Origin of the sequence: Sinorhizobium prairiense (genome assembly GCF_029201645.2) — a bacterium.
In the GTDB taxonomy this organism is placed as follows: domain Bacteria; phylum Pseudomonadota; class Alphaproteobacteria; order Rhizobiales; family Rhizobiaceae; genus Sinorhizobium; species Sinorhizobium meliloti_A.
Genome location: NZ_CP104132.1, coordinates 170,992 through 630,836 on the forward strand (window position 1 = coordinate 170,992; position 459,845 = coordinate 630,836).

Consider the following 459,845-nt stretch of genomic DNA (forward strand, 5'->3'; position numbering starts at 1 on the left):
TCACCCGCCGCAGCCTTGCGCAAAGCTGCCGCCCGGCGCTCTCGAAAGTGCGCATCGGCGTCGGCATCGTCGACGTCGGGTCGGGTATCCTCGAGTGCCCGCAGCACTTTGGCGCGGAACCAAGCGTCGTGCGCCTCGCTGTGGCTGAAGAGTTCCAGCGGCAGGGCGCCCTCATTCGCCGTCCGAGTTAACAGGATTCGAACAGCGTCCGAGACCGTCAGACCCATGTTCTCTAAAACCGCCGTGGCGCGCTCTTTGATCTCGGCATCGATTCGAGTCTGAACAAGTGCATTTGAAGCCATATGCAATCTCCTTCATTGCCAACGTAATGCACATGCACGACAAATTCTAGAGCCGCCGCAACTGTCTCATGGCCGAATCACCAACTCGGGCCGGCGACAACGCCGTTCCTGTTGATACATTATGCGACTTTTGACGCACAAAACGGAACATGGAGCTCAATAGGTCCGCTTTGCGCGCCACAAGCGTTCGTCGTTCCGTCTAGTTCTAACGTCCGGCCGAAGTGACGCGATATGCCATTCCCAGCGATCTCGGAGCAGTCTCTTTGAAGCCGAACTTTTCATAGAGTTTGTTCGCAGGAACATCGGCGATCAGGCTGACATACGCCGAGACGGGTAGCTCTCGCGAGACATACGTCATTATCGCCTCCATGACTGTTTTTCCTAGTCCTCGTCCCTGGTGGTCGGGATGAACAGCGATATCGACGACCTGGAAAAAGCAGCCTCCGTCGCCGATCAACCGCCCCATCCCGACTGCCACGCCCTGATGCGTAACAACGACCGAATAGACCGTACCATTCAGCCCTAGCCGGGCAGCATCCTGCGAAAATGCACTTAGCCCGGCGATAGAGCGAAGATGCAGGTACTCTTCCACCGTCGGTGAACGGGATGCCGTGCAGTATTCAAATTGTTCCATCTTGATCGGGCGCTTTCGAATTGAGCCAACGAAGTAGTGAGTGTTTGCCACTCCAACCGAGGTCAATTGTCAATGGCCATTCATGTCGCTCGGCATTTAATGACATCGACGGTCGGCCAGCATGCCGAGTTCCATGCGGTCTCGCCACTTGTTATGCTGCGGCATGGTCTCCCTGAGACGTCGTCTCCACGCGCGGCCGGTCTCAATCTGAACGGCGATCAGGTCATCCGCCTCGCCCACATCTTCTCGACCGAACCGGCTACCGTGCGCCGTATGAGCTTTTCGAATGTAGCAATGTCATCGCGACGCCTGATCGCAGCCAGGTCGCTGCAGTCCTGCACAGCCTGCCATCCGGGTGACCGGGCCGGAGCCGTTCTTCGAAGCCAGCTTCTCGGCTGGCGCATCACCTGTCCGCTGTGCGGCGGCCTGCTGCGGCACACAGGCAGGCAGGGCGTCCCCTCCCCCTTCAGCCGCTACCATAAGACTGCGCTCATAGGAGAACGACTCCTCGACGATGAAGCGGAGCGCGGTGTCCGAACCTGGACATCGCCGGCCGAAATCGCGCGGATTCTGCTGATGCGACGGGTGCCGAGACCCGTTCCCCGAAGCTGCGAACCGTGGCGATTCAGGGTGCTCGGTGCAATCATTCCAAATCTCGATGGTGTCGTCGCTACGGAACCTGCCTACACCAGCAAGTCCGGTCCTGCCGCTTCACCTGCGACCAGCTCTGCTTGCCGGAGTAGCCATCGTCGAGCGTCGAGCGAGCCGGACCGGAGATGCTCGCAAATGCTGCGCGGCCAAGTGATGGGTCAGAATCAAGTGCGATTAAGCAGCGCTATCGACGAGATCATGACCCGTACATGCCGATCGGTGGCCTCCTCGCAGTTGCAGTTAATTGAGAATCCGGCCGCTCGGAATCTCAGCTTTAAATGCCAAACCTGGCTGGAACCTCCGCATTCTCACTTTTAACTGGCAAGCGACATAGGGTCTTCCACACATGAGGAAGACCCAATTATTCTGCCCATTCCAGGTCGCCGGTAAAGACGATATTGAGCCACCGATCAGGCCCTTCGCCACCGATTTGGATGCCGATCTCATTGCGTATGGCATCCCATTCCGCAAGGCTCTTGGTAGGCATGTCCGGTGGAGCGCAACAGTTGGAACCGAGAGCCAGCTGTGCTGCAACCCGTGTGGCACCACTACCTACTGTCGCTTGGCATTCCGGAGCAATGTCGCGCGGTCATCACACGGCTGGTCCCGACGCGCATTCATTCCTCTGTCTTCGTCAGAGTGGGACGGCCCGCCTGGCCCGGGAAAACCGGGACGGAATGTAGGTGTCGGCTATCGCGAGCCACGGCGGATCGAGACCGAAGACGGCCTTCCCCATGTGTTCGTAATCAATGTGATGGCACCCTACGTCCTAACCTGCCTGATGGAGCGTCCGGCTCGGCTCGTCTATCTGAGCTCGGGCATGCACCAGCATGCGCACGCCAATCTGGGCGATGCGCTTTGGACGCAGCGCCGCTGGGACGGCTCCACCGCCTACGCCGAGAGCAAGCTCCTGGATGTTCTGCTCGCCTTTGCCGTCGCGCGCCTGTGGCCAAGCGTTCTGTCGAATTCGCGGGAACCGAGATGGGTGCCGACTCGGATGGGCGGGCCAGGTGCACCCGACGACACGGACCAGGCACCTCGGACCCAGGCTTGGCTGGCGGTGAGCGACGATCCTCCCGCGCGGGTTACTGGCCAATATTTCTATCACATGCGTCCTCGCGCATCCAATCCAGAAGCCTCGGACACGGCACTGCAGGATCGACTCCTCGATATCTGCCAGCGGCATTCCGGGACCGCGTTGCCGCTTTGAACCAAGTGAGGCATGCGATTCGAAACGCGCTCCCAGGCTGGCTGCAGAGGAGCTGCAATCAGCCCAGCGTGGCTGCCATCCGCGCCGAAATAGCGGATTCTTGGTCTCGCGGAGAGCTCGCCGCCAGGCGATGAAGTCCCGGAAGGTGGGCTAGCAAGATAGCGCTTGGCCCTCGGCAGTTTCCCTACCCTTGCGGAGCAAGGCTTGTTCGGATGCCGGCTTCGGCAAAGCGGGTCAACTGCATCTGAGTTGCCTCCTCGGTGTAGAGAACGTGAACAGCGCGACCGCTGGCGGTGAGCTTTTCAGCCTCCTTAAAGGCTTCTTCGAAACTGACGGGAATTGCGTCGGTGGGGGTGGAGGGATCGTCCTGTTCCAATACGTAGAACGTGGCGTTTCGGATATCAGTGGTCATCGGCGCTCTCCTTTCGCGCAACAATAGCTGGCGGGCGCGATGGTTCCGGATTACAACCGCAACCGGCTCGTTGGCTCTATGTCTCTCCGCGCGGCGATGACCGGGCAATGTCGATGATGCCGTCTCTGATGGAGGTCGGATCCTCCTTGTTCCAGGCAACAACGAATCCGATGGCCGCTGCTGGGGGTAATCCGACTGCCGCCCGGAACTTTCGGGTAAACGAACGAACGCTCATGCCCGCGCGGTCCGCCAGCACCTCAACGGATAGGTTTTCTTTCAGATGGGCGGCGGCCCAGGTGAGGAGATCGGAGAAATCGGTGTCGCTCGAAGCCTGAAGTGACAGGTTTGTGCTGAATTGGTGCTGATTTCCGGGGCGGCGGAAATAAACGACCAACATCTTCGCGACATCCATCGCGAGCTTGCGGCCATGATCCGCCTCGACAAGATGGAGCGCTAGATCGATGCCTGCACTTACACCGGCCGAACTCCAGATATTGCCGTCGTGAACGAATATCGGGCCGTCAAGAATGGTCGCACCGGCGCATTTGCGCTTTAGCGTTTCGGTGAAGTCCCAATGCGTCGTGGCAGAGCGACCAGCGAGCAAGCCCGCCTCTGCAAGTAGAAAAGCCCCAACGCAAACGGAGCAAACGCGGCGGGAGCGCGGGCCGTTTTCAGCTAGCCAAGTGACCAGGCTAGCGTCGAAAACGCTGTTGTCGTTCGGCCTTCCGCCTGGCACGATAATCGTGTCGATTTGCTCCTGCCTGACTGCGCGGAGAGGCTGAGCGACGATCTGCAAACCGGTCGACGTCGTTACCGTTCCGCCGTCCACAGACGCCACAACGAGATTGTAAAGGTCAACGCCGCTCGTGGCCTTCGAAATTCCGGTAGCGGTTGAGAAGACCTGCATAGGCCCGACAAGATCAAGCGCCGTAATTCCGTTGTACGCTATCAATAATATCCTTCGGACCATTTGACTCGTATCCGCTCATATCCACAGGTAGAGATGCGCCGAAATAATCAGATCGGTGCGACTATAAAAATAAGGGCGGAACTGCTTACCTCAGTCAAAGGTCCCCGAGAGCCCGAGAGCTTGCCCACAGCGGAATCCGCACTAGAAGGGCATTTGGCGCTCTGCTTCTGCACGAAGATGTCGCCTCGGATCGGCTTTGACATCCAATTCAATCAGGGTTGCGATTTTGTACGCTCCGTCGAGCGAAGCGCCTGCAAGAGCAGGTCCTGCATCAGCCGCTGGAGTGCTTCGGTCGCCTCGCGCACGTCGGTCATCGCCTTCGTGATACCCTCCTCGTTGAGCGGCGACGTACTCGCCACCGACGCCAATTGCCGACGCGCCTCCCTCAGCTTACCGAGTGCCGCAACGGTCCGCGCCCTGTTCTCACGAAGTAAGCGACGGAATTCGACGCGAACTTGTTCAGGATATGCAGAGAACGCACCTTCGGCGAGAATGGACATTGCCGGTGCGTCACGCTGGCTCTTCAGGATGTACCCGAGCGAAAAGAAGTTCCCGACTAGCGAAGCTGCGAAGACGGCGAACAGGATCGCTCGCGGCCATGAAAACCGTTTCACAGGCGGCCTCCGTTGCTTCGTGTGACGGTGATTGACTCTGCAAGTTCGGAAGGCGGTACGCCCACAGCAAAGGCCAAGAGAGCGTTGTCGGAGATCTCCGTTTCCACACCCGCAGCCACATATCCGCCGACTGCCGAGACGGTAACAGCAAGGGCCATGCTCGCGGCTGTCGCCGGCATCGACCACGATCCAAAATCGATCGCTATGCCAAAGGTTCGGCGCTTCGGCTGCGCGATCTTGGCCATCACATTGCGAGCGAGCCCGCGCTCGTCGGTCGGCGCGACCGTTGCCTCAAGTACGAGACGGTCGAGCCTTTCGTCCTCGCTGGACGCATCATGTCGAGCCAGCGCAAGGAACGACAACGCCTCGCGCCGAAAAGGCGCCGGCCAAGACGCAACATCATTGCCAAACCGGAGTTTCAAGCCTTCGAATTCGCCCCTGTTCATTTCGTTTTCCTTCCATTTTGTTCTTCAGACGCCCCAGCCCGCGAAAGCTGGGCGCGCAGCGTTCTCCTCGCTCGGACAAGCAGTTGCTCCACTGATCCGGCACTCGTCTCCATCACTTCCGCAATCGCGGGAACGTCAAGGTCGGCGACTGCACGGAGGAGCAGCGCCATGCGCTGCCGTTCCGGCAATTTCTCAAGGCCGGCGCGAACAATGGCCAACTCCTGCCGCGCGCCGATCAAAGTATCGGCCTCAGGATCTTCTGACGGAAGCCGTTCGTGCGCCTCCTCGAATCCGATGAATATGCGGAACTTGCGCCAACGCCGCACGTCGATGCAGCGATTTGCTGCTATCCGATAGATCCAAGTGGTCGCGCGACCTTTCGAACGATCGAAACGCTTCGCGTTCTTCCAGACCGAGATGAAGACGTCCTGCACAACATCCTCGGCTTCATCGGAACCACCAAGATAGCGCCCGGCGAGCAGACGTAGACCGCGTCCGTGCCGGTCTATCAGCTGCCGGAGAGCAAGCTGCTCTCCCGCAGCCACGCGGGCGAGCAGCGCCTCGTCGTCGAGGCGCTCCGGCAGGTTTGCGATTTCCGGGGCATGCGCTTGGCTCACGCCGACTTACCTTGAGTGGCGGCGAAGGCCGATGCCGACATTTCCGCGTGGCCCGGTGTGAACACCGATGGACCTCACGCGGTGGGGGCCTCGCGCCGCCACGGTATTGCCGGAGTAGGTTCGGCCGTTCGGGCCAGTTGCGGAATAGCTGCGCCGGCACCGGTCGACGAAGCCGTCACGGCAGGTCGAATTCGACGTGTAGGTTGCACCATTCCGCCCGACGCGTGTCGTCTGTCCTGAATAGAGGTTGCCGGCCCTTGTCACGCTGCGGGTGATCTGGCCACCGTTCCGCGTATCGCGCGTCCACTCGGCCGACACGGCCGGGGCCGCACCAAGCACCATGGCAACGCCAAGTGCGGCTAAGGTCTTTTTCAAGGATATAATCATCATGAACTCCTCAGTACTAATTCAATTCTTGCTCGTAGCGGCGGTCAACCTTAACGGCCGACCATGATGCCGCGGATGACGAGAAATTCGGGTCCGACAGCTTTCCGTCTCCGTCCCGGTCGGCAAGATCGAAGAAGAGCGTGCGGTCGCGAAACTCGTCTCTTGACACCTTTCCGTCGCCGCTCGCGTCGAGCCGGCGCATCTGGTTTCCGAGACGCGCCTGCATCGCCGTCGCGCGATCCATGATCGCATCGCGGAGCCATTCCGTTTCGTCTTCGTCGATTACGCCGTCGCCGTTCACGTCGAGACGTGCGAAGAGTTTCGCGCTTGCCGCGACGATCTCGTTGCGCGACACAGCACCGTCGTTGTTCGCGTCGAGCCGCTGAAGGATCGACGACGCTGTCTGCGCCTGGGCCGAGAACGCCAGCAGGGAGAGAGCGGCGATCAGCGCTATGACCAGCACGGATGAAGCCATTTTCATTGATTGTCTTCCTTCGGTTGATGGGCAGCTACGTGGACCAATACGAACCGCCGGCTCTCCTCCTACGCACGCATTCACCGATTCCTGACCGGTCGAGCGCGCAGCGCCCGACTGCGGCCTTCAAAACGAAAAATGCGAGTCGAGGCGTAGGACCTGCGACCCAAGCGCGTAGAAGCTCGCGTTGATGGCAATCCCATCCGAGGAAGTGGAGAATAGAATGAATTTGAGATTGCTGGCCGGCGTGATGGTTGTCCTTGCGACTGGCAGCGCTTGTGCGGCGGACGGACAGAAAGCTCGGCAGGCTTTCCGCCAAATGGATCAAAACGGTGATCGAGCGCTTCAGTTTACCGAGATTCAGGCGGCGCGTGCGGCCCTGTTCGACCGCTTGGACGCAAATCGAAACGGCGTGCTCGAAAGTAGTGAGGCAAAGGCCGCCCTTCAGCGCGTGAGAGAGGGCGGCCGGCTCCAAATGGCAACGGCGGAAGGTCTGGAAAATAAGGCCCGCTGGATGGATGCGAACGGCGACGGCCACATTACGAAAGCGGAATTCGCACAGTTCATTCCTGATCGGCTTCTGCGTGCCGACAGCAACGGCGACCGTGCACTATCCATCTCTGAACTCAGGGCGCTTCGTCAACGCTAAGCGTCAACTCAGCTCACAACAACAGGACACAAACCGCGATGAATAAGACAATCGCCGCCCTTGGCGCCGCAGCGCTCCTACTGCTTACCCACGCTGGCCCGGCATCAGCCAATTCGCTTTATCGACCCTCCGTGACGGTCGGAAATGACGTCCTCCTGCAGGAAATCGCGCACCGGCACGGATTCTATGTGATCCGCGGCGTCCACTACTTCAACGGCTATCGTGGCGTCGTCGTCGCGCGTCCTGGCTATCGCTTTTACCGGGGATACTGGTTTCCGCCTGCGGCATTCGCCACCGGCGTGATTGTGGGCCGGACCCTTGCCCAAGCTCCTCGCCGTAGAGCCAGATCCGTTTGCCATCCTCCGATCGCTTCACGGTCACGCCCCATGGCCGGCCACAAAAAGATCCGTCCATATAGCGGCCCGGCAATCTGGCAAGCGCTTCTTCGAACCTTGCCAGAACAGGTGCAGGTGCTTCTCTGCAGGAGGTCACGGCGCCAGGCATTCGTCGCAGATCCCGCAGCCATCGTCATCCATGCTTGAGGCCGGACGTAACCTTCGACAGCACGGACATCTCGTTGCATCCGGTCCACAAGTGCCATCGCGCTCCGGCGGAAGAATTTCAATGAAGGATTCCGACAGCGTGTCGGCCGCGCTTCGATCCATGGCGATGGTCCAGTTCGGAGGTTACACCAGAGATGGTATGCCTCGACGGCTGCACAAGCCGGCAGATCGCTGTCAGGACGATCCAATTCCAATAAAGTGCCACGATCGAGCGGCCTTCTTGACCATCTTCTCCCAACCTTGTTCATTCTTCCAATGTTCAAAGCCGCAAACGCTGTGCAGATCAGAGTTTCCATCGACGAGATCGAGCCGGACGTCTGGCGCCGTTTGGTCCTGCCTGCCCATTGGAACCTGGAGCACCTGCATCTCGGAATTCAGGCCGCATTCAACTGGTGGAACTATCATCTCTATGAATTCCGCATCGGTGGTCTGCGGTATGGCGACGTCGAGACCCTGATGGAGGATGCGACCGATGAGGATCCTCGGGTCTTCGATCAGAGAGAGGTTCGCTTGTTGGACTTCGAGCAAGGTGCTGTCTTCAGCTACCACTATGATTTCGGGGATGGCTGGCGTCACACCGTCGCGGTTGAGGAGTTCCTGACGCTCGCTTCTACGCCCAAACAAGGAAAGTGCATCGCCGGGGAAAGGGCGCGACCGCCCGAAGACGTTGGTGGCGTGTCCGGTTATGAGCGGTTCCTGGAGATCATCGCCGATCGGGAAGATCCCGAATATTCCGAAACTATTCTGTGGTGCGGTGGATACTTTGATTCGGAATGGTTCGACCTTTCGATCGTGGACAAAGATCTCCGCAATGCTCTGCGCTCCAACGTCAAGCGGCGCCTGTATCAACCCAAGCCGAAAGCCGTCCCGAAAAAATGAGTTGGGCGAGGGTTCCAGGTGGAACGCCTTGAAGGGACTCGAACTGCAGACCGCGTAATTCCGCACTCCTTGGGAACGGATATCTATCTCAACATTTATTGCTCTGACAGCATTTGTGCCATGCTAGGCAAAAGCCGGTTCGTTCTATATCTGTCATAACGTTGCGTTTGCATTTCTGCTGATATCCTGGCTGGCAACGCACGCAGCGAGTAGAGGAAGCAAGTGCCGAAGGTGAATCCAGCGATTCTCCATTGGGCTCGGGAAACCGCCGGGCTGACATTGGAAGAAGCGGCCGAAAAGGTGGGTATTGGACCGGCGCGCGGCATAACCGGCGCTGAACGCCTTTCCATGCTCGAAAGAGGAGAGACCGAACCTTCCAGGCCCGTTCTGCTAAAGATGGCAAACCAATATCGACGGCCTCTTCTCACGTTCTATATGGCAGAGCCTCCGCAACCGGTCGCCAGCGGACAGGATTTTCGCACGCTTCCCGAGCACTACGCACAGCGGGACGAGGCGTTAGTCTCTGCGCTTCTGCGAGAGGTGCGGGCTCGGCAAGAAATGGTCCGGAGCCTTTTGGAAACTGAGGACGAGGCTGTTCAGTTGCCCTTCGTCGGCTCCTTCGACCGGCGCGACGGCGCTGATGCGCTGGCCGACAAGATCATCCGAACACTATCTTTCGATCTACAGGACTTCCGGCGAGGTCAGAGGCCCGGCGCACCCAAAGGATTTGCATACCTGCGCGAACGGGTCGAGGCGGCTGGCATCTTCGTCCTACTGATCGGCAATCTCGGCAGTCACCACAGTGCCCTGAACGTAGAACTATTCCGCGGCTTTGCACTTGCGGATCCGGTAGCGCCGTTCGTGGTCATCAATGATCAGGATAGCGACACCGCCTGGTCCTTTACGCTTTTGCACGAGCTGGCGCATATCTTCCTCGGTCAAACCGGTGTGAGCGGATCGAAGGCCGGAACACCAGTCGAGATTTTCTGCAACGACGTTGCCGGACGCGTCCTGCTGCCGGCGGCCGAGCTCGCCCAGCAATACGACTTGAGAGACGCGCCGCAGGCCGAGGTGATCAGCCGCATAGCGGCAATTGCCGCGAACCGACAGGTCAGCAATTCCATGGTCGCCTATAAGCTCTTCCGCGAGGGTCTGATCAGCCACGAAATGTGGGCGGCCGTTACGAGCCTCTACCGGCAGCAGTGGCTACAGAACCGCAATGCCGCTCGTGTAAAGGAGAACGACCGTGGGCCGAGCTATTATGTCGTGCGCCGGCATCGGCTCGGTGATCGGCTCCTGAAGCTGTCTCGCCGGATGCTGACCGAAGGAGCCCTGTCTCCGTCCAAGGCCGCCGCCATCCTCGGTGTGAAGCCGAGCAATGTCTATGCCCTGACCGAGACCGCGGCTTGAGGCGTTCACTGTGTATCTGCTCGATGCGAACGTCCTGATCACCGCAAAGAACCAGTATTACCCGATTCATCGGGTTCCCGAGTTTTGGGATTGGCTCTCATATATGGGCGAGAGCGGGGCGATCAAAATGCCACTCGAAATCGTAGAAGAGATTACCGGCGGCTCGGACGATTTGGCCGAATGGCTCAGGGACGGTGACAATAGCAAGGCACTCCTGCTTGACGAGGACGTAGACGCCATTCACGTTCAGGCGGTGATGGACAGATATGCGCTTGACCTCAATGAAGCCGAGATCATTGAAGTGGGTAGGGATCCATTCCTGATCGCCTACGCCCTGGTAGCTCCGGAGAGTCGTGTCGTTGTGACAGTCGAGGCGTCCAAGCCGAGCTGCAAGAGAGCAAACAGGCGGATTCCTGACGTTTGCAACGATCTCGGCGTGCAGTGGTGCAACAGTTTTCAGATGATGACGGCACTCGACTTTACTACTGGCTGGAGAGCGCGCTCCAGTGCCTGAGCTCCCCCGGAAGGTTTCGGCCCTCAGCGACTTGCATATCCCGACGGGTTCCCGTCGATACATTATGCGATCTTCTTGGCCCATACCGTGAACATTCTCGAAACAAGCCGTGCATGGCGTTCGTGAAGAACGGCCCCTTGCCCCCGCAATGGTATAAGTGCGCGTTGACCTTGAAGATGGATCCCACGACCCGCCAGCGGTCACTCCCTTGGTTTCATCGGCCCACCCAGTTATCTCTCTTGCAAAATCAGCTAACCCTCCGAACGAGTAGTCCCGATCTTCGGGCCGACCAAAAGCCATGTCACCATCTTGCCCTTTCCCTTCACATCGACAGGCCCCCGGCATTCAAAATCGAATTGGTCGCTCGCCTGCTCGTAGGTCTCAGGAGAAACCTGGATCCGGCCCGGCAAGCCCGTAGTCTCCATTCGCGATGCGACATTCACCGCATCGCCCCAGACATCATAGAAGAACTTCTTCACTCCGACGACGCCCGCAACAACCGGGCCGCTGGAAATGCCGATGCGAATCGACACGGCGCGTTCATGCGGGTCATGCAATCGGCCAGCAGCATCGAGCATTTCGATCCCAAGACGAACCAGGGCAGCGGCGTGATCCGATCGAGCCACGGGCACGCCGCTGACAACCATGTAGTTGTCGCCCGAGGTTTTGATTTTCTCTAGACCATGGCGCTCAACGAGCTGATCAAAGGCTGTGAAAACGTCGTTGAGGAATCCAACGAGTTTGACGGGCGAAGTCTGGCTGGCCTCCGCGGTGAACCCTGCCATGTCGGCGAAAAGAATCGAAGCGTGCTCGTGCTTGTCGGCGATGATCTGTGCGGCACTGGACCTCAGCCGATCTGCAACCGCCTTAGGCAAGACGTTCGCCAACAACGACTCGGATCGCGCATACTCGACCTCCGCGACTGTCTCGGAGCGAGCCGCCTCGCGAACCGCATAGAACACAACGGCGAACATGACCGCCGTCGTGGCGGTCACAACCGCAATGAATCCGCCTAGCATTGCTGTCTCGTCCAGCAGTCCGCCATTTTGGGGAGCAAAGATCTCCAGAGCCAGGATTAACGCCAAGGAGAGAATGCCGACGATGAGTGGAGGTGCAAGGGGTTCCACACCCAGAATTAACACCGCGCCTGCAGCAAATGCCAAATACTCCATTTGCATGCCACTATCGGTCCCGACCAGGAAGCAAACGACAAAAATGCCTGGGTAACTCACGGAAACAAAGGCGATAGCAGCGGCTTTTGGCCCAATTCGATGCAGCAGAGGAACACACAACAGGAGAACTGCCATCCCAAGATCAATGAGGGCGACTGTTTGCATCTTGGAGTCTGGCAGATAGAAGGCCCCGAATCCAAACCACACCAGAGCCGTGCTCCAACACGTAATAGTAAGGACGCGAAGTCGTCTGGCTACCTTCCTCGGATATCGTTCGGTTCCGTAGCTGAGGACTTCAAGCAGACGCATCGGAACTATCCGCGAAGCAATGGCCCGAAGGCCTCATTTCGGACGGCCTTTAGCTGCCGTCTCCCTGTCAAAAGCCTGCCGCGCGCCATCAGCGACCGCAGGTCCGCAGTTCGAGATGAAGCCCGCCTTAGGCCGAAATGATTGCCCACAGCTGCGTGACCCCCATTGCAATGACGAGGACGACGCTTACTCCAGTGAACAGTGCCATCGGTATCTGTTTTAGGTGAGCGCCGAAGATGCTATCCGCGAAGTCGTCGACCGCGTCGTTCAGCATTGCCTTTAGATCGTCCAAGGCGGACTTGGCTGCCAGCACTCCGTAAACCGTGTTTGCGATGACGATCGTCGCGAGCGCGATCCTGGCGGCTATTCCCGCTGATGATGCGTAAGCCAGTATCGCGAACATAGTCGCGATACTGGCGAAAAAAACGATGGCGTATGTCTGTGTCAGATGGGCAAGTCGCGCAGCCACCGCAGCCACATACTGATCAACGTTGAGTTTCGCCATGTGCTCCTCCGGAAAGTGAGCCGCCTGGGTACCGAGTTGCAAATGATTCAGAGAGTGGAGAGCTCTCTCTCATCTCATTGAAGGGCGCCTGAAAGGCATCGAAATTCCCATTCTGGTCGCACCGGCCCATCAGAACAACTATAGCACAGGCTGACGTTAACATCAGCCATCCCTAATAATCGTAAGTCGGGCTCTGGCTCTGAATGCGCCAAAATGGCGCGATCAAGCCGCTCCGGTAGCCCTCGCGAACGGCGACATGCCACCGATCGAGACGATCGGCGCTTGCGCACGCGACACAGCGACTAGCCGCCTGCCAGTCTCCGAGCCATAATTGAGATTCGAGCCAAAGACCCGAGGCGGGGCGAACATCAGTTTTCGCTGTGGCGAAGCATCTTCGAGACTAACCTTCACCGCTCATCACTCTCAAGCGAGCAGGATTTGAGATCGTTTTCGTCAAACACCAACTCAGCTACTGCATAAGGAGGGCCGATAAACCAGCCTGCCGCATTTGCTTGCTCATAGGTGAGCGATTCGAGGATCGCTTTACCGGCGTCGACGGCTGTCGTTTTAAACTGGTCGAGGCGAATGGCGACAACTGTTCGCGTGCCTACATCGGTACATCGCCATCTGCCCTTGCCACACCAGAAGTCGAGGCCAATGTGAAACTCGGAATGCTCCATCCTGATCTTTCCGGTCTTTCGGGGCGCCCATCATTACTTGCGCATCAACTGGGGACACATAGCCGCGTCGAACCGCTGCTTGCCGTCCTTGTCTCCGCGCCACGGGTTCCCAAACACCTTGCTGGATTGTGGCTCCTGAGAGCTAATATCGAGCGCTCGCAGAGCGGCGCGCTCGCGCCGGTGCGCCTTGACCTTAAAATTTTTGTCGCTCTCGGCCGTCGTCACGCCAGTGATCGGAGTCTTTCGTCTAGACCGTGCCATGATTCATTCTCTCATCCTTGTCCTCTTATACCTAGCATCGTCTGGTTGATACATGCCGGTAAGCCCGGTTCTTGGGGAGCCACAGGCGACGCCCCATGAGAGGCAGTCATTCCGGGAACTCAATCTCGGCTATTAAGGGAAGGTGATCGCTGAGACCCATTGGAAAATAGCATTTTGGATCCCCAACGTGAGCGGATTTGAGGTGATTGCGAAAAGTACCGGAGAGGTAGAGATGATCTAATTGATGCTTGAGAATGGCCGTCCGCTGACTCGATTTCCACGATGGCACCGGCCCGCCACACATATGGCGGATCGCCTCCACAAATCCGAGGCGCTTCATTCGTTCGATTACTTCGCAATTGGCGCCATTCTGACGTTTTGTGCTGCCGATAAATTCGCTCGTGTTGAAGTCCCCACCGACGATCCAATCTCCTCCGAGACATGGCATCGTCTCCTTCAAGGCCGCCCAAAGCAACTCCGACATGCTGATTTTATCGTAGCCGGGCAACATCACTTCCGTCACATCTTCCGACGTGAACTCTTTGTATGGAAAGTACCAACTCGGCATATGGACGCTAACGACATTGACGTCCCCCCAAGCCTTGAACGAAACCTTCCGCGCGACGAAGTTCCCCGGAAAGGTCGTAAGACCCTCGTTCACCCATGTCTGCCGTGCAGCAAGCTCAATCGGAGGTCCAATTTCCCCCTTGGTCAATATGCATGTTCTGAAATTGCGCGGGCTTCGCTTATGCCCCATGGCAGGCTCGCAATAGAAGCTGAAACCAGGGATATCCTCCGGGACAAAGTTAGCTTCTGAGATCAGCGCAAGGTCGGGATCAAGCGCAATAAGCTGATCCCACGCCTTCTGGTTATCCCTTCTATTGTTCAAATTCCAAGTTACAACTCTCATGTCCCTTCCAATTCGAGCTACTGGCGTGGTGAACTGGGTAAACGCCTTTGCCTTGGTGCGGTGGAGAACCGAGCCGGCGCGCCAAGCCTTGCGCAAAGTGTCGGCCGCCGCGCCCACTATACGCGGCAAGTCTTTGATGCCGCCAAGCTCCCCGAGCTCCGCCTCAGGCAAGGTCGTCGGCAGGCCGCCGCGCAGGCTGTCGTCGTCGGCAGGCCGCGACAGGCCTCCGGCGAGTCGCGCCACTAGTTGGTCGAAGGTTATGACCTGGAGGCGTGACAGCGCCCGGGCGCTGTTGAGCCGCAGCTCGCGCATTGCTAGGCGGCCATGAGCAACGACAGTAGGTCGTTGCTCGAGCTTAACTGTCATGCAGCACCCCATACCCGGTCGCCCGGCACCTATGGCGGACGCAATATCCTGCGAGATCCGTTACCGTGCGTAGCAAAATTTTCGGTCGGGAACCCTGACGGATTCCTATCTCTCTAGGTGCCATTCGTCTATTGCGCCAGATGAACTAGGCCGAGCGACCGGGGTGATTCTGGCATCTTGGACATACCCGCACATAGGGGCGCACGCCAGCGAACGAGGAGGCAGCGCCAGAGGGATCATAAGGCGTCGCTTGGGCCATGTGGCTGAATTGAATGGCCCCAGAGCCCTCGATATCTCTACCCTCGAGAGTGGGAAATTGACACCGCAGTCTCGAAGATCACCCCGTCTGCCGATATGACCGGTCCCGTGCTGCTTCTCTACTCAACCTCTTGTTAGCGGATTTGCAAATCGATACAACCCAGCCAGTGAGTTTCAAGAACAATGTCGGGTTACCAGGGAGGCGGCGCGCGTGTCGAGATTTAACCCTACCAGAGATACAGGTTCGATTTACGATGCCGCTGCGGCGTGGCGAGACGGGTGCCTCTTGGCGGATGGTTCGGTGCTATCAGATGAGGCCCTGTGGACGGTCGCCCTGCTCGACGAGCTCGACGAGCGCTTCGTCCAGAATATCGATGCGGGCGAAGGCGATTTCCTTTCCAAGCTGGAGGTGCAGCTATCGTCCGGCTCGCCCCAGTGCCGACAGTTGATGGCTGAGAGCCTGTGGTTGCTGCTGCTTTTCCCGTCGAATGTCGGCGCCGCCAGAAAGCGCGAAAACGTGCGCGAGGTCTGGTCTTGGTCGGGCGACGACCTGGCCGAACACCATCCGTTTCTCGACGACAAGGTTCTCGCGGGCATCGGCTCGGCCGGGACAGCCTATAATACACACCGTTGGAGCGAGCTTGTTTTTCTGATCGGCGCGTTGCGCGACTTTAAGCGCCGTGAGAACGCCGAGCGCCACGACATCCTCCGTGAGCCATGGGCGTTTTCCGACTGGCTGAGCGGCCTATCCGAGGCGCGGAACCGGCAGTTGATACACATCCTGCCCCACCTCCTGTTTCCCGACAATTTCGAGCGGATAAGCTCTGAAGGCGACAAGCGCATGATCCTTGCCGGGTTCGGCGACGCGCCGGAGAAGGAAATCCGGAAGTGGAGCACCACAAAGATCGACCGCGCCTTGCTCAACCTGCGCCTTCGGCTTGAGCAGGAGCAAGGCGTCGACATCGACTTTTACCAGGAAGAGTTTTCCGCCCAATGGAAGGCCCTGACGAAAAATTGGCTCCTGAGCTGGAACCCTTCCAGGTGGACATGGGACACCCTCGCCGAAGACAGGGCCGCCACGATCACTGGCGAAAAGGCCGAGAACCGCTGGCGCTGCGCATCGACCAAGGCGCGCGAGGGCGACCGCGTCTTCCTGGTGCGCACTGGAGAGCCGCCAAAGGGCATCGTCGCCGTCGGCAAGGTCACCCGTGCGCCATATGAAGCCCCGCACTGGGAAGCGGCCCGCGCAGAAGCGGGCGAAACGACGCGCTTCATCGACGTTGCTTTCGACGCCGTTCGGGACGCCTCGGTCGACCAGATCGTGAAGCTTGAAGAGCTGGAGCGCCGGGAAGCCGGTCAGGAGTGGAACCCTCAATCATCGGGGATCGAGATCAAGAGCAAGCCGTCGCGGACACTCGAGAGGCTGTGGAAGGAGCTACCCCCCCTTGTCGGACCATCCGCGCCCGATGATGAAACAGCTGCTACCAAGGCGACACGCTCGACCGGATCGCCCCTGAACCTGATCCTCTACGGCCCGCCAGGAACCGGAAAAACCTACCGGCTGATGAACGACTATGTGCCGAACTACCGCGATGGGGCCGAGGACCGTTCCGAATTCATTACCTTCCACCAGAGCTACGCCTACGAGGACTTCGTCGAGGGTATCCGGCCGGTGACCAAGAACGGCAGCATCACCTACGAGGTCCGGCCCGGGGTGCTGAAGCGGCTCTGCCATCGAGCACGCCAGTCGCCCCACAAGCGCTTTGCCCTCTTCATCGACGAAATCAACCGGGGGAACATAGCTAAGATCTTCGGGGAGCTGATATCTTTGGTGGAGGTCGACAAGCGGATCCACACCGACACGTCGGGGAAGCGGTTACCCGGCTGCAAGGGCCTGGAAGTGACGTTGCCCTACTCGGGCGAACGTTTTGGCGTGCCAGCGAATGTCGACGTAATCGGCACGATGAACACTGCGGATCGCTCGATCGCGCTCCTCGACAGCGCGCTGCGCCGCCGCTTTCGGTTCGAGGAGCTCACACCTAAACCCGAGCTTCTGGAAACGGTGGATGATGACGCCGGCGACACGATCGACCTGCGACAGTTGCTTGCGGCCATGAATACGCGCCTCTCGCGGCTGCTGCATCGGGATCAAACATTGGGACACAGCTACTTCTTCAACGTCAAGTCGTTTGGCGATCTTCGCAAAGTCTTCGCACGCGAAATCCTGCCCTTCCTGCAGGAGGCCTTCTACGACGACTGGCGACAGATCCGGCTCGTCCTGGCCGACCAGACTGTGGGCGAGGAATTCCAGCTGGTACGGGCGCATACGCAAAGCGTCCAGCGGCTCTTCCCCCTTGCCGACGGAAACGAGGTAGGCGACGGCGAGACATTCGAAATCGTTCGCGAGGACGACATCACGGCCGACGCGATCCGCAAAATCTACGAGCCTCCGGAATGAAGGCGCTGACCTTCCGCGAGCGTGACACCGCACGTATCGGTTTGGGCAGCGATTTGACAGAGGCCGAGGCCGAGAGCATCGGCCGCATCGCAGATCGCCTGCCAAACGGCGCGCTTAGTTGGGGGCACCGGACTCTGCGCTTCGGACCGTTCTGCGGAGTCATCCAGACGCCGCAGATTGCGCTCGAGCTGCTTCCGAAGGTCGAGCGTGATCCCCAGGCATCAGAAGACATGCGCAGCCTGCTCGTCGCCATGCTTGAGCGGGCCGGTGAATTGGGGGCAAAGCGGGTGGGCCAGGCCGCTCTTGGGCAACAGAGCAGCCATCTCCTCGACATCTTCATCGAGGACTTCTGTAATCAGGTGAAGGACGCACTGCGCAGCGGGGCCATTACACGTTATTCCGAGAAGACGGAGAACCTGAACGCAATCCGCGGCCGCCTGCAACTGACGGACCATCTTCGAACGAACGCCTTAGATCGCTCCCGACTGCTATGCCGCTTCGACGAGCGGAGCATCGACAATGCCTACAATCGCGCGCTGAAGGCGGTCCTGCGGATGCTTCGCGGGCTGGCTTTGAGCGCGAGGACGCGCGCAGTCGTGACGTCGTTCCTGCACCGCTTCGAAGACGTGGCGGATGTTCGCATCGGCGCCCGCGACTTAGATGCGCTCCCGCTCGACCGCACGATCAGGCACTGGCAAGCCGCTTTCCGCAATGCCTCTCAGCTGCTCACCGGACTGTTCCCGGATGTCCGGACCGGCGACGCACCCGGCTCCGCGCTGCTTTTCAACATGGAGCGGCTTTTCGAAACGGTCCTCGGGCGCCGCATTCGACAGGAATGCCAGACGCGAACAGGACGCAAGTTGTCCGTCGCGCTTCAGGGCCCTCAAACAAACCTCGCTACGTCCGGATTTCAACTTCGACCGGACATCTCAATCACGCACGGCGACGGCGTCGAAGCGATCCTCGATGCAAAATGGAAGCGCCTAGAGAAAGACAAGCCAAACTCCGGCGTCGCAAGCGCCGATGCCTATCAAATGAACGCCTATGCCGACCGCTACCGCGTAACCGCCCGATTGTGACCGCCTGCCGGATTGGGCCTTGATGGCCTAAGACACGTATTTAACGACGTCGTTAGGGACGTGTCTTAGGCGAGGGTTACGATGCGCGTGGAAATTCTTGGGCAGGAACGGCGGCGCCGATGGCGCGACGAACAAAAGCGCGAGATCGTCATGTCGGTTGGGGTTTCTGGAGCCACGGTGACGGAGGTGGCTCATCGGCACCACGTGACGCGGCAGCAGATTTACACCTGGCGCAGCGAGCTGAAGAAGAAGGGATTGTTGTCGCCATCCACCAATGCGGTGTTTATTCCCGTCGACATGAGTGCCGTGCAGACCGAGCAATATGGCGATCAACAGCACCGATCTGGGATGATCGAGTTGCGATTGCCCCGCGGTCGCAGCCTTTGCTTCGACAGCGGCGTGACCGCCAGCGTCCTGACGCGGCTTATCCGGGCGGTGGAAGCGGCATGATCGGACCAGGGACTGGCGTGCGAGTGTACCTGGCTTGCGGGGTTACGGACATGCGCAAAGGAATAGAGGGCCTGGCTGCGCTGGCGCAGGACGTGTTGCGCCAGAAGCCGACCGGGGGCGCGGTCTTCGCCTTTCGAGGCAGACGTGGTGATCGTTTGAAGCTCCTATATTTTGATGGGCAGGGCTTCTGCCTGTATTACAAAATTCTGCAAAAGGGACGTTTCCCATGGCCTTCGGCCGCCGACGGGACAGCCCGGCTGACGTCGGCGCAGATGGCGATGTTATGGGAAGGGATCGATTGGCGGCGTCCAAACTGGGGCGCACCACCGGCACGTGTCGGCTGATTTTTATCTCTCTGAATCTTATTGTTTTTATGGCAATTCGTCCTGATTTTTGATAGTCAGGCTCATGTCGAACGCGACCCAAAATCTTCCCGATGATCCCGCCTTCCTGAAGGCGATTATCACTGCCTTGCAGGCGGAAAATGCGAAGATGTCGGCGACGTTGCTGGCGCACGACAAATTGATCCAGGACCTGCGGCTGCGCATCGCCAGGCTAAGGAAACAGGCCTTCGGCAAATCCTCCGAGAAGATCGAGCGCGAAATCCAGCAATTGGAACTGGCGCTGGAGGATTTGTTGATCGCAGCGTCGGAGAACAGCACCAAACCAATAGACGAGGACGATGAGATCGTCCCGGAGGTGTCCACGGATCCTTCCAGGGAGAAGGTGATCCGCAGGCGTCCACGCGTATCAGAAAAGGCCGTGCGCGAGCGCAGGGAAATCGATCCCGGCAGAGTCTGCCCCGATTGCGGGGAGAACTGCGCCTGGTGGGTGAAGACGCGAGCGAAATCCTCGACATGATCGCAGCGCAGATGAAGGTCATCGAGGTCGCGCGATTGAAGAAGTCCTGCCGTTGCTGCGAGAAGATGGTGCAGTTGCCGGCGCCAAGCCGCCCGATACCGGGCAGCATGGCAGGTGCCGGGCTTCTGGCTTACATCCTGGTCTCGAAGTTCGACGACCATCTGCCCCTCTATCGCCTGAACGAGATCTTCGCCCGCCTGGGCGCCGACATTCCCGACAGCACGCTGGTCGATTGGTGCGGTCGCGCCATGCGGGTGCTTCAGCCTTTGATCGAGCGGATCGAGGCGGCGATCATGGGCAGCGACCTTCTCCATGCCGACGACACCCCGATCCGGGTGCTCGATCGTTCGCTGCGGGATAAGGGGTTGGGCAAAGGCGTGAAGAAAGGCAGGATCTGGGCCTATGTCCGCGATCAACGTCCCTGGGCGGGTGTGGCTCCACCGGGTGCGGTCTATTACTTCGCCCCCGACTGGAAGGAAGAGCACGTCCACCGTCACCTCAAACAGACAAGCGGCATCCTTCAGGCTGATGGCTACAAAGGCTACGGCAAGCTGTATGACCCTGGAGGGGATGGGACATCCCGCTTCCGTGAGGCAGCCTGCTGGGCACACTGGCGACGCGACTTCCACGATATCTGGACCTCGAATAAATCCGAGATCGCACGCGAGGCTCTCGACCGTATCGGCGCGCTTTACGACATCGAACGTGAGATTGCGGGTCAGCCTGCCGATATCCGCCTCGCCGCGCGTCAAAAGCACAGCAAGGCAAAAGTCGAAGCCTTGCGCGTCTGGGCCGAGGCGCAGTTGACCCGCATTCCGGGCAAGGGTGATCTGGCGCGAGCTTTCCGCTATGGCCTGAGCCGGTGGCCATCATTCTGCCTGTTCCTGGAGGACGGCCGTGTCGCGATCGACAATAATGCTGCTGAGCGGGCCCTGCGCCCGGTTGGAATTGGAAGGAAAAATTGGCTCTTTGCCGGCGCAGACGCCGGTGCGGAGACACTGGCGCGTGCCATGACGATCATCGAAACGGCCAAGATGAATGGCCTCGATCCGCAGACCTATCTGGCCGATGTGCTCGACCGTATCCACGATCATAAGATAAATCGGCTCGACGAACTGCTCCCCTGGAATTGGTCACCTGTTGCCGTCATCTGCGCCGAGGCGGCCTGATGGCAACAGTCACTTATGTCCGCACCATCAAATATGTTGCCGAAATTCTTGGCGAGGATCCAGAGCTTCTCCAGGCGATCGTCAGCAACGATGATAACCTGACCTACGGCAGTATCATCAGCGTCTATAACGGTGAGGACGAATCCATCACCGCCCTGACAGACGACGGCGTGGAGGAGTTGGAACAGATGCTCTCCCATGCTCGCCGCTCAACTCAGGAATGGAACGACTTCCTCAACAGCTTTGTCGACGACGAAGAACTCATCGCCAGCATCAAAGCAAAATCTCCGCGGTAGCAACCGGCCGGTTACGCTACCGCTGTAATCGCCTGGCTTTGGTCTATCCAGCCACCGCGGACTGTCCGCCAGGGCGCGTGACGAGCTTCGTACTGATGACCGCGGCACGGCCCGTGCTTGAAGTCCTCACAATTGACGTCCGGGAGCTGGCATTCGGCAACGGCATGCCGGCCGGCTTCGATGCTGTGCTGCCGAGCACGGGGAGAGGCCGCAGACATCCGTGCGGTCGGTTTTCACTTTGGGATGACTGCAGTGTCCGTTGATACATTATGCGATCATTTGAGCACAGAACGGGAACACGCCGGAGGCACTGCCGGCGGAGGCGCCGACGGCGATCACTGCGGCCTCAAAAGCGGAGTATGCAGACTGTCTCGCTTCTCGCGCGTTATTATTGGCGGACCCGTTTCCGGGTGTACGGTCTCGGTGAAATCAACTCCATTCGGCCCCGGAAGACCGCTGCTCACCCTTACTTTCCACAATCGCCCCGGCCCTGACAACGGTTCTCTCGTGTATACAAACTCGTAGAGACCTTCGACGATCAGTTCTTCTTTGCAGTGTTTTGTGATATAGACCCAATAGACTTCGGTCCCCCGCGGGCTCAAGCCTTGCTTGTATGCGTATGCCTCCTTGCACACGTCGCGATCCGTGAATCCGGTGACCCAGTCCCTCTCCTTATCATAATCGATAGCAATAAAGGTTTTGTCGGGCCATGATGCGCGGACGAGATTGTGTAGCTCATCGTAGTGAAATCTGTACACGTTCCCCCAGCCGTTTTTGACGGCAACAAGATCTCCAAATTGATTGTATTGGTACTCGATTACTAGGCTCTCGGGAGTTTGAATGCGGAGCACCTTGCCCGCTGACCCGATCAAAAAACGATACCGGCGGCCCTCCCAATCGACAACTTCGGTCACCCTGCCGTAGAGGCGGATGATCTCCACCGTTCCAAACCCCGACGTTTCGATCGCTGAAAGATGTCCCATTCGATCAAAGTGGAGAGTTTTCTGCCCGTCGGCACTTCGGTATAGGAATTGCTCGTCGGAAATCTCTAGGGTGCTCCCGTCGTCGGAGCTCAGCGCCCGGCCCGAGCCTTCGCGCCGCTGTGGTCGTTCGAATTCGAGGGTTTGACCGTCTCCGCAGAATGACAGCTTATAGGAGCCGTTGTCACTGAAATAGATCGAGGTCTCGAAGTCCGAGCACCAACCAAATCCGAATATACCGGCGAAGAGAGAACGGCTGTTGTAGGTGCGCAGGATCGAGACACCCAGCTTTTCCGGCAAGTCAATCCATGTGTTGGAATAATTCGCATTCTTCAGATCCACTAAGGCATTCCCGGGGCGGACCATAGCGAGAACTAGCGCCATGGCGATCAACAAAGCCCGCGCGGCGACCGAGATTGCGTTGAATATAAGCGTCATGTCGCCAAAGCCTTGAGTAGGGCATCAACGAACGTCGTCGCCTCGGGCTGCAGCAGGATTCCGTCGAAGAGTGGCTCGGAGGCCAGCGGCTCTAGACTTTCCCGTAGAACCCTCAATGCTCCCGCTGCCCGGCGGCGAGTCTCGCCATCGCCTTCGGTGGGATTTAAGGGATTCAGGTCCACACTCGTCGGGCCGCCGGAAAGTCTGAATTCGAATTTGTCCCGGCCGATCGTAACCAAGATACGCCTGCTAATACGCTCATCCTCGAGTACTTCTAAAGTGAGCGTACCGGCTTTGCTGGCAACGCTCGAGGGAAAGCGCTCCCTGTCGTATACTACCGTGGAGAGCGTCTCACCGTCGCCGAAGAGACGCGCCAAACCGTCATGTTCATTTCGGATGACAGAGTAATGGACGGATCTTCCATCCGTCGGCCGGAACTGGGCGTGTACGACCCTGCCCATGCGATCATATTCCACCTCGATTTGCGTACCCGTCGCGACAGCTTGCGTAATCCTTCCCTGCTTGTCCCGTATTCGATGTATCGACACTTCCTGAACGGGCTGGCTGGCGAGCAGGCGTCGGCGCAGTTCGTCTTTCGGCCCCGCGTCTGCAGACGCGTGGCCGATGGGCGGGCGCTCCGCCTGCCCAGCCAGCGCCGCCCAGCGCTGCACGGCTCGCGCCGGCGCACCCCGACGTTCCAGGATGTGTGCTATACGGATTGCCGCAGTTTGTATGCCGAGTTGCTGCGCGCGTAATGAAAGGAATGCTGCATTAGCTTCGGCAGCGTGTCCTCCCCGAGAAGCGCTCGTTCAGCCAAGCGATCGAACGCCTCAGCCCATCCACCGCGTGCAGCCATGCGCATTAGTTGCTGGCTCGCCTGACGCTTTTCGCCCGGCTTCGGCATGCTATCGGCGGAAGTGTCACCGCTGAGTTCCTCCTGCTCAAGCCGTTGGGCCACGACCATCGCCGCCTCGGGTAAGTAGGCCGATGCGAAGTCCCACAGGGCAGTCGCTTCACTGGCAGAGGCGGGCTTTGCCTGGTTCGTATCGAGGAGATTAGCTAGGCTAACTGCTGCGAACGGATTACCGCTTGTCGCAGCCATGCGGTAGAGGTTTTCCTCGGTTTCGTTCTCGTCCCGTTGCAATTCGGGATGCTTCGCGAGCAACAAAGCAAGGTTGCGCGGCGCGCGAAGATAGTCGCCCAGCTTCATTGCCTTTCGGTAATGGTCGGCGACCTCCTGTGGGGTCGCCAGCGATCTGTCCTTAAGGAAGACTGCATAGGCGTTGAGTGCGTATCCCGAGCCAAGCTCGGTCGCGCGTCGATACAGAGATACCGCGCGCTCGGCATCGGTATCCTCGATTGCCACGGCTAACCGGTACATTGCGAATGCGTCGCCTTTTGCCACGGCGGACTCATAGGCGCCCTGTGCTTCAGCCGCGTTCGCCGGCCTTCCGTCTAGGCCAAATTCGCGTTCGTGGCCGAGACGCGCTTCAGGGCTCGTACCGTCGGGTAGTTTCGATATGAACGGAGAGAAGCCGGGCGCGGAGTCGATGTCGTTACTTGCGCTCGCGCTAGCAAGCAAATCGGCGACTAAGGCCTTTGCTTCGTCGCTCGAGGGGCCGGCCGAGATGCTATCTTGGATTGCCGGTTCGAGGATGCCGCACCGCCTCAAAGCATCTCCTACCTCAAAGATCGTGCCGTCATTCAGCCGCCGAAGGCGGTGGCATGCAATCAGGAGATCGACAGGCCAGCCGGCGCCGCGGAGCACTGGTGTCGCCGAGCCCTTGGCAACGATACCAATCCACGGAGTGTATGCCGAAGGCGTTGGCAGCCATTCGTCTACCCCGGCGCAATATCGGCCGCGCCCGTCCGAGCGCGTACCCTCGCATGCGTTGAGGTCGGTAGGCGGATATGACACATTGAAGGTAAGCCACAGGTCCCGCCACTCTTCATCGGTCGAAAGGGACGCAATATCAAGATATGGATTATAACGGATGCGCGGCCGTTCGCCAACCTGGCGGGCGATGCCCGACTGATCCGAAACGACTTCAAGTCTTCCACTGCCACGAAGGATCCTCCCGTCCTCCGTTGTAGCAACGATGCCACCCTGTTCGTCAGAGGCGATGTCGGTTATCGTGATTCCGTCTCCGGTCGCCACTCTCTTGAGCGACTCCCCGCTAATGTGCCACACCTCTCCAGCCGACAGCACGAAGACGTGGCCAGACGATCCAAGCACCTTGCTATCCGCACTCGGCTTGAAGGCGGACCCGCCAATATCAATTTCTCCGAGCATCGTAAGCTGACCGTTCGTAACCGTCCACCGTTCCAAGCGGTTGGGCCGGATTAGCAGAATCATCTTGTTCTTCCGATCGATGCCAAGCGAGACTGACCCACCCGTGATCTGGGCCGAGACAGAGCTTTCGGTCAACGGGTTTGAAGTGACCAAAGCGGTCCCAGTGTCGCTAACGTGCAAAGACGCGGCAAAGTCCAGATCTCCCACAATCAGCCGAGTGCGTCCCCTCGACGTTCCAGATGAAGCATGATTAGCGTCTGCGATCGCGGCAAGCTGCGATGCGATCTGGCCAGTGACCTCTCCGTCAGCCTCGATAGCGGCGACAGCGCTAACAATTACTGCTGCCAGCGCTTGACTCAGCTCCGCATCGTCAAGCATCCCCTCCGGAGCGAGTTTCATTACCTTCTCGGTCGCCGCGCCGGAGATACCGATGCTCCGTTCAAGGTTACGGTCGGCCGCTCGCCGCTCGGCGAACTCTGCGCGATCCCGCTCAGCAACAGCCCTGTCGCGCTCGTCCGTCGCGATCTGCGCCTGCAGCGTGGCTTTTTGAGCCTGGCTACGTGCAAAGGCTAGGGCGCCGATAGCAATAACAGCAAGCAGACTGGCGGCCAAGGCGCCAGCCAAGGTTCTGTTTGCCACCTTCTTCTGGTGTTCGGCCGCGAGCCTCTGCGCCTGCGCCAATTGCCGCGCCTCTTCCAGATCCCTGTCGCGCCGTACCTTTTCTGCACTGCGCGCCGCAACGAGATAATCCTCCACCAAGGTGCTGGCGAATCCTGAGAACCGCTCCTCGTGCGCGAAGCGGTCGGCATCCTCTAACCGCCCGGTCTGATGGACTAGCCACTCCCCTTTGCGCGCGTTGGCATGCCAGTCACGCGCGGCCCGCGCGACGCCTTCAAGGGCGACGAGTGCGGCAAAATCGTCCTCCAGCCAACCTTGTAGCAGTCCCCACTGCCGCAGCAGCGCCTCATGAACAACCTCGACCGTCGCATCACCTTGAGGGATCAGCGTCGGGACACCTTCGCCATCGACAAGAGAGGTGAAGGCTCGCTCCGTCGACAGTAAGCGCTCCGCCACCAGGTAACCGACAAGCGGCCGCGCCTCCTCAGGTAGTTCCGACAACCGTGCTACTCGGCGCCGCGGCGACCCCGTATCGGGGTCAACGCCGGCGAGCCAGGGAATGAGTGCCCGTCGGAGTAGCGCGAGTTTGGCGGCGTGCTCTCGCGGCACGGCCTGATCTTCGTCCGATCTCCTAAGAGCTCGCTCTGCCGCGGCCTCGATGGAGCCGCGAATGCCACCAATCGCGTGATAGTCGGCGAGTGTGAGGTCGCCGTCACCACCATATTCCAGATAGAGTCTCTCCATCGTGAAGGCAACTAGCGGCAGTGCATCCTTACCACCGCCCGCCCCGATGTCCGAAAGCAGCGCGGCAGTCAAAGCCGGCTCGATCTTCAGCGCTCTCCTGGTGTCTATCAGCCTAACCGCGGGTCCTTCGATTAGCATCTGATAGGTCCCCTGGGCCATCGGCGGCAGCGACAGCGTTGACTGGCGCAGCCCATCCAAGGCGGCAGCAGTTTGCAGGCGCTCGTAGGAGTCGGAACGTATGGTCACAAGCAATATCACACGCGGTTCGGACCACGCGACAACTGAGGCGAGCAGCAGCAGAAGTGCATCGGCTTCAGCACGCCCCTCTGCGAGGAAGAGCTCCTCGCCTTGGTCAATGGCAATCACGATCGCGGGAGCCGGCGGCCGCGGCACGTCCTCAAGCATTGGCTCGCGCAATGCCTCGGCCAACTCGCTAAGCAGCGATGCGAACGTTTTCGGCCCGCCGAATATCGCTGACTTTGCCCTGGCACGGCTCAGTTTTAATCCGGCTCGACGGAAGGCGCCTTCGATAGCCGCGATCAGGCCGTTTTCACCGGTGATCGCTGCTCGCTCTGGTCGTAGCACCGGCAGCGGCGAGAAATTGCGGTCATCCCGGGCCAACCTCGGCAGCACACCTGCGCGAAGGAACGATGATTTTCCTGCTCCTGACGCGCCGAGGATCGCGAGGAAGCGCGGCGGTGCTCCGTCCGCAAGGCCGCGAAGTCGGTCAAGAGCCTCAATAATAGGGGCCTCGCGACCAAAAAAGATGCCGGCGTCTTCCGCCTCCAACGGCCTCATGCCACGCCAAGGCGGCCGGTCGGGATCGCTCTCGGGCGGCCAAGGGAAAAAGCGCGCGTCGAGCCCCGCTTTAGCCAACCCCGTCCGCAGTGATACTAGGCCTGTCTTCGAAAAGGTGACGTGTTCTTCGCGGCCGTCTGGCAGGACCGAGCGAAACATCGCATGATCCCTGCCGCTGGCCAGGCGTACTACCTGCCAGTTCGCCGTTAGGTCGGCTGGCAGGTCGGGGATCGGAATATCCTCTATCAGCACACCCATCAGACGCTTATTAAGTCTGAGTGCCAGGTTGAATTCTCTCAGGCACCAACGCGATACCAGCCAGGCACTTGAAACCAGGAACAGTACCGCTTCGCAGCGGTAAGCGGCTTGATTAAGGGCGCGCTCCCAGCGCTCGCCGGCGACGATGCCGCGCTTGGGATCGAGATCGAGGAATAAATCGTCCCAACCCTCGGCGACAAGAAAATCGCGAATCGCCACCGCGGCGAAGTTATCAGCGCTTGAATGGCTAATGAAGATTCGCGCCAAGCTCTCAAAATTCCCCTGCTGCTCTCAATCAAAGTAATTGTATTTGCCGCTGCCTGCAACGGGAAGTTCGCTGTACAATAGTGGAAGGAGGAGCGACTTTTATACACCTAACCCATGCAGCCCGAATTCTCCTGGGCATGGTTGTCATTTTTTGGTCTCGCGGAGGAAGAAGATCCGCCATACTCGCGCGACCGCATGCAGCGCGTGGATTCTACATCGTTGGCAGAGGTGGTGCAGCTCTACGTCGCGTCAGCGCTTCCTCCAGTCGCGTTCCTAGCAATCGCATCCATGATCGAACGAATCCATATTCCTTCGTTGGCTGCGTAGGTTCCCTGCTTCCCGTTCAACTTTGGCATGAAGTCCGCTCCCGCGTGGTGGAGACCGATCACGTCCCAATCAGCTGAGAATACCGGACTGCCGGAACTTCCCGGTTCGGTAGGAGCTCGGTAATGCAAGAGAACCCGGCCGGCGATTGTCGGCTTGCCGCTAGTCGGACCTTCGTGGTCCAGCAGTTGGTTGTCCTGAAGAGAAAAGCTGAGCTCGCCTCCGAGTGGATGGCCGATCACGTAAACCCGCTGATCTTCATCTGTCACCGGAAGCGAATCCGACACGGGACACGGCTCTATCCCGACTGGCGGTTCCACAAAGCGCAGCAGACTGGCGTCCAGGAGTTCAGGTGGCGAGTTCCATGCAATCTCACACACCCGATGTCGCCGCGCAGTCCGGTCCGAGTCGGCCGTTGCCTCGAAGGCTACGGATGCCTTGTCGCTTCGAAGCGCTCCCCTCTGTTCTGGGGAATCGCTCACCACATGAGCATTGGTGAGCAGGAAGAGTTCGTCGCCGAGCGGTTCGTGGAGGTCGCGGCCGCGGACCAGAAATCCGGTCCCGATGCCCCGGCCATCCGGCTGACGGATCAGCGCAACCGAACGTGCCCGGTTCATCGCCGTTCGCATCCACCAGTACGTCTGAACTCCCGTATTTCCGAGAATCTTTTCGAAGGACACCATGTCCGCTTCGGCGGTGCGTTGGACCTGCTGTGGCGTGAGACTGAGTGTGCCGGACCTGTTTCGGAGCAATGCCGCTCTGAGAACAGCTATCACAGCCCCCGCTTCGCCCTCATCCGCGCGAAGTCTCCACACCTCGGTGAACTGGCGCAGGGTCCCGGCGATCTTGAAAGCGTCAACGTCGGCCGCACTGAGATACTCCTGCAGCCATCGCTGCACCCCAGGCAGGTCACCCCGCGCGAGTGACAGTTCAGCGGCAGACGCATAGTCCCACGCCTCAAGCGTGCCTGCCAACCAGCGCTGCTCGACTTCACGACGCAATCCTTCAAGAATGCTGTCTTTCCGCGGGAAATCTGCAATCTCAACGCCGTCGCGTTCAGCCCGTGCCAACAAGGCGACCAGATTCACCCCGTGCCAGATCTGCGTTGGGTCACGGTCAAATACCTGACGATAGGCAGCAATTGCAGCCTCCAACGCATCCTCTGCCATTCCCAATTTGGAGCCGCAGGCGTCAATGTAAATCTGTTTGTAGGCGCGACCGAGCAGCCCCTGAGCTTCTTTCAACTCGCTCCCTCCAAGGGCTACGCTCCTGATCAAGCCCTGAAGCACCGCGATCGCTGCAATGAGTTCGCCGCTCTCGATCAGGGCCTGGCTGTAGTGACGATGGACAACGTCCTCTCGAGACCCGAGCCGCAATAGATTGTCGGCAAGCCGCTTTAGCGCGCCCATGTGCCGATGTTTTCGAAGTTCGTCCAGTACTTGTCGAGCGATCTTTGGTTCCGGAACCTCGGTCCCTTCCCTCAACCGTTCAATCCAGGCGTTGCATGCCGATTCAACCTGATTTTCCTCGAGGCTCGCCGCCGCCACGAGAATTTTCGTTGCCTCTGCCGAGCACTTCATCGGCGTTCCCTATAGTTTCAGCAGTTTTCGGAGCTCCGTCCTGAACAGTTGCCCCTCGAAATACTTTCTCAGGCTGTGGCGCCACAGACCGCTATTAGGCTCATGGATGTCCCTGACCACATCAAGGCCCGCGCGACGGAAATCGTTAGTAAGTTCCGGATCAAGTGCGGCGACAACATCGAGGCGATCGAAGATGTTTACCCAATCGCCTTCAATCTTTTTGCTGGGAAACCCATGTGACCGCGTCCATTCTGGCGTGAGCTTGTCCTGAACCTCATCGATGCCGAGCGGACTGCCTAGTGTCACCAGGGCATCAATGGCAGGGCACTCTGGTACCCGCATTAGGCAGTCATAAGCGATCACGGTGCCCATGCTATGGCTGACGACCACGTGGGGCCGCCCCTTTTCGGCGCCAGCCGCGACCTTCTCAACAAATCGCCGCCGAATCTCGCGCTGAACCTGGTAGGTCTCACCCGGTCGGGGTGTCCAGCACACGTTGAAAAGGTAATGATGCACGTCCCGCAGAAAAGCAGCAAGGAAGCGTTGCTTAAGCGCCCAAGGGAGAGGAAAGCGCTCCTGCAGACGTGAGGCGGAACCAACCAAATATTCTGGCTCGTCCAGCGCCGGATCTTCGAGCAGCAGTCGTCCAGCCAGCCGGGCTAGCCACACGGGGTCTTCCGCCCCATCCACTGTGACCGCGTCCCCTATGTGGTCGACGTCGCTCTTCAACGCCTCCAGCTCATCCGTACTTTCGTGAGCCGCAACATTTGGATCGGGTGCCGGATAGAGCACATCGGCCCAGTAGACCATGGAGCTGCTCACGCCCTTCGCGCCGAGATCGATTCGTGTCTCCTGTGGACCACTCGCCAAAGCGCGTCGCCAGACCCCCAGGAGCGCGGCCTCCTCGGGCTTCTGACCGATACCATGGATCATCGTGACATGTGCCATGCGTCTCCTCTCCTCCCTTGGGCCGCTTTTGCTAATCCCAGCGTTCCAATTGCGCGCCTTCTGGCAAATCGGGAATGCGAGCGATGTAAAGCATATCCCCGAAGTCTGGTTCCTGCGGAATCCGTTCGAAACCCGGCAATCCGATCTCACGGCGAAGATCGTTCAACCGGTTTATCCAACCCTTTAGGAACTTAGATTGCCCCGGCGCCTGTGCAAATCTCCTGTATAGACCTTCCCGTATTTGAGTGTAGTGAACCAGCGTCGTACCGAGATCACAGGCATCGCAGGCGCGCTTCGTCGTGGGTCCGAACTGCCCATCAATCCGCGTGCCTACAGCCTCTTGAAGAATCCGAATCGCGCGGCCGGTTCCCATGTTCACCGCGGTGTCGAACTGCGCCAGGTCGAGCTTACGTCTCAGCAGATCACATCCCGCGGGCGTCCAGTAGTTGCCATCGTAGATGGCCCGGACCTCCTCATCGTCGATCTGCTTGACGTCGCGCGCAGACCGACCAATGCGGCTCCGCCAAGAATTATAGACCTCCTGCGTGATCCCCTTATTCGTGCGACCGCCGCGGTCATCGGGATCGTCAACGAAGCCGCCCTCCCACTTCATAATGAAACGCATAGAATCTGGCAGACTTTCCCTAGCCATGCACACCCTCCTCCCAAATCGAAAGCCGTAACGCGCCGACGGGAATCAATTGATCAGCCGCCCGCGTTACTCTCCGCCACTGATCTCACCTGTCTCGGTCTCCCCACTGCCATGCGCTTTGGTTGACCCCGGTTCGCGACGGACGACCTCAGCCGCGGAGTTGCCCCAAGGCAACGATTTTGCTCCAGCACCCGCTTATCCGCTCCAGCCGCCTTCAGCTTCTGGGCCAGCCTTTCCGACGACACCGCGATCCCCGCAGGCAAACGTTGGTCTTGCAATTGGCTGGGCTTACTTGCTGAAGTCACAGACTTCCTGAAATTCACAATTGTAATGATCCAACCGTAACACGGTATATCTGAGCTCGCCAATGCACCGAGCTGCCGCGAAATGGCGGAACATCAAATGTACGCGGCAGATTGTCTGCCAAATGCCCCTGGGATTAAGACGAGGGTGAAAATCCGGATCAGGACACCCCCTCCTCCGTCTCTCAGGTGCTATTCGTCCGCCTCTAAACCCGCCGGCGTGAATATGTCCGGCTTGTTCGAAATACCTATACGGTCCACGAGATCGGCCGTCCCGCCGGGTCCATCGCCGCGTTGGCCGTCCCATAAAGCGATCAAATGAACTGCGCCATGCTCCTGAGCGCGCTCAAGGAGGTGGACGTTACAGATGCTGTATGCTTCGTCCGACCGAGGCAAGTTCAAGGTTTCGCGCTGCGCCTCGGATGTCGTGGTCCACAGATGCCAGAAGCGTTGCTCCCAATCGCTCCCGGGAATTCCTTTCACCGAGGTCAGGACAAAAAGCTCTGGAGAGTACGGTAGCACGATAGTTGTCGGGATTCTAACGGCCCTGCATTGTTCGTGAAACAGTATGTCCCCACCCCGGGCGCAGCTTGCAAATCCCATAACAGAGCCCTTGTCTGTGGTTGCGTACGGTGCAATTGCTGTAGCAATGCGTGCTGCAGCCGCCACCTCCAGCTCAGATGGAAAACGCGCGTTCGGGCGGCCTGGCTTGTCGATCATATGGCCGGTGAAAAGAATGGAAACTGCCATCGCCGCTCCGATCGCCGGGATCTCCACGAGGGAACAGAATACCCAAAACACCGTAGTGTGCACGAAAGATAACGAGATTCTACATGCGTCTTAGAAACTGAGTCTCTCGATCGGGGGCGCTGAGCGCTTCGCGGGTCCGTCCTCACGCCACACCTGAAAGGACCCGATCGCAATTTGAGGCAAGTACATTCCTCGCGGCGACGTGCTTCCTCACTGCCCGACATTTCGCCTGCTCCGTCAACCAAGTCCATCTTTGCCCCTTTTACGGATCGATCGCAGCTATGGCTTGAGCTTCGGTACTACCTACGCCGCGAGACGTTCTTTGGCAACCAGCGCAGCCAGCGGACTGGAGTACCGGACTCGCGGCACGCCCCCCTAAATTAGCGACTGTTGTTTTTCTGCATCCTTCGCCTGCAATCTAGAGGAGCCGGTGGGATAAATTATTGTCTTCCTTCAAAAAGATGTGATCATCGAGCCCTTGAGAGCGTGACCCGCGCCATAGGATCACGCCTTCCTCCCGCGAGCCAGATTGCGGGACGTCAACGTCGAGGGGGACGTGATGCGAATAAAACTGGTCATTGCAGCAACTTGCTGCTGTCTGCTGTATACCGGCGGGGCATATGCTCAAATTGCTCCCACTCAAGTTAGACACAATTTCGAGACGTACAGCGAAGCGCTAAGTTTTCTCCTTGGAGCGGGCGACAGATTTTGTGGGTTTGTGACAAGTACTCCGAATGGCCCCAATCCCGCCCTCACAATATTACCGGGTAACGTAGCCGATCTTCCTCCGAGCAAAGAGACAGGTTTAATCGGCCCAAATCTTTCGCTTCACTGCCATCCGAACACAGATAACACGAATCTATCTGGCGGCTCCGTGGTCGGGGGAAGCCTGTCGTCATTGCAGTCAACCAGAACCGTATCGCAATTCGAAACCACGCGCCGCCGATCCGAACCATGTGATCCGGCAGAAGATCCAGAATGCAACGAAAGCGACAGTAGGGATGCCGTTATTTCCAACTACTTCTACCAACGAAGCATCACGTCATCGGGAGAACTCATTTTTAGTCTTATCAGCGATAGTGATGATGCACTTAGCGCAAGTGGATTAGTACCATTTGACGGTTTTACCATGTTTGGACAGATTGAGTATCAAAACTATCGCCAATCCGACTCTAAATTTGAACCGGCAAAGAAAATCGATATCTTTACTGCGGAAGCCGGAGCCTTTTGGGACGTGGGGGTTGACAGCGTGGCGGGATTCAAGGGGCTGTATTCGAATGGGAATGGTACATCCCCGCGACCCGAGACGGTTACTAGCCTGGGCACAGGCAATGAAATCGGTGGACAAGTATTTAATGGTAACTTTGAGAACATCTGCGGAGTGCCCCACGAAGGCACAATAGATACCAGCGAATTCGGTGGATCAGTATTCTATCAGACCATGTTTCTGCAAGATGGCTTCATCAACGCCGAACTAGGAGTAAGTAAGTCTCGCTTAAAGTATGGGAACAGTCTCTGCAAGTTCGACTTAGATTTTGAGACGGTGGCAGAAAATGTTTTCAATATATTTCCGATTGATCAAACTGCTGGTATAATTCGTGGCAATCCGGATATTTTAGGATTATCCGCAGACATCAACGCTGGTTACGATTGGGAATACAACAGTATAGTTGTCGGACCCCGGCTTTCCTTTAGCGCCAAATGGAAGAAGGTCGGTAGCTATTCCGAAACAGAGGAGCCAGGCACCTTGAATTATCCGATCACCGGTGCTAGCCTAAACTATGAGGACCAAGACATCTCGTCCGTACAGACACGCATCGGCGTAGCAGTGTCGAGGCCGTTCACGTTTAACACTATGACAGTCGTTCCGTTCGCGCAGTTTGACTACATCCATGAGTTCGCGAACGATCAGCGCACGATCAGGGCGACTTTTGTCGAGGACGGTCGACCTGACCCTTTTAGATTTACTTTTAAGACAAATCCACCGGACCGTGATTTCTTCGAGCTACGAACCGGCGTAATAGCCGAAGTATTTAATGGGGGAGTGGCTTACATCGATGGGCGGGCGATCCTAGCGAATGAACTTGTAGACAATTACGGGCTTACGGGAGGATTGCGGATATCTTTCTGAAAAGCACAGCTTGCCTACGGCTGCGGCCACTCCGGGACTTCCGGCGCGAGTTTCGCGAGTTCGCTTTGTTTGCCCACCAGGTATTCTTCGTCCCGTCGATACTGAACAATGTCCGGGAATTTTCGGCGCAAGTCGCGTATTAGCGCAATAGCACGCTGAATTTCCGCCAAGGCGTCCGCAAAGTTTTCACGCTTCTGATAGAGCTTCGCAAGCGCGGCGTGGACCGTGGCAACCTCCCGCAACCATATTGGCTGCGCTTCATTGCTGCTTATCAGATCATTCGACATTAGCAACGCCTCTCGTAGAGAACGTTCCGCCTGTTCGTACTCCCGAGTTTCCATCGCAACTTCGCCGAACTGAACCAAGACGACAGCCAAATCGAGCTTGTAGAACGAGCGCTCCGCATCCGCTTTTAGAATGACGCGGCGATCGGCGATCGCTTTGGCGTACCACCGCGCAGAGTCCTCCAATTTTCTCGTATCGCCACCATGCTTGTATGTCGCGAAAGCTATTTGACCTTGCCTTTCCTCGAGCACGCTCCGATCTCTTAACCATTCCTGATTAAGAGGATCGTTATTCAGAATACGCTCGGCAATCTCGAAAGCATCCCGAGCGTATTGTTCCGCTTGGCGCAAGTTCTCGAAGGACCTCGTGACATCCGCATTATCCGCTAAACGGAGGTGGGCGCTCGCCAGTCGTTCCAGCAGAAGGGAGCGGTCCCGTTGCCAGTCAAGTCGCGAGGAATCGGATCTTGTGAGCTTATCGGAGATGAGCAAAGCCTGCTCATAGGCATTTAGGGACCTGGAAACATCCATTTCCACCGAGAGGACCATGTCGCCGAGCCTTGTCAACGTGACTAGTTCAGTTCGCTGGTATTCGGTGTTTTGAGGTTCGGCGGAAACCAAAGCCTTTGCGGTCTCCGCAGCTTCACGCTGTCGTAACAGCGCATCGGAACGACGGTCCATCTCCACGAGTGTCGTGGCCAGCGAGGAGAGGGCGGCCATCAGGTCTCCGCGATCCGATGGGTCATGTCTCCTTTGTATGAGCGACCTGGTTGTCTCCAGGCACTTTTCGTACGCAGCCGCGGAAGCGGCGAGCTTCCCCCGCTGGTAATTGTATGCGCCTAGCCGGCAATGCCCTTGGGCCAATTCGCGATGCCAAGACAGGCTACCCGTCTTTGACAGCCACGCCTCGGACAATGTAACCCTCGATTGCGCCGCCGCGATTGCTCCATTAAAGTTTCCTGCATAGGTTCTTTCTTGGCCTTCCGCGTCGAGCAGTTTCAATCGCAACATTGCAATTGCAGCCGGATCCGGCGCCGAAGCGAGACCAATCCATTCCAAAACCGATGGGTACCTTTGCTCCAAGCGATCTAAGGTTGCCGCCGTTTCCACGATGAGAGGCGTGACCTTCTGTTGAGATTGCTCATCATCAACAAGAGTGAGCAGCTCGGCCAATTCAAGATTGAGCCGCGCGCGCTGGAACACGAGCATTGGCGACGTTTCGTCGTCTGAGATGAGCTTACCGAAATCCACCTCCGCAGATCTCAGCAGCTCTTCGATTACCTCTGACGGCACACCGTATCGATCTCTATATCGGACCGTCGCCCCTATCTGCCTAGCTGCACTTTCGACGGCGTTCTGAAGGCGTCGCTCGGCCATTCGACTTTGCTCCAAGGCTATCCATGCCCCAATACCCGCAACAACAGCAAGGATAAGCATTCCAGCGGCAACGGCTTGAGCTACCCGCCGTTGACGTCGATCCACCTCAGCCTGTCTCTGCGTGAGTTCGGCAAGGGAAACACCAAGCAGGGTCGCGACAATTTTTAACTTCGCCAGGTTAAAACCGTCACCGCCTCGTCCGTCCGTAGGCTCCTGGATGTCGGCGGCCAAAGGCTCCGTCAACGAGCCGTCGCCGCTGCGTAGACCGACCAAGGCCTTTGGAAAAGCTCCCTCCGGCTCTCGGACGGGATGGTTAACGGCAGGCACACCGCGCACGATCACCGCTATGATGTTGTCCGATCGGCCGAGCTCCTTGAAGAAGGAAATCTCCTTGTCCACCCACTTAGAGTTGGCGGCTGCGGGACTGCATAGCACTATCAGATACTCGGAGTTCTCCAGTGCATCCTTGATTGTTTGCCCAAGGTCTGCAGACGCCTTTAGATCAGATCGATCTCGGAAGATCGGCGAGACTCTTTCGTTCCGATGGATCCCGGACCTGCGGAGTGGCCTAGGTATCCTGTATGACTCCAATGACCTTTGAAGCTTCTCTGCTGCCGAGCGATCCTTGGAGGAGTAACTGATGAAGGCCCTGTATCTATATCCCTCGCCACCCTCCCCGACCGGGATTGCGTCTGCAGATTTCTTCTCCATCAAGGACAGCGCTGCACGCACGTTCGGCCCCCTCAGTGCTCGTGCCGCAAATATAACGCCACTATACCAGCCTGCGCTCCACCTAAGCGAGAGAAAATTCACGCTTCGATCGTGGCGGTGATCGTCACAACGTGCCGGCTCTACGCGGGTGGATTCAACAGAACCTACCCAGCTGTCACCGGGAGCGGACTTTGCATCCCTCGCCTTTGATGGGAGCAGAACCTGAGACCCGTCATTTGACGTCTGGCGCAGTTGAACGGATCGGAACCTTCCGCCCTGTAGTAGAAAATCCCTGAAAGAAATGTTTGTGTTATTTTTACAGTCGCTTAGACCAAATGGAGGGCCCACTCTTGGACAGCAGGCCTTCCAGTAGAGGGACGTTCTTAGGTCAGTCCCCATTTTCTGGCGCCGGCGCGGGTTTGTTCTACGCACTTTTCTGCAAGGACGCTTGCATATTTACTCGCGGGCACCAACGTGCAGTCAAACACATTCGGCGCCGCGCGCTCGAAGACGACAATTGCCGGCCGCTTGATATCGCGCAGCGGCTTGAGCCGGACACGGTGCGTGTTATTGCCAAAATGCGTCAGGTGTACCTTGATGGTTTCAGCGCCAAATCGGAATTCGACGGACTGCGTCTCATCGGGCGCAACGCCAAAGAATGCTTCTAAGGTCGCTACAGGCAATTGAATCTGATAGCCAGCGGTACCGCCTGACTTTTGGCTTCCAGTCTCGTACTTCATAATCTGCAGATAGAGCCTGACAGGTTTTTGGGTAAGCGGATCAAGCTTGCGAAGAAATTTTTCTTTCGACGCCTTTTTAGGCGCGTTTAGAACCTTCAGATAGAGCGGTTTGGGAGCTGGCTTTTGAGGTGCGGGAATGAAGGGCTTTGCGCCGTTCTGCGGAGTCGGGTTTTCACTGTCGAGCTCGGAACCGAGTTCAGCTTCCTGCTTCAGTTTTCGGATTCGGGCCAGAGTAACGTCCTGGCACTGAGCCAACATCTTGTTCCAAGCTTCGTCCAGCTGCTTTTCAAGCGCGTGCTTACGTGGGACTTCGACTTGCAAGGCCATCTCGGTGTTAGTGAGGAGGCCGCCCCCAGTTAGGTTGGCTGAGCCGATGAGCGCCACGATTTTCGTGTTGAACTGAAATTCGAAGAACTTGGCATGAAAGGCGGCGTTCTGAAACTTGTCCTCAATCGCGCCTGCATAGATCTGTGGCTTGAATTGATCCATCAGATAAAGGCTGTAAAGCAAGCTATCCGGCGTCGTGATGCCGTTTCCCACGCCGTAAATCGTATGGAACTTGCCGCCGGCCTTGAGGAAGTCCTCAAGGCTGTTCGCAATCAGCCCCAACCCGCTCCAGCGGACGTAGGACACCGCAGCGCGGAACCTCTTAAGGCCCGTTTCGCAGATGAGACCGTTCAGACGGTCGGCAAGATAGACTTTTTCTGCGGAGATTTGTGAGGCGAGCTCTACCGTCCCGGACACAGGCTATATCCTCACGTCGGCGTCAGGGTCACCGGCGCCCAGTGCGTTGAGGTAAGCTAGGCAGAGGTCTCGCGAGCGGTACCTCTGGTAAATTTCCAGTTCCTGGCGCTCTACAATCGGGAAGCTTGAGAAAACGTGCCGCACGTCATCACGGTTGGTCACGCCGTACAGGTGGAAGAAGATCGCATCGAGTTTCGCGCGCAGCCCGAGACGCCGTTCCTCGTCCCATGCGAAGGGAGGCCGCGCCTGTCCCAGCTCGTCCACGTAGCCCATCTCTCGCGCGAAAGGCGCCATGTCATTAGAGGTGTAGGTCAGCTCAAGGACGGCCTCTTTAATGAGGTCGAACGCTGACCGGCGTCCAAAGTGGACAGTCGCATATACGTCAGGGGGAATGACCGGGAGCTGCTCTACGATGAAGAGGTTGAGCGTCTGTCCCTGAATTTTCTGACGGGTGACGAAATCAAAGATGAGCGCGTTGAAGTTTGCACATAGCAGCCACTCGGTCCGCACACCACCCTGATCTGCAACGAAGAGCGGAACCTTGTTGCCGAAACCCATTGCTGGGAATAATGCCGAGATGAATGTTCGTGCGTTGGTGGGCGCCGTGATTTCTTTGAAGCCCAGAACCCACTCGTACCCTGGCGGCCAGCCGCATTCGGCTGCCGGAACCCAATATTGCGGCTGCGGATACCAGTCGGGATTGGCATGCTGTGCTTCCGTGGCGGGTTCGGGCTGCGCCGGCCGATGCTGGTTTTCTGGGTTTACGATAACGCTCGCCGCCCGGTGATCAAAAGCTTGTACCATCTTCCCTTCATAGAGCGGCAGCCAAGTTCCATGGGCGCTGGTAAAACGGTTCATCCCGGTAGGATAGGCGCCTTCCGCTTCTTCCAATTCCTGCAGCGTCTTGAACACGCCCGAGTCATTGGTCATATGGAACATGGTCTTGTAGCGCAGAGGCCATGCCTTCGTTACCGCGCCTAACGAGCGGTCGACCAGTACGGGCGCCTTCGCATAAAGGACAGTCGTCAGTTCAGCGTCGCGTCGAGATTTAAAAATCGGTGCCGTGCCCGTATTCGGATTGACCCGCATGAAGTCCTCAGCCGTCAAAGGAAAGCACCGCTCCGGGTCTTCCAACTCCGAAACATCCTGAAGAAAAAACGCACACTTTGCGGGAGCCGGTGCAGGGCCTGGCCCTGCCACAAAAGCACAGAATTTGAAGCGGCTGTCGACATCCGGGAAGAACGGCTGAGCATCGTAGCGCGTCCGCCGATTCTCGAAGTCATAAAGGGCGCGCAGCCTTCCTTGCGTGGCAATGCCTTTGAAAAACTTTGCCGACGTCAGGTCGGAGGCGATGCCGGAGGGAGTCAGGAGACCGACAACTCCATCGCGCTTCACAATCATCATAGCGCGCTCGATAAACAGCGAATAGAGGTTCACGTCCCCTCCCGAAAGGAGGGGATAGTCGCCCCGTTCGGGCCATCCGCGTTGCCGCTTCTGCCCGTTCGTTGGCCTTCACAAAATCCGCAGCTAACGGATCGTTCGATTTTTCCAACGCGATAATCATCCGCTTTCTGTCAGCCGCGCGCTGGTTTAGAGCAATCTCGCGGCGGCGTGCCGCGAACCATTCCACCTGCTGCAGTTTCATCCTGTCCCACGGTGGGTTGCCTATGATGGCGTCAAATCCTCCGCTAAGCTGCTCGTTCTCCCAGTCGGTCCAAACGCCGGGGAAAGCGACTTGCCAATGGAGAAAATTCTCTTCATCAATGAGCTGGCGCGCGCGGTTCAGGATGTCGCCAAAGCGGCGCCCGACCTCCCGCGTTAATGCAGGCTCAGCGCGCCTCAACGCGATTTGCATCGGATCGCCAAACTGGCCGTCGAAGAACGCATGTATGGCCGCGCGATCAGCGCGGTCGCGAAGGTTCAGCCACTCCAGCGCATGGATAAGCGACAGAAGAGCATTGAGAGCCTCCGTCATTTCGGTAACTTCTGCGAACACGTCGGCCGACCGGTGGGCCTCCGCGATCTCGGCGTCAGTCAGGCCCTCAATGATCTGCATGGATGCGGCAGCCCGCAAGGCACGGCGGATAGGTTCGTGCAACAGCAGCGGACTTCCGTAGATGCTGGCCTTGTCGATGCCCCCCAGGACCCAACTTCCGAATAGGCTATCGCCATACCGCAAATGGTGGTCCAGGAATGACAGAGGTGCGCCGACGGTAAAAGTGTGCAGCCATAGGGCGACCTTGGCGAGCTCGACAGCCATTACGTTCTTGTCGACGCCGTAAACGCATCTCTTCAGGACCATGCGCCTGATGATGTGACGATCATCAAGCTGCTCCTCATTAATAGTCCAGCCTCGCTCTTCAGCATTGCCGAGAATAGTATTGCGAATGGTTTCGATCCGGCTTGCAAGCGGCGAAATGTAGTCGCCCCAAGTCACCGCTGCCTCCGCTTCCGCCATCGCGGCGATGACTTGGTCAGAGAGCGTATCAACCAGGCTGACGAGGAAGTGCCCCGATCCCATGGCCGGATCGCAGATCTTAAGTTCAAGGAGCTTCTCAGCCGGGTCCATGCGCTTGAGCTGGCCAATTTTCCGGTCTTCCGACAAATTGGCGGCTGCGAGTTCTTCCGCTTTCGCTCTGAAAGCTGCAATACGTTCCACTGCTAACGGCTCGACGGTCTCCTTGAGGATTACCGCGACGAGATCATCGGAAGTATAGTAGCTGCCGGAGCCCTTGCGCGCGAAAACGTTAGGACGCACAGAAATACTATCGCCGTGCCTGACAATCTCGTGTTCTAGCAAACGCTCATAGATGGAGCCGAGCTGCTGCACGCTGAGGTCGCGGTAGTTGATGTACTTGCGTCCGTCGCCGGTGCGTTCAAACGAGAGAGCGTCTATAACATCAGCCATGACGGCGTCGCCCAACCGGATCGTGGCGAGTAGAGGGGTGCGATCTTCATTGAAAAGTCCTCCATTGTACGGCGGCAACCCGATCGCTACATCCCCTCTGTCTATCGCGCGGCACAAGTCTTCGATAGCAGACCAATATCGTGCGGCTGTCGTGGAGAAGATGTCGGCTCTATCTTTGCGCCGGCCGACATCCGCCCTGACGCGTTCCCGTAGGCCGTAGTCATCGTATCGTGGATCCTTGACCGGCAGGAGGTCGCGATCCTCAGCATAAAGCACGAACAGCAGCCGGTAGAGCAGGATGAGTGCTGACTGTCGAACCTCCTGAAGAGAGGCGGCCGGAGCCGCTACCGCGATGGCCCGGGCCAGGGTCGGGAACACGTCGCCGAAGACAAGGTTCGAGAGATTGGTGGCGACGCGCTCTTCGTAGTAGCGGCTTTCTTCCATCGCTCTCTGATGGAATGTGCGCTGGTCGGCGCCCGTCGGCACGAAAGAGTCGCGGCCGAACGTCAGGGCGAAGACCTTGAGCCAGTGAGCTCGCTCTGCTGCATCGAGCGCGAACGGACCTTCATTATGGCCCGGCAGGTTTAGTACAGCTGGCAGATCGATCTCGAAGAACTGCTCGGAGACCGAGCGGGCCCCCTGATAGTAAAGCCGAAAGCGCGCTCCATTGGTCAATATGCCCCAGCGAAGCTTGCCGGTGGTGAGATCCTCGACGCGCCTAAGGTATCTGAGCATCTGCGTCGACGGCGCCGTTTCTTCACCCTGCCTGCCTGACCGGCGGTCGATCGGACGCAACCATCGTTTTGATTCAACAATGGCGAGACCGAATTCGTAGCGACGCCATTCCTCAGGTGATCGGTTGGCCTGCGCTTTGCTAGCTTCATCTGCGAAAAGCAGACCGTCAGGTACGTCCTGCCGTCCGCGTGCTGCGAGGTTCTGTTGGCGGAGGCTCGCACTCCAGCCTAGACGCTGCAGGATGGGCCAGATCAGGTCATCTTCGGTCTGGCTCTCATTAGGGGTGTGGGCGGTCGGAAAACGGCCATAAATGGCGGTGAGATCTGCCGCAAGGGCGCTGAGATTTATCGCTTGCCAGTCTGCGCCACGGGCGATTGTTTCGGTCAGGAAATCGCTGGCGAAAAGACTGCCCTGGAATGGATGATCGGCCATTCATACCTCTTGTTTCACGTGCACTTCTGATGGCCGGACAGAACTGCGTAGTTATCCCCAAACAGGTGTCCTAAGCCGAAAAGGCTGGACATGATTCCATTCTCTTGCGACTATGTTACATCCCAAAGTTAGTGGTTCCGGTCAATCGCGAACCGGGCTTCGCCCACAGCAGTGTGCCTACTAGAGGCAGACAAGGCGCAGTTGCTGTACCAGCCGCCGGTCTCCTCAGTATGTGAATTGTCGTCCGTGCAATCTAGCGCAGCTCCATGTCACGCGAACTGGCAGCTTCTGGTGCGAGCCTGAAATTGCTGCCCCCGGGTCTAGGTCCATCAACGCGGGCTACATGCCTCCGCTCTCGCCAAACTGCCGTCTCCCCACCCTCGAGACTACCTTCGGGCGCCGCATCGCCACATACGACGCGGCAAATTGAGCCGCCTATACAATCAGTTCTATTTCTTCAGGCTCGAACCACTCCTGCCGTATCATCGCGTCGCGTGCCAGCGTCGGGTCGGCAGTGTAGTGGACGACGGCGAGGCTTTGCTCGGCACGGCTGCAGGTCACGTAAAACAGCCGCCGCGTCCTATCGATCGTCGTCTCCTTGCCTGCCGCTTCATTCTCGAGATCAGTCTTGCTCTTCGCCTTCGTCGCGAAAAGCTTGTCATAGGCGAACATGAAGCCGCGGGCCTCATCGTCGCTAACGACGACCATCACCCTTGGAAATTCCAGGCCCTTTACTCCCTGGTGCGTGTCAAACTGCGAGACGCCACGAACGTAGCGATCATATCGTTCGATCTGGTCGAAGGGCGCCTCAAGCGCCAACCGCCACCCCCCAACTCGCTTTTGACATCGACTTCCTCGTCCTGGTCGGCGGCGTCACCGGCTGCGCCAACCTCGCCTTCCGCCACACTGGCATCGGCGGCGGAGGCTGGCACCAGCACCTCGGGGATCGTGAAGAGGTTAGTTTCGGCGACATAGCGCAAGACCGAGCGCGCGGTCGGCTTCTCATCCTTGCTCACCAGGGCCAGCAGGCCATCGCAGGCAGCCTTGACCTTGCTGAGAATGTCGACCTGCTTCTCGCCGGCAGCTTCAAGCGCTTTGCGCTCGAGGAGTGGCGATGTGCGCCGAACCACTGCGGCGACGGCAAATCGATCTCCTGCGCGCAGCGCAGCGACCAGCGGCAATATCTCGCGGGTGAAAAGTCCGATGCCCGCGCCTGTCCCTTGCAGAAAGCTCGTGCGGATGCGCTCGACCGCATAGAGAGGCTCGAAGAACTGTTCGAAGCCAAAACGACGCGCGGACATCAGGTGCTCCAGCGCCAGCGTCTTGATCGCTTCGGCTCCCTGCGCCCAACTCGGATCGCCCGTTATCTCAGCCATCCGTGCGGCTACGGTCGCCTCGGCCGCGCTCTTGTCGGCTATGGCCTGCGAAACGACAAACAGCCGAACAACACCCTGCTCCGCGTCGCTCCGCGGCTGCTGTTCCTCGCCATCCTCAGCTCGTCTAATTTTGTTGATGAGCGTGATGACCCGCCTGGGGCAACGATGGTTCATCCGCTTCCTCGGCCTGGCCCAGGCCTGCGGGATCGCCTCTGCTAAACGCTCCTTACCGTCCGCGTAGATACGCTGCATCGTGTCGCCAAAGAGTCCCAGGCAAAAGGCCTCGCGGTATCCCGCCTCGACATCGAGCAGCGCGTCCATCAGCCTCCTGCTCGTATCCTGGCTCTCGTCGATTAGCAGAATGGGGAAGCGGGTCACCAGCAGCCGGCGTAAACCGGGCTTCGCGCCGAGAAAATCGGCGGTCATGGCGATGACCTCTGCGTGGCTCAGAGAATCCCTCGTGCGGTTGTCGCCCGTCGGGCTGTAAACGAATCGCGTAATTTCGGCGAGGTTCTCGCGGCGACGCCGCTTGCTTTCTATTGAGCGAGCACGGTCCGACGCGGCTTGGCTGTTTGCCCGCCCCTTCGCCTGTGCTTCTTCCAGTTCGGTGATATCGGCAAGGAGTCTGGTCGACAGCCATCCCCGAATATCTCCGTCATAGCCAGCAATCAGCGACCACGCGAACGCGTGAATGGTCGACACCTCCACACGAGGATTGAACTCGAGCCGTTGCTTGATCTCGTCGCAGGCGGCATTCGTGTAGGTAATCACCCCGATCTTCTGACCGGATTGCGACAACCGCCGGCCCTGCTCCTTACACACCGTCCGGATCGCCTCGACGAGCGACCGCGTCTTGCCCGATCCGGCGCCAGCATAGAGAAAGAAGCTCCTCGGCTTCTCGACGTTCAGGCAGGCGAGGATCGTTTCGTCGGCTTCGGAATCGAATTTGTCGTCGACCGCGCTCATGCCTCGGCCCCCTCGATTTCGGTGACGACATGCTCTTCGATCGGCGGGTTAGCCTCGACCTCCTCGTCCTCAGGCGGGGCCTCCTTGACCAGAGGCAGAATCTCAACCTGCTTTTTCTTGAGCTGCGCGAGTAGCCATTCAAGTCCCTCGGCGATGTAGTGCGGCACGACGATCTTGTCGAAATTCTCAACCTCCATCACGTCAAGCGCAAACTCAGCCTTCTTGCCGTTCTTGAGAGCGAGGTACATTTTCTCGCCGATCGCGGCCGCCCCGCCACCATCAGCGATCGCATCGCGAAACTTGCGGACCAGGCCGGCCCCACCCAGTTCGGCGAAGAAGCTGAGGTTCTCGAACGCCAGCGCGTCCTCAAACGTATACGGATATGCGACCTCCGGCCCGACAATACCCGGGGACGTCAGTCCCAGCGGGAGCTGATACGCGGACCGCACAGCGAATAGCGGGTCGTCGTCCTCATGCAGCGTCTTCGTCGCTCCATCAGCTCGCATCAGCTCATCGACGTCGTCGAGCTTTGGCACCCATGTCTTCAACGTCGCGTTATTGGTTTTCTGACCGGCGCCTTTCGCGGGTTGGACGGAGGCGCCGCCCGTTTTATCCAGCGTATCCAGGTCAGTGATGATCAGCGTCAGCAAGCCGAGGTGATCAATCAAGGGCTTGAGACGATGCGCGTGGCTTCCTCCGATCTCAAGCAATGTGATGTAGCACTGGTTGAGCTCGTCGTAGTGCGCTCGGATGAAATTGGGGACGAGCATGCGTTCCGCCGGCCCCTCCACCAAAATGGCCGCGTCGGCGAAGAACAGATCCGCGTGCTGCGCCCGAAGATATCGGGTCACGAAACGCTCGGTCTCACTGCCCGGACCAAAAACCTCCGACAAATTGATAACAGTGGAGACCGGCACTTTCGCGGCCATACCCGCAGGCAGCCGCCGGAAGTAGCGCAGGCAAGAGAACGACGTCTCATGCGCGACATGGCTCGAATGGGTGCTAACAACCAACTGGGTGCGCAGCTTTTGGCTGTCACCGAGGTCCTCGTGCGCACGCAGCACCGCATAAGCCTTTTTGATGAAGACTTGCTGGACCTGCGCGTGCAAATGCGCTTCCGGTTCCTCGACCAGGACGAGATGCAGAGGCTCGGTCGTGGTCACCATCGCGCCGGTTGATGCCTTCCCGACACGCATCCAGGCGTCACGAAAGCTCATCAACCGGAATATCATCGAGATCAGGTTTTGATAGCCGAGGCCATTATTTGCCTCGGGCAACCGCAATACGGGCGTCGTCGCGCCGTCCTCGGCGATGACGTCCACCTCGAAGCTGATCGCCGCATTGTGGTTGAGACCATCGATAGCTTTCAAGCGTGTCGAAACGCGCGGGCGCGGATCGGTCACGCCAGGGTATCCCATGCCTTCGACCTCGTTAAACGCTGCCTTGAAACTCTCGGTCAGCCGCTTGTCGAACGCGTCCTGGGCGGCTTCTATTGCCTGCAGCGCACCGAGGTCCTTCGGATCGGGTCCCTTCGTCGGATCGAGGTGTTTGGCGTAGTAGCTTCTAAGCTGATCGGACAGCCGACTGCCACTTGCCGACGCAGGGGCATCGTCCTCCTCTACCGCCTGATGCTCCTCACCGAAGCCCCTCTGCGCAGGTATGTCATGGACACGGATCAAGCCGCCCAGCGGATCGCCATCGATTGGCCGAGAACCGCCCGGAAGGACCTGCGGACGCGCCAGAGATCTCGCGGGAGCGACAAGTTGACCGGGATCCAGCGAATAGGCCCGAATGGTGAAGTGCGCCGACAAACGCTTGCTCAGGAAATCGACCAGACTCTCGGGCCAGATCGTCAGTTTGGGCGGAGTGGCAGGCGGATCAGCGCCAGGATTCTCCGCCTCAGCGGCCGCGACCGTTGCCGCCCTCATCGTCTCGGCATCGCTCACCGCACCCATGTACTCCTTGTACAAATGCGCAAGGTCCTTTGGCTCGTAGCGAAGCCGGACCCCGAGTCGTCCCCCTCCCAATCCAAGGTCGGGATAAGGTCACGAACGTGATGCATTTCACCCGCTTCGACGTGCAGCCACAAGTCTAAAGTCGGCAATGCGCTAACCCAGGGATCAACGACTAAGTCGACGATTTCCTCCGCATCCCGGGCAGCTATCCATGCCTCACCCAAGGCAATTATCGTGGGCCAATGGCACAACGTGAAATCGTACATCTCGAACGGACAGCGGCGAGGCGACAGGAAACGTCGTAGAGCAAGCATCGCCGACGTTTTGCCGCTATTGTTCGCTCCGACGAAAAGTGTGGTCGTGGTCGAAAGATCGACCCGCGTCGATAATAACTTGCGGAAGTTAGCAATTTCGAGAAATTCAATATGCACCGCTAGTGCCCCCACCCAGTCTGCAACCACACTAAATCATAACGGCAGGCCGCTAACTACCCGTTCCCTCCAATCGCTTGAACGGGCGGAACCGTGGCCTTAAGCGACATAGATGGCGGCGTAAAGCTGCCACTCAGGCATCGTCTGCGGAATTGGCTGGATGGCGGAGAATGACTTCACCCCCTTCACAGAGCCCTGACTGACTACGTGCATTAAACCGCGATTAGAATTTCTCGTAGATGTTGATGATGCTGAACTATCTTCTCTCGGAGCGCAAACGGCTGGACAATGATGCCCGACGGTTGAATGTCGGGCTTCGAAGCGTGAGCTTTGGACTTGCGTATCTCGGCCTGTATTCCGGTTGGAAATCGAGCTTCCGGCTGATGGTTGGAGCTGATCTTGGCCTGATCGAGCGCGGCCGAGCCTGAAGTTCTTGGCGATTGCGCCGCGCATGTCGTCGATCGCCGTGCCAAGTCCCCCGCCGAGCAGTTTGGTGATATCGGGGGTGTCGATCCGGCCGAGCGTGCTCGCCCATTGCGAGGTCTTGGCGATGTCGCCGACCGGCCCGGCAAGTGAGGCGAGCAGCGATTTCTGGACGGCACGGTGCTGCTGTTCGAACTGCTTGATCGCCGATCCGATGCCGCCGAGCGGTGCCATTGCCTGTTCGAGCGCCCGCTGCATCTGACTGACGGCGCTCGCCAAGGACGGATCGATCTTGAGCGGCTGCACGCCTTGGATCGCCGAAATCACCTTGGGTTCAATCGACGGCATGATCGCGCCGATGGAGGCGAGCCTGGCATGGTCGATTGCCAATGGCTGGATCGCATTTAGCTTCGCTGCCAGCGCCATAGACGGTTCCAGCACCTTGCGCATCGATTGCATGCGCGCGGTCTCGGCCGCTCCAAAGGCCGGATAAGCCCAAGTGCGACACGCGTGGCGAGGTGGTGCGCAGGCTCGGCAGCAGTCAGCGGTTCGCCGCGCGCGAGTTTCCAAAGCTTGTCGCCGGGGAACTTGCCGCTCGCACTTTCGTCGTCATCCATCGCTACCGCCTGTTCGCTCGCACTTTGATCGGCGGTTGCGCGCCGCCTTATCTATATACAGTCTCGCGCGCCCATTCGCACGTCACCGCGACCAAAAAGGTCGCGCCCTAATCTACGGGGGTTTGGCTCGACCGCGCGGCTGCGGCTTTGCCGCGCCCGTGGCGTTGATGGTGAGGATCGGGGTCTCACCTCCGAAGACGCGGTCGAACAGCACGTTCCCGTCATCGATGAGACCAGTCCGCTTACGCAGCTTCTCTATGACGCTCTTCACGGCCTCCTGGACAGCGTGAAGTAGTTGTCCGCGATCAGCTCTGCCCGACAGAAGTCCAACACGTCGGCGTGGGTGCCGCGGAATGCGAGGTCCTTCCTCAGTTCCGAGGCCCGGCGCTCGGCTTCCGACAGCGTGGTCGCCGTCCCGCGTTTGTCCCGGACTTGTCGAGCTAAAGGCCAGTGAATGCCAGTGCACGGTTCACGTGCGCGCACATCGGCTCATATCGCTCGGGAAAACCTGACGAACCGTGCGGGCTTCAACGCCTTCGGGATGAAGGCTAGGATGTTGGTCTGCTCCCAGTTCTGGTACTCGACCAACGCGTTGTAAATCCTGTCGCGCTTCGTGCCGGGACCGGGTTCTTCAGCTTCGCGCTCTCGAGCAGGAAATCGATCTCGCTGTTCTTGAGGGCCTCGTCGGTGTCGCCCAGCGTGTCGGCGATCGCTTCCGGTTGCTCCTGTCTGAACCTCATCGTGCGGCCCCCTTCGCCGCCTTCTTCGTCTTGGCCTTCGCTTCCTCCGGTGTCTTCCTCGCCACCCGCTCCCGGTCGGGATTCATGCTCTCGTCGAGCGCGCCAATCATGTTCCTCAGGGATGAGACATCGGCCTCAAACTCCCCGAGGAAGCCCGTGCACAGGGAGCATGCCCAGACCACGATCACCGAATCTGGCACGTCCATCAGCCTCTTCCACTCCTTCTCGAGCGTAGCCTGCATCTCGCCGCTGGCTTCGGCCATGAAAAGCGACCGGAGCTGCTGCAGCCGTGCGTCACGCTTCTCGCCCGCGAGATTGTGGGCGATCTCGTTGCGCACTGAGTTCACCGAGAGCATCAGGTCCCAGATCGAGTTGTCGTCTTTCCGCAATCCATAGGCGCGTACGACGTGGACTTTTTGTGAGAAGCTGAGGCGGGCTTCCTTGAAGACCTGCTCCGGGTGGAGAAAGATCACGGTCAGGATGTTGTCTAGTGCGGTCTCGATGATCAGGTGTCCGGTCAGGACTGCCTGAAGGAGCGGATCGATCTGGCCCATCTTCTCGTGAAAGAGTGCGGCGTACTTGTCGAGATGGCTGGTATTCTTCTTCATTGAAGCTCTCCTCCGGGCGAGCTTTGATAGCACAATCTGTCATCCGCGACCTTGTAGGTTGCATGCCGACCGGATGCCGTCGGGGACGCCTGACGTGAACCTTGCATTGGTGCCGGGCCATCTCGCACATCCCCTTCGCTGGCCTTACCTGCCGGCCCGGTAAATGGCATCAGCCCATACCGGCTGGATGGCGACAGGTGGCAAATTGCGGCGCCACGTAGAATGCAGCTTTGAACTGGCGTGGGAATGCCGTTAGATTTCCAAGCGCTGAAGATTTAAGCGTGAACACTTTTGGGGGATGAGTATTGGCGGCGCCCGATCCGGACTGGCCCAAAGAGGTGAGGGATGCCGCCCTCGAGGAAGCGCGGAGACTCTTCAACGTTGGGATCACGCGTGTGAAATCCGATTTGGCAAACGGCCGCCTTGGCAATCTCTTCACCAGCTATCCGCAACAGATGACGATCAAGGATGCCTACGGTGCCAACGTCGCGTTCAAGACCACACCCCGCCCAATGGCGAATCGCCTGCCCAGCCGCTTCTTGGGTGAACTAGGCCCGGTCGCGCCAAAGTCAATCGCTGGGGGCGCGTGACGGCGGTTGGCGACACGGGAGGAATTATACGCCAAATTTGGCATCACCGCCGAGGCTGGGCAGCTATTTGAGACTGAGCTCGGCACGTTGATACTGTGCTCCCAGGCTCTCGAGCACGGATGGCACGTCGCGCCGGACGGAGAGAAGGCGCGAGCCGCCCTGGACGAGATCGACAGGAGCACACTCGGGCGCCTCTTAAACACTCTCAAAGGCCGTGTTCATCTTGAAGGGGAACTCGAGAAAAAGTTCGCATCGGCTCTTAAGGCAAGGAACCGCCTTAACCATGGCTTCTACGAAAGGCACAATTTCAAGATACAGACCGACGAAGGGCGCGATGCGATGATGATCGATCTGGAAGCCCTACACGAGGAACTGTTCCAAGCTTGGCAAATCGTCAGCGCTATTACCTCGCTCGTGTCTGAAATCATGTTGCATGGTGCCGACCGAACGCCATAGAGAGGCGCGTCACCTCAATACCGCCTCCTCAACCGCCGTTCGCAGTATCACCGCTTTGGAGCGCCCTCTGCGGTGAGGTTGAATTCCGAGTACGAGTATGATGAGCAATCTGCGGCTTGAGTTGCAAAGACGCCGGGACGGGGGTATTCGGGGAGGCCCGATGTAGGCGCGCTGCCCGATGAGTGACGAGAAACGACGTTCTTCGCGCTATTCTCGATCTAGACTCGCCCGAAGGGGTACCGCCAAGGCCGGGTGCCCAAAGTGCGGGCACGCACTCACGGGGGCAGCTAAGGCTGTTGCTGCTTCTCGAAGCTGCCAGTCCGCTGTCGGCCCCAAGCGCCGACATTCATCTCTCGCCTTGAACAGAGTTGAACCTCCGACCCTATTGTTACAATTTCGATCCGGTCAGGTTTTCTAGTCGCCGATGAAGTTGACTTCGCTGGATTTGCCGATTGGGCCTGGGAGCGATTTCAGGAGCTTCGAGGCCCGGTTCTGAGAAAGCTGCCGTTTAGCAAAATATCGCCCACTAGCAGCTCTTGAGCTCAAGCATAATGGATTACGTTGCCGCTACCACTTTCGTGAAGAACCTGAAGCAAACTCTTTAATCGCCAGCACGACTCGGAAACACAATCTTGCGATTTAATCGCGCGAGGTCGTCTTTCGTTTCAGCCATCGACTGAATGATCCCAATGTTCGTGCGCAGCGCCCTCATGTCGACGTTGAAAAAGCACTTCTTCCGCCCTCTCATCCAGCACTTCGATGGAGCGAAATTCGAAGGCTCACCTGCGTCAACCTGAATATAGATGATAAAGCCGCCAACGCTGAACCACGCCATCCTTCGACCCCCGCGCACGTTCACGGACGGGGTTGTGTAGTAAAACACCCCATGGGGATCATCGTATGCTGTAGCAGAGAATACATCGCGTTCGAGAAACACATCGATATCCGTTGGGATTGGCGCGCCGTGGAAGCAAACTTGCTCGAATGCGTCGCGGTAAGCATCCATCGTTATCTTCGACGGGTTCTCGTCTGAGACCGACATATACTTCCAGAGTATCCCGCAGGCGAACCGAATGAAATCGTCGACCCTCTGCACACGGAAGGGATAAACACCGCTATTGATAACAGACTCGGTCCCATTCTTGGTGCCTATCGCCACTTGGCGGAGACCTTTCAGGAGTAGCAGAGCGCTTTCTTCGTAGCCACCAAGTGTTCCGTCACACTTGCTACACAGCAAATCAGGTTCGTATCGACCAGTAGTCGACTGAGCCTTGTACCCCTTCTCATTGAAGACGAGCATATGTTTCTCATCCGCCTTAGGATGGTAAAAGATCTCTTTTACGAACGCTTCAGGGATCAAGTGCGATTTGATCGTCGGGCTATCACCGCAGATCCTGCATTTGGCTGCTAACGGTTTCGTCCTCTTACTTCTCATGCTGTGTAACTCGGATCCAAAAAAACGGCGAGCACCGTGGGACAGCGGTTAACGCAGAACTGCACGTCCGTCGCGACTCGAGGCATCAACCGCTTTTCTTTTTCGATGATGCTTTTCCTTTTGACGGCTTCGATGGGGCGGCAAATTCCCAGCGCATGCCATGACTAGCCTCTGAAAGGCTCTGCGCAAAATTGTCTTGCGACATCGATAGATCGCAACGTTGAAGAACGACGAAATAAACAGCTTCCACGATCGACTGTAGGGTATTCACGTCCTGCCAAAGCACGTCACGCTTTCCCGCATGAACCACCGCCGAGCGAAGACCATAAAGCGATTTCACGCGATTGTAGATGGACACCCGATCAGCAAGCTTCTGAGTGTAAATAACCGACACGTGACGGCTTATTGTCTGAGTCACGGGATCGTTCTTGTCACTTGAGGTAAGCAGCGCCTCAAGCGCGGTGAAGAATGAGAGCAATCGCTCGGCTCTGTCTGAGACCTGACGACCGCGGGTCAACCAGCCGAGACCCTGCGCAACCCGCATGGCAAGCGATTTGTTCGGCGGGTCAAACAAGATGTCAGCTCTTTGCTGACAGTCTGAGGCCTGGAGATCCTTCGCAACCTTTTCGTTGATTTCGTAAATTGAGGGCAACTTCTTGCCTCCAGTGTAGGACACGTCTCCGTAAAAGGTCACGTGCGGCGCACCGAGCGAAGCTGGGAGAGTAGGATGTGGTTCAATTTGCCCTGGCTTAGGATACCTGGCCGACCAATGCCGCGAACTGAGCCGCATGAAGCTGACCGCGACGTCAATAAGCCACTTAGCTTCCTCAGGCACATTCTCCTTGGTTGCGGGAACATCGACAACCCAAACCATGTGCGGCATGCCGACGAGGAATGTGCCAGTCGAGAGATACGACTGGTTCGGGTACTCACCCGGCTGAAGTCGGATCTTTGTGATGCCTGTCAAAGGTGTGTGTGTGCCTGCGTCCTTACAGGTCATGCTGCGCACGCGGCCCAGAACAATGATGCCATCAAATCCATCGTGCGACACTAGGAAGTTAGCTTCGATGCGAGTGTAGACCTTGGAGAGCTCCTCGAGCACAATATCAACCAATGACTGTGCTGCATCCTTCAGAATGTTGCTATCGGCATGATCACCGTCGTCTTCGGACCTCGCGACGACGTAGCCTTGCGCTGCCTTCTGCACGAGAGTGCCAATTGTTGGCTCATGTGCCGCCCGAGCTTTGAGAATCCGCGCGGCTAGACGTGTGAATTCGGCCTTGGCTTCTATGTACGGTTTGGTGAAGTAGACCATGTATCCGTCGAAAAAGGCGAATCCATAGTCATCGTCATCACCAGCGAGCATGCCCGGCTCGAACTCGACGAGGCCATCAACGAACGCCGTGATCGTTGCTGATGCTTGCGCTAGAAGGACTGTTTTCTGGCCGGGATCAATGTGTGCTTTCTTTGTAGTGCTTTTGGACATGCCGCAATCGACCAGTTTAAAGGCACCATGCTGGGGGGCAAAGGCGCGTAACGAGATGAGCTCAACCCGACGAGCTTGCTAACGCAGTTCTATTCCGTCCTGTGGGTATATCGGGCTGACGAGCTGATGAATTACTACACCTACCTGCTGTATTCGCTTAGAAGAATCGCATGACCTCGCGCCGACCGAGCATCACGGATATCGCTTGAAACCAAAGGCACAGAACACGATTACTGCCTTCACCTTGGAGGAGCAGCGGCATGATGACAATAGGAGGATCCAGACCGCAATTTCTCGCGCTGACAATTGCTCTGACCTTCGTTGGCATCATCCAAGCTGGGGCTGCCGCTTACGAGCAATGGTGGACGGCCCCTGAAGTCTTCACGGGCATGATCGGCGGCATTCCGGTCACGCTGCAGCAAAAGCGTAGAAGAGCAAAACTGAGATTCTGTTACCCTAAGTATCGCGCGGCAATCCGTCATTCAGCCACATCTGCTGCGAGATCCTGGATAGCCTCTTCTATGGCTGCCCTGATTTGTTCATATTTAACCGCGAAAAATTCGCGCCTCGGGTTCACGCGGTATGCGGCGAGCCTCTCATGAACTAGAGCTTCAACACGGCGAGGCGCCCGCACATTCCAATGTTGTACTACGTTGAATTGATCTGGTTGACCAGATGTCGAGTATAGTTGGTTTGCGCGGTCATATACGTCTTTTAAGGTGAACCCGACTTTGTAATGGTCTTTGGGATGGTTCGCAGAGCGCATTACGTAAACGAAACCGACATCCGTAGCATCGGTAGTCACTGTCAGGTGCAGCGTGTTTGACGCCTCCGGCGGCTCAAATCCCAAGGACTCGATCCAGCTCTCTTTGACCGTTACCCAAGTCCGACCGTAGACCGTATCTCCGTTTTTACCAACGCCGCTTTTTCCCGGCCCAAGCGTTTTCCAATACCCACTTTGCTCAACCTTGAAAGTTTCTGCTTGCCAGTCATAGGTCTTGCTCTCGGCTGCAACTTTGACGACGGATTTCACATCAACGTAATTTGGGGCCTCATGAAGTGTCAGCGTCTTGCGTATTTTTCTAACATTGGTGCTGTTCTTCTCTAGGCTTATCTCGGTCGGATACCGATTAAGCGTTAAGTCGTCATCGCCATCCAAATCCAAAATAGAATATGGTATGTCCCGGAGCATTGCAAACACCTGAGAGTATCTTGCTAATTGCTGATAAGATTGATCGAAAGTTTGGGAAACATCGTCTACTGCCATCTTTCTGGCCTTCGCCATGTATGTGTACATTTCGCGACTGTCGGAATATACAGCAAAAATATCCTTCATCTCTTCGAGGATGAACCGGACCATCGTCGTTTTCCGAGCCAGATCAACGCGAGTTAAGAATACTAACGGATAGAGGCTATCGTTTTCATAAAATTCCGCGTGGTTTCGGTCGATGGTTGCGCGATCTAGGCGGAGGAACTGGCGATCTGGATCCAAATCACCATCAGCAAAATCGAAGGGCGCGAATCCGGTCTCCCTACCTTCCTTGGCTGCAACCCCGATAATCGATAATTCCTCACCGTGCCGAACAAAGGCGGCTCCGTAGAAGGCGAGGCGATCGTTTCCGACGAACTGCAGGCTCTGGTAGGATCCTGGGATATTAACGTGGTAAATTACGCCCTCGCGAAGCGACATCAATTGCTTTGCGTCAGTGAGTCTACTGGGATCAGTCAACTTGTCGAGAATGAAATTGAGATCAAGCGAATGGAAAACTTCAGGCAATATTTTAAGTAGCAATGCTCGTTCATGAGGTTCCACGAATGCTTGCAGCACATCAAATGATTGTGGTTGCTCGTCACCACGAGCCAACATCACTCGGTTGTTGAATTCTCCGACAAACTCTCTCAGTTTTTTATCGAGCGGGAAACCAGGCCCCGTCATAGATTGCGCTAAATCGAGAATACTAGCGAACTCAGAGTGTCGTTGCGCCGCGCGCAGTTGGTCGGCGCTCAAGTGCATCCTGGAGCTGTCGATGCGTTGGCTGGTGGCCATTCCAAACACAGCAAACTTTTCGTTTCTGCCGAGATGCGCCATATGATACTTGCTCCCCGAGAATACGCTGCCGACGAATGCAAGAACGGCAGTGGCTGGTCCTCGCCTTTCTTCCATATGGCGCTTTTAAGTCAATAGCTTCACTGATACCTTTTCAGCTTCACTCGGCCTTCAACGGGATCCGTTACTTGGCGGATTCAGTGCATGACATTGCGGAAATCTTCTACGGCAGGAACCACACACCGCAATCTGCGATCAGCCGACGGCGAGAATTGATGGATGCTGAATCTGAAAAGGAAGCTCACCGAGAGCATCCGTGGGTCGGGCCATTCTACGATGAACTTAGTGATTAGTTGCATTTATCGTTACTCAAGCCGTCAAGGTCAATCCCGTGCATCCTTGACGCCCTCCGTTCTCCCGATGGTCGTCCCGAACGATCGCGAGCGCAATCACCCGTCAACCACAGAAGCCGCCGCCCGGATCCGATCGCGCTGCCGATCTGCCCCACGTACCCCTCTCGCCGAAGTGGCTGCAGTCGCCTTCACGAACGATTAACCATGTGAATTAACCCGAGAAATCCTCATAAACGGAAGCTAAATACGCTTATCTTTCCGTCATCCGGACGACGAGTCCCGGGATACCTCACTATCGATAGGGATCAAGTATCGATAGGTAGCCATCTGAAGGTGATTTCCTTGCCATCTGGAGCCAAAATCGTTATCTTCGAAGGGATTCGATCGAGGAAACGCAATGTCCGAACCGCAACTGTCCGTCCGCAGCACCAAGGCCCGGGATCTGGCGCACGCGCTGGCGCGCCGCACGGGTCAGCCGATCAACAGGCTCGTCGAGCAGGCGCTCGAGCACTACGATCTGGAACTACGCCAGCAGTCTGCCCGGACGCCGATCGACGTCCTGTCGGATTTGATGGCCGAAGGCCGGCGTGCGGTCCCGGCCGGCACGACCTCCGCGCATGACGATTTCTACGACGAATACGGTTTGCCGCGATGATCGCTGTCGATACGTCGGCCATTCTGGCGATGGCGTTGGCAGAGCCGGAGGCCGAACGATTCACGGCGTTGGTCGGTCGGGAGGCAATTGCGATCGGCTGGCCTACCCTGCTGGAGGTGCGTATGGTGTTGACAGGCAAAGGATTTCCCAACTCTTCGGACATTGTCGATCAGCTTGTCGAGCTGCCCAACGTCGCGGCGATTGCTTTCGACGAGGCGCATTACCGGGAAGCGGAAAGAGCGTTCGACCGCTTCGGTAAAGGTCGCCATCCGGCCACGCTCAACATGGGCGACTGTTTTTCCTATGCTGTTGCGAGGATCGCCAAGGCGCCGCTGTTGTTCAAGGGGAACGATTTTGGCCAGACGGACCTGAAAATTCACCCGGCATCATCCGGTTGAGGGACAATTGCCGACCAAGCCCGAAATGATCGACAAACATAGAGCGGCGGAATCGGACAGCCAAGCGGTCCACCGCCGCGCCGAAGAACTCGACGTGCTCGACGCCATACTGCCCTTTGACCGCCGCGACCAGCTCGCCGCGCTGCTGACTGACGACGACGTCGCCACACTCAAGCATCTGGCTCAGGAGGGCATGGGCGAGAATACGTTACGCGCGCTGGCCTCCGATCTCGGTTACCTCGAGGCCTGGTGCCGCCTTGCCACCGGCGCTCCCCTCCCCTGGCCGGCGCCGGAAAGCCTGCTCCTGAAATTCGTCGCCCATCACCTCTGGGATCCGGTCAAGCGGGCCGAGGATCCCTCTCATGGAATGCCGCCCGATGTCGAGGCGGGATTACGCGCCGAGCGCCTGCTCAGGACCCCCGGCCCGCACGCGCCGGGCACGGTGCGCCGGCGGCTGACCTCCTGGTCGATCTTGACCCGATGGCGAGGCCTGACCGGCTCTTTCGGTGCGCCATCGCTGAAGAGCGCGCTGAGGCTGGCGGTGAAAGCCAGCAGCCGGCCGCGGCAACGCAAGAGCAAGAAGGCGGTAACCAGCGACGTCCTGCGAAAGCTTCTCGAGGCCTGTGCCAGCGATCGGCTGGTCGACTTCCGTGACTGCGCGCTGCTGTTGACCGCTTTTGCCTCCGGCGGCCGTCGCCGTTCGGAGGTGGTGGGGCTTCGGGTCAAGGACCTCGAAGATGAGGAGCCGGTGCGCGCGGATCCGAACGACAAAACCTCCCCTCCCCTTCCCTGCCTCAGCATCCGCCTTGGCCGCACCAAGACGACTAATGTCGACGATGACGAACAGGTGCTTCTCATCGGCCGCCCCGTGACCGCCTTGAAACGGTGGTTGGCGGAAGCCGGGATCAACGACGGGCCGATATTTCGGCGTATCGATCAATGGGGCAATGTCGACCGCCGTCCACTGACGCCGCAATCGGTCAATCTGATCCTGAAAGGTCGTTGCAAACAGGCGGGCCTTGATCCGGCGCTGTTTTCGGCACATGGGTTGAGATCCGGATATCTGACCGAGGCCGCCAATCGCGGTATTCCGCTGCCCGAAGCAATGCAGCAGTCGCTGCACAAATCGGTGACCCAGGCGGCCAGCTATTACAACAATGCGGAACGGAAGAATGGACGAGCGGCCCGGCTGATCGTCTAAGCAGTACTATGCGTCGAAGAATGCATCGGCTCGTTTCTCGAACGACTGCCCGCTAACGGCTCTTAGGACATTTTTGCCTCCGCGAGGTCCCGGGGAGTAACCTGGAACCGACTGGCGCGACATTGGGAAAGCATATCTGGCACTCTGCGAGCGGCGGCCAGCGTTCCCGACATCGCTGAACCGCCTCACCATTCGATCGCCTCCTTCGGCGATTGAATACTCAAGCGTGCAGATCTTTGGATCGGTTGCCGCTGTGAACGGTCTCGGCCTTTACGCCGCACCCTTTTGCGGGGCGATCGCGATGGCGGAGAGGTCGGTCTCCGGGTTAACCGGCGTTTTCGCTTCCTTGCGCTCTGAATAGCGGTCGACCAATTGAGCCGAGTGCGGCCGCAGGAGGATCGTAAAGCGGACGAGTTCCTCCATTACATCGACGATGCGGTTGTAGTAGCTGGAAGGCTTCATGCGCCCGTTCGCATCGAATTCCTGGAACGCCTTGGCGACGCTCGACTGGTTTGGGATGGTGTACATGCGCATCCAGCGTCCAAGGATACGCAGCGTGTTGACTGCGTTGAAGCTCTGCGAGCCGCCCGACACCTGCATGACAGCGAGGGTACGGCCTTGCGTCGGACGGATGCCGCCCATGTTCAGCGGCAGATGATCGATCTGCGCCTTCATGAGTCCGGTGATCTGGCCATGGCGCTCTGGTGAGCACCAGACCATTCCTTCGGACCAGATCGCATGCTCACGGAGCTCCTTCACGGCCGGGTGATCGTCGCCCTTGACCTGGTCGGGCAGCGGCAGGTCCGAAGGGTCGAATATGCGGGTCTCCGCGCCGAAGTACTCGAGAATTCGCGCCGCCTCCTCTACCGAGAAGCGGGAGTAAGAGTGCTCGCGCAGCGATCCGTAGAGGAGCAGGATGCGGGGCTTGTGGTCCATCGCACCGAGGCCTTCCGCCGGATTGCGATGTGCGTAGGCAGGGTCGAGAGCCGGCAGGTGGTTGATGTCGGAAACGGTGCGCAATCTCATTTCAGGGTCTCCTATGCTTCAGACAACCGCGGGAGCCGTTTCGGCGAAGTAGCGGCGGCCGAGCCACAGTGCGAGCTGCACCAGCAGAATCAGCACGGGCACCTCCACCAGCGGTCCGATGACCGCGGCGAAGGCCACTGGCGACGCAAGACCGAAGGCGGCAATGGCAACAGCGATCGCCAGTTCAAAATTGTTGCCGGCTGCCGTGAATGCCACGGCGGTGGTACGCGGATAGTCGGTGTCGATCAGTTTCGCCATGAAGAAGCTGACGGTGAACATAATGACGAAGTAGATCATCAGGGGGATCGCGATCAGGACGACATCGAACGGCAGCCTTACGACATCGCCGCCCTTCAGACTGAACATCGCGACGATGGTGAACAGCAGCGCCGCAAGGGTGATTGGGCTGATCTTCGGAAGGAAGGCGTTCTCGTACCAGTTCTTGCCCTTTGCCCTCGTAAGAATGCGACGCGACAGGTAACCGGCGAGGAACGGTATCCCGAGATAGATCAGCACTGCTTCGACGATCGTCCAGAAGGACACGTCGATCACGCTTCCTTCCAGGCCGAAAAGCGGCGGCAGAAAAGTGAGGAAGAACCAGGCGTATATGCTGAAGAAGAGTATCTGGAAGATCGAATTGAAGGCGACGAGACCTGCAACGTATTGATTGTCGCCGCGGGCAAGCTGGTTCCAGACGAGAACCATGGCGATGCAGCGCGCGAGACCAATCAGGATGAGGCCCGTCATGTATTCCGGATGGTCGCGGAGGAACAACACGGCGAGCCCGAACATAAGCACCGGGCCGATCAACCAGTTCTGCATCAGGGAGAGCGTTAGTATGCGCTTGTCGGCAAAGATCTGATGGAGTTCCTCGTAACGCACCTTGGCCAGCGGCGGATACATCATCAGGATGAGTCCGATCGCGATCGGAACGTTAGTGGTCCCAACGGAAAGACTGTCGAGGGCTGCCGGCAAGCCCGTGAACACGGTGCCGAGCACAAGGCCGAGCGTCATGGCGGCAAATATCCAGACCGTAAGATAGCGATCGAGAAACGAGAGGCGGATTGTGGGTTGGGCGGGACGCAACTGCGTTCTCCTTGAAAATGAAGTCCGGTGCGCAGCCTCGCTCGAGGCGTCGCTTCGCTTGCTCTGGTCTGCTTCGGCTAGACGCGCCGGCCGCTCGCGTCGACGACGATCTGGCCGTCTTCCTTCGCGAAAGCGCCCTTCTGCTCCTGAGGCAGGATCTCCAGGACGATCTCGGAAGGTCGGCACAGCCTGACGCCAAGCGGCGAGACGACAATGGGGCGGTTGATCAGGATCGGATGCTGCATCATCGCGTTGAGGAGCTGGTCATCGGTGAGAGCCGGATCGCCGAGGCCGAGTTCTTCGTAGGGTGTACCCTTTTCCCGAACCAACTCGCGAACGGGTATACTCATACGCACGACCAGCTGCTCCAGCAGCCGCCGGCTTGGCGGAGTCTTCAAATACTCGACCACATGCGGCTCGATTCCGGCGTTGCGTATCATCGCCAAGGTGTTCCGAGACGTGCCGCAATCGGGGTTGTGATAAATGACGATGTCGATCGGGTCTTTCATGCGACGTCGGGCCTCTGTGCAGTGGAACCTTCCATCTGGCCGATCTCGTGCAGTTTTGCCGTCAAGCTGAGCCGCTCCAGGCTTTCCACCGGGAGCGCTGCGAAGGCGGCAATGCGGAGTTTCATGTAACGAAGCGTCGTGGCGAACGCGACGCGCTTCTCGGCGTCTGTCCCCTCGACGGCTGCCGGGTCTTCGACGCCCCAGTGCGCTGTCACGGGCTGTCCCGGCCAGACGGGGCAGGCCTCGCCCGCGGCATTGTCGCAGACGGTGAAGACGAAATCGAGTTGGGGAGCGCCGGGCACGGCAAATTCGTCCCAGCTTTTCGACCGAAGCCCTTCGACGGGATAGTGGTGGCCTGCGAGCGTCTCGATGGCGAACGGATTGACCTCGCCCTTGGGTTGGCTCCCAGCGGAATAGGCATTGAACTTGCCGGCTGCGTCCTTTCGCAGAACGCTTTCTGCGATGATCGAACGTGCGGAATTGCCCGTGCAGAGAAACATCACATTGAACGTCGTCTTGGTCATCCGGTTACCTTTTCCTTTGAACGACAGGGATTGAGTTCCTCGATCAGCGGAGCGCAGAGATCGGCATCCCCTCCGCAGCAATCCTTGAGGAGAAAAAGGGTGAGATCGCGCAGACGCGAAACATCCGCGCGGTAAACGATGAGGCGGCTGCGGCGTTCCGAAGACACCAAGCCCGCGCGAGCAAGAATATTCAGATGCGTCGACATGGTGTTGTGGGGGACCGCCAAGCTGCGCGCGATATCCCCGGCGGGCAGCCCATGGGGCTCATGCCGGACAAGAAGGCGGAAGGTCTCCAGCCGGGTCGATTGGGCGAGCGCCGCAAGGGCCAGAATTGCATTTTCCTGTTCCATACGTCGAGAATACTCGAAATGTGGACAGTGTCAAGCGTCAATGCCGTGGACCATCGCCTTCGAGGCTCTGGGCAACGTCAACACCGGCCCCACACGCGGAAGCGACTCTCGGAATTGATCGGAAGTGCAGGTAAGTGGATTGCAGGACTCCTCTTTAATAGCTAAAGCGGTGTCGACATTCATGTGGAGGACATCGCCGTGGCGAACGCACGTAGAATCGCAATTCTCTCTGCTCTTCTGGCAGTGATGGCAGGAGGCCCCGCTCACGCCCAGGACAGCAAGACACTGACGATCACCGACGACCGTGGCGTGAAGGTGCAGGTACCGCTTCAGCCGAAACGCATCGCCTCGATCTCCTACTTCGCGGATGACGTGGCTCTTGCCCTTGGCATCAAGCCCGTGGCGAGCACCTATATGACGGCGGGACGGGAGCCGGACTTCCTCCTCGGCATGACGGCGGGCATGAAGCAGATCGGCCAGCGGGCCAAGCCAAACCTGGAACTTCTTGCGGAAGCCAAGCCCGACCTGATCGTCGCCATCCGCCGCTACACCGTCGGCAATGCGCCGCACCTCGAGAAGATCGCCCCCTATGTCGCTTACAACATGGAGCTTTTGGACGGGAGCGACCGTGAGATCGCCGAGCTCTCGAAGATCCTCGGCAAGCCCGAGCGCGGCCTCCAGTTGAACAAGGAGTTCCGCGAGCACCTGGCGGAATTCGCCGCCGGGGCTCCGAAGGAGGTGAACCCTCGCTTCGCGATCATGTGGGGTGGCGAGACGCCGTTCGCATTCCACACGGAAAACACGGCTGCGTCCATAGTCGCGGCGATTGGTGGCGAGAACATCGCCGGCAACATGACGCCGGGCGGCGAATTCGGTGTCGATCTCAGCCTGGAGACCATGCTCGAGAAAGACCCTGAAGTCCTCTTTATTTATGACTCGGGCCCCGATCGGCCGCATGAGAACAACCCGATCTGGCAGGAACTGACGGCCGTCAAGAACAATCGGGTTTTCTATGTCGGTGACCAGTGGGTCGAGACGAACGGCCCCATCGCGCGCGAAATCGTTCTGCGCGAGGCCGCCCACTACCTCTATCCCGACGTCTTCCCTGCCGTGGACGTGAAGGCGGAAGCCGCCAGGATCATTCCCGCCGAGGCTCAGAAATAGCGGACGAGCGATCGCGACGGCGATGGGCACCCGGAAATCTTCCATAGTCATAGGCCTCGTCTTCGCGGCGACCCTGCTGACTGTCCTCGTCGGGCTGCTGTTTGGGGCGCGGACACTTCCCATCGATGCCGTTCTGCGCGCGCTCTTTGCTCCCGACGACAAGATCGAGTCGATCCTGGTTTGGACCCTGAGGCTGCCGCGAAGCCTGGCGGCCGCCGTCGCCGGTTCGGGTCTCGCTGTCTCGGGCTATCTGCTGCAGGCACTCACCCGCAACCCGCTCGCCGATCCGGGGATTACCGGCGTCACCGCCGGCGCCGTCGCGCCCATCGTCGGCTGCTTCGTTTTGCTGCCATGGTTTTCATCCGCCTACTACCCGTTCGTAGGCCTCGCGGGCGGTCTCGCCGCCGCTTGGGTAACCTTCTGGGTGGCACGCGGCGGAACCGGGCGCCCGCTTCATCTCGCCCTCGCGGGCGTCAGCGTGTCGCTGTTTCTCGGGGCGATCACGATTTACATGCTGCTCCTGGCGGGGCCGCAATCGACCGCACTGCTGTTCTGGCTGTCCGGCGGCTTCGCCGGGCGCACCTGGTCGCACCTCGTCCATATGCTTCCCTGGGTCGGCCTTGGGGTAGTGGGAGCGCTGTCGCTGCACCGGGTAGTCGCCATGTTCGCCCTGAGCGACCACGCCGCCGCCGGAATGGGCGTGCAGCTCCATTTCTGGAAACCCGTCCTGTTGCTTCTCGGTATCTGTCCGGTAGCGGGCGTCGCCCCCGTCGCAGGCCCCGTCGCCTTCGTCGGTCTGGCAGCCCCGCATATCGCCCGGCTCCTGCGGCCCTCGGGAACTGCGTTTGAGATCGCGCTCACGGCGGCCATCGGGGCGCTAATGGTGACCTGCGCCGACCTCATCGCCCGCACCATTGCCATCCCGAAGGAGCTTCCCGTCGGCATCATCACCGCGCTCCTCGGCGGGCCGATTTTCATCTATCTCATCCAGCGAGGACGCGTCGGTATCAAGGGAACGACCGCATGACTCCAGTCCGGCTCGGCCTTACCCGACCGAAACCGTGGCTCCTGCCCGCGGTCATTCTGCTGGTCCTGTTCTCGATCGTCGCCGCTGTGCTCCTTGGCGTGGTCGACATTCCCGCAGCGGACGTCGCCTCGGTTCTGGCCGGCAGCGGTTCGCCTGAAGCACGTTCGATCATTCTCGACATCCGTCTGCCACGTATCGTCACGGGCATCCTTGCCGGGATTCAGTTCGCCGTCGCAGGGCTATTGCTCCAGACGATTACCCGAAACCCTCTCGCCGATCCGTCACTGATGGGGGTGTCGCAGGGCGCGACTTTGACGGTCACAGCGTTCTTGCTGTTCACCGTCTACATCTTTAATCCCGGTTCCAACACCGTGGCCGAGCTGCCGATCGCATGGCTGCCGCTGGCGGGAATGGTTGGTGGCATCGCGGCGGGAGGAGTCATCTACATTATGGCTTTCCGGCTCGACCTCAGTCCGCTGAGGATCACCCTCTGCGGGATCGCGATTGGGGCGGTTCTGCACGCGCTCGCCATAGGCCTGATCGCGGGCTGGGGCTCGGCCCGCATCGAAATCATTCTCGAATGGCTCTCCGGAAGCCTTTATGCGCGCACATGGGATCACGCGATCTTCCTGCTGCCGTTTACGATCGCCGGCCTGGCCGCCCTCCCTCTGATCTATCGTCCGCTGGTCCTCTTGCAGTTCGACTCCGCTGTCGCCCGTTCCTTTGGGCTCTCCTATCGCAAGCAGTTTTCGCTTGCCCTGCTCGTATCCTGCACGCTCGCCGCAAGCGCCGTGGGGGCAGTGGGCCCGATCGTTTTCGTCGGGCTCATGGTGCCGCATCTGGCGCGCTTCCTCGCAGGGCGAGATTTCCCGCTGGTGCTTCCCCTGACGGTCGTCCTCGGAGCGGTCATCGTCACCCTCGGGGACCTGGTTGGTCGTCTGGTCGGGCAAGCCGAAGAAGTGCCGATCGGAGTGGTCACTGCCATCGTCGGGGTGCCGGTACTGCTCGCCCTTGTACGCAAAGCTCCCTGAGATCGCCCATGCCTCTGAGATGTACGCAATTATCGGTTAACTACGGTCGCCGGAAGGCGCTGAACGGCTTTCGGCTATCGGTGGAGAAAGGCGAAATCCGCACCCTTATCGGACCGAACGGCTCCGGAAAAAGCACGGCACTACAGGCAATGGCAGGCTTGATCCGGCCCGCGGAGGGGCAGGCGAAGATCGGGGATGTTGCGGTGACTTCGATGTCGCGGCGCGCCATCGCCAAAAAGCTGGCCTTCTTGCCGCAGCAGCCCTCCGCCCCCGACGAGATGACGATCGCCCAGCTTGTGCGGCAGGGGCGCTTTCCTCACGTCGGGCTCTTCCGCTCCTACGACCATAAGGACGAGGCGGCCATCGAATGGGCGCTTGAAAGCACCGGCCTCACGCGTCTGGCGAATCGAACGCTTCAGGAACTCTCGGGCGGCGAACGGCAGCGGGCGTGGATATCGGCGGCGCTGGCGCAGGAGGCAGCCATCCTTCTGCTCGACGAGCCGACGTCATTCCTGGACATCGGATATCAGGTGGAGGTTCTGGACCTCGTCCAACGCCTCAGCCGAGAGAAAGGCGTGACGATCGTCATGGCGATTCATGACATCAACCAGGCGATTGCCATCAGCGACCGCATCTCGCTGCTGGAGAAAGGAGAGTTGCGCTTCGACGGGGAGCCGAGGGCGCTGGCCGAAAGCGGCCTGATCGAAAAGACATTCCGGGTGAAGGGGCGGTTCGTCGAGGTCGCCCCGGACAAGCCGCCGCATTTCGACGTCGAGCTTACACGCTTCCTGCGTTCCGGCGCTTGATCAGGCGGAACACGATCTTGGTTTCAGTGTAATAGTTCAGGGCATCGGCAAAATCCGGAGTCCAGCCATCCTCGACGAATGGAATGTACCCGTCATACTCGAGCTTCCGGCCGGAGACCTCGAAGCCAGCCTTCGCAAAGGCGCGACAGTAATCGGAAATGGAGCGATCCTGGACGACGGTGTTCGTGCGCCTCGCCACGAGCTCGCGCCATTTCGGCCAGAGCGGGTTGTCGGTGTGGCAACCGGTAACGGCATAGTATACTCCACCGGGCTTCAGAGCCTTGAAGATGTCCGCGGCATGGGCGTCGATGTCCTCGAGGAGGTAAATGACCTCATGGCTGATCGCGAGATCGAACTCGTCGACCCAGCCTTCGAGCGTTCCACCAACAGCGTGTTGGACGGGAATGTTGCCCTTGAGAGCCTCGGCCTTCGCGATGGATTGCTCTGCAATGTCGATGCCGAGCGCCTTGCGGAACGGCCTGATCGCATAAAGATGCCGCAGCAGGCCGCCTTGGTTGCAGCCGAAGTCGAGGACGTTCTTTTCCGAAAGATCGCGCTCGACGATGAGCCCGACGAGATGCCGCCAGATCGGGGCGTGTCCGTCCGCCATCCTGTCTTCCGCGTCCGGGTCGACGTACCATGTGGTGATGGTTTTCTGTGCCTCATGGCTCATATGCCGTCTCCCGTGCGATTCTTCTGATGCGACTCTCATAGGGTCGCCAGAACGACGTGGATAGGTCAAATCGAAATGAATTCGACCTCGATATGCCGGATGAGTGCCGCCGATAACAACGCCGCCCTTCGGCATTCGGAGCGCATGCCGGAGTCGCGACGAGGAGCTACGATCATCGCAATCGCCGGCCCTCATGAGTGGCGCGGCATGCGATCCTCTTAGCCCAGGACGTGAACATCCCGGGAAGACGGCCTGCAACCGCCTCGTGGAGGAAGGCTGAACTCGTTTGGGCGGCACCTCACGGTGAGCGCCACATTCCAATCGACGCCAATTGACATGCCCGGTTTGGGCACCGCCATGCGCCTCAAAAGTAAAACTCGGTGAAGGACAGGTTCTCGGCCGAAATCTCCGTGAGGGTGACGCCCTCGATCAGGATGCCGGCATCGTGGAACCCGTCGAGCGTGACGAAGACGCCGTCCTGCGTGTCATGCGCGGCCGCCAGGAAATCCGCGTAGCTGCGGATCGAGGCGATCTCGCCATCGGCGTCGATGGCGAAGCTGAGGATGTCGCCCGCCAAAGCGCTGAAATCCGCGATGCGGTCGACGCTATCGGTCTCAAGGGACGAGACAGACCACTGGAAGATGTCAGCATCGCCGCCGCCGTGCAGATAATCGGCTCCCTCCTGGCCTGACAGCCGGTCCCTGCCCGTATGTCCCCACAAGTGATCGTCACCCGAGCCGCCACTCAGATCGTCGGCTCCAGCTTCGCCCCGCAGATCGTCGGAGCCGGCGCCGCCAAGCAGGCGGTCGTCGCCAAAATCGCCGGACAGAAAGTCGTCGCCGTCGCCGCCGAGCAGGCGGTCGTTGTCATCGCCACCGAACAGGCGGTCGTCTCCGGCCCGTCCTTCCAGAAGATCGTCACCGAAAAAGGCTGAGAGCTGATCAGCCCCGTCGGCGCCACGCAGCGTATCGTCAAGATCGCCAAATCTCCCGCTCGACACGGTGAAGCTCTCGATGTGGGTCCATGTCAGCCCGGTCGAGATCGATCCACGCGTCGCGTCGAAATCGACAGGCCCGAGCAGATGGGACACTTCGAACGCGAGGTGATCGTTGCCTTCTCCCCGTCGACACTGCCCGAGCTCCCCGCTCCGATCCGGTCATCCCCTGTGCCGCCGTCGACGCTGTCCGAGCCCCACGCCCGGATCTGGTCATTCCCCGCGCCGCCGCTGATCGTTGCCGGGCCGCTGCCGGAGAAACGCGAAATCCGGTCGTCGCCATCGCCGCCGTCGATGACGTCGCGACCGTCGAAGCTCTCCATGATGTCGTTGCCCGATCCGCCAAAGAGGCGATCGTCTCCTGGGCCGCCGTCCATTCTGTCATCGCCGGCGCCGCCCTCGAGGGTATCATTGCCGGCTCCCGCCCTGACATTGTCATCCCCGTCGCCGCCGGACATCGTGTCGGCTCCGCTCCCGCCGGACAGGCCGTCATTCCCCGCCCCGCCGAAGAGGCGGTCATTGCCGGCATCGCCGCTCAGGCCGTCATTGCCGTCTCCGCCCGACAAAACGTCATTGTCCAGGCCGCCGTTCAGGTTGTCGTTGCCGTCTCCGCCCTCGATTCGATCGTCACCCGCACCGGTATTGGCGAGGAGATCGTCGAGTCCGCCGGCGATCACCGTATCGTCGCCGCTTCCGGTCCAGACACGGGCCGTCTCGAGGTTGCGGAGGACCGTGCCGGTCGATGCGCTGCCCGCGGCGAAGTCGATGGTGACGCCATCCACGTCTTCGGAATTGTCGATTGTCACCAAATCCCGTCCGGCGCCGCCATCGATCACAGCCGAAGACAGCGTCGTCGTGATCGCGTCGGACCCGTCGCCGGTCACGATGACATCGTCGCGCGTACTGCCGTAGACGATGTCATTTCCACTGCCGGTGAGCAGCTCAAGGCGCTCGATATCCCGGAAGAAGACATGCTGGGCCGTCGAGGGATCGCGGCCGATCATGGCGTGACCCTGCAGACCGTTGAAGATCACGTCCTCCGTCGCCAAGGAGGCATTGACGGCGAGGGTATCGTGGCCAGCGCCGCCGGTGACCGCGCCGCCCGTCCCGGCGAGGATCAACCGGTCGTCGCCGTCGCCACCGGCGAGGCGGTCATAGCCGCTTGTGCTCCTGACGACGTCGTCTCCCGCACCGGCATCGATAAGGTCATCTCCGCCACCGCCATCGATGTCGTCATTGCCGGCAAGGCCCCAGATGCGATCCGTCTCGTGCGTCCCGCGCAGCGTATCGTCCCCGCCCGACCCCACGATTTTCGTCATGAAACCGCTCCTCCCAGCTGAGACACGAGGCGTCCGGATAGATAAGCCGATACCTCATAGTTGATCGCGTAAATATAGTACGCTTCTCTTCAAGTGCAATGACAATAATATTCTGATATTATATTTAATAATGATCGAAATTTGAAACAAAATACTAAAGACAAAAGCGCCTCTCCAGTCACGAATGCCGCTACACTTCACCATCGCTCCGGAGTTCGGGAAGATCGACCTGTATCTCTCGCTTTGAGCGGAATCGAACCCTCGGCCCTAACCAGTCTTAGGCTCGTGCGGCCGATGCGGTCGCTACGATGGCCAATCGAGGCGTAGATTTCTTCACCAAATGGTGCTATTTGTATCACCAAAATCAGGAACCCGAACGATGCGATCGACTATCAACCTCGACGACGCTCTCATGGAAACGGCCAAGTCCCTAACCGGCACGAAAGAAACCGCCGCTCTGGTCCGCCAGGCATTGGAGACGCTTGTCCGTGTGGAGTCAGGAAAACGCCTCATCGCGCTCGGGGGAACTATGCCGGATGCGGAGGCAGCTCCACGCCGCCGGAGCGCAGCTGCCAAGTGATTCTTGCCGACACTTCAATCTGGATTGATCATTTCCGGCATACCGATGCCGAGCTGCGTAGGATTGTTGAGGACGATCGTCTCCTCTGCCATCCGGCCGTGATCGGAGAGCTTGCACTCGGCAGTCTTCGGGAACGCAGTAGCGTGATAGCATTCCTGATGGCTCAGCGCGAAGCACTCGTCGCAACGCACCACGAGGTCATGATGATGGTTGATCGCCACGCCATTTTCAGCATGGGGATCGGCTACACGGATGCCCATTTGCTGGCCTCGGTTCTTCTCGATAAGCGAGTGGCTTTGTGGACGAGAGACAAGCGTTTGCGGGCAGCGGCCGAAAAGGCGGGGGCGTCGCTGCACACCCCCGCCCATACACGGAACTGAACACTGAATAAGAGGCCATGGCCGTTGCTCTTGCTGGTGGTGTCAGGACCGTTTTCGCACCCGAAGCGGTCGTTGATCAACTCTCTCTCTTTTTAGTATGGGAGCTGGGCCTCTATTGCGGACTTGTCGATTACCGACCATACCGAGCGGATCTTCGATCCTACGAACTCGTAGAAAACGTTCTCCGTGAAGGACACTCGACGTCCATTAACGCTTAGACCCATGAACTCGCCTTTCGGGGAGCAATCGAATGAAAGGCGGGCAGCAAGGCGCGGCGGTTCGCAGACAAGCAGTTGAATGTTGAACTGCAAATTCGGAATGTCTACGAAGTCCTGCACCAGCATTTCCCGGTAGCCCGATAGCCTTAGAAGGCGATCGTTATGCTGCACATCGTTGTCAACGAATTGACCAAGCTCGTCCCAGGCTTGTCGATTGAGGCAATCCAGGTAGGCACGGTAAATGTCAGCGAGTTCTCCGCTCATTATTCCTCCAATAGGTGCACGCAACGCGGCTTCAAACGTCGAGAGATAGCGTACTGCCGCCTTCCTCCAATGCGGCAATTGGCAGAGCGGACCGCAAGGTCTTTCCCATAGGAGTTGATCCACCAGTGTCTCCGATTTTGCGGCGCAGAGTCGCCGGCTGCCGCATTAGCTCTATTCTTCGGGCTCTCCGCCCCCTCGCGGACGATCGGCTACAGGCAGATGCGCCCGCCGCTTCGGTGAGAAGGTCGATTTTTATCGCTCGCCTTGAACGGATTCGATCCGGCGATCCCGCAATCGAGCTGCCCGGCCGCGACCGCCCGTATTCGGATAGAAGTGAAAGGTCAGCCTTGCCACGGATCGAGGATAACAATGCCGGTACCTTCGAAGTCTCTGGTGTTTCGTGTCACAACGGTCATGTCGTGAACCAGAGCCGTCGCCGCAATCAGCGCGTCGGCCTCATTGCGCCGGTCGGGGATGTGCAGGTGGGCGCAACGTGTCGCAACCGCATCGTCAATTGGTAGAATACGGCCCGCGAACTCCGGACGCACGTGACTATCGAGCCAGGAACGCAGCCGAGCGCCTTGTGCGGCGTCTCGGCGGTGTACCCCAAGTACGCCCCGCTCCAGTTCGAGAATTGTGGTGGCCGAAAGGAAAAAACGCGATGCATCTTCCGCTCCGATCCATGCGACGACATTGGCATCGGCTTTGCCGTCACCGATCTTGCGCAGTTCGGAAACTACATTGGTATCGAGCAGGTATCTCAAGATAAGTCCACGTCGCGCGGACTGATTTCGACGCGGTGCGGCTCGAAATCGATCCCCGACAGGCCAGGCATGGCGAGAGCCTCGACAAGGCTGCGGTGCTTGCCGGTCAAGCGCTCAAATTCATTGTAGGCCATGAGCACATGGGAAGGCTTGCCGCGATCCGTAATGATGACCGGGCCGCTTTTTGCTGCCTTCTTGGCGCTACTCACGTCGTGGTTCAACTCTCGGCTGGAAAGGGTCGTAATACCCACAGCTCACCTCCATGTAGGTAGTTACCTACATACAGCCTTCAAAAGAAGAGAAAACAAGCCGAACCGGCCTAGCGCGCGCACCAGGCGTTCAATGGCGATGTCCGGCACGGCAGCTTTCCAGCCGATACATTATGCGATGCCGGGAACACGCTCAACGATCACGTTCCAAATCGGCCATCAGCCTTCTTCTGTCCCGCCTGTTTCTGATTTGCTCCGTTTGTAGCTCTCGCCCACGGATCACCGGTCCGCCGGCATTTTCGAGCACAACGAAAACTCTGCGCGCGCCTATGGGAAGGTCTTCCGAGCCGTAATGGCCCACGATTTCGACCATGATGGAGCGAACCTCAGTGTGCCATTCGCCGGCAGGCGGGGTTTCCGATTTGGCATGCAGCGCGTGGCGCATCAGGGTACCGAAGGAACCCAGATCCCTGATCTCGCCGCTCCCTAAAGGGCCTTGCCGCGTGCGCTGCCGAGCTTCGGCCGGAGCCTCTCCTTCCGGATGCAGCATGTCCGTTACAGGGCAGATGAGCGACCCCGCAGGGGTCTCCAGTTTAACAAGCACGCTGGCCACGTGGACTGGTCCCGAGCTCATATTGCTGAGGAAGCAGTGAGCGTCCAATCCGGCTCCCGCGCCGCGCGTAATCAACAAGGTGGCGCGGAGCTGCCTTCGATAGTTGCTGACGAACACCTGCAGGTAAACCACCCAGACGGCAAAGGTCCCCAGCCCGGTAAGCGCGGTGATAAGTTCGCGATGATCTTCAATCCACTGCATCCCGTTTCTCCGGCGGAAGTGCGATCCTTTGGTGTCGCCAATACCTTGAACGCCAATGCCATGTGGCGGTCAGCGATCCAATCGCGTGGAAGCCCCAGCGGCGGGCGAGAGGGCTCGTTCCTGTAACCGCTGAACATCCGTTGTGTTGCATTACAGGGAATGGCTGCCCGGCCGTTTCTACCCGCACCAAACGGCCGGGGGAAGAAGCGGGCGTCAGAGCTGAAGCACGCCTTCAATTCGGAAGAAGGTTTTCCTGACTGGCGAGACCGCATACGCCGTTTCCCGGCGCAATTAGCGGCTGGAAGACTCTTGCTGCGGGTGAGGGCGAGCAAGCCTGTGACCAGATAGAACCAGCGTCGCCATCAGTCGGTAGTAGGACCAACATCGAACGGTTCGGAAACCACACGGACGCGGCCCTCCACCGTCTCGACGGCAAAGGCGATCTTCGCGCTTCACAAGAAGGAGGCGGGCCAAGTTGCGACCGTGGAGGAGGACCTGGCGACCGGGCCGCAGCTGATCAAGGCCACGGACATCATCGGAGACACCGCCTTCCTGAACAATGCTGAGCGTTATGGCTATATAAGCGACATTCTGGTCAACGATGGCCGGCTCGCGGCCGTGGTCGCGGACACAAGAATATACGGTCGCGGCTATCGCGCATTCCCTACGCGGGGCCTGCGGCGTGGGCCAGCGGTAGCGGACGCTACGAACTCGGTTACGGCGTCGTTGAGGTCAGGCAGCTGGAGAACTTCGACTATAGCCGAATGCTGTACAAGGGGCCCACAGAACAGGCAGCAAAGTCCAGTACCAACAATGCGCCGGGCAGCTCGACCGCCCAGTGATGAATGCGCCTCCGACGGTTCGGCGCTCCAGCGTGGTCCTTGTCACTGATCGGACTACGACACAGCGGGGTCGCCTCCGTAAAGGGGCCCGCTCTGAGAACCTTGCGGTGTCCGACCTGGAATTCATCTCCGAGTCGGTGATCCGGATCGGGTAGTTTGGGCAGTTCGCCACGTGACGCGACCAGCGGACTGGACCGGGGTTACCCGGTCCGAGCCAATGCGCGGAGACGCGAGAGAGATTCAATCAGCAACGGCTCGTTATCGAGCATCGCACCCAGATGTCTTTTGGCCAGGAAGTTCAGAACCCGTTCGCCATAATCGGTGAGGCCGACAAGGACGCGGCGTTTGTCGTCGGCAGATGGGATCCGCAGTGCCAGTCCAGCCGCCACCAGCCGGTCAACGAGCTGAACCGCGCCGTGATGTTGTATCAGCATCTCTTCGGCGAGCTGTCGGAGCATGATTCGGCTTTGGGGAGCAACTTTGAGTACCAGCAGTGCTTGATATTGTTGCGAAGTCACGCCCGCCTCGGAAAGGACCGCCTCGCTGAAGGAGAGGAAGCGACGCATGGCCAGCCTGACTCCGGCCAGCCCCTCGAACACCCCCGGATCAAGCGCCTCCTCATCGGCAATCTCAGGGACTTGTGTGCGGGACCTAGAACCTGCGCCGGAGGGCATTCGTAACATCCTTTGTTTGAATCACGTTATGATATATACTGGTTGCACCTCAGGAGGGAGGAGGCGCGAGCGCCCACTTATCTGAACGGCGAATGCCGCAAAGTGCCGCGCTCGCGAACTATATCGCCTAATGCTGTCATTGCGAGGGCATGTCTTTGGCAAGCTGAGGTATCAAATGCCGAAGGGGCAGCCTGAAATCATTTCAGGCTGCCCCTTCCCTCGCCCCAGCCGCCACAGCCAATATTCGTCCAAAGACGCCGTTCAGCTGCTCGTCTCGACTTCCGAGAGCGATGGAAGTTCCTCCAAGCTTACAAGCGCATCGGCACAGGTATCGGCCGCATCCGGAACGGGCTTCGACAGACCAGCAACGACCGCCCAGCCCCCCTCCTCGATGAAATTGTCTTGTTCCCAACTGGACTTCGACTTGAGTTCCACAAGGTTTTGTGCCGCGTCGGGGGCGGACACGAAATTGTGCACGCAAACGTTTGAAATGAGCTCTGCACGAGCCTGCCGGACCGCGAGATCGGCCATGGATCCGGCACGCCCTGCTGTCGTCCAACCGCCCCATGTGAAACCGACGACCATAGTCAGTATCGATGAGCCGACAACCGACCAGAACCATACACTCTTGGAAGGTCGGTACGCCGCCCAACCGCTGTCATTCGTTTCAGCCATGTTTCTCCTCCTCCGTTTTATATCATAGCATGATACAATTTCTGTTCAAGCAAACTCTTGAAGTGGGCCCGAGTTCAAAGGCGGCGAGCGCGCCGGCGCCGTTCTGTCTCGCCGTATGGCCTTGCGGATGTAGAATGATGATTTCCTTGCAGCGGAGAAGTCACCATGTCTTTCAACTCGCAACGGCTCCAATTTTCCGGCCATTCCGGCGCGACGCTCGCCGCGCGCCTTGATCTACCGAACGGGCCATTGCGCGCCTACGCGCTTTTTGCCCATTGCTTCACCTGTTCCAAGGATCTCGCGGGAGCGCGCCGCGTTGCAGCAGAGCTGGCGCGCGAAGGTATCGCTGTTCTGCGTTTCGATTTCACGGGTTTGGGGTCGAGCGAAGGTGAGTTCGGCTCGACCAATTTCTCCTCCAATGTTGCCGACCTGCTCTCAGCCGCCGACTATCTGCGCCAACACTATCAAGCGCCGTCGCTTCTGATCGGCCACTCACTCGGCGGCGCCGCCGTCCTGGCCGTCGCCGGGGACATTCCTGAGGTCCGCGCCGTTGCTACGATCGGTGCGCCGGCCGATGTCGGCCACGTCTTGAAGAACTTCGGAGCGAGTCTCGAGGAGATCGAGAAGACCGGGTCGGCCGAAGTTGATCTTGCCGGGCGCAGGTTCCTCATCAGAAAGCAATTTGTCGAAGACGCGCGTGCACAGCGCATAAATGACTCTATTGCGAGCCTGAGAAAACCGCTTCTCATTCTTCACGCGCCGTTGGACCAGACGGTCGGAATCGAGAACGCTACTGAGATCTTCAGCGCGGCGAGGCATCCGAAAAGTTTTGTTTCGCTCGACAGTGCCGATCACCTGCTCACCGACCCTGAGGATGCGGCCTTTGCCGGACGGATCATTTCGTCATGGCTGACGCGCTATCTTGCCGCCGATACGCCGCAGGGCACCGGACCGATTGAACATGTGCGTGTGATGGAAACGGGCCAAGGCAAGTTTCAGAACGCGATTCAGGCTGGCGGTCATCGGCTGTTCGCCGATGAACCCGAGAGCGTGGGTGGGCTCGATTCCGGACCATCGCCCTATGACTTCCTGTCCATTGCACTTGGCGCCTGCACCTCGATGACGCTGCGCCTCTATGCCGACCATAAGCAGCTGTCGCTCGGACGCATCGGCGTCAACGTCTCGCACGCGAAGATCCATGCAAAAGATTGCGAGGAGTGCACCGAACAGGAACGCAGCGGCAGCGGCAGGATCGATCGTTTCGAACGCGTCATTTCCATTGATGGCGGGGTCTCGGAGGAGCTTCGCGGCAAGATCGCCGAAATTGCCGACAAGTGTCCGGTCCACCGCACGCTCGAGGCAGTGACGAGGGTCAGGACTACCGTGAAACCAGGATCACATTAGCTTCAGTCGCCCGAATCGGCCTTCCGTTTTCAGGGAAACGCTGAGCAGTTGGTGTTGAATAGACGACTAACCGGGTCTGACACCAGAACGCCCACCGCGCCGGGTGCTAATGACTTCTCGTGGAGGCAACTTGAATCCGCGTTCGCGAGAGGCGAGCAATCGTGCTGAGGTTTGCAAGAGGCCCATAGGACAGAAGCATGACAATCAACGCTTGACGAGCTGAACGGTGCCCTGTGCGCCGAAAGGCACCGATTACATTGTTTGCGTATATCATGCTATGATACATATTGCTTGGCACTCAGCCGGGAATGCGCGCGACGTAGTTCCAAAGGGCAAACGGCGGGCTCGCGATGTGTATTGCTGCTGAATAGTGTCACCTCGGACGACCTCGCCAGCAATGCGGCCGACGACCGTTCGGCCTCAACGTCCACACGAAGCGGTCCCGGCTGCGCCAGGGAGGTTCAGATGCAAGTAACGGATGCTTGGGAAGAATGGTGGCGAGGGCTGGGACATGTTGCCCGGTGCAACCGTGACATGGCACGAACACGCGAAGCATTTGAAGCTGGGTATGCGGCCGGCCGTCTCACCCGTCAACGAGCCGCTGATGACGCAGCCGAAACTGCGCGAGGCCCCTGCCCGGGGCGCAAGGACACGAGACGTGGAAAGCCACGAGAGCAGCGCGGGAGAGTACTTAGCAGCGCACTTTCGGAGTAGTCCCGATCCAGGCGGATAGGTCACGTCCTGTTGGCGCTTGCCGTGAAGGCGCTCCGCGATGAACACCGCTCGAAATCATGATCCGGCAGCGAAGCGGCAATGGACAGCACTCCCCGAGCAACGCGGACGGGGAGCGCTGAGCATTTGCAAATTCATACCCAGTAGGGCGGAATCCCGTAATAATCGTAGACTTTACGGCCGCTTTCGGGCCCCCAGTCATATTCCCGGTCTGCGGGATAGCGCGGGGCTCCTTCGACCTGTTCCTTTGTGATGTTCACCTGGAACCCGCCGAGATCCGTATTGTAGTCGAGCATTTCCCAGGGAAGCGGATAGTGTTCATGCCCAACCCCGAGAAAGCCGCCGAAGCTCATCACGGCATAGGCGACGCGTCCACCGCGTTTTTCCAGGATGATCCTCTCTATTGAGCCTACCTGATTGCCGTTCATGTCGTAGACAGTGGTGCCCACGACCATGTCGCTGGCGATGAGGTCATGCGATTGATGCAGATTAGGGTCGGCCATCGTTATTCCTCCTTTGGTGGCCCAACGCTCCTGGATATGAGTTGTTCCTCAGATCGCTTCGCAAGGGCCAGAGCGTGACTATTTCTGCCGTGGGGCCGGGAGCTCGCCACAGGCCGAAACGAGCTTGCCGGCGCGTTTGAGCATCACCGCCTCCACCAATGTTCGCGCCGCATTGCGGACCTCTTCCTGCACGGCCTCATCCGCATCAAGCTCCTGGTGACTGAGCGCGTATGGCTTCCAGTAGCCGATATAGCGATCCATCTCCGCCAAGGGCCCCGCCGGCTCGAGATGCATGTAGCACAGCCAGTCGGACAGGCTGCGTCGAACGTTCTCGGCCCCCTCCACGTCCCCGTGAACGATGACGGAGAAGAGCCGCCCGGCGAGATGCCGAGGATAGTTCCAGCCTTGGAGTTCAAGCGCCTTCGCGAGCTTCGCATCCTTGCCCTGTGTCAGGGTGGGGTCCGGATTGCCGCCATCCGCGCAAACCAGCCGATCCATCATCAGCTTTACCGGCGACGAGACCTGATACCAGTTCACAGGCGTGACGATCATGATGCCGTGCGCCTCTACCCACATCGGATAGATGTCGTTCATCCAGTCGTCGACCTGGCCAAGCGAGTAGTTTTGGGATAGCAGGAGCACGGCCAGTGGCAGAGGGCCGGCGAGGTGGAAAAGCAGGCCTTGCACGGGTGGATCGTTCGCCCATATTCCGAAGTAAGGCGATGCAACTCGAGTATGCTGGTCTTCACCCCCGACGTTTGATCGATCGTTGCCTGCGCGATCCGCGCCAGCCGATAGGATTTCGACATTTCGCCGGGACAAGTGTGTTCGCTGCGCGATGACCCGCTGATCAACAGGATGCGCGCGGGCCCCCGAGGATCCGAGTGACGCTCTTGCGCAGCATGAATTGCGTCGCGCGCCGCGAGCCAATCGACGGACAGGTCGTAATCGGGGTCCTTGGATGCAGTGCCAGCCTTGCGCGTCTTAGGTGCTTTTCGCTCGTTGGAATAGGCATCCCAAGCCGCCGCGGCGATCTTATCCAGTTCCGGGCGAAGACCACTGAAAACCGGGTCTTGGAAACGGCTGAGGAAGCGGCGGCGAAATTCGTTCTCGGCCAGCCTGGGGCTCGGCGTTCCCGTTCGCGGCTCAAGCACTGGCGGGAGAGATTGCGTCCCGGGGATCTTTGCCATCATCCCATCCAACGTAGCTGGCAGCTCCTTTGTAATCGACCACGACGCGGATTGTTCCGATTGGGCGACTTTGGTCCCCCTCAGCGCACCCCCTCCGACGCTTGCGAGGGAGACGCGAGCGACCGCGATAGCAGCGCTGGCGGATCAGGCAATCGGCAAAAGGAGAAGTCTCCCAGCCACAGAACAATGCAGTTTGAGGGTATCCACCCGCGGGCGCTTCGGCTAGCTTTCGCAAAAGGTTAGGAGGACACATGGGCCTGTCAGACGTTTTTGGTCGATTGGTCGCACTGATCGGTGCCGCAGCAATCCTTGTTCGCCGCCAGAACGGCGCTTCTCTGGAACCCGCCTATGGTAGCGCCCCGAAGATCCCGGGAGCCAAGCCCCAAGGCATTCCCACGCTGAAAATGCCTACGGCCAGGGGATGGACGGATGGGCAAGTGCCGACTGCGGCGGCTGGGCTGAAGGTGAACGCATTCGCGGCCGGTCTCAAGCATCCCCGCTGGATTGAGGTGTTGCCGAATGGCGACGTACTGGTCGCCGAGGCGCTCAGCGAGCCCGGGGGCATCAAATCTGCCTTCGACTACGCTATGTTCAGCACAATGAAACGCGCCGCTGCAGTGGGCGCAAGTCCGAACCGCATCTCGCTTTTGCGCGATGCGGACGGCGACGGCGTGGCCGAAAAACGCACCGTGTTTCTCGACGGGCTCAATCAGCCGTTCGGCATGACGTTGCTGGGCGATACCTTATATGTCGGCAACACAGACGGGGTGTTCGCATTCCCCTATGAAACGGGCGACACCAGCATCCGCGCGACAGGGCGAAAGCTCGCAGACTTCAAGGGCGGCGGGCACTGGACACGCAGCCTGCTTGCCAGTCGCGATGGACGAAAGCTCTTCATCGGCGTCGGGTCGCTCAGCAACATAGGCGAGCGCGGCATGGCGGCCGAGGAAGGACGGGCGGCCATTCACGAGCTTGACCTCGAGAGTGGTGAACGCCGCATTTTTGCCTCCGGTTTGCGGAACCCAGTAGGCATGGCATGGGAGCCAACGACAGATGCACTCTGGACGGTCGTCAATGAACGCGACGGGCTGGGCGACGAGACGCCTCCCGACTATCTGACATCCGTTCGCGACGGTGGTTTTTATGGATGGCCCTATTGCTACTGGGGGCAGATCGTGGACCACCGGGTGCCGCAGGATCCGGCCTTGGTCGCAACCGCTTTGACGCCGGACTATGCCCTGGGCGGACACACTGCATCGCTCGGTCTTTGCTGGCTTCCCGCAGGCACTCTGCCCGGCTTCCCGGATGGGATGGTGATCGGTCAGCATGGTTCCTGGAACCGCAGCTCGCTGAGCGGCTACAAGGTTGCCTTCATACCGTTCGCAAACGGACGCCCCGCCGGCCCTCCGCGCGACATTCTGACCGGCTTCCTTTCGCCCGACGAGCGTGCGTCCTATGGACGGCCGGTCGGAGTCAGCCTCGGCCCGGACGGCTCCTTGCTGGTGGCGGACGATGTCGGCGACGTGATCTGGCGGGTGACGGGCGAGGCGGCGTGAACGTCCAACGGGTGCGCATTTATTTCGGGGAGCGGTCATGTCGGCGAGATGATCGTCGGGAAGGCAGATCAGGCATGTTTCTAGGTTCACCCGACCTACGAACATCGTGCTTTAAGCGCGAGGCTGGGCAAGTGACCGCCGGCCGAGTCGATGCTCCGTATCGCCGAATTGCGCCATCACCCAGTCGCGCAGCACGCGCGTCGCGGGCCGGTCGGCCATGCGCGGGCTGTAGACGAGATCGCAGCGGTCGCCTTCGAGCGACAGTTCGAATGGCTGGACGAGGATGCCGGAGCCGAGCTCTTCCGCGACCAGGGTGAGGCTCAGCAACCCGATCCCCTGCCCGGCCAGCACGGCCTGGACCGCGTGGATTTCGTCGGTGAATGAAATTCCCGCGCTCGCGTCGATGTCGGCCACTCCGGCCCGTGCCAGCCATTGCCGCCACACAGGCGCGCGCGGATCGTCGCGCCGTGCCGGACCCCAATCGAAATGGATGAGCGTCGCATGCCGGAGATCGGCAGCGCTGGTCTGAACGAGGCGCGGCGCGCAGACCGGCGCGAAGCGATCCGCAAACAGCGGCTCCGTGACAAGCCCCGGATAGTTGCCGCCGCCGAAACGGATGGCGGCATCCGCATCCGCCTCCAGATCGACGGCCCGGTTGGAGGCGTCGAGCCGCAACGTCCAATCCGGATACGCCTCGCGAAACGAGCCTGCGAGCGGCGCCAGCCGCTTCGCGACGAAGGCGACGGTGGAGGTGAGCCGCGCCACCTGTCCCGCCTGCTGGCGGCGCATGTCTGCGATCGCTTGTTCGAAGCGGTCTAGGCCGTCGCGCAGCACCGGATACAGCGTCTTTCCCGCGGCGGTCAGATGCACCTGTCGCGTTGCGCGCTCGAAGAGCTTGACGTTCAGCGTCTCCTCCAACTGGCGGATCTGGTGGCTGACGGCGGTCGCTGAAACGTTGAGTTCCTCGGCTGCGTCCTTGAAGCTCAGCCGGCGGGCAGCAGCCTCGAAGACCCGCAATGCGCCAAGCGGCGGCAGCTTTCTCATCACTTCCCCACGCATGAGTGAAACTCATCTATCGACTGAGAAATGCTCTTTTGTCAATGCACGAAGGGACCAACATATTGCCCTCGACGAGCAAGGCGGCAGCGCCAAGCTGAGCAAAACTCAAGCATGAAAGGACACCACATGTTTCTCGAACAGGTCGTCACAAAGCCGGATCCCTATGCGCCGTTCCTGCTTTCGCAGGCAATCAAGGCCAATGGCTTCGTCTTCGTTTCGGGTCAGGCGGCAATCGGCGACAATGGCGAGATCGTCGGCGAGGGCGACTTCGACCGCCAGGCCGAGCAGGCTTTCGGCAATCTCGATCGCGCCCTCAAGGCCGCCGGTTCCGGGCTCGACAAGGTCGTCAAGGTTACAATTTTCCTGCGCTCCATGGAAAATTTCGCAAAGATCGTAGAACTGCGCCGCAGGTGGTTCTCCGCGCCCTATCCCGCCGACAGCATCATCGAAGTTTCCTCGCTCTATTCGCCAAAGGCGCTGATCGAGATCGAGGCCATCGCGCTCGACAGGAGCCGCTGACATGAACGCGCCGGCGATCATCCCCTCACCGGTCTTCACCGGTACCAGCCTCAAAGGTCTCGATTTCGCCAACCGCCTGTCGGTCGCTCCGATGACACGCATCAGCGCTTCGTCCGCCGGTGTGCCGGGCGAACGCATGGTGCACTACTATCAGCGCTTCACACGCGGCGGCTTCAGCCTGGTGACGACAGAAGGCATCTACACAGACAAGGTCTATGCGCAGACCTATTCGGGGCAGCCCGGCCTGACCGACCGGGAACAGGCGGAGGCCTGGGGCCGCGTCGTCGATGCGGTCCATGCGGCCGGCGGCAGGATCTTCGCGCAACTCATGCATGGCGGCGCGCTGTCTCAAGGAAATCCTCACCGTTCCGGTACAGTCGGTCCCTCGGCCGTCCGCCCCAAGGGCAGCCAGATGACCGGCTACCGCGGCGACGGCCCCTATGCCGTGCCGCGCGAGATCAGCGAAACAGAGATCGCCGCCGCGATAGAGGGCTTCGCCGGTGCCGCGCGCCTGGCGATCGAGGTCGCCGGTTTCGACGGCATCGAGATCCACGGCGCCAACGGCTATCTCCTGGATCAGTTCTTCACCGACTACACCAACCATCGCAAGGATTGTTGGGGCGGCGACATCGTCGCTCGCCTGGGCCTATCCCTGGAAGTGCTGAAGGCCGTGCGCGCGGCCATCGGCCAATCCGTGCCGCTCGGCCTGCGCCTCTCCCAGGGGAAGGTCAACGACTTCCGGCATAAATGGGCGGAGCGGGAACAGGGGGCGGCGAGAGTGTTCGAGGCACTGGCTGGGAGCCCGGCCGATTTCGCTCACGTGACGGAGTTCGAAGCCTGGCAACCGGCCTTCGAAGGCGGCGACATCTCTCTCGTGTCGCTTGCCCGTCGTCACGCTCCGCGTCTCTTCCTCATCGCCAATGGCAGCCTGCACGATCTTGCGCGCGCTGAGCAGGTGATGGAAGCCGGAGCGGACATGATCGCGCTCGGACGCGGCGCGCTCGTCAATCCTGATTGGCCGCATCGCATGGCCGAAAGCAGCGCATTGCGGCCGTTCGAACTTTCGATGCTCGCGCCGACCAGCGAAATCAAGGACAGCGAACTCGCCCTTGACATGAGGGCGCGGCGACCAGGTTGAAGCCAGGTATGCCGGGGCGGGCGTGCCCCGGCAGCTAACCTGCCGCCTATGGCACGCCGGCAGGGTTGGGCAATTGTTGCTTCAGCCACGACTTGAACGCGGTCATGCCCCTGGTGAACTGGCGTGACTTCAGCCATGTCAGCCAATAGTCACCCGCTGCCACCGTGATGTCGAAAGGCTGCACCAGCCGCCCGCTCTCGATATAATGCTCGAACATGGTGATCGGCAGGAGGGCTGCGCCTGAGCCCCGGGCGGCCGCCTCTGCCAGCGCCAGCGAGGTATCGAAAACCATGCCGCGCAGGATGGGAGGCTGGGCGCCCGCTGCCCGGAACCATTGGGCCCACTCATCGGATCGGTACGAACGCAACAGCTCGATTCCGGCGAGGTCGACCGGTTCCTTGAGCCGAGCAGCAATCCGAGGCGAGCAGACCGGCGATAGCGGTGCGACCGACAAATGCATTGCGTCCGTGCCATGCCATGACCCGTCCCCGAACCGGATCGCGAAGTCGAGGCCGTCGCCGGCCAGATCGACGCGGTTGTTATTGCTCAGGATGCGGAGGTCCAGGTTCGGATGTGCATCATGAAAATCCGGCAAGCGCTGCATCAGCCAGCCGATCGCAAAGGTGCCGACGACGCCAACGGTCACGACTTCCTGGAAGTTTCCTTCTTCGAAACGGCTTATGGTCGCACACATGCGCTTGAACACGTCGCTCATCACCGGCGCAAGCGCCGACCCCTCATCGGTAAGGGCGAGGCCCCTCGGCAGCCGCCGGAACAACTTGACGCCAAGCAGATCCTCGAGCGACTTCACTTGATGGCTGATCGCGGTCTGCGAAACCCGTAGCTCCAGTCCGGCACGGGTAAAGCTGCAGTGGCGCGCCGATGCCTCGAAGGCACGCAATGCATTGAGGGGCAGTTTTGGGAGTTCCATGGAATCAGCTTCGTTTAGACCAAGTTTGATTCATGCCTACCCGCAAGATTGCTCGTTTGTCGAGTGCTCTTGCTTCTGCCATTCTCCCCGCAGTTCAAGGCAGTACAAGATCACGACGATTTCTGGTCGAGTCGACCAAAAATCACGAACGTGAACGATTCCAACAAGTTAGAGAGGGATGCGGGCGGAAAGCCGCACACACTTTCCTCATCCCGCTCCAGGCATTCAATCACGACCGTCGCGGCATCCGCCACAGGCGGCATCTACTCCTGTGTCAAGTTTTTGTCTGGTCGGAGCCACTGGTATCGGCATGAAGGTCATCGGTTATATATTCGGCATCGCCTCGGCTGCATTGCTGGCTATCTTCGGCACGGGCGCCGTTTATCTGTCGGGAATCGCGAAGGATCTGCCGGATCACCGCAAGCTTGCAGAATGGGAGCCGGCGCTCATGACGCGGTTTTACGCGTATGACGGAACGCCGATTGCCGAATACGCCAAGGAAAGGCGTCTGTATCTGCCTATCGCCGCGATCCCGCAGCGCGTGAAGGCAGCCTTTCTCTCGGCGGAAGACAAGAGCTTCTATACCCATTCCGGAATCGATGCCTTGAGCATCGTCAAGGCTGCCTGGTCCAATGCCGTGAATCTGGGCTCCGGCAACGGATGATCGGAGCCTCGACGATCACCCAGCAACTTGCCAAGAACTTTCTGCTTTCTTCGGATCGCACCCTTGAACGCAAGATCAAGGAGGCGGTGCTTTCGATCCGCATCGAGCACTCGCTCAGCAAAGACAGAATTCTCGAACTCTATCTGAACGACATCTACCTGGGGCTCGGGGCCTACGGCATTGCCGCCGGTGCGCTGACCTATTTCGACAAGTCCGTCAGCGAATTGACCGTTGCCGAGGCAGCGTATCTCGCTGCTCTGCCGAAGGGACCCAACAACTACAACCCGCACCGGCATCCCGAACGCGCGGTCAGCCGGCGCAACTGGGTGATCGGCCAGATGCAACGCAACGGCTTCGTCAGCGCCGCGGAGGCAAGCAGCATGATGGCGAGACCTCTCGGCGTTAAGCCTCGGGCGGAAACCCCCTTGATGGCGGAGGCAAACTATTTCGCCGAGGAAGTGCGCCGGGAAGTCGCCGGGCAATATGGCGAGGCGGCTCTCTATAATGCCGGGCTTTCGGTGCGCACGACGCTTGATCCAACCCTTCAGGCGGCTGCGCTGAAGGCGCTTCGGGCCGGCCTCGTCGAGTACGACCAGGCGCGGGGTTTTCGGGGGCCGGTCGCACATATCGATGTCTCCGACTGGACGGCCGCCTTGGCTGAGCAGAAGACTTTGACGGATGTGAAGGAGTGGCAGATCGCCGTAGTGCTCTCCCGTTCCGATGCGGGTATACGCATCGGACTTCGCAGTGCAAAGCCCGGTCCCGAGCACTCGCCGTCCGGCCCCGAAACGGGCTTTATCGGCAGCAATACCATGCAGTGGGCGCTGAAGCTTTCTGCCGGAGGCAGGATCAGGCAGGTCGACTCCATCGACAAGGTCCTCTCGCCGGGGGACGTTGTTCATGTCGAGAAGGCGGAAGACGGTTACCTCCTGCGACAAATACCCGAAGTGCAGGGCGCGATCGTGTCGATGGACCCGAATACGGGTCGCGTGCTGGCGAGCATTGGCGGTTTTTCCTTTGCACAGTCACGCTTCAATCGCGCGACGCAGGCTTTGCGCCAGCCCGGCTCGGCCTTCAAGCCCTTCGTTTACGCCGCCGCCCTGGATACCGGCTACACGCCGGCGACGCTGGTCATGGACGCACCCTTTTCGATGCCGGACGGGGCGGGTCGTCTTTGGAAACCGAAGAACTACGACGGCAAATTCGGCGGTCCTTCCACTCTGCGCACCGGCCTTGAGAAAAGCCGCAACCTGATGACGGTGCGCCTCGCCCGGCATCTGGGCATGGACGTCGTTGCCGAATATGGCCGCGCCTTCGGCCTCTACGACAAGCTCGCCCCCTACTTGCCGATGTCGCTCGGAGCCGGCGAAACCACGCTGACGCGGCTCGTTTCGGCCTATGCGGTCCTCGCCAATGGCGGACACGCCGTTAAGCCCTCGATGATCGACCGCATCCAGGATCGTCACGGTCGTACGATCTTCCGTCACGACGATCGCGCCTGCGATCGATGCAACGCCGCAACCTGGCAGCATCAGGAAGAGCCGGTGCTTCGCGACACCCGCAAGCAGGTGCTCGATCCGATGACGGCCTATCAGGTGACATCGATGCTGCGCGGCGTGGTCGAGCGTGGAACGGCGCACCGGGTGGCGCAGCTCGGCGCACCGGTCGCCGGCAAGACCGGGACCACGAACGACGAGAAGGATGTCTGGTTCGTCGGCTACACCCCGACGCTGGTGACCGGCATCTTCATGGGATACGACGCACCGAAACCCATGGGCTACGGCGAAACGGGCGGCGGACTCGCGGCCCCGATCTTCATCGACTTCATGAAGGTGGCAATGCGTGGCAAACCTGCCGTGGACTTCCCCGTTCCGCACGGCCTGACCTTCGCGAGCGTGAACCGCCGCACGGGCAGGCGGGCCGCTTCAGGAGACCCCGGTTCGGCTGTCGAGGTCTTCAAACCGGGAACCGGGCCGTGCTTGACGGACTGTCCCGTCATAGACGGGTTCGGCGCGGAGGGAGCCGAACTCCCTGCCGCGTTGCGCGAGCAGCTTCTGGCAGCCCCCAAGGCCTCTATTGAGCCATTGCCTCTTATCTCGTCGAGGGATCGAAATGAGGAAGCACGCCTTCGCCCTGCGGAGCAGGGCACGCAGCAGGCGGTTACGCATCGTCTGCATCATGGCAGCGTTCGCCGCCATTTTCGCCGGCGCGTTCATACGACTTGTGCAACTCGGCATGCAGGAAGAGGCTGGCCGCGAAACCCGCCTCACCTATGACAGGGCTCCCGGTGGACGACCTGCAATCGTCGACAGGAACGGACAGCTGCTCGCGACCGACATTCCGACCGCGTCACTCTACGTCGAGCCGCGGTCTATTCCCGATCTGGACGAGGTGGTCGAGAAACTCACTTCGATCTTCCCCGAACTCGACGCACGCGAACTCCATACCCGTCTCCGACGCAAGGATGCCTTCACGTGGATCAAGCGGCAGATACCACCGGACAAACAGCAGGCGGTCATCGATTCCGGACTGGCGGCGGTCGGCTTTCGGCCCGAAAATCAACGGCTCTATCCCAACGGTCCGTTGGCTGCCCATGTCCTTGGGGCCGTGGACATCGACAATTTCGGCATCGCCGGCATCGAAAAATGGATCGACGCGAATTGGCTTGCGGACCTGCGCGGCACCGGCATCGAACTTAAGGGGCGTGAGCTCCAGCCGGTCGAGCTTTCAATCGACCTGCGCGTTCAGTACGCCATGGAGCAGGAACTCGGTAAAGCCGTCACGAAATTCGCAGCTGCCGCGGGTGCCGGGCTCCTGCTCGACGTCACGAATGGCGAAATACTGGCGCTCGCCTCCTATCCGGCCTTTGACCCGAACAATCCGGTGGACGCCTTCAAGCCCGACCGGATAAACCGCGTCACCGCCGGCGTTTTCGAGATGGGATCGACGTTCAAGGCTCTGACCACGGCAATGGCGCTGGAGTCGGGCCGGTTCGATCTGCAATCCGTCGTGGATGCGAGCAGACCGTTGCGCTTTGGACGGCAGCGCATCCACGACTATCGCGGGAAATACAGGCCGCTCACCATTCCGGAAGCTTTCATTCACTCCTCGAACATCGTCATGGCGAAAATGGCGTTGGCGCTCGGCCCCGAAGCGTTGCGGACTTTTCTCGGACGTTTCGGCGTTTTGTCTCAGCTTGCGACCGAGCTGCCGGAGAGCGCCGCACCGCTGCGGCCCTCCTCCTGGAGCGAGGTAACCACGGCAACGGTTTCCTTCGGCCACGGGGTCGCCGTGACGCCCCTGCAAGCCAGCATGGCCGTCGCCGCTTTGGCGAATGGCGGAAAGCTGATCAGGCCCACCTTCATAAAGGACAGCCCCGTGTCCGAACGAACCATGGCGGAAAACCTCGTGTCCGCGAACACCAGTGAGGCGATACGCCACCTCCTGCGCCTCAACACCGCCGTCGGCTCAGCCACGAAGGCCGTTGTCCCCGGCTACGTGATCGGCGGCAAGACCGGTACGGCGGAAAAGGTGGTCCAGGGCCGCTATTCCAAGGTTCTCAACGTCACATCCTTCATGGGCATCGTACCGGCGGACGATCCTCGGTACCTGCTGCTCACCTTGCTGGACGAGCCCCGCGGCCTGGCGGAAACCCATGGCAACCGCACCTCCGGATGGAATGCCGTGCCGCTCGGCGGCGCCCTTCTGCATCGCATCCTCCCGATGCTCCTCACGCCCGTTTTCCCATCGCTGCCAGGCGCCGAAGCTGTTCCTGTGGCGATGGGAGAACCGTCTGTAGATCCCTCAAGCGATTAACGCGTGAATGATCGCGGGACGGTCGTCGTTTGGTTGCGGCTGCGGTTTCGTGCCCGCCCTCACTGATGGGCGCTAGGCGCGTGTTACCGATGGCCCCTGGACTTCTGGCAGGGCTCGGAGCGCTCAGAGCCCATTTCTGCCAGGCACAGGTGCTGAAGAGACTGGAAGGGGCTCACGGCCTAAGTGTTCAAGCTGCGTTCATGCAAAAGGCGCTATAAACCATTGAAAGACAAGAGGATGGTGGCCGCCTGACGCAAGCTGTCGAGCGCTCCCACCATGCCCGGGACCGGAAAAGCCCGAAGTACAGCAAGTTCCGGATGCGGTGGCAGGACGCAGGCCTCCAGGGAGTTGAAAACATGAAATCCACGCTTTTGAAAATTGCCGCGACCGGTATGCTTTTGCTTGCTCCGTCGATCGCTCAGGCGGCAGAAGGCTTCGCAACGGCGAACGTCAATATGCGCGCCGGCCCAAGCACAGCATATCCGGCGATTACCGTAATACCGGCTGGCGAATCTATCGAAATCTACGGCTGTCTTGCCGACGTGCCATGGTGCGACGTGGAGTTCTACGACGGCCGTGGATGGGTGCACGGGCGATATATCCAGGCACTTTATCAACAGCGCCGGGTTTATGTGGGCCCTCAATATTATCGCCGCCTCGGTATTCCTGTCGTCGTCTTCAGCTTCGGCAGCTATTGGGATCGTCACTACCGCGACCGTGACTTTTATCGCGACCGCGATCGCTGGCGCCGCGGGCCCGACTTCTATCGCGGCCCGGATCGCCGTGTGGAACCCGACCGCCCGCCCAGCCGCAGACCTGATTTCGAGCGGAGGCCGGCTCAGCGTCCGGAATTTGACCGGAGATTGGAGCGGAGGCCCGATTCTAGTCGCAGCTCTGAAAGACGCCGGGACTTCGACGATCGCCCAGATCGCCTTCCGGATGTCGAGCGCGTGCCCAACCGCAGGCCCGATGTGGATCGGCGGCGGGACTCTGACCGTGAACTGCGCAACGATCGCGATCGCAACCGCCGGAACTTCGAACGTGGGGGCAATGATGGCAATCGCGTCATCCGCCGCGGCGACGACAACCGCAACCGGAGCGGTGGTGACGATGACCGCCGCAGGCCGCAGCGACGTGTCTGCCAACCGGGCGATCCGGGTTGCCCGAACTAATGTGGCCCGGGGCGGCAGAAATGCCGCCACCGCGCATCGGCCGCAAGGGTCGGCTACACCTACAATCTGAGGGCTCGAGGTTCTGAAGTGACCTCCAGCGCACGGTCCTGGCGCGCTTCGACGCCTACAGGCTGGCGGTGTGTGAGCAAGGCGCGGTCGCGCTCACGGATCAGTTCGGTTATCTCGCGCTCATAGGCGGTGAAAATCGCCGTCAGCCAACGGTCCACGAGATAAGACGGCCGCGGCATCTGCACGTCGAAGCGCTGCAAAAGAGCGATCGTGCCTTCCGCGCCGAGCCAGTCATCGCCGACCACCAGCGCGAGCTTGGGTGCCGCCGCGGCGCAGGCTCCCGCGGCGCTATACGGTCGGCAGGTCAGGCTGATAGAGGACCACCCGGTTACGGCCCGCTTGTTTCGCCAGGTAGAGTGCAGCGTCAGCCTGGTTCTGAAGCTTCTCCGGCGCGATGATCTCTTCACCTGGCGCCTGCGCCGCCACGCCAATGCTGAGAGTGACGTAAGGCGATACGCGGGATGCGGGGTTAGGAAGGGAGGCAGCTTCGACGCTCGCCCTGATTCGTTCAGCCGTAGCCAGCGCCGCTTCTTCATCTGCGCCCGGAAGCACGACGAGAAACTCCTCACCGCCATAACGGGCTACATGGTCGCGGTTTCGCCTGACGCTGCTCTGAATGATCCCGGCAACTTTGACGAGGCAGCGATCGCCCTCGGCATGACCGAGCCGATCATTCAGGTTCTTGAAATCGTCGATGTCGCACATCAGCATGGCGGTGCCTGGCCGCCGCTCCGCGCCTGCGCTCCAGAGGCGGCTGAGGGTTTCCATCATCCAGCGCCTGTTAGCGATCCCGGTCAAGGGATCGGTCTTTGCGAGGCGCTCCAGCCGGGCATTGGCGTCGGCCAGCTCCGCTACCCGCCGCATGTCGCGAAGTTCGAGAAGGAAGGTCTTCTGGGCCAGGATCGTTATCGTGCGTCGGGCAACGACGGTCGCAACAATACCGCTCGCAAAAAACAGCGTTCCAGCCACGGCACTGCCCCTCTCCAGCATCGGATTCTGCAACTGAAAGATCAGGTAGAGGCCGAGCGCGAAAGAGGCGACTGCCACCGTCCAAGCCAAAGGAACTGCGAAAATGATGATGGCGGTGATGGCGACGAACAGCATGATGTTCAGGTGCCGCTCATGGAATTCCCCACCGGCGCTCACGCCCACCAGCGCAACCGAAAGGAGGATGAGGAACAGGCCCGCAAGCAGGGACATCCTTTGCAGCCGCACACCGCGCGGTTTTCGCCAGACATAGGCGGTGGCCAGCGCCGCGGGCGGCAGAATGCAGGCCGGCGGAAGCATCGAGAGCACGACCGCCTTCGGAAGCAGGATCGCGTTGAGACCCAGCGTCAGCACGTCCAGCAAGGTCACCCATATCATCCACGCGCGAATGATCTTGGCCGTACGCGACCACGAACGCTCCTGGAACAGGCGACCGAGCTCACCTCTTAGACGAATGTCACGCGTGCGGCCCGTGAGAAGGCGCTCGACTTCGGCCATGACAGCCGGATTGCGCGGCTGATACCGCATTTCCGGAGAGGCGCTCACGCGACCGGCACCAACTGCGCTTTCCTGAAGCTCCATCCTTGCCCATCTCGGGGAGCACCTCCTGCTGGCAAGATCACCGGCGTATGAACTCGCGAGTTGCAGTCCATACGGCAAATCGTGGCGGCGGTTGGCGCGAGCGTTGGAAGGCGTGGCGGCTGCGGTGCAATGTCGCGACTTCCGGGTCAGGCGCGCTCAGGCATTGCCCGCCGTTGTCTCGAAGTCGAATAGCTTTTGAGTCACGAGCGCCGCTGCACCCCGCGCCCAGGAATCGTCCTCCCAATCTAGTAGAACAGGCGGTGCTTGACGGAATGCAAAGCGTTCAAGGGTCGCTCGCAAGGGTCCGAAGAGCGCGTCTCCGTAGGCGACTGCTTCGCCGCCGACCACGATTACCTCCGGGTCGATCACGTTCATCAGACCGGCGAGGTGCCGGCCCAAAGTTTCACCCGCTTCGCGCATGACCGAATGAGCGGCCTTGTCGCCGGCGGCAATCGCGGCGACCATTTCGGCCCGTCCGTCCGTCTCCGGTCGGCCGCTGCGTTCGTGCCAGGTTTGAAGCATTGCCGGCTCTGAGAAGTAAGACATAAGGCAGCCGCGCTTGCCGCATTCGCAGGGTCTGCCGCCCTCCACATGTGGGAAATGGCCGAACTTGCCGGCCGCGCCGTGCGCGCCGCGATAAAGCTTACCATCCAGCACCAAAGAACAGGCTACCCCCACCCCAATCGCAAGAACACCCATGGTCTTGTAATGCCGTCCGAGGCCGAAAAGCTGCTGGGCGATCGCATAGGCATTGGTGTCGTCTTCCAGCCAGACGGGTACCCCGATTCGGCGCGCCACGAGATCACCCAGTGGTACATTGTCCCAACCGTACCGGTTGCTCCGAATACAGACCGCCCGCTGATTGTCGATGACCCCGGGCATGGCGATGCCAATCCCGGCGAGCCGGGTGGCCGGCCGGTTGGCGAGTGCAATCAGCTTCGGCACCGCTCCCGCGAGGGCATCGGCAATCGTATCGGGATCATGCGCCGGCAGCGGCAGCCGCAGGGAAGCGAGCGGTGTCGTCTCTAGATCAGTGACGACGCACTCGACGCTGCCTGCCATCAGCTTGAAGCCTAGCGCCACACCGCCGGCATAGTCGATGGCGACCGGGATCGGACGCCGCCCCTGTGCGCCGGCAACGGATTGACCTTCGATGAGCAACCCCTCCTCGATGAGGTCGCCCACCACAAAGGTAACGGCCGCGGGACTAAGGCCCGTGGTGGCGGCTATTTCGGCACGGCTCTTGGGGCCCTCGCGTCGGAGCAGGTTGAGGATAAGCCGGCGGTTCATCGCACGCGTCGTGCTTTGGTCACCCTTCGTCTTCACGTCTGTCCTTATTTTATTTTGTAAATTAATATTGCCTCGTCTCCGCGACTATGCATAACTGAGCGCGCCGATCAAGCGGGTCAACCCTGATCCGCGACCGGCTGAAATGCAGAAATCCCGCAGCGAAAGCAGGCGACGCAATGCGTTGCCGGCACGGGGATCCTTTTGCCGGCAGCCAGCCCTGGGAGGAGACGGGGCGAAGCGCCTTAATCGAGCCATTCCAGGGAGGATTATCGAGTGACTTTCAATTGGATTGAGCGCAGCCTGTCCCGACGTACGTTCCTCAAGGGCACCGCCGGAGTTTCTACCGTCTTGAGCGGGTTTCCAATTCCCGCTCTCGTCCAATCGAGCGAGGTGACGATCATCTCCGCCGAGAGCAACGCCAATACGGCAGAGGTCCTGCGGCGCATTGCTGCCGGATTTCGAAGAGGCGGCCGGCACCAAGGTCGTCGTCAACAATATGGACCACGAGGCCCATAAGACGGCGATCCGCAATTATCTCGTCGCCGGTGCGCCGGACGTCTGCTTCTGGTTTTCGGGCAACCGCATGCGCGCCTTCGTGACACGCGGCCTGTTCGACGACATCTCCGACCTCTTCCAAAAGGAGAAATATGCCGATGTGCTGGGCGCTACCGCCGGCTCGGTGACGGTCGAGGGCAAGCAGTACGGCCTGCCGACAGGCGGCACCCTCTGGGGCATGTTCTACCGCAAGGACGTCTTCGACGAGCACGGGCTGAAGGTCCCCGCTTCCTGGGAAGATTTCCTTGCGTTCGGCGAGAAGTGCAAAAGTGCGAGCCTGACGCCGGTCGCCATGGGAACGAAGGACCTCTGGCCGGCGGCCGGATGGTTCGACCAGATGAACCTCCGTATCAATGGTCTCGACAAACACTTCGCACTGATGAACGGGGAGATGGCCTATACGGATGAGACGCTGAAGCCGGTCTTTAAACATTGGGAAGAATTGATAAAGCAGGGCTTCTTCACGCCGGATCATACCTCCTTCGGGTGGCAGGAGGCAGGCGCCTTCCTCGCTCAGAAGCGGGCCGGAATAATGAACCTCGGTGCGTTTGTCCGGGCGGCTTTCCCCGAACAAGACTTGCCGCAACTCACCTTCGCTCCCTTCCCGGTGATCGACGATGGCCTCGGCCGGTATGAGGAATTCTCGCTGAACTCCGTGCACATTCCGACAAACGCCAAAAACAAGTCGGGTGCGCGCGAATTCCTGACCCATTTCTACAAGCCGGAGAATCTGGCCGCCTATCTGGAGCCGGGCGGCAATGTTCCGCCGCGCAACGACCTACCGCCAAGCAAGGATCCGCTCGTCAACGCCGCCGTAGAGAGTCTCAAGGCAGTTGCCGGCACGTCGCAATTTTACGATCGGGACACAGATCCTGACATGGCTCAGGCTGGTCTTGTCGGCTTCCAGGAGTTCATGGCCCGACCGGAGCGCCGGGACGCCATCCTGCAGCGGCTGGAGGGAACTCGCCGGCGGATCTTCAAGCTCTGAGACCTTCCTCAATAACCTCGGGGCTGGGCTGCTGCGGTCCCGCCCTTCCCTTACCCACACAGGGACTTCCACGCATGACGAGCCTTTGGCGCCGCCACCGCTGGTGGCTGACCCCGACACTCCTGATCCTGCCTGGCGCGATCCTCTTCGCCGTGGTTGTCCTGGCATCCTCCATCCAAAGCTTGTGGATCAGCTTGCACGACTGGGACGGCTTCGGTCCCATGGTCTGGATCGGCCTGGGTAACTACCGCGAGTTGATGGACGATCCACAATTCTACGTCTCGCTCAAGAACAACGTCATCTGGCTCGTCATGTTCATGCTCGCGCCGCCGATAGGGCTCGCGATCGCGCTGCTGGTCAACCAGAAGATAAAGGGTATGCGCCTCATCAAATCGATGTTCTTCATACCGCTGGTGCTCGCCTCGGTCGCCGTCGGCGTGGTCTTTACCTGGGTCTACACGCCTGAGTTCGGGCTACTGGCGCTCATCTTCCGCGCATTCGGGGCGAACGCTCCGGCGCTGCTGTCGGACGAACACTTCGTCACTTTTGCCATCGTCGTCGCCGCCCTCTGGTCGCAGATCGCCTTTTGCATGGTTCTCTACCTCGCCGGGCTCAACAACCTGAGCGAGGAGCTGATCGGTGCCGGCCGCGTCGACGGCGCGCGCGGGTGGAACATGTTGCGCCACATCGTGCTGCCGCAATTGACGCAAGTCACCTTCATCGCAATCGCCGTGACGGTGGTGGGTGCGCTGCGCTCTTTCGACATGATCTCGGTCATGACGCGGGGCGGCCCCTTCGGCTCGTCGTCCGTGCTGGCCTACCAGATGTTCGAACAGTCGATCTTTTCCTACCGCTTCGGCTATGGCGCGGCGATCGCCTCGGTGCTCTTCGTGATCATGGCTGTCTTCATCGTCTGGTATCTCACGCGCATTATCCGCGCGGAAGAAAGGGGCGCCTGATGTATCCCCGTCCCATACCCGAAACTGCGCATGCGAGCCGCAGGCTCTACATGACGCTCGTCGGAGCGATCCTCATCATCTGGCTTGCGCCGCTCTTCGCCGTGATCCTAACCTCGTTCCGCTCGATGGCGGACGTGATGAGCGGCAATCTCTGGGGCTGGCCGACGGAAATCGCCGTCGTCGAGAACTACACGGCCGTCTTCACGCAGACTCCGATGGCGCGCTATTTCCTCAACAGCCTCGTCATCACCATTCCCTCGGTGATCGGCGTGCTGATCCTTTCGACGCTGGCGGGCTTCGTGCTGGCGCGGTACCGCTTCCCGGGCAATATGCTGATCTTCGCGCTCTTCGTCGGCGGCAATTTCCTGCCGCACCAGATCATGATGATCCCGGTGCGCGATCTCATGGTGAGGCTGAACCTCTATGACACAACCACGGCGCTTATCATCTTTCACGTCGCCTTCCAGACCGGCTTCGCGACGCTCTTCATGCGCAACTTCATCGCCGCGTTGCCCGACGAACTGTTCCAGGCCGCGCGTGCCGAGGGTGCGACACCCTTCCAGACCCTGAACCATGTCGTCGTACCCCTCGTCCGGCCGGCGCTGGCGGCGCTCGCCATCCTGCTCTTCACCTTCATCTGGAACGACTACTTCTGGGCGGTGGTCTTGACGGTGAGCGACAATGTCAAGCCGGTGACGGCAGGACTTGCGAACCTGCGCGGCGAATGGGTCTCCGCCTGGAACCTGATCTCGGCCGGCACGATCATCGTCGCCGTGCCGCCGGTCGTCATGTTCTTCCTCATGCAAAAACACTTCATCTCAGGACTTACCATGGGAGCGGTGAAGGGATGACTGCAGCTTCCTCGCCGATCTTTGCCAAGTCCAGGAACCGTAGCGAGCGGAACACCATGAAAAGCCTTGAACTTCACCGGATCGAGAAGAGCTACGGCGCCTACCACGCCCTTCGCGGAATAGACCTTTCCGTCGAGGACGGCGAGTTCATCGTCATGGTCGGACCGTCCGGCTGCGGCAAGTCCACCCTCCTGAAGACGATCGCCGGGCTCGAGACGATCTCCTCGGGGCGGATCCTGATCAGCGGGCGGGATGTGACGAAGGAAGAACCGGGCGATCGCGGCATCGCCATGGTCTTTCAATCCTACGCGCTCTATCCCCACATGACGGTCGCAGAGAATATGGGCTTCGGGCTTCGCATGGCCAAGCGTCCGAAGGAGGAAATTGACGCCGCCGTCGCACGCGCAGCGAAGATCCTCCGGATCACGGACCAGCTCGACAAACGGCCAAAGCAGCTCTCCGGCGGCCAGCGCCAACGCGTCGCGATCGGACGCGCAATCACGCGCTCGCCGGACGTCTTCCTGTTCGACGAACCGCTGTCGAACCTCGATGCGGCGTTGCGGACGCAGATGCGCGTGGAGCTTTCGAGCCTCCATGCTGAACTCGGCGCGACCATGATCTACGTCACGCACGACCAGGTCGAGGCGATGACGATGGCGAGCCGCATCGTCGTGCTGAATCGCGGTGCGATCGAACAGGTCGGTTCGCCGCTCGAACTCTATCGCAACCCCGGCAACCTCTTTGTCGCGGGGTTTCTGGGCGCGCCGCGCATGAATTTCTTCGACGTGACGATCGACGAGGTTTCCGGGGCGATGGCCGGGATCTCGGCGCCCGGTCTTGCACCCCTGGCCGTATCGCTCGCCGAGGGTACAGTACTGAAATCGGGCGACAGGGCCACGCTCGGTATCCGGCCCGAGAACATCCGCCTCGCCGCTGGCGATGCCACCCGGGCGGCGATCTCCGGCAAGGTACGCCTCGTCGAGCATCTCGGCCGCGAAACGATCCTCTATGTCGACGCCGGCGCCCTGCAATGCGTCAGTTCGGAGAGCGGCACGGGCAACATCACGGTGCAGATCGGCCAGGTGACGCCGATAGCCGCCGATAGCCTGGTATCGCTCTCGATCGATCCGCACGACGCCTATCTCTTCGCCGGCGACGGCGAGCGGACCGTGACGGTCCGCAAGGCCATCCATTCAAACCAAACCAAAGTAGGCACGATATGAACGAACTGACCAGGATCCGCTGGGGCATTCTCGGCCCCGGCAACATCGCGAAGGACTTCTTCGCCGGCGCGCTGCAATCCGCCAACGGAAAGGTCGTCGCAATCGGCGCCCGCAATCCGGCAAAGCCCGGCCTTGCGGACGATTTTCCGGGCACGCGCATCGTCGCCGGTTACGATGCACTGCTCGACGACCCGGAAATCGATGCGGTCTACATCGCGACGGTCCATCCGCTTCACGCGGAATACGCAATCAAGGCCGCCGAAAAGGGCAAGCACGTGCTCTGCGAGAAGCCGATGGGTCTGTCGGCGGCGGAAGCGGACGCCATGTTCGAGGCTGCCCGCAAGGCGGGCACCTTCATGGCCGAAGCCTACATGTACCGGCTTCACCCGCTGACCGCCAAGATCGTCCAGCTCGTGAAAAGCGGGATGGTCGGCGAGGTGCGCAAGATCCAGTCGAGTTTCGGTTTTGCAAAGCTGCCCTTCGATGAGGGGCATCGGCTCTTTTCCAATGAAATGGCGGGCGGCGGCATACTGGACGTGGGCGGCTACACCACCTCCATGGCGCGCCTCATCGCGGGCATCGGCACATCGTCGGGCGTGATGGAGCCGACCGAGGTGACCGCCCTCGGCCATCTTGGTCGGACGGGCGTCGACGAGTGGACCTCTGCCCTCCTGTCCTTCCCGAACGGCATCATCGCCGAGCTTTCCTGCTCGGTCTCTCTCGTACAGGAAAACGTGCTGCGGATCCTCGGCACGAATGGCCGCATCGAGGTCGGTCACTTCTGGTTCGCCGGCGGTAAGCGGGGAGGCACCAACATCATCCGCGTAATCCACGCCGACGGCCGCCAGGAGGAAGTCCCGGTCGCCGAGCCACGCCATCTCTACAGCTTCGAGGTCGAGGCCGCCGGCGACGCGATCCGCGCAGGTCGCACGGAATTTGCCTATCCGGGCATGAGCCGGGCCGACACACTCGGGAATCTGCGTGTCATGGACAAGTGGCGTGCGGCGATCGGCCTGGAATACGAAGGCGAGAAACACACCGTGCGGACCCGAACGGTGCGCGGCGACAAGCTTTCCCGCAAGACCAGCCATGTGCGGAGCGGCCGCATCGACGGCCTGCAGAAGGAGATATCGCTTGCTGCGCTCGGCCTCATGGAGTTTTCGACCTTCTCATCCGCTGCCATGGTACTCGACGCCTTTTTCGAGGCGGGCGGCAACCTGGTCGATACTGCGTTTCTCTACGGCAATGGCCTGCAGGACCGGCTCGTCGGCGAGTGGATGCGCAGCCGCGGTGTGCGCCAGGAAACGGTCGTCATCGCCAAGGGTGCGCACAGTCCGCTCTGCTATCCGGACGTGATCGGCAAGCAACTGACAACCAGTCTCGAGCGCATGGGCACCGATTATGTCGACATCTATTTCATGCACCGCGACAGTCCGGACATCCCCGTGGGCGAGTTCGTCGACGCCATGGACGCGGAGGTGAAGGCCGAACGGATCCGAGGTCCCTTCGGCGGCTCGAACTGGACGCGCGAACGCTTCGATGAGGCAATCGCCTATGCCGAGCGTACCGGCAAGACGAAACCGAGCGTGCTTTCCAACAATTTCTCACTGGCCGAGATGGTCGAGCCGGTCTGGGCCGGCTGCATTTCGTCTTCGGACGACGCCTGGATGCACTGGCTGGAGGAGAAAGGCGTCACCAATCTCGCTTGGTCGAGCCAGGCGCGCGGCTTCTTCACCGACCGCGCGGGCCGCGGCAAGCGGGACGATTCGGAACTTGCCCGCTCCTGGTATTCCGAAAGCAACTTCGCTCGGCGGGACCGGGCGATCGCACTCGGGCGCAAGCTCGGCAAGGACCCGATTCAAATAGCGCTCGCCTATGTTCTGGCGCAGAAGGGCCGTGTCATCCCGCTGATCGGCCCGCGCTCGCTTTCCGAGCTCAACCACAGCCTCGACGCTTTCTCAATTGCGCTTTCCCCAGGTGACGTCCGGTGGCTGCGAGATGGCGACCCGGGCCAGTCGAGCGCTGCCTGAAGGTCCGCTCGCACTAAAAGCTGCCTTGTATCGGTTCAAGAGCTTGATACGCTCGTTGCAATATTCTAGCGCGTTTCACTGTTCATTGGACCAGTGAAACGCTCTAACACTCTGAAACTGCGCATTTCCGCACGGGAAGCCGGTACGCACTTTCTCCTGGTAGTACTCATGCAAATCGAGCCGAGCCATGCGAGCGGACAGACAACAGATTGACGAGGCACTGGCAGCGACAGAAACCATCCGCAGCATCCTTCGAGACGCGCTCCTTGCGGTTTATCTGCATGGATCGGCAGTTTCGGGTGGCTTGCGACCGCAGAGTGACGTCGACCTCCTCGCGATCGTCGACTGCCCCATGGCTGACGAACAGCGTCGCGTTCTTCTGGCGGCTTTGCTGCGAATGTCCGGCCGCCATCCCCGTCTGGTCGGGGCGCCCCGCTGCATCGAACTGATGGTGTTTCTGCGGGCAGATATCGCCGCACCGAATTTTCCTGCTCGGGCTGAATTCATCTATGGCGAATGGCTGCGGGACACCTTTGAATGCGGAGGTCTCCCCCTACCTGTGTCCGACCCGGAAAACACGCTTGTGCTGGCCCGGGCGCGACAAGAGGCCGTTCCACTGTTCGGCCCCGATGCAAAGGAGCTTCTGCCCCGCTTCCGCCGGAACAAATTCGCCGCGCAATGCGCGATGCACTCCCCTCATTGGGCGACAGTTTACAGGGGGACGAGCGGAACGTGTTGCTAACCCTTGCGCGCATGTGGCGTACATCGGCCACCGGTGACTTCATCACCAAGGATGCTGCAGCGACATGGGCAGCAAGCCAGATGCCGGACGAGGAAGCTGATATGCTGATCTACGCGCGTGAGGCCTATCTGGGCAAGGTCAAGGACGACTGGCAAGATCGGCAGACTGCTTCCGAGCGGACGGCAGCATTTCTGCGCCAGCGGGTCTCGGAACTCCTATGACGCTTTGGGGCGGAAGCTGCCAGGAAGCCTCTTCCGCTTAGCAGCGGCAGGAACGCACCATCGTGCTGTATTTGAATCGGCCGCGAGGATTATCTCGCGCATGGGGTGTCGGAATCGCGTTCAGCCGGTCGTCTTCAAGACGGACAAGCGATGGAGAGCAGCATGACTATTACCATTACCGCCTTTGAGCGGTCGCCCGATGCCGGCCAGGGTATGGCGCGTGACATGCGCGTTCGCTGGGCGCTCGAAGAAGTGGGCAAGCCTTACGACGTTCGTCTTCTTTCGTTCAAGGCGATGAAGGAACCCGCGCATCTCGCGCTTCATCCATTCGGGCAGATTCCGACCTATGAAGAAGGCGATCTCGCTTTATTCGAGTCGGGGGCGATCGTGTTCCATATCGCTGAGCGCCATGCGGGCCTGCTGCCGGACGATGCGAATGCCCGCGCGCGCGCGATCACATGGATGTTTGCCGCGCTCAACACGGTGGAGCCGCCGATCGTTGATCGCGAGGTCGCCGAGTACCTCGAAGGCGACGAGACCTGGTACGAGCAGCGCCTGCCCTTCATAGACGAACGCATCCGAACGCGGCTGGGCGAACTTTCCCGCCGACTTGGCAACGCCGACTGGCTCGACGGCGCTTTCAGCGCCGGTGACCTCCTAATGGTGACGGTGCTGCGCAGATTGGAAGGATCGGTCATCCTTGACGAATATCCGAACCTCTCCGCCTATGTCGCCCGCGGCAAAGTGCGGCCCGCATACAAGCGTGCTTTCGACGCTCAACTGGCGGTTTTCACCGCCGCATCGACCGGCTGACAAAGGTCCGCGCCGGCCAATTGATTACAAGCGGCAATGTCCGAGCGGTCAGTGATCGTCCGGCTCTTGCATTGGGTGCGGAGGTACTGCTTGGCATGAAGTGCGCCGCCACACGTCGTCATAGCCTGGATCTGCGCAGGCGATACATCGTGCCATCTTTGAAACCGGAACGTCCCCACTTTCCAACGGCCTCTCGGGCTTGTATGTTCCCTCTCCGTTCTAGAGGCCGCGGCCGGACATCAAAGACATCATCGAGGTAAAGTGAATGGCGACGGCGGCCCATCTTGAGAAACTGAACGAGAGGCAGCGCTGCGCAGTCGAATATGGCATCGGAGCAAAAGAAGGCGCCCAAGCGGGCCCGCTGTTGATCATTGCGGGCGCGGGCTCCGGAAAGACCAACACCTTGGCCCATCGCGTTGCACACCTGATCGTCAACGGGGCCGATCCGCGCCGCATTCTCCTGATGACCTTCTCGCGAAGGGCCGCGGCTGAGATGTCGCGCCGCGTCGAGCGTATCTGCGCACAGGTGCTCGGCCCCAATTCCGGAATGATGAAGGACGCCCTGTCATGGGCGGGCACCTTTCACGGTATCGGCGCACGGCTGCTGAGAATCTATGCCGAACAGATCGGACTGAATGCGGAGTTCACTATTCACGACCGCGAGGACAGCGCCGATTTGATGAACCTGATGCGGCACGAGCTCGGCTTCTCGAAGATGGAAAGCCGATTTCCGACCAAGGGCACGTGTCTGGCGATCTATTCGCGGGCCGTGAATGCGGAAATGCCGCTGACTGAAGTGCTCCGCACTTGGTACCCGTGGGTGTCCGGCTGGGAACAGCAGTTGAAGGAGCTGTTTGCCGGCTACGTCGAGGCCAAGCAGGCGCAGAACGTCCTCGACTACGACGACCTGCTTCTCTATTGGGCGCAGATGGTTAGCGAGCCCTCCGTGGCCGACGAAATCGGCAAACGGTTCGACTATGTCCTCGTCGACGAATATCAGGATACCAACAAACTCCAGTCTTCGGTGCTGTTGGCTCTGAAGCCCGGCGGGCGCGGCCTGACGGTCGTCGGCGACGACGCGCAGTCGATCTACTCGTTCCGGGCGGCGACTGTCCGCAACATCCTCGACTTTCCGAAGCAATTCTCGCCGGCGGCCGAGATCGTCACGCTCGACCGCAACTACCGTTCGACCCAGCCGATCCTCGCTGCCGCCAACGGGGTTATCGATCTGGCGCGGGAACGGTTCACCAAAAACCTCTGGACGGATCGCGAGTCGGCTGAACGTCCTGAAGCTGCTGACAGTGAAAGACGAGGCCGATCAGGCGAACTGCATCGTCGAGCAGGTGCTTGCCAATCGTGAATCCGGGATGCTTCTGAAACAGCAGGCCGTACTGTTCCGCACCTCGAGCCACAGCGGCCCCCTCGAGGTGGAACTGACCCGCCACAACATTCCCTTCGTAAAGTTCGGAGGCCTGAAGTTCCTCGACAGCGCTCACGTGAAGGACATGCTGGCTGTGCTGCGCTTTGCACAGAACCCCCGTGACCGCGTCGCAGGCTTCCGGCTCCTGCAGATGCTGCCGGGCATCGGCCCGCAGACCGCGGGCAAGATCCTGGATACGATCGCAGCCGACCCCGAGCCATTGATGGCGCTTGGCGAAATCCCAGCTCCGCCGAAGAGCGGCTCGGACTGGCTGTCCCTCGTCGAACTCCTGCATGCCCTGCGCAAACCCGCATGGCCGACGGAAATCGAGATGGCGCGGATATGGTACGAACCGCATCTCGAACGAATACACGAGGATGCCGAAACGCGCCGGGCCGACCTCGTGCAACTCGAGCAGATCGCCGCAGGCTATCAGAGCCGCGAGCGCTTCCTCACCGAGCTGACGCTCGATCCGCCGGACGCGACGAGCGACCAGGCCGGCGTACCGCTGCTCGACGAGGACTATCTTATCCTGTCGACCATCCATTCGGCCAAGGGGCAGGAATGGCGCTCCGTCTTCATGCTCAACGTCGTCGACGGCTGCATTCCGTCAGACCTGGCCACTGGTACGAGCCATGAGCTGGAGGAGGAGCGGCGGCTTCTCTATGTCGGCATGACGCGCGCTAAGGACAGTTTGACGCTGATGGTGCCGCAACGCTTCTTCACCGGCGGTCAGCACGCGCAGGGTGACCGCCATGTCTACGCGAGCCGCACACGCTTTATTCCCGCGACATTGCTTCAGTTCTTCGAGAGTGCAACCTGGCCCGTCGCCAGCCCCAATACCTCCGAGCGTAGCGCAAAGCAGATCCGTATCGATGTCGCAGCCCGCATGCGCACCATGTGGCGGTAGAGTTCAGCAATGCGTGATCGTCATCGCACTGGCTGTCCTCTTGGCGGCGCTTCGCAGGGGTTCCTATTGGAGAAAAAGGGAAGTGCTCGACGGACCGCGCCGAATTCCCGAGACGCATTATCCTGTACTCCCGCGGTCGTCCACACCGTCAGCCTCGGCAACCGCACATTGGGACGGGCCCAACAGACCGAAACTCCCAATCCGGACGATGTCCTGCTATGGTGGTTGTACCAGCATCGCCGAGTCGAGTTGGTGCGTTTGAGGTAAGCGCCGATCATACTGCGGCAAGCACAGGGCGAGGTTGATAGTGCCAGGGATTGTGTTGGTCTGTCTGCTTTCCGCCGCACTCATCATCGTGACAAGCGCCACTCATTTTGAAATCATGACCGGCGTAGCGATCCTGCGTCGACGCAAGGTGCTTTCCAAACGAGCTGAAATGGTCGTTTTTCTTGGGTAAGCCTTTATGGCTCACCTCTTCGGCGTCGGCCTTTACGCTCTGGCCTTTGCGTGGATGCATTATCATCCCGAGTTCGGTTCACTCGAAGGACTGGCAGGCTCAAACGCCACAGACTTCTTCTATTTCTCGCTGACCTGCTACAGTACAATGGGCTTCGGCGATGTCTACGCAACAGGCGACATGCGAATTCTCGCCGGTCTGGAAGGGTTGAACGGGCTCGTTCTGATTGCCTGGTCGGCGTCGTTTACTTTCATTGCTGTGGAACGCATCTGGCGCGACGACCGGAGGTAACGGCCGGGGCTCAACCCCGGACGTCAAGTAGATCAGGAAGTGCGACTTCAGGCTGCAGAAAATTCACGTGCCGGGAATTGGTGATGTGGTCAGTTGCACAACCTCCTCAATCCTCGTCGCCGACGAAGCGATAACCGACGCCGGGTTCGGTGCGGACGATCTTCGGATTGCCGGGATCGCGTTCGATCTTGCCACGCAGCTGACCGATGAAGACTCTGAGATAATGCAGGTCCTCCCCGTGGGCGGCGCCCCAGACGGAGGTAAGCAGCGTCCTGTGGGTGACCACGCGGCCGGCGTGATGTGCGAGCATCACGAGGAGGTCGTATTCCTTCGGCGTCAGTCGGAGCGCCGCGCCGCCACGCGTCACGACGCGTTTGACCATGTCGATCGAAAGACCGTCCGCCGAAAGCTGCGCCTGGCCCCCTGCCATCTGGATGCGATGGCGCAGCGCCGCGCGGATCCGGGCCGTCAGCTCGCCGATTCCGAAGGGCTTCTCTATGTAGTCGTCGGCGCCGAGATCGAGGGCAGCGATCTTCTCGCTTTCACGGTCACGCGCCGAAAGGATGATGATAGGGACTTTCGACCAGGCGCGCATATTGGCCACGACGTCCTTGCCGTCCATGTCGGGAAGGCCGAGATCCAGGATCACGACGTCCGGCGCCACCGTGGCAGCCGCCTTCAGCGCCTGTGCGCCGTTTACCGCCTCTATCACCTCGTAGCCGGCGGCTGCGAGCGCGGGGCGCAGGAAGCGCTGGATCTGGGGCTCGTCGTCCACGACGAGGATACGCTCGGCCGTCATCCGCGCTCCTTCTCCACTGTTTCAGCGGCCGGGAACCGCATGGAAATGCGCGTACCGCGGCGCTTCATCGCCGGGCTCTCCGCCTTTATCCGCCCATCCATCGCCTCGACGAAGCCCTTGCTGATGGAAAGGCCGAGACCGGTGCCAAGCGAACGGCCGTCCGGCTTTCCCTTGCGGAAGAATTTGTCGAAGACATGGTCGAGGTCGGCCGGGGCGATGCCTTTACCGAGGTCGGTTACCGAGAGCACGATCTCATCTTCTTCCCGCCGCCCATAGACGCTGACCGGCTCGTCACCGCCAAACCTGTTGGCGTTGTCGAGCAGGTTGAAGATCACTTGACCAAGCAATACGCTATCGCCGCGGATCAACGGCAAGTCCGGAGCGATGCTGGTTTCGAAGACGCGGCCGGGGAAGTACTTCCGCGCACGCTCCACAGCCGAATGGACGACATCGGCGACATCGACCCAATCGCGCTTGGCGTTTACCGTTCCGGCTTCAATGCGGGTCATGTCGAGCAGGTTGGCAACGAAGCGCGTGAGTCTGCCGCTCTCCTCCTCGATCGACTTGAGGAGATCGTGCCGGCTCTCCTCCGGCATCCGCTCGCCGAGTTGCCGCAGACTTGTCACAGCTCCGGTGATCGTTGCGAGCGGCGTTCTGAGATCGTGGGATATGGACGAAAGCAGCGCGGCGAGGAACTTCTCGCCCTCAAGTTGCGCAGCCTGGTCGAGGATCTCGCGCGAGAGGCGCGCTCTGTCGACGGCGATCGCGGTCTGATCGAGGATCGCGGCAAGCGCTCGCTCCTCGTTTATTTCCAGCGGCGTGTCTTCCTGCAGGAAACCGAAGACGCCGACGACCCCATGCGGACTCATGAGCGGCCTGAACTGGAAGGGACTGTTCGGCAGCGTGCCGGTACCGTTGCCGGCAGCCTCCTTCTTCTCGAAAGCCCAGCGGGCCGCCATCGTGTCGGTAATACCGAGCTCCGTATCCGGCGGCCAGGCGGCCATCAAGCGGACATCTCCGTCCTCCGGCAACAGCAGCGCCGCGTTGCGCCGAAGGGTCGCCTGGATTTGCGTGACGGCTGCCCACAGCACATCCTCGGCATTGGCCGTACCGGACAGCTTGCGCGAAAAATCGTAAAGCGCCTGAGTGGCGGCGGCCCGCCGCCGCGCTGTCTTCGCCTGCTCGCCAACGCGGGAGGCGAGCCCCCCGGCAAGCATCGCCGCCGCGAGGAACACGAAGAGGGCAAAGACTTCGTGCGGTTCGGCAACCGTAAAAGTGCCGACCGGTTCGATGAAGCAGAAATTGTAGGCGAGAACCGAAATGAGCGCGGCCGCGATCGCAGCGACATAGCCCGCGTAGGTCGCCGAGACGAGCACAGCCAGAAGAAAGAGAAGCGAGATATTCTGCAGGACGACGAACTGCTCGATCAGCAGGCCAAGTGCTGTCGCGGCTGCAGCCGTAGCAGCGGCGATGGCAATCCCCCGGCCCCACCCTTCCGGAAGCATGCTTCTGCGTCTGGCCGCCGGTTTTACGGCGGGTGCGCTCCCGTCAGTGACGAGGTGGATGGCGATACCGGCCGCCTGCGCGGCAAGCGCATCCGGCAAGGAGCGGCGGAAGAGGCGTAGCGGGAAGCGGTGGCGGCGCGTGCCGATGACGATTTGCGTCGCATGTTCCCGCCTTGCGAGCTTCAGAATTTCTTCCACGAAGTCGTTGCCGATGATACGGCGCGTCTCGGCGCCCAGTTGCTCGGCGAGCCGGAAAGTCTCGTCGAGCTGTCGCATCGCCCCGCTGCTCTCCGCCTCCCCGTCCGCACGCTCGACCGAAACGACGAGCCAGTCGGCATTCAGGCCCGAAGCGAGCCGGCTTGCCGTCCTCACCACCTTTTCGGATAAAGGGTCGGGACCGATGCAGACGAGAAGCCGTTCGGCGGCCCCCAGGGACCCTCGATCGCGTTCTGCCTGAGATAGTCGACCATCTGGTCGTCGACCCGGTCGGCCGTCCGGCGAAGCGCGAGTTCGCGCAGCGCCGTCAGATTGCCCAGGCGGAAGAAGCGATCGGTGGCGCGCTTGGCACTGTCGGGCAGATAGACCTTGCCCTCCTTCAACCGCTCGATCAGTTCGGCCGGCGGCAGGTCCACCAGCAGGACATCGTCAGCGCGATTGAGAACGGTGTCGGGGACGCGCTCGCGCACCGGCACGCCGGCAATCTGCGCAACCACGTCCGAGAGGCTTTCCAGGTGCTGGATGTTGAGTGCCGTCCACACGTCTATGCCGGCATCGACCAGTTCCTCTATATCCTGGTAGCGCTTGGGGTGGCGGCTTTCGCCGAAATTGGTATGGGCGAGCTCGTCGACCAGGATGACGCGCGGGCGGCGCGCCAACGCCGCGTCCAGGTCGAATTCGTAGAGCGTCCGTCCGTTGTGGAGCACCTGACGACGCGGCAGGACTTCGAGGCCCTCGAGCAGGGCCGCGGTCTCGCCGCGTCCATGCGTTTCGACGAGCCCGATGACGATATCGCCGCCTTCTTCCTTGAGGCGCCGCGCACGCGTCAGCATCGCATAGGTCTTGCCGACACCAGGTGCGGCACCAAGAAAGACGGTTAGTTTGCCTCTCCTGCCCTGTTCGGCGAGCGCCAGCAGGGCGTCCGGATCGGGGCGGCTCTTCAGGTCGCGGTCATTGTCGGGCATGCAACGTCTCGAGCTCGATCAGGTCCTCGGCGCGTCCAAGGCAAGGTTCAGTTCTAGCACATTGACGCGCGGCTCGCCTACGATCCCGAACAGACGGCCCTGCGTTGCCCTGTCGACGAGCGCGCCCACTTCCGCTTCCGGAAGTCCGCGTGCTTTCGCAACCCGAGCGATTTGAACCCTTGCGTATTCGGGCGAGATATGCGGGTCGAGACCCGATCCGGAAGCCATGCCGGCATCGGCGGGGATCTCACCCCCAATGCCCGCGGCGCGAAGCCTCTCGATATCGACCCTGACGCGCTCCTTCAGCTTGTCGGAAGTCGTCCCGAGATTGGAACCGCTCGAAGCGCCGGCATTGTAGGGCTCCGGGCCGGTCGCCGAGGGACGCGGCCAGAAATATCTCTCCGAGGCGAAATTCTGGCCGATGAGTTGCGATCCGACGAGGACACCGTCCTTGCGGACGAGGCTGCCATTCGCCTCTGCCGGCATCAGTGCTTGCGCCACGCCGGTGATCAGCAGCGGATAGCCGAGCCCGGTAATGAGGGTAAGTGCGAAGGTCAGGACGAGTGCGGGACGGAGTTGGTTGAGCATGATCACACCAGGTTGAGGTTCGAGACGGCAAGGTCGATCAGTTTGATCCCGGCGAAGGGCAGGACCAGGCCGCCGAGGCCGTAGACGAGGAGATTGCGGCGAAGCAGGGCTGCCGCGCCGACGGGACGGTAGCTCACGCCTTTCAACGCCAGCGGAATGAGCGCCACGATGATCAGCGCGTTGAAGATGACGGCCGACAGGATAGCCGACTGTGGTGACGCCAGACCCATGACGTTCAGCACGCCGAGCGCCGGATAGGTGGTGACGAAGAGCGCCGGGATGATGGCGAAGTATTTCGCCACGTCGTTGGCGATCGAGAAGGTCGTCAGAGACCCGCGCGTCATCAGCAACTGCTTGCCGATCTCGACGATCTCGATCAGCTTGGTCGGGCTCGAATCGAGGTCCACCATGTTTGCCGCTTCGCGGGCGGCTTGCGTGCCGGTCTGCATGGCGACGCCCACATCCGCCTGGGCAAGCGCCGGCGCATCATTGGTGCCGTCGCCGCACATGGCGATCAGCCGGCCGCCCTTCTGTTCCTTGCGGATATAAGCGAGCTTGTCTTCCGGCGTCGCTTCGGCGAGGAAATCGTCGACGCCGGCCTCCGAGGCGATTGCCGCGGCAGTGATCGGATTGTCACCGGTCACCATGACCGTGCGGATGCCCATGGCCCGCAATTCGGAGAAGCGCTCCTTGATCCCGGGCTTGACGATGTCCTTCAGGTGGACCACGCCGAGCAGCCGGTTGCCGTTGGCGACGGCGAGCGGCGTGCCGCCGGTCCGGGCGACCTTGTCGACCGCCTGCCGGAATTCCTGGGGTATCTCGCTGTCGGACAGGCCGGCAAATCTCAGGACCGAGTCGACCGCGCCCTTGCGCAGCCGGCGGCCGCCATGGTCGACGCCGGACAACCGGGTTTCCGCGGCAAAGGGCACGACCGCATCAATCCCGGCCTCGGGTGCCCGGCGCCCGAACGCGCCGGTGGCGAGCGCCACGATGGAGCGGCCTTCCGGTGTCTCGTCGGCAAGGCTTGCGAGGAGCGCCGCATCGGCGAGTTCCTCCACGGTTATGCCCGGAACGGGCAGGAAATCGCTTGCCATGCGGTTGCCGAAGGTGATCGTCCCGGTCTTGTCGAGGAGCAGCGTGTCCACGTCCCCCGCAGCCTCGACGGCGCGGCCGGAGGTGGCGATGACGTTGAAGCGTACCAGCCGGTCCATGCCGGCGATGCCGATCGCCGAAAGCAGTCCGCCGATGGTCGTCGGGATCAGCGTGACAAGGAGGGCGGAAAGCACGGTCACCGAAAGCACCGTCGCCGAATAGCTGGCAAGGCCCGAGAGCGTCACCACGGCGATCAGGAAGATCAGCGTCAAACCGGAAAGCAGGATCGACAGTGCGACCTCGTTCGGCGTCTTCTGCCGTTGCGCCCCCTCGATGAGGGCGATCATGCGGTCGACGAAGGTGGACCCTGGGGCGGTCGTGATGCGGACTGTCACCCAGTCCGAAAGCACCTCGGTACCGCCGGTGACGGCGGAGCGATCGCCGCCCGCTTCGCGGATCACCGGCGCCGATTCGCCCGTTATAGCGCTCTCGTTGACCGAGGCGACCCCTTCGACGACCTCGCCGTCGCCCGGGATCAATTCGCCGGCCGCTACGAGGACGAGATCGCCGACCTTCAGCATGGTCGCAGGTATTTCCTTGGTCTCCCGGCCCTCGGGTGCGACGAGCTTGCGGGCACTCAACTCCGATTTGGTACGGCGGAGGAAGTCGGCCTGCGCCTTGCCACGCCCCTCGGCAACGGCTTCGGCGAAGGTGGCGAAGAGCACGGTAAACCATAGCCAGGCGGCAATCTGGCCCGAGAAGAGCGGACTGCCGCCGGTTGCAACATCGAGAACGAAGAAGAGGGTCACCAATGCCGCCACGGCTTCGGTGACGAAGATCACCGGATTGCGGACGAGCTGGCGCGGATCAAGCTTGACGAAAGCGGCCTTCGCTGCCGGGAGGAGTATCGTCGGGTCGAAAAGGTTCGGGGTCATGGGTTTGTTTGACATGCCTGGTTCCTTCAGAAGGTCTGGCCGGAGAGCATGGCGAAATGCTCGACGATGGGACCGAGCGCGAGGGCCGGCAAGAACTGCAGCCCGCCGAGAATGAAGATGATGCCGATAAGGAGACCGACGAAAAGCGGCGTATCGGTCGGGAACGTACCCTTGGATGCCGAGGCGCGCGTCTTGGCGGCGAGCGAGCCGGCAATGGCAAGCACCGGCACGGCATAGGCGAAGCGGCCGAGCAGCATCGCAAAGCCGAGCGTCGTATTGTACCAGGGCGTGTTGCCCGAAAGTCCGCCGAAGGCCGAGCCGTTGTTGCCGCTGGCCGACGTATAGGCATAGAGGATTTCGGAGAGCCCGTGCGGTCCGGCCGTGCCGATGCGGGCGACGGCCGAGGGCAAGACCGCCGAAATCGCTGTGAAGCCGAGAATCGAAAGCGGCAGGATGAGCACGGCGAGCATCGCGTATTTCATCTCGCGCGCTTCGATCTTCTTGCCGAGCAGTTCCGGAGTGCGGCCGACCATAAGACCGGCGACGAAAACCGCGAGGATCGCGAAGACGATCATGCCGTATAGGCCCGAGCCGACGCCGCCGGGCAGGACCTCGCCGAGCTGCATGAGGAACATCGGAACGAGACCTCCGAGGCCGGTGAACGAGCCGTGCATGCCGTTGACGCCGCCATTCGAAAGGCCGGTCGTAACCGTTGCGTAAAGCGCAGTCATCGCCTGGCCGAAGCGGACTTCCTTGCCTTCCATGTTGCCGAGAGCCGGGTCGAGGCCGAGCTGCGACAGGATCGGATTTCCCTGCGCTTCGGCCCAATAGACGATCCCGACCCCGATGATCAGAAATGCATAGGTGACGGCGATGAAGGCCCAGCCCTGCCGGCGATTGCCGACGAGTTGCCCGAATGTGTAGAGCAGCGCCGCCGAAACCGACAGCATCGCGAAGATATTGATATAATTGGAATGCGCAGTCGGATTTTCGAACGGATGTGCGGCATTCACGTTGAAGAAGCCGCCCCCGTTGGTGCCGAGCTGCTTGATCGCTTCCTGGCTGGCAACCGGGCCCAGAGCGATTGTCTGCTTCACCCCTCGAGGGTCGTGGCCTCTACCGAGGCGCGGAAAGTCTGCGGCAGGCCCATTGCCACGAAGGCGACCGCCACCAGCACGGCGAGCGGCAGCAGGACGTACAGTGTCGAACGGATGAGATCGACCCAGAAGTTACCGATCGTCGGTATGGCTGAGCGGGCGAAGGAGCGAGTAACGGCAAGCGCGATCGAAATGCCGGTCGCGGCCGAGACGAAGTTCTGCACGGTCAGCCCCATCACCTGGCTGAAGTGACTGAGTGTCGTCTCGCCGCCGTAATTCTGCCAGTTGGTGTTGGTGACGAAACTGACGGCGGTGTTGAAGGCGAGGTCCGGCGGCACGTTGCCGAAGCCCTGCGGGTTCAAGGGCAACCATGTCTGAAGTCTCAGGATCGCATAGAGCAGCGCAAAGCCTGCGATGCTGAAGGCGAGCATGGAGAACGTGTAGGCGAGCCAGCCCTGCTCCCGTGTCGGATCGATGCCGGCGGCACCATGAAGACCACGCTCCACCGGTCCGAGAATTGGCGAAAAGACATTGCGTTCGCCGGAAAGAACCGCAGCCATGTAAAGCCCCAGCGGCTTCACGACGATAAGGACGGCGAGAAAAAGGAGGCTGATCTGCAGCCATCCGATGACAGACATGAGAAGTCTCCGTGGGTGAAGGAGCGCTCGGGCAACTCCAGCAAAAGTGCGCAGCGGTTTTCCGTCCGGATTTGCGGCAAAATGAAAGGCTGGAGCGTTTCAGCGAATCGGTGAAAAGCGGAAACGCTCTAGAAACGCTCCGGCCGGACAAGCGTCACGATCAAATAGGCTGCGAGCGCGACGCCGACGACGAGCCCGATCAAAGCCTCTACCATCGGATCCTCCTAAAGCCGGCTCAGGGCGCGCGCATAAAGCGCTAGCGCGGCAAGGCCGCCAACGCCGGCGGCAAGGAAAAGAAAATCGGACATGGACATTCTCCAGATTGATCCAAGATCCGGATGATGCGCCCGCGCCGCGTCAATTATCGATTGGGATGGTTTGGCAGCCGTATAAAGAAAAGATAAGGAGTTCGGGCCGAGCGTGATCATGACCTTCGACGCTGCGCCGGAAGCGTCGGCTATCGCGACCGCCTTATATGCTCGATCAAAGCTCGCATCTTTGGTGCCATGTTGCGGCGCTGAGGGAAATAAAGAAAGAAACCGGGAAACGGCGGCAGGAAATCCTGCAGCAGCGGAACAAGTTCACCGGTTTCCACGAACGGGCGGAAGGTTTCTTCCGTTGCGAAGGTGATCCCGGCCCCGCACAGTGCCGAGCGGAGCATGAAGCGCAGGTCATTGGTGGTGATCTGGGGCTCGACCGCCACATCGAAGGGAACACCATTCTCCTCGAATTCCCACCTGTAGGGCGCGACATTCGGCGCTCGCCGCCAGCCTATGCAGCGATGATGGACGAGCTCACGCGGGTGCGCCGGCGTGCCGTGGACTGCGAGATAGGCGGGGGCAGCAACGGCTAGCTCGCGCTGATCGCCCGTCAGCGGCACCGCGATCATGTCCTGCTCGATCACCTCGCCAAGCCTGACGCCCGCGTCGAACCCGGCGGCCACGATGTCGGACTCCTCGTCCGTGACGGTGATGTCTATCGTCACCTTCGGATGGGTCTGAGCAAAGGAAGCAATGAGCGGACCGGAAAGGAATTGCTCGGCGATCGAGGTGACGGCGAGCCGCAAAAGACCGCGGGGCTCATCCTCACCCGCCACCCGATCGAGCGCCGCCCCAATATCCGACAAGGGCTGCGACAGAGCCTCGCGCAGACGCTCCCCCGCTCCGGTCAGGCGAACTGAACGCGTCGTGCGGGTGACGAGCGTCGTACCAAAGGCATCTTCGAGCCGCCGAATTCCCTGGCTGACAGCCGAGCGGGTCACACCGAGGCGATCCGCGGCAGCGCGGAAGTTGTCCTCCTCCGCGACGGCCAGGAAGAGCGGCAGAAGGTTCATGTCTATTTTCATTGTAGAGCAGTGCTAACCATTGAGTTCAGTGATGGATGGATACCGGCGACAGTCATTGAAGTCCATCTTCTCCGTGCAAATCAAAGGACGGAGCACAACATGGACAAGGTCATTCTTATCACTGGCGCCTCCAGCGGCATCGGCGAGGGCATTGCTCGGGAGCTTGGCGCCGCGGGTGCGAAAATATTGCTCGGTGCACGCCGCCAGGCCCGTATCGAGGCCGTCGCCGCGGAGATTCGAGACGCAGGAGGAACCGCCCAGGCGCAGGTACTGGACGTGACCGACCGTCACTCCGTGGCAGCCTTTGCGCAGGCCGCGGTCTACAGATGGGGACGCATCGACGTTCTGGTGAACAATGCCGGCGTCATGCCGCTCTCGCCGCTTGCCGCCGTCAAGCTGGACGAGTGGGAGTGCATGATCAACGTGAACATAAAGGGCGTGCTTTGGGGCATCGCGGCCGTATTGCCGATCATGGAGGCACAGCGCAGCGGGCAGATCATCAATATCGGCTCTATCGGAGCGCTGTCGGTCGTACCCACAGCCGCGGTCTATTGCGCAACGAAGTTCGCAGTCCGCGCGATATCGGACGGGCTGCGCCAGGAGAGTACCAATGTCCGCGTCACCTGCGTCAATCCCGGCGTCGTCGAGAGCGAACTTGCTGCAACCATCACCCACAAGGAGACCGTGGCGGCAATGGACGCCTATCGCGCGATCGCGCTTCAGCCCGCCGACATAGCCCGTGCGGTTCGGCAGGTGATCGAGGCTCCGCAGAGCGTGGACACCACCGAGATCACGATCAGGCCGACCGCATCGAGCAATTGACCCGGCGCGAACCGTTCCCGGGACGCTTTCCCGCGTCCCCCTGACGAAAGGAATATTCCATGATCTTTTCCTTATTGACAGATCGTCTCACCGGCGGCGGCCGCAAGCTGCTGATCGCTCCGACCTTGATGACCGCCGCACTCCTGAGCCAATCCGTAAAAGCCGAGGAAGCCGAAATGCAGACCAATCACCCCTATGTCGGCCTGTGGGTCACAGAAGACAGTTACATCCGCCACGAGCTCCTGCCGAACGGTCGCTATGTCGAGGCCCGCGGTACGCGTGAACGGGCCTATGAGGGACGCTACCAAGTGACGGGCACGCATATCGATTATTGGGACGATACCGGCTTTACAGCGGATGGAGATTTTATCGACGGCGTTCTGCATCACGGCGGCATGATCTTCTATCGCGGGAGCAGAACGGGGAAACCATGAGCACTCAGGATGTTGAGGGTTCAGGCGTATCCTACCCAGCCCCTGAAGGTCATCGCCGCATAGAACAGGCGAACATCCGAGAAGCCCGCCTTGCGAAGCACCGCCTCGTCCTCCTCCGGCGAGAGAACCGATAACTTCGTTGCGATCGCCTGCCTTGCACTTTCAGCATCGCCGGAGGCTGTTCCGCCGAACGCGACGTGACGGGCGATCCAGGTCGAGCGCTCAGGTTCAGATTGCGGGAAACTGATATGCGCGACGACGAACGGAGCGCCTGGCACCAGACGGCGGCGAATCTGTTCGAGTGTGTCGAGGCGTTGCGGGCGATCAACAAAGTGGAGCGTGAGCAGGCAGACGGCCGCGTCGAACGGCCCCTCCGGTGCGTCGTCTATGTAGCCCTGCTGCAGATGGACACGCGGCAAATGGGGCCCCACCGTCTGTTCTGCGACGCGAAGCATGTCCGCCGAAGGGTCGATGCCGCAAAAACGCCAACCTGAATTGTCGTCGGCGAGGGCTTTGAGCTCCATGCCGCCGCCGGCGCCGAGCACCAGAACCCGCGCTTGCACCGGTGCACGTTCCGCGACCAACATCGATGTCATGCGATGTAGAGCGGCCAGCCCCGGTACTTTTCTCAACGTCCCTTCGACGTAGGAACTAGCGTGCGCGGCGGTAAAAGCTGGACTATCGACGCTCGGAGACTTCATCGTGCGGTTCTCCCAAATCATGTAACAATCTCTGTTACATGATTTGTCTTTCGTCAAGTCACCTCTGCCTGTGAAGGCGCCTGGTTCAGTACCGCCATTCATGAATGCGGTTCACAGCCTTATCGGCATCGCGATGGTAGTCACACGCGCTCTCCGCCCTAACTCACTTGTGAATGCGCCTGTGGGATCATTTCCCGCGCTCGGTTGTTGCGCGTTCGCGGCGTAGGCCGCTTCGTCCTAGACCTTTCATCATCAAGACATGGAGCTGGATATGCAAAGTCCTGGCGCACTTGAAATCTCGCGGCGCGACCTGCTCGCCGCCTCGGCCGCTACCGTGACAGTGGTGAGCGCACACTCGCTCGGTCACGCGCAGACCAATGTCTCCACCGCACCCCAGAGCACGAAGGTCACTTTCACGGTGAACGGAGAACGCCGGGAGCTTCAGCTCGATAACCGCACGTCCCTCCTCGACGCACTGCGCGAGCATCTGCATTTGACGGGCACCAAGAAGGGATGCGATCACGGTCAGTGCGGAGCGTGCACGGTTCTCATCGACGGCCGCCGCGTCAACGCTTGCCTGACGCTCGCCGTCATGCACGAGGGCGACAGCATCACCACGCTCGAGGGATTGGGGCAGCCCGAAAACCTCCATCCGATGCAGGCCGCCTTTGTCCAGCACGACGGATTCCAGTGCGGCTACTGCACGCCAGGCCAGATCTGTTCCTCCGTTGCAATGCTCGATGAAATCAAGGCCAATATCCCAAGCCATGTGACGGTGGATCTTACGGCGCCGGCCGAAATCACGCCCGCCGAGATCCGCGAGCGCATGAGCGGCAACATCTGTCGTTGCGGCGCCTATTCGAACATCGTCGAAGCCATCACCGAAGTCGCGGGGAGGAAGGCATGAGAGCTTTCAGCTACGAACGCGTCTCGTCGATCGAGGCCGCGGCCCGGGCCGCTGCCACCACGGATGGCGCGAAATTCATCGCCGGCGGCACCAATCTCCTGGATCTGATGAAGCTGGAGATCGAGACACCGACCCATCTGGTCGATGTCAACGGGCTGGCACTGGACAGGATCGAACCCACACCGGAAGGGGGGCTGCGTATCGGTGCCCTCGTCCGCAATACGGATCTTGCCGCCGACGAACGGGTCCGCCGCGATTATGCCCTGCTGTCGCGCGCCCTGCTCGCAGGGGCATCGGGACAATTGCGCAACAGGGCGACGACCGCCGGCAACCTGCTTCAACGCACCCGCTGTCCGTATTTCTACGATACCAACCAGCCCTGCAACAAAAGGCAGCCGGGCAGCGGCTGTTCGGCGCTGGCCGGCTTCAGCCGCCAGCTTGCGGTGGTTGGCGTCAGCGATGCCTGCATCGCCAGCCATCCGAGCGACATGGCGGTCGCCATGCGCGCCCTCGACGCCGTCGTGGAGACCGTGCGAGCCGACGGCACGACGCGCAGCATCCCGATCGCAGATCTCCATCGCCTGCCGGGTGACACGCCGCATATCGAACATGTCCTCGAGCGGGGCGAATTGATCACCGCGGTCGTCCTGCCGAAGCCGGCCGGCGGCAAGCAGATCTATCGCAAGGTTCGCGACCGGGCCTCCTACGCATTTGCGCTCGTCTCCGTCGGCGCCGTCGTGCAGCCGGACGGAACCGGCCACGTCGCGCTCGGCGGCATCGCGCCGAAACCATGGCGTGACGAGGCGGCCGAAAAGGAGCTGGCGAACGGAGCAAAGGCGGTCGCCGCCAAGCTTCTTGCCGGCGCCCGCCCGACTGAACAGAACGCCTTCAAGGTCATGCTTGTCGAACGCGCGCTGAGCGCGGTCCTCGTCGAAGCGAAGGGATGAGACAATGAGATTCGACACACCAGCAACGACGAACCCGATCGACCGGGGCAAGGTAATCGGCAAGCCCATCCCCGCATCGACGGTCCGCTCAAGACTACCGGCAAAGCAATCTATGCCTATGAGTGGCATGATCCGAATAACCGCTATGCCTATGGCTATGTCGTCGGTTCGGCAATCGCCAAGGGCCGGATCAGGTCGATGGATGTCGCCGCCGCGAGAAATGCTCCCGGTGTGATCGCGGTCGTCACCACCGATGGCGTCGGCGAACTGAAGAAGGGTAAATACAACACCGCCAAGCTCTTCGGTGGCACCGAGATCCAGCACTACCACCAGGCCATCGCCGTCGTGGTGGCCGAGACATTCGAGGAGGCCCGCGCCGCCGCGGCGCTCGTCAAGGTCGATTATGCCGAGGAAAAAGGCGCTTTCGATCTGGCCGCGGCCAAGGACAGCGCCGTCAAGCCGGAAGGCGAGGAAGACTCCGGAGCGGGGGACTTCGATGCCGCCTTCGAGGCAGCTCCCGTCAAGCTCGACCAGGTCTATACCACCCCGGACCAGTCGCATGCCATGATGGAGCCGCACGCTTCCATCGCCGCGTGGAACGGCGACGACCTGACGGTCTGGACATCGAGCCAGATGATCGACTGGTGGCGGACCGATCTCGCGACGACGCTTGGGATCGACAAGGACAGGGTGCATCTCATGTCGCCGTTCATCGGCGGAGGCTTCGGGGTGAAGCTGTTCCTACGCGCGGATGCGGTGTTGGCAGCGCTTGCCGCACGTGAAGCCAAGCGCCCCGTAAAGGTCGCCCTCCCCCGCCCTTTCCTGATGAACAACACCACGCATCGCCCAGCGACGATTCAGAGGATCCGGATCGGCGCAGGACGCGACGGCAAGATCACGGCGATCGCGCATGAAAGCTGGTCCGGGGACCTTGCGGGCGGTGGTCCCGAAGTGGCCGTCCAGCAGACTCGTCTGCTTTATGCCGGAGCGAACCGGATGACCGCCATGCGGCTTGCCACCCTCGATCTTCCCGAAGGAAACGCGATGCGCGCTCCCGGCGAGGCGCCGGGCATGATGGCTCTGGAGATCGCCATCGACGAGATGGCCGAGAGGCTGGGTCTCGACCCCGTCGAATTCCGCATCATCAACGACACCCAGGTCGATCCGGAGAATCCCGAACGGTCCTTCTCGCACCGCAATCTCGTCGGCTGCCTGCGCACGGGCGCGGAGCGCTTCGGCTGGCAAGGCCGGAGCAAGCAACCCGGTGCTCGGCGCGAAGGAAACTGGCTGATCGGCATGGGAGTGGCGGCGGCGTTTCGCAACAATCTCGTGCTGAATTCGGGGGCCCGCGTCCGGCTCGACCGCGAGGGCATCGTCACGGTCGAGACCGATATGACCGATATCGGTACGGGCAGTTACACGATCATCGCCCAGACGGCGGCTGAAATGCTCGGTGTGCCGATCGAGAAGGTCGCCGTCAGCCTGGGAGACTCCCGCTTCCCTGTTTCCTCGGGTTCCGGCGGGCAGTTCGGAGGAAACTGCTCCACGGCCGGCGTATACGCCGCCTGCGCCAAGCTGCGGGAAGCCGTGGCGCAGAAGCTCGGCTTCAACAGCACCGACGACCTTGTCTTCGCAGACGGCGAAGTCCGCTCGGGTGACCGCCGAATGCCGCTCGCGCAAGCTGCCGGCGATGAGGGGCTCATCGCTGAGGATCTCATCGAATTCGGCGACCTCACCAAGACCCATCAGCAATCCACCTTCGGAGCTCATTTCGTCGAGGTCGCGGTTGACGTCGCGACAGGAGAGACACGGATCCGGCGAATGCTGGCGGTCTGCGCCGCCGGCCGGATCCTCAATCCGATCACGGCACGCAGCCAGGTGATCGGCGCGATGACGATGGGGGTCGGCGGCGCGCTGACTGAGGAACTCGTCGTCGACAAGGAGCGTGGCTTCTTCGTCAATCACGATCTCGCCGCCTACGAGGTGCCGGTGCACGCCGACATCCCGCACCAGGAGGTCGTCTTCCTGGAAGAGACGGATCCGATGTCCTCGCCGATGAAGGCCAAGGGTATTGCCGAGCTCGGGATCTGCGGTGTCGCGGCAGCTGTCGCGAACGCCATCTACAATGCGACCGGCGTAAGGGTACGGGAGTATCCGATCACGCTCGACAAGCTGATCGAGAAGCTTCCGGAAGTCAGCTAGAACATGCCAAGGGCATCTACCCCGCGCAACTTTACGGCTAAGCAAGCATGGGAGGTTCGGATAGGATAGACAGCGCTATAGCGAGAGGAAATGATGCCAGCGGAGCCGGAGGAAGATGAAAGGAGTGGAGGGGCACCTGCCTCCTCCACTTTTGCCCGCGTGCGGAAAATTATCCATATCGACATGGACGCATTTTACGCTTCGGTGGAGCAGCGCGACAATCCGGAGCTTCGAGGCAAACCGGTCGCAGTCGGGTATCCGGAGGCGCGCGGCGTGGTCGCCGCCGCGAGCTACGAGGCCCGCAAATTCGGCGTTCACTCGGCTATGCCGTCGGTGACGGCCAAGCGCAAATGTCCGGAGCTGATCTTCGTTCCGCACCGCTTCGACGTCTACCGGGCCGTCTCGCGGCAGATTCACGCGATCTTTGCCGAATACACGCCGCTGATCGAACCTTTGTCGCTGGATGAAGCCTATCTCGACGTTACCGAGAACCTGAAAGGCATGCAGCTCGCAACCGAGATCGCGGAACAGATACGCGCCAGAATCCGGGCCGAGACGCAGCTCACCGCATCCGCTGGCGTATCCTACAACAAGTTCCTTGCGAAGATCGCTTCGGACCAGCGCAAGCCCGATGGGCTGTTCGTCATCACGCCGAAGCACGGCCCAGATTTCGTGCAGGCGCTTCCCGTCAAGAAGTTTCACGGCGTCGGACCGGCAACGGCGGAGAAGATGAAACGGCTCGGCATCGAAACCGGCGCCGACCTCAAATCCCGTGATCTCGCCTTCCTGCAACAGCACTTCGGCAAGTCGGGGCCGTATTTCTACTGGATCGCCCGCGGCATCGACGAGCGGGAGGTCAAGCCCGACCGCATCCGGAAATCGATCGGCGCCGAGGATACGTTTCGGGAGGATGTTCATGATCTTGCGGCGGCCCGCGCGGGCCTCAAGCCTTTGATCGACAAGGTCTGGCACTATTGTGAAGCCAGCGGCATTCGCGGCAAGACCGTGACACTGAAGGTGAAGTGGGCAGATTTCACGCAGATCACCAGAAGCAAGACCATCGTTGCGCCGATTGCGAGCGCCGCCGAAATGGGCGAGATCGTGGAACTGCTGCTTTTACCGATCTTTCCCGCCGCCAAAGGCATTCGATTGCTCGGGGTCACGCTCTCGTCTCTCGATCCCGTGGACGATCGGAGCGGGCCGCAGCTCGCCCTGGCGCTTTGAAGCCGCGGCCTGACAGAAACGAAAAAGCCTGCCGCGTGAGGAAGCGCGACAGTCCAGCCAAGTAAAAATCAAATCCCTAGAGCTGCAGAGAAAAACACTGATGCGTATCGGAAAAAGAAAATATTGAAGAGGAGGAATTCAGTGAGAAAGAAAAAGCCCAAGGCGTTACAAAAATTCCCTCAGTCTCCCGGAATCTATTCAGGAATAGCTGAGCAAATCTTGGTTTCGCCATATTTATGGCCCAACAGTTAATGGCTACTCATTGACGGGCTTGGCTCCAAGATCCTACCCCATCTTTCCGATCATCGATCGACTCCATAAAGGCGCAAAGCTTTCTCTGCTGATGGAGAATATGGCGGCACTTGTTCGTGCTGCCATGGAGTCGAACCTGCTCCGCGGGCTCTGAGCGAGCCTTGCAGATCACGCTTCCGAAGGAAGCGGGTGGTCCGTTCGCCAAACCGTCTCGATTCCAGTCAGCTCACCGGGAGGAAACCAATGAAATCCTATGTTGAAAGCTTCGGATACCAATTCAATCCCGTCGATTTCGCGATCAGGTCGACGCCAGCACTCTGCATTGGAATGATCGTCTTTATTACTCTTTACGACGTGATCTGGTAAATGGCTTCGGCAAATGCGTCCGCATCCCAAGCGGCCGCAAACCGGACACACTTTCCTCATCCCGCTCCAGCCTGAGCCACGCCTGAAATAGCTAGGAACGGCCGGTGAACATGGCGGAATGATACCCCGCCAATAACCCCTCCGCGGCAGCGACGGCATGGTATAATGCCGGCTCGTTACAACGCCTCGAACATCGTTACCCAGGTTCAACCATCGTTGCAGGAACTGCTGCATCGGTGGCTCGTTCTCACTTTGTGTGGAGTGGAGTACGTTCGAATGACTGGATGGAATTATCAGGAACCGGAACATCACGCCTCAACGGGACTGCCCGTAAGCATTCTGCTGTTGTCGGTCCTCGGAATATCAGCCTATCTGCTGGTCGGGGGTTCCTTGAGTGGTGGAGAGCGCGCCGGCTCCAAAGTCTATCTGCCTGTCGCGCAAACACAGGTTCGTTGAGGAAAGGCTGTTGGAGATCCCGGTCGGCCGGACAGGTGAGAGCCGTCGGCTGTCGCCGAAGAGGCAGCACCGGTTTTCGTCAATCGGGCTTATCCGTGAATTACTTCTCGGTTAGTCGGTTGGAATTCCCGCCGAACCGGATGTGCTGGAACAACGAGGTCTCCGGGAGAGTTCCTCGGCGTGGCAACGAACCTGGTAAATCTTCATGCGTATCGTCATTATAGTTATAGTCGCCTCAATTGTCAGCATCCTTGCTTTCAAATACGTCAACAATTCCTTGTGGAATGCACCCATAGCGGCCACGGCCGAAGAACTGTCCGAAGGTTAACGGACCATCGCGGTCTCAGTTACGGACCGCAAGGGTTTTCGAGAGATTTTGTGGCCCATATATGCGAGAGTCGCAGCGCGTCACGCAAACAGGGCGGCGGCAACATGTCTCAATCCAGGATTTGCAAGGGATGCTGGGAGCAGATGCGTATTCCGGTGCCCCTGCGCGGGCCGGCTTCCATTCCCTTCCGCGCCTTTGGCATCCGCCCGAGCCGGATGAACCCGAATACCTGCACGATCTGCGAACTCATGTTCACGCGCGTGATGAAAGCCCGCAAGATCACCGTTGACGTCTCCGTCCTTTTTGCAGATCTGCGAGGCTATACGGCGCTTTCGCAGTCGCTTACGGCCGATACTGTCTCGTCGCTGCTGGATGATTTCTACGATGAATGTGCCGCGGCGATTTGGGAGTTCGACGGCCTTCTCAACAAGACGGTCGGGGACGCGATCATGGCAATCTTCAACTTTCCGATCCCCCACGCGGATCACGCCGAGCGCGCCGTACTTGCCGCACGCGAGATCCAGCGCCGATGCCAATTGCGCCGTGAGGTTCGCCTGGCGGAGGGTGCCGGCCTGGACGGAAGTGAGCTCGGTGTCGGCATCGGCATCGACACCGGTGAGGCCAGCTTCGGAGAGTTCGGCCGATCCCACCGCGACCTGACTGCAATCGGAACGGTTGTGAATACTGCCGCTCGGGCCCAGTCCGCCGCCGAGGCGGGGCGAATTCTGGTGACCAAAGCCGTTTGCGAGCGCGCGCAGAGCCAAACGGCGGCAAGCGAGGGCCGAAAATACTCTCTCAAGGGCTTTGAGAAGCCGATCGAACTTTTCGCAATCTGAAGAAAGCCGGGGTTCAGAAATACCCGGTAAGTTCGAGCGTCTGATAGCCGGCCAACAGCGTGATCAAAGATCCGACGAGCCGCAGGAGCGTTTTCTCTCGCAGTGCCTTGACCGCCCATCCTGCAAAGGGCGCGGCAAGCACGCCGCCCGTGATCAGCCCGCCGATGGATGTAAGATGGTCGCGGAAATCGCCAGCCTGTTCCCAGTGACCGGTTAGAACCGTGGCCAGGAAGCTCAGAGACACTGAAAGTGCGATCAGAAACTCGCTCGCATTGACGGTCCCGATGACGTAGCGCGGCTGTCCGCCTGCGCCGAGCAGACCGGTGGTGGCGACGGGCCCCCATCCGCCGCCGCCCGCGGCATCCAGAAACCCCGCGGTTGCGCCGAGCGGTGCCACGATCCTCAGCTTGACCGGGTTTGTGGGAATGCGATGAAAGGAGCGGTAAAGCAGCCAGGCTCCGATCACTGCAAGATAGGCCGTGACGAAAGGCTTGACCTGATCTCCGTCAAACGAGGTCACGACGAAGGCACCCAGCATTCCACCGGCGATGCCGAAAGGAATGAGCCGCCAGAACAGCTTCCAATCGATGTTGCGGTGATAGAGATGGGCCGATCCGGAAGCGGCAGTGGTGAACAATTCCGCCGCATGGGCTGATGCCGACGCCTGGGCAGGCGGCACGCCAAAGGCAAGAAGCACCGTTGAGCAGATGACGCCGTAGGCCATCCCGAGAGCGCCATCGATCACCTGCGCGAGAAAGCCGACCAATGCGAACAGGATGAATTCTTCCATGGACAGCTCCGGGTTGGGGGCTCGACCGCCCCGCACAAGGAAGCCTCACATGTGCAGCGGCACACGGAGGCTTCCTGTTTCACTTCAGTCTCTGCTTCTTGGCAAGGTGGAAAACGAACGCACATGGCGCTTGTTCCGCGAGGCCCGTAGCCTCGAGCGGCTCAGGCATCGATGACCGTCATCCGCGATCGCCGGAAAAGTCGCTCATTGCCGCTTTTCTATTCACCCGCACTGCTTGACAAAGCTTTGTACAAAATAAAGATTCTACCAATTGGTAAAAATGGGGAACACCATCCATGGCAAGAGATCTGATGATGAGCCGGCGCAATGTGCTTGCGTCGGGCTTGGCGCTTGGCGTGAGCGCTTTTGCGCCGGGCGTCCGCGCCAGCACGCCGGTTAAGGTTGCCGGTATTCACGCCTCCCCTGTCGAAAACGCCTGGAACTCGGTCCTGCACAAGGCGCTGCAGGATGCGGCCGCGGAAGGCGTGATCGAGTATGTCTTCTCCGAAGGCGTTTCCGGCACGGACTATCCCCGCGCGATGCGCGAATATGCCGAGCAGGGTGCAAAGCTCATCATCGGCGAAGCCTATGCCGTTGAAAAGCAGGCCCGCGAAGTGGCCGCAGACTATCCGGAAACCGCCTTCGTCCTCGGCTCGAGCGGCAAGGAATCGGGCGACAACTTCGGCGTTTTCGGCACCTGGAACCACGACGGCGCCTATCTGGCCGGCATGCTCGCCGGCAAGATAACGAAGTCGAACGTCGTCGGCTCCGTCGGCGCCATGCCGATCCCGGAAGTCAACATGCTGATCAACGCCTTCGCTGCGGGCGTGAAGGCCGTCAATCCCGATGCCAAGCACCTCGTCACCTTCATCGGTACCTTCTTCGACCCGCCGAAGGCGCGCGAAGCGGGCCTCGCCCAGATCGACGCCGGTGCCGACATCCTCTTCGGCGAGCGCATCGGCACCGCCGATGCCGCGAAGGAACGCGGGCTCAAATCCGTGGGTTCGCTGATCGACTATACGCCGCGCTATCCCGACACGGTCTTCGCCAACGCGCTCTGGGGCTTCCGCCCTATCCTCAACGCCGCAATTGCCGACGTCTCCGCCGGCAAGCCGGTCGGCAAGGACTACACAGCCTTCGGCCTGCTCAAGGAAGGCGGCAGCGACATTGCCTATGTCAAGGGCGTCGCCCCGGCAGATGCCGAAGCGGCGATGGAAGCCAAGCGCGCCGAGATCAAATCCGGCGCCTTCGAGGTTCCGCGCATCATGGACGAGCCGAAGTAGCCGGCTTGTCCATGGCAGGCGATGCAATCTCTCTCGGTGAGGCGATCCGAATGGGCCGCCTCACCGCTTCCGAAGCGATGGAAGCATCCCTTGCGGCGGCCGGCCGGTCGGCAGAAATAGGCGCGATCGTCCATCTCGACCCAACGCTCGGACGAACGGCCGCAGAAAATGCGGACGCCCGCCTGCGCCACTTGCCTGACGGCGGGCAGACCGCACCGTTTCTCGGCGTCCCGAGTCTTGCCAAGGATCTGGGCGGCCCCTTTGCCGGCCTTCCGGTTGCGGCCGGATCGAACTTGCTCGAGCGCCGTGCCGCCGTCGCGGAAGACAGCGAACTGGCAGCGCGGCTCCGCGGAGCAGGCCTTTGCTTCTTCGGACTGACCACGGTGCCCGAAATGGGCCTGTCGCTCGCAAGCGAACCTGCGGCCGGGCCTATCTGCCGCAACCCCCTCGATACGGGCCGGACGCCCGGCGGCTCTTCCGGCGGAGCGGCGGCTGCCGTTGCCGCCGGCATCGTGGCGATCGCCCATGCGACCGATGCGGGCGGGTCGATCCGCGTCCCCGCGGCATGTTGCGGTCTCTTCGGCCTCAAGGCGAGCCGGGGTGCGATCGCGGCTGGACCATCCTTCGGCAATCATCTCGGCGGCATTGCCGGTGAACTTGCGCTGTGCCGCTCCGTCCGTGACCTGGCGGCGATCTTCGACGCGGCAGCCGGACGCGCCAGAGGGCCGTTTGCCGATCCATGGTTCGCCCCCTCCCCGTCCGGCCCCTTACGTGTCGGCCTTCTCCTCGAGACCGGCGGCCAATACCCGACCGAACCGGCGCGCAGCGAGGCCGTCGAAGAGGCCGCGCGGGCACTGGAGCGAGACGGCCACAGCATCGTTGCGATGCGTTGGGACGCGTTCGCTGCGGGCATTGCCGCGAGCGGCCGGGTCCTGCGCGACATCGTCGCCGTCAACCTGGCCAATTTCGTCGTTTCCGCCGGTCTCGATGCCGGGCGCGCCGAACGGCTGACGCAGGCTTTTATCAGACATGGGACGCGACTCGAGGCGACCGCGCTCTGGGCGACGCTTGACGACGCCGTCCATGCGAGCCATGCGGTCTGGTCGCTTTTCGACCGGGTAGACTGTATCCTGACGCCCATGCTCGCGTCGGCACCCCTTCCTATCGGATCCTTTCCTTTCGACCACGACGATATCGACCTTCAGATTCGCCGCATGACGGCGTTTGCGCCACTTGCCGCACTCGCCAATGCCACCGGTTTTCCGGCCCTCACGCTCCCATTCGGCGTGGATGAAGCCGGATTGCCGCTGCCGGTGCAGATCCTGGCGCCCATGGGCGGCGACCGCCTCCTCATCGAGCTTGCGGCGCGCCTGGAAAGAGAGGGCCGCTGGCAGCACCGTTTCGCCGTCGCGGGAATTCCGGAATGATCCAAGCCATTCTCGACATTTGCAGCGTCAGCAAGCGCTTCGGCGACAATCTCGCCAATGACGACATCTCGCTGAGTCTCGGAAAGGGCGAGATCGTCGCCCTCCTCGGCGAAAACGGCGCCGGCAAGACCACGCTGATGAGCATCCTGTTCGGCCATTATGTGCCTGATAGCGGCAAGGTGCTGGTCGAGGGGCGCGAACTGCCTCCGGGCAAGCCACGCGCGGCGATCCGCGCAGGCATCGGCATGGTGCATCAGCATTTCTCGCTCGCCCCCAACCTGACGGTGCTGGAAAACGTCATGGCGGGCACGGAACGCCTCTGGCAGCTGCGATCCGGCACCGGCGCGGCGCGGCGGAAACTGCGCGGCATTTGCCAGCGGTTCGGTCTGACGGTGGAGCAGGACGCGCGCGTCGGCGACCTCTCGGTCGGCGAGCAGCAGCGCGTCGAGATCCTGAAGGCGCTCTACAACGATGCGCATATCCTGGTGCTCGACGAGCCGACGGCGGTGCTGACGAATCTGGAGGCCGAGCGGCTGTTCTCGACACTGAAGGACATGGCGCGCGAAGGGCTTTCGCTGATCTTCATTTCGCACAAGCTGGACGAGGTCATGGCCGCGGCCGACAGGATCGTCGTGCTGCGCGGCGGCCGCAAGGTGGCCGAGCGTCTTGCGAAAGAGACGAACAAGGCGGAGCTTGCCGAACTGATGGTCGGCCGCAAGGTGGCCCGGCCGGTGCGCGAGCCTTCGACGCCCGGCGAGGTGGTGCTTGATGTCGCGGATGTGAGCGTCAGCATCGACGGGGTGGAACGGCTGAAGTCCATCAATTTCAGCCTCCGCGCGGGCGAGATTCTCGGCATTATCGGAGTTTCCGGCAACGGCCAGACGACGCTGGCGCATCTCCTGTCGGGTACGGTCAGGCGCGACAAGGGCGAACTCCTGCTGTTCGGCGAGCCGATCGGCGACCTTACGGTTGACGGCGCCGTCCGGGCGGGGATCGGCCGCATTCCGGAAGATCGCAATAGGGAAGGCGCGATCGGCGAAATGGCCATTTGGGAGAACGCCGTTCTCGAGCGCCTGCCGCGATTTTCGCGCTACGGCCTTGTCGATCGTCCGTCCGCCCAGGCATTCGCCGGCCAGATCATCGATGCTTTCGACGTGCGCGGCGGCCGGCCGACGACACGCACGCGGCTGCTCTCGGGCGGCAACATGCAGAAACTCATCCTCGGGCGCAATCTGATCGACCGACCGCGCATCCTGCTTGCGGCGCAGCCGGCGCGCGGGCTCGACGAGGGGGCTGTCGCCGCGGTACACGAGCGGCTGCTCGAAGCGCGGCGCGCGGGAACCGCGGTGCTCCTCATCTCCGAGGACCTGGAAGAAGTCATGGCGCTTGCCGACCGCATTCAGGCCATCGTCAACGGTCGGCTTTCGCCTCCAATCGCCGCCGACAGCGCCAGTGCCACGAAACTCGGCCTGATGATGGCCGGCGAATGGAATGAAGAGCACGAGGTTCCGCATGCGTTTTGAACGACGCGAACATCGTTCGCTCGCCCTGGTGATCGCGACGCCCGTGCTTGCGATCCTCTGCGCGCTGGCGTTGGCCGGCCTGCTCATCGCTATCGCCGGTGCCCCGGTCATGGAGGCCTATTGGCGCATTCTCGTCGGGGCTTTCGGCTCGCGGCTTTCGGCGACCGAAACCTTGACCCGCGCAAGCCCGCTCATTCTAACGGGCCTTGCCGCGGCGGTCGCGTTCCGCGCGAGGCTCTGGAACATCGGCGCCGAGGGTCAGTTCTATCTCGGAGCGATTGCCGTCGCCGCGGCCAGTTCGCACGTTTTCGGCGGTCTCCCCTCGCCCCTGCAGATTCCGCTGCTTCTCGTCGTCGGCGCGGCAGCCGGCATCGTCCTGCTGCTCGTGCCGCTTTGGCTGAGGCTACGCTTTTCCGTCGACGAGGTCGTGACCACGCTTCTCCTCAATTTCGTCGCCGTGCTCTTCGTCTCCATGCTGATCGACGGCCCGCTCAAGGACCCGATGGGCTTCGGATGGCCGCAGTCGCAACCCGTCGCCGACGCGGCGGTCCTGCCGAAGCTTTTCGCCCGATCCCGCCTCCATATCGGGCTGATGATCGCACTCGTCCTCGCCGTCGCCGTCCATCTCGTTCAGTCGCGCACGGTGTTCGGCATGCAGTCGCGAGCAGCCGGCCTCAATCCGGCCGGGGCGGTCTTCGCCGGCGTGCCGCTCGGCCGTACCCTGGTGACGGTGGCCTGCATTTCAGGCGGGCTCGCGGGCCTTGCGGGGGCTATCGAAGTCATGGGCGTGCAGGGCTATGTGACGACGGACCTGTCGCCGGGTTACGGCTATTCCGGCATCGTCGTCGCCATGCTCGCCAATCTCCACCCCCTGGGCGTGGTGCTTGCCGCCCTGTTCACGGCGGTCATGTTCGTCGGGGCCGACGGGATGAGCCGCAGCATGGGTATCCCCTCCTACATAGCCGATGTCACGGTGGCCTTGGCGCTGATCAGCATGCTGACCGGTGTCTTCTTCACCCAGTACAGGATTCGCCGATGAACGCCGTCATCGACATTTTCGCTTCCGCCGGCCTCTGGGCGGCCGTCCTGCGCATCGCCACGCCGCTGATCCTCGGCACACTCGGCGCGCTCCTGTGCGAGCGCTCCGGCGTCCTGAATCTCGGCATCGAGGGCATCATGACTTTCGGCGCGATGATCGGCTGGCTTACGGTCTATAACGGCGCCGACCTGTGGACGGGCATTCTCGTCGCGGGTCTCTCCGGCGGGATCTTCGGCCTCTTGCATGCGGGCCTGACGGTCACGCTCGGATTGTCGCAGCATGTGTCCGGCCTCGGGGTGACGCTTTTCGCCTCGAGCTTCAGCTACTACGTCTTCCGTCTGCTGGTACCGGTCGCGGGTACGCCGCCGACGATCGAGCCGTTCCAGCCGATCGACGTGCCGGTGCTTTCGTCCCTCCCCTTCCTGGGTCCGGCGCTCTTCACGCAGACGCCGCCGACCTATGCGGCGATCCTGCTGGCGCTGGCGCTCGGCTACATGCTTTTCCGTACGCCGCTAGGCCTGGCGATCCGCATGACGGGGAGAATCCGCACGCCGCCGAGGCGCAAGGCATCAACCCGATGGCGATCCGCTTTGGTTCCGTCGTCGTCGGTAGCGCGCTGATGGGCATCGGCGGCGCCTTCCTGACGCTCTCGGCCTTCAACAGCTTCTTCCCGACCATGGTGCAGGGGCGGGGCTGGATCTGCATAGCGCTCGTCGTCTTCGCCTCCTGGCGGCCGGGCCGCGCCCTCGTCGGAGCGCTGCTGTTTGCATTGTTCGACGGCTTCCAGCTGCGCCTGCAGGCGCGGCTGAGCGGCGTCGTCCCCTATCAGATCTTCCTGATGATCCCCTATCTGATGTCGATCGCAGCGCTGGCGCTCATGGCCCGGCGCGCCCGCGTTCCGCAGGCGCTGATGCAACCCTACCGGCGCGGCGAGCGCTAAATCCGAAGGACTGACCCATGTTCGACCTGATCATCCGCAATGCGAACCTGCCGGACGGCCGGCAGGCCTTTGATATCGGCCTTGCCGGCGGCAAGATCGCCGCCATCGAGAAGTCGATAGCCGCGACCGCCGGCGAGGAGATCGACGTGTCCGGCCGCCTGGTCAGCCCGCCCTTCTGCGATCCCCATTTCCACATGGATGCGACGCTGTCACTCGGTTTGCCGCGCATGAACGTCTCCGGCACGCTGCTCGAGGGCATCGCGCTCTGGGGCGAGCTGCGGCCGCTGCTGACGAAGGAAGCCCTCGTCGAACGAGCGCTTCGCTATTGCGACCTCGCCGTGACCCAGGGCCTTCTCTATATTCGCAGCCACGTGGACACGTCCGATCCGCGCCTCGTGACGGCCGAAGCGCTGCTCGAGGTCAAGGAAAAGGTCGCACCCTATATCGATCTGCAGCTCGTCGCCTTCCCGCAGGACGGATATTACCGCGCGCCCGATGGCGTCTTCTCGCTCGAGCGCGCGCTCGATATGGGGATCGGCATCGTTGGCGGCATTCCTCACTTCGAGCGGACGATGGAAGACGGCGCCCGCTCCGTCGAGGCGCTGTGCCGGATCGCCGCCGACCGCGGCCTGCCGGTCGACATGCATTGTGACGAAACCGACGATCCGTTGTCGCGCCACATCGAGACGCTCGCCGCCCAGACGGTGCGGTTCGGGCTCAAGGGGCGCGTGGCTGGTTCGCATCTCACCTCGATGCATTCGATGGACAACTACTATGTCTCGAAGCTCATCCCGCTGATGGCCGAGGCGGAGATCAACGTGATCCCCAATCCGCTGATCAACATCATGCTTCAGGGCCGCCACGACACCTATCCGAAGCGGCGGGGCATGACGCGAGTGCGCGAGCTGATGGCGGCCGGCCTCAACGTCTCCTTCGGACACGACTGCGTCATGGACCCCTGGTACTCGATGGGCTCCGGCGACATGCTGGAGGTCGGCCATATGGCGATCCATGTCGCGCAGATGGCCGGCATTGACGACAAGCGCAAGATCTTCGACGCGCTCACCGTCAATTCGGCAAAGACCATGGGGCTCGAAGGCTACGGCCTCGAGACCGGCTGCAAGGCCGACCTGGTCGTGCTGCAGGCCGCCGACGTGACCGAGGCGTTGAGGCTGAAACCGAACCGGTTGTTCGTCATCAAGGCAGGCAAGGTCATCGCGAAAACCGCGCCGCGCGTCGGCGAGCTTTTCCTCGCCGGGCGTCCCGCCTCGATCGACATGGGACGCGACTACGTTCCCCCGGTGCTGCAGCGCTGATCCCATGCCGCTGAAGCGGGCCACGGAACTGTTGAGAAAAATGAGGTCCGCTGACGGGAAGTTCCGTATAGTCGTGGCAATGGGAGACCGGTCAGATGCGCATCAATGAAGACCTGACGAAACCCGTAATCGTCCATTCGGCTAAACTCGACTGGGTTCCAAGCCCCGCCGCAGGGGTGGATCGCCGCATGCTCTACCGTATCGGAGGCGAAGTTGCGCGCGCAACCTCGATCGTGCGCTATGCGCCGGGCAGCGCCTTTCCACGCCACGTCCATAGCGGCGGCGAGGAAATCCTCGTGCTCGAGGGGACGTTTGAGGACGAGCACGGCGACTATTCTGCGGGCAGCTATTTCCGCAATCCGCCCGGCACCTCGCATATACCTGCCTCGAAGGATGGCTGCACGATCTTCGTGCGGCTCTGGCAATATCGTGAGGGCGACGGCACGCAAATAGTTCGCTACCCTGGAGAGGGTGAATCGGCGCCGCTGCGCGAGGCGGTCGAGGCAGCGCGCGTCCTGTTCGACGACGGAAAAGAGCGGGTGTCGATAGAAACCTGGCTGCCGGGTTCAGCCGTCGGCGTCGAGAATCGCCGTGGGCTCGAGTTCCTCGTCCTTTCCGGCGGCCTCGCATCCAGGGGTGAGCAACTGGAGCCGCAGAGTTGGGGCCGGTTGCCCGCAGGAGAGGCGCTCGAAGCGATCACCGGGCGTAAAGGCGCTGAGATCTGGATCAAGGACGCACCGCTGCAGCACCCCGACGTGCTGCAGCTGCCCTGAAGCGCTACGCGGGCTCCGGACGGAGCATCTGCCCTGTGCCATCAAGATTTGTGGTGAAACCGATAAGCAAAGTGCGATTGGTCAAGCGAAGTCTGCATGTTATGGGCAGGTATGTCCGTGAATGCTGCGCCAACCGTCATGTTCCTGCTGATCTCATTCGGCACCGTCCTCGGAATCGCGGGGACTGACTTGGTGCTGCCTGCAATTCCGGCCATGCCGACGGCATTCGGCGGGACTGCGGCATTGGCGCAGATGGTCCTCGCAGCCTATGCCGGGGGCACGCTCGTGGGACTGCTTACCTTCGGGGAACTCGGGGCGAGGTACTCTCGCCGCAAGCTGTTGGTCTGGTCGCTGGGCCTGTTTGCCGTCACGTCTCTTCTGTCTGCCTACGCGCCGACCTTGGAATGGCTGGTCGTCTTGCGTTTCGCGCAAGGCGCGTTCGGCTCGGGCCCGGCGGTTTTCGCGCCGGGCTTTATTCACGGGCTTTACCCTGCGGACAAGGCGCCCTCCATGTTCGGCAGGCTCGGCTCCATCGAGTCCTTGACGCCGGCTCTTGCGCCCATCGTCGGAGCCTATCTTATGACGGTGGGGGGATGGCAGACTTCTTTCCTTATGTTGGCCGGACTTGCCATTCTCTGCGCCATTGGCAGCTGGGCTTACCGTCAATCGCTTCCGGACCGGCTCGAGGCTCTTGAGCTCCATCGAAGCTATATGTCGATCATCCGCAATCGCGATTTTCTTCGGCACGGCTTAAGCCAGGCGCTTTCCCTCGGCAGCATTCTCATCTTTGTATTCGGCGCCCCCGCAGTAATGACAGGGGCATTGGGCATGACGATCGGAGACTTCATTCTCCTTCAAGTTTTCGGCATTGCCCTTTTTATTCTGGCGTCGAACGCGTCCAATGCGCTTGCCCGAAGATTCGGTACCGAACGCATGATCATGATCGGTACAGGAGGTGTGGTTCTTGGCTTCTTCCTGGTCCTTCTCTACACATCCCTCGGTGGACGCAGCCTGACTGTGCTCGTGCCCCTGTGGATGACCGCAAACGGCGCGTTCGGCATCCGGGGACCAATCGGTTTCCACCAGGCAATCCTTGCCTCAAGAGGGGATCATTCACGCGGCGCCGCATTGGTCGTTGCCGCTATACTTGGGATCACTGCCGGAGGTACCGCCGCCGCCGCTCCTTTCATTGACATAGGCTGGTGGCCGCTAGCCTTGGCGAGTAGCCTCGCTGCGCTGCTGGGTTTTCTATGTCTGACGCTGATCGGCAGCACGGCGAAAGAAGCTGAAGACGGTTAGCGCATTTCACGACGATCCGGGGGAAGGCCAGGACATGGTTCAAGCCACGTCCTGGCCTCGCCAATCATACCAGATCGAAGCGGTCGGCGTTCATGACCTTGGTCCAGGCCGCGACGAAGTCCTTCACGAACTTCTCTCCGGCATCAGACTGGGCGTACACCTCCGCAAAGGCGCGCAGCTGTGAATGCGAGCCGAAGATCAGGTCGACGCGGGTGCCGGTCCACCGCGCAGCGCCGGTCTTGCGGTCTCGGCCTTCGTATACGCCTTCTTCGCCTGCGATGGGTGACCACTGCGTACCCATATCGAGCAGGTTGACGAAGAAGTCGTTCGTCAGCGCTTCGGGCCGCGACGTGAAGACGCCATGCCTGGGCTCGCCCGCCTTCAGCACGCGCAGGCCGCCGACGAGAACGGTCATTTCCGGGGCGGTCAGCGTCAGCAGCTGAGCGCGATCCACAAGCGCCTCTTCCGGCTTCATGAATTGCCGGCGGCTGGTGCTCACATAGTTGCGGAAACCATCCGCACGAGGCTCCAGCGCGGCGAAGGATGCGGCGTCGGTCTGTGCCTCCGAGGCATCCATGCGACCCGGCGTGAACGGAACGGCGATGTCGTGGCCACCGGCCTTCGCCGCCTTTTCGACGGCGGCGCCACCTGCAAGCACGATCAGATCCGCAAGCGAGATCCTCTTGCCGCCGGTCTGGGCGGCGTTGAAGTCCCTCTGTATGCCCTCAAGCACAGAGAGAACCCTGGCGAGCTGAGTCGGCTGGTTGACCTCCCAGTCTTTCTGCGGCGCCAGGCGGATTCGCGCACCATTGGCGCCGCCGCGCTTGTCGGAGCCGCGGAAGGTCGAAGCGGAAGCCCATGCGGTCGAGACAAGTTCCTGCACCGACACGCCGGAAGCGAGGACCTTCGCCTTGAGGCCGGCTATGTCCGTCTCGTCGACCAGCCTGTGGTGGACGGCCGGGATCACGTCCTGCCAGATCAGGTCCTCGGCCGGGACCTCAGGGCCGAGATAGCGAACCTTCGGCCCCATGTCGCGGTGGGTCAGCTTGAACCAGGCGCGGGCGAAAGCGTCGGCGAACTGGTCCGGATTTTCGAGGAAGCGGCGCGAGATTTTCTCGTAAGCGGGATCAAAACGCAGCGACAGATCCGTGGTCAGCATGGTCGGAACATGCTTCCTGGAGGCGTCATAGGCATCGGGGATGGAAGCCTCGGCGTTCTTTGCCTTCCATTGATATGCGCCGGCGGGGCTCTTGGTCAGTTCCCACTCGTGGTTGAACAGGTTTTCGAAGAAGTGGTTGCTCCAGCGGGTGGGCGTCTGCGACCAGGTCACTTCCGGCCCGCCCGTGATCGCGTCCTTGCCGACGCCCGTGCCGAAGGTGCTCTTCCAGCCGAGACCCTGATCCTCGATCGCGCCGCCTTCCGGGTCTGCACCGATGAACGAGGGATCGCCCGCGCCATGCGTCTTGCCGAAGGTGTGGCCGCCGGCGATCAGCGCCACCGTCTCTTCGTCGTTCATAGCCATGCGGGCAAAGGTTTCGCGGATATCGTGCGCGGCAGCAACCGGATCGGGATTGCCGTTCGGGCCTTCCGGGTTGACGTAGATGAGGCCCATCTGCACGGCGGCAAGCGGCTCGCTCAGTTGCCGTTCGCCGCTGTAGCGCTCGTCGCCCAGCCAGGTGCCTTCCGGTCCCCAGAACAGTTCCTCGGGTTCCCATACGTCGACCCGGCCGCCGGCAAAGCCGAAGGTCTTGAAGCCCATGGATTCGAGCGCGACATTGCCGGTCAGGATCAACAGATCCGCCCAAGAAATCCTGTTGCCGTACTTCTGCTTGATCGGCCACAGCAAACGTCGGGCCTTGTCGAGATTGGCGTTGTCCGGCCAGCTGTTGAGCGGCGCGAAACGCTGCTGGCCCTGACCGGCGCCGCCACGGCCGTCGGTGATGCGGTAGGTGCCGGCGCTGTGCCAGGCCATGCGGATGAAGAGCCCGCCATAATGGCCGAAGTCGGCCGGCCACCAGTCCTGCGAATCCGTCATCAGTGCATGCAGGTCCCGCTTCAGCGCATCGAGGTCGAGCTTCTTGAACTCCTCGGCGTAGTTGAACGTATTGCCCAACGGATCGGAAAGACCGGAATGCCGGTGCAGAACCTGGACGTCCAACTGATCCGGCCACCAGTCGCGGTTCGATCTGCCTCTCGGTGCCGTGTGTGCGACGGGACACTTGCCCGCACTATCGCTCTTCTGATCCATGGTAATCTCCTCTTCCTCGATTGTGCGCGTCCAAAAGCAGCCTGTCCGCAAAGTCGATTGAGCGGCATCAATTGGGCCGGCGCATGCTCCCCATGATTTGGCGCAATTTTACCCCATTGGTCAAACGGCTTGTTCCCTGATCAGGTCAATGAAGGCGCGCAGTTTGGCGGGCATGTGACGACGTTGCGAAAAATAGAGGCTGAGCCCGGGATAGGCGGGGCACCACTCTTCCAGCACCGGAACAAGGCGCCCGGTAGCGATATGCGCAGCGAGCGAGTATTCGCCGATATAAGCGAGTCCAGCGCCCGAAAGGGCGGCCTCCAGGATAAGATCCGTCGCATCGAGCGTCAGATTGCCGGGAACGTCGATCACGTGCGCTTCACCCCGCCGCTCGAACTCCCAGCGATACAGTCTGCCGTTCGCCATGCGCATCTGGATGCAGCGATGCCGCACCAGATCGAGCGGGACGACTGGCTTGGAACGCCCCTTGAAATATTCAGGCGATCCGACAACCAGGAAACGGAGGGTCCGGGTGATCGGAATGGCCACCATATCGGGCGAAATTGCCTCGGCAAGTCGTACCCCGGCGTCGAAACCCTTACCAATTACATCGACAAGCGCATTCTCCGTCACGACCTCAAGTTCGACCTCGGGATAGCGGCGGCCGTATTCGAGCAGCAGCGGCTCCAGCAGCATGCGTGCCGCTCCCGGCGCCATATTGAGCCGAAGCCTGCCCGAGGGTCTACTCGAATGCTCGCCGATATGCTCGATCGCATTCTCGATCGTTTGCAGGGCCGGTGCGATTTCAGAGAGGAATTGTTCTCCTGCAGCAGAGAGCGCGACGCTGCGCGTCGTGCGGTTGAACAGCCTGACTGCCAGGCGCTCTTCCAGCGCTGCTATCGCATGGCTCAATGCCGATGACGACATGCCGAGTTCGCGCGCGGCAGCGCGAAATCCGCCATGGCGGGCAACCGCGGCAACCGCCTCCAATTCGCTCAAGCTTGCCCTCATTGTGCGATGTAGCTCACCAGCGTGTCCAATTTTGTCCGACTAGCCGCAACAGATAATGCATTCCATCTTCCTGGTGAAGCCACAACAGGAGAGAGGCAATGCGTATCATCGACGGAGTCTACATCGACGGCAGCTTCGTCGAACCGCACGGCGAGCAATGGGCCCAGCTCTTTAATCCGGCGACCGAGGAACAGATCGGAAAGGTGCGCCTGGCGGATGAGGAAGACGCGAACCGGGCCGTTGCGGCGGCCAGGCGCGCATTTCCCGCATTCTCCAATACGTCGAAGGAAGAGCGGATCACCATGCTGAAGCGCTTGCATGCGGCAGTCTCCGAGCGCGCGGGCGATCTCGTGGAGGCCATGCGGGTGGAATATGGAGCGCCGTCGAGTTTCATCGACTTTGCGGCGCGGCGAGCAGGAAATGTGTTCCTCGATATGGCGAAAACACTGGAGAGCTACGATTTCCGGCGGCGCATCGGCCGCGCCGACGTGGAGATGCGGCCTTCGGGGGTGGCGGTGGCGATCACACCATGGAATAGCAATTATAGCTTCATCTGCGGAAAGCTGTCGGCAGCGATTGCGTCGGGCAGCACGATGGTCATCAAACCTTCCGAGATGAGCGCCATCCAAACGCAGGTCATCACGGAATGCCTGCATGAAGCGGCTCTCTCGAAGGGGGTGTTCAACATCGTCACCGGCTACGGCGCTGTCGTCGGTGTGGCGCTCACCGCAAACCGGGATGTTTCAAAGATCACGTTCACGGGCTCTACCGTCACCGGCCGCGCCATCGCCCAGACGGCCGCGGCGACGATGAAGCGGGTCACCATGGAGCTTGGCGGCAAGAGCCCCAGCATCATCCTGGACGATGCCGATCTCGAAGTAGCGATCCCTCAGGTTCTGGCTGCCGGCTTCCTCAACAGCGGACAGGCCTGCATTGCCGGTACCCGGATCCTTGTTCCCGAATCTCGTCGCGAGGAGATCGAGGCACGCCTGAAAGAGGCGGCAAAGGTGTTCACGGTCGGTGATCCCGGTGATCGCGAGGTGCGGATCGGGCCGTTGGTGAGCCGGAAGCAATGGGACCGCGTGCAAGGCTACCTGCGTCTCGGCCAGGAAGAAGGTGCAACTCTCCTGATCGGGGGCGAAGGGCGTCCCGAAGGCCTCGAGCGAGGTTGGTTCGTTCGTCCAACCATCTTCTCCGGCGTCCGCAACGACATGCGCATTGCCCGCGAGGAGATCTTCGGCCCGGTGCTCTGCGTCCTTTCCTATCGCGACGAGCAAGAGGCGATCGCGATCGCCAACGATACCGACTACGGCCTGCAGGCCAATGTCTTCTCTTCCGACCTCGAACGAGCAAAGCGCGTTGCTGATCGCATCGAGGCAGGTCGCGTGATCATCAATGGCGCACCGCACGAGCCGTTTGCACCCTTTGGCGGCTTCAAGCAATCCGGCTTCGGCCGCGAATTCGGCGTCTTCGGCCTGGAAGCCTTCCTCGAGCCCCGTGCGGTCATCTCCTGAGGAACAACCGGCAAGCATATTCTTGACAGATCGTTCCAGTATTCCTATATGGGCTTTATGGCACGGATCAAGGAATTCGACAGGGACGAGGCATTGGACGCGGCGATTGCCGTGTTTCGCGAGCATGGCTTTGAAGGCACCTCGACGGAGATGCTGATACGGGCGATGAGAATCGGCCGCCAGAGCCTCTACGACACCTTCGGTGACAAGTGGAAGCTCTACTGCCTCGCGGTGGAACGCTATTCGGCGAGTGAGACGAGTGCTCATATCGCCTTGTTGCGCGGCAAACCGCGTGCACTGGACGGTATCCGGTTGGTGATGGAACGCGTTGTGGACAATGCAAACGAAGCTTGTCTCGGCGTGAACTCGATCTGCGAGTTCGGTCAGAGGCGGCCCGACCTGGCGGCACTGCATCACGCCGCCGATCTTCGGCTCAAGAACGCCGCGGTTGAACGCATCAGAGAAGCCCAGGCTGCAGGTGACTTAACCGGTTCATTGCCCGCTGAGGCGGTGGCCGATTTCCTCGTTGCCAATATCGCCGGTATCAGGATAGCCGCACGTGGGGGAGCCGGTCGGGAACATCTGCAGTCCCTCAGCCGGTTGGCGCTTCGCGCAGTCGCCTAGCAGGCAGAAAACTTTGCTCTTTTTTGGAATGATCAGTCAATAAAAGGATCTATGCATGAAAGCCGTTGTGATGAAAGAGGTCGGTGGTACCGACGTGATGGAATTCGTCGATTGGCCTGAGCCTGTCGCAAGGCCGGGACATGTCGTGGTGGAGGTCGCCGCGGCCGGCGTGAACTTCATGGACATCGGCGTGCGCCAAGGTATGGCCTGGACCGACGTCCCTAACGCGAAAGTTCTGGGTGTCGAGGGCGCTGGCCGCGTGCTCGCCGTCGGCGATGGAGCGGGCGAGTTTGAAGTCGGCGATCGCGTCGCCTGGGTCTATGCTCCCGGAAGTTATGCTCAGCGCCAGTCGGTACCGACAGCCTCCCTCGTGAAAATTCCCGATACCGTGGACGATCGAACGGCTGCTTCCGCGATGATGCAGGGGCTCACGGCCAGTCACTTCGCGACGGATTTTTATCCCGTGCAGCCGGGCGACATCGCCCTTGTTCATGCGGCGGCCGGCGGGGTCGGCCTCCTGCTGACACAGATTATCAGGCTAAGGGGTGGCCGAGTAATCGGACGCGTCTCCTCCGAAGACAAGGTCGCGATCGCCAAAAAGGCCGGAGCCGAGCACGTCATCGTCGATACAGAGGGACAGTTTGCCGACGAAGTCCTGCGCCTGACTAGTGGTGAGGGCGTGAACGTCGTTTACGATGGCTCCGGTCCCAAAACCTTCAAGGGCTCGATCGAAGCGCTCCGCCGGTCCGGCACCTTCTGCTGGTATGGACCGGTGCTCGGCGGGCCCGGACCGCTCGATATCATGAGCCTGCCGAAGAGCATCAAGATCGGCTACGCGACATTCATGGATCACATCCACACTCGCAAACTCCTTCTCGATCGCACCAAACAGCTTTTCGACTGGATCGGGGACGGAACGATCAAGGTGACGATCGGCGAAACCTATCGCCTTGCCGACGCCGCCCGCGCCCATGCCGCGATGGCAAGCCGTGCAACCACCGGCAAACTGCTTTTGATCCCGTAAGGAGCAAATCACGAAGGACATCCCGGCGCGGCAACCCGACACGGGCACGACCGCAATACCTCTGAAGAGCGTCGGTAACCCCAAGGCATCGGCGTCAGCCGCTGCAGACCGAAAGCTCCAGACGCGTGTCTATCCCGACGTTGGCAAGGAATGTCTCGTCATGGCTGACGACGACGAGTGCGCCGTCATAGGCGAGCAGCCCAGCTTCAACCGCCTCGATGGAGTCGATATCCAGATGGTTGGTCGGCTCGTCGAGAATGAGCAGCGATGGGGGATCGGAACCGCCGAGTGCACAGGCAAGGCCGGCGCGCAGCACCTGCCCGCCGCTCAACGTCTCCACCCTTTGCAATGCCGCATCCGCACGGAAGCGAAAGCTGGCCAACGCCGCCCGGCAGGCGTTGTCGCCGGCACCGGGGTTGAGCCGCTTGAAGTTATCGAGGATCGTCTCGCCGCGCTCCAGGATGCTGACGCTTTGGTCCAACAGAGAGAAAGGAACGTTTACGGAAACGGTTCCTTCGAAGGGTGGCAATTCTCCGGTGACCACCTTCAGAAGGCTCGTCTTGCCCGACCCGTTGGGGCCGGTGATCGAAAGGCGCAGCGGGCCGACCAGCGAGAAGGATAGATCCCGAATGACCGGACGGGCGGGATCGTAGCCCGCCGTGACGCCTTCAAACGCGAGGACTTGCCGGCCGGCTGGAAGCTCGGTTCGCGGAAGACGGATGGAAAAGGGCTGCAGCACCTCGATCCGCGCTTTGGCGGCTGTGATGGCCTCGAGCGCGCCTGCGCACTGTCGCTCGGCGAGTTCCACACCCCTGCCCCGGCTTTCTTCCGCATTGTTCTTGCGCCGGCCCAGGAGAATCCTCGGCATGTCGCCCTTTGCCGCTTTTCGGGTACCAGACGCGTCACGCCTGTCCTGCCGCTCTGCCAGGGCACGTGCCTTGCGATCGATTTCGTCGGCGGTCTTCTGTGCATGCGCAAGGCTTTGTTGCGCCGCCTCCAGCTCAACCGCCCTCGCCGCCTGATAGGCGCTCCACCCCCCGCCGTAGCGCTTTGTCCCGAGCGAGGTCACTTCGATAATCGCGTCCATTTCTTCGAGCAGTTCGCGATCGTGGCTGACGACAATCGCCCCGCTGCGCCAGCCGGAAAGAAGGTCGATAACCGCCCGTCTGCCGTCACGATCCAGATTGTTGGTCGGCTCGTCGAGAAGGAGAAAGTCCGGCTCGGAGAAAATTGCCGCCGCGAGCACCGCCCGCGTGCGCTGTCCCCCGGAGAGCTCAGTCAGGAGCGTATCCGCCCGCGCCTCCAGTCCAAGCCGGACAAGGGCGGACATTATGCGCTCTTCCACCGTCCAGTCCGCATTCTCCAGTTCTTCAAGGGTCGCCTCGCCTGTTTCGGCGCGCCGTAACACCGCAAGCGCCTGCGTCGCACCGAACACATCGGCGATGGTTTCACCGGCGCCGGGCCGAAGCATCTGCCTCGCCAGCGCGACGCGTCCCTGGATGGCAACCGTGCCGGAGGAAGGTCTCAATGTACCGGCAAGGATGTTGAGCAGGATGGTTTTTCCGACGCCATTTCTTCCGACGAGCCCCGTCCGCTCCGGACCAAACGCCAGGTCGAGATCGGTCAAGACATGCTCCCCGTCGGGTTTCGACCAGGAAAGTGCGGAGAGAGTGATGGAGGGCATCGCGAACCTGTTGCATTGCTAATAACAGCACAGTACCGTGCTTTTATCAGCAACGGGCGGTGCGAACAATGGCGTTGTCCATCCCGCCCATCGACGGGGTCGGACATAGATGAATATCGTTCGCAGACGTGGCGGCGGACGTCCCACCCGGGAAGAGGCCGAGGCTCTGACCCGCCGTCTTCTGGATAGCGCCCGCTCGACCTTTGCCCGCAAGGGGGTTGCGAACACGTCCATGGAAGAGATTGCCGCCAAGCTCGGAATCTCGAAACACACGCTTTATCGGAGATATCCGAACAGGCAGGCGCTTCTGGAAGCCGTGGTCGAACGTGACCTCGTCCGCTTTCGCAAGACGCTTGCCGACGCAGCGGGACAGGGTGATGCACCTCTCGCAGTGTTGCGCGATATGGCTTTCAGCTATTTCCGCTTCGGCACGGACCGGGATTATTCCGCTTTCTATATGTCGGTTACCGCCGAGGCCGTGTTTTCCTTGCCATTGCGGGAAAGGTTGGCGGCGTGGTCGAGTGCTGCACTGGAGCCCGTCGTGCAGGCGATCAAATCGGCTCAGGCCGCGGGCCTCATCGTGCCGGGGTCTGCCATTGAGATTTGCCACGTCCTTGTCGATTTGCTTGAAGGCGCGAATAATCGTGTCCGTCTCTGCGGGTCCGAGTGTCCGGACGCCGAAAATCTTCGCCTGTTCGAAAGCCGCTGGGCCATTTTCCAGACTGCCATGAGACGCGAACCCGATCGACCGCAGAAAGCCTGAACGTGTGAAGGATCGGCTGGTCTCGCAGCCGATCCCTCCGCGAAATGGCGGCATCCGCTCCGTTAGAGCGGCATTACAGACGCCGCGAGGAGTCCGGCCAGCGCCGACGGCTCCGCCGAAAATATATCGTAGGCGCAAGGCGTTGCCACAACGGCGAATGTCAGTATGCCGACTATGAAGCGCTTCATCTAAACCTCCTTGAATCACGAGCTCGGTCAGGCGAGCGTCAGATCGACCTCGATGTTCCCCCGCGTTGCCTTTGAATAGGGGCAGGTCTGATGCGCTTCGGCGATGAGCGATCGCGCAAGGTCCGCGTCGATGCCGGGCAGGCTGACGGCAAGCCGGGCTCGAAGGAAAAAGCCGCCATCCGATTTGGCGAGATCGACTTCGGCATCGACTGCCGTTTCGGCCGGGAGCGACAACGTACGCTTCGCCGCGGCAAGACCCAGTGCACCGATAAAACAGGCCGACCAGCCGGCGGCGAAGAGCTGCTCAGGATTGGTTCCGGCCTTGCCGCTGCCGGGGGGCGAAAGCCTGACGTCCAGTTGGGCATCGTCGCTGCGGGCGAACCCTTCACGGCCGCCGGTCGTATGGGTCTTACCGGTGTAGAGAACCTTTTCCTGCGTTGTCATCAGACACTCCGTTCGGTTGCGTCGCACGATCGCGACATTTGACGACGTGTGTTGTGCCTGCGCGACGTATCGGGCATGTTTGCGAAACCGCCGGAATTGTACCCGGATGTAGGCATCTCACTGGAAGGTAGCCAAGGAGGCCGGCGTACTTTCCTAGTAAGCCACCGACGAAATTGGGGACGCCCGACGCTCACGGTTGAAGGCGGCAACAGTGGATGCCGTTGGTTATTTCGCACGAGTGGGATCGCTCGGCCCATGCGGGTCGGCAATATGCGCGTGCCGATCGTGTTCCCCGCGGCGGCCGCCCGTCAGGATCACGACACCCTCGGCTGATCGGAGCCATTCGCCCTCAGCAACGCCATCAGCATCGGGCCGAGCGAGAATTTCCCTTGCCGCGCCTTGGCGGTCAGATCGCGCAGATAGCCGCCGGCGGAGTTGATATGCCCTGCCCTCTCCAGAATGCAGGCCACGGCAATGCCGGCGTTTTCCGGTCCCATGACCTTGCAGGCGTCCTGATAGGCCGAGGGGTAAACGCCAAGCATAGATCGTACCGTAACCGCAGCGATCATAAGGTCGCGCCAACTTTTCACCGTGCCGTCAGGACCGTAGTTCATGATTTCCGGGCAGGCCTTCAGTACCATTCCCAGCGGAAAGGCCCTTTTTGCCTCGTGAGCCCGTTCAATGGCTTGGCCGTCTGACCGCTCATTCGAAGAGCCACGTTCAAGTTCAATAATAGATTCGGGTTTTGATTCCTGTTTGTGCCGCTCAGTTTGATCGGGATTGCCGCTCATCTCTTGTGGTTTTACGCGCTTTTGCAACTGGTTAGCCACATGTTCGCGCAGCGTTTCGAACGCCTCTACCAGAGGGGTGAGGTCAGCGATGTCGGGCGCCCTCGGTATAGCCTGGACAAGGCTTCGAAAATTCTCCTGCATGGACGTCCAGTCGCCGGGCAGTTCTTCGAGCACCACGTCTATCAGCTTGGCGATGTCTCTGCGGCAGAGCGTCAACCGCTCGCGCAGCCGTTGCAGCTCGACCCGGTCGGCCTCAGCCTCCGCAGCGAGCCGCTCTATTTCGCCGGAGCGAGCCAGGAGCGGTGCGAGCGAAAAGCCGTACGCCGTGCCGATCGCTCCATCACGAGACTTGCGGGCATAGCGCTTGCCGTTCGGACTGTCCTTGCGAGCGACAAGACCTGCCTCGACCAATGCGGCCAGGTGCCTCCTTAGCGTCGCCTCCGCCATGCCGTGGGCTCTCAGCGACAGCTGAACGTTCGAGGGAAAGACGACCAGACCGGTCTCTCCGCTCAGCGTGTTCTCGGGATAGAAGCTCAACAGCGCGTTCAGAACGGCCAGCGCCCGGTCGCTGATGCCCAGACGGCGTTTGGCCGCACAAAGCGAGCGAAACAGCTTCCACTTGTCGACCGACTTCCCAGGTTCGATGTCGCGGGAGATGAACTGGCCTGCCAACATGGCAAGAGTCATCGTCCGCCGCCCAAAGGGGGTCGTCACACTTCCACTCTCCATTTTCCTTCACCTTCGATAAGGCAAAAGAAAGCAGCTCACCAAAAACGGTGCCAAGAACTCTTGACTGTGATTCGTGGAAATGCGATTCTCGATCTTGCTACAAATCTGAGGAAGGCTTCCACGGCTTGTTCGTTGGGGGCCTTTTTCTTTTGCGGGTTAGTCTCCTTGTTTCGAATGCTGCTTTTGCATGAACTGGTCGTGCAGGCTTTCGATCTGACCTGCAATGAAATCGACAAAGCCTGACGGCACAGACTTGTTGAACGTGAGCTTCGAAGCCGACTTGCCGCGTTGGATCTGGCCAAGCACGAGGCCATGAGAGATCAGATCGGCCGTGGCGGAAGAGGCTGCAGCCTTGGCATCCGCCTTGGCAAGCGCCTCAAAAACTGCAGCGAAACGAGCGTCACTGGATGAGGCCTGCATCTGGTCTCTCTCCAGAACCGACTGCGCTACCTTCGAGGGCTCTCTGTGGGCCGCCCAGCGCAGCTCAAATTCCACCCATCTGCGCCGTCCGATTTCAGGGGCCGGACCAATCTGCATCAGGATGTCGCGCGGCAATGCTGCCGCTATCCGGATCATTTCTGAGATATGCGACCTGCCGGTGCTCAGCGACTTGCAGATCACGTCGCGGCGATAACCCGCAGCCTCCTGCGACTGCGCAAATAGGCACCGCTCGATGAAGGACAGGTCCTTGCGGTTGCTGTTCTCCTCCCCTTGGAGAACGATCGCCTCTTCGTCGCTCAGCTCCCGGGCAATCGTCTTGAACTTAATGCCGAGGAGTTTGGCAGCGGCAAGCCGCCGGCGGCCGAATACGATCTGGAACGGCCTTGCGGCCCCTCGAACCGGGCGGACCAAGCCAGGAGTACTCTGCCCGTGCTCACGCATCGACTCGAGCAGATCCGCGATGCTGGCTTCGCTGTAGCCGGAATCGAAGCGATCCCGGATGGCGGATTCCATGATCTCGTCCGGATCGATCTCGACGATCTGGCCACCATCCTTGAGAAGTCGTTCGGCAAGCTCGCTGCGTTCCTGCATCTGGCGGACGCCGGCGGCGACTTTGAGAAGGTGGGGTGACGTGGACCGCTGCATTCCGCCCGTCTCCGCAGAATTCTCCAGCTGCCCGAGGACATTGGCAAAAAGGCCTTTGGAATCCTTGCGGCTCATTCTCTCCCCCATGCCTTCCAGAACAGGCCTTCGAGTTCAGCATTGGCCGCGTTGATCGACTCGATGGCGCGGTCGTAGGTTTTCGGAGCCGAGAAGCGGGACCTCTGAACCTCGTACAGGCTCTGCTTCCAAGTCAGTGCATCGGCCACGGCCGTCGATTTGATGACCGAGTTGAGGAGCAGGTCCTCGCCGAACACCTGTCTCATCAGCGCGGACATGTTGGCTTGAGGATGATCGTTCGGCTCGAATTTGGTGATCAGGAACTTGGCGAAATCCCATTGAGCCGCCGTGCCCACCTCATTCAGGATCTGCATGTAGGACCCGGCAAGCTCCAGAAACTTCGCCGTGGAGTCCACATCCAGCATATGCGCAGGAACCGGGATGATGACGCCGGTGGCAGCCGTCAGTGACGAAAGCGTCAGGAAGTTCAGCGACGGAGCCGAGTCCATGAGGATGAAGTCGTAATCCTCGGCGACCTGCTCAAGCGCTTGGGAAACGCGAAGCAGGAAGCCCGTTCCTGCGGATCGCCGCATCTCGAGCGCGACGGCCGTCTCGAATTCGGTCAGTTCGAGGCCGGCGCAGATGACGTCGAAACCGACGATGTGGGTCTTATGGATGATGGACTTCGTCGGGACGGGATCGTCGAAACGAATGGCTGAGAAAAGTGTGTCGCCCGCACGGTAGTCGAATTCCGGTAGGCTGCCATGAAGGGCGGTGAGCGATGCCTGCGGGTCGAGATCCACGGCCAGCACGCGATAGCCCCTGAGTGCCAGATAGTGGCCGAGATGGATTGTCGTGGAGGTCTTGCTGGAGCCGCCTTTGAAGTTGGTGACGGCAACGATCTGGCATTGCTCGTCGCCTGTCCGGCGGGGGTTCATCCACTTCTTCCGGCCGTTTTGCGAAAGAGCCAAGCGCAATTCAAGAACCTGATCGAGCGTGTAGAAACGCCGTCCGTTGGCGATTTCGGGTTCGGGGCCCTGTTCCTTGGCCGCAACCTGGCGGATATAGGCCTCCGTTACGCCCAGCAGGGCGGCAACTTCGGTGGAGGTGAACTTGCGCATCGTTCGGCGCGCATCCGGGGGAAATTGCGCCATGCTCAAGTTGTTCAGCGCCATTTCGAGCTTGCTGGAAAAGTTTTCCATGAAAGCGAGGCTGCTTAGGTGTCGCGTCATCGAAGAATCCCTGGTGATCGTTTCCGTCACATAAGCAGTGAAGTGGTTAACCGTTTGCTAACCGCCACGTAACTACTCGAAAACACGCAAATTCGAAAAATCTCCGCAACTAAGACGTACTCCGATTCGGCTATGGCCATCAATGCGCGCTGTGGATGACGCTTGGTGCCGGTGGGAAGCGCCCGCGCTGCGGTTCTCGAGCCTCCACGCGGGCATGTTGAGCCGCGACAGTGGTTCACGGCGAGCGGTCGGTTCGGAGCCTCCAGCGTTGCTTCGAACGGTGACCTGGTGAACTCTCAGCCAGAGTTCCCCGCGGGGAACGGGCTGGACGGCGAGAGCTGCGAGGCGGTACCGGCTGACCGCAAAGGCGGCACATATGTGCATGTATGGGAAAAGCCCGGCTTTTCGATGTTCGCCCGTACCCCCTGCCCCAGCTTCGTAGGATGCATGCGGGCGACGACTGCACCGAACGGTTCCCCGCGGGGAACGCGACGGCGGCCTGGCGCGAACGGACTATTGGAGAGACACGCAATGCATCGCCCGCCACACGAGACAAGGATCGCGTCGAGACTAGGATTGTGGAGACGGTTGCGCGCTGCATGCTGCCGGTGGCGTATATATGGTGCGCCGCATAGGGCAGGAGCCTTGTGGCTGTCGTCAGGAACTGTTCCGGCAATATGCTTTCCGTCTGGACCCTTGCCTCAGACAATTGGCGGTCGAAACGCCAGGCGTTCCCCGCGGGGAACTTGACGGAGGGCTAACCGGTGCTCCCTTGACGCGGCCATCTGCGGCGGGTGTGAGCTGCCGCCAGCCACGCTTTGCTCGACGACCACCGAGGAACTCGACTTCCACGGCATGTTCCCGCAGGCCTGGGTGAGGATTCATTCGCGGCCGCACAAACCTTGTGCGGCCTACGGCGAGGCGGAGATCCAATGGATGTTCGGCTGGCCTTGCCGCGGGTCTGCCGTGCAGCGCTTCAGATGCGGCCGGATGCCGCTATTCATTCGGTTCCCCGCGGGGAACTTTCGGAGCCATTTCGGCTACGCCTGTGGGTGACGGCTGCACTTGGCGCCGGTCGGCCCGCAACCGGGCTTTTGCTTTTGACCTTCCGTGAAGGATCTCCGCTGATCGACCCCGTGAAGCTTCAAGCATTTGCGAAGGGACGTTGGTCGGCTCGTGCCCTGCCTGGGGGAGGGGAGGGCGTCACGGATGGCGGGGGTGCACGGCTGGATGCGCATCCTTAGCGCAGAACCGCATGGCGATCGGATCTAGCTGCATCGAAGCTTATCTTCCAGCAGATGGTCGAGTGAGCGAGAGACAAATATGCCATCAGCATTCCGGGTGTCGTCGGGTGGGTGGAGAGCGGGATCGAGGCAAGGCTGAGTTCGACAAAGCAGGCTTGTGCTGTAGAGACCTCTCGTGATGGGTCTCCTCTGAAGGACTCCCGCTCTGCTTCATGACAAAGTCGCTAAAACGTATGAAAGACCTTGCATTGGCAGCCGGAAAATACAGTTTGCGTGAGCCGGCGGACTTAGGGTACGCTCTAAGTGCTGGCTGACGGGTCCTTCTGGGTGTTTTGACGGTCTGGGTAAGCCATTGAAATACAATGGCTAAAAAGCCTTACGGAAGCTATATAGCACATAACTTCCGCCACTCCTGACGCTGCGAGGCCTCGCTTAACCGGACCAGATTAGGCCGCAGGGCTTTTCAAACGTTCCCCGCGGGGAACAATCGCCGCCGACCGGGAAAGCTGACACGCACGGGCCATCTCAAGTCCGTGTCCGAGGACTCCGAAACCGGTGAAAACGGTAATCGGAGGCAATCACGCAGGTGCTGTGCTCTACCTGCCATACGGCGGCATCATCTGGAGCTGGGCAAAGGCCGGGCAGCCGGTTGCGTGGCAAGAAGCTGCTGTAGAACGGAGGGCGCGAGTTTGCAGCCGCAACCGCCACCGTGAGCGAGGTGCCGGGGAGAGTGTTCATCAATCCTCCCAGCAGCGTGGTTGGACTCACCTGATCGGCGCGAGAGTGGGCCGCCAGCGGCGACCATCGCTACCGCGTATTATCCGACGAGTCTAATAGCTGCGGCGCAGCACTTCCATGGCGCTTCGATGCCGCAAGGGGTGAGGCATCGATGATGCGCCTGATCGATCAGGCCGCCGACCGGCCGCCTGGTCGGCGTGGTGTTTACTGCTGCGGACCTGCCGGCTTCGGTAACGGCGAAGAGTGCCGAGGCCGAGGCTGCGGCACGGCGCGAAAGCGCAGGGGCTGAACAGCCCAGTCAGACGGCAACGGCAGCGGGACGACGCAGTCGGTCAGCAGGGTCTGATCTCCGTTGGTGACCTCGAAGACGATCCCGGGCCGCTCCATGCGCTTGCAATCTGGCCAGCGCTCAAAATCGATCCATTCGCTCATGGCTTTTCCAACCCCCTCACAGCAGGAAATCGCTTCCGGAAAGAGCCGAAAGATTCATCACCTTGATTTGAAAATCTGCAAGGCCGTCGCCATTGACGTCACCGGAGACTATCCCACTCCTGAAGTTAAGTTCACCCGCTTTGCCGTGGAACGCACTGCTGCCGATAAATAGAAATGCCTGGTCTCCGATGGCATTGCTGTTCGCGTCGATTGAACGCAAATCCATCCGATCAATGCCGGACGCGAAATCATCGATCACGTCTCTGGCAGCCGGCGCCGATTGTGCGGTCGTCTGAAAGACGAAGGTGTCCGCACCGCCGCCGCCAATCAGCCGATCGGCGCCGTTACCGCCGATCAGGGTGTCGTTGCCGTCACGCCCATTCAGCACGTCGTTGCCTGCAAGGCCGTTCAGGAGGTTAGCGCGGTTGTCTCCGCGCAAGGTATCGTTGAAGGCTGAACCGTAGAGCCGCTCGATCGATACATATGTATCGCCCGCCGCTTCCCCCGTGTTGGAACCGGGCGAGGAAAGATCTGCGACGACGCCGGCTGTGGCATTCGAGTAATTCGCCAGATCGGTGCCATTGCCGCCGTCGAGCCGGTCGGCGCCCGCACCGCCGAAAAGATTGTCGTTGCCATCGCCGCCGATCAGCCTGTCGTTGCCGCCGTTACCCCAAAGAGCATTTGCAGCGGCATTGCCGGTGATCGTGTCGCTGCCTGTGCCACCCTTCGCGTTCTCGATGAGGGAGCGGGCGTCGCCTTGAAACTGTAGAGCGTTGGCAATATTGCCGATCGCCACCTTTGAACCGTTATAATGCAGCTTCGCCAATTGCGCGGCCGAGGTGGTCGTCCATTCGCCCGGGCGCAGATCGACCTTCAGTGCAGTCGTATAATTGGAGAAATCGTAGGTGTCCGTTCCGCCGCCGTCCCATACGGTAAGCAGGATCTTGTTGCCGCCAGGGGCACCCTCACCGATACCATTGATGAACATCTCGCCCGACGTCGGGCTCCAGCGATAGGTCGTGTTTCCGCTTTCGGTGGTGAAATCCGCGCCGTACATATGCTGCAAGGCGGCGATATCGTACATCATCAGCGATTGCGCGTATCCCCAGGTCTCGTTGGTGTAACCGGTCGTGGTCGAGGCACCGACATAGGAACGGTAACTCATGACCGTGTATTCCATCGAGTCGCGATTCACGGGCATGACGTTGCCCTCATGGGCGTGTTCCAGTCCAAGCGCGTGGCCGATCTCGTGAAGGAATGTCACATAGGCATAGTTTCCCTTGACCGGTCGGCTGTAGTGGCCGGACGACTTGTTGAACCACGCGTCGCCGCCTTCTGCCGCGGTCGAGGGGAAATAGGCCCAGGCGGTGCTCGGAGCGTCGGACGAGGCGAGGCGGAGATCGGCATGCTTGGTCGCACTCTCCGTGACCTCGGTGAATGTCACGTTGGCGACGGAGGAAAACTGATCGAGGGCTGCTCGCGTGGCGGCCTGCTGTGCGGCGTTCAAGACGGCAAAGCCCTTCAGCGGCTCGCCATTGCCGTAACCGGAGCCGTAGAATGAAGCGCTGGTCGGGAAACTGAACGTGAAGTCCTTGATCCCCCATTTCCAGTCGCCGAGGAGACCGTTGACATAGGCGTTACCAGTCGTTGCATAAGTCGTGGTTGCAGGCATCGTTTTCCCAGGCCATCGGAGTTGAAGTCAGGTCAGTACCCGCGTGCGATGCGCCGAGATCTGATCCGCAGGTGCGCTTATAGCTCGTCCGGGTTAACACCTTAATTCGGCCTGATGGTCGGGGTGGGTCAGACCAGGTGGTCTAGACCTGTAGGTTGCTCACGCCAGCGAGGCGAGGGGAGCGGCGTCTACCATGCGTTCGCAGGTTGGGAGCCGCCGTGCGGGGCATAGCCTCGCCGAGAAGAAGATGCGTCCGGCCGGCGTGACAGCTACACCAACCCGTGGCATAGGGGTGCCCGCAACCAGATAGGCCGTTCTCCGCATGATCCGCATCGAAAATATCAGCAAGTCCAACAGTCACCGCATACTCTACATCGAAGCTTCGGCAGCGTTGAACCGCGGCGAAAAGATCGGGCTCGTCGGGCCGAACGGAGCGGGAAAAACAACCCTCTTCCGGATGATCACCGGTCAGGAACTGCCCGACGAGGGGCAGGTCTCGGTGGAGAAGGGCATGACCATCGGCTATTTCGATCAGGATGTCGGCGAGATGGCCGGCAGGTCGGCCGTCGCCGAGGTGATGGAAGGGGCAGGCCCGGTCAGCGCCGTGGCGGCGGAGCTGCGTGAGCTCGAGACGGCCATGTCGGATCCGGATCGCATGGATGAAATGGATGCGATCGTCGAGCGCTACGGCGAGGTGCAGGCGCGATACGAAGAGCTCGATGGCTATGCGCTCGAGGGACGTGCTCGCGAGGTTCTCGCCGGCCTCAGTTTCAGCCAGGAGATGATGGACGGCGACGTCGCCAAACTGTCGGGCGGCTGGAAGATGCGCGTGGCGCTCGCCCGCATCCTTCTGATGCGGCCGGACGTCATGCTGCTCGACGAACCGAGCAACCATCTCGATCTCGAAAGTCTGATCTGGCTGGAGGACTTCCTGAAAGGCTATGACGGCGCTCTCTTGATGACGTCGCACGACCGCGAGTTCATGAACCGAATCGTCACCAAGATCATCGAGATCGACGGAGGCGCGCTGACGACTTATGCCGGCGATTATGGCTTCTATGAAGAGCAGCGTGCGTTGAACGCGAGACAACAGCAAGCTCAGTTCGAGCGCCAGCAGGCGATGCTCGCCAAGGAGATCAAGTTCATCGAACGTTTCAAGGCCCGTGCCTCGCACGCCTCGCAGGTTCAGAGCCGGGTGAAGAAGCTTGAAAAGATCGACCGCGTCGAGCCGCCGCGTCGTCGCCAGACCGTCGCCTTCGAGTTCTTGCCGGCTCCGCGCTCCGGCGAAGACGTCGTCAACCTCAAGAGCGTCCACAAGACCTATGGCAGCCGGACGATATATGACGGCCTCGATTTCATGGTGCGCCGGCGTGAACGATGGTGCATCATGGGCATCAACGGCGCCGGCAAATCGACATTGCTCAAGCTGGTCACCGGCACGACCAACCCGGACAAGGGCAGCGTCTCACTCGGCGCCAGCGTGAAGGTCGGCTATTTCGCCCAGCATTCCATGGATCTGCTCGACGGCGAGAGTACCATTCTGCAATGGCTGGAGGACCGCTTCCCCAAGGCCGGACAGGCGCCGCTTAGAGCGCTGGCCGGCTGTTTCGGCTTTTCCGGCGATGACGTCGAGAAGCGATGCCGGGTGCTCTCCGGCGGTGAGAAGGCGCGGCTTGTAATGGCCGCAATGCTGTTCGACCCGCCGAACTTCCTCGTCCTCGACGAGCCGACCAACCATCTCGACCTCGATACGAAGGAAATGCTGATCAAGGCGCTCTCGGCCTATCAGGGCACGATGCTGTTCGTTTCGCACGATCGTCGTTTCCTGTCGGCACTGTCCAATCGCGTTTTGGAGCTTACGCCTGAGGGGATCAATCAATACGGCGGTGGTTACAGCGAATATGTGGAGCGCACCGGGCAAGAGGCCCCGGGCCTGCGCGGGTGACGGGCCGCGCCTCCGCAGCCTGCGTCTCCGGTTGACAGGTGACGGTATTCCGCGCGACGCAACAGCGGGCCGATTAAGCTCGATTGCGGGCTCTCGATCCGGAGGAAACGAGCCGGCCCGCATAGCAGTCATTCCGGCATGAGCCTTGTTCGGCGTGAGACTGCCTTCCGTGCGCTCCAAGAGCGGCGATATCGGAGGTTTTCAACGCTCTCTCCCACCAGTTCCTGTCGGGAGGCGCCCTGCAACGGAGCGTGGTGAGCAACTCTCATTTCAGGTTCATGAAACTCGGCAGTTGCGCCGCCAAGGCATCGACGGCAACGCGAACTTTGAGCGGGAGGTGCGGCGTCTGCAGCCATACTGCATGGCAATCATACTGAAACGGCTGCTGCTCCGGCAGAAGGCGGACGAGCGTGCCCGACTCGATCCGCCTCCGCACCAGCCAGAAGGGAAGCCATGCAAGCCCCAGCCCTCGTGCGGCGGCGTCAGCGATCGCATCGAGATCGTCGAGACGGAACCGGTGGAGCGGGGTCACCTCCGATGAAGATTGCCCCGGCCCCGGGAAAAGCCAGGACGGGACCGGCCCGGACCGGCGATATACGACTGCCGAGTGCTGCGCCAGATCCTCCGGCGTCTGCGGATAGCCATGCAACTCCAGATAAGAGGGCGAGGCGCACACGATCATCGGCTGGCGTGCCACACGACGCGCAATCAATCCCGCCCTGTCCTGCAAGACGCCCGTGCGGATAGAGAGATCATAACCGTCTTCGGCAAGGTCGATGATGCGGTCGTTGAACGAGAGGTCAAGTTCCAGCGCGGGGTATTTTCGGGCGAGTTCCAGCAACACCGGGGTGACGCAGTGCCGGCCGAAATGGACCGGCATCGTCACGCGCAGTTTGCCCGGGGTTCGGAAAGCTGATCGGCCGCAAGCGCATCCGCAGCTTGCGCTTCGGCGAGCACCACCCGGCAGCGTTCGTAATAGACATGACCGAACTCCGTCAGGCTCTGTCGGCGCGTGGTGCGGCTGATAAGCTGCACGCCAAGCCGATCCTCCAACGATCGAACATGCTTTCCGACCATCGGCCCGGATAGTCCAAGAGCATCCGCTGCGGCGGCGAACGAGCCGAGATCGACCGCTTTGACGAATACAGCCATGCTGGTCAGGCGATCCATATCGAAAACTCTCCGTTTCTACTGTTCTGCCTTTCTCTCCATTTATCGAGTGAACCACTGCTGTCATAGCTCATTCAATACATTTGTTTTGGAGTCTTGCTATGGCGCGCGTCGTTCGCTTTCACGAGTTGGGTGGTCCGGAGGTACTGAGGATCGAAGAGGTGCATGTGCCGGAGCCCGGGCCCCATGAGGTTCGCATTCGCGTCAGGGCGTTGGGCCTCAACCGGGCCGAGGCCTTGCTCCGCGCGGGCGCCTATATCGAAACGGCAGTTTTTCCGTCCGGCCTCGGCCTTGAGGCAGCAGGCTTTGTGGAAACGATCGGCCCGGGCGTTCAAGGGTTCGCTCCCGGCGATCCGGTCAGCCTGTTGCCGCCGAAATCGATGATCCGGTGGCCCGCCTATGGGGAACTTGCGGTATTTCCTGCCGCACTCCTCGTCAGGCATCCGCCGTCGCTGAGCTTTGAAGAGGCGGCCGCTGTGTGGATGCAGTATCTCACCGCTTACGGCGGCCTGGTCGATATCGGAGGGCTTCGCAGGGGAGATTTCGTCGCCATTACCGCGGCATCGAGCAGTGTCGGGCTTGCCGCAATCCAGATCGCCAACAGGGTCGGCGCCATACCGGTAGCCGTCACCCGGACCTCCGCGAAGCGGCAACGCCTGTTGGAGGCCGGCGCGGCGCATGTCGTCGCCTCCCTGGAGGAGGACTTGGAAGCGCAGCTGAAAAGCGTTTCCGGACAGCGGGGAATACGTGTCGTGTTCGATCCCGTCGGCGGCCCGATCTTCGAACCGTTGACGGCCGCGATGACACCGGGCGGCATACTTGTCGAGTATGGCGGGCTAAGCCCGGAAAAGACCCCGTTCCCGCTGTTTGACGTGCTGAGCAAATCACTGACGCTGCGTGGTTACCTGGTCCATGAACTGCTCGCCGATCCGGAACGCCTGGAGCTCGCCAAGGAATTCATCCTGGAAGGTCTGGAGGCGGGTGCCCTGAGACCCGTCATTGCCAGGACGTTCCCGTTCGATCAGGTCGTCGAGGCGCATCGTTTTCTGGAGTCCAACGAACAGTTCGGCAAAATCGTCGTGACCGTCTGACGAGAAACGCGACATCCGTGCGGGGCAAGCGAGCGGTCGATCATAGGCTCAAGCGAACCGCATCGCCGATCTCTCGCGCGCCTTTGCCGCGACTTCCTCACGATTGCGCGGAGGCTGCGACGTTTCCAGCGCGTCCAGAAGTTCGCGGGCGCATGCCGCGATCGAATCGACCGCGCGCTCGAAGGCGACTTCATTGCGTTTCGACGGCTTGGTCGTTCCGCTCAGCTTGCGCACGAACTGCAGCGCCGCGTCACGGATTTCCTCATCCGTCGCCGGCGGGTCGAAATTGAACAGGGGTTTTATGTTTCGGCACATGATTTGCTCCCGGTCATCTCTCTCCCTGTCACCAAGGGAGGCTGCCCGGTTGAAGGTAGTCACGTGAGCGCGATTTGCAACCGGTCGCGTCGGCCGCGCCGCCGTCAGGTCTCGGGTATATTTTCCCGGAAGATCACTTGCAGACGCGGCGGATGATAGTCGATTGGCTTGCCCCGCACGGCGCAGTCCAGCATCGAAAGCGCCTCGCGGGCTTCCACCCGCGGATTCTGGTCTATCACTGCGTCCATGACGCCGTTTAGCAACAGCCTCTTGCTGTGCTCGGTCAGCTCGTGACCGACGAATATGATGCTTTCGGCCTTTCCGGCCTCGGCCAAGGCCTGGCCGATACCGGAGTTACCGGCACCTATATTGTAGATGCCCGCCAGGTCCGGGTGACGCTTCAACAATGCAGCGGCTTCTTCGAAGGCGCGCTCGCGGTCATCCCGGATCTCGCGCAACTCGACGATTTCGAGGGCGGGGAACTCGTCAGCGATGATGTGACGAAAGCCCATCTCCCGTTCCTCGTGGCCTCGGTAGGAGAGAGAGCCGGCGAAGAGCGCGATCTTACCCTTCGTCTCTCGGCCGAGAAAACGTCCGAGCAGGTATCCTGCGAGCCTTCCGGCCGCGCGATTGTCGATGCCGATATAGCCGGTGCGCGGTACGTGCAGGATGTCGGATACGAGCGTTACGATCGGCACTCCCGAAGAGGCGAGTGAACGCATTGCCTCTCTGACCGTCGGATGGTCCAAGGCGATTACGCCCACGCCCATGGTCTCGCCCCTCAATTCCTGAAGGGTGCCGGCGAGCGTGTCCGGATTGAACCCTTCGATGGAGTGGACGCGCACGTCGAGATCAGGTCTGGCCGTGCCTTGGCTTTGCAATTGCCGGAGAAGGTTGGCGATGAAGGTATTGGTGCCTGCCGGCAGCACGAAGTCGAGGCGCACGCGCCCTTCCGCGGAGGCGTTGTGCGCGGCGGGGCTGAGGTAGCCCAGACGCCGGGCGGCATCCATGACGATTTCGCGCGTCCTGTGCTTGACGCCGCTGCGATTGTTAAGGACGCGATCGACGGTCGCGCTCGAAACGCCAGCCTCCCGGGCGATATCAGTCAGTGTGGATCGCAAAGCCGCCTCTTCGCTTAAAATGATGTGTTTTGATGTAATCCTTCCTGGCCAAGAAACAAGAGGGAGCCGGGCCGTCGCGACAAGGGGGTAGGAGAAATGCCCGGTTTTCCACTGAAATATCGATCATGCCGCAGGCCGGCACAATGGAGGGTTGGGGAGGTACATCATAAAGACTAAAAAAATGATGTAAAAAGATTGATAATGATGTTGACTTTGATGCGTATCGGAATGAGTATCCCGCTCGACTTGGTGCCGGGGAAGAATGGAACCGGACAAGTCGCCGGCCGCAATTTTGCCGCTACGGGAGTGCGGCGCCGCCGGCGAGGTGAATGGGAGGAGTTTCGTGAGCGCTGCCAATGGCTTCGTGCCTGACCCGCCGGTGCGGGTGAAAGAATACAAGATCGGCTGCATCGGAGCCGGCATGATCATGGCCGAATGTCATCTGGCCGCTTATCGGCAGGCGGGCTTTCCCGTCGCTGCGATCGCCTCACGCACGCAGGAACGGGCAGAGGCCGTCGCCGCCCGTTGGGAAATTCCCGCCGTTCATGCGACGCCTTCCGCTTTGATCGCCGATGCGAACGTCGAGATCCTCGACATTGCCTTTCCGCCGGACCAGCAGCCGGCGCTGATCCGCGAAGCACTTGCGCAGCCGCATATCAAGGCAATCCTCGCGCAGAAGCCATTGGCGCTCACGCTGGACGAAGCGAAGGCCTTGCGGGACGAGGCGGCAAGCGCCGGCAAGATACTCTCGGTCAACCAGAATATGCGCTATGACCAGTCTATGCGGGTTCTGAAGCAGATCCTCGACAGAGGCGAGCTCCGCACGGTCGTCATAGCGACCATCGAGATGCGGGCGATTCCGCACTGGCAAGGTTTCCTTGAGGAATACGACCGGCTGACCCTCGCCAATATGAGCGTGCATCACCTCGACGTGCTGCGTTTCCTGTTCGGCGAACCGGACGCGATCACGACGGTCACCCGGCCGGATCCACGCACCGAATTTGCCCATACCGACGGGATCACGGTCTCGACGCTCACCTTCCCCAACGGCGTTCTCGCCGTCTCCATGGAAGACGTCTGGTCCGGCCCGCGCGAGGAGGGGTTCGACAGCGACATCTACATCAAGTGGCGGGTCGAGGGCACGGAAGGCGTCGCGCAGGGCACGATCGGCTGGCCGGACGGCTCGCCCTCGACGCTCTCATACGCGTCGAAAAAGACGACGGATGGAAAGTGGGTCAGCCCGGAATGGGAGACCATGTGGTTCCCCCATGCCTTCATCGGGGTGATGGAACAGCTGCAATATGCGCTGAAATCCGGCGAAGCCCCGGCGCTCTCCGTGGCCGACAACGTCAAAACCGTCGCATTGGTGGAGGCGGGCTACCGCTCCATCGCCGAGGCACGAACGGTCAAGCTTTCCGAGATCTCGGTCGACTGATTGCAAGGGAGGAATTTCAATCATGATGCAAACCGGCATTTTTACGGGCTATTTCCCAGACAGCCTGGAAGAGACGGCGAGAAAAATAAGAGCGCTCGACTTCAATACCGTTCAGCTCGACATGCATTTCAAGGATGTCGAGCTGTCCGCGGGCCAGATCACGCGGGAGAAGTGCATCCGGATCCGCGAGACCTTCCGCGATCATCATCTGCCGATCTCCTGCATTTCGGGCTACACCAACATCATCCATCCGGACAGGGCAGAGCGCGAGCGTCGCGTCGGTTACCTCAAGGAGATCATCCGCCACGCCCAGTATCTCGGCACGCCCTATGTCATCTCGGAAACCGGCACCTACAACACGGAGTCGGACTGGGTGCATCACCCGAGGAACAAGACCGAAGAAGGCTTCGAGGAGTGCCGCAAGGTCATCGCCGATCTTGCCCAGCACGCCTATGATCATGGTGCCGTCTTCCTCCTCGAAACCTACGTGAACAACGTCGTCGGCTCGGTCGAGGAGACCGTGAAGATGTTCGCCCAGGTGGATCACCCCGGTCTCGGTCTGCTGATGGATCCCACGAACTACTTCGAGGCGCACAACATCGGCCGCATGGACGAGATCCTGAACCAGGTCTTCGACACCCTGCAGGACAGGATCAAGATCGCCCATGCCAAGGACGTCAAGCGTTCGGGCGACGACAAGACGGAGAAGCATGCCGATATTGGTGATGAGGACGCGCTCGAAAGCCATACCTTCCGCGGCGTGGGCGAGATCGAGCTTCCGGCACCGGGCCTCGGCTCGCTGAACTACGATCTCTATCTCCAGCGGCTTTCGAAGAAGCATCCGAACATACCCGTCATCATCGAGCATCTCGACGAAAGCGATGTGCCGCGCGCCAAGAGGTTCCTCGACGGGAAGCTTCGGGCGCTCGGCCTCTGATCACCGGACCGGCCGGGCACGGGTCCGGCCGCGTCTACCAAAGGCATGAAAGGAATGCCCGAGCCGGGCATACGACAGGAACATCCACATGGTCGAACTCTACGGGAAGGCGATGTCGCGCCGCGACATCGCCGCCAGGGCCGGGTCTTTTTCGCAATTTGCCGGCGTGCGCCTGATGACGCTCGAAGACGGCGTCGAGCGCGGCATCCGCATGCTGGAATTCCGCAGCGGAACGGGATTGCGCTTCACCGTGCTCGTCGACCGCGCCCTCGATATCGCCGACTGCGAATTTCGCGGCATGGCGATCGGATGGAACTCCCCGGCCGGCTTCAAGCATCCCGGCCTGCATGAATATGAAGGCGAGGGTGGTCTTTCCTGGCTGCGCTCCTTCTCGGGACTCATGGTGACCTGCGGTCTCGACCATATCCTGTTCATGGCGGACGAGCCGGGCGACACCTATGTCTACGGCCCGCGCAAGACCGTCAGCCATTCGCTGCACGGCCGGATCGGAACGATTCCTGCAAGGCTCACGGGCTATGGCGAGGAATGGAGGGGCGACGACTGCATCCTCTGGTGCGAGGGTGTCGTCACCCAGGGTACGGTGTTCGGAGAGCATCTCGACCTCGTGCGCCGCATCGAAATCAAGGCGGGCACCAACGAGATCAGGCTCACCGACCGGGTGGTCAATCGCGGCTTCTACCGCACTCCGCACATGTATTGCTACCACATCAACGTCGGTCATCCGGTCCTGGCGGAAAATTCCCGCTACCTGGCGCCCATCAAGGAGGTCGTCTGGGCCGCTCATGCCGGCGCCGACTACGAGAAGCAGGGTGTCGGCTACCATACGTTGCCGGCTCCGCAGCTCAATTTCCACGAGCAGGTCTGGCAGCACGAAATGGCCGCGGACGACGATGGCCGGGTTCCGGTTGCGCTCGTCAACGATGCGCTCGGCATCGGCTTCGAAGTCGTCACCCGCAAGGACCAGTTTCCCTGCATGTACGAATGGCAGAACCTGCAAGCCGGGCAGTATGCGCTCGGCATAGAGCCGTCGACCAATCACGTCCTCGGCCACGGTGCTGCGCGCGAGCGCGGCGAACTGATCCGGCTCGAGCATGGTGACGAACGGAGATATGACACCACCTTCCGGATCCTTCCCGATGCGGATGCGATAGCAGCCAGCGAGAGGCGGATCCGCAGCCTCGCCGAACAACCCGTCGACGCGTTTCCCCGGCCGACCGGCAATCACTTGCCCATCGGAGGACGGCGATGATTGCCGGACCTTTGACCGCCGGGGAGGTCGTCCCCGGAATGTCGATCGCCGGCAAGGTCATCCTTTATACGGGTGCGGCCGGCGGCCTGGGAGCGGAGACGACACTGAGTTTTCTCCGTGCCGGCGCACGCGTCGTGGCCATCGACAACGACGAGGCAAAGACGCGCGCGCTCGTGGATGCTTCGGAAAGGGAAGGGCTCGGCGGTCTCACGGTGCGGGCGATCGACCTCGCCGACCTGAGCGGCCTGCGCACCGCGCTCGACCAGGCTGCTGCGAAGGCGGGCGGCTTCGATGTGGTGATCAACAATGCCGCGATCTATCCGTCGAGGCCGTTCGAAGAGTATTCGATCGAGGATTTCCAGCGCGTGCAGCGGATCAATGTCGATGCCGGCATCGTCTGCGTCCAGGCGGCCTTGCCGTATATGCGCGAGCGGGGCTGGGGCCGGATCGTCAATATCGCCAGCGTCACCCTGTCCGGCGGGTGGGCGAATCTCGCCCCTTATGTGCAGTCCAAGGGCGCCCTCGTCGGGCTGACGCGCGCCTGGGCGCGCGAATTCGGTGGCTACGGCATCACCGTCAATGCCATCTCGCCCGGCGCTTTCCCGACGGATGCCGAAAAGATCCATCCGGATCCGGAAGGCTATACGCGTTTCGTGCTCGACCACCAGGCGGTCAAACGCCGTGGTCGCCCGGCCGACATCGCTGCCGCTCTCACCTTCCTGATCTCCGACTCTGCGGGCTTCATCACCGGCCAGACCCTGAACGTCGACGGCGGCTGGGTGATGCACTGACCGCTTGAATACATAAGGAACTGAACGAATGGGAATTCTCAGCGGATTTCGCGTCCTCGATTGCTCGATCGCCATGGCGGGTCCGTTTGCGGCACAGCGTCTCGGCGACCTCGGCGCCGACGTGATCAAGGTCGAGCCCGTGACGGGCGAGTGGCAGCGCCACGTCGCCGCGGGGGGAGCCGGAGGCAACAGGGTCAACGTCTCCTTCCTGTCGCTCAATCGCAACAAGCGCTCGCTCGCCGTCGACCTGAAGTCGCCGGAGGGCAAAGAGGTTCTTCTCGACCTGGTGAAGACGGCCGACATCTTCCTGCAGAACTACCGTCCGGGCGTCGCGAAACGTCTCGGCGTCGATTACGACACGCTCTCCCGCATCAATCCGCGCCTCGTCTATGTGTCGATGTCGGGATATGGCGAAGATGGACCCTATATCGATCGGCCCGGACAGGATCTCGTTCTCCAGGGCATGTCCGGCGCAATGCTTTCGGCGGGACGCGAAGGCGAGGCGCCGACGGCGGCGGGGCAATATCTGGTCGACGCCATCACCGCCTACAACGCATTCGAAGGCGCCCTGGCAGCTCTCTTTCACCGGGAGCGGACCGGCGAGGGACAGCTCGTGCAGGTCAATATGCTGGATGCGATCACCACGATCCAGATGCAGGAGCTCTCTGTCTTCACGATCGGCCAGAAACCGCAGAAGCGCTCGGCCGAGCCGCACGCCCATGTCTACATCCGCGCACCCTACGGCGCTTTCGCCACCAGCGATGGTTTCATCATCGTCGCGTTTCCCAAGCTCAAGACCTTGGGAGAGGTGATCGGCGAGGAAAGCTTCCTGACCATGGACGACGAAGTCGACACCTGGACCAGGCGGGACGAGATCTTCGCCAAGACACGCGAGAAGCTGAAGACGAAAAGTTCCGAGGAGTGGCTGGCACGGCTTCGTGCGGCAGACATCTGGTGCGGCCCGGTCTATGGCTATGCGGACCTCGTCGAGGACGCGCAGATCAGGCACAACGGTACCTTCGTCGAATATGACCATCCGACCGAAGGCCGCGTCAAGACGCCCGGGTTTCCGATCAGGTTCTCCAAGACCCCCTCGACCGTCGACCGCGGGGCGCCGATCGTCGGTCAGCATACACGCGAGATATTGAAGGACGCGGGCTATGACGAGGCTCGCATCGCCGCACTCGAAGCCGCCGGTGCCATTGCCGTCGAGGACGTCTGACGATGCAACGGCTGAAGGCTCTGACATGGGATCATCCACGCGGCTACAACGCGCTTGCGGCTGCCGCCGCGCGCCCTGAACTTGCAGAATGGGGGCTCGCCATAGATTGGGAGAAGCAGCCGCTCGAAGGCTTCGAATCCCATCCGATCGCCGATCTTTGCGCGCGCTACGATCTCGTGGTTCTCGATCATCCGCACGTCGGGGAAGCTCTGGCCGGAAATTGCCTGCGGTCTCTCGAGGACGTGTTCGGCGATGCGACCGTCCAGGCGCTCGAGGCGGCGAGCATCGGTCCCTCCTTGCGGAGTTACCGATTCGGCGGCGCTCACTGGGCGCTGCCGCTCGATGCGGCCACGCAGGTGATGGCCGCGCGGGCCGATCTTCTCGAGGCACCGGTGCCCGAGCTTTGGGACGAGGTCGTGGCGCTCTCCCGGACCACCGGCAAGGTGGCGCTGTCGCTCGCCGGTCCGCACGCGGCGCTCTCGTTCCTCTCGATAGCCGCGGCCTTCGGCGACCCTCCGGCGGAGACGGATCCGGAGGTCCTCGTCTCCCGGCACGTCGGGCGCCCGGTTTACGAACTGATGCGCGATCTCGCAAACCGCAGTCCGCGGTCTGTGCGCGACCGGAACCCGATCGGGATCCTCGATCACATGGCGTCGAACGACGACGTCGTGCTCTGCCCGCTGGTCTACGGTTACGTGAACTACGCCGCGCCGCAGACGGGGCATCAGGTCGCCTTCCACGACGCGCCGCGCCGCATCCCCGGCGGGCGGCCGGGTTCGACGCTCGGCGGTACGGGAATCGGCATCTCGCGGCGCTGCGAAATCACGCCGGCTCTCAAGCGACACCTGCTGTGGCTGATGAGCCGCGAGGCCCAGGTCGATTTCATCCCTGCCCATGACGGCCAGCCGTCTCGGCGCGAGGCCTGGCATGATTCACGCGTCAACGCCCGCTGGGGCGGATTCTACGAAAACACGGCCGATACGCTGGAGCAGGCCTATGTGCGCCCGCGCCACGACGGCTACATCGCCTTCCAGGGCAAGGCCTCGGCGCTTCTGCGGCAGGCCTTCGAGGACAAGGCGCCGGCCGACGGCGTGCTCGAAAGCTTGCAGGCCCTCTATGCAAGCCATCGCAAAGCCGGTGGCGAAAGGTAGGTAAATGACCGACGACGTTCTCTATGCCGTGGACGGTGCAATCGCCACGATAACCCTCAACCGGCCCCAAAAGCTCAATGCCGTGACGCCGGAAATGGCCGATGCGATCGTCGAGGCCGTGAAGGAAAGCAACGACAGCGACCGCATTCGCTGCGTCATCCTTACCGGCGCCGGTGATCGAGCCTTCTGCGCCGGCTCCGATATCCGCGAGCTCGACACCTACCGGACGCCCTGGCAGTTCCGCAATCGGCCCGACTATTGCGATGCGTTCCGCGCGCTTCTCAAGCCGACGATCTGCGCGGTGAACGGCTATGCCTTCGGTGGCGGCCTGGAAACGGCCATGTCCTGCGACATCCGGATCGCCTCGGAAAACGCGCAGTTCGCGGCGCCGGAGATCAAGCTCGGATGGATCGGCGGCGGCGGCATGGCGGCACATCTGATGCATTCCATCGGCGCCTCGAATGCCGCGCTCATGCTGATGACGGGCGACCCGATATCGGCGGACAAGGCGCTTGCCTGGGGGCTGGTCAGCGAGGTCGTTCCCCAGACCGACCTGTTGGAACGTGCCCGCGCGATCGCCGAAATCATCGCCTCGCGGGCACCGATCGCGGCGGAAACGGCGAAGGCCAACCTCAAGGCGGCGGTTTCGATGCCGCTCGACAAGGCTATCGAATACGAACGCGATCTGCAGACGATCTGCTTTGCGACTGCGGACGCGGCCGAGGGCCGGGCGGCCTTCAAGGAGAAGCGCGCCCCCAATTTCGAAAGGCGGTGATGACCATGCAGTCAGCATTGACCTTCGCACGAGGACTGGGCCGGCATCGCGAAGCATCGGTGCTTGCCATGCTCGCCGTCGTGGCGCTCTATCTGACATTCGCCAGCGATTATTTCCTGGAACCGCGCAACCTGCTGAACGTCGGCCGCCAGGCCTCGGTCGTGGCGATCGTCGCCTTGGGGCAGGCCCTGGTCATCATCGCCCGCGGGATCGATCTTTCCGTGGGTTCGGTCATCGGTCTTTCCGCTGTCGTCGCAGCCGTGCTGATGCGCGACACCGGCAGCGAGACCGTCGGCCTCCTCGGCGGCATTCTGACCGGACTCGCCTGCGGTCTTGCCAACGGACTTCTTTACACGCGGCTGAAAATCAATCCTTTCATCGCCACGCTCGGCACGCTCTCGATCGCGCGCGGGATCGCGCTCCTCATGACCGGCGGCATCCCTGTATCGTTTGGCGGCTTTGCCGAGCTCGTCGGTGCGGGGCGCATCTTCGACATACCCGTGTCCTTCCTGCTGATGATCGTGCTCGCCATGATCGTCCATGTATTCGCCAGCCGGACCGTCACAGGCCGGGAAATCTATGCGATCGGCGACAATCCCAAGGCCTCCCGTCTTGCCGGCGTGAACCTGCGCTCGACCCGGCTGTTCGTCTTCGCGCTGTGCGGCCTGCTGGCAGGGCTCGGCGGGCTCATCCTCGCGGGCAACCTGGCGAGCGCCGACCCGAATCTCGGCATGGGATACGAGCTGGACGTCATCGCCGCCGTGATCCTCGGCGGCACCGCATTGAGCGGCGGCCGCGGTTCGATCCTCGGCGTGGTCATCGGCGCCTTGCTCATGGCGCTGCTCAACAACGCTTTTGTGCTCCTCGGCATCTCTGCCTACTGGCAGGTCGTCACCAAGGGGCTCGTCATCATCTTCGCCGTCGGGCTGGACGGGCTGCAGCGCGGCGGCGACGACGACTGATCATTTATCGGAGGAGACAAGCATGTTGCTCAAGAGACTTAAAACCATGGCCTTTGCCGCTGCGGCCGTTGCGGCGGTCACATTGCCTTCGCTGGCGGGCGAAGCACCGCAGGGCGGCACCGTCGCCGCGGTGGAAAACACCAAGGGGCCGGTGAGGATCGCGTTCCTGTCGTTTCAGAACAATCCGTTCTGGACCCCGGTCACGGAAGGGGCGAGGGCGGCGAACGACTATCTGTCGAAATACGACGCCAAGGTCGATTTCGTCGATCTCGGGGACGAGCTCTCCGCCGAGGCGGTCGTCGCCGGCATCGAGGGCGCACTCGCCAAGAAATATGACGGCATCGTCGTGGTGCCGATCTTCGACGGCACGGCGCGCATTATCAACGAAGCCACGGAAGAGGGCGTGCCGGTCTTCAACATCATTGCGGAAGGTGCGACGGAATCGCAGCGCCTTGCCTTCATCGGCCAGGATGCGACCTCGGCCGGCAAGCAGATCGGCGAATTCATCGCCAAGAAGATGAACGGAAAGGGCAAGCTCGGCGTCATCACCGGCTATTTCGGCGCCACCCAGCACACGCAGCGCATGAACGGCGCGCTGGAATATCTGAAGGCGAACTCCCCGGACATTCAGATCGTCGGTCCTTTCGAGAACAAGGACAAGGCGGAGTCGGCCTATTCGCTCGTTCAGGACATGATGACCGCCAATCCGGATCTCTCGATGGTCTACGTGACCGCCGGCGGGCCGTTCGGTGCGGCAAAGGCCGTCAAGGATCTCAACCTGACCGGCAAGGTCGGCGTCGTCGGCTTCGACCATACGCCCGACAATATCCAGTACCTGAAAACCGGTGAGATGGTCGGCCTGCTCGACCAGGCGCCGTACCAGCAGGCGCTCGATTCGAGCGTTATGCTCTACAACTATATCGTCGCCGGCCAGGAGCCGCCCGCAAAGGTCATCCCGGTGACCGGAAAGCTGCTGACGCCCGATGACGCCAAGTAACAGCCCGCGCGCGGCGGCTACGCCCGGCGCAGAAGCCGCGCGCGCCGTCTCCGTGCCGCTCCTTCGCGCGCGCCGGATTGCCAAGAGTTTCTCGGGCAATTCCGTACTTCACTCGGTCGACCTCGACCTGAGGGCGGGTGAGATCGTGGGCCTGCTCGGTGAAAACGGCGCCGGCAAATCGACGCTGATGCATATTCTCTCCGGCGGCCTTCAGGCCGACGGCGGCACGATCGAAATGGACGGCCTGTCGGTCCGTTTCGGTTCGGTGTCGGAAGGCATCGAAGCGGGCGTCAGCTTCGTTCATCAGGAACTGTCGGTCGTCGGCGCGCTGAGCGTCGCCGAGAACCTGCATCTCGGTCGGATGCCGCGGACCGGTATGGGCCTCGTCGATATCGACTTGATGCAGCACGCGTCCCGTGCCCTGCTTCAAAGGGTCGGTGCCGGTCACATCCAGCCGGACCGGGAAGCAGGGACCCTGCGGGCGGGTGAACAGCAGCTGGTCGAGATCGCCAAGGCGGCGGCAAGAAAGCCACGGCTGCTGATCCTCGACGAGCCGACGTCATCCCTGACGCCGCACGAGGTCGCCGGGTTCTTCTCCTATGTCCGCGAGGCGCGGGAGGCAGGAGCGGCCATCATGTTCATCACGCATCGCCTCGAGGAGGCGATGGCCCTTTGCGACCGTGTCGTCGTGCTGCGGAACGGGGCGATCGTCAGCGAGCGACGCCCCGGCGAAACGAGCCGCGAGCAGCTGATCAAGGACATGACGGGGAAGCCCGCCATCTACCAGTACAGGCAGCGTTCCCTTGCAAGCGGGACGCCTGCGCTGTCGGTCGCGGGATTGTCGGACGATCGTCTGCTGGACGACATCAGCCTCGACATTCGCAAAGGCGAAATCTTCGGCCTGTTCGGTCTCGTCGGTGCCGGCCGCACCGAGCTGCTGGAGCTTATACACGGGGTGCACCGGCCAAAGGCCGGCGACATCTCGCTGTTCGGAGAAAAGGTGGCCTTCGCCGACCCGAGCGAGGCGGTGAAGGCGGGGATTGCGCTCGTGCCGGAAGGCCGCAAGACGGCAGGCATCCTGCCGCAGCATTCGGTGCGCGACAATGCCGCGATCAGCAGCCTGCGCCGTTTTTCGAAGGGCCTGTTCTCCGATCGGGCAGGAGAGGCCGGGCGTATGGCGTTCTATCGCGAAACGCTCGGCATTCGCATGGTTCGCGACACGCAACCGATCTCGACGCTTTCGGGCGGCAATCAGCAGAAGGCGATCTTCGCCCGCGCCCTGATGGCCGAACCGCGATTGTTGCTCCTGGACGAGCCCACGCACGGAGTGGATGTCGGCGCGAAGTCCGAGCTCTACGACATCGTCGCCCGGGAAGCGGAAAAGGGGCTGACCGTCCTCATCGCTTCGTCGGAGGTGCCGGAGATCCTGGCGCTGTGTGATCGCGTCGCCGTTCTCTCCAAGGGACGGCTCGCCGGCGTCGTCGACCGAGCCGACATGACGGAAGACCGAATTTTGACCATGGCATTCATGGAGCACTGAACAGTGGGTATCGGCTTTTGCGCTGCCCCAGGTCCGAGTTTTAAAGCCTGAGCCTTCGGCCAATATCCGGCTGCTCTCGCAGATATGCCACCTTTCAGAGTTGGAACAGTTTCCAGCTCCAAGCGGTCGGCCCTCAGGTGAGACACATCGCAATTCTCTTCCGTTTGCCCCGGTTACTAGAATGACGACGATCAGGTCTCGGCAGGATGGGTTCCATTTCGGTGAGGTTGCGAATAGGTCCCGGGTGCAGCCTCAGTAATCGACGGCGCGATCGTCGTTGGGATCCGCCCATCGGGTGTTCGGGACGACGGAAAACCAGCCGGGGCGGGAGGGATCGCGGTCGTAGGGATAGCCGCCGAGCGTCTTATGAAGGTCGGCGTACTGCCCGAGCTTGTCGCGATCGAGCTCGACCCCGAGACCGGGCGCCGTCGGTACCTTGATGGCACCGTTCTCGTAGCGCATCGGGCCGCCGACGATGATATCGTCGGTCAGCTGGTGATAATGCGCATCTGCGTGGAAGACGAGGTTCGGGAGAACCGCGCCGAGATGCAGCATCGTGGCGAGCTGAATGCCGAGTTCGCCCGATGAATGCACCGCGATGCCAAGCTGGAAGGCCTCGCAGACGCCCGCCGCCTTCACGCAGGGGCGGATGCCGCCCCAGAAGGTGGTGTCGAGCAGGATCACGTCCACGGCGGGATTGAGGATATTGGCGGCGAGCTGCTCGAAATTCACCACGACGGTATTGGTGGCGAGCGGCATGGTCGTGTTCTCGCGGACGCGCCGCATGCCGTTCAACCCCCAGGTGGGGTCCTCGTAGTAATCGTTGTTGAGATCCTCGATGCCCTTAGCGAAGCGGATCGCCTCCTCGACGCTGAACGCCGCGTTCGGGTCGTAGCGGACGCTGTCGGGACCGAGGGCCTTCGCCCATGCGCGAAAGACCTCCAGCTCGTAATCCGGCGCGAAGACGCCGCTCTTCAGCTTGTGCGAGGTGAATCCGCACTTCTTTTTCAGCGCCAGCGTCTGCTCGATGAGCTGATCGGCCGTGCGCGTCTCGCCTTCGCCGGTGTCCTTGTTGGGAAGGCGGAAAAACATGTAGCTGGCAAAAGGAACCGCATCGCGCATCTTCCCGCCGAGGAGATCGCAGATCGGCACGCCGAGAAATTTGCCCATGATGTCGAGACAGGCGAACTCGATGGCGGCATGCATCTGGGTGCGGTTGTTGTAGAGGCTGGCGGTCGGGTTGCAGATCATGAAGCGGAGATTTTCCAGCTCGAAGGGATCGTGGCCGACCAGATAGGGCTTCAACGCCCGGAACGCCGCCTCGGCGCTCTCTCCGCCTCCGCCCATTTCGCCGAGACCGACGATGCCAACATCGGTTTCCACCTCGACGATCGTACGGACGAACCGCCCCCAATGTGCGCCATTGGAATGACGCAGCGGCGCCTCCAGCGGAACGGTGACGGTGGTCGCGCGGATATCGGTGATCCTGGGTCGCTTCATGGGAGGCTCCAATGCAGGCTGTCGGGTGCGGAGGTTAAGGTGCGGGGCGCCGGCCGTGTCCGTCGGCGCTGGCCGGAAACGGTCGCCCTGCTATTGCGCCTCCCCCAGCACGCGCAGGATTTCGTAGCAGGCACCGAATGGATGGTAGTCGGTCTTGCCTGGAGGGCTCTTGATGTCGCTCTGCTTCACGCCGTCGGGCGAGAGAATGCGGAACCAGCAGCCATATTCGTGATCGATCAGGTGCCGCCAGCTGTAGCGCCAGAGCCTGTCGTAATCCTGCCAGTAGCGCTCCCGTCCGGTGCGTGCGGCGAGCGCGGCCGCGGCCGCAATCGTTTCGCAATGGACCCAATGATATTTGTCGAGGTCATGGAGCTTGCCGTCGGGGCCGTAGCTGTAATGCATGCCGCCGAATTCGAGATCGGCGCTCTTTGCCAAGGCCGTCTCGTAGAGAAGGAGGGCTTTCGGCAGGATCCAGTCCTGCGGGCGATAGCGCTCGAGGATCAGGAGCAGCTTGGTCCATTCCGTCATGTGGCCAGGCTGGTAGCCGTAGGGCCGGAAGAGGTGCTTCGGATCGTCCTTGTTGTAATCCCAGTGGATCGACCAGTCCTCGCGATAGTGCTCCCAGACCACGTCCTGAGCGTTGGCGGCAAGCTCGACGCAGATGCGCCGGGCGAGGGTTTCGGCGCGGTCCAGGTAACGCACCTCGCCGGTCGCCTCATAGGCGGCCAGCATCGCCTCGGTCATGTGCATGTTGGCGTTCTGTCCCCGATAGGGCGAAGTCGCCCCCCAGTCGCGGCTGATTTCGTCCTTGTAGAGTTCGCGGTCCGGCTCCCAGAAGCGGCTTTCGAGAAGTTCCCAGGTCTGCGAAACCCGGGCATCCATACCGGGAATTCCGGCCTTCATGGCTGTCGCATAAGCGAGCAAGACGAAGGCGTGGCCGTAGCAATGCTTCGTCGCATCCACCGCATCGCGGCCGCGCATCAGCCAGAAATAGCCGCCATGCTTCGGATCGCGATGAACCTCGTCGAGATACCTTACGCCATGGGCGGCCGCTTCCGCGAAGTCCGGGCGCTCGAAGAGCACCGCGGCGGTGGCATAGTTGAAGATGAAGCGCGTGGTGGAGACGAGATGCTGGGTCTTCCGGTCGGTGATGAAACCGTCGTCGCGGTATTCGTTGTAATAGCCTCCGTCTTCCTCGTTGAGGCAGATCGGATGGTAGAAATCCATGATCTCGCGCATATGGGCGCGCAGGAAGTCTTTCGAGCGGAAATCGGGAAGCGGTTTCATGACGGACCTCCGGTCAATCTGGAATGACGATGCCGAGCTTGGAAAGAACGCCGCCGTCGATCTTGATGTCGGCGCCCGTGATGAAGCGGGCCTTATCGCCGGCAAGAAAGGCAACCAGTTCGGCAATTTCGGAAGGCTTGCCGACGCGGCCCAGCGGATGTCCTCTTCCCCAAGCTTCCAGGGTCGCCTCGGCGGTGCCCTCGCCTTTCCACAGATCGGCGGCCCAGCGCAACATCGGGGTATCGACAGAGGCGGGGCAGACGGCATTGACAGTAATATTGTCCCCGGCGTGATCCAGCGCCATGGCGCGCACGAGTGCGTTGATCGCGCCTTTGCTCGCCGTATAGGCGGCGACGCCCGCCTGCGAAGCATAGGCCTGCACGGAAGAGATGGCGACGATCGCGCCGCCGCCGCGCTTGCGCATTTCGGGAATGGCGAATTTGGAGGCGAGGAAGATGCCCTTCAGATTGATGTCGAGAACGTCGTCCCAGACCTCATCCGGTGTGTCGACCACGGTGCCGTAGCGCTGGATGCCGGCGCAGCAGGCAAGAATGTCGACGCCCCCATGGCGCGATACCGCGGCCTGAACCGCCGCTTCCATGTCGTCCTTGGAGCGGACGTCGCCGACGAACCCGGCGGCATTGTCCCCGATGGAAGCAACGGCCTCATCGACCGAAGCCTTGTCGTTTGCCACGATCGTCACCTTGCCGCCGCCGGCAGCAAAGCGATGGGCACACGCGAGACCCATGCCGAGGCTGCCGCCGGTGACGACGATGCTCTTGCCGTTGAAATCGCTCATCACGCTGTCTCCGTAACAGAGGGGAACTTGTCGGACGCCTGCCCGAATTTTGGCTCTTCGACGCCGTGCCCCACGCCCTCGACCGCGAAGAGCCCGCCCTCCAGCGGATGCCTATCGAGATGATCGTTCGTCATGGTGAAACGCGCCGAGGTCACGTAGAGGGTGGAAAGATCCTTGCCGCCGAATGTGCAGCTCGTCGGCCAACTTGCCGGCAGCTCGATCAGTTGGATGAGACGGCCGGTTCCGTCGAGGCCCGCGACGGCTGCGCCTCCCGCCACCCGGCAGTTCCAGAGCCGGTCGTCCGCATCGAGGCAGGAGCCGTCCGGCAGGCCGCGGGCGAAGCCGGCCACGACGGTGCGCCGGTTGTCGATCCGCCCGGCGGCAAGATCGCAATCGAACACGTAGATCTCGTTTGCGAGCGTGTCGGCGAAGAAGAAACGGTTGTCCCGCGTCCAGCCCATGGTGTTGGTGATGCCGTATTCGTTGGGCGTGAGCTGCGACACGTGACCGGCGGGATCGATGCGGTAGACCGCGCCCGATTGCCGGTCCATGGCCTTCGGTGAGCCGCCTGCGTCAAGATTGCTCTGCATCGTCGCGACCCAGAAGGAGCCGTCCGGTGCGACGCGACCCTCGTTGAGGCGATTTTCCGGCAGATCCGGCTCCGGCACGGCAAACGCCTCGAAAGGCCCGCCGGGCGTCCACAGGCAGACGTTGCGGCTGAGGCCGACGATGAACCCGCCATCCGCCCGCATGCCGATCGACGTCACGAAGTCCGGGGTCGGCCATGTGTCATGACGGCCGTTTTCGGGTTCGAGCCGATGGATGCGTTTGCCGACGATATCGACCCAGTAAAGCGCCTTCTCGTCCCCGGACCAGAGAATGCTCTCGCCGACGATGTCCTTCGCATCGAGGAGCAGGGAAACCGTGGCACTCATGGCCGCGCCATGAATCCGGTAGGCAACGCTGCGGGACGTTGCCGCTTGCGGTTGGTCATTGGTGTCCTCCCAAACCCGTTTGCATTCTTGTATGCAAGATTTCAGAAATCGTCAAGGGAGCTTCAATGGCGAGTAGCAAACGAAACGTTGTCCGGGTAATCTGCTTGCGATGAACGATTGCATGCAAAAATACATAGGGCTCTCAATTTATGACGCGTGACATAAAAATCTCGGCCGCGGAGCATTGCTACCGCACGCTTTCGCGCAAGATCATCGGGCTCGAACTGAAGCCGAACGAACCGATCGGCGAGCATGCGCTGGCCGGGCTGCTGGGAGTCAGCCGTACGCCCGTGCGCGAGGCCCTTTCGCGGCTGAGTGCGGAAGGACTTGTCGACCTCCGGTCACGGGCAGGCGTCGTGGTGGCGCCGATCCGCATGGACGCGGTCAGGACCGCCCAGTTCGTTCGCGAACAGCTGGAGTTGGCGATCGTTGCCGAAGCGGCGCAGCAATCGAACCGCCGCGTCCTGCTCGGCATACGGCAAGCCATCGAGGAGCAGGAGCTTGCTGTCCTCGAGGACAACCCCGACCTGTTTTTCGAGTGCGACGAACGCATGCACGCGCTTTACTGCAGCCTCGCGGGCCGCGACGGAGTCTGGGCCTTCATCTCGGATGCCAAGAAGCATATGGACCGGGTCCGCCGTCTGTCGATACAGGCGGGGCAACTCGACCAGCTGGTCGAGGATCACCGGCGCGTTCTCGAGGCTGTGAGCGAAGGGGACGCGACCAAGGCCCAGGAGATCATGCGGCTGCATCTTCGGCGCGCGATGGTCGATCTGGGCGAGCTTGCTCAGCGGTTTTCGGCGTATTTCGCGTCAGATACGGCGGGCGATGCCCGTTAGGCCGCTTCTGTCGAGCGGTTGCTTCCCTAGCGCCTCCCAAACAGTTTTTGCAATTCGGCGTTGACAACAGCCGAAGGCGAATCTATTCACAGGTCATCACAAACCTATCTGATAGGTAGGAGGTTAACTTGATAGAGCTCAAGGCGGAGGAAGAGTCCTCATCCGGACGTTCCGGCGCGGATGGACTGCTGGGCGGCGTCGTGACTGCCGTGAAGGTCCATATTCGCGAGAACGGTCTTCAGGTCGGCGATTCGTTGCCGAGCGAGGGGGCCTTTGCCGAAAAGCTGGGCGTATCCCGCAGCGTCGTGCGCGAGGCCTATCGTTCGCTCGCGGCGCTGACGCTGATCGACATCGGTAATGGCCGACGTCCGCGGGTGGCCGCGCCCAAGGCGGACGTGCTGGCCCTAGTGACCGACCATGCCGTGCATACCGATCAGGTGACGATCCAGCAGATTTTCGATGTCCGCCGGACTGTCGAGCGCCGCACCGTCGTGCTGGCAGCCATGCGCCGCACCGACAAGGAGGCCGCCGAAATCGTCGCGCTTGCCGAAGCGATGCAGCGGGATTTCGACCAGCCGGTCAGGGTCATGGATCACGATATCGCCTTTCACGAAGCGATCGGCACGGCGTCCCGCAACCCGATGTTCGCGCTGATCGTCGGCTCCTTCCATGTCGTGACGCGCCATACCTGGCCCATCGGCTGGGCGAGCCGTGCCAGCAATGAGACGCGGCAGGAAAGTATCGACGGCCACATGACCATCGCGCAGGCCATCGCCAACGGCGACCCGGCGAAAGGCGAGGAGGCGATGGTCGAGCATTTCGATCTGACGGTAAAGGCGCTTTTGGCGGCAGGAGTTTATTGAGCATGAAGATCACGGAACTAGAAACGGTCCGCGTCCGCGACTTTCCCAATATTCTCTGGGTCCGCATCCACACGGACGAGGGGCTTGTCGGACTTGGCGAGACCTTCTTCATGGCGCAGACCGTGGAAACCTACATTCACGAGGTGGTGGCCCCGAAACTCGTCGGGCGCGACCCGCTGGAGATCGACCGCATCTCCAAGGATCTGACAGGCTATCTCGGCTTCCGCTCGACCGGGGCGGAGATGCGCGGCAATTCGGCGGTGGACATCGGGCTCTGGGACCTTTTCGGCAAGGCGACGAACCTGCCGATCGCCCAGCTTCTCGGCGGCTTCTCGCGGCGCGAGATCCGCACCTACAACACCTGCGCCGGCAACACCTATATGCGCGACGCGAAGGGCCAGCAGACGGCAAACTACGGCATCGGCGGCCCGCGGCGCGACTATGACGACCTGAACGGATTTCTGGAACGGGCGGACGAACTCGCCGAGGACCTCCTGTCGGAAGGCATCACTGCCATGAAGATCTGGCCGTTCGATATCGCGGCGGAGAAAAGCGGCGGCCAGTATATTTCCGGGCCGGACCTGCGCAAGGCGCTGGAGCCCTTCGAGAAGATCCGCAAGCGCGTCGGCGACCGCATCGACATCATGGTCGAGTTCCACTCCATGTGGCAATTGACGCCCGCCATCCAGATCGCCCGGGCACTCGAGCCCTATGCCACCTTCTGGCATGAAGACCCGATCAAGATGGACTCGCTCTCCAGTCTGAAGCGCTACGCGGCGGCAAGCCGCGCGCCGCTCTGCGCGTCTGAAACGCTCGCGACCCGATGGGCCTTCCGCGATCTCATGGAAACGGATGCGGCCGGGGTCGTCATGCTCGACCTCTCCTGGTGCGGCGGGATTTCCGAGGCAAAGAAGATCGCCACCATGGCGGAAGCCTGGCACCTTCCGGTCGCGCCGCATGATTGCACCGGCCCTGTGGTGCTCGCAGCCTCGACGCATCTGTCGCTGAATGCTCCGAACGCGCTCGTCCAGGAAAGCGTGCGTGCCTATTACAAGACCTGGTATGCCGACCTTACGACGCAGCTGCCCACTGTGACGAACGGCATGATCACCATTCCGCCGGGGGCAGGGCACGGGGTCGACCTCGCTCTCGATCTCGACCGGAAATACGAAGTGTCGCGGCGCAGTTCGAAGGATTGAAGTTCGACCGGCTTGTATGGTAGTAGGCCAATTCTGCCGGGAGCGTGGAGGGGGGCCGGATGCAGAACATCAAACCGCAGCGCGTTCTGTCCGCGATCGAAGCTGTCGGTCCGCAGGTCTATCGCATCCTACGCGAGCAGATCATCCAGGCGGAGCTGGTGCCCGGCGCGCGCATTTCCGAAGCCGAGATAGCAAGAAGCCTCTCGATCAGCCGCCAACCGGTTCGCGAAGCCTTCATCAAGCTGGCAGAGGAGGGGCTGGTCCAGGTGCTGCCCCAACGCGGCACGTATGTGACGCGGATTTCGACGGCATCGGTCATGGACGTGCGCTTCGTGCGCGAGGCGATCGAGGCCGACATCGTGCGCCAGGTCGCCGGCGAGCATGAGGTGGCGATCGTCGACGAACTGCGCGAACAGATCGCTCGCCAGAAGCAGGTGCCGCATGACGATCGCGCCGCGTTCCTGCGGCTGGACGAACTCTTCCACCACACGCTCGCGACGGCCGCCGGCCGCGCCTATGCCTGGAGCGTCATCGAAAGCGTCAAGGCGCAGATGGACCGCGTCCGGTTCCTCAGCGTTGACGACCCGCAGATCGGCCGGTTGATCGAACAACACGAGCAGATCGTCGATGCGATCGCGGCAGGCGATGTCGGCGGGGCAGAGCAGGCGCTGCGCATGCATCTGCGCGAAATTCTGAAATCTTTGCCCGAGATCGCGCGATCGCGGGCGGAGTTCTTCGACGGCACGGGGTGACCGGCCGCCGCAATATGATCGATGTTCAACGGGAGGTAACGCATCATGATCAGGAAATTGATAGCAGGAACGGCCCTGGGGCTGACGCTGATGGCTCCAGCCGCCAGCGCGGAAGGTCTCAGCATCGCCTTCGTCAGCCATTCGTCGGCCTCGAACACGTTCTGGCAGGCGGTCAAGAAGGGCTATGACGACGCTTGCGAAAAAGTCGGCGCCTCGTGCCAGTTGATCCTCACGCAGACGGAAGGCGCCGTCGAGCAGGCCGTCGCCAATCTGCAGGCGGCAATCGCCTCCAGGCCGGACGCGATCTTCGTCGCGATCGTCGACAACAATGCCTATGACAACGTGATCAAGGAAGCCGTCGACGCCGGCATCCTGGTGCTCGCCGTCAATGTCGATGACAGCGAAGGCGCCAAGGGCAACGCCCGTAAGGCCTTCATCGGCCAGGGCTTCACCGCGGCCGGCTACTCGCTCGCCAAGGCCCAGTCGGAAAACTTCCCGAAGGAGGGCCCGCTCAACCTGCTGGTCGGCGTCAACGCGCCGGGCCAGACCTGGTCCGAGCAGCGCGCCGGCGGCGTCACGAAATTTCTGGAGGAGTACAAGGCCGAGCATTCCGACCGCGAGGTGAACATCACCCGCATCGATTCGGCCACCGACCTCGCGCTGACCGCCGACCGCATCGGCGCCTATCTCAATGCCAACCCGGACACGACCGCCTATTTCGATACCGGCTACTGGCATGCCGGCGTCGCCAAGGTCCTGAAGGATCGCGGCATCGAGCCCGGCAAGGTCCTGCTCGGCGGCTTCGACCTCGTGCCCGAGGTGCTGCAGCAGATGGAGGCCGGCTATGTTCAGGTGCAGGTCGACCAGCAACCCTACATGCAGGGCTTCATCCCGGTCATGCAGGCCTATCTCTGGAAAACCGCCGGCCTGACACCCTCCGATGTCGATACGGGGCAGGGCATCGTCACGCCGAAGGATGTGCCGACGATCCTCGAACTGGCGAAGCAGGGTCTGCGCTGATCCGGCGCTCCCGATAAGCAACAGGCGTCTTGCCCGAGCTCGAAACCGGAGCGGGGGGAATTCATGCGGCTTTCCGCCCGCATCCCGTCCCAGCTCTCGGAATCGATCGCGTTGACGATCTCAGGCACCTGACCTGAGATCGTCGTGATCGGTCAGGCACGACGCCGAACCATGAGTGGCAGCCCATGAAGCGATTTCTGAAAATCTATCTCGATAAGCCCGAGCTTGCCGGCCTTGCACTGCTGATCGTCCTCGTTCTCGTCTTCCAGGCGAAGTCGAACGGCATTCTTCTTTCCTTCGAGAACATGCGCGGCGTAATGGGCCTTCTGCCGGAAATGGCGCTCGTCGCCATCGGCGTGACGCTCCTGATGATCTGCGGCGAATTCGACCTGTCGGTCGGGTCCGTCTTTGCGCTGATGCCCATGTCGATGGCGGTGATACTGAATTCCGGCGTGCCCTTCACCGTCGCGGTGCTGCTCGGTCTCATGATCTGCGGGGCGATCGGTTTCATCAATGGTTATGTCACGCTGCAATTCTCGATACCGAGCTTCATCACCACGCTGGGGATGCTCTTCATCGCGCGCTCGCTGACCATCGTTATATCAGGGGGTTTTCCCCCGCTTCTGCCGTCCGACCTGCCGACCTGGCTTTTCACGGACTATATCTGGCAGGGCTCGCCCTTCCGCATGTCCTTCCTCTGGTTCGTGGTCATTGCCGCACTCGTGGCGGCGCTGCTGTCGCTCACCAATTTCGGCAACTGGATCCGGGCGACCGGCGGCTTCAACGAGGCCGCCGCCTCCATGGGCATTCCGGTCAAGCGCGTGAAGATCGTCTGCTTTATGCTCTGCTCGGTACTGGCGGGCTTTGCGGGACTGCTTCAGGTGCTGCGTCTCGGTTCGCCGCTGCCGTCGATCGGCGAAGGGCTGGAATTGCAGGCGGTCGCCGCGGCCGTCATCGGCGGTACGGCGCTCGCAGGAGGGATCGGCACGGTCTTCGGCGCCATCATCGGCACCCTTCTGATCCGCACGATCGACAACGGCCTGGTCCTTTCCCGTGTCGATGCCAACTGGTTCAAGTTCGCGATCGGGGTTCTCACCATGTTTGCCGTCATCGCCAATGCCTGGATGGGTAAAATGTCCCGCAAGATCAAGGTGGAGGCGCACAAATGACCACGCCGATCATCGAATGCCGCAACCTTCAGAAATGGTACAGCGGCGTACATGCGCTGAAGAATGTCGACCTCACGATCCACCCCGGCGAGACCGTCGGTCTCGTCGGCGACAATGGCGCCGGCAAGTCGACGCTCATCAAGATTCTCTCGGGCGTTCACCATCAGGATTCCGGCGACGTGCTGATCGAAGGCCGCAAGGTGGCTCTTCGCAGCCCCAAGGATGCGATGCGCCACGGGCTGGAAACGATCTATCAGTACAATTCCATGGTCCCATCCATGTCGATCGCCCGCAATCTCTTCATCGGCCGCGAGCCGATGAAATGGTCGGTCTTCGGCATCGGCATCATGGACCAGAAGCGCATGCGCGCCGAAAGCATCCGTGCCATCGCCGATGTCGATCTGCATCTGCGCTCGCCGGATGCGCTGGTCGGAGAGCTTTCGGGCGGCCAGCGGCAGGGCGTCGCCATCGCACGCGCCATGCACTTCAAGTCGAAGGTGCTGATCCTGGACGAGCCGACGAACCATCTTTCGGTCAAGGAGACCGACAAGGTGATCGGCTTCGTGCGCGGATTGAAGGCGCAGGGCCTGACCGGGATCTTCATCTCGCACAACATGCAGCACGTCTTCCAATCCTGCGACCGCATCGTCGCAATGGCACGCGGCGAGATCGTGTTCGACAAGCCGACCGCCGAGACGTCGATAGACGAGGTTCACGCGCTTCTGTGAGGTAACGATGACAGAGCTTTCCGGAAAGACCACCCTCGTTACCGGTGCGCTCGGCACCCTCGGCCGCGCCCAGGCCGAGCGGCTGGCGCGCGCCGGCGCCGCCTTGATATTGCTCGACAGGCCCGGGGCCGAAGCCGGGGAAGGCTTCGCGGCGCGTGTCGCTGCGGCTCACGGTGTGAGCGCGATCTATGTCGGCGAGGACCTCAACGACCTGGCTTCGGCGGAAAAGCGCGCAGCTACGCTTTCCCGCGAGCATGGCGGCATCGATATTCTCATCAACAATGCGGCGCTCATCATCAATAAGCCTTTCGAGGAATTTTCGCTGGAGGAATACGAGGACCAGGTCCGCGTCAACTCGTCGGCGGCTTTCGCGCTTGCTCGGGCCGTCGCGCCCGGCATGAAGCAAAAGCGCTACGGCAAGATCGTGAACTTCTGCTCCCTGACGCTGAACGGCCGCTGGGACGGCTATGTGCCCTATGTGGCGTCCAAAGGCGCGATGCTGGGGCTGACAAAGGCACTTGCGCGCGAACTCGGCCCGCACGGCGTGCGTGTCAACGCGGTGTCGCCGGGCGCGGTGGTTTCGGAGGCGGAAGAGCGGGTCTTTGCCGACCGCCTGCAACAGTACAATGACTGGATCGTCGAAAACCAGTCGCTGAAGGCGCGCATCCAGCCCTCCGACGTCGCCGACCTGGTCCACTTCCTCGTCTCGCCGGCCTCCGACATGATTTCCGGCCAGAACATCGCGATCGACGGCGGCTGGTGATGCCGGCGATCGAGCTCTCCAACGGCGATGCACGCATCGTCCTGCGGCCCGATCTCGGCGCCGGGCTGACGGCATTCGACGTGCTGCACGATGGCTCCTGGCAACCGATCTTCCGCAGGGTCGATCCCTCCACCGCGCATCCCTTCGCGCTTTCGAACATTCTGCTCGTTCCTTTTTCCGGCCGGGTTTCGGGCGGCGGGTTCACATTTGACCGAACCTTTCATGCCCTGCCCCGGAACGTGGAGACGGAGCCATACCCGATCCACGGGAACGGCTTTTCGGCCGCGTGGCACGTTGCCTCCGTGAGCGCGGATTCGATCACGCTCACCCTTTCGGCAGAGGGACCGGGGCCTTTCCGCTACGACGCGCGGATGTCCTACCGCCTGGAGAACGCCGGCCTGGTGATGGAGCTGAGCCTCGTCAACCGCGCCAGGATCCGTCTGCCCTATGGCGCCGGTTTTCATCCCTGGTTCGTGCGCGAGCCGGATACGACGCTGCACGCGCCGGCCCGCGGCGTCTGGCTGGAGCAATCCGATCACCTGCCAAAGGCCCATGATGCCATAGCCGCACATCCGGATATGGATTTCAGCAGGCCGCAGCCATTGCCGGAGCGATGGATCAACAACTGGTTCGACGGCTGGAACGGCAAGGCCCGCATTCACTGGCCGAGGCGCGGGCTCGTGGCGGACGTGGATGCGAGCGAGGCGCTGCGCCAATACGTCGTCTTCTCACCCGCTGCCGACGCCGGCTTCTTCTGCTTCGAACCGGTGACGCACCCGGTCGATGCGTTCAACCTTCCCGGCAAGGCCGAAGCCCGCGGCCTCAGGATTCTCGAGCCGGGTGAATCGCTGAGCGTCTCCACGCGTATCGCCGCGAAATCTGGCTGAGCATGTCGTCAGCCGCGGGCTCCCGGGCGCCGCGCCGGGCGGAAACCGTTGCGCAGCTTCGCTCGATTTGCCCTAGTGTTCGCCCGTCGACTATAGTCCTCTCCACGCTTTTTTACCCGGTCGGTATCCAATGTCTTTCCAAGAACGAAAGAAGCCTCGCGTCACGCTTCTGGATGTCGCGCGGCATGCCAATGTTTCCCGCGCGACCGCCTCTCTCGTTCTTCGCAAGAGCCCGCTGGTCGGCAGTGAGACGCGCGCGCGAGTCGAGCAGGCGATGCGGGATTTGGGCTATGTCTACAACATCGGCGCAGCCCGCCTGCGCGTCGAACGCAGCCAGATCATCGGCGCAATCGTTCCAAATCTCACCAATCCGTTCTTCGCGGAACTCCTTTCAGGTATCGAGGAAGCTATCGGGGCCACCGGCAAGGTGGTCATTCTCGCCAATAGCGGGGAGAGGGTGGAGCGGCAGTCGATGCTGCTCCAGCGCATGCGCGAACATGGGGTGGACGGGGTCGTTCTTTGCCCTGCCGCAGGCACCGAACCCGACCTGTCCGAGCAGTTGGCCGCGTGGGGTATGCCCGTCGTCCAGGTATTGCGCCACATTTCCGTCGATATGGACTATGTCGGCGTGGACTATGCCGGCGGCATGCGTCAGGCGGTGGATTATCTCGCAACGCTCGGTCATGAGAAGATTGCGTTCGCCGCCCACGGCCCGGTTCATTCTGCTTATCGGGAGCGCGTGGACGGCTTTCGTGACGCCATGCTGGCAAAGGGTTTCGATCCCGAGATCCTGATCCATTTGCCGGCACAGCTCGGAGAAATCGCCGGCTCGACCCACCTTCTGTTTGCAAAGGCTGCACAGCCGACTGCCGTGATCTGCTTCAATCATCTTGTCGCTCTTGGCCTTGCCGCAGGACTTCACGATTGCGGACTGACGATCGGACGCGATCTCTCGCTGATCGGCTTCGACGACGTGGCTGACGCAGAGGCCATCCGGCCGAGACTGACCTCGGTCTCGACCGGCCCGACTGCGATCGGCGAAAAGGCGGCGCTGCTCCTCGTCGAGCGCATCGCCAATCCGGATTTGCCGCCGCGGCGCATGGTGAACGATACGACGCTGAACATTCGGCAGTCCTGCGGCCGGCCCGTCTGATCGCGCCCGATCCCGGACGTCATTTGCGGTTGACGCACGTCAGGAAACATTTTAGATCGATCTAACTGACGCAAATCGCGGGAAGCGCGGTGTGCGGCGGCGGTAGTGTGGGAGGAGGTCCCGGCATGTACGAGTTCAACTTCGCGCCTGTGCTCGCGTCCTTCGACCAGTTGCTGATCGGCGCCTGGCTCACGGTTCGCCTGTCATGTGCAGCCATGTTGATCGGCCTCGTCGTGTCAGTCTTCTGCGCCTGGGGAAAGACAGCAGGACCGGCGATCCTGCGTACCGTGATCGATGGCTATATCGAGATTATCCGCAACACGCCTTTCCTCGTGCAGATCTTCTTCATTTTCTTCGGCATGCCTTCGCTTGGTCTGAGGCTTTCGCCGAACAGTGCGGCGCTGCTGGCGCTGGTGGTCAACTTCGGCGCCTACGGCACGGAGATCATCCGCGCCGGGATCGAATCCATTCACAGGGGACAGGTGGAGGCCGGGTGGGCGCTTGGCCTGTCGAGGGCCCAGATTTTCCGCTATATCGTCATGAAGCCGGCTTTGCGAACCGTCTATCCCGCGCTCACCAGCCAGTTCATCTATCTGATGCTGAATACCAGCGTCGTGTCGGTGATTTCGGCGGATGACCTGGCTGCGGCCGGCAACGATCTCCAGTCCGCGACCTTTGCGAGCTTCGAGGTCTATATCGCGGTCACTCTGATCTATCTTGCCCTGTCGGTCGGTTTCTCCGCGCTGTTTTACGCGGTCGAAAAAATGGCCTTCAAATATCCCCTCGGCCGTTAGGAGCACTGTCATGATCAGAGCCTTCGGCTGGAACGAGTTTCTCGTCATCGTCGCCGCGGCACAGTGGACGATCGCCCTTTCCGCGATCGCCTTTGCCGGCGGCAGCGTCGGCGGATTACTGGTGGCATTGATGCGCGTCGCCGATACGCGAGTGCTGCGTCTCTCCGCGACGGGCTTCATCCGGGTCTTTCAGGGAACCCCGCTGCTGATGCAGCTCTTTCTGGTCTTCTTCGGCATGAACATCTTCGGCTTTTCGATCAATCCTTGGATTGCCGCGACGATTGCGCTCGCGCTCCACGCCAGCGCCTTCCTGGGCGAGATCTGGCGGGGCTGCATCGAGGCCGTGCCGAAGGGACAGCGCGAGGCGGCGACAGCGCTCGGCCTGCGCTATTTTCGGTCGATGCGTCATGTGATCGTGCCTCAGGCGGCCCGTATCGCCGTCGCCCCCACCGTCGGTTTCCTCGTGCAACTCATAAAGGGCACCTCGCTCGCATCGATCATCGGCTTTACCGAGCTGACCCGACAAGGGCAGATCATCAACAATGCGACGTTCAGTCCGTTTCTGGTCTTCGGCACCGTTGCCGCCGTCTATTTTCTGCTTTGCTGGCCGCTGTCGCTGATCGCACGCCGGATGGAAACCCATTTTTCCCGGGCAACGGCACGTTGACGGGCCCCGCCGGCGGGAGGGCCGGCATATGAGAAGGGAAGGGCTAATGAATATCTCGAGACGCATGGCAATATCTGTCCTCGGAGCTGCGATTGTCGCGGGTTTGGTGGCGCCCGCCGCAGCGCAGACGGTGGAGGCGATCAAATCGGCCGGAACGGTGAAGATCGGCATGCTGGTCGATTTCCCGCCGTTCGGGATCATGGACGCGAACAACCAGCCGGATGGTTACGATGCCGACGTTGCGAAGCTGCTTGCCAAGGAGCTCGGAGTCGAAGTGACGATCGTGCCGGTGACGGGACCCAACCGCATCCCCTACCTGCAGAGCAACCAGGTGGATCTGCTGGTCGCCTCGCTGGGCATCACCGAGGAGCGCGCCAAGAACGTCGACTTCTCGCAACCTTACGCAGGCATTTCGATCGGCGTGTTCGGCGCCGCCGACCTGGACGTCACGAAGCCTGAAGATCTGGCCGGCAAGACGATCGGCGTCGCCCGTGCCAGCACGCAGGACACGGCGACCACAAAGATTGCCCCTGAGGACGCCAACATTCAACGCTTCGACGACGACGCCAGTGCGGTGCAAGCGCTCCTTTCCGGACAGGTCGAGCTGATCGGCGTATCCAATGTCGTCGCCGCCCAGATCGAAGCCGCCGCCCCCGGGCGGTTCAATCAGAAGCTTCAGCTGAGCCAGCAGGTTCAGGGTATCGCCGTTCGCAAGGGATCGAGCGAGATGTTGAACTTCGTCAACGGCTTCCTCGACAAGGTCAAGGCGGACGGACAGCTCAATGCCATCCACGAGAAGTGGCTCGGTTCTCCGCTGCCGGAATTCGTCACTGAAGCGAAATAGAATGGAGCCCTCGCGATGAACACGGAACGCGAAAACGCCTCGCCCCCGGATTCGCGCGAGGCTTCGGACCCGGCCGTCCGCATGGAGGGCGTCAACAAGTGGTATGACGCCTTTCACGCGCTCAAGAACATCGATTTGGCGGTCGGCCGCGGCGAACGGATCGTCATCTGTGGACCATCCGGTTCCGGCAAATCGACGTTGATCAGGTGCATCAACCAGCTCGAGACCATTCATTCGGGCAGGATCGTCGTGGACGGTCACGACCTGACCGCCGGCGGGCGGAACGTCGATCTGGTCCGGCAGGAGACCGGCATGGTTTTCCAGCAGTTCAACCTTTTTCCGCACATGACGGTGCTGGAGAACTGCACGCTGGCTCCCATGAAGGTTCGGGGTCTCGTCAAGGCAGAGGCCGAAGAGACGGCGATGAAATATCTGAAACGGGTGCGTATCCCCGAGCAGGCCGCGAAATATCCGGCGCAGCTTTCGGGCGGACAGCAGCAGCGCGTCGCGATCGCGCGGGCCCTGTGCATGAACCCGAAGATCATGCTCTTCGACGAGCCGACCTCGGCTCTCGATCCGGAGATGGTCAAGGAAGTCCTGGACACGATGGTGGATCTCGCCAACGAAGGCATGACCATGCTTTGCGTCACGCACGAGATGGGCTTCGCGCGAAGCGTCGCCGATCGTGTCGTCTTCATGGACCGCGGCGAGATCCTGGAGGTTGCGCCGCCCGATGCCTTCTTCGGCGCCCCGCAACACGAGCGCACGCGCTTCTTCCTCGGCCAGATCTCCTGATGGCCACGTCCCGGTAATTGGAGTTTCGAAACGTGAAACCAGATCTATTGCTCGTGGAGCCGATGATGCCGTTCGTCATGGACGAACTGCAGCGGAATTATACGGTTCACAGGCTTTACCAGGCCGCCGATCGGCCAGCGCTCGAAGCGGCGCTCCCATCGATCCGCGCGGTTGCCACGGGCGGCGGCGCGGGCCTTTCCAACGAATGGATGGAGAAGCTTCCATCACTGGGGATCATCGCAATCAACGGGGTCGGGACGGACAAGGTGGATCTCGCCCGCGCGCGCAGTCGCAACATCGATGTGACGACGACGCCGGGTGTCCTTGCGGACGACGTCGCTGACCTCGGTATCGCGCTCATGCTCGCCGTCCTGCGAAGGGTCGGCGATGGCGACAGGCTGGTGCGCGAAGGCCGCTGGGCCGCGGGCGAACAATTACCGCTCGGCCATAGCCCGAAGGGAAAGCGGATCGGCGTACTCGGTCTTGGTCAGATCGGGCGGGCATTCGCGTCGCGCGCGGAGGCCTTCGGCATGTCGGTGCGATACTGGAATCGGTCCGCGCTTTCCGGCGTCGACTGGATCGCCCATCAGAGTCCGGTCGATCTCGCCCGCGATAGCGACGTTCTGGCAGTCTGCGTGGCGGCGAGTGCGGCGACGCAGAACATCGTCGACGCATCCCTTCTTCAGGCGCTCGGTCCCGAGGGTATCGTGGTAAATGTCGCGCGTGGCAACGTCGTCGACGAGGAGGCCCTGATCGAGGCGTTGAGGTCCGGAACGATCGCGGGTGCCGGGCTCGATGTCTTCGTCAACGAACCCGCAATCCGAAGCGAATTCCACGCCACGCCGAATACGGTGCTCATGCCGCATCAGGGCAGCGCGACGGTCGAGACGCGCATGGCCATGGGAAAGCTCGTGCTTGCAAATCTCGCCGCCCACTTTGCCGGCGAAAAAGCGCCGAACACCGTCAATTGAAGCGGGAGAAGATATCATGATCGTTCGCCAGGCCCTGTTCGAGGGGATCATCCATCCTGGCCGGGAGCAGGCATTCCGCGACTATGTCGAGGAGAAGCTGGTGCCTCTGTGGCAGGCCTTTCCGGGCGTCAGGGAAGTCCGGGTGCTCCATGCCGTCGACCGGGACGAAGGGGCACCGGTTTTCGCGATGATCCTCTCCACCATCTATGATGATCGCGCTGCTTTGGCGCGAGCATTGGAGTCGCCGGTGCGCTACGAGAGCCGCGAACTGACCAAGGGTCTGCTGGAGATGTTCGAAGGCCACATCCACCACCATGTGTTCGAGCTCGCCGCTCGATCAACGGATTGAGTTGTCCGCTGCTCCCCGAGTGCCGCCAATCCGTAGCACGTGCCCTTTCAAGGTACGAATAAGGCAAACGCTTGTGTCATTGCAGCGAGTGTCTGGGCAGGGATGCAAGCGGTCGATCGACTATTCCAAGTTCGTCCGAACAATTTAGATGGCACTGCGTTTGACATACGTCGCGTATATTTGAATTGACAGACGCTACGGACGCTGGTTCACATACGCCACGTATGTAGAGCCGGCAACGATGTCACAATCACCCAGTGCCGGAAACGTTGAAAAGGAATGAACAGATGACGCGACGCGACGCAATCTTTCCCGCCGATCGGCATGCCCTGTACGAAGCTCACGGATATTCAGCCGCGATCCGCTCCGGCGACCTCCTGTTCGTCTCCGGGCAGGTCGGCAGCCGTTCCGATGGTAGTCCGGAACCGGATTTCGGGCGCCAGGTCCAACTGGCTTTCGAAAATCTGCGGGCGACGCTGAATGCGGCCGGCTGCACCTTCGACGATATAGTCGATGTGACCACGTTCCACACCGACCCCGAGAACCAGTTCGAAACCATCATGGCCGTCAAGAATCAGATCTTCAGCGCTCCACCCTATCCCAACTGGACCGCGCTGGGCGTGAACTGGCTTGCCGGGTTCGATTTCGAGATCAAAGTCATCGCGCGCATTCCCGAGGCGGCATAGGATTTCGTCGACCGGAGCACCGGCACCGCCGCTCACTATCCGAAAGCTCAAGCATTCTGAGGCATCGTCGGAACTTGAGACCGAGCCCTTGCATTTCTTCGTGTAAGGACGAAGGAGGCTTAAGTGAAAACGGCGTTGGCGGTATTTGGCGGGTTCGTCCTGTCTCTCGCGTTGTTCCTGAGCGGAGCGGTCGTCGCAGTCTTGTTCCTTACCGGCAAGCCTGCGCGCCAGCCGCAGCTCGACGTGAACCAGGCGGAAATATGGACCAAGCAGCCGCGAGCAGTCGACAGGGCGGCCCAGCAATTCGAGCGACTGCCCGCCCGCTCCGCCCCGTCCGACCTTAACGCTTCGAGAGAGTCCGAGACGCCCGCAATGGGCAACGAGGCCGAAAAGGAACGCGCCCCGGAGCCTTTGGACAAGACGGCCACCGCTTCAATTCAACCGCCGCCGGCGCAGGAGCAGCCGACGGCGTCGACAGTACCCGCCGCTCATGCCGAATGGTGTGCGAAACGCTATCGCAGTTATCGTCCGTTCGACAACAGCTACAGATCTTTCAGTGGCGGACGGCGGACCTGCAACTCACCCTACATGGATGCGGCGTGGGGGCCGTCGGAGGATATTTCGCCTGTAACGCGCGGTATCGAGGCGGAAGAGGCCGACGACCCCTCGACGCAGTTGGAATACTCGGCTGACAATGGGGCCGACAATGGCGAGGCAATCAGACTGACGCAGGAACACGTTGCCTATTGCTTCAGCCGCTACCGCTCCTACCGCCCGGAAGACAACAGTTACCAGCCTTACAGCGGCGGCCCGCGCAAACAGTGCCGGTAAAGAGGCGCTTGGGCGATCTGCACCAGGAGACCGCTCCAACCGACTGAAAATCATCTCAGGCAAATTTTGCATAGGATGCTGCGCGAATTGAATTGGTCAGCCGCGGCAAGTCGCTCCTATGTTCCGTGATGACCGCATGTCTCCTTTCATCGGACCGGTGAAACGAGACATGCGGCAAGTTGACGATTTTGCAGCGACCTTTGCGTCCAGAGAGGCGCGGCGCTGCAGGGCAGCAGGCACAGCAAGGGGAACACATGGGCAGGATCGTCTATGTCCACGGTCAATTCCTGCCGGAGGAGGAGGCCCGCATCGGGCTTTTCGATCGCGGCTTCCTGTTTGGTGACGCCGTCTACGAAGTGACGGCGGTTATCGGCGGACGGATGATCGACAACGACCTGCATCTTGGCCGTCTGGAACGTTCGCTGAGGGAACTCGCCATTCCGCTTGCCCTCTCGCGCAGGGAGATTGCCGGCGTCCAGGCGGAATTGATCGCCCGCAACGGCTTGCGGGATGGCACGGTCTATCTGCAGGTCTCGCGCGGCGAGGCGGATCGCGACTTTCTCTATTCCGACGCGCTGGTGCCGCGGTTCGTCGGCTTCACGCAGGCGAAGACGCTGACCGGCACGAAGGCTCAGCAGGACGGCATATCGGTCGATCTGGCCGACGACCCCCGCTGGAGCCGACGCGACATCAAGACCGCCATGCTGCTCGGTCAGGTCATGGCGAAGCAGGCGGCGCGCGCCCGCGGTTTCGACGATGTCTGGCTGGTGGAGAACGGGCTGGTGACGGAGGGCGCATCTTCCACGGCCCATGTCATCACCGGTGACGGGCGCATTCTCACCCGCGCCGCGTCGCGTGCGACGCTGCCGGGCTGCACGCAGCGTGCCCTCGCACTGCTCTGTGCCGCCGAGGGTCTCGCGATCGAGGAGCGCTCCTTCGCGCCCCACGAGGCGCAGGGCGCCGCCGAGGCGTTCCAGACCTCCGCCTCCAGCCTCGTCATGCCCGTCGTGCGCATCGGTGACCGGGTCGTCGGCAACGGCAAGCCCGGTCCGATGACCCGAAAACTCCAGGGCCTCTATCTGGAAGCGGCCGGCGTTCCGGTCTAGAGCACTACCGGGAAAAGTGTGTAACGGTTTTCCGTCCGGAAGTGCGTTGGATCAAATGGTTAGAGCATTTCAGTGTTTCTATGAAACGTTGAAATGCTCTAGATCCGTTGACTGGTTCACTGAAACGGTAACGTGACAGGGAGGGGCGATATGAAGACCGCACGGGAACTGGGGCTGATCCCGAAGGGCAGGCTGGAACCGGGGCCGGGCAATGCCATTACCGACGTTGCGGGCGTTTCGGTCGGCCACCGGTCGCTGCGCGGCGAGGGCCTCTTCACCGGGGTCACGGCGATCCTCCCGCATGCAGGCGACGTCTTCCGCGTGAAGCCGCGGGCGGCGGTGGAGGTCATCAACGGCTTCGGCAAATCGGCGGGGCTGATGCAGGTGGCCGAACTCGGCACGATCGAGACGCCGATCCTGCTCACCAACACCTTCGGCGTTGCCGCCTGCACCGAAGCGCTGGTCCGCCGCGCCATCGCCGCCAATCCGGAGATCGGGCGAAAGATCTCGACGGTCAATGCGCTGGTCTGCGAGTGCAATGACGGCAGCATCAGCGACATTCAGGCGCTGGCCGTAAGGCCCGCCGATGCCGAGGCGGCGCTGGACGCCGCGCGCACGGGGCCGGTGGAGCAGGGTGCGGTCGGCGCCGGCTCCGGGATGACCGCCTTCGGATTCAAGGCCGGCATCGGCACGGCCTCGCGGCGCATGCGGATCGGCAAGCGCGACTTCACGCTCGGCACGCTGGTCCTTGCCAATTTCGGCGCGGCGGGAGACCTCGTCCTGCCGGACGGGCGCCGGCCCGATCCGCGAGCGCCGGCCGATCCCGAGCGCGGCTCCGTCATCGTCGTCATGGCGACCGATCTTCCCTTGGCAGATCGCCAATTGCAGCGGGTCGCGCGGCGTGCCGGCGCGGGCATCGCCCGGCTCGGTGCCTTCTGGGGCCATGGCAGCGGCGATGTCGCCCTCTGTTTCACCACCGCCGACCCGGTGGACCATGAACCCGCCGCGCCGTTCGCCACGCAGGTGCGGCTCGCCGACGGCCACATCGACATCGCCTTCCGCGCCGCCGCCGAGACGACGCAGGAGGCGGTCCTGAACGCGCTCTGCATGGCCTCCGCCATGCCGGCGCGCAACGGCCGCATCTATCCCTGCCTTGCCGACTGGCTGAAGGAGAACCCGTCCCCATGATCTTCGTGAAGGTCTGATCAGGCGGGTGCGGGTTCCAGGAGCCGCTGCGCCGTCGCCCATAGTTCCTCGACCTTGCGGTTGCGGCTCGCTGCGTGGCGGTAAAGGCGGATCTCGAGGTCGAGGTTCCAACCCTCGTCGGCAGAGGCAGGCACGAGGCGGCGCGCATCGATTTCCTCGCGGGCCAGGCTCTCCGGCAGCCAGCATACGCCCGCGCCGGTCACCGCCATGTTCATCAGGCCGGCGCTGATCGTGTTTTCGTGCGTCGTACGGCGGCGGAAAGGCGGGCGGCGCAGCAGCAGGCGCGACAGGGCGACCCCGAAGAAGGAATTGAAGCCGTAGCTGAGATAGGGGATGGCGAGCCGCGGCTGCGCGATGGCGCGGTCGAGGAGGTTCAGTCCCGGCTGCGCATCGCCGGACAGCACGATCTCTGCCGCGACCAGCGGGATCAGCCGGTCATGGGCGACGGTCAGCGCGGAAAACTGCCCGCTATCGAGATGAAACGGCACTTCCGGATGCGCATAGGTCAGGAAGAAATCCGCCTCGTCGCCGACGAGCGCGTCGAGGTTCGCTTCGATTCCGCCGCGGTCCGGAATGAGCGAGGTGCTGAATGATCCACCCGCCGCTTCCAGCATCTTCAGCCAGCGCGGAAAGAAGGTGACCGTCAGCGTATGCAGCGCGGCAAAGCGGATGAGGCCCGGCTCGTGCGGGAGACGCAGCACTTCGCGCGCCGCGTAGAAGGTGCGGATCGCTTCCTGTGCCACGGGCAGGAAATTGCGCCCCGCGGGCGTGAGTTCGGCCGGCATGGTGGCGCGGCTGATGAGCGTCGCGCCCAGCCAGCTCTCCAACTGCTTGATCCGGCGGCTGAAGGCGGGTTGCGTCACGTTGCGCAGCTCGGCCGCGCGCGAGAAGCTGGACGTGTCGGCAAGCGTCACGAAATCCTCCAGCCACTTGATCTCCATATCCGCTTCCTTTGCTGCACGCGTGCTGCGCGCGATCATAAGTCATTCAATCGAAATAGGTATGTCGATTCTGCATGGGTTGTTGCCAAAAGCGAATTGGCCAAGCCAACTGCAACCTTCCACGTTGCGTCTGGAGGAAATAGGTGCCGGCCCGTCCGGGACCGACATGGGGGAGTTGCGAATGGCGCTCGGAATAGAAGCCGATCTTATCCTCATCAATGGCCGGATCTGGCGCGGCCGGGAGGAGGGCATCAGCGAGGCTCTCGCCGTGTGGCAAGGCAAGGTTCTCGCAAACGGGAGCGATGCGGACATTTCGGGCCTGAAGGGGCCGCGCACCGAAGTCATCGATCTCGAAGGCCGCTTCGCCACCCCCGGCCTCATCGACAACCACCTGCATCTCATCGCAACCGGCATGGCCATGGGCTGGGTCGACGCGACGCCCGCCAGCGCGCCGACGCTTGCCGCCCTGTTGGGCCGGATTTCCGACCGCGCAGCCACGACGCCGAAGGGCGGCTGGGTGCGCGCCCGCGGCTATGACCAGGTCAAGCTCGACACCGGGCGGCACCCGACGCGCGACGATCTCGATCGCGTGGCCCCCGATCACCCGGTCCTGCTGACACGGGCCTGCGGTCATGTCTCGGTCGCCAACTCCCGCGCTCTGGAGCTTGCCGGCATCACCGAGGCGACGGCCGTGCCGGAAGGCGGCGTAATCGGCCTCACGGAGGGCCGGCTGAACGGCTTCCTGGCGGAGAACGCCCAGAGCCTTGTCAGGGCCGCCATGCCGGCGGCAACGACCGAGGACCTGATCGACGGGATCGAGCGGGCAGGGCGATATCTGCTCTCCTTCGGCATCACCAGCTGCATGGATGCGGCCGTGGGGCAGGTCTCCGGTTTTGCCGAAATCCAGGCCTATGAGATGGCCAAGCTTTCCGGCCGGCTGCCAGTGCGCGTCTGGTTGACCCTGCTCGGCGATCCCGGCGTTTCCATCGTCGACGATTGCTGGCGCGCGGGCCTTCTTTCCGGCGCCGGTGACGACATGCTGCGCGTCGGCGGCGTCAAGGTCTTCCTCGACGGCTCGGCGGGCGGGCGCACCGCCTGGATGACGAGGCCCTACAGGGGCGAGCCGGACAATATCGGCGTGCAGATGCTGCCGGATGCGGAGGTCGAGGCGGTCGTCAAGGCGTGCCACGACCGCGGCTATCAGATGGTCTGCCACGCCATCGGCGACGGCGCGATCGAGCAGCTCATCACGGCATACGAGAAGGCGCTTGCCGCAAATCCCGATCCCGATCGCCGCCATCGCGTCGAGCATTGCGGCTTTTCCACACCGGATCAGAATGCGCGCATGAAGGCAGCCGGTATTCTGCCTGCGCCGCAGATGGCCTTCATCCACGATTTCGGCGACAGCTACATATCCGTGCTCGGGGAGGAGCGCGGCCGGTCATCCTACCCGATCGGCACCTGGATGCGCATGGGCCTGAAACCGTCGACCGGCTCGGATTCGCCGGTCTGCTCGCCGGACCCGTTCCCGAACCTGCACGCGATGCTCACGCGCCAGACGGGCAGGGGCACGGTGTTGGAGGCATCCGAACGGCTGAGCCGCGAGGAGGCATTGCAGGCCTATACGGAATACGGCGCCTATTCGCAGAAAGCCGAGGGGGTGAAAGGGCGGCTCGTGCGCGGTCAGTGGGCGGACATCGCCGTCTTCGACAACGACCTTCTGGCCGCCGCGCCCGAAACCATCCTTTCGGACACAAAGTGCGTGCTGACCCTGCTTGCGGGCCGCGTCGTGCATGATGCGCGCTGACGGTCTGCCGGACTGAACCGAAACGATGCCGAGAACGGCACGAGAGGGAGAACGAAATGCTGAAGAGATTGACACTGGCCGCAATGCTCAGCCTCGGCGTGGCTGCCGGGGCGCTTGCCGCGGGCGAGCGCCATGGCGGTACGCTCGTCTTCACGGCACCCTATGGCTCGAGCTTCGCCACGCTTGACGTGCAGTCGAGCCCCAACACGCAGGAAGAATTCATCACGCAGGCCATCCACCGTGCGCTCTACAGCTGGGATTCGAACCAGAACAAGCCCGTCCTGGAACTGGCGTCCTCGGAGGAGGTTTCCGAGGACGGCAGGGTCCACACCTACCACCTGCGTAAAAACGCCGTGTTCCACAACGGCAAGCCGCTAACGGCCGACGACATCATCTACAGCTACAAGCGCATCGCCAACCCGGAAAACGCCTTCCCCGGCGCAAGCTTCATCGCCGTCATCAAGGGCGCCGAGGACTATATCGCCGGCAAGGCCGACGAGATTTCGGGTCTGAAGAAGATCGATGACCATACGCTGGAGATCACCTATACCGGGACGATCAATCCCGGCTTCCCGCTGATGCAGAACACGACGGTCATCTATCCCTCGAATGTTGAGGACGAGTCGGCCTTCGGCAAGAATCCGGTCGGCCTCGGCGCCTTCGTCTTCAAGGAGCACGTGCCCGGTTCGCAGGTCGTCATGGAAAAATTCGACAAGTACTACGAGGAGGGCAGGCCCTATCTGGACCGCATCAACATCGTGCTGATGGCCGAGGACGCCGCGCGCGACGTCGCTTTCCGCAACAAGGAAATCGACGTGTCGATCCTCGGCCCCACCCAGTACCAGGCCTATCAGGGCGAGGAGGGGCTAAAGGATCACCTCCTGGAAGTCGCCGAGGTGTATACCCGCAACATCGGCTTCAACCCCGCCTTCGAGCCCTTCAAGGACAAGCGGGTGCGCCAGGCGATCAACCATGCCATCAATGCGCCGCTGATCATCGAACGCCTCGTCAAGAACAAGGCCTACCCGGCCTCCGGCTGGCTGCCGATTTCCTCGCCCGCCTTCGACAAGGACAAGGCGCCCTACGCCTACGATCCGGAGAAGGCAAAGGCGCTGCTCGCCGAGGCCGGCTATGCCGACGGCTTCGAATTCGAGGTGACGGCGAGCCCGAACGAAAGCTGGGGCGTGCCGATCGTCGAAGCCATCCTGCCGATGCTGAAGAAGGTCGGCATCACCGTGAAGCCGAAGCCGGTCGAAAGCTCCACGCTTGGCGAGGCGGTGACGACCAACAACTTCCAGGCCTTCATCTGGTCGAACCTCTCGGGCCCCGACCCGCTGAACGCGCTGCGTTGCTACTATTCGAAGACGGCACAATCGGCCTGCAACTACACCAGCTATGCAAGCCCGGAATTCGACAAGCTCTACGAGGCGGCACAGCAGGAACGCGACCCGGCCAAGCAGAACGAGCTCCTGCGCCAGGCCAACAACATCGTGCAGGACGACGCTCCGGTCTGGTTCTTCAACTACAACAAGGCGGTGATGGCCTACCAGCCGTGGATCCACGGCCTCGTTCCGAACGCCACGGAACTGGCGATCCAGCCCTATGACGAAATCTGGATCGACGAGACGGCGCCGTCATCGCGCCAGTAAGACCTTGAGGGGAGGGGGTAGCTGCGGCTGCCCCCTTATCGATTGTCGCCGCCCGTACGGGCGGCCAGAACGGGACCGCTCATGCTTCGTTTTACCCTGCGCCGCGTCCTGCAAATCATACCCACGGTCGTGGTGGTGGCGTTGCTCATCTTCGTCATCTTCAGCGTCGTACCAGGGACCTTCGCCGCAAGCCTCTTCGCCGATGGCAGGCGCGCCGCCGACCCGCAGATGATCGCCCGCCTCAACGAGGAATTCGGGCTGAACAAGCCGTTGATGGAGCGCTTCGTGACCTATGTCACGGACCTTGCGCAATTCGATCTCGGCACCAGTTTCCGCACCCGTCAGCCGGTGATCGACCTCATCAACGACCGTATGTGGGCCTCGCTGCAACTGGCGCTCGCCGCCATGATCTTCGCCCTCGTCGTCGGTGTGCCGCTCGGCTTCATTGCTGCGCTGAGGCCCGGCTCGGTGCTGGATACGGTGACCATGATCGGGGCGGTGTCCGGCCTCTCCATGCCGCAGTTCTGGCTGGGTCTCCTGATGATGTATCTCTTCGCTCTGCAGCTGAACTGGTTGCCGAGCTTCGGTTACGGCGACGGGTCCTTCCGGAACCTGGTCCTGCCAGCCGTCACGCTCGGGGTCACGCCCCTTGCACTTCTCGCGCGCACCACGCGGGCCGGCGTCCTCGATGTCCTCAACGCCGACTTCATCCGCACCGCCCATTCCAAGGGCATGAGCGAGGCCAAGGTGGTGCGCTGGCATGTGGCGCGCAACGCGCTGGTGCTGATCGTCACGACCGTCGGCCTGCAATTCGGCTCGCTGATCGGCCAGGCTGTCGTGATCGAGAAGCTCTTCGCCTGGCCCGGCATCGGTTCGCTTCTGGTCGATAGCGTGGCGAGCCGCGACATTCCCGTGGTGCAGGGCACGATCCTCGTCATCGTGCTCTGGTTCCTTGTCATCAACACGGCCGTCGATCTGATCTATGCCGCGATCGATCCGCGCATCAAGCAGGAGTGACGGGAATGCGCCTCGGCTTCAACTTCTGGCTCGGTGCCGGACTGACGACGCTGGTGATCCTCGCCGGCATTCTCGCCCCGTGGATTGCGCCCTTCGACCCCGTGCTCGACGCGGACCTGATGAACTCCGAACTGCCGCCGGACGCCACCTTCTGGTTCGGCACGGACGGGCAGGGGCGGGACGTCTACACCCGCATCCTCTTCGGCGCGCAAATCTCGCTGACGGTCGGCATCGTCTCGCAGGTGATCAACTCGATCATCGGCGTCACGCTCGGCATGACCGCCGGTTACTGGGGCGGCTGGTGGGACGATCTGGTGAATGGCTTCACGAACGTCATGCTCGCCATTCCCTCGCTGATCTTCGCGCTGGCGGTGATGGCGGTGCTGGGTCCCGGCCTGCCGTCGCTGCTCATCGCGCTCGGTCTCACCAACTGGAGCTGGACCTGCCGCATCGCCCGCTCTTCCACACTTTCCCTGAAGTCGCTGGGCTATGTGCAGGCGGCGCAGACGCTCGGCTACGGAGACCTGCGCATCATGTTCACGCAGATCCTGCCCAACATGATGGGACCGATCCTCGTCATGGCGACGCTCGGCATGGGCTCGGCGGTGCTTTCGGAAGCCGCGCTCTCCTTTCTGGGCCTCGGCATCCAGCCGCCGTTCCCGAGCTGGGGCTCGATGCTGACGGATGCGCGCCAGCTCATCCAGCTCGCGCCCTGGGTGGCCATCTTCCCGGGCCTTGCCATCTTCCTCTCGGTGCTCGGCTTCAACCTTCTCGGCGACGGCCTGCGCGACAGCCTCGACCCGCATATGAGGACGCGCACTCCATGACCGCGCTTCTGGACATCAAGGAACTTCACTTGGGCGTCGCGGTCGGCCGCTCCGTCAATCGTCCGCTCCTCAAAGGAGTCTCCTTCCAGATCATGCCGGGCGAGGCCTATGGTCTCGTCGGCGAGTCCGGCTCGGGCAAGTCGGTGACTTCGCTCGCCGTCATGGGGCTTCTCAAGAAGCCGCTCGCCGTTTGCGGCGGCGAGATCCTGTTCAAGGGGCAGAATCTGCTGGCGCTGCCTAAGCGCGAGATGCGGCGCCTGCGCGGCAACCGCATTGCCATGATTTTTCAGGAGCCGATGACGGCATTGAACCCGCTCTCGACCATCGGCCGGCAGATCGCCGAGATGTTCGTGCTGCATCAGGCAAAGAGCTGGGACGAGGCGCAGAAGCTCGCGGTCGACGCGCTCGCCAGCGTGCGCGTGCCCAATCCCGACCGGCGGGTGCGCAACTATCCGCACCAGATGTCGGGGGGCTTGCGCCAGCGCGTGATGATCGCCATGGCGCTCGCCTGCAATCCGGACCTCCTGATCGCCGACGAGCCGACCACGGCGCTCGACGTCACCGTGCAGGCCGAGGTGCTGCGCCTGATCAAGGAACTCTGCGCCGAGCGCGGTACGGCGGTTCTCTTCATCAGCCATGATCTCGGCGTGATCGCCAGCATCTGCCAGCGGGTCGGCGTCATGTATGCGGGCTGCCTCGTCGAGGAGAACGAGACACGGGCGCTTTTCGCGGCACCCCGGCACGAATATACCCGTGGGCTCCTCGGCGCCCTGCCGCGCTTCGGCAGCCGCAGTCTGCACGGCCGCCAACGGCTGGTCGACATCGACAGCATCATTGCCGACCGCTCGAAGCTTACCGAGACCCGCTTCATCGCGCAGCGAAGCGTGGAAGAGAGGGAGCAGTCATGACCGACCCCCTGCTGGAAGTGGACGACCTGCATGTCCGCTTTTCCGTTGCCGGCGGAGGGCTGCTCGGAACCGGGCGGCGCATGCTGCATGCCGTCAACGGCATCGGCTTCTCGCTCGCCAGGGGCGAATGCCTGTCGATCGTCGGCGAATCCGGTTGCGGCAAATCCACCACGGCGCTCTCGATTCTCGGTCTTCAGGAGCCGACCGAAGGCATGATCCGCTACCGCGGTCAGCCGCTCACCGGGCCGGGTGCGCCCGGACGCATGCAGCGCGCCAAGGCGGTGCAGATGGTTTTCCAGGACCCCTATGCCTCGCTGAACCCGCGCCAGTCGGTACGCACCTCGCTCGCTGCGCCGCTCAGGCTACACGGGATCACGGCCGCATCGGAGATCGCCGACCGGATCGAGGTCATGCTCGCCAATGTGGGGCTGACGCCCGAGCAGGCGAACCGCTATCCGCACGAGTTCTCCGGCGGCCAGCGCCAGCGCATCGGCATTGCCCGCGCCCTGATCCTCGAACCGGAAATCGTCGTGCTGGACGAACCGGTATCCGCCCTCGACGTGTCGATCCGCGCACAGATCATCAACCTGCTGCTGGACCTGCAGGAAAAGCTCGGCCTCGGCTACCTGATGATCAGCCACGACCTGAGCGTGGTGGAGCATATGAGCGACCGGGTGCTGGTGATGTTCTTCGGACAGGTCGTGGAGGAGGGCGGCTGGCGGGACATCTTCGAAAGGCCCGCCCATCCCTATACGCGCCGGCTCATCGCTGCCATTCCCGATCCGGATGCGGCGCTGAGCCCGCGGACGAAAGACCACTTTGCCGATGTGCCGCTTCCTGCCGGTCGCCGCTTCGCACTTGACGGCAGCACGGCACCGGACGTCTTTTCCGCGCCCCCGCCCTCCGAACTGGTCGAGATCGCGCCTGGCCATCGGATGAGATTGGTGCCAGCCGTCTAGCGCAATTCCAGGAAAAGTGCGCAGCGGTTTTCCGTCCGGGATTGCGGAAAACAAAGGGTTAGAGAGTTTCCCCGTCTCGGGGAAAGCGGAAATTCTAGTCTAGCGTAAAGCCCTGTCGCCCAAAACTTGCGACATGACTGCAAAAGGACTAGATTGCTATCATTGAAGGCAAATGCGAGGGTTTGACTATGGCGATCCTGACGGTTCGAAATGTGCCCGATGAAGTGCATCGCGCATTGCGCGTGAGAGCGGCGATGCACGGCCGCAGCACCGAGGCGGAAGTGCGGGAGATTCTGGAAAGTGCGGTGAAGCCCGAGCAGCGCGTTCGCATGGGCGATGCCCTGGCCGAGCTCGGCCGGCGATTGGGCCTGACCAATGACGATTTCGCAGTGTTCGACGAGATACGTGACAAGGCGCCGGCGCAGCCGATGAGATTTGAATGATTGTCCTCGATACGAATGTCGTCTCCGAGGTGATGAAACCGGCCGCCGATCCGGCCGTGCGCTCCTGGTTGAACGAGCAGGTCGCTGAAACCCTTTATCTGGCCAGTGTGACCTTGGCCGAACTGCTGTTCGGCATCGGTGCGCTGCCGGATGGTCGGCGCAAGAAGGCTCTGGCCGAAATGTTTGACGGCGTGCTCGAACTGTTTGGCGATCGCGTATTGCCGTTCGATATCGGAGCTGCTCGCTACTATGCCGGGCTTGCCGTGACCGCTCGAGCCGCCGGCAAGGGATTTCCGACGCCCGACGGATATATTGCCGCCATTGCCGCCTCCAGGGGATTCCTCGTCGCGACGCGCGATATCAGCCCGTTCGAAGCGGCTGGACTTACCGTGGTAAATCCTTGGCACCACCGATGAATCAGAAACCTCATCCACTGGTGCTTCGGATCGTTTCAGGCGGCGGCTAGAGAGCAGCAGATTGGTGAGCCGGGGGCCGTCGCTTTCAGCGGTGAGCAGAGCGTCTGCAACGCGTGGAAAGTTCGTGTGCGCCCACCGGCTCTAGCCTCCCCGTGCCGATACCTGCGTTTACTGTCCGATCGGAAGGCCCTGGAATTGCTCTACCGTTTCATCGAGCTGCACCCACTTATGTTTCGATTGCACGAATACTGACATGGCAGGCGGGGCGAAGTTCGGGTCGGCAAATGACCCTACCGCCACCCCGATCCAGGACGGCGAAGCATCGGCTTTCCAATAGAGGGTCGAGCCGCAGCTTGGGCAAAAATGCATCCGGACCTTGCGACCGCTCTCGGCAGTACGAATGTATTCCGTAGACACGCCAGATATTTCGACACAGTCAATCGAGTAGAACGCATTCGCGCTGAAAGGTGCACCAGTTCTTCGCTGACAGGCGAAACAGTGACACAGCGCGGTCAATCGTGGCGGTTCGTTAAGCATCAATCTTAGAGCGCCGCAGGCGCATTGGGCAGTGGCCATGGAAACTCCTCCCGCTTGCACGGTGAGATTGCGTTTATTGAGGGCTGAAGCGCGGGCCCGAACCGCAATTCATTGCGGTGGGCGATGCGAAGGGCTGGACCTGATGCAATTTCAGGATCACAGAAGCTCGACTGTAGATCTCTAAAGCGCCGCGGTCTACATGTGAGCTTTCGATAGGGTGCAGGAAATGGGGGCGGTCAACGGTACCGCCTGGATGACGTGGCCAGTCCGAGAATGTGCGAGTCAAAAATGTCGGGAACAAAACCGCGTCCGGTGCGTTGATGTCGGTTAAGCAATTTTGCGCACCTGGGGTCGCGCGTCGAGCAGAGTTGTCCCTCCATGACTCCGGCTGAGATTCAATCGATCCCTTGAAGAGCCGCGAGGGACTTGTTTTCATGTCGAATGTCGAAGAATTTCCGCTTACCGGTCGCGTATTGACCGAATACGAAGCGCTGATCACGTCAGCTCCAACTGCGCTCGATGCTATCCCGGGAGCCGTTTATGTCTGTGATCACGAAGGATGGCTCGTGCGCTACAACGCCGAGGCAGCCGAGCTTTGGGGTAGACAGCCATCGCTTAGCGCACCGCGAGAGCGGTTTTGTGGGTCCCAACGTCTTTTCCTTCCGGACGGCGCGCTCTTGGAGCATCAGGACTGCCCTATGGCTAAGGCGGTCAAGAACGGTGTCTCCACGCGCAACGCCGAGGTGATCATCGAAAGACCTGACGGATCCCGCATCTTTGCGCTCGTGAATATTCGCCCGCTCAGAGACCATCGGGGAGCAATTCAAGGGGCGATCAATTGCTTCCAGGATATTTCGCAACAGAAGCGGATCGAAGCGGAGGTCATCCGCAAGAGCAAGGACCTGGAGGACTTCTTCGAGAACAGCGCGATCGGGCTGCACATCGTCAGCGCCGCGGGGATCATCCTGCGGGCGAACAAGGCAGAGCTGGAGCTCCTCGGATATCCGGCGGACGAGTATGTAGGCCGGCACATCGCTGAATTTCACGCAGATCCGCCTGTCATCGGCGACATTCTTGACCGCCTGTCCTGTGGCGAAAAACTCGATCGCTATCCCGCCCGCTTGCGCGCACGCGATGGCTCGATCAAGCATGTGCTGATCACATCCAACAGCCGCTTCGATGACGGAAAATTCGTCAACACCCGATGCTTCACGACCGATGTTACCAGCCTGTACGAATCGGAAGACGCACGACGTGAGAGCGAGGAACGACTTTCAGCCACCTACCAGGCGGCGACGATCGGGATCGCTGAATCCGATGCGAATGGCCGCCTGCTGCGGGTCAATGACGCATTCTGCACCATGCTGGGCCGCTCGCGCGAACAACTCCTGACTATGACGTTCCTCGACTATACGCATGAGGATGACCGCGGTGAGGAAGCCCGCTCCTATGCGCGGCAGGTCAACGGAGAGATTGATACTTATGCAATTCGCAAACGTGCCGTGAAGCCCGACGGTACGGTCGTTTATCTCGATGTTTACAGTTCGACTGTCCGCGATCACGCCGGTCGTTTCCGTTATGGCGTGCGGGTTCTGCTTGATGTCACCGAAGCGAAACGCATGGACGACCGTCTTCGCGAAAGCGAACAGCATATGCGTGATTTGCTCGAGGCGCTGCCCGCCGCCGTCTACACCACAGATGCCGAAGGTCGCATCACTTTCTTCAATAAGGCGGCTGTCGAGATGGCCGGCCGCACCCCACAGATCGGAGATAAATGGTGTGTCACCTGGCGTCTCTACAGACCGGACGGCACCTACCTGCCGCACGACCAATGTCCAATGGCCGTGGCGCTCAAAGAAGACCGACCGGTCCGTGGCGAACAAGCCGTGGCGGAAAGGCCGGATGGGACCCGTGTGCCGTTCATACCGTATCCCACTCCGCTGCATGATGTCGCCGGCAAGCTCGTTGGGGCGGTCAACATGCTGGTGGACATCTCCGATCGCGAGAAGGCTGCGGAATATGCAGAACGGCTCGCGGCCATTGTCAGGTTCTCGGACGATGCGATCGTAAGCAAGGACACGCAAGGCATCATCCAGACTTGGAATAGAGGTGCCGAACGCCTGTTCGGCTATTGCGCCGAGGAAGTGATCGGAAAGCCTATAAACATCCTCATTCCGCCCGACCGCCAGGACGAGGAGCCCGGCATTCTTGAAAGGATTCGGCGAGACGAGCACATCGACCATTATGAGACGGTACGGATTCGAAAGGACGGAACCCTGATCGATGTCTCCTTGACGGTTTCCCCTTTGAAAGACGCCCGCGGTCGCGTCGTCGGCGCGTCAAAGATCGCGCGCGATATTACAGAAAGGCGACGCAGCGAAGAACACCGCAAGCTCCTGGTCAACGAACTGAACCACCGCGTAAAGAACACGCTCGCCACGGTGCAATCGCTGGCTGCGCAAACCTTCCGTGGTCTAAACGCAAGCCAGGATTTTGGCCGGTTCCAAAGCCGGCTCGTCGCATTGGCGAGGGCGCACGACGTGCTTACTCGGGAGAGCTGGCAGGGTGCAGATCTTCAAGAGGTCCTGCTCGCGACGATCAATCCAATCTGCGTGGAACCCCAGCAGCGCGTTGAGGCCTCCGGTCCGCCAATCCGGTTGCGGCCGAAAATGGCACTGGCATTGTCGATGGCTTTTCATGAGCTTTGCACAAATGCTGCAAAATACGGGGCGCTCACGAACGACGGCGGTCTCATCAAGGTCAGCTGGCATGTCAGCGATATTGAGAGTGCGTCTCACCTGCATTTACAATGGGAGGAGATTGGTGGTCCATCTGTCATAGTCCCAGCGCGGACGGGTTTTGGCACCCGCCTGCTCGAACGTGCTTTGGCTCGCGAACTCGGCGGCAAGGTCGATCTTGTGTTTGCGCCGAGCGGCGTGCGCTTTCACATCGAGGCGCCACTGGCATGACGTTCAAGCTTCTACAGGCCTGACGCATGACAGCGCGCAGACTTCGGGTACTCGTGGTCGAAGACGAATCCATGATCGCCATGCTGATTGAAGATAGTCTATGCGAACTCGGGCATGAGGTCGTCGCTATAGCCTCTCGGATGCAGGAGGCGCTCGATATCGCGCGGAAAGGTCAGTTCGACATCGCCATCATCGACGTCAATCTGGACGGGGAGCCCAGTTATCCGGTCGCGGACGTTCTGGCGGAACGCAACATACCCTTCATTTTTGCCACGGGCTATGGCAGCAAAGGCCTGGATACAAGGTACTCGAACATCCCCTTGCTCACGAAGCCGTTTCTGGACAGCGAACTGGAAACCGCGCTGGTGCAGATTTCAAAGGAAGTCTAGCGAGCAGAGGCCTGAAGATGTTGACGCGCAGCTTGCCGCAGCCGCGCAGTCGACGTGCACGCCAAATTGGTGGAGGTGATCGGTGACTGATGATCCCTATCAGATACTCGGCGTTCCGCGTACCGCCAAACCGGATGAGATCCGCAAAGCCTACCGCAAGCGCGCAAAGGAGCTGCACCCGGATCTGCATCCAGGCGACAAGGAGGTGGAAGCCAAATTCAAGGCGCTTTCCGCAGCCCACCATTTGCTGAGCGATCCCGAGCAGCGGGCCCGGTTCGACCGGGGCGAGATCGATGCATCGGGGGCAGAACGGCCGCAGCAGCACTTTTACAGGAACTACGCCGATGCAGACCACGCGCGGCGGTATGGGTCAGCGGGCGGAACCGGTGAATTCGAGGATGTGTCGGACATCTTCGCGGATGTTTTCGGGCGGGGCGGGGCAGGGGCTCGTTTCAAGGCGCGTGGGCAGGACCGTCATTATCACCTCGAAATCGAGTTCCAGGACGCGGCAAACGGCGCCCGCCGCCGCATCACCTTTCCCGACGGGAACACGCTCGACTTGGCCATTCCTGCCGGCACACGTGACGGCAGCACGCTCAGGCTGAGGGGCAAGGGGACACCGGGGATTGCTGGCGGGGAACCCGGAGATGCCTTGATCGAAATCAGCGTCCGTTCCCACTCCGTCTTCCGTCGTGAAGGCAACGACATCGAAATGGATCTGCCAATTACGCTTTATGAAGCCGTGCTTGGTGCAAAGATCGAAGTGCCGACGATCTCCGGCCGCGTATCGATGACCATCCCTAAGGGTTCAAATACGGGCGACATCCTGCGTCTCAAGGGCAAAGGGGTGAAGTCTCAACACGGCCCCGCCGGGGATCAGCGTGTTACGCTGAAGGTCGTTCTGCCGACGACGACCGATCCCGATCTCGAGCGTTTCATGGAAACGTGGCGGCAGAGCCACGCTTATGACCCGCGCGAAGCTCTACGGAGGGCCACATGAAATTGACGGAGAGGCAAGTCCTTGAACGGTGCGACGCTGTAACCCTCAAACAGCTGCGCCAGTGGGTGCACAGCGGCTGGATCGTGCCGGCTCAAGGCGAGAGCGGGCTCTCATTTGACGACGTCGACGTCGCTCGAATCCGCTTGGTTTGTGAGCTCCGGCGCGACATGAACGTCAACGATGACGCTGTGCCGATCATCCTTGCGCTGCTGGATCAGCTCTATGGTCTAAGGCGGGAGCTTAGAACAATTGCGACGGCGCTGTCGAAGCAGCCTGATGAGGTACGCCAGCAATTGAAGCAGTCGCTCTTTTCGCATATTGGCCAGCAGCATTAGCCTGCGGCATCGCGATTTGTTGTCGCAAAGGCGCTGCAGACCGCTGGCCCAGGAGCGCTCTACCGGCCGCACTTTCCGAGAAGGTCGCCGCCGAATGGTGCGACCTCCGTCAGGCTGAACCACATAGAGGTTCGGCGATTTCCCGATAATTCGAAATGGCTAATATATAGGGCAACTCCGTTATGATATTCAGTTTGCTTCAGCAGCGAACCTCAAGGAGGCAAGCATGTTTCGGTTGGGCATTGGGTTCGCATGTTTCGCCACCTATGCTTTTGGGCTACAGCCGCTCGGGGCCGCTGCTGCCGACGATCCCGAAATTGCGCGGGGGAATATCTCGTCACGATGGGCGGCTGCAACGACTGCCACACACCGGGATATTTTTTGGAAAACCGGACAGCTCACGCTTTCTCGGCGGGTCGGATGTAGGCTTCGAAATTCCCGGAGAGGGTGTTTTCATCGGTCGTAACATCACGCCCGACAAAGAGACCGGCATCGGCAGCTGGACCAGGGAGCAGATTGTGACTGCCATTCAGACCGGGCAGCGCCCCGACGGCCGTATGCTGGCGCCGATCATGCCGTGGCACGCATTTGCGCAACTCACAAAAGAAGACGCAGGGGCAATTGCAGCATTCCTTCAAAGCCTGAAGCCGGTAAGTCACCAGGTGCCGGGCCCGTTCAAGCCAGGGGAAAAGGTATCAACCTTTATGTTCAGGATCTTGCCGCCGGGCGAAACCGCGGCCGCAGCGCCAAAATAGCCGTTGCACGCGGCTCCGAAGTCTTCCAGCGCCCCCGCCGTTCCCTTGGGCTCAGCCTTTGTGTTTACCACCCTGTGGGCTGCTCTTCTCGGCATTCTTGAGCTGATTGGTGAAGCTCGTCTCTACCTTCACCGGCGCCTTTTCCTTTTTCGGCTTCCGCGCCTCGCGGTTGCCTCTCACTTGTCCTTTAGCCATCGATGCGATCCTCTTGACGTTGAATTTGATGAAGCCGACCCGCCATATGGGCGGCCCCAATGAGAAACAGGCCGTGGCGTCCTATATGCTCTCAAATGAGCCGGTCGTCATCAGCCGCTTGAGGCGCGCGACGCCGCGCTCCCGTTGTGTCCGATTTCTTGTTCTCTTCCTTCGCGGCTTCGCTTATTTGCTTGGTACGATTGGTTTCGGCTTCCTTCAGTGAGGGCTGCGGGTCGGGCTTTCTCTCGAAACGAATCATTTGACGTTCTCCTGATCTGGCAGATTGAAGCGCTCCAAACAAACACGGGAGCGCTTTTCAGATTTTGCGCTCAGATGGCCAGAGCGGTGGCGCAACCTTGAACGCCGCGGCTGTCGGGTGAGGTCTGGCCCGGCATCGTCGCCCAACCGCCGGCCTCTACGAATTGACGCTTCTTGTAACCGTCGGTGATTGCCTTGAACTCGATCAGTTTTGCGGCCGCGTCCGGCGCGGCGTTGAACCGCTCGACGCATATGGCGGATGCCAGTTCACCGCGCGCGATGTCGGCTGCGGCCGCTGCCGCGGTGCGAGACGTGCCGCCTGTCACCCAGCCGCCCCAGTTGAAGCCGACGATCATCGTTGCGGCCGCCGTCGCGGCGCACGCCCATACGAGGATCGCTTTGGATGGCTTGTAATTGTCGAATTGCTGGGTGATTGACGTCTTGCTGCTGTTCTGCATGGCCATTGGAAGCCTCCCCCTCCGTCGTTGTTCGCGTTTCGCCGCCTGACCACCGGGCCGAACGGTTCAGGCACTGCTCTCAGTATCCCATACTGCCCATGGCGCCGTTTCCGGTGCCTTGGGAGACTCCCTCTCGGGAATATCGGCGATCATGGCTTCGGCGGTGATCAGAAGAGCCGCGATCGAGCCCGCGTCCCGCAAGGCTGTCCGCACGACCTTGGCGGGATCGACAATGCCGGCCTTGATCATGTCGACATAGGTTTCCGTCTGCGCGTCGAACCCCTGATTGTGATCGCTGCCGTCGATAAGTTTTCCGACAACGATCGAACCCTCGACGCCGGCATTGTCGGCGATCTGGCGGATTGGTGCTTCCAGTGCCCGGCGCACGATCGAGATGCCTGCCGCTACGTCGGCGTTCTCGTCGGTGAGACCGACAAGGGCCGATTTTGCCCGTAGTAGCGCCACTCCGCCGCCGGGAACGATGCCCTCCTCGACCGCCGCGCGCGTAGCGTTCAGGGCATCGTCGATGCGATCCTTCTTTTCCTTCACTTCAAGCTCGGTCGCGCCGCCGACGCGAATGACCGCGACGCCGCCGGCGAGTTTCGCCAGCCGCTCCTGCAGCTTTTCCTTGTCGTAGTCGGACGCCGTCTCCTCGATCTGCGCCTTGATCTGGCTGACGCGCGCCTGGATGGAGGCTTTGTCGCCGGAGCCGTCAATGATTGTGGTGGTGTCCTTCTCGATCAGCACCCGCCTGGCGCGGCCAAGCATATCCAGCGTAACGTTCTCAAGCTTGATACCCAGATCCTCGGAGATCGTCTGGCCGTCCGTCAGGATGGCAATGTCTTCCAGCATGGCCTTGCGGCGGTCGCCGAAGCCGGGAGCCTTGACGGCCGCAATCTTCAGGCCACCTCGCAGCCTGTTGACGACGAGCGTCGCCAGCACTTCGCCTTCGACGTCTTCGGAGATGATCAGCAACGGTTTCCCGGTCTGCACCGCGGCCTCAAGGATCGGCAGGATAGCCTGCAGACTGCCGAGCTTCTTCTCGTGGATGAGGATATAGGGATCCTCCAGTTCCACGCGCATCTTCTCGGCGTTGGTCACGAAATACGGCGAGAGATAACCGCGATCGAACTGCATGCCCTCGACGACGTCGAGTTCGGTATCGGCCGTCCTGGCCTCTTCGACGGTAATGACCCCCTCGTTGCCCACCTTCTCCATCGCCCTTGCGATCATTTCGCCGACGCTGGCGTCGCCATTGGCGGCAATCGTGCCGACCTGCGCGATCTCGCTCGACGAGATGACCTTCGTGGCGCGCACCTTGATTTCCGCGAGGACGGCGGCAACGCCAAGATCGATGCCGCGCTTTAGGTCCATTGGGTTCATGCCCACCGAAACCAGCTTAGCACCTTCGCGAAAGATGGACGCGGCGAGCACGGTGGCCGTCGTGGTGCCGTCGCCGGCAAGGTCATTGGTCTTTGAGGCTACCTCGCGCACCATCTGCGCACCCATATTCTCGAACTTGTCTTCAAGCTCGATTTCCTTGGCGACGGACACGCCGTCCTTGGTGATGCGTGGAGCGCCATAGGACTTGTCGATGACGACATTGCGGCCCTTCGGGCCGAGCGTCACCTTGACGGCATTGTTGAGCAATTCCACGCCGCGAAGCAGGCGATCGCGGGCGTCAGTGGAGAAGATGATTTGTTTGGCGGACATTGTCTTTGGCCTGTTCGGGCTTGAGATAAGGGATCGAAATTCGAGGGATCAGGCAGCATTGGCGGTTGCGACGGTATTTGCTGCGACGATGCCCATGATGTCGGATTCCTTCATGATCAGTAGGTCTTCGCCATCGATCTTGACCTCTGTTCCGGACCATTTACCGAGCAGGATCGTGTCGCCGATCTTGACGTCGAGCGGGATCAGCTTTCCACTTTCGTCGCGGGAGCCGGGACCGACGGCGATCACTTGGCCCTCTTGGGGCTTTTCCTTGGCGGCGTCGGGGATGATGATCCCGCCCTTGGATTTGATGTTACCTTCGGCGCGTCGGATGACGACGCGGTCGAGGAGCGGGCGAAATGTCATGGGATTCTTTCTGCGACCGGCGTATAGGGCGGCTGCAACTCCTAAATAGCATCGACGGCAATCGATTAATAGGAGTGCCAAGAAATATTATTCGAAGCTGAATATGACCTGAAATCGGTGTCTGCAATTTACGCGAATTGTTGTCTGGGAGAAATGGAATTAATATTTTGACGTACTTAAATTACCTTTTTCCGCGGCAAGATATTAGTCAGGTTGAGTAGGAGACTGTGCCTTCGTTAGTTAAAAACACTTCGAGGCGTACCGGTGTACTCAGCTCATTTGGCCTAGCGGCGGGTGCACCGGTATGGAAAGGAACGCGACCACCTGGATTTATCTACCAAAGGTTGTCTTCGATTTTTCTGAAAACAAAAGGTTGACGCGGCCGCCGCTCTCGTCTATGAGAAGACATCGATACTTTGTTTGCCGATATTTGTTTTGCTGCGCTGTGCGCGTCTCTTGACGAACTTCCCTCTCTCAAAAGTCGAAACCCCGCTGTGCGTCGCCCAGCGGTGATCTATGTTGCTAAGAAAGGGTTCGTTATGACCACTGGCACAGTTAAATGGTTCAATTCCACCAAGGGCTTCGGCTTCATTCAGCCCGACGACGGCAGCGCCGATGTGTTCGTTCACATCTCTGCTGTTGAACGCGCAGGCATGAATTCGATTGTTGAAGGTCAGAAGCTCGGCTTCGAGCTCGAGCGCGACAACAAGTCGGGCAAGATGTCCGCAGGCCAGCTCCGCGCTGCCTAATGCTTTTTCGCCGCTGATGACCACGGATGTACTGGCATCGCGGCAAGAGGTTCGAAGAGGCCAGGCGAATGTCTGGCCTTTTTCCGTTGAGGCGGTCTTCGCGACCAAACGATATCAAAGGAACAACGATTGAGACACCCGAACGACAACGGCTTTGCCGAACGACGCAATGCCGCGGCAGATGCAAAGCGCCAGCTTCTGACAAAATTTGCATCCGCTCCCAAGCCGACCGACCCTGAAATGCAGGAAAAGCTGGCTGCGCGCGAAGCGGCCAACCGTGCCAGGGAGGCCCGCCGCGCCGAGCGCGAAGCGCTGAAGACAGCCGAGAACGAGCGAATCCTGGCAGAAGCCGCTGCGTTGGCCGCGGCTGCCGAGGCCGAGCAAAGGGCTGAAGCCGAAGCCCGCCAGGCAGAAATTGCCGATCGGGTCTCGCGCGTCGTCGCCGACGAAGCGGCCCGCAAGGCTGAACGCGACCGCCGCTATGCGGCCCGCAAAGCCCGCCGGGCGTAACACTTCAACACCTGCTCCCGTTCCACGGGCGCAGCCCATTGCCCTGGCGGATGATCACGGGGCGAGCGAAAAACGGACCGGTTATAATGAGCGCACATGTCTATCCACCCGCTTCACTTGTTGAGGACAATGCTGGAGCGTGGTTGAAGACGCTGGCGAAATACCGGCAGCCCCGTCTGGGGCGTAGCGCCTTCGAACTGTTCGTCACTCTCGTTCCTTTCGCCATCTTCTGGGCAGCGGCCTCCTTTTCCCTGGCCCACGGCTTCTGGCCCGGGCTGATCGCGATCCTTCCTGCCAGCGCCTTCCTGCTCCGATTGTTCATGATCCAGCACGATTGCGGCCACGGCTCGTTTTTCGCCCGTCGGGGGCTCGATGACTGGACCGGCCGCGTGCTCGGGGTCCTGACCCTGACCCCTTACGACTATTGGCGGCGTGCACACGCCGCCCATCATGCGACTGCGGGCAATCTCGACCAACGCGGGGTTGGTGACATCACCACGCTGACCATTGCCGAGTACCGAGCCCTTTCGCCGACGAAGCGCCTCGGCTACCGGCTGTACCGGCACCCGCTCGTCATGTTCGGCATCGGGCCGGCCTGGCTCTTCCTGTTCAAGCAACGCCTGCCGTTCGGGATGATGAACTCGGGTGCTCTGCCTTGGATTTCGACCATGGGGACGAATCTTGCGATCGTTACGCTGGCCGGCTTGATGGTGTGGGCCGTCGGGTTGGGACCTTTTCTCCTGATCCATCTTCCGGTCGTGCTGCTCGCAGGTGCAGCCGGCGTTTGGCTCTTCTATGTGCAGCACCAGTTCGAGGAGACTCACTGGTCGGCGGGCGAGGATTGGCGGTTTCCTCAGGCGGCGCTGCATGGCGCCTCCCATTACGATCTTCCGCCGGTGCTGCGGTGGCTCACCGGCAATATAGGCATTCATCACGTGCACCACCTGTCCAGCCGGATCCCCTATTACCGTCTGCCGGAAGTACTGCGTGACCATCCGCAACTTGCCGGCATCGGACGGATCACCGTGTGGGACAGCCTCAAATGCGTCCGGCTCGTGCTCTGGGACGACCGGCGCCGGAGGCTGGTTTCATTCCGCGACGCCGCAGGGTCGCTGCGCCGCTCCCTTACCGAAGATGTACGAAAGACGACGACATGATTGAATTGACGCCAACGCAGATCCGGGGCCTTAAGCTTGCCAAGGACGGTGACGTGCATCCCCAGGGTGGGAAGAGGTGGACGCACCTGAATGCCCAGGTCACCTATGCAAGGAAGGACCGGTTCAAGGAACGGCCGCAGAAGATCAAGTTCCTGACGACCGCGACCCTGAACGAGCTGCGCGAGCACAACCTCGTGAAGGCGCTCGATACGGATGTTCCGCCCGAGGAGTCGGCTCACGGCATTACCATGGCCGGCAAGATGCTGCTTCTGAAGATCAAGTGAGCACGCCCCAGAAGAAGCATGGGGCGCGTGCGTGCGCTACCGATTTTGCTCGACGGCCGTGGAGATAGCTGCGAGGGCCGGCCGCGCTTGCAGCCCCCGCAGCGGCGGACGTCAGCCCTGCCGTTATGGCATCATGCCGCGGTACCGCTCACGCTCCCGTTCGACCTGATCGAGCGTGTACGGATCGGCATTTTCGTCGAAACGTGACCATCCTTCCTGGGCATAGATGCTTCTGCGGGCCGCAGGATCCACGATTTTGCGCTGTTTCAGGATCGCTTCTGCTCGGGGTGCGACACTGTCTTCGACCCTTGCCGTGACCAGAGTGCCCCCCTGCGAACGCCTTCGGCGTAGACATGGGCGTCTTCTTCATCGACGCCGGATTCCGTCAGCGCACCTATCAGGCCACCAGCTGCGCCCCCGGCGATTGCGCCGGCGGCCGCACCGGCCGCGGTGGAGGCAAGCCAGCCGGCAGCCACCACTGGGCCAACTCCAGGAATGGCCATAAGGCCAAGCCCCGTCAGAAGGCCAACGACGCCGCCTCCGGCAGCGCCGAGGCCAGCTCCGGCACCGGCCCCTTCGGCCGCGTTCGAGCCGTCCGTCGAGTAGCGATCTCCCGTGTTGTTCGCGACGATGCTGATGTTGTCTGAAGGAACGCCTGCCGTTTCCAGATCGCTTACGGCCTCGCGAGCATCTGCATAGTCGTCAAAGAGCCCTGTTACGGTTCTCATATTCGTTCTCCCTTTCCTTTGGTGTCTGTGGACTACTGCGCCGTTACGTTGCCCTGATAGTCGAGAGCGACCGAAACGGATTTGCCCTCCTTCATCGCAGTTGCCTGCCACACACCCTTGTCATCGAGCTTCAATCCGCTGACCTCGGTGTATCCGGCCTCTTCGATCCGTTCCTTCGCTTGCGCTTCAGTAAAGCTGTTCGCGCCTTCGACCGGTGCCGTCGGGTTCTCAGAATCGGGCGTTGCGACAGCAGGCGTTTCTCCTTCCGCTGAAGGCGTCGTCTGCGCGAGTGAAGTCGTGGCCACGGCGCTCATCAGTGCTGCCGCGGCAATGATCATATTTTTCATGTGGTTACCTCTTCAGAAGACCGCGATTGATCCCCCGTCGCAGAAACACGCCGGGCGCAGAATGGTTCCCGGCGCGATGCTCCGGCCGCCATGCTGGTGGGCGGCTTGGCTTTGGCACCGGAAATGGCAACTGCTGCGGTTCCATGCAACGGAGCATCTGCTGGGCGGCGCCAAACACTGCCCTACCTACTTGCGAACAAGGTTCTTGCCTGCTGGTCGCAACCAGGTCGACCGCCGGGTGATGTGGTGGAGGGTGTGGTGCTGAAGTTCTCGCGTGGCGTTGACCAGGATCGTGCAGCCGCCGCAGGCGGCCTGCAGCAAATCGCGTTTGCGCGCAGCGCAGCAGCCGCGGCGCAGCCGTCACGTCTACCGACCCTCGTCGCAACCGCTGCCACGGTTGCCGTCCTCTATTTCGCCCGGGACGTCTTCCTGCCGCTGGCCATCGCCATTCTGCTCACCTTTGCGCTCGCGCCGCTGGTTTCGAGGCTGCGTCGAGTCGGTTGTCCCCGTTCGGTGGCCGTCGTCGGGACGGTGACGACGGCTTTTCTGTTCCTGTCCGCATTCGGCGCGGTCATAGCGATGCAAGTGAGCGAGGTGGCTCAGAACCTGCCGACCTATCAGTACAACATCGTCGAGAAGGTCAGGACCCTGAAGGAGACCGGATCGGAAAGCCAGATTTTTGAACGGATTGGCCGCGTCATAGAGAGGATCAGCACGGAGATCAGCCGGCCCGAACCAGAGGTGCGCGCCTCACCCGAACCGGCGCCGGAGACCCAGCCGTTGCTCGTGGAGATTTTCTCTCCGCAGCGGCCGGTCGAAACACTGAAGAATATCATCAATCCTCTGCTTGGGCCCTTGGCGACGACCGGCCTCGTCATCGTCGTGGTCATCTTCATGCTGTTCGAGAGGGAGGAGCTGCGCGACCGTTTCATTCGGCTGGTCGGCTACGGCGACCTGCATCGAACGACCGAAGCACTTCAGGACGCGGGCGCTCGCGTCGGCCGGTACCTGCTCATGCAGTTGGTCGTGAACATCACCTACGGCATTCCGCTGGCCATCGGCCTCTCGCTGCTCGGTATCCCCAATGCGGTCCTCTGGGGGATGCTCGCCATCGTGTTGCGCTTCGTCCCCTACATCGGGCCGGTCATCGCTGCGGCTCTGCCGTTGTTCCTGGCGTTTGCCGCGGCACCTGGATGGAGCCTGCTCGTCTGGACGGCGGCCTTGTTCATTGTCCTCGAGCTCGTGAGCAACAATGTCGTCGAGCCTTGGCTTTACGGTTCCCGCACCGGTTTGTCGCCGCTTGCGATCATCGTCGCGGCGATCTTTTGGGCATGGCTCTGGGGGCCGGTCGGACTGGTGCTGTCGACGCCGCTCACCGTGTGCCTTGTCGTTCTCGGTCGCCACGTCCCGCAATTCGAGTTTCTGGAGATACTGCTGGGCAACGAGCCCGTGCTCGATCCGAAGGAGCGCCTCTATCAGCGTCTGCTCGCCGGAGATCCGGATGAGGCCACGGACAATGCGGAAGACATGCTGGAGGAGAAGTATCTCGTCGAGTTCTACGACACGGTTGCTATTCCCGCACTGCTCCTGGCGGAGCGGGACCGCGCACGGGGCGCCCTGACGAACGCCCAGGCGGCTCAGATTGCCCAGAGTGCGAACACCCTCATCGCCAATCTCGAGGAGATTGCCGGCGAAGAGGAGGAGGAGGAGGAGGAAACGGGCGCGGAAGCGCAGGAAAATGGTGATGATGATGCGGACGAATATGATCTTCCCCTCGGCGACGGCAAGTCCGTCCTGTGCGTCGGAGGGCGCAGTGATCTCGATGACGTTGCCGCATCGATGCTCGCCCAGACCCTATGGATCCAGGGCGCGGAGGCGGCTCACGCCGGTCACGACGTCCTCAAGGCGGGCAATATAAAGGCTCTGAAGCTCGAGGGGCGAAACGCCGTCGTCCTGAGCGTTCTCGACCAGGATTTCATGAGACATGCCAAGTTTACCGTGCGTCGGCTGAAACGCATGGCCCCTGCGGCGCGCATCGGGATCGTTCTGTGGCAAGAGGATGGCCGGCCGGACACAACAGAAAGAGACCAGCTCGTTGAATCGCTGCAGGCGGATTTCGTGGTATTCGGGATGGGCGACGCCGTCCGCGAGGCGCTTTCAGACGAATTGCCTCGGTCTTTGAAACTCGCCCATCCGAAGATCGCACCCGGATACGCCATGCGGAGAAGCAAGCGTGCGGACAGGGAAAGCACGGTCAAAGCGGACTAGATCGTGAGATGCCGAAGGGCACGTGCGAAGCTTACGCCGTTTTAAGACGTTCAGCTCAATGATGAGCAGCCCTGTCAGGAGGAGTGCGGATGAGGTTTGTGGCTGGCAAAGTCGCGGTTTTCAGGTGGATGCTGCCCTTGGCCATCGCAATGGCGTTGATGGGAGGCATATACCTGGCCGTCCGCTGGTCGGCGCAGCAATCGGACGCTGTGGCGGTGAAGCGGCAGCAACACCTCGTCGAGCTTGTCATCTCCAAGATGCAAGGCAGCATCGCCCATGATCAGGAGAGCGTCACCGTCTGGGATGACGCCGTCAGAAAAGTTTCGCAGGAATGGGATTCGCGGTGGGTTGATTCCAACCTGGGCAGCTGGATGAACAGCTATTTCCGACACGACGGCGCATTCGTGATCAGTCCGGACCGTAAACCGTTATACGCCTTTCTTGCCGGCCGGACTGACGAAGCTTTCAGCAACATAGAACCCGAAGCAATGCCGCTAATCGCCAAGCTGCAAGAGAGGCTCGCAGCAGGCGACGAGGAAGGAACGAGCGAGCAGGTGCTGTCCATCGGCGAGAGCGATCTCGTACGCATCGGGGGCCGCCCGGCGATTATCAGCGTGAAGCCGATCGTGTCGGACACCGGTGATATCGTTCAGGAGCCCGGCAGGGAATTTCTGCACTTGGCCGTCCGCTTTCTCGACGGCGATCTCCTGACCCATCTCGGTGAGGATTATGGTTTCGAGGACCTGCGCTTTTCTGTTTTGCCAGAACTCGGTCGGCAGCGGTCCTATGCTCCGATCGTTTCATCGTCCGGAGAAACGATAGGGTATTTCTCCTGGCTCCCGTTCAGGCCCGGTGCCGATGTGATGAAGGCCACGGCGCCGGTGCTTCTGGTCGCCGGCGCCCTCCTCTTTGCCCTCACCAGCGCGCTCAGTATCGTATTGCGGAGGCGGTCGAGACGTCTGCAGGAAAGCCAGGCGGAGCTCAACCATCTGGCGCGTCACGATCCGTTGACGGGCCTCGCCAACCGTGCGTCTTTCAACGGTCTGCTGGCGCGGGTCGTCGCTACGTCGACAATCGATCAAGCCAATGCTCTCCTGTACCTCGATCTCGACCGCTTCAAGCAAGTGAACGACACACTCGGCCATCCTGTTGGCGATCGGCTGATGGTCGAGGTCGCGAAACGGCTTAAGGAAACCGCTGCTGGTGCCGCCATTTCCAGAATTGGTGGCGATGAGTTTACCATCATCGTCGAACGCACCCGCCAGGATCAGGTGGAGAAGCTCTGTGACTCGCTGATCGCTTCGATCCGCCGGCCTTTCGAGATAGACGGACAGCCGATTCTCATCGGACTTTCGATAGGTGTGGCCGTCGCGACCGGGAATGGCGCCGACCCCGTCGAGATCACGCGGAAGGCCGATATCGCGCTTTACCACGCCAAGTCGGCCGGGCGGAACCGATACGCAGTGTTTGGCCCTCACATGGACGAACTGATCAGGACGAAGCGGGATCTGGAACAGGATTTGCGAGCGGCCCTGGATGCCGGCAATCAGCTCGAGGTCTTCTACCAGCCCGTATATTCGGCGCAGTCCCACGAGATAAGCTCGCTGGAAGCTCTTATTCGCTGGCGGCATCCGAGCAAGGGCAACATAGCACCGGATGCCTTCGTTTCGCTTGCGGAGACTGCCGGCCTCATTGATCGGCTCGGCGCTTTCGTGCTGAAGGAAGCCTGTTCTACGGCGAATGAATTTCCGGGCCTCGACATCGCAGTGAACGTCTCCGCGGTCGAGCTTGGACAACGGCATTATGCCGCCCAGGTTCTCTCACTGCTGCGGCAGTTCGGGGTCGAGCCGTCGAGACTGGAGCTCGAGATCACCGAAACGGCTCTCCTCGACGAAGCCGGCGTCTGCGAAAAAAACATCACGGCGCTACGCGAGTTCGGCGTCAAGTTCGCACTTGACGATTTCGGTACGGGCTTCTCCTCATTTGGGCGGTTGCAGCGCCTGGAGGTCGACCGGATCAAGATCGATCGCTCTTTCGTCCACGCCTTCGATCAGCCCGGTGGCGGCGTGGCGGTCGTGCAGTCCATCGTCGGTGTCGCACATGCAAAAGGTCTGCGCATCACCGCCGAGGGAGTCGAGACCGAGGAGCAGGGCGAGATCCTGCGCAAGCTTGGCTGTGACGAATTGCAGGGCTTCCATTTGTCCAGACCGATGCCGAAGAGTTCACTTCGTCAGCTTCTTGCGACAGAAAAGGCTCAAGGAACCTCCTTCTAGAGCACTTCCAGGAAAAGGGTGTGACGGTTTTCCGTCCGGAAGTGCGTTGGACCAAAGGGTTAGAGCATTTCAACGTTTCTATGAAACATCGAAATGCTCAGCTAACTGGCGGTCCGAGCGTCTGCACAGGGACACGCGGACGCTCTTGCCGCAAACCGGGCCGCAGTCCGGTGGAGCATCAACCGCGCCGCGCCGCCTCGATTGCAGCGACGTCTATTTTTTTCATGTCCATCATCGCCTCGAACGCTCGCTTTGCTTCGTCGCCGCCGGCCGCCATCGCGTCGGTCAGCACGCGCGGAGTGATCTGCCAGGAAATTCCCCATTTGTCGTTGCACCAGCCGCAGGCGCTTTCCTTGCCGCCATTGCCGACGATGGCATTCCAATAGCGATCGGTCTCTTCCTGATCGTCGGTGGCGATCTGGAAGGAGAAAGCCTCGTTGTGCTTGAATGCGGGCCCCCCGTTGAGGCCGATACAGGGAATGCCCGCAACGGTGAAGTCGACCGTCAGCACGTCGCCCTCTTTGCCCGCGGGGTAGTCACCGGGTGCGCGGTGCACGGCACGCACCGCGCTGTCAGGAAAGATCTCACAGTAGAAACGAGCGGCAGCCTCGGCGTCCTTATCGTACCATAGGCAAATCGTATTCTTCGCCATTGCGTGGTCCTTTCGCTTGGAAACATTCGGATTTGGGCCGCAAGCGGCCGACATTGGGAAATCACCTGCCCGGCCGCCAGTGAACGTAGAGCTACCTCACGGAAGAGGCTCCCATTATGCGCTTCGAAAGTCGCACGGGATCACCAAGTATTCAATGCGCCCGCAAGAAAAGCCGGGCACATCGGCCTCGCAACGCTGCAGCGTCTTCACACAGCGCCGTTGGCGCGGCGTTGTGAGTGGCCGGTCGGTGGGTTTGGCCCTTCCCATGCACGTCTTGCACTGGACGACGCTGCTTAGCTCAGGAATTCGTCTTGCAAATCGCTCGCGCGTTCAACAGACCCCAGCCGAAGACAGGATCCTTTCCCGGTTCTCCGAGATCTTCGGCGTGTCCGGTCAGCCTGTCGCGGAGCAATTCCGGAGCGAGGTCCGCTTCAGATGCTTTCATCATCGCCACCGCCGCGGTCACGAAAGGGGCGGCGAAAGAGGTTCCAGTCTTCGGACGTGCGCCGCTGACCGAAGCTGCTGTCCAGACCGCCACGCCAGGGGCGGCGAAGTCGATATGCTCCCCGCGTCCGGCGCGCCGGTAGGGCCGTTTGCGCCTGTCGGTCGCGGTGACGGCAATGACCTCTTCATAGGCAGCCGGATAGACGGGCTCGGCTCTCGGACCGTCATTGCCCGCGGCGGCGACCATGATGATCCCGCGCTCCCCGCCTTTTTGACCGCCTGTTCGAGCAGGAGATTGGGCGGGCCGGCAAGGCTGAGATTGATCACCTGAACCTGACGTTCAGCGAGGAGGTCGAGTGCGCGTGCCAGATCGAAGGCGGCGGAGCGGTCGTCTTGCCGCCCCGCCCGGTGAAACGCGTCCACGGCGATGAGCTTGCCACCCGGTATCAGGCCCGGCGTGCGGCTCGTGGCTGAGCCCACGAGCAAGGCCGCGACAGCGGTGCCGTGCTGCCTGCCGGACTCCGGCAGTTCTTCGTCGACGAGGCGGACGATCTCTACGTTGCGAGCCTCGAATGCGATGTGATCGGGGTTGATCGCCGTATCGACAAGGCCGATACGCACGCCGGCCGCGCAAGTACCAGGCCAGGTTTGAGCCGAGGGCCAGCCGATCACGTCGCGTGCCAGGCAGTCGCTTTCGACGCACGGGGCATCGGGATGCTGTTCCGGCCGGAAATAATGGTTGAAGTCGATCACCGCTTGAGGCGCCAAGGCGCGGGCCTGCTGCCGAGCGGCTTCCAGTGTCAGGCCTTGGGGAATGCGAAGCTTGATCACCTCGGCGTTGAAGGAAGCCATCGTGTTCCGTTCGAGGAGCTCGAAGCCTGCGGCCGCCAACCCGCCGAGTTCCGTCGAACTGAAACCCAGCCCGACGATCTCATCGGGCGCTCGTATTGGTGCGGCGGGTGCGGCTGCGCGCGAGCGCCGCGGGGCGGTCCGACGTGGCAGGAACTCTCGGAATGGAAACAGGCTCTTGCCGCCACTCCATCCGGCGCCGGCGCCGTAGGAGCCGGAGCGGCCGGAACCGCGCGAGCCGCGGTTGGCGTCATTCCCACCGTCATCGTCGTCGTCGGCCAGGGCAAGCCCGGTTCCGAGCACGTCACGCACGATCATGTTGCCGGGAGCCAGGACGTCGCCGGATAAGAGTGCGATTGCAGCAATGGGCGCGAGCAGGGCCAGTTTCGACGTGGTCAGCATCTGAAAACCTCAATCGGCTAGGTCAGGCGGATAGGAGGATAGCGCATTCCTTTGGACGGTGAGACCGCTACCTGTAGATTGTGTCAGAACGGCTGAGTCGTCGGTCTATTCCCTCTTCTAGCCAATTACGGAGTTTCGGGACATGAGCAGTGCGGTGAAGGATGTCGGCGAACGCCTCATGGCGTTCCTGCCCAATCTGCGCCGCTTCGCCATCTCGCTTTGCGGCTCGCGTGATGTCGCCGATGATCTTGTGCAGGCGGCCTGCGAGCGGGCACTGGCCAGTGCCGAGCGCTTCGAGCCGGGCACGCGCTTCGACGCTTGGATATTCCGCATCCTGCGCAATCTCTGGATCGACCAGGTGCGCCGGCAGAAGACCGCAGGCGTGCAGGAGGATATCACCGAGCGTCATGACATCGCCGGTTCATCCGGCGAGCGTGAAGCCGAAGCGCGGCTGACCCTCAAAACCGTCGCGGAGGCGATCACCGAATTGCCGGACGAGCAGCGGGAGGTGGTTCTTCTTGTCTGCGTCGAGGAGCTATCCTATCGCGAAGCGGCCGATGTGATGGGCATTCCCATAGGCACGGTTATGAGCCGACTGGCGAGGGCACGTAAGAGTTTGGCCGAGGCTGCCGGAATAACACAGTCGACCGGACGTTCTCAGTCAATAAAGGGCACAAACGAATGACAGGAACGGACTTCTCCGACGAGACACTGATGCGGTTCGCCGACGGCGAGCTCGACGCCGGGACGATCGCCGAAGTAGAACGAGCGATGGAATCGGATGACGAGCTGGTCGCGCGGGTGGCGCTCTTCATCGAAACGCGCCACGCTGCCAAGACCGCTATGGAGCCGCTGCTCGATGAGCCGGTACCTTCCGGACTCAAGCGTGCGGTCGAAAGAATGGTGACGGAGAAGACGTCGCCACCTCCTGTACCGGGCGCGGGCATCCTGCCTTTCCCACGCGGCGTTGCGAACGAATCTAACAGGAGGCGATGGCTCGCTCCCGTCGCTGCCTCGCTGGCGGCTGTCGTTGCGGGATTCGGCGGATATTGGCTGCGGGGAAGTGTCGAGGCACCGATCGAAGGTGGCTTGCGCGTTGCCGCCATAGGCAGTCCTGCGCTTGATGAGGCGCTCGCCACGGTCGCCGCAGGCGAGGAACGGCCGCTGCTGGGTTCCAAGCAACGCTTCCGGGCGATTGCGACATTCCGTGACAATGCGCAGGCGCTGTGCCGCGAGTTCGAGCTGGACTCGGCCGATGGCTCAACGGTGGTTTCGGTTGCCTGCCGCACCGGGGCCGAGTGGCGTGTGACCTTCGCCGTCATCGCACCCGTAGCGAGCGGCGGCTATGCTCCTGCATCTTCCACGGAAACGCTCGACGCCTATCTGACAGCGATCGATGCAGGGGCGCCGCTCGAGGCGGCGGAAGAGGCTAGAGCTCTCGGCGAACTCCGAGGTGCGCAACGGTGAGTGCATCAAAAATCGCGATCATGGAATAGAGGCGCGCACCGCCCGTTACTCCTGCGGACCGAAGAAGCGGTCCGGTTTTCATAAGGAGTAGATGAGATGACAATGAACTGGACGAACAAGGCGATCGCCGCCGGCTTGGCGGCACTCGTGGGCTCTGCCGCCGAAGCAAGGGAATATTCCTCCTCATTTCCCGGCGTGGAGCGCGCTTCGACGCAAACCGCCCAGACGACCGGCCGGACCGACGGCGAGATCATAGTCGCCGGCAACAGCTCATCCAATTCGAGTTCCAACTCCTCGAGCAATTCGAGTTCCAACTCGTCGTCCAACAGTTCCTCGAATTCGAGCTCCAATTCATCCTCGAACAGCTCGTCGAACTCATCCTCCAACCGTTCGTCCAATTCGAGCTCGAACCGGTCCGACCGGTCATACCGTCCGGGCAAGCTGTGGCACACAGGGCGCTGAGGTTGCGGGAAAGCTGACGGTGCGACAAGAGAGCGGGGGCCGGACATTCCGACCCCCAATTTTTTAAACCGGACCTTTCAAAGCGTTTTATGGTCTCGTTGAAAACAGTGAAACGCTCTAACCTTTGAAGCTGCGCACTTCCGGACGGCAAACCCTTACACACTTGTTCTGGAAGTGCCCTAGCGAGCGGCGCGCGCGGACTCGCGGTACCAGCCTTCTGCGGCGATGGTGTTTCGGTGGATCGTCTCGCGCTCAACAGCTTCCACGCGGGTTTCGGCGCGGATTTCTGCTGTGACTGCCGCATCGGCACGGCGGAAGGGTATCACCTGCACAAGCGGCGTTCCCTTTTCGACGACGTGAAGGCCATCCGGTGCCGTCGCGAAGAACGGAAAATGGATATGAGCGCTATAGCTGTCCGTATCGACAATCCCGGCCACGCATTCAAAAGGCTGTCCCGGGCGGTTTAGCGGCGGCAGAAACAGGCAACTCCATCCGGGCGGCGTGCGGATCGACCAGTAATTGTGAAACTTGCAGGGCGGGGAGGGCTCTTTCGGATTTCCCGCCACCTGATGGGCGCCGTGGTTGCTGACCATTACCCGGTCGAACTCCCAGCCGGCCTCGACGCTGCGGCCGTCATCCTTGATGTCAAGGCGCACCGTCGCGGCGATCGGCAGGATCCAGCCGGTGGTCATGGCATCGAGAAAGGGCATGCAGCGTTTGACGGTCAGACCGTTGTTGATTGCCGACAGGTGCCCTTTGTCGACCGCCGGCAGCCGGCGGAACCAATCAGGCAGAACCGATTTGGCCGGTACCGGCCGCGCGATGACGCCGTCGTCTTCCGGATGGCAGACAAACTGAATGACCCGCGGATCTTTCTTTAGGAAACTTAACATCCCGCTTCTCCCGTTGAATGGCCCGGGAGTAACGGAACGGCGAGGCTTCTATTCCGTCGGGGAGAGAATGAGCAGAAACTCGATGTGTCGACACTGTCGGTTCCTGTCATCGCCCTATATAGTTCCGAGAAAACAGAGTGCGATCGCTCCTAAGGAGAGAGTGCCTCGTCCAAGCGGAGTTCGCCGGTGAGCGTTGCCTTCATCAAGGAAGAAAGTGCCGAGACGGCCTCGGAAACACTGCTGCCTGACCGGCCGGTCTCACCCCATCCGAACCTTGTCACCGCAAAGGGATTGAAGGATCTGGAATTGCACCTCCAACAGGCTCGCGAAGCCTACGATGCCGCAAGCACGATCGAGGACGTGAACGAACGGCGGCGGCAGGCGGCGGGCCCCTTGCGGGATCTGCGCTACTTCGCGGAAAGAGTTCGAACGGCTCAACTCGTCTCCGATCCGGCTTCATTCGATGTGGTCGCATTTGGAAGCACGGTTACCTTCAGCCGTGATGACGGACGGGTGCAGAAATATCGGATCGTCGGAGAGGATGAAGCCGACCCCAAGGCCGGTTCGATCTCCTACGTGTCCCCCGTGGCAAGGGTTCTTATGGGCAAATCTGTCGGGGACATCGCGAGTGTCGGCGATCAGGAGCTCGAAGTGCTCGCCATCTCGTAGAGCGGGATGAGGAAAGTGTAACGGTTTTCGGTCCGGAGGTGCTTTGGATCAAATGGTTAGAGCATTTCAGTGTTTCTGTGAAACGTTGAATGCTCTGACCGATTAGAAGCAATCTCTCGGCGTGCGCGCGATGCCTACGCGCGCGCCTCGGCTCCTGCATAAAGACGCGCATATGTTTCGCGAAGCACGTTTTTCTGAACCTTGCCCATCGTATTGCGCGGCAGGTCGTCCACGAAGATCACCCGTTTCGGTTGCTTGTAGCGCGCCAGCCGGCCTTCCAGACCGTCGAGAATGGCGCGCTCGTCGATCGTCGCACCCGGCTTCCGGACGACCACGGCCGTGACGCCTTCGCCGAAGTCCGGATGCGGCACGCCGATGACTGCCGTTTCCACGACCCCCGGCATCTGGTCGATCTCGGTTTCGACTTCCTTGGGATAGATGTTGTATCCGCCGGAAATTACGAGATCCTTGCCTCGCCCGACGATATGGACGTAGCCCCGCTCGTCGATCTTGCCGAGGTCGCCGGTGATGAAGAAGCCGTCGGCGCGGAACTCCGCCTGCGTCTTTTCGGGCATACGCCAATAGCCCTTGAACACGTTCGGGCCCTTCACCTCGATCATTCCCGTCTCGCCTTTCGGGAGCGGCCTGCCGCTCTCCGGATCGGCGATACGAAGCGAAACCCCCGGCAATGGGAAGCCGACGGTTCCGGCGATGCGCTCGCCGTCATAGGGGTTGGAGGTGTTGATATTGGTTTCGGTCATGCCGTAGCGCTCTAGAATGGCATGTCCGGTCATCTGGGCGAAAGTCCTGTGGGTCTCGGCAAGCAGCGGAGCCGAGCCAGACACGAAAAGCCGCATCCCGGCGGTTGCCTCGCGCGTCAGCCCCGGATTCTGAACGAGACGCACATAGAAGGTCGGAACGCCCATCATCGCGGTTGATTGCGGCATCAGACGCAGGACTTCGCTGGCGTCGAATTTCGGCAGGAAAAACATCGAGGCGCCGGCCAGAAGAACGACATTCGATGCAACGAAGAGGCCATGCGTGTGGAAGATCGGCAGGGCGTGAATCAGCCTGTCGTCGGCCGTGAAGCGCCAATGGTCGCGAAGCGTGGCGGCGTTCGAGAGGAGGTTGTCATGCGTCAGCATCGCGCCCTTGGACCGCCCGGTCGTGCCCGACGTGTAGAGGATGGCGGCGAGGTCATCCGGACCGCGATCGGCGTTGCGGAAATCCGGTGCATTGCCCCGGGCAAGGTCGATCAGCGAGCCGCCACCTTTCTCGTCCAGCGTCTCGACCTTGGCGCCGTGATCGGCGGCAAGCTTCGAGATCCCCTCCTTTGCAGCCGGCCCGCAGACGATGAGCCGAGGCTCGGAATCTGCGAAGAAATAGTCGAGTTCGGCAAGCGTATAGGCCGTGTTGAGGGGAAGATAGACCGCGCCCGCGCGCAGGCAGGCGAGATAAAGCATCAGCGCCTCGGGGCTCTTCTCCACCTGCACCGCCACCCGATCGCCAGGCCGCACACCGAGGCTGTCGAGCGCGGAAGCGATGCGGCCCGAATGCTCCAGCATGTCGCCATAGGTCCAGCGGCCGCCGTCGGCCGTCAGGATGAAGGCGGAGTCGGGGCGCGCTGCCCGGCGTATGGCGTCGAACAGATGGTTGCTCATGAGGTGAACTCCTTGTTGCCTTTCCTTCCTGGTGCGTCGGCTGATCGGACGTCCGGGGAAAGGCGTCCGGACCTGGAACGAGGCTGCGTGAACCCCTGTCGGCCGGCACCAGCCGGCGGATGGCGGGTGCGGCGACGACCTCGCCGCGGGTCGCAAAGACCTCGTGGTTGGTCTCGATGTCGTCGAGCTTGTAGAGATAGTTGACCATCATCCCGTGGGCCTGGCGCATCGCCCGTTCGGACCGGTCGCCCAGGAAATTGATGCGTTCGAGCCGTGCGCCGTTGCCGAGATGGAACCGGGCGACGGGATCGACGGTCTTGCCGTTGCGATTGCGAGCCCTGAGGAAATACCAGGCGGCCGCAGCCGTCAGGCTTGGCTGGATGGCCGCTGCGGTCTCCGGCTGATCGGCCCAATCAGGCTCGTCGAGCACCGCGAGCCTGCTGCGGTCGGCGGCGGATAGGGCGTTAGACGTTTCGGCCCGGCGTTCGCGCGACAACCAATCGGCAAAGCCCGGCACCGGCGACAGCGTCACGAAGGTGTCGAGGCGAGGGAGGTCGCGCCGCAGATCCTCCACCACCTGTTTGATCAGGAAGTTGCCGAAAGAGATGCCCCTGAGGCCTTCCTGGCAGTTCGAAATGGAATAGAAGACGGCTGTCGTCGCGTCGGCAGCGCGGATCGGCGCACGGTCCTCCTTCAGCAGCTCCGCGATGTTGGAAGGCATTTCGCGTGTCAGCGCCACTTCGACGAAGATCAGCGGATCGTCGACCAGCTGCGGATGGAAGAAGGCGAAGCAGCGCCGGTCCTCCGGCGCAAGCCGCCGGCGCAACTCGTCCCAGCCGCCGATATGATGGACGGCCTCGTAACGAATGATCTTCTCCAGAATGTCGGCCGGCGTCGACCAGCTGATCGGCCGCAACACCAGGAAGCCCCGATTGAACCAGGAACCGAAGAGATGCGCGAAGTCCGTATCGACCGCCTCCAGGTCGGGGTTCTGGGCTTTGAGTTCGAGGAGGTCCGCCCGCATGCGGACGAGGGTCGCGATGCCGTTCGGCGCAAGATTGAGCCTGCGGATCAATTCCTGGCGGCGCGGTTCTGCCGCCATGCTCATCTCAAGCAGCGCCTTCGGCGTCGGATCGGCGCGATAGGCGTCGATCGCCCGCTCCAGCCGTTCGATATCAGGGCCGAAACGAGAGAGCAGCGCCAACATGAAATCGCGCCGCTTGTCCTGATCGAAGCCTTGCCACCGATCCAGAATGTTCTTGGCCAGCGCCATGCCCGACGCCTCGCCTCGGCTCGACAGCAGCGTGTCGCAGAGCGCTTCCATGGTGCCGACCGGATTGACATCGCCGTTCCGGGCCGGACCGAGCGACAAGAATCGCCGGCCGCGCTCGGCAATGCTCTGCAGCATGTCGCTGAAAAATGACGTCGTGCTCATTGGACGGTTCCCAGCATCTGGTTCGGCAGCCACGTCGCGATGTCCGGAAAGACGCAGAGGAGAATGATCGCCAGGAACATGACGAGCACGTAAGGCAGGGACCCCCAGAGAATGTCCTTCGTCGGAATCTGCGGCGCAATGGCATTGATGACGAAAAGGTTGAGCCCGATCGGAGGCGTGATCAGGCCGACCTCCATGTTGATCGTCAGCACGATCGCGAACCAGTAGGGGTCGAAACCCGCCTGGGTGACGATCGGGAAGAGCATCGGTGAGGTCATCACGATGACGGCGACGGGGGGCAGGAACATGCCGCAAATCAACAGAAAGACGTTGATGATCAGCATCAGCACCCAGCGGTTGACCTCCATGTCCGCAATCGCAGCCGCGACAGTCTGCGTGATGAACAGCGACGACAGCGCGAAGGCGAAGAGCTCGGCAGCAGCCATGATCATCATGATCATGACGCTTTCCTTCATCGCCGACCCGAAGATGCCGGCGACCGGCCGAAACCGGAAGAGGCGATAGGCGACGATCACGACTGCCAATGTCAGGAATGCGCCCGCACCGGCTGCTTCAGAAGGCGTGGCGATACCGCCATAGAGTACGTAGAGCGTGCCGGCAATGATCAGCAGGAACGGCAGGATGCGCGGAAGGGCGGCCAGCCGTTCCTTCATCGAGTAGCGAACAAGGCGTGCATCGAATTCATAGCCCTTGCGTTTGCAATCGATGACGGCCCAGATCATGAACATGATCGTCAGCAGAATGCCGGGGACGATGCCCGCCATGAACAGCCGCCCGATGGAGGTCTCGGTCGCTATTCCGTAGACGATCAGCGTGACCGAAGGGGGAATGAGAATACCCAGCGTGCCGCCGGCGGCGATGGAGCCGCTCGCGACCGAAGCGGGATAGCCGCGCCGCATCATCTCCGGAATGCCCATCTTGCCGATCGCCGCGCAAGTCGCGGGCGACGAGCCCGTCATCCCGGAAAAGATGGCGCAAGCTCCGATGTTCGACAGAATGAGGCCCCCCGGGATGCGGTTCAGCCACCGGTCGAGCGAGGTGTAGAGGTCAGATCCCGCCGGAGACGAGGCAACCGCCGCGCCCATGAGGACGAACATCGGGATCGACACATAGGCCAGATTGGCGATGCCTGAAAACATCGTATCGCCGAGCACGTAGAAAATGCCGGCGCCGCTTTGCATGTAGAGCGCTGCGAAGGCGGCAAGACCCAGGGCGAAGGCGATGGGCATTCCCGTTGCCAGCAGCACGAAAAGACATGCAACGATCATCAGTCCAGAGACAGTCGGGCTCACTGAATGATCTCCTGTGGATGGCGGTCGGCGCCCGGGGCCGAACCCGGTTCGGCCGCGCCGGGGCCTATGGCTTCCGGGACTGCCGGGGCGGTGAGGAGCGTCAGATTCTGCGCGACATATTGCAGGCACAGCATGGCAAAGCTGACGGGTAGGGCAGCGAGCGGCACCCAAAGCGGCGGCGCCCAGACGCTGGAGTGTTTCCAGTTTCCCGCCCACGCGTCATGGAACTGAATCCACGTCGCAATCAGCATGACGACGCAGAACAACAGTCCGAGCAGGTCGGCGAGGATTCGCAGGACGTAGCGCGTGCGGTCGCCGACTAGCATCTCGACGACGTCGATGCCCACATGGCCGCCCTTGAGCAAGACGTATGGCGCGCCGAGAAACATGGCTGCGGTCGCAGAAAACACGACGAAGTCCGTCTGCCAGATCGTCGCCTGACGAAATACATAGCGCTGCATGATCATCTGGCAGACGACGAGCATCGCCGCAATGAGCAGGGCCGTCGCAATGGCCGCAAGGCCACGCGAAGCATTGCCGACAGCCTGTGTATAGGCTTTGAGCATCAGATCATCCCCGAGTTGCGCTGGAAGGAACGGCGCGCCGGAGCACGCCGTTCTGTCGGTCCGCCTTACTTCACGGCGAGCGCCTTTTCGATCAGCTTGTCGCCGCCGGGAACGTTGGCGGCGAAGTTCTTGTAGGACGATGCCTTGGCGAGTTCGAGCCAGGCATCGTAATCCTCCTTCGACATCTCGACGACTTCGACGCCTGCCTTCTTGTAGGTGTCGATCATGACCTGATCGCCCTTGCGGACCTCTTCGTTGAAATAGACTTCCGCTTTCTCGCCGGCAGCGAGGATCGCCTTCTGCTGCTCTTCCGTCAGGCCATCGAAGACGCGCTTCGACACCAGCACCGGTTCGTACATGAACCAGAGGGCGTTTTCCCCCGGCGCAGTGAGGCACTTGGCCTGTTCGAACAGGCGATAGGACACGAAACTCGCCGACGAGGTGTTCGCCGCATCCAGGACGCCGGTCTGCATGCCGGTGTAGATTTCCGAAGAAGGCATGGATGAGATCGAAGCACCGGCTTCCACGAGCATCTCCTCGAAGGCCGGCCCGGCGGCGCGGATCACCTGTCCCTTGATCGTGTCGGGGGAGGTGATGCAATTCTTCTTGGAGGCGAAGGCGCCGGAGAGCCACGCATCGGCGATCACCAAGGCGCCGGCATCCTCGATGACCTTCTTGATGTCCCCCATGAACTCGGAATCGTTAAGCCGCATGGCGCGATCGAAATTTCCCACGAGGCCGGGCATCAGCGTCGCGGAGAATTCCGGGTGGCGGCCCGAAGCATAATCCAAGGGGAACGAAGTCATATCGAGCAGGCCCCGTGTGACCGCATTCCACTGATCGTTCGGCTTGTAGAGCGACGACCCCGGGAACACCTGGATTTCGAGGCCGACATTGGCGGCGGCGACCTCGCGGGCGATCAGTTGCACCATCTCGTCGCGAATGTCGCCCTTTCCCCCGGGAACTGGTGTGACGCCTTCAACACGGTCTGGGCACCCGCTGTGGAAGCGATCAAGCTGCAGATGGCCGCGATAGCGGAAGTCGTCAACTTCCGTCGAAAACTGCTCATTTCTTCCTCCCTGACATGCCGGCCTCCCGCCGGCTTGGTAGTAAGAGTGGATCCATCTTGCGTACCGTGTCAAGATTTTTGTATACAAGAGGAATGGTTGTTGCATACGGATCGGTAAGGGATGAGCGAGAACATTTTCTACAAGCTGCGGGACGATATCGAGAACGGCATCGTAACGGGCGAGTTCGAGCCGGGTGAACGTCTGGACGAGACGCAACTCGCCATGCGCTTCGGCGTATCCCGCACCCCGATCCGCGAAGCCTTGATGCAACTGAGCGCGATCGGGCTCGTCGAGATCAGACCGCGGCGCGGCGCCGTCGTCGTGGATCCGGCCCCGCAGCGCGTCTACGAAATGTTTGAGGTCATGGCTGAACTGGAAGGCATGGCCGGTGCTCTTGCCGCGCGCCGGCATACGGAGGAAGACAGCGCGGCTCTGTTGGCCGCCCACGAGAAATGCCGGGAAGCGGTCCTCAGCGAGGAGACCGATCGCTACTATTACGAGAACGAGATTTTTCATCGCGCGATATACACGGCGAGCCATAGCGGCTTTCTGGAGGAGCAATGCACGACCCTCCATCGCCGCCTTCGCCCCTATCGCCGCCTGCAGCTCAGAGTTCGCAACCGCATGAAGGTCTCGTTCAGGGAACATGGAGAGATCGTCGATGCCATTCTTTCCGGCAATGCGGATGGCGCGCGGGAGGGATTGCGCAGCCATGTGGCGGTCCAAGGCGACCGCTTCGGCGACCTTGTCGCAAACCTCTCGAACCGTGACCGGCGGAGCGGTCGGCTCGGATAGGAACCGGACGATGAGGCATTCCGGTCCCAATACAGTACCTGAGAATACAGGCTACGCGGGCCACTAAAAATTGCCGGTTTTATTTAAAATTCCTGGGTGTTTATTGTGGGTTGGGGGATTCTTGGTTGACCTTGGGGCAGGTTCTCGAAACACTCCCGGCGGTTACGGCCAACACGTAGCGTCACGAAAGTGCGACATTGTGCCGAGTGTCGTGGAGGAACACAGGAACCATGACAAGGTCAAGAGGCTCCCTTTTTGCGTTCTTCTGCTTCGTTGTGGCTCTGTGTACGGGCATTGGCGCCAGTCCCCCGGCCTCGGCAAACGGCGATTCGGTCGAAATCTCGTCGAATTTTTCCCGGTCGATCAAGGTTGCGAAGGGCAAGACGGTCACGATCAGGGCCGTGCAGCGATTCGATGAGATCGTCATCGGGGATCCGGAGATTGCGACCGTAACCCCTCTGACCGATCGTTCCTTCTATATTCTCGGCAATGAACTGGGCTCGACAAGCCTCACCATTTTCGATGCGGAAAAGAATCCGGTCGGCATTATCGACATAGAGGTGACGCTCGATACGAAATTGCTGTCCTCGACGATCCGACAGTCGGTGCCGGGCTCGAGCGTAAAGGTAACCTCGGCGAACGGAAGGATCGTTCTTTCCGGCTCTGCCACGGACGCGGTTGCGGCTACCCAGGCTGAGCAGATCGCATCGCGCTTTGCCGGCGACGAGGAGGTCATCAATTCCATTAAGATCACGTCGTCCCAACAGGTACAGCTGAATGTCAGATTCGTGGAGATCAACCGCGACGTCGGCAAGGAGCTTGGAACCCAGATCAGTGCCGCCTATGCCTGGTCGAACGGGAGTGTCGAGTTCAACTCCTCCCCGCGCGCGACATCCAATACGCCGGCCGGCTCGCTTATCGGCAGCCTCATCGGAGAGGGCTACTCGGTCGATGTGGCGATCGATGCGCTCGAAGACAGGGGTATGGCCCGGCGCCTCGCCGAGCCGAACCTGATAGCGCGTTCCGGTGAGACCTCAAGCTTTCTGGCCGGCGGCGAATTCCCTATCCCCATCTCGGAGCAGGACGGAACCATTACCGTCAGCTATAAGAAGTTCGGTGTCGGTCTGGATTTCACGCCGACCGTGCTCAGCGATGGCCTTATCTCCCTCGACATCGAGCCGGAGGTATCGGCGATCGATAACACCGCCTCCTACCGGGTGGGAAATATCGCGATCCCGGGCTTCTCCGTCCGCCGTGCCCGGACGTCCGTCGATCTCAAGAGCGGCCAGAGCTTCATGATCGCCGGCCTCCTGCAGAGCGAGAACAATCTCATCACCCAGCGCGTGCCGGGCCTCGGGCAACTTCCCATTCTCGGCGCGTTGTTTTCGTCCAAAGCTTACCAGCGCCGCGAGACCGATCTCGTGATCATCGTCACGCCTCATCTCGTCAAACCGATCGATCCCCTCAAGAAGGTCGCCAGCCCGTCGGATCGAACGAAACGACCGACCGAATCTGAATTCTTTCTCGGCAATATCGATGAAGTGGAGGTCAACGGCAGGGGCCGGTCTGCGTCGAGGCAGGCGCGTGTCGTCCGCGCACCGAGTTCCGGCCATTTTCTGGAGCTCCAATGATCCGCAGAAGCAGCAGGCCTAAAGGCTTTCACGGCTTTCTTTTTCTTGCGTCGATCCTGCTTTCCGGGTGCCAGAGCTACGAATTCGTCCGCAGCGAAACGATAGCCCTGTCCGCAGGCGATGCAATCGCGGCCAATAGCGCGATGCAGATGGTCGATCCGTGGCCGCCAAGGGTCAAGCAGACCAGCTTGGTCACGCCGGCCGACCTGGAACAATATAAGCCGCAGGACGCGGAGCAAAACGGGACGAACGGGGGAAATGGTGAGCCTTATCCGAACGACACCACGACGCAGTAGCAAGAGGGCGGCGATCAGCGAATGGAGATGAGAATAGGCGAGTCCGGCCGCAGTGTGCTGGGCCGTCCGGGAGGAGAACGCCGGACCACGGAACTGGCCATGGCGATCGTCGCCGCTGTGCTTCTTTCGAGCTGTCAGACGTCGGAGGTGTTGTCGGGTGCCGAATTTGACCCGACATCCGCTCTGATGTCATCCGGAGACGTGAGCAAGTCCGATCTCGATCAGGGCAAGCTTCAATTCATGAACGGCAATTATGGGCTCGCCGAGAAGCACTTTCGAAAGGCGGTAGAGCTGCGGCAGGACAACGCCGAGGCGCTGATGGGATTGGCGGCCTGCTATGACCGCCTCGGCCGGTTCGATCTGGCGGACCGCGCCTATAGCCAATTGCTCAAGGTGGCCGGGCGCCAGCCACGCATCGTCAACAACATGGGCTACTCGCACTATCTCCGAGGCGAGAAGGCAAAAGCCCGCAAATTGCTGCTCGAAGCTCGTGCGGCATTACCGGGGGACGAGACGATCGAGGCCAATCTTGCCTTGTTGGACCGCAGTTGAGGGCATAGCGTCAGGCTCCCGCCGTCGGGCGATGTTGATCGGCTTCGCCTTCGCAGCTAGCTTCGACGGTCAGCAACTGGGTGACCGCCATGGCCAGTGACGTCCTTGCCCGTTCCTTCGGCAAAGAGGCATTCGGGCTCGACCCGCAGAATTACCACACGGCCCGGCCGCCCTATCCGGAGCTCGTCTGGGATGCGCTACGAAAGCGCGCAGGACTCCGAAGCGGTATTTCCATCCTCGAGATTGGAGCCGGAACCGGGCTGGCCACCGAACGCCTTCTTGACGATCGGCCCCAACGGCTTCTGGCTGTAGAGCCAGACAGGCGGCTAGCAAAGTTTCTTCGCGATCGATTGGACGAGGAAGAACTCGAAGTGGTGGAAACTCCCTTCGAAAAATTGAAAGTTCCGGAAAAGAGTTTCGATCTCGTCGTCAGTGCGACGGCGTTTCACTGGATTGATGCCGTTCCCGGCCTGCGGCGCATACAGCGACTGCTGCGAGACGGCGGTACCGTCGCTCTCATTTGGAACGTGTTCGGGGACGGTGTCAGGCCCGACCCATTTCATCGAGCAACGGCACACCTGTTCTCGGGCCATCGTACGAGCCCGTCCGGTGGCGGAACGACCCAGACGCCATACGGCCTCGATGTCGGAGCGCGACTGGCCGACTTGGAGGAGGCTGGATTTACGTCCGACGAGCCAGAGCTCATAGACTGGACCCTGTCGCTGGACCCGTCCGCTGTTCGACGCCTCTACGCGACCTACTCGAATGTCACGGCACTGCCGGAGGACGAGCGGGAAAGATTGCTCGGCGGACTGGAGAAAGTGGCCGAAACCGAGTTCGCAGGCGTTGTCACCAGAAACATGACCACGTCGGTTTACACGGGAAGACGAGAGTAACGGGGTGCAGGGGAGGGAGGATCAAACTCCCGGACCAGCCCTCACAAAGAGAGGGAGTGCTATGGCGTTGGATCGTGCCGACTTTTACGACGCAGAATTGGCGCGACACAATCGCCACCTGCGGGTTGCTGCCGACTTTGGCGCAGATGATCGGGTGCTCGATATCGGCTGCGGTGCAGGACAGACGACGCGCGAGGCCGCCCGCGCCGCGTCGCAAGGCGAAGCGATCGGTGTGGATATTTCCGCGGAGATGCTTGAGGAGGCAAGGCGACGGAGTGCCGCTGAGGGTCTGCGGAATGTGATGTTCGAGCAGGGCGACGCGCAATTTCACGGATTCCCGACCGGCAGTTTCGACCTTTGCATCAGCCGGTTTGGCGTGATGTTCTTTGCCGATCCGGCGGCGGCATTTGCCAATATCGGCCGGGCCATGCGCCCCGGCGCGCGCCTTGTGTGGATGGTATGGCAGAGCCGGGAGCGTAACGAGTGGTCGCGCGCCATCCGGCAAGCCCTGGCGCCGGCAATTGCGGTTTCCGCAGGTGCTGCCGACCCGTTTTCACTTGGCGATCCTCCGGTTGCCGCGGACCTTCTGAGATCGGCCGGCTTTACTTCGATCGACTTTGCGGACGTGCGAGAGCCGGTCTTCTATGGATCGGATGTCGATGCCGCGTTCGATGCACTCACCAGCCTTTATCTTGTGCAGGACGCTCTCGCGGCCGCAAATGAACCGCCGGACAAACCACTGCAGCGGCTGCGCGGCTTGCTTGAGGCGCATATGACCCCGAAGGGCGTATTTTTCGACTCTCGCGCGTGGATCATGACTGCCCGCCGGCCAGGTGGAGGCTGACTACGCCAAGAATGTCTGCGATCAGCAAGTGGTCTGCCAAGTGGACACTGTGTCGGTATCCGATGTTGGGAATGAGTGAGACGGCGAAGCGCGGTTGCCCGTTCCTTCGGCGATCTGGCGTGCCAAGATTTCGACCCCTGTACTATGAAAGAGACCACCGCTTCTTGACGTCTGCATTGTATAAGCTACAACTTGTCCTTGCGGCGTGACCACCTCTCCTCCTGAAGCGGGATGATCGTCATGTGTCAAAAATCCTCTGGATCGCAGCAGTCGACGCAATGTAAGGCTGCCGTGCATGCGGTGTCCTGTCCTGCAGCGTTGTTCCTTCTTGCGCATCCCGTTTTCACCTTGCTGCGCTCTGGCAGAGAAATGCTTGCAGCGGCTCTCGTGCTCGGACTTTGCGCGACCGCCAGCGCCGATGACGTGCTTTTCGAAAACGTCCACATCTTCGACGGAAAAAGTGCTGCTCTTTCGGCGCCGTCGAATGTTCTGGTCCAGGGCAATGTAATCGCCAAGATTTCGATAAGCCCGATCGAAGCCGAAGGCGCTGAGCGCATTGCCGGCAACGGGCGAACGCTGATGCCGGGCCTGATCGATGCGCACTGGCATGCGATGTTGGCTGCTTCCACCCCGGCAGAGGCAATGGGCGACGTCAGCTTCGCCAGTATCCTGGCCGGCGATGAGGCGACGGATACGCTGATGCGCGGCTTCACCACCGTTCGCGACGTAGGCGGGCCGGCGTTCGGCCTCAAGCGGGCCATAGACCGGGGCATCATCCCCGGACCGCGCATCTATCCGTCCGGTGCCATGATCACGGTGACCAGCGGGCATGGCGATTTCCGCCAGCTCACCGACCTGCCAAGGAGGACAGGCGGCCTGCTCACCCCGATGGAGACGAGCGGGGGTGCCATGGTCGTGGACAGCCCCGACGAGGTGCGTCTGCGCGTCCGCGAGCAGTTCATGCAAGGCGCCGTTCTGATCAAGCTGACGGCCGGCGGCGGGGTGTCTTCACCCTTCAGCCCGCTCGACGTCACCACCTTTACCGAGCCGGAATTGCGGGCCGCCGTGGAAATCGCCGAGAATTGGGGCACCTACGTCGCCGCGCACGCCTTCACCCCTGATGCGATCCGGAAGGCTATCGCTGCTGGTGTGAAGTGCATCGAACACGGCTTCCTCATGGATGAGGCCACCGCCAAGCTGATCGCCGAAAAGGACATTTGGCTGAGCTTGCAGCCACTTCCGGAATTGATGAGGACAGGCCTTCGCGAGGGTTCGGTCGAGCGTGCCAAGGCCGATGAGGTGTGGCCGGGTATCGGCAGGACGTACGAACTGGCAAAGAAATACAAGATCAAGACCGCGTGGGGCACGGATGTCCTGTTCTCCCGTGCACTGGCGAGGCAACAAGGAGCAATTCTTGCCTCACTCGTGCGTTGGTACACGCCTTCCGAAGCGCTCGTTATGGCGACGGGGACCAATGCCGAACTGCTGGCGCTGTCGGGCCAGCGCAACCCCTATCCGGGAAAGCTCGGCGTGATCGAGGAAGGCGCGCTCGCGGACCTCCTGCTCGTCGAAGGCAATCCGCTGGAGAATATCGACCTGGTGGCCGATCCCGCCAACAGCTTCAAGATCATCATGAAGGACGGCATGATCTACAAAAACACACTCGCCCAGTGAGCAACGACGGCCTGATGGCCCCACCGAAGACTGCTGTCGTCGCATGCTACTGATGGACTGAGGAGATCGTCTGAGAGGTAGGTGCATGCCCGCCGCAAGAATGAAGATAATTTACACTACCCAAATTCTGATAGCGACTCTGCTCCTCCTCGCAATGCTCTCGATGGCAAGTTCGATATTTGCCCCAGTAGCTTTTGCGCTATTTATCATCGCGCTTGTGTGGCCGACGCAGTGCCGCTTGCAGGCTATGCTCCCTCGCCACTTGGCGCTCATCATCAGCTTCCTCTTGGTCGTGCTCGCCATCGTCGCGTTCGGCTGGCTCATAGCCTGGGCATTCGGGCATGTCGGCCGGTGGTTCATCGCGGATGCAGCGCGTTTTCAGCAGCTCTACGATCAGGTTCGCCTGTGGCTCGAGGAACACGGCGTAGCGGTTGGCATGCTCTGGTCAGAGAACTTCAGCGTTGGCTGGATCGTGCGTACTGTACAGGCCGTAAGCGGCCGGCTTAACAGCACCTTGAGTTTCTGGCTGATCGCGCTCGTCTATGTCCTGCTCGGGCTGATGGAGGTGGAGGCTTTCGGGCGCAGGCTCGAGGCCATGCGAAACCGGACGGGCAGTACATGGTTTCTTCGTGGCAGCCAACAAACCGCTATGAAGATTCGCCGCTACATGATGATCAGGACCGTGATGAGTGTCGTCACCGGGCTTCTGGTTTGGATTTTCACCCGCGCTGTCGGGCTGTCTCTCGCCGAGGAATGGGGCTTTATCGCGTTCGCTCTCAACTACATCCCCTTTCTTGGGCCGCTTGTGTCCACCCTGTTCCCGACGCTCTTTGCTCTTATCCAGTTCGGGACTGTGGAGACCGTCTTGATTGTCTTTACGGGCTTGAACCTCATTCAGTTCGTTGTGGGCAGTTATATCGAGCCACGAGCCTCAGGCAGCGCGCTGTCAATGTCCCCTGTCATGGTCCTGTTTTCCGTTTTCTTGTGGGGTTACTTATGGGGGATCTTCGGCGCCTTCATCGGCGTGCCGATAACGATCGCGTTGCTGACCTTCTGCAACCAGCATCCGTCCAGCAAGTGGCTTTCAGAATTGTTCGGTCTGGAGATCGCAACCGACGCTTCGACGCCCAGCGGATAATGCGGTCGTCATCGTCGAGCCATGCTATGTGGGTCAAGCGATTACGATCGCGCCGATACCGTCCCGGCAGTCAGGTGGGTGGCGATGCCTGATTGTTTCCAGTTTTGTCCGGCCGGGGAAAAATGCAAATCTCAGCCAAGCCACGCCATGCGCCAGAAAATCGATCCCCAGCAAGAGTGCAAGGAGCCAAAGGCCCGTCTTCGGGAACTCGGCCAGGACGACAAGTCCCGCGCCGGCCCCGAACGCTCCCGACAGCATCATCGGCCATCCTGCCTCACGCCAGTGGCTAATGCTGAGCAAGATCCTGACGGCGCCCGAGAGGAAGAACAGCAGGCCGACCGTGTAGGTTTGCAGCAAGTCTTGTGTGCGCCCTGAGCGGGCCACCATGTTCGTGAGGACTTCCATCACGCCCGAGCCGGCGACGTCGGTTAGCATCAAGCCCAGGGCGATATATAAAAATCCGAGCAGCGTTTGCCATGACAGGCCACCCCATCGTCTCGCCCAGAAGGCATATACGATTTCGAACACGCCAACCAAGATGGCGGCGGTTCCGACGAAGGCCGGAGTGACGACTGGTGCAAACGCCACATCCCCCAGGACGACCAGTCCCGCCAGAAGCATGACGCCGCCAAGGACCACCCGAACAGAAGGCGGGGGGCCGCTCGGGTCGCCACCTGCATTGACCGGCATGGTGTCGTAAGATGCCATGGCTTCCTCGTGACTCCGGCTGCTCGTTGCAAACACTATGCTCCGAGAAGCGGTGCGATCGTCGGCAAATCTTCAAAGGCGTCGGCGCATCGATCCGCGGGCGGATTGACCGTCTGTACGGACCTTGCGCCTGCAGTGCCGGGCGGCAGATCGCACTATCGCCGTTCATTTCGGCGAAGGACGTGGCCCGCGATGAAAGCTATACCGATGAGCAGAAGGACTACTCCTGCCAATCCGATTCCGAACGAGCCATATCGGTAGCCGGACGCCGCGAGGAGGAAACCAATAATGATACTCGCGAAGCCGATTAGCTTCATTTTCATCAGGTTGAAGTTTTCGCCGTATCCTGCCATGTGAGTATCCAATTTCTGCGCGTCCGGTTCAGTCGTCACCAGCGCGAACGGCGTCTAAGCGGCGCTCGCTTTCTGCAAGGCGTCCCGCAGCAGTTGCTCCTTGCTTTCATCCAGTGAGGTTTTCAGGATGGTGCCGCCAAATGGCGATATGTCCTTCAGAACCTTGTCCTCAGTCATCTCCTTCACCAGCACGAACAGCGCCGCATTGCCGGGCTGAAGGCCTCTGGCAAGTTCCTTCATGAAATCGTCGTTGATGCCCACATCGCTCAGCGCGCCCCCGATTGCTCCGGAGGCCGCACCTACGGCCACCCCGATCAGCGGGTTGAGGAACAGCACACCGACGAGCAGTCCCCAGAAGCTTCCTGAAGCGGCACCAGCCGCAGTGAGGTTCATCAGTTGATTCAACTTGACCTTGCCTGCGTCAGTCTTTGTCGCGATCACGGCGTCGCCCAATGTGAGCAAGTATTCTTTCTGCAGTCCAATCAGGCGCTGTCGGACTTCTTCGGCTTTGTCTTCACTGGGATAAATAATGGCAATCAGGCTGGACATGACTAACTCCCATTTACGTTAGTTGCGAAGCTTAGCGGCAACCTGGCGCGCACCCTGAATGCCCAATGGTGCCGGTCGCGCAGGCGTTCACGGCCTTCCGGGAATAAGGTTGCAGGGCGCGCCAGGCGGCAGGTTTCATCGGCACCTTGCGATGATGATTGTCCCGTCGGGCTGTCTGTATCTGCAGTTGCCACGGTTGTAGGACGGAGTCGTTGCAGTTCCGACCGCGGCCCCAACCAGAGCTCCGCCAGCCGCACCGGCGACGGTGCTCGTTGTGTTCCCTCCAATCAACTGGCCAGCCACCGCGCCTGTTCCGGCGCCTATCAGAGCTCCGCCCAGGCCGCGTTGGTTCTGTTCGGTGGCGCACCCACCGGCAAGCGCGGCCACAACCGCAAGCGTGAGAGGGAGTATCGTCCTTCGGGTCATGGCATTTCTCCTTGTGCGAGAGCGCCAATCTCTGGAAAATTATCGGGCTGAGAGATCAGACGATTCTCAGGGCAGGGCTAGAGGCGCTCCGGGCCAGCGACCGCCGATCTTGGTCAGTAATCCACCGCATCACGGGTAATTGGGCAGGTCATGCAATGGCCACCGCCGCGTCCGCGACCGAGTTCGGCGCCCGTAATGGTGATCACTTCAATGCCGGCTCTGCGTAGAAGCGTATTGGTGTAGGTGTTGCGGTCGTAGGCCAGCACCACGCCGGGCGAGAGGCAGACGAGATTTGCGCCGCTGTCCCATTGCGTCCGTTCGCGCACATAGGCGTTCCCGCCGGTCTCGACCACGCGCATTTCCTTGAGACCCAGGGCGTCCCGCACCGTTTCGACAAACGAGCCACGATCCCTGTGGAGCTCGACGGAGCCCGGCTTCTCACCCGGTCTGTAGGAGAATGCCTCGATTTCGTTGACAATGTCGGGGTAGATAAGCACGCAGTCGCGGTCGGCGAAGGTGAAGACCGTGTCCAGGTGCATAGCCGCACGTAATTTTGGCATTGCGGCGACGATCACGCGCTGCGCGGCGCCTCTTCCGAACAGGGTTGCGGCGAGCTGGCTGATCGCCTGCCGCGACGTTCGCTCGCTCATGCCGATCAACACGTTACCTTTGCCGATCGGCATGACGTCGCCGCCCTCGAGTGTGGCGAGCCCCCAGTCCAGGGTCGGGTCGCCCCACCAGACATTGACCTTGCCGGCGAAATCCGGATGGAACTTATAGATCGCAGTGGCGAGAATAGTCTCTTCGTGACGCGCCGGCCAGTAGAGCGGGTTGAGGGTCACTCCGCCGTAAATCCAGCAGGTGGTATCACGCGTATAGAGCGTGTTGGGCAGCGGGGGAAGGAGATACTCTGCGACTCCAGCAGCGTCCCGGATCAAATCCAACATTTCGCCGCCAATAGCCTCGGGGAATTCATGGGTCGAAAGTCCGCCTATCAGGGTTTCCGCAAGCTCCCGGTCGGGCAGCCCTTCGAGGTAGCTGCGGATCTCGTCAACGAGCTCAAGCCCGACCTGGTTGGGCACGACCTGGTTATCGAGTATCCACTTCCTGGCTTCGGGAAGTGCCACGGTCTGGGCCAGCAGGTTGTGCATCTCGACAACGTCGACGCCGCGGTCTCGCATCTTGGTCATGAAGTCGAAATGATCGCGCCGGGCGTTGTCGACCCAGAGGACGTCGTCAAACAGGAGGGCGTCACAATTGCTCGGCGTTAGCCGTTGATGAGCACGCCCCGGCGCGCAGACCATGACCTTGCGTAACTGGCCGACCTCGGAATGCACGCCGAAAGTGTGCTGGGTCGAGCTTTCAGAAGACATGGCAAATCTCCTTTTCAGATCGTCAGGTAGCCGGTGGACAATCCGATGATCGCGGCGATGCAGCCGATGACTGCAGTCGCGAAAATCAGCCAGTCGATGGATGTGTTGAAAACGCGCTTGCCCCGCTCCCGTCTTGCCCAGAAATAGAGGATCGTGCCAGGGGCATACAGAAGAGCCGACAGCAGGACGAACTTGATGCCGCCCGCGACAATCATGAAAAATGTGTAGACGGCGGCGATGCTGGCGATGATCAGGTCGCGGGTGCGTTCACGCGGCCGGACCTCGTAAGTCTCGGCGCGTTGAGCCAGCATGAACCCGAAGGCAGCCACGAACATGTAGGGGATCAGCGACATTGCGCTCGTCAAGTTCAGCATCAGCGCGAACGCATCCCGCGACCAGTAGGTGCTGATGACGAACAGTTGGACGATGATGTTGGTAAGCCACAGCGCCGCTGCGGGCACCTTGTTTTGATTCTCGGTGCCGAAAAGACGGGGCATGTCGTCCGTGCGCGCGGCCACGTAGAGCACTTCCGCGCACACCAACGACCAGGCGAGATAGGCGCCAAGCACCGAGACGATCACCCCGATGCTGATGAAAACCGCACCCCAGGGGCCGACGACGGCAGCAAGCACTCCGGCCATCGAAGGCTGGCTCATGGCGGCGATCTCGGGGCGCGTCAGGGCCGCATAGGGCAGCAGCGTGACCAGCACCATCAGCGCGCTGACTCCGATGAAGCCCATGATCGTGGCCGTTCCGATATCGGAGCCCGTCTGAGCATAGCGCGAATAGTTGCTCGCCCCTTCGATGCCGATGAAGACGAAGACCGTCGCCAGCATTGTTGCCTGGATTTGTTGGAGGAGGGTTGCCTCCGGCATCCCCTCGCCACCCCAGAAGTTGAGCCGGAACAGGTCGAGCTTGAAGAAAAAGAACAGGATGATGATGAAGGCAATAATAGGAATGACCTTCGCGACGGTCACGACGGTGTTGACAAACGCCGCCTGCTGGATGCCTCTCAAGATCATGAAGTGAAAGAGCCAGATACCGATCGAAGCGACGAGAATTGCGACGACAGTATTGCCGTCACCGAAGACTGGGAAAAAATTGCCAAGCGTGGACTTGATCAGCACCCAGTACGACACGTTGCCGATGCAACTGCCGATCCAGTAGCCGAAGGCGGATAGAAAGCCGGGATAGTCGCCAAAACCTTCTTTGGCATAGGCGAAAACGCCGGCGTCAAGATCGGGCTTGCGTTCCGCCAGCGACTGGAAGACGCGCGCCAGCATGTACATGCCGCCCCCTGCAATGCACCAGGCGATGATTGCGCCGAACGGCCCTGTTGCGACGCCAAACGTTCGCGGGAGCGAGAAGATGCCTGCGCCGACCATGGAACCGACGACCATGCCAGTCAGAGCAAACAGGGAAAGCTTCTGCGCCATCGCATTACTCCCGGATTCGCCGATGAAAGAGGCGTCTGCGGAGGTGCGGACGCGCGAACAACTCTGGAGATCGTTTGCTTGACAGGTGAAATTACGGATATCGCATGCGGCGTGGAATTTTGAAGATGCTATCTACTTCTGGCGCCGCATTATAGCGTACTTGAATTAATCACAATGTTAACGTGTAATACTCAAAATTGCAAGAGCGAACCGATTTGCTGATGAAAGGCCTGACGCAAGGACGTGCGATCTACATTGCCGCGCGTGACCTTCATACGGGTAAGGGACACTTAACGCTTTGCATCATTTTATTTTTTTCTCAATCTATATAGTGATGCGGCCGGTCAGGAGACCGTAGATGCCGACTAGGCATCCGGCCACTACCGCTGTGAAAACGAGCCATTCCCGAGGGCCGAACACCGGCTTCTTCTGTTCTCGCCTTGCGTAGACGAACAGGACCGTTCCAAGCGCGTAGAGAATGGCGGAAAGCAGCAGGAACTTCAGGCCGCCGGCATAGATCATAAATGCCGTGTAGACGGTGGCGGCACCCGCGAAGATCAGATCGCGGAGCCGCTCTTTAGGTCTGATGTCATAGGTCTCGCCCCGCTTGGCGACAAGGAAGCCATAGGCTGCCACCAGCAGGTATGGAACCAGAACCATTGCGCTCGTCAGGTTTACCATCAATCGAAACGCATCTTCCGAAAACAGGGTGCTAATGAGGAAGAGCTGGATCACGCCATTGCTCAGCCAAAGAGCCGCCGCCGGAACCTTGTTGCTGTTCTCCCTGGCGAGTACGCTCGGCATGTCTCCGTTTTTGGCGGCGCAGAAGAGCACTTCGACGCAGATCAGCGACCATGCGAGATACGCTCCGAGCACGGAAACGATCAAACCGGCACTGACAAAGACGGAGCCCCATGGCCCGACGACGGATTCCAGAACGGAAGCCATCGATGGTTGGCGCATGCCCGCGATTTCGGGTCGTTCCAGGACTCCGTAGGGCAGCAGGGTTACCAGCACCATCAGTCCCAATACGACTACGAACCCCAGTGTCGTGGCCACGCCCACATCGGAACGCTCGCGCGCGTAGCGCGAATAGACGCTGGCGCCCTCTACGCCGATGAACACAAAAACGGTGACCAGCATGGTCGCACGAATCTGCTCGAAAAGGCTCGCCTCGGGCATGTCCGCGCCGCCCCAAAAATTGGTGCGAAAGAGGTCGGTCTCGAACGCACCGAGCAGGATGACTATGAAGATCAGAATGGGCACGATCTTTGCCACGGTGACGACGGTGTTGATGGCCGCGGCCTCTCTGATCCCTCGCAAGATCATGAAGTGGAAGCCCCACAGCGCGACAGAGGAGACAAGCACAGCCGCGATCGTGTTGCCGTCGCCGAAGAACGGGAAGAACGCGCCGAGGGTGGCCTTGATCAACACCCAGTACGACACATCGGCGATGCAGCCGACCAGCCAATAGCCGAGAGCCGAAAGGAAGCCGGCATAGTCGCCGAAGCCGGCGCTCGCATACGCGTAGACGCCTGCGTCGAGGTCCGACTTGCGTTCCGCGAGCACCCGGAACACGTGAGCCAGAGTGAAGATGCCCGCCCCTGCGATGCACCAGGCCACAATCGCTCCGAACGGACCAGTCGCACTGCCGAAGGTGCGCGGCAGTGAAAATATGCCCGCTCCCACCATGGAACCGACGACGAGCGCGGACAGCGAAGCGAGCGAAAGTTTCTGAGCAGTGCTGGTCATGCGGCCTCCGATTGCGTTACGGTTGCCTGATTAAAAGCACTTTCTGATGAGCTGCCCCTACGTGTTAGGGCCGAAACGTTGTACCTCCTGCTTCAAAACTTCAAGCTGTAAAATCCTCAGGGGACCCGGCTGGAGATAGTTGTGATAATCTGCGTCTGTCGCCAGTACCCAATGATCCCGGGTGGTCTAGCGGATTAGCGGCTCGTCAGTTCCGGTCCCTTCGCGGCGGTGGATCGGCGTTGTCTCCTTTTTGCGCCTCCACAAAACGAATGATGTCGTCGACCATGCGGGCGTCCCACAGATCGTTATGGCCGGCGTCGTAGATGAGCATCTGCTTGGGCTCGGGAGCGATTTGATACAGAGCGTCGCCTGAAGACAATGGGATGATGGTGTCATGCCGGCCGTGGATAAACAGCTTCGGTTGCCTCACCTCTGCGATTTTCAGATCTGAGCGGAAGGGATCCTTGGTGAGGAGCGCAACCGGGAAGAATGGATAGTAGGTCTGGGCGAGCGAGAGGACCGACAGGTAGGCAGACACGAGGATGACCGCGACTGCCGGCCGTTGTCCAGCCGTATTGACCGCCACACCGCTTCCCAGCGACTGGCCCAGCACGACGATCTCGTTTCCGGAACGTACCGCAAGCCAGTCGAAGGCGGCAATGCCATCAATCAATAAGCCATGCTCGTTCGGCGTCCCAGATGATCCCGGATAGCCGCGATAGGAAAGCGCGAGCAGGCCGATGCCGCGTGCGGCAAGAGCCTGGGCGAAGAAGCCATAATTGCTGACCCGGTCGGCATTTCCGAGGAAGAACAACACCGACGGCTGGCCGGGCTCGCTCTGGCTATAGAGGCCATGAAGCGCTTCTCCATCGCTCGTTTGGATGTACACGTTCTGCCCCCAGCTCGCTCGCTCCGGCGCCGAAGTTGCGCTTGCACCGGGGTAAAGGAGCGCGCGCTGGGACAGATACGTCACGCCGACAAGCGAGATGTATGCGAAAGCCGCCAATAGCGGCAAGATCAGCAGGAGTTTAGTGGCATTCACAGTTCATGCCCGCTGCTCGTCCGCTCCATTGAGATCGTCGGGTTAGTATGCCCAAATGGGACCTGCCATCACAACGTTCTTGTGTCGCCGGTGAGTCTCGACCCTGCTTACGCCGGCGGCATGCGTCCTGGGGAATGTAAAATTTCCTTCACTCCGACATGGAATAAGCCATTCTTGCGATCAGCTGTTGGCGTGAACTGCGGAGGCGTGACATGAGTAAGTCAAAAGACGAGGTAGAACGCATCGATTGGCTCGAAGCGGAACTTGCTGACACAATCGACGAGGATTACGAGCTCGAGCTTTCAGAGCCGGCCTTATCCGAGGAAATACGCAAGATTTACCGTAAAGCGCACCCTCCGACGCTTCCCCGCATGGACTATTTCCGCGCGCTCCTGGCGTTGCAGGCGGAGCTAATCAGGCTGCAGGACTGGGTCGTCTACCACAAGGAGAAGGTCGTCGTAATCTTCGAGGGACGCGACGCGGCTGGAAAGGGCGGCGTCATCAAGCGCATCACCCAGCGACTCAATCCGCGCATCGTGAGAACGGTGGCACTGCCGGCGCCGTCCGATCGCGAGAAGACTCAATGGTATTTCCAGCGTTATGTGCCACATCTTCCGGCCGGCGGCGAAATCGTCCTCTTCGACCGCTCCTGGTACAACCGCTGCGGCGTCGAACGCGTCATGGGCTTTGCGACCGAGGAGGAGGTCGAGCAGTTCTTCGACGACGTGCCGGAATTCGAACGCATGCTGGTGCGCTCCGGCGTTCGGCTGGTCAAATATTGGTTCTCGATCACCGACGAGGAACAACAACTGCGCTTTCTGACGCGCATCCACGACCCGCTGAAACAGTGGAAGCTCTCGCCGATGGACCTGCAATCGCGCGTGCGTTGGGAAGCCTATACCAAGGCCAAGGAAGAGACCTTCGCCCGTACCAACATTCGCGAAGCGCCATGGCACATCGTCGAGGCCAACGACAAGAAGCGGGCGCGGCTCAACTGCATCGACCATCTCTTGAAGCAAATCCCTTATGAGGATGTGCCGCACGAGGATATCACCTTGCCGGAGCGCATTTTCAATCCCAACTACGAGCGGAAGGTCCTGCCTCCGGAGCTTTATGTTCCCGCGAAATACTGACATCTCGGATACAAAGGCGCGAAAACATCCGGCGAGTCGTCACGGCGGGGATGGTCGCAAACCCGGCGTGGGGAAATTCACCGCAAATTGCTCTTCGGAAACAGTACGCGATCGGGTTCTGCGTTCATTCGCGCCAGCATTTCCTTGATCAGGCGTGTTTTGGTGCGCCCCGCTTCCTTCGGCGGCACGAGATAACGCACGATGGCCTCGAGCCAGGTGTTTTCGCTGACGCGAAAATGAACCACGGGATGCTCCTTCACCTCGAGTTCGTCCACCGGCGTATTCGAGAGGATGCGCTTATAGATCTTCACCTTCTGGCTCATGATGTCGCCGACCTGCTCTTCCACGACCTCTCTCATGGTCAGCGCCACGAACTCCAGATCGCTTTCATAGGCGAGCTGGAACTTGATTTCGTTCCAGACGTAGGGAAACAGCGGCCAGGAATAGTTGAAGACCGGCGTCTCGAACACGGTGGAGTTCGGAAACTTGATGATGCGTCCGCTCGGATGATCGGTCCAGAGGTACTCGCCGCCGAATTCCCACAGCGTCGTATCGAGATAGCTGACATCAATGACATCGCCATGGGCATCGCCGATGCGAATTCGGTCGCCGACGCGATATGGCGCCCTGGCCAGGATATAAATCCACGCGATGAAACTGGAGATCGGCATTTGCAGCGCAAAGCCGAGAATGAGTGAAATCAGGCCGAGCGAAACGACCGCGGCGTACCAGTTTACGAATAAGACCGAAATCGCCACGAAGACGATGGCGACCACGACGACCAATCGAAAAATACGTTTCAGGTTGAAACGCGAGACACGGTTGGGAATTCGGCCAATGAGAAAGACTTCAATGAGGTTCGAAACGGTCAGCATAATAAAAATGAGAAGGCCGCCCTTGACGTAATTCATCACGCGGAGGCGTAAGGGCGCGTCAAACCAATCCAGGCGCCAATTGATCAGGACTTGGACGCCAAAAAGCAGCAAGGCAGCGGCCGCGAAGCCAACCGTCCACCAGACGTCTTCTTTGCGAAGGCTGAAGCGAAATTTTTCCTCGGGCCTTTTCGCCTTCTGTTGCATGGTTTTTGGATCAGCGGTCTGTTGCGCGACCCGTTCGAGCCGGGAAAGGTTCTCCTGTTCCTTGTCGCGTCGTTCCATGGGTTCACCCCGGTGTCGCCATCCCCGTCCACACAGTCTAAGGCAGCGAGCAACCCATTATATCATCGTTAAACGCCGAAGTGGGCACCATCCATGTTCAGCACACTGGCCGAGTCGATGGCTGCAGTCCGCAATGACACGCAAGCTGCCATCCAAGGCGGCAAGGTTGGAGCTATTCGCAGGCCGATCCCGAACGTTGGAAATGACTCGCGTTCTCCGGGGACCGGGCGTTAACTGAGTTATCGTGACAGAGGAGGCTGACATGGCCATGTATCTCACTCGCTTCAGCTACACGCCCGAGACGTGGGCGCGAATGATCGAAAACCCGGAAGATCGCCGTGAGGCGGCACGTTCGTATATCGAATCCGTCGGCGGAAAGCTCCATGGGTTCTGGTACGCCTTTGGCGAGCATGACGGTTGGAATCTGTGGGAGGCGCCCGATAACGTATCGATGGCGGCCGTCGCCCTTGCCATCGGCGCAGGAGGCGCGCTCAGCTCTATCGAAACCACTCTCCTCCTCAGCGTCGAGGATACGATGGAGGCCCTTGGAAAGGCAAAGTCGATTGGGTATCGTCCCCCTGGAGCCTAGGCGTGGTGCACTCTTCCCACCCATATTGAAGGTGAGTGGCGCTTCGTGACTTCTCCGTTCGCCGTCCAAGTTCTCGTTGAAGTGCCGCCAGTTCCACGGCGTTGATGCACGGAAGTGCCTGACAGGAGATCGCCATGTGCTCCATGCTGAAAAGCATCGGCCTAGCTGTTTTGCTTTTGTTGTACACACTGACTGCCAACGCTGCTTCGCTCGTCATTTCTCCGACCTCGGTCGAGCGTGTTGCACCGGATCGAGCGGCGGTTTTGCATCTTAGAAACCAGGTGAGCCGCCCGGTCGACATCGAGGTGCGGGTACTTCGTTGGAGTAAGGAAGGCGGAGTAGAGCAACTGAAGCCGACCAACGATGTCGTTGCAAGCCCGCCATCAGCACGGCTGCCGCCGCACGGCAACCGCATCGTCAGTGTGGTACGCGTCAGCAAGGAGCCGCTACGCTTGGAGGAGAGCTACCGGGTGTTGATCGACGAGTTGCCCGATCCAAAGGGGAGTAGGTCGGGTGCCGAAAGCGTGGCCGTGCAACACGTTCTGCCAGTCCTTTTCCGCACTCCAGAAGCTTCGGCGTCGGAGGTTGATTGGAGTCTGGCACGCTCCCGCGGCTGGCTCATGCTCGTGGTTGAAAATAATGGGGCCAGGAGGCTGAGGCTGTCTGATGTGAAGCTGATGCAGGGCGGGGAAGTCATCGCCCGACGTGACGGGTTTGTCGGATATGTGCTGCCGGGCCTGACGAGGCAATGGCGAGTCGGCACGGAGGACAGTTATTCGGGCGGCCTTGTGACACTTTCAGCGAAAAGCAACGGCAGCGCGATCGATGCACAGCTTGGCGTCAGCGGTCGCTAGGAACTTGATTCGAGCTTGTTCATCTCGATCCGCGGCAGCGGTCAAGGACGAGCCGCGAGGCTCACGGTAACCGGTCTGGGCTCAGGATGAGCGCGGAAAAGCAGTTCTGAAACCACGTCCGAAGTGCTGCGATGTCATTGCGCTGTTCCAGCCCCAGGGCGGAGGCAAAATGATAGGCGTCGCCGGCAAGTGTTTGCGAGAATGGGGCTTCCAGCAAACCAGCAGCAAGTGCATCGGCGACAAGGACTCGACTGGCGATGACCACGCCCTGGCCGGCAATGGCCGCCTGGACGGCCAGCATGCTATCGGGAAATCGGGGGCCGGCACTAGTATCGAGGTCGGCGATGCCGGTCTGTTCACACCAGCGATTCCAGTCGGGTTTCGACGTCGGGCGACTTCGCCCGTCGATGTGGATCAGCGTGACGCGCCGCAGGTCCTCAAGTTGCGACAGACCGAGTCCTGGGCTGCAAACCGGCGTCATCACATCGCTGCAAAGTTGCGTGCTGGCTGCGCCGGCGAATGGACCACGCCCGTAACGTATCGCGGTCTCGATGCCCCCGGCGCGCAAGTCCTCAATCGTGTTCGACGTGTGCAACCGCAGGTCGATCGTCGGAAGGGCTTGGCGCAGCGCATCCATTCGCGGCACCAGCCAGTGACTCAGAAATGCTGTCGTCGACGTCAGGGTGACTGTTGTCGGCGCCGATTCTGCCAGCAGTCGTGCGACGGCCCGTTCGATTTCGCCAAAACCGGAGGCCGTCGCCTCGTAAAGCGCCCTACCCGGCGGCGTCAGCGTCACGGCTCTGGGCGTCCGGTCCAGTACGCGCAGGCCCATATAAGCTTCGAGCTGTTTGACCTGATGGCTGATTGCCGTAGGCGTGACCAAAAGCTCTTCGGCTGCGGCCTTGAAGCTGGCGCGGCGCGCGGCGGCTTCAAAGGCGCGAAGTGCGGACAAGGGAGGCAGGCGCAAACGTTGCATGCTGAATCCAGTTCATCTTAGAGCTGAGGATTTCGATTTTTATCCTTCAATAAGAAAAAGCTACAGTGATGAAAGCTACGCTACACTAAATTTAGCTCATTCAAGTCGGGGTACAAAATGGTTGAATTGATCGCAGGTCTCATCGATGTATTTGCGGATGTGCCGCTGTCGGGCAATCCGCTGGCCGTGGTACAGGACGCCGACGACCTGACCGACGACCAGATGCGACGGATCGCGCGCGAATTCAATCAAGCCGAGACCACATTCCTCATGCGGAGCACACGGGCGGACTGGAAGTTGCGATCGTTCACTGCGAGCGGTGCAGAGGTGTTCGGTGCGGGTCACAATGCCCTTGGGGCCTGGCTCTGGCTCGGGGAGAATGGCGATCTTGGTTCGCTGACCGCGGCCCGAACCTTTCAGCAGGAGATCGGCAGAGATGTTCTGCCGATCGAGCTCGAGTCGGTCGGCGGTCGCATCCATGGCCGCATGCGCCAGATGCCTTTGAGCCTGTCGGACCCGCTCGATGACGTCGCACCTCTGGCTGACGCTCTCGGCCTAGATCCCAGAGACATTTTGCCCGACCCGCCTGCACGTCCGGCCGATACCGGAGCCACGCACCTTATGGTGCGCGTCCTGAATGCGGATACCGTAGACAGAGCGCGGCCGATGGCCGACAAATTGCTCGCCGTTCTCGAGAAGACGCCTGCGGAGGGCTGCTATATCTATGCACTCGACGCCGATGCGCCGGATACGGCTTACGCTCGGTTTTTCAACCCCTCCGTTGGTCTCTGGGAGGATGCTGCGACGGGAACCGCGGCTGGCCCCCTGGCGGCCTATCTTGCCGCCACGGGAAACCTTACGAACGACGAACTGGTCATCGAGCAGGGCACCAAAATGGGCCGCCGGAGCATTCTGCGTGTCCGGCTTGCTCCCGTGCCGGAACTCTCCGGCGCCGGGATCGTCGTGGTCAAAGGAGTGATCCGGCTTTAGAGCACTTCCAGGAAAAGTGTGCAGCGGTTTCCCGGACACGGCGAAGCGTCATCGACAGAGCGCCTCCGCGTTTCAATGAAACACGGAGGCGCTCTGAACCTGCCGGAAGTCTGCCGTCAAAGCACGGAGACGTTTTCCGCCTTCGACTTTCCGGTCTTGCGATCTTGACCGACCTCGTAGCTGACCTTGTCACCCTCTTTCAGCGAACCGCCGTGCTGCAAGGCAGACACGTGAACGAAGACGTCCGTTCCGCCATCCTCAGGCGTGATGAAGCCAAATCCCTTGTCGTCGTTGAAAAATTTAACAGTACCTGTAGGCATGATAGTCCCTCCTTGCTCGCGCACTTTTGGCTCGCGTGCCGAACCTACAGCGCGAATGCTTTCCGATCAACGTCAGCAGCCGTTCTGATCGTTTTCACATGTGACTACATCACGAAATGGAGAAAAATCCCGCGGAGGTAGACGTGATGGCCCTCCGAGCGTCGGCGAAGTTGCGCGTTACCGTTACTTTGCCGCTCAAGGGCCGGAGCGGTGCGCAAGGCTCGCACGGCTGGCTGCGCGTTGTTCCGTCGGAAACAGCGCCGATACGAGAAGCGATGCTAAGAAAAGGGAATGTCACCGACCAGGCGCCCGGGCAGAAACGCCAGTATGCGTTGGCGATCGGCCTTTGACATCCTGTCATAGTAGCCACGAACTATAGCTTGCGGGACACAACGCGATTGCGGGTGCAGTCCGGGTCTTGTCGGCTACTCGAAGTAGGCAATCAGCTCAGGTGCAGAACTCGCTTGAAAAAGGAGTGTTCGTGCGATGGCCAGCAGCGCTGACAACAGTTTGTTTCGCTTCACGCATCTTCGTGCCGCGAAAACTCGACTCCGACGCCCTCAGTCCGGCGAGTCGCCGACAACATCGGCGCCGACCATCCACACGCCTGCGCCGACCTCCGTACGGCCAAAGCCACCCATCGGCTTGCCGACGTTCGATCCGGTACGCGAGTCCAGAGATCTGGTGAGCGCCAAGCGCGAATTCGAAAAGCTCGATCCGCTCCGCGATCTCAACCTGTCGGTTGACCGCGGTCTGTTCACGTTGCAGGCCAGTGCCATCGATCGTCTGTCTCCGAGGACGAAGTCGACGCTGGAAAAGCTCGGTCTGTCTTCGGCGGGCACCCACATCGGCGAGCTTGTCGCCGCGATCGATGGCGCTCTGACGCCGCCTCAACCGACGGATCTGCCCGGGCATCCGCCTGCCCCGAGTCCCGGTCCTGCCGAACTGCGCGCGGTCGGTGTAGCCGATCTGCTGGTGGTGAAGCAGCAAATCAAACGCTACGAAGCCGGCGAAATCGCGCACATCGAAAACGTTCTCAACGGCGAATCCAAGCTCCGTACGCACCGCCAGCTCAACCGAACCGAAGAGATGATCAGCGCCCTCAAGGAACAGGAGCACGAAAAAGAGACGGAGCTGCAGACCACCGAGCGCTTCGAGCTCAATCGTGAAACCACGCGGACACAGAAGGCCGATCAGAAGGTCGGCTTCGGGCTCTCACTCTCCGGCAAGTACGGCCCGACGGTCGAGTTCGAAAGCAAGCTCGATGTCAGTAATCAGACCAGCGAGGAAAATGGCCTTAAGAATTCCGTCACCTATGCCAAAGACGTCGTCGAGCGCTCCAAGGAACGCATTGTCGAGCGCGTTCGCGAAGAACGGCGACTCACCATCCTGCGCGAGGTCGAAGAAGTCAACGAGCATCGCCTCACCAATGAGAGCGGCGAGCATAGTGCCGGCATCTATCAGTTCGTCGACAAGATCTATGAGTCGCAGGTGTTCAACTATGGCCTGCGCCAGATGTTCGACTTCATGATTCCAGAGCCTGCGTCGTACCTGTGGCACCTCGAGCAGATGCCGCAGCCAGATCCGGAGTTGCCGATTCCGCCGATCAGATTGGAGGTCGAAGCACCGGACGCGAGCCACATCGATGAGGGCAACTATCTGCGCCTTGGCGCCCGTTACGGCACAAGGGGACTCAAGGCGCCACCGCCGATTTTTCTCGTGAGGAGTGCGAGCGTCGCCCAAGGCATGGGCAACGACTCAGAGGAGGATCAGCCTCGCAGCCGCAATCAAATCGAGGTCCAGATTCCAAAGGGCTACCGGCCCGTCTGGGCGTTGACGACGGTAATGGGGGTCACGGACGAGGACCCTCACTTCTCGCTCAGTGTCGGCAACGAGCACGATTACTGGCGTCCGGCTGCACAAGGCGAGCGGATCGATGTTGAAGAAGGCGACCTTCGCTTCTATCGGCCCAACGCCAACCGGGTAACGCTGTTCCCGAGCGACGGCGGAATTTACGCCGACGACGACAAGCTATACATCCACATTTTCGCGCACGAGACCGCGAACTACAGCGTGCACACCAAAGTCACCTTCCAGCGCAAGTCTGAGGCGCTGCGCGAATGGGCCACGTCGACCTACGACATGATCGCCGAGGCGTACTCCAATGTCTTGCTTGGGTATCAGCAAGAAGTCGAGACACTGAAACAGAAGAATGAAGCGGAAAAGGGACTCGCATTCGAGTTCGGGAATCCCCCGTCCGTCAACGAACGAATTATCCGGACGGAGTTGAAGAAGCATTGCCTCGCGTTTATCCGCAACGAACACGCCGGCTTGTTGAGCACCGCGCACACCACTGGCGGCTCGGTATACCCTCCACTCTTCCACATCGAGGATGCCAAAGCCGACGGAGCGATGGTTCGCTTCTTTGAGCACGCCTTCGAGTGGGATCAGATCCAATACGTGTTCTACCCATATTTCTGGGCACGACCGGGGGATGGGCCGACCGATTCCGCGCACGGAACATGGATCCCGAGCTCGAGGAGTTCCTGAAGGCAGGCTATGCGCGCGTCGTCGTGCCGGTGCGAGTCGGGTTCGAAGCGGCTGTTTCCTATTTCATGCAAAAGGGCGACGTGTGGAACGATGAGGGCGAGCCGACGATCGATCATCCCCTCTACAAGCCGATTGTCGATGAAATCAAAGAGCGCACGGGAGGCAACCTCGGCGAAGTGCCGGTCGGCGCTCCATGGGAAACGCGGCTGCCGACGACTGCCGTCCTGGTGCGCAAGGGTCACACACTGCCCGAATGGGAACGCGTTTCGCCGACTGAGTGGAACTGGAAGCCCAAGGTCTAGAGTTCAAGGCAACGACTGCAGTGTGCGGAAGGCGCGATTATGGTGAAGGGCTCGAGCGCCATCACTTTCTACAGGGAGGTGGACGACGCGATTGCGAGAAATCCTCCGAACGTGGGCGATCTCGTCGTCCTTAAAAAGCTGTGCGAAGCCGTCGAGGCCGACGACAAGTCGGCTGTCGCGCGATTAACGCGGGAGCTCGTCAATCTGTCCGGTGTCGAGGATCCTCTACATGCGATCTCTTACGAGCTTTTTCACGCGGTAATGGCCCGCATCCTCCTGAGTGGATGGTTCGAAGAGTTCGATCTCCTCATCAATTGGCCCCAAACCCGGTTTGGCACTAAGAACGAGCGAGTCGCGGATAACTGGAACGGCATCGTCACGATCGTGAAGGAGCAGCCTCGATCAGTGGGGCTCTTGACTGAACAGAATCGCGAGAAGGAGTGGCAGCGAAGTTTGAACGGCCTCGACGGTGCGATGCGACACTTCGCCAAGGTAGACTTGCCCCCGGCCGCCAGGATGGGTGCGCTGCCAGAAGGCCCCACCCTCTACGAGAGGATTCTCCCTGAGCAACTGCTGGAGACGATAGAGCAGTTCTATCGCATCTTGCAGATACTTTTCCAGCAGATGCTCGAACTCGCAGTGGTGAAACTCGAGAGAGATAATAATGACGCGGCCGGGCTGCGCAAGTTGCAAGATCTTCAACTGTCGCTGTGGATTCTTCTCAGTCCAAAGGACATTCAGAACGACGTGAAAATCAAGACAGTGCTTGATGAGCAGAAGGTTCAGAACAACCGCCGCACCATGATTCTCAACAAGATGATACGCGTGGCCGAATTCCGCTATGGACGTAGCGGCGCAAGGCCCCACCGCTTCCTGGACGCGTTTCCACCGCACGACTCTCGCAGCGTGATCTTCAATTCACTGGACCGTGAAGATAGGGAGGAGCCGTACGTCCGAGGCGAAAGGATCGGCAGCATCCAGGTGTCGAGGGATCGTCAACTTGCTTACTTCCTGGTTACTTACGGACACACATGGGATCCGAACCAGCGTCTGACGCAGGCGCACTTGTTTCGCCGCGCGCTGATCAAAGGTCGACATGGCGGGAGGCTCAGGCTCGTGGAAAACGACGAGTTGATCGCGTTCTTGTATAGCTTCTTCGCAGAGACACTCGCTGAGTTCACGCGCCAAGCCCCGACGGCAGTGGACAAGAGCAAGGCAGGCGTCAATGCTTGGCGTGCGACCGTCGACATGGCCAGCGTGTATTTCGGGCAAGTAACGACTCACTCCAGACTAAATCTGACTGAAGGTCCGCCGAACTATCTGACACATACGTTCCCGCGGAACCTCATCGGCCGATTGCTTCAGGACTGCGGTGTTCATGCTGTGAGATCAGCTTACATTTTGTTGTCAGTCTTGAATCGGATCAACGGGGTACATGCGGAGCTTGCCGGTCCGATTCGTGCGCGTTGGGTGCGTCTGCCGCTTCACGTCGGAATGCTGATTCAAACCGGCAATTTCGGGGTGGTCGTACAACATAACGAGTACGCCTCGGTGACCGACAACGATGAATTGAGCAGCATCAGGACTGCGTGGGAGCGGCAGCCTCACGAGAGCGACCCCTCGGATCCCAACGATGCTACGCTCAAGTTCCACGAGGATCTCACGGCAAATGGTTTCAGCAGCGATCTCGATATGCCGATCAGCTCGATTCCGATCCTTGAGGCTGGAGAGCCTGTTACGACGCACACCATCTGGAACTCGTATCAAAAGAAGGTTGTACCGTCACAACTGTTCACGCGTCTGGTTGGTGCGAGCAACGCTCCGCAGTACCAGTTCGACGTTCGCTACTTACGGCTCTCAGAGCTGGAGCGTGAGTGGTACAACAGGCATGTGCTCCGGTTCTGGAACACGGAGTGCTTCGCCATTTGGGAGAGCTGGGCGAGCGTTCTGACCAGTACCAAGATCAGTGACAAAGAATATGAAAAGCACAAGCAGGCATATATGAAGGGGCTGAACGAAGCATTGGATAGAGTTGAAGACAGCTACGAGCAGCAGATTCGACCCAAGAAGGACGAACTGAGCGACGCCCTTCGCGCCGACAGCAGGCTCCTGCTGCCAAGAGTGCGCATCGTCTCGGCGGCGCGCCTGGAAACCGTTTTGCCGGCGGTCGAGAAAGTCGTGGATCATTTAAACGAGATCTCGCAGCCGGGTTTCAGGCTCAAGCCGGATTTCGCTCCGCCTTTCGCGAGGAAGGAGGAAGTGCTTTTAGAGGTGCCATAGGGCGGGTGCGCGGCACCCGCCAACTCAGTTCGAGGTCAAATGCCTTGCCTGGCTTAAACATGCCGGGGGGAGCCGATCCACAGTCGTGCCTCCGCAACGCCGGCAGGTCTGTTACTCAATGCAAGCTATCTCGCTCGGTTCCAGCGACCTTGGATCAAAGCCGCCCGTCCTGGAAATTGATACTTGTCAACGGCTGCGATTCGGGAAATCTCCGCCGGCTTCCCGGAGGACGACCATGGCCGAGACTAGTCACACGCCTGAGCAGGCAAGCCGCCGTGAGTGGGTTGGCCTGTGCGTCCTGTCGATCGCATGCCTGATCTATTCGATGGACCTGTCGGTGCTGTTCCTCGCGGTGCCAGCGATCGTCGCGGACCTCGATCCTTCCGCATCGCAACTGCTCTGGATAAACGACATCTATGGCTTCATGGTCGCGGGCTTTCTCGTGACCATGGGAACGCTGGGAGATCGAATCGGGCGGCGACGGGTATTGCTGATGGGCGCTTTTGCTTTCGGCGTCGCATCGGCCTTCGCGGCTTTTGCAAACACGCCGGAGCAACTCATTCTGGCAAGGGCTCTGCTTGGCATCGCGGGTGCAACGATCGCGCCCTCCACTCTGTCGCTGATCGTCAATCTCTTCAAAAACGAGGCGGAGCGAAACAGGGCGATCAGCATCTGGGGCACGGCCTTTGCGCTGGGCGGCCTCGTTGGCCCCCTCATCGGCGGAATTCTGCTACAGTATTTCCACTGGGGATCGGTATTTCTCATCAACATACCAGTCATGCTCTTGCTTCTGGCCGTCGCCCCGTTTCTGCTGCCGGAATACAGGAACAATGATGCCGGCCGACTGGATCTGTTGAGTGTCGTGCTTTCGCTGGCCACGGTTCTGCCGATCATCTACGGCTTCAAGCATATGGCTGCCGACGGTTTCCAGCTTGCCCAGGTCGTCTATATCGGACTGGGGCTTCTGGTCGGCCTCCTGTTTGTGAGGCGCCAGCGGCGCCTCAGCGACCCATTGGTCGACCTCGCACTCTTCCGGGTGCCAGCCTTCACGGCCTCGCTGATGGTAAACCTCGCCGGTGTCTTCTTCGTCTTCGGCGTCTTCCTGTTTCAGAACCTCTTCCTGCAGCTTGTGCTCGGTCTGTCCCCATTGAAGGCTGCGCTCTGGTCCGCGCCATCGGCCTTCGTCTTCGCAGTCATGTCTTTTCAGGCCTACCGTTTCACCAACCGCTTCGGACCCGTCAGAACCGTGCTCGGCGGGCTTTTGATCAATGCGGCGGGAGCTGCCGCCATGGCTGTCGCCGCCTACGCCGAGAGCTTGATCGGGATCCTTGGCTCCAGCATGATCATCGGCTTCGGCTTCGTTCCTGTCGTCCTCACCACGACCGGCCTGATCGTGGGAACTGCACCGCCCGAACGGGCAGGCTCGGCTTCGGCCATATCGGAAACGAGCGCGGAATTTGGAGGCGCGTTGGGGATCGCGGTGCTCGGCAGCTTGGCGACCCTGGTCTATCGTATGGCGATGAACCGCGCCGACCTGAGCGGCCTCGATCCCGTGCAAGCCGAGGCCGTTTCTGCTACCCTTGCCGGCGCAGTCGAGACAGCTCGGTCGATGCCGGGTTCAACGTCAGCCGTCTGGCTTGAGACTGCGAAAAGCGGCTTCTCACTTGGTTTCTCCATATGTTGCGTCGTCGCAACGGTGACGCTCCTTCTTCTCGCGATCGTCGCCCGGCGGGTATATGCCAGCGCACACATCGACGAGAGCACATTGGCCTCTCATTAGGTCACGATGATTTAGGAATGGCGAGGATGCGGTCTCGCCCAAACCTTTTGGCCTCGGCGGCGTTTATCCTCCTCAATCGAAGGAGGCATCAATGAAATCCGAAACCGGGCAGAAACAGCGCGACATCCAGAAGCAGGTTGAAGAGGCCGACAAGAAGGAAAAACCGAAGGCCTCAGGAGCCATGCAGGCGGGCGCTCGCCGTTATCCGGAGCCGCCATTTCCGAAGGTGCATCAGGACAAGCCGGGCTCAGAGGCTGATCTTCCCGTCGCGCCAATGTACGATGCCCCGTTTTACAAGGGTTCAGACAAGCTGAAGGACAAGGTGGCGCTGATCACGGGGGTGACTCCGGCATCGGTCGGTCGGTGGCGGTCCTCTTTGCCCGTGAAGGGGCGGACGTCGCCATCGTGCATCTCGACGAATCTCAGGACGCAGACGAAACAAAGGCTGCTGTGGAACAGGAGGGACGAAAGTGCCTTGTGATCAAAGGCGACGTCAAGGATGCGAGCTTCTGCCGAAAGGCAGTGGAAAAAACGGTCATGCAGCTTGGACGCCTCGACATCCTCGTCAACAACGCCGCCTTCCAGGTCCACACGCGTGACATCGAGGATCTGACCGACGAACACTTCGACGAAACGCTGAAGACGAACCTCTATGGCTACTTCTACATGGCGAAGGCCGCTATTCCGCATTTGAAGAACGGCTCGGCGATCATCAACACCGGGTCCGTCACGGGCCTTACCGGCTCGAAGGAGCTGCTGGACTACTCCATGACCAAGGGTGGAATTCATGCCTTCACCCGCGCTCTTTCGGGACATCTCGTTCCCAAAGGGATCCGCGTGAACGCCGTCGCGCCCGGCCCGGTCTGGACGCCTCTCAATCCATCGGACAAAGAGGCTGAAGATGTGGAGAAATTCGGCTCCCAAACGCCGATGAAGCGTGCGGCGCAGCCAGAGGAAATTGCTCCGGCCTACGTCTTTCTCGCCTCTCCGCAAATGTCGAGCTACATCACCGGCGAGGTTCTTCCGATCGTCGGCGGTTACTGATCTCGTCCTGTAGTTCAGCGCTGCGGCGGTCACTGCCAAATCGCTTCTATACGCTGCCGTATTGACGTGGTCGCGGCGGCATAGTATACGCCACCGTATACTGAACATGGATCAGCACCATGAAATCGGATGCAGGAGTCAATCGCCTTCAAGATGGACGCGCCGGCCGTAGTGCACTTCTCATGGCATCCGCAGTCAATGCAGTTGCCGCCATTTACCACATCATTGGCGGGACGTCCGAGGTGATGTACCCCGTCTACTCGGCCAATCTGCCACCCGCCTCCGCCGGTGTGCTCGACATCTTGTGGTACCAGATGGCGGCGCTGATAGCGGGCGGTGCCGTGGCCACGTTGGTGGCGGCATTCCGTAGCGACTGGCGCTGGCCGGTAGCCTGGATAATCGGAGGCCATTTCCTGGTGGTCTCGGGTATTTGCCTGTTCTTCACCTTTGTCTGGTTCGGGAACCCATGGGGCCTTATTCAATGGGCGATCTTCGGCCCGGTAGGCCTCATCCTATTTTGGGCGGCCGCCCGGCCGGCGGAAAGCGGAGCCGGCGCTCCAAGCCTTTGAAACGACGCACTTCCGGACGGAAAGTCGTTACACTCTTTCCTGGAAGTGCCCTAGCTTCGGCAGACGGGACGAAGCGTGAGGCGGGTCGAATGGCAGATAGACGAGATGGTCCAACAAAGGCCGATTGGGTCGCAGCCGGATTATCTGCTCTGACAGCCGGAGGGATTGAGGCGGTCAGGGTGGAGCGTTTGGCCGTGATTCTTGGCGCGAGCAAAGGCCCGTTCTACTGGCGCTTCAAGAATAGAGATGAGCTTCTCCAGGCGATCATAGAGTTTTGGAAGCGTGACTTCACCGCCAATCTAATCGAACAGACAAGTCACTTCGATACACCGCGTGAACGCTTGGAGGCGTTGGCAGAACTCGCCGTCGTATCGACGTCTGGTGCTTTGGACGTCGCGAAAACAGAGTGCGCGCTTCGGGCGTGGGCGGCACGGGACCCCTTGCCGAGGGCGGCAGTGCGGGAGGTGGACGCGATGCGCACGAAACACCTGACGGAGGAGTTCAAACTTCTTGGTGCGCCGCACCCACTGGCGGAACAACTTGCAAAGGCCGTCTACCTGGCACTCTTGGGGCTTTATACTGTTCGCCAATACACGCCAGAGCTCGCCGACGAGCAATCATTTCTGACCGGCGTGAGGATCGCGCTCGACGCTGCACAGATACAGTCTCATTCGACCGACGTCAGCGCGGCGGAAAAACAGGCTTGAGCCAGACATGTAAACATAATTTTCCTTCTCTGACCGCCAAATCGCCTTCTGGTCGTCGACCGAGATAGCTCAGGCAGTTGCGGGCCGGCCCGACATGGTGATCCGCGATCAAAGGTCTACGGGCCACGCCCTTGTCTCTTCCAGCGGGTAGCCCGTCTCAAGAAGGGATTTGACGCTGGCGAAGAGATGAGGCCATCCCTTTGACATAGCAGCGATAGCAAGGGAGTTTTCCACTTCGGATTCTTGGATGACCGTCAGCTTTACCGACGTGCCGATCTCTTCGAGGACGTAGCTAACCTTGGAATGCCCCTCCTGGCGGAGCTCCTCATGAAGTTCGTCGCGCCAGGAAATCACAAGCTTGTTCGGCCGATCCGCCTCAAGGACCTCTCCCGAATCCGCTGTCCGCCCATCCGGAGCAACCAGCCGCCAAGGAGAGCCCCGCGACCAGTCGCTTTCTTGCCAAGTGCCCGCCCAATACTGACTGGTAACCTCCCTGGCAGTAAGGGCTTGCCAAAGAAGGTCAGGGCTGCAGCGGATGTAGGTGGAATATGTGAAACGTTCCTTCATCGGCGGTTCCTTTCGGTGCTATTCGGCGAGAGCCGGAAATCGTCACGCCTCAGAACCGAGCGCCCTCTAGGCGCGTTGTTCCGCTGTCTATCTCGGTCAGCTCGAACGTGACTTCCCCCGCCTTGCCATCCTCCCATGTGAAGGCCAGGAGCCGAGGTGGTTCATAGCGAATAATGCGTTCCTGCCAACGATGGCCGACATATGGCTTGTACCGGTCCGGCGTAGGAACGACCTCGTCCGAGAGACGGTCGTGATCCATCGTCAGCCCGAAGGCGCCGCCAACCTGCAGGTCCGTTGGACCCGACATGAACCAGCGCGCGCGCAGGTCTGGATCAACGAGGTACTGCCAAACGGTAGCGGCAGGTGCCGCCAGGATTCGTTCAAAGCGAAGCATGTCGGGCGAGATCTTGTCTGCAGTCATTGATTCTGCTCCTCCTTCAGGGCCTGTTCAAGCGCGTCCAGGCGAACGTTCCAGAACCGCTCCCACTGGGCGAGCCAGTCGTTCGCCTCTTTCAGATTTCCGGCGTTTAGCCGGCACATATTCTGGCGGCCAACCTTGCGCCGTTCGATGAGGCCGGCCCGCGTCAAGATCGCGACATGTTTTGCCGCGCCGGCGAGCGTCATCTGGTAGGGCCGGGCGAGTTCGCTGATAGGCTTCTCACCAGATGCCAAAGCGGCAAGCATTCCCCTCCGTGTGGGATCCGCAAGGGCAGCGAACGTCAGAGTCAGCTTTTCGTCAACCATATGGTTTAGTATTGCTGAAATGGAATAATGTCAACCGATTGGTTGAGTATCACAGGTTCGCATCTTCGCGGAAAACAGTTCCTTCGACATGAAAGGCCGTTCGACGGTCTGCCGCAGGCGGCACCTATAGTCGGCCGAAATTCTCGAGGAAAACCGTTACCGGGTATCGCTCTAAGGCACCTGGGAACCCGCCACGGCGACATAAAGTGAATAAAGCGAGCGGGTTGCCGCAATGAACAGGCGGTTGCGCCTTGGTCCGCCGAATGTGAGATTGGCGACCGTCTGCGGAACCAGGATCTTGCCGATCAGCTTGCCGGCAGGATCGAAACAGTGCACTCCATCTCCGGCGCTCGACCATACGTTTCCGTTCGCGTCCGTCCGGATGCCGTCCGGAATTCCTTTGTCGATGACGCAGAAGACGCGTCCGTTCGCGAGCCGTCCGCCGTTGGTCAAGTCGAAGGCGCGTATGTGCCGAGGGAGGCGGTCATCGTGACTTGCCGATGAATCCGCCACGTAGAGGGTCTTTTCGTCGGGCGAGAAGGCGAGGCCGTTCGGCTGGATGAAGTCCGTCACGACCGCCGAAAGCTCGCCGGTCTCCGGATCGAGCCGGTAGACGTTGCGCGTCGGCTGCTCCGGGTCTGCGCGATAGCCTTCGTAGTCGGACATGATGCCGTAGGTGGGATCGGTGAACCAGATCGTGCCGTCCGACTTGACCACGACATCGTTCGGTGAATTGAGCCGCCTGCCTTCGAAACGATCGGCGAGCACGGTAATCGAGCCGTCCACCTCGGTGCGCGTGACGCGGCGCGTGCCGTGCTCGCAGGAGATGAGCCGTCCCTGCCTGTCGCGTGTATGGCCGTTGGTAAAATTGGACGGCTCACGATAGACGGAAACGCCGCCCTCCGGCGTCCATCGCAGAATGCGCTGATTGGGAATGTCGCTCCACAGGAGTTGGTTCGCATCGTTGAACCAGACGGGACCTTCCGCCCAGCGGCAGCCGGAATGGAGCTCGTCGAGACCGGCGCTGGTCACGATCATCTGCCGGAAGCGCGGGTCGTGGATTTCGTAGATGGAGGCCTCGGCCATGACAGTCTTTCCGTTTATCGCATGCCCCGGCGACCGCCGGCGAGCATGATGACGCTGATGATGATGAGGCCGGTCATGATGAGGCGAATGCCTGCGCCGAGCCCATAGGTGTTGAGCATGGAGACAACGAGGAACATGAAGAGCGACGCGCCCCATATGCCGGGCACGTTGGAATCGCCGCCGGCGACCGCTGTGCCGCCGATCACGACGACGGCAATCGACATCAGAAGATATTCCGCGCCCATGTTGAGCGCCGCGCCGCCGGAGAAGCAAGCAAGCAGATAGCCGCTGATCGAAGCGAGCACGGCGCAGAACAGGTAGGTGACGAAGCGCGTTCCGTCGACCGGTATGCCTGCCATGCGCGCGGCCGGCATGCTCTGTCCGATCGCCGAGATCCAACGGCCGTAGATCGTCTTCTCAAGCAGGATCCAGGCGAGGACGGAGATCAGGAAAGCGACGATTGCCACGTTCGGCACGCCGAGCGTGCTCGTGGTGGTGAATTCCGCAAGCACGCTCGGGGGCTTGATCCGAAGACCGCGGTTCGTCCAGATCGCGCCAGACTGGACGATGAAGCTCATGGAGAGCGTTGCGATAATCGGCGGGATGCGCAGCGCCTTGATAAGCGTGTAGTTGCAAAGACCGACGCCAAGACCAATGAAAACGGCAAGGAGAAGGCCGGGCAGGATCATGCCGTTTTCGACATTCATCAACTTCAGTGCCACCGTGCCGGCGAGCGTCATGGTGGCGGGAACCGAGAGATCGATGTTTCCGGGGCCGAGGGTGATGACGAACATCTGCCCGATGCCGACGATCACCGAGAAGGCCGCAAAGGTGAGCGCTGCCTGCGACAGTCCGAGCGTGCCGGCGCCGCCCGTCACCATGATCGTCAGGAACCAGACGACGAAGGCAGCAAGCCACGACCAGACCCAGGGTTTGCCGAACTGGCGGACGAGCGCGTTCATCGGCGTTTCTCCCGCTTCTCGAAGCGGTTCAGCATCAGGCGGAGCGCGAGCACGATGATCAGAATCGCGCCCTGGGCGCCAATCTGCCAGTCCGGGGAGATGCGCAGGAAGGAGAGGAACGAGCCGGCAAGCGTCAGCGTCAGCGCCCCGATGACGGCGCCGACGGGAGAGACGCGGCCGCCGATGAATTCGCCGCCCCCGAGGATGACGCCGGCGATCGACAGCAGCGTGTAGCGCAGCGCGATGTTGGCATCGGCCGAGGTGGTCAAGCCGACGAGGCCGATGCCTGCCAGCACCGCAAAGAGGCCAGCGAGGGCATAGGCGGTCGCGCGTGCCGCGACGATAGACCAGCCGGCGCGCTCCACCGAGCGCTGGTTGCCGCCGACGCCACGGATCAGAACGCCGAGCGAGGACCGCTTGACGATGAAATGCGCAATGACGGCGATGATGATGCTGGCGACGATCGCCATCGGGGCCAGGGGCGGCTTGACGGTCATCAGCCACCGCACCCAGTCGGGCGCCTGCCCCCCGGCGCCGGCAGCAACAGCACCGCAAGTCCGCCCCAGACGAAGCTCATGCCGAGGGTGACGACGATGGACGGCAGGTTTCGTAAATGGATGACGACGCCGATCGCCGCATAGGCTGCGACCGCGCCGGCGAGGATCAGGATGCCTATTGCCGGCGCGTCCCGCAGGAACGTCGCGGCCACGCAGGCGACGAAGCTCACGAAGGCGCCCATCGAGAGATCGAGATCGTTTACCGCCATCACGAACATTTGCGCGATCGTCGCGAGCGCGATCGGCACGGCCAGGTTGAACAGCAGGTTTAGGCCGATATAGCTCATGGCGCGTGGTTGAAGCCAGAACACAGCAGCCAGCAGCAGCGACAGCGATAGAGCGGGAATGACAAGGCGAATGGCCTCGGAGGACAGGCGAAACGTCATGCGGCTCCCTCGAAGGAGGCGGAGATAATATTCGTCTCGTTGACGGCATCGCCGCCGAGTTCGGCCGTGATGCGGCCCTCGCGGAACACATAGACCCGGTCGCAGAGGCAAACCTCGTCCATTTCCGTCGAATACCAGATGAAGGTGCGGCCGCGCGCCGCCTCCTCGCGGATGATCGCGTAGACTTCCTGCTTGGTACCGACGTCCACGCCGCGCATCGGATCGTCCATCAGGACGATCGATGCGCGCGTGGCGAGTGCGCGGGCGAAGAGCACCTTCTGCTGGTTGCCGCCGGAAAGCGACAGGATGGGTTTGTCCAAATCGGGCGTGCGGATTTCGATCCGTTCTTTCCAGGTCGTTCCTCTCGTCTTTCGCCGGCCTCGAGGACGAGGCCGCGGCGGGACATGTCACTGAGCGAGGCGATGGAGAAGTTTCGCAGGATGCTCCACAATTCGAAAACCCCGTTGAGGCGGCGGTCGCCGGCGACGAAGGTGACGAGCGGATTGCGCTGCGGCAGCCAGTTGCCGGACCGGGCGGCATGCAGCGCGAGGAGGAGCTCGGTCTGTCCGTGGCCAGCCAGGCCAGCGAGGCCGATGATCTCGCCAGTGCGCGCCGTGAAGGGAATACCCGCTGCCGGATGGGACAGAACGACCGGCGCCGCGGATTGGTCGCGCACCGGACGCTGTCGGGTTTCCGCCTTCGTGACGCTCCCCATTGCCTCCACGAGGCCGTGATGGTCGAAGCGGTGCGCCGGACGTTCGGCGACGACGCGGCCGTCCTTCATGACGACGATACGGTCGGCGGTTTCGAGGATCTCGTGCAGGATATGCGAGATGAAGATGACGGATCCGCCACCGGCGATGAAGCGGCGGACATGGTCGAGCATCTGACGGGCGAGGCTTGCATCGAGCGACGATGTCGGTTCGTCCAGGATCACCAGCCGCGGGGGAGTGCCGGCATCGGAAAAGGCTAGAGCGATTTCGACCATCTGCCGTTCGGCGATCGAAAGATCTCCCACGGTCCGGCCGCTGTCGATGCCATGGCCGGGGAAGACGGCGTCGAGGCTCTTCTCGATGATCTTCGCAGCCCGCGAACGCCAGCCGAAACCGCCGAGAGCGCGATGTACAAGACGGGTGTTCTCGACGATGGAGAGGTTGGGGCAGAGGGACAGCTCCTGAAAGACGCAACGCACGCCCCGGTCGCGGGCGGCATTGATGCCGTAGCGTTCCTGCCGCTCGCCGTCACTCGTGACGGTTCCCTGGTGTGGCGTAAGGCCGCCATTGATCACGCTGACGATCGTGGACTTGCCGGCCCCGTTATGTCCGACGAGCCCAACGCATTCGCCGGGCATGACACGAAGCGTGACGCCGTCGAGCGCCTTGACTGCGCCGAAGCTTACTTTGGCGCCGTCGACCGCAATGATCGCCTTCGCTACGTCGTCCATACTGCTCGCCATCATCTGCTCAACAAGACTGCCGCGCGGTCATCTACGGCCGCGCGGCAGCCCCCGGGAGATTTACTTTGCCGACTCGATGACCTTGATCGCGTCTTCCTGCGTGTACTCCACATTGGCGACGCCACCGGCCTGGGTATTGGCGAGGTTCGCTTCGAGATTGTCCTGATCTATGCGCAGGAAGGGAACGACTAGGTCCTTCTTGACCTCCTTGCCGTCTAGGATTTGCTGGGCGACCCAGAAGGCAAGGGTGGAGACGCCGGGCGCGATCGAGACCGACATGGTTTCATAGCCGTTCGCATCCTTCTGCTCCTTCCACCACTTCAGTTCATCCTCGCGATTGCCCATCACGATGATCGGCATCTTCCGGTCGGTCGCGGCGATCGCCTGCGCGGCACCGTACCCATCTCCGCCCTGCGTCACCACGCCGGCAATTTCAGGCAGGCTCGGCAGGATGCCGGCAACGGCCTTCTGCGCAACGTCCTGCGCCCAGTCTCCGTGCACGGAGCCGGCGATCTTGAACTGTGGGAACTGCTTGACGCCCTCATGGATGCCGGCCGAGATCTCGTCGTCGACGAATACGCCGGCAAGGCCGCGGATCTCGAGCAGATTGCCGCCGTCCGGAAGTTTGTTCGAAAGATACTCGACCTGACTGCGGCCCATTTCCTTGAAATCGACGGCGATGCGCCAGGCGCAGGGTTCCGTCACGATGCCGTCGAAGGAGACGACGGTAATGCCGGCATCGCAGGCCTCCTTGACCGCGCCGTTCAGCGCCGTCGGTGAGGCGGCGTTCAGCACAATCGCGTCGTAGCCCTGCAGGATCATGTTCTGGATTTGCGCGGCCTGTTCCGTTGCCTGGTTCTCGGCAGTGGTGAAGGCATCGGCCGAAGCGACGACGCCGGCCTTTACGGCTTCCCCCGTCACCTTTTCCCAGCTCGTCAGCATGGCCTGGCGCCACGAATTGCCGGCATAATTGTTCGAAAGGGCGATCTTCTTGGCCGAGGTCTCGGCAAATGCGGAAGCCGGCATCGCGGCGCAAGCGATCGCGGCGGATGCCAGAAGCATCTTACGGATGGTCATGTCTCTCTCCCTCATGATCGCCTGGCAGGCGATCGCTTCACCCGCCCGGCCAATCGGGGTCGAGTGAGATTGTTCTTGCACTGAGCTTCCTCCTCTCAGTAAGGGCAGGATGCGGGAGATCGACGGGCCTGTACAGGCGCAAGGCGGCAAGATGTTTGCGGGTTTTGCGAAACAAGCTGCGGGTTTACGCAAGACGGCGGCGCTCCCGCGGGCGCTTACTGGCGAAGCGACTGCGGCGGGTTGAGGAGCCTGCCGCTTCTGGAGGAAACCACGATGCTGCATCCTGCACCCGCAGCCATGTTCGATCATTATCTCGGAATTTCCCGGTTGCTTGCGGGCCAGCTCGACTTTCGCTCGGCCATTCGCTCGGTCGCGGCAGAGGTCGCGCACATCATCCCGCACGACCATCTCGATGTCTGCGTGCTCCTCGAGGACGGCAACTATCACACCGCCTATGAGACGGGCATCGAGACCGCCTGGGGCGACCTTGCCGGCGCACCTGTCGTCAACAGTCCGATCCGCTCCCTCCTATGGGGCGACGTGGACTTCCTGCTGGCCGACGACGCAATGATCGACCCGCGCTTCCATTTCGAAGGCGCGTTCAAGCGGCCGATCGTCGAACAGTCGCTGAGGAGCCGCCTGCATGTACCGATGAAGGTGCAGGGCGCGATCATCGCGGCGCTTTCATGTTCCTCGCAGGAAGCGGGTGTCTACACGATGGAGGACGTCGAGCGGGCCCGCATTATCGCAGACCTGCTTACACCCTATTTCTTCGCGCTGCGGGCGGCCGAGCAAGCGCAACGGTCGGCGATCGTGGAAGCGGAAGCCCGCGCTCGCGAGGAGGGCCTGCGGCTGGGTGCGTTGAAACTCACCGAAGCATTGGAGCAGGAGCGCCAGCGCATCGGCATGGACCTGCACGACCAGACGCTCGCCGACCTGACGCGTCTCGCCCGCAGGATCGATCGGCTGTCGCGCAACGGCGAGGTGGCGCCGGAGGCACTGGAGCCCGTCTCCCGCTCCCTGCAGCATTGCATGCAGGATCTGCGGCAGATCATCGAGCAGGCAAAGCCCTCCGTTCTCCAGCTCTTCGGACTTAGCCAGGCGATCGAGCACCACCTGGACCGCTCGACTCGGGACGCGGGCTCGATCATCGAATGGGGCCTGGCCGACGAGACGAATGGTGCGCTGGAACGGCTGGAGCCGACCGTCATCGTCGCGCTGTTCCGCATCGCTCAGGAGGCGATCAACAATGCGGTGCGCCACGCTGCTCCGCTTGCCGTCAAGGTGCGGCTCGACGCCGACGACGACCGGTTGTCGATCGAAATTGCGGACGACGGAACCGGACTTGCCAAAACGCGGGGACGGATCGGCGAGGGAATCGACAACATGAAGACCCGGGCGCGACTGATTTCCGCGCGTTTCACGATCGGTCCGGGCCACAATAATCGCGGCACCGTGGTCCGCGTGGTGCTGCCGCTCACGCCGCACGACGCGGGCTCAATCGAGGAGAGGGCGGAATGAAGGTTCTGATCGTCGAGGACGACCCGCTGCATCGCTCCTACCTGCATGAGGCGGTCAACGCAGCCCTGCCGGAATGCGACACTGTGATCGAGGCGGAAAATGGAACTGTCGGCGAGAAGCTCGCTCGCGATCACAAGTCGGCGCATATCGTCATGGATCTGCAGATGGCGAGCCGCAACGGCATCGAGGCGGCGCGCACGATCTGGAAGGAGCGGCCGGAGACCCGCATCCTTTTCTGGTCGAACTATTCGGACGAGGCGTATGTACGCGGTGTCTCGCGCATCGTTCCGGATGGAGCTGCCTATGGCTACGTCCTGAAATCCGCGTCCGACGAACGGCTGAAGCTTGCACTGCGCTCGATCTTCGTCGAGAGCCAATGCGTCATCGACCGGGAGGTGCGGGGTCTTCAGCAGAAAAGCCTTGGCCAGACGAACGGCTTCACCGATTCCGAATACGAGATCCTCGTCGATATCGCACTCGGGCTTACCGACAGGGCCATTGCCAGGCGCCGCGGCCTGTCGCTGCGCAGCGTACAGAATCGCCTGCAGCAGCTTTACGACAAGCTCGACGTCTACCAGGCCGCGAGCGACGACAATGACGACGGCCGCTTCAATCTGCGTGCCCGCGCCATCACGATCGCCTTCCTGCGCAAACTCCTGAACTACAGCGCGCTGGAGCGGGCGGAAGCGGAACTGCAGGAGTGGTTGGACGGAAAATAGACTCGACAGGCAATGCGGAAGCTTCGACGATCGCAGCAGTTGAGATCGGGATCCGTCATCATACCGCGATTTTGTCTCCCTGGAGGAAAATCACAATTCAGAGCCCGCCGACCCTGGAGGAAGCGAAAGCGGGCTCGTGCCGGCGATCTTTCGCAGCGCGGCTTTCTAGATGATTGTGATGCTGCCGCCTCAGTGCCGCCCGAGGCCGGAGAATTTTTGGCGCTCGCGAATGTAAGCGATGGCGGCCGCTTCGAGGCTCGTGCATTCCTCTTCGGATTTGAGCAGGGCGGCGTCGTCTTTTGATGCCGCACATCGCAGGACGTCGCGGCGCAGGCAGGCGTGCTCGTAAACTTCGCACAGCTTCAAGAAAGTGAGGTCGTGAATCATCCAGGCACTGTCGCGCACATCAGGTACCGCCAACAGCAGTCGAGCCATTCCAGCCTTCTGTACGTCCATTGTTGCGCCCTGTTCCATCAACGAGGTTAATGCGCAATGGCTGCTGCTGAAAAATGGTTCCATAAGTGCGTCGAAGCGGCGGTTTCTCGATCATTGCGGGCAGAACAACCAGAGCCGCATAAGCCTCGGCGGCAATGACGGTCATTCCGAGGTTGCTTCAGGCCTATCGCCGGGTTCGATCAATGTTGAATTCTGCTCGATCGGCATTGCAGCCAAGGTCCTGATGTCCTCGGCCAGCGCGGCGAGCTGTGCCGCAATTTCCAAGAGGTCGGAAGCAGAATTTTCCTCGTCATTGTGTTTCATATCGCGGTCGTCCATGTCCCAATTCCCAGGCAACGGGTGGTTGCACCGCCTCGCGAGGCAGGGTCCGCCGTGGAAATCACAGGACCTCAGTCTAGCAGGGCACCAAACCGAGTGCGGAATCTAGCATGTCGTCCGTTTACGACGATGGGACATTGGTCCGAGACCAAAGCGCCAAAGGTCCTACGCCCAAACCGGCTATTAGGACGGATGGGGAATGGCATTTGACCTTCATGGCATCTGCTCTTGCTTTCCAGCAATCGGCATCAGGTGAGCACGACATATTCGGTCAGCTGGCTGATCGTCGTATCGGCCTTCTGCACGTCGAAGACCTTCGTGCCATGGCTCATGATCACGAACCTGTCGCAGACCTGATAGGCGTGGTAGAGATTGTGGGTCACCAGCACGCTCGAGACATTCTCCGCCTTGAGCTTCAGCACCTGGTTCAACAGCGCTTCCGTCTCGCGTACGGAGAGCGCCGAGGTCGGCTCGTCGAGGAGCAGCACGCGCTTCTTGAAATAGACGGCGCGGGCGATTGCGACCGCCTGTTTCTGCCCGCCGGAGAGGTTGCCGACGAGCGTATCCGGGAAATCGATGCCGGAGATGTGCACGGCGTTTTGCAAGACTTCCATGGCGATGTCGCGCATCTCGCGCTGCCTGAGGAAGCCGAAGCGGTCGGTCAGCTCACGGCCCATGAAGATATTGCGGGTAATCGAGAGTGAATCGACCAGCGCGGTGTGCTGATAGATCGTTTCGATGCCGGCATCGGCGGAATCCGAGCGGCAGGAAAAGGTCGTCTTCTTGCCGTCGACGCTGAGATAGCCGTCCGTCGGCTTGTGGATGCCGGAGATGAGATTGACGGTCGTCGACTTGCCGGCGCCGTTGTCACCCAAAAGGCCGACGACTTCCCCCTCGCCGATATGGAAGCTCAGATTGCGAAGCGCGGTCAGCGCACCGAAGCACTTCGAAATGTTGTGCAGTTCGAGAAGATTGGGGGTCGACATCACGCAAGACCTCGCCGCTCGATGAGATGGTTGAAGATTGCAGCCAGCACGATCAGCGTGGCTATGAACATGTCGAGGTAGAAGCCCGGTGCCCGCAGGAGAAGCAGGACGTCGGTGATCGTGTGGATGAGCAGCACGCCGAGAAGATTCCGACGATCGATCCGCGCCCTCCGCGCAGCGACAGGCCGCCGATGACGCAGGCGGCGATGGCCTGGAGTTCCAGACCCGCACCCTGCCCCGGCTGCACGCTGCCGACGCGGGCTGTCGCAAGAATGCCCGCCACCGCAGCCATGCCGCCCGCAATCGCAAAGGCAACCAGTTTGACGCGGCTGGTGTTGATGCCGATCGCCTCGGCCGCAGCGCGATTGCCACCGGTCGCGAAAACGTGGTTGCCGAAGCGGTGGCGGTGTAGCAGCAGGTGAAAGCCTATGACGAAGAGGACGATCCAGATGAAGGCGGCGTTGACGCCGAACAGGGTGCCGGAAAAGAGGCTGGTGAAGACCGGTTCCGGATCGAAACGCACCTGGACGGCACCGTTGTAGAGCAGCACCGCGCCGCGCCAGAAGAGGAGCCCGCCGAGTGTGACGATGAAGGATGGCAGGCCGAAGCGCAGGGTGATATGGCCGTTGAGGGAACCGATCAGCACGCCCGTCAGAATACCGATAGGTGCGGCGACGAAGGCGCTCAGCCCCGCATTGACGAGCGAGGCCATCAGCACGGCCGTGAATGTGTAGACGGAGCCGATGGAAAGGTCGAATTCACCGGCGATCATCAATACGCCGGCTCCGAGCGCGAGGCATCCAAGCACGGGGATCGCCTTCATCAGGATCGTCAGGTTCTGCGGTGAGAGGTAGCGGAACTCGTCCGGATAGAGGAGCGCGCCGGCGATGCAGACGATCTGCAGGGTCATGAAGACGAGAAAGATCGCTCCCGCCGGCATGCCCATGATCTGCTTGAGGATGGATTGTCTCTGGGTCCGCGAGCGTGGCGCGGCACTTTCGGCTAGGACAGGAGTCACGGTCTGGCACCCGATCGTTGGGGAAGGGGGAACCGGCCGGCCGCGCCGGCGGGCTCCCTCGGAACGCGGTTAGCGGTAGCTGCCGATCAGCGGCTTGACCGAACCGATGCGCGACTTGTCTCAGGAAGGCGCCCTGGCCCGTGTCGATGTCGGTCGGTGTCAGCCCGTATTTTTTGGCAAGCGCGATCTGGGCGATCGGATAGTAGCCCTGCAGATAGGGCTGCTGGTCCATGGTCGCGTACATTGCGCCGGATTCCACCGCATTTACGATCTCGACCGCAAGGTCGAAACCGCCGAAGGGAATGTCTACGCCGGCGTCCTTGATGGCGCCCGCGCCGACGGTCGAGGTGACCGAGCCGGTGCCGAACAGCGCCTTCACATTCGGGTTGGCGATGAGGAATTGCGCAATGATGTTCTGCGCTTCGGCGGGGTCGAGACCGGCTCGAACCGTCTCCACCTTGATGCCGTTTTCGGTCATCGCCTTCTCGATGCCGCCGCCACGGGCGACTGCAAAGCTAGCTTCCGGAATTTCGCGCGGGTTGAAGACGACGTCGCCGGACTTGAGGCCGAATTCCTTGATCATCCGGTTGCCGAGCTCATAGCCGGAGGCAAGCTCGTTCATGCCGACATAGGCCTGGCGACAGTTGCCCTTGGCGCCGTCGAGATCATCGTTGTTGAAGCCGATGACGATGATACCGGCCTTGACTGCCGCGCAGATGCTCTCGTCGAAAGCATCCGAACTGGAGATCGCGACGGCGATGCCATCGACGCCGCTGGCCGTCGCGCTTTCGATCAGGTCGTTCTGGCGCACCGGATCGTTGTTGGCATACTGCACGTCCAGGTCGACGCCGAATTGGGCGGCGGCGTCTTGCGCTCCCTTCACCACCGGATTAAAGAACTGCACACTCGGATCGAGATAGATGATCATCGTTGCCTTGACGTCTGCGGCGAGCGCGCTCGACGTCAACAAGGTGGCAAGGCCCGCAGCCAGCGCCGCGGTTCTGAGCCTGGTCAGTTTCATTGCGTGTCCTCCCTTTGGATGTGCATTGCGGGTCGCAAGACCCAAGTCTCGGCTGGCGGGCTCCGACCAAAGATCACGCCAGCCGAGATATTCCTCCTCCCGACCCCGACTGCGGCCGATTATGTGAACCAGGGCGCGGGGCGCCCGAGCGTCACGTGGACGCCTTTGAACTGGGAATATTCGTCAAAGCCGTAGCGGCCGAGCTCGCGGCCCAGGCCGCTCTTCTTGTAACCGCCGATCGGCAGCTCCGGCGTGCCGTCGATCACGCTGTTGATCCAGCATCGGCCGGCGCGGATGCGGCGGATGCTCTGCAGCGCGGTTTCGAGATTGGTCGACCAGACGCTGGCCGAAAGACCGAACTCGGTGGCGTTCGCCAGCGCTACGGCTTCGTCCGGGGTCTTGAAGGTCAGCGTTGAAAGCACGGGACCAAAGATCTCCTCGCGTGCGATCGACATGTCGGGCGTGACGCCGGCAAAGACAGTCGGTGCATAGTAAAGGCCGGCCTCCCTGCCGGTCCTTTCGCCGCCGAGCAGCAGTTCCGCGCCAGACGCGATGCCGGCCGTCACATAGGAATGCACCTTTTCGGCATGCGTCTCCGAGATCATTGCGCCGATCCTGGTGCGTTCGTTCAGCGGATCGCCGAAAGTCACCTTGCGCGAGATGTCGAGCAGGCGCTCCATCAGCGCATCGCGGATGCCCTCCTGCACCAGAAGCCGGCTGCCGGAAATGCAGCACTGGCCGGCATTGTGGTAGACGCCATAGGCGACGCCGTCTGCCGCCGCGTCGAGATCCGCATCGGCGAAGACGATCTGCGGCCCCTTGCCGCCAAGCTCCAGCCCCACGCGCTTGACGCTGCGCGCCGCGATCTCGCCGAGCTTCGTGCCGACGCGGACAGAGCCGGTAAAGGCGACCATGTCGACGCTCGGGTCTTCGGCCAGCACCTGGCCGGCGGGGTCGCCATAACCGGTGACGACGTTGAACACTCCATCGGGAATGCCGGCTTCGCGCGCCAGCTCCGCCATACGGATCGACGTGCCCGAAGTGAACTCGGAGGGCTTCAGCACGACCGTGCAGCCGCTGCCGATCGCCCATGGCACGCGTTCCGACGCGATGATGAAGGGGAAGTTCCAAGGCGTGATGATGCCGACGACCCCGACCGGCTCGCGCAGGACAAGGCCCAAACGATCGTCGCCGATATTGTTGTGGGTCTGTCCTTCCAGCGCTCGGGCCTGGCCGGCGGCATAGGACCAGAGATCTGCGCAGAAACCGATTTCGCCGCGCGCCTGCGCGATCGGCTTGCCGACCTCGAGGCTCTCGATCAGAGCCAGCTCCTCCTGTCTCTCGAGGATGAGGTCGGCGACCTTGAACATCAGGCGCGACCGCTCTGCGCCCGACATGCGCGACCACGGGCCGGTATCGAAAGCCTTCCGAGCGGCCGCGACGGCCTTGCGCACGTCGTCGGCCGAGGCCTCCGGCCATGTGCCGACCGTGACGCCGGCGTGGCCGGGGCTCACCCGATCGATCGTCCTGCCTGAAGCGGCATCGACCGACTTGCCATCGACAAGCATCTGGTAGCGGGATTTAATACGCAGGCGGGGATCATCGGAATCGGGTGCGATGAAATTGGACAGCAATAGCGTTCTCAGGCCGGCCCGCGCGGCGCCAGCCCCTCCCTGTTCATCCGGTTTGCCGGATTTCTGTTGCGCCTGAATTGTATGGTACTGTATGGTGGTTCAAATTGGATGTCAACGGATGACGGCGGCGAAAGACATGAACCTCGAATCCCTGAAGATCGACACCGGCGAAACCGCCGCGGCCCAGGTCGAGCGGGACTTGCGCGAATCCATCATCCGGCTGGAGCTCGCCCCCGGAATGCGGCTCTCCGAACAGGAAATCGCCACACGCATGGGCGTGTCGCGTCAGCCCGTGCGCGAGGCGCTCATCGCGCTGGGCAAATCCAAACTGGTGGATATCCGGCCCAACAGGGGCACCGTCGTCGTGCGGATTTCAGCCAGACAAATGATGGAATCCCGCTTCGTGCGCGAGGCGATCGAAGTCGCGGTGGCGCGCCGGGCCAGCGAGACATTCGATAGCTGGACGCGGCGCAAGATCGACACGATCCTCGCTCGGCAAAAGGCGGCGAATGAGGCGAATGACCACAATGCTTTCCGCCGGGAGGACGAGCAGTTCCATATTGCGATCGCCGAGGGTGCAGGCTGCGGCCTCGCCTGGAACGCCATCTCCGACATCAAGGCACACATGGATCGGGTCTGCAACCTCCAGCTGCGCCATCCGGACTCGATGAAGAAACTGATTGCCGAACACGAGGCGATCATCACCGCCATCGACGCGCGGGATGCCGACGCGGCCGCGGCCGCCATGCGCAGCCATCTCAACGGCATTCTGGCCGACCTGCCGCAGATCGAGGCGGACAATCCAGACCTGTTCGAGTGACCGTTTTCCGGCGTCTTCCTTTGATCGTAGCCGACAAAAACATGCAGCAGATCAAAGCGCTACAGCGACTTTTGCCCGTCCGATAAGACGCGCGGTGCTGTTGCCGCTGCGGTCCCGCGTTCCCGGTCTGGCCTTGATACTCCAGGTGATCAACGATGACTTCTGTCGATCATCGCGACAATGGTCGCGAAAAGCTCCTCCTGCGCCTGCGCCGCCGTGATCTCCCCCGTAGAGGCGGCATCCGACAGGGCGTTAGCAGCGCCGAGCATAGCCCAGAACCCCGCCGGTCCGATGCCTCGCCGCCCCACGAAAGCCGCCAGTGCCCTTCGGCACTTCTCGATGAAAGCCAGTTGATAGTCTCGCTTTACTGCCTCCAACTCGGGGGAGCCCGCAAGGGCTGCGAGCACGTCGGGCATTTCCCGGCCCTGCGCGAGCACACAGTCGACGTATGAGGTTGCGATGACCTTGGCTCGATCTTCGAGGGTCGGGCCGCTCCCGTCGAGTGCGGCGTCGATCATCTCGGTCTGCCGGGCGTCAAAATCCCGATAGAGCGCTATCAGCAGGCCATTGCGCGTGCCGAAATGATCATAGACCACCGGCTTGGCGACAGCAGCTCCTTGCGAAAGCCTTGGGAGCGTCAGGGCATCCGAACCTTCTTCGCGCACAAGCTGCCACGCCACGTCGAGAAGCTGGCGCCGTCGCTGCTCGCGACTGAGACGGACACGCTTGGCGGGAGGCTGCATTTTCTTCGGCCTGCTTGACATCGCTATATACCAAAAGTAACTTACCGGAAGTATATAGTAACTGCCCTTCAATCGCAACCATCCACCGGCCTCGCGCCGGCGGCCAATCCGCATGCCTTCGCATGCGGTTCCCAGAGGATTTGTGCCCATGACCGATACTTCACTTCCACGATCCGCCGATCGAACCGCATGGCTGGGACTCATCGCCATTTTACCCCTGGTCCTGCTTGTGGCCATGGACGGGTCGATCCTTTATCTCGCTATGCCGCATGTCACTTCGGCCCTTCAGCCGACCGCTGATCAGGCGCTCTGGATCCTGGACATCTACGGCTTCGTGGTCGGATCGCTGCTGATCGTTTTCGGGAATATCGGCGACCGCTACGGCCGGCTGAAACTCATCATGACCGGCGCGGCGGTCTTCGGTGCAGGGTCGCTCGGCGCGGCCTATTCGCAAACGCCAGAGCTGCTGATCGCCTCGCGTGCCCTGATGGGGCTGGGTGGCGCAACACTCCTGCCGTCCGGCTTGGCCATCGTCAGCGCCTTGTTCCCCGATCCGCGACTGCGCGCTCAGGCTATCGGCATCTTTGCGGCCACTTTCGCAGCCGGCTTTGCGATCGGCCCGCTCATTGGCGGCATGCTGCTGCGGCAGTTCGCGTGGGGCGCCGTGTTTCTCATCAATGTCCCCGTTGTCATCGGCTTCATGATCGGCGCACCCATCCTGTTGCGCGAGGTGCGCTCGACCGTCGGCGGCAGCATCGACCTGGCGAGCCTCGTCCTGTCCTTCGCCGGCATCTTGCTGTTCACCTATTCGCTCAAGCATGCGGCCGCCTATGGCTTCACTCCGACACAAATCCTTGCCGGAGCCGCCGGCATAATGGCGCTGGCGCTATTCGTTCTCAGACAGGCAAGACTTGAATACCCGCTGCTCGACCTCGGTCTCTTCCGCGAGCGCATCTTCTCTACCGCTATTCTGACGGGCCTTCTGTCGCTGGTCGTGTGGTCTGCTGCCGGGTATCTGTCGGGCGTCTACCTGCAATCGGTGCTGGGCATCGATGTGTTTGCCGCCGCGCTGTTGACCCTGCCGGGCGCGATCGTGCTGACGGCGACCTGCGTGGGCACCGCCCGCATCGTCGAACGGATCGGCCGGAAGACCGCACTTGTGGCAACGCATCTGCTGATCAGCGCCGGCGCTTTCCTGCTGCTTTTCACGACGACCGAGGCAGGCATTGCGGTCTTCGTCGCCTCCACAATGGTCGCCGGCGTCGGATATGGATTGTCCTTCAGCCTTGTGGCCGACATCGCGGTTTCGGCGGTTCCTGCGAGCCGGGCGGGTGCGGCGGGTTCGATTGCGGAGACCAGCAACGAACTGGGCAACGCGCTGGGTATTTCTCTGCTTGGATCTTTGGCGACACTGAACTTCCGGCTATTCGGCCCCGGTGCAGCGGGGACGCTCGATGAAACGCTCGATCAGCCCGGACTTGCATATCAAAGCCTGATTCAGGCTCAGGAAGCGTTCCTCACCGGCATGCATGTCGCGATCGGCACGGGCGGTCTCGTGACGCTCGCAGTCGGGGTCTTGGCATGGGTCTGGCTGCCGAGCAGGTTGCCGGAATGATGTTCCGTCGCGGCGTATGACGGTCCTGTGCGCCCGACGAAGGAAAGAGGAGATCACTTCGCCGTGAGGCTCGGACTTCGGCTTGAAACGGGACTGCGCCGCTCCAATTCCGTTCCAGCACGATTCGCGTGCATTCGGAGGGTGGCGATGGGCCTCTCATTCCCGAAAGCCGGTTTTGTCGCGCTCGTCTCAGCCGTGGCACTCGCCTGCGGCCTGCCCCTCGGTACGGCGCGGGCGGAACTGCTCGCGCGCGTGCCGACCGCACGCGAGATGGCGGTGTGCGGCGACGTATTGTTCGTCGGAACCAAGGGCTCCTCGGTCTATGCCGTGTCATTTTCCGGGGGCGGCGCCCGCAGGGTCGCCTCCGGATTTTCCAATGCGAACGGCGTTGCCTGCTCACGCGGCCGGCTGTTCGTCGCTTCGGGAAACAGCATAACGGCTTTCGAGATCGGCCGCGGCGGCACTTTGAGCGGCAGACGCGTTATTCGGCGCGACCTGCCGGATTCGGGCGCCCACGGCTATCGTTATGTCGCCGTCGGCCCGGATTCCCGCCTCTATGTCTCGCTCGGATCACCCTGCAACATTTGCATTCCCCGCGGGCTGCAAGGTACGATCGTCAGCATGAACCAGGACGGGTCCGACCTTCGCAGAGTGGCCTGGGGTGTGCGCAACTCTGTCGGCTTCGACTGGCGCGGCGGCACAATGTTCTTTACCGACAATGGTGCCGACAGAATGGGTGACGATATCCCGCCCGATGAGCTGAACGCTTTGCGGCCGGGCGGCTTTTACGGCTTCCCCTATTTCGGAGGCGAGGTGCCGCTCACAGGGTTCGAGGACGCGTCGCCGCCCGCGCGCCAGATTCCACCTGTCTTCAACTTTCAGGCGCATGTCGCAGCGCTCGGGATTCACTTCTTCCGCAGCCTGGGCGGCGATGCTCTGGTGGCCCAGCACGGCAGTTGGAACAGGTCGGTACCGGTCGGCTATCAGGTCGTGCGGGTCCGCTTCCGCGGCGGCCGCCCGGTCTCGGCGACCGCCTTCCTCAGAAACGTCGGTCGTCCGGTCGACGTCAAGGAAGCGCCGGACGGGTCCATCCTCGTATCCGACGACGCCGGCGGCGCGATTCACATCTTCAGGCGATGACGCCCCCACGCAAAGGGATTCGGGAGGTCTGAAGCGCCTTTCGCCTACTGGTGGTTGAACAACCGAAAATTGCTTATTCCCTAAATCACATCGTTCGGATATTGCGCCTGTGCCGATTGAGGTAAGACGGCGTTAGGAGAACCATTGTGAATGTCGACGAAAAACTGGAACCCATTCTAACCGAAGTCCTGAGGCGTAACGGAGGTGAACACGAGTTTCACCAGGCCGTGCGCGAGGTCCTGGAGAGCCTCGGGCGCGTGATAGCCAAACATCCCCGTTACGCCGAAAACGCGCTCATCGAGAGGATCTGCGAACCGGAGCGTCAGATCATCTTCCGCGTGCCCTGGGTGGACGACAAGGGCCAAGTCCAGATCAACCGGGGGTTCCGGGTTCAGTTCAACTCCGCACTCGGGCCGTACAAGGGCGGGATCCGGTTTCATCCTTCGGTGAATGTCGGAATCATCAAGTTCCTCGGCTTCGAGCAGACCTTCAAGAACGCACTGACCGGGATGCCGATCGGCGGGGGCAAAGGCGGCTCCGACTTCAATCCCAGGGGCCGTTCGGACGGCGAGATGATGCGCTTCTGCCAATCGTTCATGACGGAGCTTCACAGGCATCTCGGCGAATACACGGACGTTCCTGCGGGTGACATCGGTGTCGGGGGCCGGGAGATCGGCTACATGTTCGGTCAGTATAAGCGGCTTACCAACCGCTACGAGGCCGGTGTCCTCACGGGCAAGGCATTGTTCTACGGCGGTTCGCGCGCCCGGAAAGAAGCGACGGGCTACGGAGCCACCTATTTCGTCCAGCGCATGCTTGGAACCAGGGGCCTGGACTTCGACGGCAAACGGGTGACCGTCTCCGGATCCGGCAACGTAGCGATCTACACCATGGAGAAGGTGGTCGAGTTCGGAGGGAAGATCGTGGCGTGCTCCGATTCGAACGGATACGTTGTGGACGAGGACGGCATCGACCTTGAACTGGTTAAGGAGATCAAGGAAGTGCGTCGCGAGCGGATCTCGGAATATGCGCGACTGAAAGGCGCCGGGGCTCACTATATCAAAGCGGGCTCGATCTGGGATGCGCCCTGTGATGTGGCGATGCCTTCCGCGACTCAGAACGAGCTTACCGGGAAGGACGCAAGGGTATTGGTCAAGAACGGTGTTCTTGCCGTGGGGGAGGGCGCCAATATGCCTTCCACGCCGGAGGCCGTCCGCATCTTCCAGGAGGCGGGTGTGCTGTTCGCCCCGGGCAAGGCCGCGAATGCAGGGGGAGTTGCCACCTCCGCTCTCGAGATGCAGCAGAACGCCTCACGCGACAGCTGGACGTTCGAGCAGACCGAGGCGCGTCTTGCAACCATCATGCAGGCGATCCACGATCGTTGCGCCGAGACCGCAGAGGAATATGGAGCTCCGGGAGACTATGTCCTCGGAGCAAACATAGCTGGCTTTGCCAGGGTGGCCGAGGCAATGGATGCCCTCGGCGTGATCTGAGGCGCAGGGGCGATAATGCCGCTCCGGCTGCGTGCCGCGGGTGCTTGCGCACTTGCGTCACCCCGGCCGGGCGGCTTGACTTCCCTGATACCGCGGGCGATCATCCGGCCATGCTGACGAACCGCGACATATATCCGCCTAACGCTCTGGGGATCCGCCTGATCGCAGGATCGTAACCCGGATCCGGCCTCGTCGCCCGCCGGATCCTGGGTGAACGCGGTCAGCACAATTCTCGCTGACATGCGCGACAATCTTCCCGAATATTTCAACTGCATGCACGCGGAAATCCCGTGCCTGTTCCGGAGGTATCGCGAACGATGTCCAGCATCATGGTCTCCTCGAATCTGCCCCTGCCTTTCATTGGAGCGACGGACTATTCTCTTCTCAGCCGCCTGGCCTATCAAGCCTTGTCGAGGGACTTCGACATCGCCGCTGAACTGATCGAAAAGCTGGAGCGCCCTTGCGTTCTGCCAGACGACCAGGTGCCGCCCGACGTCATCAGGATAGGGTCCGTGGTCACTTGCGAGGTCGAGGGCGGAATTCGCCGGACTTTCTCTCTCGTCCATCCTGATGACGTCGATGCCGAGGAGGGGAGGATTTCCGTCCTGACGCCGGTCGGAGTGGCGCTTCTGGGTCTCCGGTCCGGACAGGCGGTCGAGTGGTTCTCTCGAGATGGGCAGAGAAACCGTCTGACGGTCGCTCGGGTCGAGGACGACGTGACGGGCGAACTCGCCCTCTGAGGCTTCCGGCGCTCAAAAGGACTCGATCGAGGACTCCATGCACTTGCCCGGTAGCAGAAAGCGGAAACCTAGAGGAGGTTGCCTCACCGCAGGCTCGTAGCCCTGTGTCGAACCGCTCGCGGTCGGCACGGGGAGTTCCTGTCTCGTCAGCACGAGCAAAGGCCGACCGCCATGGTTGCGCCGTTCGTGCCCCCATATTTGCTCGAGAGGGCAGGTCCCACGACCCGACGGAAGCTGGAGTGATGCGCAATGTCGAGAGAAGCTTTCTGCCAACTGACTGCAGGAGACCTAAACATCCTGATGTCCATGCTGGACGAAACCGGCCACACGGAATCCTTTACGATTCTACTGCGCGAGAAGTTGAACTACGCCAGCGTGTTCTTCCGTGAAGACATACCTGAGAATATCGTCACGCTGGACACGCAGGTAGCCTACACCGTCAACGGCGTGTGCTGCGGACCACATGTTGTGGTCCGCAGCACAGCGAGTAGACCTGCCGACTCCGCTATCTCCGTTCGGACGATGCGGGGTTTGGCGCTGCTTGGGCTGGCCGTCGGCGAGAGGACCGAGATCCTCGGAGAGGACGGCTGGCCCGAAATCCTCGCGGTCGAGCGCATCGTCCTTAAACCCGAGTCGGAGGCTCGCCTGCAACAGACGAGCAACGAACCCGTGCAACTGATCGACCACGCTCCGCAAGTGGTCAATTTCCGGCCGCGGCCCAGGAAAGCGGCCATTCCACATGACGATGATCCGGGTCCCACGGCCGCATGATCTTGAGGCAGCCGGTCATGGCTGTACAGGGCCAAAGATAGAGAGCAGCGATCTAACGCGACGGATCCGGTGATGTCCTCAGATCATCGAGAAAGTCCCGGCACCAGCGCGAGACGTCGTGTTCCAGCAAGTGATCCATCATTGTCTTCCAGCGATCCTTCCGCTCTTCCAGCGGCATGCTGAGTGCGCGCGCCATAGCGTTTGCGGTCCCCTCGATGTCGTAGGGGTTGACGAGCAGGGCACCTCTCAGATCACGGGCGGCTCCGGCGAAGCGCGAAAGCACGAGCACGCCCGGATCGTCCGGATCCTGCGCGGCCACGTATTCCTTCGCAACCAGGTTCATCCCGTCTCGAAGCGGTGTCACGAGGCCGACTTTGCCAAGCCGGTAAAGCCCTGCAAGAATATTCCGGCCCACCGAGCGGTTGATATAGCGTATGGGCACCCAATCGACCGCGCCGAGCGCGCCGTTTACCCTGCCGGCCTGTTCGGCCACAGTGCGCTGCATGGCTTCGTATTCCGGCACTTCGGAGCGCGACTTCGGCGTGATCTGCAGATAGGTGACACGCCCCTGCTGGGCCGGATTGGCCAGGATGAAGCGCTCGAATGCGTCGATCCGCTGCGTGATTCCCTTCGAGTAATCCAGGCGATCGACACCGATGATCAGGCTGCGGTGCTCGATGCTTTCTCGCGCTTTCCTGACGGTCTTGTTGGTCAATGCCTTCTTGGCGAATTCGGCAAAGGCCGCAGTCTCGATGCCGATTGCATAGATGCCGCCCTTGAACACGCGGCCATAGGCGCTGAAGCGGCCTCCGCCGAGTTCATCGCCGATGCCTTCCCGCCGGAGGCAGCCGGCAAAGTTCTCAAGATCATGATCGGTCTGGAAGCCGACGACATCGTAGTGCGACAGGCCGCGCATGATCTCCTCGTGAACGGGCATCGTGAAGAGCACGTCGGCAGGCGGCCAGGGAATGTGGAGAAAGAAGCCGATCCGGTTCTTCAAGCCCATTTGGCGCAGTTCCGCGGCGAGAGGGATCAAGTGGTAGTCGTGCACCCAGATCACGTCATCGGGCCTGATGAGCGGCGCCAGCCGGTGGGCGAAGAAGCGGTTGACGCGGAAATAGCCGGCCATCTCCTTGCGGCCGTATTCGGCAAGATCAAGCCGGTAGTGACAGATTGGCCAGAGAACGCGATTGGCAAAGCCTCGGTAGTATTCTTCTACGTCGGTATCGGTCAGATCCGTGAGTGCATAGGTGATATTGCCTTGCTGCAACTGAGCAAGCGGCTGCGGCTCGTGCTCTCCGCTCGATTGTCCCGACCAGCCCATCCAGATGCCGCCATGCTCTTCAAGGGCGACTTTCAGCGCGACCGCCAGCCCGCCGGCAGGCACAATGCCGCCCTTGTCAGGAACGGGTACACGATTGGAAACAATGACGAGACGGCTCATGCCGAGTTCCTTTCATTCAAGAAAATAATATAGACTTGGCGCTCAAACGTTCAGGGAGAGAACGCGTTTCCGACGCAGACGATCCCGACGGCGGGAAAATCGCCGAGAGGATGCAACCCGCGCGTGGAGCGGCGACGGCCGCTCTGGTGTCGAAGGCGTATTCAGCGCCGATCATTCGGGGGGCATGGACGAACTGGATGAATAACGGGTTTCTCGGCGGTGCGCGATGATGTCCGCGCCGCCGCACTTTCATGCCCCACCCGGCTTCTGGCTGGGAGCTATCCGTTGAATAAAAAAAGGGCGGCCGGAGCCGCCACTTCATCATCAGGGATTTGAAACCTACGAACGCTTCCTGGAATTGCGCTAGAGCGGGATGAGGAAAAGTGTGTCGGTTTTCCTCATCCCGTGTCTCAACTTCTTGGAACCATTTGATCCAACGCACTTCCGGACGGAAAACACTTTTCCCGGAAGTGCTCTAGTGATTGTGGCGGGGCAGGTTCTTGGCGATCTGCCGGAAGTCTGCTGCACCTTCGAGCACCGCGCCGTCGGAAAGCTGGGTGACGGACTTGCGGTAGATGCGCTGCCAGGGCGTGGCATCGGCCGGTACGGCGGGAATGCCGTCCGCCTTGCGCCTTTCGATATCCTCGTCGGAAACCAGCATGTCGCAGCGACCCAGGTTGAAATCGATGCGGATCACATCACCGCTCCGCAGCCAGGCGAGACCGCCGCCGGCCGCACTCTCCGGCGAGGCGTTCAGGATGGAGGGACTGTCGGCTGTGCCGGATTGACGTCCGTCACCGATGGTAGGCAGGCTCCGGATGCCGCGTTTCAAGAGGTGATCCGGCGGCTGCATGTTCACGACTTCCGCCGACCCCGGCCAGCCGAGCGGGCCGGCGCCGCGGATCACCAGGATGGTGTTCTCGTCGATCTCGAGTTCAGGGTCGTTGATGCGCTTGTGGTAGTCCTCCGAGCCATCGAAGACCACGGCCTTGCCCTCGAAAACGCCCTCGCGGCCCGGCTCCTGAAGATAGCGCTTCCTGAAATCGTCGGAGACGACACTCATCTTCATGATGGCGAAGTCGAAGAGATTGCCCTTCAGTACCAGGAAGCCTGCCTTTTCCTTGAGGGGCTCGTCGAAGGGGCGAATAACTTCGCGATCCGTGGATTCGCGCCCTTCGAGGTTCTCGGCCATGGTTTTTCCCGTGACGGTTCGACAGCCGCCGTCGAGCTTTCCGGCCTTCAGGAGTTCCCACATGATCGCGGGTGTGCCGCCGGCGCGGTGATAGCGTTCACCGAGATAGGCACCCGCCGGCTGGATGTTGGCGAGCAGCGGGATATCGAAACCATGGACCTGCCAGTCGTCCGGATAAAGCTCGACGCCGGCATGCTTCGCCATGGCGGCAAGATGCGGCTGGGCATTGGTCGATCCGCCGATCGCCGAGTTGACGCGGATGGCATTGAGAAAGGCGTCCCGGGTCAGGATGTCGGAGGGCTTCAGGTCCTCGAAGACGAGTTCCACGGCGCGGCGTCCGGTACGATAGGCCATCTGCCCGCGCTCGCGATAGGCAGCGGGGATAGCGCCGCAACCGGTGAGCGACATGCCGAGCGCTTCGGCCATCGCGTTCATTGTCGAAGCCGTGCCCATGGTGTTGCAATGGCCGACGGAGGGAGCCGAATCGAGTGCTGCCTGCATGAACTCCTCGCGGTCGATCTCGCCTGCCGCGAGCTTGCGGCGCATGCGCCAGATCACCGTGCCGGAGCCGACGAGATCGCCTTCGTGCCAGCCGTCGAGCATGGGGCCGCCGGAGAGCACGATCGCCGGGATGTCGACCGTCGAGGCCGCCATCAGGGCGGACGGAGTGGTCTTGTCGCAGCCGGTGGTCAGCACCACGCCATCCAGCGGATAGCCGTAGAGAATTTCAACGAGGCCGAGATAGGCGAGGTTGCGATCGAGGGCGGCCGTCGGGCGCTTGCAGTTCTCGAAAATCGGATGCGTCGGGAACTCGATCGGAATCCCCCGGCATCGCGGATGCCGTCGCGAACGCGCTTCGCCAGATCCATGTGCACCCGATTGCATGGGGTGAGATCGCTGCCGCTTTGGGCAATGCCGATGATGGGCTTGCCGCAACGCAATTCCTCCGGCGTCACACCGTAGTTCATGAAGCGCTCCAGATAGAGCGCCGTCAGATCGATATGGTCCGGATTGTCGAACCAGTCCTGTGAGCGCAGGCGGCGCTGGGGTTTGTCAGTCATGGCGGGACCTAATTCCTTGGGTTGAGCTTTTCGAGATGCAGAAGCAGTCCGCTGTGGTCCTGTTCGCCGCCGCCGGACTCGACGAAATCGGCAAATTCCTGCCGCACTTGCTTGGTCAGGGGAAGCTCGAGGGAGAGCCCATCCGCCATGGCCATCACGGCGTTCAGGTCCTTCAGCTGGTTGTTCGAAGCGCCACCGGGCACGAAGTTGCGCTCCACCATACGGGCGCCGTGCAGTTCGAGGATCCGGCTTTCGGCGAAGCCGCCGCGGATCGCGTCCCGAAAAGCCGCGCGCGAGGCACCGCCGGCCTCCACCAGGATCATGGCTTCGGCCACCGCGCCGATGGTGACGGCGACGATCTGTTGGTTGGCGAGCTTGCAGACCTGGCCGGCACCGCTCGGGCCAACGTGGGTTACGCGACCGAGCGCGGCAAAAACGTCCTTCAGGCTTTCGACCGCGGCGCCATCGCCGCCGGCCATGATGGCGAGCGTACCGGCGGCCGCGCCGACCACGCCGCCTGAAACCGGTGCGTCGAGGTGACGGATGCCCTTTTCCGCCAATCTGCGCGCATGTTCGCGGGCGATCTGCGGGGCTATGGAGCTGCAATCCACGACGATCGTACCTTCGGCCAGGCCATCGGCGACGCCGCGCTCGAAGAGGACCTCCGATACGGCCTGGCCGTTGGTCAGCATGGTGAAGGCGACAGCTGCGCCGGCGACGGCATCGGCCGGCGAGGCAGCGATTTCAGCACCGTCGGCGGCCAGCGGCTCGGCCTTGGCGGTGTCACGGTTCCACACCGTAACCGGAAAACCGGCACCGAGCAGGCGCCGCGCCATCGGTGCCCCCATCAAGCCAGTGCCGAGAAACGCAACCTTCGTCTTCCCGGTCACAGCTTTCCTCCCAGTTCGTCCTCGATGTGCACGCGGATGATCTCATCGAAACTCTTTTCGGCAGTGAAGCCAAGTTCGGTTGCGCGTTTGGCCTCGAAGCCCGGCGCCCAACCGGCGACCATCTTCATGATCATCTCGTCGGGTTCGCGGCGGATGAGCTTCACGGCCTCTTCGCCGGCAACGCGGCGCAGCGCTTCGATCTGCTCGCCCACGGTGGCACTGAGACCCGGCATGGAAAGGTTGCGCCGCGGGCCGACCTTTTCAAGGTCGATGGTCGCGCCATGGATGAGGAAGCCGACCGCCGAACGCGGCGAAGTGTGCCAGTGGCGGACATCCTCCGAAACTGGCAGCACGGCTTCCTGGCCGACCAGCGGCTCGCGCAGGATATTGGAGAAGAAACCGGAAGCCGCCTTGTTGGGCTTGCCGGGCCGGATGCAAATCGTCGGCAGGCGGATGCCGATGCCATCGAAGAAGCCGCGGCGGCTGTAGTCGGAGAGCAGCAGCTCGCAGATCGCTTTCTGGGTGCCGTAGCTCGTGAGCGGAGTAAGATGATAATCGTCCGGAATGGGGAAGGTGAGCGGCGCTCCGACCACGGCGATCGACGAGGTGAAGACAAGGCGAGGCTTGTAGCCATCCTGATCGTGAGCAAGGCGGATCGCATCGAAGAGATAGCGCGTGCCGTCGAGATTGATCCGGTAACCCTTGTCGAAATCGAGCTCGGCTTCACCCGAGACGATTGCCGCCAGATGAAAAATGACATCCGGGCGCCCCTCGACGAGCTTCTCGGCTTCGCCGGAAGCGGAAAGATCGCCTTCGCGTGCAACGACGGTACCGGCAAAACCCTGCGGCCTTTCCGGTGTCACCACGTCCACGAGCGTCAGCTTCTCCACCGTCCTTCCGCCGAGAGCGCCGTCCTTGACGAGGCGCTGCGTGAGCTTGCGGCCGACCATGCCGGCAGCGCCGATGATCAGGATATGCATGAATGTCTCCTCCTTGAGTGAGGCCGCATGCGATCAGGTCTTCATGCGGGTCGAAAATATGTCTTGTACGGTTGTCTGATAACCTTATATGTTTCGATTGAAAACAGGAGACTAGCGGTTCGAGCGAAAGAATCTCGATCGCGTGCAGGCATATAGCGGACGCTTTCGCAGAGACGCGCGAGGAGGGGCAAGGAGCATGACGAGCGCAGGCACGATAGAGGAAGCAAAGGGACCTGCGGAACTGCGCCTGGTGCTACGTCAGATGCTCGGCGAGGATATCGTACTGAGCGAAACGGAGGAAATGCTCCGTTACTGCCGCGACTGGCATGGCGACGTAACCAGCGGCACCGTGGCGGTGATTCGCCCGCGCTCGACGGAGCAGGTGGCGGCGGCCGTGAAGGCCTGCCGGGAGCTTGGGCTTTCGATCGTGCCGCAGGGCGGCAATACCGGCCTCGTGCTCGGCGCGATCCCCGATGCTCCGGAGAGACAGGTCGTGCTTTCTCTCTCCCGCATGAACCGCATCCGCAAGATCGATCCGGCCGACTTTTCGGCGGTGGTCGAGTCCGGCTGCATCCTGTCCGAACTCAAGGATGCGATTGCGGAGATGGGCATGTTCTTTCCGCTTGCACTCGGTGCGCAGGGAAGCTGCCAGATCGGGGGAAATGTTTCGACTAATGCCGGCGGCATCAACGTGCTCCGCTACGGCATGACCCGCGAATTGGTGCTGGGACTTGAAGTGGTCCTCCCGGACGGCGGCATCCTCGAAGGTCTGTCGACGTTGAGAAAGGACAATCGCGGCATCGACCTGAAGCAGCTTTTCATCGGTGCGGAAGGCACGCTCGGCATCATCACCGCCGTCTCCATCAAGCTGACGCCCTATCCGGATCACGTGGCCACGGCGCTGCTCGGTCTTGCCTCCCTGGAAGATGCCATCAAGCTCTATCGCCGGGCGCGTCGGGACTGCTGCGACCTGATGTCGGCCTTCGAATTCATGCCGCCGCTCGCCTTCACCTTGGCGCAGGAGGCGATGCCGGATTTGCCGATCCCGATCTCGGCGGAATATCCGGCCTATGTGCTGATGGAGATCTCCGGCTCCGGCCTCGTCGATGTCGACGATCTGATGCAGCGCTTCCTCGAAGGTGTGATGGAGGAAGGGCTCGTCCTCGACGGAACGATCGCCGCCTCGCAGACGCAGGCGCGCAATCTTTGGTTGATCCGCGAGGGCATGAACGAAGGCCAGGCGAAACGCGGCGCTCATATGCGCACCGATATCTCCGTTCCGCTCTCGCAGCTGGCATCCTTCGTAGACGAGGCGGAAAAGGCGGTCTCCGACGCACTTCCCGGCGCCGTCAGCGTTTCCTATGGCCATGTCGGCGACGGCAATGTGCATCTCAACGTCCTGCCGCCGGCCGGCAGTACGCCCGACGAGCGGATTGAATTGATCTACAAGGCCAAGACGGTCGTGAACGAGGTGCTCGATCGCTATACCGGAAGCATCAGCGCCGAGCACGGTATCGGGCGCCTGAAGCGACCGGATTTCGACGCCAGGCTGCCGGAGACCCGCCGAAAGCTGTTGACGGCGCTCAAGCATGCCGTTGACCCGGAGATGATCATGAATCCCGGTTGTCAACTGAGATTCTAAAAGGGAGAGCAATCTTGGCGGCAATGGATTTCGGCCAGATCAGCAGGAGCGAGCATTTGCCCGCGCGCATCGCGGCGAAGATCGGCAGGGAGATCACCGAAGGACGTATCGCACCCGGAGAGAAACTGCCGACGGAGCATCTGCTCGCCACGACCTTCGGAGTCAGCCGCTCGGTGGTGCGGGAGGCGATAGCTCAACTGCGAAATGAGGGCCTGGTGGAAACGCGCCAGGGCGTCGGTGCCTTCGCCACGGAAATCGAGCGCCGGCAATCGCTTCGTATAGAGCAGGGAGATCTCGCCAATCGGGGAAGTTTCCGGGATCTGTTTCAGCTCCGTATTCCGCTTGAGGTGGAGGCGGCCCGGCTTGCGGCGATCAATCATACGCCGCAGGAATTGGGCAAGATCGACGAGGCGTTGCAGCAGATGACCGGCGCGGAAAAATGGACGGAGCAGGGGATCGTCGCCGACCTCGCATTTCATCGGGCGATTGCGGCGGCCACCCATAACGAATATTTCCTGCTTTTTATCGGATTCATCGCCGAGCGGATCAGCCTGGCGATCAACGCGGCACGCGCCGCTGCAATTCTGGAGGAGATCGTCGAAGTCACGATTGCGGAACATGTCTCTATCCGAGATGGCGTGGCGGCGCGGGATCCGGCCAAGGCCGAGGAGGCGATGCGCAACCATCTGAACGGGGCGGCGGCCCGCCTGGACCTGACGATTGAAAGCTTTTCGTCCTGAGGTTCGGGTCGGGCGGCGCAGCCCGTGAGGGGCGTTTCAGACTTTACTTATCCACGGCCTAGACATGGCCAAAAAGTCATACTAGAAGCAGGTCATCTCGTTGTCAGACATCCTGACAATAGGAGACCCGTACCTTCGAGGTACGAGATGAGCGGAGGATTTCTCGTGAGTTTCGAACAGGCACTGAGCGCTGAATCAATCCAGCCCGCGGACGCATCCGGCGCGATGCTCGTCGGGCGCGTCTGGTTCAAAACCGCCGGCGGACCTTGCCCGGTCCTGATCTCGGATGGAGAGGTTTTCGACCTGACCCCACTCGCAGCAACGATTTCCGAGCTTCTTGAGATCGACGGTCTTGTCGACGCGCTGCGCGACCCGTCGCGCTTTGCCAGCCTCGGCTCTCTCGATGCATTCCTCCGTGGCGAGGCGGGCGATCTTCTGGCGCCTGCCGATCTGCAGGCCGTCAAGGCGGCCGGCGTCACCTTTGCGGACAGCATGCTGGAGCGGGTGATCGAGGAGCAGGCCAAGGGCGATCCGCTGCGCGCGCAGGAAATTCGCGGCCGGCTGGCCCCCGTCCTCGGCGACAATCTCAAAGGCCTCGTAGCCGGCTCCGACAAGGCCGCCGAGGTCAAGAAACTGCTCCAGGAGCTCGGTCTTTGGTCGCAGTACCTCGAAGTGGGTATCGGTCCCGATGCTGAAATCTTCACCAAGGCGCAGCCCATGTCTTCGGTCGGTTGTGGTGCTTATATCGGTATCCACCCCAAATCCGACTGGAACAATCCAGAGCCGGAGGTGGTGCTTGCCGTCACGTCGAAGGGCAGGATCGTCGGTGCGACGCTCGGCAACGACGTCAATCTTCGGGACTTCGAAGGCCGCTCCGCACTGCTTCTCAGCAAGGCGAAGGACAATAATGCGTCCTGCTCGATCGGCCCCTTCATCCGGCTCTTCGACGGTGCTTTCACGATCGAGGACGTGAAACAGGCGGAAGTCTCGCTTCTCGTCGAAGGCAAAGAGGGTTTCAAGATGACCGGCGTCAGCCCGATGTCGGCCATCAGCCGCAGCCCGGAAGACCTCGTTTCGCAACTTCTCAACGACAACCACCAGTATCCGGATGGCGTGGTCTTCTTCCTCGGAACGATGTTTGCGCCAGTGAAGGATCGTCGGCGCGCCGGGCTCGGTTTCACCCATGAAATCGGAGACCGGGTCGAGATCTCGACGCCGCGCCTCGGACGCCTCGTAAATTGGGTCGATCATAGCGACCGCTGCCCGAAATGGAGCTTCGGCCTGGGCGCTCTGATGAAGAACCTGGCCGAACGCGGGCTCTTGCAGGCGAAACGGGAGGGCTAGATGCAAAAAGCGATCGATACGTTCTATAAACTGCTCGAGCTGCTCTTGATCGTGCTGCTCGCAGGCATGGCGGTGATGGTGTTCCTGAACGTCGTGCTGCGCTACGGCTTCAACTCCGGCATCAACGTCTCGGACGAGATGTCACGGTATTTCTTCGTGTGGCTCACCTTCATCGGCGCGGTTGTCACCTTCCGTGAAAATTCGCATGTCGGGGTCGAGACCTTGGTCTCGCTGTTCGGCCGCAAGGGCCGCATCATCTGCATGATCCTCTCCAATATCGTCGTCATCGCCGTGTCGGCGATCTTCTTCTGGGGTACCTGGAAGCAATCGCCGATCAATGCCTCGATGGCCGCACCCGTTACCGGCATCTCGATGCTGTGGGTCTACGGAATCGGATATTTCACCGGAGCGGGCGTGGTCCTGATCGCGCTCGAGCGTCTATTCCGCCTGCTGACGGGGCGCGTCACGGAAGAAGAAATCGCCGCCTTCGCCGGTGAAAACATGTCTCTCGAGCAGCTGGCGGAGCGCACTTAATGACCCTTGTCGTCTTCATCGTTTCGTTGCTCGGCGCCATGGCAATCGGCGTGCCGGTTGCCTTCTCGCTGATGTTCTGCGGCGTCGTGCTCATGTGGTACATGGGCATGTTCAACACCCAGATCATCGCTCAAAACATGATCGCGGGCGCCGATACCTTCACGCTCCTCGCCATCCCGTTCTTCATTCTCGCCGGTGAATTGATGAACGCCGGCGGATTGTCGCGTCGCATCATCGATTTCGCAATCGCCTGTGTCGGTCATATACGCGGCGGTCTCGGCATCGTTGCCATCATGGCGGCCGTGATCATGGCAAGTATCTCGGGTTCGGCGGCAGCCGACACTGCGGCACTTGCGGCAATCCTGATTCCGATGATGGCGAAGGCCGGCTACAACGTTCCCCGGTCCGCGGGCCTGATCGCTGCAGGTGGTGTCATTGCCCCCGTCATCCCCCCATCCATGGCCTTCATCGTGTTCGGAGTGGCGGCGAACGTCTCTATTACGCAGCTCTTCATGGCAGGCATCGTGCCCGGTCTCATCATGGGTATCGCGCTTGTCGCCACGTGGCTGCTGGTCGTGCGGAAGGATGATATCCAGCCGCTTCCACGCACGCCGATGAAAGAGCGGCTCCGCGCCACCGGGCGGGCGCTTTGGGCTCTTGGCATGCCGGTCATCATCCTCGGCGGCATCAAGGCCGGCGTCGTGACGCCAACCGAAGCTGCTGTGGTCGCCGCAGTCTACGCCCTCTTTGTCGGCATGTTCATTTATCGGGAACTCAAGCCGCGTGACCTGCCGGGTGTCATACTCCAGGCGGCGAAGACCACCGCTGTGATCATGTTCCTCGTTTGCGCCGCGCTCGTTTCTTCGTGGCTGATCACTGCAGCGAACATACCAGCGGAAATCACCGGCTTCATCTCTCCGCTGATCGACCGCCCGACGCTTCTGATGTTCGTCATCATGCTGGTCGTATTGGTGGTGGGCACCGCACTCGACCTTACGCCCACGATCCTGATCCTGACGCCGGTGCTCATGCCGATCATCAAGCAGGCCGGAATTGATCCTGTCTACTTCGGTGTCCTGTTCATCATGAATACCTGCATAGGGCTGCTGACCCCACCTGTCGGCGTCGTATTGAACGTCGTCAGCGGCGTCGGCCGGGTTCCGCTCGGCAAGGTAATTGTCGGCGTGACGCCATTTCTGATCGCTCAGATACTCGTGCTTTTCCTTCTGGTCCTGTTCCCGGACATCGTCATCGTGCCCGCACGCTGGCTCCATTAGAAGGGCTTTAACCCGCAACCCCTCACCAACAATCCAAGGGAGGATACCCCCGTGAGAAAACTGCTTCTTGCCACGACTGCCATCGCTTTCGGTCTTTCGGCCGCGGCGCCGGCTTTCGCCGAGTTCAACGACCGCAACATCCGGGTGTCGAACGGCATCAACGAAGACCATCCCGTCGGTAACGGCATCAAGGCGATGCAGGCCTGTCTCGATCAGAAATCCGGTGGCAAGCTGAAGCTCACCGCTTTCTGGGGCGGCGCGCTCGGCGGCGACCTTCAGGCGACGCAGGCCCTGCGCTCCGGCGTGCAGGAGGCCGTCGTCACCTCTTCCTCGCCGCTCGTCGGCATCATACCGGCACTCGGCGTATTCGATCTGCCGTTCCTCTTCGGCAACGCTCAGGAAGCCTACACGGTGCTCGATGGCGATTTCGGCGACATGATGAACGAGAAGCTGGAAGCGGCCGGCCTGGTCAATCTCGCCTACTGGGAAAACGGCTTCCGTAACCTGTCGAACTCGGTTCGTCCGGTCACCAAGTGGGAAGACTTCGAAGGGATGAAGGTTCGCGTGATGCAGAACAACATCTTCCTCGACACCTTCCAGAACCTCGGTGCCAACGCCACTCCGATGGCTTTCGGCGAAGTCTTCTCGGCGCTCGAAACCAAGGCGATCGATGCGCAGGAAAACCCCTATGTGACGATCGATACGTCGAAGTTCTTCGAAGTGCAGAAGTACGTGACCGAGACGAACCACGCTTACACGCCCTTCCTCTTCCTGTTCTCGAAGCCGATCTTCGACAGCTATACGCCGGAAGAGCAGGCAGCACTGCGTGAATGCGCAGTGGTCGGTCGCGATGAGGAGCGCAAGGTCATCCAGGAGCTCAACAAGAAGTCGCTGGAGAAGATCAAGGAAGCTGGTCTCGAAGTGAACACCCTGTCTGCTGAAGAACAGGCTCGCATCCGCGAGAAGTCCATGGTCGTCTATGAAAAGCACAAGGCTGAGATCGGTGCCGACGTGGTGGACGCCATTCTCGCCAAACTGGAAGAGATCCGCAAGTAAACAAAAGAACAGGCTGCGTCACGGAGCGTGGCCTTTCTCTATGCTTCCGGGAAACCCGCGGCCGGACGGCCGCGGGTTTTATCCGATTAGGATGATTGTCCGGTAGGGGCTGATCGATATAGCTTAGAGAGCGATTCTTCGCTTCAACCTGCAGGCATATGGAAACGTCGCTTTATCTCCCCGTCAAAGGCTTTCTCGAAAAGGCAGGTTACGTCGTCAAGGGCGAGGTTGACGGCTGCGATCTCGTCGGCCTGAGCGACGACGATCCGCGCGTGGTCGTGATCTGCGAACTGAAGCTGCGCTTCAATCTGGAGCTCATACTGCAGGCCGTCGATCGCGCCGCTGTCGCGGACGAGGTCTGGATCGCGGCTCGGGTCTCGGCCAAGGGAAAAGGGCGCGAGGCCGATAAACGCTACCGCGATCTCTGTCGCAGGCTCGGGGTCGGCATGCTCGGCATTTCCGATGCCGGCGACGTCAGCGTGATCGTCGGCTCCGTATCGCCGATGCCGCGAACCAATCCGAAACGGCGTTCGAAGCTCATGCGCGAACACCAGAGGCGGCGCGGCGATCCAGCAATAGGTGGGAGCACGCGCGCGCCTGTCATGACCGTGTACCGCCAGCAGGCGCTCGGCTGTGCGCTGGCGCTGGAATCAGGCCCGCTGCGCGTGCGTGAAATCAGATCAGGCGTACCGGATGCCGGGAAGATACTGCTTTCGAATGTCTATGGCTGGTTTGAACGGCTCGACAGAGGCGTCTATGGCCTGACGGAGGCCGGACGGGAAGCACTGCAGCGGTGGCCGCAGCAGGACACGCAGGCAAAAACGGCCGTCCCGGCATGATTTTTTGCCGACGCGCTGAGCGCATGTGGGGTGGTCCATCGCATTATCGGTGGGTATGAGCATGGGAGAGGTGTTCACAGGGCAACCGGCGCTTTAGAGTTGGAGCACTTTAACGATGGGGACCGGATGACCTCTCAGCTCGACATGTTTGCCCGAGATGTGCGACCAGCAGCCGCGAGAACCGAGCGAAGCCGGGCCCGCCGGCAGGCATCGACCTCCCTTTCCGAAACCGAGATGCTTGCCGCGTTGAAGGCGACGGGTCGCTACAGAATATTGCGAAAGCTTGAAGCCCGCACGGTCGTGTCCGACGTGAGACCCGGCTTTCCCCTGAGGGGCGTCATCCTCGACACCGAGACAACCGGCCTCGATGCCCGTAGATGCGAGGTCATCGAGATCGGGCTGGTCGCATTCACCTACAACGCAGAGGGTGAGATCGGCGATGTGGTCGCTGTTTATGGCGGTTTGCAGCAGCCGACCATCGCCATTCCGCCCGACATCACCCGGCTGACGGGTATTACCGATGCCATGGTCGCCGGCCAGTCGATCGATATTGCTGCAGTCCAAGCGATCGTTGGGCCTGCGGATCTCATCATCGCCCACAATGCCGGCTTCGATCGGCCGTTTTGCGAGGCGCTTTCGGATGTGTTTGTCCGCAAGGCCTGGGCATGCTCGGTCTCCGAAATCGATTGGAGCGGCCGAGGTTTCGAAGGCACGAAGCTCGGCTATCTGATCGGTCAGAGCGGACATTTCCATGACGGGCATCGGGCTGTGGATGACTGCTTTGCTCTCCTCGAGGTACTTGAGCAGTCTGCGGACGGCGACAAGCTGCCGCCGTTTGCCGAACTTTACAAAGCGAGCCAGCGTTCACGGGTCAGGATTTTCGCGGAGAATGCGCCGTTCGACCTGAAGGACGTCCTGAAGGCTCGCGGGTACCGCTGGTCTGACGGCAGCGACGGCCGCCCAAAATCATGGTGGACAGAGGTCGCCGAGGAGGAGCTCGAGGCTGAACTCGGCTTCCTTCGGAAGGAAATCTATCGCTGGGACGAGGCAGATCCTCCGACGCAGCGGCTGACGGCGTTCGACAGATACCGAGCGCGAACATAATCGAGCATCGCGGTCGAGCGCGCCCAACCCATTCGGTGGGGGGCGGCGGGACCATCCTACGCCGAGCGAAGACCGTAAAGCCTTGCAATATCCTCCCGCATGAATGGCACCCGATCCTTGTCGACCTGTTCCTGATAGGTCCGGGCATATTGATGGCCGGAATAGACGGCGGCGGCGATCAGGCCTGGCGCGAGGCAGTCGCCGAGGCGGGTGACGGTCTTGATGCCGGCATCGGCCCACTCGTCTTCGCGTGCTTTGAGTTCCAGCCACAGCGTTTCGCCCGGCAGGCGGGCGGTGACCGGGACGAGAGTGGCGCAATCGACCGGACGGGTCCTGCCGCTGTAGACGCAGGACAGTTCCAGTTGGTCGTTCGTCCGACCGGCGAGGGCCATGGCCGTGACGATCTCGACGCCGAGATCGATGAGGCGCTTCTGGATACGCGCCTGCTCCAGCGTATTCCTGCTCCAGGGCGAGACCTGGGTTTCGGGCGTCACGAAGGTGACCGTGCGTCCACTCCTGGCGAGCAGTTCGGCAAGCACGCTGCCCATGTAGAAGCAATCGTCGTCGAAGACGATGACGGGACCGTCGGCGGGCACCGCCTCGGCGCCCCCGGAGAGAATTGCGTCGGGAGAGACGAGGATGCCTTTCGACAGAAAATCGAGCGGCACCCGGTGGGTGCGGCCAACGCCGTCGGTGCGCCAGCTCGCTCCGGTCGCGATCGCCACATGGGGGATGCCGTATTGCAGTATGTCGGCGGCCGAAAGCGGACTGTGCAGGTAAAGCTCGGCATTGACGCGGGTGCTGAGTTGGCCGATGCGCCAGTCGCGCACGCGGCCCCAGGTCGCAAGACCGGGTAACCGACATTCGCGCGCAACGCGACCGCCCCATTCGCCGCCGCCTTCCGCCAGCACGACATCGACGCCGCGCTGGGCAAGCGCCCGTGCCGCTTCCAGGCCCGCCGGTCCGCCGCCGATGATGAGGGCGGGTTCGGGAGTTTCGGACACCGCGATGGTCTCCGGATGCCAGCCCTTGCGCCATTCCTCGCCAACCGTGGGGTTCTGCGTGCAGCGCATCGGCACGTTGGTATTGTCGCCGGAAGTGCAGATGTTGCAGCCGATGCATTCGCGGATGTCATCGATGCGCCCTTCCTCGATCTTCTTCGGGAGGAAGGGATCGGCGATCGACGGGCGCGCGGCCCCAATGAAGTCCAAAATGCCCTGCCTGATAACCCGCACCATGCTGTCCGGCGACGTATAACGGCCGACGCCGACCACCGGCTTGGTGGTGACGGATTTGACGAAGCGGATATAGGGCTCCTGGTAGCCCTCCTCGGAGAAACGAGCCGTCTGGCTATCGTTCGACCAGTCGGAGAGATTGACGTCCCAAAGGTCCGGAAGTTCGCCGAGCGCCGAAATGATGTCTTTCCCCTCTCCCTCGCAGGTGATCCCGGAGGGGCCCATCAGTTCGTCGACGGCAAGGCGCACCGCGAGCGCACAGGTGTCACCGATCGCCTCGCGCACATCATCGAGAATCTCTCGGAAAAGGCGGAGCCGGTTTTCGAAGGAGCCGCCATATTCGTCGCTGCGATCGTTATGGCGGCGGGACAGGAAGTGCTGCAACACGCTCATGTCGTGGCCGGCATAGAGATAGACGATGTCGAAGCCGGCTTTTTTGGCGCGAAGCGCGGCATTGCGATACCAGCGGCGCATGTCGCTGATGTCGGCCTTGTCCATTGCGCGCGCCTGGACGGGATCGAGGCTGTCGCTGACGGCGTGCGAGGGAGCGAGCGGGATCATCCGGCTGAAACGGTTGGCGACGTGAAGGCCGTTGTGCACGAGCTGGATGGCCGCGAGGCTGCCATGGGCGTGGATACGTTCCGTGACGGCGGAAAGGGCCGGCAGATCGCCGTCGTCCCAAAGACGAGCTTCGTTGGCTGGCGTCAGGTCCGATGTCGGATGGATTTCCGCCTCCTGGGTGGAGACGACCGCCCAACCGCCTTCCGCCTTCGTACCGCGCAACTGGGCTTCCGCATTGGGGTAGCGGTAGCCCATGCCGGAACAGTGGGGCACCTGATAGAAGCGGTTGCGCGCTGTGACCGGGCCGATCTTGACGGGTTCGAAGAGAATATCGAAGCGGGTGTCTCGAGGCATTTCCTTGGATCCTGAAGGGAGCTGCGTCCACGGCGCCGGAGCGCCGCGGTTGGGGTGGCGGCAAGATATCGGGAAGCTTCCGTCAGGCAAGAGATTTGTTATACGAGTGTATAATATTATGCTGCGGCGAAGTTTTTGATGTGGTCCGCGGTTCGCATCCCTTCAATGCGGCCGACATGGCCCAACGCACCAGCGCCGAACTTCTTCGGCGCTCGCGGCGAGCATTTCGCCCCAAGGCGCTTTCCGGATTCACTGGGTTGGTCGGGCCACCAAATTATGAAGCCGCCGCCCGAGTATGCCGTCGGTATCGGCAAGATCGAGCACGACGCTCATGTGGTTGCGATCAAGAACCGGGAGCAGTTCGGCACTTTCGTCCCGGGCACGCAGCAGCTCACATAGCCCGGCCGCCTGACTCTGGAATGGCGTCGTCTCGTCCGCGCCATAGGCGATGACGCGCGTCGGGCAGGGGAGCTGCGAGCTGGTGAGAGGGGACCATGCGGCAGCTTCCATCGGTGTCATTTCCGCTTCGTGGCGAAGGAAGCTGTCCGGTATGCCTGACAGGTCGTAGATTCCGCTTAGAAGCAGCAAGCCTTGAAGCGACGGCAGGGAGGGCGGGTAGGTTTCCTCGGGACCGGTTGCTGCGAGGAAGGAAGCAAGATGCGCGCCTGCCGAATGACCGCTGACGGTCAGTCGCGCAGGATCCGCGCCGAAATCGCTTGCGTGGGCCTGAAGCCAGAGCACCGATCGCCGAACCTGATCCACCAGCACGTCCAAGCGGCTGCGAGGCATCAGGTTGTATTCGACCAGGGCCGCAATGCCCCCCGCCGCAAGAACCGGTGCAGCGACGAAACGATAGTTGATCTTTTCGCCGGAGCGCCAATATCCGCCGTGAACGAACACATGCAGGGGCGCACCGGCCTGCAGGCGCTCCGGCAAGATGACATCGACGACCTCGCGGGCGCCGGAGCCGTACGGTATGTCTGCCCGCACATCGGCGCGCGCCGATAGGGCCCGGCTGCGTTCGGCGAACTCTGCGGCGATGGTGTCGAAATCGGGCACGAAGTCGCGAATGCGGTAAAGGTCCTGTGCTGTCATCGTCTGCTCCGCCGATCAATAATCAACTGCATAATATTTCGGCTCCATGAATTCCAGAATGCCGGTCACGCCGCCTTCGCGGCCAAGGCCGCTCTGTTTAACGCCGCCGAAGGGAGCGGCGGGGTCTGACATCAGGCCCCTGTTGATGCCGAGCATGCCGGTTTCGATGTGCTTTCCGACCGTCATCGCACGTTTGAGATCGCGGCTGTAGATGTACGCGGCGAGGCCATACTCGGTATTGTTTGCGAGGCGGATCGCCTCGTCGTCGCTTTCGAACTTGTAGACAGGCGCGACCGGTCCGAAGATTTCCTCACGTGCGATCGACGCGTTTACGGGGACGTTTTCGAGTACCGTCGGCGGATAGAAGTACCCGTTTTCCGTAAGCGGTTTGCCGCCGGTCGTTGCCCGCGCACCCGCGGCGAGTGCCTCTGAGACGAGCCGGTCGATCTTGCGGACGGCGTTTTGCGTGATCATCGGACCACATTGCGTCTCGGGATCGTATCCGGGACCGATCTTCAGAGACATCATCCGCGCCGTGAGGCCAGCGACAAACGCATCATGGATGCCCGCCTGGACGTAGAAACGATTGGCGGCAGTGCAGGCTTCTCCAGCGTTTCGCATCTTGGCGATCATCGCACCGTCGAGTGCCGCCTCGAGGTCCGCGTCGTCGAACACGATGAAGGGCGCGTTGCCGCCGAGCTCCATCGAGCAGCTGACGACCGACTTGGCGGCTTCGGCAAGCAGAACGCGGCCAACGCCGGTCGAGCCGGTGAATGAAAGCTTACGAACCCGCGAATCGGCGAGCATCGCATTCGTTATTCCGCCTGGATTGCTTGTGGTCAGCACGTTGACGACGCCAGGCGGAACGCCCGCCTCTTCGCCGAGTCGGGCCATGGCGTAGGCCGTCAACGGTGTCTCCGAGGCAGGTTTCAGGATCACCGTGCAGCCGGCGGCAAGCGCGGGCCCGATCTTGCGAGTCGCCATAGCCGCGGGGAAATTCCAGGGCGTGATCAGGACGGCAATGCCGATCGGCTCATGGTCAACGAGGATATTGTGCGACCCGGAGGGAGTGCGCCGGAATTCGCCCGGAATGCGGGTCGCCTCTTCAGCGTACCAGCGGAAGAATTCGGCGGCATAAGCTACTTCGCCGCGTGCGTCGACCAGGGCCTTGCCGTTTTCCAGTGCGATGAGAGTTGCAAGCTCCTCGGCGTGCTGTGTCATCAGCTGATACCAGCGTCTCAGGATTTCCGAGCGCTGGCGAGCCGGAGTGGCGCGCCACCCCGCGGCAGCGGCATGCGCGGCATCGACTGCGCGCTGTGCGTCCTCGATGGAGGCGTCGGCGACCTCGGCCAGCAAATTACCGGTCGATGGGTCGAGAACGGTTATTCCGCTACCGCTTTGCCATTTGCCGCCAATGTAGAGGCCTGCGGCGTGCAGGGCGGGATCGGCGTAGCCGGAAAACTTGGCATGGAAGGTCATGGAGGGTCCTTTCGACTCAGTTCAGGCGCGAGCGGTCGCCGCAATGGGCGGCGGTGACGAGGTTGCGCATTTCGTGCGGGTTCAGCTGGCGGGGATTGTTCTGGATGAGGCGTGCGATACCCGAGCTTTGTTCCGCCACCCAGTCGATCCGGTCTTCCTCGAGGCCGAGATCCCGCAGCGTGGCGGGAATGCCGATGCGTTCGAAGAGCGAAACGAGGGCAGGGATCACTTCATCCGGTCCGCCGAGCCCGGCCGCATGCGCGATCTGCGCGAGTTCGTCGCGGATGAGCGGCGCATTCCAGGTCATGACATAGGGCATGAGACAGGCGACCCCGAGGCCATGCGCCGTATGGGTGAGCGCGCCGACGGGGTACTGGATGGCGTGGGCCGCGGCAGTGCCCGCCACCCCGAAAGCAAGACCGGCGAGCGTTGCGCCGAGCATCACCTTTTCGCGCGCGCCGGCGTCGGCGCCGTCCTTGCATGCCCTCTCAAGCCCCTGCCACAGGAGGGTGATTGCGCCAAGGGCAAAGTGATCGGAAAGCGCGTTCTTACCGACGAAGACGCGCTGCTGCGCGATACCGGGGACGGGCTCGCGCCGGATCGCCGTGAAGGCTTCGATCGCATGCGTTAGGGCGTCCGCGCCGGCGATTGCAGTCAGGCCGGATGGGCAGGAGAGGGTGAGTTCGGGGTCGCAGATCGATACCGCCGGGATCAGGTGCGGGCTTGAAATGCCAACTTTCAGGCTACGTTCGGCATCCGAAAGCACGGCGACGGGCGTCACCTCCGAGCCGGTGCCGGCGGTGGTGGGAATGGCGATCAATGACATCACCGGGCCGGGGACGGCATGTTCGCCATAATAGTCCTGTGGCCGCCCGCCGTGGGTAAGGAGGAGGGCGACGCATTTCGCCATGTCGAGACAGGACCCGCCACCGATGCCGATGACGAGGTCCGGCGCAAAGCCCCTGGCCGCGGCAGCGCTCGCGATGCCCGATTCCACGGGGACGTCCGGCAGGGTGGAACTGTCCACCATCACCTCAAGCCCTGCCTCCTCCAGTCGCCGCACCAGCGTAAGCAGGTCGGCATCCACTGCAAGGCGCGTGTCGGTGACGATCAGCGCGCGCCGGCCGAGCTTGGCGGCGATGCCGCCAAGGGCATGGCGCTGCCCGGCGCCGAAAAGCAGTTCGCGCGGCGCCCTTAATGTGCCGAATAGGTTCATTCCGTATGTCCTCCGATGAATTCAGCGACCTCGAGGGCCGTAAGTTGGTCGAAAAGCGGCCGCGGCAGTTCGATGCCAGTCTTCGCTGCAGTAACGCGGCGTGCTCGTGCCCCGTCTCCCGGAATGGCGACTGGTTGCGCAGGGTCGAGCGGGCGGGATAGGCGCAGGCGGTCGAGATAGGCGGCAAGTTCCGGTGTGCTACCCGCGCCTGCCGAAGGATCGATCAGAATGAGAAGGTCGCCTTTATTGGCGGGATGAATGTCGTCGAGCGTTCCATGCACATCAGGCGCCAGATTGGATCCGGCAAGCGCCGCAACAAGAAGCTCGATCGCAAGGCCCAGACCATATCCCTTCGCGTCGCCGAACGGCGCGATCGCCCCTGCCTGTGCCGCGTGCGGATCGGTTGTCCCGCGCCCGTCTCGGTCCACTGCCCAGCCAGCCGGGATCGCCAGACCGCGCATCGCATGATTGTTGATCTTGCCCATGGACACGATGCTGGTTGCAAGATCCAGCACGAAAGGGCGGTCACCCGCAGGAATGCCGATCGCGACCGGATTGGTGCCGACCATGGCTTGCGTTCCGCCGAATGGGTGCACGAGCGCTTCGCTGGTCGACATGACAATGCCGATCAGGCCGTCTCTTGCGGCGGCCTCCGCATAATAGGCAAGCATTCCCATGTGATTGGCGTTGCGGATCGCGGCAATGGCGAGCCCCGTCTCCTTAAGGACGCGTTGCATGACGTGCAGGGCGTTCATCATCACGACTGGGCCCAGGCCGCGTTCGCCGTCGACGCTCAGAAATGAGTCTCTTCGCCAGAGTCCGTTTCCGCGCGTCGTGGGGTTCGCGAGCCCTTTATCCAGCCGGGTCAGAAGCAATGGCAGGCGTTGCAGGCCGTGGGAGGGCAATCCGCGCAGCTCGGCCTCCAGAAGGAGATCTGCCTGAAGACGAGCGGAGTCGGCGGGAACACCCCGCTTTTCCAGCAGAGCGACGCTCAAATTCCTCAGGCGGGAGGGCGGCAGCCTCATTCAGAAATCCTATATCAGATCATATACGATATTGTATTTGACATGCGATATGTTATTTGTAACAAAACGGCGTATGTCAATAAGCAGTCGGAGAATGGCAGTGGCAATTGCAGCGGAGAGGGCAAGCAGGGGGGCTGGTATTCGCCCGACGAGTGTGGTCGAAGGCGTTTATGACAGCATCTATCACCGGCTGATGTCCCTCGATATTACGCCTGGTGCGCGCATTCCGATCGATGTCCTCGCTCGCGAACTCGGCGTATCCCAGACGCCGATCCGCGAGGCGCTGAGCCGCCTGGAACGCGAGGGCCTCGTTCGCAAAGAGCATCTGATCGGCTATAGTGCAGCCCCGCAATGGACGCGCAAGCAGTTCGAAGACCTCTATGCTTTTCGCCTGCTGGTCGAACCCGAAGCTGCCCGGCTTGCCGCCGTCAACATGACTCCGGAGGCGCTCCAGCAGCTCGAGAATTCCGCGGCCGACATGGGCCACGGCGAGGCGCCGGTCGATCGGAACACACGCTACTCCCGCTTTGCCCGCGCCGATGCGCAGTTCCACGACGCGATCCTGAAAATCGCCGGAAACGACGTGATCCGCAGCACTCTGTCGAACCAGCATGTCCATCTGCACATCTTCCGGCTGATGTTTCACATCCGGGTGACTCAGGAGGCGCTCGAAGAGCATGAGAGCCTGTTGGCTGCCTTCCGGGCGCGCGATCCGCAGGCCGCATACGATGCCATGCGCGTCCACATCGAACGCTCGCGCGATCGTTTGCTTTCGGCTTTCGAATGAACGCGGTCCTGCCTTCCAATGCGGTCGCGCCGCCGCCAAACCCTGCTGTTGCCGCACTCGCGGCAGAGGGTCTTGGCAAAGCCTACGGTCCGATTACCGTCCTTTCGGACGTCACGCTTGAGGTTCACGCTGGAGAGGTTCACGCCATTATCGGTGAGAACGGCGCCGGAAAATCGACGCTGATGAAGCTCCTTTCCGGCCATGTTGCCCCGACGGCCGGCCACCTGCTCCTGGAGGGGAAGTCGATCGAGTTCCGAAACGCGGTGGAGGCGGAGAATGCCGGCATCGTACTCGTGCACCAGGAAATCCTGCTCGCTGCGGACCTCACCGTCGCGGAAAACCTGTATCTGGGTCGCGAGGTCGGCCGCGGTCTGCTGGTCGATGACAAGGCGATGAACAATCGTGCCGCCGAACTCCTCGCGCGGGTCGGTTCAGCGGCCCGGCCGCGCGACCGTGTGGGTGAGTTGCCGCTCGCCCAGCGCCAGCTCGTGCAGATCGCGCGCGCCCTCCTGGACGAGCGAAAGGTCATCATCTTCGACGAGCCGACTGCGGTTCTCGCAAACGACGAAGTGGTGGCGCTGCTCGACATCGTCCGCAGCTTGCGCGATCACGGGGTTGCGGTGCTCTACATCTCCCATCGTCTCGATGAGGTTCAGGCGATTGCCGACCGGGTGACCGTGCTTCGTGACGGCCGCATGATCGGGACCTGGCCGGCACCAGGCCTCGGCCAGCGTGAAATGGCGGAACTGATGGTCGGGCGAGAGCTGGAAATGCTCTATCCGCATAAGCGGCCAACCGCGACTGCGGCTCCGATCCTTTCGGTCACCAACCTTGCCGTCGACCACGGCTCGCAGAAGGTTTCATTTAGCGTCAGGGCCGGCGAGGTGCTGGGTATCGGCGGCATGATCGGGGCGGGTCGTACCGAACTGATCGAAGGCCTGATGGGTCTTCGCCCGTCAGAGGTTGAAAGCATTGTCCTGAACGGCCGGCAGATCGGGAGCCGTTCGGTCGGCACCCTGATGGAGGCCGGCCTGGTTTACCTCACCGAAGACCGCAAGGGCAAAGGCCTGCTTCTGGAGGAGAAGCTCGGTCCCAACCTCACCCTGCAGGCGCTGGACACGATCAATCCGGGTGTCCTTCTGGACAAGCGGGGAGAGCTTTCCCGCCTTCGAAAGGCGGTGGCCGATTACGACATCCGCGTGCGCTCGCTACGCCTCGAAGCCAGCCAGCTTTCGGGTGGGAACCAGCAGAAGCTGCTCCTTGCCAAGGTCATGATGGCCGACCCCTCGGTGATCATCATCGACGAGCCGACGCGCGGGATCGATATCGGCAACAAGAGCCAGATCTATGAATTCATCGACGGGATGGTGCGCGCCGGCAAGGCCTGCATCGTCATTTCGTCGGAAATGCCGGAACTGGTGGGTCTTTCCGACCGCGTTCTGGTGATGCGTGCCGGGAGGATCGTCGCTGAGCTGAGCGGCAATGAAATCAATGAGGAAAACGTCGTCTACGCCGCCACGACCGGTGGGCGCGCGGACGTCGGGGAGGAGAAACATGACCGCAGCGACAGCAACACTCGCACCCACTGACGACGGAGCGCGCATCCGTTGGGCCGATCTGGCGCCCTTCATCGCCCTTGCGGTGATCGTGCTGTTCGGTGCGCTGGTGAACTCCAATTTCGTGTCGTCGGCCAACCTGATCAACGTCATTACGCGGAGCGCCTTCATCGCGATCATCGCCGTCGGTGCGACCTTCGTTATCTCGTCCGGCGGGCTCGACCTGTCCGTGGGTTCGATGATGGCCTTCGTCACCGGTATCATGATCATGGCGATGAACCATCTCGCCCCGGCATTTGGAACCTGGGCGATTCCGATGGGAGCGGGCATCGCGCTGCTGGTGGGAGCGCTGTGCGGCCTCTTCAACGGGCTTATCGTGACCGTTGGGCGAATAGAGCCCTTCATCGTTACGCTGGGCACGATGGGGATTTTCCGCGCCTTCATCACCTTCATGACCGACGGCGGCTCGCTGCCTATCGATCGCAGCCTCCGGGAAGCCTATCGTCCGGTCTATTTCGGCAGCGTCTTCGGTATTCCCTATCCGGTGCTCATCACCTTCGTCGTCGTCGTGGCCGGCGCCTTCCTGCTCTACAAGACCAAGTATGGCCGCCGCTTGAAGTCGGTGGGATCCAATGTCGAGGTCGCGCGCTTTTCAGGCGTCAACGTCGCCGGAGTGCGTACCGTCGCCTACGTGATCCAGGGCTTCTGCGTCGCCGTCGCTGCGATCTGCTATGTGCCCCGGCTCGGCGCGGCGACGCCGACGACCGGACAGCTCTGGGAGCTGCAGGTTATCACCGCGGTCGTGATTGGCGGCACGCTGCTCCGCGGCGGGCGGGGACGCATCGGCGGCACGGTGGCCGGCGCCCTTATCCTCGAGGTGATCGCCAACGTCATGGTTCTGTCGGACATGGTCTCGGAATACCTCGTCGCCGCCGTTCAGGGAGCGATCATCATCGTCGCCATGCTGGCGCACCGCTTTACTGCCAACCGCTGAAAACAGCACCGACTTCGAAGGAGGAGAAAATGAAGTCTATTATCCGCAAGGCTGGACTCTTGTTATCGACGGCTACCCTGGTCCTGGCTCTGCCGCTGGGCAGCGCTCAGGCCCAGGAGAGGAACGTGACTGTCGCCGTCTCAATTCCGGCCGCAACGCATGGATGGACGGGAGGAGTCGTCTACCATGCAGAGCAGGCTGAGAAGGAGGTCGAGGCCGCCTTTCCGAATGTAGACGTCGTGCTGTCGACCGCGTCATCGGCGACCGCGCAGGTCTCCGCGCTTGAAGACCTGTCGGCGACCCGGAAGCTCGACGCGCTGGTCATTCTGCCGTTTACGTCGGAAGAACTGACCGGACCGGTCGAGCAGATCAAGGAAAAGGGCACCTTCATCTCCGTGGTCGACCGTGGCCTCACCGACCCGACGATCCAGGACCTCTATGTCGCTGGCGACAACATCGCCGTGGGTGCCAATACGGCGCACTGGCTTTCCGATAAACTTGGCGGGGAGGGCGAGATCGTCGTCTTGCGCGGCATCCCGACCGTGATCGACGACGAACGCATCAAAGGCTTCTCGGACGTCATCAACAAGACGAAGATCAAGATCCTCGATATCCAGTACGCCAACTGGAACCAGGACGAAGCCTTCAAGCTCATGCAGGACTATCTTGCAAAGTACCCGAAGATCGACGCCGTCTGGGCCAACGACGACGACATGTTGCTCGGCGTCATCGAGGCCGTCGACCGTGCGGGCCGCAAGGACATCAAGTATGCCCTCGGCGGCAACGGCATGAAGCAAGTCATCGAAATGGTGAAGGAAGGCAACGAGCGCACACCGGTCTCGACTCCCTATCCGCCGTCGATGATCAAGTCGGCCATCTATATGACCGCGGCACAATTCGCCGGTCAGGCGCCGATGCGCGGTTCGTTCCTGCTCGGTGCACCGCTTATCACTCCGGAGAACGCCGACCAGTTCTACTTCCCCGATTCCCCATTCTGAGTGTTGCCCGGCCTGCTGGCCGGGCATCGATCAAACACGAGAGCGGGGTGAGGAAAAATATGTGCGGCTTTCCACCCGCATCCCGTATCTCGACTTATCCAAGGCAACAGGAGATATGACATGAGCGGCAAGAAGATCCTCATGCTAACCGGCGAATTCACCGAAGAGTATGAAATCTACGTTTTTCAAAAGGGCATGGAGGCCGTCGGCCACACGGTGCACGTCGTCTGCCCGGACAAAAAGGCGGGCGACCGTATCAAGACCTCGTTGCACGACTTCGAGGGCGACCAGACCTACACGGAGAAGCTCGGCCATTACGCCGACATCAACAAGACGTTTTCCGAAGTGCGGGTCGAGGAATATGACGCTGTTTATGCAGCCGGCGGACGCGGCCCCGAATATATCCGCACCGACAAGCGCGTTCAGGACATGGTGCGGCACTTCCACGACACGGGCAAGCCGATCTTCACGATCTGCCATGGGGTGCAGATCCTCATGGCTGTGCCTGGCGTGCTGAAGGGCCGCAAGGTCGCCGGCCTTGGCGCCTGCGAGCCGGAGGTGACGGCTGTCGGTGGCATCTACATCGACGTGGAGCCCACCGGGGCCTATGTCGACGGCAACATGGTCTCGGCGAAGGGGTGGACGGGTCTTGCCGCTTTCATGCGCGAGTGCCTGAACGTGCTCGGCACGAAGATCACCCACACGTAATGGATTGAGAGTGAGATCGACAACTGCCCTCGGGTGATCGGCCCGAGGGAGTTTGCCAATGCCGGTCGGGGCGTGCGCTTTTGCTGTACCAGGAGCAGTGATTCGACCGGACCTCGCTCGTACTTGTCGAACGCGTGCTCCATAATCTTGAAACGAGGCTGACTACTTTCGCAGAATTTTTTCCATCGCCTTCCCCTTTGCGAGTTCATCGATCAGTTTGTCCAGGTAGCGGATTTCCCGCATGGTCGTATCCTGGATTTCTTCCACCCGGACGCCGCAGATCACCCCTGTAATCAACGATCGGGAGGGATTCATACGAGGTGCTTGTGCAAAGAAGTTCCGGAAATCGGTATTCTTCGCCAGCTGATCGTCCAGGGACTGTTGGCCATATCCCGTCAGCCAACGGATGATTTGGTCGACCTCTGCCTTCGTGCGTCCTTTCTTCTCAGCCTTGGCGATATAGTGGGGATAGACGCTCGCGACGCTGAGCGAATAGATGCGATGCTTCTCCATGCGTCCTCCTGAACGCTCCGGACGTCCTTCGGCCCAGGATAGCTGACTTCAAGACCACAACAAATGGCGACAGTGAACGCCTCTCCGAGATCGCCAGACAGCGCAGCATCCCTATACTTGGCAAGCGCCGGAGAGACGGCTCGCATGGCCTCATCGTAGCGGGCGGCGACGCCGGCGGAAACGTCCTGTCTTCGTCGTCGCCGCGTCTCTGGCGCCGACAAGCCGGCAAAAGACATAGGGCTGCTCCTTGTCGAGCCGCGCTATGTGTGTTTTCCTGATGCCCCCTTTGATTGTTTCCAACGGACGGGAGCCTCGGAACCCGCCGATGCAATGAGCAGACTTGCTTAATTACACGAGGGACTTCTGGAATGGGTATAATCTGGACCATCATCATTGGCTTTGCCGCCGGTATCGTGGCGAAGCTCATCGTGCCGGGCGAAAACGAGCCGAAAGGCTTCATTCTGACGACAATCCTGGGCATTGTAGGGGCTTTCGTCGCCTCATATCTGGGCCAGGCATTGGGGTGGTACAACGCCAATCAGGGCGCCGGGTTCATCGGAGCCATCGTCGGCGCCGTGATCGTTTTGCTCGTATGGGGTGCCGTCGCCCGGCGCGCTTAAGGGTTCACCAAGCAGAAAGGAACCGACAATGGCCTCATCTCGCAACACCATGCCGTCGCTCGCGGCGCTATTGGGGCTGCTCGCGGTCGCTGGCTACCAGAACCGGGACAAGCTGGGACAGATCTTTCAGGACGCAAAGGGGGGCGCTCAGAACAGTGGCGGCATTCTCGGCGAACTCGGCAAGATGTTCGGCGGCTCTGGGGAAGGTTCGCTCAGCAAGGGCCTGGGAGAACTTGTCGATGCGTTCAAGAACGGTGGGAACCGGGAGGCGGCAAACTCCTGGGTAAGCGCCGAAAAGCCGTCTCAGGGCATTTCGGCCGAACAGGTCGAATCGTCGATCGGCAAGGATACCCTTCAGGAATTGGCCGCGAAGACGGGCCTGGACTACAATGAGCTGCTGAAGCGCCTTTCGACATCGATCCCGGACGCGGTGGACAAGATGACTCCGAACGGTCAGTTGCCGCAGAACGATGAGGAAGTCCTTGGGCGGTCCGGCGGGCCCGCTTCCGCCTAGCCAGGTCGGCGGGATGCGCCACGTGTCTCCCGCCGACGCGACACCCACACTTGGGGCATTTCAATGCTTCATGGAAACACTGAAATCCCCAACCATTTGATTCAACGCACTTCCGAACGGAAAATCGCTCCACTTTTCCCGGAAGTGCTCTAGGCACGTCCCTCGCGAACACTGACGGCACGCCCACCGCTGTTTTCGGCAGGCGGCTATCTGCGCGATCTGGCGGCGAAGGCCCGGCGAGCGACACCTTCAGCTGAACAGGCATTCGGTTGGCAGTTACAAGTCGGCTTCGGAAAACAGTTTGACGACCCAATCGATAAACACGCGCACCCGCGGCGAAAGCTGGCGGTTCTGGGGGTAAAGCGCCGAAAGCGGTGTCGGCGGGGGAGGGAACCCGGCAAGGACCTCGACCAGGGTGCCTTCGTCCAGGTCCCGCTGCAGGCGGTAGCGCGGCGCCTGGATCAGGCCGAAGCCGCGGCGGGCGAGATCGGTCATGGTGTCCGAGTCGTTGACCGTCAGCCGGCAGGGCAAGGCCACGTAGCGGACGCTGCTCCCGACGGCGAATTCGAGCGGCATGATCTGCCCGGTGCGCGATGAGATGAATCCGATGGCGCAATGCCCCTCCATCGCATCGGGGGACCGGGGTGTTCCGTGCCTCTCTATGTAGGCCGGGCTGGCGCAGGTGATTTCGCTGATCATTCCCAGGCGGCGCATGATCAGGCCGCTATCCGCAACCTCTCCGGCGCGGATGACGCAATCGATGCCTTCCCTGACGAGATCCACCAGGCGGTCGCCCTGACCGATCTGCAGGTCGAGCAGAGGATTACGGTCGAGGAATTCATTGAGCCGCGGCAGAAGGAACGTGCGTGTGAGCAGGGGATGCGCATCCACGCGCAGCAGGCCGCGGGCCTGCATGTCCCGGAAGGCGTTTTCCGCCTCGTCCACCTCGGCGAGAATCGCAAGGCAGCGCCGGTAGAAGGTCGCGCCGTCCAGCGTCGGCGCGACATACCGGGTCGTTCGCTCGAGAAGTCGAACGCCAAGATTGTCTTCCAACTGCTTGATCGCTTCCGTTGCGGTGGATCGGGCAAGGCCGAGGTCGGACGCCGCAGCAGCGAAGCTGCGGCGTTCGACGATCCGGATGAAGAGCTGCATGCGGTCGAGCCGGTCCATGGCTTTGTTCACCACAGCCGAATTCTGATGTCAATATTTGATCGATTGTTCTGACGCGGTGCCAGCAATATCTCCTGTTCGTCAAACAGGAGAGTATGAAATGACCATTAAAGGACAACGCGTCGCGATCGTCACCGGAGCATCCAAGGGCATCGGCCGGGCCATCGCACTGCGGCTCGCAAAGGATGGCATCGCCGTCGTCGTGAATTATTCAAGCAGCAGTGAGGCTGCGGCCGCCGTGGTTGCGGATATCGAAGCGCGCGGCGGCAGGGCGGTCGCGATACAGGCGGACATAAGCAGCCCGACCGCCGCTGCCGACATGTTCAATGCTGCCGAAGAAGGCTTCGGCGGCGCCGACATCCTCGTCAACAATGCGGGCATCCTGAACCTGGCGCCGCTTGCCGATACCGACGACGAAAGCTTCGAGCAGCAGATCGCGATCAATCTCACCGGCACGTTCCGCGCCATGCGCGAAGCAGCCGGCCGGCTCCGGGACGGCGGCCGCATCATCAATTTCTCGTCCAGCGTCGTCGGCGCCTATGGGCCGACCTACGGGGTCTATGCTGCCACCAAGGCTGCCGTCGAGGCGATGACCCACGTTGCCTCGAAGGAACTCGGCGGCCGGGGTATCACAGTCAATGCTGTCGCGCCCGGGCCGGTCGAGACCGAGCTTTTCATGACTGGCAAGTCCGATGAGCTAGTCCAAAGAATTGTCGGCACGATTCCGCTGGGGCGCCTGGGTCAGCCCGGCGACATTGCCTCGGTCGTTTCCTTCCTTGCCAGCCCCGAAGGCGGCTGGGTGAACGGCCAGGTGCTCCGCGCCAATGGCGGCATGATCTGAAGCAGACCTCCAGAAGGGAGAATCCCATGCCGTTCGTGAACATCAAGACGCCTGAAGCTGCACTCAGCGGCGCCCAGAAGGAAGAAATCGTGCACCGCATGACCGACATGCTCGTGGAGTATTTCTCCGAAGCGGCACGGCCGCACACAATGGTGCTGATCGAGGAAGTGAAGGATGGCGGATACGGCCGTGCCGATGAGATCTTCATCGTTCCCGACGGCTACCGTGCGAAGGAAAGCAGTTGATTGCGAGGCTCATCGAGTGCCGGCGCGGATTTTCGCGCCGGCCCTCGCCATTGCTGCGGTCGGCTAAATCGGGGACCTCAGGCCCGTCAGGTTCACCGTCAGGCGGGCACCATTCCGTCGAGTTCGGGCATTGCTTCTTCCGGGAGATCGATTTCGGCGGCGGCGAGGTTCTCCCTCAGATGCACGCGCGAGGAGGTGCCGGGGATCAGCAGGATGTTCGGGGCGCGTTTCAGCAGCCAGGCGAGCGCCACCTGCATCGGCGTTGCGCCGAGCCGGGCTGCCACGTCGGACAGCGTCGAGGACTGCAAGGGTGAAAAGCCGCCGAGCGGGAAAAAGGGTACATAGGCGGTGCCGGCGGCGGCGAGCCGGTCGATCATGGCGTCGTCGGCCCGATTGACGAGGTTATACATGTTCTGCACGCAGACGATCTCCGTGATCCTGCGGCCTTCCTCGACTTGTCTCGTGGTCACGTTGGAAAGGCCGATATGCCGGATCAGCCCCTGCCGCTTGAGATCGGCCAGCACCATGAGCGGTTCCTGGATCGAACCCTCGGCCGGGCCGTGCACGCTGAACATGGCGCGCAGGTTCACGACGTCGATGACGTCAAGTCCGAGATTGCGCAGATTGTCATGCACAGCTCGCGTCAGTTCTTCCTTCGTGAAGGCCGGAAACCATGAGGCGTCCGCGCCGCGCCTGGCGCCCACCTTGGTGACGATGACGAGGTCGTCCCTGTAGGGGTGGAGCGCTTCCCGTATGATCTCGTTCGTCACGTGCGGGCCATAGAAGTCGCTCGTATCGATGTGGTTGACGCCGCTCTCAACCGCTTCGCGCAGGACGGCGACCGCTTCCGCGCGATCGCGCGGCGGACCGAAGACACCTTTGCCGGCGAGCTGCATCGCACCATAGCCGAGTCGGTTCACCACCCGGTCGCCGAGCATGAAAGTTCCTGATCTTGCAATACTGGACATGCGCGGATCTCCGTTTTGAGCCACGAAAACGGGATTAGGCCTGTTTCATTGGAAGGACAATCAGCTACCATCCGCACGGGCTGTACGGCGTGCCGGACAATTGGTAGGAGCGGGAATATGGAACGGGACAGGCCCGACATGGCGGATGTGGGCGCCTTCATGAAGGTTGCCCGGGCCGGCGGGTTCCGAGAGGCGGCTCGGGCGAGCGACGTCAGCGCGTCGGCGCTGAGTGACGCCGTGCGGCGCCTCGAGGCGGAGCTCGGCGTCAGGCTTTTCAACCGCACCACGCGTAGCGTGGTACCGACCGAGGCCGGCCGGGGGCTGATGGAGCGGATCGGACCGGCATTCGGCGAGATCGATGCCGCGCTCGATTTCGCCCGCGGTTTCCGTGACCGCCCGGTGGGCGTGCTGAGACTGAACGTGCCGGTCAGCGCCGCAAGGCTGGTCCTGCCGTCCATCGTGCCACCCTTCCTTGCGGCCTATCCCGACATCAGGCTGGAGATCATGACTGACGAAAGCTTCGTCGACGTGATCGCCGCGGGCTGCGACGCCGGCATCCGCTATGACGAGCGGCTGCAGCAGGACATGATCGCCGTGCCGATCGGGCCTCGCATCCAGCGGTATGCGAGCGGTGCTTCGCCGGCCTATCTCGACGCGCATGGCCGGCCGCAGCATCCGCGCGACCTGCTTGGTCACAGCTGTATCCGCGGCCGTTTCGCCGGCCGGCCAATCAGTCCCTGGGAGTTCGAACGCGACGGCGAGGCGGTCACGATCGACCCGCCCACGTCGCTTGTGGTGCAGGCGGGCGGCGGCTCGGATCTCGGCATCGCGGCGGCGATTGCCGGAACCGGCATCGTCTCGATATTCGAGGACTGGCTGCATCCGCACTTCGAAACCGGAGCGCTGGAGCCCGTGCTGGAGCCGTGGTGGCTGAGCTTTTCGGGCCCCTTCCTCTACTATCCCGGGCGCCGGCTGGTGCCCGCGCCCCTCAGGGTCTTCATCGACTTCATCAGGGCCATGCCGCCGGCTGGAGCCCGTTGAGCGAGCGACACGCCTTTGGCGAACGAGGCCCGAAGTTTGCTGGCGAAGAAAGCCTGCGGTATCAGAGCTTCGTGTCGTTCAGGATCAATTCGGCCGCCTTTTCCGCGATCATGAAGACTGCGGCTTGGGTATTTTCCGAACCATGGTTGGCATGATCGAGGCGTCGCGCAGGCCCTCCATCCGGCGAACCTTCAGAAGTCGGATCCGTCACCGCCTTCTCGTCCGTTCCCATCCCGCAAGCACCCGCTCGGCATTGGCGTAGCCCGCGCGCATGAAGAAATACTGTACGTCCGGTCCCTCGAGGCCCTCCCACTTTCGCGAAAAATAAAAGCTCAGCTTGCCAGTTTGAAAAAAAGATGAGAATACGGCTCAACTTACTTGGCCTGCGATGTGGAATGGCGCCGAACGACAGTGCGATTTCCCTGCCCGCACCGACATCTGGCACCTTAAAGAGGAAGAGCTGATCTACAAATGAGCTTCTGGCATTCCATGTCTTGGAAAACCGAAGGCATTCGGGTCACGGCGCCGGTCCAATGGCGCCAATACGATGGAATGGTCAGCGTCCTTTGGGAGGCGGAAAGTCAAGCCGGTGCCAGCGGCTATTATCTCGCGGACGATCCGCGCATCATGTTTTTCTTCAACGACATCTCCTCGAACGTTCGCATTTCGAACCAGGACACTGATCTGGCGAGGAATTCGCGCCCGATGGCACGTGCCGTGTATGTTCCTGCCGGTGTGCCGTTGTGGACGGGCAGTCTGAAGACACATAGCTTCAGCCACCTCAATCTGCACCTTCACAAGGATCGGGTGTTGCGGTTTCTGGCTCCATCGGTTGGGAACTCCGCAGCGCTGACGGCGTTGCGCCGTCCGGTCGAGCTTCAAAACGTGGCGGCAATCGATGCGTTGGCGAAGCTGCTGGCCGACGAAATAAAGAGCCCCACCAAGCATGCAGTCTATGCGGAGAGCCTTATAGGCAGCGTCGTCGCGGGGCTTCTGGATATTCCTGCCGAGAGGGAGGAAAGGGCTGGCGGCAGGCTGACGCAGGCACAGATGAAAAAGCTCATCTCGCATATCGACGCGCTTGGTGATTATCGTATGTCCGTCGCCGATATGGCTGCCGTCGTCGGCCTGTCCGAAAGCTGGTTTGCAAACGTCTTCAAGCAGACAATGGGTAAGACGCCGCTGCAATGGCAACTTGCAAAGCGAGTCGAGCTTTCGAAAAAGCTGCTCGGCGAAAGCGACCTGCCAGTCGCCAGCATCGCCGCGCAGCTCGGCTTCTCCGATCAGGCACACCTGACGAAGGTCTTCCGCCAGATCGTTGGCGAAACTCCCGCGGCCTGGCGGCGGATGCGGCAATTCCGGCAATCGTGAAGATCCCGCCGGCAAGTCGCGGGTGGACGGCTTGCCTCTACCAAGTCTGGCGCAGCGTCGCGAGAATGCTGCGGCCCGGATTGTAGTAGACCGCCCCGGAGTCCTTGCTCGCCACGTGTTTTTCGTCGAATAAATTGTTGACGTTCAGCTGGAAAGTGGTGTTTTCCTGAACCTTGTAAGTAAAGGCTGCATCGAAGACGACTGCACTCTCCGACGATGAGCTGTTGGTGATGTCCGTGTAATAGGCGTCCGCGTAGCGAGCTCCGAGCCCGAACATCATGTCGCCCCGCGCGCCGTCGCCCTCCAGCGTATACGTGCCCCACACCGAAGCAATATTCTTGGGGACACGCATCAGGCGGTTGCCATCATTAGCACCGCCAGGTTCTTCAATTTTTGAATCGATGTAGCTGTAGGCGGCAATCACGCTGATATTGTTCGTTACCTCCGCCTTGGCTTCGAGTTCGAAACCACGATGTCTGACCCTTTCGACGGTTTGCGGCAGATAGGTGACCTGGTCGAAAACCGTAATGTTGCCCTTCGTCAGGTCGTAGACGGAAGCGGTGAACAAGGCCGGAAAGGCATCCGGCCGATATTTGATCCCGACTTCATACTGCTTTCCCGTCGTAGGATCGCTACCTGCGGCAGGCGGCGCGGCCAACTCGGCGTAGCTGATGTAGGGCGCCAGCTCCTCGGTTATCTTGTAGCTCGCGCCGATCCGCGTCGTAAATTCACTGTGGTTGCCAGCCCTTGTGGTGCCCGCAAGGAGGTTCGTCTCGGTAAGATCGAGCCAGTCATTGCGCAAGCCAACACTCACGGTGAGCTTGTCGAAAAAGGTCAAATCCTGCTGCAGATAAATCGCGTTGGTCTGCTGGTCGTTGTTCGTGCTGGCATAAGGCGCCATCGCGCCGGGCCCACCTGAATAGATCGGGTTTTCCCAATCGATCGAAGGCGCAGACGTGTAAAAGTTGGCACTGTCCGATTCGTATTTATTGTAGTCGGCACCGAGAAGCGTGCGGCTTTCCACATTGTCGAGACTTGCTTCGTAAATCAGGTGAGCATCGATGACGAATTGTTCAGTCGATTTCTCGTTTCCGAAGAAATAGCGACCCGCCACGGTCGAGCCATCGGTTGGCGTGCTGCCGATATAGGCGCTGCCGAACCCGTCGTTCAGCTTGCTGTAGCGGGCGTTGGAGCTGACACTCAGGCCGTTGCCGAAATCGTGGTCGAAAAGAACGCTGTAGCTATTGCGGTTCGTCTCTGTGAAGTAATAGTCCGGCTCCCCAAAAAACTGATCCCTGTCGAAATCGGTCCCGAGAGGGTGGCCACCGCTCCCCGGAACTCCGTCCCTGTCGAGATGATCGAAGACAAATGTCAGATTTGTCGCGTCGGTGGGGCGCCACGTCAGGCCGCCCATGAAGAAGTTCTCGTCATCCTGAGAATAATCGTATTCCGCGTCCGAGCGCTGAAATTTGCCGGTCAAACGGTAGGACAGGGTTTCGTCCGCTGTAAGGTTGTCACCGAAATCAAAGCCGAGTTCCTTATGCGAGAACGAGCCGCCGGTGCCATAGACTTCACCGAAACGATCGCTCTTCGGCGTTTTCGTGACATAGTTTATCGATCCGCCAGGCTCCGCCGCTCCAAAGCTTGAGGAGCTGGCGCCCTTCAACACCTCGATGCGCTCGAAGGCATATGGCTCTTCCCTGACCCCTGCAAAGGTCCTGCCGATCGCCAAACCGTCGCGATACGTATACGGAGTGAAGCCGCGAATATCGAAGTAGTCGTAACGGTCGTCCGAACCATAAAAGTCGGTCACGACCCCCGCCGTATATTGTACGACTTGCTCGATGGTGTCGGCGGCGCGTTCCTCGATTTCTTTGGAGGTGATGACGGATACCGAGGCAGGGGCTACCAGAATATCGGTCGGCATCTTGCCGGCGCCGGTCGTTTCGGTGGCGACGATCGACTTTGAATCGTCCTCCGTATTGAGAACGCTTCCGCCACCGGTGCCGTGCGCCACAATAGTCTCCAGCACCGTTGCGTCGCCTTCAGTGCCTGCGTCCTGTGCGAACGAGAGGACAGGCGTTAAAGCAAAGAGTGCTGTACAGCCCAACAGAAATGCGTTTCGTGAACGAAACGGTACCCTGGTTGGCCAGCGGCCGGTCTGATCGATGTCCATGTCCATGTTCCAATTGACGTAAATGCTGAAAGCGGGCCCCAATACCAACGCCCTTTGAGGTCTCCGAACTGCATCGCGTCCGGCCGTCCGCTACACAGGAAAGCTGCGCTCAACCGGCCCCGGCGTGAAGCCGTTCTCCCACGAGCCGCTATTAACTGGAGCAGTATTGTCCAGTATTGTATGTTTCCCCGGATTTGTACGATCCTCCGGAAATCTGCGCGCACTTTCTGGATATCGGCGGCTTTGCCGTTGACGCCGCTTAATTAAGCTGAGACTGGGGGTCAACTTAAAACCTTGGATGGAGTGTGGCGATGAGGCTGTTCCGTTTCGCTGTACTGGCAGTCATAGCCCTTCTTTGGACAGGCAGGCACGACACTGTGTTCGCTGCCGAGAGTGCTGCGTATCCCATCACCATCGAGCATGCCTTCGGCAACACCATCATCGCAAAGAAGCCGGAGCGTGTCGCAACCGTCGCCTGGGCGAACCATGAGGTGCCGCTGGCTCTGGGCATCGTTCCGGTTGGAATGGCGCGCGCCAACTTCGGCGATGATGACAATGATGGCATTCTGCCGTGGGTGGCCGCACGTCTCGGTGAACTCGAGGCTGAAAAGCCGGTGCTTTTCGACGAGGGGGATGGCATCGATTTCGAGGCGGTCGCCGCCACCCGACCGGACGTGATCCTTGCGGCCTATTCGGGCCTCAGTCAGGCGGACTACGACACGTTGAGCGAGATTGCACCTGTCATCGCCTATCCGCAGGCTCCCTGGTCCACCGACTGGCGCGAGACGATCCGGATGAACAGCGCGGGGCTCGGGATGGCTGCGGAAGGGGAAGCGCTGATAGCCGGCATCGAAGCTGAGATTGCCCTGACGCTTGAAGGATATCCCGAGCTCAAGGGCAAATCGGCAATGTTCATTACTCATCTCAGCTCATGGGACCTCAGCGTCGTCAATTTCTACACGACCAACGATACGCGCGTCAGGTTTTTCGCCGATCTCGGGCTTAGATCGCCGAAAAGCGTGGTGCAGGCTTCACAAGCCGGAAAGTTCTCAGGCTCCGTCAGCGCCGAGCAGATCGATGCTTTCGACGATGTCGATATTCTCGTTACTTACGGCGACGGGATGCTTTTCGATGCCTTGAAAGCCAACGCGCTGATGCAGCATATGCCTGCCGTTGCAAGGGAATCGATCGTCATGCTCGGCAACAACGCGGTCGGCAATGCCGCCAACCCCACGCCACTGTCCATCAGATGGGTCCTGAAGGACTACGTGAAGCTGCTCAGCGAGGCAGTCAAGAAGTCAAAATGACCGCCGGGATCATCAAGACATCGGACGGGCGTTGGTCGCCTGTGTCCCGTTCCAGCCGGATGCGAAGTCTTTGGCTGGCAGCGCTTTTCGCGCTTCTGATGGTCTTGCTTGTCGCGTCTGTTACGGTCGGCACGCGCTATGTCGGGTGGGACGATGTCGCCGCGGCGCTGGGTGGTGCGCAGGATAACATCGGTCGCGCATCGGTCGCGTTGCGCATTCCGCGGACGTTGCTGGCCCTGTTTGCGGGGGGCGCTCTGGGGTTGGCCGGAGCGGTCATGCAGGGCGTGACCCGCAATCCGCTTGCAGACCCCGGCATTCTCGGCGTCAATATGGGGGCATCTCTCGCAGTTGTCATCGGCGTCGCCTGGTTCGGGATGTCATCGCTGTATGCGTATATCTGGATGGCCATCCTGGGTGCCGGATGCGCCGCGATCTTCGTCTATGCCATAGGTTCGCTGGGCAGGGGCGGCGCGACCCCTTTGAAACTGGCGCTGGCGGGCGCGGCAACGTCCGTCGCATTTGCGTCCATGGTCACCGCCGTCGTGCTGCCGCGTGGCGATATCGCAGGCGGTTTTCATTCCTGGCAGATCGGTGGTGTTGGCGGCGCGACTTACGAGCGCATCCTTCCCTTGGTGCCGTTTCTGCTTGTTGGGTTCGTGATCAGCCTGCCGTCGGCCAGAAAACTCAACTCTCTTGCACTCGGTGACGAGCTTGCGACCGGGCTCGGTGAGAGCGTCGCAACGGCGCGCGCCGTTGCTTCCTTCGGCGCCATCCTTCTCTGCGGCGCGACGACAGCAATATGCGGGCCGATCGGCTTTCTCGGGCTGGTCGTGCCGCATCTCTGCCGCCTGTTGATTGGCGTGGACTATCGGTGGCTGTTGCCTTTTTCGACGCTGGCAGGCGCGTGCCTCCTGCTCGCGGCGGACGTTGTCGGGCGCATCGTCGCGCGCCCTGCAGAGATCGACGTCGGCATCGTCACCGCCCTGATCGGTGCGCCATTCTTCATCTGGATCGTCCGGCGACAGCGCGTGAGGGACCTGTGACAGCTCCCTCATCAACCCTTGGCTTCGTGATCGCACACCGCAGAAAAAGCGCGCGCAGGCACGCTGTCATTCTCGCTGTGTTGCTGACCCTGGTCGCAGTGGTCTTCGCCGTCACCTTGTCGGTCGGGCAATCCGTCACGCCGCCGAGCGATGTTCTGCGCGTGCTCCTCGGTGAACCGGTTTCGGGCGCATCCTTTACGGTGGGGCAACTGAGGCTGCCGCGCGCCGTGCTGTCGATTCTTGCAGGAATATGCTTTGGACTGGGCGGCGTGGCGTTTCAGGTCATGTTGCGCAATCCGCTCGCCAGTCCCGACATCATCGGGATTACCTCTGGCGCTGGGGCGGCTGCCGTTTTCGCCATTGTAGTCCTGTCCATGGACGGACCGATGGTTTCGGTTGTCGCTGTCGTAGCGGGACTTGGCGTGGCGCTGCTCGTCTATGGCCTTTCCTTCCGCAATGGGGTCGCCGGCACCAGGCTGATCCTTGTCGGTATTGGCGTTTCCGCCATGCTGCAAAGTGTCATCGCCTATATCCTTCAATCGGCGCCTGCCTGGAATTTGCAGGAAGCGATGCGTTGGCTGACCGGCAGCGTCAACGGCGCTCAGCTTGGCCAGGCGCTGCCGCTTTTGCTCGCCCTCCTGTTCTTCGGGGCGCTACTGCTCGTTCGCAGCCGCGATCTCGAGACATTGCGGCTGGGCGACGATACGGCGGCCGCTCTTGGAACGAGGGTCTCGCATACAAGGATGCTGGTGATTGTCGCCGCGGTCGGACTGATCGCGTCGGCGACCGCGGCTACGGGGCCGATCGCCTTCGTCGCTTTCCTGTCGGGCCCGATCGCCGGCCGGATCGTACGAAACGCCGGCTCGGTGCTCATCCCGTCTGCACTGACGGGCGCCCTTCTCGTGCTTGTCGCCGATTATGTCGGGCAGCACCTTCTGCCAAGCCGCTACCCTGTGGGCGTCGTAACCGGGGCGCTTGGCGCACCCTACCTGATCTATCTCATCGTTCGCATCAATCGGATCGGGGGGGCTTTATGACCGATCATCTGCTTGTCGCCAGCGGATTGACGGCCGGCTACGACAATACAGAAATCCTGCATGCGCTCGACCTCACCATTCCCCCGGGCAAAATCACGGTGATCGTCGGCGCAAATGCCTGTGGCAAGTCCACGTTTCTTCGCACGCTCTCGCGGCTGATCGCGCCCAGCAAGGGACAAGTTCTCCTCGACGGCAAGTCCATCCACCGGACACCGTCGCGAGACCTCGCCCGGACGCTGGGTCTGCTGCCGCAATCGCCGATCGCGCCGGAAGGCATTACCGTGGCCGACCTCGTCAGCAGGGGACGGCATCCGCATCAAAGCCTGTTTTCCCGCTGGACGCGACAAGACGACGAGGCGGTCGACCGTGCGCTTGAGGCGACAAAGACGATCGACCTTGCCGAACGGCCGATCGACGAGCTCTCCGGTGGCCAGCGACAGCGGGTCTGGATCGCCATGGCACTGGCGCAGCAGACCGAGATCCTGCTGCTCGACGAGCCGACGACCTTTCTCGACATCAACCATCAGATCGAGGTGCTCGATCTGCTGACCGATCTAAACAGCACGCGTGGAACGACGGTGGTCATGGTGCTGCACGATCTCAACCTTGCTGCGCGCTATGCCGACCATCTCGTGGCGATTGCAGGTGGGCGCGTGCACATTTCGGGCACTCCGGAAGAGGTGCTCACCGAAGAGACCGTGCGGCACGTTTTCGGCCTCGATAGTCGCGTCATCAGCGATCCCACGTCGGGCCGCCCGATCATGCTGCCGATCGGGCGACACCGGATGGCCGTCATCGACGACACGGGCGATGCACCACGAAAGGAGAGTCGCGCATGAACGCAATTCATTCATTCAAGCTGTCCGGCGTAGCGGTCTGCGGCAGCGCTGCCGACATGCTCGACGAGATCTGCGAGCATTTTGTCGAACATGCCGATGTCGAACGGATAGACGACCTGGCGTTGCTGCGGAGCGAGCTCGGCGTCGCGCGCATCGGCATTGCAAATGCGGGCCTGTCGATCGAGCTCGACTGCCCGACGCGGGAAATGCTGCATATGAGCCGCACGATCCTGGCGGAGCACCTTTTCTATTTTGCCGAAGACCAGCCGTTCGAATTGACCTGGTCGGAACCGATGTCCCTGTCGGTGCTGCCGAACCTTCATGAGGTGACCGTCGTCTCGGCGCACGATGTCACTCCTCATATGCGTCGCGTGATATTTTCCTGCGCCGATGTGACGCCTTTTGTGGGTGGCGACATGCATGTCCGCCTACTGGTGCCGCCGAAGGGCAGACCGCCGGTATGGCCCGGCTCGCGGGAAGACGGCCGCATAGCGTGGCCGGAAGGCGAGAACACGCTTCTGGTTCGTGTCTATACCATCCGTGCCGTCGATTTGGACCGGGGCGAATTGTGGATCGATTTCTTGCAGCATCCCGCTCCTGGCGTACCGACTCCGGGTGCAGACTTTGCGCGCGACGCGCAGCCCGGAGACGTGGCCGCCCTGCTGGGGCCAGGCGCAGGCGGTCTGCCAGCAGAGCGCTCCATTTTACTGATCGGCGACGAGAGCGCCCTACCAGCCATAGCACGGATCGCGGCCGAGGCTCCCGCTGAAACGCATATACGTGCCATCATCGAGGTTGAGGACAAGGCGGAAGAGCAACCGCTTCCGACCGATGGCGTGCTCAACGTGCATTGGTTGCACAGGGGGAGCTACCCGGAAGATGCCGCCGATATTCTCGTCTCCGAGGCGAAAGCAGCAATAGAAGCCGTCGATGACGAAACATTTGTTTGGGTTGCGTGCGAAAGAAGAGACATACGAGCTATCAGGACCTTCCTCAAAGCGCGGCAACATGATCGCAGGAAGATGTATGTCGCTTGGTACTGGGAAAGAGATGTGAAAATCGCATAATATATTGACGGGAAGCTTGCCACGTAGGGCCTGGAGTGCCGCAGCCGATCTGTAATGTGTTCTCCGACGCTACAGCTGCTGATCGACGGCGTGTTCGCCGATGCCCGGCATAGAAGTGCGAAGGTCTCACGTGTCGGCGTCGTGGTCCTCAATGGATGCAGGAGCCGCAAAATCGCTGGCGCTGGGACACTCTCGACAGTGGAAGCTATTGGTGGGCGGGCGGTTCGCATCCGCTCAAAGCGATGGACACTCTGAGGCTGGTCCGGGCCCGAAAGGCTAGGCAGGTCCAGCGGATGATTCAACCTGGCCTGCAATCCATCTTCGCCACGGGTGACGGAACGCATTCAGGCATTTCGGCTGGCAACGGGTAGCTCGCAACGCCACTTTCTGACGCTCAGGCCTGGATGCTGTCCAGACCAGTTGCTGACATACATGACGGAACGGAACGTACATTGCGTCAATGAGTCTTGGATCTCGAGCTCCAGGCGCTCCTCACGGCACTTTTCGGGTGCCGACAAAAGGCATACCGTCAGTACAAGCGTTACCGGCTCCATTATAATCCCCTCCCGCGGTGAAATTAAGCACACGCGGATAGCGGCAATGACCGTATTGATGGGCTCTATGAACCCATTCACGCCATGTGCGCCTTCCTTTTGGTGCACGAGCCGCTTCTGCAAGTTTCGGGTTCCAAGCTCTAATTTATGACCGTCACTGGGAACCCCGCAGTTCCAAAGGGAACAGTTTAGCGAAAGCGGGTTCTGCCGATCCATTCTGACCGGCAGATGCTTGCGCTGCCGGTCTCCTTGGAAACTTCTTTCCTGGCTCAGATCTGCTTTCCTTGCTCAGATGTGCCAGTCGGCGTCGAGCGAATAGGCCTTGACATGGTCGACCTTCATTTCGGCGCCATCCACGAGCCCGTCGTCCGGTGGGCCAGCCATCCCGCCAACCGCAAGATTGACAACCATGTACATCGGATCGTGCATGTCCGAGGGGGTGTCGGCGCGTGCGATCGCGGTATCGTCGAAGTACCAGACGATCTCCTCTTCCGTCCAAAGCACACCATATTTGTGAAAACCACTTGTATCGGTAACCCTGGCTGCGCTTGCGATGCTGGTCTGCGAACCGGTCTCATTGGAATGCACGGTGGCGATGACCGTATTTGGATCCTGGCCGTACATTTCGACCACATCCAGTTCCGGCGGCCAGGTGCCGTCGGCCGGCAGCAGCCAGAATGCCGGCCACGCCCCCTGATCATCGGGCATGTCGGCGCGCATCTCGAAGTAGCCGTAAGTCTGAGCAAATGACGAGTAGGTCGTCAGCATGCCGGAGGTATAATCATACCAGTTGGTTTCGGCTTGGATCGCCTGCGAGGCCGGCTTGGCGGTGATCGTCAGAACGTCGTCCGTCACGGAGAATGGATTGGCCGAGGCGGTCGGCTGATAAGCCGGATTGACGTACCATTGCAGCTCGTCGTTACCGGTGAGGGTCGCGCCCTTTTCGGGTGCCCACCAGTACTTCGGGTCCCAGACACCGCTGGTGCCGTCGTTGAGCTGAAGCGTGTTGAAGTCGTCGGAGAAGGTCTGCGTCAGAACGGATCGGTCCAGCGCCAGGCTGAACTGGCTCGCCTGCAGCTGATCGGCGGTCGTATTTGCAAAGACGAGAACTCTCGCCATCGGCGAGGCTGAGCCTGAGATCCCCGCCTTCTTGGGCAACGTTGCCAAGAATGTGGTCGAATGACGTGAAACCATAACCTTCGAGCCTCACCATATCGTCGGCGCCGAAGTCGCTGATCAGGTCGCTACCGTTGCCCCTTTTGAAAGCAAAAGTGTCTGCACCACCCGCCCCGATGAGGATGTCGTTGCCGGTGCCACCATCGATCGTCTGGCTGCCTGAGCCACCGCTGATGATGTTGTCGGCACCATTGCCGAAGCCAAAACCTTCAGCGCCGGTGACCGTCAGGTTTTCGAAATTCTCCGGCAGGGAATAGCTCATCCAGGTCTTGATGGTATCGAGGCCCGCGCCGGGCGCCTCAGAGGCTCGGTTGGCCCCCGAATAAAGATAGTAGATATCGTCGCCTGTGCCCCCGATCATAGTGACATCGGTGGAACTGTCAGCCCAAATCGAATCGTTGCCGGCCGTTCCGTAGAGCACCGGTCCCGACGCGCTGGCGGAAAACCATGCCGTAGAACTACCGCTATAGGACAGCGGCTCGCCTGGGGCATTCGTGACAGTTCTGCTCATCGAGAAGTCTCCTGTTTAGTGGCTTGACCCCCGCCCGCGGGGCCACCCCTAGCATCCCGTACTGTGACTTGTCGCACACACCTCCCGCCTTAACCGAACAAGATGGAGGTGCGGTGAGCATTGCAACAACCCACATTCGCAACTGGTGCGCGGTGCAGTGGCCGACGGGTACGACTGCGCTGCAGGCACCATGGCTCGCAAGTACGGGGGTCCATCAACTATCTGTAAAGCGGGTAAAAACGCTATCAAGAGTGCCGGCATTTCGGAGCAAACCTACTATCTGTGGAAGCGGACCGTTAAGCGGTTGAGCACAGGGCCGAGAAGCCTCTTCCCGCCGGCGAAGAGCTGGCGGATCTCGTTCGGCTCGAAGAAGAAAACCAGAGGCTCCGCAAGCTTCTGGCGGAAAAGTTGCGAGCGGAAAATACCGAACTGCGCAAGAGGCTTGGCCTGGATTAATCACCACCGGAACGCGCGGCTCGCCATAAACCTGAATTCGCTCTCGTTTTCGCATCAATGCCGGCAAAATTTTGCGCTGCCGGTTCCTGCCGTCACTTCGCGAAAGGCAAGCGAGTTGGCGCGTGAGGCATAGAGCCGCCTCGCACGTGGAGGAGTTGAAGCGCGCGGAAAGGACTGTATTGATGCGCCGTCAGGAATGCCGCGGCGCCGAACGGCGTGGATCTCCCTTGATAAGCTCGCTGCCCTTGACGCAGACAACGAGCGGCTCAGGAGGCTGCTGGCGGAACAGCTTCATGCACAGAACTTGCTCCTCAAGAAGATGCTTGCGCGTTTGATGCGGGGTAGCGGGATTGCATGCGGCGCCCGATTTCGATCCTTCCCGGCAAGGTAGGCGTAATCCGACTATCGCCCGATGCACGCTACCGCTCGGGCCCGGGCGAGCGTATTATCGGAGTTCGGTTTCACGAGGATGGACGATTTGGATTTGCAGGTTTTCCGAGATTCGCTTGCCAAGCCACAGCCGCCCGCCGGTCTAAGCCATGCGCTGCAAGCGCTGTGGTGGGATGGAAAGGGCGATTGGGACAAGGCGCACGAACGCGCGCAGGAGCACGAGGATAGCGCGGGCATGCGTGTGCATGCCTATCTCCATCGCAAGGAAGGTGATCAATCGAACGCCGAATATTGGTATCGCCGATGCGGTACCGCACCGTCGACCTTGACGGTCGATAAAGAATGGGAAGAGCTCGCACGGGCACTTTTGGAGCAAGTTTGAGTTCTGCTCCTCGCGAAGTGGTTCTGCATGTTTGACGCGAGAGCGCATCAATGCGCGAACCGCCGAATCGAGGTAGTATTTTTGATCCGCGGGCACTAGGAAGGCGCCATTGCCTATGGCCAAGGAACCCATCAGACGTCGGCTTGCAGCCATTCTGGCCGCTGACGCGGTCGGTTACAGCCGGCTCATGGAGCGGGACGAAAAAGCACGCACACATTGCTTATGGCTCGGTGGAAAGAGGTGCTGGAGCCGCTCGTCGGCATTCACCAGGGCCGTGTCTTCAAGAGGACTGGCGACGGCGTGCTCGTCGAATTCGGCAGTGCGGTCAACGCCGTCGAATGCGCTGCAGCACTTCAACAGGCGATGGCGGCTGCCAACAGAGACCTGCCGGAAGACCGGGCCATCGTACTGCGCGTTGGTGTCAACCTCGGCGACATCATGGTTGAGGACAGCGATCTTTTCGGCGACGGCGTCAATGTAGCTGCCCGTATCGAAGCGCTTGCCGATCCCGGCGGCGTGGCGATTTCTGATGGAATTCATGAATATGTGCATGGTCGCACCGACATCGACTTCGTCGACAGCGGTTATCATGAAGTCAAGAACATCGAGCGGCCGGTGCACATCTGGACATGGTCGCCTAACGATCGCACGAGCGAGCCCCATGAAATTGCTGCCGAACCGCCCCCGCAGCTTCCGGCGAAGCCGTCCATTGCCGTCCTTCCATTCGACAATATGTCCGGCGACCCGGAACAAGGTTATTTCGCCGATGGCATCACCGAAGACATCATCACCGATCTCTCGAAGGTTTCCGGCCTTTTCGTAATCGCCCGGAATTCCTCTTTCGCCTACAAAGGAAAGACGCCGGACATCCGCAAGGTGAGCCGGGAACTTGGTGTACGCTACGTCTTGGAAGGCAGCGTACGCAGGGCAGCCGATCGCATCCGCATCAACGCCCAGATGATCGACGGTACGACCGGCGGCCATTTGTGGGCCGAGCGCTACGATCGCGGGCTTGAAGATATCTTCGCCGTACAGGACGAGGTGACGCGCACCATCGTCAACGCGCTGCGCGTGAAGCTGACGGCCGGCGAAGAGGAGCGGCGCGAGAGCCGCGGCAAGGTCGACCCGCAGGCCTATGACCTGCTCGTCCGCTCCCGTCAGGCGATCTTGCAGTTCAGCGCGCTGTCGTCCATGGAGGCCCGCCGCATGCTGCACCGCGTCCTCGAGATCGATCCAGGGATGGCGGCTGCCCATGCTTCGCTTTCGATCATTGCCTTGACCGACTTCATCAATCAGTGGAACGGCGCGGCGCCCGACAATCTCACACAGGCGCGCGAACTGGCGCAAAAGGCCATCGATACCGACGATACCGAGCCGCAAGGCCATTACACACTCGCGCTTGCCCTTTCCTGGATGCGGCGTCTGGACGAAGCGGAGCACGCTGCCCAGCGAGCGATCGAACTCGACCCCAATTCCGCCAACGCCTACACGGCACTCGGCACCATACGGGATTTCCAGGGCCGGCACGAAGAGGCCCTGACGCTGTACACACGAGCCCACCGGTTGGATCCGCAATTCGATCTGTCACTGCATTTCCAAGGGAGGGCCTTGTTGAATCTCGGGCGTTTTGACGAGGCCGAGGTAGCCTTCAAACGTCGGCTGATGCTTGCGCCCCGATCGGACATGACGCGCTTCTATCTTGCCTGTCTCTATGGTCGTACCGGGCGGCACGAAGAAGCGCGGGGCTATTGGCGGGAAGTATTGGGGGTCAATCCGAGCTTTTCCGTCGATCACCTGAGGCGATCTCTACCCTACCAAGATCCCCATCTGATGGACCGGATGGTGGAGGGACTCCGCGAGGCGGGAGTCTCCATCTAGAGCACTTCCGGGAAAGTGTGTAACGGTTTTCCTGCTAACATTTGGGAACAGGGGGGTTGCAGATCTAGTTCAAAGGGCGCCGCCGTGGATTTCATGCTGATGGTTCGACCGCTTGAAATCTGGTTCAGGACATTCGTCCTCAGCGAATGGACATTCTACCAGCTTGGGATTATCGCCGCCGGTTACGTTTTCGCCTCCTTCGTCGCATTCAGATCCGAACCGGCGATGGAAACCAGGGCTCGGCGTATCAAGGGCAATCCGGACCTGCTGCGCGTTATCATCGCCTTCATGCGCCGTCTGAAATGGCTTTTTCTGACCCTGTGGCTGTGGCTTGCGAACGTCATTCTCAAACAGGGTACCTGGCCGTCGCAGCGATGGCTGGTCTCTACGGCGCTATCCCTCGCGGCCGCCTGGTTCATAATTTCCGTCCTGACCAAGATCATCCGCAACCCGACCCTGTCGCGCCTGGTGGCGATCGTAAGCTGGGGGTACCTCGCCGTATATGCCACCGGCCTTGATGGCCCCGTCCTGTCGGCGCTCGATGCTGCCGCAGTCAATTTGGGCGTGATGCGTCTTTCACTGCTGATCGTTCTGAAGGCGGTCGTTCTGACAGTCGCCCTTATCTGGCTCGCAGTGCTCGTCGGCAATGTGCTTGCCCATTGGGTTCAGCGTTCCGGCGACCTTTCACCATCGTTCAAAGTGCTGATCAGCAAGGTCATCAAGATCGTTCTGATCATGATCGCCGGTGCAGTCGCCTTGTCCGCGACGGGTATCGATCTCACGGCGTTGACGGTGTTTTCGGGTGCTGTCGGTGTCGGCGTCGGCTTCGGACTGCAGAAGGTCGTGTCCAATTTCATTTCAGGGATCATCATCCTGCTCGACAAGTCGATCAAGCCCGGCGACACCATCACGCTTGGAGACACGTTCGGGTCCATCCGCGACCTCCGGGCGCGTTTCGTGTCGGTCATTACCCGCGACGGGAAGGAATACCTCATCCCCAATGAGGACTTCATCTCGCAGCAGGTGGTGAACTGGTCGTTTTCCAGCGACTACGTCCGGATCGATGTCGATTTCGGCACGTCCTACGACAGCGATCCGCATGAGGTGGTACGGATCGCCATCGGCACGGCATCGAGCGTTCCGCGCGTCGTCAATGCCTACAAGGCGCCGGTCTGCTGGATGACCGCCTTTGGTGCCTCCTCGCTGGATTTCCGCCTCCGCTTCTGGATCTCGGATCCGGCCAACGGCCTGACGAATGTGCGCGGCCAAGTTCTGATGGCACTATGGGATGCCTTCAAAGAGGCGGGGATATCCATCCCCTTTCCCCATCGGGAAATCATCGTCAAGACGCCGGTGGAGATTCAGCGGCCACCGCGAGCATAGATTAGGCCTGATCGGCGGACAGGGGCTCCAGGATGCCGTCACTGCTGATCCGGGGAAGGGGCGGAAAAGCCGTTGCGCGCGGCAATCTGCGAGGCCGTGGCGTTGAAGTGGTCGGCGTCGTCTCCGACGAGCAGGACCGGGTCGCAGCGCCTTCCGCATGTAAAGGTCGCCCGGCGCATGCCCTGATGAACCGTCACCAGACGACCGCTTCCCGCGACGACATCCAGAATGAGGTTGGCAACTTCGGCACCGTCGGCGTCGATCACGATCAGGTTCGTGGAGCCGGGTGTCTTGCCGGTGAGGATCACAGTTCTGTCGTCGCTCAGGCTTGCCTGCGCTATTCCTGTATTGCCGATGATGACTGTGCTTGCAGGCCGAGGAAGCGCAACGGTCTTGGCAAAGTCAACGACAAGCCGCTCCACCCCTTCGGCTCCCATGCTTCGCTGCTGAACGGGAATGATCGCCGTTGTTGGCTCGTCCGCTGCGGCGGGCCTGACCAGAGCTGACATAGCCAGCACCAAGACGGCCCCTGTTGAGCGCCTGTACATGGGAAAACTCCTGCTTTGATGACAGTGGGAGTCAACGGCTGGACGTCCCCTTGCGTTCCAGCCGGCTACAAAGAAGTAGCCGCTCGTTCACTCGATGAGCGATACCGTTCGACCGACCAGGATCTCCTTCGTCGGCGAGGCGCAGGTCTCCATCGTCGAATTTCCCGTGAAGGTGACCTGATCGGCAATGATCTGCATACATCCTCCCGAAACGCTCGAGTTCCCGGTGAAGTCGATTTGCCCGGTCGGCGCGTAGAGGTTTCCACCCAGCGTCGACTCGGAATTGCCTGTTATCCGGTGGACCACGCCGACACTTCTGCGGCTTGAGAAAAACAGCAGGCCGGCAAAAGGTCCGGTGGTCGGAGCGGACAGATCGATGTCGCCGTTGCCAAGCAGATTGGCAGCCGCCGAATTGACGAAGAAAAACGTGACGCCTTCGCCGGTGAGTTTTGCCCCGGCCGTTATCGTCAGTTCGCCGCCGTCTATGATATAGAGGCCAGGCTTGAGCGTGATCGTTCCCTTGATGTCGACTCCCCGCAGAAACGGATTGCCTCGACCCCGCTTGCAAGCCGGTCGAAGACATAGGTGGAGTTCGAGACATAGGTCAGATCTCGGCAGGGAAGCTGCTGAATGTGCAGTTTGTCCGGCTCGACGACGGATGCAAAGGGATCCGGCGTCGGTGGAACCTGCTGGACGGGTTTGCTGCAGCCGGTGAGCGTGAGGCCTGTAGTGGTTACGGCTTCGCCGACCGTATACACGCAATCGGTCGACATGAGCGCGCTGCCGTTCTTCATCAGAAAGGCGTCGGCCGCAGTTGAATTGGAGACCACGCTGCAGCCGGACAATCGAACATCCGTCGAGCCGGTTACGGTTACCGCGCCCGATGCGGAGTTCGACAGGGCAAGCACGCAAGCTTTCGAGCCGCCCGTAACCTGAGCGACTGCACGTGCCTTCATCGTAATGGTTCCCGCACCGAACACGGAAGAAAACAAGCGGGGATGCGTCTCGGTCAACTCGACCGTCACCTTGTTCGATCCACTGGCAGAGCCCGGGGCCGTGGACACGGCGAGGCCGCCCGGCGAAAAACCCGAGCCGCCTGCGACCCTGCGCGCGGCGGCCTCGAGTGCGGATTGTTGATCACCTGCGCGATGGCGCACGGCTGCGGCATAGGCCGATACGTCCGCAGCGTGCTGCAGCTTACGCTTTTCCAGATACCAATAGCCCGTTTCTGCCCCCAATCCCATCGCCCCGACGAGGACCGGAAAAGCCACCGCAGCGATGACCGCGACGGCGCCGCCTTCCGCCTTCAGAAATCGCCGCGCGACCCCTGGCCGCCGAGGCGAACGGCTCGCTTCATCGATCGCGTCAATTTTCTCGCTCATCCACGTTTCCCGAAGCCGAAGTTTTTGCGGGCCGTTACTTGAAACCGCTGCATATCCTTGAAGAAATGCATCAGGGCTTTCCGATGGGACGATATATCCCGCCCGCCGCGTGCCGGCGATTCGGCCAGTCGGCCTAGTCCGGATCGAAGGCCTTGCCAGGCGTTCCTAGGCCATCAGGTCGAATGGATATTTCTTGGCTTAATAGGCACATTCCGGACATTCCAACCGGCCCGTCGGCCCTTGTGCATGAGGCATCGAAGATGATCTCGACATCCGCAGCCTGGCTCGCCTTTTTTGTCTTTGCCGGAGCGATGACTTACGCCGGCATCAGGGACGTGGTGACGATGACCATATCCAACCGCCTGGTCGTCTTCCTGGTGATCGCCTTCGCCCTTCTTGCGCCCGCTGCAGGCCTGGACCTCGCGACGGTTACGTCGAGCGTTCTCGTTGCCTCCGCCGTGCTCGCTTGCACTTTCGTACTCTTTGCTGCCGGCTGGATCGGCGGCGGTGACGCAAAACTCCTGCCTGTCGCCGTGCTCTGGCTCAGCGCCGACCTTGCGCTCCCCTTCATCCTCTACACGTCGGTGATCGGCGCGGCCCTGACGGTTGGGCTTCTTCAGCTTCGACGGGTGCCTCTGCCGCTCGTCCTGAAGAAAAATGCCTGGGCGAAGCGTCTTCTCGACCGCGAGACGGGCATTCCCTATGGCGCGGCAATGGCGCCGGCTGCCCTTTTGCTGCTGCCGGAAAGCCACTGGTGCTCCGCCCTTCTTTGATCGACCGCGCCACGGTCCGCTTGCGCAAGACGAGGTTTAATCCATGATCCGTATCGTCATTCTCCTGCTCGCACTGGCATCCGGTGGAGCCGCCTCCTGGCTGGCGCTCGGCGTCGACGACGAGCCCGCAGTCGAGGTTGCTGAGGTTCGGGAAGCGCCTTCGCAGGAGGTGCTCGTGGCCGCCGCAGAGTTCAAGCGCGGTGCCGCGATCGGCGAGAGCCACCTGCGCTGGCAGCCGTGGGAGGGCGAAATTCCCCCTGTCTTCATAAGCCGCAGCTCCCGCCCGGACGCGGCGACAGCGCTAAAAGGTTCTCTGGCCCTGAGCGACTTCGTTGCGGGTGAGCCCATCCGCGAAGACAAGCTGGCGCAGCGCGGCACGGGTTACCTGTCGAGTCTTCTGCCTTCGGGAAAGCGGGCGATCGCGGTTCGCGTCACGGCCGAAAGCACGGCCGGCGGATTTATCCTGCCGAACGATCACGTCGACGTGGTTCACACCGCCGCCCGCCCGGACGCCTCCGGCGACGCCGGCAAGGTCGTCAGCCGCGCGATACTGTCCAATATTCGCGTCCTTGCAGTCGATCAGACCGTCTCGCAGGCAGCCGATGGAACCTCGGTCATCGGCAAGACCGCGACACTGGAAGTGGAACCGGAACAGATCGCAGCCGTCGCGGCCGCCGAGGCTTCCGGCACCGTCTCGCTCGCACTTCGTGCGATCACCGACAACCACGAGGCCTCCGTCGTCGAGTCCGAGGGAACCAGACGCGGAGTGGTTCGCTTCTTCAACGGCGGACGTATGTCGATGGTGGAGGTTCCCTCCCGTTCCGACGGCAGCTGATCCATTTACGGAACCCTTGACGATGAAACAGCCTGACGAAATCAAAGAATCGCCGCTGCCAGCCACGGCTCCCCCGCTGCTGCCCATTCCGAAGGTGGACATCGCAATCTTCTGCCAGTCGGAATCGGTAAGAGATGCCGTCGCAACGGCGGCGATCGATCGGCGAATGGCGCGTGCCAGCGTGACGGTGAAGGCCGGCGGGATCAAAGAGGCGGCGGCGCTCTATGGCGGCGTCACATCGCCGAATCTGGTCGTGGTGGAGAGTGAGGAAAGCGAAGCCTGCCTGATGCAGGCCCTGGAAACGCTGGCAATGGAGTGCGTCACCGGCACCAAGGTCATCGTCATCGGCCGCTCCAACGATGTGGGACTCTACAAGAAGCTTCTGGACGCAGGTGTCAGCGACTACCTCGTCATGCCGCTCGAGCCGATGGATTTCGTTGCGGCGGTACACCGCTGCTTTCGCGATTCCACGGAGGAGAAACTGGGGCGCATCGTTGCATTCGTCGGCGCGAAGGGTGGAACCGGCTCCTCGACACTCGCACACAATGTAGCCTACGCGATGTCCAAGCGGGTGGATGCCGATGTTCTTCTGGCAGATTTCGATCTTCAGTCCGGGACGCTCGGCCTGAACTTCGATATCGAAGCAAAGCAGGGCATGGTGGATGTGCTCCAGAGCCCCGATCGGCTGGACGACGTGCTGCTGCGGCGGCTGGCGGTGAGCTATACGGATCGCCTTCACCTGCTTCCGGCAACCACGGATCTAGACAAGTTCATCCATCTGCGGGAGGAGGATGTCGACCATCTCCTCGACGTCGCTCGCTCGAGCTCCTGGCATGTCGTCGTCGACCTGCCGCATATCCTCACGCAGTGGACCCGGAAGGTTCTGCTCGAGGCCGACGAAATCGTCGTGACCGCGACGCCGGATCTTGCCTGCATGCGCAATGCCAAGAACCTGATCGATTTCCTGAAGAAGGCGCGCCCCAACGATCCGCCGCCCCGTCTGGTGCTCAACAAGGTCGGCACCCCGAAGCTGCAGGAAATCAAACAGAAGGATTTTCTCGCGGCCGTAGGCCTTGACGAAAGCGTCTCGCTGTCATTCGACCCGTCCCTCTTCGGCGCTGCGGCCAATAATGGCCGGCTGATCATCGAGTCGGCACCGGATTCCAAGGCCGGGAAGGCCATCGTTGCGCTTGCCTGGCGGGTCGGCGGGACGCGTGAGCGACGAATCCGCCAAAAAGGGCTAAAGGCGTTCCTGCAGAAAGTGTTCAAGCGCGGCAAACCGAAGGCATCATCCTCGCTGAGCAAGAAGGCCGGCGAATCGAAGACCTCCGAGGCCGGTGCTTCGGCGGTCGAATTCGCGCTGATCGCGCCGGTCCTCGCTCTCGGTCTCGTGGCGTCGGCCGATCTCGGTCTTGCGATCAACGAGCGGATGACGATCGACCATGTCCTGCGCGCCGGTGCGCAGGCAGCCCTGGCCGATCCCGGCGCGGCGCAGGTCCAAAAGGTGCTCGTTTCCACCCTGGCCCAGAGCCCGCGTCTGGCGAGTGCCACGCTGCCGGCAGTGAAGCGCTACTGCGCCTGCCCGGAAAATGCCGATGTCGCCCCTGAGGCCGCGCCGCAATGCGGAACGGTGACCTGCGCGAACGCGAAACCGCAATTCGTGTATTATCGGCTCGCGGCTGCAAAGTCCTATCGGCCGATGTCCCTGCCGGTGGTACTTCCCGTATTCGAGCTCGGATCCTCCATGCAGGTGCAAGTCCAATGAGGGCTCCGCCCGCCATCCTTCGCCGCCTGTTGCGCAGTCAGTCAGGCGCTACGGCGGTGGAATTCGCGCTCGTCTGCCTGCCTTTGCTGCTGCTCGTCTTCGGCATCCTCGAGTTCGGCCGCGCCTTTTACATGCGCAACGAGCTGTCGCACGCCGTCGATGTTGCTGCCCGCCGGGTGCTGATCGGACAGATCGCCCGCGATGCTACGGACAGCGAAGCACTGACCAAGCTGGCTGGGGCGGTGCGCGAGAGCTTTCACAGCGGCGACCCGAGGCTGCTCACTATCGCCGTCAGCAAGGAGACGGTGGACGGCATAGCCTTCCGCGTGCTGTCGATCCGCTATCCCTTTACCTTCGTCGTCCCCGGTCTCGCCCAAAGCCCCGTCAGCCTCAACCTGTCGCGGCGCATCCCGATCGGTTGACCGGATTTCCAGGCGCGGCCCGGGGCGTTTGCAACGATCCGGATTGGCTGCGGCCATAGCTATTCGGATGGGGGGTGAATCGTCTCCGGATAACCCGTGAATCGCGGCGTGTCGCAGTAAAAGGTTGAAGCAAATAGCGGTATCGGCGATCGGACTAGACCAACCGGACGAGCCATCTGCTCCGCCGGCTCGGCCATCAGGCTGAATAGATCAAGAGGGTTAACAAAGTCTATATAAGAGCCACACAGCAAGCGGGACACGAGGCAGAACCCGGCCCAACCCTGTGACGCCGAACTTGGTTTCGGCACTTTCTCCAACCCATTGAAGGACCGAACCATGAAAAATCTTCTTGCCCGTTTTGCTCGCAACGAATCCGGCGCAACCGCCATCGAATACGGCCTGATCGCCGGTCTTATCGCCGTCGCCATCATCGGTGCGGTAGGGCTTGTCGGTACGGACGTGACGGCCGCGTTCCAAGCGATCGCGGACAGACTCGTCATCCCTGCCGCTTAATCCGGGCCGTCGGTCGCCAAGCGAAGCGGAAGGCATTGCCTTCCGCTTTCGCATGCAACGCTCACGGACCTCAAACAAGCAGAGCGACACCAATGTTCGGCAAGAAATTTCCCCTGGAAGAAAAGACCCGCGAAGCGGCCGTTCAACCGGCGTCCGGTAATGCCGAGCCGGTGCGGGAGACGAGCCAAAAGCCGATCGAAGTTCCGGCGGCCCGTACGGAAAAGGCCCACAAGGCCGAATATTACGCTCTGAAAAAGGAAATCTTCAGCGCCCTCATCGCGACAATCGACGTCGCAGCACTCTCCGGCATGGATGGGGAGCAGGCGCGCAAGGAAATCGGAGCGATCGTCAACGACATCGTCGCGGCCAAGAAGGCTGGCATTTCGATGGCGGAGCAGAACAACCTTCTCAGCGACATCTGCAACGACATCCTGGGTTACGGGCCGCTCGAGCCCCTGCTCGCACGCGACGACATCGCCGACATCATGGTCAATGGCGCAAACCAGGTTTTCATCGAGGTGAATGGCCGCGTGCAGGAGACGGGGATCCGTTTTCGCGACAACGAGCAGCTACTCAATATCTGCCAGCGCATCGTCAGCCAGGTTGGCCGGCGCGTCGACGAATCGAGCCCGATCTGCGACGCGCGTCTAGGCGACGGTTCGCGTGTCAACGTGATCGCGCCTCCCCTGGCAATCGACGGCCCCACGCTGACGATCCGCAAGTTCAAGAAGGAAAAGCTGACCCTTGACCAGCTGGTCCGGTTCGGCTCGATCTCGCCGGAGGGCGCCGAGGTTCTCAAGATCATCGGACGCGTGCGCTGCAACGTCCTCATTTCCGGCGGTACCGGCTCCGGCAAGACGACGCTTCTGAACTGCCTGACCGGTTATATAGAGCACGGCGAGCGCGTCATCACCTGCGAGGATGCGGCGGAGCTTCAACTGCAGCAACCGCATGTCGTGCGACTCGAAACGCGGCCGCCGAACATCGAGGGACAGGGTGAGATCACCATGCGCAACCTCGTGAAGAACTGCCTGCGCATGCGGCCCGAGCGGATCATCGTCGGCGAGGTCCGCGGGCCCGAGGCCTTCGACCTGCTGCAGGCGATGAACACCGGTCACGACGGTTCGATGGGAACGCTCCACGCCAACTCTCCGCGCGAAGCGATGGCGCGCGTCGAGGCGATGATCACCATGGGCGGGAGCTCCTTGCCGGCCAAGACGATCCGGGAGATGCTCGTCTCGTCGGTCGACGTGATCGTTCAGGCGGCGCGCCTTCGCGATGGTTCGCGCCGGATTACCCACATCACCGAAGTGCTCGGCATGGAAGGCGACGTGATCACGACGCAGGACCTCTTCGTCTACGACATTCTCGGCGAAGACGAGAAGGGAAACATCATCGGCAGGCACCGTTCGACCGGCATAGGGCGGCCGGCATTCTGGGATCGCGCTCGCTATTACGGCGAAGAGACCCGGCTCGCCGCGGCCCTCGACGCGGCGGAAATGAAGGCCGCCGCTTGAATTAAACGCTGACAAAGGGCCAAAACAGATGGCAACCTCTTTGCTGTTTCCCGTTTTCGTCTTCCTCCTGGCATCCACCAGCATCGGCGGTGTGATGATGGCGGCGTTCTATCCGCGTGTCTCGAAGGCAAGCGCCTATCGACAGAGGCTTGAGCGCATTTCGGCGCGGGCGGAAGACAAGCGAAGCGAACCAGCCGAGACGGATGGCCGCGACCGCCGCCGCTCGGTGGAAAAGACGCTGCGCGAGATAGAGGAGAAGCGCCAGGCGAATGCGCGCAAAGGCAAAGTGACGCTCTCGGCCAGACTCCGTCAGTCCGGCCTTCATTGGTCCCGCAAGGCCTATTTTCTCGTCTGTGCCGGCACCGCTCTGGTCACCTGGGTCGCGATGCTGATGGTTGTGGGCCTCGGCGCGCTTGTGTCGGTCGGTTTCGCGATCGCCGGCGGTCTGCTCCTTCCGCACCTCTATGTGAACATCAAGCGCAATGCGCGCTTTGCCCGGTTCGCCGCCGAGTTTCCGAACGCCGTCGACGTCATCGTCAGAGGACTCAAGGCAGGTCTGCCGATGCCGGATTGCCTGAGGGTGATTGCCACGGAAGCGCAGGAGCCGGTCAAGGGCGAGTTCCTCGCGATCGTTCAGGACCAGACGCTGGGCATACCGGTGGACGAGGCCGTGAAGCGCATGAGCGAACGCATGCCGCTTGCCGAAGCCAACTTTTTTGCCATCGTCGTCGCCATCCAGAGCCGCACGGGCGGCAGCCTCTCGGAAGCGCTCGGAAACCTCTCCAAGGTGCTCCGAGAACGCAAGAAGATGAAAGCCAAAATCAAGGCGATGAGCGCGGAGGCGAAGTCTTCGGCCGGCATCATCGGCGCTTTGCCGTTCGTCGTCGCGGGCGCCGTATATTTCACGAGCCCGGACTACATGACGCTCCTGTTCACGACGACGATCGGCAAGATCGTTCTCGTTTGCTGCGGCCTGTGGATGGGCATCGGCATCCTCGTCATGCGCAAGATGATCAACTTCGACTTCTGAGAACTTGAGATGAACCTTAGTGTCCATATCCCAGACCCGGAACAGTTGGCGGCCATGATGGCCGGCTTCTCCGCCTTTTCAGCGGTCGTCGTCGTTTCCTGGCCTTACGTCTTCCGGGACACGCTGTCGGAGCGTATGCGGAAGGTGGAGGGCGAACGCGAACGTATCCGCCAGCGCGAACGCGCCCGGCTGGAGGAGAAGAGCAAGGTATCACTGCGTGTGGAGCCGAAGCGGCTCTTTCAGGCGATCGTCGACCGCTTCCGCCTTGCCAAGCAGGCGGAGGACGGCGAGATCGTCCGCAAGTTGAGCATGGCAGGCTATCGTGGCCATGCCGCGGTGACGGCCTTTCTTGCCTTCCGGCTGATCGCGCCGGTTGCCATCTTCACGGCCTGCCTGTTTTACATCCTGTTGGTGGTCCGCCCGGAAGCGCCGCTGCTTCTGGTGGTGGCGATGGCCGCCGCCATGGGCGCGTTCGGATATTTCGCTCCCGCGATCTTCATCAGGAACAGGATCACCAAGCGGCAGCAGTCGATCCGGCGTTCCTGGCCGGAGGCGCTGGACCTGCTGTTGATCACCGTCGAAGCCGGCATGGGAATCGAAAGCGCTTTCCGCAAGGTTGGCGAGGAGGTCGGCACGCAATCGCCGGAAACTGCGGAGGAGATCCTGCTGACGACGGCGGAGCTTTCCTACCTGCAGGACCGGCGGCAGGCGTTCGAGAACCTTGGGCAGAGAACCGGAGTGGAGGGCGTGCGCGCCGTCGTCACCAGCCTCATCCAGGCGGAAAAATACGGCACGCCGCTTGGTCAGGCGTTGCGCGTGATGGCACAGGAGAACAGGGACATGCGCATGAGCGAGGCCGAGAAAAGAGCGTCCGCTCTCCCGCCCAAGCTCACCGTGCCGATGATCCTGTTTTTCCTGCCCGTGCTCTTTGCGGTGATCATCACACCGGCGGTCATTCAGATCATGAGCATCTAGAGGGGGCGGTGTGGCGCCTGCGCGTCAAGTCCGACGCGCGCGCCCCACAACGTTCATGTCCTTGTCTCGCCTCCCGGTTAGCTCCGTCCCCGGGCGATGGCAGCGATGTTCTCGGCTATGCTTTCCAGCGGCAGCACTAGGTCCACGAGGCCGGCACCGATCGCCGATTTCGGCATGCCGAAGACCACCGAACTCTTCTCGTCCTGCGCGATCGCCTTGCCGCCCGCCATGCGCAGCGCCCGAAGCCCCTCCGTCCCGTCATCGCCCATTCCGGTGAGGATCACCGCGAGCGACTTCCCCTTGAAGGCGCGCGCGATCGAACCGAAGAGGTAGGATCCGGACGGCTTGAAGCCGTTGACCGGAGCATCGTCCGAGACGCGTAGGCGCGATCTGCCCGAGACCCCGAGCTGATAATTGTCCGGTGCGAGGTAGACGGTGCCGGGTTTGAGAAGCTCTCCATTCCTGGCGATCTTCACCTGGAGCGGCACGGTCGCGTCGAGAGAGGCGGCAACGCCGTCGATGAAGCCGGTCGACATGTGCTGGACAATGAGGATCGGCACCGGGAAATCGGCTGAGAGGTCTCTGAGTATCGAACGGATCGCCGACGGCCCACCGGTCGAGGCCGCGATGGCCACGATTCCGATCGGTGTCCCTGTCGCTGGCGGTTGGTCTTTGGCTGCGCGATCTCCGCGGGCTTTCTGGCGCCATTGCCGGACGACCTTTACCTGCGACATGGCCTTGATTGTAGAGAGAAACTTTTCGATTGCCGGCTGTTCGAGCGGCATGCCGTGGGCGGCCGGCGCCGGGATGACCGCGAGAGCGCCCGCTTCGAGCGCCCGCGCCGAAATGGTCCCGAGCTGCGAGCCGTCCCTATGTGAGAGCAAAACGACCGGCGTCGGTGCCGCGATCATTATCTCCCTGACCGTTTCTGCGCTGTCATCCCCGGAAGGGCTAAGTTCCAGGGCGACAATGTCCGGCAGGAGTTCGCCGGTCATTCTAACGGCGTCTCTCCCGTTTCTTGCGATCAGGACGAGCTCCGCAGAGGCGTCCCCCTCGATCGCCCTCTTTACGAGATCTTCAAGCTCGTGCGTGGATGTCGCGAGAAGAATGCGTACCATCCTCTTCCCTCAAACGACCTGCCGCATTGTTTCCAGGAAGTCGTGCGCATCGAACTGATCCTTCCTCAAGTAGGCGTTTGCGCCGGCGCGCAGTCCCTTCAACTTGTCTTCAATGGATTCCCGCCCGGTGACGAGTACGACGGGCGTGCCGGTAAGGCGGTCCGACTGGCGAATGGCCCGGGTCAGCTCGAAGCCATTCATTGACGGCATATCGACGTCGGCTACGACCACGTCGGCTCCATGGTCGCGAAGCTGCTTCAACGCTTCCGTGCCGTCGGTCGCCATGGTCACATCGTATCCGGCGCCTTCCAGTATGAGCTTCACCAATGTTCGAACATATTTTGAATCGTCTACGACAAGGACCTTCCGACGAGCGGCCGCAACGGGCCGGCGCCCGACGACGCTCTTGCGAGGCTGCACCTCGGCTGCAGCCTCGGCGAGGGCTGCGACGTTCAAGAGGAGGGCGATGCGCCCGTCGGGGAGCACCATTCCACCGCTGTAACGCCGGACATTTGCCAGGCGCCGACCGAGCGATCGTGTGAGCAGTTCCTGTTCCCCGGTGATTTCGTCGACGAGCACTGCCATGGGCCCGCCCGGCGAGTCGACAACCACTGCCGGGATGGTTTCGCTCGCGTCGCTCCGGTTCGGCTGGAGGCGGAGCCAAAGCGAAAGATCGACGAAGGGCATCGGACCGGCGGGGGTACGGACGAAATCCCTGTCGTCCACCAGCGTGAAGTCCCCCCTGCCGATCCGGATGACGCGCTGGACGGACGTGGTGTCGATCGTGAACACATGTCCTCCTGCAAGGACTTCCAGAACACGAACCGTTGCAAGGGTCAGAGGCAGGGTGAGGGTAAAGGCAGCACCGCCGGTCGGTACCTGCGAAACGTCGACCGCGCCGCGTAGCTTTTCCACATTGCTTTTCACGATGTCGAGACCTATGCCGCGCCCTGAGAGGCTGGTGACGGTCGCCGAGGTGGAGACGCCCGGCTCGAAGACACGCCGCAGGAGATCCGCTTCGGGTTGCCTGTTTTGAGGGCTTTCGCCTGTCGCCGCACTCAGCAAAGCCAAATTCAGGCCGCGGCCGTCGTCTTCGACACGAACCTCCATCCGGTTTCCGCGCATGGCGGCCGAAACCAGGATGCTGCCCGTTTCCGGCTGTCCTGCCGCCCGACGCTCTTCCGGCGTCTGGATTCCATGCGCAACGGCGTTGCGGACGAGATGGCGCAGCGAATCCTGCAGCGCTGAAATGACGGAGCGATCGACTTCGATCTCTCCGCCCCTGATCTCCAGTTCTGCCCGTTTCCCCGATGCCGCCGCCACGTCCCGGATGATTCGGCTAAGGCCCTTGCACGCCTCCGCAAAGGGCTGTGTGCGCGCTAGCCTGATCTCTTCGTCGAGTGCGGTCACCGCACTTTGCATCAGGCGAACATCCTGGCGAAGGAATGCCGCGAGCTGACGCAGTCCGCTTTCGACACGCGCCACCTGTCCGGCGGGTTCAGAGCCCGGTGCGCGCATTTTCCTTGCTTCCTCGCGCAGCGAAGAGGCCTGCTCGGCATGACGCCGCATGACGCCATTGAAGGTGAGCATCTCACCGCTCCTGTAAAGGAGTGCATCGAGGCGCGCGGCGGAGACGCGCATGGAACCGTCGGTGTCGGTGGTGCGAATGGCGATCTCCGGCTCAGGCACGGGCGGATGGTGGTGCGCTTCTTTCATGCCGTCATCGGAACCCGCGCTTGCGATGGACTTCAGCTTTTCGACCACGTCCTCGCCATGCGCGGAAGAGGGGATCTCGCCGCCCTCAAGCAGATTGGCCGCGTCCCTGATCGCGTCCGCAGCCGACAGCAGCAGGTCCAGCCTCGATCTTTCGAGCACAAGCCGTTCATTCGCAGCGATCGAGAGAATTTCCTCCATCCAGTGACAAATCGTTTCCACGCCGCGCACCTGAAGCAGGCCGGCGGCACCCTTGAGGCTATGCGCCACCCTTAGAAGCTGTTCCTGCAGATGCCGTTTCCGATCCGCATCGCCGGACGCCTCAATTGCCAGCACGGCGTTCTCCATCTCCGACGCACGTTCCCGCACCTCCTGAGTGAACATGGTCAATAAGCCGGGGTCGAGTTCTTCAGGTGTTATCATGTTCGCTGCCGTGGTCGGTGAGCATTTCCTTCAGCCTTGAGCCGAGTTCGTTCAAGTCCTTCGCGGCCTCCTCGGCCTGCCGTATCGCCGAGAGATTCTGGCTGCTGGTCTGTTCGATGTAATGCATCGCTTCGTGAATCTGCTTCATGCCGGCGCGCTGCTGACCCGCCGACGCGGCGATCTGAGCGACCGATCGCGCGGAATCGTCTACGATCGCCTCCAATTGCCGGATGGTCTCGCCCGCTTCGCTGACCGTCTCGAGCGCACGGCTGACGCTCTTGGATCCATCCTCGGCGCCGATGACCGCGGAGTTTGTCGATTTCTGGATTTCCATGAGAATGCGGCGGACCCTGGTGGTCGCAGCCTTCGACTGGTCGGCAAGCGTCCGGATCTCGCTGGCGACGACATTGAAGCCCCTGCCGTGTTCACCGGCGCGCGATGCCTCGATCGCAGCATTCAATGCCAGGAGGTTCGTCTGGTCCGCGATCTCGGCAACGACCGACACGATTTCGCCGATCTCGAGGCTGTTTTCCGCAAGCGAGAGAATATCTGCAGCGATCGTTTCCGTCCGCGCGCTGACGGCATTCATCACCTGCACCGTGTCGTCCAGCGCTCTGCGGCCCTCATTGCTGATCTTGACGGCGTTGTCGTAGGAGGCGGCAACCTGCTGCGCGCGCTGCGCCGCCTGTTCTGAAGTCTGCAATACCTCATCGACGCTCGTGACCGTCTGGGCAACGGCCGAGGACTGCTCGCGCATGCCTTCGACCTGTTGCGTGGTGCCGGCGAGAATCTCGGCAGCTGACGATGAGAGGTGTTGCGCCGTTTCCGAAATCGTGGCGAGCAACTTCTCGAGCCTCTCCCTGCTGCCCCGCTCGTTGTCGATCATACCGGCAAGCCTCTCTGTCATCGCATTGAAGGAGGCGCCGAGAACTGCGAGCTCGTCGCTGCCGTCGACCGACGCCTTCTGCGCCAGGTCACCGGCGCTGACCTTTTCCGCCAGCACCGCGAGCGCGCGCGTGCGGCGGGCCAGACGGCGCCCGACCCTCAGCACCTGAAGGAGCACCAGCAGGGCGAGAGCCGAAAAACCGAACTGCAGCAATTGGGAGCGCTGGAGCCGGGTGGCTCCGGCCTGTTCGATGCGGCTGATCAATCCGTCCAGACGCGCCGCAAACGCTCTGATCTCCGGATCCAGCTCGTCCAGTGCGCCGCGGCTGAGCGGTGCGCTGGCCATAGCGCTTTCCAGAGCGGGCGTGATTTCATCCCGCCATAGCTGGCGGGCTTGTTCGAGCTGCGTGAGAGCAGCAGGTTCGTTCGCTGCTGCCCGTCCGATCCCTTCCTCGCTATTCGCCAGACTTGCAAGAAGCCGCTCATTGCGATCCATCAAACGGCGCAGTTCGTCGGCAACAGCGGCCCGAGCCGGACCTTCCGCTCGTTCCAGGTGACTGGCCGTGTAGATCATCTGGTAGGCCAGCCGTTCCTTGCCAAGCGAGGACGTCGCCGCAAGATCCGCCCGCACGCGTTCCAGAGCAATGAAGCTGGACCCGACGAGCAGCGCCGATGCTGCTAAGAATAGGAGCATTGCCAACCCCAATGCGCCATAGAGGCTATTTGCTGGTCGGGGACTCATGGAACTCGGTCCTTTCCGTCTCGTCTCTGGCGGTGATCTGCCCATCATCAAGAAAGAAGCGGCGGTCCTCCAAAAGTAGGCGGCCGTCGAGAATGACCGTCCCGGCTTTCGTCGTCGTCCAATGCCAAGCTATGCCCGCAGCGGGCTCCGCTGAGCGGATTTCGTCCAGCGGGAGCGTCGATATTTCTGGGGCGGCTTCGGAAAGGATCAGGAATTCGGGCCGTTCCCGCCCGCACACGATCGCCCAGTCATTGGCGATACCGGCCAGTTGCGGGAGATCCAGCGGTCCGCGCAGATCGAATACGGGAAGCAGCTGACCGCGCAGGTCGTAAACGCCACAGGCATGCGGGGGCATTCCGGGGAGCGGGCTGACGCGTGCCCTCGAAACGATTTCGCAAACGAAGCGGATCTCCAAGGCAAACTGGCGATCCCCCAGTACGAAGATCACGAGATCGACGGCCTGTTCTTCGCTTTGCCCGGCGGATACGTCAACGGCCATGCGGGGTGATCGTTGCACGTATTGCGCTTCCGAATCCTGTTGTGCCGCTTCCAGAAGCGCCTCCGTCTGTTCTATCGCGGCTGCCATACGGCTTCTGACGGCGGTCCAGTCGAGCGGACGGGCGGCGGGTCGGGAAGGTGTCTTCATCCGGCTTCGCTCCCGAGATGTTGGCGTATCGTGGCGATCTCTCGCCGTGCGCGCTGCGCCAGATGTCCGGCCGTCGCCTCGGGCATCAACGCAACGTGTTCGCGCGGCGAACGAGAGAGGCAGGACGAGAGCGCATTTTCGAGGGCGCGCAGGGCCGCCTGCGGATCGCTGTCCTTGAGGCAGACACCGAGGAAGAACTGTGCAGCTGCCAGTTTGCCGTCGAGATAGGCCACCCGCCGGAGTGCCGCCGTCGCCGCGTCGGTCTCGCCGCTGGCCATCCGGGAGACACCTTCGAGGAAGTGCAGTTCCGCTGATAGCGGATGCCTCTCGATCGCTCGGGCGGCAAGGCGGGCTGCCTCAAGGGGCTCACCCAGGTCGAAACGCGATCGGATTTGCCGCGCGATGGCCTTGGCCGTATCGTCGCCGGTCGTTTTTCGCGAGGCCGCGGAGCGAGCCCGGGCGGGCGGAACGCACGCGGCCGGGTTGCCGGTCTGGCGCCGAACTGGAGCGAGGCACGCGGTCGGGTTCTTACGTGCGTCCGGAGCCATGATCCGGCGGTACACAATGCCCGCGGGCGTGATCGACGTCTCGAAGGGGGCGTATTTCCACAGGGGCGGGTCGGTCGGGGCGGTCAGCAGCCAGCCGCCATCGGAAAGGCAGGCCAGAAGCTGACGGGCGATGCGGCGCACCGCGCTCGCCTCGAGATAGACGAGCACGTTGCGGCAAAGGATCAAGTCGAAGTCAGCCAATGGCTTTTCCGGATCCGGAAGCGCGTCGGTGCCGAGGTTCAGATGAGCGAAGTCGACCTGCCGGCGCAATCGTTCGTTCAGTCGAAAACGCCCCTCGCACGAAGTGAAGTAACGTTGCCTCAGCCTCGGGTCCGTATTCCTCAAGGCCCACTCGCCGTATTCGGCAGCCTTGGCCGCGGCGAGTACCCTCCTCGAAATGTCGGCTGCATCGATCCGGACATCGTTCAGGAGGCCCTCCTCTTCGCAGAGAATGGCAAGGGAATAGGGTTCCTCACCCGTCGCACAGCCGAGGCTCCAGAACCGCAGAGGAGGCCCCCGGACCGCCGTCGCAGCAGTTCCGGGAGAATTGTCTGCCGTATCAGTTCGAATTGCTCGGGTCCCCGGAAGAAATGCGTCTCGGCGACCGTAACCGCAGAGATCACGTCATCTGTCAAATACTCGTCCAATCCCAGCCGGTCGAGAAGCGAGCGGCCCTCGCCAATGCGGCGCCGCACCATCACCCGCTCTATCGCCGTGGCGACGGCTTCTTTCCGGGAGGCCGAGAAGCTCAGGCCGATCTTGCCTGCAACCTGTTCAGCGAGCTCCAACGAGGGGCGGCGCCTGTTCACTGGACACCTCGTTGCCCGTGTGCCGGACAGGCGCGAAGCGGCGTCGGGATGAAACTCTCTGTCAAAACCGGCTGGCGCATTATCGTTCCACATACATTGACTGCTGTCGTCACTACGTCCTGGCGTGTATTTGCGCTATTCGTCCGGATGACCTAGAGGGCGGCCTATCCAAGCGGACTATTGTCGGTTTTCGGTCATCGGCAAAAGGCGCGCCCCGGCCGCGGCCGCCTCCTGGCGGTTCCTGACCCGCAGGCTTCGGAATAATGCTGCCATGTGGATCTTCACGGTGCCTTCGCCGAGTTTCAGCTTGCGGGCGATTTCCTTGTTCGAGAACCCCTGTACAAGGAGCTGTAAGACTTCGTGCTGCCTCGGCGTAAGGAATTCGATTGTACGGCGGCGTTCGTTCTGGTCTCCCGCGCCAGGCGCTGGCGTCTCTGCTTCGGAAGGGGAGGCGCGGCCTGCAATGGAGGGAGGGACATAGACCGCTCCGTTGAGAATGGCGCGAACCGCTTCGGCGAGGTCGGTGGCGCCAAGGCCCTTGGGGACATAACCGTTTATGCCTGCCGTCAGGGCGGAGAGGATATCCGATCGGCGCGACGATGCCGAAACGACCGCGACTTTCAAATCCGGGTGGACGTCGCGCACGGCAGCAAGGCTGGCGACGCTTTGCATGCCCGGCATCGCCAGATCGAACAATGCCAGCGAGACGTCTTCGCGCTCGGAAAGCCTCTCGATCGCCTCGTCGAGTGACCCGGTCTCGATAATCTCGGTAAAGCGCAATTTGCTCTTCAAAATGAAGCCAAGCGCAATCCTGAAGAATTCATCGTCATCGGCAATAAGTGCGACGCCTGAGGCATTCATTACGCTATCCCCGCTCGCTGGCTCACGCCACGGGTTTCCGAACCCGGCTCGACTTGCAACTAACGATCGTCTCGGCGAATGAGTTCCCGTCATTTCGATCAATGAGCAGTAGTAATTGGATTGTGCCACACACGCCGCGCGACGTGTAGGGCTAATTCCTGCCCTGCTTGGAAACTGCGCCATTCGAGTTAGAGGGAACCGGCTGCGATCAGCTTGGAGATTTCCGCGGCGGGCAGGGGGCGCGAAAAGAGGTAACCCTGCACCTCATTGAAGCCTTCCGAATTCACCACCGCCAGCTGATCCTCCGTTTCGACGCCCTCGACCGTTGTCGTCATGCCAAGGCTCTGCCCAAGGCCGGCGACGGCCTTGACGATCGCGAGCGACTCCTTGCCGTGCGGCAGGTCCCGGACGAAGGCCTGATCGACCTTGATCTTGTCGAAGGGAAAGCTGCGCAGGTACCCAAGTGACGAATAGCCCGTTCCGAAATCGTCCATCGCGATCTTGACGCCGAGCCTTCGCAGGTCCTGTAGCAGCTCGAGGTTATGCTCGCTCTCATCCAGCAGAACCGTCTCGGTGATCTCCAATTGCAGACGAGCGGGATTAAGTCTGGTGGCGGAAAGGGCGTTGGCGACGGCCCTCACCAGGTTGCGATGCTTGAACTGGACAGGGGAGAGGTTTACGGCGACGCTCACATGTTCAGGCCAGCGCGCGGCTTGTCCACATGCCTCACCCAGAATCCATTCGCCGATCGGAACGATCAAGCCGGTCTCTTCGGCAATCGGAATGAATTCGGCCGGCGCGATCATTCCCCGTTGAGGGTGTCGCCACCGCAGCAACGCCTCGCAGCAGCTCACGCAGCGCGACTCCAGGCTCACCAGCGGCTGATAATGCAGCTCGAACTCTCCCCTCGCCAGCGCATCCCGCATTGCGATCTTCATCTGCTGGTGTGCTTGCAGCTGCGCATGCATCGCCACGTCGAAGAGCTTGTAAGTGCCGCGGCCGCTGGATTTCGCACTGTAGAGCGCGATGTCGGCCGCCTTGATCAGCTCATCTGCAGAGGTCCCGTCTTCCGGCGCAAAGGCAATCCCGATGCTCGTCCCCACAGTTGCGGCGACGCCCTCGATGCTGAAGGGTTCGGAAAGGGTATCGATCATCCGTTGTGCGAGGCGGAACGCTTCGTCACGTGACTTCGTCAAAGGTTGTATTATGGCGAATTCGTCGCCCCCAAGTCGCGCGACGGTCTCCGTGGTTCTGACGGATTGGATCAGTCTTTGAGAGACCTGACGCAGTAAAGCGTCGCCGGCGGGGTGGCCGAGCGTGTCGTTGACGGCTTTGAAGCCGTCAAGGTCCAGGCACAGCACTGCCATACGGGCATGGCTGCTCTCGTTCAGCGCCTGCTCGAAGCATTCTCGGAAGAACATCCGGTTCGCGAGGCCCGTAAGCATGTCGTGCCTGGCCATATGCGCGATCTGCTTTTGGGCCAGCAGCGTGTCCTCTTCCGCGCGACGCCGCTCGGTTATGTCTCGGCAGAAAATGGAAATGCCGTCTTGCGTCGGGGAGGCATTCGCTTCGACCCACCGGCCGAGCGACGACAAATGGTCCTCGAAAAAGGAGCGGACCCGTCGGTCCATCACTTCGCGGCAATGCTTGGCGAAGCTCCCCTTTTCCTCTTCGGGGAAGAGCTTCCAGAACACTCTACCGAGCGCCTCGTCTCCGACCTGCAGCAGCTTCCGAGCGTTCTCGTTGAGATAGCGCACGCGCCAGTCGGCGTCGAGCAGCATGACGCTGTCCATGGTGCTCTCGAGAACCGAAGAAAGCTGGTCGGCAGCGGCTTCGGCGTGCCTTTGCGCACGACTGATTTCGTCGCTTGCTCGCTTCGCATCGGTAATGTCGCGCCAGATCGACAGGATTCTGAACGGTTTTCCTTGATGGTCCGTGATCGGGGCCGAGATCACGTCCATGCATCTTTCTTCACCGCCGGCATCCCGAACGGAAATCTCGAAACGCGCTGTCTCCCCGCGTCTGACGCTTTCCCAGGCCGCCTCGACCTTGTCGGCGTCGGAAGCTCGCCCGATGGAGTCCCATGTCTGCCCCGTCACCGGAGCACCTTCATCCAGTCCGAAGATTCGCCGCCCGGCCTCGTTCATAAGCAGCGGCCGTCCCTCCATGTCGAGCACGCGCACACAGTCGGGACTGCTGTCAAAAATGCTTCTGATAAACGCCTGAGCTTCCTGCTGAGCTACCTCCGCGGCTCGCCGTTCCGTGATGTCGAGAACGGACCCGACATAACCGAGGAACGTTCCGTCGGCGGAGAAGCGCGGTTGCCCGACGTCGATGACCCATGCCCAGCTTCCATCGGCTCGTCGCAACCGGTACTCGCTGTGCACCGGTTCCTTGCCCGCAGTCGCCCTGAAGAATATTTCCTGGACTGCCTGCCGATCATCGGGATGGATGACGTCGACCCAACCGAAACCGAGCGCCTCGGCCTCTGTTTGCCCCGTCGTTTCCAACCACAAGCGATTGAAGAAGCTCGTGTCGCCTGTGGGGTCGGCAACCCAGATCATCACGGGCGCGTTGTCAGCGATGGCTCGAAAGCGGGCCTCGCTTTCGCGCAAGGCGTCGGCGGCGCGTCGCCTTTCGTCGATATCTTCCAGGAGGCCGTACCAGCGCACGATTTTTCCATCCGCGTCTCGCTTTGCGGCTGCGCGAGCGCGGAACCAGCGATAATGGCCGGTCCGGGTCAAAAGCCTGTATTCGCAGTCGAATGGTGCGCCGCTCGCCAGGGAGCGGTGCCATTTCTCGTCCAAAGATTGCGCGTCCTGCGGATGAACGGCTTTGGCCCATCCACTGCCGAGCGTTTCTTTTTCGCCCAGGCCAGTCAGTTCGCTCCATCGCGGGCCAACCTCCAGGACCTCTCCCGCCGTGTTTGCGGTCCAGGGAACTTGCGGGTGAAGGTCAACCAGAGAGCGATAGTGCTCCTCGCTCGCCCGGAGAGTCTCTTCGGTCCTGCGCAGGTCGGTGATATCCACGATCGTCACGACCACGAACTTTTCCCCGGTCGGACCGGCGGGAATGCTCACGCACCGCTTTTTCGTCAGGAGCGTGCGCTGTGTCCCATCTGGCGTCGTGATTTGCTCTTCGAGCTCGTGGCCTTCGCCTGTCGAAAGCACGACCCTGTCGAGCGAGACGATCCTGTCTGCCTGCTCCCCCGGTAATATGTCGTGGTCGGTCCGTCCGATGAGCTGGTTCCGGTCTTTGCCCAGAAGCTCGCAAGCCGCGTCGTTGATGAAGACGAACCGTGACGCATCGTCCTTGACGATCACCGCTTCGGCAATGCCATCCATAAGCCGGTGAAGGAGATCATGGGGCCTATGGGAGGGCGGTTCGGGCGTCGGTGCGTTCATGACACGACACTCAGATTGGTGAGGCGCTGTATCGCATTGGAAGAAAGCCCCCGCTAGGTTGTGCAACCTGGGTCAACTGCTCGCGACCGCAAATTGTTCCCGCAGAAAGACACGAGCCTCTTGTGTTACAAGGATAGGCGCGCGCTTAGGCCGCTTCGAGCCGGCTGAACCGAACCGGGATAAGTTGCCGCGCCGCGAATTGCCCGGCCGAATCCTTGTCGATGACGGTCAGCACCTGTTCTTCCGAGCCGACAGGAAGAACAAGGCGGCCCATTGGCTTGAGCTGCTCGAGCAAAGCCGGGGGCGGCTGCTCAGCCGCCGCCGTGACGAGAATCTTGTCGAACGGAGCGTGCTCGGGCCAGCCGCGAGAACCGTCGCCGATACGAATGCCGACATTCGACATGCCGAGGCCGTGCAGGAGAGCTTCGGCCTGACCTGCGAATTCCTCGATGATCTCGACGCTCCAAACTTGGCCGGCGAGTTGCGCGAGGATTGCGGTTTGGTAGCCCAGGCCGGTGCCGATCTCGAGCACGGCCTCATGCGGTTGGGGGGCAAGGAGATCGGTCATGAGAGCGACCATGAAGGGCTGCGACACGGTTTTATCAAAGCCGATCGGAAGCGGCATGTCCTGGTAGGCAAAGGGCGCAGCCGGGACCGGCACGAAAAGATGCCGGGGCACCCGCAGCATCGCTGCCATCACCCGTTCATCGAGCGCCGCCTTGCCGAGTTCTTCGCTTGCAAGGTCGGCATAGATTGCGACAACCTCGACCATGTGCCTGCGCAGAACCGCGAGATGCTCTTCGTTCATTGGCTTCATGAGGGCGGGCTCCTCAGCCAGTCGGCCCGCAAATGGGCCTCTCGACATTAAAGGGTGACGGACATGCAATAGCAAGATCAAATGGTAACAATGGGCTGAGCGATCCGGCGCGTCGCAGGCAATCTCAGAAGGTGTAAGCCGACGGGCGCGCAAGCGCGGACAGAGCATCGGGGATTTGTCAAAGCGACAATAATCTTGTGAAAGACCCGATACTCAGGGCACAATTTGTGAGTGCGGCGCTATCTCGACTCCGGCCGTCTTGCGCCGAGAGTTCGTGGCGAAAGGTCGGCGTCGATGCATCAGGGGTTCTTTCTTCTGTTCGCTACGGTGTCCGTGGTCACAGCCCTGACACTGGTTCTGGCGCGCAATCCGGTTCACAGCGCATTGGCGCTGATGGCGTGCTTCCTGCAGATTTCGGCAATCTTCGTCATGCTCGGTGCGCCGCTGCTCGCGGTCATCCAGATCTTCGTCTATGTCGGCGCGATCATGGTCCTGTTCCTTTTCGTGATCATGATGGTCGACGTGCGCGAAGCGGTGCTGCAGCGCTTCATGCCGGGCGGCAACCTGCCGGCGCTCGCGCTGCTCGTCCTGCTCGGTGCCGAGATGGTCGTGCTGGTGCTCTGGAGCGATCGCTTCACCGCAACGCCGCCCGTTGCCGAGCGCGGCGGCGATGCGATCAGGGATCTCAGCAAGGCGCTCTTCTCCGACTATCTCCTGCCGTTCGAAGTCGCCTCGGTCATCCTGCTCGCGGCCCTCGTCGGCGCCATCGTGCTGGCGCGGAAGGAACCTGGCTGATGGTCCCGCTCTGGTGGTCGATCCTGCTCGGAGTGGCCCTGTTCGTGATCGGGGCGGGGGGCGTCCTGTTGAGGCGCAATATCCTGATCGTGCTGATGTCGCTGGAGCTCCTGCTCAATTCGGTCAACATCAATTTCATCGCCTTCGCCCAGTACTACGACGACTTCCGCGGACAGATCTTCGCGATCTTCGTCATCGCGATCACCGCGGCGGAGGTTGCCGTGGCCCTCGGCATATTGGTCGCGCTGGTGAGGAACAAGTCCACCCTCAAGGTAGACGACGTCACCATTATGAAAGGATAGCGGCTTGGACCCGGTGATATCGACCCGGCCGCTGCTCGCCGTCGCCGTCGCCGGACTGGCGGCCCTCGCCATCCTCTTTCTCAACAAGCGCGAGAAACTCCGCGACGCGGTATCGCCGGTCGCGGCGGTCGCCATGTTTGCGATCGTCGTCTCCATGGCGCCCACGGTACTGGCCGGCGGCACCGTCGAACTTCGCCTGTTCGAGATCCTGCCGGGGATCGACTTCGCGTTCCGCGCCGATGCGCTCGGCATGGTGTTCGCCACGGTCTCGTCGCTTCTGTGGATCGTGGCCGCGGTCTATTCCATCGGTTACATGCGTCATTTGCACGAGCATGCGCAGACCCGCTTTTTCGCATGCTTCGCCACCAGCCTCGCGGCTGCGGTGGGCGGCGCCTTCGCCGCGAATTCTGTTCACGTTGGTTATCTTCTACGAGGTGCTGAGCCTCGTCACCTATCCGCTCGTCTACCACCACGAGGACGAAGACGGATGGCGGGGCAGCCGCAAGTATCTCGTCTATCTGATGGGCGCTTCGAAGAGCGTGCTTCTCGCTGCCTTGGCGCTGACCTACCACATCGCCGGGTCGCTCGACTTCGTGGCGGGCGGGCTGCTGGCCGGCGCCAATGCCTCGGCGACGCTGCTCGCGGTCGTCTATTTCTGCTATCTTTTCGGCTTCGCCAAGGCGGCGGTAATGCCGATGCATGCCTGGCTGCCCGCCGCAATGGTGGCGCCGACGCCGGTCAGCGCGCTCCTGCATGCCGTGGCGGTCGTCAAGATGGGCGTCTTCTGCGTGCTGCGGGTGATCTTCCATGTCTTCGGCGTTAGCATGGTCGGGGAGCTGGGCCTCGGCATCGCCACGGCCTATCTGGTCTCGTTCACCATCCTGATGGCGTCGGTGTACGCGCTGACGCGGGACGACCTGAAGGCGAGGCTCGCCTATTCGACCGTCAGCCAGCTCTCCTACATCGTCTTGGGCGCGGTTCTCCTGTCGCCGCTGGCGATGGTCGGCGGCATCATCCACATCGCCGCGCATGCATTCTCCAAGATCACGCTCTTTTTCTGCGCGGGGTCGATCTATTGTGCGTCCGGAAAGCGCAATATCAGCGACATGGCCGGCATTGGCCGCAGGCTTCCCTGGACGATGGGGGCATTTTTCGTCGCGTCGCTGAGCATGATCGGGATCCCGCCGACGGCAGGTTTCGTCAGCAAGTGGTATCTGGCCGAGGGCTCGGTAGAGGCCGGGCAGATGGCGTTCCTCGCCGTGCTGCTCGCAAGTTCGGTCCTCAACGCCGCCTATTTTCTGCCGGTCAGCTACACCGCCTTTTTCGAGTCGGAGACCAAGGAGAGCCGGGCACCGGTTCGCGAAATCCCGCTGGTCACGATCCCGCTGGTCGTGACCGCGATCCTGTCCGTGCTAATGGGCATCTTCCCCTACTATTTCCTCACCCTCGCCGACGGAGTGATCCGATGATTAAGCCTGTCGTCGTTTTCTTTGGTGACGCGCAATATGCGAGGCTGCGCCGGCGGCTGTTCTATCTGGTGCTCGTCCTGATCGTCGTCGCCGACTTCCTGGTTCGCCGCGATCACGCCGAATACCTGTGGGAGCGCCTGCCGGGCTGGTCGGCGGCGTACGGTTTCGGCTCCTGCGTGCTGCTCATCTTCGTTTCCAAGTTTCTCGGCCACCGGGCCGGGCTGATGCGGCGCGAGGACTATTATGACTGATTTCGTCCATCCGGCCCTCATCTTCATTCTGGGCGCTCTACCGATCCCGTTCTTCACGGGACCGGTGCGTAAAGCCTATCTCGTGCTGATCCCGGTACTGGCGGTCGTCGTCGTCCTGGCGATAGAGCCCGGCAGTTATGGCGAGACGCAGTTCCTCGGCCAGGAAATTCTGATTGCAAAGGTCGACCAGCTCAGCACCGTCTTCGCTACCGTCTTCGCCATCATGGCGCTGATCGGGACGGTCTATGCATTGCACCTTTCCGGCGCCGGCCAGCATGTAGCCGCCTTCGTCTATGTCGGCAGCGCGCTCGGGGTGGTGTTCGCAGGCGACTATCTAACCCTCTATCTGTTCTGGGAGGGCATGGCATTCGCGTCGGCTTATCTCGTCTTCGCTCAAGGAGGGCGACAGGCGATCCGCGCTGCCTTTCGGTATCTCATGGTCCACGTCACAGGCGGCGTCATCCTGCTCGGTGGAATTCTGCTCCATGGGGCAGCCGCAGGCTCGCTGCTCTTCGGTCCGGTCGAGGGCGCTTTGGACGCGGGTACCTACCTCATTCTTGCCGGCTTCCTGCTCAACGCGGCGGTGCCGCCGCTCAATGCCTGGCTGACCGATGCCTACCCGGAGGCGACCGTCACCGGCGCGGTGTTCATGAGCGCGTTCACGACCAAGACCGCCGTCTACGTGCTGGCGCGGGCGTTTCCGGGTATCGAACTGCTGGTCTGGCTCGGCACGGTGATGGCGCTCTACGGCGTCATTTATGCGGTGCTGGAAAACGACTGCCGCCGCCTTCTTGCCTATCATATCGTCAGTCAGGTGGGCTACATGGTCGCGGGCATCGGCATCGGCACCGAGCTGGCGGTGAACGGGGCCACCAGCCATGCTTTCGCGCACATCCTTTACAAGGGGCTTTTGTTCATGGGTGCCGGGGCGGTGATCTACGTCACCGGCCGGCGCAAGCTCACCGAGCTTGGCGGGCTCTACAAGGCAATGCCGCTGACGGTAGCGCTCTATATGATCGGCGCCTTTGCGATCTCGGCATTTCCGTTCTTCTCGGGTTTTGTCAGCAAATCGATGGTGATAGCCGCGGCAGGGCAGGATCATCGCGCGCTTGTGATGCTGGCGCTGACGATGGCGTCGTCCGGGACGTTCCTGCACACCGGGCTCAAGCTCCCCTATTACATGTTTTTCGGTACCGACCGGGGGCTGCAGGCACGGGAGCCACCCGGCAACATGCTGGTCGCGATGGGCATGGCGGCGGCGCTCTGCATCGCCATCGGCGTATTCCCCGGCCCGCTCTACGCGCTTCTGCCCTATCCTGTCGATTTCGAGCCCTATACCGGCGTCCACGTGACCGAGAGCCTCGGGATCCTGATGTTCACGGCTTTGGGCTTCGTGATCTTCCTTCGGGCGCTCGATCCCGAGAACACGATCAGCCTCGACACCGACTGGTTCTATCGCAAGGGCGCCCGCGCCTTCATGTGGTTCGCAGAAAGACCGTTGGCGCGGTATGAGAAGGCGGTCAGCGACGTGTCGGAGACTGCGGTACTGCCCTTCCTGCACGGCTCGGCGCGCACGGGGTGCGGCTCGATCTCAATGGCGTGGACGGCGTCGTGAATGGTTTCGCCCGATCGATCCTTGACGGCGGCAGCGTATTGCGACGTTGGCAGAGCGGCGTCGTCACCCATTACGTGCTGGCGATGATCGCCGGTCTGATCGCGGCCATCCTCGTCTTTGCGGTGGTGTGGAGGTAGGCACGATGTCGATCCCGCTGCTGAGCCTCATCGTCTTCCTGCCCGTCGCCGGGGCGGCGGTGGTGGTGTTCATGCGCAGCGACGATGCGGTGCGGTGGACGGCGCTCGGTTTCGGGATTGTCGATCTCGCGCTCTGCATCGTGATGCTGGCCGGTTTCGACACGACGACGCACGAAATGCAGTTCATCGAGAGCCGCCCCTGGGTGCCCGCGCTCGGGATCACTTACGCGCTCGGCGTCGACGGCATCAGCGCGCTCTTCCTGTTCCTGACGGCGCTTTTGAGCTTGATCTCCGTGCTCGCTTCCTGGGTGGCGGTCGACCGCAAAGTGAAGGAGTTCATGGTCAGCCTGCTGATCATGCAGGCGCTGATGCTCGGTGTCTTCTGCGCGCTCGACCTGTTCCTGTTCTACGTCTTCTGGGAGGCGATGCTGATTCCGATGTATCTGATCATCGGCGTCTGGGGCGGGGAAGGCCGGGTCTATGCGGCGTTCAAGTTCTTCCTCTACACGCTGGCCGGCAGCATCCTCTTCCTGATCGGCGTCATCGTGCTCTATTTCCAGGGGGGCGAGACCTTCGACATACTCGTCCTGACGGCGCAGGATCTCCCCTTCGGCGTTCAGTCCTGGCTGTTCTTCGCCTTCCTGGTGGCCTTCGCCGTCAAGGTGCCGATGGTGCCGGTGCACACCTGGCTGCCGGACGCACATGTCCAGGCGCCGACGGCGGGCAGCATTATTCTCGCGGGCGTGCTCCTGAAGATGGGCGCTTACGGGTTCCTGCGCTTCTCGCTGCCGATGCTGCCGGAAGCATCGCTCTATTATTCGACGCTTATGCTCGTGCTTTCGGCTGTTGCGATCGTTTATGGCGGCTTGCTGGCCCTGGCTCAGGACGACCTGAAAAAGCTGGTGGCCTATTCCAGCATCAGCCATATGGGATTTGTGACGCTCGGGATTTTCGCGCTGAATCTGCGCGGGCTCGAGGGCAGCATCCTGCAGATGTTCAACCACGGGATAACGACTGGCGCATTGTTCCTGTTCGTGGGCCTGATCTATGAGCGCACCCATACCCGCAGCATCGCGAATTACGGCGGGCTGATGAAGGCGGCGCCCGTCTATACCGCCTTTCTTGCGCTCTTCACCCTGTCTTCGATGGCGCTGCCGGGGACGAACGCTTTCGTCGGCGAACTGCTGGTGCTGTCAGGCGGGTTTGCGGCAAACCTCGCCGCGGGCGCCGCGGCCGTAGTGGGTGCGTTGCTGAGTGCCGCCTACCTGCTCGGCATGTACGGGAAAGTGGCGCTTGGTCCGGCGAATGTGACTGCCAGGTACAAGATAAACGACGTGAATGGCCGCGAGCTGGCTGCCATCCTGCCGCTCGCCGTCTTTGTGCTCTGGGTCGGGCTCTATCCGCGACCCTTCCTCGGGATCATCGATGCGTCGGTGCGAAATCTGCTGGTGCAGGTACACGGTGAAGGGAGCGGTCAATGACTGCTGCCGCGCTTCTCCAATGGGCCTTGGCGAGCGTCCCCGAAATCATCGTGGTCACCGGTGCCTGCATCCTGCTGATTGTCGGAGAGCTTGTGCGCAAGGGGCGGGACGAACTGCTCCTGTGGGCTTCGGTAGCGATCGTGCTCCTCGCCGCGGTGGCCACGCTCATGCTGGCAGGCGAGATACGGCCAGCCTATGCGGGCATGTTCATTTCCGACCGCTTCGCCGTCTTTTTCAAGATGGTGTTTTATCTGGCGACCATCCTGACCTTTTTCCTGTCGCGGAAATACGCCGAGATCGAGGGGATCGGCAGGAGCGAATATTATGTCCTGCTGCTCTTCGCCCTTGCGGGGATGATGATTATGGCCTCGGCGATCGACCTCCTGTCGATCTATGTGGGTCTCGAGCTGATGGTGCTCTGCACCTATGTGCTGACAGGCTTCCTGCGCAAAGAGCGGCGGTCGAACGAGGCGGCGTTGAAATATGTGATCCTCGGCGCAGTATCGACGGCGATTTTCCTTTATGGCGTTTCGCTCATCTACGGGCTCACCGGTACGACCCAACTGGACCGGATGGCTGAGGCGGTGAGCGGCGGTCCACTCGATCCCGCCCTGCTGCTGGCGGTCGTTTTCATCGTTGCGGGGCTCGTCTTCAAGATCGGCGCCGTGCCGTTCCATATGTGGGTGCCGGACGTCTATGAAGGCGCTCCCACGACGATCACTGCCTTCATGTCGGTCGCGCCCAAGGCGGCCGGGTTCGCGGTGATTCTCCGGGTGTTCCTCAATCCTCTCGTCGAGGTCTCGAACGCCTGGATCATCGTCGCGGCCATTGCGGTGGCAACGATGGCGCTCGGCAGTTTCGTGGCGCTGGTGCAGGACAATTTCAAGCGTCTGCTCGCCTATTCCAGCATCGCCCATGCGGGTTTTGCTATTTTCGGTGTGGTGGCCGGCGGCCAGGACGGGATCGCCAGCGTGATGCTCTATCTGCTCATCTACACTTTCATGAATCTCGGCATTTTCGGCGCCGTGATCATGATGCGGAACGGCGATTTATCCGGCGAGGTCATCGAAGACTACGCAGGTTTCGCCAAGTTCCATCCCGGGCTCGCGCTTCTGATGCTCCTTTATCTCTTCTCGCTCGCCGGCATCCCGCCGACGGCCGGTTTCTTCGCCAAGTTCTACGTGCTGGTCGCGCTGGTCGAGCGAGGTTTCGTCGTGCTGGCGGTGATCGCAGTCCTGCTCAGCGTCGTCGCCGCCTATTTCTATATCCGCATCGTGATGGTGATCTACATGCGCGAGCCGGAAAGGACGTTCGAACCTGCGCTGACGCCGCTCGTCCGTGCCACGCTCGCCTTCACAGCAGCCGGCACCATCGGCATCGGCCTGTTTCCGGCGTGGTTCCTGAGGCTTGCTCAACAGTCGGCTTTCGGGGGGTAAGGCGGGTCTTCGCGCTGTATCGTCGATTGTTGCAGGCGGGCCAATTCGGATCATACATTACTAATCGATTGGATTTGCATTGATCCGCCCGACGGCATAGACTCGCCCTGGAGGAAAAGGATTGCCCAGACCGCCTCTCGAGGCGCCGGCATCCCCGGTTCCGAAGGGACCGATCGCGGCTGAGAAAAGCCGCTGGTTGGCCAAGGCCAAACGCTATGACGGCAATGGAGTTCCTGCCGGTTCTGTTCATGGTTACCGGGATAGTCCTGGTGGCGACGGCGACGCTTTTCGTCTCCTCGCTTCTGCGTCCGTCCAATCCCTATCCCGAAAAGAACGCCCCTTATGAATGCGGTATGGAAGCGGCGGGCGAGGCCGCGGGCGGCCGCTTCCGGGTTCCTTTCTTTATCCTCGCCATCCTCCTCGTGGTCTTCGATGTCGAAGCGATGTTCCTCTTTCCCTGGGCGGTGGTCCTGAAGGAGATCGGCATCGTCGGCTATATCGAGATGTTCGTCTTCATGTTGCTGCTGCTTGTGGGCTTCGCCTATGCCTGGCTGAAGGGGGCGCTGGAATGGCAGGAATAAACGACGCGATCCGCGACAGCGTACTGTTCACCACGGCCGACAGCATCATCGGTTGGAGCCGGAGGTCGGCCTTGTGGCCCGAAACCTTCGGCATTGCCTGCTGCGCCATCGAAATGATCTCGGCCGGCTGCGCGCGCTACGACCTCGACCGGTTCGGCGTGGTGTTCCGGCCTTCTCCGCGGCAATCCGACGTGATGATCATCGCCGGCACGGTCACGCGGAAATTCGCGCCCGTCGTGCGGCGGCTTTACGACCAGATGCCGGAACCGCGCTGGGTGATTGCGATGGGGACCTGCGCGATTTCGGGCGGGGTCTACAACACCTATGCCGTGGTGCAGGGATCGGAAACCTTCGTCCCCGTCGACGTGCATGTGCCGGGCTGTCCGCCGAGGCCGGAGGCGCTGATGCACGGCTTTCTCCTGCTTCAGGAGAAGATCAGGAGGTCCCGCGCCCTCACCGGGTCGCCGCTCGGACGGGTTGTAGCATCATGACCGGGGAGCGGCGTGTCGATCTCGCAGCGATCATCGGGAGCTTCGCGGGAGCAGTCGAGAATCTCGGCACTGCGCATGGTATCTGCGCCTTTGCCGTCCAACCGGAGCAGATCGTCGACTTCTGTCGGTTCCTGAAAGAACACCCGGTGCTTGAGTTCGATTTCCTCTCCGACATATGCGGCGTCGATCACTACCCCGAAACGCCGCGTTTCGAGACGGTTTACCACCTCTATTCGCTGAAGAACAAATGGCGCGTGCGCATCAAGTGCCGGCTCGGCGATCCACCGCGTGTTCCCTCTGTTGCGGGAGTCTGGCGAACTGCCAACTGGCATGAACGCGAGGCCTGGGACATGTACGGCATCCGTTTCGAGGGGCACCCCGATCTGCGCCGCATCTATATGTGGGAAGGCTTCGAGGGCTTTCCGCAGCGCAAGGATTTTCCCTTGAGGGGCTACAAGGACAAACTGAATCCCTTCGGTGCCGAGGGGCCGCCGCCGACGCAGCCGGACCTCGCCACCAGAGATATACCGCAAGGAGGCCGTCAGACGCCGGAGAGTTGAGATGACCGAAGTCACCGAGCTCATGAGGCCGGAAGGCGAAGCGCTCAATACCAAGGAGGTGCTTCTCAATCTCGGGCCGCAACACCCGAGCACCCACGGGGTTCTGCGACTCGTGCTCCAACTCGACGGCGAATATGTCGAACGCGTCGACCCGCATATCGGCTATCTGCACCGGGGCACCGAAAAACTGGCGGAGAGCTTCACCTATACCCAGATCTTCCCGCTGACCGACCGGCTCGACTATCTCTGTCCGCCTTCGAACAACCTGGCTTTCGCGCTCGCCGTGGAGAAGCTGCTCGGCATAGAGGCCCCGATCCGGGCGCAATATATCCGCGTGATGATGGCCGAACTCGCACGGATTTCCGGCCATCTCCTGATCACCGGCGCGCTGCCGATGGACCTGGGCGCCATGACGGCGCTGCTTTATGCCATGCGCGAGCGCGAAATGATCATGGACCTATTGGAGATGATCACCGGTGCGCGCATGCACACCTCCTACTGCCGCGTCGGCGGAGTACGCGAGGACCTGCCCGACGGGTTCGTTCCGAAGATCAGGGAGTTCTGCGAGATCTTCCCGAACAGGATCCGCGACTATGAGCGCCTGATAGAGAACAATCGGGTGTTTCTCAGCCGCACGCAGGGGATAGGCGTGATCTCCGCAAAGGACGCGATCGACCTCGGCTTGAGCGGGCCGAACCTGCGTGCCTCCGGCGTCGACTGGGATATCCGGCGCGACGAACCCTATGAAATCTACGATCGGCTCGATTTCAACGTCATCACGCGCGCGGAGGGCGATTGCTATGCGCGCTGGCTTTGCCGCGTCGACGAGATGCGCGAGAGTATCCGCCTTATCGAACAATGCATGGAGCAGATGCCGGAGGGGCCGTTTCAGGTCGATATCCCGACGATCGCCTTCCCCGTCGACAAAGAGCGCGTGCATTGCTCGATGGAGGCCCTGATCCAGCATTTCGATCTCTCCGCCTATGGCTTCGACGTACCGAAAGGCGAGGTCTATGCGGCCATCGAGGCGCCTAAAGGAGAACTCGGCTTCTACATCATTAGCGACGGATCGCCGAAGCCGTTCCGCATGAAGGTGAGGGCGCCTTCCTTCGTCAATCTTCAGGCGCTCTTCGGCGTCACCAACGCACGCTACCTCGCCGACATGATCGCCGTGCTCGGCAGTCTCGACCCGGTGATGGCGGAGGTGGACAAGTAGCAGGGAGGATCGGACGCGATGACCATGCGCGAAGAGATCGAGGCGGCGGCGGCGCGATACCCCGAACGGCGGTCGGCGATCATGCCCGCGCTCATGATCGCGCAGAAGGAGCATGGTCATCTGCCCGGGCCGGTGCTCGAAGACGTCGCCGAGATCCTCGGCGTCGAACGCGTCTGGGTCTATGAACTGGCGACCTTCTACACGCTCTTCCATACCGAGCCGATCGGCAGGTTCCACCTGCAACTCTGTGACAATGTCTCCTGCATGCTGTGCGGATCCGAGGCGCTGCTGAAGCATCTGGAAACGACACTGGGGATCAGGAAGGGCGAATCCACCCCGGACGGTGCGTTCACGCTTTCGACCGTCGAATGTCTCGGGGCCTGCGAAATGGCTCCGGTGATGCAGGTCGGCGACGATTACCACGGCAACCTCGATACCGCGCGGCTCGATGCGCTGCTGGAGAGCTTCCGCGCGGCTGAGCGGGCGGCGAACATCGAGCGCGCTGCTGCGCCGGCGCCAGGGGAGTAAGCCATGTTCGAGCCGGTCCTGCTCAGGAATGTCGATGTGCCGGACGGTCATCTGCTGTCGACCTATGAGGCCGGCGGCGGCTACCGGGCGCTCCGGAAGGCGCTCGGCGAATATACGCCGGACGAGATCGTCGACCTCGTCAAGGAATCCAACCTGCGCGGCCGCGGGGGTGCCGGGTTCCCGACGGGCATGAAGTGGAGCTTCGTGCCGAAAGCGGCCGGCAAGCCGAAATATCTTTGCTGTAACGCCGATGAAGGGGAACCCGGCACCTTCAAGGACCGCATCATCATGGAGCGCGACCCGCATCAGCTCATTGAGGGGCTGGCTGTCAGCGCCTATGCAATCGGGGCCGAGACGGCTTACGTCTACATTCGTGGAGAATATGTGACGGCTATTCGCCGTATGGAACAGGCGATCGCCGAGGCACATGAAAACGGCTATCTGGGCACCGGCATTCTCGGCTCGAACTTCAATTTCATGGTCTACATCCATCGCGGTGCCGGCGCCTATATCTGCGGCGAGGAGACCGCAATGCTCGAGTCACTCGAGGGCAAGCGGGCGCAGCCGCGACTGAAGCCGCCGTTTCCTGCCGTGGCCGGGCTCTACGCCAGCCCCACCGTCATCAACAATGTCGAGACGCTTGCCTGCGTGCCGCATATCGTGATGCGCGGACCGGGGTGGTTTCGCTGCATAGGGCCAGACAAGAGCCCCGGCCCGAAGCTCTACTGCCTCAGCGGTCAGGTTCGCAAACCCGGCCTCTACGAGCTGCCGATGGGCATATCGCTGCATGAACTCGTCGAGGAGCACGCCGGCGGACCCCTGCCGGGGCGAAAGGTCAAGGCGGTGATTCCCGGTGGGGTATCGGCACCGGTTATCCCGGCGAGCGAGCTCGAGGTGGGCATGGATTTCGACTCGCTTGCTGCCGCCGGCTCGATGCTCGGCTCGGCAGGCGTGGTCGTGATCGACGACTCCACCTGCATGGTCAAGCTCGCCACGCGGATCATCGAGTTCTTCCACCACGAGTCCTGCGGCAAGTGCACGCCATGCCGGGAAGGTTTGGACTGGGCCGTGAAAGTTCTGCGCCGCATCGAGGCAGGCGAGGGTGAAACCGGCGACCTGGAGCAGTTGGAGATGCTCTGCAAGGGTATTTTCGGCAACACGTTTTGTGCCCTGGGCGACGGTGCGGCCATGGGCTTGCGGGCCGCGCTCAAGCATTTCCGCGAGGAATTCGTCGTCCATATCGAAGAGCGGAGGTGCCCTTTCCACTGAAACGGGCACCCGGCCGGTCCGGGAGGAAGTATGGTCAAGGTCACGATCGACGAACAAATGCTGGAGGTCGAGGCAGGCTCCACCGTGCTCGCCGCCGCCGAGCGTCTGGGCATCGACATTCCCACCTTCTGCTATTGGAAGCGCCTGCCGCCACTCGCCTCGTGCCGCATGTGTCTGGTGGAGATCGAGGGACTGCGGCGGCTGCAGCCGGCCTGCGCGACCGTGGCATCGGACGGCATGGTGGTTCGGACAAATACGCCGCTGATCGAGGAAACGCGCTCGTCGATGCTCGACATGCTGCTCGCCAATCACCCGCTCGATTGCCCGATCTGCGACAAGGGAGGCGAGTGCGAACTTCAGGACATGGTCATGGCGTATGGGCCCGGCGAAAGCCGGTTCCGCGACCCAAAACGCGTGTTCCATTCGAAGGACATCCGTCTGAGCCCGGTCATCATCATGAATGTCAACCGGTGCATCCAGTGCCAGCGCTGCGTGCGAATGTGCGAGGAGGTTGTGGGTGCGGTGGCGCTAGGCACGGTGGAAAAGGGCATGGACACCGCCGTCACCGGTTTCGAGGGGAGTCTTGCGAGCTGCGACCAGTGCGGCAATTGCGTCGAGGTCTGCCCGGTCGGCGCGCTGATGAGTTTCCCCTATCGCTACCGGGCACGGCCCTGGGACCTCGCCGAGACCGACACGATCTGCCCGCATTGCGGCACCGGATGCCAGCTCACCGTCGGAGCGCGCAAAGGCGAGTTCATGCGGGTCCGCTCTGACTGGGAACATGGCGTCAATCGCGAAACGCTCTGCGTGCGCGGCCGCTTCGGCCTCGACTTCATCGAAAGCCGGGATCGCATCAAGCGGCCGATGATCCGCCGCGACGGCGCGCTGACGGCGGTGTCATGGGAGGAGGCGGGCGACTTTGTCCGCCGGCGCCTCGGTGTAATGGAGGGCATGGCCGCCGGCGGGCTCATCTCGCCGCGTCTGCCGAACGAGGTGCTCTACCAGTTTCAGAAACTGATGCGGACAGTGTTCCGCACCAATAACGTCGACTGCTCGTCGCGTTGGTCCACACCCCTCGACATCCTGGCGCCGCTGGTGGCAAGCTTTTACAGCCGCGGCCCTCTCGAACAGGTGATCGGCAAGGACTGCGTGCTCATCATCGGCGGCAACGTGACCGAGGAGAACCCGGTCACCGAATACCTCCTGCGCGATGCCGCGCGCCGGCGGCAGACCCGCCTGCTCATGCTTTCGGCGCGGCCATCGCGGCTCGATGCCGATGCCGGGGCTGTCCTTCGTGCCCATCCCGGCGGCGAGGCTCGGAGCCTTGCCGCGGTCGTGGCTGCTCTCGTGGCCGTGACCGATCAGGGCTTGCCGGGCGATATCCTTGCGATGACCAGCGGGACGATCACCGGGTCCGACGCCAATGACGCGTTGGGCCGTCTGGTTTCAACGCTGAAGGAAGGTCGGAGCGTCACCCTCCTGGTCAGCGTCGATCTGCTGAGATCACCGCTGGCGCGGGAGACGCTGCAGCAGCTGGGTAATCTTCTCCAACTCCTGCGCCTGCTCGGCAAGGGACCCTCGCTACAGTTTCTCTTCGATCGTGCCAATCAGATGGGTGCCTGGGACATGGGTGTTCTGCCCGGAGTTTTGCCGGGCCTTGGCCCTGTCGCCGATGAGGCGACGCGCACGGAGTTCGCACGGAGCTGGGGCGCGGAGATCCCCCGCGAACCGGGCGCCGATTTCGATGCGATGCTGGAACTCTGCGTAAACGGGCGGATGGGCGTCCTCTATGTGGTCGGAAGCGACCCGCTGATATCCTATCCCGACCGGGAGTTCGTCGAGCGCGCACTCGGTACCGCCAATCTTCTGATCGTGCAGGACGCGTTTCTGACCGATACGGCGGGACTGGCCGACGTCGTGCTGCCCGCAGCCGGTTACGGCGAAGAATCCGGCACCTTCACCAACAATGAGGGCCGGACCCAGGCGCTTCGAAAATTCCGCGAACCGGCTTTTGACGCCAGGAGCAATCTGGCGATCTTCGACTTTATCGCAGCGCTTCGGGAGCAGCCGCTGCAGCCATCGACCGAGACCGCCATCTTCGACGAGATGACCCGGTTGGTTCCCGCCTATGACGGCTTGACGCGGGAAGGGCTTGGTGCCGACGGTGCCTTCACCACGTCAGCCCCGCAGCCATGGGCAAGCGGGTTCTTCGCTCCTCCGTCTGCTCCTGGGGTGACGGACGTGCTCCAGCTGATCACCGGCAACTGCCTGTTCCACAATGGCTATGTTTCCGAGCGCTCGGAAACCCTGAATTCGGTTGCAGACGACCCGTTTATCGAAATGAGCGCTCAGGATGCCGCGCGACTCGGCCTTTCGGACGGGGATCAGATGCTCGTGCGGTCCGCCCGGGGCGAGCTGACGGCGAAGCTCAAGGTCAGCAGGCGCTTTCCGGACGGGCTCGTGTTCGTTCCCGAAAACTACCGCGCCCTGCGGCTCAACAGTCTGATGCGGCGGGGAGAGTATCCATGTCCGGTGGAGATTCGCGCCTGCGCGAGGCGCGCAGAATCCGCTCTGGAGGAAGACTCGGTCTGATTGCATCCGGATCTGCGGGGCAGAGGGGGTATTTGCTGCAGCCTTGCTGTTGATCGGGTCAACTCTAAGGCATGCGGCAGGCGTTTTCGTCAGCGATAGTTGGCTCCGCAAATGTAGTCGTGCATGTCCCGCTCCGCTTGCAATGCCTCTTCGAGCCGGTGTTTGACCACGTCGCCGATGCTGACCACGCCGACGGCATCGTTGCCGTCCATGACCAGCACATGGCGCGTGCGCCGCTCGGTCATGATCGACATCACGAAGGGCAGGAAATCCTCCGTCGAGCAGGTCGCGACAGTGCGGTTCATGATTTCTCCCACCCGCATCAGCGGTGCTTCGGTGCCGTACTCGGCCACGGCATGGCAGCAGTCCCGCTCCGAGAGCGTGCCCAGGCATTCTCCTGGCGAACGGCCGACGACGACGAAGCCGATATTCCTGTCGCGAAACAGCCGCAATACTTCGACCATCGTGTGGTCCGGCGTGACCGAGACGATTTCGGGAGACTTGCTTCCCAGGATTTGGCAGATGCTGCATCTGAGCCTCCAGTTCCTGCTTCGGCGCGACCCCGGCGCGCCTTCACTTTCGTCGAATATTCCGCCACCAATTGTACCCGCGCCGCTCGCTGGCCTGGACCAGAACATCCCGTTCGGTGTTCAGGCGCGCGGCGACGACACCGCCGCCGGTCATCGCCTTGCCCGGCTTGGCGAGCAGATCGTCACGGCCGATCACCAAGTCGCGCGAGGAGAAACTCGAAAATTCATATTGTTGGCCAAGAGCGATCGCGTCCGCCGGGCAGGCGTCCTCGCAGAGCCCACAGAAGAGACAGCGGGCCGTGTCGATCTCGAATTTGGCCGGGCGCCGGTTGCCCTTTTCATCCTCGTAGGGGACCACTTCGATGCAGTCGCAAGGACAGATCCGCGCGCAGAGCTCGCAGGCGACGCATTTGATCTCTCCCTCGGCGTCACGTTTGAGGAAATGGTGCCCGCGATAACGCGAATAGGGCAGCCACTTCTCCTTGTCCGGATATTGCATGGTGACGGGTCTGGAGAACATGTAGCCGAAGGTCAAAGCCAAACCATTCGCCAGATCGGCGAAGAAGGCCCAGCCGATCCATCTTCCAGCTTTGTCCAGTGCGTGCGACATGGCCGCCTCGCTGCGGCTCCTGAGAGTCGTCCTGCATGTCCGTGCCCGGAGCTTCCGGGCGGCATGCATCAAGAGAAAACAACACCGCTGATGATTATGTTCGCCAAAGACAGGGGAAGCAAGACCTTCCAGCCGATCGCCATCAGTTGGTCATAACGGTAGCGGGGGAAGGTGAAGCGGAACCACATGAACAAATAGACGAAGAAGGCAACTTTCAGCAAAAACCAGAGGAGCGGCGGCAGCGGGATGAGCACACCGTTCCAACCGCCGAAGAACAGGATCACGGTGAGGACCGACACCAGCACCATCACGACATATTCGCTGACCATGAACAGGGCGAAGCGGATGCCGCTATATTCGGTGTGGAAGCCGGCTCCCAGATCGCCTTCGGCTTCCGCGAGGTCGAAAGGAATTCGCTGCGCTTCTGCAAGTCCTGCGACGAAGAACACGAAAAATCCGATCGGCTGATAAACGATATTCCAGACGTCGGTTTGCGCCCGCACGATGTCGAGCAGGCTCATGGATTGCGCCAGCATGACGACGCCGATGACCGCGAAACCCATCGGAATTTCGTAGCTGATCATTTGCGCGCAGGTCCGCAGAGAACCAAGCACGGCATATTTGCTGTTGGCCGCCCAGCCGCCGAAGATGACGCCATAGACCTCCAGCCCGATCACCGCGAAGACGAAAAGCAGCGCTACGTTCAGGTTGGAAATGTAGAGCGTGATCTCGTTGCCGAGGACCGAAACGGTTTCGCCGAAGGGGATCGCGGCAAACACCACGAAGGGCGGGGCAAGCGCCAGGATCGGAGCCAGTTTGAACAGGAAGCGGTCGGCTTCGGCCGGGATATGATCCTCTTTGGTCAGGAGCTTGATCCCGTCCGCCACCGGCTGCAGCAATCCGTGCCAGCCCACGCGCATCGGTCCCATCCTCTGCTGCATGTGCCCGGCGATCTTGCGTTCCAACCAAGTCAGCGGCAGGGGCAGCAACAGCAGGATCGCGATCAGCAAGGCGACCTTGAAGACTATCACGCCGAGGGCGACGATAAGTTCCATGACTTTGCGTCCGTTGCCCAGCCCCGCGCGTGCTGTCGGACGCGCAAAGCACGATGTGGCACCTTGGATCGCTGCATGACATCATCCTTGGCGGCTAGGTACCTAAGGCAGCATGCAGCAGCGCGCTTTGCGCACCTGTCAGCCTCACGGTACAGCCGTCACGCTCCACTTGCAATGAGGCGGCAGGAACCGGCGCCGATCCGCGCGGTCGCTTGCTTCCTTGTTCACCCCCATTCTCCTACAACCACTTCCACACACAGAGGAGTCCTGCCATGAGCGAAGATGCCTTCAATATGTCGATCCGCAAGTTCCTGAAGGAGGTCGGAGTCACCTCGCAGCGAGAGATCGAGGAGACGGTGCGCAAGGGGCAGATCGCAGGCAAGACCTTGAAAGTCCGCATGACGCTGACGGCGGAAGGCACCGGCCTCAATCATGTAGTGGCGGGTGAGATCGAGCTGCCATAACTCGAAAACGGGAAGCCCGGCGTCCCCGCCACTTTGCCTTGAACGCTAGCTCGCCGCCCGGAATGGCTTTGCCAGCGACGCCGGGAAGTGCAGCGTCAGCAATTGGCGATTTTGCGAGATGATCACGAGGACTATGATAGTCGCGAGATAGGGAAGCGCCGAGAGCAGCTCCGAAGGGACCGCGATGCCGAGGGCCTGGCCCTGCAGCTGCAGGATCGTCATGCCGCCGAACAGCCAGGCGCCGATCAGGACGCGCAGCGGCCGCCATGTCGCAAAGACGACCAGTGCCAGCGAGATCCAGCCTTTGCCGGCCGTCATGTTTTCCACCCAGAGCGGCGTGTAGGCGATCGAGAGATATGCCCCGGCAAGGCCAGCCATCAGACCACCGAACAGCACCGCCAGATATCTGATCCTGATGACGGGATAGCCGATCGCGTGCGACGTTTCGGGCGACTCTCCGATGGTGCGCAAGATGAGGCCGCCCTTGGTGCGGTAAAGGAACCAGGTGATGAGGCCGAACATCGCGATTGCCAGATAGACCATCGGATCGAAGCGGAAGAACATCGGCCCGATCACCGGAATATCGGAGAGAAAGGGGATATGGACGCGCTTCAGCGCATCGATCGGCGCGCTGCCGAAACCGCGCCCGAGAAAGGCCGAAACCCCCGACCCGAATATGGCGAGCGCCAGGCCGGCAGCATATTGGTTGGTCAGGAACGTCAGCGCCAGCACCCCGAAGAGAAGCGAGGTGGCGGCACCGGCGAGTGCCCCGGCTGCGATGGCTACGGGCATCGGCAGGCCGGCGATCACCGCCCAGAAGGCGAAGGCCGCCCCCATCAGCATCATGCCCTCGAGGCCCAGGTTGAGCACGCCGGACTTCTCGACGACGAGCTCGCCAAGAGCTGCGAATATCAGTGGCGTCGCCGCGATAATGGTTCCGGTGAAAATGGCAGTGAAAAGATCCATCAGGCGTGCTCCGGAAGGCGAAGACGGTAGTAGATGAAGAAATCGGCGGCCAGCAGGAAGAACAGGAGGATGCCCTGGAAGATGCGGGTGAGCGCCGCCGGCAGGCCGAGGGTCATCTGGACGGTCTCGCCGCCGAGGAAGAGGAGCGACATCAGCAGTCCCCCGAGCACGATGCCGAAGGCGTTCAGCCGTCCGATGAAGGCGACGATGATGGCGGCAAAGCCGTAACCGGGCGAGATCTGGGGCGACAATTGTCCGAGCGGACCGGCCACTTCCGCCATACCGGCGATGCCTGCCGCCGCGCCGCCCGCAAGCAGCCCTGTCCAGACTGCGGAGGATTCGCGAAAGCCCGCATAGCGTGCCGCTAGGGGGGCGGCGCCGCTCACCGACATCTTGTAGCCGAGGAAGCTGCGATCGGTGAAGAGCCACATCATGACGACCGCCACGACCGTGATGAAGATCGACGGATTGAGCCGGTAGGCATAATCGAAAGGTTCGAACATCGCCGCCGCCGGCAGGAGCGCCGTTTGCGGATAGTTGAACCCGGCCGGATCGCGCCACGGGCCGTGGACCAGAAAGGACAGCAACAGCGTCGCGATATAGGTCAGCATGAGCGTGACGAGGATCTCGTTGGTGTTCATGCGGGCTCTGAGAAATGCCGGGATCGCGGCCCATGCCATGCCGGCGCCTGCGCCTGCGAGAAACATCAGGGGAATGAGGAGCGGGCTCTCGGGATCGGGGTAGAAGAGGCCCACGCCACAGGCTGCGACAGCGCCGATAATGAGTTGCCCCTCGGCGCCGATGTTCCAGATGTTGGCACGGAATCCGACGGCCAGTCCGCAGGCGATCAGGATCAGAGGCGAGGCCTTGAGCAGCCACTCCGAAAGGCCGTTGATGGAATTGATGGGCGCGACGAAGAAGGCGTACAGCGTCGCCAGCGGATCATAGCCGAGGGCGGCAAACAGTACGGACCCCGCAAGGAAGGTCAGCGCCGTGGCGATCACCGGAGCGGCGATCCGCATCTGCGCGGATGGTTCCTGCCTTTGTTCAATCCTCAAGGGCAACTTCGGTTCTCCTCGTTTCGCCATGTCCGACCCGGGTCATCAAGAGGCCGATCTCTTCGCGATTGGTTTGCTTTCTGATCAGTGGCGGCGAAACGCGGCCGTTGGAAATGACCAGCAACCGGTCGCAGATCTCGAACAGCTCATCGAGCTCTTCCGATACGACCAGCACCGCTGCGCCGGCGCGGCTGAGATCGACGAGCGTCTGGCGGATGAAGGCGGCTGCACCGACATCCACGCCCCAGGTCGGCTGGGACACGAGAAGAATCTTCGGTTCCAGGGTGAGCTCGCGCCCGACGATGAATTTCTGCAGGTTGCCGCCGGAGAGGCTCTGCGCGCTCGCTTGCGGTCCATTCGCCTTTACCTTGAAGCGCTCGATAACGCGCCTCGCGAAATCGCCGGCCCTCCTGCGGTCGACAAGGGCGTTGCGTACGAGGCCAGCCCGGTGGGCCGTCAGCACGGCGTTCTCCCACAGGGCGTGGGGCGGCACCGCGCCACGGCCGAGGCGTTCCTCCGGGACGAAGGCCATGCCGAGCTTGCGTCGTTCGCCGGCGCTGAGATGGCCGGACGGTCTGCCGCCGATGAGGATCGTCTCCGCACGCGGATGGGTCCGCTCGCCGCTCAACAGCGCGATCAACTCAGCCTGGCCATTGCCCGACACACCGGCCAGTCCGACGACCTCGCCGCCATGCACTTCGAGGGATACATCCGTCAGCTCGGTGCCGTACTTGTCCCGGGCGGGAGCGGACAGCCCGCGGACTTCCAGCAGCGGCTTGGCGCTGGGGGCCGAAGGGCTCACATGCATTTGCGGAAGCTGCGAGCCGACCATCATCCGGGCGAGCTCCAGCGATGTCGATTCCTTGGGTTTTGCCGTGCCGGTCACCTTGCCGTTGCGCAGCACCGTGGCGGTGTCGCAAAGTTCCTGCACTTCATCGAGCTTGTGGCTGATATAGACGATGCTGCAGCCTTCGCTTGCCAGTTGGCGAAGCGTTTCGAAGAGCTTCACCACGGCTTGCGGCGTAAGCACCGAGGTCGGCTCGTCCAGGATCAAAAGCTTGGGTGACTGCAGGAGGCAACGTACGATCTCCACGCGTTGCCGCTCGCCGACGGAGAGATCGTGCACCCTGCGGTGCGGATCGATGGGCATGCCGTAGCGCGCCGACAAGGCCTTGATCTCAGCCGCGAGCCGGTCGAGATCGAAAGTGCCTTTGACCGCCAGGGCGATATTCTCGACCACCGAGACGGATTCGAATAGCGCGAAATGCTGGTAGACCATTTCGATCCCGAGCGAGCGCGAGATTGCGGGATTGTGCGCCTCGATCCGTCTGCCGTCGCAATAGATCTCGCCCGAGTCGGCTTGAGCTGCGCCATAGATGATCTTCATCAGCGTCGATTTGCCGGCGCCGTTCTCTCCGAGGACGGCGTGTATCTCTCCCGGCAGGATCGACAGCGAGACGGCGTCGTTCGCGACGGTACCGGGATAGCACTTGGTAATGCTGCGCAGTTCGAGGCGGGGGATCATGGCCGCTCCTGCCGTGGTTGTGCGTTGGCGACGACGTGGCCGCGACGCGGATTGCGCCGCGGTCACGCCGATTTCAGGACCCGGCTCAGCTGAGCTTGCCGATCATCCCCCTGACGAACCAGTTCATCCCGCGGATGTCGCTGTCCGAAAGAACCGACCCGGCAGCGACCTTGACGTTGCCGTCCTGGTCCTTGAGCTCGCCGGCATAGGGATGGATCTTGCCCGCTGCGATATCGGCTTCGAGCTGCTTCAATTTGGCCCGGACGTCGGCAGGGATCGCCTCGTTATAGGGGGCCATCTTGACGACGCCGGCGGCAAGCCCGTCCCAACGCGCCTCAGCCTTCCAGCTGCCTTCCGCTACGCCCCTTGCGGCGCGCAGATACTCACTTGACCAGTCGAGGGTAAAGGCCGTGAGTTGCTTGCCCGAGCCGAACTTGGCCATGTCGCTGGCGTAGCCGATCGACCAGGCGCCGCCTTCACCGGCCACCTGTACGCCGGTTGCCGTATCGGTCATCGAACAGATGACGTCACAGCCTTGCGACAGGAGCGTGTTGGCCGCTTCCTTCTCCTTGCCCGGGTCGAACCAGGAGTTGAGGAAGATGGCGTTGCAGGTGACCTGCGGATTGACGCTCTGCGCGCCGAGAAGAAGCGCGTTCGCCGGCCCGACAATGTCGGGGATCGGGAACCCGCCGACGAAGCCGATCTTGCCGGACTTGCTCATATGCCCGCCGGCCGCGCCCGCGACGAAGGTGCCCTCGTAATATTTGGCCTCGAACGTGCCGAGGTTCGCGCGGTGCACGATGCCCGAACAGTGCTCGAACGCCGTCTTGGGGAAGCGCGGCGCCACCTTCTGCATCGGCGTGCCGTGCGAGAAGCTGGTCCCGAAAATCAGCTGATTTCCGGAGGCGGCGAGCTCGCGGAACACGCGTTCGGCATCCTGGGGCATGAAGATGTTGTCAATGACCGTTATGGCGACCTTGTCGCCGAATTCCTCCCTGATCGCGTCGACGCCCAGGCTGTGCTGTTTGGTCCAGCCGATCTCGGCGATCGGCGAGACGTAGACGACGCCGATCTTTAACGGCTCCTCTGCGCTCGCGAAGCTGGCAAGGCTTCCGGTTCCCAGTGCCACACCGGTCGCGCCGGAATATCGAAGGAATTGTCGTCTGGTCAGGTTGAACATGGCAGTAACCCCTTTGTCGGTTCGTGTCGTTTCTCCGGCTTGTGGCCGCCGGATCTATTTCGTGGCGTGGACGTGGCGGCGAGCGACGGCCCCCCCGCTTTCTCCCGTTTTCTTGCGTGGCGCCGGCTTGGACGCCTCATCGGCTTTGCCGTCGAGATACGGCTGCAGCGCCTCCCGCGGCGTCAGCTCCGGAAAGACCTGCCGATCCATGATATAGCCGCGCACGACGCTGCGGTGATGGGTGTCGATCAACTCCATGACAGGCTTCAGCCGGCCCTTTTCGAGCAGGTCGATCACGCGCTGGTGGTCGTCCAGCAGATTGCAATAGTCGAAATCGGCGGAGATCAACGAGCGCAGGAGCGTGGTGCGCCGCACGAGCTGCGCGTGAATTTCCTGCATGACCTTGTTACGGCTGAGGCGGACGAAGAGAGTATGAAATTCCTGGCCGAGAACGTCGGCAAGCGCGTCGTTGCCGGATGCGACGGCCTGGCGCTGCCGCTCGACGTGCTGGCGCAACTCGGCGAAGCCGGCGGGCCCCAGCCGGTCGCAGAGCTGGGCGGCGACGCCCTGTTCCACGAGCGTCAGCGCGTCGTAGATCTCCATCGCTTCTTGCATGCTTGGGCGTGCGACGAAGGCGCCGCGATTGCGCTCGATCTGCGCCAGCCCGTCGTCGGCAAGCCTGATCAGCGCCTGGCGGATGACGATGCGGCTGACCTCGAAGATTTCGGCCAGTTCGCGCTCACCGAGCTTGCATCCGGGTACGAGCCGGTGATCGATGATCGCCCGGGTCAGGATGTCGGCAATCGCCTGCGAACGGCTGCTCATGACAGGTCTCTCCATCTCCCGCAGAAAAATCTGCGGGACGGTCGCACCGGAGCATTGCACGGCCGCATATCCGGCGTTACGAATTCCATATCGGTATTCAATCAAATCAAGCTGTCAATCAAAAAACGCATTTTGCCATGCAATTTTTTGTTGATTGGTATCCAATCTTGTGGTTCCAATGAGTCCATCACGGAGCTAGGTTCATGGGGAAGTGCTAGCCAGGGAGGATGCGATGAGCAGAACTGCCCTTTGTAGCGATCGAGTTCTTCTTAATGATTGCCATGTCCACGCGGACCTGACGTCGTCGGCCGCGCCCCTTTACCCGCGCCTGATCGCTGACCTCGCCGCCCAGTGTCGTGGGTGGCTATCGCCATCAGGTGGTTCGCGGCAGTAGCGGCGAGCCGGTGAATTCCGACAGCCGTTACGGTTTCCAACCGCTTGATGACCAGACGCCATTCACGGAGATGAACGACATGAGCCCGACCAAATGCCAGGACCAGGTGGTTCTCGATCTGTGGCACCCGCTGGCGGCGGTGGACGAGGTGCCGGCGGGGACGGTTCAGGAAACCGTGCTGCTCGAGGAGCGCATCAGCTATGTTTCGGATGGCGAGGGCAAGGCGGCCGTCTGGCGTTCGCGCCCGGAGCTCCCTGCCGGCAGTCCGGTCGATATCGGCCTGCTCGGCGGCTGTCTACCGATCAAGCTTGCCTATGGCTATATCTGGACCTCGCTGGGGACGCCGCCCGCCGAGCTGTTTCCCATTCCCGAATATGCGGAGGCCGATCGGCGCAGGCTCAATGCCGCCACCATCGGAGTCAATGTTTCGGCACCCCGCGCTATCGAGAATTTCCTCGACATGGGCCACTTTCCTTATGTCCATACCGATATTCTGGGAGCCGAACCCCATACGGAGGTCAAGGAATACGACGTCGAGCTTTCGGTCGAGCGCGACGAGATCGTCGCCACGCGCTGTCGCTTCTTCCAACCGATGGCCTCGACCGCATCCACCGGCGGAGCCGATGTGGAATATATCTATCGGGTGCCGCATCCCTATTGTTCGGTGCTGTACAAATCCAGTCCCATCGACGAGAGCCGCCTCGACGTCATTGCCGTTTTCCTTCAGCCGGTCGATCAGGAGCATGTCCGCGCGCATATGATGCTCTGTGTCCTCGACGAAGAGAACGAAGACAAGGTGATCAAGCGCTTCCAGCAAACCATTTTCGGCCAGGACAAGCCGATCCTGGAGAACCAGTTTCCGAAGCGTTTGCCGCTCGACCCGCGGGCCGAGACGCCGATCCGCGCCGACAAGTCGGCGATCGCCTACCGCCGTTGGCTCAGCCAGAAGGGCGTGACCTACGGGGTCATCCCGGCCGCCACCTGACGTTTCAGAATTCTGGAGAGAACGATGCTCGATACCGCCAAGACCAGATGGCATCCCGTTGCCGCGTCCTATGATCTGCCGTTCCGCCACGTCTTCCACGCCCAGTTGCTCGGCCGCGAGTTCGCCGTCTGGCGTGCCGACGACGGCTACGTCAATATCTGGGAGAACCGATGCCTGCACCGCGGCGTCCGCCTCTCTATCGGCATCAACGATGGCCGCGAGTTGAAGTGTCAGTATCATGGCTGGCGCTATTCCAACCGCACCGCCGGCTGTACCTATATTCCGGCGCACCCGGCCGACGCTCCGGCCCGAACCATTACCAACCGTACCTTTGCGGGCGTCGAGCGCTATGGCCTCGTGTGGTCGGCGGAGGAGCCTCAAGGGGACGTGCCGGACGTTGCAGGCCTTGCCGAAGGCGATCTTCTCACCCTTCGCGGCATTCCGGTCAACGCGCCGGCCGATGTCGTGGTGGCGGCGCTGACGGGCTATCGCTTTCAGCCGAACGGCTGCCTGGAAGGCACAGCGGCAGATATGTCGCTTAAGGCGAGCGACGGCTTCTCGGTGGCGCTCACGGCCCGCGAAGACGGCGCCGAGACGCTGGCCGTCTTCTTCGTCCAGCCGGTCGACTCCAACCGTTCGGTCATCCGCGGCGTACTCGACGGCTCGCCGCGCGGCGCCGAACGGATCGCCGTTCTGCGCCATCACAACGAGCGGCTTTCGAAGCTTCGTGAGATCGTCGAGCGCGAGGCGGCCGCCGCACCGCAGCCGGCGCCGCTCGAGCCGGTGATCGAGCGCGTCTCGCCGGAACTTGCGGAGATGCCGGAACTGACCTCTCACGGCCGCAAGGCGACGGTCCGTGTAATGGTCGCGCGGAAGTGGATGGCTGCCGAGGGCATCGCGGCGTTCGAGCTTCGCCCGGTCAAGGGCCTGCTGCCGACTTTCCAGCCCGGCGCCCATATCGACGTTCACTTGCCGAATGGCCTCATCCGGCAATATTCGATCACCAATGGCCCGGGCGAAAGCGACAGCTACGTCATCGGCGTCAAGCTGGAGCGGGATTCGAAGGGCGGCTCGCTCTGCATGCACGAGACGCTCCGCGAGGGCGACGTCCTGGCGATTTCGGAGCCGCGCAACAATTTCCCGCTGCGCCGCGATGCCGAGAAGACGATTTTCGTCGCCGGCGGCATCGGCGTCACGCCGCTGATTGCCATGGCACAGGCCCTCAAGAACCAGAACCTGGACTTCGCCTTCCACTACTTCGCCCAGAACCAGGAACAGCTCGCCTTTCCGGAAAAGACCGCTCTCCTCGGCGAGGCGCTGAAGCCTCACCTCGGACTCCGCCCGGACGCGACTGCCGCCGAGCTCGAGGGCATTCTTTCCGGGTATCGGCTCGGCATGCACCTCTATCTCTGCGGTCCGGGGCCAATGCTCGAGGCGGCCCGCCGGATCGCGGCAGATCGCGGCTGGCCGGAAACGGCGGTGCATTTCGAATATTTCAAGAACACCAACACGATCGACGACAGTTCGAGCTTCGAGGTGGCGCTTGCGCGCTCCTGCGTGACGTTGAAGGTCCCCGCCGGCAGGACGATCCTGGAGGTGATGCGCGAAGCCGGCATCGACATGCCGTCGTCCTGCGAGCAGGGCGCCTGCGGCACCTGTCTTGCGACCGTGATCGAGGGTGAGCCCGATCACCAGGACGTCTACCTCAACGATGCCGAGCGCAGGTCCGGCACCAAGATCATGACCTGCGTGTCGCGCGCCAAATCCGCGCGCCTCGTCCTCGATCTCTAGGAGCTGCCGGATGATCACCCTCTACGATTACGAACTCTCGGGCAATTGCTACAAGCTCAGACTTCTGATGAGCATGCTCGCCATCGAGTACAAGACGGTACCGGTCGATTTCTATCCCGGCCGCGAACACAAGTCGGATTGGTTCCTGAAGCTCAATCCGCTTGGACAGCTGCCGGTGATCGAGGATGAAGGACTGGTGCTGCGCGACGCGCAGGCGATCCTCGTCTATCTCGCCTCCAAATATGATCCCTCCGGCACCTGGTACCCGCGCAGCGATCCGGCGCTTCTCGGCGAGATCGGCCAATGGCTCGCCTTTGCGGACGGCATCACCGGCACGGCTTCAGCCGCGCGTCTCCATGACGGCCTGTTCTACGATCTGGACGTCGAGGCGGCTCGGGCCGGCGCTCACAGGCTGTTTCGCATCCTCGACGAGCATCTCTGGTTCGGCGAGCAGGAAGGGCGTGACTGGATATGCTCGGCGCCGCATCCGACCGTGGCCGATATCTCCTGTTTCCCCTACATCATGCTTTCGGAAGAGGGGGCATTCCCGGCAGGATTATCCGGCAATCCGTCGTTGGTGCGATCGCCTCAAGCGGATCAAGGGCTTCACGGTCATGTCGGGTGTGTTCCCGGCCGGGCCGGCGCGTGTCGCTTAGAGAGAACCGCCGCGGCGCCGGCATCGTCGTCGATCCCGGCCCCAGGGGATGCCATGGGTAGGCCGTATCCCCTGCGCCTTCCGATATGTCGCTTGGCATGCGATAGCTTTTGTTGACGCGGACCTGCCTTAAGTAGCGTGCCGGCGTGATGTCGATATCGAGCACGTTCATGATTTAGGTCGACCCGACCTAAATCATCGTGATCTACTGCGGAACGGTGCCTTAAAGCAGGAGACGGAGAATGCCCGATCATCACGGAGAGGACCACTGGAGGAACAACGGCGTTCGCGTCATCAAGGGTGACCAGCTCGACGCCAACACGGCTCAGACGCCGGGCATGTATCGGCAGGCGGCCATCAACCATGCCCGCGTCGGCGCCCAGAAGATCTGGGCCGGAACGGTTGCGATCGAGCCCAATGCCAAGACCGGCGTGCATCATCACGGGCCGCTTGAAAGCGTGATCTTCGTGCTTCGCGGCAAGGCGCGCATGCGTTGGGGCGACAGGCTCGAATATGTCGCCGAAGCCGGACCCGGTGATTTCATCTACGTGCCGCCATACGTGCCGCACCAGGAAATCAATGCGGATCCGGAAAATCCGCTCGAATGCGTGCTGGTCCGGTCCGATAACGAGGCGGTCGTGGTCAACATCACCGATGTCGATCCGGTCGAAAAGCCAGAGGAAGTCTACTGGGTGGATCCGATCCACAAACATCCCGGCTGACCCGGGTTTTTTCCAGGGCGTCCTCTACCTCATCTCTCTTTCTGTGCTTGTCACAGAGATGAGAGCAGCGCCGCGTCTGCGGCGCGGGAAGCGTTCTTTCAGCCCAAGGACTTGGTCTGGCTGGATCCCTGTGACGAGGGGAAACCAAACAGGCCGCGGCGGGTATCCCGAATCTCAACAGGCCTTAGAGCACTTCCAGACCAAAGCAGGGGCACTGTCCAAGTGCGGGCCCCTCGGCGAGGCCTGCGAAGGTGCGCACTTCTAGGCAGCGTCGATATCCGTTTTCGAGAAATCATCGCCTTTGAACAGAAGAGGAAGACGGTATTCCTTGGCGCAGGCATAGGAGAAGCAGTCACCAAAATTCAGTCGCGCCGGGTGCGCGACAAAACGGCCATAGTTGCGAGCCGCTTCAATGGCCTTGTCATGTAGGGAGCCACTCACGGACACTTCGCGCGCGCCGATCGTCTCCATGAACTTCGCTACGTCCTCTTGAACCCCATCGATCAACTCGGGTGGAGTAGGGGCCTGATCGCCGAACTGCGAGATCGAGACTATCCGGGCTAAGCTGATCACCGCCTCGAACATCGATAGCGCCGAGTAAATCTTAGGATTTTCCGACATTTCGATTTTGGCGAGGAGGTAACCTGCTTCTTCTTCACCAGCCAGGATGGCCACGATTGCCGACGCGTCCAAGAACATCATATCTCCCACATGTCGTCGGTAAATTTCTTCATGTCGAAGTCCGGCTTGTTAGGCCCCATCTTGGCTCGCACACTGTCCTGAATTTTCCTGACGCGCTCTTTTAGCGGCACTACTTGTTCCGCTCGCGCCAACTCATTTTCCAGAGCGCGTCTGACCGCTTCGGTCTTCGTCGGGGCTTTGGTGACCTGCTGCACTTTCTTTGCCAGCGCATCGACATCGTCGTCGCGAATGTAGAGAGACAAGACCTGTTCCTCGTGTATATGTAGTGTGGAATATTCGAATATATTAGTTGGAATATACGTTAAGTGCAAGGATCAGGGCGCATCCGCCTCTCCAATCGGCTTTCGGTCAGACGCGAAGAGAATGGTGAGGAGCGTCGCCCGCTCGTTTCTGCTAAGCTCGAAAACGTATGGTCTTTGACCAGCAAACCACGGCAAAGGCGGGGCTTCCAATGAGCGATCCAAAACCCGAACGGCTCCACCTTACCTTGGCTGAGCTGATCAGCGAACAAATTGAGCAGCGGAATGCAACAGAGCTGCGAGCCGTGCTGTCAACCGGAAACGAAATCACGATGCATGGACGGTTCACGGTCGGCAGTGACTTCATAATCTACAGAACCGCAAAGGATGGTAGCGGCAAATGGGCGATGACTCCCTTTGCTCATATCGTCCAGCTGGCAATCTAGTCTATTTTCAGATCCGGGTCATGCGTGAGGGCATCGCGCCTGTTCTACAGTGCCGCCTTCAGGGCAACGGCGCACATCTGTCCGTCACATTCGAAGCCTTTCGCCTTCCGGGTCGAAGGGCGGCCGTTCCAGGATGACTGCGTCATGGGGGCGGCCGAGGATGGCGACACTCACCTTGTCGCCCGGTTTCGCCATGTCAGCCTTGATGTAGCAGAGCGCCAGCGACATGCCGACCGTATAGCCGTAGGCGCCGGATGAAACATGGCCGATCGGGGTGCCGTCATGGAGAAAGATCGGCTCGCCGCCCGTGGCGTCCGCATCCGTGGCGTCGATCGATATCATGGCGAGCTTCTGCCTCGGACGCTTCCCTGCGATTTCCTGGTAGGGGACCTTGTTGAGGAACGCGTCCTTGTCAAGCTTGATCAGCCGGTCGAGAGCGCATTCCTGCGGCCAGTATTCCGGCGAATACTCGCGGCTCCAGCTGCCATAGCCCTTTTCGATGCGCAGCGAGGCGAGTGCGCGTGAGCCGACCGGGCCCGCGCCGAGAACCGCGCCGGCCTCCAGCAAGGCGTCGTAGAGCCCGACCTGCCGGTCGGCGTCGCAGTAGAGTTCCCAGCCGAGATCGCCGGTGAAGGAGACGCGCAGTGCGACGACCTCGACGCCGGCGACACGCATCCTGCGCGACCGCATGAAGGGGAAGTTCTCGTTGCAAAGGTCGTCATTCGTCAGGCGCATCAGCAACTCGCGCGATTTCGGCCCGGCGATGTTGAAGGCGCAAAGGCGCTCCGTCATCGAGGTAAGGCTCGTGCCCTCGGGAAGCGGAACCGCATTGAAGAAGCGCTGGTGGTAGCGTTCCGCCATGCCGGAGCCGAAGATCATGAAGTCGTCGTCGCCGAGCTTCGTCACGGTGAAATCGCCAGCAATGCCCCCCGCTTTCCGATGAGAGGCGTCAGGCACGACCGGCCGACCGTCGTGGGCATGCGGTTGGCGAAAAGCGCGTTCAGCCATTCGGAGGCACCCGGTCCCATCACCGCGTATTTCGCAAAGTTGGAAATGTCGATGATGCCGGCGCTTTCGCGCAGCATGCGGGCCTCGCGGCCGACGGGCGCCCACCAGTTCTGGCGGGTAAAGCCGGTCGTCTCTTCCTTCGGCTCGCCATCGGCGGAAAACCAGAGGGGATGTTCCCAGCCGAAATTCAGGCCGAATACGGCGCCCATCGCCTTCTGTTTCTCATAAGCCGGCCGGGTGCGAACGGGGCGTCCGGCCGCCCGCTCTTCGTTGGGGAAATGGATCTTGAAACGGTGGCTGTACTGGTCCTGCACACGCGCCTTGGTGAAGGACTTGTTCGCCCAGTGGCCGAAGCGCGCCATGTCCCAGCCGAACATGTCGAGCGACGGCTCGCCCTCGATCATCCATTCCGCCGCAAGTTTGCCCATGCCGCCCGACTGCGAGAAGCCGGGGATGATGCCGTTGCAGCAGAAGTAGTTCGTCATTTCCGGCACGGGGCCGAAGAGGACCGCGCTATCGGGCGACCAGATCATCGGCCCGTTGATGACGCGCTTGATGCCCGCCGTTCCGACCACCGGCACGCGGTCGATGGCGCGCATCATGTTTTCCTCGATGCGCTCGAGGTCGTCGGGGAAGAGTTCGTGACCGAAGCCGAGCGGGGTGCCCTCCTCGGCCCAGAAGCGCATGTCGCGCTCATAGGCGCCGATCAGCAGGCCCAGGCCCTCCTGCCGTAGGTAATACTCGCCGTCGCGGTCCGCCACGGAAGGCAGCCGCCGGTCGAGGGCGGCGATCTCCGCTATGGTCTCGGTCACGAAGTACTGGTGTTCCGTCGGCATCAGCGGAAGTTCGAGGCCCGCCATGGCGGCGACTTCCCGGCCCCATAGTCCTGCAGCGTTGACGACCCACCGGGTGCGGATGTCGCCCTTCGGGGTACGTACGATCCAGCTGCCGTCCGCCTGCGCCTCCGTACCGGTGACGGGCGTGAAGCGGTGGATTTCGGCGCCGCGCTTTCGCGCGCCTGCGGCATAGGCCATCGTCACGCCGGAGGGGTCGACATTGCCGCCCTCCGGCTCGTACATGATGCAGCGGATGCCGTCGAAGTTGACGAGCGGATGCAGCCGTTCCGCTTCGTCACGGCCGATCTCGTAGAAGTTCATCTTGTAGCGGCGCGCCTTGGCCTCCTGGAGCCTTAGCTGGTGCTCGCGCGCCTCGGTCTGCGCAAGATAGAGCGAGCCCGGCTGGAAGATGCCGCAGCCTTGCCCGGTCTCGACCTCCAGCTCCTTGTAGAGCGCCATCGTATAATGCTGAAGCAGGCTGATATTGGTCGAGTCGTGCAGGCCGTGGATGTTGGCGGCCGCATGCCAGGTCGATCCCGACGTCAGTTCGCTGCGCTCGAGAAGCACGACGTCGGACCAGCCGAGCTTGGTGAGATGGTAGAGAATGGAGCAGCCGATGAGACCGCCGCCGATGACGACCGCTTGAGCGTGGGAGCGCATGGAAATCCAGCCTTGAAACGATGACCTCTGCCGCCGGCGGATCTCTGCCGGCGCGGCTTCAGTTTAGGGACGGGCTGTCTTTTGCAAAGCGGCGCAGGGCGGGAAATCGGCCCCTTTCGTCATCGGATGGACAAATAAAACGAGGTCATTGATCTCGCAATTTTCGTTTGTTGCCGGATGGGCTCTGGCTAGTCTGAAATCGGCCCTTTCGGTGTCGGGGGTGAACCGGTCAGCCGATCACCTTCTGAGCCTCGGCGATGATCCAGTCGCGCACCTTCGAGACGGTCGTTCCCCTCGACGCCTGCCCTTCGGCGAGGTAGTAGTTCCACGCGCTCTTGGTGCGGATCTGGAACGGCTCGACAAGCAGGCCGCGATCCACATAGGTCCGCGCCAGCGACTGGGTGGTCACGATGCAGCCGGCGCCGCTCGCCGCCATTTCCAGCGCGATATTGGTGGAATTGGTGGAAAGCCGCTTGTCGTTCGCGGAGGCGTCTATACCGAGCGCATCGGCCATTTCCTGCCAGAACTCCTGCCGCCCGTGCACCGCGATCCAGTTCGATTTCAGAACGTCGGCCGGCGTCCTGATCGCATTCTGCCCGTGAACGAGCTGGGGCGCGCATAGAAGCACAAGCCGGTCGTTCCACAATTGCATGCCGCTTGCCGGCATGTTGTCGAAGCGGCGGATCGAAATGAGGATATCGGCGATCTGCTCGGTCGAATCCTCCCAGATCGTGCCGTGCAGAAGGATTTCAACGTCGGGATGTTTCCTGCTGAACCCGGCGACGCACCTTGCCAGCCAGTTTTCGGCAAGGCTCGTCGGGCAGGAGATGACGACGGTTTTGTTGCGCGCCGACGCAAGTACCGCTTCCGTGGCGAAGTCGATCTGGTTCAGAGCCTGGCGCAGGGTCGGAAGAAAGGCCTCTCCCATCTCGGTCAGCTTGAGGCTGCGCGGATAGCGGATGAAGAGCTGACGCCCGAGATATTGCTCGAGCGCCCGTACATGATTGCTGATGGCGGCCTGCGTATAGCCCAGTTCGTTGGCCGCCTCGGTGAAGCTGAGATGCCGGGCGGAGCATTCGAAGGAGCGGATGTAGTTCAATGGCGGCGGCGGCTTCATCTGAAAGTTCCCCTTTTGCTCCATGCTAGTCAGGCCCGTCCGGGACTTGCAAGGTGCACGCGTGCCATGACATGGTTTTTTTTGGCCATTGCCGCCGAACTTATCATGTGAAGACCGGTGCGTGATTGGCCATAGTTTCGGGGAGCGGAACAGAAAAAGCATAAGTATCCCGAGCAGGGCCTTCTATGGCGCGGCTGCGCGGATCAGGGGATGAAAGGCAGTTCTCGATGAGCGGCAGACGCGGCGGCGGAAGACGATCGCGGGCAATCCGGGGCGGCGACGGTATCTCGCAGCTGCCATGGCAGGAGGTCGTCAACACCTATTCCCCGATGCAGCTTCTCGACGAGGATCGTCTCGAGGCGCTTCATCGCAATTCGATGCGCATCCTCTCGGAAATCGGTATCCGCGTCATGAGCGAAAAGGCGATGGCGCTGTTCGAGAAGGCGGGCGCCATCGTCGACCGCGAGAACCTGATGATCCGCATCGACGAATCCATCGTCGAGGCGGCGCTCGCCACGACGCCGTCTTCCTTCACGCTGACCAGCCGCAATCCCGAAAAACGCCTGACGATCGGCGGCAATAGGATCGCCTTCGGCCTCGTGGCAGGTCCTCCGAACGTGCACGACCGGATCAACGGCCGGCGGCAGGGAAATCTCGCCGATTACCAGAACTTCACGCGTCTCGCCCACCACTTCAACGCGATCCACATTCTCGGGAACCAGGTCTGCGCGCCGATGGAGCTGCCGGCCAATTCCCGGCACCTCGATACCTATAAGGCGAACATCACGCTCAGCGATCTCTCATTCCATTGCACCGCCATCGGGCGGGGGCGGGCCGTGGACGGCATCAACATGATGGCGATCGCGCGCGGCATCAGCGTCGAGGAGATGCGCCGATCCCCGGCGTCATCACGATCATTTCGGTGAATTCGCCGCGGCTTTTCGACGATGCGATGGCGGACGGACTGATCGCCATGGCCGAGCACGGGCAGCCCGTGACCATCACGCCCTTCACGCTGATGGGCGCCATGACGCCGGTGACGCTTGCGGCGGCACTCTGCCAGCAGAATGCCGAGGCGCTGTTCGGCGTCACGCTTGCGCAACTGGTCAATCCGGGTACGCCGGTCATGTATGGCGCATTCACGTCCAATGTGGACATGCGGTCCGGCGCCCCCGCCTTCGGCACGCCGGAAAACGCCAAGGCCAACATCATCGCGGGTCAGCTCGCGCGCCGCTACAAGCTTCCCTATCGCACGTCGAACGCCAATGCCTCCAACGCCGTCGACCTTCAGGCGGCCTATGAGACGGAGATGGCCACCTGGGGTGCGGTGCTCGGGGGTGCCAACCTTATCTATCACGCTGCCGGATGGCTCGAAGGTGGCCTGACGGCCTCCTATGAGAAGCTGGTGCTGGACGTGGAGATCCTGCAGAACATGATGGGCTTCCTCGAGCCCATGCCATTCTCCGAGGACGATCTCGGTTTCGACGCCATCAAATCGGTACCGGCCGGAGGACATTTCTTCGGTTCCGAACATACGATGGCGCGATACGAAACTGCTTTCTACCAGCCGATGCTGTCCAACTGGCAGAATTACGGCAGCTGGCAGGAGGCCGGCGGGCACGACGCGCTGGAGCGCGCGACCGGCATCTGGCAGCAAGCCCTGAGCGAATACGAGGAACCGGTCCTCGACCCGGCGATCCGGGAAGAGCTCGATGCCTACATGATCAAGCGGCGAGCGGAGATCGGGGCGGGCGAACCTTGAGGGGCAGATGAGGGATACGCAGGAAATCCGCTTCGCGGTTTTGATGTTTCCGAACTTTCCGCTGATGGCCTTCAGTTCGGTCATCGAGCCGTTGCGCGCAGCCAATACGCTCTCCGGCAAGCGCTGCTATTCCTGGATTACCGTGGCGGCCGGCGAGAAGATCACGGCATCGAACGGCATCGGTATCGAGCCGGACTTTCATGTGCGCAACGCACCGGAGGTCGACCGGATTGTCGTGTGTTCGGGCGGTGACGCAGAGCATCTCGTTGCGGACGAGGAGATGGCGTGGATCCGCAAGAATCTCCGATCCGGTGCGCAACTCGGTGCGGTAGCCGATGCTGCCTTCTTCCTGGCGCGCAAAGGGTTGCTCGACGGCCATTCCTGCACGCTCCACTGGACCAGCCAGCCGGCCTTCAAGGAAGCATTCCCGCAGCTCGACATGCGCTCGGACCTCTATGTGATCGACCGCCGCCGCTTCACTTCCGTCGGCGGCATCGGCAGCCTCGACATGATGCTGGACATGATCGGACGGGACTATGGCGCCGAGCTCGCCGACGGCGTCGCCGGCTGGTTCATGCACAGCCCGCTGCGACCCGACGCCGATCGCCGGAAGCTGACCTTGCGTATCCGGAGCGGCATCGCCGACGACCTCGTCCTTTCCGCTGTGGCGATGATGGAGAATGCGATCGAGGACCTATTGCGGATCGGGGACCTGGCCGACCGGCTGAATGTCTCGTCCGATAAGCTCGAACGCGCCTTCAAGGCCGAACTTGGCGTGTCGCCCAACAGCTATTACCGCAATCTGAGGCTTGGTCACGCGGCAGACATGCTGACGCATTCCAGTCTCAAGGTGAATGAAGTCGCGGTCGCCTGCGGGTTCGGAAATGCCGCCAACTTCTCCCGCGCCTTCAAAGAGCAGTTCGGATATGTCCCGCACAGCGTTCGCCGCCGCGTTTCGCGAGCGGGCGAGGCGCCTCGCGCAGTCGCGGGGCTGAAATAATGAAACTCTGCGGATTCCGGCATAGATACCGCGGAATTTGCGCAAATGCGCGCTCCGACTCTTCTCCATCCTGCTGGAAAAGGAGAATGTCATGAGCATTGTTGTATTCGATCCCGACAGCGTGGATGACGTGGACTTCAAGGACCGGATGCGCCATCCGGAGGCAGCCGATCCGGCCGGCGGCATGTGGCTTTCGGACACGGAACCGTCCTTCATCGACGCCGACGCCCTGCGCAAGGGGAGGCTGAAGAAGCTTCGCGGCTGGATGCGCGCGGCCGGCTACGGCGCGGTGGTCCTTTTCGATCCCTATAACCAGCGCTACGCGACGGGCTCCCGAAACATGTTCGGGTATTTCCTGCGCAACTCCACCCGCTATTTCTTCATCCCCACCGAAGGTCCGGTCGTCCTCTTCGAATATCCGCAGAGCTATCATGTCTCGATGGTCCTCGACACGATCGACGAGGCCCGCCCTTCCAAGCTTGTCTGGTCCTCCGTCTCCGGTAAGGACGATGAGACCGCCGGGCCCTTCGCGGACGAGATTACCGATTTGCTCAAGCAGCATGGCGGCGGGTCGATGAAGCTCGGCATGGACCGCTGCAGCCATCTGCAGGCACTGGCGCTCGAAAAGCGCGGGTGCGAGGTAAAGGACTGTCAGGGTGAAATTCTCGCCGTGAGGGCCGTCAAGACTCCCGAAGAGATCAAGTGCCTTCAGGTATCCATGGCCGGCGCCGAAGCTGCCGTGGCCGCCGTACGCGAAGCGATCAAGCCGGGCGTTTCCGAAAACGAGCTCTTCGCGATCATGTATCATGAAGTGATCCGGCAGGGCGGCGAGTTCATCGAGACCCGGCTGCTGAGTTCCGGCCAGCGAACCAATCCCTGGTTCAACGAGGCAAGCGGCCGCAAGATCAGGCCGGGCGAACTCGTGGCCCTCGATACCGATACGATCGGCTGCTACGGCTACTATTCCGATTTCTCGCGAACCTTCCGCTGCGGTCCCGGCAAGCCGACCCCTTACCAGAAGTCGCTCTACCGAATGGCCTACGAACAGGTTCAGCACAATATCGACATCGTCAAGCCGGGCATGGCCTTCCGCGAGATCGCCGAAAAGGCCTGGAAGATACCGGACCGCTTCGTCGATCAGCGTTACACGTCCGTGATGCACGGCGTCGGCATGCACGGCGAGACGCCGTTCATCGCCCATGCGATGGACTACGAGACCTACGGTCGCGACGGATGTCTCGTGCCCGGAATGGTCGTCTCGGTCGAAAGCTACATCGGCGAAAAGGGCGGCCGCGAGGGCGTGAAACTCGAAGACGAGATCCTCATCACGGAGAACGGCACGGAACTCCTGTCGCGCTTTCCCTATGAGGACGAATTCCTGAGCGGGGAGACTTGATGAAGAAACCGTTGCGGATCGACCGCGCAAAAGCTGCCGCTCTCTTTATCGATCTCCAGGAGGAGCATCGCCACGACGAGCGCTATCTCGTAGACGGTTACGAGACGGTGCTCGGCAATGCCGCGCGCCTTCAGGAGGCGGCCCGCCGCAGCGGCATCCCCGTCTTTCATTGCGCCTATATCGTCGATCTCGCCGAGAATCGTCGCCCGTTCCATCCCATCGGACCGGATGGACGTTCCGCCTTCAGCGACAAGGACGATCCGCTCACGGCGATCTGCCCGGAGGTCGCTCCGCTTCCGACGGAGCGGCTGCTTGTCAAAAACGAAGCGAGCGCCTTCGGCAAGAGCCCCTTGATCGGCGAATTGCGGGACGCTGACGTGGAATGGCTGGTGATCGCCGGCGTCTGGACCGAGGCTTGTGTCGATGCAACGGTCAAGGACGCGATCAACCTTGGCCTGCATGTCCTGCTCGTCAAGGACGCCTGCGGCAGCGGCGGCCTTGCGATGCACCAGACCGGCATTCTCAACCTGGCGAACCGCCTCTATGGCGGCGCGGTCGTCGATGCCGAAGCTGCTTGCGCCCTTCTGAAAGGGGATACGGTCGAAGCATGGCAGGTCGAGGGATCGGTGCCCCTGCGCTACACTTTCGGGAATGCCGCTAAACTGTACGGCGAACTCTGACGAGCGTTTGACAGGGGCGCGCATCAGTGCGGAAGGCCGGGTGTCCCGCCTGCCACCCGCTCTGACTTATTGGAATCGGTCACGCACGGTTCAGGTCGAATCCGACCGAGACATCGTGACCCAGTTTAGGAAAGGCAGGCCGCAACGAATGGAGATCATACGGTTCATCATCGACAATCTGGACATCATAGGCACGCGGACGATCGAGCACATTTCGATCGTCTTCCTGGCGGTCGGGATTGCGATCGCGACGGCCGTGCCGATCGGGATTGCGATCACGCAGTCGAAGAGCACGGCCGATACCGTTCTCTATCTCGCGTCGATGATGATCACCGTTCCCTCGATTGCGCTGTTCGGCCTGATGATCCCGCTGCTCTCGCCGATCGGCCACGGCATCGGCTATGTCCCGGCGGTCGTAGCCGTCATTCTCTATTCCCAGCTTCCCATCATCCGCAACACCTACACCGCCATCACCAATGTCGATCCGTCTCTTCGAGAGGCCGCGAAAGGCATGGGGATGAGCACCTGGCAACGTTTGCGCCAGGTCGAAATCCCGCTTGCCATTCCCGTCATCATGGCCGGCGTCAGGACTGCCGTCGTCATGAACATCGGCGTGACGGCGATCGCGGCATATATCGGCGCGGGCGGCCTCGGCACGTTCATCTCGCGCGGCATCAGCCAGTCCGATCCCCGTCAGCTGGTGACCGGGGCGCTGGCGGTCTCGCTGCTTGCGATCGCAGCCGACCTTTTCCTCGCGCTCGTACAGCGCCTTCTCACATCACGCGGTATTCAGGGGGAGGTCACGCCATGATCCGGCTCGAAAATCTGACGAAGCACTACGGCCCGGCGCATGATCCCCTCATTGCCGTCGACAATGTAAGTTTTGACTTACCCACAGGAGAGATCTGCGTGCTGCTCGGCCCTTCGGGGTGCGGCAAGACGACGACGATGAAGATGATCAACCGGCTGATCCAGCCCACCAGCGGCAAGGTCTTCATCAACGGCAAGGACACGAGCACCATCGATCCGATCAAGCTGCGGCGGAGCATCGGCTATGTGATCCAGCAGATCGGCCTTTTCCCGAACAAGACGATCGAGGAAAATATCTGTGTCGTGCCAGACCTCCTCGGCTGGGATCGCCGCAAGTCGCGCGACCGTGCCAAAGAGCTCCTCGAACTTGTCGGTCTCCAGCCCGACCTTTTCCTCACGCGCTATCCGAAGGAACTTTCAGGCGGCCAGCAGCAGCGTGTCGGCGTCCTGCGCGCGCTGGCGGCCGATCCGCCGGTCATGCTGATGGACGAACCGTTCGGGGCGATCGATCCGATCAACCGCGAAGTCATCCAGGAAGAATTTCTGAAGATGCAGCGGGAGATCCGCAAGACGATCATTTTCGTCTCGCACGATCTCGACGAAGCGGTGAAGATGGCGGACAAGGTCGCGATCTTCCGCAGCGGCAGGCTCGAACAATATGCCGCGCCCGACGAGTTGCTCGCCCGTCCCGCCAACAGCTTCATCGAAGACTTCCTAGGCTCCGACCGGGCACTCAAGCGGCTGAGGCTCGTTTCGGTGCGCGACGCCATGGAGACGGGTTTCATCACGGTCCGGAGCTCGGACTCGGTCGAACATGCGCTCGAGCGAATGCGATCGTCGCGCAGCGCTGCAGTCTTCGTTCTGGACGCCGACGGCGCACCGCAATCTCTCTTGAGCGAGCAGGTGGCGGAGCTGCGCTCCGGTACGGTGGGCGATCATGCGGAACCGGTAAAGTCCGCCGTCCCGACCACCGGCGATCTGAGGCAGGCCGTGTCGATGATGTTCGCACACGACATGGCGCTGCTGCCCTGCGTCGACGAGGGCGGGCGGATGGCGGGCGTGATGAGCTACCGTTCCATCGTGCACAATCTCGGCCATGGAGGGAAGGCATGAGCGCTCTCGCCGGCCAGGCCGCACCGCAGCATCGCCGCCGGATCGAGACCGCACCGATGATCGTGCTCGTCGTGCTGGCCGGAGCCGTCGCCTGGCTGTGGTGGAGCGGAATGGCGGAGGAAATCCTCGCCTATTCCGACGACATTTCCTATCTCGCCGTGCAGCATCTGGAGCTGGTCGCCTGGGCGGGAGGGCTCGCCATCCTTGTGGCGGTACCGGTCGGCATCGTCCTTTCGCGGCCTGCTTTCCGCCTCGTTTCGGAAGCAGTGATGCAGATCTTCAATATCGGCAGCACCGTGCCGACGCTCGCGATCCTGGCGCTTTCGATGACGCTGCTCGGGATCGGTACGGTGCCCGCGGTGTTCGGCCTCTGGGCGGCCACCCTCCTGCCGATCGTGCGCAACACCTATGCCGGTCTGCGCGCCGTGCCGCCGCACCTTGTGGAGGCCGCAACCGGGATGGGCATGACGCCGCGGCAGGTTCTGTGGCGCGTCGAACTTCCGAACGCCCTCTTCGTGATCTTCGGCGGCATCCGCACGGCGCTCGCGATCTGCGTCGGCTCGGCGCCCCTGGTCTTTCTGATCGGCGCGGGCGGGCTTGGCGAACTGATCTTCACCGGGATCTCGCTGGACGAACTCCCGATGATGATGGCCGGGGCCATTCCCACGGCAATGCTCGCGGTCCTGGTCGATTTCATCGTCGGCCAGATTCAGTACTACCTCGTTCCACGGGGCATCAATCCGCTACGATAACAAAATGAGAGAGAGGAACTGAAATGAACTTCGCACCGAAACTTGCCAGAACCCTTCTGTCGGCGGCCGCCATCGCGCTCGTCACGACGACTGCCTGGGCCGCCAGCCTTACCGTCGGCGGCAAAAACTTCACCGAGCAGCTGATCATCGCAGAGATCACCAAGCAGCTCCTTCAGAGCAAGGGCCACACGGTCGACAAGAAAGACGGCATGGGCACGAAGATCGTTCGCGCCGCACTGGAGAACGGCGAGGTCGATCTCTACTGGGAATATACGGGGACGTCGCTCATCACCTTCAACAAGGTGACGGAACGGCTTTCGCCGGAGGAGACCTACAACCGCGTCAAGGAACTCGACGGTGAGAAAGGCCTCGTCTGGCTGGCGCCGTCCGCGGCGAACAACACCTACGCCTATGTCATCAAGCCGGGCAACGCCAAGACGGACGGCATGGAGACGATCTCCGACCTCGCCAAGGCGTATAACGACGGCAAGGATGTCCTCATGGGCACGACGGCCGAATTTCCGAAGCGTCCGGACGGCCTGATCGGCTTGGAGAAGGTCTACGGTTTCGAAACCGGCCGAGCCAATATCCGGCCGATGGATCTTGGTCTCGCCTATAACGCTCTCGCCAATGGCGATCTCGACACGATCGCCGCGCAGGCGACCGACGGCCAGATCGCGGCGCTCGGATTGAAGACGCTGAAGGACGACAAGGGCTTCTTCCCCAACTATGCGCTGACCCCCGTCGTGCGCAAGGAAGTGCTCGACGCGAATCCGGATCTCAAGGAAACGCTCGAAGCGGTCTCGAAGAAGCTCGATGACGCCACGATGCAGCGTTTGAACAGCCAGGTCGATGTGGAGAAGAAGACCATCGAAACGGTCGCCGCCGACTATCTGAAGTCGCTAGGCATGTAAAACGCGCCGCATCTATCGACGAACGTCTCGTCCCGCCTGCAGGTTTTCTGCCGGCGGGCGGGAAGGGTGCGTGCCGGAGAGCCGGGCGCAGATATACCGGACCGGCCGTGCCGGCCGTCTTTTCGAGGAACTCCGAGAATGGTCAAAATATCAAACGTCCGCGTCCGCCCGCTGGTACTGCCGCTCAAGCAACCCTACCACTGGTCCTACGGCATCCGTGAATCCTTCGCGGTCAACCTCATCGAGATCGAGGCAGATGACGGCACGGTAGGGGTCGGCGAGTGCACGGTCGCGCCGGACCAGACCGGTACGGCGGCTATCCTCTATCGCCTCGCCAAACATCTCGTCGGCCATTCGCCCCATGATGTGGCGCCGCTCATCGCGCGCATCTTTCACCAGGAATATCTCGGACACGGCGCCAATATCATGCGGGCCGCCAATCAGATATTTTCCGGCATCGACATGGCCATGTGGGATCTGCAGGGCAAGCTCGCCGGCCTGCCGGTCCACCAGCTGCTCGGGGGGGCTCACCGGAAGGCGGTCGGCTACTTCTATTTCCTGCAGGGCGAGACCGCCGAGGAGCTTGCGAGCGATGCCGCGGTCGGTCACGCCGAGGGCGAGCGGGTCTTCTATCTCAAGGTCGGCCGCGGCGAGAAGCTCGACCTGGAGATCACCGCGGCGGTTCGCCGCGAGATCGGCGACGCGCGCCTGCGCCTCGATGCGAACGAAGGCTGGAGCGTCCATGACGCGATCAACATGTGCCGAAAGCTCGAAAAATTCGACATCGAGTTCATCGAGCAGCCAACGGTGAGCTGGAGCATTCCGGCCATGGCGCATGTCCGCGAGAAAGTCGGTATTCCGATCGTTGCGGATCAGGCCGCCTTCACGCTCTACGACGTCTATGAGATATGCCGCCAGCGTGCCGCGGACATGATCTGCATCGGCCCGCGTGAAATCGGCGGCATACAGCCGATGATGAAGGCGGCAGCCGTGGCGGAGGCCGCCGGACTGAAGATCTGCATCCATTCTTCCTTTACCACCGGCATCACCACCTGCGCGGAACACCACATAGGGCTCGCCATTCCCAATCTCGACGACGGTAACCAGATCATGTGGCAGCTCGTCCGGAAGGATATCGTCTCCTCGCCCGATCTGGCTCCCAAAAACGGCTGGCTGGATGCCTTCAGGAAGCCGGGACTCGGTTTCCAGCTCGCTGAAGACCTGGTCGCCGAAGGCGAAAGACGCTACGCGGCAAGTCGATGACACCGGTCGAAACCTCCCGTGAAAAGATCGAGGCAGTTTGCCTCAAGGCGCTGGCGGTCCATGGTGCGGCAGCCGAAAACGCACGCGCCGTGGCGAGCGCGATCGCCACGGCGGAGGCCGACGGCAATCGCGTCTGCGGCCTTTACTACCTGCCGATCTTCTGCAGGCACCTGGCGATCGGAAAGATCGCTGGAGAAGCCGTTCCCGAGGTGACGACGCGCGGTGTGACGGTCACGGTCGACGCAAGATCCGGCTTCGCACATCCCGCCATTGCCGCCGGTACGCCGGTCCTGATCGACCTTGCACGCCAAGCGGGCCTCGCGGCAATGGCGGTGCGCAACTCCTATAATTGCCTCGCCCTCGGTCATCACGTCCGGCCCCTTGCCGACGCCGGCCTGATCGGCATCTGCGTTTCGAATGCGCCTGCCTCCGTTGCGCCGCCCGGGGCGACGCGGGCGCTCTTCGGCACGAACCCGCTTGCCTTCGCCGTACCTTCGAAAGAAGGGACACCGGCAATCGTCGTCGACCAGAGCATGAGTGCCGTCACCAAGACCGAGATGATCCTGCGCCGCGATCGCGGCGAGGCAATCCCGATCGGCTGGGCGCAGGACGGGAACGGACAGCCGACGACCGACGCGGCCACCGGGCTGGAAGGCTCGCTGCTGCCCGCCGGCGGTCGCAAGGGCGCCAATATAGCCCTTCTCGTGGAAATCCTTGCTGCCGCCCTGACCGGTTCTGCCCTCAGCACGGAGGCGAGCGCCTTCGGAAGCGACGAGGGTGGGCCGCCGCATGTCGGCCAATTCCTGATCGCCATCGACCCTGGTCACTTCGCCGCCGATCGCTTCTGCGAAGCGATGGATAATCTGGTCGCCTCCCATGGCGCCGCCGCCGTAAGGCTTCCCGGCCACTCCGGACGAAAGCAGCCCGTTTTCGTCGATGCCGATCTCTGGAAGAAGGCGGTTTCGCTTTCGGAATCGAAGGACGGTCGGAATCCTTGTTAGAGGTGAAAGCGATTATCGATGGGTCGTGTCTATCTTGCGAAATAGCATTCCCTGCCATATATTTTGCACAGGAAATATGTTCTTGGATATGACGCAAGATGGCTCAGTCTCAAAAGACCCAAAGCGATGGCGGACCGCTGATACTGTCCTACATGGACAAGGGCGGAAAGATCGCGGTTCAGCAGGTTGCGGACGGCTTCGGCATGTCGAAAACGCAACTTGCCGAAACGGCCGGGCTTGCGCGTGAAACGCTCTACCGGCTGGAGCGCAGCCGGGCGACGAAGACGCAGAACCGCCTTCGCGAAATGCTCGAGATCATCAGCCGGGTCACCGACTGGGCGGGCGGCAAGGAGCAGGCAATGGCCTGGTATCGCGCCCAGCCCCTCCCGGCATTCGGCGGACGAACGGCCGAAGCTCTGGTGAAGGACGGCAAGGCGGCGGCCGTGCGCGATTATCTCGACCACATGGCCCTCGGGGGCTTTGCTTGAGGTTCACCGGAACCTGCTATCGCGCGCATGACCCACGCTGGGCTTTCAAACCTGCATCCGGCGATGGCGCGGCAATAAAGGGCGCGCGCTTCAACCCGAAGGGCGTAAAGACGCTTTACCTTGCACTCAGCATCATGACAGCGGTCAAGGAGGCCAATCAGGGCTTCGCCCATCGTATCGATCCTTGCGTGCTTTGCTCCTACGACATCGATTGCGCCGACATCGCTGATCTGACGACCGAGAAGGGGAGGGCGGAACACGGAGTATCGCTGGAGGAGATGGCCTGCAGCTGGGCGGGCGCGCTTGCCGAGGGGAGACGTCCGGCTTCCTGGGCCATTTACGACCGTCTTCATCCGCGCGGGACCGCCGGCATCCTTGTTCCGAGTTTCGCACCGGGGACCGAAGCGGGAGACCGGAATCTCGTACTTTGGACGTGGGGACCGGATCTGCCGCATCGCGTCGACGTGTATGATCCAAGTGGCCGGCTGCCTAAAGATCAGCTCTCCTGGGGCTGACTGCGTTTCCGTGGTGAAGTGCTTTCCGCGAAATCCGTCCGCGTCGCATTGCGCCGGAATTGCGCCGGGGACTTTCCGGTCCATTTCCGGAATGCGCGGTGAAAGGCGCTCGGCTCGGAAAAGCCGAGCTCGACGGCAAGCTGGGCCACATTCGTCCGGCCGTCGGCGAGGGCTTCCATCGCAAGCGCCCGGCGCAGGTCCTCCTTGATCGATCGATAGGTCTGGCCCTCCTGCTTCAATCTCCGTCGAAGGGTCGGCGCTGCAATCCGCATGCGCGCGGCAAGCGCCTCGAAACCCGGCCAGGCGGACGGAGCCGTGGCATGGAGCCGCTGGCGTATTGCCGCGGACAATCCTGCGTCGTGGCGATAGCGCACGAGAATATTTGCAGGCGCATGCCGGAGGAAGTGCTTCAGTGCCCGCTCGTCACGAATGGGCGGCAGTTTCAGGTACTCGGCATCGAAAACGAGCCGCGTCCGGGGCTGATCGAAGTGGACGGGCGCGCCGAAGAAGAGCCGATAATCGGTTCCGGCGGGGGGCGCACTGCAGCGGAAGTCGACCCAGCGGATCGGAAGCCGGCGTCCGATCAGCCAGCAATTGACGCCATGCAGGATGATCCAGAAGGTACGATAGGCGAAGGCGGAGCGCGTCGCGCCGGCGTCCTTCAGGACAATCTGTGCCAGACCGTTTTCGACGACCAGCTCACCATGCGGTTCCTCGAGGACCACCCTGAGGAAGCGCAGCGCTCGCCGCAGCGCATGTTCGAGCGTCACGGTCGAAAGAATGGCGTGGCATAGCAATGCGAAGCTGCCGGCGCGCATCGGCCGAGCGCCCTCGCCGAAAAACTCGTCATCCATCGCCTGTGCCACCGCATGCCAGAAGGCGCCGTATTGTTCGGCCGAAACCGGACCGGTGACGACGGATGGCAGGCCGGCTTGTGCAAGGAGGGGTTCGGCATCCACTCCATGGCGCCGGAGGCATTCGAGCGTATCGTCCATGAAACATGGGGCGATCATCCGGCGTTCCATGGGCGACGTCCCTCTCGTCGAACATTGCAAAAGCGATCACGTAATCTGAGTCATTCAGTCATTGCATACCATATTTCTCCTCTGCATCATCCCGGTTGGAAAAAGTTGGAGCCGGAGCCTATGCAACTCAATGGCCGCGTCTTTATCGTCACGGGGGCCAGTTCCGGACTGGGCGCGGCTGTGACGCGCATGCTGGCTCATGAGGGCGCGAGGGTGCTGGGGCTCGACCTGAAGCCTCAAGCGGGAGAGGCGCTTGCCGCCGAACTCGGCGCGGCGGTGTGCTTCCGAAATGCCGACGTGACGAATGAGGCCGACGCCACCGCCGCTCTGGCGTTCGCGAAACAGGAATTCGGGCACGTCCACGGATTGGTGAATTGTGCCGGCACTGCGCCCGGCGAGAAGATTCTCGGCAGGAGCGGCCCGCACGCACTGGGCAGTTTCGCCCGCACGGTCGCCGTCAATCTGATCGGGACATTCAACATGATACGGCTTGCCGCCGAGGTCATGTCGCAGGGAGTGCCGGACGCCGACGGAGAGCGGGGGGTGATCGTCAATACCGCCTCGATCGCCGCTTTCGACGGGCAAATCGGCCAGGCCGCCTACGCTGCGTCGAAAGGCGGCGTCGCCGCGCTGACGCTTCCGGCCGCGCGCGAGCTCGCGCGTTTTGGAATTCGCGTCGTCACCATTGCGCCTGGCATCTTCGATACGCCGATGATGGCCGGTATGCCTCAGGATGTTCAGGACGCGCTCGCGGCAAGTGTGCCCTTTCCCCGCGTCTTGGTCGGGCCGAGGAATATGCCGCCCTCGTGAAGCATATTTGCGAGAATACGATGCTTAATGGCGAGGTCATCCGCCTCGACGGGGCTTTGCGCATGGCGCCCCGGTAAGCATGGCCATGCAGGGAGGTTCGAATGAACAAGCAGGATCCTGTGGTCATCGTCGGGCAGGCCCGAACCCCGCTTGGCAGTTTCCAAGGTGAGTTGAGGGACCTTTGCGCCGCCGAGCTAGGGGCGGCCGCGATTGCCGATGCTCTGAAGCGCGCCGGGCTTGCCCCGGATGCGGTCGATGAGGTGATGTTCGGTTGTGTCCTGACCGCGGGCCAGGGACAGGCGCCAGCCCGTCAGGCTGCGCTTGCTGCGGGTCTTCCTCCCGGCGTCGGCGCGACCACCGTTAACAAGATGTGCGGTTCGGGCATGAAGGCGACGATGCTGGCACATGACCTGATCAAGGCGGATTCCGCATCGATCGTGGTTGCGGGCGGCATGGAGAGCATGACCAATGCCCCCTATCTGCTCGACCGCGCGCGGCAGGGCTATCGCATCGGGCACCAGAAGGTGCTGGACCACATGTTCCTCGATGGCCTCGAGGATGCCTATGACAAGGGGCGCCTGATGGGCACCTTTGCCGAGGATTGCGCCGAAGCCTACCAATTCACCCGCAGCGCCCAGGATGAGTATGCCATTGCGTCCCTCGAGAAGGCGCAAAAGGCAAGTGCCGACGGCAGCTTTGCGGAGGAGATCGTCCCCTTGAGCATCGCCTCGGGCAAGGGGGAACGAACCGTCAGCCTGGACGAGCAGCCGCAAAAGGCGCGGTTCGACAAGATTCCCCTGTTGAAACCGGCTTTTCGCGACGGCGGCACGATCACGGCTGCCAACGCCTCTTCGATTTCGGACGGTGCGGCCGCGCTGGTGCTGATGCGCCGGTCGGCGGCGGATCAAAAGGGCATCGCGCCTCTGGCGACGATCTGCGGTCACTCCACCCATGCGGATGCCCCCAGTCTCTTTCCGACGGCGCCGATCGGAGCGATCAAGGCACTCTGCCTGCGCATCGGCTGGGACATCGGTGAGGTCGATCTCTTCGAAATCAACGAGGCCTTTGCCGTCGTGCCGATGGCGGCAATGCGCGAGCTCGGCCTTGATGCGGAAAAGGTGAACGTTCACGGCGGCGCCTGCGCGTTGGGCCATCCAATCGGCGCCTCGGGCGCCCGGGTGATCGTCACGCTCGTCAATGCGCTGCGCCGCCGTGGCCTTAGACGCGGCATCGCCTCCGTGTGCATCGGTGGGGGCGAGGCGACTGCAGTCGCGGTGGAGATATCAGGCTGAGGGAGGACAGGGCGCAGCACGCACGGGCGGCGCGCCTAGCAGGTGGAGGGTGGCGGGCATTGGCGGGCGCCGATGCCTCGGAGAAATAGAAGAGGCCCGTCCAGGGAACGATACGATCCAAAGTCGCCGGTACGGAATGCCTGACGCGTATCTCTGCGCGCCAGACGGCTTTCTGCGTCACGAGTGGGCAGCGCAGGAGGCTTCATCGGGGGCCCGCAGCAGTACTGGGAGCGCAACAATGAAGAAACTACTCTTGTCCGCCGTGGTCGCGACGTCGATCGTCGCACCCGGAGGCACTGCCTGGGCCGACATCCTGATCGGTGTCGCCGGTCCGGTCACCGGTCCGAACGCTGCTTTCGGAGCGCAGTTCGTCAAGGGCGCGCAACGTGCCGTTGCCAATGTCAACGCCGCAGGCGGTGTGCTTGGCGAAAAGCTCAAGATCGTCATCGGAGACGACGTTTCGGACCCCAAGCAGGGCATTTCGGTCGCCAACAAGTTCGTCGCAGACGGCGTCCGCTATGTCGTGGGGCATTACAATTCCGGCGTATCGATCCCCGCTTCGGAAGTCTACGCGGAAAACGGTGTGCTCCAGATCACGCCCGCATCGACAAATCCGCAGTTCACCGAGCGCGGCCTTTGGAACACGTTCCGCACCTGCGGGCGTGACGACCAGCAGGGCAAGGTCGCGGGCGAGTACATCGCCGCCAATTTTCACGGGGACAAGATAGCGATCGTTCACGACAAGACGCCCTACGGGCAAGGCATCGTCGACGTGGCGAAGCAGGTGCTGAACGGCTCAGGCATCGAAGAAGTGCTTTACGAGGGAATTACCGCCGGAGAGAAAGACTTCTCGGCGCTGATCGCCAAGATGAAGAATGCCGGCGTGACGCTCATCTACTTCGGAGGACTGCATACCGAGGCCGGCCTGATCATGCGACAGTCCGCCGATCAGGGGCTCGGCGCCACCCTCTTTTCCGGCGACGGCATGGTTTCCAGCGAACTGGCGTCGATCGCCGGCGACGCAGTCGTCGGGACGCTGAACACCTTCGCTCCCGATCCGCGGCGCAATCCGGCCGCCAAGGAGGTGGTCGAAACCTTCCGTGCCGCCGGCTTCGAGCCGGAAGCCTATACGCTCTATGCCTATATCGCCGTGCAGATCGTTGCCGCGGCCATCGAGAAAACGGGTTCGGCCGACGACGCGCAGAAGGTCGCCGAAACCATCAGGGCGGGTGGACCGTGGTCGACCGTCCTGGGTGAGATCGGTTATGACGACAAGGGCGATATCACGCGTCCGGATTATGTGATCTACGAATGGAAAAAGGGCGAGGACGGAAGGCCGACCTATTTTCAGAAATAGAGCACCGGCGGTTGCATGAAGTGCGGCGTTTCGTGAACATCATGGCTGCGGCAGGAGAGGGGCCTGCCGCAGCCATGATCCGGCGACGGAATTCAGATCCATATCTCAAAGCGTTGGCAAGACCGCCCGAACATGTTCGGCGAAGGCCGCGACCGCGGGAGATTGGTGGTCGGCGTCAGCGAACGCCAGCAAGATGCCCAGATGCGGCAGTTCCGGAAGCGGCGCATTCAGGATGTGGAGATCCGGCGGAACGGCTTCCTGCGTCATGACGCTGACCGCAAGTCCGGAGCGTGCAAGACCGATCAGACCAGCAAGACTGTTGCTCGCATAGGCTATCTTGTAGCGCAATCCGGCGCGCGCCATCGCCTCCCGGGCTGCGCGATGGTCCATGGCGTTCGACGCCGGCAGGGCCAGGGGCACCGTGTCGCCGAAATCATGCAGCTCCAGCGCCGGCTTGCTGCCGACCCAGGCGAGCGGCTCCGTTCTGATGATGGTTTCGGCGTCGTTCAGGTTGGGTGTCGAAACGAGCGCGAGATCGACCTTGTGCGATTGCAGAAGCGCCCGCAATTCGGCCGTGGGAGCGGATACGACCTTGATTTCGACGTCGGGGTATTTCGTGCCGAAGCTCCTCAGGAGCGCCGGAAAGAAGGATATCAGATAGTCCTCCGGACTGCCGAAAACCATGGAGCCGTGCAAACCCTTCTCGGAAAAGGCCGACACCGCCTCGTCGTGCATTTTCAGGATGCGTTCGGCATGAGCGAGGAAGCGTTCGCCGCTGCCGGTGAGCCGAACACCGCTGCCGCTGCGATGCAGCAGGCTCTGGCCGAGCATCTCCTCGAGCCGCTGCATCTGCATCGTGACCGCGGACTGCGTACGCCCGACCTGCACCGCCGTCGCGCTCAGCGACCCGGAATGGGCAGCATGCACGAAGGTGATCAGCAGGCGAAGGTCGAGCGGTCCATGCATATCAGTTTTCCTTATATCTGAATCCCAACACTATCAATTTTACACAGAACTTGTCAGTCGCTATCGATTCCCAGGTGTTTGGAGGCTTACAATGTCGAAAAATCAGGATCCCGCCTTCTGGGCGGCCGCGAGCAGGCATCTGATACGCTATGGCGGAAGCTTCGACCCGGCCATCATCGAGCGGGCCCGGGCTCCTTCGTTTTCGATGCGGACGATCGGCCCATCCTCGATTTCACATCGGGACAGATGAGTGCGTTGGTCGGCCATTCCCATCCGCGGATCGTCGAAACCGTCCAGCGACAGATGGAAAAGGTCGCGCATTTGTTCAGCGGAATGCTGTCGCGACCTGTCGTCGACCTGGCGGAGCGCCTGGCCGCGCTGGCGCCCGGCCTCGACAGGGTCATGCTGCTTTCGACCGGGGCGGAGTCCAACGAGGCGGCGATCCGCATGGCCAAGCTGGTCACCGGCAGGCATGAAATCGTCGCCTTCTCCAAAAGCTGGCACGGCATGACGGGCGCGGCGAGTTCCGCCACGTACAGTGCCGGCCGCAGGGGATATGGCCCCGCGATGGTCGGCTCGCTCACCATTCCCGCGCCCAACGCGTTCCGTCCGCGCTTTCGCCACCCGGACGGCAGCCTCGACTGGGAGACGGAACTGGACGATGCCTTCGCGCTCATAGACAGCCAGTCGACCGGCAGCCTCGCCGCCTTCATAGCCGAGCCGATCCTGTCGAGCGGCGGAATGCTCGAATTGCCGCAGGGCTATCTCGCAGCGCTGAAAGAGAAATGCCACGCGCGCGGAATGCTGCTGATTCTGGACGAGGCACAAACCGGAATCGGCCGGACCGGCAGCATGTTCGCATTCCAGCGCGACGGCGTCACGCCCGACATACTCACGCTTTCGAAGACGATCGGCGCCGGCTTGCCGCTTTCCGCCGTGATGACGACCGCCGAGATCGAAGATGCGGCACATGAGAAGGGTTTCCTCTTCTACACGACGCATGTGTCGGATCCCTTGCCGGCCGCGGTAGGGCTGGCCGTGCTCGATGTCGTTGCCGAGGAGGGGCTGGTCGACCGCGCCCGCCTGACAGGCGGGAAGCTCTTCGACGGGCTGTCGCAACTTAAGCAGAGGTTCGAATGCGTCGGCGACGTTCGCGGCCGCGGCCTCATGCTCGGCGTCGAGATCGTTAAGCCGGGCCCGAGCAGGAGCGCCGATCACGAGCTTGGCGGCAGGATCGCCGCCGAGGCTTTCCGCCGGGGATTGAGCATGAACATCGTCAAGCTTCCCGGCATGGGCGGCGTGTTCCGCATCGCGCCGCCGTTGACGATTTCCGAGGAGGAGATCGACCTCGGGCTGGACATCATCACGCAGTCCATTGAGGCGGCTCTTTCCCTCGGCGCGAGCCTTCCCGACCTTGCGGCAGAATAGGGAAGGCAGCCGATGACCGAAACGAATTGCACCGGCGGTGGCCTTGGCGACGACGCCGAAACTCCGTCGCACGCGGCCGACACCATTCGTGTCCTTGTCGCCAAGCTGGGCCTCGATGGCCATGACCGCGGCGCCAAAGTGGTGGCCCGCATTCTGCGCGATGCCGGCATGGAAGTGGTCTATACGGGGCTCTACAAGTCGCCGAAGGACGTCGTCGCGGCGGCGATCCAGGAGGATGTCGACGTCATCGGCGTCAGCCTTCTTTCGGGGTCGCACGTCCCGCTGTTTCGCGAATTGTGCCGCTGCCTTCGCGAGGAGGGCGCCGAGCACGTTCTCGTGGTCGCCGGCGGCGTGATCCCCGAGCAGGACTATCCCGCCTTGCTGGAATGCGGCGTCGATGCGATCGTTCCGCAGGAGGCGCGTGCGGAGGTGATCGTTACGGCGATTGCCGATCTCGTCGCCGCCCGTGGCCGCATATGACCGTCGTCACGCAGTCCGGATCGGCGAAGCGCGGGGTCTACACGCCCTCCACGGAGTTGGCCGAGGGCGTCCTGGCCGGGCGGCCGATCGCCATTGCCCGAATGATTTCCCGCGCCGAAGAGGGGCACAGGGAAGCGGCCTTTGCCCTGGGCGAACTCTACAAGCGCGGTGGAAGAGCTCATGTCGTCGGGATTACCGGCGTCCCGGGCGCAGGCAAGTCCACGCTCGTTTCCGCCCTGATCAAGGCCTATGCCGCCGAAGGCCACAAGGTCGGAGTCATTGCGGTCGATCCGAGCAGCCCGTTTTCGGGTGGCGCAATACTGGGCGATCGCGTCCGGATGAGCGATGCGGCCGCGGCGGGCAATGCCTTCGTGCGCAGCATGGCGACCCGAGGTCACCTCGGCGGACTGGCGCGCTCGACACTCCAGGCCGTCGATATCCTCGACGCGGCTGGTTATTCGCCGATCATCATCGAAACGGTCGGAGTGGGACAAGACGAGGTGGAGGTGGTCGCGGCGGCGCACACGATCGTCGTCCTGTCCGCGCCCGGCCTCGGTGACGACATACAGGCGATCAAGGCCGGCATCCTGGAAATCGCGGACATTCACGCCGTCAGCAAATGCGACAAGCCCGAGGCATCGGCAACAGTGTCGGCGCTTCGGGGGATGATGGCGCTTGGCGGAGACGGCGCCGGTTCGGACTGGAAGCCGCCTGTCCTGCCGGTCAGCTCCGTTTCGGGCGAACGCGTCCGCGAATTGAAGAACACCATCGGGGAGCACTGGGCGCATCTGAACGGAAGTGGCGAACTGGCAGACCGTCAGCGCAACATCTGCAGGACGCGCATTCTCGGAACGGCCAGGCACCTGTTTCAGCAGAAATTTCAGCGGGAGCCAGAGACGCTCGAGCGGCATGTTCGAGCCGTGGCGGACCGGCGGATCGATCCGTCCGTCGCCGCGCGCGCTCTGCTGGGTTGGGAGGACGACTCATGGACGACGTGAAACTGTTCTCGGGAGCGGCGATCGAAGACATCCGGCGAAGACAGACCGAATGGGAGGAGGGCGCTTTAGCCGCCGCTCTCGAAAGGCGGCCGGAGGAGAAGCCGGTGTTTGAGACGGAATGCGGCATCCCGCTGAAGCGGGTCTATACCGCGGCCGACATTGCCGATATTCCCGCAAGCGAGCTCGGTTTTCCGGGCGCCTATCCCTTCACGCGGGGCGTCTATCCGACCATGTATCGGGGCCGGCCCTGGACCATCCGCCAGGTCGCCGGCTTCGGCAACCCCGAGGCGACCAACCAGCGCTACAAATACATGATCCAGACGGGTCAGACCGGTCTTTCGACCGATTTCGACCTTCCGACGTTGCTGGGGCTCGATTCCGACGACCCTATGGCCTTCGGCGAGGTCGGGCGTGTCGGCGTCGCCATCGACACGGTGGACGACGTCGACCGCCTGTTCGACGGCATCGACCTCGAGAAGATCTCGGTCTCCCTCACCATAAATCCCTCAGCCTGGGTCATCTACGCCATGTTCGTCACGGTGGCGGAACAGCGTGGTTGCGACCTGCATAAGCTCACCGGCACGCTGCAGGCCGACCCGCTCAAGGAATACGTTGCCCAGAAGGAATGGATCTACCCGGTCCGGCCGGCCGTCCGGCTGCTGCGCGACCTCATCATGCACAGCGCCTGCGCCACCCCGAAGATCAATCCCGTCAGCCTCAGCGGATATCACCTCTCGGATGTCGGCGGGAACGCGCTTCAGGAAATCGCTTTCATCATGGCTTTCACCATCGCCTATTGCGAAGAGGTGACCAAGGCCGGCATGGATATCGACGAGTTTGCCCCTCGCCTGTCGTTCTTCTTCATCAGTCATCAGGACTTCTTCGAGCAGATCTGCAAGTTCCGGGCCGCGCGGCGCGTCTATGCCAAGATCATGTCGGAGCGCTTCGGCGCACGCAGACCGGAATCCATGCGTCTGCGCGTGCATGTGCAGACCGCTGCCATGAGCCTGACCAAGGTCGAGCACCACAACAACCTCATGCGAACCGCCATTCAGGCGCTCGGCGCCGTACTCGGGGGGTGCCAGAGCATGCATACCAACGGTCTGGACGAGGCTTTCGCCATCCCGACCGAGGAGGCGATGAAGCTCGCCATCCGAACCCAGCAGATCATCCGCGAAGAGATCAACGTGACCTCGGTGATCGATCCTCTCGGCGGCTCCTACTTCATCGAGCGGCTGACGAAGGACATGGAGGACGAAGTCTGGAAGATGCTCGATGAAATCGACGAACGGGGCGGCGCGATCAAGCTGGTGGAGGAGGGGTGGTTCCAGCAGAAGCTCGCCGACTCCGCCTATGCGACTTTCAAGAAAATCGACTCGGGAGAAAAGATTTCGGTCGGCGTGAACAAATACGCCGATCCGGCGACCAGTACGGCGGATGTGCACATTCACCCCTATGACGAGCATTGCACGCAGCTGCAAATCGACCGTCTGAACGCCGTGAGGGCGAACCGTGACAACGGGCGCATCCAGCGCCTCCTGAAAGAGCTTGCCGAGCAGGCGCAATCCGAAGACGTCAATCTGCTGCCGAAAACGATCGAACTGGTGAAGGCCAAGGCGACGCTCGGTGAGATCTGCGGCGCTCTTCGGGAGGTCTGGGGCTCCTATGCCGAGCCGATGATCGTGTGAGGAGGGAGACGATGAACAACACTGTCATCTCCAAGAACGAGGGAGCGGTCGCCTGGGTGAGGCTGAATCGGCCGGAGCGGCTGAATGCGATGAACCGGCAGCTCGTCGATGGGCTCTCCCGGGCGCTCGCCGACGCGGAAGCGGACGAAGGCATACGCGCCGTGATTCTCCATGGCGAGGGCAGGGCGTTCTGTTCCGGCGACGACCTCAAGGATCTCGATGCGCAGACCGCTTGCGAGGCGGATACGCAAGCCTGGGTCGAGGCCATTCAGAACATCACGCTCCAGATCATGCAGTCGCGCAAGATCGTGATTGCGGCCGTGCACGGCTGGTGCGTCGGAGGTGCGCTGGAATGGGCCATCAACTGCGATTTCCGGCTGTTTTCCGAAAGTGCCCGCTGGTTCTTTCCCGAGGTGACCTACGGCTTGTTCGTGACGGGAGGCGTAACCGCATTGCTGACGAAGCAGGTCGGGCCACAAGTGACGAAAGAGCTTCTCATGCTCGGTGAGCGGCACGACGCGAGGAAGGCGCTGGACGTCGGCATCGCCTGGAAGGTCGTCCCGGACGATCGCCTGCTGGAGGAGGCGCGGGGACTGGCTCTGAGGATCGCGGAGCGTCCCGCAGACGCTGTCGCGGACGCCAAGCGCGCCATCAATGCCGGCCTTCACTCGACCCTTCAGGACGCCATGGCACGAGAGACCGCAGCCACGGTTCGTGGTTTCCTGTCTCCGCAGGCGCAGGCAAGAGCAAAAGAGTTTTGACCGTGTCGCAAACAACAGTCACCGTTTCCCGCTCGCCCGTTCCGGGCATGCACGACGACGAGATCGAAGACCGCGTCCTGCCGAAGATCCTTCTCCGTCAGGCCGAGCGTTTGGGATCGGCGCCCTTTCTCGATATTTGCGGGCGCCGGGCGAATTTCGAGGAGATGTTCGATGCCTCCTGGCGACTGGCGAGCGGTCTTCGCATGCTGGGCATCGGCAGGTCCGACCGGGTTGCGATGCTCCTTCCCAATTGCTTCGAACTCGTGGCGACCTGGTTTGCGGTTGCGAACCTCGGAGCCATCGAAGTGCCGAACAATCCCGGTCTGAAGGGCGACCTGCTCTGGCACAATCTGAACAATTGCGGGGCGGGGGTGCTGGTCACCGACGCGCGTGGCGTGATCGAGCTCGCAAGGTTGGAGCAGAGGCTGCCGGACCTGCGTACCCTCGTCCTGGTCGGCGTCGATCCCGCCGAAGCGCGTGCGGCCGGCCTGCGGATCGACCGCATCGTCCGCTTCGAGGAATGCCTGGCCTCCCTGCCGGCCGTCGACCTTGCAGGGCTGCATTATTCCGACCCGATGGCGATCCTCTATACCTCCGGTACGACCGGCCCCGCCAAGGGCGCCCTGATGTCGCATCATCATTGCTATTCATGGGCGGCGGCCATGGCCGCCAATCTCGGATACAGCACCGACGACAGCTATTTTTCGGCATTGCCGCTGTTTCATACCGATGCCCAGATGTTCGGCGTCTACTTGCCTTTGATCTACGGCACCCGGGCGACGCTGGTCGAAGGGTTCAGCGCCTCGCGTTTCTGGGAGCAGGTTCGTGAAAGCGGCGCGAGCGCGACCAATCTCCTCGGAGCCATGGCCGTCATACTGATGCGGGCGGCGCCCTGCGAAGGCGACAGGGATAATCCGGTGCGGGTTTGCCAATGCATTCCCATGGTGCCGGAAAAGGAGGCCTTCGAGCAGCGCTTCGGCATGCGCCTCGTCACTGGTTACGGCCAGACGGAAACCAGCTTCGTGACCCTCGACACGGTGGATGCCACGCGGCCGGGCTCTTGCGGAATGCCGCACCCCGACTGGGAAGTGGCCGTCGTCGACGAAAAGGACAGGCCGCTGCCGCCGGGCACGGTCGGCGAAATCGTCTCGCGCCCGAAAAAGAGCTGGAGCATGTTTTCCGGCTACTACCGGGCAGACGCCAAGACGGTGCAGACTCTGAGAAACCTCTGGTACCATTCCGGCGATGCGGGGGTGATGGACGAGGATGGCTGGCTCTACTTCAAGCACCGGCTGAACGAGGCCATCCGGCGCCGGGGCGAGAATATCTCTGCCTATGAAGTGGAAACGCTGGCCGAAGCGCATCCCGATGTCGTCGAGAGCGCCGCATTCGGCGTCGCGTCCGAGTTCACCGAGGAGGACATCATGGTGGTCGCTTCGCGCCGGCCGGGCTCGACGCTGACGCCGGCGGAACTGCTCGACCATTTCCGCGCGCTGGCGCCGCGCCATATGGTCCCTCGTTACCTCGAGATCACGGACGCGCCGCTTCCGCGCACCCCGACCGAGAAGATCGCCAGGAGCATCCTGCGGCAGCGCGGTGTCAGCCCGGAAACATTCGACCGGGGTTCACGCTGATCCCGCCTCACCGGCGCCCGCCCGGCTTGCCATCCTCCCTTCGATGCGAGAAGTAGGAGCGTATATCGAATTGAGCTGCGGCAGCCGACGTCTGTAACCGGCAGCCGATCCACGCGGACTTCTCCGGATTGCGGCGGTCCGCCGAACCGGAGAAGGGCGAATGACGACTATCACGATAGACGATGCGCTCGACCGCGCCGGAACCGGCGCCTACCAGCGCCGCCTCATCGCCATTTTCGGTCTGGTTTGGGCCGCCGACGCGATGCAGGTGCTGGCGGTCGGATTCACGGCCGCATCGATCGCCGCCACTTTCGGGCTGTCGGTTCCGCAGGCGCTGCAGACGGGCACGCTGTTCTTTCTCGGGATGTTGTTCGGCGCCGCGGGTTTCGGCAGGCTCGCGGACCGTATCGGCCGCCGGCGCGTCCTGATTGCCACCGTCGCCTGCGACGCAGTCTTCGGCCTGTTGTCGGTCTTTGCACAGGATTTTTCCATCCTGCTTCTGCTGCGGTTCCTCACCGGCGCGGCGGTGGGGGAACTCTGCCGGTCGACTATGCGATGATGGCGGAGTTTCTGCCTGCTCGCAATCGCGGCCGCTGGCTGGTGATGCTGGAGGGCTTCTGGGCCGTCGGCACGCTCATCGTTGCGCTCGCCGCATGGGGTGCGAGCCTCGCCGGGGTAGCGGACGCCTGGCGCTACATTTTCGCCGTGACTGCACTGCCGGCGCTGATCGGCCTGGGGCTGCGTTTCCTGGTGCCGGAATCGCCGCTCTATCTGCTTCGCCGCGGAAAGACCTCCGAGGCGAAGGCCATCGTCGATCGGATCCTCGTCGTCAACGGCAAGACGCAGCTTGGTGCCGATGCATCGCTGGTGCCGTCGCCGGTGGCGCAGAGCGCCGGCATTTTTTCCGTCGATCTTCGCAAGCGCAGCCTGATGATCCTGGCCATCTGGTTTCTGGTCTCGATATCATATTACGGCGTCTTTACCTGGATGCCTCCGCGGCTCGCGGGCGAAGGCTTCGGGTTCGTTCGGGGCTACGGTTTCCTCGTCGTCCTGGCGTTGGCGCAGATCCCCGGCTACGCGCTGGCCGCCTACGGGGTCGAGAAATGGGGCCGAAGGCCTACCCTGATAGGCTTCTGCCTCCTCTCGGCACTTGGCTGCCTGCTCTTCGTGATTGCCGGCACTGCAACGCTGATCGGGGCTTCGCTCCTGATCATGAGCTTCGCCTTGCTCGGCACCTGGGGCGCGCTTTATGCCTATACGCCGGAGCTCTATCCTACGGCATCGCGGGCGACGGGAATGGGTGCTGCCGGCGCCATGGCCCGGCTCGGCGGCTTGCTTGCTCCATCGCTGATGGGTCTGGTGGTGGCGCAGAGTTTCGGTCTCGCCATCGGCATCTTTGCCGGCCTTCTGCTCGTGGCTGCCGTTGCGGCCTTTCTGATCGACGCCGAGACGCGCCAGGTATCGCTGGCCTGAGCTCTCCGCAATGATGTGAGCTCGCTGCGATTCCCGGGATGCGGGCGGAAAGCCGAACAAGAACGCGATCAGATGGCAAGCACACGGTGTGCTCGCGCGGGGAGCACATCACACACAGACAAATGCTACCGATTCAGGTGCTTTTTATCTTGCCGTTCATTCCATTGGGGTAGAAGCCACCCTTGCTGACGCCTTCCTTATCGGAGAGATAAACGATGCGTAGCACCTCTTGCGGGGTCCGGGTGAACGCAATCGCATCCGGCGTCGAGGGAACGATGTTGGCCTTGCCATCCATCTGAATGCCCTGATCCTTGTCTTCCGCGCCATCAATTTTATCCCTTGCGTCGGACACCGCTTGCGCGGCCTTCCAGGCTTCTTCGCCCTTCCGGTAAAGGGTAGATCGCGCCATGCCCATGTGGTAGGCCTCGACTGCCAGGATGCCGGCGGCGGCGGCGAGAAAGTCCTTGTTCTTGAGGACGGTGGCTGCTCCGGCATAGGCGGTAACGCCAACATCTTCGAATAGCATGCCGCCGAGCACGAAGTTCGTCTCATTACCGAACGGATCAAAGTCCTCGCCGAGCCCCGCCGCTTTCGCGACCGCGGCAAAGCCGGCGTCAAAATCAATGGCCGGCCTCGGCACAGCCTGATCTGCGAGCGTCTTGCGATAGAATCTGACGTGCGCAAGTTCGTTTTCCGCAACCTCCCGCATGAACGCGCCAATCGCAGGGGTAGCGAAGGAGACTTGCTTGCCGCCGGTCACCGGGCCGGCGTCAGAACCTGCATCGGAATCATCGATGCCTTTGCCCGTCGTGCCACGCAGATAGTACTCAGCTTCCATGTATTCGAGGTTGAGCGCAAACTGGAATATGTCCTCGTCCTCGACGTCACTCGGCTCGTCGGCCTGCGATGTCGCGGGGAAGCCTGCGGTTGAAACGAGCGTTGCCCCGAGGCCAAGCTGCAAAAGGCGGCGGCGCGGAAGGAAAATTGATGGCAGTGCGCGGATCATGGCTTCCTCCTTGAAGCCCGCCCGGCGTCAGTCTTGGCTCCTCAGGTGCGGGCCAACTCTGTCGAACGTTGCACGAGCCGAAATGTTCCGGAACATGCCTGCTGTCGCCCCTTATCCGACTTCGTCTCAGGCTTGCTTCATCTCGTCCGCGCGTAACCGGCTCGAAATCTGCTGTACCGCCGTTCGATAGTCCCATAAGATGTCTGCGACAACTAACAGTCGCAGTCATATGATGAGTTTAGGATGCGGGGTATGGGAATATTCATGCCGAGTAAGAAAAAGGGAGGCGGTCGCCCGTCGCTGTCCTCGCAGGTGGCAGACGCCATAAAGGCGCAGATCGAGGCGGGATACTATGCGCCGGGCGACAAGTTGCCGACCGAGCCGGCCTTGATCGACAAGTTCGGCTTCAGTCGGACGGTGGTGAGGGAGGCGATCGCAGCGCTTAGGGCCGATGGCCTGGTGGAGTCGCGGCAGGGGTCGGGCGTCTTCGTGATAGGGCCACGGCAGAGCGACCCGGGCCTCCGGCTTTTCACCGGCGAGACCGACAAGATTTCCGATATCATCGAGGAGCTCGAACTGCGCATCGGCATCGAAGTCGAGGCGGCAGGCCTGGCGGCGGCGCGCAGTTCCCCGGCGCAGGAGGCCGAAATCCAGACTCAGGTCGAGCGCTTTGCCCATCTCGTCGCCGAAGGGAAGCCCACGGATGAGGCCGATTTCCAGTTTCACATGGCTATAGCGACTGCCACCAACAACACCCGCTTCCGCACCTTTCTGGAGCATGTCGGGCGCCGCATGATCCCGCGCGTGAAGTTTCGCACGGTCATGGGCGGCGTGGATCCGTTGCCGAGCCGGGACGAGCCCATTCTCCTCGAGCACCGCGAGATCGCCGAGGCGATCCTTGCGCGGGATCCGGACCGGGCCCGGGAGGCCATGCGCCGCCATCTCGTCACCGGGATCAAGCGGTACCGCTCGCTGACGACCTGGCGCCCGAGCGAAAAATCCGGCGAGGTTGATTGACTCATCTCAAAAGTCATCATATGAATTTCCCGTCTTAAGCTCGCAGCCGGAGGGAATTCATTGTCGCCTGAAGAAATCAAGTCGCGTGTCGGTTCGGGGCTCTTGTCCTTTCCGGTCACGCACTTCACGTCGGACTACAAGCTTAATCTGGAGAGCTACCGACGCCATGTGGAGTGGCTTTCCGGCTTTGAGGCCGCGGCCCTGTTCGCTGCCGGCGGCACCGGCGAGTTCTTTTCGCTCTCGCCGAACGAAGTGGGCCAGGTCACCCGCGCGGCCAAGGACGTATCGGGCGAGGTGCCGATCATTGCGGGTTGCGGCTACGGCACGTCCCTTGCCGTCGAGACCGCGAAGATCGTCGAGGAGGCGGGTGCCGACGGTATTCTCCTGCTGCCGCACTACCTGACGGAAGCGCCGCAGGAAGGCATCTATGCCCATGTGAAGGCCGTCTGCGATTCGACGGGCCTCGGCGTCATTCTCTACAACCGCGCCAATTCGGTCGCCAATGCCGACACGGTCGCGCGCCTTGCCGAGGCCTGCCCCAACCTGATCGGCTTCAAGGACGGAACCGGCAAGGTGGACCTCGTGCGTCATGTGACGGCCCGACTCGGCGACCGGCTCTGCTATATCGGCGGCATGCCGACCCATGAACTCTTCGCGGAAGGCTTCAACGGCGTCGGCGTCACGACCTATTCGTCGGCGGTTTTCAATTTCGTGCCGGAACTGGCGCAGCGCTTCTACCGGGCCATGCGTGCCGGCGACAAGGCGGTGATGGAAGGCATTCTTCATACGTTCTTCTTCCCCTTCGCGGCCCTGCGCGACCGCAAGGCCGGCTATCCGGTTTCGATCATCAAGGCGGGGGTGGAGCTTGCCGGTTTTGCGCCGGGCCCGGTTCGCCCGCCGCTGGTCGACCTGACCGGCGAGGAGCGGGAGATATTGCAGGGGCTGATAGAGGCATCGCGCCGCTGAAAAGAAACATCGGGCCGGGCGCCAGGAGGATGGCGCCCGCCTCAAACGTCGTCGTTCCAACTGGGGAGGAGTGCAATGGGAAACAAATCTGTTCGCGTCATCGCAGGCGCAATGGTGGTGGCCGGCTGGGCCGGCGGGGCCGGCGCGCAGAGCGCCTCGGAAATCAAGATCGTCCTGCCGGAACAGCCGGCCAATCTTGAGCCCTGCGGTACCATCATCACCAATGTCGGTCAGATATTGAGCCGCAACGTCGTCGAGCCGCTGACCATCGTCGATCCGAAAAGCGGTCAGCCAATACCCGGTCTTGCGACCGAGTGGAAGCAGACCGATCCGAACACCTGGCAGCTCAAGCTGCGTGAAGGAGTCGAGTTCCAGGACGGAGCCGCTTTCAATGCCGAGGCGGTCAAATTCTCGATCGAGCGGATGACCGGCGGCAAGCTGACCTGCAGCAACATCGCCAAGTTCGGCGATGCCAAGCTGACGGTCACGCCGATCGATGACCTGACGGTCGAGATCAAGTCGGACAAGCCGCAGCCGATTCTGCCGACGCTGCTCAGCGTGGTCATGATCGTCTCGCCGAACACGCCGGCGGACAAGGCCGTGAACGATCCGGTCGGAACCGGGCCGTTCAAGCTTTCGAGCTTCACTCCGCAGACGGTCGTGCTCGAAGCTTTCGACGGCTACTGGGGCGAGAAGCCGGCCATTGCCAAGGCCAGCTATGTCTGGCGCCCGGAATCCTCGATTCGCGCCGCCATGGTGGAGACCGGCGAGGCCGATCTGACGCCGTCCATTGCGATCCAGGATGCGACCAATCCGGAAACGGACTTCGCCTATCTGAACTCCGAAACCACCGCGATCCGCATCGATGCCGGCTTTGCTCCGCTCGACGACGTCCGAATCCGCAAGGCGCTGAACCTGGCGATCGACTGGGATGGTCTCGCGCAGCTTTTCGGCGAGGACGTGCAGCGGGCTTCGCAGATGGTCGTCACCGGCATCAACGGCCACGACGACAAGCTGGCGCCCTGGGCGTTCGATGCCGAAAAGGCGCGGGCGCTGATTGCCGAGGCCAAGGCCGCGGGCGTACCGGTCGATACCGAAATCGAACTGATCGGCCGCAACGGCATCTACCCCAACGGTACGGAAGCCATGGAAGCCATGATGGCCATGTGGCAGGATGTCGGCCTGAACGTCAAGCTGACGATGCTCGACGTGAACGATTGGCTGCGTTACCTGCAGAAGCCTTTCCCGGAGAGCCGCGGGCCGAACCTGCTGCAGATGATGCACGACAACAACAAGGGTGATGCCGCCTTCACCGTTCCGATCTTCTACACCTCGGGCGGAAGCTATTCGACCTTCGAGGATGCGGGCCTCGACAAGGAGGTCGCCGATGCCATGGCTGCCACCGGCGAGGACCGTACGGCAAAGTTCAAGGCGATCTTCGCGAAGGTGCATGACGATCTCGCGGTCGACATCCCGATGTTCCACATGATCGGCTACACCCGGGTCGGCAGCCGCCTCGAGTGGAAGCCGGACATCACGACCAACAGCGAGATCCCGCTCGCCAATATCGCCCTCAAGGACTGAGTGTCATCATCCGGGCGAGCGCGCGACACGTTCGCGTGCTCGCATGAACTGCAAGGGAATCCAGAGGCTCCGCATGATGCTCGGCTATATCGGCCGGCGGGCATATCACAGCGTAATTTCGGTGATCGGTCTGCTGACGCTCGTCTTCTTTCTCACGCGTTTGACCGGCGATCCGTCGGCCCTCTACCTGCCGCTCGATTCAAGTCTCGAGGCGCGCCAGGCCTTCGCCCGCCTGAACGGTCTGGACCAGCCGATTTACGTGCAGTTCTTCCAGTATCTGCACAACCTCCTATCCCTGGATTTCGGCCAGTCCCTGCGGCAGAACCGGTCGGCGATCGAGGTCGCTCTCGAGGCCTTTCCGGCCACGTTGAAGCTGGCTTTGGTTGCGATGACGCTCGCAACCGTTCTGGCCATCGTCGTCGGCGCGCTGGCCGCTGCCCGTCCCGGGAGCCTGTTCGACCGCGTCGCCGGCCTGGTTTCGCTGGCGGGTGCGAGCACTCCCGATTTCTGGATCGCGATCGTCGGCATTCTCGTCTTCGCGGTCGGGCTCGGCATGTTGCCGACGTCGGGAACGGGCACCGCCCTGCACTGGATCATGCCGATCGTCGTGCTGATGCTGCGTCCCTTCGGGCTGCTGGTCCAGGTTGTGCGTGGCACGATGATCTCTGCGCTCGCCTCGCCCTTTATCAAGACCGCCCACGCCAAAGGCATGAAGCGTCGCAAGATCATCTTCGGTCACGCGCTCAGGAATTCGCTGCTGCCGGTGATCACCGTCGCCGGCGACCTGGCGACCGGTCTGATCAACGGCGCCGTCGTCGTCGAGACGATCTTCGGCTGGCCGGGCATCGGCAAGCTGATGATCGATTCGATCGTTCAGCGCGATTTTGCCGTGGTGCAATCGACGATCCTCGTCACGGCAATCGCCATCTTCATCGTCAACATCGCGATCGATCTTCTTTACGCAGTGCTCGATCCGCGCATCCGCTACTGAGGGGAGGCGACAATGACCGACCTGGCATTGCCATCCGTAAGATCGCCCGGCGCCCTGCGGCAGCTCGCAATCTATCTCACCCGGGACAAGCTGGCGCTCTGCGCAGCCGTCTTTCTCTTCGTGCTCATCGTCTGCGTGCTTGTCGGACCGCTCTTCGTCGGCGAACTTGCGGGCAAGCTCGGGCTCAGGCAACGCAACCTGCCGCCCTTCGCACTGGAACACGGGTTCATCTACATTCTGGGAGCCGATACGCTCGGGCGGCCTATCCTGGCGCGGCTGATCGTCGGGGCGCAGAACACGCTCGGCATCGCGGCCGCTGCCGTCTTCTGCTCCATGGCTTTAGGCGGCATTCTCGGCCTTGCCGCCGGCTATTCGGAGCGCTGGTACAGCCACGTCATCCTGCGCCTGGCCGATGTGGTGATGAGCTTTCCCTCGCTGCTGCTGGCGCTCATCGTGCTCTATACGCTCGGTCCCAGCATGACGAACCTGGTGATCGTGCTGGCGATTACCCGCATGCCCATCTTCATCCGCACCGCACGGGCCGAAGTGCTCGAACTGCGCGAACGCATGTTCGTCAGTGCCGCGCGCTCCATGGGCGCGAGCACCGGACGCATCCTGTTCCGTCATATCGCACCGCTCGTGCTGCCGACGCTGGTAACGATAGCCGCGATCGATTTCGCTACCGTCATCCTGGCCGAATCCTCCTTGAGTTTCCTCGGGCTTGGCATCCAGCCTCCGGATTTCACCTGGGGCGCCATGGTGGCCAACGGCCGCGGTTATCTGAAGACGGCGTGGTGGATCGCTTTCTGGCCGGGACTCGCCATCCTGCTGACGACGCTTTCCCTGAACATTCTCGCCAGCTGGGCCCGGACCGTCGCCGATCCGCTGCAGCGCTGGCGTCTGCAATCGCTGCGAAAGGCTCCGCGATGAACGCGCCGGACAAACCCATATTGCGGATCGACAAACTCACGGTCGACTTCCTGTCCGAAGGCGACCCCGTGCGTGCCGTCGACGACGTCTCGTTCGACGTCTGCCCGGGGGAAACCCTCGTCATCCTGGGCGAGAGCGGATCGGGAAAGAGCGTCAGCACCGGAACGGTGATGGGGCTGATCGATTGCCCGCCGGGCGACATCGTCTCGGGCTCGCTGGTGTTCGACGGGACGGATCTTTCCCGCCTCGATGACGAAGGCCGGCGTGAACTGAACGGCCGCCGCATCGCCATGATCTTCCAGGATCCGCTGGCCTATCTCAACCCGGTCTATACTGTCGGCAGGCAGATCGCCGAGGTTTTCGAGAGCCATGGCGGAGGCGAGGGGGTGCGGTGCGCGACAAGGTCGTTCGGCTGCTCGAACGGGTCGGAATTCCTGAAGCCGACGAGCGGATCGACTATTATCCGCACCAGTTCTCGGGCGGACAGAGGCAGCGCGTGATGATCGCCATGGCGATCGCGCTGAAGCCGGACATCCTGATCGCCGACGAGCCGACCACGGCACTCGACGTCAGCGTTCAGGCACAAATCCTCGAACTCCTGCGGGACCTGCAGCGCGAGACCGGCATGGCGCTGATCATGATCACCCACGATCTCGAGGTCGCCGCGGCCATGGCGGATCGGATCATCGTGATGAATGGCGGCAAGGTGGTGGAGAGCGGCAAGGCCGAGGACGTGTTTACCAATCCGAGCCACGCCTATACCCGCCGGCTGATGTCGGCCGTGCCCCGTGCCGACGCGCCGAAAGCGTCTCGGAATGCCGCACAGGGCGAGGTCCTGCTGCAGGTCGCCCATTTAAGCAAGCATTACAAGCTGGGGTCCGGTCCGTTCTCGCCCAAGCGGGAGTTCAAGGCCGTGGACGACGTCAGTTTCACGCTTCGGCGCGGGGAAACGGTCGGTATCGTTGGCGAGTCCGGTTCGGGTAAATCGAGCATTGCACGCATGCTGCTGAGACTGAACGAACCCACGTCGGGCGCGGCACTCTTTGCCGGCGAGGACATTTTCAAGCTCAAGGGCAGGGCGCTCGACGGTTTCCGCCGAAGGGTGCAGATGGTGTTCCAGGATCCGTTCGGGTCGATGAATCCGCGCATGAACGTCCGCTCGATCATTTCCGAACCCTGGGCGATCCACCGGGACATTCTGCCGCGTGAACGCTGGAACGACCGTGTCGTGGAGCTGCTGGAGCTTGTCGGCCTGAAGGCGGAGCATGCCGAACGGCATCCGCATCAGTTTTCCGGCGGGCAGCGGCAACGCATCGCCATTGCCCGGGCACTCGCCAGTGAACCCGAGCTGATCGTCTGCGACGAGGCGGTTTCGGCGCTCGACGTGTCGATTCAGATGCAGGTCATCGAGCTTCTGGTCGATCTCCGCCAGCGCCTCGGCCTCTCCTACGTCTTCATTACCCACGATCTGCCCATCGTGCGCCAATTCGCCGACCGGATCCTGGTGATGCAGCGCGGCAGGATCGTCGAGGAAGGCGAGACGGAAGCCCTTTTCGTCTCACCTCGGCATGAATACACGCAAGCTCTGCTGCGGGCCGTTCCGCAGCCGAAGTGGCTACGGATCGATCCGCCGCCGATCGCGGGGTAGAGCATTTCCGGGAAAATTTGAAACGGCTTTCCGGTCGGATTCGGTCGAATACTCAGGTGCGCTCTGTCCCCGAGCACTTGACTCATGTCTGCAGCAGTGAATATAACGCACTAACCAGTTACATCATTAACCGCAGTGCAGCTGCTGTTTCGACCGATGACCGGGGAGGGATCGATGAGAGTGTTCGGCATGCAGCATATCGGCTTCACCGTGCCGCATCTGGAGGAGGCGGTTCGCTTCTTCGAAGCTGCCTTCGGCGCCGTGACGTGTTTGGAGACAGCACGCATCGAAGCGGACGACGCCTTCATGCAGAGAAGGCTCGGCGTGCCTGCCGGCTGCAGGATCGAGAACATAAAGGTTCTTCGAATCGGCAACGGCACCAATCTCGAACTTTTTCAATATTCGGGCGAGGAAGGCCGCGACGAGCCATTGAAGCGCAACAGTCAACCCGGCGGCTTTCATCTGGCGTTTGAGGTGGATGACTGCCACGCGGCCGCGGATCGGCTGCGCCAGGCGGGCGTCGACGTGCTGGAGGGGCCGACTTTCGTGGATGCCGGCGCGATGCAGGGCCTCACCTGGCTCTACCTGCGTGCGCCGTGGGGGCAGTTCCTCGAACTCGTAAGCATGAACGGTGCGCTGGGGTATGAGCGGGCCGGTGGGCCGAAGCAGTGGTCCCCGGTAACGGGAGAGTGATTTCATCATCCATCGCAAGAACGCCGTCTCCGGCGGAAAGGAGTGCGCTTGCCCCACGAGATAACGATCCCTGCGAAGCAGACGTTCCGACTCGACCGGTATGAGGACTTGCCGCTAAACTTCGGCGAAGTCCGCGGGCGGACGCTTTGTACTCTGGTCAGCCCCGGCACCGAACTCGGCTGGGCGAATGGCGATGTTTTTCCAATTCGGCCCGGCTACTCTGCTGTTTTCGAGGTGGAAGATGTGGCGGACGGCGTGGTTGGTGTTCTGCCCGGTGAACTGCGTTTCGCGATGGGCATGCACCGAAGCACTCAGACGCATATGGCGCGGGACACGGTTCCATTGCCGGCCGGCATGAGGCCCGAGATCGCCGTTCTCTCGCGCCTCATGGGCGTGTCGCTCACGACCCTCATGACGACGAAGGCCCGGCCTGGCGATCACGTCGCCGTCACTGGAGCCGGCCCGGTCGGTCTTCTCGCGGCGCAGCTCTTCAAGATTTCCGGTTACCGCGTTACCGTCGTCGATCCGGATCCGCTGAGAAGGGCGCAACTCGCCAGTTGCGGCATCTCCGATTGCCGCGAGCGTGTCCCGCTTCAGTCGTCGCTTCAAGGGCAGGTCGCGCTCGTTCTCGATTGTTCCGGCCACGAAGAGGCCGTGCTCGACGCATGCCGCATCGTTCGCCGCCTGGGCGAGGTCGTCCTGGTTGGCGTTCCATGGCGCAAGCTGACCGAGATCTCCGCGCATGAGGTTCTGCACGCGGTTTTCTTCAACCTTATAACCCTGCGGTCGGGCTGGGAATGGGAATTGCCGGTTCACGCGCATGCATTCGAGTGGGAGGAACTGCTGGGCGGTTACAATAACGCGGGTCACAGCGTCTTCGGAGGGTTCGCCCGGGCGCTCGACTGGCTGGCGGAAGGAAGAATTGAACTCGATGGACTGCTGCGCCGCGTTTCTCCGGCCGATCCTGCTTCTCTTTACGCAGACATTGCCGCAAGACGTATGGACGAACCGTTCATCGTCCTTGATTGGACCGATCTCGACCGACCGGACTGAAGGTATCGTGATCTAAGCGCAGACCATGCGCATGATGGTCTCTATGTTGAATTGAACGCGCTCTTCGAGCGCGTCTTTCGCCATCAGGTCACGCTCGAAAACGATCGAACCGGTGAAGCGGTTGGTGATGTAGTAATAGCCGATGGCCGCGATGGTGAGGTTCAGTTGCACCGGGTCGATTCCCGGCCGGAAAACCCCCTCGGAAACGCCCCGCTCCAGCAGCTCCTTGACCATGCCGACGAATTTTCGACTGGTTGCACGGACCACCTGGGACTTCTTCAAGTGCTTGGCACGATGAAGGTTCTCGCTGTTGACCAGCGTTATGAACTCCGGGTGCTTCAGATAGTATTCCCAGGTGAAACGTACGAGCCTCTCAAGGGCGGCCTTGGGTTCAAGGTCATTGAGGTTGAGCTTTTGTTCCGCGGTCCGGATCCCGTTATAGGCGTCTTCGAGAACGGTCTGGAAGAGGTGGTCCTTGCCGTCGAAGTAGTGATAAATCATCCGCTTGTTGGCGTTTGCCTTCTCGGCGATCACGTCCACCCTGGCGCCCCCCAATCCGTTTTTCGCGAATTCTTTCTTCGCGGCCTCGAGGATGCGCGCCTTGGTTGCTTCGGCATCGCGCAGCCGCGGTTTCCCGGCTGCTTTCGCTTTCTGTGCACTCGTCGTTCTCAAGGTCTGACCTTCACGCGTTCATAGCTTGTGTTGCCCGACTCATACACGCCCGCCGGTATAGCCGTCAAAGCCGCCTGCCGAGATGTTCGCTTCATGAAAATACACGAAAACCCTTGACTCTTGCAACGCTAAACAAGTAACTAGTTAGTGCGTTAATGGCAATGGCCGCGGAAGAAGGATGTGGGCGGGGAATGATCCTTCTCCTCCATGAAGCTGTCGGTGCCGGACACTCAACTGCATTGGGAGGAATGCGAATGTCGACATTCATCAAGAACTTCATCGAGCGTGAGACGATCAGCCGTCGCCACTTTCTGCTTGCCTCGGCCGCAGGTTTGGGGGCAGCGGCCCTGCCAAACCCGTTTGGCGGCGGCGCGCGCGCTGCATTGACGGATCCCGCTGTCGCCTGGAGCTATCGCGACCGCGCTTCGGCCTATTGGAACTCGGTCGTTTCCGGCGGCGAAGCGTTCGTTGAATCGCTCGGCAAGCCGAAGAGCGCGCTCGTAAGCCTGATCAACGAAGGGTCCTCCGAGAAATCTCTAGCGGACATCAAGGCCTTCCTTGCCAAGAACAATGGAAATTGCGCCCTCGCCTGCGATGCCAATGACAGCCCGAACGCGCGGCCGATCGTCGAGGCAGTGTCGGCTGCGGGCGGCTACATAGCCACGATCTGGAACAAGACCGATGATCTCCATCCATGGGATTTCGGCGACAACTACGTGTCGCACATGACCTGGTCGGACGAGAAGCCCGCCGAAGAAACCGCACGCATCCTGTTCGAAGCCATGGGCGGCGAGGGCGGGGTCGTCCACCTGGGCGGCATTGCCGCCAACAACCCTGCGGTCGAGCGGCTCAACGGCCTCAAGAATGCACTGAAGGACTTTCCCAACATCGAACTGCTCGATGCGCAGCCGGCGGACTGGGACACGCAGAAAGGCGCGGCACTGATGTCATCCTTCCTGACCCGCTACGGGGACAGGATCAAGGGAGTGCATTGCGCCAACGACAACATCGCCTACGGCGTCATCGAGGCGCTGCGCGCCGAAGGCATCGAGGGCATGCCGATCGTGTCCTATGACGGCAATCCCGAAGCGGTGCAGATGGTCATAGACGGCCAGCTGCTCGCGACGGTCTTCACCAATCCGCACTGGGGCGGTGGCATCACCTCGGCGCTCGCCTACCATGCGGCAATCGGCAGCTTCAAGCCGTCGGAAGAGCCGAAAGAGCATCGCGAGTTCTACGGACCGACCGTCCTGGTCAGCAAGAAGGATGCCGAGGAGTTCAAGGCCAAGTATCTGGATTCGGTTCCGAAATACGATTGGGCCGACTTCTGGGGGCCTTCCAACGGACAGATTCAGTATCGGTCCTGACGCTTTTTCAGGGGACGGCGCGCAGCCGACCGTCCCCCGTTATCTTTATCCGAGACCATGCGAAAGGTGCCCATCGTGACCCGGCCCATATCGCGCGAGACCCTGATCAAATGGGCGCCCCTTCTGGTGCTCGTCGCGCTTGTGATCTTCTTTACGGTTTTAAACCCGACATTCTTCTCGGCCCGCAACTTCGCGCGCATCGCCATCGCATCCGCCCCCGCCTTGATGGTGGCCCTGGGCGTGACTTTCATCATCATCATGGGCTCGATCGACCTTTCCATGGAAGGTGTCATCTCGCTTACGGCCGTGCTCTTCTCCTTTGCCTTCATAAAGCTCGGCGGCACCTTGCTGGGCACGGCGTGGCTCGCCCTTCCGCTGGTTCTGATCATAGGCGGGCTCATAGGCTTCCTGAACGGCCTGATCCACGTCAAACTGCGGGTACCCTCGTTCATGGCGAGCCTCGCCATGGGTTTCGTCGGAACCGGCGCCGCAATTCTGGTCACGGGCGGCGACATAGTGCGGGTCAGCGATCCGGCGTTCCGCGGCCTCTTGACCGTCAGATGGCTTGGCTTCCCGCTAATGGTGTACGTGGCCGCCGTATTCCTGATCGTCGCCTGGTTCATCCAGGAACACACAAGGCTCGGCCGCAACTTCTATGCGGTCGGCGGCGGAGAAGAACTGGCGCATGCCTCGGGCCTCGACGTCAGCCGCGTGCGCATCGCCGGCTTTGCGCTTGCAGGCATGTTTTACGCGATTGCGGCAGTCCTCGTCGTCGCACGCATCGGGCAAGCGGAGTCCGTCACGGGTTCCAATTTCATGTTCGTATCGATCACCTCAGTCGTCGTCGGAGGGGTGGCCCTGTGGGGCGGCATCGGCGGCGTGTGGAACGCGCTGATCGGCGTCCTTATCGTCGGCGTCATCAACAACGGCATGGTGGTCATCGGTCTGCCGGATTTCCTTCAGGACGGCGTTCTGGGCCTCCTCGTCATCCTTGCCGTCGTGTTGTCGACCGATCGCAAGCTTGTCTCTTTCGTGAAGTGAGGGTGAGCCCATGTACGAGCTGAAGTCCCTCGATAAGAAGTTCCCCGGCGTTCATGCGCTGAAGGCGATCGACTTCCATATTAAACGCGGCGAGATCGTCGGGCTGGTGGGAGAGAACGGCGCGGGAAAATCCACCCTGATGAAGGTGATCTATGGCGCCTACCAGCCCGATGGCGGGCAGATCCTCATCAACGGCGATGCCGTGCGCTTCGCAAACCCCCGCCAGGCGATGGAAAAGGGGATCGGGATGGTGTTTCAGGAGCAGTCCCTGATCCCCAACCTCACTGTGATGGAGAACATTTTCCTCGGCTACGAGCAGCAGTTCGTCCGCCTCGGCGTCATCAACTGGAAGGAGATGGCCAAGGCCGCGAAAGCACAGCTTGCGAAGGTCAAGCTGGACATCGATCCTTCAACGGTCACGTCGAAGCTGTCCTTCGCCCAGCGCCAGCTGGTCGAACTCGCAAAGGTCCTCACACTCGAAGAGCGGGTCGACGGCGATCTCGTCATCCTCCTCGACGAGCCCACCTCGGTCCTGTCCAAGGACGAAGTGCAACTCCTGTTCAAGCTCGTGCGCGAGCTCGTGACCCGTGCCTCCTTCATATTCGTCTCGCACCGAATGGACGAGGTGATGGAGCTTTCGGACCGGATCTACGTGATGAAGGACGGCCAGGTGGTCGACGTCGTCGAGCGGGGCGGGCGCGGAGCCGATGCCGAATCGATCCAGCACAAGATGGTCGGGCGGAACGTCGACAAGCAATATTACCGGGAGCAGCTTCAAAAGCCCTACGATCCCTCGAGAGTTCCTGGTCGAAATGTCCGGCATCGACCTGCCGGGCCGCACGAGGGACATCTCGCTCAGGCTTCACGCCGGTGAGGTCCTGTGCCTCGTCGGAACCGAAGGCTCGGGCCGGGAAGCAATATTGCGCGCAATCTACGGCATGCTCAGCCCCACCGGCGGACGCCTGAAGATCAAGGGACAGGAGGTGAAGACATATTCGCCGCGTCAATCGGTCGGCCTCGGTGTCGGATATGTTCCGCGCGAGCGCAAGATCGAGGGCATCGTGGCGGGTATGAATGTCTACGAGAACATGACCCTCTCGCAGATGAAGAAGCATTCGACGGCAAGCGTTCTGCAGGTCGGAAAGGAGCGCGCGCTGGCGCGGGAGTGGATCAGGAAGCTCTCCATCAAGGCCCATTCCGAGCTCGCCGATTGTGGCAATCTTTCAGGCGGCAATCAGCAGAAGGTCGTTCTCGCCAAATGGCGCTCCGCTGGCGCCGATATCATGCTCCTCGATCACCCGACGCGAGGTCTCGACATCGGGGCGAAGGAGGACGTCTATGAAATGATCCGCGCCATGAACGATGCCGGCGTCGGGATCGTCCTGGTGGCCGACACGCTCGAAGAAGCGATTGGCCTCTCCCATACGATCGTCGTCGTCAAGGATGGCAGTATCCAGAAACGGTTCGATTGCGCGCCCGGCGCGAAGCCCTCCCTCTATGACCTCCTGCATTACATGATCTGAGGATAAGATGGACCTACAACACCTCAAACCGCACCTGCCCTGGATCACGCTCACGGTGCTCGTCGCCATCGTCGGGATGGCCGATCCCGGTTTTCTCAAGCCGCAAAACCTCATGAGCCTCGCAGGCGACATCGTGCCGCTCTTCATCATGGCGCTCGGCCTGACCTTCGCCATCTATATCGGAGGCATCGACCTGTCGGCCCAGTCCATGGCCAACATGGTGACCGTGATTGCCTCGGTCTACCTTGCATCGATGGGAGCCTGGGTGGCCCTTCTCTGCGTGGTTGCGGGTTTTCTGCTGGGCACCTTGTCCGGCTACATCACTACGAGACTTTACGTTCCGTCCTTCATTTCCACCCTTGCCGTGGGCGGCGTCGCCTTTTCGGTCGCGCAATGGCTGTCCGGCCAGCGCGCGCTGAACATGGACGCGGCGCAACGCAACGAGACCTTCGGCTGGATGATCGGCCGGACGTGGGGGGTGCCGAACGAGCTCCTCATCGCTGCAGTGCTCCTCGTCGTCTGCCTCTTCATCGAGCGCCGGACCATTCTCGGACGGGCGCTGAAGGCCGTCGGCGCAGGCGAGCTCGCCGCCGCCGCATCGGGCTTGAACGTGGCCCGCTATAAAATACTGGCCTTTGCGATTTCCGGTGCGCTCGCGGCGATTGCCGGCCTCCTGTTCGCAGTCAAGCTTTCGGGCGGAGCGCCGACGATCGCCAACGGTTTCCTGCTGCCGGCGATCGTCGCCGTTCTCGTTGGCGGAACTCCGCTGACGGGCGGAGTGGGTGGGGTCCTCAACACAGTTATCGGCACCCTGATCGTAGCGGTCATTCGCGCCTCGATGCTCTATTTCGAGATCGATGCGACACAACAGCAAATGGTCTTCGGCATCGTCCTCATCGGCGCCATCGCCCTGACGATCGACCGGGCCAAGCTCAGGACGGTGAAGTAGGAGAGAAGGATGGCGACGATGAAAGCTGCCGTTCTCGTGGAGCCGCGCCGGTTTGAAGTCAGAGAAGTCGGCATTCCCGAGATCGGTCCGGCCGACGTCCTGATCCGCGTAAGGCGGGCGGGCATATGCGGTACCGACCTCCACATCTTCAACGGCCATTACGCGGCCGATCGGTTGCCGATGGTGCCCGGGCACGAGTTCTGCGGGACGATCGCAGAGGTTGGCGAAAGCGTGACGCACCTAAAGACCGGGATGCGTGTGGTCGCGGACATCAATATTGGTTGCGGCAACTGCTACTGGTGCCGGCGCAACGAAGTTCTGAACTGCGGCGAAGTGGAGCAGGTCGGGATCGGGCGCGATGGAGCCTTTGCGCAATATGTGGCGCTTCCCGGTCGTCTGGTCCTCCCGGTTCCGGATGGAGTGCCTGAAGCCGTTCTGGCGCTCGTCGAACCGGTCGCCTGCGTCGTCCGGGCGGCGCGCAAGGCCGGTGCGGCCTTCGGTCGGTCGGGAGTGGTTCTGGGAGCAGGCCCCATCGGCAACCTGCATGTCCAGATGATGCGCCTTGTCGGCATGGCTCCGATCATCGTTGCGGATCTATCGAGCGAGCGCTGCCGCATGGCGGTCGAGGCGGGCGCGGATGCTGCGGTATCGGAACCCGCGGCGCTCAGGAGCAGGGTGCTTGAGATGACGGGCGGACGCGGCGCAGATATCGTCGTCGAAAGCGTCGGCAGCCCGAAGCTCTATCGTCAGGCCTTCGACCTGGTCCGCAAGGGCGGTCATGTGGCTTTCTTCGGGATTACCCCGCCAGGCGAAACCGTTCCGATCGAGATACTCAGGACCGTACTCGAGGAAAACAGCCTCAAGGGTTCGGTTGCGGGAATGGGGGAGGACATGCATGACGCGCTGACGCTTCTGTCCCATGGCAGGTTCCGAACCGAGGCTTTTACCGCTGCTCACTTTCCGCTCGAGCGCATTCAGGAGGCCTTCGAAACGGTTTCGGCAAGAACCGAGCACCTCAAGACCCAGATCCTGCTGGACGCTTAGAGCGGGATGAGGAAAGTGTGCGCGGTTTTCCGCCCGCATCCCGCTCTGAATTCGATCACGGTCACGACATTAGGTCGGCCGGACCTAAAACCATCGTGGTCGAGCGCGCAGCTAATACAAGTTTCCGTTTAGTTACTAAAATAGAGAGGCACCCGATGGACCAGCTGAACAACTTCCTTCTCCTCCGGCCGCCCCGCGGGATTTCGGTTTCTTCGTGGATGGCAAATGGCAAAACGGTCATGACCTCTTCGTGCGGCACTCGCCAGGACATGGTATTGCGGTCACCCGCACCGCAAAATGCAGCGTCGACGACCTGCATTCCGCAGTCGCCGGCGCACGCCGGGCTTTCGAGGACCGGCGTTGGTCCGGTCTCCCGGGGGGCTCTCGTGCGTCGGTATTGCTGCGGGTGGCCGAGATCCTGCGCACCCGTCGCGATGAACTCGCCTATTGGGAGGCGCTGGAAAACGGCAAACCGATCACCCAGGCGCGCGGCGAGATCGACCACTGCATCGCCTGCTTTGAAGTAGGCGCGGGTGCGGCCCGCCTTCTGCACGGCGACAGCTTCAATTCGCTCGGAGACGGATTGTTCGGCATGGTTCTGCGCGAGCCGATCGGGGTCGTCGGGCTCATCACGCCATGGAACTTTCCTTTCCTGATCCTGTGCGAGCGCGTTCCCTTCATTCTCGCATCGGGTTGCACGATGGTCGTGAAGCCGTCGGAGGTGACTTCCGCGACGACTCTCATCCTTGCCGATGTGCTCGCCGAAGCCGGACTGCCCGACGGCGTGTATAACGTGATCACCGGCTCGGGTCGGACGATCGGTCAGGCCATGAGTGAGCATCCCGACATCGACATGCTGTCGTTCACGGGTTCCACCGCCGTTGGGCGTTCCTGCGTGCATGCGGCCGCCGACAGTAATTTCAAGAAGCTCGGTCTGGAGCTTGGAGGCAAGAACCCGATCATCGTCTTTGCCGACTCCGATCTAGAGGATGCGGCCGATGGCGCAGCTTTCGGCATCAGCTTCAATACGGGGCAATGCTGCGTGTCTTCATCCCGCTTGATCGTCGAGCGGTCGGTGGCGCACGAATTCGAAGCGCTGCTTGCCGAGAAGATGAAACGGATACGCGTCGGAGACCCGCTGGACGAGACGACTCAGGTCGGCGCGATCACGACCGAAGCGCAGAATACGACCATTCTCGATTATATCGCCAAGGGCAAAACGGAAGGAGCGGAGCTCGTGACCGGGGGGCCGCCGTCGATCTCGGTCGCGGGCAATACATCGCGCCCACGCTGTTTTCGGGCGTATCGCGCGACATGGCGATTGCGCGTGACGAAATCTTCGGGCCGGTGCTTTGCTCGATGACCTTCGACACGGTCGAGCAGGCGGTCGAGCTGGCAAACGACACGGTTTACGGACTGGCTGCAAGCGTCTGGACCAAGAATATCGACAAGGCCCTGACCGTCACGCGACGCGTTCGAGCGGGCCGCTTTTGGGTCAATACCATGATGGCCGGCGGGCCGGAGATGCCGCTCGGAGGCTTCAAGCAGTCCGGCTGGGGCCGCGAGGCCGGCATGTACGGAGTCGAGGAATATACGCAGGTGAAATCGGTCCATGTCGAGATCGGCAAGCGCACGCATTGGATTGCCTGATGATGGAAGGTTTCGATTACGTCATCGTCGGCGGCGGATCGTCCGGCTGCGTTCTGGCCGCCCGCCTTTCCGAGAACCCTTCGGTGCGCGTCTGCCTCATCGAGGCAGGCGGCCGCGATCGTCACCCGTTGATCCACATGCCGGTCGGCTTCGCGAAGATGACTGCGGGGCCGATGACCTGGGGCCTGACGACCGCCCCGCAGAAACATGCAAACAACCGCGAGATTCCCTATGCCCAGGCGAGAGTGCTTGGCGGCGGCTCCTCGATCAATGCCGAGGTCTATACGCGCGGCCACCCGCGGGACTATGACCGCTGGGTGGAAGAGGGGGCCGACGGCTGGAGCTTTCAGGAGGTGAAGCCTTACTTCCTGCGGTCCGAGGGCAATACGATCCTTTCCGGCGAGTGGCACGGGACGGACGGTCCTCTCGGAGTCTCCAACCTTCCCGATCCGCAACCGATGACACGGGCTTTCGTCCAGAGCTGCCAGGAGCTCGGCATCCCCTATAATCCCGACTTCAACGGGCCGGTCCAGGAAGGCGCGGGGGTCTACCAGACGACGATCCGCAACAGCCGCCGCTGCTCGGCCGCCGTCGGATATCTGCGGCCGGCGCTCGCGCGAAAGAACCTCACGCTCATCACGGGTGCGCTTGTCCTTCGCATCGTGTTCCAGGGCCGCCGCGCTGTCGGAGTCGAATATTCGACCGGGAGCGCCGCGAAGATCGCCCGGGCGGAGAGCGAGGTACTCGTCACCTCGGGTGCGATCGGAACGCCCAAGCTCATGATGCTTTCAGGGGTCGGCCCGGCCGCCTCCCTGCAGAGCCACGGTATCGACGTCGTGCAGGATATGGCGGGGGTCGGCCAGAACCTCCACGATCACTTCGGCGTGGACATCGTTGCCGAGCTGAAGGGGCATGACAGTCTCGACAAGTACAACAAGCTCCACTGGATGTTCTTGGCGGGGATCGAGTACGCGCTTTTCAAATCCGGGCCGGTCGCCTCCAACGTTGTTGAGGGTGGAGCCTTCTGGTACGGTGATCGGGCAAGCCCCTATCCCGACCTCCAGTTCCACTTCCTTGCGGGGGCGGGAGCCGAGGCCGGAGTGCCGAGCGTTCCAAAGGGTTCCTCCGGGGTGACCTTGAACTCCTACACGGTCCGGCCGAAGTCACGGGGTTCCGTGACCCTTCGCTCTGCCGACCCCCGCGCCCTGCCGATCGTCGACCCGAACTTCCTCGAGGATCCGGACGATCTCAGGATCTCGGTCGAAGGCATCAGGATCAGCAGGGAAATTTTCGGGCAGCCGTCGCTGCAGAAATACATCAGGACAATCCGCTTCCCCGACGAGAACGTCAGGACGCAGGCCGACTTCGAGGCCTATGCGCGGCAATACGGACGGACGTCCTATCACCCGACATGCACCTGCAAGATGGGTCGCGACGATATGTCGGTGGTCGATCCGCAGCTCCGCGTCCATGGCCTTGATGGCATCCGCATCTGCGACAGTTCGGTGATGCCCAGTCTCGTGGGCTCCAATACCAATGCGGCTACCATCATGATCGGCGAGAAGGCGGCCGATCTGATCCGGGTAACATTTGACCGCGAGGCAGTAATGGAGGGATCCCGACACAGTTTGACAAATGTGCTACTGAGTAGAGGGTGGGCAGAGGATTTCAGTCTATTGTCAAATCGTCGATCTCGCTGACCGATCAACAAGATGCGTTCGCCCGTTCGTTGGTAGAGAGCGGCCTGTATCCAGCCTGAATTCCGTCCTCCAGCAGGGCTTCGAACTGCTTCGTCAAAAGACGGAAGCGGAGACCGTCGAGGCGTCAGCGCTTCGCGAAGTGATCCAGCGTCGATTAACAGGACCGATGATTTCTGGCACGGAAATGGAAGGCCGCGTCGCGGCGATGATTGAGCGGAAGCGACGGATTGTTCGGATGCCGAACGCGATTTCGAGCTGATCTTCGATCATCTGTTCGACGCTTATGTCTAACTTGGAGATCCGCCTGGCGAGGCGTTGGAGCGTAGCGCTGAACGCATCCGCAAACTGCGCCTCGAATTCGATCGTCTCGTGGATACGCCTTATATCGGGCCTTTGCAGCCCGATATTCATTCCGGGATCCGGATTCTTCGGCGGGACAAGATGGCAATTTGGTTTCTACCGGTTGACGCCACTTACTGGGTGTTTCCGGCGTCCGGACCGTGCGGAGGAAGCGGGTGACCTACCGGTCCCAGTCCGGAACCCACGGCAACATCCCGGCCTTCAGAATCCGATAGTTGGTCGCGTTCATCGCGCCGATCCGCTTCATGTCTTCCGGCGAAAGGACGAAATCCACGATCTCGAAGTTCGCCCTGATGTTCTCCGGCTTTGTCGACATGGTATTCATGGACACACCCTTTTGAAAGATCCAACGAAGGACCGCCTGGGCAGCCGTCTTGCCGTATCTCGCACCGACCTCGGCGAAGACCGCATGTTTGAACACCTCGCCCCTGGCCACCGAACAGTAGGAGGACAGTGGGATCTTCGTCTCTTCTGCTGCGTCGAGCAGCCGGCTCTGGTCGATGAGCGGGTGGAATTCGACCTGGTTGGTCACCAGCGGCGCCTCTATGATCGACTGTGCGTCGCGCATCATCCGGGCCGTGTAGTTGGAGATCCCTATATTGCGGGCGAGTCCGATGTGGAAAGCCTTCTGTAGCAGACGCAGGGATTGAGCGTTCTCACCACCAATTGCCGGCCAATGCAGCATCAGGACGTCGACCTGATCCACACGCAAGGCTTTCAGGCTCGCCTCGATCGAAGGCAGAAATTTCTCTTCGGAATAGTTGTCGGGGTGCACCTTGGTGGTGATGCAGAACTCGCTCCGATCAACGCCACTCTCGGCAAGCGCTTCCCCCGTTTCGGCCTCGTTGCCGTACATCTGTGCAGTGTCGAAGGCGCGGTAGCCGACCATGATGGCCTCGTGAATGGCCGCCTTCAACGGCTCGCCCTTCAGTGGGTAGGTGCCGAAACCTCTCTGATAACTCTTCTCGAAATAAACGCTCATCGGTCCTCCCATTGATTGGCCCAGTAAAATGAGGAGCTGAGGAAATGCCCTCTTGCCTCCGCGGCTTGTCATGCTTAAGCTATAACTGGTTAGTTACTTACGCAACAAGAAAAGGACCCCTGGCATGGCAAAAATGATGACCGCACACGAGGCCGCCGGGCTGGTCAAAGATGGGGCGGTGCTGGCGGTCAATTCGTCGTCCGGCCTGTGTTGTCCCGATGAGGTTTTGAGGGCACTCGGAGAGCGGTTCGAGTCGGAGGGACATCCGCGCGGACTGACGTCGGTTCACCCCATCGCCGCCGGAGATTTCTTCGGGACGAAGGGGGTCGATCACATCGCCAGGCCAGGCATGCTGAAGAAGATCATCGGCGGTTCGTATCCTTCCGGTCCGAGCAGTGCCGAACCGCCGCTTATCTGGCAGATGATTTTGAAGGAAGAGGTGGCGGCTTGGAACGTGCCCTCCGGCATCGTCTTCGACATGCTGAGGGAAGGTGCCGCGAAACGCCCCGGCGTGCTGACCAAGGTCGGCATCGACACCTTCGTCGATCCCGAGCAGGAAGGCTGCGCCATGAACGCCGCAGCGCGGGCCGAGCCGATCGTCAGGCGCGTGCGCTTTGCCGACGACGACTGGCTGCATTTTCCGCCCATTCAGCCCGATGTCGCGATCATCCGCGCGACGACCTCCGACGAGAGAGGCAACCTGACCTTCGAGCACGAAGGTGCGACGCTCGGCGCGATGGAGATGGCGCTTGCGGCGCGCAATTCGGGTGGGATCGTCATAGCCCAGGTGAAAAGGGTCGCGGCCGAGGGAACGATGCGTCCTCACGACGTGCGCGTTCCGGGGATACTCGTCGATGTCATCGTCGAAGCGCCCGATCAATTGCAGACGACTGCGACCGCTTACGATCCCGCGATATCCGGGGAACTGTTCCGCCCGCTTCATACGTTCCGCACGCCGGCGCTGGACCCCGGCAAGGTGATCGCCCGCCGGGTGGCGCAGGAACTCAAGGCCGGCTGGGCGGTCAATATCGGGTTCGGTATTTCGGCAAACGTCCCGCGCGTGCTGATCGAAGAAGGGCATCACGGCAAGATCACCTGGGTGATCGAGCAGGGCGCCGTGGGCGGCGTGCCGCTGCTCGATTTCAAATTCGGCTGTGCGTCGAACGCCGAGGCTTTCGTCGCCTCGCCGCATCAGTTCTGTTATTTCCAGGCGGGCGGGTTCGATTGCTCTTTGCTGTCATTTCTTGAAATCGACGCCGAAGGTTCGGTGAACGTCAGCCGTCTCGCAGCGACACCCCACCGCACGGCCGGCGCAGGCGGCTTCGTCGACATCACCGCGCGCGCAAGGAAGATCGTTTTCTCGGGCAATTTCAACGCGGGCGCGAAAATGCTTGTCGAGGACGGACGGCTCGTCATCGACAAGGAAGGACGAGTTGCGAAGATCGTCCCGAAAGTCGATCAGGTCAGTTTTTCCGGCCGGCGTGCACGCATTCAAGGGCAGGATGTCACCTATGTCACCGAACGCTGCGTGATGAAGCTCGAGCCCGATGGGCTCGTTGTCAGCGAGGTTGCCCCCGGTTTGGACTTGAGGAGGGACGTTCTCGATCAGGCAGCGACGCCCCTGCGGGTAGCCGACGGCCTCAAGGAAATGGACAAAGCCCTGTTTCATTCAACCGCAATGGGGTTAGACCTGTGAGCGAGCCGGTTCGACTGAAGATCGAGGAAGGTGTCGCCTGGCTGACGATCAGCCGGCCGGACAAGCTGAATGCGCTTAACGGCGAGATGGTCGATGCAATCGTCCCGGCCTGTCGCGAAATCGAGCGTTCCGCGGCGAAGGTGGCGATACTGACCGGTGAGGGGGAGCGTTCGTTTTGCGCCGGAGGTGACATCGATGCCTGGAGCAATGCTTCGCCCGAGTCCTTCGGCCGCCATTGGGTGCGTGACGGCCATGCGGCCTTCGATGCTCTGGCCCGGCTCGCGGTTCCGCTGATCGCGGTGTTGAACGGGCACACATTCAGGGGTGGGCTCGAGCTCGCCGCCTGCGCCGATCTCCGGATCGCCGAGGCACATGTCAGGATAGGCCAGCCGGAGACGGGGCTCGGAATAATTCCCGGCTGGTCGGGCACGCAACGCGCGGTGCGAAGGTTCGGTCCGCAGCTCGTGCGGCGCATGGCGCTCTTCGGGCATGTCTATAACGCTGAGGAGGCGCTCGCCCTTGGATTGGTGGATCAGGTGGTCGCAACGGGCGAGGGGCGCGCCGCCGCGGAAAGCGCAGCTGCAGGCGTAATGAAGCGATCGGCGCGCGCGACCGAACTCACGAAAATGCTCATCAACGCAGCGGAGAAGGAAGAAAACGAGCGGGTCGTCGAAGCCTTGGCGGGTGCCGTGGCCGCGGCGTCCGACGACCTGCAGGAAGGCCTGTCGGCCTTCCGCGAGAGGCGGCCGGCGCGGTTCGGCTCATGAGCTGGAGTTTTCATGTCACCTGACGATCGGGACTTTCTTTCGGAATTGTTCGACGCGGCCGTGCGGGCGGCAGACCCGAAGCTTGCGCTTCGCACCCGATTGCCGGAGCCGCCGCGCGGGCGCACCGTTGTGGTTGGGGCGGGCAAGGGCGCGGCCCAACTGGCGGCGGCATTCGAGAGCCTTTGGGGCGGCCCGCTCGAAGGCGTCGTCGTCACCCGCTACGGCTATGCCGTTCCCTGCGATCGGATAAGGGTGATCGAGGCGGCCCATCCGGTTCCCGACCGAAACGGACTTGTCGCCTCGCGCGCGCTCTTCGAAGCTGTGCGCGGGCTGACGGCGGATGACCTCGTCGTTGCTCTTTTCTGTGGAGGAGGCTCGGCCCTGCTGCCTTGCCCGCCCGAAGAACTCGCTTTCGAAGATGAAATCGCCCTGAACCGGGCGCTGCTCGCAAGCGGCGCACCGATATCCGTGATGAACGCAATCCGCAAGCAGGTTTCAGGCATAAAGGGAGGGCGGCTCGCCGCCGCCTGCCACCCGGCCAAAGTGATGAGCTTCATCGTTTCCGACGTCCCGGGCGATGACCCGGCACAGGTCGCATCGGGACCCACGGTTCCCGACGCGACGGACCGCGCTACGGCCCGCGCAATGGTGGATGCCTGGCGAATCGAACTGCCCGAGAGGCTCGTCGATTGGCTGAAGGGCGAGAACGGGACGGCCCCGTCGCCGAACGATCCCGTCTTTGCGGGCCACGAGGCCCAGGTTATCGCCTCGGCGCGGCTTTCGTTGGAGGCTGCCGCGGCTCGGGCCGAAGCACGGGGAATGCCTGCCATCATCCTGTCGGACGCGATCGAAGGAGAGGCGCGCGACGTCGGCAAAGTCCACGCCGCAATCGCGCGCGAAGTGGCCTTGCGCAACCGCCCCTTCGAGCGTCCCGTGGTTCTGCTGTCGGGCGGTGAAACGACGGTGACGCTTCGCGGGCATGGAAGGGGAGGGCGCAATACCGAATTCCTTCTTTCGCTCGCGATCGCAGCCGAAGGCCTGCCCTTCGCGTCACTTGCGGCAGATAGCGACGGAATCGACGGTTCGGAGAACAATGCGGGAGCATTTGCAGACGGAAGCAGCGTGACGCGCTTGCGCGCACTCGGCATAGACCCGGTCGCATTGCTTTCGGGCAACGACGCCTGGACTGCGTTCAATTGCCTCGAAGATCTGTTCGTGCCTGGGCCCACAGGTACCAATGTGAATGACTTCAGGGCGATTCTGGTACGGTGAAAGGCGGCTACCCTCCTCCGAGCCAGTGCATGCGCGCAGCCTCTCCAAACGTTATCCTCGGCGTCAAAGCCCGAGGATGACGGTCGGAAAGGGCCCGCTCACTTGAATCGCTTCATACGGGCGTCGGAGCATCCTCGCGCAGGAGCCCCTTGGACTTGAGTTCCGCCCAGAACCCAGCGGGAATCGGGTGGCTGAACCAGGAAAGGTTCTGGCGCAGTTGTTCGATCGTCCGTGTGCCGGCCATGAAGGAGGGAACGGCAGGGTGCGCGACCACGAATTGGAGTGCGGCTGCCCCAAGGGGCACGTCATGTGTCCTGCACACCGCCTCGATCCGCGCCACCTTTTCCAATATGGCTGTCGGCGCCGGTGCGTAATTGTATTTCGCTCCCTCCCTTGCCCCCGTCGCCAGAATTCCTGAGTTGAAGCCTCCGCCGACGACCACGGCTGCGCCTCGCTCTTCGCAAAGAGGCAGGAATTCCTCGAGTGCGTCCTGTTCGAGAAGCGTATAGCGCCCGGCAAGTAGGAAGCAGTCGAAATCCCGCTGCCTCAACGCCTCGTGGCACACCTCCCATTCGTTGACACCGACCCCGATCGCCTTGACCAGGCCTTCCGACCGGAGTTTATCGAGCGCTCGCCAGGTCCCGTCCATGGCCTGCCCGAAGACTTCGGGCTGTTCGCTTCCCCGCGTGAAAACGTCGATGTCGTGAATGAAGCAGATGTCCATCCGTTCCAGGCCCAGCCTCTGCAGGCTGTCCTCGAAGGAGCGCATCGTGCCGTCATAGCTGTAGTCGAAGCGCATGCTGAAGGGCGCCGCGTTCACCCATGGGGCAAAGTCGATCGTCGATCGCTTGGCGGGCGTCAGCAGCCGGCCGACTTTCGATGAAAGCACGTATTCGTCCCTGTTCTTCCAGCGCAGGCCATGGCCGGTGCGAAGCTCGGCCAGGCCATGCCCGTACATGGGTGCGGTATCGAAGAAGCGGACGCCCGCGTCCCAGGCGAGCTGGAACATGGACTGCGACGCCTCTTCATCGATCTCACGGAAAATGTTTCCGAGCGGCGCTGTCCCGAACCCGAACGCGGTGACGTCTAGGTCCACGCGGCCGAACTTCCGTTTCTCTCCCGGGTGCATGCACAAACCTCCTCATGTAAGTAACCAGATGGTGCATAATATGCGCGGCTAGGGCCAGCGCGCAAGTCTCGTCGTGATGCGATCGGCGATTTTCCGACTTGACCGACTGCCGCATCCCGATGTATGTAACTGGATAGTTACTGAAATCGGGATAAGTCCATGTATCTAACGGAAATACAGGAGCAGGTACGCGACATGGCGCGCGCATTTGCCGATGAAGTGATCCGACCGATGGCGGAGTCGCTCGACCGCGAGGAACGTTTCCCGGCAGAGCTCTACGGAGAAATGGCGAAGCTCGGACTATTCGGTATCGGCGTTCCCGAACCCCTCGGCGGACCGGGTTTCGACACGCTGACCTATGCGGTCGTGATGGAGGAACTCAGCCGCGGTTATGCGTCGGTTGCCGACCAGTGCGGCCTGGTAGAGCTGATATCCACGCTGCTCGTCCGTCACGGGACCGATGATCAGCAACGCATGCTCCCCGACGTCCTGAACATGCGCGCCAAAGTCGCCTATTGCATCACCGAACCTGAGGCCGGAACCGACGTATCGGGCATCCGGACGACGGCGGAACGCGACGGCGACGGCTGGATGCTGAACGGCGGCAAAATCTGGATCCACAACGCGCCCGTTGCCGATGTCGGGTTCGTGCTGGCGAGGACCGACAAGGAGGCCGGCAACCGCGGCATGTCGATCTTTATCGTGGATCTCAATTCCGCAGGGGTCGAGAGAGGTCCGAAAGAGCACAAGATGGGCCAGAGAGCCAGCCAGGTGGGAGCGTTGACCTTCACCGATGTGCGCCTGCCCGGTGGTGCTTTGCTGGGTCAGGAGGGGCGCGGGTTTCACATGATGATGTCCGTTCTCGACAAAGGCCGCGTGGGCATCGCCTCGCTCGCCGTCGGCATCGCGCAGGCGGGGCTGGAGGCGGCGGTAGACTATGCCGGTACGCGCAAGCAGTTCGGCAAGGCCATTTCCGATTTCCAGGGCGTGCAATGGCTGCTCGCCGACATGGCAAAGGACATCGAGGCCGCGCGTCTTCTTGTCCATTCGGCCGCCTCCAAGATCGACCGGGGCCTTGACGCGACGAAGGCCTGCTCCATCGCCAAATGTTTCGCCGGAGACATGGCCGTTCAGCGCACCGCCGACGCGGTGCAGGTTTTCGGCGGGTCGGGCTATATCCGCGGCTTCGAGGTCGAGCGGCTCTATCGCGACGCAAAGATCACGCAGATCTACGAAGGCACGAACCAGATCCAGCGGATGATCATTGCGCGTGAACTTCTGAAGAAGGGGGCAAGGGCGTGATTGCTTCGACCGCGAAACCCGTGGCACTGGTGACGGGCTCGTCCCGCGGTATCGGCCTTGCCGCTGCGGAAGCTCTGGCGCGGGAAGGGTTCTCCGTCGCAATCAACGGACTGTCGGCCGACGACGAATTGGCGGCCGCTGCCGCACGCGTCTCCAGCGACGGCGCACGGGTGATCGCGGCTGCCTTCGACGTCGCAGACTTGGCTGCTCACGAAGCCGCGCTTACGAAGATCGAGGCGGAGCTCGGCCCGCTCACGACGCTCGTCAACAATGCGGGGGTGGGCGTGCTGAAGCGCGGCGACCTTCTCGAGGTGACGGAAGAGAGCTGGGACCGTTGCCTCAGGGTGAATGCCAAGGCGATGTTCTTTCTGAGCCAGGCTTTCGCGCGCCGACTTCTGGCTCGGGAGCGAAGCCCGCTTTTCCACTCGATCGTCAACGTCACTTCGTCGAATTCCGTGGCGGTCGCCGTTCAGCGCTCGGAATATTGCGCCTCCAAGGCGGCGGCGTCGATGGTTTCCAAGGCGCTTGCGGTCCGTCTCGGGCGGGAAAACGTCGCAGTTTATGACGTCCAGCCCGGTCTGATCGCCACCGAAATGACCGCTCCGGTGATCGACTCCTATCGCGAGCGCGCGGAGCAGGGGCTGACGCTTTTTCCGCGCGTCGGAGAGCCCGAGGAGGTCGGGGCCGTGATCGCCTCGCTCGCCTCCGGCAGGCTCCCCTACACGACAGGACAGACGATCTCGGCAGATGCCGGCATGCTCCTTCCGCGATTTTGAGGTCTCCAATGAAAATTGCTCTTCCCGACACCGAAGGCAGACTGGCCGAATACGGCCTTTCAGGCAAAGCGATAGCAGGCGCGGCCCTCGGTTCCGATCCTGCTCGTGTCGTCTATTCCGCCGCCCATGTCGTGGCAGACCCGTTCACCGCCAACGAGCCCTCAGGACGGGCAACCGTCGACTGGCCAAAGACGCTGGAGTTCCGCCGCTATCTTGCGGGGCTGGGGCTCGGGATCGCCGAGGCCATGGACACGGCCCAGCGCGGCATGGGCCTGGACTGGGCGGGCGCCCTGGAACTCATTCGCCGCACAAAAGCCGAGCTGCCGGACGCGCTGATTGCAAACGGCTGCGGGACCGATCATCTGGACCTTTCCAAGTCCCACAGCATCGACGACGTGAGACGTGCCTATCTCGATCAGGTCGAAGCGGTGCAGAAGCTGGGCGGGCGGATCATCCTCATGGCGTCGAGGGCGCTGGTTCGGGCGGCCAGGGGGCCGGACGATTACATCAGGGTCTATTCCGACGTGCTCGATGCCTGTGATCACCCGGTCATCCTGCACTGGCTAGGAGACATGTTCGACCCGCAGCTTGCCGGGTATTGGGGTAGCGAGACATTCGAGCCCGCGATGCAGACGGCATTGGCGGTCATCGAAGCGAACGTCCGCAAGGTTGACGGCATAAAGATCTCCCTGCTCGACAAGGACAAAGAAATAGCGATGCGCCGGCTGCTGCCGGCGGACGTCAAGATGTACACCGGAGACGATTTCAACTACCCGGAACTCATTGAAGGCGACGAGCAGGGTTTTTCGCATGCACTTCTCGGCATCTTCGATCCGCTGGCGCCGGCTGCCGCTTTTGCGGTGCAGAGACTTGGCGAAGGCGACGTTGCCGCGTTCCGCGCGACATTGGATCCGACAGTGCCGCTGGCACGGCTGATCTTCCGGGAGCCGACCCAATACTACAAGACGGGCGTGGTCTTCCTGGCCTGGCTGAACGGCTTCCAGGACCACTTCGTGATGCTGAACGGCGCGCAGGCGATGCGGCCGCTTCCTTATTTCACCGAGGTTTTCCGCCTAGCGGATCAATGCGGTCTCCTTCGCGATCCGGAAGTGGCCGTCACCCGCATGAAGCGTCTCCTCGCAGTCTACGGGGTGTGAGATGAGGGACTTCTCTTCGGATCACTCGGCCCTTGCACTGAACACGGCAAGCCTCGGCCACAACCTCGAGGGCCGCGGTGCGGGCTGGACTAGCGAACAGGTCATCGATGCCTGTGCCGAGCGCGGCTTCGGGAGCATCGTGTTCTGGCGGCGCGAAATCGGCGCACGCGCCGTGGAGATCGGCGAACGGGTTCGTTCCGCCGGGCTTGCCGTGGCGGGTCTGTGCCGGACGCCCTTTCTGGTAGGCACCCAGGCGACGGATGTCGAAAGCGTCATGGGCGACTTCAAGAGGTCGATCGACATGGCCGCAGCCTTGGGGGCTCCGGTCTTAACGATTGTCGTCGGAGGCGTGCATCCGGGGACCAAAGGGATTGCCGAAAGCCTGAAGATCGTTGCGGACCGCGTTGCCGAGGCCGCTCCCTGCGCACAGGCAAGCGGCGTGAAACTGGCTCTGGAACCGCTCAATCCCGTCTACGCCGGCAACCGCTCCTGCCTCACGACGCTTCGCGATGCCGTGGACCTTTGCGATCGCATAGCTGCCCCGAATGTCGGCATAGCCGTGGATGTCTACCATGTCTGGTGGGACACGGAGCTTGAACGGCAGTTGAACCGTGCCGGCGCCGAGCGAATATATGGCTATCATCTCTGCGACTGGCTCGCCGAAACCAACGACGTGCTTCTCGACCGCGGCATGATGGGCGACGGCGTCGCCGATCTCAAGACGATCCGTTCATTCGTTGAAAGCGCCGGCTATCGCGGCCCTTGCGAGGTCGAAATCTTTTCCGCGAACGACTGGTGGAAGCGCGATCCCGGCGAGGTGCTGGACGTGATGGTCGAGCGTTTCCGCAACTGTTGCTGACAGAGAGTAGGAATCCATGAAAATACTTGTGACGGTGAAACGGGTCGTCGACTACAACGTCAAGATCCGGGTCAAAGCGGATGGAACGGGCGTCGAGCTTGCCAATGTGAAGATGTCGATGAACCCCTTCGACGAGATCTCGGTCGAAGAGGCGCTGCGGCTGAAGGAAGCCGGCAAGGCGAGTGAAGTGGTGGTCGTGTCGATCGGCCCGGCCAAGGCGGAAGAGACGCTCAGGACTGCGCTCGCCATGGGCGCCGACCGGGCGATCCTGGTCGAGACCGAGGACCAGGTCGAGCCGCTCGCTGTGGCCAAGATCGTCAAGGGCGTCGCCGAGGCCGAACAGCCGGGGCTGATCATCGTCGGCAAGCAGGCGATCGACGACGATTCGAACCAGACCGGCCAGATGCTGTCGGCATTGCTCGGCTGGGCCCAGGGCACCTTTGCCTCCAAGGTCGAGATCGGCGACGGCAAGGTCAACGTCACCCGCGAGGTCGACGGCGGCCTGCAGACGGTCGAACTGAAGCTGCCGGCGGTCGTCACCACCGATCTGCGCCTCAACGAGCCGCGCTATGCCTCGCTGCCGAACATCATGAAGGCGAAGAAGAAGCCGCTCGACAAGAAGAGCCCGGCCGATTTCGGCGTCGACACGGCGCCGCGGTTGAAAGTCTTGAAGACCGAAGAGCCCTCCGGCCGCAAGGCCGGCGTCAAGGTGAAGACGGTCGCCGAGCTCGTCGACAAGCTCAAGACCGAAGCCGGCGTGCTTTAAGTTCATGCGTCCGGAAAGCGGACACCGGCTTCCGGACAAACGCATGAACCACTTCAGACTCATGAGCTCCGATCCGGAACGGATCGTTGAGCTCGATCGAAAGGGAGAATTCTACCATGGCCATTCTGCTTCTGGCTGACCACGACAACAGCCACCTTTCCGACCAGACGGCGAAGGCGCTGACGGCGGCAACGAAGATCGCCAGTGGGACCGGAACCGACGTGCATGTGCTGGTTGCCGGCCAGAACGTCAAAGGGATTGCCGAGCAAGCCTCCAAGCTTTCGAGCGTCGCCAAGGTGCTGGTCGCCGAGGACGCCTCGCTCGCCAACAATCTCGCCGAGCCGCTGGCCGCGCTGATCGTTTCGCTCGCCGGCAATTGCGACACCGTCGTTGCCGCCGCCACCTCGGTCGGCAAGAACGTCATGCCGCGGGTCGCAGCCCTTCTCGACGTCGCCCAGGTTTCGGAGATCATCGAGGTCGTCTCGCCCGATACCTTCAAACGGCCGATCTATGCCGGCAACGCCATCCAGACGGTGCAGACGAGCGAGCCGAAGAAGGTGATCACCGTGCGCACCGCCTCCTTTGCCGCTGCTCAAGAAGGCGGCTCGGCCCCGGTCGAGACGGTTGCCGCCGCGGCAAATCCCGGCCTTTCCGCCCATGTTTCCGATGCGCTGTCGTCCTCCGACCGGCCGGAGCTGACCTCGGCGAAGATCATCATCTCCGGCGGCCGGGCGCTCGGCTCCTCGGAGAAGTTCAAGGAAGTCATCCTCCCGGTTGCCGACAAGCTCGGGGCCGCCGTCGGCGCCTCACGCGCCGCCGTCGATGCCGGTTATGCGCCGAACGACTGGCAGGTCGGCCAGACCGGCAAGGTGGTCGCCCCCGACCTCTACATCGCCTGCGGCATTTCCGGTGCGATCCAGCACCTCGCCGGCATGAAGGACAGCAAGGTGATCGTCGCCATCAACAAGGACGAGGAAGCGCCGATCTTCCAGGTCGCCGACTACGGCCTCGTCGCCGATCTCTTCGACGTCCTGCCGGAACTCGAAAAGGCGATGTGATGGCACTTTGTCGGCAGACCCAAGGTAGCTGACCGCCGACTGGTATCGGCACCCGGAAGTATGAAGTTGACTACTTTGCGCGGAAACACGGCATCGCTGCTGCGGATGCGCGCCGCATCATCAAGCAGCACGGTACGACCGCGACGCTGCCGGCAAAGCGGCCGGCCGCCCGAGGGGTTAGAGCAGGTGTGTTGCGACCACCAAGTCAACCTAAGCCGAAAGCCCGCTTCTATCTCTTTTTGCGGGACGGCCCATCCTCCCCTCGCAGCGTCGGCGGTCAGGCGGATGCTGGGACTGAGCGACTGCCCGAAACCCGACTGCCGAAAAAACTCCTCAGCACATGTCTTAGTTTATTTGTCGCTAAATTAGACTTTGGTAGTGTGCTCGCCTCATGGGATGGAGGATTTCTATGGAGCGCATTCCGCCGCAAGCCGCAATAGCAGAGGCTGCAACCAAAATGTGGTCAGTGCCGGAGTTTTGCCGACGGCAAAACTTGTGCGAGGAAGAAAAACGGCGCTTGACCCGCCTCTTCGGCCGGTTTGCCACGGCTCGCGAGTTGCTTCACAACGCAAAGCGCGCTCCTAAGTGGAGGTATTGAGGTTCAGGGCGAGGGTATACCGGGCGCACACCGAACGAAAAAGACCCGGCAGGTAGGCGAAGCCCTTTTGCCGATGCCTCTCGATGGCAGGATTAGGCCTCAGCTTCGTGGCAAACGACTTCGATGTTGTGCCCGTCCGGACCAATGACGAAAGCTGCATAGTAGTTCGCGTGGTAGTTCGGGCGCAGACCAGGGGCGCCATTGTCTTTGCCACCCGCCTCGAGAGCCGCGCGATAGAAAGCTTCGACTTGCTGGCGATTCTCGGCTGTGAACGCCAGGTGGAGATGCGCCGGCTTCTCCTCGGTTTGGTACAGGCACAATGAAGCCTTGCCCTTTGGGCTAAGCTCGACACCGTAGGTCGGCAGACCCTCCGAGACGACGGTCACGCCGAGCGGTTCGAGTGCCTTGAGGAAGAACGCTTTGCTCGCTGCGTAGTCGCTGACGCCGAATTTGACATGGTCAAACATGACTTCTCCTGAAGTGTGTGGGCCTGCCCGACGAAGATGCGCCCGAGCGTACCTCTGCTGCGCGCCTTCCAATGTCTGCTTGCGCTGAAAAGGTCTTCGCGGCCGCTTGCGTCTCACATTTGATGGCATGTCTCAGCCGTTGATGGCAAGGAACAGAGGGTGGGGAGTGCCGCGGCCACCCTTAGAATTCCCAAGACAAGCGGCTGTTCGGGGCAAGGCCCGTGCATTGAAAACGATCTTGTAACGGGTGCTTGCCTGTTGCCGGCCGAGAGCTTGGGTCGAACCGCGACAACCTTCCGGCAGGTCGTGCGTTAGTAGACGAAGTAAACTGGAGCGCGGAGAGCACGATGCCCTCAAGATTTCGTTTCGGCCTACTTGCGAAAGCAGGCTACACGGCCCGTGGTGTCGTGTTCCTTCTCGTTGCCGGACTCGCTCTTTTCTCCGGAGTGACAGGCGGTCGGCCCGAAATGAAGTCAGCGCTCCTGACGCTGCTCGAACAGCCCTTCGGCCGGGTCTGGGTCGGATTGATCGGGCTCGGCCTGCTCGGGTTCGTCGCCTGGAGATTGGCCCAGTCCCTTGCGGATAGTGACGGCCACGGATCCGATCGCAAGGGGCTCATTGTGCGCAGTGCATTGTTCGGCAGCGCCGTAGTATACCTTGGGCTGGCCGGCTACTCCCTCGGACATGCACTATTTCTTGCGGGCGGAAACCAGGAATCTGGCGAGAAAGGGCTGGCGGAATGGATCATGTCGAAGCCGTTCGGCTCGTACCTGGCGATCGCGGTCGGGATCGGCTTCATCGTCGGTGGGGTCGTCACCGCGTACAAAGGCCTAACACGAAAGTTCGAGCGATATCTCCGCATTCCCGATCGGAACCGTGTCCTTACCTCAATCTGCATTTACGGCCTCGTCGCGCGTGGCGCTGTCTTCGTGATTATCGGCATCCTGTTCGCCTATGCCGGATTCCGGGTTGACCCGGAACAGGCTGGCAGCATGAGCGATGCCCTGGAGTGGCTTCGACAACTGCCGTTCGGCTCGATCCTGTACATCGCCGTGGCTGCCGGTATTGCTGCTTTCGGCATCTATAACCTCATTGAAGCGCGGTATCGGGTCGTCCGCGGCCCTGATCTGGCAGCGGTGAAGCAGCCGATCTCGCTGCAGAAAACCTGACCCAACGCAGGTGGTTAAGTCCGAATCGGCCGCCGTCAGGTGACGAGATCCGCCATGGCGTTCATCGGGATATGTGCCGGGTAAATTTTCGGCAACTGCCGTAAGACTTTTGTCAGGATCCATGGGACTAAGGTCCGATATATACTATTGCCATTTCCCGTCGACATATGAGGTGACATTGTCCTCTCTGAGGCATTACTGACTCAATGCACCTGTGAAGGTGTCTTGAAGTAGATATCTCGCGACAAACCTGCGCGATCCGAATGTTGGCCCCGATGCGAACGCGATCACCGATTTCCTTGTCGGAACTGTTGTCGGCGTCTTCTTCTTTTACCTACGTTCAGGGAACTTAAATCTTCTGTGATGGTTTCGATGAAGGAAAGTACGACAAGGAGAAACAACATGGCTGATAGAGGACCAACAGTTGTGAATACCGGAGGCAGCGGTGCTGGTTGGGCCGTCGCAGTGATCGTGGTTCTGCTGATCGTCGGAGCCTTGTTCCTGTTCGGCGGCGACCTGTTCAACGGCGGCGGAGGCGGCGGGAATACCGATGTCGACGTGAACGTGCCGAACGTAGAAGCGCCTCAGGCACCGTCTGGTGGAGAAACATCGGCGCCTTCAGGCGGCACGGCGACTCCAGCTCCCTCGGGCGGCGGACAGCAATAGCTCCTCCAGAATGCCGACGGAGTTCCTGCACAGAAGTGGCGGCGTCGACGGAGGGTGCGGCGCTGCCACTCTTTTCGAGATCTCGCCTTTGAGTGCAACCGCGGAAGACGCTTCGGCGCTCGTTGGGTCTTCAAACGAATGCACAAACTCGGACGCAAACCCGATGAGACGACAGGCCTATCGAATGGGCCTAAGCGACGGTCGACCGGCTGAGGCGCCGGGTCACGGCAACGCGTTGTCCGGGAAGCTCTCTAGCTCGCCCGCGGCACGTTGAATGATGTCCCGTATCCACGCGATCGCCGGTTCTTGAGCAGCCGCGATCCCCCAGAGGAGCGAGAGCTCCGATCGTCGCGCTGGTTCAAGGCGAAGCAGTTTTAGATCAGCATGGCTGCGCATCAGCGCGCGGGCGGAACGGTCCGGCAGCGAAGAAACCAGATCGGTGGCTTCCAGCAAATGGCCAAGTGCGGCATAGCTCGGTAACGAGACGGCAATATTGCGGTGCTGCCCGCGCCGCGCCAACTCCACGTCAAGGTAGTTCTGGGAAATTGGCCACGGAAGCGGATAAACGTGCCGATGGGCTAGAAAGAGCTCGGTCGAAATCCGATCGGCACAATCGTAGAGATCCGAACGCGGACCGGCGAGGACAACGAGTTCGTCCTCCCATAAGGTAATTCCGTCCACCAATGCTCCGACAGGCGTGGTTCCACCGATGGAAAGCACGAAGTCGACGCGACCGGTCGCGAGATCTGATTCATAGCTGCGCCGTTCAAACGGCTCCACTCTCAGGGTCCAGTTTGGAGCTTGCTCGTGCAATATGGCTATAACGGCCGGCACCAGCGTAAGCTCCAATGCCCCGGGTGAAACGATCTTAACATCTCTCACCGACTCGGCCGGATGGAACGCCGTGGTGCATTGGCTCCCTCGCGTCTTTTCGAGCTCGGCGTTCAAAACCGTACTCAGGAGCGAAAGCGAGCGTTCCAGGCTCTGCGCACGAATTGTAGGCAACATCGCCCCGCCACTGCGTACAAAGAGAGGATCCGAGAACACCGTTCTCAGCCGAGCGAGTGCGTGGCTGACTGCAGAGGGAGAGACAAAAAGACGATCGGCGCAGCGGGCAACGCTCCGCTCTTCCAACATGACCGCCAGCACCTTCAAGAGGTTAAGGTCGACCTTGCACCAGTCCATAAAGTGAATCTCATTCAGGTTACGCTGAGATTCTATCATTTGGCTCAGTTTGTATCCTATGGCAACAACTTGCTCGAAGCACATCCTTTCATTGGTGAGAGCATGCCAAGAATCATCTGCATGACCGCTGCGGTCGCAATTCTCATAAACCTCTTTTCTTCTCGAATATTCGCAGGCGAGATCACCCAAACGGACCGTCTTCGTCTGGAGCTCGAGACACTCGCCGAGGAGCATCCCGGCCGCGTCGGCATTTGCGTGCAGGACCAGCCTAAGGCGCCTGTTTGTGTGAACGGCGCTCAACGCTTCTCTCTGCAGAGTGTCATGAAATTGGTCGTCGCTGCAGCCGTCATGCAGGCGGTCGACGAACAGCGTATCCGGTTGGACGACCAAATCACCATCAGGCGCGAAGACCTGAGCGTAAACATCCAGCCCATCGCCGATATCGTCGCCAGGCATGGCTCCTTTGAGACAAGTGTTCGGGATCTTGTGCGCCGGGCGGTGGTCGCGAGTGACAGTGCGGCTACGGACGTGTTGATCGCCCGCCTGGGTGGGACGAAGGCGATACAGGCCTTCCTCGAAAAGGCGGGACTGACGGGCGTCCGAATCGACCGAACCGAGCGCGAGCTTCAAACTGAGACCGATGGGCTCATGTGGCAGCCAGAGTTCGTCTTTCCGCAGAGGCTGGAGCAGGCGCGCAGGGAAGTTCCCGCGGCAGTCCGCCAAACCGCCTTCGAGGCCTACATGAAGGACCCGCGCGACACCGCGACGCCCCGCGGCATGGCTGCTTTCCTGTACAGCCTTGCGTCAGGCAGCCTCCTGACTGCGGGCTCGACGGAATTCCTTTTGACGGTCATGAGCCAAACGACCACCTTTCCCGATCGGCTGCGCGCGGGCATCCCTCCAGAATGGGGTATCGGGCACAAGACAGGCACGAGCCAGACCCGTGGGGGCATCAATGGTGTGACCAATGATGTCGGTATTCTGACGGCGCCGGACGGGAGGCGCATTGCCGTGGCTGCGTTCGTTGCAGAGTCTCGCGCCGGTCAGGCCGAACGTGCTGCCGTCATCGCGGCCGCGGCTCGAGCCATCACTGCAGCCTACGAATAGCAGTACGGGTACTCGCGAGCACGGGCATGACGCATTCCGCGTGCTGATCGGCGCAGATGAGGTCTTGTTTATGCTCCGTTCGATCCACTATCGCGCATCCTCAGGCCTCGACAATGGATGGCAGATCATGACGAACAGCGCGCAGATGCAGGAACAGCGATTGAAGGCACTCGAACTGACGAGGAATGGCGCGCCGAAGCTGCCGTCCAATCCTTTCTTCGGCGTCGGCCCGATCACTGACGCGACCACCGATGAGGTGGACAGCCGCCTGCGGCGGATCGCCTTCGACGCCTGGATCGAGAAGACCTATCGCAAGTTCGACGACAGCGGCAATGATATCGGCGGCTTTACCACGGCGGAAATCTCCCGCAGCATGCATCGCGGCTATCCGGCCGACAAGATTTTGACCGACATGATGCGGGCGATCCATCGCTATTTCGGTTTTCCGAAGACGAACCGTATGGCAGTGGGTCTCGGCGGCGGCCACAGCGGCTTCACTGTCTGCGTCCAGCACCTGATGAACGCCAACGACGCCTCCCAACGCGTCTATGTCGATACGCCGCGGCCAGAGAGCGATCCTTCGAGAGCCGCGGGCTTCTTCCGCCAGTCCTGGGCGACCCAGCTCGTCGAAATGCAGCGATTCGCCGAGAAGGGCTGCGAGAGCCGAATTCATTTCGCAGCCTCCGAAGGCGTGATTCCGACGGCAGAAGAGCTCTCCGCCCTCGGCGTGTCGATCTTCGTCGGCGTCGGCCACGAGACGACCGGCGCCAATGCCTATACCAGCGGCGAGATCTGCGAACTGTTGAAGTGGATCGACGGTGATCCGGCCAACCGGCATGCGGTTTTCGATGCCACCTCGATGCTCGGCGCCATGCCGTGGGAACCGGAACTGGTCAGCGCCGTGATGGCGAAGTGCTGCCTGTTCATGCCCTTCCAGAAGGCGATCGGCGGGGTCTCCGGTTATTTCGTCGCCTCCTTCACGCCGCATGCCCTGACGTTGATCGAGAAGAACCAGCAAGACCCTGCCTGGGCTATCCCGCGCCAGCTGAAGATCGCGCCGCCGGTCGACCCGAGGCAGCCATTTTCGGCCAAGCGCTCTGTCGACGCCGGCCCGTTCTACGATGCCGCCGAAGACCGCATGCTCGGCGGCGTCATAAATACCTACAGCGCGCTCGCGTTCGCCGAGACCACCTTCGGTCTCTTGCAGTCCGAGGCGCGCGTCGGCTCCGTGGTCGAGCTCAACCGGCGCTCCGCCGCCAATCGCAAGGTGATCGACGAGTGGGTGGAGACGCATCCGCTCCTGAAGCTGACCGTTGCCGATCCGGAGCGTCGCGGTGCGGCAGTGACGCTCCTGAAGGTGGTCGACGAAGACATCACAGATACAGACATCCACGCCCGCATCATTGCACGTTCGAAGCAGCTGCTCGGCTATGAGGGCATCACCCATCCGAATGGCGAGTACGAGCCCGGCCTCGATGCGGCCCGCTACGTCAATGCCTTCCCCGGCACACCCGGGGACTATCGCGCCTGGGTCGGCGGCATCCGCGAGCCAGACGACGTCGTCGCACTGCTGGAGAACCTGCAATACGCCTATCTGCGCGCCAAGATCGTCGTCCTCGAAGAGGAACTGGCGAAGAAGGGCGTCACGTTCGAAGCCCCTGCCAAAGCCGGCCAGGCCATCCGCAAGGACGACCCCGACCGTGCCTACACCGTGCTGATCGCCGACCTGGTCGGACTGCGCTTCGGTGCCGATGGCCGGCCGGATCACGGCGAGGTGAAGGCCTATATCGAGGAAAAGGGCGGCGTGTTCCACCTGGGGCCGATCGGCGACCGGTCTGCCCTGGAGAAGGGCCGCATCCACTTCTTCTACCAGCCGGACCTGAGCACCGAGGCGGAAATTCTGCCGCAGACCGACAAGGGCCAGTACGACGCGCTGATTGCGGCGGCGACCTTCATTCCGAAAGCTTCCGTATTCCCGCTCGGCGGCGTGCGCATCGGCGCCGGCACCGGCAACATGGGCTCGGCCTCCTGGGGCGGCGGCAATGGCGAGGGCGGCCAGGCGCCGCTGATGAACACGCCGGGCATAAACAGCCGCGCGACCGCCCAGATGGCGATGAAGGCGATACTGAAGGTCGTTCCAGACCTGCCGGTCGACAGGCTGCACCGGATGGTCGCAGAGGGCGACTTCGATACCGGCCGTCAGCTCAAGGATTTCCCGACCGCCAAGCTCGAGGGCCGCAGGATCGCCATTCTCGGCTACGGCAATATCGGCCGTGAAGTCGCCAAGCTCGCCAAGGCCTTCGGTATGCATGTCGCGATCTACGCCCGCCACCACCACAAGCACTGGATCGAGACAGAGGGCTTCGAATATGCCGAAAGTGCCGTAGCCGCGGCAACCGGCGCCGACGTGCTCTCCGTCCATATCGGTCTCGGACGCCTGGATCCGGTGACCGGTCTCTATTCCAACGCCGGAACCGTCGATCAGAAGGTGCTCTGCGCGATGAAGGATGGCGCCGTGCTGGTCAACTACGACCGGGGCGAGGTGGTCGATAACGCCGCGCTTGACGAGGCCCTGTCGACAGGCAAGATCGCGCATGCAGCGATCGATGCCGACCTCTTCAAGGACGTCGCGACCGGCAAGCTCAGCGGGCCGATGCTTCCTTACCTGGCACTAGAGGAACGCCATAAGGGCCGGCTGGAACTCCTGCCTCACGCGGCAGCCGACACGGATCATCCTTCGCGCGTGACCGGCGCGAAACAGGCGGTAGACCAGATCTTCGATGTCATCCGCTTCAAGTCGGTCACCAATCTCAAGGGGGATCTGCCCGAGGGCTACGTATCGGCCGGCAGCCGCACGCCCGCCGGCATCGGCCGCGTAACGAAGCGGCTGGTCGCCGAGGTCGGTGGCAAGGCGGAACTCCTGGTGGAGCTGCGGCAGACGTCGGAAAGGGTTGCGGCAATCTTGGGCGCGCTCGCCGCCGTTGCCGACCCGGATCACCGCGGCCGGATCATCGATCGCTATACCGGCCTGCTCGTCGAAAGTGTCGATCGTCAGCGGGCGCTGCTCGACCGGCTCGGTCTCTACGGACCGGTGGAGGAGTAGACCGGTCGTCTTCGGCCACGCCGTTCGCGCTTGACGCGCAGGGCGTGGCCGTAAAATCTGAATTCGATCAGTGCTTCAGGGCTCTTTTCTGATCGATTTTCTCGGTCAGGAAGATGGCGAACGCCGTAGCGGGCAGCGCAAGCCCGATCATGGAGGCGAGCCACCACCCGCCAGAGGCAAATGCCCAGGCGCCCAGGGCAGAGCCGATGGCGCCGCCCGTGAAGAATATGGCCATGAACAGGCCGTTGAGCCGGCTGCGCAACTCCGCGCCGAGTTCGTAGATCGAGCGCTGCCCGGTCACCAAGGTCATGGTCACGCCGAAGTCGAGCAGGATCGCCGCCAGCGTCAGAAGCGTGAGCGCGGTAGTGGATCCTTCGGTAGCGACCTGCGTCATCAGGAAAGCGGCTCCTACACCGACAAGACCGAATGCCGTCGCCGGCCGGATCAAGCCCTTATCCGCGAGGCGCCCGGCGATGGGGGAAGCAATTGCGCCCGCGACACCGGCCAGGGCAAAAAGCGCAATGCCGTTATGACCAAGCCCGAAGCGGGGGCCGGCAAGATAGAGCGGCGTGACGGTCCAGAAGAGGCTGAACGCAGCGAACTGACAGGCCTGATAGGCGGCGCGGCGCTGCAGGACCGGCTGCGTCGCGAGGAGCTTGCCCATCGACTTGATGAGCTGGCCGTAAGTCATCCGGGCCGCCGGTCGGCGGGTCGGCAGCTGCACCCACAGCAGGCTGCCCAGCCCGACCATGACGACGGCCGAAACATAGAAGACGGCATGCCAGGAGCTGAGGCCGGCGATCAGCCCGGAAATCGGCCGCGCCATCATGATCCCGACCATCAGCCCGCTCATGACATTGCCGACGACGCGGCCCCGAGCCGCATCCGGAGCAAGGTTGGCAGCGAAGGGCACGATCATCTGGACTGCAACGGAGCCTAGACCGATGGCAAGCGAAGCTGTGAGGAAAGGCCCGGGTGTGGTTGAGAGACCGGCCGCGATCAGGGCAAGAGTGACCAGTCCGATCATCGTCACGATCAGCCGACGATTTTCCAGGAGATCGCCCAGCGGCACGAGCAGCAGCAATCCGATGCCATAGCCGATCTGGGTCAGGGTAACGATCAGGCCGGTCGCCTCTGCTGGCAGGCCGATGTCGAGTGCGATCGGGCCGGCGAGTGGCTGGGTATAGTAAAGGTTGGCGGCAATCAGGCCGCAGGCGGCGGCCATCAGAAATGTCATGCCGGCAGAAAGCCCGGCCGGATGCTGCGTCTGGGCGATGGATACGGGAGCTGTCATTGAAGAGTTCCTTGGGAGGCAGGAGGCGGACGGTTCAATCAGTCGAGAATGCGCAGGACGGCTTCGGCGGAAGCGAGCATCTGGTTTTCCAGCTCTCCGGTTTTGCCGGCGATGCGGACGCCCTGAAGATAGGAAAACAGCGCAAGCGCGGTCCCCGCAGGATCGACGTTCTGGCGGATTGAACCGTCTTGGTGGCCTTCGCGGATGAAACCTTCGAGCCGGGAGACGAGATGGCGATTGTGTCCGGCCACCTTTTGGGCGATCTCGGCGTCCGACAGAACCAGTTCCACGGCAGCGCCAATGGCCAGGCATCCACGCCTGCCGGTTTCGCCGCAGGCGGAGATGGCATAGAAACCGACGACGCGGGCGATCTTTTCGCGACCGGTGGAGGCTGAGGACAGCGCCTCCTCCAGAAGATCGGCGCGGACTTGCTTATAGCGGTCGTAGGCTGCGACGAAGACGTCACGCTTGTCACGAAACGCCTTGTATATGCTGCCGGCGGTCAGTCCCATTTCCGCCTTGAGCTCGGCTATCGAGGTCCCGTGATAGCCCTTCTCGGAAAATATGCGGATCGCCGCATCCAGAGCCTGGTGCATGTCGAATTCGCGCGGCCGCCCGACGGGGCGAGGAGAGATGCTTTCGAAACTCATCTGATCGACCTATTAGGAAACGTTCATTTCCTAATAGGTCGCGGAATCGATTTGGTCAAGCGCATCCTTGAGTTCTCATGACGAGCAGTTGCAGTGCAGGGTGTAACTCTTAGAAACGTCGCCGATCTCTTCGACGTCCTGCCGGAATTCGAAAGGCGCTTTGAGGCGAGCATGGCCAATCAGGATCTGCCGGAGAGCTCGAACTGGCAGTGGCTGAAGAAGGCCCGGACGGTCTCGTTGTCCTTCAGGAAGTGCGCCGTCCCGAAATAGATGGGAACAGGCGTGAGGCTCAGCAGCTCCACCCGGGTTATCGTGTCATCGTCCGGTCCGACGGACCAGGTCGGCAATATGGAAAAGCCGAGGCCTTCGCTGACGTAGCGCCTGATGCTGACGCTTGACGACACCGAGATCAGCGGCTCGACAACCGCACCCTTGCTGCTGAGGAAACCGGTGGCGATGTCCCTTATTATCTGTCCCGGTTCATGCGAAACGAAAGGACGGCCGCAGGCCCATTCGGGAATGCCGCCCTCGGCGGGAGCGGGTCCCCAGTTTCGAGGATAGACGAGCGAAAGGCTGTAACGGCCGATCAACTGCTGAATTACGACGGAGTCGCCAAAATGCCGCTCCGCAATGAATATGTCGAGGCTGCCCTGGCGGACGAGATCCGACAGCGCAGTGTCACGCTCGTACACGACAAGCTCCACGTCAGGGCGGCTTTCATGGAATTTCCGGACGACCCGCGGAAAGAGATCATGGAAGATTCCCTGCGGCATGCCGATCCGCAGCACCGGACGCTGGCTCTCCATCAGCCGCGTCAGACGCGTCAGCATGATGTCGAATTCCGGACGGATCAGCTCGTAAAGCGCAAGCCCTCGCGGTGTCAGTCCCACACGCCGTGCCCCGCGCTCGGCGACGACCAGCCGCTCGCCGAGGAGGTGTTCCAGCCGCCGGATATGGTTCGCCACGGATGGATGGCTGAGATTGAGTTCCCTGGCCGCGGCGGAATAGGAGCCGGTCCGTCCGAGCTGGTAGAACGTCTGGACGAGTGAGAGGCTGATGCTGGGCAAGTGGCGGTTCCTGCGGCTCGTGTGCATTCGCGCCGAGGACGTTACGGCGAGCAGGGGCAGGGCCGCAAGGCGCAGAGCCGGCGAGTTGTAAGTTTTTTCATAACTCGTACCCTTGTTCTTTTATCGACGCGGTTTTGCCGGGCGCGCTACGATCTGTCCCGAAACCTCCTTGCAAGGCGTTCGGATCAGGTGCGCGAGCAGCATTTTTCACCACCAGTCATCGTTATCGGAGCGGGCATTGTCGGCGCCTCGACCGCGTCGTTTCTCGCACTCGCGGGTACGCCCGTTCGGCTGCTCGACGCTTCGACGCCGGCCAGCGGGGCGACCGGCGCTGCGGACGGCGCCGTGTCGGTGGCAAGCAAACGCCCGGGCCCGATGATGTCCATGGCCCGGGCCGGAGCGGCGCTTTATCGCGAACTCGCGCAGGAGGGATTGTTCCAGGGCCTGTTCCACCGGCGGCCCACCTTCCTCGTTGCGACGAGCGACGCGGAGGCCGAGGTCCTTTCCGACCACTCGAAAGCTCTCGCCGAGGTCGGTGCGCCGGTGCGTTGGCTCACCCGGGATATGGTTGCAGACAGATTGGCCCTGCTCTCCCGAAAAACGGTGGCAGTGCTGGAAGTCGAAGACGAGGGGCACGCGATCGGCTACAGCATAGTCTCGCGTCTGATTTCCGCCGCAGGATTGAAGGTGGAGCGCAATTCCCCCGTTGCGGCGCTGGAATACGACGGACGATCCGGCCGCGTCAGCGGCGTTCGTGTCGGGGAAGCGGTGATCGAAGCCTCGGCGGTGGTCGTCGCCGCAGGTGGCGGCGCGGGCAAGCTCATAGGACTTCCCGATGTGTCGCGTCCACGCAGGGGGCAGCAACTGGTGACCGAGCGGGCACCCGCTCTCAATGCCGGCCTGCCGGGTTCGCTTCTCTCCTGCAGCTATCTCCTCAGCAAGAAGCACCAGGGCACTCAGGTGGATGCCCGGGGATACGGCGTCGTCATCGATCCCCTCGATACCGGCCAGTTCCTGATCGGCTCGACACGTGAGGAGGGACGCACCATCCCTGAAAATGATATCGAAGCGGTGGCTCACCTGGCGGCCTCCGCTGCGGACATGGTGCCCGCGCTAGGGCGCTTGCGCATCCTTCGGTGCTTTGCCGGCATCCGCACTGCCATATGCGACGGCCTGCCGATGGTCGGCAGGATGCCGGGCGTCGACAATCTCTTCGTCGCAGCCGGGTTTGAAGGAGACGGGATCTGTCTTGGGCCGCTGACCGGCCGGATCGTTGCGGATCTTGTTCGGAGGAAGGAGCCGGAGGTCGATGTTTCGCCGTTCGATCCGGGGCGGTTCGCCGGTAGGAGCATCGCGGCATGACCACCGTCGGGATTTTCTTCTGGCGGGGCGCCGAGGTACCGTTCCGAGCAGGCGAAAGCATTGCAGCCGCCCTTGCCGGTTCGAACATTCACGGATTCGGAAAGGATCCCGCCGGGTCACAAACCCGGTATTTCTGCGGCATCGGCGCCTGTCAGTGTTGCCTCGTCCGCGTGGATGGGCGCGCAACCGAGGCCTGCCTCGAACCGGTCTATGACGGTATGGTCGTGATGGCGCTGGAGGATGACGATGCGAGAAGCTGAAGTCATGGTCGTCGGCGGCGGACCGGCCGGCGTTTCGGCGGCGATCGAAGCTGCGAAATCGGGGCTCTCGGTGACGCTTTGCGAGCAGAGACCTGCGCTCGGCGGCGCCATCCATCGCCAGCCGGCCGAAGGCGCGGCCCCCGTTGCCGTCTTACCGTCGCTTAGGGGCCGCTGGCAGGCCCTGTCTGCGGAGCTTTCCGCCTCGGGCGTGGATGTTCGGACCCGCCGGGCATTCGTCGGCATCGACAGCACAGGCGCCGTGCTGATCGAAGACCGGGCAGCCGGAAAGGTCGAAGTATGCCGGCCGCGCGCCTTGATTTTAGGTTGCGGGGCCGTGGAGCGGGTAAGACCGCGTCCGGGCTGGCATTTGCCTGGCGTCGCTGCAGCAGGCGGTCTCCAGGTGATGCTGAAGGAGGGCCGCGTGCCGGAGGGACGCATCCTGCTTGCGGGAAGCGGCCCGCTGCTGCTCGCTTTGGCCGCACAAATGACGGCAGCCGGCAATCCGCCGGTGGCCGTCATCGAGGAGGGAGATCCTGCTTCGCGGCCCCTGGCTGCTGTCCGTCTGCTGGCCCATCCGTCCATCCTTGCGGACATGGCTGCCTTGATGGTGCCTGTCCTGCTCCGCCGCGTCGTGTGGCGCCGCGGCACGCGTCTGACTGAGATCACCCGATCCGGCGATATGCTCACCGCATGCCTCATCGCGTCAAATGGGCGGGAGGAGCGGATCGAGGTCGACCGCATCGGTCTCCATGACGGGCTGCGCCCGAACGATTTCGGCCTGCCGACCAATGATGCGGCGGCAGGCCTCGTCATCCTTCAGGGCCGGAGACGTTCGTGAAGTGCTCGGCGCGCACGCCGCCGAGGCGGATGGAGCCGAAGCGGGCCGCGAGGCTGCGGCCCGGCTGGCAGGGCGCGCTCCGCGCAGTGGCCGGAGCGGGATTCGACGGCTGCGCTCCCTGCAGACCAGCCTTTCCCGCCTTTTCGCGCCCGTCCACGATGCGCTGATCCTTGGCGATTGTCCGGACGAAACGGTGATCTGTCGTTGCGAGAACCGGACAATCGGCCATCTGAAGGCGCAAATGTCAGGGCCGGACGCTGTTTCGGCACGAGAATTGCGCCTCAACGGACGGTTCGGCATGGGTGCCTGCCAGGGACGCTTCTGCACAGAATGGACGCTTTCACTGATGTCCGAACTGCGCCCCGCAGCCGCTCCGGCAAGCTTTGCCGAAATGGGCGCTTGCCGTTGGCCGTTGCGGCCCGTACCCCTGTCGTCGCTCGCAAAGGCCGGCATGAACGGCGACACCGGGATCCGGGAAAGGAAACTGCCGGCTGAAGCCATTGAAACCTGAAACAAAAATAGGGGAACGTGAATGAGGAAGATACAGAGACTGTCTGCGGGTGCCCTGATGTTACTCGCGTCCACACTTGCCTGTTCGCCAGCATGGGCGCAATCCATCACCATCGCCATCGGGTCGGAGCCTTCGACGCTCGATCCGCAGCTTAGGGATGACGGCGGCGAGCGCCAGGTCAACGACAACATCTACGAGACGCTGATGGCAAGGACGCCAACCGGCGAACTCGTGCCGGGTCTGGCCGCGCAGCCTCCGAAGCAGATCGACGCCACGACCTGGCAGTTCAACTTGCGGGACGGCATCAAGTTCCACAATGGCGAAGCTTTCAATGCCGATGCCGTCGTTGCATCCGTCTCGCGGGTCATCGATCCTGCCAACAATTCCGAGCAGATGGCGTATTTCGGTACGATCAAGGCGGCCGAAAAGGTCGATGACCTGACAGTCAACCTCATGACCACAGGCCCGGATCCGATCCTCCCTTCGCGCATGTACTGGATGAAGATGATCGCGCCCGGCTATGCCAAGGACGGCGATCTTGCCGGTGCGCCGGTCGGAACCGGTCCGTACAAGTTCGACAGCTGGAACCGCGGGACGGACCTGAAGCTCGTCGCAAACGCGGACTACTGGGGCGGGGAACCTGAGATCGACGACGTCACCTACCGCTTCGTGACGGAGCCGGGCACACGCCTTTCCGGCCTGCTTTCCGGCGAATTCGACGTGATCACAAACCTCCTGCCTGAGTTCACGACGAATGTGCCGAAGTTCGCTGCCGTTCCCGGCCTCGAGACGTCCGTCTTCGTCCTGGGTACGGACAATGAAGTTACAAAGGACCCGAAGGTGCGCGAGGCGCTCAACCTCGCCATCGACCGCAAGGCCATGGTCGAGGGCCTTTTCATGGGCTATGCGACGATCGCCAAGGGGTCGCACATCAATCCGGCCGCCTTCGGCTTCAACGAGAAGCTGGAGCACTATCCTTATGACATCGAGAAGGCGCGGGCTCTGATCAAGGAGGCAGGGGCCGAGGGCAAACCCCTCGTAGTCGTCGGCGAATCCGGCCGCTGGCTGAAGGACCGTGAGCAGATCGAGGCGGTCGCGGGTTACTGGGCCGAGACCGGGCTGAACGTCACGACCGACATCCAGGAATTCTCGCAATATCTCGACAGCCTGATGGGCGACGGGCCGCGTCCCGACGCGATCTTCATCGCCAATTCCAACGAACTGCTCGATGCCGACCGGGAAATGTCCTTCATCTACCACAAGGACGGTGCAGCGGCATCGAACTCGGATGCCGAGATGGCAACCATGATCGAAGCGGCACGCGTCGAAACGGATACCGCAAAACGCAAGGCGCTTTATGACGATATCCAGAAGAAGGGGCACGACCTGAACTACACGGTGCCGCTGTTCAATCTCCAGGACATCTACGGCATGTCGGAACGCATGGAATGGCAGCCGCGTGTCGACGCGAAGTTGATGGTGAGCGAGATGAAGGTCACCGAATAGCATCGCCCGCAGGTGGCGTCACCCTTGCCGCGGACCATTTCTGCGGCAAGAGTCGCCCCGACAACAGGAATGTCTCATATGCTGGAATTCATCCTCCGCCGCCTGTTCCAGGGGGTGCTCGTCGTCTTCGGGGTGACAGCGACCGTCTTCGTCGTGACCCGGCTGGTGGGCGATCCGGTTGCGCTGATGCTTCCGCTGAGCTCGACGGAGGCGCAAAGGGCTGCCTTTGCCCAGCAGATCGGCCTGGACCAGCCGATCGCCACGCAGTTCCTGCGGTTCGCCGGAGACATCGCCACTCTGGACTTCGGAAACAGCCTCTGGCAGCGGCGTCCTGCGATTGAAGTCGTGTTCGAGCGCTTGCCTAACACGCTGCTGTTGATCGCGGCGGGTCTCGGAGCCGCCGTCATGCTTTCGATACCGATGGGCGCCGTTTCGGCTCTGCGTCCGGGCGGACTGGTCGATCGGCTGACCATGTCGGTCGGCCTTCTCGGGCTCGCGATGCCGCAATTCTGGCTTGGTCTCGTCGCCATCATGATCTTTGCGGTGACGCTGAGATGGCTGCCGACCTCCGGCATGGGCACGGCCGCGCACCTTGTTCTTCCGGCCCTTACGCTCGCACTGACGCCGCTTGCGCGCTTCACGATGATGGTGCGCGCGTCAATGATCGACGAACTCAACAAGCCCTATGTCAAGACGGCAAGGGCAAAGGGCCTCGGACTGACGCGCATTCTGCGCGTCCATACCTTACGCAACATCCTGGTTCCCTTTCTCTCTATCTCCGGATGGGAACTGATCGCCACTCTTTCCGGCTATACGGTTGTAGTCGAAACGGTGTTCGCGTGGCCGGGGCTTGGCCTGACGGCCGTGCAGGCGATCCAGCGGGGCGACCTGTTTCTGATGCAGGCCATCGTCTTCATCATCGCTTTCCTGATCGTCTTGATCGGGATCGTGCTCGACATCCTGTCGAAGGCGGTGGATCCGAGAATGGAATTGAACTGATGGCCGCTCCCGCTTCCGCCGCTTCATCCACTCCTGTCAGCACGCGCGTGCCGCGCGCGGGGATATCGGAACTCTGGCACGACAAGGCCGCTGCCATCGGGCTTGCCTTCATCCTGCTCATCGTTTTCCTGGCCCTGTTCGCTCCGCTTATCGCACCTTACGATCCGGCCGCGCAGTCGATCATGGCACGGCTGAAGCCGCCGGTCTGGATGGAGCGCGGCACTTGGGAACACTTGCTCGGAACCGACAATCTCGGCCGCGACGTCCTGTCCCGCATCATCTGGGGTGCGAGGGCGACGCTGACGATCGGCGCCGTCACCTGCCTTCTGGCGGCGACACTGGGGACGGTCATCGGCCTTTGGGCAGGCTTCATGGGAGGGCGCACGGACTCGATCTTGATGCGTCTGGTCGACATTCAGGTCAGCTTCCCCGGCATCCTTCTGATCCTCCTCGTCGTCGCGGTTCTGGGGCCCGGCGTCTGGACGCTTGTTGCGGTCCTGTCGGTGACGAACTGGATGGTCTATGCCCGGCTCGTGCGTGGCATCGTCTCGTCGACCCGTCAGACCCCTTACGTCGAAGCAGCCGAAGTGATCGGCTGTCGTCCTGCACGGGTCATCTTCAGGCATATCCTGCCGAACATCGTCTCGCCGCTGCTGACGCTGGCGATCCTGGAGTTCACCAATATCGTGCTGGCGGAAGCAGCGGTGTCGTTTCTCGGCTTCGGCGTTCAGCCTCCGGCGACGTCATGGGGGCTCGACGTCGCCTCGGGACGGGACTACCTGTTCATCGCGTGGTGGCTCGTGACCTTTCCGGGCCTTGCGATCGTCGTCACGGTGCTGTCCATCAATCTCTTCGCCAACTGGTTGCGGGTAACGACCGACCCCGAGGAACGGGAGAAACGCTTTGCGCGCGCCGAGGCGGTCAGGCGGCGGCGCGGGCGACGGACGGTGGATGCATGACCGTGCCTCTGCTCGAGATCGACAACCTGCATGTCTGTTTCGATACGCGCGCCGGCACCGTCCAGGCCCTGCGCGGGGTATCCCTGACCGTCGCACCGGGCGAAACGCTCGGCATCGTCGGCGAATCCGGATCCGGCAAGAGCGTGACGGCACAGGCGGTAATGGGCCTGATCGACGTGCCGGGGCGCATCTCGGACGGTGAGATCCTCTGGGAAGGAAAGCCGCTAGCCGGGTTCGATGTCGCCAAGGCTGCACGCGATATCTGGGGCAGGGAGATCACGATGATCTTTCAGAACCCGATGACGTCGCTCAATCCGCTGATGACGGTGGGGGCGCAAATCGCCGAGGTGATAGAGGTTCACATGGGATTCAGCAGGCGGGCGGCGCGGCAACGGGCGGCGGAACTGCTTTCGGCGGTCGGTATCTCCGGCGCGGAGCGGAGGCTCGATCAGTATCCGCACGAGTTTTCCGGCGGCATGCGACAACGCGTCATGATTGCCATGGGCATTGCCTGCGAGCCCAAGCTTCTGATCGCCGACGAGCCGACAACGGCCCTGGACGTGACGATCCAGGCACAGATTCTGGAGCTTCTGGCGGAGTTGCAGGAGAAGATGGGTCTGGCGATCGTTCTGATCACCCACGATCTCGGCATCGTCGCAGGCCTCTGTCACCGCGTCGCCGTCATGTATGCGGGGCAGATCGTCGAAACCGGTCCGGTGGATGCCATTTTCGAAAATCCATCGCATCCCTATACGCAGGGTCTGATCCGCTCGACCCCGGGCCTCGATGACGACGAGGAACGGCTGGCGGCGATAGACGGAGCTCCGCCGGGGCTGTTGCAGCCGCCTTCCGGCTGCGCTTTCCTGCCTCGCTGTCCGATCGGCGACCAGGGTTGCCGGGTGCCTCAAATTCTCCGTGCGATCGGTGCGGGCACAGTGGCCTGCCGCAAAGCCGGCGAACAGGCATGGAGGGAGGCAGTATGACGGTCGCCCCCGTGCTGTCGGTTTCCGGCCTCGCCATCGATTACGAACTCTCGTCCGGCGGACTTTTCCGCAAACGCCGCAGCGTCAATGCCGTCAGTGATGTGAGCTTCGACCTGGCGCCGGGTGAAACGCTCGGTCTTGTCGGCGAGTCCGGCTCCGGCAAGACGACCGTCGGCCGCGCGGTGCTCCGCCGCATTCCCGCTGCGCAAGGCAGGATCGTCTTCGGCGGCGAGGACATTACCCATCTCGGCGGCGAGCCGCTGCGACGCCTGCGGGCGCGCATGCAGATCGTCCTGCAGGACCCCTATACGTCGCTCAATCCGCGCATGAAGGTCTCGAGCATCGTCGCCGAACCGCTTATCGTCCACGGCCTCGCCGGTTCCGCAGAGGAAGCGCGTGCCGCCGTTGCCGAATTGCTGGAGCGCGTGGGACTGCCCAGCGATGCCGCGGACCGCTATCCGCACAGCTTTTCCGGCGGACAGCGCCAGCGGATCGGCATTGCCAGAGCCCTGGCGCTGAAGCCCGCGCTCATCGTGGCTGACGAGCCTGTCTCCGCCCTCGACGTCTCGGTGCGGGCTCAGGTCGTCAACCTCATGCAGGACCTGCAGCGCGATCTGGGAATATCCTATCTCTTCATTGCCCACGACCTCGCCATCGTGCGGCACATCTCTCATCGGGTGGCGATCATGTATGCGGGGAGGATCGTCGAGGTCGCGCCGCGCGACGCCATCTACGAGCGGCCGATCCATCCCTATACAGAGGCATTGCTGTCTGCGGTTCCGGTCGCCAATCCGAAGCTCCAGCGCGCGCGGCGACGCATCGTGCCTCCGGGCGAGTCCGTCGATATCGCCAATCCGCCGACCGGCTGCCGCTTCCATCCGCGCTGTTCGCTTGCGACGGACCGGTGCCGCGAAGAGGCTCCGCAGCTCCTGCGCAAGACCGGCGATCATTTTGCCGCCTGCTGGAATCGGCACTCATGATGGAATTGTTGCTCAGCCCCCAGGGGATAGCCGCGGCCGTCGCGCTCATCCTTGCCGGTGCGGTTCAGGGCTCCACCGGTTTCGGATTCAACATGCTCGCAGCGCCGATGCTCGCCATCATCGATCCCGCCTTCGTGCCTGGACCGATGCTGGCTATGGCCATAGCCGTGAGTGCCGGTGGTACGGTTCGGGAATGGAGCGACGTCAACCGGCAGGATCTGGCCTTCTCCCTGACCGGGCGCCTGCTGGCGGCAGGGGCGGCCGCGTTCTGCCTCCAATTGCTAAGCCCGGATGCCTTTGCGGCCGTCTTCGGCTTCGGCGTGCTCTTCGCGGTGGCGCTCAGCCTTGCGGGGCTGAGGATCGAAACGACGCGCAGTTCGCTCTTCCTCGCCGGGGTTCTTTCCGGTTTCATGGGCACCCTGACCTCGATCGGCGCTCCGCCCATGGCCATGGTTTATCAAAATGCCGGCGGCGCACGCATGCGTGCGACCCTGAACGCCTTCTTCGTCGTCGGCGGCATCATCTCGATCGGAGCCCTTTTCGTCGTCGGCAGTTTCGGCCTCTCCGATCTCCTTCTTGCCGCGACCATGCTCCCCTTCGCCTTTCTCGGCTTTCTGCTGTCGGGCTGGGGACGACGGCTCGTCGACCGCGGGCATGTGAAGGCCATCGTCCTCATCGTGTCGGCGGCTTCAGCTCTTGTTCTGCTTTTGCGCGCATTTTCATGAGGATGCCATGACAGACGCACCAAGAATTCTCATTACCGGTGCTGGCAGCGGAATCGGCGCCGCAATCGCGCGGCGCATCGCGACGCCCGGCATGCGGCTTTTCCTGCACACGGGCGCCAATGCGCAGGGACTGAGGACGGTCGCGGAGGAGGTGAGCGCAAAAGGCGCCGAGGTTGTCACGGAACTCGGAGACCTGTCCGATCCGACCGTTCCCGGACATCTCGTACGGGCGGCGTGTGCAGCCTTCGGCGGGCTCGACCAGATCGTTTCGAATGCCGGCCGCGCGCAGCGATCGTCGTTCGGTCAGCTGACGGACGAAGACCTGCAGACAGCGTTCGACATGATGCCGATGGCCTTTTTCCGGCTGGTCGACGCCGCTCTGCCGGACCTGAGAACATCCACGCAGGGACGAGTGGTCGCCGTTAGTTCGTTCGTCGCCCACGGCTTCGGGACGAACGGCATGCATTTTCCCGCATCCGGTGCCGCCAAGGCTGCGTTGGAGGCTCTGGCCAAATCGCTTGCCGCCCAACTCGCGCCTGAAGGTGTGACGGTAAACTGCGTGGCACCCGGCTTCACACGCAAGGACAGCGGCGGCCATGCCGCCACGACATCAGCAGCGATGGAAAGCGCACGTGCGGTTACACCGAACGGCCGGCTCGGGGAGCCGATCGACGTGGCCGAATTGGT

386 protein-coding genes and 51 pseudogenes (2 of these 437 only partly in view) are annotated in these 459,845 nt (G+C 61.5%); 261 read left to right on the forward strand and 176 right to left on the reverse strand.

Annotated features, from left to right (window positions below):
- The 3 genes and pseudogenes from N0Q91_RS20465 to N0Q91_RS20475 all read right to left on the reverse strand — a co-directional run.
- Nucleotides 1-302, reverse strand: the 5' portion of a protein-coding gene (locus tag N0Q91_RS20465) for a type II toxin-antitoxin system RelB/DinJ family antitoxin (protein WP_275598527.1). Its footprint begins 7 nt before the window's first position; 302 of the gene's 309 nt are visible here — the first part of the coding sequence; the start codon lies at nt 300-302; its stop codon lies off the left edge, out of view.
- A 205-nt stretch (nt 303-507) separates the two neighbouring features.
- Entirely contained in the window at nt 508-936 is a 429-nt protein-coding gene (locus N0Q91_RS20470; RefSeq protein WP_275598528.1) for a GNAT family N-acetyltransferase, read from the reverse strand.
- Nucleotides 937-1,948: 1,012 nt separating this feature from the next.
- Nucleotides 1,949-2,059: pseudogene (locus tag N0Q91_RS20475) on the reverse strand (cation transporter); the annotation flags it as partial.
- A 204-nt stretch (nt 2,060-2,263) separates the two neighbouring features.
- On the opposite strand from N0Q91_RS20475, the pseudogene N0Q91_RS20480 reads away from it, so the two are divergent.
- Nucleotides 2,264-2,797, forward strand: a pseudogene (locus N0Q91_RS20480) (Rossmann-fold NAD(P)-binding domain-containing protein); the annotation flags it as partial.
- A 184-nt stretch (nt 2,798-2,981) separates the two neighbouring features.
- On the opposite strand, the gene N0Q91_RS20485 reads toward N0Q91_RS20480, so the two are convergent.
- The 7 genes from N0Q91_RS20485 to N0Q91_RS20515 form a co-directional block, all read right to left on the reverse strand.
- Entirely contained in the window at nt 2,982-3,209 is a 228-nt protein-coding gene (locus N0Q91_RS20485; RefSeq protein ID WP_003525968.1) for a hypothetical protein, read from the reverse strand.
- A gap of 76 nt (nt 3,210-3,285) precedes the next feature.
- The gene (locus N0Q91_RS20490; RefSeq protein ID WP_275598529.1) at nt 3,286-4,179 is read right to left on the reverse strand and encodes a GlxA family transcriptional regulator; all 894 of its coding nucleotides are present in this window, start codon (nt 4,177-4,179) and stop codon (nt 3,286-3,288) included.
- 212 nt (nt 4,180-4,391) lie between these two features.
- On the reverse strand, nt 4,392-4,793 hold the full coding sequence (locus N0Q91_RS20495) for a periplasmic heavy metal sensor (RefSeq protein WP_275598530.1): 402 nt from the start codon (nt 4,791-4,793) through the stop codon (nt 4,392-4,394).
- Complete coding sequence (locus N0Q91_RS20500; RefSeq protein ID WP_275598531.1) at nt 4,790-5,239, reverse strand: hypothetical protein; 450 nt, start codon at nt 5,237-5,239, stop codon at nt 4,790-4,792. Before N0Q91_RS20500 ends, N0Q91_RS20495 begins: the two co-directional genes overlap by 4 nt.
- On the reverse strand, nt 5,236-5,784 hold the full coding sequence (locus tag N0Q91_RS20505; RefSeq protein WP_275598532.1) for an RNA polymerase sigma factor: 549 nt from the start codon (nt 5,782-5,784) through the stop codon (nt 5,236-5,238). The genes N0Q91_RS20500 and N0Q91_RS20505 overlap by 4 nt, the downstream gene beginning before the upstream one ends.
- A 78-nt stretch (nt 5,785-5,862) precedes the next feature.
- Entirely contained in the window at nt 5,863-6,243 is a 381-nt protein-coding gene (locus tag N0Q91_RS20510) for a hypothetical protein (protein WP_275598533.1), read from the reverse strand.
- A gap of 16 nt (nt 6,244-6,259) precedes the next feature.
- Nucleotides 6,260-6,724, reverse strand: coding sequence for an EF-hand domain-containing protein (locus N0Q91_RS20515; RefSeq protein ID WP_275598534.1), 465 nt, complete (start codon nt 6,722-6,724; stop codon nt 6,260-6,262).
- A 217-nt stretch (nt 6,725-6,941) separates the two neighbouring features.
- On the opposite strand from N0Q91_RS20515, the gene N0Q91_RS20520 reads away from it, so the two are divergent.
- Nucleotides 6,942-7,367 carry an EF-hand domain-containing protein gene (locus tag N0Q91_RS20520; RefSeq protein WP_275598535.1) on the forward strand — a complete coding sequence of 142 codons (426 nt, stop codon included), beginning with the start codon at nt 6,942-6,944 and terminating at the stop codon, nt 7,365-7,367.
- A gap of 321 nt (nt 7,368-7,688) precedes the next feature.
- Here the strand turns inward: N0Q91_RS20520 and N0Q91_RS20525 are convergent.
- Nucleotides 7,689-7,871: pseudogene (locus tag N0Q91_RS20525) on the reverse strand (hypothetical protein); the annotation flags it as partial.
- Nucleotides 7,872-8,185: 314 nt separating this feature from the next.
- Between N0Q91_RS20525 and N0Q91_RS20530 the strand changes: the two are divergent.
- The 4 genes and pseudogenes from N0Q91_RS20530 to N0Q91_RS20545 all read left to right on the forward strand — a co-directional run bounded on the left by N0Q91_RS20530 (nt 8,186) and on the right by N0Q91_RS20545 (nt 10,733).
- A complete protein-coding gene (locus tag N0Q91_RS20530) occupies nt 8,186-8,809 on the forward strand; it encodes a plasmid pRiA4b ORF-3 family protein (RefSeq protein ID WP_127712630.1) in 624 nt (207 codons plus the stop codon).
- A 300-nt stretch (nt 8,810-9,109) separates the two neighbouring features.
- Nucleotides 9,110-9,172 (forward strand): annotated as a pseudogene (locus tag N0Q91_RS20535) (hypothetical protein); the annotation flags it as partial.
- A 210-nt stretch (nt 9,173-9,382) separates the two neighbouring features.
- Nucleotides 9,383-10,219 carry an ImmA/IrrE family metallo-endopeptidase gene (locus N0Q91_RS20540; protein WP_345774933.1) on the forward strand — a complete coding sequence of 279 codons (837 nt, stop codon included), beginning with the start codon at nt 9,383-9,385 and terminating at the stop codon, nt 10,217-10,219.
- A 10-nt stretch (nt 10,220-10,229) separates the two neighbouring features.
- Complete coding sequence (locus N0Q91_RS20545) at nt 10,230-10,733, forward strand: DUF4411 family protein (protein WP_275598537.1); 504 nt, start codon at nt 10,230-10,232, stop codon at nt 10,731-10,733.
- A 251-nt stretch (nt 10,734-10,984) separates the two neighbouring features.
- On the opposite strand, the gene N0Q91_RS20550 is transcribed toward N0Q91_RS20545, so the two are convergent.
- The 4 genes from N0Q91_RS20550 to N0Q91_RS20565 form a co-directional block, all read right to left on the reverse strand.
- Nucleotides 10,985-12,214 carry an adenylate/guanylate cyclase domain-containing protein gene (locus N0Q91_RS20550; RefSeq protein ID WP_345774919.1) on the reverse strand — a complete coding sequence of 410 codons (1,230 nt, stop codon included), beginning with the start codon at nt 12,212-12,214 and terminating at the stop codon, nt 10,985-10,987.
- A gap of 127 nt (nt 12,215-12,341) precedes the next feature.
- Nucleotides 12,342-12,719 carry a hypothetical protein gene (locus N0Q91_RS20555; protein ID WP_275598539.1) on the reverse strand — a complete coding sequence of 126 codons (378 nt, stop codon included), beginning with the start codon at nt 12,717-12,719 and terminating at the stop codon, nt 12,342-12,344.
- Nucleotides 12,720-13,126: 407 nt separating this feature from the next.
- Nucleotides 13,127-13,399, reverse strand: a complete 273-nt coding sequence (locus tag N0Q91_RS20560; protein WP_275598540.1) for a hypothetical protein — start codon at nt 13,397-13,399, stop codon at nt 13,127-13,129.
- A 367-nt stretch (nt 13,400-13,766) separates the two neighbouring features.
- Entirely contained in the window at nt 13,767-14,936 is a 1,170-nt protein-coding gene (locus tag N0Q91_RS20565) for an endonuclease/exonuclease/phosphatase family protein (protein ID WP_275598541.1), read from the reverse strand.
- 559 nt (nt 14,937-15,495) lie between these two features.
- Between N0Q91_RS20565 and N0Q91_RS20570 the strand changes: the two genes are divergently transcribed.
- The 6 genes and pseudogenes from N0Q91_RS20570 (at nt 15,496) to N0Q91_RS20595 (ending at nt 21,507) form a co-directional block, all read left to right on the forward strand.
- Entirely contained in the window at nt 15,496-17,652 is a 2,157-nt protein-coding gene (locus N0Q91_RS20570; protein WP_275598542.1) for an McrB family protein, read from the forward strand.
- The gene (locus N0Q91_RS20575; protein ID WP_275598543.1) at nt 17,649-18,731 is read left to right on the forward strand and encodes an McrC family protein; all 1,083 of its coding nucleotides are present in this window, start codon (nt 17,649-17,651) and stop codon (nt 18,729-18,731) included. Before N0Q91_RS20570 ends, N0Q91_RS20575 begins: the two co-directional genes overlap by 4 nt.
- A gap of 81 nt (nt 18,732-18,812) precedes the next feature.
- The gene (tnpA, locus tag N0Q91_RS20580; protein WP_275598544.1) at nt 18,813-19,181 is read left to right on the forward strand and encodes an IS66-like element accessory protein TnpA; all 369 of its coding nucleotides are present in this window, start codon (nt 18,813-18,815) and stop codon (nt 19,179-19,181) included.
- A complete protein-coding gene (gene tnpB / locus N0Q91_RS20585) occupies nt 19,178-19,525 on the forward strand; it encodes an IS66 family insertion sequence element accessory protein TnpB (RefSeq protein WP_014332410.1) in 348 nt (115 codons plus the stop codon). The genes tnpA and tnpB overlap by 4 nt, the downstream gene beginning before the upstream one ends.
- Before the next feature lie 64 nt (nt 19,526-19,589).
- Nucleotides 19,590-21,211, forward strand: a pseudogene (gene tnpC, locus N0Q91_RS20590) (IS66 family transposase).
- On the forward strand, nt 21,211-21,507 hold the full coding sequence (locus tag N0Q91_RS20595) for a hypothetical protein (protein ID WP_275598545.1): 297 nt from the start codon (nt 21,211-21,213) through the stop codon (nt 21,505-21,507). Before tnpC ends, N0Q91_RS20595 begins: the two are co-directional and overlap by 1 nt.
- Before the next feature lie 335 nt (nt 21,508-21,842).
- Here the strand turns inward: N0Q91_RS20595 and N0Q91_RS20600 are convergent, their stop codons facing one another.
- The 7 genes from N0Q91_RS20600 to N0Q91_RS20630 form a co-directional block, all read right to left on the reverse strand.
- Complete coding sequence (locus N0Q91_RS20600) at nt 21,843-22,925, reverse strand: DUF6531 domain-containing protein (protein ID WP_275598546.1); 1,083 nt, start codon at nt 22,923-22,925, stop codon at nt 21,843-21,845.
- Nucleotides 22,922-23,596, reverse strand: coding sequence for a hypothetical protein (locus tag N0Q91_RS20605; protein ID WP_275598547.1), 675 nt, complete (start codon nt 23,594-23,596; stop codon nt 22,922-22,924). The genes N0Q91_RS20600 and N0Q91_RS20605 overlap by 4 nt, the downstream gene beginning before the upstream one ends.
- A 38-nt stretch (nt 23,597-23,634) precedes the next feature.
- Nucleotides 23,635-27,903 (reverse strand): nSTAND1 domain-containing NTPase, encoded by a 4,269-nt coding sequence (locus N0Q91_RS20610; RefSeq protein ID WP_275598548.1) that lies wholly within the window; start codon nt 27,901-27,903, stop codon nt 23,635-23,637.
- 239 nt (nt 27,904-28,142) lie between these two features.
- Entirely contained in the window at nt 28,143-29,807 is a 1,665-nt protein-coding gene (locus tag N0Q91_RS20615) for a S1 family peptidase (RefSeq protein ID WP_275598549.1), read from the reverse strand.
- A 9-nt stretch (nt 29,808-29,816) separates the two neighbouring features.
- A complete protein-coding gene (locus N0Q91_RS20620; RefSeq protein ID WP_275598550.1) occupies nt 29,817-30,755 on the reverse strand; it encodes a lipase family protein in 939 nt (312 codons plus the stop codon).
- A gap of 31 nt (nt 30,756-30,786) precedes the next feature.
- Complete coding sequence (locus N0Q91_RS20625; protein WP_275598551.1) at nt 30,787-31,407, reverse strand: glycoside hydrolase family 108 protein; 621 nt, start codon at nt 31,405-31,407, stop codon at nt 30,787-30,789.
- A gap of 494 nt (nt 31,408-31,901) precedes the next feature.
- Nucleotides 31,902-32,459 carry a C40 family peptidase gene (locus N0Q91_RS20630; protein ID WP_275598552.1) on the reverse strand — a complete coding sequence of 186 codons (558 nt, stop codon included), beginning with the start codon at nt 32,457-32,459 and terminating at the stop codon, nt 31,902-31,904.
- 559 nt (nt 32,460-33,018) lie between these two features.
- Between N0Q91_RS20630 and N0Q91_RS20635 the strand changes: the two genes are divergently transcribed.
- Nucleotides 33,019-34,590 (forward strand): autotransporter outer membrane beta-barrel domain-containing protein, encoded by a 1,572-nt coding sequence (locus N0Q91_RS20635; RefSeq protein ID WP_275598553.1) that lies wholly within the window; start codon nt 33,019-33,021, stop codon nt 34,588-34,590.
- 14 nt (nt 34,591-34,604) lie between these two features.
- Here N0Q91_RS20635 and N0Q91_RS20640 read toward each other — a convergent pair whose 3' ends face one another.
- The 10 genes and pseudogenes from N0Q91_RS20640 to N0Q91_RS20685 form a co-directional block, all read right to left on the reverse strand.
- Nucleotides 34,605-37,361, reverse strand: coding sequence for a TIR domain-containing protein (locus N0Q91_RS20640; RefSeq protein WP_345774920.1), 2,757 nt, complete (start codon nt 37,359-37,361; stop codon nt 34,605-34,607).
- Nucleotides 37,346-38,446 (reverse strand): hypothetical protein, encoded by a 1,101-nt coding sequence (locus N0Q91_RS20645; RefSeq protein WP_275598554.1) that lies wholly within the window; start codon nt 38,444-38,446, stop codon nt 37,346-37,348. Before N0Q91_RS20645 ends, N0Q91_RS20640 begins: the two co-directional genes overlap by 16 nt.
- 1,279 nt (nt 38,447-39,725) lie before the next feature.
- Nucleotides 39,726-42,521, reverse strand: coding sequence for an Eco57I restriction-modification methylase domain-containing protein (locus N0Q91_RS20650; RefSeq protein WP_275598555.1), 2,796 nt, complete (start codon nt 42,519-42,521; stop codon nt 39,726-39,728).
- Between the two features lie 435 nt (nt 42,522-42,956).
- Nucleotides 42,957-43,229 (reverse strand): hypothetical protein, encoded by a 273-nt coding sequence (locus N0Q91_RS20655; protein WP_275598556.1) that lies wholly within the window; start codon nt 43,227-43,229, stop codon nt 42,957-42,959.
- A gap of 23 nt (nt 43,230-43,252) precedes the next feature.
- Entirely contained in the window at nt 43,253-44,863 is a 1,611-nt protein-coding gene (locus N0Q91_RS20660; RefSeq protein WP_275598557.1) for a UvrD-helicase domain-containing protein, read from the reverse strand.
- Nucleotides 44,860-47,249: pseudogene (locus N0Q91_RS20665) on the reverse strand (ATP-dependent nuclease). Before N0Q91_RS20665 ends, N0Q91_RS20660 begins: the two are co-directional and overlap by 4 nt.
- Nucleotides 47,250-47,348: 99 nt before the next feature.
- A complete protein-coding gene (locus N0Q91_RS20670) occupies nt 47,349-48,131 on the reverse strand; it encodes a hypothetical protein (RefSeq protein ID WP_275598558.1) in 783 nt (260 codons plus the stop codon).
- A 270-nt stretch (nt 48,132-48,401) separates the two neighbouring features.
- The gene (locus N0Q91_RS20675) at nt 48,402-48,560 is read right to left on the reverse strand and encodes a hypothetical protein (RefSeq protein WP_275598559.1); all 159 of its coding nucleotides are present in this window, start codon (nt 48,558-48,560) and stop codon (nt 48,402-48,404) included.
- Nucleotides 48,561-48,837: 277 nt separating this feature from the next.
- Nucleotides 48,838-49,029 (reverse strand): hypothetical protein, encoded by a 192-nt coding sequence (locus N0Q91_RS20680; RefSeq protein WP_275598560.1) that lies wholly within the window; start codon nt 49,027-49,029, stop codon nt 48,838-48,840.
- Nucleotides 49,026-49,637, reverse strand: coding sequence for a hypothetical protein (locus N0Q91_RS20685; RefSeq protein WP_275598561.1), 612 nt, complete (start codon nt 49,635-49,637; stop codon nt 49,026-49,028). The genes N0Q91_RS20680 and N0Q91_RS20685 overlap by 4 nt, the downstream gene beginning before the upstream one ends.
- A gap of 305 nt (nt 49,638-49,942) precedes the next feature.
- Between N0Q91_RS20685 and N0Q91_RS20690 the strand changes: the two genes are divergently transcribed.
- Together N0Q91_RS20690 and N0Q91_RS20695 are read left to right on the forward strand one after the other, a co-directional pair.
- Nucleotides 49,943-50,227 (forward strand): hypothetical protein, encoded by a 285-nt coding sequence (locus tag N0Q91_RS20690; protein ID WP_275598562.1) that lies wholly within the window; start codon nt 49,943-49,945, stop codon nt 50,225-50,227.
- A 6-nt stretch (nt 50,228-50,233) separates the two neighbouring features.
- Entirely contained in the window at nt 50,234-50,683 is a 450-nt protein-coding gene (locus tag N0Q91_RS20695; protein WP_275598563.1) for a hypothetical protein, read from the forward strand.
- A 601-nt stretch (nt 50,684-51,284) separates the two neighbouring features.
- Here the strand turns inward: N0Q91_RS20695 and N0Q91_RS20700 are convergent.
- The 3 genes from N0Q91_RS20700 to N0Q91_RS20710 all read right to left on the reverse strand — a co-directional run bounded on the left by N0Q91_RS20700 (nt 51,285) and on the right by N0Q91_RS20710 (nt 55,693).
- The gene (locus tag N0Q91_RS20700; protein ID WP_275598564.1) at nt 51,285-51,983 is read right to left on the reverse strand and encodes a hypothetical protein; all 699 of its coding nucleotides are present in this window, start codon (nt 51,981-51,983) and stop codon (nt 51,285-51,287) included.
- A gap of 220 nt (nt 51,984-52,203) precedes the next feature.
- Entirely contained in the window at nt 52,204-53,604 is a 1,401-nt protein-coding gene (locus tag N0Q91_RS20705) for a HEPN domain-containing protein (protein WP_275598565.1), read from the reverse strand.
- Nucleotides 53,605-54,082: 478 nt separating this feature from the next.
- The gene (locus tag N0Q91_RS20710) at nt 54,083-55,693 is read right to left on the reverse strand and encodes a GIY-YIG nuclease family protein (protein ID WP_275598566.1); all 1,611 of its coding nucleotides are present in this window, start codon (nt 55,691-55,693) and stop codon (nt 54,083-54,085) included.
- A 708-nt stretch (nt 55,694-56,401) separates the two neighbouring features.
- Between N0Q91_RS20710 and N0Q91_RS20715 the strand changes: the two genes are divergently transcribed.
- The 3 genes from N0Q91_RS20715 to N0Q91_RS20725 are packed head-to-tail and all read left to right on the forward strand — an operon-like array spanning nt 56,402 to nt 58,258.
- The gene (locus N0Q91_RS20715) at nt 56,402-56,659 is read left to right on the forward strand and encodes a type II toxin-antitoxin system VapB family antitoxin (RefSeq protein ID WP_018096619.1); all 258 of its coding nucleotides are present in this window, start codon (nt 56,402-56,404) and stop codon (nt 56,657-56,659) included.
- Nucleotides 56,656-57,057 carry a type II toxin-antitoxin system VapC family toxin gene (locus N0Q91_RS20720; protein ID WP_102761949.1) on the forward strand — a complete coding sequence of 134 codons (402 nt, stop codon included), beginning with the start codon at nt 56,656-56,658 and terminating at the stop codon, nt 57,055-57,057. Before N0Q91_RS20715 ends, N0Q91_RS20720 begins: the two co-directional genes overlap by 4 nt.
- 25 nt (nt 57,058-57,082) lie before the next feature.
- A complete protein-coding gene (locus tag N0Q91_RS20725; RefSeq protein WP_275598567.1) occupies nt 57,083-58,258 on the forward strand; it encodes a site-specific integrase in 1,176 nt (391 codons plus the stop codon).
- A gap of 270 nt (nt 58,259-58,528) precedes the next feature.
- On the opposite strand, the gene arsH is transcribed toward N0Q91_RS20725, so the two are convergent.
- The 5 genes from arsH to N0Q91_RS20750 all read right to left on the reverse strand — a co-directional run bounded on the left by arsH (nt 58,529) and on the right by N0Q91_RS20750 (nt 61,753).
- On the reverse strand, nt 58,529-59,284 hold the full coding sequence (arsH, locus tag N0Q91_RS20730) for an arsenical resistance protein ArsH (protein ID WP_102764421.1): 756 nt from the start codon (nt 59,282-59,284) through the stop codon (nt 58,529-58,531).
- Nucleotides 59,285-59,302: 18 nt separating this feature from the next.
- The gene (gene arsB, locus N0Q91_RS20735; RefSeq protein WP_275598568.1) at nt 59,303-60,370 is read right to left on the reverse strand and encodes an ACR3 family arsenite efflux transporter; all 1,068 of its coding nucleotides are present in this window, start codon (nt 60,368-60,370) and stop codon (nt 59,303-59,305) included.
- A 77-nt stretch (nt 60,371-60,447) separates the two neighbouring features.
- On the reverse strand, nt 60,448-60,879 hold the full coding sequence (gene arsC / locus N0Q91_RS20740) for an arsenate reductase (glutaredoxin) (protein ID WP_275598569.1): 432 nt from the start codon (nt 60,877-60,879) through the stop codon (nt 60,448-60,450).
- Nucleotides 60,876-61,403, reverse strand: coding sequence for an arsenate reductase ArsC (locus N0Q91_RS20745; RefSeq protein WP_275598570.1), 528 nt, complete (start codon nt 61,401-61,403; stop codon nt 60,876-60,878). Before N0Q91_RS20745 ends, arsC begins: the two co-directional genes overlap by 4 nt.
- Nucleotides 61,400-61,753, reverse strand: a complete 354-nt coding sequence (locus tag N0Q91_RS20750; RefSeq protein ID WP_102764417.1) for an ArsR/SmtB family transcription factor — start codon at nt 61,751-61,753, stop codon at nt 61,400-61,402. Before N0Q91_RS20750 ends, N0Q91_RS20745 begins: the two co-directional genes overlap by 4 nt.
- Before the next feature lie 246 nt (nt 61,754-61,999).
- Between N0Q91_RS20750 and N0Q91_RS20755 the strand changes: the two genes are divergently transcribed.
- The 4 genes from N0Q91_RS20755 to N0Q91_RS20770 are packed head-to-tail and all read left to right on the forward strand — an operon-like array spanning nt 62,000 to nt 65,781.
- The gene (locus tag N0Q91_RS20755) at nt 62,000-62,917 is read left to right on the forward strand and encodes an ABC transporter substrate-binding protein (RefSeq protein WP_275598686.1); all 918 of its coding nucleotides are present in this window, start codon (nt 62,000-62,002) and stop codon (nt 62,915-62,917) included.
- A gap of 22 nt (nt 62,918-62,939) precedes the next feature.
- Nucleotides 62,940-63,944, forward strand: coding sequence for a FecCD family ABC transporter permease (locus tag N0Q91_RS20760; protein WP_275598571.1), 1,005 nt, complete (start codon nt 62,940-62,942; stop codon nt 63,942-63,944).
- Nucleotides 63,941-64,975, forward strand: coding sequence for a FecCD family ABC transporter permease (locus N0Q91_RS20765; RefSeq protein ID WP_275598572.1), 1,035 nt, complete (start codon nt 63,941-63,943; stop codon nt 64,973-64,975). Before N0Q91_RS20760 ends, N0Q91_RS20765 begins: the two co-directional genes overlap by 4 nt.
- An 8-nt stretch (nt 64,976-64,983) precedes the next feature.
- The gene (locus N0Q91_RS20770; protein WP_275598573.1) at nt 64,984-65,781 is read left to right on the forward strand and encodes an ABC transporter ATP-binding protein; all 798 of its coding nucleotides are present in this window, start codon (nt 64,984-64,986) and stop codon (nt 65,779-65,781) included.
- Here the strand turns inward: N0Q91_RS20770 and N0Q91_RS20775 are convergent.
- From N0Q91_RS20775 to N0Q91_RS20785, 3 genes are all read right to left on the reverse strand, one after another.
- On the reverse strand, nt 65,753-66,454 hold the full coding sequence (locus tag N0Q91_RS20775; RefSeq protein ID WP_275598574.1) for a class I SAM-dependent methyltransferase: 702 nt from the start codon (nt 66,452-66,454) through the stop codon (nt 65,753-65,755). The two genes, N0Q91_RS20770 and N0Q91_RS20775, sit on opposite strands and share 29 nt — an antisense overlap.
- Nucleotides 66,455-66,818: 364 nt before the next feature.
- Nucleotides 66,819-67,544, reverse strand: a complete 726-nt coding sequence (locus N0Q91_RS20780; RefSeq protein ID WP_275598575.1) for a calcium-binding protein — start codon at nt 67,542-67,544, stop codon at nt 66,819-66,821.
- Complete coding sequence (locus N0Q91_RS20785) at nt 67,481-68,767, reverse strand: calcium-binding protein (protein WP_275598576.1); 1,287 nt, start codon at nt 68,765-68,767, stop codon at nt 67,481-67,483. The genes N0Q91_RS20780 and N0Q91_RS20785 overlap by 64 nt, the downstream gene beginning before the upstream one ends.
- 379 nt (nt 68,768-69,146) lie before the next feature.
- On the opposite strand from N0Q91_RS20785, the gene N0Q91_RS20790 reads away from it, so the two are divergent.
- Both N0Q91_RS20790 and N0Q91_RS20795 read left to right on the forward strand, forming a co-directional pair.
- Nucleotides 69,147-69,347, forward strand: a complete 201-nt coding sequence (locus N0Q91_RS20790; RefSeq protein WP_275598577.1) for a type II toxin-antitoxin system VapB family antitoxin — start codon at nt 69,147-69,149, stop codon at nt 69,345-69,347.
- Nucleotides 69,344-69,727 carry a type II toxin-antitoxin system VapC family toxin gene (locus N0Q91_RS20795; RefSeq protein ID WP_275598578.1) on the forward strand — a complete coding sequence of 128 codons (384 nt, stop codon included), beginning with the start codon at nt 69,344-69,346 and terminating at the stop codon, nt 69,725-69,727. Before N0Q91_RS20790 ends, N0Q91_RS20795 begins: the two co-directional genes overlap by 4 nt.
- A gap of 92 nt (nt 69,728-69,819) precedes the next feature.
- On the opposite strand, the gene N0Q91_RS20800 is transcribed toward N0Q91_RS20795, so the two are convergent.
- The 6 genes from N0Q91_RS20800 to N0Q91_RS20825 all read right to left on the reverse strand — a co-directional run bounded on the left by N0Q91_RS20800 (nt 69,820) and on the right by N0Q91_RS20825 (nt 74,187).
- On the reverse strand, nt 69,820-70,209 hold the full coding sequence (locus N0Q91_RS20800; protein WP_102761961.1) for an ester cyclase: 390 nt from the start codon (nt 70,207-70,209) through the stop codon (nt 69,820-69,822).
- A 341-nt stretch (nt 70,210-70,550) separates the two neighbouring features.
- Nucleotides 70,551-70,973: a type II toxin-antitoxin system VapC family toxin gene (locus N0Q91_RS20805; protein WP_275598579.1), complete on the reverse strand. Its 423-nt coding sequence runs from the start codon at nt 70,971-70,973 to the stop codon at nt 70,551-70,553.
- Nucleotides 70,970-71,224: a type II toxin-antitoxin system Phd/YefM family antitoxin gene (locus N0Q91_RS20810; protein ID WP_275598580.1), complete on the reverse strand. Its 255-nt coding sequence runs from the start codon at nt 71,222-71,224 to the stop codon at nt 70,970-70,972. The genes N0Q91_RS20805 and N0Q91_RS20810 overlap by 4 nt, the downstream gene beginning before the upstream one ends.
- A gap of 151 nt (nt 71,225-71,375) precedes the next feature.
- Nucleotides 71,376-71,996, reverse strand: coding sequence for a hypothetical protein (locus N0Q91_RS20815; protein ID WP_275598581.1), 621 nt, complete (start codon nt 71,994-71,996; stop codon nt 71,376-71,378).
- A 1,042-nt stretch (nt 71,997-73,038) separates the two neighbouring features.
- Nucleotides 73,039-73,512 carry a MarR family winged helix-turn-helix transcriptional regulator gene (locus N0Q91_RS20820; RefSeq protein WP_018096595.1) on the reverse strand — a complete coding sequence of 158 codons (474 nt, stop codon included), beginning with the start codon at nt 73,510-73,512 and terminating at the stop codon, nt 73,039-73,041.
- Between the two features lie 261 nt (nt 73,513-73,773).
- A complete protein-coding gene (locus N0Q91_RS20825; protein WP_275598582.1) occupies nt 73,774-74,187 on the reverse strand; it encodes a hypothetical protein in 414 nt (137 codons plus the stop codon).
- Nucleotides 74,188-74,352: 165 nt separating this feature from the next.
- Here N0Q91_RS20825 and N0Q91_RS20830 point away from each other — a divergent pair, with 165 nt between their 5' ends.
- Nucleotides 74,353-75,591, forward strand: coding sequence for a bifunctional alpha/beta hydrolase/OsmC family protein (locus N0Q91_RS20830; RefSeq protein ID WP_275598583.1), 1,239 nt, complete (start codon nt 74,353-74,355; stop codon nt 75,589-75,591).
- 866 nt (nt 75,592-76,457) lie between these two features.
- Here N0Q91_RS20830 and N0Q91_RS20835 read toward each other — a convergent pair.
- Complete coding sequence (locus N0Q91_RS20835; RefSeq protein WP_018096592.1) at nt 76,458-76,826, reverse strand: PRC-barrel domain-containing protein; 369 nt, start codon at nt 76,824-76,826, stop codon at nt 76,458-76,460.
- Between the two features lie 78 nt (nt 76,827-76,904).
- Nucleotides 76,905-78,019 (reverse strand): annotated as a pseudogene (locus N0Q91_RS20840) (flavodoxin family protein).
- A gap of 248 nt (nt 78,020-78,267) precedes the next feature.
- Between N0Q91_RS20840 and N0Q91_RS20845 the strand changes: the two are divergent.
- A complete protein-coding gene (locus tag N0Q91_RS20845) occupies nt 78,268-79,572 on the forward strand; it encodes a PQQ-dependent sugar dehydrogenase (protein ID WP_275598584.1) in 1,305 nt (434 codons plus the stop codon).
- A gap of 111 nt (nt 79,573-79,683) precedes the next feature.
- Here the strand turns inward: N0Q91_RS20845 and N0Q91_RS20850 are convergent, their stop codons facing one another.
- A complete protein-coding gene (locus N0Q91_RS20850; RefSeq protein ID WP_275598585.1) occupies nt 79,684-80,631 on the reverse strand; it encodes a LysR substrate-binding domain-containing protein in 948 nt (315 codons plus the stop codon).
- Nucleotides 80,632-80,757: 126 nt separating this feature from the next.
- Between N0Q91_RS20850 and N0Q91_RS20855 the strand changes: the two genes are divergently transcribed.
- Both N0Q91_RS20855 and N0Q91_RS20860 read left to right on the forward strand, forming a co-directional pair.
- Nucleotides 80,758-81,150: a RidA family protein gene (locus N0Q91_RS20855; RefSeq protein ID WP_275598586.1), complete on the forward strand. Its 393-nt coding sequence runs from the start codon at nt 80,758-80,760 to the stop codon at nt 81,148-81,150.
- A gap of 1 nt (nt 81,151) precedes the next feature.
- Nucleotides 81,152-82,288, forward strand: a complete 1,137-nt coding sequence (locus N0Q91_RS20860) for an NADH:flavin oxidoreductase (protein WP_275598587.1) — start codon at nt 81,152-81,154, stop codon at nt 82,286-82,288.
- Between the two features lie 46 nt (nt 82,289-82,334).
- On the opposite strand, the gene N0Q91_RS20865 is transcribed toward N0Q91_RS20860, so the two are convergent.
- Complete coding sequence (locus N0Q91_RS20865; RefSeq protein WP_275598588.1) at nt 82,335-83,219, reverse strand: LysR family transcriptional regulator; 885 nt, start codon at nt 83,217-83,219, stop codon at nt 82,335-82,337.
- A gap of 310 nt (nt 83,220-83,529) precedes the next feature.
- Between N0Q91_RS20865 and N0Q91_RS20870 the strand changes: the two are divergent.
- From N0Q91_RS20870 to N0Q91_RS20880, 3 genes and pseudogenes are all read left to right on the forward strand, one after another.
- A pseudogene (locus N0Q91_RS20870) lies at nt 83,530-85,949 on the forward strand (penicillin-binding protein 1A); the annotation flags it as partial.
- A gap of 46 nt (nt 85,950-85,995) precedes the next feature.
- Nucleotides 85,996-87,699 carry a peptidoglycan D,D-transpeptidase FtsI family protein gene (locus N0Q91_RS20875; protein WP_275600250.1) on the forward strand — a complete coding sequence of 568 codons (1,704 nt, stop codon included), beginning with the start codon at nt 85,996-85,998 and terminating at the stop codon, nt 87,697-87,699.
- 356 nt (nt 87,700-88,055) lie between these two features.
- A complete protein-coding gene (locus N0Q91_RS20880) occupies nt 88,056-88,871 on the forward strand; it encodes an SH3 domain-containing protein (protein WP_275598592.1) in 816 nt (271 codons plus the stop codon).
- 59 nt (nt 88,872-88,930) lie between these two features.
- Here the strand turns inward: N0Q91_RS20880 and N0Q91_RS20885 are convergent.
- The 3 genes and pseudogenes from N0Q91_RS20885 to N0Q91_RS20895 all read right to left on the reverse strand — a co-directional run.
- Nucleotides 88,931-89,185 (reverse strand): annotated as a pseudogene (locus N0Q91_RS20885) (DUF6969 family protein); the annotation flags it as partial.
- 43 nt (nt 89,186-89,228) lie between these two features.
- Nucleotides 89,229-90,509 (reverse strand): GGDEF domain-containing protein, encoded by a 1,281-nt coding sequence (locus N0Q91_RS20890; protein WP_275598594.1) that lies wholly within the window; start codon nt 90,507-90,509, stop codon nt 89,229-89,231.
- Nucleotides 90,510-90,665: 156 nt separating this feature from the next.
- Nucleotides 90,666-91,835: an ROK family transcriptional regulator gene (locus N0Q91_RS20895; protein WP_275598595.1), complete on the reverse strand. Its 1,170-nt coding sequence runs from the start codon at nt 91,833-91,835 to the stop codon at nt 90,666-90,668.
- A gap of 237 nt (nt 91,836-92,072) precedes the next feature.
- Between N0Q91_RS20895 and N0Q91_RS20900 the strand changes: the two are divergent.
- The 9 genes and pseudogenes from N0Q91_RS20900 (at nt 92,073) to N0Q91_RS20940 (ending at nt 103,259) form a co-directional block, all read left to right on the forward strand.
- Nucleotides 92,073-93,342 (forward strand): annotated as a pseudogene (locus N0Q91_RS20900) (ABC transporter substrate-binding protein).
- A 74-nt stretch (nt 93,343-93,416) separates the two neighbouring features.
- Nucleotides 93,417-94,301: a carbohydrate ABC transporter permease gene (locus tag N0Q91_RS20905; protein ID WP_275598596.1), complete on the forward strand. Its 885-nt coding sequence runs from the start codon at nt 93,417-93,419 to the stop codon at nt 94,299-94,301.
- On the forward strand, nt 94,301-95,152 hold the full coding sequence (locus tag N0Q91_RS20910; RefSeq protein WP_275598597.1) for a carbohydrate ABC transporter permease: 852 nt from the start codon (nt 94,301-94,303) through the stop codon (nt 95,150-95,152). Before N0Q91_RS20905 ends, N0Q91_RS20910 begins: the two co-directional genes overlap by 1 nt.
- Nucleotides 95,153-95,208: 56 nt before the next feature.
- Nucleotides 95,209-96,375 carry an ABC transporter ATP-binding protein gene (locus N0Q91_RS20915; protein WP_275598598.1) on the forward strand — a complete coding sequence of 389 codons (1,167 nt, stop codon included), beginning with the start codon at nt 95,209-95,211 and terminating at the stop codon, nt 96,373-96,375.
- Nucleotides 96,372-98,405, forward strand: a complete 2,034-nt coding sequence (locus N0Q91_RS20920) for an aldo/keto reductase (RefSeq protein ID WP_275598599.1) — start codon at nt 96,372-96,374, stop codon at nt 98,403-98,405. The genes N0Q91_RS20915 and N0Q91_RS20920 overlap by 4 nt, the downstream gene beginning before the upstream one ends.
- A 187-nt stretch (nt 98,406-98,592) precedes the next feature.
- Nucleotides 98,593-99,368: pseudogene (locus N0Q91_RS20925) on the forward strand (nucleotidyltransferase domain-containing protein).
- A 162-nt stretch (nt 99,369-99,530) separates the two neighbouring features.
- Nucleotides 99,531-100,181 carry a glutathione S-transferase family protein gene (locus N0Q91_RS20930; protein WP_275598600.1) on the forward strand — a complete coding sequence of 217 codons (651 nt, stop codon included), beginning with the start codon at nt 99,531-99,533 and terminating at the stop codon, nt 100,179-100,181.
- 265 nt (nt 100,182-100,446) lie between these two features.
- Nucleotides 100,447-102,511, forward strand: a pseudogene (locus N0Q91_RS20935) (ATP-dependent helicase).
- 307 nt (nt 102,512-102,818) lie between these two features.
- A pseudogene (locus N0Q91_RS20940) lies at nt 102,819-103,259 on the forward strand (ion channel).
- Between the two features lie 106 nt (nt 103,260-103,365).
- On the opposite strand, the gene N0Q91_RS20945 reads toward N0Q91_RS20940, so the two are convergent.
- The 8 genes and pseudogenes from N0Q91_RS20945 to N0Q91_RS20980 form a co-directional block, all read right to left on the reverse strand.
- On the reverse strand, nt 103,366-104,058 hold the full coding sequence (locus N0Q91_RS20945) for a response regulator (RefSeq protein ID WP_100674111.1): 693 nt from the start codon (nt 104,056-104,058) through the stop codon (nt 103,366-103,368).
- Nucleotides 104,055-106,744: pseudogene (locus N0Q91_RS20950) on the reverse strand (DUF4118 domain-containing protein). Before N0Q91_RS20950 ends, N0Q91_RS20945 begins: the two are co-directional and overlap by 4 nt.
- An 18-nt stretch (nt 106,745-106,762) precedes the next feature.
- Nucleotides 106,763-107,332, reverse strand: a complete 570-nt coding sequence (gene kdpC, locus N0Q91_RS20955) for a potassium-transporting ATPase subunit KdpC (RefSeq protein WP_275598602.1) — start codon at nt 107,330-107,332, stop codon at nt 106,763-106,765.
- A 2-nt stretch (nt 107,333-107,334) separates the two neighbouring features.
- Nucleotides 107,335-109,374, reverse strand: coding sequence for a potassium-transporting ATPase subunit KdpB (gene kdpB / locus N0Q91_RS20960; RefSeq protein ID WP_275598603.1), 2,040 nt, complete (start codon nt 109,372-109,374; stop codon nt 107,335-107,337).
- Nucleotides 109,375-109,385: 11 nt separating this feature from the next.
- Nucleotides 109,386-111,094 (reverse strand): annotated as a pseudogene (gene kdpA / locus N0Q91_RS20965) (potassium-transporting ATPase subunit KdpA).
- Nucleotides 111,095-111,222: 128 nt separating this feature from the next.
- The gene (gene kdpF / locus N0Q91_RS20970) at nt 111,223-111,309 is read right to left on the reverse strand and encodes a K(+)-transporting ATPase subunit F (protein WP_275600300.1); all 87 of its coding nucleotides are present in this window, start codon (nt 111,307-111,309) and stop codon (nt 111,223-111,225) included.
- A gap of 9 nt (nt 111,310-111,318) precedes the next feature.
- On the reverse strand, nt 111,319-111,522 hold the full coding sequence (locus N0Q91_RS20975) for a hypothetical protein (protein ID WP_275598604.1): 204 nt from the start codon (nt 111,520-111,522) through the stop codon (nt 111,319-111,321).
- Nucleotides 111,523-111,551: 29 nt separating this feature from the next.
- On the reverse strand, nt 111,552-112,439 hold the full coding sequence (locus N0Q91_RS20980; RefSeq protein ID WP_275598605.1) for a LysR family transcriptional regulator: 888 nt from the start codon (nt 112,437-112,439) through the stop codon (nt 111,552-111,554).
- 99 nt (nt 112,440-112,538) lie between these two features.
- Between N0Q91_RS20980 and N0Q91_RS20985 the strand changes: the two genes are divergently transcribed.
- Together N0Q91_RS20985 and N0Q91_RS20990 are read left to right on the forward strand one after the other, a co-directional pair.
- Complete coding sequence (locus tag N0Q91_RS20985; RefSeq protein WP_275598606.1) at nt 112,539-113,261, forward strand: SDR family oxidoreductase; 723 nt, start codon at nt 112,539-112,541, stop codon at nt 113,259-113,261.
- A gap of 128 nt (nt 113,262-113,389) precedes the next feature.
- Entirely contained in the window at nt 113,390-113,695 is a 306-nt protein-coding gene (locus N0Q91_RS20990) for an Atu4866 domain-containing protein (RefSeq protein ID WP_033047496.1), read from the forward strand.
- Nucleotides 113,696-113,715: 20 nt separating this feature from the next.
- On the opposite strand, the gene N0Q91_RS20995 is transcribed toward N0Q91_RS20990, so the two are convergent.
- A complete protein-coding gene (locus N0Q91_RS20995) occupies nt 113,716-114,417 on the reverse strand; it encodes a class I SAM-dependent methyltransferase (protein ID WP_375341886.1) in 702 nt (233 codons plus the stop codon).
- Nucleotides 114,418-114,667: 250 nt separating this feature from the next.
- On the opposite strand from N0Q91_RS20995, the gene paoA reads away from it, so the two are divergent.
- From paoA to N0Q91_RS21025, 6 genes and pseudogenes are all read left to right on the forward strand, one after another.
- The gene (paoA, locus tag N0Q91_RS21000) at nt 114,668-115,303 is read left to right on the forward strand and encodes an aldehyde dehydrogenase iron-sulfur subunit PaoA (protein ID WP_375341887.1); all 636 of its coding nucleotides are present in this window, start codon (nt 114,668-114,670) and stop codon (nt 115,301-115,303) included.
- Nucleotides 115,300-116,250: an FAD binding domain-containing protein gene (locus N0Q91_RS21005; protein ID WP_275598608.1), complete on the forward strand. Its 951-nt coding sequence runs from the start codon at nt 115,300-115,302 to the stop codon at nt 116,248-116,250. Before paoA ends, N0Q91_RS21005 begins: the two co-directional genes overlap by 4 nt.
- 4 nt (nt 116,251-116,254) lie before the next feature.
- A pseudogene (paoC, locus tag N0Q91_RS21010) lies at nt 116,255-118,452 on the forward strand (aldehyde oxidoreductase molybdenum-binding subunit PaoC).
- Between the two features lie 90 nt (nt 118,453-118,542).
- On the forward strand, nt 118,543-119,676 hold the full coding sequence (gene dinB / locus N0Q91_RS21015; protein ID WP_375341888.1) for a DNA polymerase IV: 1,134 nt from the start codon (nt 118,543-118,545) through the stop codon (nt 119,674-119,676).
- A 495-nt stretch (nt 119,677-120,171) separates the two neighbouring features.
- Entirely contained in the window at nt 120,172-120,294 is a 123-nt protein-coding gene (locus N0Q91_RS21020; RefSeq protein ID WP_018096561.1) for a hypothetical protein, read from the forward strand.
- 888 nt (nt 120,295-121,182) lie between these two features.
- Nucleotides 121,183-121,914 (forward strand): adenylate/guanylate cyclase domain-containing protein, encoded by a 732-nt coding sequence (locus N0Q91_RS21025; protein ID WP_275600247.1) that lies wholly within the window; start codon nt 121,183-121,185, stop codon nt 121,912-121,914.
- A gap of 13 nt (nt 121,915-121,927) precedes the next feature.
- Here N0Q91_RS21025 and N0Q91_RS21030 read toward each other — a convergent pair whose 3' ends face one another.
- On the reverse strand, nt 121,928-122,704 hold the full coding sequence (locus N0Q91_RS21030) for a sulfite exporter TauE/SafE family protein (protein ID WP_275598611.1): 777 nt from the start codon (nt 122,702-122,704) through the stop codon (nt 121,928-121,930).
- A 296-nt stretch (nt 122,705-123,000) separates the two neighbouring features.
- Between N0Q91_RS21030 and N0Q91_RS21035 the strand changes: the two genes are divergently transcribed.
- The 8 genes and pseudogenes from N0Q91_RS21035 (at nt 123,001) to N0Q91_RS21070 (ending at nt 132,304) form a co-directional block, all read left to right on the forward strand.
- Complete coding sequence (locus N0Q91_RS21035) at nt 123,001-123,987, forward strand: BMP family protein (RefSeq protein ID WP_275598612.1); 987 nt, start codon at nt 123,001-123,003, stop codon at nt 123,985-123,987.
- 11 nt (nt 123,988-123,998) lie between these two features.
- Nucleotides 123,999-125,414, forward strand: coding sequence for an amidase (locus N0Q91_RS21040; protein ID WP_275598613.1), 1,416 nt, complete (start codon nt 123,999-124,001; stop codon nt 125,412-125,414).
- Nucleotides 125,411-126,937 (forward strand): ABC transporter ATP-binding protein, encoded by a 1,527-nt coding sequence (locus N0Q91_RS21045; protein WP_275598614.1) that lies wholly within the window; start codon nt 125,411-125,413, stop codon nt 126,935-126,937. The genes N0Q91_RS21040 and N0Q91_RS21045 overlap by 4 nt, the downstream gene beginning before the upstream one ends.
- Nucleotides 126,927-127,976, forward strand: coding sequence for an ABC transporter permease (locus N0Q91_RS21050; protein ID WP_275598615.1), 1,050 nt, complete (start codon nt 126,927-126,929; stop codon nt 127,974-127,976). The genes N0Q91_RS21045 and N0Q91_RS21050 overlap by 11 nt, the downstream gene beginning before the upstream one ends.
- A pseudogene (locus N0Q91_RS21055) lies at nt 127,973-128,916 on the forward strand (ABC transporter permease). Before N0Q91_RS21050 ends, N0Q91_RS21055 begins: the two are co-directional and overlap by 4 nt.
- 17 nt (nt 128,917-128,933) lie before the next feature.
- Nucleotides 128,934-130,232 carry an amidohydrolase family protein gene (locus tag N0Q91_RS21060; RefSeq protein WP_275598616.1) on the forward strand — a complete coding sequence of 433 codons (1,299 nt, stop codon included), beginning with the start codon at nt 128,934-128,936 and terminating at the stop codon, nt 130,230-130,232.
- A gap of 95 nt (nt 130,233-130,327) precedes the next feature.
- On the forward strand, nt 130,328-131,005 hold the full coding sequence (locus tag N0Q91_RS21065; RefSeq protein ID WP_275598617.1) for a cupin domain-containing protein: 678 nt from the start codon (nt 130,328-130,330) through the stop codon (nt 131,003-131,005).
- A 96-nt stretch (nt 131,006-131,101) separates the two neighbouring features.
- Entirely contained in the window at nt 131,102-132,304 is a 1,203-nt protein-coding gene (locus tag N0Q91_RS21070; RefSeq protein ID WP_275598618.1) for a multidrug effflux MFS transporter, read from the forward strand.
- 64 nt (nt 132,305-132,368) lie between these two features.
- Here the strand turns inward: N0Q91_RS21070 and katG are convergent, their stop codons facing one another.
- Entirely contained in the window at nt 132,369-134,552 is a 2,184-nt protein-coding gene (gene katG, locus N0Q91_RS21075; protein WP_275598619.1) for a catalase/peroxidase HPI, read from the reverse strand.
- Nucleotides 134,553-134,672: 120 nt separating this feature from the next.
- Complete coding sequence (locus N0Q91_RS21080) at nt 134,673-135,563, reverse strand: LysR family transcriptional regulator (RefSeq protein WP_275598620.1); 891 nt, start codon at nt 135,561-135,563, stop codon at nt 134,673-134,675.
- Between the two features lie 98 nt (nt 135,564-135,661).
- Between N0Q91_RS21080 and N0Q91_RS21085 the strand changes: the two genes are divergently transcribed.
- Genes N0Q91_RS21085 through N0Q91_RS21095 form a run of 3 tightly spaced genes read left to right on the forward strand, consistent with a single transcriptional unit; the run spans nt 135,662 to nt 138,725 of the window.
- Nucleotides 135,662-137,077, forward strand: coding sequence for an aldehyde dehydrogenase family protein (locus N0Q91_RS21085; protein ID WP_275598621.1), 1,416 nt, complete (start codon nt 135,662-135,664; stop codon nt 137,075-137,077).
- A gap of 57 nt (nt 137,078-137,134) precedes the next feature.
- The gene (locus tag N0Q91_RS21090) at nt 137,135-137,701 is read left to right on the forward strand and encodes a TetR/AcrR family transcriptional regulator (RefSeq protein WP_275598622.1); all 567 of its coding nucleotides are present in this window, start codon (nt 137,135-137,137) and stop codon (nt 137,699-137,701) included.
- Nucleotides 137,702-137,756: 55 nt separating this feature from the next.
- Nucleotides 137,757-138,725 (forward strand): quinone oxidoreductase family protein, encoded by a 969-nt coding sequence (locus N0Q91_RS21095; protein ID WP_275598623.1) that lies wholly within the window; start codon nt 137,757-137,759, stop codon nt 138,723-138,725.
- Between the two features lie 94 nt (nt 138,726-138,819).
- Here the strand turns inward: N0Q91_RS21095 and N0Q91_RS21100 are convergent, their stop codons facing one another.
- On the reverse strand, nt 138,820-140,409 hold the full coding sequence (locus N0Q91_RS21100; RefSeq protein ID WP_275598624.1) for an ABC-F family ATP-binding cassette domain-containing protein: 1,590 nt from the start codon (nt 140,407-140,409) through the stop codon (nt 138,820-138,822).
- Nucleotides 140,410-140,518: 109 nt separating this feature from the next.
- On the opposite strand from N0Q91_RS21100, the gene N0Q91_RS21105 reads away from it, so the two are divergent.
- The gene (locus N0Q91_RS21105; RefSeq protein ID WP_275598625.1) at nt 140,519-141,172 is read left to right on the forward strand and encodes a TetR/AcrR family transcriptional regulator; all 654 of its coding nucleotides are present in this window, start codon (nt 140,519-140,521) and stop codon (nt 141,170-141,172) included.
- A 62-nt stretch (nt 141,173-141,234) separates the two neighbouring features.
- Here the strand turns inward: N0Q91_RS21105 and N0Q91_RS21110 are convergent, their stop codons facing one another.
- The 8 genes and pseudogenes from N0Q91_RS21110 to N0Q91_RS21145 all read right to left on the reverse strand — a co-directional run bounded on the left by N0Q91_RS21110 (nt 141,235) and on the right by N0Q91_RS21145 (nt 149,743).
- Nucleotides 141,235-141,360: a hypothetical protein gene (locus N0Q91_RS21110; protein WP_272939047.1), complete on the reverse strand. Its 126-nt coding sequence runs from the start codon at nt 141,358-141,360 to the stop codon at nt 141,235-141,237.
- Between the two features lie 27 nt (nt 141,361-141,387).
- On the reverse strand, nt 141,388-141,804 hold the full coding sequence (locus N0Q91_RS21115; protein WP_102762002.1) for an organic hydroperoxide resistance protein: 417 nt from the start codon (nt 141,802-141,804) through the stop codon (nt 141,388-141,390).
- Nucleotides 141,805-142,118: 314 nt separating this feature from the next.
- Nucleotides 142,119-143,324 (reverse strand): plasmid replication protein RepC, encoded by a 1,206-nt coding sequence (gene repC / locus N0Q91_RS21120; RefSeq protein ID WP_275598626.1) that lies wholly within the window; start codon nt 143,322-143,324, stop codon nt 142,119-142,121.
- Nucleotides 143,325-143,480: 156 nt separating this feature from the next.
- Nucleotides 143,481-144,485 carry a plasmid partitioning protein RepB gene (repB, locus tag N0Q91_RS21125; protein WP_275598627.1) on the reverse strand — a complete coding sequence of 335 codons (1,005 nt, stop codon included), beginning with the start codon at nt 144,483-144,485 and terminating at the stop codon, nt 143,481-143,483.
- Entirely contained in the window at nt 144,482-145,657 is a 1,176-nt protein-coding gene (gene repA, locus N0Q91_RS21130) for a plasmid partitioning protein RepA (RefSeq protein WP_100674083.1), read from the reverse strand. Before repA ends, repB begins: the two co-directional genes overlap by 4 nt.
- 1,814 nt (nt 145,658-147,471) lie before the next feature.
- A pseudogene (locus tag N0Q91_RS21135) lies at nt 147,472-147,643 on the reverse strand (selenide, water dikinase SelD); the annotation flags it as partial.
- Between the two features lie 200 nt (nt 147,644-147,843).
- Nucleotides 147,844-148,071, reverse strand: coding sequence for a hypothetical protein (locus N0Q91_RS21140; RefSeq protein WP_018096539.1), 228 nt, complete (start codon nt 148,069-148,071; stop codon nt 147,844-147,846).
- A gap of 16 nt (nt 148,072-148,087) precedes the next feature.
- On the reverse strand, nt 148,088-149,743 hold the full coding sequence (locus tag N0Q91_RS21145; protein WP_275598628.1) for a M10 family metallopeptidase C-terminal domain-containing protein: 1,656 nt from the start codon (nt 149,741-149,743) through the stop codon (nt 148,088-148,090).
- 322 nt (nt 149,744-150,065) lie between these two features.
- On the opposite strand from N0Q91_RS21145, the gene abc-f reads away from it, so the two are divergent.
- Complete coding sequence (gene abc-f / locus N0Q91_RS21150; protein WP_275598629.1) at nt 150,066-151,688, forward strand: ribosomal protection-like ABC-F family protein; 1,623 nt, start codon at nt 150,066-150,068, stop codon at nt 151,686-151,688.
- A gap of 265 nt (nt 151,689-151,953) precedes the next feature.
- Here abc-f and N0Q91_RS21155 read toward each other — a convergent pair.
- A pseudogene (locus tag N0Q91_RS21155) lies at nt 151,954-152,858 on the reverse strand (LysR family transcriptional regulator).
- Nucleotides 152,859-152,959: 101 nt separating this feature from the next.
- Between N0Q91_RS21155 and N0Q91_RS21160 the strand changes: the two are divergent.
- Nucleotides 152,960-153,949 carry a zinc-dependent alcohol dehydrogenase family protein gene (locus N0Q91_RS21160; protein WP_275598630.1) on the forward strand — a complete coding sequence of 330 codons (990 nt, stop codon included), beginning with the start codon at nt 152,960-152,962 and terminating at the stop codon, nt 153,947-153,949.
- Nucleotides 153,950-153,997: 48 nt separating this feature from the next.
- Here N0Q91_RS21160 and N0Q91_RS21165 read toward each other — a convergent pair whose 3' ends face one another.
- Both N0Q91_RS21165 and N0Q91_RS21170 read right to left on the reverse strand, forming a co-directional pair.
- Nucleotides 153,998-154,264: a DUF2277 domain-containing protein gene (locus tag N0Q91_RS21165; protein ID WP_275598631.1), complete on the reverse strand. Its 267-nt coding sequence runs from the start codon at nt 154,262-154,264 to the stop codon at nt 153,998-154,000.
- Between the two features lie 104 nt (nt 154,265-154,368).
- Nucleotides 154,369-155,385, reverse strand: coding sequence for a LacI family DNA-binding transcriptional regulator (locus N0Q91_RS21170; RefSeq protein WP_275598632.1), 1,017 nt, complete (start codon nt 155,383-155,385; stop codon nt 154,369-154,371).
- Between the two features lie 343 nt (nt 155,386-155,728).
- On the opposite strand from N0Q91_RS21170, the gene N0Q91_RS21175 reads away from it, so the two are divergent.
- From N0Q91_RS21175 to N0Q91_RS21220, 10 genes are all read left to right on the forward strand, one after another.
- Nucleotides 155,729-156,820 carry a Gfo/Idh/MocA family protein gene (locus tag N0Q91_RS21175; RefSeq protein ID WP_275598633.1) on the forward strand — a complete coding sequence of 364 codons (1,092 nt, stop codon included), beginning with the start codon at nt 155,729-155,731 and terminating at the stop codon, nt 156,818-156,820.
- A gap of 22 nt (nt 156,821-156,842) precedes the next feature.
- Nucleotides 156,843-157,757 (forward strand): sugar phosphate isomerase/epimerase family protein, encoded by a 915-nt coding sequence (locus tag N0Q91_RS21180; RefSeq protein WP_275598634.1) that lies wholly within the window; start codon nt 156,843-156,845, stop codon nt 157,755-157,757.
- An 88-nt stretch (nt 157,758-157,845) separates the two neighbouring features.
- Nucleotides 157,846-159,027, forward strand: coding sequence for an aldose 1-epimerase family protein (locus N0Q91_RS21185; protein WP_275598635.1), 1,182 nt, complete (start codon nt 157,846-157,848; stop codon nt 159,025-159,027).
- Nucleotides 159,024-159,818 (forward strand): SDR family NAD(P)-dependent oxidoreductase, encoded by a 795-nt coding sequence (locus tag N0Q91_RS21190; RefSeq protein ID WP_275598636.1) that lies wholly within the window; start codon nt 159,024-159,026, stop codon nt 159,816-159,818. Before N0Q91_RS21185 ends, N0Q91_RS21190 begins: the two co-directional genes overlap by 4 nt.
- 28 nt (nt 159,819-159,846) lie before the next feature.
- Complete coding sequence (locus N0Q91_RS21195; RefSeq protein WP_275598637.1) at nt 159,847-161,040, forward strand: CaiB/BaiF CoA transferase family protein; 1,194 nt, start codon at nt 159,847-159,849, stop codon at nt 161,038-161,040.
- 2 nt (nt 161,041-161,042) lie between these two features.
- The gene (locus N0Q91_RS21200) at nt 161,043-162,191 is read left to right on the forward strand and encodes a type 2 periplasmic-binding domain-containing protein (protein ID WP_275598638.1); all 1,149 of its coding nucleotides are present in this window, start codon (nt 161,043-161,045) and stop codon (nt 162,189-162,191) included.
- A gap of 4 nt (nt 162,192-162,195) precedes the next feature.
- Nucleotides 162,196-162,966 carry an enoyl-CoA hydratase/isomerase family protein gene (locus N0Q91_RS21205; protein ID WP_275598639.1) on the forward strand — a complete coding sequence of 257 codons (771 nt, stop codon included), beginning with the start codon at nt 162,196-162,198 and terminating at the stop codon, nt 162,964-162,966.
- Nucleotides 162,966-163,928 (forward strand): ABC transporter permease, encoded by a 963-nt coding sequence (locus tag N0Q91_RS21210; RefSeq protein ID WP_275598640.1) that lies wholly within the window; start codon nt 162,966-162,968, stop codon nt 163,926-163,928. The genes N0Q91_RS21205 and N0Q91_RS21210 overlap by 1 nt, the downstream gene beginning before the upstream one ends.
- A gap of 22 nt (nt 163,929-163,950) precedes the next feature.
- A complete protein-coding gene (locus tag N0Q91_RS21215) occupies nt 163,951-164,925 on the forward strand; it encodes a sugar ABC transporter substrate-binding protein (protein ID WP_275598641.1) in 975 nt (324 codons plus the stop codon).
- Entirely contained in the window at nt 164,912-166,465 is a 1,554-nt protein-coding gene (locus N0Q91_RS21220) for a sugar ABC transporter ATP-binding protein (protein ID WP_275598642.1), read from the forward strand. Before N0Q91_RS21215 ends, N0Q91_RS21220 begins: the two co-directional genes overlap by 14 nt.
- A gap of 252 nt (nt 166,466-166,717) precedes the next feature.
- On the opposite strand, the gene N0Q91_RS21225 is transcribed toward N0Q91_RS21220, so the two are convergent.
- From N0Q91_RS21225 to N0Q91_RS21240, 4 genes are all read right to left on the reverse strand, one after another.
- Nucleotides 166,718-167,965 carry an enolase C-terminal domain-like protein gene (locus tag N0Q91_RS21225; protein WP_275598643.1) on the reverse strand — a complete coding sequence of 416 codons (1,248 nt, stop codon included), beginning with the start codon at nt 167,963-167,965 and terminating at the stop codon, nt 166,718-166,720.
- 90 nt (nt 167,966-168,055) lie between these two features.
- Nucleotides 168,056-169,252, reverse strand: a complete 1,197-nt coding sequence (locus tag N0Q91_RS21230) for an AGE family epimerase/isomerase (RefSeq protein WP_102762017.1) — start codon at nt 169,250-169,252, stop codon at nt 168,056-168,058.
- A gap of 13 nt (nt 169,253-169,265) precedes the next feature.
- Nucleotides 169,266-170,051, reverse strand: a complete 786-nt coding sequence (locus N0Q91_RS21235) for an SDR family NAD(P)-dependent oxidoreductase (RefSeq protein WP_275598644.1) — start codon at nt 170,049-170,051, stop codon at nt 169,266-169,268.
- Complete coding sequence (locus N0Q91_RS21240; RefSeq protein ID WP_275598645.1) at nt 170,051-170,986, reverse strand: SMP-30/gluconolactonase/LRE family protein; 936 nt, start codon at nt 170,984-170,986, stop codon at nt 170,051-170,053. The genes N0Q91_RS21235 and N0Q91_RS21240 overlap by 1 nt, the downstream gene beginning before the upstream one ends.
- A gap of 209 nt (nt 170,987-171,195) precedes the next feature.
- Between N0Q91_RS21240 and N0Q91_RS21245 the strand changes: the two genes are divergently transcribed.
- From N0Q91_RS21245 to N0Q91_RS21340, 20 genes are all read left to right on the forward strand, one after another.
- Nucleotides 171,196-171,885, forward strand: coding sequence for a GntR family transcriptional regulator (locus N0Q91_RS21245; protein WP_275598646.1), 690 nt, complete (start codon nt 171,196-171,198; stop codon nt 171,883-171,885).
- A 128-nt stretch (nt 171,886-172,013) separates the two neighbouring features.
- Complete coding sequence (locus N0Q91_RS21250; protein ID WP_275598647.1) at nt 172,014-172,748, forward strand: FadR/GntR family transcriptional regulator; 735 nt, start codon at nt 172,014-172,016, stop codon at nt 172,746-172,748.
- Between the two features lie 2 nt (nt 172,749-172,750).
- On the forward strand, nt 172,751-173,947 hold the full coding sequence (locus tag N0Q91_RS21255; RefSeq protein ID WP_275598648.1) for a mandelate racemase/muconate lactonizing enzyme family protein: 1,197 nt from the start codon (nt 172,751-172,753) through the stop codon (nt 173,945-173,947).
- 59 nt (nt 173,948-174,006) lie between these two features.
- A complete protein-coding gene (locus N0Q91_RS21260; RefSeq protein ID WP_102762022.1) occupies nt 174,007-174,699 on the forward strand; it encodes a GntR family transcriptional regulator in 693 nt (230 codons plus the stop codon).
- Nucleotides 174,700-174,744: 45 nt separating this feature from the next.
- The gene (locus tag N0Q91_RS21265; RefSeq protein ID WP_102762023.1) at nt 174,745-175,719 is read left to right on the forward strand and encodes a sugar ABC transporter substrate-binding protein; all 975 of its coding nucleotides are present in this window, start codon (nt 174,745-174,747) and stop codon (nt 175,717-175,719) included.
- 185 nt (nt 175,720-175,904) lie between these two features.
- Nucleotides 175,905-176,888 (forward strand): ABC transporter permease, encoded by a 984-nt coding sequence (locus tag N0Q91_RS21270; RefSeq protein ID WP_102764352.1) that lies wholly within the window; start codon nt 175,905-175,907, stop codon nt 176,886-176,888.
- Entirely contained in the window at nt 176,885-177,616 is a 732-nt protein-coding gene (locus tag N0Q91_RS21275; protein ID WP_275598649.1) for an ATP-binding cassette domain-containing protein, read from the forward strand. The genes N0Q91_RS21270 and N0Q91_RS21275 overlap by 4 nt, the downstream gene beginning before the upstream one ends.
- Before the next feature lie 7 nt (nt 177,617-177,623).
- Nucleotides 177,624-178,379, forward strand: a complete 756-nt coding sequence (locus N0Q91_RS21280; protein WP_275598650.1) for an SDR family oxidoreductase — start codon at nt 177,624-177,626, stop codon at nt 178,377-178,379.
- A complete protein-coding gene (locus tag N0Q91_RS21285) occupies nt 178,379-179,266 on the forward strand; it encodes an aldose 1-epimerase (protein WP_275598651.1) in 888 nt (295 codons plus the stop codon). The genes N0Q91_RS21280 and N0Q91_RS21285 overlap by 1 nt, the downstream gene beginning before the upstream one ends.
- Before the next feature lie 130 nt (nt 179,267-179,396).
- A complete protein-coding gene (locus N0Q91_RS21290) occupies nt 179,397-180,419 on the forward strand; it encodes a LacI family DNA-binding transcriptional regulator (protein ID WP_275598652.1) in 1,023 nt (340 codons plus the stop codon).
- 125 nt (nt 180,420-180,544) lie between these two features.
- Nucleotides 180,545-181,213, forward strand: a complete 669-nt coding sequence (locus N0Q91_RS21295; RefSeq protein WP_100674071.1) for an amino acid ABC transporter permease — start codon at nt 180,545-180,547, stop codon at nt 181,211-181,213.
- Between the two features lie 10 nt (nt 181,214-181,223).
- Nucleotides 181,224-181,880 carry an amino acid ABC transporter permease gene (locus N0Q91_RS21300; protein WP_275598653.1) on the forward strand — a complete coding sequence of 219 codons (657 nt, stop codon included), beginning with the start codon at nt 181,224-181,226 and terminating at the stop codon, nt 181,878-181,880.
- 46 nt (nt 181,881-181,926) lie between these two features.
- A complete protein-coding gene (locus tag N0Q91_RS21305) occupies nt 181,927-182,724 on the forward strand; it encodes a transporter substrate-binding domain-containing protein (protein WP_198516857.1) in 798 nt (265 codons plus the stop codon).
- A gap of 15 nt (nt 182,725-182,739) precedes the next feature.
- On the forward strand, nt 182,740-183,519 hold the full coding sequence (locus N0Q91_RS21310; RefSeq protein WP_275598654.1) for an amino acid ABC transporter ATP-binding protein: 780 nt from the start codon (nt 182,740-182,742) through the stop codon (nt 183,517-183,519).
- 62 nt (nt 183,520-183,581) lie between these two features.
- Nucleotides 183,582-184,490: a 2-hydroxyacid dehydrogenase gene (locus tag N0Q91_RS21315; RefSeq protein ID WP_275598688.1), complete on the forward strand. Its 909-nt coding sequence runs from the start codon at nt 183,582-183,584 to the stop codon at nt 184,488-184,490.
- A gap of 16 nt (nt 184,491-184,506) precedes the next feature.
- Nucleotides 184,507-184,839 carry an antibiotic biosynthesis monooxygenase gene (locus N0Q91_RS21320; RefSeq protein WP_275598655.1) on the forward strand — a complete coding sequence of 111 codons (333 nt, stop codon included), beginning with the start codon at nt 184,507-184,509 and terminating at the stop codon, nt 184,837-184,839.
- Between the two features lie 287 nt (nt 184,840-185,126).
- On the forward strand, nt 185,127-185,525 hold the full coding sequence (locus tag N0Q91_RS21325) for a RidA family protein (protein WP_275598656.1): 399 nt from the start codon (nt 185,127-185,129) through the stop codon (nt 185,523-185,525).
- A gap of 123 nt (nt 185,526-185,648) precedes the next feature.
- Nucleotides 185,649-186,356, forward strand: coding sequence for a BA14K family protein (locus tag N0Q91_RS21330; RefSeq protein WP_275598657.1), 708 nt, complete (start codon nt 185,649-185,651; stop codon nt 186,354-186,356).
- A gap of 254 nt (nt 186,357-186,610) precedes the next feature.
- Entirely contained in the window at nt 186,611-187,462 is an 852-nt protein-coding gene (locus N0Q91_RS21335; protein ID WP_275598658.1) for a D-amino-acid transaminase, read from the forward strand.
- Between the two features lie 150 nt (nt 187,463-187,612).
- Nucleotides 187,613-188,650, forward strand: coding sequence for a DmpA family aminopeptidase (locus N0Q91_RS21340; RefSeq protein ID WP_275598659.1), 1,038 nt, complete (start codon nt 187,613-187,615; stop codon nt 188,648-188,650).
- Between the two features lie 17 nt (nt 188,651-188,667).
- Here the strand turns inward: N0Q91_RS21340 and N0Q91_RS21345 are convergent, their stop codons facing one another.
- Nucleotides 188,668-189,609, reverse strand: coding sequence for a LysR family transcriptional regulator (locus N0Q91_RS21345; protein WP_275598660.1), 942 nt, complete (start codon nt 189,607-189,609; stop codon nt 188,668-188,670).
- Between the two features lie 181 nt (nt 189,610-189,790).
- Between N0Q91_RS21345 and N0Q91_RS21350 the strand changes: the two genes are divergently transcribed.
- The 8 genes from N0Q91_RS21350 (at nt 189,791) to N0Q91_RS21385 (ending at nt 197,635) form a co-directional block, all read left to right on the forward strand.
- The gene (locus N0Q91_RS21350; RefSeq protein ID WP_275598661.1) at nt 189,791-191,416 is read left to right on the forward strand and encodes an amidohydrolase; all 1,626 of its coding nucleotides are present in this window, start codon (nt 189,791-189,793) and stop codon (nt 191,414-191,416) included.
- A gap of 56 nt (nt 191,417-191,472) precedes the next feature.
- Nucleotides 191,473-193,065, forward strand: a complete 1,593-nt coding sequence (locus N0Q91_RS21355) for an ABC transporter substrate-binding protein (RefSeq protein ID WP_275598662.1) — start codon at nt 191,473-191,475, stop codon at nt 193,063-193,065.
- 81 nt (nt 193,066-193,146) lie between these two features.
- Entirely contained in the window at nt 193,147-194,082 is a 936-nt protein-coding gene (locus N0Q91_RS21360) for an ABC transporter permease (RefSeq protein WP_275598663.1), read from the forward strand.
- A 5-nt stretch (nt 194,083-194,087) separates the two neighbouring features.
- Nucleotides 194,088-194,909, forward strand: coding sequence for an ABC transporter permease (locus N0Q91_RS21365; protein ID WP_275598664.1), 822 nt, complete (start codon nt 194,088-194,090; stop codon nt 194,907-194,909).
- The gene (locus N0Q91_RS21370; RefSeq protein ID WP_275598665.1) at nt 194,906-195,817 is read left to right on the forward strand and encodes an ABC transporter ATP-binding protein; all 912 of its coding nucleotides are present in this window, start codon (nt 194,906-194,908) and stop codon (nt 195,815-195,817) included. Before N0Q91_RS21365 ends, N0Q91_RS21370 begins: the two co-directional genes overlap by 4 nt.
- Nucleotides 195,814-196,776 carry an ATP-binding cassette domain-containing protein gene (locus tag N0Q91_RS21375; RefSeq protein WP_275598666.1) on the forward strand — a complete coding sequence of 321 codons (963 nt, stop codon included), beginning with the start codon at nt 195,814-195,816 and terminating at the stop codon, nt 196,774-196,776. Before N0Q91_RS21370 ends, N0Q91_RS21375 begins: the two co-directional genes overlap by 4 nt.
- Nucleotides 196,777-196,964: 188 nt before the next feature.
- Nucleotides 196,965-197,219 (forward strand): FitA-like ribbon-helix-helix domain-containing protein, encoded by a 255-nt coding sequence (locus N0Q91_RS21380; protein ID WP_275598667.1) that lies wholly within the window; start codon nt 196,965-196,967, stop codon nt 197,217-197,219.
- Nucleotides 197,216-197,635 (forward strand): type II toxin-antitoxin system VapC family toxin, encoded by a 420-nt coding sequence (locus tag N0Q91_RS21385; protein WP_275598668.1) that lies wholly within the window; start codon nt 197,216-197,218, stop codon nt 197,633-197,635. The genes N0Q91_RS21380 and N0Q91_RS21385 overlap by 4 nt, the downstream gene beginning before the upstream one ends.
- A 168-nt stretch (nt 197,636-197,803) precedes the next feature.
- On the opposite strand, the gene N0Q91_RS21390 is transcribed toward N0Q91_RS21385, so the two are convergent.
- The gene (locus N0Q91_RS21390; RefSeq protein ID WP_275598669.1) at nt 197,804-198,211 is read right to left on the reverse strand and encodes a GFA family protein; all 408 of its coding nucleotides are present in this window, start codon (nt 198,209-198,211) and stop codon (nt 197,804-197,806) included.
- Nucleotides 198,212-198,606: 395 nt separating this feature from the next.
- Between N0Q91_RS21390 and N0Q91_RS21395 the strand changes: the two genes are divergently transcribed.
- The 6 genes and pseudogenes from N0Q91_RS21395 to N0Q91_RS21420 all read left to right on the forward strand — a co-directional run bounded on the left by N0Q91_RS21395 (nt 198,607) and on the right by N0Q91_RS21420 (nt 204,038).
- A complete protein-coding gene (locus tag N0Q91_RS21395) occupies nt 198,607-201,141 on the forward strand; it encodes a PAS domain S-box protein (protein WP_275598689.1) in 2,535 nt (844 codons plus the stop codon).
- Nucleotides 201,142-201,167: 26 nt separating this feature from the next.
- Nucleotides 201,168-201,530, forward strand: coding sequence for a response regulator (locus tag N0Q91_RS21400; RefSeq protein ID WP_275598670.1), 363 nt, complete (start codon nt 201,168-201,170; stop codon nt 201,528-201,530).
- Nucleotides 201,531-201,612: 82 nt separating this feature from the next.
- Nucleotides 201,613-202,530 carry a DnaJ C-terminal domain-containing protein gene (locus N0Q91_RS21405; protein WP_275598671.1) on the forward strand — a complete coding sequence of 306 codons (918 nt, stop codon included), beginning with the start codon at nt 201,613-201,615 and terminating at the stop codon, nt 202,528-202,530.
- Nucleotides 202,527-202,865, forward strand: coding sequence for a chaperone modulator CbpM (locus N0Q91_RS21410; protein WP_102762047.1), 339 nt, complete (start codon nt 202,527-202,529; stop codon nt 202,863-202,865). Before N0Q91_RS21405 ends, N0Q91_RS21410 begins: the two co-directional genes overlap by 4 nt.
- A gap of 226 nt (nt 202,866-203,091) precedes the next feature.
- Nucleotides 203,092-203,620: pseudogene (locus N0Q91_RS21415) on the forward strand (c-type cytochrome).
- Between the two features lie 109 nt (nt 203,621-203,729).
- The gene (locus tag N0Q91_RS21420) at nt 203,730-204,038 is read left to right on the forward strand and encodes a hypothetical protein (protein WP_275598703.1); all 309 of its coding nucleotides are present in this window, start codon (nt 203,730-203,732) and stop codon (nt 204,036-204,038) included.
- A gap of 106 nt (nt 204,039-204,144) precedes the next feature.
- On the opposite strand, the gene N0Q91_RS21425 is transcribed toward N0Q91_RS21420, so the two are convergent.
- From N0Q91_RS21425 to N0Q91_RS21435, 3 genes and pseudogenes are all read right to left on the reverse strand, one after another.
- The gene (locus N0Q91_RS21425; protein ID WP_275598672.1) at nt 204,145-204,537 is read right to left on the reverse strand and encodes a hypothetical protein; all 393 of its coding nucleotides are present in this window, start codon (nt 204,535-204,537) and stop codon (nt 204,145-204,147) included.
- Between the two features lie 73 nt (nt 204,538-204,610).
- Nucleotides 204,611-206,244 (reverse strand): annotated as a pseudogene (gene groL, locus N0Q91_RS21430) (chaperonin GroEL).
- Nucleotides 206,245-206,292: 48 nt separating this feature from the next.
- Entirely contained in the window at nt 206,293-206,610 is a 318-nt protein-coding gene (locus tag N0Q91_RS21435) for a co-chaperone GroES (RefSeq protein WP_275598673.1), read from the reverse strand.
- A 539-nt stretch (nt 206,611-207,149) separates the two neighbouring features.
- On the opposite strand from N0Q91_RS21435, the gene N0Q91_RS21440 reads away from it, so the two are divergent.
- From N0Q91_RS21440 to N0Q91_RS21455, 4 genes are all read left to right on the forward strand, one after another.
- Nucleotides 207,150-207,359 (forward strand): cold-shock protein, encoded by a 210-nt coding sequence (locus N0Q91_RS21440; RefSeq protein ID WP_011970048.1) that lies wholly within the window; start codon nt 207,150-207,152, stop codon nt 207,357-207,359.
- 129 nt (nt 207,360-207,488) lie between these two features.
- A complete protein-coding gene (locus N0Q91_RS21445; protein WP_127710398.1) occupies nt 207,489-207,869 on the forward strand; it encodes a DUF6481 family protein in 381 nt (126 codons plus the stop codon).
- 86 nt (nt 207,870-207,955) lie between these two features.
- Complete coding sequence (locus tag N0Q91_RS21450; RefSeq protein WP_275598674.1) at nt 207,956-209,026, forward strand: fatty acid desaturase; 1,071 nt, start codon at nt 207,956-207,958, stop codon at nt 209,024-209,026.
- Nucleotides 209,023-209,310, forward strand: coding sequence for a hypothetical protein (locus tag N0Q91_RS21455; protein ID WP_018096482.1), 288 nt, complete (start codon nt 209,023-209,025; stop codon nt 209,308-209,310). Before N0Q91_RS21450 ends, N0Q91_RS21455 begins: the two co-directional genes overlap by 4 nt.
- A 123-nt stretch (nt 209,311-209,433) precedes the next feature.
- Here N0Q91_RS21455 and N0Q91_RS21460 read toward each other — a convergent pair.
- Both N0Q91_RS21460 and N0Q91_RS21465 read right to left on the reverse strand, forming a co-directional pair.
- Nucleotides 209,434-210,038 (reverse strand): annotated as a pseudogene (locus tag N0Q91_RS21460) (general stress protein).
- A gap of 32 nt (nt 210,039-210,070) precedes the next feature.
- Nucleotides 210,071-210,385 carry a PepSY domain-containing protein gene (locus tag N0Q91_RS21465; RefSeq protein ID WP_018096480.1) on the reverse strand — a complete coding sequence of 105 codons (315 nt, stop codon included), beginning with the start codon at nt 210,383-210,385 and terminating at the stop codon, nt 210,071-210,073.
- Nucleotides 210,386-210,643: 258 nt separating this feature from the next.
- On the opposite strand from N0Q91_RS21465, the gene N0Q91_RS21470 reads away from it, so the two are divergent.
- Nucleotides 210,644-212,653 carry an AI-2E family transporter gene (locus N0Q91_RS21470; protein ID WP_275598675.1) on the forward strand — a complete coding sequence of 670 codons (2,010 nt, stop codon included), beginning with the start codon at nt 210,644-210,646 and terminating at the stop codon, nt 212,651-212,653.
- An 89-nt stretch (nt 212,654-212,742) separates the two neighbouring features.
- On the forward strand, nt 212,743-214,926 hold the full coding sequence (locus N0Q91_RS21475) for a putative bifunctional diguanylate cyclase/phosphodiesterase (protein ID WP_275598676.1): 2,184 nt from the start codon (nt 212,743-212,745) through the stop codon (nt 214,924-214,926).
- Nucleotides 214,927-215,104: 178 nt separating this feature from the next.
- On the opposite strand, the gene N0Q91_RS21480 is transcribed toward N0Q91_RS21475, so the two are convergent.
- Nucleotides 215,105-215,578: a VOC family protein gene (locus tag N0Q91_RS21480; protein ID WP_275598677.1), complete on the reverse strand. Its 474-nt coding sequence runs from the start codon at nt 215,576-215,578 to the stop codon at nt 215,105-215,107.
- A gap of 298 nt (nt 215,579-215,876) precedes the next feature.
- Nucleotides 215,877-217,273 (reverse strand): annotated as a pseudogene (locus N0Q91_RS21485) (S8 family serine peptidase).
- A 142-nt stretch (nt 217,274-217,415) separates the two neighbouring features.
- On the opposite strand from N0Q91_RS21485, the gene N0Q91_RS21490 reads away from it, so the two are divergent.
- Both N0Q91_RS21490 and N0Q91_RS21495 read left to right on the forward strand, forming a co-directional pair.
- Complete coding sequence (locus N0Q91_RS21490; RefSeq protein WP_275598158.1) at nt 217,416-217,958, forward strand: RNA polymerase sigma factor; 543 nt, start codon at nt 217,416-217,418, stop codon at nt 217,956-217,958.
- The gene (locus N0Q91_RS21495) at nt 217,955-218,740 is read left to right on the forward strand and encodes an anti-sigma factor family protein (protein WP_275598159.1); all 786 of its coding nucleotides are present in this window, start codon (nt 217,955-217,957) and stop codon (nt 218,738-218,740) included. The genes N0Q91_RS21490 and N0Q91_RS21495 overlap by 4 nt, the downstream gene beginning before the upstream one ends.
- 5 nt (nt 218,741-218,745) lie before the next feature.
- Here the strand turns inward: N0Q91_RS21495 and N0Q91_RS21500 are convergent, their stop codons facing one another.
- Both N0Q91_RS21500 and N0Q91_RS21505 read right to left on the reverse strand, forming a co-directional pair.
- Complete coding sequence (locus N0Q91_RS21500) at nt 218,746-219,138, reverse strand: hypothetical protein (protein ID WP_275598160.1); 393 nt, start codon at nt 219,136-219,138, stop codon at nt 218,746-218,748.
- Between the two features lie 243 nt (nt 219,139-219,381).
- A complete protein-coding gene (locus N0Q91_RS21505) occupies nt 219,382-220,095 on the reverse strand; it encodes a DUF6065 family protein (RefSeq protein ID WP_275598161.1) in 714 nt (237 codons plus the stop codon).
- A gap of 186 nt (nt 220,096-220,281) precedes the next feature.
- Here N0Q91_RS21505 and greA point away from each other — a divergent pair, with 186 nt between their 5' ends.
- On the forward strand, nt 220,282-220,764 hold the full coding sequence (greA, locus tag N0Q91_RS21510) for a transcription elongation factor GreA (protein WP_275598162.1): 483 nt from the start codon (nt 220,282-220,284) through the stop codon (nt 220,762-220,764).
- A 134-nt stretch (nt 220,765-220,898) separates the two neighbouring features.
- Here the strand turns inward: greA and N0Q91_RS21515 are convergent, their stop codons facing one another.
- The 5 genes and pseudogenes from N0Q91_RS21515 to N0Q91_RS21535 form a co-directional block, all read right to left on the reverse strand.
- The gene (locus tag N0Q91_RS21515; RefSeq protein ID WP_275598163.1) at nt 220,899-222,425 is read right to left on the reverse strand and encodes a malonate--CoA ligase; all 1,527 of its coding nucleotides are present in this window, start codon (nt 222,423-222,425) and stop codon (nt 220,899-220,901) included.
- Nucleotides 222,422-223,860 (reverse strand): annotated as a pseudogene (locus tag N0Q91_RS21520) (malonyl-CoA decarboxylase domain-containing protein). Before N0Q91_RS21520 ends, N0Q91_RS21515 begins: the two are co-directional and overlap by 4 nt.
- Nucleotides 223,857-225,173 (reverse strand): TRAP transporter large permease, encoded by a 1,317-nt coding sequence (locus tag N0Q91_RS21525; RefSeq protein WP_100673558.1) that lies wholly within the window; start codon nt 225,171-225,173, stop codon nt 223,857-223,859. Before N0Q91_RS21525 ends, N0Q91_RS21520 begins: the two are co-directional and overlap by 4 nt.
- Nucleotides 225,170-225,739 (reverse strand): TRAP transporter small permease subunit, encoded by a 570-nt coding sequence (locus N0Q91_RS21530; RefSeq protein WP_275598164.1) that lies wholly within the window; start codon nt 225,737-225,739, stop codon nt 225,170-225,172. Before N0Q91_RS21530 ends, N0Q91_RS21525 begins: the two co-directional genes overlap by 4 nt.
- 65 nt (nt 225,740-225,804) lie before the next feature.
- Nucleotides 225,805-226,808: pseudogene (locus N0Q91_RS21535) on the reverse strand (TRAP transporter substrate-binding protein).
- 121 nt (nt 226,809-226,929) lie between these two features.
- Between N0Q91_RS21535 and N0Q91_RS21540 the strand changes: the two are divergent.
- The 8 genes from N0Q91_RS21540 to N0Q91_RS21575 all read left to right on the forward strand — a co-directional run bounded on the left by N0Q91_RS21540 (nt 226,930) and on the right by N0Q91_RS21575 (nt 234,635).
- The gene (locus N0Q91_RS21540; protein WP_275598165.1) at nt 226,930-227,604 is read left to right on the forward strand and encodes a GntR family transcriptional regulator; all 675 of its coding nucleotides are present in this window, start codon (nt 226,930-226,932) and stop codon (nt 227,602-227,604) included.
- Between the two features lie 230 nt (nt 227,605-227,834).
- Nucleotides 227,835-229,235: a type II and III secretion system protein family protein gene (locus tag N0Q91_RS21545; protein WP_275598166.1), complete on the forward strand. Its 1,401-nt coding sequence runs from the start codon at nt 227,835-227,837 to the stop codon at nt 229,233-229,235.
- Nucleotides 229,232-229,531, forward strand: coding sequence for a hypothetical protein (locus tag N0Q91_RS21550; protein WP_102762064.1), 300 nt, complete (start codon nt 229,232-229,234; stop codon nt 229,529-229,531). The genes N0Q91_RS21545 and N0Q91_RS21550 overlap by 4 nt, the downstream gene beginning before the upstream one ends.
- A 21-nt stretch (nt 229,532-229,552) precedes the next feature.
- Entirely contained in the window at nt 229,553-230,083 is a 531-nt protein-coding gene (locus tag N0Q91_RS21555; protein ID WP_275598167.1) for a tetratricopeptide repeat protein, read from the forward strand.
- 89 nt (nt 230,084-230,172) lie between these two features.
- A complete protein-coding gene (locus tag N0Q91_RS21560; protein ID WP_275598168.1) occupies nt 230,173-230,979 on the forward strand; it encodes a class I SAM-dependent methyltransferase in 807 nt (268 codons plus the stop codon).
- A gap of 61 nt (nt 230,980-231,040) precedes the next feature.
- Nucleotides 231,041-231,823: a class I SAM-dependent methyltransferase gene (locus N0Q91_RS21565; protein WP_275598169.1), complete on the forward strand. Its 783-nt coding sequence runs from the start codon at nt 231,041-231,043 to the stop codon at nt 231,821-231,823.
- A gap of 369 nt (nt 231,824-232,192) precedes the next feature.
- Nucleotides 232,193-233,497, forward strand: a complete 1,305-nt coding sequence (locus N0Q91_RS21570; protein WP_275598170.1) for a metal-dependent hydrolase family protein — start codon at nt 232,193-232,195, stop codon at nt 233,495-233,497.
- Between the two features lie 85 nt (nt 233,498-233,582).
- The gene (locus N0Q91_RS21575; RefSeq protein ID WP_102762067.1) at nt 233,583-234,635 is read left to right on the forward strand and encodes an AI-2E family transporter; all 1,053 of its coding nucleotides are present in this window, start codon (nt 233,583-233,585) and stop codon (nt 234,633-234,635) included.
- A 33-nt stretch (nt 234,636-234,668) separates the two neighbouring features.
- Here N0Q91_RS21575 and N0Q91_RS21580 read toward each other — a convergent pair whose 3' ends face one another.
- The 7 genes from N0Q91_RS21580 to N0Q91_RS21610 form a co-directional block, all read right to left on the reverse strand.
- A complete protein-coding gene (locus N0Q91_RS21580; protein ID WP_275598171.1) occupies nt 234,669-235,343 on the reverse strand; it encodes an HdeD family acid-resistance protein in 675 nt (224 codons plus the stop codon).
- Nucleotides 235,344-235,750: 407 nt separating this feature from the next.
- Nucleotides 235,751-236,245 carry a DUF1269 domain-containing protein gene (locus N0Q91_RS21585; RefSeq protein WP_275598172.1) on the reverse strand — a complete coding sequence of 165 codons (495 nt, stop codon included), beginning with the start codon at nt 236,243-236,245 and terminating at the stop codon, nt 235,751-235,753.
- A gap of 135 nt (nt 236,246-236,380) precedes the next feature.
- On the reverse strand, nt 236,381-236,671 hold the full coding sequence (locus N0Q91_RS21590; RefSeq protein WP_102762072.1) for a YMGG-like glycine zipper-containing protein: 291 nt from the start codon (nt 236,669-236,671) through the stop codon (nt 236,381-236,383).
- Nucleotides 236,672-236,784: 113 nt separating this feature from the next.
- On the reverse strand, nt 236,785-238,044 hold the full coding sequence (locus N0Q91_RS21595; RefSeq protein ID WP_275598173.1) for an arginine deiminase: 1,260 nt from the start codon (nt 238,042-238,044) through the stop codon (nt 236,785-236,787).
- A 14-nt stretch (nt 238,045-238,058) separates the two neighbouring features.
- Nucleotides 238,059-239,480: a basic amino acid/polyamine antiporter gene (locus N0Q91_RS21600; protein WP_275598174.1), complete on the reverse strand. Its 1,422-nt coding sequence runs from the start codon at nt 239,478-239,480 to the stop codon at nt 238,059-238,061.
- Nucleotides 239,481-239,804: 324 nt separating this feature from the next.
- Nucleotides 239,805-241,232, reverse strand: coding sequence for a basic amino acid/polyamine antiporter (locus tag N0Q91_RS21605; protein WP_275598175.1), 1,428 nt, complete (start codon nt 241,230-241,232; stop codon nt 239,805-239,807).
- Nucleotides 241,233-241,437: 205 nt separating this feature from the next.
- On the reverse strand, nt 241,438-242,274 hold the full coding sequence (locus tag N0Q91_RS21610) for an alpha/beta hydrolase (protein WP_275598176.1): 837 nt from the start codon (nt 242,272-242,274) through the stop codon (nt 241,438-241,440).
- A gap of 212 nt (nt 242,275-242,486) precedes the next feature.
- Between N0Q91_RS21610 and ppk2 the strand changes: the two genes are divergently transcribed.
- On the forward strand, nt 242,487-243,407 hold the full coding sequence (gene ppk2 / locus N0Q91_RS21615) for a polyphosphate kinase 2 (protein WP_018096460.1): 921 nt from the start codon (nt 242,487-242,489) through the stop codon (nt 243,405-243,407).
- 77 nt (nt 243,408-243,484) lie between these two features.
- On the opposite strand, the gene N0Q91_RS21620 is transcribed toward ppk2, so the two are convergent.
- A complete protein-coding gene (locus tag N0Q91_RS21620) occupies nt 243,485-244,564 on the reverse strand; it encodes a mechanosensitive ion channel family protein (protein WP_275598177.1) in 1,080 nt (359 codons plus the stop codon).
- A gap of 262 nt (nt 244,565-244,826) precedes the next feature.
- Between N0Q91_RS21620 and N0Q91_RS21625 the strand changes: the two genes are divergently transcribed.
- On the forward strand, nt 244,827-245,153 hold the full coding sequence (locus tag N0Q91_RS21625; RefSeq protein WP_275598178.1) for a GYD domain-containing protein: 327 nt from the start codon (nt 244,827-244,829) through the stop codon (nt 245,151-245,153).
- Between the two features lie 134 nt (nt 245,154-245,287).
- Nucleotides 245,288-246,007 carry a fimbrial biogenesis chaperone gene (locus N0Q91_RS21630; RefSeq protein ID WP_102762079.1) on the forward strand — a complete coding sequence of 240 codons (720 nt, stop codon included), beginning with the start codon at nt 245,288-245,290 and terminating at the stop codon, nt 246,005-246,007.
- Between the two features lie 61 nt (nt 246,008-246,068).
- Here N0Q91_RS21630 and N0Q91_RS21635 read toward each other — a convergent pair whose 3' ends face one another.
- Nucleotides 246,069-246,983, reverse strand: coding sequence for a LysR substrate-binding domain-containing protein (locus N0Q91_RS21635; protein ID WP_275598179.1), 915 nt, complete (start codon nt 246,981-246,983; stop codon nt 246,069-246,071).
- A 117-nt stretch (nt 246,984-247,100) separates the two neighbouring features.
- Here N0Q91_RS21635 and N0Q91_RS21640 point away from each other — a divergent pair, with 117 nt between their 5' ends.
- Entirely contained in the window at nt 247,101-247,973 is an 873-nt protein-coding gene (locus N0Q91_RS21640) for a PhzF family protein (RefSeq protein WP_275598180.1), read from the forward strand.
- A gap of 116 nt (nt 247,974-248,089) precedes the next feature.
- On the opposite strand, the gene N0Q91_RS21645 is transcribed toward N0Q91_RS21640, so the two are convergent.
- On the reverse strand, nt 248,090-248,293 hold the full coding sequence (locus N0Q91_RS21645; RefSeq protein WP_018096455.1) for a cold-shock protein: 204 nt from the start codon (nt 248,291-248,293) through the stop codon (nt 248,090-248,092).
- A gap of 486 nt (nt 248,294-248,779) precedes the next feature.
- On the opposite strand from N0Q91_RS21645, the gene N0Q91_RS21650 reads away from it, so the two are divergent.
- From N0Q91_RS21650 to N0Q91_RS21680, 7 genes and pseudogenes are all read left to right on the forward strand, one after another.
- The gene (locus N0Q91_RS21650; protein ID WP_275598181.1) at nt 248,780-250,843 is read left to right on the forward strand and encodes a hypothetical protein; all 2,064 of its coding nucleotides are present in this window, start codon (nt 248,780-248,782) and stop codon (nt 250,841-250,843) included.
- The gene (locus tag N0Q91_RS21655) at nt 250,816-251,145 is read left to right on the forward strand and encodes a hypothetical protein (RefSeq protein WP_275598182.1); all 330 of its coding nucleotides are present in this window, start codon (nt 250,816-250,818) and stop codon (nt 251,143-251,145) included. Before N0Q91_RS21650 ends, N0Q91_RS21655 begins: the two co-directional genes overlap by 28 nt.
- 39 nt (nt 251,146-251,184) lie before the next feature.
- Nucleotides 251,185-253,425, forward strand: a complete 2,241-nt coding sequence (locus N0Q91_RS21660) for a hypothetical protein (RefSeq protein ID WP_275598183.1) — start codon at nt 251,185-251,187, stop codon at nt 253,423-253,425.
- Between the two features lie 235 nt (nt 253,426-253,660).
- Nucleotides 253,661-255,205, forward strand: a complete 1,545-nt coding sequence (locus N0Q91_RS21665) for an MFS transporter (protein WP_275598184.1) — start codon at nt 253,661-253,663, stop codon at nt 255,203-255,205.
- A 91-nt stretch (nt 255,206-255,296) separates the two neighbouring features.
- Nucleotides 255,297-256,249, forward strand: a pseudogene (locus N0Q91_RS21670) (SDR family oxidoreductase).
- 119 nt (nt 256,250-256,368) lie between these two features.
- Nucleotides 256,369-256,818 carry a hypothetical protein gene (locus N0Q91_RS21675; RefSeq protein WP_275598185.1) on the forward strand — a complete coding sequence of 150 codons (450 nt, stop codon included), beginning with the start codon at nt 256,369-256,371 and terminating at the stop codon, nt 256,816-256,818.
- A gap of 89 nt (nt 256,819-256,907) precedes the next feature.
- The gene (locus tag N0Q91_RS21680) at nt 256,908-257,525 is read left to right on the forward strand and encodes a TetR/AcrR family transcriptional regulator (protein WP_275598186.1); all 618 of its coding nucleotides are present in this window, start codon (nt 256,908-256,910) and stop codon (nt 257,523-257,525) included.
- Nucleotides 257,526-257,633: 108 nt separating this feature from the next.
- Here N0Q91_RS21680 and N0Q91_RS21685 read toward each other — a convergent pair whose 3' ends face one another.
- From N0Q91_RS21685 to N0Q91_RS21720, 9 genes and pseudogenes are all read right to left on the reverse strand, one after another.
- Nucleotides 257,634-258,092: an SRPBCC family protein gene (locus N0Q91_RS21685; RefSeq protein ID WP_275598187.1), complete on the reverse strand. Its 459-nt coding sequence runs from the start codon at nt 258,090-258,092 to the stop codon at nt 257,634-257,636.
- Nucleotides 258,093-258,159: 67 nt separating this feature from the next.
- A pseudogene (locus N0Q91_RS21690) lies at nt 258,160-258,513 on the reverse strand (SRPBCC domain-containing protein); the annotation flags it as partial.
- On the reverse strand, nt 258,510-258,836 hold the full coding sequence (locus N0Q91_RS21695; RefSeq protein WP_100673531.1) for an ArsR/SmtB family transcription factor: 327 nt from the start codon (nt 258,834-258,836) through the stop codon (nt 258,510-258,512). The gene N0Q91_RS21695 and the pseudogene N0Q91_RS21690, both read right to left, overlap by 4 nt.
- Nucleotides 258,837-259,007: 171 nt before the next feature.
- Nucleotides 259,008-259,922, reverse strand: a complete 915-nt coding sequence (locus N0Q91_RS21700) for an SMP-30/gluconolactonase/LRE family protein (protein WP_275598189.1) — start codon at nt 259,920-259,922, stop codon at nt 259,008-259,010.
- Between the two features lie 14 nt (nt 259,923-259,936).
- The gene (locus N0Q91_RS21705; protein WP_018096450.1) at nt 259,937-260,884 is read right to left on the reverse strand and encodes an ABC transporter permease; all 948 of its coding nucleotides are present in this window, start codon (nt 260,882-260,884) and stop codon (nt 259,937-259,939) included.
- A pseudogene (locus tag N0Q91_RS21710) lies at nt 260,881-261,827 on the reverse strand (ABC transporter permease). Before N0Q91_RS21710 ends, N0Q91_RS21705 begins: the two are co-directional and overlap by 4 nt.
- Nucleotides 261,824-262,102 carry a hypothetical protein gene (locus tag N0Q91_RS31185; RefSeq protein ID WP_527232512.1) on the reverse strand — a complete coding sequence of 93 codons (279 nt, stop codon included), beginning with the start codon at nt 262,100-262,102 and terminating at the stop codon, nt 261,824-261,826. Before N0Q91_RS31185 ends, N0Q91_RS21710 begins: the two are co-directional and overlap by 4 nt.
- A complete protein-coding gene (locus N0Q91_RS21715) occupies nt 262,057-263,286 on the reverse strand; it encodes an ATP-binding cassette domain-containing protein (RefSeq protein ID WP_527232513.1) in 1,230 nt (409 codons plus the stop codon). The genes N0Q91_RS31185 and N0Q91_RS21715 overlap by 46 nt, the downstream gene beginning before the upstream one ends.
- A 57-nt stretch (nt 263,287-263,343) precedes the next feature.
- Nucleotides 263,344-264,360: an ABC transporter substrate-binding protein gene (locus N0Q91_RS21720; RefSeq protein WP_026168754.1), complete on the reverse strand. Its 1,017-nt coding sequence runs from the start codon at nt 264,358-264,360 to the stop codon at nt 263,344-263,346.
- Between the two features lie 273 nt (nt 264,361-264,633).
- On the opposite strand from N0Q91_RS21720, the gene N0Q91_RS21725 reads away from it, so the two are divergent.
- Together N0Q91_RS21725 and N0Q91_RS21730 are read left to right on the forward strand one after the other, a co-directional pair.
- Nucleotides 264,634-265,881: a sensor histidine kinase gene (locus tag N0Q91_RS21725; protein WP_100673527.1), complete on the forward strand. Its 1,248-nt coding sequence runs from the start codon at nt 264,634-264,636 to the stop codon at nt 265,879-265,881.
- A complete protein-coding gene (locus tag N0Q91_RS21730; RefSeq protein ID WP_018096445.1) occupies nt 265,878-266,600 on the forward strand; it encodes a response regulator transcription factor in 723 nt (240 codons plus the stop codon). Before N0Q91_RS21725 ends, N0Q91_RS21730 begins: the two co-directional genes overlap by 4 nt.
- Nucleotides 266,601-266,789: 189 nt before the next feature.
- On the opposite strand, the gene N0Q91_RS21735 is transcribed toward N0Q91_RS21730, so the two are convergent.
- The 7 genes and pseudogenes from N0Q91_RS21735 to N0Q91_RS21765 all read right to left on the reverse strand — a co-directional run bounded on the left by N0Q91_RS21735 (nt 266,790) and on the right by N0Q91_RS21765 (nt 272,033).
- Nucleotides 266,790-267,056, reverse strand: coding sequence for a hypothetical protein (locus N0Q91_RS21735; protein ID WP_026168753.1), 267 nt, complete (start codon nt 267,054-267,056; stop codon nt 266,790-266,792).
- Nucleotides 267,007-267,201 carry a hypothetical protein gene (locus tag N0Q91_RS21740; RefSeq protein WP_275598190.1) on the reverse strand — a complete coding sequence of 65 codons (195 nt, stop codon included), beginning with the start codon at nt 267,199-267,201 and terminating at the stop codon, nt 267,007-267,009. Before N0Q91_RS21740 ends, N0Q91_RS21735 begins: the two co-directional genes overlap by 50 nt.
- On the reverse strand, nt 267,198-267,374 hold the full coding sequence (locus N0Q91_RS21745) for a hypothetical protein (protein WP_018096438.1): 177 nt from the start codon (nt 267,372-267,374) through the stop codon (nt 267,198-267,200). Before N0Q91_RS21745 ends, N0Q91_RS21740 begins: the two co-directional genes overlap by 4 nt.
- 248 nt (nt 267,375-267,622) lie before the next feature.
- Entirely contained in the window at nt 267,623-268,360 is a 738-nt protein-coding gene (locus N0Q91_RS21750; protein WP_275598191.1) for an ATP-binding cassette domain-containing protein, read from the reverse strand.
- Nucleotides 268,360-269,378: pseudogene (locus N0Q91_RS21755) on the reverse strand (ABC transporter permease). Before N0Q91_RS21755 ends, N0Q91_RS21750 begins: the two are co-directional and overlap by 1 nt.
- A gap of 69 nt (nt 269,379-269,447) precedes the next feature.
- A pseudogene (locus tag N0Q91_RS21760) lies at nt 269,448-270,399 on the reverse strand (sugar ABC transporter substrate-binding protein).
- A gap of 119 nt (nt 270,400-270,518) precedes the next feature.
- On the reverse strand, nt 270,519-272,033 hold the full coding sequence (locus tag N0Q91_RS21765; protein WP_275598192.1) for an aldehyde dehydrogenase family protein: 1,515 nt from the start codon (nt 272,031-272,033) through the stop codon (nt 270,519-270,521).
- Between the two features lie 118 nt (nt 272,034-272,151).
- On the opposite strand from N0Q91_RS21765, the gene N0Q91_RS21770 reads away from it, so the two are divergent.
- Nucleotides 272,152-272,853, forward strand: coding sequence for a GntR family transcriptional regulator (locus N0Q91_RS21770; protein ID WP_180980745.1), 702 nt, complete (start codon nt 272,152-272,154; stop codon nt 272,851-272,853).
- A gap of 149 nt (nt 272,854-273,002) precedes the next feature.
- Here N0Q91_RS21770 and N0Q91_RS21775 read toward each other — a convergent pair whose 3' ends face one another.
- Nucleotides 273,003-273,617: a TetR/AcrR family transcriptional regulator gene (locus N0Q91_RS21775; protein ID WP_275598193.1), complete on the reverse strand. Its 615-nt coding sequence runs from the start codon at nt 273,615-273,617 to the stop codon at nt 273,003-273,005.
- 127 nt (nt 273,618-273,744) lie between these two features.
- On the opposite strand from N0Q91_RS21775, the gene N0Q91_RS21780 reads away from it, so the two are divergent.
- The 5 genes from N0Q91_RS21780 to N0Q91_RS21800 all read left to right on the forward strand — a co-directional run bounded on the left by N0Q91_RS21780 (nt 273,745) and on the right by N0Q91_RS21800 (nt 279,355).
- Nucleotides 273,745-275,211 (forward strand): MFS transporter, encoded by a 1,467-nt coding sequence (locus tag N0Q91_RS21780; protein ID WP_275598194.1) that lies wholly within the window; start codon nt 273,745-273,747, stop codon nt 275,209-275,211.
- 147 nt (nt 275,212-275,358) lie between these two features.
- Entirely contained in the window at nt 275,359-276,351 is a 993-nt protein-coding gene (locus N0Q91_RS21785; protein ID WP_275598195.1) for a PQQ-dependent sugar dehydrogenase, read from the forward strand.
- Nucleotides 276,352-276,497: 146 nt separating this feature from the next.
- Entirely contained in the window at nt 276,498-277,844 is a 1,347-nt protein-coding gene (gene gdhA, locus N0Q91_RS21790) for an NADP-specific glutamate dehydrogenase (RefSeq protein ID WP_275598196.1), read from the forward strand.
- Between the two features lie 317 nt (nt 277,845-278,161).
- Nucleotides 278,162-278,584 (forward strand): nucleoside diphosphate kinase regulator, encoded by a 423-nt coding sequence (rnk, locus tag N0Q91_RS21795; protein ID WP_100673516.1) that lies wholly within the window; start codon nt 278,162-278,164, stop codon nt 278,582-278,584.
- Nucleotides 278,585-278,884: 300 nt separating this feature from the next.
- A complete protein-coding gene (locus N0Q91_RS21800) occupies nt 278,885-279,355 on the forward strand; it encodes a transcription elongation factor GreAB (RefSeq protein WP_275598197.1) in 471 nt (156 codons plus the stop codon).
- A 52-nt stretch (nt 279,356-279,407) separates the two neighbouring features.
- Here N0Q91_RS21800 and otsA read toward each other — a convergent pair whose 3' ends face one another.
- The 4 genes and pseudogenes from otsA to denD form a co-directional block, all read right to left on the reverse strand.
- Entirely contained in the window at nt 279,408-280,799 is a 1,392-nt protein-coding gene (otsA, locus tag N0Q91_RS21805) for an alpha,alpha-trehalose-phosphate synthase (UDP-forming) (RefSeq protein ID WP_100673514.1), read from the reverse strand.
- Nucleotides 280,800-281,274: 475 nt separating this feature from the next.
- Nucleotides 281,275-283,052: pseudogene (locus tag N0Q91_RS21810) on the reverse strand (dihydroxy-acid dehydratase).
- Nucleotides 283,053-283,060: 8 nt separating this feature from the next.
- Nucleotides 283,061-283,942 carry an NAD(P)-dependent oxidoreductase gene (locus tag N0Q91_RS21815; protein ID WP_275598198.1) on the reverse strand — a complete coding sequence of 294 codons (882 nt, stop codon included), beginning with the start codon at nt 283,940-283,942 and terminating at the stop codon, nt 283,061-283,063.
- Nucleotides 283,939-284,922: a D-erythronate dehydrogenase gene (gene denD / locus N0Q91_RS21820; RefSeq protein WP_275598199.1), complete on the reverse strand. Its 984-nt coding sequence runs from the start codon at nt 284,920-284,922 to the stop codon at nt 283,939-283,941. The genes N0Q91_RS21815 and denD overlap by 4 nt, the downstream gene beginning before the upstream one ends.
- Before the next feature lie 196 nt (nt 284,923-285,118).
- On the opposite strand from denD, the gene N0Q91_RS21825 reads away from it, so the two are divergent.
- The 8 genes from N0Q91_RS21825 (at nt 285,119) to N0Q91_RS21860 (ending at nt 293,458) form a co-directional block, all read left to right on the forward strand.
- Entirely contained in the window at nt 285,119-286,564 is a 1,446-nt protein-coding gene (locus N0Q91_RS21825) for an FAD-binding oxidoreductase (protein WP_275598200.1), read from the forward strand.
- A 14-nt stretch (nt 286,565-286,578) separates the two neighbouring features.
- The gene (locus N0Q91_RS21830) at nt 286,579-287,304 is read left to right on the forward strand and encodes a FadR/GntR family transcriptional regulator (RefSeq protein WP_275598201.1); all 726 of its coding nucleotides are present in this window, start codon (nt 286,579-286,581) and stop codon (nt 287,302-287,304) included.
- A 147-nt stretch (nt 287,305-287,451) separates the two neighbouring features.
- Nucleotides 287,452-288,648 carry a fumarylacetoacetate hydrolase family protein gene (locus N0Q91_RS21835; protein WP_275598202.1) on the forward strand — a complete coding sequence of 399 codons (1,197 nt, stop codon included), beginning with the start codon at nt 287,452-287,454 and terminating at the stop codon, nt 288,646-288,648.
- Entirely contained in the window at nt 288,649-289,182 is a 534-nt protein-coding gene (locus tag N0Q91_RS21840) for a TRAP transporter small permease (RefSeq protein ID WP_018096421.1), read from the forward strand. It begins immediately after the preceding gene.
- Nucleotides 289,182-290,459 (forward strand): TRAP transporter large permease, encoded by a 1,278-nt coding sequence (locus N0Q91_RS21845; protein ID WP_275598203.1) that lies wholly within the window; start codon nt 289,182-289,184, stop codon nt 290,457-290,459. Before N0Q91_RS21840 ends, N0Q91_RS21845 begins: the two co-directional genes overlap by 1 nt.
- Nucleotides 290,460-290,510: 51 nt before the next feature.
- Nucleotides 290,511-291,515, forward strand: coding sequence for a TRAP transporter substrate-binding protein (locus tag N0Q91_RS21850; protein WP_100673505.1), 1,005 nt, complete (start codon nt 290,511-290,513; stop codon nt 291,513-291,515).
- Between the two features lie 158 nt (nt 291,516-291,673).
- Nucleotides 291,674-292,354, forward strand: coding sequence for a DUF2161 domain-containing phosphodiesterase (locus N0Q91_RS21855; RefSeq protein ID WP_275598204.1), 681 nt, complete (start codon nt 291,674-291,676; stop codon nt 292,352-292,354).
- Nucleotides 292,355-292,480: 126 nt separating this feature from the next.
- Nucleotides 292,481-293,458, forward strand: coding sequence for a 3'-5' exonuclease (locus N0Q91_RS21860; RefSeq protein WP_275598205.1), 978 nt, complete (start codon nt 292,481-292,483; stop codon nt 293,456-293,458).
- 56 nt (nt 293,459-293,514) lie between these two features.
- On the opposite strand, the gene N0Q91_RS21865 is transcribed toward N0Q91_RS21860, so the two are convergent.
- The 5 genes from N0Q91_RS21865 to N0Q91_RS21885 form a co-directional block, all read right to left on the reverse strand.
- Entirely contained in the window at nt 293,515-295,608 is a 2,094-nt protein-coding gene (locus N0Q91_RS21865; RefSeq protein ID WP_275598206.1) for an oxidoreductase, read from the reverse strand.
- A 249-nt stretch (nt 295,609-295,857) separates the two neighbouring features.
- Complete coding sequence (locus N0Q91_RS21870) at nt 295,858-296,703, reverse strand: alpha/beta hydrolase (RefSeq protein WP_275598207.1); 846 nt, start codon at nt 296,701-296,703, stop codon at nt 295,858-295,860.
- 15 nt (nt 296,704-296,718) lie between these two features.
- On the reverse strand, nt 296,719-298,182 hold the full coding sequence (locus N0Q91_RS21875; protein ID WP_275598208.1) for an NAD-dependent succinate-semialdehyde dehydrogenase: 1,464 nt from the start codon (nt 298,180-298,182) through the stop codon (nt 296,719-296,721).
- 16 nt (nt 298,183-298,198) lie between these two features.
- The gene (locus N0Q91_RS21880; RefSeq protein ID WP_275598209.1) at nt 298,199-299,398 is read right to left on the reverse strand and encodes an iron-containing alcohol dehydrogenase; all 1,200 of its coding nucleotides are present in this window, start codon (nt 299,396-299,398) and stop codon (nt 298,199-298,201) included.
- Nucleotides 299,395-300,423, reverse strand: coding sequence for an Ldh family oxidoreductase (locus N0Q91_RS21885; protein WP_275598210.1), 1,029 nt, complete (start codon nt 300,421-300,423; stop codon nt 299,395-299,397). Before N0Q91_RS21885 ends, N0Q91_RS21880 begins: the two co-directional genes overlap by 4 nt.
- Before the next feature lie 94 nt (nt 300,424-300,517).
- Here N0Q91_RS21885 and N0Q91_RS21890 point away from each other — a divergent pair, with 94 nt between their 5' ends.
- The 5 genes from N0Q91_RS21890 (at nt 300,518) to N0Q91_RS21910 (ending at nt 305,466) form a co-directional block, all read left to right on the forward strand.
- Complete coding sequence (locus tag N0Q91_RS21890) at nt 300,518-301,210, forward strand: GntR family transcriptional regulator (RefSeq protein WP_275598211.1); 693 nt, start codon at nt 300,518-300,520, stop codon at nt 301,208-301,210.
- Nucleotides 301,207-302,799: a sugar ABC transporter ATP-binding protein gene (locus tag N0Q91_RS21895; RefSeq protein ID WP_275598212.1), complete on the forward strand. Its 1,593-nt coding sequence runs from the start codon at nt 301,207-301,209 to the stop codon at nt 302,797-302,799. The genes N0Q91_RS21890 and N0Q91_RS21895 overlap by 4 nt, the downstream gene beginning before the upstream one ends.
- Nucleotides 302,765-303,760 carry an ABC transporter permease gene (locus tag N0Q91_RS21900; RefSeq protein ID WP_275598213.1) on the forward strand — a complete coding sequence of 332 codons (996 nt, stop codon included), beginning with the start codon at nt 302,765-302,767 and terminating at the stop codon, nt 303,758-303,760. The genes N0Q91_RS21895 and N0Q91_RS21900 overlap by 35 nt, the downstream gene beginning before the upstream one ends.
- 29 nt (nt 303,761-303,789) lie before the next feature.
- Entirely contained in the window at nt 303,790-304,758 is a 969-nt protein-coding gene (locus N0Q91_RS21905; protein ID WP_018096407.1) for a substrate-binding domain-containing protein, read from the forward strand.
- A gap of 120 nt (nt 304,759-304,878) precedes the next feature.
- Nucleotides 304,879-305,466 carry a DJ-1/PfpI family protein gene (locus N0Q91_RS21910; protein WP_018096406.1) on the forward strand — a complete coding sequence of 196 codons (588 nt, stop codon included), beginning with the start codon at nt 304,879-304,881 and terminating at the stop codon, nt 305,464-305,466.
- A 162-nt stretch (nt 305,467-305,628) separates the two neighbouring features.
- Here the strand turns inward: N0Q91_RS21910 and N0Q91_RS21915 are convergent, their stop codons facing one another.
- On the reverse strand, nt 305,629-305,979 hold the full coding sequence (locus tag N0Q91_RS21915) for a DUF2200 domain-containing protein (protein WP_275598214.1): 351 nt from the start codon (nt 305,977-305,979) through the stop codon (nt 305,629-305,631).
- A 368-nt stretch (nt 305,980-306,347) separates the two neighbouring features.
- Between N0Q91_RS21915 and N0Q91_RS21920 the strand changes: the two genes are divergently transcribed.
- Together N0Q91_RS21920 and N0Q91_RS21925 are read left to right on the forward strand one after the other, a co-directional pair.
- Entirely contained in the window at nt 306,348-306,599 is a 252-nt protein-coding gene (locus N0Q91_RS21920; RefSeq protein ID WP_102762128.1) for a GlsB/YeaQ/YmgE family stress response membrane protein, read from the forward strand.
- A 28-nt stretch (nt 306,600-306,627) separates the two neighbouring features.
- Nucleotides 306,628-307,113, forward strand: a complete 486-nt coding sequence (locus N0Q91_RS21925; protein ID WP_275598215.1) for a YidB family protein — start codon at nt 306,628-306,630, stop codon at nt 307,111-307,113.
- A 276-nt stretch (nt 307,114-307,389) separates the two neighbouring features.
- On the opposite strand, the gene N0Q91_RS21930 is transcribed toward N0Q91_RS21925, so the two are convergent.
- On the reverse strand, nt 307,390-308,283 hold the full coding sequence (locus N0Q91_RS21930) for a LysR family transcriptional regulator (protein WP_275598690.1): 894 nt from the start codon (nt 308,281-308,283) through the stop codon (nt 307,390-307,392).
- 100 nt (nt 308,284-308,383) lie between these two features.
- Between N0Q91_RS21930 and N0Q91_RS21935 the strand changes: the two genes are divergently transcribed.
- Nucleotides 308,384-309,124, forward strand: coding sequence for an SDR family oxidoreductase (locus N0Q91_RS21935; RefSeq protein WP_275598216.1), 741 nt, complete (start codon nt 308,384-308,386; stop codon nt 309,122-309,124).
- Between the two features lie 26 nt (nt 309,125-309,150).
- The gene (locus N0Q91_RS21940; RefSeq protein ID WP_102762133.1) at nt 309,151-309,369 is read left to right on the forward strand and encodes a tautomerase family protein; all 219 of its coding nucleotides are present in this window, start codon (nt 309,151-309,153) and stop codon (nt 309,367-309,369) included.
- Between the two features lie 98 nt (nt 309,370-309,467).
- Here the strand turns inward: N0Q91_RS21940 and N0Q91_RS21945 are convergent, their stop codons facing one another.
- Complete coding sequence (locus N0Q91_RS21945; RefSeq protein WP_275598691.1) at nt 309,468-310,307, reverse strand: aldo/keto reductase family oxidoreductase; 840 nt, start codon at nt 310,305-310,307, stop codon at nt 309,468-309,470.
- Nucleotides 310,308-310,454: 147 nt separating this feature from the next.
- Between N0Q91_RS21945 and N0Q91_RS21950 the strand changes: the two genes are divergently transcribed.
- Nucleotides 310,455-311,378 carry a LysR family transcriptional regulator gene (locus N0Q91_RS21950; RefSeq protein ID WP_275598217.1) on the forward strand — a complete coding sequence of 308 codons (924 nt, stop codon included), beginning with the start codon at nt 310,455-310,457 and terminating at the stop codon, nt 311,376-311,378.
- A 61-nt stretch (nt 311,379-311,439) separates the two neighbouring features.
- Here the strand turns inward: N0Q91_RS21950 and N0Q91_RS21955 are convergent.
- A pseudogene (locus tag N0Q91_RS21955) lies at nt 311,440-311,622 on the reverse strand (GMC oxidoreductase); the annotation flags it as partial.
- Nucleotides 311,623-311,849: 227 nt separating this feature from the next.
- Here N0Q91_RS21955 and N0Q91_RS21960 point away from each other — a divergent pair.
- Nucleotides 311,850-312,749, forward strand: coding sequence for a helix-turn-helix domain-containing protein (locus tag N0Q91_RS21960; protein WP_275598218.1), 900 nt, complete (start codon nt 311,850-311,852; stop codon nt 312,747-312,749).
- A gap of 37 nt (nt 312,750-312,786) precedes the next feature.
- Here N0Q91_RS21960 and N0Q91_RS21965 read toward each other — a convergent pair whose 3' ends face one another.
- Nucleotides 312,787-314,925 carry a TonB-dependent siderophore receptor gene (locus N0Q91_RS21965; protein WP_275598219.1) on the reverse strand — a complete coding sequence of 713 codons (2,139 nt, stop codon included), beginning with the start codon at nt 314,923-314,925 and terminating at the stop codon, nt 312,787-312,789.
- 311 nt (nt 314,926-315,236) lie between these two features.
- Between N0Q91_RS21965 and N0Q91_RS21970 the strand changes: the two genes are divergently transcribed.
- Genes N0Q91_RS21970 through N0Q91_RS21990 form a run of 5 tightly spaced genes read left to right on the forward strand, consistent with a single transcriptional unit; the run spans nt 315,237 to nt 320,218 of the window.
- Nucleotides 315,237-316,232, forward strand: coding sequence for an iron-siderophore ABC transporter substrate-binding protein (locus N0Q91_RS21970; protein WP_275598220.1), 996 nt, complete (start codon nt 315,237-315,239; stop codon nt 316,230-316,232).
- Entirely contained in the window at nt 316,229-317,275 is a 1,047-nt protein-coding gene (locus N0Q91_RS21975; protein WP_275598221.1) for a FecCD family ABC transporter permease, read from the forward strand. The genes N0Q91_RS21970 and N0Q91_RS21975 overlap by 4 nt, the downstream gene beginning before the upstream one ends.
- Nucleotides 317,272-318,312, forward strand: a complete 1,041-nt coding sequence (locus N0Q91_RS21980; protein WP_275598222.1) for a FecCD family ABC transporter permease — start codon at nt 317,272-317,274, stop codon at nt 318,310-318,312. Before N0Q91_RS21975 ends, N0Q91_RS21980 begins: the two co-directional genes overlap by 4 nt.
- Entirely contained in the window at nt 318,309-319,151 is an 843-nt protein-coding gene (locus tag N0Q91_RS21985) for an ABC transporter ATP-binding protein (protein ID WP_275598223.1), read from the forward strand. Before N0Q91_RS21980 ends, N0Q91_RS21985 begins: the two co-directional genes overlap by 4 nt.
- A complete protein-coding gene (locus N0Q91_RS21990) occupies nt 319,148-320,218 on the forward strand; it encodes a DUF2218 domain-containing protein (RefSeq protein ID WP_275598224.1) in 1,071 nt (356 codons plus the stop codon). Before N0Q91_RS21985 ends, N0Q91_RS21990 begins: the two co-directional genes overlap by 4 nt.
- Nucleotides 320,219-320,562: 344 nt before the next feature.
- On the opposite strand, the gene N0Q91_RS21995 is transcribed toward N0Q91_RS21990, so the two are convergent.
- Together N0Q91_RS21995 and eglC are read right to left on the reverse strand one after the other, a co-directional pair.
- Nucleotides 320,563-320,772 carry a hypothetical protein gene (locus N0Q91_RS21995; protein ID WP_275598225.1) on the reverse strand — a complete coding sequence of 70 codons (210 nt, stop codon included), beginning with the start codon at nt 320,770-320,772 and terminating at the stop codon, nt 320,563-320,565.
- Between the two features lie 288 nt (nt 320,773-321,060).
- Nucleotides 321,061-322,459: pseudogene (gene eglC / locus N0Q91_RS22000) on the reverse strand (endo-1,3-1,4-beta-glycanase EglC).
- A 235-nt stretch (nt 322,460-322,694) separates the two neighbouring features.
- On the opposite strand from eglC, the pseudogene N0Q91_RS22005 reads away from it, so the two are divergent.
- From N0Q91_RS22005 to N0Q91_RS22020, 4 genes and pseudogenes are all read left to right on the forward strand, one after another.
- Nucleotides 322,695-322,915, forward strand: a pseudogene (locus tag N0Q91_RS22005) (transposase); the annotation flags it as partial.
- A 469-nt stretch (nt 322,916-323,384) separates the two neighbouring features.
- Complete coding sequence (locus N0Q91_RS22010) at nt 323,385-323,687, forward strand: hypothetical protein (RefSeq protein ID WP_018096383.1); 303 nt, start codon at nt 323,385-323,387, stop codon at nt 323,685-323,687.
- A gap of 115 nt (nt 323,688-323,802) precedes the next feature.
- Nucleotides 323,803-325,565: pseudogene (locus N0Q91_RS22015) on the forward strand (tetratricopeptide repeat protein).
- 99 nt (nt 325,566-325,664) lie between these two features.
- Entirely contained in the window at nt 325,665-326,948 is a 1,284-nt protein-coding gene (locus N0Q91_RS22020; protein ID WP_375341889.1) for a mechanosensitive ion channel family protein, read from the forward strand.
- 38 nt (nt 326,949-326,986) lie between these two features.
- Here N0Q91_RS22020 and N0Q91_RS22025 read toward each other — a convergent pair whose 3' ends face one another.
- Complete coding sequence (locus N0Q91_RS22025; protein WP_275598227.1) at nt 326,987-327,496, reverse strand: pilus assembly protein N-terminal domain-containing protein; 510 nt, start codon at nt 327,494-327,496, stop codon at nt 326,987-326,989.
- A gap of 87 nt (nt 327,497-327,583) precedes the next feature.
- Nucleotides 327,584-328,878 (reverse strand): annotated as a pseudogene (locus N0Q91_RS22030) (pilus assembly protein TadG-related protein).
- Between the two features lie 260 nt (nt 328,879-329,138).
- On the opposite strand from N0Q91_RS22030, the gene N0Q91_RS22035 reads away from it, so the two are divergent.
- The 8 genes from N0Q91_RS22035 to N0Q91_RS22070 all read left to right on the forward strand — a co-directional run bounded on the left by N0Q91_RS22035 (nt 329,139) and on the right by N0Q91_RS22070 (nt 336,708).
- Entirely contained in the window at nt 329,139-329,651 is a 513-nt protein-coding gene (locus tag N0Q91_RS22035; RefSeq protein WP_275598228.1) for an A24 family peptidase, read from the forward strand.
- Nucleotides 329,652-329,694: 43 nt separating this feature from the next.
- Nucleotides 329,695-330,486 carry a Flp pilus assembly protein CpaB gene (gene cpaB / locus N0Q91_RS22040; RefSeq protein ID WP_275598229.1) on the forward strand — a complete coding sequence of 264 codons (792 nt, stop codon included), beginning with the start codon at nt 329,695-329,697 and terminating at the stop codon, nt 330,484-330,486.
- A 22-nt stretch (nt 330,487-330,508) separates the two neighbouring features.
- Complete coding sequence (locus N0Q91_RS22045; protein ID WP_275598230.1) at nt 330,509-332,251, forward strand: AAA family ATPase; 1,743 nt, start codon at nt 330,509-330,511, stop codon at nt 332,249-332,251.
- Nucleotides 332,248-332,673, forward strand: a complete 426-nt coding sequence (locus N0Q91_RS22050; RefSeq protein WP_275598231.1) for a TadE/TadG family type IV pilus assembly protein — start codon at nt 332,248-332,250, stop codon at nt 332,671-332,673. Before N0Q91_RS22045 ends, N0Q91_RS22050 begins: the two co-directional genes overlap by 4 nt.
- A 336-nt stretch (nt 332,674-333,009) precedes the next feature.
- Nucleotides 333,010-333,186, forward strand: coding sequence for a Flp family type IVb pilin (locus tag N0Q91_RS22055; RefSeq protein ID WP_102763253.1), 177 nt, complete (start codon nt 333,010-333,012; stop codon nt 333,184-333,186).
- Between the two features lie 92 nt (nt 333,187-333,278).
- Entirely contained in the window at nt 333,279-334,703 is a 1,425-nt protein-coding gene (locus tag N0Q91_RS22060) for a TadA family conjugal transfer-associated ATPase (protein WP_275598232.1), read from the forward strand.
- Between the two features lie 28 nt (nt 334,704-334,731).
- Complete coding sequence (locus N0Q91_RS22065) at nt 334,732-335,733, forward strand: type II secretion system F family protein (RefSeq protein WP_275598233.1); 1,002 nt, start codon at nt 334,732-334,734, stop codon at nt 335,731-335,733.
- 9 nt (nt 335,734-335,742) lie between these two features.
- Nucleotides 335,743-336,708: a type II secretion system F family protein gene (locus N0Q91_RS22070; RefSeq protein ID WP_275598234.1), complete on the forward strand. Its 966-nt coding sequence runs from the start codon at nt 335,743-335,745 to the stop codon at nt 336,706-336,708.
- 77 nt (nt 336,709-336,785) lie between these two features.
- Here the strand turns inward: N0Q91_RS22070 and N0Q91_RS22075 are convergent, their stop codons facing one another.
- From N0Q91_RS22075 to N0Q91_RS22110, 8 genes and pseudogenes are all read right to left on the reverse strand, one after another.
- Complete coding sequence (locus N0Q91_RS22075; protein WP_275598235.1) at nt 336,786-337,826, reverse strand: chemotaxis protein CheB; 1,041 nt, start codon at nt 337,824-337,826, stop codon at nt 336,786-336,788.
- 9 nt (nt 337,827-337,835) lie between these two features.
- Nucleotides 337,836-339,962, reverse strand: a complete 2,127-nt coding sequence (locus tag N0Q91_RS22080) for a hybrid sensor histidine kinase/response regulator (RefSeq protein WP_275598236.1) — start codon at nt 339,960-339,962, stop codon at nt 337,836-337,838.
- Nucleotides 339,949-341,589 carry a HAMP domain-containing methyl-accepting chemotaxis protein gene (locus N0Q91_RS22085; RefSeq protein WP_275598237.1) on the reverse strand — a complete coding sequence of 547 codons (1,641 nt, stop codon included), beginning with the start codon at nt 341,587-341,589 and terminating at the stop codon, nt 339,949-339,951. The genes N0Q91_RS22080 and N0Q91_RS22085 overlap by 14 nt, the downstream gene beginning before the upstream one ends.
- A complete protein-coding gene (locus N0Q91_RS22090) occupies nt 341,567-342,235 on the reverse strand; it encodes a chemotaxis protein CheW (protein ID WP_275598238.1) in 669 nt (222 codons plus the stop codon). The genes N0Q91_RS22085 and N0Q91_RS22090 overlap by 23 nt, the downstream gene beginning before the upstream one ends.
- Nucleotides 342,232-343,592 (reverse strand): annotated as a pseudogene (locus N0Q91_RS22095) (CheR family methyltransferase). The gene N0Q91_RS22090 and the pseudogene N0Q91_RS22095 overlap by 4 nt, the downstream one beginning before the upstream one ends.
- A 177-nt stretch (nt 343,593-343,769) precedes the next feature.
- Nucleotides 343,770-344,453 (reverse strand): LuxR C-terminal-related transcriptional regulator, encoded by a 684-nt coding sequence (locus N0Q91_RS22100; protein WP_275598239.1) that lies wholly within the window; start codon nt 344,451-344,453, stop codon nt 343,770-343,772.
- Nucleotides 344,454-344,641: 188 nt separating this feature from the next.
- Entirely contained in the window at nt 344,642-347,857 is a 3,216-nt protein-coding gene (locus N0Q91_RS22105) for a sensor domain-containing protein (protein WP_275598240.1), read from the reverse strand.
- A 145-nt stretch (nt 347,858-348,002) separates the two neighbouring features.
- Nucleotides 348,003-348,674 carry a protein-L-isoaspartate(D-aspartate) O-methyltransferase gene (locus N0Q91_RS22110; RefSeq protein WP_275598241.1) on the reverse strand — a complete coding sequence of 224 codons (672 nt, stop codon included), beginning with the start codon at nt 348,672-348,674 and terminating at the stop codon, nt 348,003-348,005.
- Nucleotides 348,675-348,968: 294 nt separating this feature from the next.
- On the opposite strand from N0Q91_RS22110, the gene N0Q91_RS22115 reads away from it, so the two are divergent.
- From N0Q91_RS22115 to nuoG, 14 genes and pseudogenes are all read left to right on the forward strand, one after another.
- On the forward strand, nt 348,969-349,469 hold the full coding sequence (locus N0Q91_RS22115) for an NADH-quinone oxidoreductase subunit J family protein (RefSeq protein ID WP_275598242.1): 501 nt from the start codon (nt 348,969-348,971) through the stop codon (nt 349,467-349,469).
- Nucleotides 349,469-349,771, forward strand: coding sequence for an NADH-quinone oxidoreductase subunit NuoK (gene nuoK, locus N0Q91_RS22120; protein WP_100673253.1), 303 nt, complete (start codon nt 349,469-349,471; stop codon nt 349,769-349,771). Before N0Q91_RS22115 ends, nuoK begins: the two co-directional genes overlap by 1 nt.
- A gap of 4 nt (nt 349,772-349,775) precedes the next feature.
- A pseudogene (locus N0Q91_RS22125) lies at nt 349,776-351,240 on the forward strand (complex I subunit 5 family protein).
- Nucleotides 351,237-351,491, forward strand: coding sequence for a hypothetical protein (locus tag N0Q91_RS22130; protein WP_100673255.1), 255 nt, complete (start codon nt 351,237-351,239; stop codon nt 351,489-351,491). The pseudogene N0Q91_RS22125 and the gene N0Q91_RS22130 overlap by 4 nt, the downstream one beginning before the upstream one ends.
- A pseudogene (locus N0Q91_RS22135) lies at nt 351,484-353,243 on the forward strand (Na(+)/H(+) antiporter subunit D). Before N0Q91_RS22130 ends, N0Q91_RS22135 begins: the two are co-directional and overlap by 8 nt.
- 5 nt (nt 353,244-353,248) lie before the next feature.
- Nucleotides 353,249-354,724 (forward strand): NADH-quinone oxidoreductase subunit M, encoded by a 1,476-nt coding sequence (locus N0Q91_RS22140; RefSeq protein WP_275598243.1) that lies wholly within the window; start codon nt 353,249-353,251, stop codon nt 354,722-354,724.
- Nucleotides 354,721-356,160, forward strand: a complete 1,440-nt coding sequence (locus tag N0Q91_RS22145) for an NADH-quinone oxidoreductase subunit N (RefSeq protein ID WP_275598244.1) — start codon at nt 354,721-354,723, stop codon at nt 356,158-356,160. Before N0Q91_RS22140 ends, N0Q91_RS22145 begins: the two co-directional genes overlap by 4 nt.
- Before the next feature lie 215 nt (nt 356,161-356,375).
- Complete coding sequence (locus tag N0Q91_RS22150) at nt 356,376-356,741, forward strand: NADH-quinone oxidoreductase subunit A (protein WP_026168746.1); 366 nt, start codon at nt 356,376-356,378, stop codon at nt 356,739-356,741.
- Entirely contained in the window at nt 356,729-357,232 is a 504-nt protein-coding gene (gene nuoB, locus N0Q91_RS22155) for a NuoB/complex I 20 kDa subunit family protein (RefSeq protein ID WP_102763235.1), read from the forward strand. Before N0Q91_RS22150 ends, nuoB begins: the two co-directional genes overlap by 13 nt.
- Nucleotides 357,229-357,792, forward strand: coding sequence for an NADH-quinone oxidoreductase subunit C (locus N0Q91_RS22160; protein ID WP_275598245.1), 564 nt, complete (start codon nt 357,229-357,231; stop codon nt 357,790-357,792). Before nuoB ends, N0Q91_RS22160 begins: the two co-directional genes overlap by 4 nt.
- Nucleotide 357,793: 1 nt before the next feature.
- Nucleotides 357,794-359,008 carry an NADH dehydrogenase (quinone) subunit D gene (gene nuoD / locus N0Q91_RS22165; protein ID WP_275598246.1) on the forward strand — a complete coding sequence of 405 codons (1,215 nt, stop codon included), beginning with the start codon at nt 357,794-357,796 and terminating at the stop codon, nt 359,006-359,008.
- A gap of 18 nt (nt 359,009-359,026) precedes the next feature.
- A complete protein-coding gene (gene nuoE / locus N0Q91_RS22170; RefSeq protein WP_275598247.1) occupies nt 359,027-359,536 on the forward strand; it encodes an NADH-quinone oxidoreductase subunit NuoE in 510 nt (169 codons plus the stop codon).
- Nucleotides 359,537-359,539: 3 nt separating this feature from the next.
- Nucleotides 359,540-360,805, forward strand: a complete 1,266-nt coding sequence (gene nuoF / locus N0Q91_RS22175; protein ID WP_275598248.1) for an NADH-quinone oxidoreductase subunit NuoF — start codon at nt 359,540-359,542, stop codon at nt 360,803-360,805.
- Nucleotides 360,806-360,835: 30 nt separating this feature from the next.
- Nucleotides 360,836-363,397 carry an NADH-quinone oxidoreductase subunit NuoG gene (gene nuoG, locus N0Q91_RS22180; protein ID WP_275598249.1) on the forward strand — a complete coding sequence of 854 codons (2,562 nt, stop codon included), beginning with the start codon at nt 360,836-360,838 and terminating at the stop codon, nt 363,395-363,397.
- Between the two features lie 89 nt (nt 363,398-363,486).
- Here nuoG and N0Q91_RS22185 read toward each other — a convergent pair whose 3' ends face one another.
- The 3 genes from N0Q91_RS22185 to nuoH form a co-directional block, all read right to left on the reverse strand.
- Nucleotides 363,487-364,035 carry a CBS domain-containing protein gene (locus N0Q91_RS22185; protein ID WP_275598250.1) on the reverse strand — a complete coding sequence of 183 codons (549 nt, stop codon included), beginning with the start codon at nt 364,033-364,035 and terminating at the stop codon, nt 363,487-363,489.
- Nucleotides 363,971-364,537 carry an NADH-quinone oxidoreductase subunit I gene (locus N0Q91_RS22190; RefSeq protein ID WP_102763229.1) on the reverse strand — a complete coding sequence of 189 codons (567 nt, stop codon included), beginning with the start codon at nt 364,535-364,537 and terminating at the stop codon, nt 363,971-363,973. The genes N0Q91_RS22185 and N0Q91_RS22190 overlap by 65 nt, the downstream gene beginning before the upstream one ends.
- A gap of 68 nt (nt 364,538-364,605) precedes the next feature.
- Complete coding sequence (gene nuoH, locus N0Q91_RS22195) at nt 364,606-365,592, reverse strand: NADH-quinone oxidoreductase subunit NuoH (protein ID WP_018096347.1); 987 nt, start codon at nt 365,590-365,592, stop codon at nt 364,606-364,608.
- Nucleotides 365,593-365,864: 272 nt separating this feature from the next.
- Here nuoH and N0Q91_RS22200 point away from each other — a divergent pair, with 272 nt between their 5' ends.
- A complete protein-coding gene (locus tag N0Q91_RS22200; RefSeq protein ID WP_275598251.1) occupies nt 365,865-366,056 on the forward strand; it encodes a DUF6494 family protein in 192 nt (63 codons plus the stop codon).
- 45 nt (nt 366,057-366,101) lie between these two features.
- On the opposite strand, the gene N0Q91_RS22205 is transcribed toward N0Q91_RS22200, so the two are convergent.
- From N0Q91_RS22205 to N0Q91_RS22225, 5 genes are all read right to left on the reverse strand, one after another.
- Nucleotides 366,102-367,022: an ABC transporter permease gene (locus N0Q91_RS22205; protein WP_275598252.1), complete on the reverse strand. Its 921-nt coding sequence runs from the start codon at nt 367,020-367,022 to the stop codon at nt 366,102-366,104.
- Nucleotides 367,022-368,086: an ABC transporter permease gene (locus tag N0Q91_RS22210; protein WP_275598253.1), complete on the reverse strand. Its 1,065-nt coding sequence runs from the start codon at nt 368,084-368,086 to the stop codon at nt 367,022-367,024. The genes N0Q91_RS22205 and N0Q91_RS22210 overlap by 1 nt, the downstream gene beginning before the upstream one ends.
- On the reverse strand, nt 368,070-369,605 hold the full coding sequence (locus N0Q91_RS22215; protein WP_102763225.1) for an ABC transporter ATP-binding protein: 1,536 nt from the start codon (nt 369,603-369,605) through the stop codon (nt 368,070-368,072). The genes N0Q91_RS22210 and N0Q91_RS22215 overlap by 17 nt, the downstream gene beginning before the upstream one ends.
- 85 nt (nt 369,606-369,690) lie before the next feature.
- Nucleotides 369,691-370,785: a BMP family ABC transporter substrate-binding protein gene (locus N0Q91_RS22220; protein WP_275598254.1), complete on the reverse strand. Its 1,095-nt coding sequence runs from the start codon at nt 370,783-370,785 to the stop codon at nt 369,691-369,693.
- A 54-nt stretch (nt 370,786-370,839) separates the two neighbouring features.
- On the reverse strand, nt 370,840-371,610 hold the full coding sequence (locus N0Q91_RS22225; protein ID WP_275598255.1) for a GntR family transcriptional regulator: 771 nt from the start codon (nt 371,608-371,610) through the stop codon (nt 370,840-370,842).
- 473 nt (nt 371,611-372,083) lie between these two features.
- Here N0Q91_RS22225 and N0Q91_RS22230 point away from each other — a divergent pair, with 473 nt between their 5' ends.
- The 4 genes and pseudogenes from N0Q91_RS22230 (at nt 372,084) to N0Q91_RS22245 (ending at nt 376,157) form a co-directional block, all read left to right on the forward strand.
- Nucleotides 372,084-372,989: an aromatic ring-hydroxylating oxygenase subunit alpha gene (locus tag N0Q91_RS22230; RefSeq protein ID WP_275598256.1), complete on the forward strand. Its 906-nt coding sequence runs from the start codon at nt 372,084-372,086 to the stop codon at nt 372,987-372,989.
- A 24-nt stretch (nt 372,990-373,013) separates the two neighbouring features.
- Nucleotides 373,014-374,780, forward strand: a complete 1,767-nt coding sequence (locus N0Q91_RS22235) for a Rieske 2Fe-2S domain-containing protein (RefSeq protein ID WP_275598257.1) — start codon at nt 373,014-373,016, stop codon at nt 374,778-374,780.
- Between the two features lie 10 nt (nt 374,781-374,790).
- Nucleotides 374,791-375,436, forward strand: a pseudogene (locus N0Q91_RS22240) (glutathione S-transferase).
- Nucleotides 375,437-375,677: 241 nt separating this feature from the next.
- Nucleotides 375,678-376,157, forward strand: coding sequence for a cupin domain-containing protein (locus N0Q91_RS22245; protein ID WP_275598258.1), 480 nt, complete (start codon nt 375,678-375,680; stop codon nt 376,155-376,157).
- Nucleotides 376,158-376,418: 261 nt separating this feature from the next.
- Here N0Q91_RS22245 and N0Q91_RS22250 read toward each other — a convergent pair whose 3' ends face one another.
- Nucleotides 376,419-376,856 (reverse strand): type II toxin-antitoxin system VapC family toxin, encoded by a 438-nt coding sequence (locus N0Q91_RS22250; RefSeq protein WP_275598259.1) that lies wholly within the window; start codon nt 376,854-376,856, stop codon nt 376,419-376,421.
- Complete coding sequence (locus N0Q91_RS22255; RefSeq protein ID WP_275598260.1) at nt 376,856-377,101, reverse strand: type II toxin-antitoxin system VapB family antitoxin; 246 nt, start codon at nt 377,099-377,101, stop codon at nt 376,856-376,858. The genes N0Q91_RS22250 and N0Q91_RS22255 overlap by 1 nt, the downstream gene beginning before the upstream one ends.
- A 209-nt stretch (nt 377,102-377,310) precedes the next feature.
- Between N0Q91_RS22255 and N0Q91_RS22260 the strand changes: the two genes are divergently transcribed.
- The gene (locus N0Q91_RS22260) at nt 377,311-377,544 is read left to right on the forward strand and encodes a hypothetical protein (protein ID WP_345774934.1); all 234 of its coding nucleotides are present in this window, start codon (nt 377,311-377,313) and stop codon (nt 377,542-377,544) included.
- A gap of 84 nt (nt 377,545-377,628) precedes the next feature.
- On the opposite strand, the pseudogene N0Q91_RS22265 reads toward N0Q91_RS22260, so the two are convergent.
- A pseudogene (locus N0Q91_RS22265) lies at nt 377,629-380,048 on the reverse strand (FAD-dependent oxidoreductase).
- A gap of 229 nt (nt 380,049-380,277) precedes the next feature.
- A complete protein-coding gene (locus tag N0Q91_RS22270) occupies nt 380,278-381,165 on the reverse strand; it encodes a LysR substrate-binding domain-containing protein (protein ID WP_100673278.1) in 888 nt (295 codons plus the stop codon).
- A gap of 227 nt (nt 381,166-381,392) precedes the next feature.
- Between N0Q91_RS22270 and N0Q91_RS22275 the strand changes: the two are divergent.
- The 12 genes and pseudogenes from N0Q91_RS22275 (at nt 381,393) to N0Q91_RS22330 (ending at nt 392,859) form a co-directional block, all read left to right on the forward strand.
- A pseudogene (locus N0Q91_RS22275) lies at nt 381,393-382,927 on the forward strand (trimethylamine methyltransferase family protein).
- Between the two features lie 7 nt (nt 382,928-382,934).
- The gene (locus N0Q91_RS22280; protein ID WP_018096329.1) at nt 382,935-383,927 is read left to right on the forward strand and encodes a GlxA family transcriptional regulator; all 993 of its coding nucleotides are present in this window, start codon (nt 382,935-382,937) and stop codon (nt 383,925-383,927) included.
- 91 nt (nt 383,928-384,018) lie between these two features.
- On the forward strand, nt 384,019-385,323 hold the full coding sequence (locus N0Q91_RS22285) for a M24 family metallopeptidase (protein WP_275598262.1): 1,305 nt from the start codon (nt 384,019-384,021) through the stop codon (nt 385,321-385,323).
- Complete coding sequence (locus tag N0Q91_RS22290; protein WP_275598263.1) at nt 385,323-386,003, forward strand: isochorismatase family protein; 681 nt, start codon at nt 385,323-385,325, stop codon at nt 386,001-386,003. The genes N0Q91_RS22285 and N0Q91_RS22290 overlap by 1 nt, the downstream gene beginning before the upstream one ends.
- Nucleotides 386,004-386,151: 148 nt before the next feature.
- Nucleotides 386,152-386,814: an ABC transporter permease gene (locus N0Q91_RS22295; RefSeq protein ID WP_018096326.1), complete on the forward strand. Its 663-nt coding sequence runs from the start codon at nt 386,152-386,154 to the stop codon at nt 386,812-386,814.
- Nucleotides 386,811-387,926: an ABC transporter ATP-binding protein gene (locus N0Q91_RS22300; RefSeq protein WP_275598264.1), complete on the forward strand. Its 1,116-nt coding sequence runs from the start codon at nt 386,811-386,813 to the stop codon at nt 387,924-387,926. Before N0Q91_RS22295 ends, N0Q91_RS22300 begins: the two co-directional genes overlap by 4 nt.
- Nucleotides 387,923-388,678, forward strand: coding sequence for an ABC transporter permease (locus tag N0Q91_RS22305; RefSeq protein WP_018096324.1), 756 nt, complete (start codon nt 387,923-387,925; stop codon nt 388,676-388,678). The genes N0Q91_RS22300 and N0Q91_RS22305 overlap by 4 nt, the downstream gene beginning before the upstream one ends.
- Before the next feature lie 23 nt (nt 388,679-388,701).
- Nucleotides 388,702-389,592: a glycine betaine ABC transporter substrate-binding protein gene (locus N0Q91_RS22310; protein ID WP_018096323.1), complete on the forward strand. Its 891-nt coding sequence runs from the start codon at nt 388,702-388,704 to the stop codon at nt 389,590-389,592.
- A 138-nt stretch (nt 389,593-389,730) separates the two neighbouring features.
- Nucleotides 389,731-390,855 carry a mandelate racemase/muconate lactonizing enzyme family protein gene (locus N0Q91_RS22315; RefSeq protein ID WP_275598265.1) on the forward strand — a complete coding sequence of 375 codons (1,125 nt, stop codon included), beginning with the start codon at nt 389,731-389,733 and terminating at the stop codon, nt 390,853-390,855.
- Entirely contained in the window at nt 390,852-391,856 is a 1,005-nt protein-coding gene (locus N0Q91_RS22320; protein WP_275598266.1) for an Ldh family oxidoreductase, read from the forward strand. The genes N0Q91_RS22315 and N0Q91_RS22320 overlap by 4 nt, the downstream gene beginning before the upstream one ends.
- A 98-nt stretch (nt 391,857-391,954) precedes the next feature.
- Nucleotides 391,955-392,344 (forward strand): antitoxin Xre/MbcA/ParS toxin-binding domain-containing protein, encoded by a 390-nt coding sequence (locus N0Q91_RS22325; RefSeq protein ID WP_102763209.1) that lies wholly within the window; start codon nt 391,955-391,957, stop codon nt 392,342-392,344.
- Nucleotides 392,341-392,859, forward strand: a complete 519-nt coding sequence (locus N0Q91_RS22330; RefSeq protein ID WP_275598267.1) for an RES family NAD+ phosphorylase — start codon at nt 392,341-392,343, stop codon at nt 392,857-392,859. Before N0Q91_RS22325 ends, N0Q91_RS22330 begins: the two co-directional genes overlap by 4 nt.
- On the opposite strand, the gene N0Q91_RS22335 is transcribed toward N0Q91_RS22330, so the two are convergent.
- The gene (locus tag N0Q91_RS22335; RefSeq protein WP_275598268.1) at nt 392,841-393,884 is read right to left on the reverse strand and encodes an AraC family transcriptional regulator; all 1,044 of its coding nucleotides are present in this window, start codon (nt 393,882-393,884) and stop codon (nt 392,841-392,843) included. The two genes, N0Q91_RS22330 and N0Q91_RS22335, sit on opposite strands and share 19 nt — an antisense overlap.
- Nucleotides 393,885-394,004: 120 nt before the next feature.
- On the opposite strand from N0Q91_RS22335, the pseudogene N0Q91_RS22340 reads away from it, so the two are divergent.
- The 3 genes and pseudogenes from N0Q91_RS22340 (at nt 394,005) to N0Q91_RS22350 (ending at nt 397,343) form a co-directional block, all read left to right on the forward strand.
- Nucleotides 394,005-394,771 (forward strand): annotated as a pseudogene (locus N0Q91_RS22340) (SDR family NAD(P)-dependent oxidoreductase).
- Nucleotides 394,772-394,795: 24 nt separating this feature from the next.
- Nucleotides 394,796-395,986, forward strand: coding sequence for an acetyl-CoA C-acyltransferase (locus N0Q91_RS22345; RefSeq protein WP_275598269.1), 1,191 nt, complete (start codon nt 394,796-394,798; stop codon nt 395,984-395,986).
- 238 nt (nt 395,987-396,224) lie between these two features.
- Nucleotides 396,225-397,343: a branched-chain amino acid ABC transporter substrate-binding protein gene (locus tag N0Q91_RS22350; RefSeq protein WP_275598270.1), complete on the forward strand. Its 1,119-nt coding sequence runs from the start codon at nt 396,225-396,227 to the stop codon at nt 397,341-397,343.
- A gap of 105 nt (nt 397,344-397,448) precedes the next feature.
- On the opposite strand, the gene N0Q91_RS22355 is transcribed toward N0Q91_RS22350, so the two are convergent.
- Complete coding sequence (locus N0Q91_RS22355) at nt 397,449-398,309, reverse strand: LysR family transcriptional regulator (protein WP_275598271.1); 861 nt, start codon at nt 398,307-398,309, stop codon at nt 397,449-397,451.
- 91 nt (nt 398,310-398,400) lie between these two features.
- Here N0Q91_RS22355 and N0Q91_RS22360 point away from each other — a divergent pair.
- The 7 genes and pseudogenes from N0Q91_RS22360 to N0Q91_RS22390 all read left to right on the forward strand — a co-directional run bounded on the left by N0Q91_RS22360 (nt 398,401) and on the right by N0Q91_RS22390 (nt 406,771).
- Nucleotides 398,401-399,737 (forward strand): annotated as a pseudogene (locus tag N0Q91_RS22360) (class-III pyridoxal-phosphate-dependent aminotransferase).
- A 12-nt stretch (nt 399,738-399,749) separates the two neighbouring features.
- Complete coding sequence (locus tag N0Q91_RS22365) at nt 399,750-400,217, forward strand: cobalamin B12-binding domain-containing protein (RefSeq protein ID WP_275598272.1); 468 nt, start codon at nt 399,750-399,752, stop codon at nt 400,215-400,217.
- Nucleotides 400,214-401,215 (forward strand): methylmalonyl Co-A mutase-associated GTPase MeaB, encoded by a 1,002-nt coding sequence (gene meaB, locus N0Q91_RS22370; protein WP_018096312.1) that lies wholly within the window; start codon nt 400,214-400,216, stop codon nt 401,213-401,215. The genes N0Q91_RS22365 and meaB overlap by 4 nt, the downstream gene beginning before the upstream one ends.
- Nucleotides 401,203-402,903: a methylmalonyl-CoA mutase family protein gene (locus tag N0Q91_RS22375; protein WP_275598273.1), complete on the forward strand. Its 1,701-nt coding sequence runs from the start codon at nt 401,203-401,205 to the stop codon at nt 402,901-402,903. Before meaB ends, N0Q91_RS22375 begins: the two co-directional genes overlap by 13 nt.
- 11 nt (nt 402,904-402,914) lie before the next feature.
- Nucleotides 402,915-403,664, forward strand: a complete 750-nt coding sequence (locus tag N0Q91_RS22380; protein WP_018096310.1) for an enoyl-CoA hydratase/isomerase family protein — start codon at nt 402,915-402,917, stop codon at nt 403,662-403,664.
- A 2-nt stretch (nt 403,665-403,666) separates the two neighbouring features.
- Nucleotides 403,667-405,298, forward strand: a complete 1,632-nt coding sequence (locus N0Q91_RS22385; RefSeq protein WP_275598274.1) for an AMP-binding protein — start codon at nt 403,667-403,669, stop codon at nt 405,296-405,298.
- 160 nt (nt 405,299-405,458) lie between these two features.
- A pseudogene (locus N0Q91_RS22390) lies at nt 405,459-406,771 on the forward strand (MFS transporter).
- Between the two features lie 133 nt (nt 406,772-406,904).
- On the opposite strand, the gene N0Q91_RS22395 reads toward N0Q91_RS22390, so the two are convergent.
- Nucleotides 406,905-407,777 (reverse strand): ferritin-like domain-containing protein, encoded by an 873-nt coding sequence (locus tag N0Q91_RS22395; RefSeq protein WP_275598275.1) that lies wholly within the window; start codon nt 407,775-407,777, stop codon nt 406,905-406,907.
- 252 nt (nt 407,778-408,029) lie between these two features.
- Between N0Q91_RS22395 and N0Q91_RS22400 the strand changes: the two genes are divergently transcribed.
- The 8 genes and pseudogenes from N0Q91_RS22400 (at nt 408,030) to N0Q91_RS22435 (ending at nt 416,659) form a co-directional block, all read left to right on the forward strand.
- Entirely contained in the window at nt 408,030-408,794 is a 765-nt protein-coding gene (locus N0Q91_RS22400) for a FadR/GntR family transcriptional regulator (protein ID WP_275598276.1), read from the forward strand.
- A 60-nt stretch (nt 408,795-408,854) separates the two neighbouring features.
- Nucleotides 408,855-409,760 (forward strand): 5-dehydro-4-deoxyglucarate dehydratase, encoded by a 906-nt coding sequence (gene kdgD / locus N0Q91_RS22405; RefSeq protein ID WP_102763196.1) that lies wholly within the window; start codon nt 408,855-408,857, stop codon nt 409,758-409,760.
- 75 nt (nt 409,761-409,835) lie between these two features.
- The gene (locus N0Q91_RS22410; RefSeq protein WP_275598277.1) at nt 409,836-411,344 is read left to right on the forward strand and encodes an ABC transporter substrate-binding protein; all 1,509 of its coding nucleotides are present in this window, start codon (nt 409,836-409,838) and stop codon (nt 411,342-411,344) included.
- 76 nt (nt 411,345-411,420) lie between these two features.
- Entirely contained in the window at nt 411,421-412,335 is a 915-nt protein-coding gene (locus N0Q91_RS22415; protein WP_275598692.1) for an ABC transporter permease, read from the forward strand.
- A gap of 12 nt (nt 412,336-412,347) precedes the next feature.
- Entirely contained in the window at nt 412,348-413,265 is a 918-nt protein-coding gene (locus N0Q91_RS22420) for an ABC transporter permease (RefSeq protein ID WP_100673310.1), read from the forward strand.
- A pseudogene (locus N0Q91_RS22425) lies at nt 413,262-414,913 on the forward strand (ABC transporter ATP-binding protein). The gene N0Q91_RS22420 and the pseudogene N0Q91_RS22425 overlap by 4 nt, the downstream one beginning before the upstream one ends.
- 174 nt (nt 414,914-415,087) lie before the next feature.
- Nucleotides 415,088-415,606, forward strand: coding sequence for a VOC family protein (locus tag N0Q91_RS22430; RefSeq protein ID WP_275598278.1), 519 nt, complete (start codon nt 415,088-415,090; stop codon nt 415,604-415,606).
- A gap of 48 nt (nt 415,607-415,654) precedes the next feature.
- Nucleotides 415,655-416,659, forward strand: coding sequence for a zinc-binding dehydrogenase (locus tag N0Q91_RS22435; RefSeq protein WP_275598279.1), 1,005 nt, complete (start codon nt 415,655-415,657; stop codon nt 416,657-416,659).
- Nucleotides 416,660-416,671: 12 nt separating this feature from the next.
- On the opposite strand, the gene N0Q91_RS22440 is transcribed toward N0Q91_RS22435, so the two are convergent.
- A complete protein-coding gene (locus tag N0Q91_RS22440; RefSeq protein ID WP_102763191.1) occupies nt 416,672-417,331 on the reverse strand; it encodes a TetR/AcrR family transcriptional regulator in 660 nt (219 codons plus the stop codon).
- A gap of 254 nt (nt 417,332-417,585) precedes the next feature.
- Between N0Q91_RS22440 and N0Q91_RS22445 the strand changes: the two genes are divergently transcribed.
- The 9 genes and pseudogenes from N0Q91_RS22445 (at nt 417,586) to N0Q91_RS22485 (ending at nt 427,124) form a co-directional block, all read left to right on the forward strand.
- On the forward strand, nt 417,586-418,698 hold the full coding sequence (locus tag N0Q91_RS22445; RefSeq protein WP_275598280.1) for a sugar ABC transporter substrate-binding protein: 1,113 nt from the start codon (nt 417,586-417,588) through the stop codon (nt 418,696-418,698).
- 75 nt (nt 418,699-418,773) lie between these two features.
- Nucleotides 418,774-419,739, forward strand: coding sequence for an ABC transporter permease (locus N0Q91_RS22450; protein ID WP_275598281.1), 966 nt, complete (start codon nt 418,774-418,776; stop codon nt 419,737-419,739).
- 10 nt (nt 419,740-419,749) lie between these two features.
- Nucleotides 419,750-421,262: pseudogene (locus N0Q91_RS22455) on the forward strand (sugar ABC transporter ATP-binding protein).
- A 7-nt stretch (nt 421,263-421,269) separates the two neighbouring features.
- Nucleotides 421,270-422,211 (forward strand): ABC transporter permease, encoded by a 942-nt coding sequence (locus N0Q91_RS22460; protein WP_275598282.1) that lies wholly within the window; start codon nt 421,270-421,272, stop codon nt 422,209-422,211.
- A 9-nt stretch (nt 422,212-422,220) separates the two neighbouring features.
- Entirely contained in the window at nt 422,221-423,255 is a 1,035-nt protein-coding gene (locus N0Q91_RS22465; protein WP_275598283.1) for a zinc-dependent alcohol dehydrogenase, read from the forward strand.
- A 250-nt stretch (nt 423,256-423,505) separates the two neighbouring features.
- Nucleotides 423,506-424,905, forward strand: a pseudogene (locus tag N0Q91_RS22470) (aldehyde dehydrogenase family protein).
- Nucleotides 424,905-426,605, forward strand: a complete 1,701-nt coding sequence (locus N0Q91_RS22475; RefSeq protein WP_275598284.1) for a GMC family oxidoreductase — start codon at nt 424,905-424,907, stop codon at nt 426,603-426,605. The pseudogene N0Q91_RS22470 and the gene N0Q91_RS22475 overlap by 1 nt, the downstream one beginning before the upstream one ends.
- Nucleotides 426,581-426,864: pseudogene (locus tag N0Q91_RS22480) on the forward strand (ribbon-helix-helix domain-containing protein). The gene N0Q91_RS22475 and the pseudogene N0Q91_RS22480 overlap by 25 nt, the downstream one beginning before the upstream one ends.
- Nucleotides 426,861-427,124, forward strand: a pseudogene (locus N0Q91_RS22485) (type II toxin-antitoxin system RelE/ParE family toxin). Before N0Q91_RS22480 ends, N0Q91_RS22485 begins: the two co-directional pseudogenes overlap by 4 nt.
- 1 nt (nt 427,125) lies before the next feature.
- Here N0Q91_RS22485 and N0Q91_RS22490 read toward each other — a convergent pair.
- On the reverse strand, nt 427,126-427,947 hold the full coding sequence (locus tag N0Q91_RS22490; protein ID WP_248446592.1) for an aldo/keto reductase: 822 nt from the start codon (nt 427,945-427,947) through the stop codon (nt 427,126-427,128).
- A 124-nt stretch (nt 427,948-428,071) separates the two neighbouring features.
- Between N0Q91_RS22490 and N0Q91_RS22495 the strand changes: the two genes are divergently transcribed.
- From N0Q91_RS22495 to N0Q91_RS22505, 3 genes are read left to right on the forward strand one after another with little or no spacing between them, the layout of a single operon-like run.
- Nucleotides 428,072-429,643, forward strand: coding sequence for an acyl CoA:acetate/3-ketoacid CoA transferase (locus N0Q91_RS22495; RefSeq protein ID WP_275598285.1), 1,572 nt, complete (start codon nt 428,072-428,074; stop codon nt 429,641-429,643).
- Nucleotides 429,640-430,410 (forward strand): enoyl-CoA hydratase/isomerase family protein, encoded by a 771-nt coding sequence (locus N0Q91_RS22500; RefSeq protein WP_275598286.1) that lies wholly within the window; start codon nt 429,640-429,642, stop codon nt 430,408-430,410. The genes N0Q91_RS22495 and N0Q91_RS22500 overlap by 4 nt, the downstream gene beginning before the upstream one ends.
- Nucleotides 430,411-430,422: 12 nt before the next feature.
- Entirely contained in the window at nt 430,423-431,682 is a 1,260-nt protein-coding gene (locus N0Q91_RS22505) for a glycerate kinase type-2 family protein (protein WP_275598287.1), read from the forward strand.
- Between the two features lie 112 nt (nt 431,683-431,794).
- Here the strand turns inward: N0Q91_RS22505 and N0Q91_RS22510 are convergent, their stop codons facing one another.
- The gene (locus tag N0Q91_RS22510) at nt 431,795-432,811 is read right to left on the reverse strand and encodes an aldo/keto reductase (protein WP_275598288.1); all 1,017 of its coding nucleotides are present in this window, start codon (nt 432,809-432,811) and stop codon (nt 431,795-431,797) included.
- A 159-nt stretch (nt 432,812-432,970) separates the two neighbouring features.
- Here N0Q91_RS22510 and N0Q91_RS22515 point away from each other — a divergent pair, with 159 nt between their 5' ends.
- From N0Q91_RS22515 to N0Q91_RS22545, 7 genes are all read left to right on the forward strand, one after another.
- Complete coding sequence (locus tag N0Q91_RS22515; RefSeq protein WP_275598289.1) at nt 432,971-434,113, forward strand: acyl-CoA dehydrogenase family protein; 1,143 nt, start codon at nt 432,971-432,973, stop codon at nt 434,111-434,113.
- Nucleotides 434,113-434,889: a 3-ketoacyl-ACP reductase gene (locus tag N0Q91_RS22520; protein WP_375341892.1), complete on the forward strand. Its 777-nt coding sequence runs from the start codon at nt 434,113-434,115 to the stop codon at nt 434,887-434,889. The genes N0Q91_RS22515 and N0Q91_RS22520 overlap by 1 nt, the downstream gene beginning before the upstream one ends.
- Nucleotides 434,890-434,897: 8 nt before the next feature.
- The gene (locus tag N0Q91_RS22525; protein WP_275598291.1) at nt 434,898-436,046 is read left to right on the forward strand and encodes a dihydrodipicolinate synthase family protein; all 1,149 of its coding nucleotides are present in this window, start codon (nt 434,898-434,900) and stop codon (nt 436,044-436,046) included.
- Nucleotide 436,047: 1 nt separating this feature from the next.
- Nucleotides 436,048-436,905, forward strand: a complete 858-nt coding sequence (locus tag N0Q91_RS22530) for a sugar phosphate isomerase/epimerase family protein (protein ID WP_275598292.1) — start codon at nt 436,048-436,050, stop codon at nt 436,903-436,905.
- 16 nt (nt 436,906-436,921) lie between these two features.
- A complete protein-coding gene (locus tag N0Q91_RS22535; RefSeq protein WP_275598293.1) occupies nt 436,922-437,671 on the forward strand; it encodes an electron transfer flavoprotein subunit beta/FixA family protein in 750 nt (249 codons plus the stop codon).
- A gap of 116 nt (nt 437,672-437,787) precedes the next feature.
- Nucleotides 437,788-438,729: an electron transfer flavoprotein subunit alpha/FixB family protein gene (locus N0Q91_RS22540; protein WP_275598294.1), complete on the forward strand. Its 942-nt coding sequence runs from the start codon at nt 437,788-437,790 to the stop codon at nt 438,727-438,729.
- A 409-nt stretch (nt 438,730-439,138) separates the two neighbouring features.
- Nucleotides 439,139-439,327, forward strand: a complete 189-nt coding sequence (locus N0Q91_RS22545) for a hypothetical protein (RefSeq protein ID WP_018096300.1) — start codon at nt 439,139-439,141, stop codon at nt 439,325-439,327.
- Nucleotides 439,328-439,419: 92 nt separating this feature from the next.
- Here N0Q91_RS22545 and N0Q91_RS22550 read toward each other — a convergent pair whose 3' ends face one another.
- Entirely contained in the window at nt 439,420-439,794 is a 375-nt protein-coding gene (locus N0Q91_RS22550; RefSeq protein ID WP_127712246.1) for a VOC family protein, read from the reverse strand.
- A gap of 347 nt (nt 439,795-440,141) precedes the next feature.
- On the opposite strand from N0Q91_RS22550, the gene N0Q91_RS22555 reads away from it, so the two are divergent.
- The gene (locus N0Q91_RS22555) at nt 440,142-440,963 is read left to right on the forward strand and encodes a DUF1206 domain-containing protein (protein ID WP_275598693.1); all 822 of its coding nucleotides are present in this window, start codon (nt 440,142-440,144) and stop codon (nt 440,961-440,963) included.
- Between the two features lie 402 nt (nt 440,964-441,365).
- Nucleotides 441,366-441,629, forward strand: coding sequence for a hypothetical protein (locus N0Q91_RS22560; protein ID WP_102763314.1), 264 nt, complete (start codon nt 441,366-441,368; stop codon nt 441,627-441,629).
- A 222-nt stretch (nt 441,630-441,851) separates the two neighbouring features.
- Here N0Q91_RS22560 and N0Q91_RS22565 read toward each other — a convergent pair whose 3' ends face one another.
- The gene (locus N0Q91_RS22565; protein WP_275598295.1) at nt 441,852-443,003 is read right to left on the reverse strand and encodes a LysR family transcriptional regulator; all 1,152 of its coding nucleotides are present in this window, start codon (nt 443,001-443,003) and stop codon (nt 441,852-441,854) included.
- Here N0Q91_RS22565 and bla point away from each other — a divergent pair.
- Together bla and N0Q91_RS22575 are read left to right on the forward strand one after the other, a co-directional pair.
- Nucleotides 442,935-443,921 carry a class A beta-lactamase gene (gene bla / locus N0Q91_RS22570; protein WP_275598296.1) on the forward strand — a complete coding sequence of 329 codons (987 nt, stop codon included), beginning with the start codon at nt 442,935-442,937 and terminating at the stop codon, nt 443,919-443,921. The genes N0Q91_RS22565 and bla overlap by 69 nt on opposite strands.
- A 127-nt stretch (nt 443,922-444,048) precedes the next feature.
- Nucleotides 444,049-447,024, forward strand: coding sequence for an NAD(P)-dependent oxidoreductase (locus tag N0Q91_RS22575; RefSeq protein ID WP_275598297.1), 2,976 nt, complete (start codon nt 444,049-444,051; stop codon nt 447,022-447,024).
- Nucleotides 447,025-447,091: 67 nt separating this feature from the next.
- On the opposite strand, the gene N0Q91_RS22580 is transcribed toward N0Q91_RS22575, so the two are convergent.
- The 3 genes from N0Q91_RS22580 to N0Q91_RS22590 all read right to left on the reverse strand — a co-directional run bounded on the left by N0Q91_RS22580 (nt 447,092) and on the right by N0Q91_RS22590 (nt 450,035).
- On the reverse strand, nt 447,092-448,318 hold the full coding sequence (locus N0Q91_RS22580) for an MFS transporter (RefSeq protein WP_275598298.1): 1,227 nt from the start codon (nt 448,316-448,318) through the stop codon (nt 447,092-447,094).
- Between the two features lie 38 nt (nt 448,319-448,356).
- Entirely contained in the window at nt 448,357-448,968 is a 612-nt protein-coding gene (locus tag N0Q91_RS22585; protein ID WP_275598299.1) for a TetR/AcrR family transcriptional regulator, read from the reverse strand.
- Between the two features lie 179 nt (nt 448,969-449,147).
- Nucleotides 449,148-450,035, reverse strand: coding sequence for a LysR family transcriptional regulator (locus N0Q91_RS22590; protein ID WP_275598300.1), 888 nt, complete (start codon nt 450,033-450,035; stop codon nt 449,148-449,150).
- 189 nt (nt 450,036-450,224) lie between these two features.
- Between N0Q91_RS22590 and N0Q91_RS22595 the strand changes: the two genes are divergently transcribed.
- From N0Q91_RS22595 to N0Q91_RS22640, 10 genes and pseudogenes are all read left to right on the forward strand, one after another.
- Nucleotides 450,225-451,397 carry an NAD(P)/FAD-dependent oxidoreductase gene (locus N0Q91_RS22595; protein WP_275598301.1) on the forward strand — a complete coding sequence of 391 codons (1,173 nt, stop codon included), beginning with the start codon at nt 450,225-450,227 and terminating at the stop codon, nt 451,395-451,397.
- Nucleotides 451,394-451,657: a 2Fe-2S iron-sulfur cluster-binding protein gene (locus tag N0Q91_RS22600; protein ID WP_100673325.1), complete on the forward strand. Its 264-nt coding sequence runs from the start codon at nt 451,394-451,396 to the stop codon at nt 451,655-451,657. The genes N0Q91_RS22595 and N0Q91_RS22600 overlap by 4 nt, the downstream gene beginning before the upstream one ends.
- Nucleotides 451,644-453,006: pseudogene (locus tag N0Q91_RS22605) on the forward strand (FAD-dependent oxidoreductase). The gene N0Q91_RS22600 and the pseudogene N0Q91_RS22605 overlap by 14 nt, the downstream one beginning before the upstream one ends.
- 21 nt (nt 453,007-453,027) lie before the next feature.
- Nucleotides 453,028-454,512: an ABC transporter substrate-binding protein gene (locus tag N0Q91_RS22610; RefSeq protein ID WP_275598302.1), complete on the forward strand. Its 1,485-nt coding sequence runs from the start codon at nt 453,028-453,030 to the stop codon at nt 454,510-454,512.
- A 78-nt stretch (nt 454,513-454,590) separates the two neighbouring features.
- Entirely contained in the window at nt 454,591-455,511 is a 921-nt protein-coding gene (locus N0Q91_RS22615; protein ID WP_275598303.1) for an ABC transporter permease, read from the forward strand.
- Nucleotides 455,511-456,470, forward strand: coding sequence for an ABC transporter permease (locus tag N0Q91_RS22620; RefSeq protein WP_275598304.1), 960 nt, complete (start codon nt 455,511-455,513; stop codon nt 456,468-456,470). Before N0Q91_RS22615 ends, N0Q91_RS22620 begins: the two co-directional genes overlap by 1 nt.
- Nucleotides 456,467-457,453, forward strand: coding sequence for an ABC transporter ATP-binding protein (locus N0Q91_RS22625; RefSeq protein ID WP_275598305.1), 987 nt, complete (start codon nt 456,467-456,469; stop codon nt 457,451-457,453). The genes N0Q91_RS22620 and N0Q91_RS22625 overlap by 4 nt, the downstream gene beginning before the upstream one ends.
- Nucleotides 457,450-458,433: an ABC transporter ATP-binding protein gene (locus N0Q91_RS22630; RefSeq protein ID WP_275598306.1), complete on the forward strand. Its 984-nt coding sequence runs from the start codon at nt 457,450-457,452 to the stop codon at nt 458,431-458,433. Before N0Q91_RS22625 ends, N0Q91_RS22630 begins: the two co-directional genes overlap by 4 nt.
- Entirely contained in the window at nt 458,430-459,158 is a 729-nt protein-coding gene (locus N0Q91_RS22635; RefSeq protein ID WP_018096281.1) for a sulfite exporter TauE/SafE family protein, read from the forward strand. Before N0Q91_RS22630 ends, N0Q91_RS22635 begins: the two co-directional genes overlap by 4 nt.
- Before the next feature lie 7 nt (nt 459,159-459,165).
- Nucleotides 459,166-459,845, forward strand: partial view of an SDR family NAD(P)-dependent oxidoreductase gene (locus tag N0Q91_RS22640; RefSeq protein ID WP_275598307.1) — the 5' portion only. Its footprint extends 79 nt past the window's final position; the window shows 680 of its 759 coding nt (coding positions 1-680); its start codon is at nt 459,166-459,168; the stop codon falls past the right edge of the window.

Excerpts from the sequence above, each read along its gene's own strand:
- N0Q91_RS20470 (WP_275598528.1), bottom strand. The coding sequence starts at position 936 with ATGGAACAATTTGAATACTGCACGGCATCCCGTTCACCGACGGTGGAA.
- N0Q91_RS20485 (WP_003525968.1), bottom strand. The coding sequence starts at position 3,209 with ATGACCACTGATATCCGAAACGCCACGTTCTACGTATTGGAACAGGAC.
- N0Q91_RS20490 (WP_275598529.1), bottom strand. The coding sequence starts at position 4,179 with ATGGTCCGAAGGATATTATTGATAGCGTACAACGGAATTACGGCGCTT.
- N0Q91_RS20500 (WP_275598531.1), bottom strand. The coding sequence starts at position 5,239 with ATGAACAGGGGCGAATTCGAAGGCTTGAAACTCCGGTTTGGCAATGAT.
- N0Q91_RS20510 (WP_275598533.1), bottom strand. The coding sequence starts at position 6,243 with ATGATTATATCCTTGAAAAAGACCTTAGCCGCACTTGGCGTTGCCATG.
- N0Q91_RS20515 (WP_275598534.1), bottom strand. The coding sequence starts at position 6,724 with ATGAAAATGGCTTCATCCGTGCTGGTCATAGCGCTGATCGCCGCTCTC.
- N0Q91_RS20520 (WP_275598535.1), top strand. The coding sequence starts at position 6,942 with ATGAATTTGAGATTGCTGGCCGGCGTGATGGTTGTCCTTGCGACTGGC.
- N0Q91_RS20530 (WP_127712630.1), top strand. The coding sequence starts at position 8,186 with ATGTTCAAAGCCGCAAACGCTGTGCAGATCAGAGTTTCCATCGACGAG.
- N0Q91_RS20550 (WP_345774919.1), bottom strand. The coding sequence starts at position 12,214 with ATGCGTCTGCTTGAAGTCCTCAGCTACGGAACCGAACGATATCCGAGG.
- N0Q91_RS20555 (WP_275598539.1), bottom strand. The coding sequence starts at position 12,719 with ATGGCGAAACTCAACGTTGATCAGTATGTGGCTGCGGTGGCTGCGCGA.
- N0Q91_RS20560 (WP_275598540.1), bottom strand. The coding sequence starts at position 13,399 with ATGGAGCATTCCGAGTTTCACATTGGCCTCGACTTCTGGTGTGGCAAG.
- N0Q91_RS20565 (WP_275598541.1), bottom strand. The coding sequence starts at position 14,936 with ATGACAGTTAAGCTCGAGCAACGACCTACTGTCGTTGCTCATGGCCGC.
- N0Q91_RS20575 (WP_275598543.1), top strand. The coding sequence starts at position 17,649 with ATGAAGGCGCTGACCTTCCGCGAGCGTGACACCGCACGTATCGGTTTG.
- tnpA (WP_275598544.1), top strand. The coding sequence starts at position 18,813 with ATGCGCGTGGAAATTCTTGGGCAGGAACGGCGGCGCCGATGGCGCGAC.
- tnpB (WP_014332410.1), top strand. The coding sequence starts at position 19,178 with ATGATCGGACCAGGGACTGGCGTGCGAGTGTACCTGGCTTGCGGGGTT.
- N0Q91_RS20595 (WP_275598545.1), top strand. The coding sequence starts at position 21,211 with ATGGCAACAGTCACTTATGTCCGCACCATCAAATATGTTGCCGAAATT.
- N0Q91_RS20600 (WP_275598546.1), bottom strand. The coding sequence starts at position 22,925 with ATGACGCTTATATTCAACGCAATCTCGGTCGCCGCGCGGGCTTTGTTG.
- N0Q91_RS20615 (WP_275598549.1), bottom strand. The coding sequence starts at position 29,807 with ATGAAGTGCTCGGCAGAGGCAACGAAAATTCTCGTGGCGGCGGCGAGC.
- N0Q91_RS20620 (WP_275598550.1), bottom strand. The coding sequence starts at position 30,755 with ATGGCACATGTCACGATGATCCATGGTATCGGTCAGAAGCCCGAGGAG.
- N0Q91_RS20625 (WP_275598551.1), bottom strand. The coding sequence starts at position 31,407 with ATGGCTAGGGAAAGTCTGCCAGATTCTATGCGTTTCATTATGAAGTGG.
- N0Q91_RS20630 (WP_275598552.1), bottom strand. The coding sequence starts at position 32,459 with ATGGCAGTTTCCATTCTTTTCACCGGCCATATGATCGACAAGCCAGGC.
- N0Q91_RS20635 (WP_275598553.1), top strand. The coding sequence starts at position 33,019 with ATGCGAATAAAACTGGTCATTGCAGCAACTTGCTGCTGTCTGCTGTAT.
- N0Q91_RS20640 (WP_345774920.1), bottom strand. The coding sequence starts at position 37,361 with ATGGGGACTGACCTAAGAACGTCCCTCTACTGGAAGGCCTGCTGTCCA.
- N0Q91_RS20650 (WP_275598555.1), bottom strand. The coding sequence starts at position 42,521 with ATGGCCGATCATCCATTCCAGGGCAGTCTTTTCGCCAGCGATTTCCTG.
- N0Q91_RS20655 (WP_275598556.1), bottom strand. The coding sequence starts at position 43,229 with ATGGTCGTCGTTAGCGACGATGAGGCCCGCGGCTTCATGTTCGCCTAT.
- N0Q91_RS20660 (WP_275598557.1), bottom strand. The coding sequence starts at position 44,863 with ATGAGCGCGGTCGACGACAAATTCGATTCCGAAGCCGACGAAACGATC.
- N0Q91_RS20670 (WP_275598558.1), bottom strand. The coding sequence starts at position 48,131 with ATGCAATCGATGCGCAAGGTGCTGGAACCGTCTATGGCGCTGGCAGCG.
- N0Q91_RS20680 (WP_275598560.1), bottom strand. The coding sequence starts at position 49,029 with ATGAGGTTCAGACAGGAGCAACCGGAAGCGATCGCCGACACGCTGGGC.
- N0Q91_RS20685 (WP_275598561.1), bottom strand. The coding sequence starts at position 49,637 with ATGAAGAAGAATACCAGCCATCTCGACAAGTACGCCGCACTCTTTCAC.
- N0Q91_RS20700 (WP_275598564.1), bottom strand. The coding sequence starts at position 51,983 with ATGCTCGTCTTCAATGAGAAGGGGTACAAGGCTCAGTCGACTACTGGT.
- N0Q91_RS20705 (WP_275598565.1), bottom strand. The coding sequence starts at position 53,604 with ATGTCCAAAAGCACTACAAAGAAAGCACACATTGATCCCGGCCAGAAA.
- N0Q91_RS20710 (WP_275598566.1), bottom strand. The coding sequence starts at position 55,693 with ATGGCGCATCTCGGCAGAAACGAAAAGTTTGCTGTGTTTGGAATGGCC.
- N0Q91_RS20715 (WP_018096619.1), top strand. The coding sequence starts at position 56,402 with ATGTCCGAACCGCAACTGTCCGTCCGCAGCACCAAGGCCCGGGATCTG.
- N0Q91_RS20720 (WP_102761949.1), top strand. The coding sequence starts at position 56,656 with ATGATCGCTGTCGATACGTCGGCCATTCTGGCGATGGCGTTGGCAGAG.
- N0Q91_RS20725 (WP_275598567.1), top strand. The coding sequence starts at position 57,083 with ATGATCGACAAACATAGAGCGGCGGAATCGGACAGCCAAGCGGTCCAC.
- arsH (WP_102764421.1), bottom strand. The coding sequence starts at position 59,284 with ATGAGATTGCGCACCGTTTCCGACATCAACCACCTGCCGGCTCTCGAC.
- arsC (WP_275598569.1), bottom strand. The coding sequence starts at position 60,879 with ATGAAAGACCCGATCGACATCGTCATTTATCACAACCCCGATTGCGGC.
- N0Q91_RS20745 (WP_275598570.1), bottom strand. The coding sequence starts at position 61,403 with ATGACCAAGACGACGTTCAATGTGATGTTTCTCTGCACGGGCAATTCC.
- N0Q91_RS20750 (WP_102764417.1), bottom strand. The coding sequence starts at position 61,753 with ATGGAACAGGAAAATGCAATTCTGGCCCTTGCGGCGCTCGCCCAATCG.
- N0Q91_RS20755 (WP_275598686.1), top strand. The coding sequence starts at position 62,000 with ATGGCAGGAGGCCCCGCTCACGCCCAGGACAGCAAGACACTGACGATC.
- N0Q91_RS20760 (WP_275598571.1), top strand. The coding sequence starts at position 62,940 with ATGGGCACCCGGAAATCTTCCATAGTCATAGGCCTCGTCTTCGCGGCG.
- N0Q91_RS20765 (WP_275598572.1), top strand. The coding sequence starts at position 63,941 with ATGACTCCAGTCCGGCTCGGCCTTACCCGACCGAAACCGTGGCTCCTG.
- N0Q91_RS20770 (WP_275598573.1), top strand. The coding sequence starts at position 64,984 with ATGCCTCTGAGATGTACGCAATTATCGGTTAACTACGGTCGCCGGAAG.
- N0Q91_RS20775 (WP_275598574.1), bottom strand. The coding sequence starts at position 66,454 with ATGAGCCATGAGGCACAGAAAACCATCACCACATGGTACGTCGACCCG.
- N0Q91_RS20785 (WP_275598576.1), bottom strand. The coding sequence starts at position 68,767 with ATGACGAAAATCGTGGGGTCGGGCGGGGACGATACGCTGCGCGGGACG.
- N0Q91_RS20790 (WP_275598577.1), top strand. The coding sequence starts at position 69,147 with ATGCGATCGACTATCAACCTCGACGACGCTCTCATGGAAACGGCCAAG.
- N0Q91_RS20800 (WP_102761961.1), bottom strand. The coding sequence starts at position 70,209 with ATGAGCGGAGAACTCGCTGACATTTACCGTGCCTACCTGGATTGCCTC.
- N0Q91_RS20815 (WP_275598581.1), bottom strand. The coding sequence starts at position 71,996 with ATGCAGTGGATTGAAGATCATCGCGAACTTATCACCGCGCTTACCGGG.
- N0Q91_RS20820 (WP_018096595.1), bottom strand. The coding sequence starts at position 73,512 with ATGCCCTCCGGCGCAGGTTCTAGGTCCCGCACACAAGTCCCTGAGATT.
- N0Q91_RS20825 (WP_275598582.1), bottom strand. The coding sequence starts at position 74,187 with ATGGCTGAAACGAATGACAGCGGTTGGGCGGCGTACCGACCTTCCAAG.
- N0Q91_RS20830 (WP_275598583.1), top strand. The coding sequence starts at position 74,353 with ATGTCTTTCAACTCGCAACGGCTCCAATTTTCCGGCCATTCCGGCGCG.
- N0Q91_RS20835 (WP_018096592.1), bottom strand. The coding sequence starts at position 76,826 with ATGGCCGACCCTAATCTGCATCAATCGCATGACCTCATCGCCAGCGAC.
- N0Q91_RS20845 (WP_275598584.1), top strand. The coding sequence starts at position 78,268 with ATGGGCCTGTCAGACGTTTTTGGTCGATTGGTCGCACTGATCGGTGCC.
- N0Q91_RS20850 (WP_275598585.1), bottom strand. The coding sequence starts at position 80,631 with ATGCGTGGGGAAGTGATGAGAAAGCTGCCGCCGCTTGGCGCATTGCGG.
- N0Q91_RS20855 (WP_275598586.1), top strand. The coding sequence starts at position 80,758 with ATGTTTCTCGAACAGGTCGTCACAAAGCCGGATCCCTATGCGCCGTTC.
- N0Q91_RS20860 (WP_275598587.1), top strand. The coding sequence starts at position 81,152 with ATGAACGCGCCGGCGATCATCCCCTCACCGGTCTTCACCGGTACCAGC.
- N0Q91_RS20865 (WP_275598588.1), bottom strand. The coding sequence starts at position 83,219 with ATGGAACTCCCAAAACTGCCCCTCAATGCATTGCGTGCCTTCGAGGCA.
- N0Q91_RS20875 (WP_275600250.1), top strand. The coding sequence starts at position 85,996 with ATGAGGAAGCACGCCTTCGCCCTGCGGAGCAGGGCACGCAGCAGGCGG.
- N0Q91_RS20880 (WP_275598592.1), top strand. The coding sequence starts at position 88,056 with ATGAAATCCACGCTTTTGAAAATTGCCGCGACCGGTATGCTTTTGCTT.
- N0Q91_RS20890 (WP_275598594.1), bottom strand. The coding sequence starts at position 90,509 with ATGGAGCTTCAGGAAAGCGCAGTTGGTGCCGGTCGCGTGAGCGCCTCT.
- N0Q91_RS20905 (WP_275598596.1), top strand. The coding sequence starts at position 93,417 with ATGACGAGCCTTTGGCGCCGCCACCGCTGGTGGCTGACCCCGACACTC.
- N0Q91_RS20910 (WP_275598597.1), top strand. The coding sequence starts at position 94,301 with ATGTATCCCCGTCCCATACCCGAAACTGCGCATGCGAGCCGCAGGCTC.
- N0Q91_RS20915 (WP_275598598.1), top strand. The coding sequence starts at position 95,209 with ATGAAAAGCCTTGAACTTCACCGGATCGAGAAGAGCTACGGCGCCTAC.
- N0Q91_RS20920 (WP_275598599.1), top strand. The coding sequence starts at position 96,372 with ATGAACGAACTGACCAGGATCCGCTGGGGCATTCTCGGCCCCGGCAAC.
- N0Q91_RS20930 (WP_275598600.1), top strand. The coding sequence starts at position 99,531 with ATGACTATTACCATTACCGCCTTTGAGCGGTCGCCCGATGCCGGCCAG.
- N0Q91_RS20945 (WP_100674111.1), bottom strand. The coding sequence starts at position 104,058 with ATGACGGCCGAGCGTATCCTCGTCGTGGACGACGAGCCCCAGATCCAG.
- kdpC (WP_275598602.1), bottom strand. The coding sequence starts at position 107,332 with ATGCTCAACCAACTCCGTCCCGCACTCGTCCTGACCTTCGCACTTACC.
- kdpB (WP_275598603.1), bottom strand. The coding sequence starts at position 109,374 with ATGTCAAACAAACCCATGACCCCGAACCTTTTCGACCCGACGATACTC.
- kdpF (WP_275600300.1), bottom strand. The coding sequence starts at position 111,309 with ATGGTAGAGGCTTTGATCGGGCTCGTCGTCGGCGTCGCGCTCGCAGCC.
- N0Q91_RS20975 (WP_275598604.1), bottom strand. The coding sequence starts at position 111,522 with ATGATCACGCTCGGCCCGAACTCCTTATCTTTTCTTTATACGGCTGCC.
- N0Q91_RS20980 (WP_275598605.1), bottom strand. The coding sequence starts at position 112,439 with ATGAAAATAGACATGAACCTTCTGCCGCTCTTCCTGGCCGTCGCGGAG.
- N0Q91_RS20985 (WP_275598606.1), top strand. The coding sequence starts at position 112,539 with ATGGACAAGGTCATTCTTATCACTGGCGCCTCCAGCGGCATCGGCGAG.
- N0Q91_RS20990 (WP_033047496.1), top strand. The coding sequence starts at position 113,390 with ATGACCGCCGCACTCCTGAGCCAATCCGTAAAAGCCGAGGAAGCCGAA.
- N0Q91_RS20995 (WP_375341886.1), bottom strand. The coding sequence starts at position 114,417 with ATGATTTGGGAGAACCGCACGATGAAGTCTCCGAGCGTCGATAGTCCA.
- paoA (WP_375341887.1), top strand. The coding sequence starts at position 114,668 with ATGCAAAGTCCTGGCGCACTTGAAATCTCGCGGCGCGACCTGCTCGCC.
- N0Q91_RS21005 (WP_275598608.1), top strand. The coding sequence starts at position 115,300 with ATGAGAGCTTTCAGCTACGAACGCGTCTCGTCGATCGAGGCCGCGGCC.
- dinB (WP_375341888.1), top strand. The coding sequence starts at position 118,543 with ATGATGCCAGCGGAGCCGGAGGAAGATGAAAGGAGTGGAGGGGCACCT.
- N0Q91_RS21020 (WP_018096561.1), top strand. The coding sequence starts at position 120,172 with ATGAAATCCTATGTTGAAAGCTTCGGATACCAATTCAATCCCGTCGAT.
- N0Q91_RS21025 (WP_275600247.1), top strand. The coding sequence starts at position 121,183 with ATGTCTCAATCCAGGATTTGCAAGGGATGCTGGGAGCAGATGCGTATT.
- N0Q91_RS21030 (WP_275598611.1), bottom strand. The coding sequence starts at position 122,704 with ATGGAAGAATTCATCCTGTTCGCATTGGTCGGCTTTCTCGCGCAGGTG.
- N0Q91_RS21035 (WP_275598612.1), top strand. The coding sequence starts at position 123,001 with ATGGCAAGAGATCTGATGATGAGCCGGCGCAATGTGCTTGCGTCGGGC.
- N0Q91_RS21040 (WP_275598613.1), top strand. The coding sequence starts at position 123,999 with ATGGCAGGCGATGCAATCTCTCTCGGTGAGGCGATCCGAATGGGCCGC.
- N0Q91_RS21045 (WP_275598614.1), top strand. The coding sequence starts at position 125,411 with ATGATCCAAGCCATTCTCGACATTTGCAGCGTCAGCAAGCGCTTCGGC.
- N0Q91_RS21050 (WP_275598615.1), top strand. The coding sequence starts at position 126,927 with ATGCGTTTTGAACGACGCGAACATCGTTCGCTCGCCCTGGTGATCGCG.
- N0Q91_RS21060 (WP_275598616.1), top strand. The coding sequence starts at position 128,934 with ATGTTCGACCTGATCATCCGCAATGCGAACCTGCCGGACGGCCGGCAG.
- N0Q91_RS21065 (WP_275598617.1), top strand. The coding sequence starts at position 130,328 with ATGCGCATCAATGAAGACCTGACGAAACCCGTAATCGTCCATTCGGCT.
- N0Q91_RS21070 (WP_275598618.1), top strand. The coding sequence starts at position 131,102 with ATGTTATGGGCAGGTATGTCCGTGAATGCTGCGCCAACCGTCATGTTC.
- katG (WP_275598619.1), bottom strand. The coding sequence starts at position 134,552 with ATGGATCAGAAGAGCGATAGTGCGGGCAAGTGTCCCGTCGCACACACG.
- N0Q91_RS21080 (WP_275598620.1), bottom strand. The coding sequence starts at position 135,563 with ATGAGGGCAAGCTTGAGCGAATTGGAGGCGGTTGCCGCGGTTGCCCGC.
- N0Q91_RS21085 (WP_275598621.1), top strand. The coding sequence starts at position 135,662 with ATGCGTATCATCGACGGAGTCTACATCGACGGCAGCTTCGTCGAACCG.
- N0Q91_RS21090 (WP_275598622.1), top strand. The coding sequence starts at position 137,135 with ATGGCACGGATCAAGGAATTCGACAGGGACGAGGCATTGGACGCGGCG.
- N0Q91_RS21095 (WP_275598623.1), top strand. The coding sequence starts at position 137,757 with ATGAAAGCCGTTGTGATGAAAGAGGTCGGTGGTACCGACGTGATGGAA.
- N0Q91_RS21100 (WP_275598624.1), bottom strand. The coding sequence starts at position 140,409 with ATGCCCTCCATCACTCTCTCCGCACTTTCCTGGTCGAAACCCGACGGG.
- N0Q91_RS21105 (WP_275598625.1), top strand. The coding sequence starts at position 140,519 with ATGAATATCGTTCGCAGACGTGGCGGCGGACGTCCCACCCGGGAAGAG.
- N0Q91_RS21110 (WP_272939047.1), bottom strand. The coding sequence starts at position 141,360 with ATGAAGCGCTTCATAGTCGGCATACTGACATTCGCCGTTGTGGCAACG.
- N0Q91_RS21115 (WP_102762002.1), bottom strand. The coding sequence starts at position 141,804 with ATGACAACGCAGGAAAAGGTTCTCTACACCGGTAAGACCCATACGACC.
- repC (WP_275598626.1), bottom strand. The coding sequence starts at position 143,324 with ATGGAGAGTGGAAGTGTGACGACCCCCTTTGGGCGGCGGACGATGACT.
- repB (WP_275598627.1), bottom strand. The coding sequence starts at position 144,485 with ATGAGCCGCAAGGATTCCAAAGGCCTTTTTGCCAATGTCCTCGGGCAG.
- repA (WP_100674083.1), bottom strand. The coding sequence starts at position 145,657 with ATGACGCGACACCTAAGCAGCCTCGCTTTCATGGAAAACTTTTCCAGC.
- N0Q91_RS21140 (WP_018096539.1), bottom strand. The coding sequence starts at position 148,071 with ATGAGCGAATGGATCGATTTTGAGCGCTGGCCAGATTGCAAGCGCATG.
- N0Q91_RS21145 (WP_275598628.1), bottom strand. The coding sequence starts at position 149,743 with ATGCCTGCAACCACGACTTATGCAACGACTGGTAACGCCTATGTCAAC.
- abc-f (WP_275598629.1), top strand. The coding sequence starts at position 150,066 with ATGATCCGCATCGAAAATATCAGCAAGTCCAACAGTCACCGCATACTC.
- N0Q91_RS21160 (WP_275598630.1), top strand. The coding sequence starts at position 152,960 with ATGGCGCGCGTCGTTCGCTTTCACGAGTTGGGTGGTCCGGAGGTACTG.
- N0Q91_RS21165 (WP_275598631.1), bottom strand. The coding sequence starts at position 154,264 with ATGTGCCGAAACATAAAACCCCTGTTCAATTTCGACCCGCCGGCGACG.
- N0Q91_RS21180 (WP_275598634.1), top strand. The coding sequence starts at position 156,843 with ATGATGCAAACCGGCATTTTTACGGGCTATTTCCCAGACAGCCTGGAA.
- N0Q91_RS21185 (WP_275598635.1), top strand. The coding sequence starts at position 157,846 with ATGGTCGAACTCTACGGGAAGGCGATGTCGCGCCGCGACATCGCCGCC.
- N0Q91_RS21190 (WP_275598636.1), top strand. The coding sequence starts at position 159,024 with ATGATTGCCGGACCTTTGACCGCCGGGGAGGTCGTCCCCGGAATGTCG.
- N0Q91_RS21195 (WP_275598637.1), top strand. The coding sequence starts at position 159,847 with ATGGGAATTCTCAGCGGATTTCGCGTCCTCGATTGCTCGATCGCCATG.
- N0Q91_RS21200 (WP_275598638.1), top strand. The coding sequence starts at position 161,043 with ATGCAACGGCTGAAGGCTCTGACATGGGATCATCCACGCGGCTACAAC.
- N0Q91_RS21205 (WP_275598639.1), top strand. The coding sequence starts at position 162,196 with ATGACCGACGACGTTCTCTATGCCGTGGACGGTGCAATCGCCACGATA.
- N0Q91_RS21210 (WP_275598640.1), top strand. The coding sequence starts at position 162,966 with ATGACCATGCAGTCAGCATTGACCTTCGCACGAGGACTGGGCCGGCAT.
- N0Q91_RS21215 (WP_275598641.1), top strand. The coding sequence starts at position 163,951 with ATGTTGCTCAAGAGACTTAAAACCATGGCCTTTGCCGCTGCGGCCGTT.
- N0Q91_RS21220 (WP_275598642.1), top strand. The coding sequence starts at position 164,912 with ATGACGCCAAGTAACAGCCCGCGCGCGGCGGCTACGCCCGGCGCAGAA.
- N0Q91_RS21225 (WP_275598643.1), bottom strand. The coding sequence starts at position 167,965 with ATGAAGCGACCCAGGATCACCGATATCCGCGCGACCACCGTCACCGTT.
- N0Q91_RS21230 (WP_102762017.1), bottom strand. The coding sequence starts at position 169,252 with ATGAAACCGCTTCCCGATTTCCGCTCGAAAGACTTCCTGCGCGCCCAT.
- N0Q91_RS21235 (WP_275598644.1), bottom strand. The coding sequence starts at position 170,051 with ATGAGCGATTTCAACGGCAAGAGCATCGTCGTCACCGGCGGCAGCCTC.
- N0Q91_RS21240 (WP_275598645.1), bottom strand. The coding sequence starts at position 170,986 with ATGAGTGCCACGGTTTCCCTGCTCCTCGATGCGAAGGACATCGTCGGC.
- N0Q91_RS21245 (WP_275598646.1), top strand. The coding sequence starts at position 171,196 with ATGACGCGTGACATAAAAATCTCGGCCGCGGAGCATTGCTACCGCACG.
- N0Q91_RS21255 (WP_275598648.1), top strand. The coding sequence starts at position 172,751 with ATGAAGATCACGGAACTAGAAACGGTCCGCGTCCGCGACTTTCCCAAT.
- N0Q91_RS21260 (WP_102762022.1), top strand. The coding sequence starts at position 174,007 with ATGCAGAACATCAAACCGCAGCGCGTTCTGTCCGCGATCGAAGCTGTC.
- N0Q91_RS21265 (WP_102762023.1), top strand. The coding sequence starts at position 174,745 with ATGATCAGGAAATTGATAGCAGGAACGGCCCTGGGGCTGACGCTGATG.
- N0Q91_RS21270 (WP_102764352.1), top strand. The coding sequence starts at position 175,905 with ATGAAGCGATTTCTGAAAATCTATCTCGATAAGCCCGAGCTTGCCGGC.
- N0Q91_RS21275 (WP_275598649.1), top strand. The coding sequence starts at position 176,885 with ATGACCACGCCGATCATCGAATGCCGCAACCTTCAGAAATGGTACAGC.
- N0Q91_RS21280 (WP_275598650.1), top strand. The coding sequence starts at position 177,624 with ATGACAGAGCTTTCCGGAAAGACCACCCTCGTTACCGGTGCGCTCGGC.
- N0Q91_RS21285 (WP_275598651.1), top strand. The coding sequence starts at position 178,379 with ATGCCGGCGATCGAGCTCTCCAACGGCGATGCACGCATCGTCCTGCGG.
- N0Q91_RS21290 (WP_275598652.1), top strand. The coding sequence starts at position 179,397 with ATGTCTTTCCAAGAACGAAAGAAGCCTCGCGTCACGCTTCTGGATGTC.
- N0Q91_RS21295 (WP_100674071.1), top strand. The coding sequence starts at position 180,545 with ATGTACGAGTTCAACTTCGCGCCTGTGCTCGCGTCCTTCGACCAGTTG.
- N0Q91_RS21300 (WP_275598653.1), top strand. The coding sequence starts at position 181,224 with ATGATCAGAGCCTTCGGCTGGAACGAGTTTCTCGTCATCGTCGCCGCG.
- N0Q91_RS21305 (WP_198516857.1), top strand. The coding sequence starts at position 181,927 with ATGAATATCTCGAGACGCATGGCAATATCTGTCCTCGGAGCTGCGATT.
- N0Q91_RS21310 (WP_275598654.1), top strand. The coding sequence starts at position 182,740 with ATGAACACGGAACGCGAAAACGCCTCGCCCCCGGATTCGCGCGAGGCT.
- N0Q91_RS21315 (WP_275598688.1), top strand. The coding sequence starts at position 183,582 with ATGATGCCGTTCGTCATGGACGAACTGCAGCGGAATTATACGGTTCAC.
- N0Q91_RS21320 (WP_275598655.1), top strand. The coding sequence starts at position 184,507 with ATGATCGTTCGCCAGGCCCTGTTCGAGGGGATCATCCATCCTGGCCGG.
- N0Q91_RS21325 (WP_275598656.1), top strand. The coding sequence starts at position 185,127 with ATGACGCGACGCGACGCAATCTTTCCCGCCGATCGGCATGCCCTGTAC.
- N0Q91_RS21335 (WP_275598658.1), top strand. The coding sequence starts at position 186,611 with ATGGGCAGGATCGTCTATGTCCACGGTCAATTCCTGCCGGAGGAGGAG.
- N0Q91_RS21340 (WP_275598659.1), top strand. The coding sequence starts at position 187,613 with ATGAAGACCGCACGGGAACTGGGGCTGATCCCGAAGGGCAGGCTGGAA.
- N0Q91_RS21345 (WP_275598660.1), bottom strand. The coding sequence starts at position 189,609 with ATGGAGATCAAGTGGCTGGAGGATTTCGTGACGCTTGCCGACACGTCC.
- N0Q91_RS21350 (WP_275598661.1), top strand. The coding sequence starts at position 189,791 with ATGGCGCTCGGAATAGAAGCCGATCTTATCCTCATCAATGGCCGGATC.
- N0Q91_RS21355 (WP_275598662.1), top strand. The coding sequence starts at position 191,473 with ATGCTGAAGAGATTGACACTGGCCGCAATGCTCAGCCTCGGCGTGGCT.
- N0Q91_RS21360 (WP_275598663.1), top strand. The coding sequence starts at position 193,147 with ATGCTTCGTTTTACCCTGCGCCGCGTCCTGCAAATCATACCCACGGTC.
- N0Q91_RS21365 (WP_275598664.1), top strand. The coding sequence starts at position 194,088 with ATGCGCCTCGGCTTCAACTTCTGGCTCGGTGCCGGACTGACGACGCTG.
- N0Q91_RS21370 (WP_275598665.1), top strand. The coding sequence starts at position 194,906 with ATGACCGCGCTTCTGGACATCAAGGAACTTCACTTGGGCGTCGCGGTC.
- N0Q91_RS21375 (WP_275598666.1), top strand. The coding sequence starts at position 195,814 with ATGACCGACCCCCTGCTGGAAGTGGACGACCTGCATGTCCGCTTTTCC.
- N0Q91_RS21380 (WP_275598667.1), top strand. The coding sequence starts at position 196,965 with ATGGCGATCCTGACGGTTCGAAATGTGCCCGATGAAGTGCATCGCGCA.
- N0Q91_RS21385 (WP_275598668.1), top strand. The coding sequence starts at position 197,216 with ATGATTGTCCTCGATACGAATGTCGTCTCCGAGGTGATGAAACCGGCC.
- N0Q91_RS21390 (WP_275598669.1), bottom strand. The coding sequence starts at position 198,211 with ATGGCCACTGCCCAATGCGCCTGCGGCGCTCTAAGATTGATGCTTAAC.
- N0Q91_RS21395 (WP_275598689.1), top strand. The coding sequence starts at position 198,607 with ATGTCGAATGTCGAAGAATTTCCGCTTACCGGTCGCGTATTGACCGAA.
- N0Q91_RS21400 (WP_275598670.1), top strand. The coding sequence starts at position 201,168 with ATGACAGCGCGCAGACTTCGGGTACTCGTGGTCGAAGACGAATCCATG.
- N0Q91_RS21410 (WP_102762047.1), top strand. The coding sequence starts at position 202,527 with ATGAAATTGACGGAGAGGCAAGTCCTTGAACGGTGCGACGCTGTAACC.
- N0Q91_RS21425 (WP_275598672.1), bottom strand. The coding sequence starts at position 204,537 with ATGGCCATGCAGAACAGCAGCAAGACGTCAATCACCCAGCAATTCGAC.
- N0Q91_RS21435 (WP_275598673.1), bottom strand. The coding sequence starts at position 206,610 with ATGACATTTCGCCCGCTCCTCGACCGCGTCGTCATCCGACGCGCCGAA.
- N0Q91_RS21440 (WP_011970048.1), top strand. The coding sequence starts at position 207,150 with ATGACCACTGGCACAGTTAAATGGTTCAATTCCACCAAGGGCTTCGGC.
- N0Q91_RS21450 (WP_275598674.1), top strand. The coding sequence starts at position 207,956 with ATGAGCGCACATGTCTATCCACCCGCTTCACTTGTTGAGGACAATGCT.
- N0Q91_RS21455 (WP_018096482.1), top strand. The coding sequence starts at position 209,023 with ATGATTGAATTGACGCCAACGCAGATCCGGGGCCTTAAGCTTGCCAAG.
- N0Q91_RS21465 (WP_018096480.1), bottom strand. The coding sequence starts at position 210,385 with ATGAAAAATATGATCATTGCCGCGGCAGCACTGATGAGCGCCGTGGCC.
- N0Q91_RS21475 (WP_275598676.1), top strand. The coding sequence starts at position 212,743 with ATGAGGTTTGTGGCTGGCAAAGTCGCGGTTTTCAGGTGGATGCTGCCC.
- N0Q91_RS21480 (WP_275598677.1), bottom strand. The coding sequence starts at position 215,578 with ATGGCGAAGAATACGATTTGCCTATGGTACGATAAGGACGCCGAGGCT.
- N0Q91_RS21490 (WP_275598158.1), top strand. The coding sequence starts at position 217,416 with ATGAGCAGTGCGGTGAAGGATGTCGGCGAACGCCTCATGGCGTTCCTG.
- N0Q91_RS21495 (WP_275598159.1), top strand. The coding sequence starts at position 217,955 with ATGACAGGAACGGACTTCTCCGACGAGACACTGATGCGGTTCGCCGAC.
- N0Q91_RS21505 (WP_275598161.1), bottom strand. The coding sequence starts at position 220,095 with ATGTTAAGTTTCCTAAAGAAAGATCCGCGGGTCATTCAGTTTGTCTGC.
- N0Q91_RS21515 (WP_275598163.1), bottom strand. The coding sequence starts at position 222,425 with ATGAGCAACCATCTGTTCGACGCCATACGCCGGGCAGCGCGCCCCGAC.
- N0Q91_RS21530 (WP_275598164.1), bottom strand. The coding sequence starts at position 225,739 with ATGCTCAAAGCCTATACACAGGCTGTCGGCAATGCTTCGCGTGGCCTT.
- N0Q91_RS21540 (WP_275598165.1), top strand. The coding sequence starts at position 226,930 with ATGAGCGAGAACATTTTCTACAAGCTGCGGGACGATATCGAGAACGGC.
- N0Q91_RS21545 (WP_275598166.1), top strand. The coding sequence starts at position 227,835 with ATGACAAGGTCAAGAGGCTCCCTTTTTGCGTTCTTCTGCTTCGTTGTG.
- N0Q91_RS21550 (WP_102762064.1), top strand. The coding sequence starts at position 229,232 with ATGATCCGCAGAAGCAGCAGGCCTAAAGGCTTTCACGGCTTTCTTTTT.
- N0Q91_RS21555 (WP_275598167.1), top strand. The coding sequence starts at position 229,553 with ATGGAGATGAGAATAGGCGAGTCCGGCCGCAGTGTGCTGGGCCGTCCG.
- N0Q91_RS21560 (WP_275598168.1), top strand. The coding sequence starts at position 230,173 with ATGGCCAGTGACGTCCTTGCCCGTTCCTTCGGCAAAGAGGCATTCGGG.
- N0Q91_RS21565 (WP_275598169.1), top strand. The coding sequence starts at position 231,041 with ATGGCGTTGGATCGTGCCGACTTTTACGACGCAGAATTGGCGCGACAC.
- N0Q91_RS21570 (WP_275598170.1), top strand. The coding sequence starts at position 232,193 with ATGCTTGCAGCGGCTCTCGTGCTCGGACTTTGCGCGACCGCCAGCGCC.
- N0Q91_RS21575 (WP_102762067.1), top strand. The coding sequence starts at position 233,583 with ATGCCCGCCGCAAGAATGAAGATAATTTACACTACCCAAATTCTGATA.
- N0Q91_RS21580 (WP_275598171.1), bottom strand. The coding sequence starts at position 235,343 with ATGGCATCTTACGACACCATGCCGGTCAATGCAGGTGGCGACCCGAGC.
- N0Q91_RS21585 (WP_275598172.1), bottom strand. The coding sequence starts at position 236,245 with ATGTCCAGCCTGATTGCCATTATTTATCCCAGTGAAGACAAAGCCGAA.
- N0Q91_RS21590 (WP_102762072.1), bottom strand. The coding sequence starts at position 236,671 with ATGACCCGAAGGACGATACTCCCTCTCACGCTTGCGGTTGTGGCCGCG.
- N0Q91_RS21595 (WP_275598173.1), bottom strand. The coding sequence starts at position 238,044 with ATGTCTTCTGAAAGCTCGACCCAGCACACTTTCGGCGTGCATTCCGAG.
- N0Q91_RS21600 (WP_275598174.1), bottom strand. The coding sequence starts at position 239,480 with ATGGCGCAGAAGCTTTCCCTGTTTGCTCTGACTGGCATGGTCGTCGGT.
- N0Q91_RS21605 (WP_275598175.1), bottom strand. The coding sequence starts at position 241,232 with ATGACCAGCACTGCTCAGAAACTTTCGCTCGCTTCGCTGTCCGCGCTC.
- ppk2 (WP_018096460.1), top strand. The coding sequence starts at position 242,487 with ATGAGTAAGTCAAAAGACGAGGTAGAACGCATCGATTGGCTCGAAGCG.
- N0Q91_RS21620 (WP_275598177.1), bottom strand. The coding sequence starts at position 244,564 with ATGGAACGACGCGACAAGGAACAGGAGAACCTTTCCCGGCTCGAACGG.
- N0Q91_RS21625 (WP_275598178.1), top strand. The coding sequence starts at position 244,827 with ATGGCCATGTATCTCACTCGCTTCAGCTACACGCCCGAGACGTGGGCG.
- N0Q91_RS21630 (WP_102762079.1), top strand. The coding sequence starts at position 245,288 with ATGTGCTCCATGCTGAAAAGCATCGGCCTAGCTGTTTTGCTTTTGTTG.
- N0Q91_RS21635 (WP_275598179.1), bottom strand. The coding sequence starts at position 246,983 with ATGCAACGTTTGCGCCTGCCTCCCTTGTCCGCACTTCGCGCCTTTGAA.
- N0Q91_RS21640 (WP_275598180.1), top strand. The coding sequence starts at position 247,101 with ATGGTTGAATTGATCGCAGGTCTCATCGATGTATTTGCGGATGTGCCG.
- N0Q91_RS21645 (WP_018096455.1), bottom strand. The coding sequence starts at position 248,293 with ATGCCTACAGGTACTGTTAAATTTTTCAACGACGACAAGGGATTTGGC.
- N0Q91_RS21650 (WP_275598181.1), top strand. The coding sequence starts at position 248,780 with ATGGCCAGCAGCGCTGACAACAGTTTGTTTCGCTTCACGCATCTTCGT.
- N0Q91_RS21655 (WP_275598182.1), top strand. The coding sequence starts at position 250,816 with ATGGATCCCGAGCTCGAGGAGTTCCTGAAGGCAGGCTATGCGCGCGTC.
- N0Q91_RS21660 (WP_275598183.1), top strand. The coding sequence starts at position 251,185 with ATGGTGAAGGGCTCGAGCGCCATCACTTTCTACAGGGAGGTGGACGAC.
- N0Q91_RS21665 (WP_275598184.1), top strand. The coding sequence starts at position 253,661 with ATGGCCGAGACTAGTCACACGCCTGAGCAGGCAAGCCGCCGTGAGTGG.
- N0Q91_RS21675 (WP_275598185.1), top strand. The coding sequence starts at position 256,369 with ATGAAATCGGATGCAGGAGTCAATCGCCTTCAAGATGGACGCGCCGGC.
- N0Q91_RS21680 (WP_275598186.1), top strand. The coding sequence starts at position 256,908 with ATGGCAGATAGACGAGATGGTCCAACAAAGGCCGATTGGGTCGCAGCC.
- N0Q91_RS21685 (WP_275598187.1), bottom strand. The coding sequence starts at position 258,092 with ATGAAGGAACGTTTCACATATTCCACCTACATCCGCTGCAGCCCTGAC.
- N0Q91_RS21695 (WP_100673531.1), bottom strand. The coding sequence starts at position 258,836 with ATGGTTGACGAAAAGCTGACTCTGACGTTCGCTGCCCTTGCGGATCCC.
- N0Q91_RS21700 (WP_275598189.1), bottom strand. The coding sequence starts at position 259,922 with ATGGCCGAGGCCTCCATCTACGAAATCCACGACCCGCGCTTCCGGCAG.
- N0Q91_RS21705 (WP_018096450.1), bottom strand. The coding sequence starts at position 260,884 with ATGAACGCGCTCGTCCGCCAGTTCGGCAAACCCTGGGTCTGGTCGTGG.
- N0Q91_RS21715 (WP_527232513.1), bottom strand. The coding sequence starts at position 263,286 with ATGATGGCGAGCAGTATGGACGACGTAGCGAAGGCGATCATTGCGGTC.
- N0Q91_RS21720 (WP_026168754.1), bottom strand. The coding sequence starts at position 264,360 with ATGACCATCCGTAAGATGCTTCTGGCATCCGCCGCGATCGCTTGCGCC.
- N0Q91_RS21725 (WP_100673527.1), top strand. The coding sequence starts at position 264,634 with ATGCTGCATCCTGCACCCGCAGCCATGTTCGATCATTATCTCGGAATT.
- N0Q91_RS21730 (WP_018096445.1), top strand. The coding sequence starts at position 265,878 with ATGAAGGTTCTGATCGTCGAGGACGACCCGCTGCATCGCTCCTACCTG.
- N0Q91_RS21735 (WP_026168753.1), bottom strand. The coding sequence starts at position 267,056 with ATGGACGTACAGAAGGCTGGAATGGCTCGACTGCTGTTGGCGGTACCT.
- N0Q91_RS21740 (WP_275598190.1), bottom strand. The coding sequence starts at position 267,201 with ATGACCGTCATTGCCGCCGAGGCTTATGCGGCTCTGGTTGTTCTGCCC.
- N0Q91_RS21745 (WP_018096438.1), bottom strand. The coding sequence starts at position 267,374 with ATGGACGACCGCGATATGAAACACAATGACGAGGAAAATTCTGCTTCC.
- N0Q91_RS21750 (WP_275598191.1), bottom strand. The coding sequence starts at position 268,360 with ATGTCGACCCCCAATCTTCTCGAACTGCACAACATTTCGAAGTGCTTC.
- N0Q91_RS21770 (WP_180980745.1), top strand. The coding sequence starts at position 272,152 with ATGACGGCGGCGAAAGACATGAACCTCGAATCCCTGAAGATCGACACC.
- N0Q91_RS21775 (WP_275598193.1), bottom strand. The coding sequence starts at position 273,617 with ATGTCAAGCAGGCCGAAGAAAATGCAGCCTCCCGCCAAGCGTGTCCGT.
- N0Q91_RS21780 (WP_275598194.1), top strand. The coding sequence starts at position 273,745 with ATGACCGATACTTCACTTCCACGATCCGCCGATCGAACCGCATGGCTG.
- N0Q91_RS21785 (WP_275598195.1), top strand. The coding sequence starts at position 275,359 with ATGGGCCTCTCATTCCCGAAAGCCGGTTTTGTCGCGCTCGTCTCAGCC.
- rnk (WP_100673516.1), top strand. The coding sequence starts at position 278,162 with ATGTCCAGCATCATGGTCTCCTCGAATCTGCCCCTGCCTTTCATTGGA.
- N0Q91_RS21800 (WP_275598197.1), top strand. The coding sequence starts at position 278,885 with ATGTCCATGCTGGACGAAACCGGCCACACGGAATCCTTTACGATTCTA.
- otsA (WP_100673514.1), bottom strand. The coding sequence starts at position 280,799 with ATGAGCCGTCTCGTCATTGTTTCCAATCGTGTACCCGTTCCTGACAAG.
- denD (WP_275598199.1), bottom strand. The coding sequence starts at position 284,922 with ATGCATATCCTGATCATCGGCGCTGCCGGCATGGTCGGCCGCAAGCTC.
- N0Q91_RS21825 (WP_275598200.1), top strand. The coding sequence starts at position 285,119 with ATGACGAGCGCAGGCACGATAGAGGAAGCAAAGGGACCTGCGGAACTG.
- N0Q91_RS21835 (WP_275598202.1), top strand. The coding sequence starts at position 287,452 with ATGAGCGGAGGATTTCTCGTGAGTTTCGAACAGGCACTGAGCGCTGAA.
- N0Q91_RS21840 (WP_018096421.1), top strand. The coding sequence starts at position 288,649 with ATGCAAAAAGCGATCGATACGTTCTATAAACTGCTCGAGCTGCTCTTG.
- N0Q91_RS21845 (WP_275598203.1), top strand. The coding sequence starts at position 289,182 with ATGACCCTTGTCGTCTTCATCGTTTCGTTGCTCGGCGCCATGGCAATC.
- N0Q91_RS21855 (WP_275598204.1), top strand. The coding sequence starts at position 291,674 with ATGGAAACGTCGCTTTATCTCCCCGTCAAAGGCTTTCTCGAAAAGGCA.
- N0Q91_RS21860 (WP_275598205.1), top strand. The coding sequence starts at position 292,481 with ATGACCTCTCAGCTCGACATGTTTGCCCGAGATGTGCGACCAGCAGCC.
- N0Q91_RS21865 (WP_275598206.1), bottom strand. The coding sequence starts at position 295,608 with ATGCCTCGAGACACCCGCTTCGATATTCTCTTCGAACCCGTCAAGATC.
- N0Q91_RS21870 (WP_275598207.1), bottom strand. The coding sequence starts at position 296,703 with ATGACAGCACAGGACCTTTACCGCATTCGCGACTTCGTGCCCGATTTC.
- N0Q91_RS21875 (WP_275598208.1), bottom strand. The coding sequence starts at position 298,182 with ATGACCTTCCATGCCAAGTTTTCCGGCTACGCCGATCCCGCCCTGCAC.
- N0Q91_RS21880 (WP_275598209.1), bottom strand. The coding sequence starts at position 299,398 with ATGAACCTATTCGGCACATTAAGGGCGCCGCGCGAACTGCTTTTCGGC.
- N0Q91_RS21885 (WP_275598210.1), bottom strand. The coding sequence starts at position 300,423 with ATGAGGCTGCCGCCCTCCCGCCTGAGGAATTTGAGCGTCGCTCTGCTG.
- N0Q91_RS21890 (WP_275598211.1), top strand. The coding sequence starts at position 300,518 with ATGGCAGTGGCAATTGCAGCGGAGAGGGCAAGCAGGGGGGCTGGTATT.
- N0Q91_RS21895 (WP_275598212.1), top strand. The coding sequence starts at position 301,207 with ATGAACGCGGTCCTGCCTTCCAATGCGGTCGCGCCGCCGCCAAACCCT.
- N0Q91_RS21900 (WP_275598213.1), top strand. The coding sequence starts at position 302,765 with ATGACCGCAGCGACAGCAACACTCGCACCCACTGACGACGGAGCGCGC.
- N0Q91_RS21905 (WP_018096407.1), top strand. The coding sequence starts at position 303,790 with ATGAAGTCTATTATCCGCAAGGCTGGACTCTTGTTATCGACGGCTACC.
- N0Q91_RS21910 (WP_018096406.1), top strand. The coding sequence starts at position 304,879 with ATGAGCGGCAAGAAGATCCTCATGCTAACCGGCGAATTCACCGAAGAG.
- N0Q91_RS21915 (WP_275598214.1), bottom strand. The coding sequence starts at position 305,979 with ATGGAGAAGCATCGCATCTATTCGCTCAGCGTCGCGAGCGTCTATCCC.
- N0Q91_RS21920 (WP_102762128.1), top strand. The coding sequence starts at position 306,348 with ATGGGTATAATCTGGACCATCATCATTGGCTTTGCCGCCGGTATCGTG.
- N0Q91_RS21925 (WP_275598215.1), top strand. The coding sequence starts at position 306,628 with ATGGCCTCATCTCGCAACACCATGCCGTCGCTCGCGGCGCTATTGGGG.
- N0Q91_RS21930 (WP_275598690.1), bottom strand. The coding sequence starts at position 308,283 with ATGGACCGGCTCGACCGCATGCAGCTCTTCATCCGGATCGTCGAACGC.
- N0Q91_RS21935 (WP_275598216.1), top strand. The coding sequence starts at position 308,384 with ATGACCATTAAAGGACAACGCGTCGCGATCGTCACCGGAGCATCCAAG.
- N0Q91_RS21940 (WP_102762133.1), top strand. The coding sequence starts at position 309,151 with ATGCCGTTCGTGAACATCAAGACGCCTGAAGCTGCACTCAGCGGCGCC.
- N0Q91_RS21945 (WP_275598691.1), bottom strand. The coding sequence starts at position 310,307 with ATGCTCGGCGACCGGGTGGTGAACCGACTCGGCTATGGTGCGATGCAG.
- N0Q91_RS21950 (WP_275598217.1), top strand. The coding sequence starts at position 310,455 with ATGGAACGGGACAGGCCCGACATGGCGGATGTGGGCGCCTTCATGAAG.
- N0Q91_RS21960 (WP_275598218.1), top strand. The coding sequence starts at position 311,850 with ATGAGCTTCTGGCATTCCATGTCTTGGAAAACCGAAGGCATTCGGGTC.
- N0Q91_RS21965 (WP_275598219.1), bottom strand. The coding sequence starts at position 314,925 with ATGGACATCGATCAGACCGGCCGCTGGCCAACCAGGGTACCGTTTCGT.
- N0Q91_RS21970 (WP_275598220.1), top strand. The coding sequence starts at position 315,237 with ATGAGGCTGTTCCGTTTCGCTGTACTGGCAGTCATAGCCCTTCTTTGG.
- N0Q91_RS21975 (WP_275598221.1), top strand. The coding sequence starts at position 316,229 with ATGACCGCCGGGATCATCAAGACATCGGACGGGCGTTGGTCGCCTGTG.
- N0Q91_RS21985 (WP_275598223.1), top strand. The coding sequence starts at position 318,309 with ATGACCGATCATCTGCTTGTCGCCAGCGGATTGACGGCCGGCTACGAC.
- N0Q91_RS21990 (WP_275598224.1), top strand. The coding sequence starts at position 319,148 with ATGAACGCAATTCATTCATTCAAGCTGTCCGGCGTAGCGGTCTGCGGC.
- N0Q91_RS21995 (WP_275598225.1), bottom strand. The coding sequence starts at position 320,772 with ATGGAGCCGGTAACGCTTGTACTGACGGTATGCCTTTTGTCGGCACCC.
- N0Q91_RS22010 (WP_018096383.1), top strand. The coding sequence starts at position 323,385 with ATGGACGATTTGGATTTGCAGGTTTTCCGAGATTCGCTTGCCAAGCCA.
- N0Q91_RS22020 (WP_375341889.1), top strand. The coding sequence starts at position 325,665 with ATGGTTCGACCGCTTGAAATCTGGTTCAGGACATTCGTCCTCAGCGAA.
- N0Q91_RS22025 (WP_275598227.1), bottom strand. The coding sequence starts at position 327,496 with ATGTACAGGCGCTCAACAGGGGCCGTCTTGGTGCTGGCTATGTCAGCT.
- N0Q91_RS22035 (WP_275598228.1), top strand. The coding sequence starts at position 329,139 with ATGATCTCGACATCCGCAGCCTGGCTCGCCTTTTTTGTCTTTGCCGGA.
- cpaB (WP_275598229.1), top strand. The coding sequence starts at position 329,695 with ATGATCCGTATCGTCATTCTCCTGCTCGCACTGGCATCCGGTGGAGCC.
- N0Q91_RS22045 (WP_275598230.1), top strand. The coding sequence starts at position 330,509 with ATGAAACAGCCTGACGAAATCAAAGAATCGCCGCTGCCAGCCACGGCT.
- N0Q91_RS22050 (WP_275598231.1), top strand. The coding sequence starts at position 332,248 with ATGAGGGCTCCGCCCGCCATCCTTCGCCGCCTGTTGCGCAGTCAGTCA.
- N0Q91_RS22055 (WP_102763253.1), top strand. The coding sequence starts at position 333,010 with ATGAAAAATCTTCTTGCCCGTTTTGCTCGCAACGAATCCGGCGCAACC.
- N0Q91_RS22060 (WP_275598232.1), top strand. The coding sequence starts at position 333,279 with ATGTTCGGCAAGAAATTTCCCCTGGAAGAAAAGACCCGCGAAGCGGCC.
- N0Q91_RS22065 (WP_275598233.1), top strand. The coding sequence starts at position 334,732 with ATGGCAACCTCTTTGCTGTTTCCCGTTTTCGTCTTCCTCCTGGCATCC.
- N0Q91_RS22070 (WP_275598234.1), top strand. The coding sequence starts at position 335,743 with ATGAACCTTAGTGTCCATATCCCAGACCCGGAACAGTTGGCGGCCATG.
- N0Q91_RS22075 (WP_275598235.1), bottom strand. The coding sequence starts at position 337,826 with ATGGTACGCATTCTTCTCGCGACATCCACGCACGAGCTTGAAGATCTC.
- N0Q91_RS22080 (WP_275598236.1), bottom strand. The coding sequence starts at position 339,962 with ATGATAACACCTGAAGAACTCGACCCCGGCTTATTGACCATGTTCACT.
- N0Q91_RS22085 (WP_275598237.1), bottom strand. The coding sequence starts at position 341,589 with ATGAGTCCCCGACCAGCAAATAGCCTCTATGGCGCATTGGGGTTGGCA.
- N0Q91_RS22090 (WP_275598238.1), bottom strand. The coding sequence starts at position 342,235 with ATGAAGACACCTTCCCGACCCGCCGCCCGTCCGCTCGACTGGACCGCC.
- N0Q91_RS22100 (WP_275598239.1), bottom strand. The coding sequence starts at position 344,453 with ATGAATGCCTCAGGCGTCGCACTTATTGCCGATGACGATGAATTCTTC.
- N0Q91_RS22105 (WP_275598240.1), bottom strand. The coding sequence starts at position 347,857 with ATGAACGCACCGACGCCCGAACCGCCCTCCCATAGGCCCCATGATCTC.
- N0Q91_RS22110 (WP_275598241.1), bottom strand. The coding sequence starts at position 348,674 with ATGAAGCCAATGAACGAAGAGCATCTCGCGGTTCTGCGCAGGCACATG.
- N0Q91_RS22115 (WP_275598242.1), top strand. The coding sequence starts at position 348,969 with ATGCATCAGGGGTTCTTTCTTCTGTTCGCTACGGTGTCCGTGGTCACA.
- nuoK (WP_100673253.1), top strand. The coding sequence starts at position 349,469 with ATGGTCCCGCTCTGGTGGTCGATCCTGCTCGGAGTGGCCCTGTTCGTG.
- N0Q91_RS22130 (WP_100673255.1), top strand. The coding sequence starts at position 351,237 with ATGATTAAGCCTGTCGTCGTTTTCTTTGGTGACGCGCAATATGCGAGG.
- N0Q91_RS22140 (WP_275598243.1), top strand. The coding sequence starts at position 353,249 with ATGTCGATCCCGCTGCTGAGCCTCATCGTCTTCCTGCCCGTCGCCGGG.
- N0Q91_RS22145 (WP_275598244.1), top strand. The coding sequence starts at position 354,721 with ATGACTGCTGCCGCGCTTCTCCAATGGGCCTTGGCGAGCGTCCCCGAA.
- N0Q91_RS22150 (WP_026168746.1), top strand. The coding sequence starts at position 356,376 with ATGACGGCAATGGAGTTCCTGCCGGTTCTGTTCATGGTTACCGGGATA.
- nuoB (WP_102763235.1), top strand. The coding sequence starts at position 356,729 with ATGGCAGGAATAAACGACGCGATCCGCGACAGCGTACTGTTCACCACG.
- N0Q91_RS22160 (WP_275598245.1), top strand. The coding sequence starts at position 357,229 with ATGACCGGGGAGCGGCGTGTCGATCTCGCAGCGATCATCGGGAGCTTC.
- nuoD (WP_275598246.1), top strand. The coding sequence starts at position 357,794 with ATGACCGAAGTCACCGAGCTCATGAGGCCGGAAGGCGAAGCGCTCAAT.
- nuoE (WP_275598247.1), top strand. The coding sequence starts at position 359,027 with ATGACCATGCGCGAAGAGATCGAGGCGGCGGCGGCGCGATACCCCGAA.
- nuoF (WP_275598248.1), top strand. The coding sequence starts at position 359,540 with ATGTTCGAGCCGGTCCTGCTCAGGAATGTCGATGTGCCGGACGGTCAT.
- nuoG (WP_275598249.1), top strand. The coding sequence starts at position 360,836 with ATGGTCAAGGTCACGATCGACGAACAAATGCTGGAGGTCGAGGCAGGC.
- N0Q91_RS22185 (WP_275598250.1), bottom strand. The coding sequence starts at position 364,035 with ATGTTCTGGTCCAGGCCAGCGAGCGGCGCGGGTACAATTGGTGGCGGA.
- N0Q91_RS22190 (WP_102763229.1), bottom strand. The coding sequence starts at position 364,537 with ATGTCGCACGCACTGGACAAAGCTGGAAGATGGATCGGCTGGGCCTTC.
- nuoH (WP_018096347.1), bottom strand. The coding sequence starts at position 365,592 with ATGGAACTTATCGTCGCCCTCGGCGTGATAGTCTTCAAGGTCGCCTTG.
- N0Q91_RS22200 (WP_275598251.1), top strand. The coding sequence starts at position 365,865 with ATGAGCGAAGATGCCTTCAATATGTCGATCCGCAAGTTCCTGAAGGAG.
- N0Q91_RS22205 (WP_275598252.1), bottom strand. The coding sequence starts at position 367,022 with ATGGATCTTTTCACTGCCATTTTCACCGGAACCATTATCGCGGCGACG.
- N0Q91_RS22215 (WP_102763225.1), bottom strand. The coding sequence starts at position 369,605 with ATGATCCCCCGCCTCGAACTGCGCAGCATTACCAAGTGCTATCCCGGT.
- N0Q91_RS22220 (WP_275598254.1), bottom strand. The coding sequence starts at position 370,785 with ATGTTCAACCTGACCAGACGACAATTCCTTCGATATTCCGGCGCGACC.
- N0Q91_RS22225 (WP_275598255.1), bottom strand. The coding sequence starts at position 371,610 with ATGAGCAGCCGTTCGCAGGCGATTGCCGACATCCTGACCCGGGCGATC.
- N0Q91_RS22230 (WP_275598256.1), top strand. The coding sequence starts at position 372,084 with ATGAGCCCGACCAAATGCCAGGACCAGGTGGTTCTCGATCTGTGGCAC.
- N0Q91_RS22235 (WP_275598257.1), top strand. The coding sequence starts at position 373,014 with ATGCTCGATACCGCCAAGACCAGATGGCATCCCGTTGCCGCGTCCTAT.
- N0Q91_RS22245 (WP_275598258.1), top strand. The coding sequence starts at position 375,678 with ATGCCCGATCATCACGGAGAGGACCACTGGAGGAACAACGGCGTTCGC.
- N0Q91_RS22250 (WP_275598259.1), bottom strand. The coding sequence starts at position 376,856 with ATGTTCTTGGACGCGTCGGCAATCGTGGCCATCCTGGCTGGTGAAGAA.
- N0Q91_RS22260 (WP_345774934.1), top strand. The coding sequence starts at position 377,311 with ATGAGCGATCCAAAACCCGAACGGCTCCACCTTACCTTGGCTGAGCTG.
- N0Q91_RS22270 (WP_100673278.1), bottom strand. The coding sequence starts at position 381,165 with ATGAAGCCGCCGCCGCCATTGAACTACATCCGCTCCTTCGAATGCTCC.
- N0Q91_RS22280 (WP_018096329.1), top strand. The coding sequence starts at position 382,935 with ATGAGGGATACGCAGGAAATCCGCTTCGCGGTTTTGATGTTTCCGAAC.
- N0Q91_RS22285 (WP_275598262.1), top strand. The coding sequence starts at position 384,019 with ATGAGCATTGTTGTATTCGATCCCGACAGCGTGGATGACGTGGACTTC.
- N0Q91_RS22290 (WP_275598263.1), top strand. The coding sequence starts at position 385,323 with ATGAAGAAACCGTTGCGGATCGACCGCGCAAAAGCTGCCGCTCTCTTT.
- N0Q91_RS22295 (WP_018096326.1), top strand. The coding sequence starts at position 386,152 with ATGGAGATCATACGGTTCATCATCGACAATCTGGACATCATAGGCACG.
- N0Q91_RS22300 (WP_275598264.1), top strand. The coding sequence starts at position 386,811 with ATGATCCGGCTCGAAAATCTGACGAAGCACTACGGCCCGGCGCATGAT.
- N0Q91_RS22305 (WP_018096324.1), top strand. The coding sequence starts at position 387,923 with ATGAGCGCTCTCGCCGGCCAGGCCGCACCGCAGCATCGCCGCCGGATC.
- N0Q91_RS22310 (WP_018096323.1), top strand. The coding sequence starts at position 388,702 with ATGAACTTCGCACCGAAACTTGCCAGAACCCTTCTGTCGGCGGCCGCC.
- N0Q91_RS22315 (WP_275598265.1), top strand. The coding sequence starts at position 389,731 with ATGGTCAAAATATCAAACGTCCGCGTCCGCCCGCTGGTACTGCCGCTC.
- N0Q91_RS22320 (WP_275598266.1), top strand. The coding sequence starts at position 390,852 with ATGACACCGGTCGAAACCTCCCGTGAAAAGATCGAGGCAGTTTGCCTC.
- N0Q91_RS22325 (WP_102763209.1), top strand. The coding sequence starts at position 391,955 with ATGGCTCAGTCTCAAAAGACCCAAAGCGATGGCGGACCGCTGATACTG.
- N0Q91_RS22335 (WP_275598268.1), bottom strand. The coding sequence starts at position 393,884 with ATGGAACGCCGGATGATCGCCCCATGTTTCATGGACGATACGCTCGAA.
- N0Q91_RS22345 (WP_275598269.1), top strand. The coding sequence starts at position 394,796 with ATGAACAAGCAGGATCCTGTGGTCATCGTCGGGCAGGCCCGAACCCCG.
- N0Q91_RS22350 (WP_275598270.1), top strand. The coding sequence starts at position 396,225 with ATGAAGAAACTACTCTTGTCCGCCGTGGTCGCGACGTCGATCGTCGCA.
- N0Q91_RS22355 (WP_275598271.1), bottom strand. The coding sequence starts at position 398,309 with ATGCATGGACCGCTCGACCTTCGCCTGCTGATCACCTTCGTGCATGCT.
- N0Q91_RS22365 (WP_275598272.1), top strand. The coding sequence starts at position 399,750 with ATGACCGAAACGAATTGCACCGGCGGTGGCCTTGGCGACGACGCCGAA.
- meaB (WP_018096312.1), top strand. The coding sequence starts at position 400,214 with ATGACCGTCGTCACGCAGTCCGGATCGGCGAAGCGCGGGGTCTACACG.
- N0Q91_RS22375 (WP_275598273.1), top strand. The coding sequence starts at position 401,203 with ATGGACGACGTGAAACTGTTCTCGGGAGCGGCGATCGAAGACATCCGG.
- N0Q91_RS22380 (WP_018096310.1), top strand. The coding sequence starts at position 402,915 with ATGAACAACACTGTCATCTCCAAGAACGAGGGAGCGGTCGCCTGGGTG.
- N0Q91_RS22395 (WP_275598275.1), bottom strand. The coding sequence starts at position 407,777 with ATGATCCGCGCACTGCCATCAATTTTCCTTCCGCGCCGCCGCCTTTTG.
- N0Q91_RS22400 (WP_275598276.1), top strand. The coding sequence starts at position 408,030 with ATGGGAATATTCATGCCGAGTAAGAAAAAGGGAGGCGGTCGCCCGTCG.
- N0Q91_RS22410 (WP_275598277.1), top strand. The coding sequence starts at position 409,836 with ATGGGAAACAAATCTGTTCGCGTCATCGCAGGCGCAATGGTGGTGGCC.
- N0Q91_RS22415 (WP_275598692.1), top strand. The coding sequence starts at position 411,421 with ATGCTCGGCTATATCGGCCGGCGGGCATATCACAGCGTAATTTCGGTG.
- N0Q91_RS22420 (WP_100673310.1), top strand. The coding sequence starts at position 412,348 with ATGACCGACCTGGCATTGCCATCCGTAAGATCGCCCGGCGCCCTGCGG.
- N0Q91_RS22430 (WP_275598278.1), top strand. The coding sequence starts at position 415,088 with ATGAGAGTGTTCGGCATGCAGCATATCGGCTTCACCGTGCCGCATCTG.
- N0Q91_RS22445 (WP_275598280.1), top strand. The coding sequence starts at position 417,586 with ATGTCGACATTCATCAAGAACTTCATCGAGCGTGAGACGATCAGCCGT.
- N0Q91_RS22460 (WP_275598282.1), top strand. The coding sequence starts at position 421,270 with ATGGACCTACAACACCTCAAACCGCACCTGCCCTGGATCACGCTCACG.
- N0Q91_RS22465 (WP_275598283.1), top strand. The coding sequence starts at position 422,221 with ATGGCGACGATGAAAGCTGCCGTTCTCGTGGAGCCGCGCCGGTTTGAA.
- N0Q91_RS22475 (WP_275598284.1), top strand. The coding sequence starts at position 424,905 with ATGATGGAAGGTTTCGATTACGTCATCGTCGGCGGCGGATCGTCCGGC.
- N0Q91_RS22490 (WP_248446592.1), bottom strand. The coding sequence starts at position 427,947 with ATGAGCGTTTATTTCGAGAAGAGTTATCAGAGAGGTTTCGGCACCTAC.
- N0Q91_RS22495 (WP_275598285.1), top strand. The coding sequence starts at position 428,072 with ATGGCAAAAATGATGACCGCACACGAGGCCGCCGGGCTGGTCAAAGAT.
- N0Q91_RS22505 (WP_275598287.1), top strand. The coding sequence starts at position 430,423 with ATGTCACCTGACGATCGGGACTTTCTTTCGGAATTGTTCGACGCGGCC.
- N0Q91_RS22510 (WP_275598288.1), bottom strand. The coding sequence starts at position 432,811 with ATGCACCCGGGAGAGAAACGGAAGTTCGGCCGCGTGGACCTAGACGTC.
- N0Q91_RS22515 (WP_275598289.1), top strand. The coding sequence starts at position 432,971 with ATGTATCTAACGGAAATACAGGAGCAGGTACGCGACATGGCGCGCGCA.
- N0Q91_RS22525 (WP_275598291.1), top strand. The coding sequence starts at position 434,898 with ATGAAAATTGCTCTTCCCGACACCGAAGGCAGACTGGCCGAATACGGC.
- N0Q91_RS22530 (WP_275598292.1), top strand. The coding sequence starts at position 436,048 with ATGAGGGACTTCTCTTCGGATCACTCGGCCCTTGCACTGAACACGGCA.
- N0Q91_RS22535 (WP_275598293.1), top strand. The coding sequence starts at position 436,922 with ATGAAAATACTTGTGACGGTGAAACGGGTCGTCGACTACAACGTCAAG.
- N0Q91_RS22540 (WP_275598294.1), top strand. The coding sequence starts at position 437,788 with ATGGCCATTCTGCTTCTGGCTGACCACGACAACAGCCACCTTTCCGAC.
- N0Q91_RS22545 (WP_018096300.1), top strand. The coding sequence starts at position 439,139 with ATGGAGCGCATTCCGCCGCAAGCCGCAATAGCAGAGGCTGCAACCAAA.
- N0Q91_RS22550 (WP_127712246.1), bottom strand. The coding sequence starts at position 439,794 with ATGTTTGACCATGTCAAATTCGGCGTCAGCGACTACGCAGCGAGCAAA.
- N0Q91_RS22555 (WP_275598693.1), top strand. The coding sequence starts at position 440,142 with ATGCCCTCAAGATTTCGTTTCGGCCTACTTGCGAAAGCAGGCTACACG.
- N0Q91_RS22560 (WP_102763314.1), top strand. The coding sequence starts at position 441,366 with ATGGCTGATAGAGGACCAACAGTTGTGAATACCGGAGGCAGCGGTGCT.
- bla (WP_275598296.1), top strand. The coding sequence starts at position 442,935 with ATGACCGCTGCGGTCGCAATTCTCATAAACCTCTTTTCTTCTCGAATA.
- N0Q91_RS22575 (WP_275598297.1), top strand. The coding sequence starts at position 444,049 with ATGACGAACAGCGCGCAGATGCAGGAACAGCGATTGAAGGCACTCGAA.
- N0Q91_RS22580 (WP_275598298.1), bottom strand. The coding sequence starts at position 448,318 with ATGACAGCTCCCGTATCCATCGCCCAGACGCAGCATCCGGCCGGGCTT.
- N0Q91_RS22585 (WP_275598299.1), bottom strand. The coding sequence starts at position 448,968 with ATGAGTTTCGAAAGCATCTCTCCTCGCCCCGTCGGGCGGCCGCGCGAA.
- N0Q91_RS22600 (WP_100673325.1), top strand. The coding sequence starts at position 451,394 with ATGACCACCGTCGGGATTTTCTTCTGGCGGGGCGCCGAGGTACCGTTC.
- N0Q91_RS22610 (WP_275598302.1), top strand. The coding sequence starts at position 453,028 with ATGAGGAAGATACAGAGACTGTCTGCGGGTGCCCTGATGTTACTCGCG.
- N0Q91_RS22615 (WP_275598303.1), top strand. The coding sequence starts at position 454,591 with ATGCTGGAATTCATCCTCCGCCGCCTGTTCCAGGGGGTGCTCGTCGTC.
- N0Q91_RS22620 (WP_275598304.1), top strand. The coding sequence starts at position 455,511 with ATGGCCGCTCCCGCTTCCGCCGCTTCATCCACTCCTGTCAGCACGCGC.
- N0Q91_RS22625 (WP_275598305.1), top strand. The coding sequence starts at position 456,467 with ATGACCGTGCCTCTGCTCGAGATCGACAACCTGCATGTCTGTTTCGAT.
- N0Q91_RS22630 (WP_275598306.1), top strand. The coding sequence starts at position 457,450 with ATGACGGTCGCCCCCGTGCTGTCGGTTTCCGGCCTCGCCATCGATTAC.
- N0Q91_RS22635 (WP_018096281.1), top strand. The coding sequence starts at position 458,430 with ATGATGGAATTGTTGCTCAGCCCCCAGGGGATAGCCGCGGCCGTCGCG.